Genomic DNA, 461373 nt, shown 5'->3' on the forward strand with positions numbered 1-461373 from the left:
TGACATGCTCAGTATTACTGACTAAATATTTTACTATCTGGTCACTCATACTCAGTTAATTCGTTTTGCGAATCTTCTTTCACGAGTGCCCACACAGATGATTGATTGCTAATTGTTAAAGAGCGTGCTTCGACTTCGAAGCGGGAGGCGTATGTTACACTTCCCAGAATTTAAGTCAAGCAGCAGAATTCACTATTTCAATGAGCTCTGCTGCTCAACCTGACTTGCTTTGAAAACCCCGAAGGCTTTTCTGCCTCACTTCGACTTTCGGGCTTCTCAACCCCTCGTCGCTGCGAGGCGGCCATTTTAGTCAGTTTTAAGTTCGTGTCAAGCGTCTTTTTATCGACTTTTTTCATTTCACTTTAAACTCACTCAGTTCGCTGCTTTCGCTGCTCACCGTGGCATGGCGCGCATTATAGGGCGTATTTGAAATGGCGCAAGCGGGAATTTGAAGAAATATGACATTTTGAATTCAACCGCGCATTAAACAAACAACTTGTATTTTTAACCGGCATTTTCAACACCAAACCCGGTACAAAACTGCATTTCAGCGAGAAATCCTTTTCTCTGCTTTATATATAAAGAGAAACGTGTCAGCGCAAATTAGGCGCTAACCACATCTCAGCTTGTTCTTTGCTGAAGTTTTTGCGGGCGGCGTAATCCAATAATTGATCGTCCGCTATTTTACTTACCGCAAAGTACTTACTATCCGGATGAGCAAAGTACCAGCCTGATACGGCAGCGCCTGGCCACATGGCGTAACTTTCAGTGAGCTCCAGGCCAATCTCTGGTGTGACATTGAGCATTTCAAACAAAGTGCCTTTTTCGGTGTGCTCCGGACAAGCCGGATATCCCGGCGCCGGACGAATGCCCTGGTAAGCTTCGCGGATCAGCGCTTCGTTATCCAATGTTTCATCTGCGGCATAACCCCAATAGTCTTTGCGTACTTGTTGATGCAGGTACTCAGCTAAAGCTTCGGCCAAGCGGTCAGCCAGAGCTTTCACCATAATACTGTTGTAGTCATCGTGCGCGGCTGCAAACTCAGCGGCAAACTCATCAGCGCCATAACCGGTACTGACAGCAAAAGCACCTATATAGTCGGCAATGCCAGAAGTGGCTGGCGCGACAAAATCCCCTAAACAGCTATTCGGTGCGTTGTTACGCAACTGCAGTTGCTGACGCAGATTATATAAACGGTGTTTTTCGACGCTGCGGCTTTCATCGGTATAAACAATAATGTCGTCGCCTTCACTATTGGCCGGGAACAGACCGAAAATGGCCCGGCCTGTGACTTTGCGCGAACCAATCATCAGATCCAGCATGTCATTGGCATCCTGAAATACCTTGCGCGCTTCGATGCCAACTTCCGGGTGATTTAGGATCGCCGGATACCGACCGGACAACTGCCAGGTTAAAAAGAACGGCGTCCAATCGATAAACTCGCGCAATGTCTGCAGGTCAACATCTTGCCAGATATGAATGCCTGGCTTTTTCGGCGCTGGCGCAACTTTGGTTAAATCCAATTGGAATTTATTATCGCGCGCCTCAGCGAGCGTTAGCATCTTCTCACCAGGGCGGGCGCGTTGATGTTGTTCTACAGCACGGCGATATTCGTCATTCACTCGCGCCAGATAATCTGGTTTTTGTGTGGCACTAATCAATGATTGCACAACCGACACACTGCGCGATGCATTGGGTACATAGACCACGCCGTGTTGATAGTTAGGCGCAATTTTAATAGCGGTATGGGCTTTTGATGTGGTGGCGCCACCTATTAATAGCGGAATGGTAAAACCAAGCCGCGTCATCTCTTTCGCCACATGTACCATTTCATCCAATGACGGCGTGATTAAACCCGATAAACCAATGATATCGACATTCAGTTCCTTGGCCTTTTGCAATAAGGTCGCGCAAGGCACCATTACACCTAAATCAATTACTTCATAGTTATTACACTGCAGTACCACACCAACAATATTCTTACCGATATCATGCACATCGCCTTTGACGGTCGCCATCAGCACTTTACCTTGCGCTCGAGCGCCGGTGCCGGCTTTTTCCAACTCTATATAAGGTTGCAGATAAGCCACTGCTTTTTTCATCACCCGGGCAGATTTCACCACTTGCGGCAGGAACATCTTGCCTTCACCAAATAAATCGCCAACCACGTTCATGCCGTCCATCAGTGGACCTTCAATCACATGGAGTGGCCGATCGACTTGCAAGCGAGCTTCTTCGGTGTCGATATCGATGAAATCGGTAATCCCTTTAACGAGTGCATGCTCCAACCTTTTACTGACCGGCCAGCTGCGCCAGGCTTCGTCTTCTTTGACTGCAACGCTGCCATCGCCTTTAAATTGCGCGGCGATTTCCAACAAACGTTCAGTGGCATCATCACGACGATTGAGGATCACATCCTCGACCCGCTCCCGCAGCAACTCAGGGATATCGTCATAAACCGCCAATTGACCGGCGTTGACGATGCCCATGTCCATGCCGGCTTTGATGGCATGATATAAAAACACCGAGTGAATGGCTTCGCGCACCGGATCGTTGCCGCGAAATGAAAACGACACATTGGAAACACCACCGGAAATTTTGGCGTATGGGCAGAGCTTTTTGATCTCACGAGTCGCTTCAATAAAATCGACGGCGTAGTTATTGTGCTCTTCAATGCCTGTCGCCACGGCAAAAATATTTGGGTCAAAGATGATGTCTTGTGGCGGAAAACCAATTTGTTCGACCAGGATTTTATAAGCGCGTTGGCAAATTTCGACTTTGCGTTTTTGCGTGTCGGCCTGCCCTACTTCATCAAACGCCATCACCACCACGGCAGCACCATAACGACGCAGCAATTTCGCCTGATGTAAAAATTGCGCTTCACCCTCTTTCAGCGAAATGGAATTGACCACTGCTTTTCCCTGAATGCATTTCAGCGCAGCTTCAATCACTTCCCATTTGGAGGAATCGACCATAATCGGCACGCGGGAAATGTCCGGCTCAGACGCCAGTAAATTCAGGTAACGGACCATAGCGGCTTTGCTGTCGAGCATCGCCTCGTCCATATTGATATCGATAATTTGCGCGCCGCTTTCGACTTGTTGCCGGGCGACCTGCAGTGCCGCTTCGTACTTGCCGTCGAGAATGAGCTTTTTAAAACGGGCTGAGCCGGTGACGTTGGTGCGTTCACCAATGTTGATAAATCTGACTTGTTGCATTACCACTCCAACGAAAAGGCTTCAAGGCCGGCCAGATTAAACTGATGCGACACGGCTTTCGGTTGGCGCGGTTTTACGCCAGCAACCACGTCACTGATGGCTTTAATATGCTCTGGCGTGGTGCCACAACAACCACCCACAATATTTAAGAAACCTTGCGCCGCCCAGTCTTTAATTTCTGCCGCCATCTCAACGGCGCCTAAATCGTATTCGCCAAATTCATTCGGCAAACCGGCATTAGGGTGCACTGAGACATAACATTCTGAAATGCCGGATAAAGTTTCGACATAAGGCCTTAATAAATCCGGGCCTAAAGCGCAATTTAAGCCAAAGGTGACAGGCTCCACATGCGCCAGCGAATTGTAAAAGGCTTCGGTGGTTTGGCCGGATAAGGTGCGGCCGGAAGCGTCGGTGATAGTACCGGAAATCATCACTGGTAATTTATAGCCAATTTCATCAAAGACTTGCAGTACGGCAAAAGCAGCTGCTTTGGCATTTAAAGTATCAAAAATGGTTTCGAGCATAATGATGTCGGCGCCACCTTCAATTAAAGCATGCGTCGACTCCGTGTAAGCAGCGACCAAAGTATCAAAATCGACATTACGATAACCCGGGTCGTTCACGTCCGGCGAAATCGATGCGGTGCGATTGGTTGGGCCTAACACGCCTGCGACATAACGCGGTTTGTCCGGTGTTAAAGCAGTAAATTCATCACAAGCCTTGCGTGCTAAAGCCGCCGATTCCCGGTTAATGCGTGCCGACAGATGCGACATATCATAATCAGCCATCGCAATGGGTGTGGCGTTAAAACTGTTGGTTTCGAGAATGTCTGCACCCGCAGCCAGATACTGGCGGTGGATTTCCAAAATCACGTCTGGTTTGCTCAATACCAATAAATCGTTATTGCCTTTGAGATCGGATGGCCAATTGGCAAACTCATCGCCGCGATAATCAGCTTCCTGTAACTGATATGACTGGATCATCGTGCCCATAGCGCCATCCAGCACTAAAATTCGGGTTGATAATAAAGTGGAAAGCGCCGCTGGCGTCAATCTGGCTGTTGTTGGCTTACTGCTCATTGCACCCGCTCCTGGCCAATTTGTTGGATATCAAATGGCGTCGCCTGATAGACATAATAGTTCAGCCAGTTGCTGAACAATAAAAAGGCATGACTTTGCCACAGTTTCTGCGGCCCTTTTGCTGGATCGTTCTGTTTGAAGTAATTTTCAGGAATTTTTGGATCCAGACCAGCACCGACATCGCGTTGATATTCGTCGTTTAAGGTGCTGAGGTCATATTCAGGGTGCCCCGTCACAAACACCCGGCTGCCACTGCTATTTTGTAATAAATATGCGCCGGTTACATCGGCTTCTGCCAACACATGAATATCGGGATGTTGCTGGTATTTTTGCTTCGGCACCTGGGCATACCGTGAATGCGGCACTAAAAACATATCGTCAAAGCCTCGCACCAGCGGGCTTAACGGTTGCACTACGTCTTGCCAGTAGACGCCGGATAATTTGTCGCCACGAATTTCCCGTTGTAAACCATAGTAATAGTACAAAGCCGCATGCGCCGCCCAGCATAAGAACAAGGTCGAAGTGACATGCCGATCAGCCCAGGCCAGAATTTCTGACAATTGTGGCCAGTAACTAACATCTTCGTAGTCAACTAGCCCTAAAGGAGCACCCGTGATAATCAAACCGTCGTAGTTTTGCTGTTGTACATCAGAAAAATACTTATAAAAACAATTCAGATGACTTTCCGGGGTATGTTTGCTGACATGATTATCCAACCGGATCAGATCAATATCGACCTGCAACGGGCTATTTGCCAACAGCCGTAACAACTGAATTTCGGTGGTTACCTTATTTGGCATTAAATTCAGAATGGCAATTTTCAACGGTCGAATATCTTGCTGAGCCGCCCTGCTTTCAGTCATCACAAATACATTTTCCGCAGACAAAGCTTCGACGGCAGGTAATTGATCAATAACTTTAATTGGCATAACAGCTCCACACAGGATAAAAGTGCTGCTACTTTGGCGAAAAACAGCGAGAAAGTCAACTTCTACACGTTTAGATGGCTAAATAAAAATTGGCAGATACACAGCACACCTCTATGCTTTGGAAAGGTCGTTCAACGAGAATCACAGATGTCCCATTTTCGTAATAGCTTGGCGATTGCACTGTTTTTTTGGCTGTCTGCAGTTACAGCGACAGAGCAGATCGATATTTATATCCGGGATGATGTGTATGAAGACTATCTAAAATTTGTTGATGGCCGTGATGTGTTGTCGATCACCGAATTTAACAGTCCCTATCTGCGGCGGGATGTCGCCGATATGGTGGTGCTGCAACAGGCATTGGCACTCGGTGGTTTTCAGAAAAAATTCAATTACATTCCGGGCAAGGTCAATTTTCGAAATACCAAAATGCTGGAAAATGGCGAGTTGCTGTTAAGTTTTGACAGTTATTGGCTGACTGATGCCAAGGCGATTGCTGACAAAATTTACATCAGCGATCCGGTGATCAAAAAAGGTCAGTATCTGGCGGGAATGTTTGCCAGCCCAAACAATAAAAAAGTATTCGCTGTAACATCGGTTGACCAATTGGCAGAGCTGACCGCAGTGTCGACGCCAAAATGGCAAACGGATTGGCAGACATTATCAACCTTGCCATTAAAAAAATTGGTGCGCGAAGACGAATGGTTAAGCCAAGCCAGGATGGTGCATATGCAGTGGGTTGATTTTATGCTGATGCCATTATTTAACGCGCCAAGCGGTCATTATCAGTTGGAAAAAATCCATTTAAAAATGGTGCCAAAACTAGCCGTGCTGTTAAACGACAGTCGGCACTTCGTGATTAGCCGCAATCATCCACAAGGGAAAGCGGCATTTAGCGCTTTAAATGCCGGATTAAAACAACTGCGATCCACCGGGAAAATTGAGCTGATTTATACCAGAGCCGGTTTTTTGGTGAACCATGCGCAGTACAATATTTTAAATACTCCAAAAATCGTCAACTGACGCTTTAACCGAGCTCCACATTTACTCGTATTCAATTTTTACTGGACATAAAAAAACCAGCCGCAGCTGGTTTTTTATCAAAGGTTAAAGTGTCAGTACACTGGAACTCAATCCGACCGCTGTGATAGCGGCCTTAAAGTTTTTACAGCTCTTCAAACTCTTCCACTTCGGCAGCGACATCTTCAATCACCGCCGCGGTACCTTTTTTCGCAGCTAACAACAAGCGGCTACGCAGTTCTGTTTCAATTTCAAGCGCAATGGCTGGGTTGTCTTGCAGGAACTTCATTGAGTTCGCTTTACCTTGACCAATTTTGTTGCCTTTATAGGCATACCAGGCACCGGCTTTATCAATCAGCTTTTCATTCACACCTAAGTCAATCAACTCGCCGTTTTTACTGATGCCAGAGCCATATTGAATAATAAATTCGGCTTGTTTAAACGGCGGCGCCACTTTGTTTTTCACCACTTTGACGCGGGTTTCGTTACCCACAACTTCGTCGCCTTCTTTCACTGAACCGATACGGCGAATATCCAGACGCACTGAAGCGTAGAATTTTAAAGCGTTACCACCGGTGGTGGTTTCTGGTGAACCAAACATCACACCAATTTTCATCCGGATTTGGTTGATGAAAATAACTAAAGTGTTCGAACGTTTGATATTACCGGTCAGTTTACGCAGCGCTTGTGACATTAAACGCGCTTGTAAACCCACGTGGCTGTCGCCCATGTCGCCTTCAATTTCTGCTTTTGGTGTCAGTGCAGCCACCGAGTCGACGATGATCACGTCTACTGCCGCTGAGCGTACTAACATGTCACAAATTTCCAGCGCCTGTTCACCGGTGTCTGGTTGCGAGACCAGTAAGTCGGCAACATTCACACCTAACTTAGCGGCATATAGTGGATCTAAAGCGTGTTCAGCATCGATAAAAGCACAGGTTTTACCCATTTTTTGTGCTTCAGCGACCACTTGCAGTGTTAAAGTAGTTTTACCTGAAGATTCAGGGCCATAAATTTCGACGATCCGGCCGCACGGTAAACCGCCAATGCCGAGGGCGATATCCAGACCTAATGAACCTGTTGGAATGAAATCGATCTCAAGCGCGGTGCTGTCCCCCAACCGCATAATAGAACCTTTACCAAACTGACGTTCAATTTGACCTAAGGCTGCGGCCAGTGCTTTTTGCTTGTTGTCGTCCATCTGAATCTCCGGCTAAAAATCTGAAAAGGCATGAAATGCTGTATGCTCATACAGTAGTTGAATGCGTTTCCTCTGTCAACAATAAAATCAGTTGCTGCAGGGCAAAATCAATCGACTGTTGACGAACAGCTGAGCGATCACCGTGAAACAGTAATTTGGTGGTGACCGTATGTCCGAATACATAAAAGCCAAAACAGACAGTCCCCACAGGTTTGAGTGTTGAGCCGCCATCTGGTCCGGCAATGCCAGACACTGCCACAGCCACCTGCGCATTGGCCGCTTGAGCAGCGCCAACCGCCATTTCCGCTACGGTTTCTTCGCTGACCGCGCCAAACTGCAGCAAAGTGGCACTTTTCACCGCTAATAATTGTTGTTTGGCTTTATTGCTGTAAGTGATAAAACTGCGATCAAGATAAGCGGAGCTGCCGGCAATGGCGGTCAGGCTATAAGCGATACCACCGCCGGTGCAGGATTCAGCAGTGGTGATAGTGGATTTTTTCCGTAATAATAGCTGACCAAGTTCAGTCGCCAATAGCTGGGTTTGGGCAGGAACCGTCATCTTTAGTCCAATGCAGGAATACAGAACCTCATTATGCCGTCAGAACTAAAAACCGAGCAAGCCTCCAGCACATTTCTCCCCGCTCACACGCCGATGATGCAACAGTACCTTGGCCTGAAGGCTGAAAATCCGGACATTCTGCTGTTTTACCGGATGGGTGATTTTTACGAATTATTTTACGACGATGCGAAAAAAGCATCGGCGTTGTTGGATATTTCGCTGACCAAACGCGGCCAGTCAGCAGGTTCGCCGATCCCGATGGCGGGCGTACCGCATCATGCAATGGAAAACTATTTGGCGCGACTGGTAGCCCTTGGCGAATCGGTGGCGATTTGTGAACAAGTTGGCGACCCTGCGACCAGCAAAGGCCCGGTTGAGCGCAAAGTAGTGCGGATTGTGACGCCAGGCACCGTCACCGACGAAGCGTTATTAAATGAGCGGCAAGATAATTTACTCGCAGCTTTATATCAGCAGAAAAACCAGTTTGGGCTGGCCTATCTTGATTTAACTTCCGGCCGTTTTTTACTGACCCAAGTATCACAACTGGATGATTTATACGGCGTATTACAAAGATTAAATCCGGCAGAATTGCTGTATAGCGAAGATCATCAGCTGCCGGATAACATCATTAAAGGCAAAGGCGCCAGACGTCGGCCACTGTGGGAGTTTGATCTTGCCAGCAGCGAACGCGCGTTATGCCAGCAATTTGGTACCCGCGATTTACAAAGTTTCGGCGTGAATGACGCACCGGTCGCTTTAATGGCGGCCGGTTGTCTGATGCAGTACGTCAAAGATACGCAGCGTAGCGCCTTACCACATTTACGCTCGATAGCGCTGGAACGCTCGCAGGATCATATCGTGCTCGACGCCGCCACCCGGCGTAATCTGGAACTGACGCAACGCTTAAACGGTCAGTTTGAACAAACGCTGGCCTCGGTGCTGGACCAATGTCAGACCGCCATGGGCAGTCGATTATTAAAACGCTGGATCCATGCGCCGCTGCGTGATCAGTCGGTGGTTACGCAGCGGCATCTGGCGGTAGCAGAATTGCAGCATTATTGGCTCGAGCTACAACCGCAGTTAAAACAAATTGGTGATATCGAGCGTATTGTCGCCCGCTTGGCGCTACGTTCCGCCCGGCCACGCGATTTCGCCAGATTACGCCAGGCGCTGCAGCAACTGCCGCAGTTGCAACAAGCATTATCGCCACTGCAAGCACAGCTTTTAACGCAAATCCGCCAGCATTGTCAGCCACTACCAGAGCTTTGCACTTTACTTGAGCGCGCCATTATCGAAGCGCCGCCGGTGTTGATCCGCGATGGTGGCGTGATTGCCGATGGTTATTCAGCAGAATTGGATCAGTGGCGCGCGCTGGCCACCGGTGCTACCGATTATCTGGAACAGCTGGAACAACGCGAAAAAGCCCGTACCGGAATTGCCTCGCTGAAAGTTGGTTTTAACCGGGTCGCAGGTTATTTTATCGAAACCGGCCGTGCCGCCGCCGATGCAGTACCGGCCGATTACATTCGTCGGCAAACGCTAAAAAACAACGAGCGGTACATTATTCCGGAACTGAAAGAATACGAAGACAAGGTGCTTGGCAGTCAAAGTAAAGCCCTGGCGTTAGAAAAACAGCTTTATGATCAACTGTTTGATTTATCGGCGCCTTATCTTTCTGAATTGCAGCTGTTAGCTTCGCAGTTATCAGAACTGGACGTGCTGAGCAATTTTGCCGAGCGCGCTATCACCTTGAATTATCAACAACCGAAGCTGGTGGCTACCACAGGCTTGACGATTGAAGCGGGCCGCCATCCGGTGGTGGAAACGGTCAGTAGCGAGCCTTTTATCGCCAACCCGCTGTCAATGCATGACAAACGCCGGATGTTATTAGTCACAGGCCCGAATATGGGCGGTAAATCGACCTATATGCGCCAGACTGCACTAATAGTGCTGATGGCTTATATTGGTAGTTTTGTGCCAGCCGCAGCTGCGACTTTAGGGCCGGTGGATCGCATTTTTACCCGGATTGGGGCTTCTGACGATCTGGCGTCCGGCCGTTCGACCTTTATGGTGGAAATGACCGAAACCGCCACCATTTTGCACCACGCCACGGCGCAAAGTTTAGTGTTGATGGACGAAATCGGCCGTGGCACCAGTACTTATGATGGTTTGTCGCTGGCCTGGGCTTGTGCTGATTATCTGGCGACCCGGCTTAAAGCGCTGACGCTGTTTGCCACGCACTATTTTGAACTGACCGAACTGGCCAGTTTGTTGCCGGGGGTGGTGAATATCCATCTGGATGCAGTGGAGCATGACGAACATATTGTGTTTATGCATCAAGTGCAGGATGGCGCGGCCAGCAAAAGTTATGGTTTGCAGGTGGCGCAGCTGGCTGGTGTGCCGAAAAAAGTGATTGAACAGGCGAAACAGAAGTTAGCGCAGCTGGAGCAAGGGACACCTGCGTTTCAAGCTACGCCAGCGCAACCAACATCAGCCGCACAACCGCTGCAACAAAGTTTGTTGTTAGAAGCTGCTGAACATCCGTTACTGGATCAATTGCGGCAGTTGGCGGTGGATGATTTAACACCACGGCAGGCGCTGGAATTACTTTATCAGTTAAAACGCCAAATTTGATCAAGGTTTAAGGCAGTGGCATTACGTCCACTGCCACTTCTAATAGATGCTCCCCTAATCCCTGCAACACGCCTTTGAGCGGCACTACATCGGCGTAATCGCGGCCGTACGCCAGCGTCAAATGCCGCTCATCCGGTAGCAAATTATTGGTCGGGTCAAAATCGACCCAACCTAACTCTGGATCATAAACCGCAAACCAAGCGTGGGAGGCGTCAGCGCCAACCAAACGCTCAAAGCCTTCTGGCGGCTGGGTTTCCAGATAACCGCTGACATAACGGGCCGGAATACCCACGGCGCGCAGGCAGCTGATCGCGAGCTGGGCAAAATCCTGACAAACACCCCGCCGATGTTCCAGTACTTCGCTGACTGGCGTTATCACTGAACTGAATTCTGGATCGTAACTAAACTCGTTAAAGATCAACGATGTTAATGCCGAGACGTTTTCCAGCACAGTCCGGTGTGGCTGTTGCACTTGCGCCCATAAAGCGGCGGCACCTGGCAACAACGGGATCATCCGGCTGGCAAAACGGCATTGCCGGGCTAACAACAGGTCTTTGCTTGCCAGGATTTGGTTGTGTGGCGACTGGTTGATAAAACAATGCTGCAACTGGTCGAAATCCACACCTTTGGCCAATTGCCCGGCTAAATAACGCGGTTGCACTTCAACAATCGAAGACGCCAACACCGACAATTCCTGATGCGGGCTCTGCAAATGAATAAAATGCCGCACATTGCCAAAACTATCGAGATGCGAATACAAGCCACTGGCGACAGGTGTCACTTGAATTGAGCTTTGCAACACCTGCTGATAAGGCAATTGCCGCGGTTGCAGACAGGCCAAATTGTAGCTATTGGCAATCGGCTGCTGATATTGGTAGCGGGTCAGATGGCTAAGCTGATACTTCATGCACGCTCCGGTTACTGGCTGCTCGCCGCTTCATTTGCTTCTTCATTAAAAGCACTGTCATCAAAAACTCTGCCAGGCGCTGTGCTGCTGCGCATGATTAAAGTACGACAAGGTTATGCTGTCCGATAATTGGCGCAATCGGTGCTGCAACTGATTCAGCAACATGCCAAGCGCTGGCGTGGCTTGTTGTTCACTATCAAACAAACTTTGGGGGTCTGCCAGTTGTAACAACGACACCAGCTCCAGCGCAATCCGCTGCTCTGGACTTAACATCGTTGATGCGGCCAGCTGCGGTAATTTGGCACATTGCCGCTGAATACGGGCGCACTGATAACCCACAGATCTGGGGGTACTATCGTCCAGCAATAACAAATCAATAATTGCCAACGGGTGGAGTTCACTGCGATAACGCCGCCGATACGTCATTAAGGTATCGGCCATCCGTAGCACCGCTTCCATCAAAGCCGCACTGGTCGGCGGTGCTGGTTGCTGCGGCACGAACACTGTTTGCAATAACGCCGAGGTTTGCAGCGCCCGTTCCAGATGCTGGCCTAAATCCATCATCCGCAGCGTCTGCGTGCGGCTCATCGTTTCATTGTTCAAGCCATAAATAGCGGTTTGCAGCAGAATGATTTCATCTAATTGGCGCAGTAACGCTGCCGGTTGTTGCCATTTTAATTGCTGCGGCCACTGATAAATGGCGCTTTGTAGTTTATCTAATACATACCAGGTATCTTCGCCGAAATACTCCCGCACTGACTGCGCGTTGAATAGCAGATGTTTCAGCACTGCGACAATGCCGGTCGAATTTTGTGGCTCAAACATTTGTTCCATCAAATCCGGCAAAGACAAATGCGCTGCAGCGACCAACTGACTGCCATTGGCTTTCAGGCAAAATCTTAACAACGCCAGCGCATCTTCACCTGCTTCCGGCGCATGCTGCGGATTAGCCTGTGGATTGGCAATCAGCGGCAACGCCGAGCGCAGCGCCCGACAAATCAGATTTAACCTTTCGTTATAACGCCCTAGCCAAAATAAATGGTCAGCCACCCGGCTTGGCACCAAACCACTTTGCCGTGACAACGACAATTGCTGGACGCTACTTTGCAGCAAACTGCTGGTTTGACCGCGATCCGCCAGCACCCAGACATCCTTTACCGTGAGCTCAGCCTGCGGCACTTCGGCGTTTTGTAGTGCCATGGCATCCAAGGCAAGTCTGGCATAAGCCCCCGGCAACACACTGACTTTTTCCGGCTGCAACAAACTAAATAATCGCAATTGCCCTGCCAGCATTTGTTCGCCTGCTGCCGGATGCCAGCAGGCTAGCTGACTGAGTGGTTGTAATTCGATGGCAATATAAGCGGCGGGTTGTTGCTTAATTTGGGCTTTGAGTTCTGTATAAGACTCGACTGCCGTCTTATCTGCCACTAACCGACTTAAGTGATAGCGTCGGCCATCCCGCTGATCCACCAACCGATAATTCGCAGGTGCCGCCCAAAATTGCTGCAACTGCACTTCATCACCAAGCCACAACGCCGGCGCCGAAGGCAATAATAATGGCTCGCCCAATAACGCCTGGCACAAGGCTGGCATAAAGGGCAATAACAAGCCGCTATCCAACAAACTGGTACCCGGCGGATTGGCGCAAAATAATTGCTGCTGGCGAATACTTTGCAGCAAGCCAGCGCAACCACTGCCAGATGGATCCAGTTCCAGCGGATCGGTTTTCGCATCGGCTAAATAGCGTAATAAACTGGCTACCGGCTGCAAACCGGTCAGCGTTTTTAGCCAGAGCCGACCATCTTTAAACATCAAATCCGCGCCATGCACCAGCGCGATATCCAGATAATTAGCCAGGAATGCTTGTTCAAAATAACCGGCGTTTTTCGCCACCGGCGCCAATAAACCCACCAAGGTACTGCGATCGGCAGCAGGTTGTTGTAACAGCTGCAATAACTGGCGAAAAAATCCGGCCAGCTGGGCTTTTGGGAGTGCCGGTAATTGACTGCCACAATGGTTAAACGCCAGCCGGTGTTCCAATAAATAGCCCAGGCCATCCGGCAACTGGCTAAAATCCGCCAGCACACAAAACTCACCGGCAGCATTTTTGCCGACATCGGCAGACAATAACGGCAACCAGGCGCTGGGTGCGGCCCCTGCATTGGCAACGTTGAATAGTCCACAGGCTGGCAACAGATAATTGCCTGAAAGATAAAGTAAATCAGCTGGGATGATATTGTCTTGCAGCAATTGCTGCGGGCCATATAGATCGGCCAACACCGCAGCCAGCAACCGGTGGCGCTGCGCCAGTCCCAGTTCCAGCTGTTGCCATTGCGCCTCATCGATCAGCCAGGGCGAACCATCCAGCGTACGGGCGCCACTTTGCCATGGCTCGCCATCAATACCATTTTCACGCAGTTCATGCTGCAACTGCTGATGGAACTGCAGACGATCCACTGCGCTCATACGATGGTTCCTTTTGCGGGCCGATTTGTCGGTCGCTGTTTGTCCGGCAGCATCAGGCCGACTTTTGCTGCGTTTGCGCTGCCAGTGGAGCCTGACATGGTGCCAAAATCGCCTGATGCAAACTGATAATACCAGCCTGAATATGATCAATCAGACTATGCAATTGCTCGGTCGATAATTCCGCTAACGCCTGATGCTGTAATAATGACTGCAACTGATACACCTGCTGCAAAATACTAACACTATGCGGTAAACCACGTGCCGATGCACCGACTCTGTTCAGACAATAAGCAATAGAACGCGGAAAATCGGCATAAGTCAGCAGATAATCAATGGCATCGACATCGGCCGCCTGATGCGCCACATAATGCTGATAAGATTCCACCCCGCCCAGGGCATTCAAAATCGAGGTCCAACGAAATTTCGGCCTTTTGATTTGGGTGGGTTGTAACTGCTGTAGCACCATCACATCCATAATGCGGGTGGTCATATCGGCGCGTTCAACATGACGGCCAATATTAAACAAATCAAAGGCCTCGCTACGCAGCATGGTACCGTCCAATACACCAACCACCATCTGACAACGACGGCTGACTTCACTCATCAGCTGATAACGCTGCTGTCGGCTCACCGCCATGCTGCAGTTTTGCTGCAGGAACAAATCAAGTGCATTCAGCTCTTCCCACATATCACGGGGAATAAGTGGCCGGATGGTGCGCGCATTGTATTTCAGCGCACTGCTGGTATACAAAATCGACACCGGGCTGTCGGCTGCATTTATTAAATACGCCATCACCGCTTTTTCGGTATCGGCGACACTCAGTTTTCCTTGTTCACCATCCACCGCCGCAGCTGCTGTTCCCAAGATAGCTTTACTGTCCTGTCCCAACACTTCAAGCAAAATTGGCCAGCCAAATTGCGTATCCTGATGACTGTCGATCAGCAAGTGACTGGTGGCGTTAATCAGCCTGGCCGTGTCGTCAAGCCGCTCTAAATAACGACCGAGCCAGAAAATATGTTCTACCGATTTTAATAACATAAGTTACACCTCATCATTGATGATCCAGGTATCTTTACTACCACCGCCCTGCGACGAATTCACCACCAAAGAGCCTTTGCGTAGCGCGACCCGACTTAAACCGCCGGTACTGCAATACAGGTCTTGTCCTTGCAAAATAAAAGGCCGTAGATCCAAATGCCGCGGCTCCAGCTCGCCGTCACATAAGGTTGGTGCTGTCGATAACGCCAAGGTTGGCTGGGCGATAAAATTGCGAGGGTTAGCGATAATGGCGGCAGCCATCTCGTCCCTTTCGACCTGGGTGGAACGTGGCCCAATCAAAATGCCATAACCGCCGGATTCATTGGCCGGTTTCACCACCAGCTGATCTAAGTTCGCTAGTACATAACCACGATCTTTTTCATCCGAGCATAAAAAGGTCGGTACATTGTCGATCAATGGTTTTTCGCCTAAATAATATTCAATAATTTTAGGCACATAAGCATAAATCACTTTGTCGTCAGCCACCCCGGAGCCAGGCGCATTGGCAATCGCCACTTGCCCCTTGGCCCAGGCTTTAAATAACCCAGGCACGCCAAGCACTGAATCCGACCGGAACACGGTGGGATCGAGGAAAATGTCGTCAACGCGGCGGTAAATCACATCCACTTTTTGCCGGCCATGCAAAGTGCGTAAATACACACCATCATCTTCGACGGTTAAATCGGTATTTTCCGCCAGCTCAATGCCCATTTGTTGCGCTAAAAAACTATGTTCAAAATAGGCTGAGTTATAAATGCCGGGCGTTAACAACACGATACAAGGCACATCACCCGGCCTTGGCGAAAGCGAGGCCAGCATTTTCCACAGCTGATGCGGATAATCGTCGACCGGCACTATGGTTGAGTCGGCGAACAGTTCCGGAAACACCCGTTTCATCACGGTGCGGTTTTCCAGCATATACGACACGCCCGACGGCACCCGCAAATTATCTTCCAGCACCAGAAAACGCCCGGTCTCATCGCGGACTAAATCGGTGCCACAGATATGCGCCCAGACGCCAAAAGGAGGCGACACGCCCCGACATGGTGCAAGAAAATTACGCGAATCGAGCACTAAATCAGCCGGCAGGATGCCGTCTTTTAGCACTTTTTGCTCGTGATACAAATCATCGATAAACAGGTTCAGCGCCTGCAACCGCTGGGTTAAACCCGCACTGGTTTTGCGCCATTCCGACAAAGGAATAGTACGCGGCATCACATCCAGCGGCCAACCTCGGTCGATATTCTGCCCTTCGCTATAGAGAGTGAAACATACGCCCATCGCGCTAATTGTCTGATTTAACAGCTGTTGACGGGCTAACAGCTCGGCACGACCATGTTTATCAATAAAACGGGCAATTGCCGCAGCGGGTAATCTCGGCTGACCGGTCGCCGCGACCAGCTCGTCATAACAACCCTCGGTAAAGGGATAACCACTAAAACTGCTGGTGTGTATCGGTGCTGTCATCGGCATCGTCCTCCTGATCTTTTTTATGCCAGCTACGCGGATTCAGGCGACAGCTGTTTTGGTGCAAAATGCATTGCTATAGGGACATGGAGCAAGGGGTGTGCCAGTGGGGATTTTTCGGTTGGGATATTCCAGCGAATAACGGCACAGTGCCCACTGTCCGCTTTCGGACACCCTGCGTTCGACTACGCACAGTCTGCTGAATTTTAATCTCAACCAAAAACAAATAAGCCACTGATTTAATTAAACAAAAAACAAAATTTAAAACTGGTGCGCTTCTTGCCATAACCCTACAACTTAATGTCCTTCAGGAAGTTGTATCTTGGACCAACCGCTTCAACCGCAGCAGCTGCAAGCCCGGCGCCGACGTGTGTTTATCATCAGTGCTTTGGTGGCACTCAGTCTGAGTCTGGCCGGCTGGTTTTTACATCGGCTGCTGACCCCGGAACTGCAACGCAGCGAACTGCGTATCGCCACTATTAAACTCGGCGATATTGCCAATACTATCAATGGCGCTGGACTGGTGATCCCGGTGCATGAAGCGCAGGTCGCCAGCCCCATCAGCACCCGTGTCAGTAAAATTCATGTCAAACCAGGCCAAACCGTGCAAAAAGATCAGCTGCTGCTGGAGCTGGATGATCATGATGTGCAGCTGGCGATTGAAAACCTGCGCGAGCAAATCGCCCAGCAAGACAGCTTGATGCTGAGCCTGACCGTGGGGATGCAGCAACAACTGAAAAAATTACGCAGCGACATCGAGTTACTGCAACTTGACTTAGCCAGCTCCAGAGTACGACTCTCTCGTTTTCAGAAACTCGGCGCGCTGGGGATTACCTCGCAGGATGATTTACAAAGTGCCGAGCTGGTGGTGAAACGGGCCGAAGTGCAATTAAAACAGCAGCAGGAAGCGATAGTCGATACCCAAAAAGCCACCGAAGCCACGCTGGAAAATGCCCGGTTACAACAGTCGATTTTCCAAAAACAACTGGCGCAACAACAAAGAGTGCTGGATCGAACCCAGGTCAAAGCGCCGTTTGCCGGCATGCTCACCTGGTTGCCGACCGACGAAGGTACCGCAATACAGGCTGGCGAATTGGTTGCCAAATTGGCCCAGCTGGATAACTACCGGGTGGAAGTGTCGGTATCGGACTTTTACAGTCGTTATCTAGAGCCCGGTCAGCCAGTGCGGCTAACCTACAATCAGGAAACATTAATCGGGGAAGTGCAAACCATATTGCCGGAAATCAACAATGGTACGGTACGGCTTTATGTCAGTTTGCAACAGCCAAACCATCCACTATTACGCAATAAACTGCGGATTGAAGCCAATATTATTACTCAGCAAAAACAACAGACGTTGATCGTTGAACGGGGTACGGCGATCAAAGGCAGCGGAGCGCAGCAGGTATATCTGCTCAAAGACGGTGTCGCCGAAAAAACCATGCTGGAGTTTGGCCTGGCCGACTCAGGGCAAATTGAAGTGCTGAGCGGCGCCACTGCCGGTATGGAACTGATTATTTCCGAACTCAACAGTTATCAGCATTTAACCCAGATCCGGGTTTCAGACTAACGCATGCATGACCAGCACCGTCATGCCACGAACACTTTTAACAGGGGAACTACCAATGATTAAACTCAGTGCGATCAGTAAAAACTACCAGACCGACAAAGTACAAACGCGGGCGCTGGATAATATCAACCTGCAGGTCCAGGCTGGGGAATTCGTATCCATTATGGGTCCTAGCGGCTGCGGCAAAAGTACTTTGCTCAATATCATCGGTTTACTCGACCGGCCAGCATCAGGTCAGATTGAAATTAATGGCCAACTGCTCGGCAAATACAGCGATAGTCAGGTGGCGAAACTACGCAACCAGACCTTTGGTTTTATTTTTCAAAGCTTTCATTTAATCAACGAGCTACGCGTGATCGACAATGTCGAACTGCCCCTGCTGTACCGCAAGATGCCAGCAGCTGAAAGGCGTGCCAAAGCCAAAGCAGCGTTGGAAAAAGTCGGGTTAACGGCGCGGATGGAGCATTTCCCGAACCAATTATCCGGCGGTCAACAACAACGGGTGGCGATCGCCAGAGCGATGGTTGGCGAGCCACAAATTTTGCTGGCCGATGAGCCGACCGGTAACCTCGATAGCCAGATGGGCGCCGAAGTGATGTCGCAATTGCTGGCGCTGAATCAGGCTGGCACCACCATTGTGATGGTGACGCACAATGAGCAAGAAGCCAAACATTCCAACCGCATCGTGCGGGTATTTGATGGTCAACTGGTGCAATAACGGGAACTCCAATGCTGAAAAATTATCTGTTAATTGCCTGGCGAATTGCCCTGCAACGTAAGTTATTTACAGTCATCAATTTGCTATGTATCAGTCTGACTTTATTGGTGTTATTGGTGCTGACGGCGTTACTGGAAAATACCTTTGCGCCGACCGGCGTCGAGGGCAAAAGTCCGCGGATGTTGCAAATTGTCACCATGGTGTCGCTGAACGAGGAAAAGGGTAATTTCCGGCACGGCCCGCTGGGTTATAAAGTGATTACCGATTACATCAAACCTTTGCCATCGGCCGAATTGGTGGCTGCAGTCAGTATGCCGGAAAGTGCTTCGGTGTATCAGCAAGGCCGGATCACCGATTTATTGCTGCGCCGCGCCGATGCGGCATATTGGCAAATTCTGGATTTTGAGGTGCTCGATGGCCGTGTCCCTACAGCTGAAGATGTTGCTGCCGGGCGGTTTGTGTTGGTGCTGAATCAAAGCACCGCCACCCAACTGTTTGGTAAACAAAGCGCTGTTGGCCAGCAACTCAATGTGGGTGGTCAGCAATTTACCGTGATAGGGGTGGTCGCCGATGTGCTGCAACTGAATTCGTTTGCCGATATGTGGGCACCCGTCAGCACTTATCCCTCCAGCGATTATCAGCATCAGCTATGGGGCAATTTTTCGGCGTTGATCCTCGCCCGCTCTGCCGCCGATTTTCCGGCGCTACGCCAGGAGCTCGCCACCGCCGTCGCTGGTTTTAAGTTTGACGACCCGTTGAAGTGGCAGGAAGCAAAAATCTGGGCGGACAGCAAACTAGAGTTTTTTGCCCGGATGTTACTGCAGAATCAGACAGAGCCTGAATCCGGTGCTGCCAGTTTATTGCTGTTGATTAGCTTACTGATGTTGTTGTTTATGCTGTTACCGGCACTGAATCTGGTCAATCTGAACACCGGCCGGATGATGGAACGCAGCACGGAAATTGGTGTACGCAAAGCGTTTGGCGCCAGTCGACAACAGCTAATCGGGCAATTTCTGGTCGAAAATTTACTGTTATGTTGTGTCGGTGGTCTGCTCGGTTTAGCCATGGCCGCCGGTACGCTGGAATTGATTGAACAGTCCGGCGTCATCCCCTACTTGCAAGTGGAAATTAATCTGACGGTGTTTGCCCTAGGTATGGTGATAAGTATGGTTTTCGGGCTGCTCAGCGGCATTATCCCAGCCTGGCGCATCGCTAAACTGGACCCGGTTCACGCCTTAAAAGGAGCGCGTCGATGATCCATCATATTTTTAAACTGGTGTGGCAACGTAAATCACGCCATTTGCTACTGAGCCTGGAAATTTTACTGGCCTTTTTAGTGGTGTTTGCGCTTTGCGCTGCAGCGGGCCGTTATTATCAGCTGTTTCAATTGCCGACGGGCCTCAGCCATCAAGCGCGCTGGCTGGTGTCGATTGAAGGACAAGACCACGATGAACTGACCCAAACAGCTACCACAGCCAGCAATACCGAGCCGCTGATGGCGCAGTATCAAAGAGCTTTAAAACAAATTCCGGCGATGCAGCAAGTCAGCTTCACCGATTTGCCATTGTATGATTTGTCGCGGCAAACCACCCTACTGCAGCGCGCCGACACCGGGCAAAGTCTGGGTGTTGACCAGATTTCGGTCAGCGATGACTTTTTCGCCGCCGCCGAACTACCACTGATTGCCGGTCGTAGCTTCAACCAAACCGACAATGGCGCCGCCCATCAACCGGTGGTGATTGACCAACGGCTGGCGGATACTTTGTTTCCGGGCATTGATCCGATTGGCCAATTGCTGCGCGATGACGCGACCAGTAGCAGCACCAGTTATCAGGTTATCGGACTGGTACAAGCGCTGCGCACTCAGGGCGAACTGATGGCAGTGGCGCCGACCGTGATTACCAGATTATCCGAACAAAGTGTGCCGGCTATTTTGCTACTACAACTGGCACCGGGTACCGATCGGGCCATTGAACAGCAGTTGCTGCAACAGCTAAAACAAGTGCGCAGCGACTGGCGGTATAACATGGAACCTTTGACCCAAAAACGCCAATCAATGCTGCGCACGCAGATGATCCCGCTGTTTATTTTGGCAGTGTTAAGCGCTTTTTTGTTATCGATGGTGGCGTTCGGATTATTTGGCGTGTTGTGGCAACATACCAGTCTGCGCATTCCGGAACTTGGTTTGCGCCGGGCCATTGGCGCCACCGCCGGAAACATTTACTGGCAAATCATTGCTGAACAATTGCTGCTGAATTTACTGGCGGTCAGCATTGCGCTGGTATTGCTGGTGCAGTTGCCGCTGACCGGTGTGTTGGGTGAACACCTGAACTGGCCGCTATTTTTGATGGCAAGCCTGGTCGCCACCTTGATCATTTGTTTGTTATCGTTGATCTGTGCATTATATCCGGCCTGGCGCGCCAGCCGTTTAACGCCGACCGAGGCTTTGCATTATGAATAACCATCACTGCCGGCAGAGGCTGCCTGTACTCACTTTAACCGGGAAACCTGACTGATGCAGCCCGTGTCGCGCCCTTTGGTGCTGATAGTAGAAGATGATCCTGCGGTGCAAATCTCGTTGGCGCTGCTATTAAAACAAGCCGGTTACCGCACTTTACTGGCCGACGATGCGGATAGTGCGCTGGCATTACTGGCGCAGCATCCGGTGCAATTGGTGGTGCAGGATATGAATTTTTCGCTGCAAACCAGTGGCGAAGAAGGCTTGGCGCTTTTGGAGCAAATCAGACAACACTGGCCGTTGCTACCGGTGTTGCTGATGACCGCCTGGGGCTCGATTGCGTTGGCTGTTCGTGGCATGAAGCTAGGCGCGGCCGACTTTTTTACCAAACCGTGGGACAATCAGCAACTGCTGGAGCTATTTCAAACCACCCTTGAATTAGCCACACCGGTCAGTGCGCCACTTACCGGTCGCGCGCAGCTCGACAGCCAATATGACTTTAGCGCGCTGATTGGTGAACATCCGGAATTTGTCCGCCAACTGGCAACCATTGCCAGGGTCGCTCGTACCAAAGCGCCGGTGCTGATTTACGGCGAAAGTGGTACCGGCAAAGAGCTTATTGCCGATGCGATACATCGCAATAGCCCCCGGCAGCAACAACCGCTGGTCAAAGTGAATATGGGCGCTATCACCTCATCGTTATTTGAAAGTGAAATGTTCGGCCATGTCCGTGGTGCTTTTACCGACGCCAAGGTCAATCGGGCTGGCCATATCGCCAGCGCCAGCCAAGGCACTTTATTTTTGGATGAAATTGGCGAACTGCAAAAAACCGATCAGGTGAAATTACTACGCGTGCTGCAAGATCAACGGTATCAGCCGGTCGGCGCCAGCCAGAGCGAGCAGGCGGATTTTCGGCTGATCAGCGCCACCAATCAGGATTTAAGCCAGTTGGTGGCAAACGGTCTGTTTCGCGAAGATTTATTGTACCGGCTGAATCTGATTTGTATCCGGCTACCGCCCCTGCGCGAACGCCGCTCGGATATTCCGCTGCTGGCCAAAGCGTTGTTGCTGCAATTAGCCCGCGACTATCAGCTGCCCGGCGTACAATTAACCCAAGGCGCCAGCGATTGGCTGTACGCCCAGCCCTGGCCAGGCAATATCCGGCAGCTGAAGCAAACGCTGGAACGGACTTTATTGCTGGCCAGTGCCGAAGGCGATAAACAGCAACTGGATCAACAAGATTTTATCAGCGCGATGTCAGAGCCAGCCCCTACCGGCGGCGCCGCTGCCATGCATGGTCGCACCTTGGATGAAGTGGAAAAGCAACTGATTGAACAAGCGCTGGCGCAATTTCAGGGCAACCTGAGCCGGGTGGCAAAACAGCTTGGGCTTAGCCGCACGGCTTTATACCGCCGCCTGGAAAAACACCAGCTGAGCGTGCCACGGGACGAGCCTTGAACCAGGTGCTACTTTAATGAAAACCGAATATCGTCTACGCAGTTATTTGCTGCTGTTGCATGGGGTGCTGTTCCTCGGCACTGTCAGTTTGTTTCAGCAACAACCGCTGTTGATGCTGGCGCTGGAACTGCTGCTGGCCGGTAGTTTTTGGCTGTGCTGGCATTTGTGCCGGCAAAGTTTACAACCGCTACGCTACACCGAATGTTTCCAGCAATTGCTGTCAGAACAAAGTTACAACCATCGGCTGCACGCCAACAGCGATCCACAACTGCAGTCACTGGTGCAATGTTACAACGATTTACTGGCAAGATTGCAGCAAGAGCGACTGCGGATTGGTGAGCAACAAGGACTGCTGGATCAGTTGCTGGAAGCATCACCGGTGGCGGTGCTAGTGTTTGATTTTGACGATCGGCTTAGTTTACTGAACGCCAGCGCCCGGCAATTGCTGGGGCTTGCCGATCCGTTAAACCGGCCACTCTGTGACTGGATTGACGGTGATGCCCCATTTTTCCCGCAGTTCAGCGCCATCGACCAACAACGAGTGCACAGTTTGCTGCCGCAGTTGCAGCAGTTATTACCCAATCAAAGCAGCTTATGCAGCGACAGTGAAGGGCGGCGGTTTCGCTGCCAGTGTAGCCAGTTTATCGACCGTGGTTTTAGCAGGCGTTTTTTGCTGATTGAAGAGCTGACGGCAGAGCTGCACAGCTCCGAGAAATCGACCTTTGATAAATTGGTGCGGGTGATTGCGCATGAAGTGAATAACACAGTGGCCGTGACAGGTTCAGTGTTGCAATCGGTCAGCAATTACCAGCAGCAGTTAAAAGCGGACGATCAACAGGATTTTGCCGTTGCCATCGCAGCGGTGCAAAAGCGCAACCATAGCCTGGGGCAGTTTATTGACCGCTGTAGTCAGGTTGTTAAAATGCCGGCCGCTGAGCTACAACCCACTGATTTGGTGGTTTTACTCAGCGATGTGATGTATTTATGCCGCGACAACGCCCAAAGCCGTGGTGTGCAGCTGCAATGGCAGTTATCTGCAAATCCGGTGTGGTTGCTGCTGGATCCGGCCTTATTTAGCCAGGCCGTACTCAATATTGTTAAAAACGCGCTGGAAGCAGCTGAAACCGGCTTACTACAGCAGCCAACTCGGCCGGCGAAAGTGCTGCTGACTTTATTGCCACAGTCATCAAGCTGGTTGTTGTCGGTCACTGATTCCGGTGATTTATTGCGGGATGTCGAAGGCGGCCAGTTGTTTACGCCCTTTTTTACCACCAAAAAAGGCGGTCAGGGCATTGGGCTGGTGTTTGTCCGCGAAGTGTTGCAACGCCACGGTCTACCCTACCGCTTGGCCAGCACTGACGATCAGCAAAGCTGTTTTGAGATTTGGTTTAGCAGCAACAAATCATAGAAGTGGTCGCGACTCCATAAAAAATGCCAGCCACTCTTCGTGACTGGCATTAGGTGACTGGCATTCTAAAAACTTAAATTTTATACCTAAAAACTTACTCTTGAAAAAGAGTCTCGATATTCAAACCCTGATGCGTCACTATTTCCCGTAACCGGCGCAGTGCTTCGACCTGAATTTGTCTGACCCGCTCGCGGGTTAATCCAATTTCGCGGCCAACATCTTCCAGTGTCGATGGCTCGTATCCAAGCAAGCCAAAACGGCGCGCCAATACTTCACGTTGTTTGGGATTGAGCTCTTCGAGCCATAAAACCAAATGCTGACGAATATCGGCATCTTGCAGTTCGGTTTCCGGGCCCAGTTCTTTTTCATCTGCCAGAATGTCCAGCAGCTGTTTTTCGGAAGAACCAGCAACCGGCGTATCCACTGAGGTGATTTTTTCGTTCAGTTTCAACATTTTGCGAACTTCTTCAACCGGCCTGTCCAATGCAGCGGCAATTTCTTCCGGCGTTGGTTCATGGTCCAGGCGTTGTGACAATTCACGTGCCGCTCGCAGGTAAATATTCAACTCTTTCACCACGTGGATCGGCAACCGGATGGTCCGGGTCTGATTCATAATGGCGCGTTCAATGGTCTGGCGGATCCACCAGGTGGCATAAGTTGAAAAGCGAAACCCACGTTCCGGGTCAAATTTTTCCACGGCGCGGATGAGGCCAAGGTTGCCTTCTTCAATTAAATCGAGCAAGGCGAGACCACGATTGATGTAACGCCGGGCGATTTTCACCACCAACCGTAAGTTACTTTCAATCATCCGTTTGCGGGCAGCCTGATCACCTTTCAGTGATAAGCGAGAAAAATAGACTTCTTCTTCAGCGGAGAGCAAAGGTGAAAAACCAATCTCACCGAGGTAAATCTGTGTGGCGTCCATCGCTCGCGCACTATCGTCGCGGGTGAAAACGTCTTCTGTGGTGGCTTCTTCATCAACGGCCAGCGCTTCCAAATCCGGCTCGGCGCCTTCATCGTCCAGCGATACTGCATCTTCCGTTAAATCAGCTTCTTTAAAATCAACGACTTCATCTTCTTCTTTATGTCCCATATCCATCTCCCAACCTACCAAGGTAGTTACACCTAACTGCCAGAAATCCTTTCTTTTCGTTATGAGCTTGTGTGTTATTTTAGGTATTTGAGCGGATCAACGGATTGGCCACGAAAACGAATTTCAAAGTGCAGCTGAACGCGATCTGCATCAGTGTTGCCCATTTCTGCAATGAGTTGACCAGCTGACACCGAATCACGCTCTTTGACCAATAATCGATGGTTGTGAGCATAGGCGCTTAGGAAATCATCGTTGTGCTTGATAATCACCAGATTGCCATAACCGCGAAGGGCATTGCCGGCATAAACTACCTGGCCTGCTGCCGCAGCTTTGATCGGAGTCCCAACAGCACCACCAATGTCCAGGCCTTTATTACCATGCTCCTGGTGCGAAAATTTCGCTAAAATCGGGCCTTTTACCGGCCACAACCATTGCGATACGTTCCCATTACTGGTACTCTTGTCGGTTTTTTCAGGTTCTGTGACCTGTTGATTCTGACCATAACGCGTTTGATTTTGCCGCGCAACTACTTTAGAGGAATTTAATGGAGTCTTTGATTTTACAGGATTTGAATAATTCTTATTTGCTGAACGGTCGGTTAAAACCGGGCCCCGCACCGCAGTTTTGTAGCCATTGTCTTTACCTGTTACTAACACCTGACCAACATAAATAGTATAAGGCTCTGCAATCCGGTTCAGCCGTGCCAGATTGCGGTAATCCATACCAGCGCGAAAAGCGATCGAAAACAAGGTATCGCCTTTTTTAACCTGATAGGTTTCAGCCTGCAAACTGCCCTTTAGCCCATAGCGGCTTTGTGAATTGCTGACCGGTGCTGGCCCCTGACTGCTGGAACAGCCCTGCAGCAGCAGGCAAAGCGCCAAGCACGATGCCAGACCATGTTGCGGAAAAACCCAATTAGCCATAGATGTAATACAACACCCCGCCGAGCGCGACCGTGCCCCAGCCAAGCCAGTCCACGATATCCCGCAGCTTTTGCTGCATTTTTTCACCGCCCCAGTACATTAAACCCGCCACCAGGAAAAACCGGCTGGCGCGCCCAATAAATGATGCAATGACAAAAGGTAAAAACGCCATATGCATCAAACCAGCACCAACGGTAAATAGTTTATAAGGAATGGGTGAAAAGCCAGCCACAAACACTACCCAGACACCGTATTGGGTGAACCAACGTTCAACCAGGGCAAATGTTTCCTGATAGCCCATATATTGAATAAACGGCAATACCACAGGTTCATACAACAACCAGCCCAGCAGGTAACCGCAAATACCACCCAGCACTGAAGCCAGCGTGGTGACTGTGGCATAACGCCAGGCTTTTTCCGGATGAGCCAATGCCATCGGCGCCAGCATCACATCAGGTGGTATCGGGAAAATAACCGATTCGGTAAAACTCAATCCCATTAAATAACGTTCAGCATGACGATGCTTGGCCCAGGTCAACGCTTTGTCATACATCCATTGAAAAATCTTCAAAACATTAACCTCTACATACTTTAAAAAAAATCATGCAAGCTCGCCGGGTACCAGTGGTACAAACCGAACCGCTTCAACATCTTTTTGCGAAAATTCTTCGCCGTTTCGGGTATAAACCCTGAGCACCTGCTCCTGACTGCCGACCGGGATCACCAGCCTGCCGCCATCGGCCAGTTGCTGTAATAAGGCTTCCGGCACTTGTGTCGGCGCAGCGGTGACAATAATGCAATCAAAAGGTGCTTTGGTGGCCCACCCGAGCCAGCCGTCACCGTGCTTCATCGAGACGTTATGTAAATCAAGCTGTTGCAATCGACGTTTCGCCTGAAACTGTAGGGTTTTAATCCGTTCCACGGTACAAATTTGGCCGAACAACCGAGCCAGAATGGCTGTTTGATAACCAGAGCCGGTGCCAATTTCCAGCACCTTTTGCGGTTTCCAGTTTTCCACATCCAGCGGGTCCAGCAATAACTCAGTCATCCGCGCGACTATATATGGCTGGGAAATGGTTTGCCCCTGACCTATGGGTAACGCGGTATTTTCATAAGCTTTATGCGCCAATACCAATTCGACAAACAAATGCCTTGGGATCTGCGCAATAGCGTCCAGAACTTTGGCGTGACGGATACCGTCCTGCTGAAGTTTTTGGGCCAGCAGCGCTGCGCTGCGAGGAGTTGCCACCGCCATCATCAGAGCTCAATGCCGCTGAGCCAGTCACGCAGCGGTTCAATGCTGCGATAAGCGGTCATATCAATATGTAATGGCGTAATGGATGCGTAACCGTTGGCGACTGCATAAAAGTCAGTGCCTTCGCCGCCATCAAGTTCGGGTCCAAGCGAGCCGTACCAATAAATCGAACGTCCCCAAGGGTCGGTGGTGCTGGTCATGGTTTCAGCTTTGTGCCGTCGACCCAGCCTTGTGACCTGAATGCCTTTAAGCTCGTCGATAGGAATGGACGGTACATTAATATTCAGAATTTGGTCGGCCGGTAACGGGTGTGATTTGAGTTTTTTAATCACCTGTAAGGTGACATAAGCAGCAGTTTCAAAATGCTCGTCGGTATGCCCGGCCAGAGATACTGCGATGGCTGGTAACCCGAGATGACGGCCTTCAGTGGCGGCAGCAACGGTCCCTGAATACAACACGTCATCGCCCATATTGGCACCGTGATTGATACCCGCAACCACTAAATCTGGCGCTTGCGTACACAACTGACTGATCGCTAAATGGACGCAGTCGGTCGGCGTGCCGTTCACCGCAATAAAGCCATTGTCGAGACGTTGGGTTCGCAGCGGGTTTAATAAAGTTAATGAGTTGCTGGCGCCACTACAATTACGATCCGGGCCCACAGTGGTCACCTCGGCAATCGACGTTAAAGCCTGGTGCAACACCATAATACCTTTGGCATAGACCCCATCATCATTACTTAATAATATCCGCATTTAACACTCCAACATAACTTGTTCGCGGCCAAGATCCTGATATTTAACCAACTCACGCAACACCGATGTCGCAAAACACCCGCTCGGCAACGCAAACTGCAGCGCGAGTGTATCATCTTGCCACTGATAACTCAGCGCTTTTGGCACCAGTCGGCAGGAACGCCGTTCGGTATTGACGTTGAGATCACAGAGCGCCTGCACCCAATGTTGATAAGGCGCCAACTGCTGCAATTGCCAGTCAAGTGCAGCGCCGGTTTCCAGTACTTTGCCAATGCCTGGCAAAATGGCCGTTGGATGTAAATCCTGTTCCTGTAAGCGCTGCGATATTTCGTCGGTGAGTTCCGGCACCGAAAATACCGAACCCGAGCCGTCCAGCTGCACCACGGCACCCGGTAATAAAGTTAAAAACAATTGCTCACGCACCCGCGCCGACACCTGTTGATTAAACAACATCGAGCGGCTGGCTGATAAAGCTAAACCACGCAGTTGTCGATCCGGAATACTTTCACCGGCAAATAACCGCGCAGCTAGCTGGAGGTTGCCACCAAAATGGCCGAAGCGTTGTTCGCCATAATAATTCGGGACGCCTTGCAAAATGAGCTGCAGTTTTGCTTCCAATTCTGCTTTGTCACTGACGTTACGAAGTTTTAACTGAAAATGGTTTTGTTTAATCGAACCTAATTTTAACCGGCGTTGATGACGCACGGTTTGCAGAATCCGCACCCCTTCGATATTCCAGTCCTGATAAAGCAGCTCTTGCTTAATCGGCACCGGCAAACAAAACCATTGTCTTGTCACTGCATGGCGGTCTTTGAGGCCAGCGTAACTGACCAACCGAGCTTTTAAACCGGCGGCAGCGGCAATTTGCTTCGCCACATACTGGGTGTTCTGACCGATTTTTTCGACCAGTAATAACAGATGTTCGCCATGGCCGGTTGGGGTGAAACTGAGCTCTTCATCGACAATAAAATCATCGGCTTGGGTGCGCAGATTGGCGGTGGCTTGTGGCTCGCCATATAAATAGGCTAAAGGCGGAAATGCTGGCGCTTCAGCGCGACTGGTTTGTGGTGCATCGGTTGCTACTTCGGCTTGCGGCGCACCTGTTAATTCAGTTGGCTGCGCTGGCAACATTTCTGAATGCCCGGTCATGGTCTGCCCGGTCATTGCGCTTTCACCAATAACACCACAGCTTCCACCGCAATCCCTTCTTTACGCCCAACAAAACCGAGCTTTTCAGTGGTGGTAGCTTTGACATTCACTTGCGATAGGTCAGCCTGTAAATCTGCGGAAAGCACTTCACGCATCGCATTGATATGCGGCGCCATTTTTGGTGCCTGCGCCATAATGGTCACGTCGAGATTCCCCAGCTGATAACCCAGCGCTAAAACATCAGCAAACACTTTGCGCAATAAAATCCGGCTGTCGATGCCTTTAAAAGCAGCATCGGTGTCCGGGAAATGATGGCCAATATCCCCTAGTGCCACCGCGCCTAACAGCGCGTCCGATACGGCATGCAACACCACATCACCATCGGAGTGTGCCAGTAAACCTTGGTCATAGGCTATTTTGACACCACCTAAGGTGATCGGGCCTGCTCCGCCAAAAGCGTGCACATCAAAACCGTGGCCAATCCGAAAAGGGGTCATTGTTGCTCCAGATAAAAACGAGCCAGGGCTAAATCTTCTGGCTGGGTAATTTTAATATTGTCAGCGCGCCCCGGCACTAACAGCACCGGATGTCCGGCCCATTCCAGTGCTGAAGCTTCGTCTGTGATCGCAACGCCTGCGGCCAATGCCTGAGTTAAGCAGTCACGTAATAATGCAGTTGGAAAAAGTTGCGGTGTTAGGGCGTGCCATAACTGCTGACGCGAAACCGTATGGTCAACTTTGAAAAGTGGCGATGCGCCATCCCCACGTTTCATGGTGTCGCGAACTAAGGTCGCCAGAATACCGCCGGTTTGTTTTGAAAAGCATTGCTGCAATAAGTTTTCAATATCGACAAAGTGTACCAGCGGACGTGCTGCGTCATGCACCATCACCCAGGGAAATTGTTCCGCATCAATCACAGCTAAAGCGTTGAGGACTGAATTGGCGCGTTCAGCACCGCCAAGTACTCGCGTTACTTTTGCTTGGTGTACTAAAGAAGTGGCTTCAAAATAAGGATCGTCAGCAGACAATGCCAGCCAGATCTGGCCAAGTTGCGGCAGTTGTAATAGCCGACCAACCGTATGTTCAAGAATGGTTTTGCCAGCGAGTTGCAGATATTGCTTCGGCCGGTCGGCCTGCATCCGTTGCCCGATGCCAGCGGCAGGGATTACCACCGCAATCTTCATTTTTTACCTTGGGCGGTGATTAATCGGAAAAATACTTCGTCTTGTTTGATTAAGCCCAGCTCGTTGCGGGCACGCTCTTCAATGGAATCGAGGCCTTGTTGTAAATCGGCAACATCGGCCTGCAGCATCTTATTGCGTTTTTCCAGTTCCAGATTACTAGCCTGATGCGTTTTCAGCTCTTCTTTATGCTGCAGATATTCTTTGACGCTGTGCTGACCGAGCCAAAGCCGGTATTGCAAAGCACCACAGATAATCAGCAGGATCAGTACTAAAATGCGCATACAGCACCTGAACGGTTGGAATGAGCTTTATTATGAAGGGTCAAACCGCTGCTGAAAAGCCCTCAAAGGCGCAATTTAGCTGGTGACAGGCAGAAATATTGCGCTTGGCAGGCCGTGCTCGCCGTTATCGCAGGTCTTTTTTCGCCGGATGGGGTTTGCCGAAGTTCTGCCAGTTCAACCGGCTCGCCAACAACATTTCGCGCAGGCTTAATAAACGAGGTAATTTGCGTTCCTGATTGCGCCACTGATGCCCACAACAGACCGCCACCATCACCGCTTTCCCCGGTTTTAGCAGCAGCTTTTGCTGATTGTCCGGCTCTTGCGGCCAACCCGCCATTGCAAACCAGCCATGTTCATTACAATGAATACGCTGGCCTTCAGGGTCAATTTCATCAATTGAATCAAGACGGATTTGTTCAAGCTGATTTTGCTGAGGGTCTTTGATGTACACCGGCACTAAAAAGCCAAGTTTGGCGTACTTATGGTAATAACTGAAAATACTTTCGGATTCATCAACATGCGGCACCGGACAAACCTTGCTTTGGCTATGTAACCAACAGGCATTCTGGCTGTCGAGAGTCAGTGGCGACGGGTGCTTTAAAATCAGCGATGCGGCTTCACGTACGTAAAATGGCAAGCTGGCCAATCGTTTGGTCAACAGCAAAAGCTGTTCGGGCGGTGTCTGTGACAGACGTAATAACTCTCGCTCGTACAAAGTGTTGCACAGCTCAGTGTAAGTCTGTTGATGCTCCGGACTCAACCAGAGTTCGTTTTGCGTACTCATGCGCCGATGTTAGCTGTTTTCCAGACACTGTCAAAGCGATCCATGGTGAATCGACAGATGTTAACTGTGGGGTCAGAGTCAATTGTTAACATTTTTCCGTTAACAATTGACTCTGACCCCACAGTTAACAAACCAGCAAAAAGGCTTATTGGCCTTTGATTTCTACCCGGCCACGGTACGGCGCTTTGGCGCCCAGTTCCTGCTCAATCCGCAGTAACTGGTTGTACTTTGACACGCGATCTGAACGGCATAAAGAACCGGTTTTAATTTGACCAGCAGCAGTACCTACTGCTAAATCAGCAATAAACGCGTCTTCAGTTTCGCCTGAACGGTGAGAAATAACTGCAGTGAAACCAGCATCTTTCGCCATTTTGATTGCAGCTAAAGTTTCAGTCAGCGAACCAATCTGGTTGAACTTGATCAGAATCGAGTTACCGATACCCTGCTCAATACCACGGGTCAGAATTTTGGTGTTGGTCACGAACAAGTCATCACCCACCAGTTGCACTTTGCTGCCGATTTTATTGGTCAGATCTTTCCAGCCATCCCAATCTGATTCATCCAGACCATCTTCAATTGAGATGATTGGGAATTTATCGGCAAGGCCAGCCAGGAAGTCGTTGAATTCATAGGACGTGAATTCTTTGCCTTCGCCGGTCAGTTTGTATTTACCGTCGTGGTAAAACTCTGATGCAGCGCAGTCTAAAGCTAAAGTGATGTCTTTGTTCAGCTCGTAACCGGCGGCAGTGACGGCTTTAGAAATAACAGTTAATGCTTCTTCGTTTGATTTTAAATCCGGGGCAAAACCACCTTCATCACCCACGGCTGTATTTAAGCCTTGCGCATGCAGTTCTTTTTTCAGCTGGTGGAAAATCTCAGCGCCCATCCGCAATGCTTCAGCGAAAGTTTTGGCGCCGACTGGCTGCACCATAAATTCCTGGATGTCGACGTTGTTGTCAGCGTGCTCGCCGCCGTTGATGATGTTCATCATCGGCACTGGCATCGAATACACACCAGGGGTGCCATTTAAGTCAGCAATGTGCTGATACAACGGGATTTTTTTATCAGCAGCTGCAGCACGCGCCACAGCTAAAGACACGGCTAAAATAGCGTTGGCGCCCAAATTTGATTTAGATTCAGTGCCGTCCAAGTCAATCATGATCTGGTCGATGTTGGCTTGCTCGTAAGCAGATTTACCAACCAACGCCGCTTTAATCGGGCCATCGATATTGGCAACAGCAGTACGGACGCCTTTGCCTAAATAACGGCTTTTATCGCCATCACGCAGCTCTAACGCTTCACGGGTGCCGGTTGAGGCGCCTGAGGGTGCGCAACCCCGGCCCATCACGCCACTTTTCAAAAACACATCGGCTTCAACCGTTGGATTACCGCGTGAGTCAAGGATTTCACGGGCGACGATATTGATAATTTCAGACATTGTATTCCCCTGTAGACCAAAGCAAAAAAGCCATGCCGACCGGCATGGCTTTTCCTGTTATTTGGTCGTTTGTTGCTTCTGATATTTATATGCTGCTGCGACAAACCCCTGGAACAACGGATGACCGTCGCGTGGCGTCGAGTTAAATTCCGGATGGAATTGCCCGGCCACAAACCAAGGGTGGTTCGGTAGTTCAATCATTTCCACGAGCTGATTATCCGCAGATAAACCAGAAATTATCAGGCCAGCCTCTTCAAGTTGCGGGATGAGGTGATTATTCACTTCATACCGATGGCGGTGACGTTCACTAATGACGTCTGCACCATAAATTTCGCGGGCTTTGGTATTGGCCTTGAGGTTACAGTTTTGGCTACCCAGACGCATGGTACCGCCTAAGTCGGAATCGTCGGAACGTAATTCGACCTGACCTGCACTGTCCAGCCATTCGGTGATCAAACCAACCACCGGGTAAGGCGTGTTCTTGTTAAACTCAGTTGAATGCGCATCTTTCATGCCTGCCACATTACGGGCAAACTCAATGAGTGCGACTTGCATGCCTAAGCAGATGCCAAGGTATGGAATTTTGCTTTCACGGGCGTATTTGGCAGCAATAATTTTGCCTTCAATGCCACGCTCGCCGAAACCACCAGGTACCAGAATGCCATCCAGGCCTGCCAGAATGCCGGGCCCTTTGGTTTCAACATCTTGCGAGTCGATGTATTTGATGGTGACCGTTAAGCGGTTTTTCAGACCGGCATGGTTCAGCGCTTCGTTGACTGACTTGTATGCGTCTTTTAATTCAACGTACTTACCGACCATACCAATGGTGACTTCGCCGGTTGGATTGCTTTCTTGATACAACACCTGTTCCCATTCGGCCAAATCGGCTTGCGGGCAATCAAGATGGAAACGGCGAACCACTAAATCGTCCAGGCTTTGTGATTTTAACAAGGCCGGAATTTGATAAATGCTGGAGACGTCTTTCAGCGAAATCACTGCCCGCTCTTCCACGTTGGTGAATAAAGCGATTTTGGCTTTTTCGTTGGTCGGAATAGTGCGATCAGAACGGCAAATCAGGATATCCGGCTGAATACCAATCGAGCGCAGCTCTTTCACTGAATGTTGGGTTGGTTTGGTTTTGATTTCGCCTGCAGTGCCTAAATATGGCACTAAGGTTAAATGCATAAACAGTGCGCGTTCGCGGCCAATTTCGGTGCCGAGCTGGCGAATTGCTTCTAAAAATGGCAAGGACTCGATATCACCAACAGTGCCACCGATTTCGACGATGGCAATGTCATAACCTTCAGCGCCGCTGACAACGCGCGCTTTGATTTCATTGGTAATATGTGGAATGACCTGAATGGTGGCTCCTAAATAATCACCCCGGCGTTCCCGGCGTAATACTTCCGAGTAAATTTTGCCTTGGGTGAAGTTATTCAGTTTGGTCATTTTGGTGCGGATAAACCGCTCGTAATGGCCTAAATCGAGGTCAGTTTCAGCACCGTCTTCGGTGACATAAACTTCACCGTGCTGAATTGGGCTCATGGTGCCCGGATCAACGTTGATATACGGATCCAGTTTCAGGATTGTTACCTTCAGGCCACGTGCTTCTAAAATTGCCGCCAGCGAGGCTGCAGCAATACCTTTACCTAAAGATGAGACAACCCCACCCGTCACGAAGATGTATCTTGTAGTCATGAGACCCCTGAGGCACGTTGAGTTTTTGGATATCGACTTTTCGCAATTCAATAGCTTAGCGGTGAATAATCACTACCTAGCTTGGGAATTACAGATTTGATATCAGGACGGGCGGAAAGTATAGCAAAGCTGCCGCCAAGGCTCAATCGAAAGGTTTTACTCCAGGCTGCAATTGGATAGCAGATAACTGGCCACGAAGTGGCGGTAGCTGGCTATTATCCAAAATCGCTGATCAGAGCGTGTCAGTATATTTTACACTTTAAATAAAACTAAATAAGGAACACATTATAAATCAATAGGATTTATCGCAAAAACTGCATGGCATTGATTATGCTGGAGGTAAAAGCCTGAAGTCCATATTGGAGTCCTCACTTGGTGTCGAAAATCAACTTTCACCCGAAAAAGCTTAGTCTTGTGATTGCGACGATCTTAGGCGTCAATCTCAATACTTCTTATGCAACATTATTAAATTACAACATTATCACTGAGTCAGGGTATGCCATTGGCCAGACGACTCCCTTAATCAATAGTTCCACCCATAGCGATCCGGCAAGCTCCAGCGTGTATCTGGATTACAACAGTTATGGTCAGGATCCGAACACCCGTGGTGCAGCTGCCGGTAATGACTATGGCTGGATGTATTCCCGCTCTGGTGGTCAGGGTTCTTATTTCACCCACTATTCAGTGGTCACTCAAACGGTAGATCTGCAAAACGATTCAGCCTTTGATCAGGACTACAACTACAACTTTGCCATCAACTTTGGCTCGTTGTCGGCGTATAACTTCAGTTTTAACACTGCACTGGAATACTCGATGGCGGGTTATGAAGTTGAGATTTCGGTGAATAATACCGCCTTGTGGCAAAGCTCATTTACGTTAACTACGGATCTGGCATCAGGTTCGGTTGGCAGCGGCAGCGGTGTGTCGCTGGCTGCTTATTCTGAAGGCAACAACTACTTCAGCTGGCCGGAATACTCCGGCAACCTGGGTCTTGGGTTACTCGGCAGTGGCCAGTCTCTGACACTGAGCTACAGCATCAAAACTTTTGTCGCGGGTAATCACGCCGCCAGCTGTAACGGCTACGGTTCCCCTGCCGGATTTTCAGAACTGGAAGAAGATTGTAACGGTTATGGTTATGGCGGTTATGGCAGCTACGGTTATCTGAACTTCAGCGGTGATACCTACGCCCAGTTTGGGGATCCAAATAGCTTTAGCGGTACACCCGTCGCTTTTAATAATCAGAACATCACACCACAACGTGAGGTGATTGCTGCACCGGGTACACTCGCGCTGGCCGGTTTAGGTCTGGCTGGACTGGCATTTCGCCGTCGCAAACAACAGTCTTAACCACTGGGTTCATCTGCAAAAATATCAGCCAGGGCATCCAGCATGCCCTGTGCTTGTTCACCCAAATCAAACCCATGATAACGATGCTGAAAACTGGCAATAGCCTGATGTAATTTTTGATCGCGGTAGATTTTGTCGATGACGCTGGGGATCAACTGTAATTCGCCACCTGGCGGGATAAAATACGCCAGATGCTGCTCACACAGGCGCACCGACAACACTAGTTGCTCCAGTTGTTTTGGCAATAACAACAACGGGCGACCGGCCAACAACATCGCCGATAAAGTACCGTGGCCGGCATGGCAAATCACTAAATCGGCCTGCGTTGCGACATCAGCCATCTTCACAGGCGCTGGACTCCAAATCAAATTTGGAAACTGTGCTGGCTGTAGTTGATGCTTCCTTCCCACATGCACCAATACTGAATCGCTCAGTAAATTTAACTGCGTCAGCAATAGCAGAATTGCCGGATAATCAGCATGCAGATAGGCAAAAATACGCTGCTTTGCCATCACTGGCCATTGCGGTCTGACACCCTGTTCAATATCGAAGGCTGAACCCCAATAGGCGGCATCCGGACGTACCCGGTAATGATCAAATTCAGCGAAGGTGCAGAGAAAATGCTCCTTCGCCTGATAAAACAGCTGACTAAAACGGGAAAACTCGGTCAAACCGGCTTGACGCATCAGTTGATTAACACTAGATAACAGCAAAAGTTCTGCGTCGCTGGCCGGATTGGGATCAGCTTGTAAATCGGGTAGCGGTGTCAGATCAGGAGGCAGAAAAAAACCCGTACCCAAAATAGCATGAGGAACGCCGGCCATTAAAGTCGCAATTAATGCCGTAGGCGCATGATCTAACACCACTACATCAGGCTGAAATTGTTGTAGCAGCGTTTGCCACAATCCAACCCGACGCTCGATTTCAGTTACATCATGAAAGCCATTGTTGTACAAAATCTCCGCCAGGTTACGGGTTGGGTTAAACCGATGTTTTTTTTGCACCGCTGGCGCAGGCACGATGTCAGTAATTTCAAAAAGCATTTGCCGCGCCGTTGTGACATTACTGACGATACAACTGACTTTCCAGCCTTGTTGCAGCAACTTGACGGCCAATCGGCGAAAATTAAGCACATGACCATAACCTTGCCCGAGCTCCCAGCAATACAGCAAATGACGTTGAGTCATCAGTTCTCCTTGTTGTGATCAGAGAGAAAACGAAGCCGTGGCGTGTTAAGTCCTGCAATACAGCATTTAATCCCGGCCTGACTTTTCGAAGGCTTTGGCCTGTTGCCAGGCAGCTTCCATTTGTTCCAGGTTTGCTGAGCCTACCGGCGTGGTGCTGCCCGCAAGCTGCTGCTCGACACTGCGAAACCTTCGCTCAAATTTGGCATTGGCCTGGCGCAAGATCCCTTCCGGCTCCAGACCATGTTTTCGCACTACGTTCACCAGCGCAAACATTAAATCGCCGAGTTCATCGGCAAGCTCGTCTGAGCCCGGCGCTGTTTGCTCGACTTCCAGAATTTCTTCTTTCACTTTATCCCAGCAACCATCCACCGATGGCCAGTCAAAACCGACACTGGCGCAGCGTTTTTGTAGTTTATAAGCCCGGCTGAGCGCCGGTAAGCTAGCAGGCACGTTATCCAATACACTGTCTAAACCGGATTTTTTACGTTCGGTACTTTTCAGCGCTTCCCAGTTTTGCAAAGCGCTTTGGGCGTCAGCAACCGCGCTATTTGTCGCAGTTGCTGTTGTTTCAGAGCCGTTTGCTTCAGAGCCTTCAACTTCAGTCCCAGCAGCAAAAATATGCGGGTGACGCCGGGTTAACTTGTCGCAAATGGCCGCCACACAGTCATTAAATTCAAACCGGCCTTGCTCAAAGGCCATCTGACTGTAAAACACCACCTGGAACAATAAATCGCCGAGCTCGTCTTTTAAATCGTCCAAATCACCCCGTTCAATGGCGTCAGCTACTTCATAAGCTTCTTCGATGGTGTATGGCACTATAGTCTGAAAAGTCTGGGCTTTGTCCCAGGCGCAGCCCTGCTGTGGGTGGCGTAAAGTCGCCATAATGGTGAGAAGTTGATCGATAGAAGACATTGATTTAGATCCGCGGGTTGAGAGTTTAGACATGGGGTCAGAGTCAATTGTTAACAGATTTCTGTTAACAATTGACTCTGACCCCACACTACTTAATGCGAACGCTTCGCCTCAATCACATCATCAATCAGACTGACTTTGGTCAGCAATTTATTCAGTGAATCCAGGTTATATAGTTCCAGCGTCATATTGATAATGGCGGTTTGGCGCGCGACATCGGAATTACTGCTCATCCGCAGCACATTGGCTTTTTCATTGGCCAGAATACTGGTGATATCACGAAGTAATCCGTTACGGTCGTGCGCCACGATGCGAATCGTCACTTCGTAGCCAGAGGCATATTGGTCGCCCCAGGTCGCTTCGACCACCCGCTCCGGATGTTGCTCCTGCAGATTTTTAAACTGGTCACAGTCATCACGGTGTACCGCAATACCGCGGCCTTGGGTGATATAACCAACAATGGCGTCACCCGGTAACGGCTGACAGCAACCCGCCATATGCGTCATCAGATTACCAACGCCCTGCACCACCACATGGCTTTTCGCCGGAGCCGGCGCCATCGGTTTGGTAATAAGCCTAGGATCAATTTCCGGCGGTTCGGCTTTGGCGTACTGGCTTTGGATGTAATGCACGACTTGGGTGACTTTAATCTCACCGCCGCCAATGCCAACCAGCAATTCTTCCATCGAATTGACATTAAACCGATGGATAACTTTCACCGGTTGATCCAGCAACAAATTCAGCCGGTGCAATTCGGTATCCAATAACTCTTTCCCAGCGGCATAGTTTTTATCGCGATCCTGCAACCGGAACCAATATTGCACTTTAGAGCGGGCACGACTGGATTTTAAATAACCCTGATTCGGGTTTAACCAATCCCGGCTTGGATTGGGCTCACGGCCAGTCAGAATTTCTACCTGATCGCCGGTTTTCAGCTGATAGGTAAAAGGCACGATGCGGCCGGAGATTTTCGCACCAATACAACGGTGGCCGACATTGGAATGCACATAATAAGCAAAATCGAGTGGCGTGGAGCCAAGCGGTAAATCGACAATATCGCCTTTTGGTGTGAATACATAAACGCGGTCTTCAGTGACCTGATTTCGCAGCTCTTCTGCCAACGATGAATCGACCACCTCTTCCTGCCAGGCCAGAATTTTGCGCAGCCAGCCAATTTTTTCGTCGAGCGCCCCTTCACGGCCAGCCGGACCACCTTCTTTATAACGCCAATGCGCCGCGACCCCGAGTTCTGCATCATCGTGCATCTGTCGGGTACGGATTTGAATTTCAATCGGCCGGCCTTGCGGGCCGAGCACTACGGTATGGATCGACTGATAACCGTTTTGCTTAGGCGTGGCGATATAGTCGTCGAATTCTTTTGGCAAATGCTGCCATGAGGTATGTACGATGCCGAGAACGGCGTAACAATCCTGTACTTTTTCAGTGACGATGCGCACGGCGCGAATATCGTAGAGCTGGTCAAAGGCCAGGTGCTTTTTCTGCATCTTTTTCCAGATACTGAAAATATGCTTCGGTCGACCGTACACTTCAACCTTCAGGTTTTCGTCTTTCATCCGACTGAGGACACTGTCGACAAATTCCTGCATATAGTGTTCACGGCCAAGGCGTTTGTCTTCGAGCAAGGTGGCGATTTGTTTATAGGTTTGTGGATGCAAGTACCGGAAAGCTAAATCTTCCAGCTCCCATTTCAGCTGGCCGATCCCAAGTCGGTTAGCCAACGGGCCGAAAATAGCATTGGTTTGCTTCGCCGCCAGTACCCTGGTTTCTTCGTCAGCGTTTTTGACATCCCGCAGATAACAGATTTGCGCCGCCAGTTTAATTACCACCGCCCGCACATCTTCGACCATGGTCAGCAGCATTTTTCGTAAATTGTCGGCTTGCTGAGCATTAGGAGTTTGGCTGGGGCCGACCGGAATGGTACGGATCGCTTCCATTTGTTTGACGGCCGCCAACATCACCAATACCGGTGGATCAAACTGACTGGTCAGGGTGTCACAGGTCAGGACATCGGCTTCGACCAGCGGAAATAACAAAGCAGCGGTTAAGGCGTCTTTGTCCATCCGCAAATCGGCCAGAATTTCCACCATTTCCCAGCCGGTACGCACTTGCGGGCAGGTTTGTTCGGTCAGCGCATGTTGTTGCAACCATTGTTCGGCTTCGAGCAAACAATTGATTTTTTTCTCCGGCAAACCAAGCGAACTGAGCCAGGCTGTGGTTTCGCCCGGGTTGTATTCAGTACTGTGAGAATGCCGAACCGTGACCATAACTTACTGCCTCGTATGCGAAAATAACGCCATCAATTCCAGATGACTGGTATAGGGAAACATATCCATCATGCCGATCTTATCGAGCCGGTAACCCTTGGCCAATAACACTTTAGCATCACGGGCAAAGGTTGTCGGGTTACACGACACATACAATACCTGTGCCGGTTTTAACCGTGCCACTTCATCAATCGCACCCAAGGCACCAGCCCGCGCCGGGTCGAGCAATACTTTTTGGTACTTTGGCTGATTCCAGTCCGCTTTTGGCCAGGGTAAATGCAAATCGACCTGAGCGAAGCTGGTGTTATCCAGCCCATTAACACTGGCATTCTGGCTGGCCGTTGTCACCATTGCCGCCACACCTTCCAAGCCTACCACCATGCCAGCTTGCTTGGCTAATGCCAAACTGAAATTACCTATTCCACAATATAAATCAAGAATTTGATCGGTTTTTGCAGGTGCCAGCCAGGCAATCGCCTGCTCAACCATCGCCTTGTTCACCACCGCATTAACCTGAATAAAATCGGTGGGCGCGAAGCTTAACTTTTGACCATTGGCCAGCTGATAAGTTGGCGTGCGTGGTGGCGCTTTGGCCGAAGCAGTTGTAACAAGCTCCGACCAATCACTGAATTGATCAGGCTCAGCTTCGCCAATCCAGCAAGCTTCTGGCCAGGCTTGTTGCAGTTTTTGCTGATCAGCCTCCGGTAGCGGCCGGATGTGCCGGACCACCACAAAAGCCTGGCCGTCGGCATCCAGCACTTCAACATGGGTCACGGCCGAGCCTTGCTTTAAAGTAGGTAAAGTTTGTTGTAGCACAGCGAATACCGGCGCGATCACCGGGCTTAACACCATGCAGTCAGTCACTTCGGTGATTTCTTTACCACCGGCTTTTCGAAAACCTACCGTAAAACTGTTGGTTTTTTTCTCAAACCAAACGCCAATTCTGGCTTTACGCCGATAACCGGCATCTGGCCCGGCAAGCACCGGCTGCCAGGGCAAATTCTCAAGTTTAAGTTGGTGCTGTAACTGCTGATCCAGCGCTTGTTGCTTTAAGATGCGGCTGTTCTCTGCACTGATATAGTGCAACTGGCAACCGCCACAAGTGCCAAAATAGCGACATTGTGGTGCGATACGAAGCGGCGAACTTTGCAGAATTTTGGTCACTTGCGCTTTTAAATAGTGTGCTTTTTGCTCGGTGACTCTGACCTTCACCCGCTCGCCAGGCAAGGCGCCTTCGACAAAACAAATTTTTCCCTGGTGATAGGCAATGCTCTGCGCTTCCTGGTCCCAACGCTCAATATCCAGCTCCGGATGTTGCGGCGAGGTAATAGCTTTAGCTTTTGATTTATAAATAGATACCATAAAAATTGGGCCTTTGAATGCACGATGCTTGCCGCTGGCTCCCCCTTAGGGCGATCATAGGTTTTTTGCTGTGCTTATGTCATGATGGCAATTCAGCTGACCATTGTAGCAAGCGGCAGACAAGATGACGAAGATTGGTTTACGCGATTGGATATTACTGATTACTTTAGTCCCGACTTTATTAATCAGCCTCTGCCTGGGTGGTTATTTCAGCTACGCCCGTTATCACGATTTACAACTGCACCTCGAAGATCAGGCCAGCAATATCGCCGAACCTTTGGCCATTGCCAGTGAACAAGGCTTGTTATCCGGTAATAGCCAACATCTGCAGCGGCTGCTCAATATCAGCCACCGTAAAAATTCGCCGTTGGTAAAAAGCATCGCCATTTTTGACCATAATCACCGCCTGGTCGTCACTTCTAACCTGCATAAAGACTTTGCCAAACTAACACCAACGGCAGACTCAGCCCCTTTAACACAAAGCCAGATTGACGATCATGGTGACTGGCTGATCATCCGGGTGCCGGTGAAGCTGGAAGCCAGCCATATCAACGAACTGGCGTTAGATTCAGCGACTCCGTCCAACGAACTCGGCCGTATTTTGCAAACTGAAGGGCAACTTGGCACCGTGGTGGTCGAGCTCCAGAAAGACAAAGTGTTGTTGGCGCAACAAACCTCAATGCTGGTGTCGCTGCTGATTATTCTGCTGGGAATGAGCATCGGGCTGGTGCTGAGCTTGCGGTTGGTTGGCCGGCTGACTTCGCCATTACAGCAACTCAACAACCAAATCGACAAACTGGCTGAAGGGCGTTTTACCAGCGATCTGGAGCTGCCGTTTTTTGGCGAATTGGATCAGATGCGCCTTGGCATTAATCAGCTCGCCATTGAATTAAAACGCTACAAAGATGATGTGCAGCACACCATTGATCAATCCACCAGCGACCTGTTTCACACCATGGAGCAGCTGGAAATGCAAAACGTGGCGCTGGATTTAGCACGGCGCAAAGCGCAGGAAGATAACAAGTTAAAATCGGAATTCCTGGCGAAAATGAGCCACGAACTGCGTACACCACTGAACGGCGTGATTGGTTTTACCCGGCAACTGCTAAAAACTGAACTGTCGCACCATCAGCTGGATTATCTCAATACCATTCAAAAATCAGCCAATAGTTTATTAACGCTGGTCAACGACGTATTGGACTATTCCAAGTTGGAAGAAGGCCGGATGCCGATTAATCCGGAGCCGTTTTCACTGCGCGATATGGTCAACGATTCGATTGAATTGCTGGCGGCCAATGCCTTTGAAAAACAGCTTGAGCTGGCGTTGTTGATTGATCCGGCTTGCCCGGACGACATTATTGGCGATCCGCTGCGGATCAATCAGGTGTTGCTGAATATTGCCGGCAATGCGATTAAATTCACCGAACAAGGCAGCATTGTGGTGAAAGTGCTGGCCACAGAGCTAAACGATGACAAAGTCACCTTAAAATTTTCGGTGCAAGATACCGGTATTGGTATTCCGGCGGCGCAGCAAGAGCAGCTGTTTTATGGCTTTTCACAGGCCGATGGCAGTGTTGGAAGGCGTTATGGCGGCACCGGTTTAGGCTTGTTTATTTCGCAGCGACTGGTCGAAGCAATGAACGGAACTATTGGCTTTGACAGTCAGCAGGATCAAGGATCAACCTTCTGGTTTACCGTGGTTTGTCGTCGCCATCCGCTGAGCGTTTCTGAGGCTTTACCGACGGCGGTGCTACAGCAAAAAACCGTGTTGTACATTGAACCGCAGCAGTTTTCGCGGGAAAGTACCTTGTCGTTACTCAATAGCTGGGGCATGCAGGTTTCAGCCTGTGCCACGCCAGGGCAACTGCAGCAGGCGCTGAGTCAGCATCAACAATTTGATATGGCGATTATTGGTCGCGCAGTTTCTTTAGATCAGGTCAATCAGTTGGTGGAATTAATCCGGCAGCTCAGTCAGTCTTGCCAGCATATCTATTTACTGGTCAATACCTTATCGCCGAACTTACGCGAAGCCCTGCTGCAAAGCGGCGCGCAGGCTTGTTTATCCAAACCGGCGCATCAGCGTAAATTGGCCACAGCTTTGGCGCGGCCTTATCAAAGCCAGTTCCCACTGCCTGTACAAAACATTCCACTGCCACCAAAAAGTCAGCTTAAAGTACTGACGGTGGATGACAACGACGCCAACCTCAAGCTCATTAATACCTTGTTACGTGATCTGGTCGAAAGCATCGATTCTGCCCACAACGGCGCTGAGGCCTGGCAAAAAGCCTCGCAGTCACATTACGACGTAATTTTTATGGATATTAATATGCCGGTGATGGACGGTGTCACCGCTTGCCAACGTATTCAGCAAAGTAGTTTGAATGAAGCGACGCCGATTATCGCCGTCACCGCACATACGTTGGATGGTGAACGGGAGCGACTGATGTCCTTGGGTTTTAGCGAGTTTTTAAGTAAACCGCTGGATGAACAAATGCTGCATTTTGCGCTGAAAGAGTGTTGTCCACATGTACCGCCGTTGCCACAACGGCAGCAAGAACAGCCGCCAGTGCAGACGCTTAATTTGCCACAAAGCCGGCAAATCGACTGGGAACTGGCGTTGCACTGCGCCGCCGGGAAAATTGATTTGGCTAAAGAAATGTTGCAGATCTTCCTGCAAAGTTTGCCGCCGACGCTGAGTGAACTGGAATTGCTGGTGCGAACCGAACAAGTCGAACCGCTCATTCAGTTAGTGCATAAACTACATGGCGCCACTTGTTATGTTGGAGTACCGCAGTTAAAGCAATTAACTGAATTATTGGAAACCGAACTAAAGCAGGGTAAAACAGTGGATCAGCTGGAGCCGGAATTATTTGAATTGCAAGACCGGCTGCAGTCGTTGTTGCTAGAAGCTAAACATTGGGTGTGGTGATTATTGCAATCTAGCAAGCTGTGATAGCTCAATGCTTAAGAACATTTCAATTGTTTGCAAAGGCCGAGCGCTAAAAGTTTTCATTCAATTTGAAGACGATTTGTCGTTGCAGTGAGTGTGGCAGACGATTGAGTCGTGTCCGTTATCCAGCTCGTTTCGATTTTCTGCAGTGCCGAAAACAGTGCAAACAACCTCACCTCAACACTCATTTGTGTAGTCAGGTTGGTACACTTGAATTGATAACTTACAGTTAAATCAGTATGTTGGTGTTCATTCTGTTTCGCAGCAGCACCTGTATCATTGTGCAACTGATGCAAATTTGATTGTTGACTGATCTGGGTACATTCGCCCCCAGTAATACTAAATACTTTTCCCCCTTCAGCAAGCAGCATTTCAGCTTGTTCAATACGTTGTTGCTGCTGCAGACTTTGCGCCTGATGTTCAAAACCGACCAAGTCGGCGGCGGTTACCAAAAAAGTAATTTGTAAGTCGCGGTCAAGTTTAATCAGCTCCATTTGGGCAACACCATGTTGATGAGCATGGTTTGCAGCAGCCTCGCCTGTAGTTGGCATCATTGGCGCCATAAATAACAACAATGTAAATGGGATAATACGCATTCAAACCTCTTGGTAAATTTAGTCGCCAACCGGATCCAAGCTCACCAGTAACCGGGGGGCAGTTGATTCGGGAGAGCGATGCCAGATAGCGCCGGCCCCATTGCCTTGCCAGGCAGAACCTTTTAGTAGCGCAACTTCTGCCGGCCGTAATTGTTGTGGGATTTGCAGTTGCCGATATAACCCAGGACTCTGCGCTTGGTTTAACCATTCAGTACCTGCGCCGACGTAAGTGACTAACAAACGCAAAGCAACATGATCAGTATGAAAACGCGGGCACATCGCCTGTTGCAGCAGTTTCAGCCGAAAACCCACGGCAGAACAATCCATCAGGCAGGTCAACATCTGACTTAATAACTGCAAATCGGCGATAAATTCAGTTTTACCCGGTGCGTCAGGTAACTTTTGTGCTAACAAAGCTGGCAGTTCTGCTGGCTCAACCACGGCTTGCAACTGTAAAAAATCTGTAGTGCCGGATGCTTGCAATGATGCTGCAACCAGGTACTGACTGTATGATTCGACGGCTGGATCGGGTTGACGCTGCCAAATCACCATATTGACGGTTGGTTCAAATATCTCAGTCAGAACCTCTGCATTGTCGCTTTGGCGTTGCTGCATGGCTGGCAATAACTGAAAAGCGGCTGGCATCAGGCAAATTCTGCCTGAAATGGATTGGGAAATAGCCGCCATGCTGCTGTCGACAACCCCAGCTCATCGTCGGTCAGCAAACATGCCGCTAACTGTTGCTGCATTTTTGATTGGTCCAGTTGTTGGCCAATAAACACCAGTTCCTGGCGGCAATCGCCATATGGCCCCTGCATCATCTGTTCGATCGCTTGTTGTGATTCTGCGTCCGCGGGCCATTCATCGATAGGCACCGCCTGCCAAAACAATCCGGCCATGCCATACCGCGCCATGCCGCCCGCCTGATGCCATTGCCAGGCATAATCAGGTTCATGGGCGAGCCAAAAATATCCTTTCGAGCGCAGCAACTTACCTTGCGGCCAATCCTGGTGCAAAAACTGATAAAAACGCTCCGGATGAAATGGCAAGCGAGCCTGAAAGGTAAAGCTGCTAATGCCGTATTCTTCAGTTTCTGGCTGATGCTCGCCGCGTAATTCTTTTAACCAGCCGGGCGCTTGCTGGGCTTTTTCAAAATCAAATAAACCGGTGCCAAGCACTTTATCTATGTCAATCTGGCCGTTCCTGGCCAAATAGATCTGAGCGGTGCTATTAAGTTTGCGCAAGATGGCCTGTAGCTCTGTGACATCGGCTGCGCTGACTAAATCGCCTTTACTCACCACCAACACATCACAAAATTCAATTTGCTCGATCAGCAGATCGGCGACACTACGCTCGTCGTCTTCGCCTAAACTTTCGCCTTTGTCCTGTAAGGATTGGGCTTCACGAAAATCTTTCAGGAAATTCAGTGCGTCGACGACGGTGACCATGGTATCGAGTCTGGCGATATCGGATAAGCTCTGCCCATCTTCGTGCTCAAAGGTAAAAGTTTCCGCAATCGGCAAGGGTTCAGAAATACCTGTCGATTCAATCACTAAATAATCAAACCGACCTTCGCGCGCCAACCGGCCAACTTCCAACAGCAAATCTTCGCGCAAGGTGCAACAAATACAGCCGTTGCTCATTTCCACCAGCTTTTCTTCAGCGCGATTAAGGCTGATTTCGTTTTTGACGATGGCGGCGTCAATATTCAGCTCACTCATGTCATTGACGATCACCGCAACCTTGCGACCCGCTCTGTTATTGAGGATCTGATTCAGTAAGGTCGTTTTTCCCGCGCCTAAAAAACCCGACAATACCGTAACCGGCAAGCGGTGATCAGTAACAGCTGTCATGATTGTTCCTTCATTGTTGGTTGCAAAAAATTGTTTAATAAATGCCGATTAAATAAATGAGCCGCGATTAGCACCAAGCCACCGGCAATTGCCAGCATTGGTTCGATCGCTTCAGGCACAAACAGCGAAAGTAACAACACGCTGAACCCGGATGCGCCCAATAACAGCGGACTCAGATTGCGGTGTTTAATCCAGGCAAGTGGTAGGCTCCATACCAGTACCAGACAGATCGGCGCCAGCAATAAATAGTGCACCCAGGCAGACTCAAACCACACGCCAATAGCCCCAACGCCCCCCAAAGCCAACAACAGAGGCGTCAACAGACAATGCAAAATGCATAAGCCCGACAAGCACACACCGAGAAAATCTTTCACTGGTTTTACCTTTTTGCTGACTGAGCATGAACACCATTAAGAGATGTTATACTATCACATTATGTCAGGCAACCTTTGCTTCTATTTGCAATTGCAAACAGCAACAGCCAGGGCTGCAGATAAATGATTGGGGTTCTGGCGTTTGATGGAATCGACGACGCAGCAACTGAAGGCTGCAGAAATAAGTGGGTATTCTTTTGTCTGTACGGAGGAATAACAAACAAGCGCGATGATTACTTTCATCAAGTTGAGTGCTATTGGTATTGCGGATACTGTTCTTTAGTGCAACCGGAATTTAACCAGAATCAATCTAGGCCGTTTCAAAAATCACTGTCGCGCAAGCAAAAGCTTGTTCGTCGGTGATCGACAACCAGGTCTTTTGTGCCCCCAGTTGCTCAGCCAAAGTTTTGGCAGCATCGGTGAGCGTCAATACCGGACGGCCAAATTCATCATTACTGACTTCAAAATGCTGGAACGAAATTCCGCGGCCAATCCCGGTGCCAAGCGCTTTGGATGCAGCTTCTTTGGCAGCAAAGCGTTTGGCAAAATAACGCGCTGGCTGGGCATGTTGCTGATAAATCGCCTGCTCATTTGCCGTTAACACCCGCTGCACCAAGCGCGGTGAACGGGCCAGGCTTTGTTCAATCCGGCTGATTTCAACTAAATCAGTACCCAGCCCAACAATCGCCATTAGCGACGCGCCTCCACCATCAGTCGTTTCATTTCTGCTACCGCCGGGCCTAAGCCGGTAAAAATAGCCCGCGCTATTAAAGCGTGGCCAATATTTAATTCATACATTTGTGGGATGGCAGCAATCGCCTGCACGTTATGAAAATGCAACCCATGACCAGCATTGACGATAATCCCCAGCGACGATGCATATTCAGCGGCAGCGCGAATGCGTTCCAGCTCTGCTTGTTGCGTTTTAGGGCAAGTCGCATCAGCGTAAGCGCCAGTGTGAATTTCGATATAAGGCGCGCCAGCTTTGGCGACCGCATCAATTTGCTTAAAATCGGCATCAATAAACAACGACACCAGAATATTTTCGGCCGCTAAGGTTTTGACGGCGCTGTCGATTTTGCTGAACTGGCCAACGATATCGAGACCGCCTTCAGTCGTCAGCTCCTGACGTTTTTCCGGCACCAGACAGCAAAACTCAGGCTTTAGCTTCAATGCGATACCCAACATTTCATCGGTGACACCCATTTCAAAATTCAGCCGGGTTTGAATGGTATCGCGCAGTAAAAACACATCACGATCCTGAATATGGCGGCGATCTTCACGTAAATGCACAGTGATGCCATCGGCACCAGCCTGTTCTGCCACAAGCGCGGCATGCACCGGCTCCGGATACTGACTGCCACGGGCCTGGCGTACGGTGGCGACATGGTCGATGTTGACACCTAAATAAATCGGTTGCATCAAAAAAAATCTCCGGCTAAAAATTGTATTATCGATGAAACAAAGCTCTGCTGGCTAACGGCTTATTCCCAAGCAACGGCTGCATTAAAGTGCGGCTCAGCTGCTTGGCCACCCGCAGTGCATCGTCGTGCCACTGTTGCCGGGCTATCGCTAGCAAACTATCACCTGACCAGCCTGAGCCGGATATCACCTGACCAACGGCCGCAGTACCGGTACGAATAAAACCCGCTTCCGGTTGCCATTGGTATAAGGCTTCAGCTTCGAGTGGTTGTTGTAGCGCGTCAAATTCTAAATCCACCGGCACTCCGAGCTCAGTCAGCAGTGCCAGTTCAAAATTACGTAGCACCGGTTGCAGCAAACCCGGATGCGGCTGCGCGGCTTCCAGTGCATGAATGCTGTGTTGATACAAGGCGAACAACTGATCACTACCAACGTCTTGTGGCCAGATACGGCACAGCAACTCATTCAGGTACATGGCGCTAAACAGAAAATCGCCCTGAAACTGCAGTGCCGGTTGTTGTTCTTCCAAAGCGCGGACTGTTTTGAGCTCGCCGCGACCGCTGAGTTGCACCGCCAGCAGCGCAAACTGTGGCCAGTGACTGCGCCCGCCTTGCTTTTTTCCGGGACGTCTGGCGACTGCGCGCAGCCGACCTTGCTCGGGCAATAACAAATCCAGCAGCAGCTTATCGTCGCGAAAGGCGATGCTATGCAGCAGGTAAGCCGGCGCAAAGCCTTGTAGCATTTTTAGTCTTCGCCGTAACCGAGACTGCGTAAGGCGCGTTCATCGTCAGCCCAGCCCGATTTTACTTTCACCCACATTTGCAGGAATACCGGCTGTTCGAACAAATCTTCCATATCTTTTCGCGCTTCACTGGCAATGGTTTTAATCCGCTCACCGGCTTTACCAATCACCATCCGTTTTTGCGTATCACGTTCCACCAAAATCAGCGCGGCGATGTGGTAGTGTTTTTCTTCCCACTTAAAACGTTCAATTTCAACGGTCACTGCATACGGCAACTCATCACCTAAAAACCGCATCAGTTTTTCACGAACGATTTCCGAAGCCATAAAACGTTGCGAGCGGTCGGTGATGTAGTCTTCCGGGAAGAAAAACTCACAAGGTGGTAATTGCTGCTGCACTGTTTCACGCAGCGCTGTCACGTTAGTGCCTTTTTCGGCGGACAGCGGGATAATCTGTAAAAATGACAGCTGTGAACTCAGCCACTGCAAATGCGGCAACAGTTCTTCTTTGTCTTTGTACAAATCGACTTTATTCACCACCAAAATCACCGGCTTTTTCGCCGCGATCAGCCGGTTTAACACCATCTGATCGTCTTCGACCCAACGGGTGCCTTCCACCACAAAAATCACCAGCTCGACGTCCAGAATTGAACTGGCGGCCGCTTTGTTCATCAGCCGGTTGATGGCGCGTTTTTCTTCGGTATGTAGGCCTGGTGTATCAACGTAGACCGTCTGATACTGGCCGACGGTATCAATACCAACAATCCGGTGCCGGGTGGTTTGTGGCTTTTTCGAGGTGATACTGACTTTTTGACCAATCAGCTGGTTTAATAAGGTCGATTTACCAACATTTGGTCGGCCGACAATCGCAACCAGTCCGGCAAAGGTTTCACCGCTGGTTTGAGGCATTTCAACTTTCATTTTTTAATTGTTCCAACACCAGCTGAGCACAATCCTGCTCGGCCTTGCGACGAGAACTGCCAGAGGCAATCACAGCGGACATCCCATCCACTGTACATTTCACGGTAAAGGTCTGATCATGCGCATCACCGAGGATTTCGGTCACTTCATACACCGGTAGCGGCAGACGCCGGCCTTGCAGAAATTCCTGCAACAAGGTTTTTGAATCTTTTTGCACGCCAGGCTGAATGCTCAGCAATCGGCTGCCAAACCACTGCAAAATCCGCTCGCGACAAGCTTCAGCACCACCATCCAGGTAAATTGCACCCAAAATGGCTTCGACAGCATCGGCCTGGATCGATTCCCTTCTGGAACCACCGCTTTTTAGCTCACCTGGCCCTAATCGCAAAAATTCCTGAATATTCAATTCCTTGGCGATTTCAGCTAAAGTCACGCCTTTGACCAGCGATGCCCGCATCCGGGTTAAATCGCCTTCACGGGTTTTCGGGAAATTCTGATATAACGCTTCAGCAATCACCAAACTTAAAATGGCATCGCCTAAAAACTCCAGCCGTTCGTTATGTTGCCCTTTGCAGCTGCGGTGGGTTAATGCCTGCTCCAGCAGCGCTTGCTGCTGAAACTGGTAACCCAGTTTTTTCTGCAATGGCACTAAAGATACTTGCATGCCTTTCCTTAAAATTACTCGCTGCAGCAATATACTGCCAGCTTGTCCTCTGCCCATATGTGGCGGAGGTTCAACCAAGAATGTAGTCACAGATTGCAGCCAATATTCACTGTATCAGCGTAGCTGCTGTGGCGCAGAATATCCTGTCCCAGGCCTGCCAAAAACAGGGGGAACCTGATACAACCAGCGATTTTTCGGCGCTGCTAAAATGCTGATCCCATCAATAACAGCGGCCAGCATTGCTGGCCGTTGCATACTTAACACAGATTTCAATAGCTGCGATGACGGTTATTCAATAGCGCCTAACCGTTCAAAACGAACACCAATCGGCACCCAACCAGGCACCCAGCTATTTGGATCTTCAGTGAATTCAAAGCTCATCCATTTTAGTACCGCTTTTCCGACTAGATATTGCTCTGGTACAAAACCCCAGAAGCGGCTGTCACGGCTGTTATCGCGGTTATCGCCCATCACAAAATAATGCCCTTCAGGCACGATAAACTCGCTGGTGGCGGTACCTGGCTGGCGATAATAATTGTGAATAGGTTCCGGCAACATGGCATTTTGCAAAATGTCATAAGTCACTGCGGGGCCTTGTTCAGTAAAGCGTTTTAGCGGATAAGGACCTAAAAAGAACTCGCCTTCCGACTTTAATTCCTGACGCATTGGTTCCAGGGTTGGACAAGGCTGCGCTGCCGACTTATCGCAAGCTTTTTGGATGTACAACTGCTTGTTTTTATACACAATACGGTCACCCGGCAAGCCAATCACCCGTTTGATAAAATCAACCGTAGGCTGTTCAGGATATTTAAACACCGCCACGTCGCCATGATCTGGTTTGCCGGTTTCCAGCAAAGTTTTCCGCCAGACCGGATCTTTTACATCGTATGAGTACTTCTCAACCAGAATAAAATCGCCAACCAATAAAGTCGGCATCATTGAACCGGATGGAATTTGAAAAGGTTCATATAAAAATGAGCGGAAAATGGTGATGATCGCAATCAGCGGGAAAATCGACTGCGCCGTTTCAGCAATGTAAGACTGCGGTGCAATCTGTTGTTTCACTTCATCGGTAAGCTTGGCCCCGGCAGCAACTTCTGCCTGTACCAGTTTCACTTTACGTTTTGGTGCCAGTACCACAGCATCAAACAACCAAATCAAACCACTGCCAATGGTCAGTGCGACTAAAAAAATTGCAAAATACCCTGCCATGAAAAATCCAATCCTCGTTACTGTTCAGAAGTTACTGTCTGGAATTCGGGAGCTTACCGCTGATTTGACCTTCGCGCTGCCATCAACAGCGCATTTTATTGTTACCAGCTGTAACCAGACGACAAAGCTACTGCTTTGTCGTCTGTCCGGGCTTATTTACCGACTTTCAGAATGGCTAAAAACGCTTCCTGCGGCACTTCGACGTTACCGACCTGCTTCATCCGTTTTTTACCATCTTTTTGTTTTTGCAGAAGCTTTTTCTTACGGCTGATATCGCCACCATAACATTTCGCTAAAACGTTTTTCCGTAATTGTTTGACAGTGGTCCGGGCAATCACGTGGCTGCCAATCGCGGCCTGGATCGCAATATCAAACATCTGGCGTGGGATCAGTTCTTTGAGCTTTTCAGCCAGTTCCCGACCACGGCCCTGGGCGAAATCTTTGTGGCTGATAATCGCCAGTGCATCTACACGTTCACCGTTGATCAGAATATCAACCCGCGACATATCGGATAACTGGAACCGTTTAAAAGCGTAATCCAGGGATGCATAACCACGGCTGGTTGATTTTAACCGGTCGAAGAAATCCATCACCACTTCGGCCATCGGCAATTCATAGACCACAGCGACCTGACGGCCGTGGTAAGTCATGTTCATCTGCACGCCACGTTTTTCGATACAAAGTGTAATGACGTTGCCTAAGTATTCTTGTGGCACCAGAATATGCGCTTCAACAATCGGCTCGCGAATTTCGTCGATATTACCAACCGGCGGCAAATCACTTGGATTGTCGACCATCACCAGCTCACCGGCTTTGGTCAGTACTTCGTAAACTACCGTAGGCGCTGTGGTGATCAGATCCAGATCGTATTCACGCTCCAGACGTTCCTGAATGATTTCCATATGTAACATACCGAGGAAACCAATCCGGAAGCCAAAACCCAAAGCACTGGAACTTTCTGGTTCATAAAATAATGAAGAGTCGTTCAGACTTAATTTTTCCAGCGCGTCGCGGAAATCTTCGTAGTCGTCTGAAGACACCGGATAAACCCCGGCATAAACCTGCGGTTTAATCCGTTTAAAACCTGGTAACACTTCAGTGGCTGGGTTTTTCGCCAGCGTCAAGGTATCACCAACCGGCGCGCCCTTAATTTCTTTGATACCGGCAATCACAAAACCAACTTCGCCGGTGCTTAAAATGCCGGTATTTTTGGCTTTTGGCGTGAAAATACCAACTTTATCCACTTCATAAACGGCGCCGCTCGACATAATTTTGATTTTGTCTTTGGCCTGAATGCTACCGTGCTTGACACGAACCAGCGACACTACACCCTGATAGGGGTCGAACCATGAATCGATAATCAGCGCTTGGGTTGGCGCATTGACATCACCTTCCGGACACGGAATGCCTTTAACGATGGTTTCCAGCACGTCTTCAATACCAAAACCGGTTTTCGCCGAACACTGCACGGCGCCAATGGCTTCGATACCGATGATGTCTTCAATCTCTTCGGCGACCCGCTCTGGCTCTGCTTGCGGTAAATCAATTTTGTTCAGAACCGGCAGTACTTCCAGGTTCATTTCTAAGGCGGTATAACAGTTGGCAACCGTCTGCGCTTCTACACCCTGGCCTGCGTCTACCACCAATAACGCACCTTCACAGGCGGCTAAAGAACGACTGACTTCATAGGTAAAGTCAACGTGTCCTGGCGTGTCGATAAAATTCAGCTGGTAGGTTTCGCCGTCTTTGGCGGTATAGTTCAGAGTGACGCTTTGCGCTTTGATGGTGATGCCGCGTTCACGTTCCAGGTCCATGGAGTCCAGCACCTGTTCCTGCATTTCACGGTCAGATAAACCGCCGCAGAACTGGATCAAACGATCCGATAAAGTCGATTTACCATGGTCAATATGCGCTATGACCGAGAAATTGCGGATGTGAGATATTTTTGCCATTTTTTCCAATATAAAACTGAGCTGACTGGTCGATCGACGCTGCTGCAAATGCCGCTGCACAATCCTGACCACAGATTAAAATTGCCGCGAATTGTACTTGAATTAGCGTGTGGATGCTATGTGTTCTTTGGCTTTGCGCCAGAACAACCCAGCGTAGTGCGTTGTAATTATGGATATGACAAAAATCGGAAGTTGTAACCGGACAACCATGACCATTGAATTAATGGTTTTGAATGGTCAAATTGGGCAATACCGCCAACAAATGCACTTGTTGCTGCACAGAACCAATCCCGGCACTGAGTTTGCGGGCGAGCAACATGCCGGCAAAACCACCAACCAGAGCAGCCAACAACTGGCCGCCTTCGCTCCAACCGCTATAAAATGCCAGGCCTAAAGCAGCAATAAACATCATTAATGGCAGCAAATAGACTAACAGAGCCGATCGCACCAGAACGTCTTCAGCAATACCGATCCGCACTTGTTGTCCAACCAATAGCTCCGGCGTTGCTGGTGTTTGTTGCAGGAAAAACCGGTAATCACGGCGCGTCATGGCTTTAGCCACCACACCGCTGGTGCAGCTGTCATTGGCGCTGCAGGACTGACAACTACTCACCACTTTAGTTTGCAGCCAGACACCTGCAGGTTCGATTTGCACCACGGTGGCAATTTCTTCTACCATTCAAAGGATCTCCGGAACTGCATTGCCGTATTGAATTTGCGTGCTCGTTGACGCTTATTGTACGGCATCTGCTAGCCGGCGTGCCAGCTCGACATCCAGCGGCCCAATCACGGTAATATCAACTTGCTGCTTCGGCTGGACCAAAATGGTTGTAGCACCATCGCGGTAGGCTTGGGTTGGAACACCCGCACCAGGCTGCACAAAGACCGAAATCTGATGCAGGCCGTCGGTCAATAACCAGGATGCCAACACCTTACCGTTATTGGTCATCACCGGCAGTTGCTGACTTAACAGCTGGTACCCATCTGGTAACCAATTCAGCGCAAACTGATGATCCGTCTGGACAGTTGCTTCCGGCAACATCACCGGCTCGACAGGTAATTCAGCCGTCATCAGCTGTGCAAGTTCCGGTGGCAAGGTTGGCTTGACTTGTAAATGCACCACCATCCAACGTTCCAGCACCTGATTGTCGACGTCTACGGTGTCCACGCGCAGCGGAAAACCGGTTTCTGCATCCAGCCACAACCAATAACTGAAACGGCTGCCGGCTAAAGCGGTCAAACGCAATAACTGCGCGGTACGACCGGACAACGATGTACTGCTGCCAGGCACCGCATCATACAACTTCATAATTTCAAGTTGGTTGTGAAATAAAATGGCCGGAAGTTCTTTGATATAGTGATTGATGGTGACTTGCACCGGGCTATCGGCCGTCGAATAATAAACACGATCGCCGCGCCGAAAGGTATCGGTGCCCGCCAGGTCTTGCGGAATCAGTTGCTCGAGTTCGGTTTTTACCGGCAACGCTCCTTCTGCCTGATGTACACCGTGCAGCCAGCGAAAGGTATTAATTTGATTGGCACGAACCTGCACAAAGGTCAGGTCGAAGTTAAATTGCCTGACTGCTTGCTGGCTGCGTTCGAACTGTAGCCAACCATCGCTATTGGCTGCTGCTGGCAACGCCAACAGCAGCAAAACGATGCACCAGAAAAATGCTGGCATTATTAATTTCCGTGAGGTTGTTGCTCAACAACTGGCGTCGCCGATTCGGCGGCTTTGCGTTGGGCAGCGGTTTGTTCCATTAACCGGATTTGCTGCTGACGTGCCTGCATCAATTCCTGTAAACGACGTTGTTGCTCCAGCTTAAGCTGTTGCTCTTGCGCCGCAAAACGTGAATCAACCGTGGTCTGGCTTAAACTCACCGGTGTCGCGACACCGCCGATCGGGCGGGTTTGCAGCACAGGTAAAGGTGAAGTCAGCGCATCATCAGGTGATTGCTGATTCTGCTGCACACCAACAACCGCAACTAAAGCAACACTGGCGGCAATGGCACCTTGCATCACTGATTTCATCCACGGCTTGTTGGCCGAAGTTTTGAATCTGTTCCAGCGTGAAGTCGAAGTTGCCAGTACTGGTTGTAACTGAACCTGAATGTCCGGTTGCAACTGATGCACTTCTTCTTGCTCAAGTAACAATTCAAAACGGTTGGTAAAATCTGTATCTATCTGATCCGGAAGTTCTTTACGAATTACAGAACCGATCATCTGGTAGCGTAACCATTGTTGTTGCAAGTCCGGATCTTGTAACAAAGAGTCGAGCTGTTGCGCACTGATGCCTTGATTATCACTCGCGGCAGAAAGCCAATCTTGTTTTTCAGACGACATACATGTTCCTGTCTTTTATATTGGTCAGCTGATTAAAGGCTTCAGCTGGGTGTCAATTGCTTCACGAGCCCGGAAAATCCGGCTTCGCACTGTGCCTATCGGACATCCCATTACTTCAGCAATCTCTTCGTAACTCAGACCATCCATTTCACGCAACGTGATTGCTATGCGTAATTCTTCCGGCAGTTTTTCAATCGTATCAAATACCACATGGCGGATTTCTTCGGTTAATAGTAGCTTTTCCGGAGAATCCTGTACCTTTAATGCATCACTTCCTTCGTAAGAGTCTGCCTCTTCGGCGTCTACGTCGGTGGACGGCGGCTTGCGCCCGTTCGCCACCAGATAATTTTTCGCACTGTTCACAGCTATCCGATACAACCAGGTGTAAAAGGCGCTGTCACCACGAAATCCGGGCAATGCACGGTAAGCTTTTATGAAGGCTTCTTGTGCTACATCTGCCACGTCGCCATGATTAGAGACATACCTAGAAATTAAGTTCGCCAATCGATGCTGATATTTTTTTACCAGCAGATTAAAAGCTGCTTTATCCCCTTGTTGTACGCGCTGGACAATCTGCCAATCCAATTCTTGCTCGCTCATCCGAGCTTGTCCCCTGTTGTGCTTACTGCCTAAAATTGCAACCGGCTCTTGTCAAACGTAACCATATGACGAAGCCGGAATGAAAAAGTTCGGTTTAATAGATAAAAAAGTTACAATAGATTGATCTTGGCCGCACTGAATGTCATAAAGCTGAGGACTGCGGCGGGTATCACGCCGTTCAACCGGACGAAAATTTAGTGGATTCGTCATCGTCAGAACTGGTTTTTGTCGGATAAGTGTATCGCATGCAACAGCAAAAAGAACATCAATGTGACGTTTTAATTATCGGTAGCGGCGCGGCCGGTTTATCGCTGGCGTTGCAGCTGGCCGATCAGCTGCAGGTTATTGTCCTTAGTAAAGGCCCACTGCGCGAAGGTTCAACCTTGTATGCGCAAGGTGGTATTGCCGCAGTCTTCGACGAAAACGACAGCATTGACTCCCATGTCAGTGACACTTTAATTGCCGGTGCCGGGCTTTGTGACGAAGCTGCCGTGCAGTTCACCGCTGAACATGCCAAAACCGCGATGGAATGGCTGATTGCTCAGGGTGTACCTTTTGACCAATATCGCGACGAAGATGGTGTACTGAAATACCACTTAACCCGCGAAGGGGGTCATAGCCATCGCCGCATTTTACACGCTGCCGATGCCACTGGCCGCGCGGTGCAAATAACCTTAGTTGACCAGGTGAAATCCCATCCGAATATCCGCTTGCTGGAAAACTACAATGCGGTCGATTTAATCACAGCCGAAAAACTGGGTCTGCCTGGCCAACATTGCCACGGCGCTTATGTCTGGAACCGCAATTCTGAGCGGGTTGAAGTGATTGGCGCGCGCTTTGTCGCCCTTGCCACTGGTGGTGCCAGTAAAGTTTATTTGTATACCAGTAATCCGGATGTCGCCAGCGGCGATGGGATAGCGATGGCATGGCGTGCCGGTTGCCGGGTCGCTAATATGGAATTTAATCAATTCCACCCAACCAGTCTTTACCACCCTGAAGCGCAGAATTATTTAATTACCGAAGCAATGCGCGGCGAAGGCGCCTATTTACAGCGCCCTGATGGCAGCCGTTTTATGCCGGACTTTGACGAGCGTGCCGAGCTGGCGCCACGGGATATTGTCGCCCGTGCTATTGATTTTGAAATGAAACGTTTAGGCGTTGCTTGTGTTTATCTGAACATCAGCCATAAGCCAAAAGACTTTATTATTGAACACTTTCCGACTATTTACGCCAAATGCTTAAGTGTCGGTATTGATATCACCAAACAGCCGATCCCAGTGGTGCCTGCTGCGCATTACACCTGTGGCGGCGTGATGACCAATCTCAACGGTCAGACCGATATTGCCAATTTATATGCTATCGGTGAAGTGGCTTATACCGGGCTACATGGTGCCAACCGGATGGCCAGTAATTCATTGCTGGAATGTGTGGTGTTTGCGCAAAGTGCCGCCCGGCATATTCTGGATAACCTTGCTACGAATTCCGCGACGCCGAAATTGCCGCAATGGGACGAAAGCCGGGTCAGTAATTCCGACGAAGAAGTGGTCATTACCCACAACTGGCATGAACTACGATTATTTATGTGGGATTTTGTCGGTATCGTCCGCACCACCAAACGGCTGGAGCGGGCGTTACACCGGGTCGAGCTGTTGCAACGGGAAATCGAAGAGTATTACCGCCACTTCAGAGTGAGCAATAATCTGCTGGAACTTCGCAACCTGACGATGGTCGCAGAGCTGATTATTCGCTGTGCAATGGACAGAAAAGAAAGCCGCGGCCTGCATTATACGCTCGATTATCCGGAGCTGGATCCGCTGCCAACACCGACGGTGTTAACACCACCACTCCGGAGCTAATTGCATCATTTAACTGTGTTTTTCCGATATTTAAAAATCAGAAACACCACATAAATTTGTAAAGCTGCAGTGGCCAGCTGGCCGATAATCGACTGCAGCTCAGTATATTTTTCTGCATAAACATACAACGACAGATTACCAACGGCGAATGCCAGCCAGGTAAATGCCGGCACCCCTGCCGAAGTTTTGGTTTTTAATAAATGCCACAGTTGCATTAAGGTTGCCGCCGGGAAAATCACCGCCGGAATATAGCCAATCCATTCAATTAAATTCATCAGAACCACAGCATCGCCAGCAGTAGCTGGTCACAAAAGGTTAAATTAAGGAAAGCGGAATATAACGATAAGTTTGCAGAACAACAAGACTTAAACTGCTATGCGCTGCTGCCAGCGTATTAACTGGCAATGCCGGGCCAACACCCGAAAATCGGCAATGCTGAAATTATCCTGATAAAGCCAGCGCTGGTGAATGTTGTGCTGCGCATCCTGCCAATACAACCAAATTCCCCAGCTGCAAATCAGACTTTGCGGCAGTAAAATACCTGGCGGTAATGGATCGCCAAGCCAGCGCAATTCGCCGGTATTAGCTATCGACAGCATGGTGATGGTCAGCGTTTGTTGCCACTGTTGCAGCAGCAAATAACAGGCCGCCAGCATTGGTACACTGCTCAACCATAACCACCAGCCGGTCACTGGCAATACCAGCACCGACGTAAAAATTAACAGCAAGCCGCCACTGTAAGCGAGATGCCGCCAGCGTGATGGCCGCAGCGCCAGACTAGACGCGTACACGCCGGACAATGGTTTCTACCAGACTTTGGATGGCCGGATCGGCCGCTTTGCCATGCCCCATAAACCAGGCAAATAAATCCGGGTCGTCGCTGGCGAGAAGTTGTTCAAATACTTGTTTTTGTTCAAGACTCAGCGCGTCATAGCCATCTTCGACAAAAGGAGCCAACAGGATATCCAGCTCCAGCATGCCACGGCGACAGGCCCAGCGTAATTTCGGTTTGGACATTAATTCTGGCATTACAAACTCTCTTGGTGAACGTCGGAATATTCTAACAAATAACCCGGTCTGGGGTTGTGCTTTTCTATGTTTCACCCAATGATCTGAATATTTGGGTTGAAAGCGAAACACCTTATGCAAAGTTCCTGGATCAGTGCTGATCAACTGGCACAATTATCAAACGATGCCGAACAGGCATTTATCAGTCCATTACCGGCTTTTTCGGTGATTCGGATCAGTGGCCCTGATCAAAAAAAGTATCTGCAAGGGCAGCTCACTTGTGATGTGAACAGTCTGCAACCTGAATCCTTCCTGCGCGGCGCGCACTGCGACGCCAAAGGCAAAATGTGGGCGACTTTTCATTTACTGCAAGCGGGTGATGATTTACTGATGTTAGGGTTTCGCGATGAAATTCAGGCGTCCTTGCTGCAGCTGAAAAAATTTGGGGTGTTTTCCAAAGTCAGTTTTACTGATACCGCAGACACTCTGGCAGTGCTGGGCGTCAGCGGCACGGCTGCGGACCGTTTATTACCCACTTTAGGTTTGGCTGCTGCGCCAACGACCGGCTCTGTCACTGCTTTGACCGGCGGCCAATTATTAGCATTAGCACCACAGCATTATCTGCTGGTACTCACGGTTGATGCCGCTCGCACTTTAATCCAACAGCAAAGCACGCTACTTGCCGCACCTACCCGCTTTTTACAACAGCATATTCTGCATGGTTTGCCCTATCTGGAGCAGGCGATCATTGGCGAGTATGTGCCGCAAAACCTTAACTTACAGGCCATCGACGGTATTAGTTTCAGCAAAGGCTGTTATATCGGGCAGGAAATGGTGGCACGGATGAAATATCTGGGTAAAAATAAACGGGCGACTTATATTCTGACCGCCCAGAGTGAAGAAACTCCGGCAGCAGGCAGCGATATTGAAGTACAATTGGAGCAGAACTGGCGACGCAGCGGTGTTGTCATCAACGCAGTGAATATCCATGGTGAGTTGTCCGTGTTGGCCGTATTGCCAAATGACATCAGTCCAGAAGACCATTTACGGCTGGCCAGTGACCCTGACACACAATTCAGAGTCAACTCCCTCCCTTATTCTTTAAATTAAATTGAGGTTTGCATGACCATTCAATCCGACAAAGTCGTTGCCATGCACTATAGCGTCAGCGACGCTGCAGGCAACGAACTCGACAGCTCTTTTGGCGGCGAGCCATTGGTATTTATTCACGGTAGCGGCTCGCTGATCATTGGCCTGGAAAATGCCCTGGTTGGCAAACAAGCCGGTGACAAATTTGCAGTGGAAGTGCCGGCAGCAGAAGCTTATGGCGATCGCCATGAAGAATTGACCCAGGCCGTGCCACGTCAGCTGTTCGAAGGCATGGAAGTAGAAATCGGTATGCGTTTTCGTGCCGCTGGCCCGGATGGTCGTGAGCAATCGGTGATTGTATTAGATGTAACTGAAGACGAAGTGGTGGTGGATGGTAATCACCCGTTATCAGGTATCGATTTAACTTTCGCCGTTGAAATTCTGCTGGTGCGCGACGCCACCGAAGATGAGCTGGCACATGGTCATGCCCATGGTATCGACGGTCACGCTGGCCACGGTCACTAACAAATGTAAACAACGGGGTCAGAGTCAATTGTTAACAGATTTCTGTTAACAATTGACTCTGACCCCGTGATTAACAAATCTACCTTCATCGCCTCTTGGTCTGACCTGTAAAAACTGTTATAAAATCTGCATTGTTGTCGCCTGAGTCAACCCAATGTCTTTTAGTTATTTGCCCCGTATCAGCCAAACACCACAGCAATTGATTGATCCGTCTGGACAACCACAGTTTGGGCTTTTTGAACAATCGGTGCCGCAGCTTAATTTCAGCCAATTTGATTACCGCACCGTGCTCGATCAACCAGCCGGCAAACTGGCGCGGTTTTTCGCACAAAAGCAGTTTCAGTTTGTCACTGTCAGCGGTGACGGCTGGCTGCTGGCTGTCGCGATTGCTGATATTCGTTACGCTAGTTCCGGTTTTGCTTATTTATATCAAGCAGATAGCGCAATCTTTGAAAAAGGTTTGTTGTTACCACTGCAGTTTGGTTGTCAAATGAGCGTTTCTCCGATTGCTGGTGTTGCCACTTTACATGCTGGCAAAACCCGCTGGAGCATTGAGCCAGCGACCGACAGCTGGCAGTTGCAGGTTGATTGTGGCCCGTTGCAAGCCAATCTGCTGCTGCACAAACAGCAACAACCGCCGCTGGCGTTATGCGCACCAACCGGATATCAGGGTTTTACCTACACCGAAAAAAACAATGCACTGCCAGTTACCGGTCAACTGTCGTTGGCCGGGAAAAATTTTCCACTCCAACAAGCGCGCGCCGGTTACGATTTTTCTGCTGGTTTTATGCGCCGTCAAACCAATTGGCGTTGGGCCTCCATCAATACGTTGCTGGAGGCCCAACCCTTTGGCCTTAATCTGGCAGCTGGTGTCAATGAAACTGGTCTTTGTGAAAATGCGCTTTGGCTTGATGGAAAAATTCAGCACCTGAGTCCGGCACAATTTCAGTTTAATCGTTACAACCAAGAGAGTCGCTGGCAGATCCGCACTTTATGTGATGAACTGACACTCGACTTCACGCCATTATTTTGCCGGCAGGAAAAAGTGCAGGCTGGTTTGCTGGCCAGTAATTTTCGCCAGTATGTCGGTCATTATCAGGGTGAGATCCGCTTACGCGATGGTCAGGTGCTGCAACTGAAGCAATGTCTGGGATTGGCGGAAGATCATTACGCCAAATGGTAACTCACACCACTTAACATACTGTTTAGCCTATACTTTTATTATTTATGCTGTTTTAAACAAGGAGTAGCCGATGAAAATATCAACCCGTGCCGCAATCAGCACCAAGACAGCATTGCTGCCAGTTGCCACTGTGTTTGCCCTGCTACTAAGTGGCTGTTCACCCAAAGAAGTCGGCGACGTCAGCCTGGGGCTTTTTACTACCAAAGATATTAAAATTCAGACCTTTAACGACCCGGCAATTGCTGGTGTCACCTGCCATATCAGCCATGTTGAAGCCAATCTCGATTTAGCTGATCCATCGGATATGTCGATTGCCTGCCGCCAGACCGGCGAAATAACCGCGGCGATGCTGAGTAAAATTGATAAATCCAAATCCGGGGAAGTGATTTTCTCCACCTCAAAAAGTATTTTGTTTAAGCACCTGAAAATTCGCAGGATTTTTGATGCTGATAACAAGACTTTGGTGTATTTGTCCTATTCAACTAAAGAAAGTGCCGGCAGTGACAAACACTCGCTGACCACAGTACCGCTGTGGGGCAGTCAGGCCTGGCAAGAGCTGGAGCAAGCGAAAGCAGTCACAAAATAACAGCCTATTTTTTTGGTTCCGACGGCCGCATGTTCGAACGAGCAATTAGCTAAACACCAAAGAAAAAGCCGGCATTGCTTGCGCGCCACCGGCTTTTTTCATTCATTACGAACTAACTACAACTTATAAATATTGTCCGCTGCGTCACGGTCAATCAGCTTAATCAGCGGATCCACCCCAACAAACTTCGCGTCTTTACTGACAATAATTTCCAGTTTGTTTTCACCGCTTTTTAGCAGATGTTTCTGGTTATACAGCTGCTTAGGCTGCTCAGCAAACTCATCCGGATCCAGATCAAACACACCAATATCAATCAGTTCTGACAACGGCTGTTCAGTCTCTACACCTTTACCATCGGCAGTCAGTTTGGCCGCATGAATGGTCAGACTTAGTTTAACTTGGCCATCCGGCAGCTCTTCGCGTTTCACGTCTTTTAACCGCAAGTCGTACAGGGTGATATTGACAAATAGGTCGTCAATAAATGCCTGATCCTGCTCGTTCACGCCCGCTTTTAAGTGCCGGACCAAATCCAGCGTGGTTGGATATGGCGTTTGTTTATACTGGAATTCCTGCAGAAAGTTCTTCAGGTTCTGGTCCAGCACGGCAACGCCCAACCGATCTTTCAGTGACATCATCACCACTGAACCTTTGCGGTAATGGATATATCCCTGATTTTCCGCCCGTAACAACGGCATTTCTTCCACTTGCTCGCCGCCACGATCACGCAGATAACGATCAAGTTCATATTTCAGGAATTTACGCAGTTTTACTTCGCCATACTTGCGTTCCATCACCCGCAGTGCACTGTATTGCGCCAGCGTTTCCGGGATTACCGCACTGCCCTGCACATTGGCGCTCCCGACCTGATGGCCCCACCACTGATGCGCCATTTCATGCGCAGTCACGTAATAAGGCATGTCAATTTCGTCGTCATCGCGCAAGTCGCTGATAAAGCCAATTTGCTCGGAAAAAGGCACAGTATTGGCAAAAGCCTGGGCAAAACTACGATAGCCAGGAAACTCAATAATCCGTAACTGTTGATGCTGGTAAGGACCAAAAGCATCATTGAAATAATCCAGTGAATCTTTCAGCGACATCAGCATCCGGTCGACGTTCCAGTGGTGATCCGGATGGTAGTACACTTCCATCGACACGCCTTTATACAGCTCTTTTTTCACCGCCAGCCGAGCTGATAAAAACGAATAGAAGTTAAACATCGGCTTATCCATCTTGTAATGGAAGTACTTTCTGCCATTTTCCAGCCATTCTTTTTGCAGGTAACCCGGTGCAATTGCGATTTGATCCGGCGCTGTGGAGACCGTCATTTCAAACTGAATAAAGTCTTCGCCACGGCCAAAACCGCTTTCGTTATAGCGACTGCTGTCTTCAAGTTTAAAGGCTCGCTGGACAGGCGCTAAATCACGTTTGCTGCGCTCATGTCTCGCTTGCAACTCCATACCTGGCTGATAACCAAACTGCGGTAACAACGATGAATTATTGATAAAAGTGCCGTTTTCTACCAAAGAAGTATCGACATTACTGTCAACAAAACCCTGGGTCTGCCGCACTAAACTGATCTCAACCGTCGTCACAGCCCCCGGCGCCAATGGCGTCGCAAATTCCAGCCAAGCGGTATTAAAACGTGGATCCACCGCCGACAAAGTTCCGCCTGGTACTTTAATTGTGACCTCACGGCTGTATTCCGGCAGATGCACCAGCATTTTACTGATCGGCGTACTGAACTTGTTACTCATTTGCTGCACCACAGTCGCCCGCACCAACCGTTGTTCCGGTACGATATCGACAGTGGCTTTGACATCGGAGGCGACCAGAATTGGGTCATCCTGATGTTTTTTCAGCATTTTTTCATAATCGGCCTGGATGTCCATCTGCTGTTCAGCGGTGGAAAACTGGTTTAACACCCGGGTGTTGTAATAAATCCAGCTACCGGAACCAACAAACAGCGCAAACCCCAACACGATGGCCAACTGACCATTCAAACCAATTTGGTAGCGGAATAACCGGCCACGGGTTTGCAGACTTTGCGCCGGACCACGCTGATAAAAACCGTAACCCAACACAAACATTCCCAATACCAGTCCGGCCCAATACAGCATGTACCAGCTGTGGCTTTCTAAGGTCCAGCCAAAGCGGTTTAAGTCGGAAAATGGTGCTGAGGGCGAGAAGCCAAAATGGTACATCCGATGACTAAAGCCCCACGAATCCAGCACTAATGTGGTGACAAAATACACCACAAAAATGAGCATCCCGATGTATTTATTCGGACTCAACACCTGAATAACAAAGGCCAACACCACCAGCATCATTGACGGCAACAACTGGAAATATGCAAGCCGGATCAGATACTGGCTGATATCCAGAGTCTGCATGCCATTCAGTAATTGATAGCTAACAGTTGTCAGCATAAATACGCCATACAGCGCAGCCATCAACAACCAGACCGCCGTCAGTTTTGACAACCAGAACACCATATTCGACACCGGCAGACTGTCGACGATGTCGCCGATACCGGAGGACCGTTCGCGCCAGACCACCTCGGCACAGTAATAAATGGTGATGATGATAAATAACAAACCGGTCGAATCAGTGATCACGTTCACCATGGTTTGGGTCAGCGGCCAATCAGGCGTACCGTAAAATCCTTGTGGGTCGATCAGTGGCGCGATCAGATTAAAAATGCAGAACAAACCCAGAATAATAAACGGCATGCTGAAAAATACCTGACGCATTTCAAAGCCGGTACGTAACAAAAACTGTTGCCAGAACGAAGATTTTCCAGCAGCAGTTTTCAGCACCGACAAGCCGAATTCCGGCACTACCAGCGCTGCTTTGGCCTTTTTACCGGCCGCTTTGGCTGCCAGCGTCAATTTGCCAAATACCCCGCCAAAAGCCAATAACAGCACCACACCAACACTGATCCAAATCAGGCGGTTGTAAAGCAGTACACCGCTGAAACTGAGCAACTGGCTGTTTTTATCGTGGATGGTCCAGTATCTGGCGATATCACCAAAGGTTCGCAAGCCGAACGGATCTAACAATGCAGCTAAAGTCCGGTAAGAGGGTTCGCGGCTGAAATTTCCGGCGATCACATAAAACACAAAGACCGCCACGGCCACCAGATACATCGCCATCATCGAACGGAATTTGTTGGCAATTGCAAAAAACAGCGCCGACAACACAAACAAGGTCGGCAGCGAAAACATCAAAAATGCTTGCAGATAATACGTCAGCACCGTTGGGCCAAAGCGTTCCTGATCCACCCAAGGCATCAGTGATCCAATTAAAATACCAAGCGGGACACAGGCAAATACCAATGCCACCACAGCATAAGAGCCGATAAACCGCCCCAACTGATATTGCCAGCTGACCAGCGGCTTGCTGTACACCAGTTCTTCCATTTGGCTGGCATTATTGCGAAGTGCAGTACTACCGACAAAATTTACCACCAAAAACATTGAAAAAATCGACATGATCAACAAAGTCTGGCTAATGGCAAAAGGACCATTGCCCCAGACTTCACCACCACCGCCGATCTGCACAGATTCAGACGAAGCAGCAAAAAACGTCATCAAAAAGAACAACAAGGACGTCACATAAAACGATGGCTGGCGCAGGTAATAACGCCATTCAAAGCGGATAAGTTGCCAAAACATGGTGAATTCCTCAGGCAGACTGCCGCTGACGTGAATTAAACAAAGTGGAGAAATACACGTCTTCCAGCCCGGCTGGCGCCGCGTCAAATCCTTGTGGTTGCGAAATCGCAAACACATTCAGCACAGTCCGGCCAGCAAACAAGCGTTTGGAAATCACCGGTAATTGCTGCTCCAGCTCGACCGCTTCAGCTTGCGACACTGTTTTGCTCCAGACCTGACCTTGCAGTTCGTCCACCAGTTTTAATGGCTCGCCTTGCAATAATATTTGACCACCGGCCAATACCGCCATTTGCGGGCAAAGTTCAGCCACGTCATCAACGATATGGGTGGATAAAATAATGACTTTTTCTTCACCCAGACTCACCAGTAAATTGTGAAATCTGTTGCGCTCTTCCGGATCCAGACCCGCGGTTGGTTCGTCAACAATTAACAGTTTCGGGTCGCCTAGCAACGCCTGCGCGATACCAAAACGCTGGCGCATCCCACCAGAGAAGCTGCTAACGGCTTTGTCTTTATGTTGAAATAAATTGGTATGCGCCAGTAACGCATTCACCGTTTCATGTCGGGATTTTTTCTCGGATAAACCTTTGAGAACGGCCAGATGATCGAGTAAATCAAAAGCGCTGATCCTTGGATAAACATTAAAATCCTGCGGCAGATAGCCCAAAGTACGGCGCAGTGCGTTCGGGTTTTGTAAAACATCAATACCATCAAAATTGATGGTGCCGGCATCGGCGCTTTGTAGAGTGGCGATGGTTCGCATCAGGCTCGACTTACCAGCACCATTCGGTCCCAGCAAACCATACATTCCTTTTGGAATATTCAGGCTGACATCGGCCAATGCTTTGACGCCATTGCCGTAAGTTTTTGATAAATTTTTGATTTCTAACATGCTTCTTCCTGGCTGCTTTTTGAAGTGACGACAAAAAATATGCTGTATGGTCAATAAATGCCGATCGCAACTCGCGCACAAGCGTCGATGGAATTTCACCAGATAGCAGAATGACAGAGCAGGGTGAAATTACCAAAGCAAAATATTTACAAAGTATTTCAGTTTGTTTCAAAACCGGCAGTCTTTGCTTGAGCCAAGCCCCTGCGCGCGATTAAGATGCTTTGCAAACACAAGGAGCGCTAATGACCAAGCCACTGATTTTATTAATTGAAGATAATCGAGAAGTGCGGCTAAGTGCGCGTTTTATTCTGGAAGATCATGGTTTTAGCATCATGGAGCTAGAAAATCCCACTCAAGCTATCGACTATCTGCAACAGCGCTCTGCTGCTTTAATTCTGCTGGATATGAATTTTGCGCTGGATACCACTTCTGGTGACGAAGGCTTACGATTTTTGCGCTGGTTGCAACAACAACCGCACAATATTCCGGTGGTCGCCATGACCGCCTGGTCGAATACCCAGCTTGTAGTTCAGGCAATGCAGCTGGGCGCCGGTGACTTCATCGAAAAACCCTGGCAAAACCAACGCTTAGTGCAAGTAATTTCCCAGCAACTAAAGCTAAAAAACCTGCAGCAAAAAAACCAGCAGCTGAGTTCAGCCTTACACGACAGCGAACCTGAACTGGTGTGGCAAAGTGCCAGCATGCAACGGCTGATACAACAATTGCAGGCGGTTGCTGCCAGCGATGCCAATATTCTGCTCACCGGCGAAAATGGCACCGGTAAAAGCCAGCTGGCACAGTTTATTCATCGTCACTCCAGTCGCAAAGCGGCGCCACTAGTCAGCGTCAATATGGGGGCGATCCCAGAAACTTTGTTTGAAAGCGAAATGTTCGGTCATAAAAAAGGCGCTTTTACCGACGCCAAAGAACAGCGTACCGGCCGTTTTACCCTGGCACAGAGCGGTTCATTATTTCTCGATGAAATCGCCAGTTTGCCGTTGCCACAACAAGCAAAATTATTGCGGGTGCTGGAATCGGGGCATTACGAAGTACTGGGTTCCAGTGTCACCGAACAAAGTGATGTACGGTTACTCAGCGCCAGCAATGGCAACTTTGCGCAGTTAATCAGTGATGGGTTGTTTCGTCAGGATTTATATTACCGGCTGAATACGCTGGAATTTCGGGTACCTGCCTTGCGGGAGCGGCCAGAAGATGTAGTGCCGTTGGTACGTTTTTTCCTGCAAAAACACGGACTACGTTATCAGAAAACGGCACTGCGATTGTCAGCCGCAGCTGAAAAACAACTGCAAACTTACAGCTGGCCCGGCAATATCCGGGAGTTGAGCCATCTGATCGAACGCGCAGTGCTGCTATCTCAGAACACCGTCATTGAGCTCACTGACCTGGCTTTGCCACGCACGGTGATGGCTGAGTTCGCTGCCGGGTCGATGCAAGGGCCAGCTACAGTGCCGGAGTTACAGAAATTGCCGATGATGACGCTAGAGCAAGCTGAATTACAGTTGATCCGGCAAGCGCTGGAGTATTGTCAGGGTAATAAACAAAAAACCGCCGACGTGCTTGGCATCACCAAATCGTCATTGTATCGCCGCTTGGAAAAATATGGCCTGGAATTCTAAATCACTGTTTTCTCAATCGGTTGAAGCCAGTACCCTTTGGTTTTATTGGTTATTGCTACTGATAAGTACCACGCTGGTATTATTGGCAAGCTGGATTTGGCCACATTGGTGGCTGTGGCTGTTACTGACTTTGCTGTGGTATTTACTGAACCGCCAGCAATATCTTGCCCGCAAACGAGTGTTAGCTGCTTTTAATCGCGCCAGCGTGCAGTTGGAAGCTTTGCAGAATCAAGACTACAGCCTACAGGCTAAACCGGCTTTTCAAAGCGGTATCGCCGCCACTTTTCAAAACCAGCTACATCAGTTGGGAGAGCAACTACAACAACGGAAAAGTTTTTTCGATGAACAGCAGTTTTTGCTATATCGGTTAATCGACCAGCTAAATACGCCAATTTTAGTGGTTGATCACAAACAACAACTCAGCTACGCCAATAGTGAATTTAACCATTTATTTGGTCGGCCCTGGCAGAGTTTACGCCATGCTTCGGCCGCTTTACTCGGGCTATCCAGCGAACCAAACTGGCATTTTGTCGACCAGGATCGGCAGCGGCAATGGCAAATCCGTCATAGTCGGTTTTTGGATCAAGGTCAGCGGCATCAGCTACTGGTGTTTATCAATATTCAGGCAGCACTGCGGGAAACCGAACTACAGGCCTGGCAACAGCTGATCCGGGTGCTCAGCCATGAAATTCGTAACTCGTTAACACCGGTGTTGGCGTTATCTGAGTATCTGAAAAGCAAACTGCCGGCCGGGCGTGAGCAGGAAGCTTTAGACCTCATTAGCCAGCGTAGTCAGCATCTACAGGATTTTGTCAGCCGCTACAGTGAGCTCAACAAACCGCTATTGGTCCAGCGCCAACAGCTGCATGCCAGTCGGTTGGTGACAGCGTTGCAATTGTTGTTTAAAGAACAGCTGATACAAGCCAGCGGCGAAGAACTGGAATTCTGCAGCGACGGTATGCTGCTACAACAGGTGCTGATTAATCTGCTGAAAAACGCTATTGAAGCTGGCAGCCCGATTGGCACTATTGAATTGAGCTTCCGTCAGACTGACGATCATATCGACATCTGCTTGCTCGACCGGGGTCAGGGCATTGCCAATCCGCAGGATTTATTCGTTCCCTTTTACACCACTAAACCGCAGGGCCAAGGCATTGGCTTAGTGCTGTGCCAGCAAATCATCGGACGGATCGGCGGTGAATTAAAGCTGCATAACAGAAACGATGGCAAAATTGGCGCCTGTGCGCGGATTTTGTTAAACCATGAGAAAGGGACGGAGTATTATAAACAATAAATTCCGCCCCCTTTTATCACTTTATCCGTCCGGTTTCGGAATAATGCGTCCGGAATCGGACGGCACTGAACTTCGGCAAGGCCACACTCCAACATATAACCTTAAATATCAAACATTTAACCATTGGCACAGGCATTGCTTTTACTAGAGCAGAACGCAGCCTCTTGGCCATTTTATGCAAATTCTAAAGCCATACTGCGACGTAGTTTTCTGTTCAGCAATAAAGGTTTAGCCAGATGGACGTACAAAAAGCCAAAACAAAAACCCCCTGGAAAAAGCCATGGGTGTTGCTGGTTGCAGCAGGCTCGCTGGTGTTGGTTGGCACTTTAGTCGCCTCCCCTACCCACCGCTACAAAATAGAAAAGTCCCAGCTGCTGTTCGGCGAAGTGAAACGCGGCGATTTGCAGGTGACGGTCGATGGTTACGGCGTATTGCGCTCCGATAAACAAAAACTAATCAGTGCTTTATCAGCCGCGACCGTGGAAGAAGTGGTGTTAAAACCAGGTGCTGTAGTCAAAGCCGACGATGTGATTTTGCGGCTTAGTGACCCGGAGTTATTACAAGATATCGAAGCCGCCAGTATGGCGACCAGTCAGGAGCGCGCCAATTTACGCCGCCAACAACTGACCAATCAGCGAGAATATCTAACCGAAGAAGGCCGTTTTGCTGAGCTCAACGCCAACTATCAAATGGTTGCCCTGCGCCATACTGCGGAGGAAGATATGGCGAAAAAAGGTATTGTGTCGCAACTGAGTTTTCAAACCACGGTGCTGCAAAAAGCCCAACTGGCAGAGCAAGTCGAACTGCAAAAAGACCGGCTAAAACAATTGCAGTTGGTCAATCAGGAAGCGCTGACCATTTCGCAAGAGCAATTAAACCAGGCGATTTCCCGCGAGTCACAACTTCGGCAACGGCTGGAGCGGCTGACGGTACGTGCTGGTATTGCAGGCGTATTGCAACGGTTACCGGTCGAGCTGGGCCAAAGCGTCACCGCTGGACAAGAACTGGCGCTGGTCGGCAGTACCGCCGATTTAGTCGCGTTGGTGCGGGTGTCACAAAGTAAAGCTGAGCAAATTCAACCAGGGCAAAAAGCCCGCATTAATACCAGACGCGAACAAGCCGACGCTATTGTCAGCCGGGTCACGCCACAAGTGGTTGAAGGCACCATCGAAGTAGAACTGCAGTTCACCGAAGCGGTGCCGACCTCCGCGCGGCCGGAACTAAACATCGACGCGCAGATTTTTACTGCAGCGCTCAGCGATACGCTGTACGTCGAGCGGCCAGTCAATTTACAAAGCCACAGCGCCGGTTCGTTATTTAAGCTTTCCGCTGATGGCCAGAATTTAACTGCCACTTCACTGCAATTTGGCGAAGAAGCAGGTCGTTTTTTACAAATCCAGCAAGGTGCTGCGGTGGGTGAACAGCTGGTGCTGTCCGATATGACGCTGTACCGCGATGCTGACAGCATCCATCTGTTGCAATAATTTGCTTCACATTTTCCAAAGGAATGATCATGCGCGAACAAAAAATCAATATGCAAGGCATCACCAAAGTCTACGCCACTGACGAAATGGAAACCCATGCCTTGCGCGGCATCGATTTGGCGATTTATGCCGGCGATTTTGTGTCGATTTGCGGCCCGTCCGGCTGTGGTAAGTCCACTTTACTCTCGTTGTTGGGATTGCTGGATATGCCAAGCGGCGGCAGTTATCAGATTGAAGGCAAAGAAGTCAGTGGCCTCAGCCTCAGTGAAGCGGCCTATATTCGCAACGAAAAAATTGGCTTTATCTTTCAGTCATTTAACTTAATTGACGAACTGACGGTGTTTGACAATGTCGCGTTACCACTGCGGTATCGCCGTCAAGCTGTACCCAAAGCCGAGCTGGAAGCGCGGGTGATGGCTTGCCTGAAAACCGTGGATATGACGCATAGAGCCGGACACCGGCCGAACCAGTTATCAGGTGGTCAGCAACAACGCATCGCCATCGCCCGCGCACTGGTGGGTTCGCCCGCCCTGCTACTGGTCGATGAACCAACCGGTAACCTCGATTCCAGGAATGGCGACGCGGTGATGGATATGCTCTGTGAGCTGAACAACAACGGCACCACCCTATGTATGGTGACGCACGACCCTCGGTTCGCCGATATGGCCAGTCGAAAGCTGCATTTGTTGGATGGTCGTATTCTGGATGCCGACGGCACGCCATTGCTGCAACAAGCATCTGTGGATCAGCAACACGCAGCCCCATTACGGCAAGTCGCACCATGATCATTGGTTATCAACTGTTGCTGCTGCATGGCCTGCTGTTGCCAGCAGTATTGCTCACGGCAGCCGCGCTATGGCCAAAGCCACAAGATCCATCAGCAACTGAAAACCCAAGACAAGGATAGGCCGATGATTTCCAGCAAAGATTTCACCACAGCCCTTTATGCCCTGAGTAAAGCCAAAGGCTACGCCGTTACTGTGGTGCTGACGCTGGGCCTGACGCTCGGCACTTTGGTGGCAATGTTTAACCTCAATTTCCAAATTTTGGCGGCGCCGCTGCCTTATCCGGAAGAAGCTCGGTTGATAGCCGCTACAGCTGCCTGGTTAAAACCGGATGGTTCCATCAATAGGCCGGTGGCGACGCCCAAAGTCATCACGCAAATCTACCAGCAATCGTCAGATAAACTTAGCGATCAGGCACTTTATGGCAATTCTGATTTTGCCACGCTGCGCGACCTGCCGCACTCACCCAGCATTCCACTGGTGTACACCACGCCAGGTTATATGCGGATGTATCAGATGCCGCTGTTACATGGCCGCGCTTTTAGCCGCGAGGAAGACGTCGGCAGCCAACAGCCGGTCGCAGTGATCAGTGAACGGTTGTGGCGAAGCCAATACAACGCTGATCCAGCGCTGCTTGGTCAAAAAATTCAAATCGGTCAGATTGCTTTTACCGTGGTGGGTATTGCCGCCGCCAACTTTGCTGAGCCAAAACTATTTGGCCCGGACACTGTGCATGATGTCTGGCTACCGTGGGATTTTAATGGCGGCTTTCAACTGCTCAGCCCAAGCGGGCTGAGCCGCAATCTGTATTATCTGGCGCAGCTGAAAAATGCCAACGACCGTCTGGCTTTTGAGCTGGAAGTACGGCCACAACTGGATGCCTTGTTTCAGCAGGCACGCAGTGCAGCGAATCAAGGCGGTCCAAAATTTAGTGTCCGTTTTCATGCCACGCCGCTACGGCAAGTGCTGGAAGGCGATAGTCGGCAGGCAACGTTATGGATGCTGGCAGGCAGCCTGGTGTTATTGCTGATTGCCAGCGCCAATATCACCAATCTGATTTTATCGCGTGCCGCCAGGCAACAGCGCACTATGACCATCCAGGCCGCACTTGGGGCGCAGCGCCATCATCTATTGGCGAATGTGTTCGCAGAGTTATGCGTTTTGATGACAGCTGCGCTACTGCTGGCTTTTGCCATCGCACAGCTGGCGTATGTGTTACTGCAATGGTACGCCACCACTACCTTGCCCCGGCTACAGGAGCTTGGCTTCAACTTGCCAACGATGTTGTTTGCGATGGCCATCAGCCTGCTGCTGACGCTGGGTTTTGCACAACTGATTAGCCGCCAGTTAAATTACCGCGTACTACAACAAAACCTGCAAAGTAGTGGCAAAGGCAGTGGCGTGCAAATCAGCAGCCGCATCCGCCAGTTGCTGATTTCAGCGCAGGTGATGTTAGCGGCAATGTTGTTGGTATGTGCCTGTCAGGTGTTATCACAATCACTGGCGCAGTTACGTCAGCAGATTGGTTTTGCCACGGCTGACCGCTATCAGGTTTTGCTGGAAGATATCGCTGCCAACCCGGCCAATGTAACCAGTGAAGTGCGCGCGGCACAAGAAAGGCAACGCGGTGCCGAACTGCTGCAAATTCGCGACTTGTTACTACAACATCCGGCCATTGCCGATGCATCTCTCAGTACCAATGCGCCTGTTGGTTTTAACGGAGTTTCCGCTGGTTTTGCCGCTTATCTGCGTCAAGCAAACCAGCAACAGACCCGGTTGGAAACGCGTGAAACTCGCACCGATCAGCACTATTTGCCAATGTTTGACATGCCGCTGCTGCAAGGGCGCAATTTTACCGCGCAAGAAGTAGCCAGCCAGACACCCGTGCTGATTATAAACCAGGCGCTGGCAGAGCAACTGAGCCCGGATGGCAAGGTGCTGGGTCAACGTCTGTACGGCAGTGGCAACAACCAGGCATTCGAGATCATTGGCGTGACCGCCAACCGTTTTTTGCCTGCGGCCAGCGGCGTTGATGAATTGCCCTATCGCAGTTATAGCCCAAGAGCTGCTGACAACCTGTTGTTGCAACTCAAACCCGGCAGGCAGATTGACAAAAAAGCCCTGAATGCCTTGTTACAACAGGTATCGCCTCAGTTACGCACTCTGGACATCTATAGTATCGAACACAATGCCAATCAGGTACTACTCCGCAGTTCGCTGGCCGCAGCTATCACCACCTCATTGGTGCTTATCAGCTTTGTACTTGCCACTATCGGCACTTATGGCGTGTTGAGTTACAGCGTACAACTGCGCCGGTTTGAGCTGGGAGTGCGAATGGCGATTGGCGCCCGTCCCACCACTATTTTGCGCCAGTTACTGAGCGAGAATCTTAAACCTGTTGCTGCTGGTTTAGTGGTGGCGGCATTGCTGCTGGTCGCGCTTTGGTTAGGTTTGCAACACACAACATTGGTGATTGAGCTGTCGGCCGGTGGTTTTGCCCTACCTTTGCTGCTGATAGTGCTGATCACCACAGTCACCTCGCTGCTTTCGGTCTGGGACATTATCCGCAAGCCAGCCATCTATGCATTACAAGGACAATAATATGCTGCGTTTTTCACTTCATTGCTTGTTTCAGACGGCATCACTTTTGCTGCGCCGACAGCAGCTGTATGCGCTGACCATTATTTTAACTCTCGGCCTGACGTTGGGTGCCTTGGTTGCCACTTTTAACTTAAATTATCAGCTATTTATGGCACCGCTGCCCTACCCGGATGCCGAGCGGCTGCAGTTAGTGCGCGGAAGTCAGTGGCAGCAAGATAAACAGGTCGCCGCCGAATGGCTGCCGGCGCAAGGGCAGCTGGATGTTTACCGCAAAAACTGGCCGGAAGTGGACAGCAAAGCGCTGCACAATATCGGTATTGATGTAGCGCAAAATTTGCCCGGCAACCCGTCCTTTAACATCGGTTATATCACCCCGGAATATTTGCCGATGTTTGACGCGCCACTGGCGCTTGGCCGCCACTTCAGCCAAAAAGAAGGGTTGGACAGTCAGGTGCCGGTGGCGGTGCTGAGTTATCAGGTCTGGCAACAGCATTTTGCTGGTGACCCGGCGGTACTTGGTAAAACGCTGCAATTTCGCGGCGTGTCTTTTTCGGTGGTTGGCGTGCTCGCTGAGCGTTTTGTCGAGCCGGTACTGGCCGCGCCAGGCTGGTCGACCGATCTTTGGCTTAGCTACGACTTTAACGATGTCGGTACGCTCAACTGGAGTTTTAGCAGTAATCAGATCCATCTGCTATTAAAACTCAAAGCTGGTGCCAATCCACAGCAGTTAGCGCAAAGGTTAGCGCATAGCTTTGAACAATGGGCGGCACCGGAATTTGCCGCAGCCAATCAGAGCAATGCTTTTTTGAAAAATAGCACTGTGCGCTGGCGCCTTGAGCCGGTGCGCAGCCGGATTTTGGGCGATGCCGCCGGTCTTAGTCTGAGCTTATTGGCGGGCAGTCTGCTGCTGTGCGCCATTGCCATCGCCAATATTGCCAATCTGGTGCTTGGTCGCGCGATGGCTCAGCAAAGATCGCTGACCATCCGCATAGCATTGGGTGCCAGGGCGTCGCATCTGTTTCGTCAATATCTGCTGGAGTTTTCGGTGCTGGCCATTCCGGCATTGTTGTTGTGCCTGAGTGTGGCAGAAGCTTGTTATCAGAGCTTACAAGCAGGTTATGCCGGGCCGTTGCCACGATTGCAGGAGCTTGGCAGTGGCACTTTGAGCGTACTGTTCGCCATTGCCCTGTTGCTTGTGCTTTGCCTGACGCTGGCGCTGTGGCTGACCCGGCAGCTGAATTACCGCCAGCTGCAACAAAGCCTGCAGCAAAGTGGTAAAGGTTCGGCGGTGCAAGTATCCGGACGCACCCGCCAATTGCTGTTGATGTCGCAAACGCTGTTTTGTCTGGTGACCCTAATTTACTGCAGTCAGATTTTTGTGCAGGCGCTGGCCAAGCTGCGCCAGCCATCCGGGCTTGATTTACAAACCTATCAGGTGGCGCTGACGCAAGGCTCGTTACTGGCAAGCTCACAAAATGAAGAACGTCGGCAGTTGTTTGTGCAGGCCGCCGAAGCGGTAAAAGCGCAAAGCAACGCACAACTGGTTGGTGTAGGTGGTTACCCGCCAATCTCCTTCTGGCAAGCCGGGTTTCCCATGTCATCGGTCAGTCAGCACGCCGATCAATCCGCACCTGCGCCAACCTATCGGTATAACGGTGACGCTGCATATCTGACTGCGCTCGGACTTACCTTAAAAAGTGGCGAGACATTCAGCCGGCAACAAATACAAAATCAGGAAAGTGTGGTGCTGATCAGCCAAAGCCTGGCCCGAAAGCTGGCGGCAAATATCAGTACAGGTGTGAGTACAGGTGTGAGTGCAGGTGTTGATACCACGGGCAATGATCCCATTCGTACCATGCTGGACAAACCGTTGTACCTGCGCGGCGCCACCTCGCCGAGCCGGATCATTGGTGTGGTCAGCGATCTGATCCTGCCCGGTCATGCCGATAGCGCCGCGGTTTACACCCCAGCGACACCAACTGCCTTTCCACATTTGCTGGTCAGGTTGCCCGATGGCCAAAGCCTCAGCCGTGAGCTGGTGAATCAGGCGTTGGCGCAAGTACATCCACAGCTGAAAGTATTCCGTTTTCACTCCAGTGCTGAAATTTTTGCCAGCCATACCCAGGATGCCAAAGTGGCAACAGTGGTGACTGCCGGTTTGTCGTTACTGGCGTTAGCGCTGGCTGGCCTTGGCATTTTTGCGGTCATTCGCACGCAAATTCAGTTACGCCAATATGAACTGGCAGTGCGCCAATCACTGGGCGCAAGACCACAACATTTGCTGCAGTTGACGTTACTGGACAGTTTAAAACCCTTGTTATGGGCGGTGTTGGTGCTGACGGTTGGTTATAGCGCTTTGCAGCTGAGCCTCAATTTTGGTTGGTCCTTTGATTTTGCCGGGCAGCTACAAATAGCCCCGCTGAATGCGATATTAGCGCTATCGACGGTGCTGCTACTCACAACGCTGATTGTCGTTGGCTGCATGCGGCCGTTATTAACCAGGCCGGTGGTGCACGCCTTGCGTGGCACGACGACGCAATAACCGCAGCGCAATAAGCACGGCACAATAAGCAAAGGAGAAATTTAGATGTCACTTTACCACTGGTTCCGTCAAAGCACCGGCTCGTTATGGCGAGATAAAAGCTTCGTTCTAACCGTCGTGCTGACCATGGGCATCGCCAGTGGCGTGTTTTTATGGGTGTTGAGTCTTGGCTGGCAAGTACTGTTCAAGCCGTTGCCTTATCCACAGTCGGAACAGCTGCATCTGCTGCAATATCAACGATTGGATGCAGCGGCTAAATTGCAATCATCAGCGATGCTGCATCCGGCGGCAGAGCTGCTTTACCGGCAAGGACAACAATGGCAGTCAACGGCTACAGCGCAAGCGCCAACCCGATCTCCAATGACCCAGGCTTTATTACATCTGGAGCAGGAAATTGTGATGTCAGATCCGGCGCAGCCACGGCTGAGTGCCGCTTATGCCACACCAGAGCTGCAAAACATGCTCGGTATGCCGTTGCTGCTGGGGCATGGTTTTACCGATGCGCAATTGCCGGGAGCAATGAACCCTGGGGTGATCTTAAGCTATCAGGCCTGGCAAGCATTATTCCAGCAAAGACCTGACGTGCTGAGTCAGCACATCACCATCAACGGCGTCTCGCATCCGGTGTTGGGTGTGCTTTCGAAGTCCTTTGTACCACCGCAACTACGCTCGCAATTACCGCCGGTTGATCTGTGGTTGCCCTGGGATTACAACAATGCCGCCTTTAAAGGCAGCTGGCAATTGGCGGATGAGCAGAGCTTTTTGCTGCTCAAAGGCGAACCGGCCGCGTTGCAGCAATGGCTGGCGAGCATAACGCCGCTGGCGCAACAACAGCTGGCAGAACAACTGGCGGGCGAAGCGAATTTCGCCGGTTGGACTTTACATCTGCAATTGCAGTCGGTGCAGCAGTTGATTGGCAGTGGTAGTAGCGCTTTACTCGGTTTACTGCTGCTCGGTGGTGTCGGACTGTTAGCCATTGCCACCACCAATATTCTGAATTTGTTTTTATCGCGGCTGATGCTGCTGCAAAAACAACTGGCGATCCGGGCCGCGCTAGGCGCACGTCGCAGCCAGCTTGGACAGCAACTGTTTGCCGAGGCTTTGCTGTTGATGCTGCTCTCAGCGGGCTTTGCGCTGGTGTTGGCACACGGCGGCTTTTATGGCTTAACACATTGGTTTGGCAGCATGTTCCCACGCAGCAGCGAGCTTGGCTTGTCATTGTTTAGCTTTGGCAGTGCCTTGCTGTTGGCTGTGCTACTGGCACTGCTGATTGCAATTTTATCGCTACAATCCGTGCGATATCATCAACTGAGTCTGGCGCTGCAAAGCAGTGGCAAAGGTGCCGGGGTGCAGATCCCGGCGCTGTTTCGCCGTAGTTTTATTTTGCTGCAATTAAGCTGCGCCATTGTGCTGGTATTTATCAGCAGCCTGGTGGTGCAGGATGCCTGGCACAAACTGCAGCGACCGCTCGGTTTAACCAGTCAGGATCTGTTGCAGGTCGAATTTTCGGTGGCTACCCTCGATTGGCAAGGCTGGGACAGTTACGCCCCGAAAGTCGCTGAGATGGCTGAGCAGCTGCGGCAACAGCCGGGGATTGCCGGTGTCAGTTTTGCCTTTAATCCGCTGGTCGATCGTTTCCAGATGGCCACCACTGAAGTGGGCTCGGCCACGGGTGCAGCATTAGGCACAGAGCGGCGCTTTTATCCCATCCACCGCAATGTGGATCAGCATTATTTTCAGGTAGCCGGGCAGCCATTGCTGGCCGGTCATGGTTTTACCGCTGCAGATATCCGCAAAGCCCATTCGCCCCATATGGTGATTAACCGCACCTTTGCACTACAACTGCTGGGAAATCCGCAGCTAACGAACCCACAGCAACAGACCGCTGTTTTGCAACAAGTGCTGGGACGACGGCTGCAGCTGGATATGGAAAAACAGCCGTTTACCATTGTTGGCGTCACCGAAGATATCCAGTTGCCTGGTCTTGCGGTAACACCACCGCGGTTTTATATGACGAATTTAGGCACTGCGTTATGGCTGTTGATAAAACTCGAACCCGGTGCGACCTTCAGTCAGGAGCAGATGATCCGGACTTTGCAACAAGCGCATCCACAGTTTGCGCTGACCCGGTTTGGTTTGTTATCTGATCAAGTCAATGCGCTGTTTTTGCCGAAAACCCTACTGCTGTTGGGTGCTATCGCCCTGGCGCTCTTTACCGTGTTGCTGTCCGGTATCGGCCTGATTGGCGTGATGCAATACAACCTGCAATTAAGACATAGCGAGTTTAGTATCAAGCTGGCGCTGGGCGCCCAATTCAGGCACATTCTGCGTGAATCCGGCGGCGAATACCTGCAGCTACTGGCAGGCGCAATATTACTGAGTAGCCTGCTGCTTGGCGCTGGCTGGTTTATCGTGCAACAGCAACCTCAGTTGCTGCCGGGCCTTGATGTGCTCACCTTGTTCAGTCTGGCGATCTACGGTCTGGCCTTGTTGCTGGTGACGCTCTGTGGCGTAATCGCGCATTATCTGCCGCTGCGGCGATTAAAAACCAGCGCCATCAGCATTGGATTACGGGGCGAGCATTCATGACTCACAGGAAGTGGCTCCAGCAGCCTGGGTAGCTCTTGGGATGCAATGTTGTATTCGCATATTCATTATGATCACTTGAATAAAGTAGATATAAAGCGGTTGGGCCCGAAGCCAAAATATCTGGTGCCGCTGGCAGTGGCCGACCATTTGCCACAACAACAACTGCAAATCACCGAAATGGCCTGGTATAGCCAGTTGCAGCTTGGTGCGTTGAAGGTGCAAGCGCTGCCGGCACATCACTTTAGCAACCGCATCTGGGTGCCGTTTTTATATGAAGATTTCGGTGACAGTTCCTGGAATGGCTGGTTGCTGGAATTCAACGACAAGAAGTTGTTTTTCGCCGGAGATACAGGCTATTCGCAGCACTTTGCTGACATTCAACAGAAATATGGCGACATTGATATTTGTTTGTTACCCATAGCTTCTTACTACCACGACACCGATGGTGATTGGTATCGGTATGTTCACAACACGCCAGAAGATGCGCTGAGTGCGGCCGTAGATTTGGGTTGCAAACTGATGATCCCCCTGGGGTTATGGCAACGCTAGCTGGAAAATGGGCGACCACAGCACTCACGCCCCGCTACAACGGTTGCTTACGATGCAACAACGGCTGAAAGATCAACCACAAGGCCAGGTGCCGCTGTTAATCCTCAACGAAGCTGACAAAGTAAAACTCTAGCGTATTGTTAACTTCGGGGTCAGAGTCAATTGTTAACAGATGTTGTTAACAATTGACTCTGACCCTATAATTTACAGTTGTGCCCATTGTCGTAACAGATTGTGGTAGTGACCAGTGAGGCTTAGTACTTCGCTGCTGTCACCGACTTGCTGGCGCAGCTGTTGAATAGTGCGATCCAGCTCGAATAACATCGCGCGTTGTTGATCGTCTTTCACGATACTTTGGGTCCAGAAAAAGCTACACACCCTTTCGCCGCGCGTCACTGGTTTTACCTGATGCAGGCTGCTTGATGGATAAACAATTAAATCACCGGCCGGGAGTTTCACTTCATGCGCGCCGTAAGTGTCGAGCACCTGCAACTCACCACCATCGTAGTCGTCAGGATCGGTCAGAAATAACGTGGACGATACATCGGTGCGTAAACTTAAAGTGCTGCCGGGCAAAATCCGGATCGCGCCATCGACATGCAAACCATAATGCTCCCCTCCGCTATAACTGTTAAACAGCGGCGGCACAGTGCGATAAGGCAGCGCTACCGTTAAAAACTGCGGATGTTGATACAATTTTTGCAGAATATATTCGCCGAGCTGGCGTGCCAGCGGACTGTCGACAGGCAGTTGACGATTTTGTTTGACCTGCGCGCCTTGCGGCCCGACCGTCGCCCGGCCATCGCCCCACTCGCCAACCGCCAGCAATTGCCGCATCTGGGCAACTTCGGCTTTGCTCAGAAATTCCGGAATTTGTAACATCATAAAATATCTGCCTTTTTATTCGAACGAAGCGCAAGTACGACGCAGTATCGCAAATATTGAGCATGTCGAAAATGCTGAATACGCAGAAATCAAAAAGCCGGGATCAAGGTTTTCCCTGATCCCGGCACTTCGGACACTGAGGCACAAAACCCCAAAGTCCGGCGCCTGGAATGTTGATTAAAACGCGACGTTCACACCCAGTTTGGCCGAGCGTGGTGTGCCCTGGTGGAAACGCGAGCCACCATTATTCAGACTGCCAATGTATTCTTCATCCAACAGGTTATACAGGTTAAATTGCACTGTCACTTCCGGCGTCACCGCATAAGAAGCCATCGCATCAACCACCCAATAATCAGGTACTTGCAGCACTGAGCTGGTTGCCGGATTCAGGTTGGTGGTATTCGAACGGGCCACTGAATCCATGTAGCGTACACCACCACCGATGCTGAAGTTTTCCTGACGGTAGGTGCTCCACAGCGTGAAGGTCGTTTTTGGTGTCCACTGGATCACTGCACCATCCGTTGGTGATGTAGCAAAACGCGAACCACGGCTGATTTTTGGATCCAACAACGCCAGACCTGCACTCAGTTCCAGGCTATCAAGCGGCATACCGACTAAACCCAGCTCGACACCTTTGACAGTTTTTTCACCGATAGGCACGTAAGTATTGACGTCGTCGCGCACCAGCTCGTTTTTATTAACGCTTTTAAATACCGCAGCGGTCGCAAACAGTTTCTCGTTGCGCAGATTCCATTTGGTGCCAAGTTCCAGATTGCTGCCTTTTTGCGGTTCCAGTGCCGGGTTATTCTGGTTGGTCGCGGAATTGCTCAGCTGGAAGCTGGTGCCACCTGGTGGCAACTGTGACGTGGCATAACTTAAATACACCGAACCGTCTTTGGATGGTTTGTAATTAGTGCCAATTTTGTAGCTCAACAGGTTATCGGAAGCCTGTTCATGGCTGCCAATTTTGGTGCCGACCGGAACCGTTTGCGGTGTAGCAGCCGCCTGCAGGGTAATGTTATCGGTGGTGGTATTGTAGTGCTCAGCCCGCACGCCTGCAGTTAATTGCCATTGAGCGTTTAGATCAATGGTATCCATCGCATAAATGGCTGCGGTATCGGTCGAACCTTCAGCTTTGGCGCCGGTTAATTGCACCGGAGCAAAAACATCGGCAGTCGACGGGTTATACAAATTCGCAGCAACCTGCGTGACACCTGCTGGCGTACCTTTAGTGTAATTCAGCTGGCTTTCGTAACTGAATTCAACACCGGATGCCACAGTGTGCTGCAGGCCACCGACGTTGAAGCTTGCCTTCAGATTCGTTTGGTTAATTAAAATCTGGTTTTTCTGATCTTTGCCCTGACGTGAACGGGAAACCGTCCAGGTGGCAGGATCATTTTTGGTCGCAGCCGGAAAGCCAAGTGCATTGACACCTGTTAATACATAGTCCTGCGTCGCCACACCATAACGTGAGGTATTGGTTAAGGTCACGTTTTCAGTGAAATCGTGCTCTACCCGCAACGTCAGCATATCCGCCAGCACATGGTCATAATCTGACGCTGAGCCATAAAAATTGCTGCGATCCACTGCAGTTAAAGCCGGACCACCACCTTGCGGGAAAGCCGCAGCATAAGTGCTGCTGTAAAAACCTTCCTCGCCAACCGTTGGCAAGCCGCCATCCTGAATATTGTCTTGTTGTACATGTAACAGGTTTAACACGGTGCGGGTTTGGGTGTTGATACCAAAAGCCAGTGAAGCTGCCAGGCCAGTGCTGTTGTTTTCAACCACATCACGGTTGGGCACACCGCTGTCCTGACGCATTACATTCACCCGAATGGCGGCGTTTTCGATCGCGAGACTGCGGTTTACGTCGGCAGTCACCCGTTTATGCGAGCCAGAGCCAACAGTCGCAGTACCGGTGGTGGAATCTTCCAGGCTGGCCATTTTTGTACCCATATTGACATAACCAGACGAGCTGCTGCGGCCGTTATCTACGCCAGCCGGGCCTTTGGCAATTTCGACCATATCGGTGTTAAAGACGTCACGGCTGATGGTGCCTAAATCGCGGATACTATCGACATAAATGCTGCCCTGCGTATCAAAACCACGCATAAAAATGGAGTCGCCGGTGGCAGTGTTGCCGTTTTCACCCATCAGCATGGTGATGCCCGGCGTATTACGCAAAGTGTCGCTTAAGCTGACGGCGGCCTGTTGCTGGAACAGCTCTTTTTTAACGATGACTATGGTTTGTGGGGTGTCCACTAACGCCTGAGTCTGCTTTGGTGAACTCGCCTTTTTTGCGATAAATTCAGGCTCGATGCTATCGGCCTTTACTTCAACTTCAGCCAGTTTACCGGCTTTGGTGGTGGTTTCAGTGGTTTGCGCTGCCATCGACATGGCCGGAATGGCCAGCAGTAACGCTGATGTCAGTGCTGACTTGGTCATAGAATGTTTTTTCGCCTGAATAAACGCCATGTTGCCTTTTCCTTAAATAAGTTGGCGTCGATACAGGACGCCGGTTTGTCTGGTCGGGAGACGATGAAAATCGCGGCGGATCTTATCGATAACTATTCGCATATGCAAATGATTTTCATTTGTGGAGGAAATTAGCAAATTACTTCAGGTTGCCATCAGCACGGTTCATCAAAAAAATCACCCGGTACGGATAAAGGAAAGATTAGAAAAATAGCGGCATCCTGATGGCGGATCCTGTTCAGGCAAGCGACAATCAGGGCGATTTGGCGGGTTTTGCTGAAGGTAAAAACTGGTTTTTATGGCGTTGTAATTGTTGGTTAAATTGTTGAATTAACTTGCGGTTTTTGTTGTTAGCTACAAACACCAGATGCAGGCTTTTATGCTCGCGCAGGCTTTGGCTAAATTGCACCTTGCCCGCTGCAACAGCCTTAATGTCAGCGTCATGTTTCAGCAAAAACTGTAACACTCGTTTGTCGATGACAGCGGCATCCAGCTCACCACGAGCCACCTGCAACACATTGTCCTTGTCGGTGCTGTTTATTTTCGGTCGCAGCGTGTTCGCGGCAATTAACCGGTCAAGTTCGGTCATATTCAGATAATCCTGCACCACGCCAAAACGGTAGTTAGCCAGTGCCAAAAAGTTGGTTAGCAGCAAGGGTTTTTCAACCGACTCGACCAAACCAAGCTCGCTATAACCAATAGCACCGGATAATAACAACTTCGGGTCTTGCAACGGGTATTCCGGGTAATAAGCCAGATGCCCATTCACCCCGCTGACCACCTGACTGACAGCGTTATTCCAGGGCAAAAAATCTACCTGTAGCTGATAACCGATTTCGGCAAACACCTGGCGCAACAAACCGGTGGTTTCGCCCCCCTCGGGCAAAGCAGCACCGGTATAAGGTGCCCAGTCGAGACTGGTGAAACGCAGCGGTTGCAGCTCTACGGTCGCGGCTTTAGGCTGGCTGGAATTATCGCCAGCTGCTACGGCAGGGAAATAACTGCATAGCAACAAAACAGTCGCCAGCCGCAGCTGGTGACTATTTTTCATCGGTGACCAGGGTTTGCTCTGGAAATCGACTGTCATCTGCCGATACTTTTTCATTTCTGAATATTGTTCTCCTTGGTAGTCCTTAGCTTTTACCAACAGCTTTAACTACGCAATTTCGCCAACTGATTATCAATCTCCGTGGTGATCTGTTCAATCGCCTGGCTGATATTTAAGTTAGTGCCGGAGAGCTGATTCAGATCACGGGTAGCATCATCAATAGCGGTAATATTGCGATTAATTTCCTCACTGACCTGATTTTGCTCTTCCGCCGCTGCAGCTACCTGAAAAGCGTTGTCGGCAATGGTTGATATACCGGCAGTGGCAGCAGATAGCTGAGTGTATGAGCTTTCCGCTTCGACCAAGGTTGCACTGACTTTATTGGTGTTGGCGGTGATTTGGCTGACGGTATTCGCCACTTGTTGTTGCAAGCCGTGAATAAGGTTTTTGATTTCATCAGTCGAACTATGGGTACGCGCTGCCAGCGATCGCACTTCATCGGCGACCACAGCAAAACCACGGCCTTGTTCACCGGCCCGCGCAGCTTCTATCGCGGCGTTCAATGCCAGCAAATTGGTTTGCTCGGCAATCGCCTGAATAGTTTCAATAATACCGTTGATTTGTTGACTACTGTTGGAGACGGTTTGTACCGCTTGCCGGGTTTGTTCAAATTCACCGGCAACATTTTTAAAAGCACCCACGGTATTCTGGAATAACTGATTGGCAGCGGTTAAAGCCGCTAACGAGCTTTGTGCCCCCTCCGCAGTGCGACCGGCTAAACTGGCGACTTCATGGGCTGTTGCAGTCATCTGATGCATGGCTGACGCGACGTTCTGCACTTCCGCGGCCTGTAAATTGGTCGCCTGATTGGTTTGGCCACTGACGCCCACCAACTGCTGGCATTGTTGCTGCAATTGCCCGGAGTTTTGTTTTAGCGCCAGGATCATTTGCCGCAGCTTGGCGGTAAAGGCGTTAAAACCTTCTGCCATATCACGTAATTCCTGGTCACGACTGCTGGCCAATTGCCGGGTTAAATCGCCTTCAGAACCTGCCAGTTCTTTCATCAACTGGCTCATATCAACAATCGGTTGCGTTGCTGATTTTAACCAAACCGCGGTGAGCAACACAAACCCAGCAAGTAACACTAAACCCAGAATAATCATCTGACCAGTAGTCGCCGCTGCATCTTCCGATAACTGTGCCGACAACTGATTCGCCACGCTGAGCGCGACGTCTTTGGGCACGGCAATCACCACTTGCCAGTCGGCGTTAGCGGCTTCAACATTGAGTTTGCGGCTGATCACAAAGTCCTGTTGGTAGGTCGATAACTGCGCCTGATGATCGGCCAGATGCCGGCTGAAGTCGCGATCCAAATCAGGCAGCGGCTGGCCAAGTTTGTCCGGAAAACTGTTACTGGCCAGCAGTAACCCAAATTTACTAACAAGGTAAATCCGCGCTTTACCATCGTAAAGATGTTCGGCTTGTTTCTGCAATAAGGTCTGCAACACCGGCAAATTCATATCGACGCCGGACACTCCGCGAAATTCACTCCCCACCAATACCGGATACACCAACGATGTCAATAGCACTGAATTACCTGGCGTTATTTCCCATAAATAAGGTTCCATCAAGCAAGGTTTTTTCTGGTCACGACTACACAGGTACCACTCGGCTTCCCGAATGCCATGCTGATTTTTTTTGTCGACATACTTCACCGCCGGATCCGGCACCTGCACAAACTTCACCCCACCGTTTTCCCTTACCCAGTAAATTTCCATGCTGCCGGTTTTTGAACTGTGCGACTGCTCCAGCGAAAAATTGCTGTCGGCATTGTCATAACCATTGGGCTCGAACTGGCCAAACAACGAACTGATGCCGCTGTTGGCGCTAAGCAGCTCGCCGGCCATTTGCTGCACCTGCTCGCGGCTATACGGCGGTTGTTTGCTGCCATGGGCGGTGGCACTCAGCACTGCGGAGAAGTATTTGGCGAGGTCAAAATTGCGGTTAATTAGCGCTTCAGTTTCAAAGGCTATCGACGCAGCTGCTTCGTCTAAGGTTTGCTCCGCTTGTTGCTGCATCGACTTACTGAGCGCGGTGGTGGCGGAATCATTATTGCGGCTCATAGAATACCAGCCTACGCCGGTCATCACACTAATACTGATGGCAACGAACAGCGCGACGCCAAAGGTTAACTTAAATCGCAGAGAGCTTAATTGCATCGAATCATCTTCCTATACATCATTGAATTTTATATAACTTTCAGAACTGGAAAGTTCGCGCTACCGATAACGATACTTTAGCATCACCATAAAATGGCAGCGAATAATCGGTATCATCAAAGGCTAAGGTCCAGTTAAAACCCAAACCGCTGACCAGATAAGCAACCCGCCAATGGTGGTAAGTGCCATCGGTGTCGCGCAGGAATTTGTCAGTTTGGGTGGAGGTTGAACGGTCGGCGGTCAGTAATAAACTGCCGTTTTCATGCAGTGGAATGGTATGAAATAACGCCACGATGTAATGACCACCGCCAGCACCAAAATAGTCGGACGCATACCAGTAGCCAAGTTTAGTGTTGTGATATGTCAACTTGACGTAGGCTTCAGGAAAATTAAACGCTTCGCTGTTGGCACTGCTATCGCCATGATAGGTGTATTGCGCCACGCCCACATCAATCAGCCAGTCATCATTGAGCTGATGCCAGTAACCAACAGTGGCGTCAAATTCGAGATCGGTGCCGGGCGAAAATTTTATATTTGACGCCCAAAGTCCGGCGTACCAGCCATCACCACTACTCCAGTCCAGACTCGGTTGCAACGCCGGATCGTGGTCAGTGAGGGTAATGCCATTAAATAAGTAATTCGAAGTGTACGTGACGGTTGAGCTGACATCAGCCTGGCAATGTATTGAAAAGAGCAAACTTAGTGCAAAAAAAGCAAAGGTGGGATGTCGTAGCATCAGTTTCTCCGGAAGGAAGTGACAGCAGAACAGCAGACTAAAGGTATAGCAGGGGAAAACTGGTATTCGCCAGTGAAGCGGGAAAATAAGCGGGAGTTAAATTCGCTAAATAGCTGAATCAGAAACAAAACCAGAATAACCGCTGGTTGCGATTTGAATTGTCAATCGACCGTAGGGCGCTACTCGCCGCGTTAGCGGCAGTACGCCGGATGGCGTCACTCACCGCGACAGTGGTAGTGCGCCGGGTGGCAACAAAAATCCACGCAAAAAAAGGCGGACTTGGTAAGTCCGCCGTACTTTTTTTCATAAAATTAAAGGTTTGTGTCTGGCGCTTCGGCACCAAAGCAACCGCAATTAACTGCCCTGTTTATCGGTATGACGCATATGTGGCTTGATCTTCAGCGGAGTATTTTTACCATATGAACTCATTCATAAATTGCATTAAAAATGCGCTGTTGATAGTGTAGTTAATATATGGACACACAGGTATCCCACTATTTAAAGGTTTGTTAAATGGACTCAATTCATGACCCGATAAGGCACTTGCGCTATCTCCGTCAATCATTGTCACAAGATAATGAATCTATAGGGTTTTTCATATCTGCGGGGTGTCCTTTATCTGTCCCCATGGATGAAGATAAATGGCCTTTAATCCCTGATGTAGCCAATCTCACCAAATATGTAAACTCCCAGCTTGCCACTGATGTTGACTATATAAAGTTTCTTGAAGAACTCGAAAAGTCAGGAAGAAACAAAGAAAACATTGAAGAGGTATTAAGTTTCCTACGAATGTTGCTCTCTGTATCAGTTGGAGGAGACGTTAGAGGTTTAAATCAAATTCAGATTGAGGAAATTGAAAAAAAAATATGTCGTCTTATTTCTTCAAAAATTGATGTTAATCTGCCTAATGATGAGACTCCATATCATTATTTTGGAAAATGGATACGGTCCATAGACAGAAAAAATGCGATTGAGATTTTTACAACCAATTATGATTTGCTTTTAGAACAAGCCCTTGAAGAATTAGAAATACCCTATTTTGATGGATTCGTTGGAGCAAGGCGGCCATTTGTGGACCTTCGAGCGATAGAAGATAACCTAATTCCCAGCCATTGGGTGCGCTTGTGGAAGATACATGGATCTATAAATTGGCGCATGGAAAAATCGGGAGTGAAACATTTTGTTTATAGAGTTTCAAATATAGATCCAAATAATGTAAATATGATTTACCCATCTCACTTGAAATATGAAGAAAGTAGGAAAATGCCATATTTGGCATTAATGGATCAATTAAATAGATTTATTAGGAAAAAATCTTCATTTTTAGTAATGGCCGGTTATTCATTTAACGATGGTCACATTAATGATTTAATAATTGGCGCTCTAAAGTCAAACCCATCAGGTATGATAGTAGCTCTAATGTTCGGTAATTTTGAAGACATTGAAAACCCTTTAAAATACAATGAAGCATTCAGGTTAGCAAAAAACCAACACAATTTAAACATATGGTTTGATGACTGCGCAATTATCGGGACAGTGAAAGGATTGTGGGTTAGAAATCCCAGAAGCGAAGATCATGACGATAGAATAACAGCATTGGTAACTCATGACGCCACGGAAAACAGATACTTTGTGAAGCTCGGTAACTTCCTAAACTTTACACAATTTCTTGTTAGAATAATTGGTTCTGACGAGGAATCTTAAAATGAAAAATAATGATTCAATAGTAGGTGAAGTACAAGATGTTGATGGCACAAATGTCAGTGTTCTTATATCAAAAAATTCTTTAACGGGCTTCATATATATAGATGGCCAAGGCTATAGAGTTGGTCAAATTGGAAGTTTTGTTCGTATTCCACAGGGATATAATAATCTCTATGGAATAGTCAGTCATGTAGGAGCGAGCGCCTCACCGAAAAGTACGGAAAAATCTGATATCATTGATAATCGTTGGATGAAAATCCAGCTAATAGGTGAAAGTGCACGTAACGGATTATTTAGTAGAGGATTGTCACAGTACCCAACTATCGGAGATAATGTTTATATAATTTCAGAAAAAGAACTGAAAAATATATACGGGCAACCAGATGAACCGTACTTCGTCAAATTAGGTCATATAACTAATGCAGAGTCTATCCCTGCACTGATTGATATAAATAAACTAATCACTAGACATTCTGCCGTTCTTGGTACTACTGGCTCAGGTAAATCTACAACAGTTGCAAGTATCATAGATGCTATTTCAGATAAGAAACGATATCCATCTTCAAGAATTTTAATGTTAGATCTTCATGGTGAGTATGGACGTTCATTCAAAGATAAATCAAATCTGTTTAAGATAAACTCAGACCCTACCGCAAGAATTCCAGAGCTAGAGCTTTATATACCATATTGGGCTCTAAATTTTGAAGAGCTGATGTATGTTTGTTTTGGTGAATCATTACCAGACAAAGAAAAAAACATGCTCATGGAAAGAATTCATAAATTAAAAGTTATCAATTTAAAATCCCACCCCAAAACTGGTTGCAATGTCGATTCTTTGAGTGTGGATTCTCCCGTCCCTTTTGATATACACAAGCTATGGTATGATTTATATATTGAGACTTATGGAACGTACTATAAGAGAGACGGGGAAAAACCTTTGGAATCATTAGCATTTGATGTTGATGATAATGGAGAACAGCTAGTGGGAAACTATAGAAATGGAATTGCACCAATATTCAAAAATGTCAAAAATGAAAAAGACGATCCAGAAAAAATAAATCATGTTTCCAGTGCGCTAGGTGGTAGTGGTATTAATATTGGAAGATATTTAGTGACTCTTGGGGCAAGGCTCCGATTACCGAGATATAACTTTGTGTTTGATCCGACCCCATTTAGACCAGATGAACACGGAGCAATATCTGCTGACGTCGACAAGCTAATTGAAGATTGGATAGGTTGTAAGCAACCCATAACTATTTTAGACTTATCTGGAGTGCCATCAGATATAATTAAAACTGTCGTTGGTGCGGTGTTGCGAATTATTTATGAAGCACTATTTTGGTCTAGAAACTTGTCCCAAGGTGGGAGGCATCGGCCAATACTTTTGGTTATGGAAGAAGCCCACATCTATCTTAATAATGATAAAGAAAATATGGCCTCCATGGTTGTTGAGAGAATTGCAAAGGAAGGCAGAAAGTATGGTATTGGCGCCATGATTGTTAGTCAAAGACCTTCTGAGATAAATTCAACAATCCTTTCACAGTGTGGGACATTTTTCGCTTTAAGACTTACAAACACACAGGACCGTGGGCATATATCTTCAGTATTATCTGATAATTTGAATGGCTTAACCAATATGTTGCCTATCTTGAAGACTGGAGAAGCAATTATAATAGGTGAAGCTGTAAAGTTACCGATGAGGACATCCATCTCACCTTTGCCTAAGCCATTCAGACCAGATAGTCAAGATCCTGTTGTGTATGATCAATTTGCTTTAGATGATACACAGGCACCCGGTGGGTGGGGTATTGCCAACGAAGATAATCCAAATTATTCCGAAGTTATTGAAACGTGGAGAAATCAAAATCCACGAATTAGCCGTGTTATCATTAAATAAGGAGATTGTTGTGGAAAGAGTAAGCGTTTCGTCAAGTAATATCGATTCTGTAGGATATGATGAATACTCATCGACTTTAGAAATAGCATTTCACAATGGGAGCGTGTATCAGTATTTTGACGTACCACAACAAGAATACATTGCTCTAGTAAACGCTGGCTCAGTTGGTGGGTATTTAGCGAATAACATAAAAGGTAAATACCGATATTCAAAAATATAACATTTTACTTAGGCCTCGCTTCCAAACAATTTCGAATAATGTATTAAATCAGAAAATTCAAAAAAACCGGCGAAATGCCGGTTTTTATTTTACTACAGTTCATTCATCTTAATGAACTATATCAACTGCCGTGTTTATCGGTATGACGCATATGCGGGAACAAAATCACATCGCGGATGCTTGGCGCATTGGCCAGTAACATCACCAGACGGTCGATGCCGATGCCCTGGCCTGCGGTTGGTGGTAAACCGTGTTCCAGTGCGGTGACGTAATCTTCGTCATAGAACATCGCTTCATCATCACCGGCGGCTTTTTGGGCTACTTGCTCGTGGAAACGTGCAGCTTGGTCTTCGGCGTCGTTCAGCTCGCTAAAACCATTGCCTAATTCACGGCCGCCAATGAAAAATTCAAAGCGGTCAGTGATTTCCGGGTTGTGGTCGTTGCGACGCGCCAATGGCGAAATCTCAGCCGGGTATTCAGTGATAAAGGTTGGTTGTAACAGCTTGGTTTCGACCAGCTCATCAAACACTTCCATCAGAATACGGCCATGGCCATAGTTAGCTTTGACTTCAATGCCAAGCGATTTAGCAAATTCCGCCACTGCTTCGCGCGTGGTCAGTTGCTCAATCTTCACTTCCGGGTTGTAGTGCAGAATAGATTCCGTCACTGACATGCGGGCAAACGGTTGACCAAAATCAAAGGTATGACCCTGATACGGCACTTCAGTTGTACCCAGCACCGACAACGCCAGACCACGGAATAACTCTTCGGTTAAGTCCATCAGGTCGTTGTAATCGGCATAAGCCCAGTAGAATTCCAGCATGGTAAATTCTGGGTTATGGCGGGTTGATACACCTTCGTTACGGAAGTTACGGTTCAGCTCAAACACTTTTTCAAAACCACCCACCACCAGCCGTTTTAAATACAGCTCTGGTGCAATCCGCAGGAACATTTGCATATCCAACGCATTGTGGTGCGTTTCAAACGGACGAGCCGAAGCGCCACCCGGAATGCTTTGCAACATCGGGGTTTCGACTTCTAAAAAGCCTTTGCTGTTAAAAAACTGCCGAATATAGGCCACAGTTTTTGAACGGATTAAAAAGGTTTTGCGCGACTCGTCATTGACGATTAAGTCTAAATAGCGCTGACGGTAACAAGCTTCCTGATCGGTTAAACCGTGGAACTTGTCCGGCAGCGGCCGTAATGCTTTGGTTAATAAACGGATTTCGTCTAACCATACCGTGAGTTCGCCGGTCTGGGTTTTAAACAGCACACCGCTGCCACCGACGATATCGCCTAAGTCCCACTTTTTAAAACCTTCGTTGTAGACGTTTTCCGGCAGGCTATCGCGCGCCACGTACAACTGCAATTTGCCGCCAACATCTTGAATCGTGGTGAAACTGGCTTTACCCATAATGCGGCGCAGCATCATCCGGCCAGCCACAGTCACACGAACCTTTTTCTCTTCCAGTTCTTCTTTGGTCAGATGCTCATACTCTGCATGGATCTGATCTGAAGTGGCATCGCGGCGAAAGTCATTTGGAAAGGCATTGCCCAGTTCACGCAACCCAGCCAGCTTATGTTTACGCTCAGCAATCAGTTTATTAACGTCCTGATGTTCTTCAATTGGATTGTTCTGTTCAGACATAGTAAGTTCCTGATAGTAAGCTAAATTACAAACCGGCTTTTAAGCTGGCTTCAATAAATTTGTCGAGATCGCCGTCCAATACCGACTGGGTATTACGGGTTTCCACACCGGTACGCAAATCTTTGATCCGCGAGTCATCCAGTACATAAGAGCGGATTTGACTGCCCCAGCCGATATCCGATTTGGTATCTTCCAGCGCTTGTTTTTCGGCGTTTTGTTTTTGTAATTCAAACTCATACAGCTTGGCGCGCAGTTGCTTGTAAGCATTGTCGCGGTTTTTATGCTGCGACCGGTCATTCTGACACTGCACCACAATATTGGTTGGTAAGTGGGTAATACGGACCGCAGAGTCAGTTCTGTTAACGTGCTGACCACCGGCACCTGACGCGCGGTAGGTATCAATCCGTAAATCGGCCGGGTTGATATCAATTTCGATATCATCGTCAACTTCAGGGGATACAAACACCGAAGCAAACGAGGTATGGCGGCGGTTACCCGAGTCAAACGGGCTTTTGCGCACTAAGCGGTGCACGCCGGTTTCAGTACGTAACCAACCGTAAGCATACTCGCCGGTAAATTTGATGGTGCAACCTTTAATGCCAGCGACGTCGCCGTCGGTAACTTCATAAAGTTCTGGTTTAAAGCCCTTGGCATCGCCCCAACGCAGATACATCCGCATCAGCATGCTGGCCCAGTCCTGGGCTTCGGTGCCGCCAGAGCCGGATTGAATATCTAGGTAACAATCACTTGGATCGCTTTGGCCGGAGAACATCCGGCGAAATTCCAGTTTAGCCAGTTGTGCTTCTAAATCAGCGAGTTCGGTTTGCGCTTCAACAAAGGTATCTTCGTCTTCGGCTTCAACGGCGAGTTCAACCAAACCGGCGACATCTTCGAGGCCTTGATCCAGTTTATCGATGGTATTGACGATTTGCTCCAGCGCCGAACGCTCCTTGCCTAAGGCCTGGGCTTTTTCCGGATTGTTCCAGACATTGGAGTCTTCGAGCTCGCGGGAAACTTCTTCTAACTTTTCTTTCTTGGCATCGTAGTCAAAGATACCCCCGAAGCACATTAGTGCGTTCAGCTAAGTCTTTGATACTGTTATAAACTGGATTAACTTCAAACATGATTTTTAATGGCGCCTTAAAAATAAGGCGGCAATTGTAGCAAAATTTCAGCAGCAGGTGCAGCCTTTTCCTGACTTACAGACGTCTGGGGCGCCGATGATTTTTGCATGATGGTCGCTGACGCTTAGGGTAACAATGGAAATTGCACATAAAAGCTAGCACCTTGCCCAGGCACCGAGTCAAAACCAATCGTCCCCTGCATCGATTCGGTCAGTTGTTTCGACAATGCCAGCCCTAAACCCGTGCCGCCTTTTTGCCGGGCGTCACTGCTATCAGCCTGTGAAAACCTTTGAAAAATAAGCGGTTTAAAATCTTCGGGTATCCCCGGACCTTGGTCCTGTACCAAAATTTGCAGCCGTTGCTGCTGCCGCTGCAACAAAATATGTACTGTACTTTGTGGCGGTGAAAACTTCACTGCATTGGAAATTAAGTTCGCCATGATCTGGGCAAAACGTAATTTATCGATCTGAATTTGCCACAGCTCAGCGCCAGCTTCAGCTGACAGTTGCAAAGTGACTGCACGCTGATGTCCGTAGTGGTGATTGTCGGCCACGCATTGTTCGACCAGCGCCAACACCAGCTCTGGCTGCACGACAAACTGCATCATGCCAGCCGACAATTTTTCAATATCGAGTAAGTCGTTGATTAAGCTGCTTAGACGCTGACAATTATTGGTGGCCAGCAGTAGCATTTGCTGTACCTGTGTGGGTAATTCTCCTAAAACTCCGGACGAAACCAGCGCCAGCGCAGCGTTGATTGAGGTTAAGGGCGTCCGCAATTCATGGCTAACAGTGGAAACAAATTCGCGTTTCAGCTGCTCCAGCTGTTGCCTTTCGGTAATGTCCTGCGCTGAAGCATACACTTTGCACGTCGCTGGATCGCGAATAGAAGACCATTGTAAGGTCAGGTAATGACCGTCTTTATGCCGGTAACGATTGATAAAACCTGACGCAGCTTTACCTTGGCTTATTTCAGTGACTACATCTTCAGTTGGCAATAAATCTGCCGGGTGGATGAAGTCAGTAAAAGGCCGGCTTAGTAATTCGGCTTCGCTATACCCGGAAATTCGGCAAAATGCGGCGTTGACCCGTTCAAAATAATTCTGATCATTGGCAATACACAACACATCACGTGACAAAGTAAAAAATTGCTGTAATTCACAGCGGAGTTGTTGTTGAGCGGTCACATCCTGCACCGAGCCGATGAGCCTGGCTGTAGTACTAGTCGCAGGCGAAGTCCACTTCGCTACTTCATGAACCCAGCGAATGCTGCCATCGGGTAAGATAATCCGGTGCATCACGTTGTGTTCACCGCCAGCTTCAGCCAATGCTTCACTTTGCCGCACCAATGATCGGTCTTCCGGATGGAGTTGCTGATAAAACGAGGTTCTGCTCGGCGAAAAATTGGCTGGTGATACGCCAAAAATGTCATACACCATTGGTGACCACCAAAGTTCATCGCTGTTCATATTGGCTTCCCAAAAGCCAATTCTGGCGTGCCGGCTGGCCATTTCCTGCCGTTCCAGCAATACCTGATAATCCCGCTGCAAAGCCAGATGCTGGCTGAAGGTATGCACGGTACTGGCCACCGACGCCATGGCGGTGACAAAGTGTTGCTCGTCAACACTCCACTGACGCGGGGCAGTGACCTGTTCGATACAAATCACACCGCAGAGACCCTGTTCAGACTGGATCACCGCATCCAGCATCGAATGAATGCCTGCGGATTGCAGATAACCGTCGTTAAATTCCGCAGTCGCCGGATGGCTGGCTGCATCTGAAGCAGCAATTAATACATCCTGACTTAACGCCTGAAAATACTTCGGATAGCTGCTGCGTTGCAGACAGAAACCGTTTAAGTGCGATTTATGCTGATATTCAAATAAATCAATACATTGTAATGCATCTGCAGCGCTAAATAACCACACACTGACCCGGTCGGCATAGAGCGCATGGCTGATTTGTTCGGTCAGAAAACGCCAGGCCTGATGGGTATCGCTGGCAAACAACAGCGGGGATGCCAGAATTTTCGTTTGTAGTGCCAGCAGTTGCCGCCCCTGACGAGGCGCAGCGGTGGTGTTGCCGGCAGATACTGCTGACGGTTGCGTCATGAGAAACGTTGACTCGCGGGTTTTGCGGATGAGGTTATTAGGTGTAGCAGCCTGCCAGATACACAGCAAGCCCGACCCACCGCATGACACAAAGCTGCACTGTTCTAACACCGCAGCTTTGTTACCTGGACAACTAGACGGCCGTCATTTGCCGCACTAACAACTGCAGGTTTTGCTGATCGCGAAAATCATTGATATCGAGCTGATACGCCAGCTGCACTTGCTGCACATTGGCATTAGGCCAGGTTTTATTGTCGGCATTAAACCAGATGGCATCGACCAGCGTGCCATCGCCAGCCTGTAACATCATCTTCAGATGTTTATCTGCCAGCATCCGTTGTTGCACCAGCTTAAATCGACCTTCAAATACCGGCTCCGGGAACGACTGCCCCCAAGGCCCGGCTTGTTGCAGGATGGCGGCCATTTCCACCGTCAGATCACTGCTGGCCAGTTCCCCATCGGTGTAAATCACGGCCGTCAGCAGCTCAGGTGTCAGATATTTTTTGGCGATAAAATTCAGTGCCAGCTGGAAAGTTTCCAGCCGATCTTCGGCAATGGTTAAACCAGCCGCCATGGCGTGGCCACCGAATTTTTTAATCAGTCCGGGATATTGGCTGGAGATTTCTTCCAGTAAATCACGGATATGCACACCATGAATTGAACGTGCAGAACCTTTTAATTCTCCGTCATCACCCTGAGCGAAAGCAATCACCGGCCGGTGATACAACTCTTTCACCCTGCCTGCGAGAATACCGATCACGCCCTGATGCCAATCGGCATGGTACAAACACAAACAATCGGGTAACTGGGCTTCGGTAAAAGATAATTTTTGCAAAAAAGCCAGCGCTTCGGCTTGCATACCTTGTTCAATTTCACGCCGTTCGACATTGAGACTGTCAAGCTCAGCGGCTAAGCGGCGGGCAATATTAATATCCGGCGCCAGCAAACAAGAAATACCAATCGACATATCATCCAGCCTTCCGGCCGCATTTAACCTGGGCGCCAGTGAAAAACCAAAATCGCTGGCAGTCAGTTTTTCAGCTTTGCGATTGGCGACATCGATCAGTGCCTGAATACCGGGCCGTACTTTGCCAGCGCGGATCCGCTGCAATCCCTGATGCACTAAAATTCTATTATTACTGTCCAGCGGCACCACATCAGCCACAGTGCCAAGCGCAACTAAATCCAATAGTTCGGCCAGATTAGGTTCGGGGCTGATGCCAAAATCACCGCGTTCGCGCAAGGCTGAGCGCAGAGCTAAGAGCAGATAAAATGCCACACCAACACCGGCCAAGGCTTTACTTGGGAATTCACAACCCGGCTGATTTGGATTGACGATGGCATCGGCCGCTGGAAGTTCGTTGCCGGCCAGGTGGTGGTCGGTGACTAACACCTTCACCCCGGCTTTTTTCGCCAGCGCTACCCCTTCGATAGCGGAAATACCGTTATCGACGGTGATGATGAGCTCTGCACCCTGCGCCACCGCCAGTTCGGCCATTTGTGGTGACAAGCCATAACCAAAGGCAAAACGGTTGGGAACCAGATATTCCAGATGTTTAAAACCAAAAGCTTTGAGCCCGGCCAATAACACGGCAGTACTGGTGGCGCCATCGGCATCAAAGTCGCCAACTATAATAATTTGTTGTTGTTGATCAAGCGCCTGGGTTAATAATACCACTGCTTCGGTGATGCCTTTGAGCGCCGCGAACGGCAGCAAATTGGCGGCAGAGCGTTGCAACTCTTCTGGTAAGCCAATACCCCGATGTGCATAAATACGTTGCAACACCGGATGCACAGGTAAAGAAAAAGCGGCGCTGCTTTGCACCGCTCGTAACTGCAATTGTTTCAGCCGGAAGGTCATACTGGTTTGCCATTAACGAGCATTTAAGGTCGCGACCAACGCCGCTGCGGGCTGATATCCGGGAATTAAGGTGCCATCAGCCAATACAATGGCCGGCGTGCCGCTGATGCCAAAACTCTGACCGAGATTATATTGATCAGCTACGGTATTTTTGCATTGGGCTATGGTCACTTTGTCACCGGCTTTGGCTGTATTCATCGCCAGTTGCGGGTTTTTCGCACACCAGATGGACTGCAGCTCAGTGTAAGTCTCGCTCGAAACACCGCCACGTGGGAACGCCAGGTAGCGCACGGTAATACCTTGATCTAAATAGGTTTGTATCTCGCTGTGCAGCTTACGGCAGTATCCACAGCTGGTGTCGGTGAATACCGTAATGACGTGTTTTTCATCTTTGGCTTTAAATTCGATCACCGAGCTTTGCATCGCTTGAATGCCAGACTTGCGTACTTCCTGCAGAATTTTATCGTTGACCAGTTGTTTGTTGGTTAAGTCGTAAATATTGCCTTCAATCAGAAACTGCCCATGATTGGCGGCGAAAAACAAACCTTTGTCGGTTAACACTTGCTGTACTCCCGGGATCACGGAATCAGCCACTGAATTCACTTTTAAACCAACCTGAGCTAGTTCAGCTTTCAGTTTGGTGTGGTCATCAGACACTGTTGCTGCAGCCAATGAACCGGTCACCATTGCTAACACCAGACCTAACACAACTTTTTTCATCATTTAATTCCTGTATGTCATCTATAAAGCCATCAGCCGCGAGGATGATGTTGTTGATGGATCTGTTGCAAGCGCAATTGCGCTACATGGGTGTAAATTTGCGTTGTCGACAAATCACTGTGCCCGAGCAACATCTGTACGACCCGCAAATCGGCCCCATGATTCAATAAATGGGTAGCAAAAGCGTGTCGTAAGGTATGGGGTGACAAAGGCGTGGAGATTGCCGCCACCTGTGCATAAAATTTAATCCGGTGCCAAAAGGTCTGCCGGGTCATCTGACTGCCGCGTTGACTTGGAAACAGTACATCGCTTTGGGTGCTCAGCAATAAACCACGACCTTGCGCCAGATAACGTTGCAGCCATTCTACCGCGACTTCACCAATCGGCACCAGTCGCTCTTTGCTGCCTTTACCGGTGACCCGAATCACCCCCTGACGCAGGTTCAGTTGTTGCATCGTCAGTGTCACCAGTTCGCTGACTCTAAGACCGGCAGCGTACAACAATTCCAGCATCACTTTATCGCGAAACTGAATTAAATCATTCACATCAGGTGCTGACAACAAGGCATCAACGTCGGCTTCTGATAAAGACTTGGGTAATGACAAACCGATTTTTGGGTTGAGCAAGGAGGCGATTGGGTTATCACTAATCTGGTGACTCTGATGCAGCCACTGATAAAAATTACGCAAACTGCTGAGTGTTCTGGCGGTGCTACGCGGTTGCATACCTGCATCATGGCGGTGCGCCAGATATTGATTGAGCACATCAGCAATGGCCTGACATAACTGGCGCTGATGGCTATGCAGAAAAAACGCAAACTTTCGTAAATCAGTGCCATAAGCCGCCAATGTATGTTCACTGACGCCTTTTTCCAGCCACAGTTGATCAAGATATTGCTGGATCAATGCGGCTTCTGCCGCTGGCAGTTGTGGTGTCACGGCCCCCTGTTTCGGTCGACCTTTTGCTGTCAGACGTGTCATTGTTCGTTCCCTTTCACCAGCGCGTGTTGCTAACCAAAACGCCAGGATAAGCTGCCATAATCAAACCGGACTGCGCTTTCTGCCACAGCACGCTTCTGGTAAACTGCCGGCCATCCCATCGTTGCCTGCTGCTGAGTTTGTTATGTCGTTAAAAATCGCCGTGTTTTATGGCTCAACTACTTGTTACACCGAAATGACCGCGGAAAAAATTCAGGCTCTGTTAGCGGTTGACGCAGCGTTACCAACTGGCAGCAGTGTAACACTCCATAATCTGAAACAGCAGCCTCTGGCGACGATGGCCAATTATGATGTGCTGATCCTGGGAATTTCGACCTGGGATTTTGGCGAACTACAGGAAGATTGGGAAGCGCACTGGGATGACATTGCTGCTGTTGATTTGTCCGGCAAAATAGTAGCCATTTACGGCATGGGCGATCAGCTGGGTTATGCCGAATGGTTTGTTGATGCCATTGGCATGTTGCACCAGGCGATCAGTGACCAGCCCTGTCAGCGCATCGGCTTCTGGTCGACACAAGGTTACGATTTTATCAAATCCAAAGCGGTTACTGATGACGGTGAATGGTTTTATGGGTTGGCACTGGATGAAGAAAACCAATATGACCAGACGGACGAGAGGTTGTCATTGTGGTTAAATCAGATTGTCGAAGAAATGATTGAGTTGGTATAAAGCCCAACTTAGCATGCTAAAAAACCGCGTGTGGCGATGAACAGCCGGGTTTAAGCGACCAACACCATACTGTGCAGAAAAAGACCACAAATGTTAAAAAAGTACTTGCGATCTAAATTAGTAATGCATAGAATGCCGGCCATTGAAGGGCAAGTCAGCTGAAAAGCTGAACACGCAAAGCTTCAGGTCTACAGGTAAATCAACAATTTACCCACGACGGCTGAGCTACCATCGTTCAAAGCGATGTAAAACATATCCATATTGATATGCCTGCGTGTTCTGCTATGACCTGCCTTTCCAGACCAAATTTTTGTTCAAGTAACAAACAACTTTAGGATCCGGAGCTGGCTATGAAATTGAAATTTTTACCACTGATTGCTGTTTTTGCAACCCCACTTTTCGCAACTTCTGCCAGCGCCAATGAGCAGGTTGCTGAATCAATTTGTGCATACATTGCAGCAAACGATAAAAACAGCCTGCGTAAAACTTTATCTGACAGCCGCATCCGCATCAAAAACGTCTATGACGGCGTTAGCTGTGACGGTCTGCCGATGATCCGGTTTGCTATCAAAAACAACGCTGCTGATGCCGCTGAATTCATCATTAAACAGTTACCAGGCAGCTTCGTCGCCAAAATGGGTGACTCTGAGTGGGCAGCCAGCAATGGTTTTGCTGCATCACCAATTCTGGAAGCGATCAAAGCGCGTAGCGCCAGCTAATTCAGGACTCTGAATCTGTATAAAAAGGCGCTGCGGCGCCTTTTTTAATGGATGTTAGGCTACGATTTGGTGATGTTCGAATTATCACCTTCAGACGACAACCATGAGATCAAGGCAGGCGCAGCCCTGACCAACTGCCACTGCTCGCAGCCATTAAAAGCGGCATATTCAGCCAGCGCTTGTGTCATTGCCTGGCGCAGACCATCGGTCAGACGAGTTCCTTCGTTAAACACCAGATGCTGCACCAATAACACTTTTTCGGCACGCACGGCTTTCACATCCATCTGCCCTATCAATTGTTGCCGATATAAAATCGGTAAACTGTAATAACCAATTTTGCGTTTTTCGGCCGGTACATAGACTTCAATCTGATAATCAAAATCGAACCAGTGCTGTAAACGTTGGCGCTGGATCACTAAATTATCAAAAGGGTTTAACAAACTAACTTTGCGGGATACCGGCGCTAGTTCCGGCAAATTTTGCGGATAAAAATAACGCTGGCCCTGCTGCATAAAACTGCCAAGTTCACCACCCGCTTGCCGCTCCAGTAATTGCTGCTGCACCTCTGGCTTTAATCCAGCACGTAAATAACTGATTTGCGCGGCACTACCACAACCATGGCTTTGCAGGTAACGATCAATCAGATAGCCGACAAATTCTGCATTGGATGGAACCCGCAGATCCAAATCCGTCGGCAACACCCGCTCGGTTAAATCAAACACTTTTTGAAACTTTTCGCGGCGTACGACCATCAGCTCGCCTTGCATAAACAGCTGCTCCAGCGCTTGTTTCGCTGGTTGCCAGTCCCACCAGGGGCCATTTTTTGCTGCAGTGGCGGTAAAATCACTGGCTTTGAGCGGGCCCTCGGCGGTGATCCGGGCGCGCACCAATTGCATCATCTGGTGATCTGGCGCAAACCAGTGTTTTTTCCCTTGCTGCAATTGTTGTTTGCGAAACAGACTAAAGCGAAAATCCTGCATCGGCAGATAAGCCGCGGCATGCGACCAATATTCAAAGATTTTCCGCTGCGCCAGCAGTTCGTCGAGCCACTGCGGCTGATAATTGGCGATGCGGCTTTGCAGTACGTGGTGATGCGCCCGCTCGACAACATTAATCGAATCAATCTGCACATAACCAAGCTGCTCAATCATGGCAAGCGTGGCCGCTTTGCCCCGCCTCTGCTGATGAAGGCCTTGCTGCTGTAAATTCAGCTGCACCCATTGCTCTGGACTTAACGGCATACTTGACATGAATTGTGCTATTCCCTGTATTCGGTTAAATGTTGCGTTCACAGTTGCGGCTAAAACTTCAGATAAAAATCACGAAGTAACGCCCGATATTCGGCGCTGTAACTGCCGTCAAAGGCATGGATCAGCAACTGCTCGCTAACAACCTCAACCACTGAGGGCGCAGTAGGCGGCAGCCGACTTAAACTAAATAAACAGCGCAGCGGCGGTTTGCCCGCTTTGCTTTGCACCCAACATTGCCGCTGTAACAACCAGCCAGATTGTTGTGCCAGCATCATCAATTGCAGGGCGCCAGCTGTTGGCAACACCAGACTAAACACACCGTCAGGTGCCAGCAACCTGGCCGCGGCTGTCAATAAATCAGTAAATGATAAAGTATCAGTGTGCCGCGCCTGATTACGTTTGGGATCCGAGGCTTTGAGACTATCGACAAAAAACGGCGGATTGCTAATGATCAGCTGGTAGCGCTGGTCAGACGGATGGTCAGCACTGGCCGGATAGGTTAGAATGTCGCCTTTGATCAAACGGATCTTGTCGTGCCAGGCACTTTGCCGGAAATTTTCCGCGGCAACATCAGCAGCTTGCGGATCCAGTTCTAGTGCGTCGAAGATCACAGCAGCCTGCTGTTGGCAACGTTGCGCCAGCATGAGCGTCAGAATACCGCTGCCAGTACCGATATCAAGGATAGCGCCAGCCGCAGGCAACTGCGTCCAGGCACCTAACAGCAAGGCATCGGTGCTGACTTTCATCGCACAATCGCGGTGATCAACATAAAATTGTTTACAACGAAAACCTGTGCTCATCACCAGCCCGGGACCGAAAAAATCACCACGCAGTAGCTTATTGAGCTGCTGCCAATTGTCAGCAGTGTAAGGCATCTACAGCGCGCTTGTCAGCCTGTAAGGTGCAAAGCTGTTCTGGCACGACTAAAGTTAATTTGTTTATTTAAGAGATAAGGTACTGTGACTGTGACTGAAGAAATCAGCCAAGCCGAAATAACCTCCTTTAACGATTTTCAGTTTGATGACGACGTCAACAAAGCGCTGAGTTTTGCTGGTTTTGTCAAACCAACCAGCATTCAGCAACTGGCGATCCCACCGGCGATGGAAGGTCGGGATATCCTGGCGAGCGCCCCGACCGGTACTGGTAAAACGCTGGCGTTTTTATTACCGGCTATTCAATACCTCATTGATTTCCCACGCCGTGATCCTGGTTTTGCCCGTGTGTTGATCATGACACCGACCCGCGAACTGGCGTTTCAGATTTTTGAACAAATCAAAGTGCTGACTCAGTTTACCGGCCTCAATGTAGGCGTAATTACCGGCGGCATTAACTACGGCAGTCACAAAGAGACCCTGGAGAAAAACAACGATTTACTGGTGGCGACACCGGGTCGGTTGATTGAATATCTGAATGAAGAAAGTTTTCAGGCCGACGAAGTTGAAGTGCTGATTTTAGATGAAGCTGACCGCATGCTGGACATGGGGTTTGTCGGCGAGATGGACCGCATTATCGTTGAAGCAAAACGTCGGCGCCAAACCATGCTGATTTCGGCCACGCTGGAAGGCGTTGCCATCAGTCGTTTTGCCACCCGAGCGCTAAAAGAGCCATTGTTACTGGAAGCCGCCCCCCCGCGCCGCGAAATGGGCAAAATCACCCAGTGGATCCATTTAGCTGATGATGGTGAACATAAACTGGCCTTGTTGCTGCACCTGTTAAAACAGCCGGAAATGACCAAAGTGATCGTGTTTATCAAGACGCGCGAACGGCTGGCGACTTTAACCGGACAATTAGAAGCCGCCGGCATTAAAACCTGCTGGTTACAAGGCGAAATGCCACAAGATAAACGGATGACCGCGGTATCGCGTTTTAGCGCCGGTCAGGTACGGATTTTATTGGCCACTGACATTGCTGCCCGTGGTCTGGATATCGACGATATCAGCCATGTCATTAACTTCGACATGCCACGCACTGCCGATATTTATATTCACCGCATCGGCCGCACCGGCCGTGCCGGTAAAAAAGGCATCGCCATTTCACTGGTAGAAGCACACGACATTGGCATCGTTGGCAAAGTTGAACGTTATACCGAACAAGCGCTGAAACGCCGGGTGATTGAAGAGTTACGACCAAAACACAAAGAAGCCAAGGCGCCTGGCAAAACCAAAAAGCCGAAGACTGTGGCCAAGAAAAAAGCCCTGAAAAAAGCGGCAAAAGCCCGCGGTTAAACGAGTTGTTAACTTCGGGGTCAGAGTCAATTGTTAACTGTTTTTTGTTAACAATTGACTCTGACCCCAATTGTTACAGCATCCAGGCGTAACTAAACTTCATAAACACTGAACGTTCGGCACGGGTGAGATCCTGTACTTCGTCGTCACTAAAAGCGTTGTCGCTGTAGCCGGCAAAGAATAAGGTTTGTGGGTTTAACTTGTACGAATACAGCAGCTGCGAGCCCAGTGTTTTAGAACGTTCGGTGACATCGCCGGTGTTATTCAGCGGGTTTTGCTCGATATCCGAATAAATCAGCGCCAGCCGTAAAAAACTGCGCACTGAAAACTGGTAACTCAGCCGCAAATCCGTCAGATTGGCGGTAAAGACTTCAGCCGCATCAGCGTCCAGCGTACGATAAATATGCCGTGCCTGAATTTGCATATGTGCGTCGACGTTCCATTTCAACTCAGGTGAAAGCTCTAAACCATCGCCCAGACGGTTATTTCGAAAATCGAGTTTTTCCCCCACTTCGGCTTCAAAACCCAGAAACACCCCAGCATATGGCTGCAATTCAGCGCCGGCACCAAAGGTATTTTCTGTGAACAACTGACTATTGCCATCCACCTGCAAACGGCCATCATCGAGTCTGCTACCGACCCGGTCGCGTCTGGTTAAGCCAACAAAACCATAAGATTGCGCAGCGCCCCACAGCTGTACTTCCATCTCAGCTTCTTTTTCCAGCAACTCGCCATCAGAGTTGTGAGTAATATCCCAGTCGCCCCACAACTGCAGCCGGTTCCACCAGCGGCTTTCGGAAAACCACTGATAAGTAGCACCGTGGGTTTGTTTGTTAAAATCGGTTTGTGGCTGATAGCCCATATCGGCACGGAAATTCTCGCCCATCGCCTGATAACGGCTGTACCAGCTCCAGTCGCGATTTTCATGTTGATAATCAAGATACTGCGAACCATCGCTGATGCCTTTCGCCGATGCCCGCAGCGCCGCTTCACCACCCAGTTGTGCCGAGAGCGCCGTTGGATATTCACTGTCGCTATGCAGCACCTGCGCAATCAGCCGGTTTTGATCATTCCACTGATATTTCGCATCCAAACCATGCACGAAGTTATGATAATCGTCCGATTGACGTAAGGTGCTGATCCAACCCACCGACAATTCCGACGTTAAATCGTTGCGATAACGCAGCACGGCGTTTTCACTTTTCTGATCCAAAAAGGCGATATCGGAGCTGATGTTGCCCGGCACGATGAAGGTGGTGGTTTTGTCGTTGGCAGCAAAAAACGCAAACGACTGCGATTCGTGGCGGCCCGTTAACTTCACCCCGGCATCCGGGGAGGATACGTTGCGGGTATAAACCAAATCTAATGGCGACGAAAAGTAGTCGGCGTTATCGAGGAAAAATGCCCGTTTTTCGTTAAAAAACAAGGCAAAAGTATCGTTAACCGATACCTGTGCTTCGTCGGCTTCGACCTGCGAAAAATCCGGGTTTAACGTCGCGTTAAAGCTGATGTCCGGGGTGATTCCCCATTTCACATCCAGACTCGGTTCCAGATTATTCTCTGTTTGCCAGTCGCCTTTGCTGTTTGCTGCCACGTCACGCTGCTGGCTCGCGCCTGTGACCAGCGCCGGTACTAAGGTAAAATGATTACTTTGTTTGGCGCCGGCAAAACCGTTGGCCGCCGTCATCTGACAAATCCAGCACGGATTAGCCCGTTCAATTTTATTCGTGGATAAACGATGTTTGACATCACGCGGATAATACCGCAATAACTCCAGCTTCCAGGTTTGGCTGGCGAGCCGGTCGTTAAAATTCAGCATTCGCAGTGGAATTGCGACTTCCACCTGATAGCCCGTCGCGGTGATTTTACCCGCACTGTGCCAGATACCGTCCCAGGCATCACTTTCCATTTTGGTAATTTCATTTTCAATCGAGTCGGCCTGCACACCAAACGGATTGATAAAAAACTGGTAGGCTAATTTGCTGTCATTGTAGGTATCGATTTTGATCCCTACATTATCGTCATCCCAAATCTTGTCGCGGTCGCGATAAAAGGCCCTGATTTTGCCCGGGTCTGGGTCTTGCGCAACAAAAGAAATATAAAAAAACTCACCATCTTCCATCACATAGGCTGTGGTTTTTACCGGCGCCGGCGTATTTTCAGCAGGTCTGGTTTCATAGATGATTTCGACCGGTGTGGCTTGTTGCCAGGCTGCTTCGGATAAATCAGCATCGATCACGATGCTGCCGGTGACTTTGGGAATGGTAATTTCGGATGCTTCACCGGCATGAAACCACAAGCCGCCAAACATCAGCATATAACGACAAAATTTAGTCATCAGGGAGGTGTCTCAATAGAAAATTAGCGTGGATCACGTGTCGCGGCCAAAAAAGCAACAAGGCTATACCCAAAAATCAGATACGGGTGCCCGCCGACAACAGATTAAATAGCGCCACACTATAAAGAGCAGCGTAACGCTTTACAAATTGATGCGTCCAAGCAGCATAATCTGTCGACCAAGACAAAGCCGCCCACTGGCGGCTTTGCCGGATACAGCTTAACTAGCTGATTTTCATATAAAGAAGCGATTTACCTTTCCCAGTAAGCTTCTTCTAAACTATCTTCTTTTTCCGGTAGACCACGCGACAAACGTGGCGCATTTTGCACCAGAATGGCGTAGCTGACGCGGTTGGCGTATTTACAAATTTGCGCAAACGACGAATAAGCCAAGTAAGGCAGTTCATGCTTACTGGAAAGTGGCAGCGCATGGCGGTGGTAATAATTGGCGGCAATATCGTGCAGTATGGCCGCTAAGGCACCATCACCTGCACCATTGGTATTTTTAATCCGCTCCGGCCCGCCTAAATAAGGGTCGATATGCGAATAAACTTTCACTGGGTTTTTACAGTGCTGTTTTTGCACCGGACGGCTGAATTCAAACTGGTTGTAATCAGCAATAGTGCCGGATTTTATTGGATTGGTCGTTTCGCGTTTACCCGGCTCATCGGTGTAACCACACAAATACAGGCCTTCAGGTCCAGCGGTCACCAACACCATATCGGTCAGTTCCAGTACCGCTTCGGCGGCTTGCAGCGGGTCGGCAAAACCGGTTAAGGCTTCGGCTTCCAGTTCGTTCATCGCCAGCACATCGACATAATCACGCACCGTCGCTAGAATCAGCTCGCGATGTTCTTCCACCAGATGTTTGGTACCAAGACTCATCACCACCGGTACACCGTGTTTTTTGGCAATTTCCAGCAACCGTTGCATGGCTTGTTGGATCGGCTGGCCTTTGGCGCGCAGCGGATAAGCACTGACCACCACCGCTGCTGCTTTAGCGATAATATCTTCCGGAATATAGGCTGGCGTGAGCGCATCCATTTCACCTGGATCGATGACAAAAGTCCGCTCACCATCCGGGGTGATCATGGTAATGCCACGACCAATATCGCCAGACACCCCTTGCAAATGGTTCATATCCACTTTCGAGCTGGTGTGACATAAATAGTGATAAGCCGGACTACCGAGCTGAATGCTGGCCGACATCACGCCCAATAACACCGATTTATCGTCAGCCAGCACCGAATAGTTGTGAATGGTGTTGCCGATGGTGCCTCCGGCGAAATGGTCAGAAATAGCGCCGTTTTGCACCAGTTCCTGATAAATCTGATCAGCCTTACCGTGTTCAACTAAGTTAGATAAGCCTTTGCCAATGGTATACTTTTCTAAAAATTCGTCCGACACATTGGCAATCACATCGACAATGGTCTGATCTAAACCCACCACATAAGTGTCCAGTTCTGGCCGCACTTCGAAGCTTGGGAGTTGTAGTTTTGGTTGGGAAACCGGGAAATAATGCTTCAGTTTACGGCGGCCGGGAAATTTCATGCTGGATTCTCAGAGAAGGTCAGGCCAGTATTTTAGCAAAACTGGCTGTAAAAGCGCAGCCGCAATTTTACAGCGGCAAGCATTGGGTGTTTCGGTTCAAACCAGGTGGCTAAGAATCTGCCAACCGACGTAAAAATACCAGTTCGCTGTTGGATGATGCAGCAGCATTAAACTGATAACCACTCAGGTTAAAATCTTTCAGGCCCGATGGCTGATCAATCTGTTCAGTAATCACATACCGCGCCATCAAACCACGGGCTTTTTTGGCAAAAAAGCTGATAATTTTATAATCACCGTTTTTAAAATCGCGAAATTGCACTTTCATTATCGGCCGTGCCAATAACTTTGGCCGCACCACTTTAAAATACTCCTGCGAAGCTAAATCCAGCAGCATCGGCGCGTTTAACTGTTCCAACTGTTGATTAAGTTCGGTGGTGACGATGTCGCCCCAAAACTGGTACAGGTTCTGGCCGCGTTTATTTGCAAGCGAAGTACCCATTTCCAGCCGGTATGGCTGCATCAAATCCAGCGGTTTCAGCACCCCATACAGGCCACTTAAAATGCGCAGTTTTTGCTGGGCATACTGCACCTGTTCGGCTGTTAAACTGGCGGCGTCCAATCCTTGGTAAACATCACCGTTAAAAGCAAATAGTGCTGGTTTGGCATTCTCAGCAGTAAAAGGCAATTGCCAGTCAGCAAAACGCGCGGCATTTAAACCGGCCAGTTTGTCGCTGATATGCATCAACTGTGATAACTGCAGTGGTTTGAGTTTGCGACAGACCTTAATCAGTTCACTGCTGTGTGCCAGCAAGGTAGGCTCTGTCGCCGAAACATCAGGGGCAGGAGTTTGATAGTCTAAATCTTTTGCCGGAGAAACAACCATTAACATTGAACTGAACCTTGTACCGCGAAAAGCCGGCACTATAGCAAAACTACGCTAGTTCAGGCCAGTCCGGGCTAGTTCAGACCAGCTCAGGCCAGCTGTAATAATGAGCTCAGCTCTTTCATTACCGCCTGAAACCGGCGTTGATTGGCATCCGACAACTCACTTTGTTCGAGGATCACCACACAACGGCGCGCCAGCCGGGCACTGTCTTTGTTCACCCCACCAATTTTACTGATGGTTTGCAGCAGATTCAGGGCCAGACTTGGGTTGTAGGGCATATAGTCAAAGGCTTTATTAAAGAACTCCAGCGCCCGGCCAAAATAACCATTCTGGTAGGCGTCCAGGCCATCGTTGTTCAGGGTCTTAATTTCTTCTCGCAAATTATCGTGTTGTTTGTGTTCGTGTTGGATCAGCACCGTTAGCGTATTTGCCAGCAAATCTTCGTGATTCACCACTTCGCTGAGTTTTTCCATATATTCATCAGAGCGTGACAAATTACCGGCCTCAAAATAGGCCTTGGCTTTATCCAGACATGCTTCCACCGACAAAGTACGGCTACCCTCCGCTGCATCACTTTTCACCAGCAAATCCCGCGCTTCGTCAATATTGCCTTTGAGAATATTGATGCGCGCCCGCACCGCCAGCTCTTCGTGGATATAAGTTTCGAGCGAAAATCTTTTGCCGATATTGCCAAGAATTTCATCGGCCTTTTTTAATAATCTGGCTTGCTCCAGTTTGTTGACGTCTTTCGCCTGCTCAATAATCGCCCGCACATAATTCAGGAAGTTATCGGGCGTGTCGTAAATGGAATAACGCGCTGCATTCAGTAACCGTGCGTACACCTTCACTGTATCTTCTTTTAAACCGTTGATTTCCGCCAAATTGGCCAGGGCTTTTTGCCGCTGATAGTTTTTGGGTGATAATTTGGTGACTTCACTTAAGGTTTCATAAGCGTCTTTCAGCAGCTGCCGTTTGATGAACAACCGCGCTAACCAGTCCAGCGCTTCGACTTTGGTTTCGTCCATCCGCGACAATTCACGCAGTTCAAACTCGGCTTCCAGCCAACGCTGCTGACAAAACCGCGCTATGGCCTGGCCTAAACGAGCCCAGGCATAGTCACGCCGTGTCAGAATATGGCCATAAAGTTGCTCTGCTGCCTGAAAATGTTCCATCTGCAGCAGTAATTCTCCTTTGAGACGGACGGCAAAAATGGCAAAATCAGGGTCAGATTTAATCACGGTTTCGCAGGAATTGGCCGCTTCAACAAATAAGCCCTGGTGAATTTCATCATAGGCTTTGGCCAACGACGTTTTTATCTGCAAAGCGCGCAGCAGGCGCTTTTCCAATTGAATAAAGGTAAAAGGTTTCAGTAAATAGCTGTCAGGTTGCAGTTCCACTACGCCGTGAACTATCTGCCGCTGACTTTCGGCACTGATAATCAAATAACAACATGAGCTTTTTAATAAACTCAAATGACGCAGTGCTTCAAATAACTGATAACCGTCTTTACCCTCACCGAGGCTAAAATCGGACAGGATAAAGTCATATTCAACTTCGGTACAATTGGCAATAGCAGCATTGGCATCGGACACTGTTGCAATATGTTCGAAACCTATTTTTTGTAACATGCTTTTGATTGACGCGCGCACAGGATCACAATCATCAACGACCAGGACTTTTTTGTGTTTGTAAAATTTGGGCGTCAACGTCATTACGGCCTTAACAAATCAGAATCGGCGATGGGCGGCTCTCGGGTGACAACACGTAAAACGTGATAAAACTACTATAGTAACACGATAAAAATTGAGCAACTGTTTGGCAGGAATTCAACATTTACCCGCATTATTTGTTGTAATATTCCTACAAATAAATAGAATCGAAGGCAATTTCAGCATTTAGCTGACCAATAAATGGTAATTAAACGATATGAGCACATTATTAGCCCAACTAAAAGCTGTGACGACCGTTGTTGTCGACAGCGGTGATTTAAACGCCATCGAACAATTCCGGCCGGTTGATGCTACCACCAACCCATCTTTGTTACTGAATGCCAGCCAATTAGAGTTTGCGAAACCTTTATTGGCTCAGGCAGCTGCTTACGCAAAAGCCAAAGCTGCGGATCAGTCGTCACAACTTAGTCTGGCGTCTGACAAATTCGCTGTTGATGTCGGTACCGCCATCAGCAAACTGGTGCCGGGTCGCGTTTCAACTGAGGTTGATGCCCGTTTAAGCTTTGATACGCAGGCCACTATTGCCAAAGCGCTGCAGCTGGTTGCGCTGTATCAGGAAAATGGCATTGGCAAAGATAAAATTCTGATCAAAATTGCCTCCACCTGGGAAGGCATTCAAGCCGCCCGCGTGCTAGAGCAACAGGGCATTCAATGCAACCTGACGCTGTTATTCCATATGTGTCAGGCTCGCGCCTGCGCCGAAGCTGGTGTGTTCCTGATTTCGCCTTTTGTTGGCCGTATTCTGGACTGGTACAAAGCCAGCACCGGTCAAAGTTACGATGCCGAAACCGACCCTGGCGTGATTTCAGTACGGGAAATTTACCGTTATTTCAAACAACATGGCCATAATACTATTGTGATGGGCGCAAGCTTTCGCAATATCGGTGAAGTACTGGCGCTGGCCGGTTGTGACCGTTTAACCATTGCCCCGCCATTGCTGGACGAGTTGGACAAACAAACGGGTGATCTGACAGTGTATTTAAAAGACACTGGCGCCACCACCGCAAAACCGGCCAGTCTGACTGAAACCGAATTCCGCTGGGCACTGAACGAAGACGCCATGGCAACCGAAAAGCTGGCTGAAGGCATTCGTAAATTTGCTATCGACCAACGTAAACTGGAACAAGTGATTAGCCTGGCGCTGCAATGATCCACGCCCGACACACCACTGATTTTGCACAAGGAGTTTAGAATGCCGTCTGCAGTTTGGCGCGAGCTGGCGCAACTTGCGAAACAACCATTAAACCTGCGGCAGGAATTTGCTGCAGATCCAGAGCGCGCGAAGCGATATGCGCTAAACGCCTGTGGTATTGAGCTGGATTATTCTAAAAACCTGATTAACGACGCCATCTGGCAACATTTACTTGGACTGGCGCAAAATAGCGATTTAACCAGCAAACGGACACAGATGTTTGCCGGTGATAAAATCAACAGCTCTGAGCAACGCAGTGTCTGGCACACCGCGCTGCGCGCGCCTTTGTCAGCGAATCTGACTTTAGATGATGCGGATATCAGCGCCGAAATCAGTGCCTGCCATGCGCAGATGTTTGCGTTAGTCGAGCAACTGAACAGCCTGCAATACTCTGGTTATACCGGAGAGCCGATCACCGATTTAATTTGGATCGGCATCGGGGGCTCGTTATTGGGCCCGCAAATGGCGGTAGAAGCACTCACACCTTACAATATCAGCCCGCTGCAAATTCATTTCGCCGGTAATATTGATGGCGCTGTAGTCAGCGATGTGGTGAAAGGTTTGGATCCGGCGACAACACTGGTGTTTGTGGCTTCCAAATCCTTTGGTACTGAAGAAACCAAACAAAACGCTTTGGCCATTCGTCAATGGTTTACCGACAACGGCGCCGATCAGGCAGCGATTGCCCGTCATTTCTGGGCTACCTCGTCAAATATTAAAGCTGCAGCTGAATTTGGCATCGAAAGTGACCATATTCTGCCGATGTGGGATTGGGTTGGTGGCCGGTATTCGTTGTGGTCTGCCATCGGTTTTCCACTTTGTCTGATGCTCGGCACCGTGCAGTTTAATCAGCTGCTGGCTGGCGCCCATGCCATGGATCAACATTTCCAGCAGGCTGAACTTGCCGAAAATATGCCGGTGATTTTGGCCTTGTTGGGTGTTTGGTATATCAATGGTTTAGGTTGTCAGACCCAGGCACTATTGCCATACAGTCATTATCTGCGACTGTTGCCGTCTTATGTGCAGCAACTCGATATGGAAAGTAACGGCAAAGGTGTCGATATCGCAGGTGACGCTTTAACTGCGGCCACTGCACCGGTGATCTGGGGCGACGCCGGCACCAACGGCCAACATGCCTACCACCAGTTATTGCATCAAAGTGCATTGGCGGTACCTGCTGATTTTATTCTGCCGATTAAACCAGCCCATGATCTGCAGGATCATCATCATCGCTTAGCCGCGCATTGTTTTGCCCAGACCCAGGCGCTGATGCAAGGCAAAACGCTGGACGAAGCCACCAGTGAAGTTCTGGCTGCCGGCGGCACTGCTGCACAAGCGGAAGCACTTGCGCCGCATAAAGTATCGCCAGGCAATAAACCGAGCAACACCCTGTTGCTGCCAGAACTGTCGCCGTTTTATTTAGGCGCGTTATTGGCGTTGTATGAACATAAGGTGTTTGTGCAAGGCGTGCTTTGGAATATCAATTCCTTTGATCAATGGGGCGTCGAGCTTGGCAAACAACTGTCGACACCGATTTATCAGGTGTTGTCGGGTCAGCAACAGCATCAGTTTGATGCATCGACTGAGCGGTTGATTAAGTTGTTTCAGCAATAATCTGTAGTGATGATTTCGCGAAGTTATCTTTATTAGGGCCGCAGTTTGTGGCCCTTTTTTATACAGTAATAGTGCCCTCCTCTTGTCTGCCGGTTTTCTGCAATCAGACCAATCCAAACCCGCCTTCATAAAATTTATCGCCAATTGTTCATTTTCAATTCATTTTTCTGTCATCTGACTATTTTAATTTGTCACAAAGTGTGATATCAATTTTGGCGATAATAACAACAACTCAGCGAGGTGCAGTATGGAAAGCTTTGAGGACTTACTGAACATGTTGGAGCGCCCAGCCGCGAAAAGCAGTCGAGCGGTGAAGCGCAAATGGCGCGAAATCGAGGCCGTCAAAGAACGGCAGAGATTACGCAAAGAGCTCGAAGACATTGACTTTAGTTTCGACGACGACCTGATTGAACAGCTGATGTAACCATTTAAAGCCCTCCTTTTTTACGGTGGGCTTTTTAGTTTCTGGCGTTCAGCAAACCGCACCATAATGACTGCAGCTTAAAGGCTGCGGTCGTTATCTCTAATGATGAGTTACTGCCAAAAGGTTGATGTTCTCACCTAGCCGCAATAAAGTGGACTGCCGTTACCTCTATACCTGCCATTGCACAGCTGTTTTGCCCTGCGCTGTTAACCACTGATTGGCCGCAGCAAAATGGCCGCAGCCCAAAAAGCCACGATGTGCCGACAAGGGCGACGGGTGTGGCGCTGTCAGAATGTGATGTTTGATACCATCAATCAGCTTTTGCTTTTTGATGGCGTGTGAACCCCACAGCAAAAACACCACAGGCTCGGATTTGCTGCTAATGGCGCGAATGACGTTATCGGTAAATTGCTCCCAGCCTAAATGCCGGTGCGAATTCGGCTGATTGGCGATAACTGTCAGCACGGTATTGAGCAGCAATACGCCCTGCGTCGCCCAATTTTCCAGACAGCCATGTTTGGGCATCTGAAAATCCGGATACTCGAGGGCCAGCTCTTTGTACATGTTTCGCAGCGAAGGCGGGATAGCGACACCAGGACGTACCGAAAATGACAAACCATGCGCCTGATTCGGCCCGTGATAAGGATCCTGCCCAATAATCACTACTTTCAGATTGTCAAAATCAGTGAGTTTAAACGCCGAAAACACATCGGCTTCCGGCGGGTAAATCACTTCCCCGGCGGCGCGCGCCTGCTTAACCGCGTCTATAGTTTGCTGAAAATAAGGCTGAGATTTCTCAGCCCCAATCACATCATGCCAGTTTAGATGCACTATCGAATTCCTTGAGCGAGAGTCGGGTAACCCTAGTTATCTGAAGCTATCGCTGCAAGTAACCAACAATTACTTTTCCAGCGACAACAGAACTTTACGCAATTCTACAAAATCCGCCGCCATATCAACAGCTAAACTTGCCTCACCGGCAACGGCAGCGAGCGCCGGCGGTAAAGCGATTGGATTACCGAGAATATTCTCGACCTGCTCTTTAAATTTCGCCGGATGAGCAGTGCCTAAGAAAATCCCAAATTCACCAGGTTGCAGTTCACGTTTTAACGCGCGGTAAGCGACAGCGGCATGTGGTTCACTTAAATAACCCAGCTGGGCCAATTGGCGCATTGCCAATTGCGTGTCTTCTTCATCGACCATGGTGGTGACTAAATCGCTACGCTGAATGACACCTTGCGCCAGCAAGTCTTCGACCCGTGGCCAGTTATTTGGCGCGCTGACGTCCATCGCATTGGATAAAGTTGCGACTGTCGGATTAACCTGCCAATCGCCACTTTGCCAATAACGCGGCACAGTATCATTGGCATTGGTGGCAGCAATCATTCGTTTAATCGGTAAACCTAACACTTTGGCAATTAAGCCCGCCGTTAAATTACCAAAGTTGCCGCTGGGTACCGAAATCACGATGTTGTCGCGTTTATCGGCTGGCACTTGCGCCACAGCTTCAAAGTAATAACATATTTGCGCAAACAAACGGCTGATATTTATCGAATTGGCCGAGTTGATATTCAGGCGTTTGACCAATTCGCGGTCATTAAATACTTCTTTCACCAACGCCTGACACTGGTCAAAATCGCCATCCACCGCCAGCGTATGAATATTTTTACCCAAAGTGGTGAACAATTTTTCCTGCAGCACACTGATTTTTCCTTTCGGGAATAAAATCACCACTTCGGCACCAGCGCGTTGGTAAAAGGCATGGGCGACTGCAGCACCGGTGTCACCCGATGTTGCGGTGACAATGGTGGTATTGGAAACGCCCGAGCGTTGCTGCGATGCCATTAAAGCACGCGCCATAAAACGGCCGCCAAAATCTTTAAAGGCTAAGGTCGGACCATGGAATAGCTCCAGACAGGCAACATCCTCGGTCACCCTGGCTAAAGGTGCACCAAAAGCAAAAGCTTCTGCCACCAGCGCTGATAATTCAGCTTCTGGTAATTCATCGCCAATCAATGCCTGTAAAATAGCGGCGCTGCGCTTGGCAAAAGGCTGCGCCAATAACGCATCCACATCGAGCGTTGGCCAGCTGTCCGGGAAAAACAACCCTTGTTGCTCGCCCAAGCCAATCCGCACCGCTTCTAAAAAGCTGACTTGCTGAGTTGGTACTTTGATATTTCTTAACTGCATTTCACTGAATCCTGTTTTATGTACTGCTTACAAAATCGGCTTTAAAATTCTGCTGTTAATCTGCTAACACCCGCGCACCAGCTGTATCCAAGGTACAAATATGGGTCATTGCATCCTGATTTTTTTCATAATGTTCGCGAAAATAATCCGCCGCAAATTGCGTTTGTTGGTCGTTCTGACAAACCGCAAACAACGTCGGCCCGGCACCGGAAATACCAACATGACCAATACCTGCCGCCATTAATGCTGCGCGAATGGGCGTCAGCTCCGGAATTAGCGGCAACCTTGCAGGTTCTGCCACTAAATCCTGCAACGCGGCAAAAGCTTCGGTTTCATCCTGGCAATACAAAGCGCTGACAAACCGCGACAACATATTGGCAAAACGGATGCTGTGCTTCAGGCTCAGCTCTTTTGGCATCACTTCCCGCGCCGCTTTGGTCGACAGCACAGTGCCCGGATAACACAGCACTACTTGCCAGTGGGCAAACCATGGCAAAGGCCGACACAGCAGCGGACTTTCCGGCAGCATCAGCTGTAAACCACCGTACAAAGATGGCGCGACATTGTCGTAATGCACCGCGCCACTGACGCCACCTTCACAAACAGCGGTCAGTTGCAGCAGCTCAAAATCCGATAACGGTTTACCGAAATAGTCATTAAAGGCAAAACAAGCCACCACAATAGAGCAGGCGCTGGAACCTAATCCACTGCCAACCGGCAGATGCTTTTTCAGGTGCAACTTTAATCGTGGCAAAGTCTTACCGACCTTTTGCTCAAAGGCGTAAAAGCACTTGATCACCAGATTGTCGGTGACATCACCCGGCAACTGATGCACATAACGTCCTGAAAGCTTAAGCGTTAATTCAGCCGCTTCAGCTTCGATCACCAGCTCATCCCCCAATAACTCACCATTTTTTGGCGCAAAAGCAGCGCCCAGTAAGTCAAACCCAACCGAAAAATTGCCGGTTGAAGCTGGTGCAAAATACGACTTCATCGTTACATCTCCTGCTGCCAGCCAAGGGTCCGCATCACATCACCAAAGACCCCAGCCGCCGTCACCGCAGCACCGGCGCCATAACCACGCAGCACAAACGGAATTGGCTGGTAATACCGGGTGTGAATGGCCAGCGCATTTTCGCCGTCTTTGACTTTGGCGAGCGGATGGTTGCTATCTAATGCCTTAACCGACACCTTACACTTGCCTTGGTTAATTTCGCCGATATAGCGCAGCACCTTGCCTTGCGCCTCCGCTGCCGCCACTTTGTCGGCAAACCAGCTGTCTAGCTCTGGTAGCTGTTGCATAAAGTCGCTGACGTTGCTGCCTGGAGCAAAATCTGCCGGTAGTACCGATTCCACCGTCACATCGGTTAAATCCAGCTGCATACCGGCTTCACGGGCTAAAATCAATAACTTACGCGCCACATCCATGCCAGATAAATCATCACGTGGATCAGGTTCAGTAAAGCCCAACGCCTTAGCTTTGGCCGTCACATCGGACAGTTTAACGCCCTGCTCCAGCTCGCCAAACATATAGGACAATGAACCTGACAAAATTCCTTCAAATGCCATAAGCTCGTCACCGGCGTTCAGCAACCCCTGTAGCGTATCGATGACCGGCAATCCAGCACCTACGGTGGTTTCGTACAGGAAACGGCGGCGGTTTTTCTGCGCCACGCTGCGAAGCTCGCGGTAATACTCCAGGCTCGCGGTATTGGCTTTTTTGTTAGGCGTGACCACGTGAAAACCAGCGGCTAAGAAGTTGGCGTATTGCATCGCCACCGGCTCGGCACTGGTGCAATCAATCAGCACCGGGTTGGTTAAATGATGATCCTGTACAAACTGTGTCAGCGCGGCCAGACTAAACTGGGCTTTTTGATCGGTAATGCGCTGCTGCCAGTTGCTTAAATCGATACCCTGCCCATCCAATAACAAAGCTTTGGAATTGGCGATACCGTACACCGTCAGCCGCACATTACGTTGCTTTAAGAACTGCTGCTGGCGTTGGAACTGCGCCAGTAATTCGCTGCCAACCACACCACAACCGACCAGAAACACGTCGATACTCGGTACATGGCTGAAAAAGTTTTCATGGCATACCTTCACCGCATTACGACAGGCTTTTTGTTCCACCACTGCAGAAATAGAACGCTCAGAAGAATCCTGCGCAATGGCCACCACATTGACCCGAGCCTGTGATAACGAAGCAAAAAACTTCGCTGCTACACCCCGGTGCTGGCGCATGCCATCGCCGACCAGACTGACAATTGCCATATCCGACTGAATGGATAACGGCCGTAACAACTTACCTTGCAATTCCAGTTCAAACTCGGTTTCCAGCGCTTGTTTCGCCACGCCTAAATCAAGTTGCGCCACACAAAAGCTAATGCTGAATTCACTGGAGGATTGAGTAATTAAACTGACTGACACCTGCTCGCGCGCCATGGTGGCAAAGACGCGGGAAGCCATCCCTACCACGCCTTTTAGGCCAGGGCCCGATACGGTGATCAGCGCCAGATGTTCCAGGCTGGAAATGCCTTTCACCAGTGAATCGCCATTGTTATTGGCATCGATGCAGGTGCCTGGCGCCGCCGGGTTTAAGGTGTTTTTAATATAACAAGGAATTTGGTAACGCGCTAACGGGCCAATGGTCTTTGGATGCAGCACTTTGGCGCCAAAATACGACAGCTCCATTGCTTCGTCGTAGGACAAGTGGTCGATCAGCTGCGCCTGTTTCACCTGCCGCGGATCTGCGCTGTACACGCCATCAACATCGGTCCAGATCTCACAAACACTGGCGCGCAGACTGGCAGCGACTATGGCTGCTGAATAATCCGAGCCATTGCGTCCAAGCAGGCATAATTCACCTTTGGCGTTGCTGGAAACAAAACCCGCCATCACAAACACTTGTACCTGCTGCGGTGCGGCACTAATCGCGGCTGCAAGTGCCACCTCTGACGCGGCAACATCTGCCACTGCGTTTAAAAAGTCGCCCTGACTTTTCACGCACTGTACTGAATCCAGCGCTGCCGTCTGAATATGCAAACCTTGCAGCAGTCCGGTCATCAGCGCGACACTAAATTGCTCGCCTAAACCGAGGATCCTGGCTTTGATGTGATCCGGACAATATTGTAGTAAAGCAACACCCTGTAACTGGGCCGAAAGTGTTGCATATTGTGCTTCACGCACCTGCGTTAAAGTGTTATTGGCCGCTTCTGACAACTGCGCCTGCGCTTGTTGCTGCAGGCCAGATAACCGTTGTTGCCATTGTTGTAACACCGGCAGATAGTCGGTGCCCAAAAATGCCAGGTCAGTCAGTTCCACCAACATATTGGTGACACCCTGGGGTGCCGACAGTACCAGCGCAATAGGTTCTGCGCTAAGTTGTTGTTTTACAATGCCAGCAACTTCCAAAAATCGTTCAACTGACGCTAACGACGAACCACCAAACTTCAGCACCTTCATGTGTTTTCTCCTTTAAGAAACGCAAAAGGCCCGTGACTGGTGAGGTCACGGGCCTTTTTCAAGACAATACGCCGCCGACCTCCTACCCCGCAGGGTTGGTGGTAATAATCGTGGTGGTTGTATTGTTATTTTTATATTTCATGACGCTCATATGCTCAAAGTTTTAGACGTCTGTCAATCTAAATGCATAGAAATAATTGTTTTTTTGTCGTTAAACCAACACTTTTTGCCGTTGAACGACAAATATTCCAGTTTTGGTCGCACTGAAGGTGAACAAATAACCTTCGGCTCTTAGTTCACTTTCTTCTGATATTCGGTCTCACCAGCCAGATAACTGCAGACCCGATTACGGCCAGCACGCTTGGCGTTGTAAAGCGCCATATCGGCACAGCGGATCACATCATCATGCAACAGGTGTTGTTTTGGCAGCAATTCAGCCACCCCCATGCTGATACTGGCGCGAATGGTTTGTTGGTTAAACAACATCGGATATTCGGCTACCGCCTGACAAATCCGTTCCGCCACTTCTACCGCACCATCCAGACCGGTATCGGGCAGAATAATGCCAAACTCTTCACCACCGTAACGGCCGAACAAATCAGAATCACGCAGTAAACTGCTGATAAAAGATGCCAGTTGGATCAACACAAAATCACCACCCAAATGGCCATATTTGTCGTTTAGATCTTTGAATTTATCCAGATCAAACAAAATCAGCGACAAAGGATGGTGATAACGCTGCGCCCGATGAATTTCCTGCTTCAGTTGCTCTTCCCAATACCGACGATTCAGCACCTTGGTCAAGCCGTCCTGACGGTTCGCTTTTTCAAGCTCAATCAGCGTTTTACTTAAATGCTGCTGATACACAAAAGCATCGGTAGCATCTTCAATCAAAATGCAAATGAGTGGCTGTTCAGACTGCTCAGAATTTAACGGTAACATGCTGCAGTTTTGCGCCATATATTGGCTGCTGCTGGTGATGGGTCTTAGATGCGGTAACTTAAAAATATACTGCCGTTGCTCCCAGCTGCTAAAAGCCGGAGTGTTTAAATCCAGCACGCTCATCAGCTTCCGCTTCAGCCAGGCTTCCGGCAAATCGGCAAATACTGTAAATAACGATTTGCCCTGCACTTCGGACAACTGCAATGAAGCGTGACGTTCGACAAAAGCGTTTAGATAATGGATCTGATATTCGTCGTCGACCACTATCACACCGCTATTGAGTTGCGCCAGGATCGGACTGCTTAACCAGGCATGCGACATCAATAATCTTCCAGGATCCGATCAAGAATACGTTGGATATTGGTAACGGCTTCACCTGGGATCAGCAAAATCATGTCGCAATTAAAGGAGTGATCAACCAGTTGATAACTGATGTCAACTTTCAGCGCATGTTCCCAGTGAAACGAGGTACTGCGCAATAAACTCGACAAATCGCCTTTCACCGAAGACAACACCCGTGGCGCGCTGTAAGACAGGCTATTTTCGATTTGATCGGCTAAACCGTTTAAGAAGGTGGTAGTTAGAATAGAACTGATATCGGTCAACATTTCAATTTCAGAAACATCGCCCACTTCATAACCAAGTAAGGCTGAGATCTTATGGGCGTTTTCCATCTGATATAGCACTATGGCTTCGCCACGCACACCTTCATTGCCGAAAAAACCCTGGCTGACCAGTGCGGCTTCGGTATCCTGATAGCGGTTTTCAAATTCAGCAGGGATATGGCTGGCGCCAACTAAGGCGATCGAGGGTACTTGCAAATGCACAAAAGTATTGAGAAACCGGGCAAGTTTGTCACTGGCAAGTCCCATCGCCACATTGATGATTTCCTGCAGACAATCGCGTTGTTCTTCGCTGAATCCGAAAGTACTCATATCAATCCATACTGTTTTAAAATACTGTGCAGCTTGTCTTCATTGACCGGCTTATGAATAAAAGCTAAAGCGCCGAGTTCCATCACCCGCTTTTTCATCTCAGGTTGGATATCAGCAGAAATGACAATGACAAAACAGTCGATACTTTCGGCTTTGATTGCTTCCAGCACACCAATACCATCAAGCTCTGGCATGGTTAAATCGAGAAAAACCAGCCCAATTTCCTGTGCACGTAGAATAGCAAGTGCTTCTAAACCGTTACCGGCAGTCTGAAATTCAGCGTCAAAAGATTCAGGTAAACTCTTGCGCACTTGTTTACGCGCCAACAACGAGTCATCACAAATAAGCACTGGCAAAGCCATTAGGTACAGCCTCAATTAATTCTAATTATTCTGCGAAGTTACGGGCAAAATATAACCAGTAACCCTAGCTAATGCAACAGATACCCACAAATTGCCATACCAAATTTGCGGTTATTAACAAGCTTGCTTTAATTTTCAGCAAACCTGAAATTCAGCTATAGTTGCAACTGGAAAATGGCTTGAAACAACAACTTGCATCATGCTAAATCCAGAATCTTACAAATACCGGAACTAAATCTGACATTTCTATTTTAATTGTTGTTTTTTTTAGCTAATTTTACAGCACCGGATGGATATCCAAAGCTGAAATCACAGGTAGTCAGATGCAGCAAAAAAGTTTATCAAGGAAACTGCTGACCAAAGTGTTGTCAGTTTATTTCGTTTTAACCTTCGTGGTGACCCTGGGGCAGATTGTTGCTGAGTACTTTAATACCAAAAACCATATCAACGGCGAACTGGCAACGCTGCAACAAACGATCTCTGGCAGCTTGACCAGAGCCATCTGGGAGCTGAACACCACACAGGCGTTGATCATTGCCGATGGCTTGCTGGCGATCCCATCTATCGAAGGCATTATCGTGCGTGATGACAGCGGTGCTGTGATTACCCAGTTAGGTCAATATATCGATATCAGCGAGCGCTACAGCAATCAACTGGTGAAAGAAGGTGTGCGCCTGACCGAGCAAAAATCGGGCTTGTTTGGTTATACCTTTCCGCTGATTTTTGAATTTTCCGGCCGCGCCACCCAGGTTGGCGATGTGACGTTATTTTCCAGCCGCACTATCGTACTGGATCGGATTAAAATCGGCATCTACTTCCTGATCGGTAATGCCCTACTTAAAACTACCTTTTTAATTATTCTGTTTCTGATCGCCTTCCGTCGACAACTGACCTTGCCGCTGGCTGAATTAACCCAACAAATTGAAGAGCTTGAGCTGGATAATCTCGATGGCGCCAAAGTTGAAATTCAGCATGGGGATACCAACGAACTCAGCGTGATGGCGGATGCCTTTAACCGTTTAATTGCCAGGGTACAGGATTACAAAGGTCAGCTGGAAAACACCCAAAAACAACTACTGCAATCGAATGAAAAACTGGATCAACACAATCTGATTCTGGAGCAGGAAGTTGCCCGTAAAACCTCTGGCCTTAGCCAGGCAATGATGGATTTACAACAGCAAAAACAAGAGCTTGAAGTCAAGCAGCAAGCACTTCGCGAAGAAATAGAACGCCGTCGTCACACCGAAGAAGCCTTGCGCGGTAAACAAACCGAACTAGAAAAACTGGTCACCGACTTACGTCAGGCACAAGACCGGTTAGTACAATCAGAAAAAATGGCCGCATTAGGTGGTTTAGTCGCAGGTATTACCCATGAAGTGAATACACCGGTTGGCATTGGCGTGACTGCGACCAGTTTCCTTGCCGAAAAACTATCGGCACTGGAACATGCGTATCATGAAAAAAGCTTATCACCCAAGGCGCTGGAACATTTTATTGAAGAAGCCAAACAAGGTACTGAGTTACTGAACACCAATTTGATCCGCGCATCTGAGCTGATTGCCAGCTTTAAACAAATTGCCGTTGATCAAACCAGCGAAGCGATAAGAACCATCCAACTCGCTGATTATCTGAATGAAATCATTCGTAGTTTGCAGCCACATTTCAAAAAAACCAAACACCATATTGAGGTGAATTGCCCGGAAAACCTGATCCTCAGCTGTCCGGCCGGTGCCATTTCTCAGATTTTCACCAACCTGCTGATGAATTCCTTGATCCACGGTTTTGAAGATATGACCGAAGGTAATATCAACATCACCGTGGTTGATGAAGGCAATGTGGTAGACATCAATTATGCCGACAACGGCAAAGGTTTAACGCCGGAACAACTGGAAAAATTGTTCCATCCGTTTTTCACCACTAAACGTGATCAGGGCGGCAGCGGTCTTGGCACCCATATCACCTACAACCTGGTGCGCCAAACGCTGGCCGGCAGCATTCAGGTAAAAAGCGAACCTGGCCATGGTCTGGCTTACCACATTCGCTTTCCGAAGGTGTTGAAGCGCTAGCCATGCTCTAAAACAAGGATGGCCACTGGCACGTTGCTGCAACATTGAACAGCTGAGTTGTTGGTGGCCATGAAGCTGTTGTGCCGCATCGGGTAATCGGTATACTGGCTTTTTTTCAAAAGAGTCCGTCCGATTATGTGGTTTAAAAATCTGCGTGTTTACAAAATTACCGAAGCCTTAAATCTGGAGCCTGAAGCCTTAGAACGTGCGTTGACTGAACATAAATTCAGTCCTTGTACCGGTCAGGAAGCGGTCCGGATGGGCTTTACCTACCCGCTGCATCACAGCATCAAGCAGTATCACCACCAGCAACAACATTTGCATTTGTTCGCAGTAAAGCGTCAGGAAAAAGTACTGCCCGCAGCAGTCATCAATGAAGAATTGCAGCCAAAAATTGACGCGCTGGAAATGGAAAAAGGCCGGCCACTGGGTCGTAAAGAAAAGCAGGCACTTAAAGAAGAACTGATCCAAACTTTATTACCACGGGCATTTAGCCGTTCTACTGTGACCACAGCTCTTTATGATGCTGAAAATCAATGGTTTATTGTGAACAGCAGTTCAGCGGGTAAAGCTGAAGATGTACTCAGTTTGGTGCGTAAGGCACTGGGTTCGTTACCTGCACTGCCTTGGATTGACAACAATCAGCTGAATCTGGCCATGCAGCAATGGCTGACAGATCAGGATTTACCTACTGCTTTTAAATTGGGTAATGAAGCTGAATTAAAAGCTCCGGACGAAGAAGGCGCCAAAGTAAAATTCAGCAACCATCTGCTGACGGCGGCTGAAGTGCAAAGTCACCTCGAAGACAAGCTGGTCACTAAACTGGAGTTTGTGGTTGAAGGTCAAGCCAGCTTTATGGTCTGTGACGATGGCGGCCTGAAAAAGCTGCGCTTCCATGAAGTACTGGCCAATCAGAATGATGAATTAGGCTGGGATGATATGGTGCTGCGCCTTGATGCCGATTTGCTGGTGATGGCCAATGAACTGGCAGTATTACTCAAAGCGCTGCAGCAAGCGGTAACGCCAGCGGCTTAAGCTGACATTGCAGCCAGTGAGCCACAGCGGATATTGCAGCTCACTGGTTGTTGTCTTACAGCACTGTCAGACAAACAACGCTTTTGCTTCATTGTAAGCCAGTGCAATTGCCGGCTCCTGCATAAATGCCCTTTTACTGATTAACCCCACCAGCACATACGCATCCAGTAATTTATCTTGCTCCCGCCGATCCCGGTAATAATTGGCTGAAATAAGCCCCAGCCGGATAAAATCTACATAGCCGATACTGCCTTTAAATTCAGTCAGTTGCCAGCTGTGCACCACGTCAATAAAGGTGTCTGAGAATTCCCAGTTTTGCAAAATTGCTTCGCCAATCGGTGACGAAAACTCATCAATCGCATGCAATAAAAAGGTCTCTTCTCCGAAGACTTGTGGATGTTTTTCCGCTTCGGCCAGAATCGGTAATACCCCAATCCGATGCACCAGGGCAGCCAGTGTCAGGGTATCCAGATTCAGGTTGTCATGTTTGTGCTTGGGTAAATAAGCTTGCAGGCAGGCCATTGCCACGCAAGTGACATGCACCGTATCACGCCAGAGCTCAGCCATTTTGCTGGCGATTTCCGGAGTATGGCTGACGAAAAGTTGTTCCAGCGCCATTGCAGTTGCAATATTTTTCACCTGACTTAAACCAATCCTGGTCACCGCCTGGTTTAATGTCGACACTTTAATACTGCGTCCAATAAAAGCACTATTGGCAATTTTTATCATCCGCGCCGCCAACGCCGGATCCAACGCGATCACTTCGGCCATCGCATGCAGATTGATATCCGGATCATCGGCAGCCTGGCGTACTCTGACCGCGATTTCCGGCAAGGTTGGCAGCACCAGCATATTGGTCGCCAGTTTTGCCATTAACAAGGTAACTAATGCATTTTCGGCTGACATAACCCATCCTGTACCATTAAAACAAAGCCCAGCGCCGACATTCAGTTTGTAATTCAGTTTCGCCGTATGAGACGGCTGGTACTTTTCCCCACACCGGTGCAGGCCAGGCCGCATCCGAAGTGAAACGGCCGATATGATGCAGATGCAACTGCGGAACCATATTGCCAAGCGCAGCAATATTCAATTTATCCGGAGCGTAACATTGTTGCAGCAACCGGCTGAGCTTTTGGCTTTCCCGCCACAATAACTCTTGATCCTCATCAGTCAGATCAATGATTTCACGCACATCTGCTCGTCTAGGCACCAGAATAAACCAAGGGTAGTTTTTATCATTAATTAGCCGTAACTGGCACAAAGGCCAGTCACTGATCCATACCGAATCTTTAGCCAGCTGCGGATGTAACTCAAATTCGCGGCTAACCACTGCAGTTGTTACCGTCATGCCATGCCCTTATCTGTGACCTGAGACATTGGCTGCCTGCAGCTCAGATGCTGCTGCATCCGCCCTAAAATCAGCTGACAGGCCATCAAATCTGTACTTCGAGCCGACATTTCCAGCTCCGCTGCCAGCTGCGTGATCTCCGGAAACCCCATACTGCCGGCGCAACCTTTCAGGCTATGTGCTTCATATTGCAGTTTGGCTAAATCTGCAACCTGCTGATAATGTTGCAGCTCATTAATAAGCGAAGGTAATTTTTCGGCAAAGTCACGTTTTAACGCAATTATGGCCGGGTCTTGTTCTAACCGCAGCGCCAACTCTTCTTCCGCTGTGCGTTCCTTGTGAGTGTACTGTTTGATCATGGCGTAAAAGTCCTTTTGCACTATGGGTTTGGCCAGCAAATCCTGGCAGCCGGCTAACAAATATCGTTGATGATCTTCACGCATCACATTGGCGGTTAAGGCAATTATAGGCACATCAATGCCGGCGTGCCGGATTAATAAGGTCGCTTCTTCACCCCCCATTTCCGGCATCTGCATATCCATAAACACCAAATCAAATTCAGTAGCCAGCAGTTGTTCAACCGCTTGGTGACCATTGGCGACCATCACATAATCGACATTCATTTTGTTCAGCAATACCGAGACCAAGAGCTGATTATCGGTATTATCCTCTGCCACCAGAATTTTCAATTTACTGCTATGAAAATTATCTGGCTCAGGCTGCACACTGGCAGCCTGGTGTTCGTAAGAATCCACCAGACTTACATGTTGGGTTTCACAATTCATCATAATCTCAAAACAACTGCCAATGCCTTTAACACTTTCAACCCGGATGTCGCCCTGCATTTGCTGCATCAGCTTTTTCGAAATGACCAGCCCAAGCCCGGTTCCGCCAAAATTACGGGTTACCGTGGCATCAGCCTGAACAAAGGGCTGGAACAATTTATTCAGCTCGTCAACGGACATGCCGATACCGGTATCTTTAATTTTGATGATCAGTTGCTCGTCTCCGGTCAGGTAACTGACATGGATCACCACTTTGCCGCGCTGGGTAAACTTCAGTGCATTACTGGTCAGATTTAACAACACCTGGCGAAACCGCAGTTCATCGGTCTGTAAAAATTGGGGTAACGGATAATTCAACTCCAGCACGCAATTCAGATGTTTTGCCTGCGCCTGACTATTGGTTTGCTGATAGATATCATCAATCATCTGCAGAAAATTAAATGACTGGCTGGATAGCTCGAGTTTTTCGGCTTCAATTTTTGACAGATCAAGAATATCATTGATTAAATTCAGTAAATGGTCACCACTGCGCAGTACCCGCTGCAGGTAATCCGCCAGTTTTTCCCGTTCGGTTTCAATCAGCGCTTGTTCGCTAAAACCGATAATTGCGGTTAGCGGGGTGCGGATTTCATGACTCATATTCGCCAGAAACACGCTTTTCAGCCGGTTGGCTTGCTCGGCGGTTTCACGCGCCTGAATTAATTCCTGATTCGCTGCCGCCAGATTGCTGTTGGCCAGTGCCAAATCCTGCGTTCGCTGTAATACCTTATCTTCCAGTAATTGTTTATAGGCACGCTCCCGCTCCCGATAAACCCGCAACTGGCGCACCATCACATTAAAAGCGGCAAACATGTCGCCCAGTTCATCCTGCTTTTTAACAACCAGTAACGAGCTTAAATCACCCCGTCCAACAGCGGTCTTTGCCTCTGTCAGTACTTTAATCGGCTCAAAAATATAACGAACCAGAACCCAGTAGCACAGCAGAGGCAAACCAAGCGCGAATACTAAACTGCTGCCAAACAATATGAGCGGCAGTAAATTCATGCCTTCATGCAATTCGGATTCATCCACAGCGCTCACCAGCATAAAATCACCAGGTAATGACGCAGCTAGCACCAGCATCGGTTTTCCCAGCAGCACCACTGATTTCAGCCGTTCAGCTGCGACTGTTTGCTGAATTTGCCGGAAATTGGTTGGGGCAAAAGCACTCCCTACCAGATTGGGTTTGTCAGCGTAAGCAATATTGCCGCTGCCGCTTACTACCAAGGTTTCATGGTGTTCCAGTAGCTTGTCCTGCACCACGGAGTCAAGCTCCCGCATATCGACAGTGGCAACCAGATAACCCCATAACCGGTTGATATCAGAACTATTTTTAGCTGGTTGATAGACCTTTTGCGCCACGATCACTTTCAGATCATTTAAATCAGTTTCCCTGGAAATAAAAATTCCACTGTCATCGACCATGCTTTGTAACGACGAGAAATATTCACTGCGAAATTTGTTGACCGCGATATCAGGCAACGCATGAGCCGGTGCCGACGCGATCAGCTCACCGTTTAGTTTCAACAGTTTGACTTGTTGTACATCGTTGTGTTGCTGTTGGTATTGCAAAAGCAGCGGCTGTACGGCGAGATCAGAAGGTGCTGCTTCTGCCACAAAATGCTGTAACGTTGTTTGTTTTGCCAGCGTTATTAACGCCTGCTGCTGATAATTGAAGAAGTGTTCGAGTTTTTGCTGTTGGTTGCCAAGATGCCGGGCAACTTTGATATAGGCTTGGTGATTGAAAGTGGTACTGCTGTAGTAATAAGACAGGTAGCCGAACAAGACAGTGGGCAGCACTAACAACGGAAACATATAAATAACCAGAGTTTCGCGTAGTCTCATTAGTCTGTTGAACCCAAATCCGTCTGAATCTTCATGATATCCAGCATACCGAGCAAAGGCAGTGGTCACAACCTGTTTGGCGGCTAATATTCGCCGAGTTGGGTAAATAGTCGCGGCGACAGCACTCACTATCGCCGCGGATCAGTTCTTTTTAGCCGAATATCGGGTAAAAAACCATCACCCTAAGCTGCAATCCAACCTGCTGAAACTTCCAGGAAGGCAGCTCCGTACCCGCCTGTCACTATGAAAGATAAGTCGCCACAAGAGCAGTCACCGGCGCGGCCGAAGGTTTACCATGTTGCCAGTCGCCCCCATCGACACCACTGCCGGCTATATCGATATGGACATAAGGCAATGCAGATTCGGCAACGGCGGAAGCCTGGTCCAAGCCCGCAGCGACCACCAGAAATGCCATCGGGAATTGGTGACCGCGGGCGGTAACGGATGAAGGCGCATTGTTGCAACTCAACACATCGTCAGCGCAACTACGTGGTTTGATAAAAGTGAAATCTTCACGACGACTGCGCGATACTTCACTTGGGTCGCCCCAGATATCACCCTGCCGCGCCAATGTGGCCGACAATCCAAGTTGTAATGCGGCACCATTTTCAACCAAAGCAGTGTATGGACCCACAGCTCTGGCGGCATGACCGGTTAAAGTAGCGACTGAAAACAAGGTTGGATTCACCGCATCAACGGCGTCTTGTTTCAGGTGAGACATCAAATCGGCCAGCACCAGACGCCCTTCGGCATCTGTATTCCCAATCCGAACGCGCACGCCAGCATGGCTTTTAATAATTTCATCCGGCACAAAAGCATCTGAGCCGATACTGTTCCGAACCGCACCAATTTCGGCAATAACTTTTAATCCGGCTGGTTTTAGTAAGGCGACTGTTTTTAAAAAGCCAGCAACCGCTGCAGCTCCACCTTTATCACGGCTCATCCCGGCCATGCCGCCATTTATTTTTACATCAGCGCCACCTGTGTCGTACACCAGACCTTTTCCAGCGAACAATAATGTCTGGGTTACAGTCCCTTCCGGCACATATTCGAGACGGATCACCGCGGGTTTATGCCGCTCTACATGCAACGAGCTGCGGGCAACCGCCATCATTAATGGGTACTGCTGCTGTAGTGTTTCGACGTCCGTTTGTACCTGCACCGACACGGCTGAATCGGCAAAAGCCTCGACACAATAATCAGCAAAACGTCGTGGCGTCATCCGCTCTGGTTCAGTACCGCATAAATCACGCGCCAGTCGTTTGCCAGATTCAATGGCGGTAAGTCTGAAGGCCAGAGATTCGTCTATGCCAACCAGACCAAGTTGTTGTACAGGTTCTACCGCCGTTTCAACTAACGCCTCCCGGCCTTCTAACGGCTGCCACAGTGCCTGTGTCATCCCCAGATACACGACTTCGGCCGCCTTGGCAAAAGTTGGGCTACCGGCATTTTGCACCCAGACTACAGGCCTGACCGCGCCAGCATTTTTGGCCAGAACAATAGCTTGTTTTGCGGCGTCGGCAAAACTACGCACGTCGTCATAATCTCGGCCAAGTGGCCCGACCGGAGCAACGATACAGCGATGACCAGGCGCCAGCGCCGTGTGCAACAATACCGCTTCTTTACCAACGCGTTGATCAATGGCAGCAATCTGATTGACCTGCTGCTGCAGGTTATTGTCTGGAATTTCTGTTACTTGAGTACAAATCAAAATAAGTGCGTCAAATTGTGGATCGGTCAAAGCCGAGCTTAAGTCTGACACTGCAATGCAAAGAGGTAAGGCCATTGTTTTCATTATCCTTCTTTTGAAATTGGCAGCATTATCGGACAGTACTTCAGTACACACAAGATGATAGCGCATGATGCCATTCATGTGGCTGTCAGCGGCAGACTACAGCGCCGTTACCTTCCTTAGACAGAGAGACCAATTACAAACAACTAAACACCAGTACTGCGCACGTCAATCATTCATTTACTATTAAGATAAATTTATATAACTTACCTACAAAGTTTTCCGAAGAAAAACATCTACTTATTTTTCTACATTTATCTCAAAAGGAATTTTGATCATGACTATACGAAATCTACATATATCTGCCGCTTTGCTCTGCTTTGCATTGACGGCTGGCCATGCTGCAGCTGACGTGTACACAACCCTGGGCGGTTATTATAGTAAAGTAGATAAACCTGTAGATCGTAGCGGGAGTGGTGGCCAAATCGGCGTTGGCTATACTCTGACTGATCAATGGAGTCTGGAACTTGGCTACGACCAGTTGATAGACCAGTCTCCGCAATGGCCTGGTTTTGCCAACATTAGCAATCCAAACAACGGCGGCGGCATCGTCTTCAAATCAGGACACAAAAGTTCCGGTTTATCAATGAGTGTATTGGGGAAAACCGCTCTAGACGAATACAACACTTTGTTTTATCGGGTCGGCGCTATCAACAATAAATCCGAATCCTGGGTATTTCAGCATGGCAGCGCAGCTTGTACAAACCAGACTGCAGATACCTTTACTTATGATTTCATTTCTAACAACGTCCCGGTAGGAAAAGTGCGGGCTTGTGGTTATTCAAGTACCAATACTGCGTTGCTGTATGGCTTAGGCATCGATCATCAATTTAATCAGCAATGGTTTAGCAGGGTTGAAGTGGTGGGACTCTCTGATCCTGATACTCAATCGCTTTATGCATTAAAACTGGCTGTCGGCTATCGCTTTTGACTATCAGAGCACATGTCACCTGTGGTGACATGTGCTATTTGAGAGGAACTCAGATAATTTTATTTTCTTGCCATTCTTTTTCTTTACGCAGTCGCTCCTGACGTTTTTCGCATGGATTGTCACAATCACAGGCTTTTTCGATGCCTAAGGCACCTAAACCACCGCAGGAACCGGCAATCGTTTTACGTTGCACCATGTAACCGATGGCCATTGCCGCGAATACGATCAGCATCAGAATAAATGTCAGTACAAAAATTTCCATTGCAACCTCAATCAGAATCACCGCTATCTGCAGACACAGAATCAACAGACAACATCAGGTGATGTGCATTATAACAACGTTCTTGCATGCTCAAAAGCATAAAGCCAACCCGAAGGTTGGCTTTGTCTATAACTCAGTGATTAACCACCGAAATCATCCAGCAGGATGTTGTCATCTTCTACGCCTAAGTCTTTCAGCATATTAATGACCGCTTTGTTCATCATTGGTGGACCACACATATAGAATTCACAATCTTCCGGAGCCTTGTGGTTCTTCAGGTAGTTTTCAAAAATGACGTTATGGATAAAGCCAGTGTAACCAGTCCAGTTGTCTTCCGGTTGCGGATCGGACAACGCTACATGCCACTTAAAGTTTTCGTTTTCCGCTTGCAGCATATCGAAATCTTCAACGTAGAACATTTCACGTTTCGAACGGGCGCCGTACCAGAAGGTGATTTTGCGTTGTGATTTTAACCGGCGCAGCTGGTCAAAAATGTGCGAACGCATTGGCGCCATACCAGCACCACCGCCGATAAATACCATTTCGTTGTCGGAGTCTTTGGCGAAGAATTCACCAAATGGACCTGAAATCGTTACTTTATCACCGGCTTTCAGGCTCCAGATAAACGAAGACATTTTACCGCAAGGCAGCGTCAGGTTATTTGGCGGAGGTGTCGCGATCCGCACGTTTAACATGATAATGCCTTCTTCTTCCGGATAGTTCGCCATCGAATAAGCACGGATGGTTTCTTCGTCGACTTTAGATTCTAAAGTGAAGAATTTAAACCGTTCCCAATCACCACGGTATTCTGCAGGGATATCAAAATCCGCATACTTAATATGGTGTGCTGGTGCTTCAATCTGGATGTAACCACCAGCGCGGAACGGCACTGATTCACCATCAGGAATTTGCAGCTTCAGCTCTTTAATGAAGGTTGCTTTGTTATCGTTAGAAATAACTGAACAAGCCCATTTTTTGATGCCGAAAATTTCTGCTTCAACTTCAATTTCCATATCAGTTTTAACACTGACCTGGCACGCCAGACGACAACCTTCGCGACGTTCGCCTTTGGTCAAATGACCAAACTCAACCGGCAGTACATCACCGCCACCTGAATGAACGTGCACCCGACACTGGCCACAAGAACCACCGCCACCACAGGCTGACGATAAGAAAATACCTTTATCTGCCAATACGCTTAACAGTTTCCCACCAGCACCGGTTTTAATCGCTTTGGTTGGATCACCGTTGATACCAATGATAATTTCACCGGAAGATACCAGTTTCGCTTTAGCCGCCAGAATCATGACGACTAATGCAACAACCAGTAAGGTGAACATACCAACACCAAGATAAATCTCAGTATATTGCATTGTGTTTTCCTTCTACTGCTGATGATTACAGGGACACGCCTGAGAAGGACAAAAAGCCCAGACTCATCAGACCAACCATGATAAAACGTGAGCCTAAACCGCGCAAAGCCACAGGCACGTCAGCGTATTTCAGTTTTTCACTGACAGCTGCCATCACTGTGATCGCCAGAGTCCAGCCAACACCACCACCTAAACCGAATACTGCACTTTCGGCTAGGGTGTAATCACGTTCAACCATAAACGCCACACCACCGAAAATCGCACAGTTCACCGTAATTAACGGCAGGAAAATACCTAACGCGTTATAAAGTGATGGCACGTATTTATCGAGAAACATTTCCAAGACCTGCACTAAACCAGCGATAACACCGATGTAGGCGATAAAACCTAAGAAGCTCAGGTCGGTATCCGGAAAACCTAACCAGTCTAAAGCGCCTGGTGCCAAAAACTGTTTAAACACGATGTTATTTAATGGAACTGATAACCCCAGAACCACTGTCACCGCAATACCTAAACTGAATGCAGTTTTGATTTGCTTGGAGATTGCAATAAAAGTACACATACCGAGGAAAAACGATAACGCTAAGTTATCGACAAACACGGCACGGACAAACAAACTTAAATAATGTTCCATGTCATGGCTCCTTAGTGTTTCTCTTGTTGCTCTGGACGCCAGGTACGCAGCATCCAAATCAACAGGCCGATAATGAAAAATGCGCTAGGTGGCATTAATAACAGACCATTAGGCTGATACCATCCGCCCGCACTGATCAGTGGCAGAATTTCGACGCCAAGCAAAGTACCAGAGCCAAGCAGCTCACGCACCACGGCAACAATGACCAGTAATACGGTGTAGCCCAGACCATTACCGATACCATCCAGGAATGACATTAGTGGCGGACTCTTCATCGCATATGCTTCAGCACGTCCCATCACGATACAGTTGGTGATAATAAGACCAACAAACACTGACAGTTCTTTTGCTACGTTGTAGGCATAAGCTTTCAGAATTTGGTCAACCACGATGACCAGGGATGCGATAATCGTCATCTGCACAATAATCCGCACACTTGATGGAATGTGGTTACGGATCATCGAGATAAACATACTGGAAAATGCCGTAACCAAAGTCAGCGCTAAACCCATCACCAACGCTTTGTCTAGTTTGGTCGTCACGGCAAGCGCCGAACAAATACCCAATACCTGCAATGCAATCGGGTTATTTGCGAACACTGGTCCGAAGACAAGGGCCTTCATTTCTTTTGCACTAGCCATTGTTTAATGCTCCTTGACGAACTTTAGTCAGGAATGGCGCAAAGCCTTTTGCACCAGACCAGAATGCGAAGGTGTTTTGCACGCCGTTACTGGTAATAGTCGCACCCGACAAACCATCCACCTGGTGGGCAGAAGCCGCGTCGGCGTTACCTGGTTTCAAAATTTTGATTGCCGGATTGCCAGCGTCGTCCATCAGCTTTTTGCCAACGAACTGCGCAACCCATTTCGGGTTCTGAATTTCAGCGCCCAAACCAGGTGTTTCGCCATGTTCGTAGTAATTCAGACCTTTAATGGTATTGCCGTCTTTATCCAGCGCCAGAAAACCGTGCATGGTCGACCACAGGCCATAACCGTGCACCGGTAACACTAGCGAAGTGACGTTTTTCGATGCAACACCGTCGGCATAAGCTAAATAAACCGGCGCAATTTTCGCGCGGGTTTTGATTTTAGCCTGGTCGTCTTTCTCATCAAGAGAAATACTGCCTGCCGGGTCTTTCATCATCTTGCGGTAATCGTAAGTCAGTGGGTCCTGGTCAACAAATTCACCGGTATCCAAATCAACTAGACGGATTTGCACATGCTTTTCGAACTGAGCTTTTACATCAGTACCTTCTAACATGCCTACTGCCGCCAGAATATTTTTCTGTGCATCCAGTAGTTTGTTCTCATTCTGCATTGGCCGTAAACCAACTGCGGCTGTGGATACAAAAATCGCACAGATCAGGCACAGACCAATAACGACAAAAAACGTTTTGCCGATACTTTCATTATTGTTAGACATTGCGTGCCAGCCTCCGCTTGATATTGCTTTGCGCAACCATAAAGTCAAATAATGGCGCGAACAGGTTAGCGAACAGGATCGCCAGCATCATCCCTTCTGGGTAAGCCGGGTTTACCACGCGGATCATCACGACCATAAAACCAATCAAAATACCGTAGGCCCATTTTCCGCCATCGGTAAATGACGCTGAAACCGGGTCTGTAGCCATAAAGAATAAACCAATGGCAAAACCACCTAACACCACATGCCAGTACCAAGGCATCGCGAACATAGAATTAGTGTCAGAACCAATCAGGTTGAACATAGTGGCAAATACAATGGTGCCGATCATCACGCCTGACACGATGCGCCATGAGGCAATTCGCAGGTAAATCAGAGCTAAACCGCCAATCATCAGCGCTAAAGTTGAGGTTTCACCAACAGAACCCGGAATAAAACCATAAAACGCATCCCACCATTGCTGGTTGATTGACCAGTCAGACACTTCACCATTGGCTGCTTTAGATAACCAGGTGGCGCCAGCATAACCGTCGACCGCATTCCACACTTTGTCACCGGAAATTTGCGCCGGATAGGCAAAGAACAGGAAGGCACGACCTGCTAAGGCTGGGTTTAAGAAGTTACGACCAGTACCACCAAACACTTCTTTGGCAATGACGATACCAAAAGTAATACCTAAGGCCGCTTGCCACAGCGGAATCGTCGCCGGCAGGATCAATGCGAACAAGATAGACGAAACGAAGAAACCTTCATTGATTTCATGTTTACGCACTGACGCAAACAGCACTTCCCAGAAACCGCCGACCGCAAATACCACGGCATAAATCGGCAGGAACCAGCAGGCGCCATAAAGCATTTTACTGCCCCAGCCGGATTCTGCAGTGAGTTCGCCGCCCAGCAGATGAAACAATGCGACTTGCCAGGTATCAGGCACTGTGACAGTTGCAGACAATACCTGTGCAGCCTGATCACCAATGTTAAACATGCCAAAGAACATGGCCGGGAATAACATTAACCAGACAAAAATCATGATCCGTTTTAGGTCGATACTGTCACGGATATGCGTGGCTGACTTGGTCACTTTACCTGGCGTGTATAAAATAGTGGCAACGGCTTCATACAGCGCGTACCACTTTTCATGTTTGCCGCCTTTTTCAAATTGCGGCTCAATTTTTTCTAAATAATGCTTCAAACTCATCTTAGCCTTCCTTCTGGATGGTCGTCAGACAGTCACGTAATGCCACGCCAAAGTCGTATTTACCAGGGCAGACAAAGGTACACAACGCCAAATCTTCTTCATCCAGTTCCAAACAACCTAACGAAATGGCACCATCGGTATCACCCACTAACAAATCACGCAACAAAAGTGTTGGCAGAATGTCTAATGGCATCACCCGCTCATAGTTACCGATTGGCACCATAGCGCGATCAGAACCGTTGGTGGTGGTGGTCATATTGAACAGACGTTTTGGGCTTAAATGCGATAAATAAGCACGGGTGACTGAGAACTTGGTAGCACCAGGCGAAATCCAGCCCAGGAACTCTTTCTCATAACCTTCTTCAAGCACAGATAACTGTGAATGAAAACGTCCCAGGAATGCGTGCACACCAGTCGCGATTTTACCTGCCAACACTGATCCTGAAATAATACGGTGTTGACCTTCATTCAGCTCACCAGCAATCAGCTCTTCTACCGAAGCGCCCAGCACCGTTTTGACTAAACGTGGATTTTTCACGACAGGGCCGGCCAGCGAAATCACCCGGTTGGTGTCCAGCTCGCCTGTGGCAAACAGTTTGCCGATGGCAATCACATCCTGATAATTGATGTGCCAGACAATTTTGCTAAGAGAAACCGGATCTAAGAAATGGATATGTGTACCTGGTAAACCTGCAGGGTGCGGGCCGGCAAACTCTTCGACCTGCACCTGCGCCGGTGCAGTAACTTGCAACGATGGAGCTTTGCACAAGTACACTTTGGCGTCAGTTAACCGAGCCAATACTGTCAGACCTTGTTGCAATGCATTGCCTGCTGCTGCAATCACGACAGCCGGGTCTGCCGCCAGCGGATTGGTATCAATCGCGGTGACAAAAATTGCCCGTGGTGTACTGTCGATAGCTGGGATTTGGCTGAATGGACGAGTGCGAAACGCAGTCCACAAACCAGAATCCAGTAATTGTTGTTTAACCACTGCGCGATCTAGAGTTGCCAGCTGATCTGCACCAAAGGCAGTAAACTGAACTGCGTCATTGCTGCCATCGGCTTCAATAACGACAGATTGCAACACCCGCTTAGCACCACGGTTGATCAGTTTGACAGTACCCGCGACCGACGCCGTAAACTTAACGCCAGGATTTTTTTTGTCTTCAAAAAGACCCTGACCTTTTTTTACTTTATCGCCAACTTCAACCAGCATTGTTGGACGCATACCGACATACTCTTCACCCAGTACCGCGACTGATTTCACCGCAGGGCCGTCATGAATCACTTGTTTAGGACTGCCCGATAGGGGAATGTCCAATCCTTTTTTGATTTTAATCATACGTACTTGCACTACTTTAACGGGAGGGAACAGGGCCTGGTTTTTCAGCTGCACACCTGGCAGCGCACCCGGTAATTCATGGCAGAACGACCACCTGAATTCACCAGATACACGTACATAGCGGCGGATTTTAGCATTAAACCCACAGGCCAGCTATGATAAATAACAAAATTCTGTCGCTGACGAAGTGACTGAAGCCAAGTGTAGTCAAGTTTGATTTGTTTGCTTATAAAACCACCAAATCGCTGCAAGTCACTGGTCATTTTCCGACAATTCATCGAAATTCACGGAGATTACTGTTATCTGTCGTCGTACTTTTGCCACTGATTGCGTCCGGCAATAATGGCCTACCATTCATCCATGTCGTCAAAACAAAGCCGCCCCTGAAGGCGGCCTTTCTATCTTAAGCTAAATTAGCCAGTGTCACCATCGGCGAAACATCGGCGTCATAATTGACATGGCTGTAGCCAAATCCAAACAGACGCAGAAACTCCTGATGGTAACCTTTGTAATCGGTCAGCTCGTCAATGTTGTCAGTCTGTACTTGATCCCACATGGCGGCAACTTTCGCCTGAACATGATCAGCCAGCTCTTTACCATCCATCCGTAACCGGCCGCCATCGTCTAATTGACGTTGCGGGTTATAAAGAGCGGTCTGGAACAAACCGTAAATCTGCTCGATACAACCTTCGTGCGTGCCTTCTTCTTTCATTACACGATATAACAAAGAGATATACAGCGGCATAATCGGAATTGCTGAACTTGCCTGAGTGACCAAAGCTTTTAAGGATGCGACATAAGCATGGCCATGCTGCGCTGATAATTTGCCGGTAATTGCGCTGGCAGCACGGTCCAAATCTTCTTTGGCGCGACCGATGGTCGCTTTACCGTAAATTGGCCAGGTCAATTCTTTACCGATATAAGTGTAAGCGACAGTCTGTACGTTTTCAGCCAGAACGCCAGCGGCATGCAGCTGATCCAGCCAACGCTCCCAGTCTTCGCCGCCCATGACTTTGACGGTATTGAAAATTTCGTCGTCGTTGGCAGGTTCTACTGAAACTTCTTCAATTTCACGTTTGCTGGTATTGAGGTTTTTTGCAGTGTAAGACTGGCCAATTGGTTTTAACACTGAGCTGTAGATTTCACCACTGACTGGGTCTTTTCGGCGTGGCGCCGCCAGGCTGTAAACCACCAGGTCAATTTTACCCATCTCACTTTGAATGATATCAATGGCTTTGGATTTCATTTCATCGGTGAAAGCATCACCATTTAAGTGTTTGTTCCACAAGCCTTCAGCGGCGGCTGCCTGTTCAAAGGCGGCGGTGTTGTACCAACCGGCTGATCCAGTTTTACCTTCGGTGGCTTCTTTTTCGAAGAAAATACCTAAGGTTTTTGCGCCTGAACCAAAAGCCGCAGTAATACGAGATGCCAGACCATAGCCAGTTGATGCACCAATCACCAACACGTTTTTCGGGCCATTGGCCACTGCACCATGCTTTTTAACGTAAGAGATTTGTTCTTTGACATGCTCTGCACAGCCGACCGGGTGGGCATTGGTACAGATGAAACCACGGATTTTCGGTTGAATAACCATAAGAAAAGAACCTGTTGTTGGTTAAAATTGCCGTTAGTGTAAAACTTTAACACGACAAACAGGTCTGATCAGCTTTGAATTGCAGCGATCTGAAGGAAAAACCAAACCGCCAACAAAGTTATATCTTACATATCAGGTCGATGCTTTTTCCCGTTTAGACCCGCCAAAACATTTTGGCGATGCCGGAGGTTTTTCCGCGTAGTACTCGTACCACTCACCTGGGGTATAGGTATGTAGCGCTAAAGCATGAATTTTTTCAGCAAGTTCGGTCGCAACTATAGCGTTGACGGCACGATGCCGTTGTAACAACCGCATGCCATCAAACAGTGGTGTCACTATCACCACTTTAAAGTGCGATTCCACGCCAGGCGCTACGCTGTGCATATGGCTTTCATCGATCACGTCCAGGAACACGGGGTCGAAGGCTCGTAACAATTTCTGCTCTATCGAGGTATGGATCAACATAGCTGTCTGTTCCTTCTGTTCGTCTTCAGTCTCTACTCTAGATGCCACGATGGCGCTTGTCAGCTGTTCATTAGCTGCAAAAAAAGATATTTATTTTACCTTGCCAAAGCCGGTTAGGCTGGTCTAAAGCGGCTTTTCTATATAACGAAAAGTTAAATTAAGCCTGGCTGAACTGGCCTGAGCTTGCTTGGGAACCCGATGTAGCCAATGTTGTTGACAGGGTCCTTGCATCAGCAATAAATCACCGTCCTGCAGCGGTAAACTCAGTTGATATTGTTGATGTTTATGCTTCAAATCAAAACGCCGTGCTTGCCCTAGACTCAACGAAGCAACATCAGGACAAAATCCTAATTCGGGTTCGTCATCACTGTGCCAGCCCATATGGTCACTGCCATCCTGATATAAATTCAGCAGCACACAATTAAACTGCCGGTTCAATTGCTGATTGACCCAGGCGGTCAGCTTTTGCACCAGCGGATGCCAGGGTTGTGGCATAAAAGTAACGCCCGAATACCGGTAACTACAATGTGTATCCCCCATCCAGACTTGCTGGCGGGGGATACTGACCATATTACCGAACAACCGAAGCTCTGGTTGCTGCCACTGCAATTGTTGCTGCAATGTTTGCATCACCGCAGCAGAGCGCTTTGTATCTAACCAGCGAGGCCACAACCAAAGTTCTGCATCCGGCAACACAAATCTTTGGCAGCCAACCGCAGACCGGCTTTGGTTGTCGCTATCACTCAGATCTGGCAAAATAGCCCCCTTTTCCCCGACTGCTGTGGACATATGACCAACCAATGCCAACTTGCCGGCCAGACTTTCACGCTTGACCGTTATCCGCCGGAGCAAAAAAACCGCAGTTTACAGGCCTGGGATTCAGCTGACGAGTTATTACTTAGTCATGCGTTACCGTTTTTGCAGCAAACTGCCACGTCCGTTTTATTATTAAACGATCAATTTGGCGCCTTGGCCTGCGCTCTAGCCGTTTATAAACCGGTACAATTAACCGATTCTTACATCAGCGAACTGGCAACCCGGCACAACTTTAATCAGAATCAGCTGGATTTAAGTGTACTAACCCAAATCAATAGCTTAGCGCCGTTACCTGCCGCGACACTTGTGTTGTTGAAACTGCCAAATAATCACAGTTACCTACGCTATCAGTTACGTCAGTTAAAACAGCAACTTGCCCCTAACAGTACTATCCTCGCCAGTGCCAAAGCAAAAGATATTACTCCTAATCTGTTGGCAATATTTCAACAGGAATTAGGGCCAACCAGCGCCTCGCTCACGGTGAAAAAGTGCCGGCTGATCACGACGACTATTGACCCGGCGCTGCCATCACCTACCACGCCACAATTTCCGATACGCTGGAAATCTGAGGACGATCAGCAACTTATGGTTAACCATGCCAATGTGTTTTCACGGGAACAGCTTGATCAGGGCGCTCGTTTTTTATTGCAACACATTCCGGTGTGTGCACCTGAACAACGCGTGATTGATTTAGGTTGTGGTAATGGGGTGCTGGGGCTTGCGATGTTAGAGCGCCAACCCCAGATCAAGTTGGTATTTGCCGACGAATCTTATATGGCGGTTGATTCAGCCAGGCTGACTTTAACAGCCAACCGGCCCGATTTATTGCCACAAGCGGAGTTTTCGGTGGATGACTGCCTGAGCCAGCAAGCGGCGGAATCAGCAGATTTTATTATCTGCAACCCGCCTTTTCACCAGCAAAATGCCATCACCGATCATATCGCCTGGCAGATGTTTACTGATGCCAGACGGGTACTGAAAAAACATGGCCGACTGCGAATTGTCGCCAATCGTCATCTGGCTTACAGTGAAAAGCTGGCCCGATTGTTCGGCGGTTGTATTCATGTCGCCAGTAATGCAAAATTTACTATCTTAGAAGCCATTAAAAGGAACTGAAAATGCGTCGTCTGATATTTGTCTCGTTATTGTCATTAGCTGCCTGTAGTAACCCGGTTCCATCGTTTATTGTGGCACCACAGGTATTCTGGACTCAGTCAAATCAACTGAGTAACGTCGCTATCAGCATCAATGTGCAGGACAATCGTCCAACTGAAGGCACTTTAATTATGCGCGACGGTGACAAAGTCAACTCCTACCCAACCAGTAACAATCTGCCGCAGCAATTACAGCAAGTGCTGACGGATGCGCTGACTCAACAAGGTGCAAGAGTATCAGCCGCTGAACCTGTGGTGGTGACAGTGCAAATTAATCAGCTGGAAGCAAACGCTGAGCTGAAAACCGTTGAGCACGTGGTGAAGAACAATGTCGAACTGACGGTGTTGATTGAGCGCAATTCGGGTTCATTTAATAAAAGCTACAGCGGTAAAAGCAGTTTCTCAGGTCCATTTAAACTGGACACCGCCGTAGCCGAGCGCGAACTGCGGGTACTGACCGAACAGGTCCTGGCCAATATTCTGCGCGACCCAAGCTGGCAGGATTTTTTGAGGAACTAACCAATGCGTCAGCTGTGTTTTGCCTTATTGGTATTGATTAGTTTCGGCAGTGCCGCAAAAGGCGAGTTTATTCAAAAAGATAACTTGTTTCCGCGGGTGAAGTTTGAGACCAGCGAAGGCCATATCGTGGTTGAGCTTGATCGCAGCAAAGCAGCGATTACCGTCAATAACTTTCTGACCTACGTCGACAAAAAGCTTTATGACGGTACCTTGTTTCACCGACTGGAACCGGAATTTGTGCTGCAGGGCGGTGGTTATGACCGGGAATTAAAACCGGTCAAAAACTTCGCAGAAATTATCAATGAGTCCGGCAACGGCCTGAAAAACCGGCTTTATACCATTTCGATGGCGAGAGAACTGGATCCACATAGTGCAACCAGTCAGTTTTTCTTTAATTTGAACGACAACCCTAGTTTAGATCCTGGTCGAACCTGGGGTTATGCGGTATTCGGTACCGTAGTCGAAGGCATGGAAGTATTTGATAAAATTAAATTGATTGAAACTCAGTTTAACGAGAAATTGGGTTGGGATAATTTCCCGAAAAAACCTGTTGTCCTGATCCGGGTTATTTTACTGCCCGCCGTTTAAATCCGACTATACTTGCCCTAACAACCACCGGCCCGCACCTTCCTGGTGCCGGTGGTTGTCATTCGCTTTTCAGCAACTGTTTCCGGCCGTAACCTGATTGCACCAAGGTCTGTATACCCAAAATCATTGAAGATTCGGGTAGGCGACGAAGGAGCGAGGCCCCAGGAGCATAGTAGTCCTATGTGACTGGGGCGAGCGACTGAAGACAACAACCCCGAATCTTTAAGGATGACGGGTATATTCATCAGGTGAGGCCAATATTGGCGGGGCATGCCATGTTAGATGTGTTTATCGAACAGAAGTCACAGCAACTGATTTACTACGTGTCGCGATTCCTGCGTGGGCAAATTCCGCATCGTGAAATGCACCTTTTTATCTGGGATACCTTGGAAGAATGGGCCCAATTACAAGTCAGTCATCACACCCCGGCAACTTTCCGTGAACAAGTTTTTTGGCATGTGCTGTATCAGTTAGAGTATTGGTCTGAGCAAGAATTGCTACACGATAAAATCCTGCGCAAACAACTTCAGAATTGCTTAGGATATTTGCGTGGTAAGGTCTGTTTACCACTCGATTGTGTTGGGATCCGCCCCTGAAACACACTGCTTTTATATTCCCCCGCTGAAATCCAGCTTTTACTTTCTTCAGTCAACGCACTTTGTTAAGGTGCAACCTATTTGAAAGATCGCTCCGGAGTAGTCCTCTGATGTCTGAAGTTGTGGCCGCACCGGCCAGTTTTCGTCATGCCTTACAACAATATTATGATCGCAGGTTGTTATACATCTTTATGCTGGGTTGTTCGTCTGGTTTCCCATGGGTACTGATCGGTTCTGCGATGAGTGGCTGGCTAAAAGACGCTAACTTATCTCGGGCCGCCATCGGTTATTTTGGATCTGTTACCGCAGTCTATGCGCTGAATTTCTTATGGGCACCTTTGGTAGACCGACTACGGCTGCCTTTGATCTATCAGCAGATTGGACAAAGACGCAGCTGGGTGCTGACCATGCAGACTTTGATCGTGCTGCTGACACTCGCCATCGCCTTTACCAACCCGGCAATAAGCCTGCTGTGGACCTCACTGCTAGCCTTATTGATTGGGCTGTTTGCTGCCACCATGGATGTGGCAATCGATGGCTACCGCATTGATATTATCGGCCAGGAGCCTGCCAAACTGCCTGCAGCTGCCGCTATGGGTGTGGCAGGCTGGTGGACTGGTTATTCATTACCTGGTTATTTTGCATTCCATTATGCCGACATCATCGGCTGGCCAAAAGTTTACCTGGGACTGGCCATTATGCTGGCGCTGTTAGCGGCCATCACCTTATTCATCAGAGAACCAATCACTAATCGCGATCTATTGCAGCAAAAAGCTGCCGAGCGTTACCAGCAATCGTTAAAGCATCCGGTGATGTTGTGGCTGCTGGTCACGGTCATTGAGCCTTTTGCCGAATTTTTCCGCCGCAACGGTTTATGGCTATCGGTTAGCCTGATTGTATTTATTCTGATTTTTAAACTGGGCGAAGCTTTTCTGGGTCGGATGTCGATTCAGTTTTATCGGGAAGTTGGTTTTAGTAACGACCAAATTGCTGAATATTCAAAACTGATTGGCTGGGGGGCGACTATGGTATTTACCCTGCTCGGAAGTTTACTGAATGTGCGTTTTGGCGTGATTAAAGGCTTAATGCTGGGTGGTATTACCATGGCGGGCAGTAATCTGATGTTCGCCTGGATTGCGCAAGTCGGCCCGGATGAGAATTTGTTACTGTGGACCATTTTACTGGATAATTTTACCACGGCGTTTTCGATTGTGGCTTTTGTCGCCTTCCTGACCAGTTTCACCGGCGTCGCTTTTTCAGCCAGCCAATATGCGTTGCTGGCATCGATTGGTAACTTTGCCCGAACGTCGATGGCGTCATTTGGTGGCGCGCTGGTTGATAAGCTGGACGGGAACTGGACGCTGTTCTTCCTGATCACCTCGCTGATGGTGATCCCGGCCTTGCTGCTGTTATTGCTGATCGTGCGGATGCTGAAACAACGTCAACAGGAACACAAAGCAGACTAATGTCAATCGCGAGGTCAGAGTCAATTGTTAACAACTGTTCTGTTAACAATTGACTCTGACCCCAAGCGTTTACAAACAACAAAGCCGCATTGCTGCAGCTTTGTTGTTTTTGCTACTGAATAAACAGTTTACTACTACTGCTGACTCAATACCTGTCTTAATCCGTCCGCTGGGTCTACTTCCAGTGCCTGACAATACCGGACAAATTCCACCACATCCAATCTACGTTCCTGGTTTTCTACTTTTCCTATGAAGGAATGTGGGGTGCCCAATACTTCAGATAAACTGCGCATGGTGTGGCCTTTATCCTGCCTTTGCCGCTTTAACCAAACACACAGTCTTTTGTTCTCGTCAGAGATGACGCTTTTAGTACCTTTCATAACGTTTTCTTCTCCCAGCGTTAAACGCCTTTTTTTATGTCAAACACTTCCTGCCAAATAAAAATCCAAACCTCATTGGTGTCCCAATAAGCAATAATAATCAGTTAATTAAACCATAGGATGCGACGAGCGTATAGTTACAGTCGTTAAAATTTGTACGCAAATGGCGAACACTTACATATCTTACTGATAATTAACAATAAATCGGTTGAATCCGATTGTGAGCTTTTTTGAGCAGTAATAACCGCCAGCAAAAAAACGCTTATTTAATAATCAACAGTAAAGTTTATGTTATCAATTTTGCAGCATCTTAACTGAGAACCTCTGGATGAGCTATGGCAGGAGTAACAATTGTGGAGAAAAAACGCACAGAACAGACCAGTCAAATTACTGGTCTGTTGGGAAAGAGTAAAGAGGGATTACACTGAAAAACTTGAACCACAACCACAGGTGGTCGTGGCGTTTGGATTTTGCACAATAAAACGGCTACCTTGTAAACCATCGGTATAGTCAACGATGCCACCCATCAGATATTGCAGGCTCATCGGATCTACCACCATGGTCACGCCGTTTTTATCGACGGTGAAATCGCCTTCATTGACCTTTTCATCAAAGGTGAACCCATACTGGAAACCTGAACAACCACCGCCAGTGACGTACACCCGCAGTTTTAAAGCCGGGTTTTCTTCGTCGGTGACCAATGTCAGCACTTTATTCGCAGCCGCATCCGTAAATTGGATCGGAACCTGAACTTCAGACATAGAATTACCTCAGCGGAAAAATGGATGCAAATTATCTAATAGTTGACTGTTTTATTCAAGTATTTCCCAGTCGACGGTGCCGCCACTCAGCGGTCGGCCGTTTAGATTGAATCAATGATTTCTGCGCTTTCCAGCCAGGGTAGACTTTGACTAACCTTGGCGGCTTTTTGGCCACGGCTGGCCGGCACGCTAACGGTGACTTCCACCTGCTCTGCGATAAACGCTGATGGCAATACAAATTCACCTTCAAAAATCTGAAAATGTTTAAAGCTAAAGCGGCGATCGGCTTTACTAAATCCAGCAAGCTGCAACAAATCAACACTGGCTTTTTTACCGGCCTTTTTGCCAACCAGAGTTAAAGTGATCTGCCCTTTCGCGAAGTTTTTCTGTTTGTCTTGCTCTATCAACACCAGATTAAACTTGTAGCGCCCGACTGCATTTCCCGGCGACAAGGTGAAACTGTCAATAATCAAACTGTTCGCTTGCAAATCTGGTGAAATAATTTTCTGATAAAACGCCAGTTCTTTGCGCGTTTCGAACAATTTTTGTTGTTCTGATTTTAGATCCTGCATCTGCAACTGGCTGGTATGTCGCTCGACCGCCAACTCTGCCGTCAGGTAATCGACCTGTTTGCGCTGATCGGCCAGCTGTGTTTCTGCACTATCCAGTGCACTTTGCTGCTGTTGCAATTGCAAAGTCAGGTGTTGTTGTTGCTGATGCAACGACCAGTTCCCCAAATAGTTTCCGGCGATGGCGCCTGTCATCAATGCTGCAGCGACTGTCAGTACTGTGGTTCGATGCTGGTTGAACCATTGTTTACTCTGTTCAAGTTTCATCAGCACACTCAAAGTGTTATGTTAGAAAGTATTCCATCTTTCAGCCGGTACTCCAGCATGAAATCCTGGCGTTTATCGTTGCCACCGCTTCGACGAAAATTAGCCTTTCCGGTGACATCTTTGCAGCTTTGTCTGCTGGGTCTGGTTGGCGGACTGATTGCCGCGATACTGATTATTCTGTTTCGGCTCACCATTATCGGTATTCAATCGTTTTACCTGGCTCACAGTGATGACTTTACCACGTTACTGGCTGGCGAACGCGCCTTACTGCCGCTGATAGCTGCGGTATTTATTAGCTTGCTCGGCCTGATCATTGGCCTGAAACACTATCGGCTTGGCATTCCATTTGTGATCCATCGCATCAAACTCAAATACGGCATGATGCCGCTGCCCAATACGATCCACCAGTTTTTTGGTGGCATCGCCGCCCTGGCCGCCGGGTTTTCGGTGGGCCGGGAAGGACCATCAGTGCATTTGGGAGCCTTTGGCGCCAGCAGTCTTGGTAGTTATCTGCGATTACCTTACAACAGCATCAGAATTCTGGCCGGTTGTGGTATCGCAGCTGGCATTTCCGCTTCATTTAACACGCCACTGGCCGCTGTTATTTTTGTGATGGAAGTGGTACTGCGGGAATATCGCATCCATGTCTTTGTGCCCATTATGCTGGCTTCGATGATCGGTGCTGTCGCCACCCGCACCGTGTTTGGTGTTGGCAACGAATTGAGCAGCATCGCGATGATTAGCCTGAGTAACTGGCACCTGCCTTATCTGGCGCTCTGTGGTGTGGCGATGGGGGTGGTCGCAACCTTCTTTAACAAAAGCCTGATGCGCACCATGCGCACCTTTCAGCACTGGCACCTGGGTTTTCGGTTGCTATTGGCGGCATCGGTCACGGTAGGCATTGGGTATCTGGTGCCACAAGCACTCGGCGCAGAAACCGGCGCCATTCATTATGCAGTGACGGTGCCCGATGAATTATTGCTGTTATTTGCCATTTTTCTGGCCAAAATCATTCTGACCGTTGCCGCACTTGGGCTGGGGATCCCGGGTGGTATTGTCGGGCCGGTGTTTGGTATCGGCATCGTGATGGGCACCTTACTGGCCTTTGTTCCTTCAATATTCTTAGGCAATCACAGTGTCGCCGGCAGTTACGCGGTGTTGGGGATGGCGGGGATGATGGCGGCTACGTTGCACGCGCCGCTTGCTGCACTGGTGGCGGTAACCGAACTTGCGGCAAACCCGGAACTGGTGGTACCGGCGATGCTGGTGATCACTACTTCGTATGTCACCGCAGTGCAATTTTTCCATACCAAATCGATTTTCCTGCAACAGCTTGATTTTATGCAGTTACCCTATAAATTATCGCCGGCCGATGATGTGCTGCAAAAAGTGGGCGTGCTCGCGATGTTACAGCAAGACTACCAAATCCTGGAAAATCCGTCCGATGCACAAATCATTCAGACGCTCGATTCTTTAACACCACAACAGCAACTGTTGATCAAAAGCAGTTATGCGGTGGACCAGCACTACGAACTGGCCAGTTACGATTTAACCATGTCGATGTCAGATCAGAGCATGCTGAAGTTTATCCCGGTCGCGGCCATCAGTCATCAGGCGACCATGGCGGAAGTGTTTGCCGAGCTTGGTGAACAACGGGAAGGCGCGGTGCTGATTTACGATGATGAACACGCCGATCAACCGCTGGGGCTGGTCAGCTGGGAGCAGGTGCGCACCTTGTTGATGCGGCAGAATAATTTACTTTAAGTGGAACTATTGATGACGTTATTACTTGTTTATAAAGCCTTACATATCGGATTTATGGTGGCCTGGTTTGCCGGTATTTTTAATCTACCGCGGATCTTTGTCTATCACGCGGGCAATACCTCGAGTGACGTTGATGCCATCTTTAAAATCATGGAACGGCGTCTGCTGTATTTTGTGACGCCTTTTGCCATTCTGACGCTGATTTTTGGCCTGTTGTTAATTCACAGCTACGGCGCCGCCTGGTTTAAGGCAAGTCATTGGCTACATTACAAATTATTATTGGTGATATTGCTGTACTGTTACCACGGTTATTGCTTTAAGTTGCTTGCCGATTTTAAACACAACCGCAATCAGAAAAGCCCGCGCTTTTACCGGATCTTTAATGAAATGCCGGTGTTAGCAATGTTTGCCATTATTCTGTTGGCAGTGTTGAAACCGACTTGATCCGGTTCGTGTTTAGCGGCTGACTTTGCTATACTGCGCGCCAGTTCAGCGGCTCCGAGCCGCTTTCTGTCACTTCCGGTAAAAGGCATCCAGCATGAGCTTCAAAGGCGAACATATCCTCTCGGTTAAACAATTCGATCGCGACAGTATCCGGCAGATTTTCGAAATTGCCCACAGCATGGAACCTTATGCTTACCGTAAAAAACGCACCACAGTGCTTGAAGGCGCCATTCTCGGTAATTTATTCTTTGAACCCAGCACCCGTACCCGCGTTAGCTTTGGTTGTGCATTCAACCTGTTAGGTGGTGAAGTACGTGAAACCACCGGCATGCAATCCTCGGCCTTATCCAAAGGCGAATCATTGTTTGATACAGCCCGCGTCATCAGCAGCTACAGCGATGTGATTGCGATGCGCCATCCGCAAGCCGGTTCAGTAGCCGAATTTGCCGAAGGCAGCCGGGTACCGGTGTTAAACGGCGGTGACGGCGCCAATGAACACCCGACGCAGGCACTGCTGGATTTATTCACCATTGAACGCGAGTTGGCAGCTTCGCAGCAAAGCATCGACGGCATGCACATTGCGATGATTGGCGATTTAAAATTCGGCCGTACCGTGCACTCGTTATCCAAGCTGCTGGCTTTGTATAACAACATCAAATTTACGCTGATCGCCCCGAACGAACTGGCAATGCCGGACGAAATTATCTCTGCGATAGAAAATGCCGGTCATCAGGTAACTGTAACCGATCAGTTAGCAGGTAATATCAACGCCGACATCGTGTACCAGACCCGCATCCAGGAAGAGCGTTTTCCATCGCAGGAAGAAGCCAACAAATACCGCGGTAAGTTCCGGTTAAATCAGCAGATATACACTCAGCACTGCAAATCAAATACCGTGATTATGCACCCGCTGCCGCGTGATTCACGTCAGGAAGCAAACGAGCTCGATAACGATTTAAACCTGAATCCGAACCTGGCTATTTTCCGTCAAGCCGACAATGGTGTGCTGGTGCGGATGGCGTTATTTGCGCTGACGCTGGGCGTTGAAAACCTGGTCAGCAAGTATGAAAAAGACGTGCCGTGGTTTTCCAATAAAGGTTAATACCTGTCAGTGAGCCGGTTGTGGTCACTCGTTATGCATCAGTGACCTACCGCGTGCGCACTGCTGAAACTTCCCGAATTTTGTAATGGATTTTAATCATGACTTTATCTGAACAACTGTTTGAACGTGCCCAACAAACGATCCCTGGTGGTGTCAATTCGCCGGTCCGTGCTTTTAAAAGTGTTGGCGGCACGCCGGTCTTTATCGACCGCGCTGATGGCGCCTACATCTATGATGTTGATGGTAATCAATATATTGATTACATCGGTTCCTGGGGACCAATGCTGTTAGGGCACAATCATCCGGCTATTCGTGAAGCAGTGATTAAAGCGGCCGAAAAAGGCCTGAGTTTTGGCGCGCCCTGCCCGGCTGAAATTGATATGGCTGAATTGGTAACCAAATTAGTCCCTTCAATGGAAATGGTGCGGATGGTCAGCTCCGGTACCGAAGCGACGATGAGCGCGATTCGCCTGGCGCGTGGTTATACCGGGCGCGACACCATCGTCAAATTTGAAGGTTGTTACCATGGTCACGCCGATTCATTGCTGGTCAAAGCTGGCTCAGGCGCGCTGACACTGGGCGTGCCGAACTCACCAGGCGTTCCTGCTGATTTTGCCAAGTACACCCTGACCTGCGAATTTAACAATTTACCACAACTTGCTGAATTATTTGCCGAAAAAGGTGCTGACATTGCCTGTATCATTGTTGAACCAGTGGCGGGCAATATGAACTGTATTCCACCCAATCCGGGTTATCTGCAAGGTTTACGCAGCCTCTGTGACCAATATGGCGCGGTGTTGATTTTTGATGAAGTGATGACGGGTTTCCGCGTTGCTTTAGGCGGCGCTCAGGCTTATTACGACGTGAAACCGGATTTAACAACTTTGGGTAAAATTATCGGTGGCGGGATGCCGGTGGGTGCTTTTGGCGGTAAAAAAGCCATTATGCAGCACATTGCGCCACTCGGCCCCGTCTATCAGGCCGGTACTTTATCAGGTAACCCGATTGCCATGGCGGCGGGTTTAGCGGCGCTGACTGAAATCAGCAAGCCAGGTGTGTATGAAAGCCTTACGGCAAAAACCACTCAATTGCTACAAGGCTTAACAGCTGCAGCGGCAAAACATGGCGTGCCACTTTGCGTCAATCAGGTCGGTGGTATGTTCGGTTTGTTCTTTACCACTGCCTCAAGTGTTAGCAGTTATGCCGAAGCGACACAGTGCAATATCGAGGCTTTTAAGAAGTTTTTCCATCTGATGCTGGCTGATGGAATTTATCTGGCACCTTCCGCTTATGAAGCTGGCTTTTTAAGTCTGGCACACAGCGAAGCAGATTTGGCAGCAACTATTGCGGCTGCTGATCGGGCATTTGCTCAACTTTAAACTGCAATAGCTGGCGGCAGTTTAGGGTTTATCCTCTGCTGCCGTTCCCGCTTGTTTTAGCCAGACCACATCCGCCGTACCCGACTTTTCCTGAACATAATACAGCTGATCCTGTTGGAAATCGGCATAGAGGCCATCGGGTAACGTGTCGGCAGAAAGTACCAGCTGTCGTGGTTGCTTGTTGTGCCAGGGTAAAAACATCAATTGTCGTGACACATCATCCCCCGTAAGCCAATACAATCCCTGATGATTGGTCACCCAACGCTCGGCAAATCCAACACGCCAGTCCACTGTGGCCGGCAATGGTTTCGAACTACCATCGGTTAACGACCACAGCTGTAGCTCTGGCTGCTGACTTAACTGCAGCACCAGAAAACCTTCTGGCCCACAGCGCACATCGGTGACTTGTTTTTTCAATTCGGTTGGTTGTTGCTGTTGATCAAGTCTAAACAGACTCCAGCCTTGTTCTGACCACTGCGTCCAAAATAATTGTTGTTGGCAAACCGTCACTCTGGCCGGGCGTTCGATCGGTTGCAATGTCAGCTGACCGGTGAGTACATCTATCTGATACAGCTGCAAATCGACTAGCGCAAACAGGTTATCGCCGAACCACAACAGCTGGCTAATCTGTCGTTTACCTTCAAAATGGGTGAGCTGCGCCACAGTATCTGCGTGTTGTAGCCAGATCTGAGCCGCACCGGAGCGCTCTGAGACAAAAGCAATTTGTCCGGCTTTAATTGCCATCGCGTAATCGTCTTTGTTGCTGGCAAAGGACAGATCCGAAACAAAGGCCGATTGGATGGTATTGCCTTGCATGGTTAATGGATAAACATCTTTGCCATGACCAAACGTATTCACCGCGACAATATCGTCCCCCTGTCGTTTTGCTAGCCGGAAATAGCCATGCGCAGTGTTCAGCCGGATCACCCGCCCTGACGCCAATGGATATACCAGCAATGACTCGGCAGAGCTGATTAACAGATTCTGACCCTGCCAGGGTGCGATGGAGTTAATGACAAAGGAAAAATCTTTTAGCCGTTCCATCTGCCCGCTTTGCAAATCAAACTCAAACAACGAACTGGAATGGAAATCTTTTTCCAGTACCAGGTACAGCTTGTGCTGTTGGACCACCAGATTTGCCGGACGGCGGAAATTGCTGGAGAACTGAAACAACAAACGGGCACCGCTTTGATTGGCGGCAAGGCCGGCGATTGGACGTTGCCATAACTGACTGTTACCGCTGGCAATATCCTGCTCTAACCAATACAGATGATGATCATCGCGAGCCAGACTCTGCATAAAAATACGCTGACAGCTAAACAAAGCTTCAGGTTCACTGGTCGCCAGAGCCGTCGACTGGCGATAAAAATGACATTGCCCCTGGCGGCTGCCTTGAAATAAAAAGTGTTGCTTATCCAGCCAGACGGCCTGACTCATGGCATCAAAACCAGTGCTGGATAACGTTTTACGATGATTGGATAAATCATGCATCAACCAGCGCCATTGCTGCTGTTGTGGTGCGAGGTAGTGATAAAACATCGACTGCTGATCAGGATGAAGCAACGGCGCTACTTCATCACCGGCCATCGCACTGACAGTCAGCATCTGACTGTAAACCGGTTGCCGGGTCTGTTTGCCCAGGTTGAATAAAGTGACAGCAAACACCAGTAGAACCAGAACTATCAGGATTGCGCTCAGCAACCAGTACCATAAACTTGGTCTGGTCTGATCCGGCCGACCTTGTTGCAGATGAAGAGTACTGGTAAGCGATTCCGACTTGAAAGGCAGCGGTACCGGAGTGACGGTGCCAGGCCCGGCCATTTTTGCTTCCGGCCAGCATGGATTCGCGGTTTCGCCAGCAACCTGCGCTTCAGCAGCAAGGTTGCCAGCCGATGCTTTCTCCAACTGCAGCTCTGCCTTCCAGCGATAGCCTCGTTTGGATAAGGTTTCAATACAGTCTTGTCCATCCATCCCAGGCTGCAGTGTCTTGCGAAGACTGGCAACCGCGCGCATCACGGCGCCATCGGTGCCTTCACCTTCAGGCCAGATGTCGTCCATTAATTGATCTTTGGAAATAACCTGTTGTGGGTGTTGCAGAAAATAATTTAACAGTTGATGCAAGCGGGGTTCAAGTTTACAAACCGTCGCAGGTTCATCGGCGCGCATCAACCGACCGGTCGCCCGCTCAAAGCGCCAGTTAGCAAAACGAATCAGAGGTTCGGCATAATGCATGAAGGCCTCCCCGGGCAAATTAGCTCCGGGGAGTATACATGAAAGTAGTTGTTCTTTAAGACTATTAGGAGTAACAAATCGTTATTGGAAATGGGTTTTACCGCTTACTAAAGCGGCTATAAATCCCCGTTAGGCTATGTGCGCTTCACAAAATGGGAATAAGAGCAAACATTGATCACCTACTTCATCTGTATCTTCACGATCATCATCGTCTGACGCGCGGTCAATCTCAATGGTTATATTCAGCTTCGCTGGTTGTGCTGTAACTGACATTGCTTCAGCATACTGGACATATAAAAAAGCTGTTACGAACAAACTAATTGCGCAAAAAAACTTAAGATGTTTCATCATAAACCCCTGTTGTGTTGTAGAAAATCCAACACCAATAAAGCAGAAAGGATGACATTTTCACCTGATGAAATATCGACAAAATACTGATAAATTCCTGCTTAATGCATTTCAGCAATATCCAGATTGCCAATCGTAGTCGAAGGCAGATAGATATATTGCTCATCCAGACTGACTGAAAATCTGCGGGTCGAATTGATGCTTCCCTGATCTACAGCAGTAAGTTGCCGGCTTGCAAGATCAAAGCGGCGGATTTCCAGCTGGTTGTTATCCAAAATCGTGCTGTAATATAAAGCTTTCTCTCGCAGTACAAAATGTGGCAGCAAAACACCTTTTGAATCAATCGGCAGTTCAATTACCTCGCCATTGGCGCGTAAATGCAATTCATAACCCGCATCCAAGCTGCGTCTCACCACCTGATATTCACCATTGGGGCTTTCTTGGTAATAATCTAAATCCAGCGCAACCACCGATTGGCTCAGGTTTTTAGTATCGGTTTTAGAAATTTGCCAGCGTCCTTGCACTGCACTGCTGAAATAGACAAAACGTCCATCATGGCTCCAGCTCGGCCCGCGTACAGTCTGCCCTTGATTGCTTAACAGTAATGGTTTTTCCCCGACAGCAAATATCCAGATTTCATTACCAACACTTGCCAATAAACGCTTGCCATCGGGTGAAAACACCATTTCTCGGAGCATAATCCAGTTTTTGAAATCGCTAACTTGAACCTGACGACCATCAGGGTAATGGAACCAGAACTGAAACAAACCACTGCGGTTCGATAACACAGCAGATGGTAAATCATCGCGTAAACCAATCTGGATCATTCGTTCACTACGACTGGATTCAAAGATAAGTTCTTTTGTTGGCTTGGGATTGGTAAGTTGGTTATTTAGCTTCATAAAAGTAACCAGTCTGAATTGACCTACCGTTGCTAATATGCGGTTTTGCGTGCTAACAGATACCTCAAGAGCGTCATTGTCGGTCTGAAACAAGGTTTCTACTTTTTTAGTTTTAATATCTATAGTGGAGATACTGTTTGGCGTTGCTGGATAAATAATCTTTGTATCATGGTCGTACCAGTCAACATTTCCCGGATAGTTGTTTTCGAGTTGAATTAACATTTCGGTTGTGCGCTTATCTAGATCCAGCAACCAGATTTGACCGCTGCCACCACCGACATCACGCAGAAATACAAGCTGGTTACCTTTTTTCGCAAAACGTGCCGCAAAATCACCGACACTGGTTGGGGGCGGAGTGGTCAATTGCTCCACTTTCCCGCCAAACACTGGATATAACATCAACACCGTGTTCGGCGAATTTTCCGGATTGTTCGGAAACACAATTGAAGCTCCGTCAGGAGACCAACTTAATCTGCCAACCAAGCTATTATTACTGCATTTCGTAAGTACTTCGTCACTTGCAACTTTTTTTAAATCACTGCTTAGAGTTAGTAACCTTAATTCACAACTATGGCCACGCGTAAGTTTAATGTAAGCCATCGCTTTTCCATCTGGTCGCCAAGCAACGTTGGAAAGGTTTGCAGTGTCGTCAACCAGCACCTTCAGTTCTGAACTTTCTAAATTTTTCAATATTATCTGCTGCTGAGACTGAGCATCGATATGATTAAAAGCTAAATAATTACCATCTGGAGACATAGCAGCATGTACCTCCAGCCCTTTTAAACTGGTCACTGGCTGAAAGCGTTTAAAAGGTACACCAGCCACGTTCTGTTCCTGGACATAAAACTGTTGCCATACCAGATATAGCAAACCACAACCCAGCATAGAAATCATCGCTACCCAATGATACCAACGGCCAACGCGTTTAGATCCGGTCTTTACAATAACGGGCTGTGGCTCTGGAGTGGCGCCGTTGTCAGCCGGTTCAGGCTCGATCAGGGAATCCGGTAAAGTGACTATTGAGGCCACTTCTGCCACTGGCGCAATAAAGCGAAAGCCGCGTTTGGGGATAGTTTCGATATAACGAGGTTCGCGGCTGTCATCGCCAAGCGCCACCCGCAATACCCGGATCACGCGGGAAATACGACCATCGGACACATCACGCACCCCCCAGACATCCGCCAGAATTTCATCTCTGGTGATCAGGCGACCCGCATTGACGATAAAGTAGTTCATTGCCTTCTGGCATAAATTGTCTAAATCAGCGGTGGCGGTAACTTCGCCAAATGCATCGACTTTTACCAGTTTGTCTTGCTCTGGTAAGTACCACCAATCACCGACTTTTAGCTGCTGTTCTGGTTTAGATGACATAACCTGCTCAATTGACCTGCGTTAATGACATGCGTTCCTGACCTGAATTGTCGATCTGCATTGTGCTTACTGAAAATCCCGCTATTGTACAACTCCAGCTGTTTGGTATCCCCGGCATTGTTGCAACTGCAGCAACGGACTGCCAGCATGTTACTTAATTGCACAATCAATCACAATGTTGCTGCAAAGGCATTTCAACCCATATCACTGGCAATAACAATACGTTAACGCAAGAATCTTCAACAAAACGGCCACTGATCTTGCTGACAAACTGTTTTTGCACATTTTCGGGAACGGCCCGGAACAACGAATTTACGCCAAGCTGTTGAAAGTAAGTACTAAAAATAGGTAAAGCACCGCTACCGCCGGTCAATCCAATGGCTTTATTATCATCACGTCCCAGCCAGACCGTCAAACTGGTTTCATGATCAAAACCGGTAAACCAGCTGTCGCGATAATCGCTGGAAGTACCGGTCTTTCCGGCAAACTTTTGTCGCGGGAATTGTGCCGCCAGGCTTTGTGCCGTGCCGCTTTGGGTCGCTTGTTTCAGCGCAAACTGTAATAGATATGCGGCGGACGCATCAACCCGTTGTTGTGGTTTTGACTGACGCTGATACACCGGTGTACCGTCATGCGTGGTGATGGCAGAAATCGTGGCAAGCTGCCGATATTGACCTTTATTGGCAATGGTTTGATACAGTTGTGCCACTTCCAGCGGACTCATTTCGACTGCGCCTAACAACGATGAAGGTTGCAGCTTCACTTCCCGCTCCAGACCCAGCTGCTGCAATGCTTGCTGCAACGCTGGTAACCCGAGTTGTAAACCAAGCCGCACCGTTGGCACATTTAACGAGTCACTTAAGGCAGACATCAGACTGACATTACCCCGGAATTTTTTATCGTAGTTCAGCGGTGACCAGTTACGGCTGCCACTTTTCAGCGTCAGAGGGGTGTCGGCCAGCACCGTTCCGAGGTGAAAACGATGAGGTTGTGCCAAAGCCGTCAGATAGACCACCGGCTTGATAATGCTACCAATTTGCCGTTTGGCGGATATCGCCCTGTTATAACCGGCAAAGGTGGTATTGCGGCCGCCAACAATGGCCGTCAATGCCCCTTGTTGATAGTCTGTTGCCACCACGGCCGCTTCAATGGCTGAGTCCAGTTTGGCGACTCTTTGCAAAACAGCTTGCTCGGCGGCTTGTTGCGCCATCGCATCAAAATAGGTGAACACCCGAATACCGTTTTGCAGCTGGGTTTTATCTTTTACCAATGCCCGCAGTTCCTGACGTACCTTGTCGATATACGCCGGGAAACGGCCTTTCAGATGCTCGCCAATCGGGATGACATCCAATGGCTGACTGGTGGCGGCAAACCACTGCGTTTGATCAAGCAAGCCGTGCTCGCGCATCATACCCAGAATTAAATCGCGGCGATCTTCCGCTCGTTTTGGGTAACGCCTCGGATCGTAATGCGATGGTCCTTTGATAATGGCAATCAACAACGCATATTCATGCGGCCGCAGTTCCGCCAGCGGTTTACCAAAATACAGTTTGCTGCCAAGACCCAGGCCATGCACCGGATTGGCTTTAAACTGCCCCAGCGAAATTTCGTTCAGATAAGCTTCTAAAATCTGGTCTTTGCTGTAGCGGTAATCCAGCACCAACGCGATCAGCGCTTCATTCACTTTTCGAAAATAAGTCCGCTGCTGATTGGTATACATATTTTTTGCCAGCTGCTGGGTCAGGGTTGAACCGCCCTGCACTGTTTTTCCGGCTTGTAAATTAGCCCAGAATGCCCGCAGCACCGACCAGGCAGACACGCCGTGGTGGCTATAAAAATCTCGGTCTTCTACCAGCAATAAGGTATCTTTGATGGTTTTCGGCACCTGATCCAAGACCAGTAATTCGCGATCTTCCTGTTCAGCGGCGACTAAATGCTGCAACAGTTGCGGTTCTAGCTGCGAGTTGGTCAGGGCTTGGCCTTCGCGGCCGGTACTGAGGCTTTGGATAAATTCACCGGCAAAACCGACATGCAGCAAAGTTGCGACCTGATGGCCGGCCGGGAAATCAAAAGCACGGCGAAACACCGAAACCGTCTGACCGTTGACATGGAATTGGCCCGGGCCGCTTAACCTTGAGTCTTCCCGATATTGTAAACGCTGCAATTCGTCCAGCATTTGCGCTTGCGACAAATGTTTACCTGGCGCCAATGCCAAAGGGCGGCCATACAGCTGCGCCGGAATTTGCCATTTCTGGCCGGAAAACAAGGTGGTAATTTTGCTGTCGAGATAAATCAGATAGATAAACAAAGTCAGCGCCAGCACGAGGCCAGCTTTTAAACAAAACCAACCAATGCTGTGATACCAGGGTTTGAGCGAACTGGCTTTTTTAGTTCTTGGTCTTCTACTGGTCATTTTTGCATCGCTTTTTTGGTTTTATTAGTAGGCATCGCTTGTAACGGATCTTCGGGCCAATAATGTTTAGGGTAACGACCTTTCATTTCTTTTTTTACGTCCTGATAAGCATTTTGCCAGAAACTGGCCAAATCTGCGGTTTTTTGCAGCGGCTGGCGCGACGGTGACAATAAGGTCACAATCACCGGCACCCTACCGTTGCCAACAGTGGGTGTACTGCTTTGTCCAAACATTTCCTGAATGCGGATAGCGAGCTCGACTTGCACATCTATCTGGGCTTCTTTCTGGCCGCCAGCCTGACCAACCGACTGATAAACAAGCTTAATATCGGTGCCGAGCACTGAACGCCAGCTGGCTGGTAGCAGGCTATTCAGCTGCTGCTGTTGTTGGTAATTCAATTGTTGCCATAAAAGTGGGTACAAATCGAGTTTTTGCAACTGTGTTTGCGAACTAATATTCGTCAGAAACGGCTCCAGCCAATGTTGCATCGTGCTCGCAAGTGTCGGTAGCGACAGATCCGGCCAACCTGCTTCAGGTTGCAGCTTGCGCGCTAACGCCAGCCGCTGCTGTAAATTCTGTGCTGCATCGGTCCATTCCAACAGCTGTAAGCCCTTTTTGCTCAGATAATCGACCCAGGCAGCACTACGATCGGCAGGGCTCAGACTTTGACTGAGGTTTTTGCGTTTGAGCACCAAAGCGCCCAGTTGCTGTCGCTCCTCCGCCAGAAATCGCCCGGAACTTTCGTCAAAAGCAAAATGTTTGATGGTGGTCAGCTGGTTTTGCCATTCCTGCGTTAACGCATCAAGCGTTAAGGTTGCAGCGGCGCTGACCCAGGCGTTATTGCCAACCAGGCGTAAATCAGCCACCACCAGATAAGGGCTGTGCGCCAGTGCATCGTCCGGCGGTAATACCGCGCCTGTGCCATTGGCCAGTAAATAACCCTGACCACGTTGCTGGGCGATACGGTCAGCAAATGCGTGACTGAGCAGTAACCCGGTGATTTGTTCCGGCCAGGATGCATGCAACATGTCTGCAGATTGCCGAAGTGCCTGAAATAACTGTCGCACTTGTTGTTGTGCTTGTTGCCGACCATGCCCGGCACGAAGCTGCGCCAATTGCGCTAAGACATCGGTGCTGTCAAACCGCCGGTTTTGTTCCAGTAATACCGCAAGCCAGGCAGCTAAGGCGATCGCGCCTTGATAACCATCCTGCTCAAACCGCACTGCGTGCAATAACATTGATGCCAGCCGTGGATCTGTTGGCAGCTTCAGCATGGCTTTACCATGGGCCGTCAGCTGATTTTGTGCATCTAAAGCGCCTAGCCAGCGTAAACATTGCTCCGCTGCCTGCAATTGCGCGGAGGGCGGCAGGTCCAGCCAGAATAAATCCGCCACCTGACAACCCCAGCCAGCGATTTCCAGCCGCAGCGCCAATAAATCAGCCTGTAGAATATCCGGTGTGGTAAAAGCCGGTCGGCGCGCCCATTTCTCAGCAGTATCAATCCGATAACAGAAACCAGCACTCAACCGTCCAGCCCGGCCAGCGCGCTGGGTGGCGGAAGCCTGACTAATTTGCACCGTATCCAGTTTACTAAAACCAAGTTTTGGCTGATATACCGCCTGACGTGCGACACCTGAATCAATCACCAAACTAATGCCGTCGATGGTCAGACTGGTTTCGGCAATATTCGTCGCCAGCACTATTTTACGCTGGCCTTTTGCTGCTGGCGCAATAGCCCGTTGCTGCCCGGCTAAGGATAACGAGCCGATTAACGCAAATACCTGCACATCTGGGGGTAACTGTTGTTGAGGGAGAGTCTGCTCGGTCAGATATGCATAAGCCCGTTCAATCTCGCGCTGTCCCGGCAAAAATACTAAAAAACTGCCCTGATGGTCGCTGAGTAACTGTTTCGCCAATCTGGCACTTTGCAACCAAACATCTTCTTGCGTTGGCGCCACATAACGAATGTCGACCGGATAACTTCGGCCAGCACTTTGCAACAATGGGGCGGCCAGTTTTTCACTCAAATCAGCACCGGCCAAAGTTGCCGACATAATCAGCAGTTTTAGCTGGTCATTGAGTTGCTGCACTTCCAACGCTAACGCCAATGCTAAATCGGCCTGCAGTGAACGTTCATGAAATTCGTCGAAAATTAATAAATCGGTGGTTTCCAGGGTCGGGTCTTGCTGAATTTTCCGGATCAGCACCCCTTCGGTAACTATAAGCAACCGAGTGCGGGCGGAATATTGTTGCTCAAAGCGAATTTGGTAACCTACGGTTTCGCCAACCGCCTCACCCAATTGCACCGCCAGATAACTGGCGATACTTTTCGCCGCTAACCTTCGAGGTTCGAGCATGATGATCAATTGACCGGCGAATTGCGGTTGTTGCAGCAAAAATAACGGCAGATAGGTCGATTTACCCGCGCCAGGGTGCGCAGTCAGCAGTATTTTGTTGTGCTTTGCCAGCGCTTGTAACAGCGCCGGGCAAATTTCCGCGACAGGTAAGGTCAAAACAGGGTCCAAATGAAGGAGCCGTCATAGCTCCTTTTTTTATGTTTAAGGATCAAGCCGTTTCCGTCAGTAGCGTTTGCGCAACCAACCGAATACCGGTGCCGGTAGCGCCGGCGCCCCAGAACCCATTGGCGGTATTATGGAACGCTGCCGCTAAATCAATATGCAACCAGCCTTTGCCATCATTCGGCACAAAACGGCTTAAAAAGCCGGCGGCGTTACTGGCGCCACCGGTTCCACCGCCTTTAATTGGGCGGCTATTGGCGGTGTCAGCATAAGGTGATGGACATTGTTGTTGGTGCCAGCGCTCCAGCGGCAGTGGCCAGGCGGCTTCCTGCACTTGTTCGGCGTAACCCAACACGCGGTTTTGCAACGACTTATCCAAAGCAAACAACGCATTATATTCAGTGCCAACCGCCATCATCGCTGCGCCGGTTAAGGTGGCAGCATCAATCAACAGCGGCGCACCGGTTTGCGCTGCACATAACAAACCATCGGCAAGCACCAATCGACCTTCGGCATCAGTATTCACTACTTCCACACTCACGCCATTTTTGTAAGTCAGAATGTCGCCCAGCTTGTAAGCGCGGCCATTGATCAGGTTTTCGGCACAGCACAACACCAGTTGTACCCGTTTGGTTAGGCCTTGCAAAATCGCCAGCGCCAATGCAGCAGTGACTGTTGCAGCGCCGCCCATATCGCATTTCATCGTCAACATGCCTTCAGAGGCTTTAATTGAATAACCACCGCTGTCGAAGGTAATGCCTTTACCGATCAAAGCTGCAGATACCGGTGCATCTGCATGACCGGTTGGATTAAAATCCAGCACTAACATTGCCGGTACGCGATCACTACCGCGACCTACCGCATGCAGACCAATCCAGCCCTCTGCTAATAATTCATCACCGGCAATAGTGCGGGCGGTAATACTGCCACGTGGCGCTACCGCTTCGATAAATGCGGTGGCTTCGGCACACAAGGTTTGTGGCGATAAATCTTCCGGGGTTTGATTAATTTGTTTTTTGGCCCAGGCGAAACATTGTTGCAATTGCACCAGTTGCTCTACTTGTTGCTCAGTGCCGGCCCAACTGACGCCACCAAGCTTTTTCGCGCTGCAAAATCCCTGATAAAACGCCCATTGTTTGTCTACCGTCCAGTCGCTACCCGCCAGCTGCACTTGTTGCACCCCCAAACCATCCAGGCTGCGGCCGGCTTTTTGAATTGCTCGCAATTGCTCCTGCGCTGGCTGATGAATTTGATATCCATCCACTGTTGGCGTTAAGGCTGGGTTTTTACCAAAACGGGAGTCGGCGGCGTTGGTGGTCAGAGAGATTTGCAGCAGTTGCGTCATATTGGACCTTCATTGATTAACAAATAACAGCGAGTAAAAAAAGAAGAAGCCGGAGTGTAGCACAGCCTTTTTTGAAGTTCACCGGCTGACGTTTCCAGTTTCGGCACCTGCTTATACCCGTCATCTTTGAAGATTTGGGTATAAACTTCAGCATTAAAAAGCGACATGGTGCAACATCTTGGCGCTTAAACTAATAAGCAGCAGCGCGAACAGCTTTTTCAGGGTAGCGACCGGCAATCGATGCGCCAGTTTGACACCCAAAGGCGCGGTAAAAAAGCTGACCACTGAAATCAGCAGCACCGCTGGCAAATATAAATAACCGATACTCCATTGCGGCATGCTCTGAGCAGGCGCCACTAAAGCCCCACTGATGGCATAACCCAAGGTGCCGCTGATGGCGATAGGTAAACCCAGCGCCGCCGAAGTACCAATCGCTTGCTGCACTTTGACATTACACCAGGTTAAAAACGGTACCGTTAGTGACCCGCCGCCAATCGCCACCAACGCTGAAACAGCACCAATGCCAAAGCCGGTCGCGGCCAGCGGCAAAGTTCCAGGTAAACTACGGCTGGGTTTGGGTTTGATATTCCACAGCATCTGCACCGCGACATAAGCCATAAACAGGCTGAAAAACCAGGCCAGCGCTACCGTCGGAATAAAAGCTGCCACTAACGCTGCTAATAAAGTCCCGACAATAATGCCCGGACTCATCCGCCACACCACTGGCCATAATACCGCCTGATGCGCATGATGGCTGCGGGCACTGGCAAAAGAAGTCACCACAATAGCGGCTAAAGAGGTGGCAAGTGCCATATGCACTGATTCGGCAAACCCCAGACTCAGAAATAAACTGGTCAGCACCGGCACCATAATACCACCACCACCCACCCCAAGCAGCCCGGCAAAAAAGCCCACCGCCGCCCCTAACAACAAAAATGCCCACCACAATTCCATTTTTACTTCCTTCTGTTAGCGCTTTGTCATCTTCAGCAACACATGGCCATGATAATTTGATTCACAAGGGCCAAAAACTGGTCTAGATTGTAACGTTCATTTTTGTCGTATGACCAGCCAGTAAATTAAGGTGACGAAGCAGGGATCAATCTGTATACTTCGGCGGCTTTTTTCATAGTGATTGCGATGGTGCTTATATTCTGCTATCTATAGCCGCCATCTTTTTGCTTGGCACTGTTTTACAGGAGATTACCATGCCAGAAGGCAAAACTAATAAAGCACTGGGTCTGTTAGCTTTAGCCGGCGTCACCCCTTATCAGGAGGCTCCGGGCGAAGAGTACATGAACCCGAAGCAACGCGAACATTTCCGCAAAATTCTCGACGCCTGGCGTCAGCAACTGCGCGAAGAAGTGGACCGTACCAAAAACCACATGGCTGATGAAGCCGCCAACTTCCCGGATCCGGTTGACCGTGCCGCTCAGGAAGAAGAATTCAGTTTAGAGTTACGTGCGCGGGATCGTGAACGTAAGCTTTTGAAAAAAATTGAAAAAACCTTACAGAAGATCGAAGACGATGACTTTGGTTACTGTGATACCTGCGGTATCGAAATTGGTATCAAAAGGTTAGAAGCCCGCCCGACAGCTGATATGTGTATCGACTGTAAAACTCTGGCGGAGATCAAGGAAAAACAACTCGGCGGTTAATGATGACCCCTGACGTTGCCCGTTTCCGGGGCCGGTTTGCGCCATCGCCATCCGGCCCTTTGCATTTTGGCTCGCTGGTGGCTGCTGTTGGCAGTTATCTGCAGGCCAAATCGCATGGTGGCGAATGGCTGCTTCGCATCGAAGATATTGACACCACGCGCGTGCAACCTGGTGCAGCTGATCATATCCTGCGCACGCTTGAACAATTTGGCCTTTTTTGGGACCAAACCGAAACTTATCAAACACAACGCCTGCCGCTCTATCAAACCGTTTTTGAACAATTACTGCAGCAACAAAAAATCTATGGCTGTAACTGTAGCCGTGCCCGGATTCAAAGTTTGGGCGGCCATTACGACAACCATTGCCAACAGCGGGCGCAGTCGATTGAACCGCTGGCGTGGCGACTAGTCCCAGGTGAAGTGAGTCATGCTTTTACAGATTTAGTGTTTGGCCACATCGACATACCGGATGCGATTTGCCGTGAACACTACAGTATCAAACGTCGTGATGGTTTATTCGCTTATCAGCTGGTGGTGGTGGTCGATGATTTACAGCAGCAAATTGGCCAGGTGATCCGCGGTGCCGATTTACTGGAGATGACCACCCGGCAGCAGGCACTTTGTCAATTGTTAGGGCAAACAGCACCTGCATATGGCCATTTGCCGCTCGCCGTCACCGCCCCTGGCCAGAAACTCAGTAAACAAAATCACGCCACCGATATCAGCAGCCAGCCGCTGTCGCAAAGTCTGCAACAGGCGTTGATTTTATTAGGCCAGCAGGTTCCCGGCGAACTGCAAGGTGCCGCCGTAACCGAATTATTAAGCTGGGCGCTGGCCAACTGGCAACTCAGTAAAGTGCCCAAAACCACTGAAGTGCTGATTTAATATCAGCAAAGGCTAAAAATTCAGCGGAAGGTGCAGGCTTTTCATGACATTCGCCAGCGATTTCATTCATTTTTTCACCAGTCTGCGGTAAGATGACGACGTTTTTTTTCAATGGACAGCCTGCTTCTTTTCCGCTGTCGCCCTTGTGTACAGGAGAACCACCATTATTTCCCGAGTTTTAGATTTTTGCCGTCGCAAATTTGGCAAAAAAACCGCCAAAACCATCCAAGCGACTGAACAGGGATCCGAGCTGGACTCCACTGTTGAAACCGAACGTGACAAATCAAGTAACGACGGCGAGCCGCGTTATCGCGACAGCGAACCGCGGCAGCACAGCAAACAATATCATGATGATGCCACCCGCCGCCGACCGCGTCCGGAACGTGGACCACAAAGCCGTAAAGGGCCAAAGTTAAATCCTCATCATCAATCTGCGGTATTACCAGCGTTAACAGTCCTAAACCGAGATCAACACGGTGTGTCGCGTAAAGACATCAGTCCGAATGCCTTAAAAGTTTTGTACCGCTTAAACGATGCCGGTTATGAAGCCTATCTGGTCGGTGGTTGTATCCGCGATTTATTGCTCGGTCAGCAGCCAAAAGATTTTGATGTGGTGACCAACGCCCATCCGGATCAGGTGAAGCAAGTGTTTAAAAACTGCCGGCTGATTGGTCGGCGTTTTCGCTTAGCACATGTGGTGTTTGGTCGCGAAATTATTGAAGTAGCGACTTTCCGTGGCCACCACAGTGCCGGGGAAGATGAAGAAAATATTCCAACCGGCGTGCGCAGTGACCACGGTCAAATCTTACGCGACAACGTCTATGGCACTATCGAAGAAGACGCTGAGCGCCGCGATTTTACCATCAATGCTTTGTATTATTCAGTCAACGACTTCGCTATTTACGACTTTGCCAACGGTGTGCAAGCCATAAACGAGCGTAAAATTGAGCTGATTGGTGACCCACAAACCCGTTATCGCGAAGATCCGGTGCGGATGCTACGTGCCGTGCGTTTTGCCACCAAACTGAATATGGATATTGCACCGGCAACCGCTGCCCCTATTGCGGAACTGGCGGTACTGCTGAAAAACATTCCGGCGCCTCGTTTGTTTGACGAAAGTCTGAAGCTGTTTATGGCTGGTAAAGCTTTTGACAACTTTGTGCTGATGCACGAAAGCGGCATTCTGAAACAGCTTCTGCCACAACTGCACAAAGTGCTGAAGCAAGACAATGAAGGCAAAGCCTTTAATATGATTGCCAGCGCGCTGCAAAATACCGACCAGCGGGTCGCCGAAGACAAACCGGTGACGCCGGCGTTTATCTATGCCGCACTGCTGTGGTATCCGGTAGAACTGCGGATGCAGACTTTACTGGTCGAAAGTGGCCTGAACGATATCGATGCGTTGAATATTGCGATGACCGAAGTGTTGGATGAAGTGCAGCGCGTGATTGCCATTCCAAAACGTTTTACTATGTCCATCCGCGATATCTGGGCTTTGCAAACCCGCTTAGGCAAACGCGCTGGTCGTCGTGCCTTTAAACTGATGGAATTACCAAAATTCCGCGGTGCTTTTGATTTCCTGCAGCAACGGGCTGCCGCTGAAGGTGGCGCGCTCAGCGAATTGGCTTTCTGGTGGCAACGCTTCCAGGCAGCCGATGAAGCTGGCCGTGAAGAACTGGTCGCCAACCTTGGCAAAGAAGGCATCGACAGCAAACCAAAACGTCGACGCAAACCGCCAGTGCGCCGTAAACCAGCGCCTGCCGCGGAATAATCATTGATGGCGACTGCACAAGCTCCTGTTAACAAAGAATCGGCAGCTACAACGCTGCCTACCCTTTGTTACCTTGGGCTTGGTGCAAATTTGCATCAGCCACTGATGCAGCTGGAACAAGCAGTTGTCGCGTTAGCGGCACTTGAACACTGTCAGCTGCAAAACGTTTCTTCGTTATACGGCTCCAAACCAATGGGGCCGCAAGACCAACCCGATTACGTCAATGCCGTTGCCGCGATCGTAACCACTTTATCCGCCGAACAATTGCTGGATCAGTTGCAAAAAATTGAACTGGAACAAGGACGTCAGCGCAAAGATCAGCGTTGGGGCCCAAGAACTTTGGATTTAGATATCCTGCTGTATGGCGAACAAAACATTCAGAATGAACGTTTAACAGTGCCGCACTATGGCATGAAAGTGCGTGAATTTGTACTCTATCCGCTGGCCGAGCTGGCGCCTGAGCTACACTTGCCCGATGGCACAGCATTGGCACAGCTGTTGAAAGCAGTGCCGCTGAATGGTTTGGTGGTGTTAGCCGCACCGCCAGCAATCGACCGGTAATTTCAGAGCGAAGTCGCAGATAATAGGTTGCGACAAGGCGTCAGATATGTAATCTTGCGCGCGTAAAATTCAATGGTCGGATGAGGATAACATGGCAAAAATTACCACTTCTGCGTTGCTGAAACTGAAGCAACAAGGCGAAAAAATTACTGCGCTGACAGCCTACGACGCCAGCTTTGCCAAACTTTTTGCCGATGCCGGTGTTGAAGTGCTATTAATTGGCGACTCGCTTGGCATGGTGCTGCAAGGCCATCCGGATACTTTACCGGTTAGCACCGCGGAAATTGCCTACCACACCCGCTGCGTCCGCGCTGGTGCACCACAAGCTTTTGTTATCGCTGACATGCCTTTTATGAGTTACGCCACCATGGAGCAGGCGTTTGCTAACGCCACGCCGCTGATGCAAGCCGGCGCTAATATGGTGAAGCTGGAAGGTGGTGAGTTTTTACTACCAACTATTAAAGCGCTGACCGAACGTGGTGTGCCGGTTTGTGGTCACATTGGCCTGACGCCGCAGTCGGTGCATGTGTTTGGTGGTTTTAAAGTACAAGGCCGCGATAGCGCTGCTGCCGATCATATCCTGCAACAAGCCATTGAACTGGAACAAGCCGGTGCACAGCTATTGGTGGTGGAATGTATTCCATCGGCATTGGCCAAACGCATCAGCGAAGCGTTACGTATTCCGGTGATTGGCATCGGTGCCGGCGTCGACACCGATGGTCAGATTTTAGTGATGCACGATTTACTCGGCATCAGCAGCGGTTATATTCCGAAGTTCTCGAAAAACTTCCTGCAGGAAACCGGCGATATTAAACGGGCGATCAGCCAGTATATTACCGATGTCAAACAAGGCGCTTTTCCAAGCGCCGAGCATAGTTTTAACTAAAGCGGTCAGCGACCTGTTTTGCTCAGTCACTTTAAGGGCTGGGCTTGTTGCCAGAGGACTTTATGCACATTATTTCTGAATTGTCTGAACTGCGCGCCACCGTTGCTACCTGGCGCCGTGCTGGTTTAAAAGTTGCCTTTGTGCCAACGATGGGCAATTTACACGCCGGCCATTTTAAGCTGGTGGATGAAGCACGGAAGCTGGCTGACAAAGTTATCGTCAGTATTTTTGTTAATCCAATGCAATTTGGTCCAACTGAAGATCTGACGAAATATCCAAGCACTTTACAAGCTGACTGCGACGGGTTAACCGCGCATCAGGCTGATGCAGTCTTTACGCCTTCCGCTGAATTGATGTACCCACGCGGCCTGGAAACCCAAACCGCTGTCGAAGTACCCAAAGTCGGTGATTTGCATTGTGGCGCCAGCCGCCCTGGCCATTTTCGCGGTGTGGCCACTATCGTTACTAAGTTATTTAATCTGGTGCAACCGGATGTGGCGCTGTTTGGTAAAAAAGACTATCAACAACTGGCGGTGATCCGCCGCTTTACTGAAGATTTGTCGTTGCCAATTGAAATTGTCGGCGTAGACACTGAACGCGCAGCGGACGGCCTGGCGCTAAGTTCCCGCAACGGCTATTTAACACCGGAGCTACGTGCCACCGCGCCGCTGATTTATCAGCAATTGCAATGGCTGCAACAACAGATCACCAGCGGTTTTGCCGATTTCCGGGCGCTGGAGCAACAAGTTGCAGCCACTTTACAACAAGCTGGTTTCCGACCTGATTATGTCCATATCTGCGACCGGCAAAGTCTGGATTTGGCTGACAGTCACAGTTCGCCTTTGGTGATTTTACTGGCGGCTAATCTTGGTACGACACGGCTGATTGACAATTTAGAAGTTTGAATCACATATACCCAACAACTGCCGTGACTGCTTTTCTCACAAAGACACTTATCGAAGTACATTATTCTGCTATTTACTGACAAGGAAATAAAAAATGGCGACACAAAGATTTACCCTGGATGCCGATGGCAATATTGATTCAGCAGAAAGTTCAATCACAGTCCAAAAAGGAGAAGTGGTTACTTTTGAACTCGAAAATAACAGTGGTTTTCCGGTATTAGACTGGGGTTTATATTTTAATAACCCATTTAGCTATAACCAGAGTATGCGTTATTCCTTTGGCTCTACAGAACACAATGGCAATCTTTATAGCGCGCAACAAACCGTTTGCACAGATACGGATACTGATAAAGTGGCCATGTATAATGCTTATGCCATTTATGTGTTAGTAGAAACACCTCAAGGCCAGCAACATATTTATCAGAAAGATCCGGAAATTATTGTTGAAGGCGGCGATATTATCATCTAAATATGGTGGGCCTTTAGGAGCCTGATGTTGCATTTAGCAAATCAGGTTCCTGTCTTAATAAGACTTCGAACTCAGGCTCTTCTTGTATTGAATGTGTTGAATAACCTGCACTCATGGCTTTCTTGATTAAATCGATTGCTTTAGCTCTTTGCTGACAAATTTCTGCAATTTGCGCAGCCATAATAACGACAGAGTTGTCCGGATAGGCAATACCGCTGTTTAAAAAATTCACTGCGGAATGACAGTTGGCAGATTTTGCCTGATATAAGGCTAAGCGACTTTGCAATCTCAGACTTTCAGGCGAAGTTTTAAGACGTTGTTGAATTAAATTTATCGCTTGTTGATAGCTATGAACCGACTTCTCCTGCTGGCCTGCCCAGCGATATCCGTCAGCCAAATTGGCCCAAAATAATAGTTGTTTTGGGTTAAGTGCAACGGCTTGTTCAAAAAATGCGACTGATTCTGAATATTTTTTCTGATAAAAAAGCGCAGTTGCCACGTTTGAATAATTGTTGCCATTTGGAGCCATTTTTAAAGCTTTCTTAAAAGTATCCAGAGCACCTGCAACATCGGCCTGGGCAAACTGTACAGCGCCTAAAGTTTGCAAAATTTGATCATTTTCCGGGCTTAACAGACTGAGTTCTTTAAAAGATTCAATAGCTTTGATTAACTGCCCGGTTCGATAATAAAAAGTCGCTAGTGCATTCAGATTAAACCAATTCTTCTGCATATCGCGCGCCTTGGCAAAGGCATATTCTGCTTGCTGCAAATCACCAATGGCTTCATAGACTCTTGCTAAACCATGCCACAATAACGAATTGCTTTCTGAAACTTCCAAAGCTTGCAAATACAAAGCGATAGCAGCTTTATGATCTGCTTTCTGACTTTGAATTTCCGCCAGCAATTGCAAGACATCCGCATCTTCACCAAATTTCCTGGCCAAATCATCGCTGGTTTTGACTGCGAGTTCAAACCAGCGTTCGAAATCACGCAAGCGGGCAATTTTTAAATATGCCCGATTTAATTCCACCCAGGCTGCTTTAAAATCCGGATTTAATTGCACGGCAGCTTGTAATTCCTGCACTGCTTTTTCGAGGTTTTCCTGATAATCAAACCGATACAACAGACTCAAACCGGTTAAATAATGCTGATAAGCCCGATCGTCAGTGGCACTGCCGCGGGATAATTGGCTGGTCAGTTTGTCCGGGAGTTGCCATTGTAATAACCCCAGCACCGCTGTGCGGATCTGCTGCTGAGCCTGATCCCAGCCATTGAGTGTCAGATCCAGTTCAGTACTGCGGATCACCCGATTATTGCTGGCATTGACTAAGGCCAACCTCAGCCGGCGGGTGGCACCTAAATGTTGCACACTGCCTTGTAATACTAAATCGACAGCAAACTGGCGATGTAAATCAGCGACGCTGGGTTGCTGCAATTGACTGATTTCCGCTGCCGGGATCACCCAGTAATCCTGATTTTGTTCACCAAGCAGCGATAAATCGTGACTGAGGCTCAGGCTCAGGCCTTTAATAAAACCGTCCAGCGCCGGATCTGCACCGATGTTTTCAAAAGGTAATAATGCCAGCGTCTGGCCATTCCCTAGCACATCATCCCGGTCTACACTGGTTTTACCCAGATATAAGCTGCCAGCCATGGTCAGAAGCAGGAGTGGCAACCAAACCACAGTGCGGGTCAGCGGATACAACCAGCCGAGTCTCGCACGTTGCTTTAACTCGCGTTGCAACTGTTGTAACGCCTGCACCATTTGTTGCATTGACGCCGGTCGATCCAAAGGAGCCGCAGCCAGACACTGCCGGATGATTTTTAACAGCGCCGGCGGTAATGAAGACGGCGGCAACTGCAACTGGTGATGCTCTTTGATCGCTTGCAAAGTTTGGACGGCAGTTGCCTGCAAAAATGGATGTACCCCAAAACTGAGTTGGTACAACATCACGCCAAAACTGAAGATATCGGATTGCACACTGGCCTGCGCATTCACTTCGGTTAATTCCGGAGCGAGATAAGGTAAAGTACCTTTCAGCGCGCCCTGAGTGGTTTGTTGTGACCAGTCAGCATCCGGTGTTTGCAGCTCAGCAGCGGCCGCTTCGGCGAAAGGCAACCCACACTGACGACTGGCCATACCAAAATCGAGTAACTTGATTTGTTGTTGTTTACTCAACAGCATTACATTGGAAGGCTTTAAATCACGGTGGATCACACCAGCCTGATGGGCACAATCGATACCTTGCGCCATCTGAATCGCAATATCCAGCAGCAGTTCAAGTTCTGGTTTACCAGCGGCCAGCAGTTGTTCCAGCGTCTGACCTTCGAGCCATTCGGTAACAATATAATGCTGCTCGCCGTAACGGGAAATATCATACACAGTGACAATATTCGGATGTTGTAGCGACGATAATAACCGGGCTTCTTCCAGTTGAGCCTGTTGCTGACCGACGGCCCCTGTTGCAGCGCGCAGCACTTTGATCGCGACAAAACGACACAGACTGGCGTCATAAGCCCGGTACACCACCCCCATGCCGCCTTCACCGGCTTTGTCCAGCAACTGATAAGGCGAAAATGGTCTGGCAGACGTGGTGGCAGATAGGTCTATATCCAGCAAGTGGCCACATTGGCGGCAATGGACATCAAGCGGAGAATTCGGCGACTGACACTGACTGCACTGCATCATTGGTAATGTTGCGAACTTAAACGCAGTAAATCAAGCGCAGTGTCCTGCTGCGGATCATGCTTTGGCTGATAGACACAAACCCGGTTTTTCCCCAAGTGTTTCGCCTGATACATCGCCTGATCGGCGCATTCAATAAAACGATAGGCCAGATTGTGCAATGGCAGATGATAACCCGCCACGCCAATACTGGCAGTGACTGCAATTGGCGTTGTTCCGGCTTTTAATTGCAGCCTGACAATATCCTGGCGGATCCGTTCCGCATAGCTGATGGCGCCTTCCAGCGCGGTGCCGGTCACCAGCAGGACAAACTCTTCACCACCAAGCCGGCCTACCACGTCACTGGTACGTGCCAGATCCTGTAACAAGCGGCCAAGCCGTTTCAGTACTTCATCACCGACCAGATGCCCGTGCTGATCGTTAATTTGTTTAAAATTATCAATATCCAGAAAAATCAGACTGCAAGGATGACCATAACGTTTGGCTTGTTCCATCGCGATGGTGATTTGTTCTTCCATCATATTGCGGCTGTAGACACCGGTCAGATCGTCTGTCAGTGCCCGACTCAGGCTAATTGCACTTTTCAGTGCTAGTGCCAGTTGTTGCTGCAAAGTGCGCAAAAAGGTGTGCTGCACTGCACTAAAAGCACAATGCTGCGATTGATGATCCAAATACAGGACGGCGAGCACTTCATCACCATAAATCAGCGGCAAAACCAACAAACTGTGCAGACCTGGTGGTACTGGCTTTGTGCCTAGCCGAAATTCAGAAATTTGTGCCAACTGGTCAATGACCATCAACTCACGTTGTTGATAACAATGCCTCGCTAACAACAAACTGAATTCGGTTTGCTCAGTCAGCTCTGGCTGACAAATGGCGTTGTATTGATAAGCGGCATAACTTTGAAAACGCTGTTCACGCGGTGCAAACATCAGTACAAAACCGCGTTCTGCTCCCAGCACATCCGCGATCAACGGCACTGCTTGTTGTAATAAATCCTGATGGCCCTGAGTCTGATTCAACAGGGTGTTGAGTTGCTGCAATAAGGTATTTTGCGCCGACCAGGTATCGGCCTGTTGCATAATGCTGGTGAAGTGTTGCTGCAGCTCGTGCTGGTGTAGCGCTAAACGAGCAGGGTCCTGACTGACCTGATGTAAAGCAAGCAAGGTTTGCTGTTGAATATGTTCAAATTTTTGCTGCAATTCATGCAATGCCCAGATAGCAAATTCCTGCTCCTGCACTTCGTCCTGCAGCATTTTCAACTGTACTTTTTGTGTGCCAAACTGCAATTCAGCTGCTTTGGGTAACAGCATGGCTTTGCCTGGAAGCAATATCTGCTGATCGAGCAAAGTACCAAAACGGGACCCTGCATCTTTAATCATCACCCCTTGTGGCGTCAGCATAATTTCTGCATGCTGGCGTGACACACTGGCGTCTTCCAGCACCAGCTGATTACCAGGTGCCCTGCCAATGGTCAGTGGCTGGTGGTCAAGTTCCAGCCGCACTGATTTGTGCTCGTCAGCCTCACGCCAGAACAAATCCAGCACTAGGGGTTCGCTCATGTTGTAACTCTCTTCTCAGACATCTGGCTACCGCAACAACAAAGTTTTCACAATGTTCAGGGCAAGCGTTAGCAACGAAGTGAAAAGATTATCACAGCGCAGTGCATTGGAATAGCAGTGTGCGCATGACGGTGTCAGAACCAGCCTGTTTGTGGGTGTTCCAAATCACAAGTTTCAGTTTTGGTCATTGTGATCCGTTGGCTGCAACACTTCAGCTGTCGCTTTTTTTTGCCGGCCACTTTGCAGCAAGGCTTCATGCAACAGATATTCAATCTGACCGTTCACACTGCGAAACTCATCATCGGCCCAGCGCTGAAGAGCCGTCAACATGGCCTCATCAAGTCGCAGCGCAAAGGCTTTTTTGGCCATTTTTCCACCTCTTTTTTGCCTGAACCGCCAAAATGCTCATTCATTCTGGCCAGTTCAGTCACACGCATTTATTTAAATATTGAACCCGAATAATCCATGTATAACCCGTAGTGCTTAATAAATAGTGCCGGTATTCACCACAGGCTGCACGCTGTGGTCGCCGCAAAGCACTACCAGTAAATTGCTGACCATAGCCGCTTTGCGCTCTTCGTCCAGGTCCACCACGCCTTTTTCGGCCAGTCGGTTCAGCGCCATTTCCACCATACCGACGGCACCTTCAACAATTTGAGTACGGGCCATCACCACGGCGCGGGCTTGCTGGCGTTGTAACATGGCGCTGGCAATTTCCTGGGCATAAGCCAAGTGGCTAATCCGGGCTTCAATCACTTCCACCCCGGCCTGTTGCAACCGGTTCTGGATTTCAGTACGCATTAAGTCAGTAATTTCATTGCCTGAACTGCGCAGGCTGATTTCATGCTCGTGCTCTGCTTCATAGGGGTAACTGGACGCCAGATAGCGGATAGCCGCTTCACTTTGAATACTGACAAAGTTTTCATAATCTTCGACTTCAAACACCGCTTCGGCGCTGTCGACCACTTTCCATACCACCACCGCTGCAATATCGACCGGATTGCCGGCGTGGTCATTTACTTTTAACTTGCTACTTTCAAAGTTACGCACCCGCAAACTGACTTTTTGCTTGCTGAAAAACGGGTTAGCCCAGCGCAAGCCATTGACAAAATCAGTGCCGACATAACGACCAAACAGCTGTAACACTGCCGACTGATTCGGGTGCACCATATAAAAACCAAACCAGCAGATAAAGGAACCGATAGCCCACAACAAGGCAATAATTTTCAGAAAACCGGGCAGCAGGATCAAGGCTGCAATTGAAGTCAGTTGTGACGCCAGCAAGACCGACAACATGCCAAAACCTGATTTACTGCGGGCTGGCATTTCTTTATGAACGATTACATTACTCATAACTCACCTCAATGTGATATCAATTTGATATCACATTAGATCATGTATCGATCAAAAAAAAGGGGGGGATGAAAAAATATGCAAAAATGCGGACATTGAGCAAGGTTCACATGGCCGGCAAATCTTGCTTACCAGCCATGTATGTTGACCCGCAGCCTTATTTGGCAGCTTTAGGCGTGCCGCTCCATGACTTACTGACGACCCGCCACTGACCGTTGATTTTGGTCATAGCCAAATAATCCACGCCAAGCCATTGCGGATAATCCAGCATCACTTTCACTAAAGCGCCTGTGTCGGTGATATCCAAAATCTGGTATTGGCGGTGGCGATCTGCTTCATCTGGCGCAGGTTGAAAACCTTTAGCCCACTCTTCACCGGAGACACTGACAACTTTCTGTTGCTTGCCGGAATAGCCAACCACCACGGTGTCTTTTAGGATCACCTTAAAAGCCGTTGGCGCACTGCCTTGTTCAAAAGCCTGCATCATCGTTTGCATGGTGCTGTCGATGGCGGCATATTCGGCGTGTAGCTGCAGCTGTGTGCTGGCCATGGCAAAGCCACTCAGGCCCAGACTCAGACTGATGGCAACGCAGGTTTTGGTGAGGCTTTTGCTGATGTTTTTGAAACATGTGTTCATAACTCAATTTTCCTTTTTGAATAAAATCAAAGATTAGTTGTTCGCGGTGGTTCGTTGTTGCTTAAGAATTTGCACTACGGCACTGGCGACCAAAGGTGCCGACGGATAGTTCTGGCCTGTGACTAACCGGCCATCCACTTCGATGTAGGGTTTTTCCGGATCCGGTGCTTTAAACAGGCCACCGTTGGCTTCAATGGTCTGGCGCATCGAAAATGGTAAGTGCTGAAAATAAGGCGCGGTTTTGTCTTCAAAGTCTTCCGGGTAGCCGGTGACCCTCTTGCCAGCCAGCAGATACTGACCGTTGCTGAGTTTGAGTCGGACGATGCCAGCCGTGCCATGGCAGACCGCCGAAATCACCCCGTTGTTTTGCTCATAGATCTGCCGTGATATTTGCTGCAAGCGCACGTCATCCACCACCTGGTACATGGCGTTGCTGCCCCCGACGTAATACACCGCCTGATAGCGACTGGCATCGATTTGATCCGGCGTATGCGTTTTGGTGAGGCCCGCCATAATGCGTTGGTCTTGCAGGCGCGCAGTTAAACGTTCGCCCAGTACTGAGGGGTCTATCGGCACGGCACCACCAGCCGGCGACACAAAGTCGACGGCATAACCGGCAGCATGGAAGGTATCCCAGGCATTGACCACTTCGCCAAAGCTGATGCTGGCAGGCAATGTGGAATTACCGTGGAATTTGACGTTGGAGAGTACAAACAACACCCGACCGGCTGGGGTTATTTCTACGCCCGTTTTGGTTTCACTGGTTTGGGCCTGCGCTGTGGGCAATAGTCCGCTTAGCAGCAGACAAAACAGCAGTTGATAACATTTTTTCCAAATCATTGTGCAAAGCTCCATTAGTTAAAGGAGCCTTCACCCTAAGCGATAATGTTTGGAATCAATGTCTTACTAGCGGTTTCCGTACTACTGAAAGCTGTTTTAGCAGTTATACCCGTCATCCTTGAAGATTCGGGATTGTTGGCCGCCTTCTCTCACCCCAGTCACATAGGACTACTATGCTCCTGGGGATTCGTTCAGTTGCCGCCTACCCGAATCTTCAATGATTTTGGGTAGAAATCACCTACTCGCGGGATAAATGACGCTCGCGGAACAAGGCAGGTGTACAGCCATTGGCTTTTTTAAAGGCGGCGTAAAAAGTCGACAGCGACTGAAAACCAGCCGCCTCGGCAATGGCTTCCAGCGTCTGGCCGGGTTGTTCAAGCAGCAGGCGCTGGGTTTCGCCGATCCGCAACTGCGCTATATATTGTTTAAATGAGGTGCCGTTGTTGTCATTCAGCAATTGCGACAAACGCGCTTGCGGCAGACCTAACCGCCGCGACAGCCGGGCGAGTGTCAGGCTTGGATCCAGATAAAGCCGCTCCCGCGTCATCAAATCGGCGAGCGCTTGTAACTCAGTGGCAGCCTCAGCGGCCGGAATACGCCGATCCTGATAAGGTTCGACCGGTGCCTGACCTTGCCGCCAGGCCCAGGCGACGGCCCCACACAGATAAAGCACAAAGGAAAAGGACAAGGCTCCGACAATATAAGAGGTAAAACCTGAGGTGTAATATGCCAGCCAAATCAGCCAAAGTCCGGTGGTAACAGCAAGCAGCAACATTCTGGCAGTGCCTGCTGGCAAACGATGGCGCTGCTGCACCAGCACGGCGGTACTGACAATGAGATAAACCAACCAAAGCAAGTTTCCAGTCGTCACAATAGGGCCGTGCCAGATCCTAGCGTGGTCGGCATAAGGCCACAGCAGATTAAGCGAAATAGCAATAATCGCCAGCGCACTGCCATGCCACAGCTCAAAACGCCCCAAAGCAGTGGAATTGCTCAGGCTGGTGCGGATAAAAAAATACAAAGAGGGGCCGATCAGCAAACAGGCGGTTAAACCTGCTTGCATGACTAAAGCAGGCGTGTCGGGCAGAAAATAAAATGCCACTGATTTACCGGTGCGCACACTGACCATCAAAATCAGCACCGCCAGCGCACGTTGCGCCAGCGATGTTTTCGCGGCAAACCACAGATACAGTGCCAGCGCCAGGCCATTAAAAGCACCCAGCGCCGAGAAGAAAAACAACAGGTGTTCGCTTAACATGGTTTCAACATCGGTAGTCCACTCCCTGGGACGACAAATCGCTGCCGAATCATCCGGTTATTCGTGTTGATCTGCAATGGGTTTTATCAACTCAGTTACAGATCAACATCACTTAAATTAAAGCCACCTAAACCAAAGTCACTTAAGCCAAAGTCACTTAAACCAAAGTCACTTAAACCAAAGTCACCTTAGCAAATTTCCGTTTCCCGACCTGGAAAATAGTGCTGGAACCTTTGGCGAACTCCAGTTTGCTGTCTTCCACTTTAGTGTCGCCGTTTAATTTCACCGCACCTTGTTTAATCATCCGCATCGCTTCTGACGTGCTTTCGACCAGACCTGCTTCTTTTAATAGCTGTGGAATAGCAATGGCAGCAGCTTCAATCGCCACTGTCACTTCCGGGATATCATCCGGCAAAGCGTTTTTGGAAAAGCGCTGGGTGAAGTCGGCGTGAGCAGCTTCGGCGGCGGCTTCATCATGGAAACGGGCGATAATTTCTTTTGCCAGTTCAATTTTGATATCACGCGGATTGCGACCTTCGGCGGCTTGTTGTTTCAGCGCGGCGATGTCTGCCAACGGCCGGAAGCTAAGTAAATCGTAATAACGCCACATTAAGTCATCGCTGACCGACATCATTTTGCCGAACATTTCGGTTGGGCTATCGGTAATGCCAATATAGTTGCCAAGCGATTTTGACATTTTCTGCACGCCGTCGAGGCCTTCCAGCAACGGCACCATAATAATGGTCTGTGGCCGCTGGCCTTCGTCTTTTTGCAGTTCACGACCCATCAACAGGTTAAAACGCTGATCGGTGCCGCCCATTTCGATATCGGCCTGCAGCGCAACTGAATCCCAGCCTTGCACCAGCGGGTATAAAAATTCGTGAATGGCGATCGATTGGTTGTTGGCGTACCGCTTTTTGAAGTCATCACGTTCCAGCATCCGGGCGACTGTTTGCCGGGCGGCTAATTTGATCATGCCAGCAGCACCGAGCTGTTCCATCCATTCGGAGTTAAAAGCAATCCGGGTTTTTGCCGGATCCAGGATCTTAAATACCTGATCCTGATACGTTTGCGCATTGGCTAACACGTCTTCACGGGTGAGTGGTTTACGCGTGACATTCTTGCCGGTCGGGTCACCAATCATGCCGGTGAAATCGCCGATCAGGAAAATAACTTCATGGCCGAGCTGCTGAAAAGTGCGTAATTTGTTGATTAAAACTGTGTGGCCAAGGTGCAAATCCGGAGCTGTTGGATCAAAGCCAGCTTTAACTTTTAACGGTTTGCCTTCCTTTAATTTAGCAATTAGTTCTTCTTCTAATAACACCTCTTCACAACCACGCTTGATCTCGGCTAAGGCCTGTTGCCACTGCGTCATGCGTTACTCCTTCGGATAATTTTTCGCCTGAATTTATAAGCCCGCATTCTACTGCAACATTCCTTGTGATTAAACGCACAAAACTCTTGGATCTTGCAAAAAATCGTTATATGCTCATTTTTTACGTGGTTTCCCCCATAATAATAAGAGATGCGCCTTCTATGTTTTCATCTTTGCCCACTAAACATCGCTTAGTCATCGTTGGCTTAGCCTCATTATTGTCTGTACTGCTGTTGATCCCTTCAGATCCTGCCGAAGCTTCGAAAGACTCGGAAAAGAGCAGTTTAGAAATTGGTAAACGTTATAGCCTGGCCGTTCCGGTCGTCACTGAATCCTTGACCCAAACTGCCGACAGCACCCTGCCGCAAGAAGACAACTCTTTAGAGTGGGTTTCGGTAGAAGTTAAAAGAGGTGATGTATTAGGTTCAGTGTTCCGCAAAGCTAAAATTGACCCGCTGACCATGCAGGCGATTTTAGACTCTGGTAAAGACGCTAAAACCCTGACCCGCTTATTTCCAGGTGAACAACTCGAATTTGGCTTAGCGGCCGACGGTTCTTTGCAAGAATTACGTTATACCATCAGCAACTTAAAGACCTTACGGGTGCAGCGCACCGGCGACAACACCTTTGAATCACGTCAGCTGCAAAAAGAAATTGAAGTTCGCACTGAAGTGGTTGCAGGCGTGATTAGCGGCAGTTTCTGGAATTCGGCAATACGCGCTGGTTTATCTGAAGCGCAAATTCTTGATTTAGCAAACGTTTTTGGTTACGACATCGACTTCGCGTTAGACATTCATTCCGGTGATACTTTCAGTGTGATGTTCGAACGTAACTACGCTGAAGGTCAGTATATTGGTAACGGCGCTATTATCGCCGCACAGTTCCAGAACCAGGGTCAGGTTTATCAGGCAGTTCGCCACACCGATGGCAACTTCTATAAGCCAGATGGTGGTGGCATGCGACAGGCCTTCTTGCGTGCCCCGGTCAGCTTCCAATATGTCAGCTCTAATTTTAATCCTCGTCGTTTACATCCGGTTCTTGGTAAAATCCGCGCACACAATGGTGTTGATTATGTTGCCCCTGTTGGCACGCCAATCATGGCGGCTGGTGATGGTAAAGTCATCGATTCTGCGAAAAAAGGTGCTAACGGTAACTACGTCTTTATTCAGCACGCCAATAATATCGTGACCAAATACCTGCACTTATCCAAACGTGAAGTAAAACGTGGTGATAAAGTGAAACAAGGTGATGTGATTGGACGTTTAGGCGCAACGGGCCGTGTCACCGGCGCCCACCTGCATTATGAATTTGTGGTTGGCGGTGTGCACCGTAATCCAAGAACAGTAAAATTACCGCAAGCCCATCCGTTGGAAGGCGTGGCGAAAGTGAAGTTTGCCAATAACGCCAAGCAGTTAATCGCTCAGCTGAAATCGCATGAACGTGTGGTACTGGCCTCAAACCAGTAAGCTTCCAATCTGATGAACAACGACCAGCTTTATATCGGGATCATGTCAGGCACCAGCCTGGATGGGATTGATGTGGTGCTGGTCGATTTTGCGCAAACGTCCCCAAAACTTTTAAACTCCCTATTACTGCCCTACCCTGCAACCTTACGCGCCGAACTTGCGACCATCAGCCAGCCTGGTGCTAATGAAATTGAACGGCTGGGTCTCATCGAAGCCGATTTAGCTGATTGTTATGCCGCTGCCGTAGCACAGCTGCTGCAACAAAGCGGCGTTCAGGCTAACCAGATTGAAGCCATTGGCTGTCATGGTCAAACCATCCGTCACCGCCCGAATGCGCGACAGCCTTTTAGTTACCAGATTGGGGATATGCACCGGCTTGCTGCATTAACCGGTATTCGGGTGATTGGTGATTTTCGACGTAAAGACATTGCCTTTGGTGGCCAGGGTGCACCTTTGGTACCGGCATTTCATCAGGCGATCTTTGCTGATCCTGGCAAAGGCCGCTGCATTCTCAATATCGGCGGTATCGCCAATCTGACGTTATTGCTGCCGCATCAACCGCTGCTTGGTTTTGATACCGGCCCCGGCAACTGTTTACTCGACAACTGGGTTGAACTGCACCAACAACAACCTTATGACGCCGCCGGTGCTTTTGCCGCCAGCGGTCAGTTGTTACCAGATTTACTGCTGCAGTTGTTGTCCGATCCTTATTTTGCCCAAACCGGCCCCAAAAGCACCGGCCGCGAGTACTTTCAGCTGCAATGGTTGAACCAGCATTTGGCCGGCCGCAGTGTTGCTGCAGCTGATGTGCAACGCACCTTAAGCCGTTTTAGCGCTGGTACTATGGCGCTGGCAATTAGCCAGTATCCGGTATCAGATATCTTCGTCTGTGGTGGTGGTGCTTTTAACCCGGTACTGCTGGCTGATTTACAGTCGTTATTGCCGCAGTGTTATATAGGCACCACAGCAGAGCTTGGTGTGGCGCCGGACTGGGTAGAAGCAATGGCATTTGCCTGGCTGGCTTATGCCTATGACATGCGGATTCCGGGCAATGTACCGGCAGTGACCGGCGCCCGGCATGCGGTGGTATTGGGGTTGGAGTTTTTGCCCTGCTAGTTGTTGCTGGTTTGAACTGAAACCAGCAACGCAGCCCAGTTTACTCGCCAGCTTTCACCTTCAACACATCCGGCTTAAACAGCTGACTGATATCAGTCACCACTTGTTGCCAGCCGGTGCCTAAAGTCGCGACCAGCGATGGATAACCATCTTCTGGCTGCGCTAACTCCAACGCAAAACGTTGTTGGATGGTATGTTCACCATTCACCACACTGTACTTGCCGCTAATCAGCACTCTGCCTTGTTCAGTGCCATGAAACTGTTCCACCTGCACCAGCAACCTTTGTTGTGGCCCTTGTGGCGCACGGTCAGTCACCCGGTGACCCGGCAGTGCCGCCGCAAGCTGCTGCTGTAATAATCGCGTCAGCTGCTGATCCAAAGCTTCTGCCCACTGGTGCTGGCTGGTTTTCACCAGCTGCACGTCCGAGGTTTGTAAAATCAGCGCATTGGTGTTGAGGTAATTCGCGACCATCACCGGCTCGATCACAATCACCGATGCGTTCATCGAGGCGGACGCTGCGGTATTTGCCTGTTGCGGCAACTGATAAAAATTCAGTTCCTGCACCGAGCTGCAACCGCTTGATACAGTAACCCCTAACGCCATCATTAAGCTAGCAACTGTGCGCTTCATGGTTTAACTCCTTGTTTTGGCTCAGGATCAGTTTTTGGATCAGCGCCTAAAATTAACGCGTTACTTTGCTGATTTAATGTCTGCACTACGGGCTGTAAATCGCGCAGCACTTTGTCCATCGCCTGCAAATTGCTGTTAATCCGCTCATACACCGGGGAACCTGCGCTAAAGCCATTCAGAGTTTTACGCATTTCCAGCAAACTTTGTTGCACCTCCGCCGGCAACGCCTGGGTGGAATCTTTACCAACCAGCGCATCTAAGCTTTTCACCAGTTGCTGACTTTCCAGCATCAGTTGTTTGGTTTCGTTTAAAGTGGCCGAGCTATCCGCCAGCACTTGCTCAACAGGCAGATTGTTGATTTTATCCAGCGCCTGCAGCACTTTTTGTTCAATATGACCTAAGCCAGAGCGCGCCGTTGGCAGGATTTTATAACCGGCGAATTGGTCCAGTTCCGGTGTAGCCAGCGGTGTGATCTGGACGTTGGCGGCTGCAGCGTCAGTTGCTTCGCTAGCAGCATCGGCAATCGCAGTGACCACAGCTTCGGCGCCGCTTGCAGCTGTAGGATTGGTGACTGCGTTGACCACAGCTGCGCTTGTACCTGCGGCATCGCTTGCAGCAACTGCTGCGACATCTGCAACGACATCTGCCGGCGCCTGTGTCGGCGCATCTTCAATGATATTTAAATCGATATACAAACCACCGGTCAGTAAATTGCCGGTTTTTAACACTGCCCGCAGACCTTGTTGCACTGCCTGATCCAGTTCTGTTTGTAGTTGTGGCAACGTTAAACTGTCATACAGCCGGCCGGCTTCGACCCGAATTAACACCGGAATACCGCGGTTAAAGGCAATTTGCAGCGGGTTTTTCATATTAAAAAAATACGGCACTGTCATCACGGTACCAATGCGCACACCGCGATATTCCACCGGCGCGCCGGAAGTCAGGCCACGCACTGATTCGTCGAAAAACAACAGGTATTCCAGATACTCATTATAAAGACCATCCTGAATGCTCTTTTTATTCTCGAACAGCTGAAACTTGCTATTGTTAGCCGCTTGCGCTCCCACCGGCCAGCCATCGAGCACATCGAAGGTCACACCGCCGCTGAGTAATGTGGCAATTGAACCCATTTCAATCCGTACCCCTTCGGCCGACATATCCAGCGCCATACCGCTGCTTTGCCAGAACCGCACATTCTCAGTCACCAGCGCATCATAAGGCGCGCGGATAAACAGCTGATAACGCATGGAACGGCCGGCGGTATCAAATTCACCAAGTTCTACCGTCCCTACGTCATAACCCCGGTATAGCACCGGATCGCCAACCGACAATGAAGTGGCATCACCACTGGTTAAAAATACCCGCACACCCGGTGCATCCGGTGGCGCGATTGGCGGACTGTCTAAAAGTTCGTAGTAAAATTTATCAGTGCTGCCTTTGCCTGGTTGCAGTTCAATATAAGCACCTGATAACAATGTATTTAAGCCGGTCACGCCACCGCGGCCAACGCTTGGTTTGACCACCCACAACTGCGATTCATCGTTTAACAATGCATCACTGCCCGGATTCATCCGCGCTTTGATCACCACTTGTTTTAAATCCTGCGACAATTCCACCGAAAACACTTTACCAACATCAACACTGCGGCTTTTGATGGCGGTTTTACCCGGAATAATACCTTCAGCGTTACTGGCTAATAAGGTCAGCGTTGGTCCTTGATTTTTATAGGTATAAACCAGCATCCAGGCGCCAATCAGCACCGCCACCACCGGAACTATCCAGATGGGTGACCACTGGGTTATTTTCCGTACCCTGGCTTTTACCGCTTGTTCAGTCACTGCCTTGTCTCCAGTTGTTCAGTCGGACTTGGATCCCACAATAAGCGGGGATCAAAACTCATCGCCGCCAGCATGGTGATAATCACCACACAAGCAAATACAAAGGTACCCATGCCGGGATAAACACCGACCAGCGCATCAAACCGCACCAAGGCGGCTAAAATCGCCACCACCAGCACGTCGACCATCGACCAGCGGCCAATCCAGTCGACCACCGGATACACCCAGGTGCCATGCTGACTGCGCTCACTCAGCGGCAAGGTGGTTAAATAACAAAGCCAGAACATCACAGCGATTTTCAGCACCGGGATCACCACGCTAGCCAATAACACCACAATCGCCACCGGATAAGCACCGTCCTGCCACATCAAAATAATGCCGCTGATAATGGTCGATTCGATGCTGTCGCCGAGCGAAACCGTTTCCATCATCGGCAAAAAATTGGCCGGAATATATAAAATAGTGGCGGTGAACAATAACGCTAAAGTCTTTTGGACACTGTCCGGAATACGTTGCCGCACCTTAGTGCCACAGCGGGAGCAGGTCGGTTGCTCCAGTGGCACCAACGCAGTACAGCAATTACAAACCTTGAGCTGCTGGCTTAAACCCGTCTCGCCGGCGATTTTACCTTGTACCGGTTGCGGCGCTGGTGCGATGCGCGACCATAATTCATGCCGGTCGACCACTTGAAAAGTACGCAGGTGTAACAGACAAAAAATACAAAATGCCCAAAAACTCATGCCGAGTGAGATTTCAAAATGGGTTAGTAACTTCACAAAGCTGACAATCAGACCAATCAGGAAAATATCGACCATGCTCCAGGGCTTCAGCGCATACAACAAGCGCGCAGTTTGCACCAGAGCAGGCAAGCGAATATACATGCCAAGCTTTAAGTAAACGATGGCAATCATACAAAAGGCCGGAATTGCCTGAATAAACAACCAGACCAGAATGGCGAGCCATGGGTAATTTTCGCTCAGTAATACCGCTGAGGTATCGAGGAAATCCATATCACGATGGCTGCCTGCAGCATCCATCCCAACAAAAGGGAATAAGTTGGTCAGTACCAACATAAACAAGGCGCTGATGGCATACAAAATAGGACGAATTGCCGATTCCCGCTGCCGTGCATCCAGTTCATGACCACAACGTTGACAATCGGCTTCTTCACCGTCTTGTAGTGCTGGCAGTTGTTGCAGCAAATCGCAATAACGGCACAACACCAGCTCGCTGGCTGGTGTTGTTATCACGTGCTGCTGTGCTGTTGACGCCTGAGTCGACATCACAACAGGCTCAGATTGCCTCTTCGTCTTCTTCGCCGGTACGAATGCGGATCACGCGTTCGACGTCAAAGACAAAAATTTTACCATCGCCAATGCGGCCGGTCTGGGCAGTTTTCATAATGGCTTCAACGCAGCGATCCACCTGATCGTCGGAAACCACGATATCCAGCTTCACTTTTGGCAGGAAATCGACCATATACTCGGCGCCCCGGTACAATTCAGTATGACCTTTTTGCCGGCCAAAACCTTTGACTTCAGTGACCGTCATACCTGTGACATTGATATCGGCCAGGGCTTCGCGCACGTCGTCGAGTTTAAAAGGTTTGATAATAGCTTCGATCTTTTTCATAAGCTGCTCTACCGCTGTTTGCGCATGGCCGAGGTGATCGGGTAGCGTCTGTCTTTACCAAAGTTCCGGCTGGTGATTTTTGGTCCCACCGCCGACTGACGTCTTTTATATTCATTTAAATCAATCAGGTTTAATACCCGGCGCACTGTTGCCTCAGCATAGCCCATCGCGACTATCTCAGACAGCGATTTATCCTGCTCCACATAAGCTTCAATCATCGCATCTAAATCGTTATAAGGCGGCAAATTGTCCTGATCGGTCTGACCCGGCGCTAATTCTGCTGAAGGCGGCCGGTCAATCACTCGCTGTGGGATTACCGGAGAAATGGTATTACGATAGGCTGCCAGCCGGAATACCAGCGTTTTCGGCACATCCTTAATCACCGCAAAACCACCACACATGTCTCCATATAAGGTGCAATAACCAACTGCAACTTCGCTTTTATTACCGGTAGTCAGTAACATGCGCCCGGTTTTATTCGACAACGCCATCAACAGTACACCACGTAAACGGGCCTGCAGATTTTCTTCGGTGGTATCAACCGCCTTACCGGCAAAAATCGGCGCCAGTTGTTGCATAAAGCTGTCGTACATCGGTTCAATCGACACCACGTCAAACTCAATGCCCATGGTTTTCGCTTGCTCGGTGGCGTCTTCCACGCTCATCGACGAGGTGTAGCGAAACGGCAACATCAACGCCTGCACTTTATCTGCGCCAATGGCATCTGCGGCAATTGCCAGTGTTAACGCTGAATCAATACCGCCGGATAAACCAAGCACCGCACCTGGAAAGCCATTTTGCTGGATATAATCGCGGGTTGCCATGACCAGCGCCTGATAGACTTCGGCTTCAAAACTTAAAGCTTCCGGCAACTGTAACTGATGGCTGGCGCTGCAAACACCTTGCTGCTGGTGCAAGTCGGCACGGTAAATATCGCGGGTAAAAGACGGCGCCTGCAATACAATCTGACCGCTCGGGTCGACCAGCATTGAACTACCGTCAAACACCAGTTCGTCTTGCCCTTGCGCCTGATTCACATAGACAAACCCCAGGGTCAAACGCTCGGCCAAAGTGGTGAGCAAATGCTGGCGCTGGGCAATTTTGGCAGTTTCATATGGGGAAGCATTCAGCACCAGCGCCCAGTCGGCACCCGCTGCTTTGGCGGCAGCTGCCGGATGGCCTTGCCAAACGTCTTCACAAATCAGCACGGCAAAGCTTTGGTGTTTAAATTCGAAGGAGAAAGTTTCTGTGCCTGCAGTAAAATAGCGTTGCTCGTCAAATACGCCGTAGTTAGGCAGGGATTGTTTAAAATACCGACCCAGGAGCTGGCCATTACCGATAACACTGGCTGCATTATACAGCGCATTGTCTTGACGCCATGGGTGACCGACCACAATCACGCCTGGATAATTGGCTGCCACTATCGTCGCCAGCCCTTGTTCAACCAGCTGCATAAAATCGTTACGCAGTAATAAATCTTCCGGCGGGTAACCGGTTAACGTCAATTCCGGGAAAATCACCAGATCAGTACCAGCTTGTTCAGCTAATTCAATCACCCGCTGACTGTTTTGCTTCACAGCACCAACCGGAAATTGTTGTTGCACCAGACTGACGGAAACGGACTGCGACATAAAGCTGCGCTCTTTAAGAAAAATTCCGCGCTATGGTAGCGATTTTCAGCACTATTCTCAAATTGAGTTGTGCCGGGGCAGACATTTTGCATCAACAGCTTCCGGCAAGCTGGAGTTTATTTTTTGTCGGGTCGGGGTCTTTTGCCGAATTAACTTTACATATTTGCTACCTTAAAAATTACCCACTATGGTTAGGCGATGCTGCAATGTGTGATGCAGCATGCAGAACTCAGTAAATAAAGCGAATCAAACGGTGCACGGATTGCATCGCCTAAGAAAAGGATTTCCTTATGCCCTGTCCCAACACGACCCGTACAACAGTTTTTCACCACGCAATACACCACCCGGCATATCATTCAAGGTTTTATCCACGCCAAGCTGGCTTTAGCCTGCTTGAATTATTGATCGTGTTTAATTTACTTGGATTGATGCTGGCCATTGGTTGGCCGTCCTTACAGGAAATGTTGGCGAGACAACAGGCACAAAGTTATATCCGTCAGTTTCAGCAACACTTAAATTTTGCCCGGATTATGGCCATCAGTTCCGGGCGTATGGTGACTTTCTGCCCCTGGCATGAAGGGGAGTGCCTGAATCAGTGGTGGCAAATCCCGATCCAAATCCAAATCAATCAGCAACAGAAAAATACCGAACTGCAGTTATTGCGGCTACTGGATCGGCCAAAAGATGCACATTGGCTCTATTACAACCGCGAGCAAATTCAGTTTCGACAAGACGGCAGCCTGCAAGCCCTACAAAACGGTACTTTTATCTATTGTGCCAAACAATACAGCTGGCATTACACCCTAACGTTAAGTCAGGCGGGTCGTAGTCAAAGCGAATTTGTACCAACACCTTGTCCACATTGACTGGGCTTGCAATGTACCCGTTACCCTTGCCGCTGCAGGGGTAACGGGCAGGTAACCTGAGCAAAGGGCTGTCACTGCTGATGATCGGACTACAGTCAGCAACTGGTCAATCGTAGTTACTGCTGCCAGCAATCGGGCGCTGGCGTACTTTCTTTAATGCCGTACTGATCAAGTTTGAACTGCACACAGTCTGTATCTGCAAGCTGTGGTCCGGCAGCATCAGCAATCAACCGATAACCGTCCGCTGTCAGTTCAGCAGAAATAACAAATCGTCCGGAACCGATCAAATAACTGGTTGTAGGGTAACCCAGCTCGGTAAGATCACCGGTATACCGAGCCTGTTCTGCTAACAACAGTTGTTGCAGGCTGGCAAGTTTGAGCAGCTCACCACTTGCTTCCAACCGGTAGCTGTTCAGCACATATTGTTGATAACCGGGCAGGACAATCGATAGCAGTAGTCCGATGACGGCAATCACCACCATGATTTCAATCAATACAAAACCTGCTAATGCTGATAGTGCAGCTAAAGGTGCGACAGAATGCGCGACAATGGGTGTTGAATCATCTGCGGCACGCATCAATAGACCTCCGATTCATGCTGATAAATCGCCATCCGCTGCCACCTTGGGTAGTGACTTTCATGTAAGGCTTCAGTACAAAACCGGCAATCGGCCCGGATGCCGCGGATCTGTGGCAATAACAGAGTCCCTTGTTGGCGATCCTGTAATGCTAGCTCACCGCTACTCCGTCTTATCACACCAGGCGTACCAAAAGGCGCTGGCATAGCGGCCAGTTGCTCAGCTGAATAGATCGGCGTTCCCTGAAATATGTGTCTGGCTACCAGCTGCGTTGCTTGTCTGGCACCTGCACAAGTTTCGCTGCTGGCAGCAACTGGCAAATACAGCACACCGGCAAAAACTTGCGGTAGCGACACCGGAGCTGCCGGTAAGTTGCCATACCAACCGGCAGTAACTGCTGCTGTTGCTGCTGTTGCTGTTGCTGTTGCTGTTGCTGTTGCTGTTGCTGTTGCTGTTGCTGTTGCTGTTGCTGTTGCTGTTGCCAGCGTTGACAGACCAAAATCATCAAGCTGCAAATGACGCTGCGTTAAATGATGCGGCTGGATGGTAAAAGCCGGCGAATCCGGAATAGTCAGCACCCAGAGCTGTGATTGCTCTTTTCTGGTGGAGAGCAACAATACCACATCAGCTGGTTTACCAGACGGTCCGGCAGCTGGGTCGATACCGGCCATTTTTTCCCCGTTATCAGTCGCTTCAGCATCGTCGTCAGCCAGTTGCTGATAATCCGGCAACAGTGCCCGGCTGGCGACCAGCTGCACTTTAAATTCTGCCGCTGCATCCGATAAATCGGCCACAACTCTGCTCTGAAACTGCAGTTGATCATTGAGATCAACCTGCACCAGGCGGCCCTGGCGGTCGACCAGATAAATCCGATCGATATAACCATCCGCATTACGATCCACCACTGCCGGTGCTGCCGTTAAATCCTGAAGTACAAACGGCAATTCCACCGTTTTGACTGCGCGCTGATACTGTTGGGAAGCAAGCTGTGTCCCGGAAGCGGCATCAACCAGCCAAAATGCCGGTTGCACCGCATCAGCACCGGATACCATCAATAAAGCAGAGGTTGCCCCGGTAGCCGTTTTCAACAGCGCAGCGACCGGCGTTTGCACCGAACCTGCCACCGGCGCTTGCCACTGCCACAGCGCTTGTGGATCTGCCGGATCGGTTAAATCAACTGCCGAATACTTTTGCATCAAAGGCTCCGGCCACACCAGTGTCAGCTTTTTCGGTGATGCATGCTGTGCAATCACCGCCAGCTGATCCGAGAGCTGTTCCGCCGCAGGAACCACCATATTACCTTCTGACCAAATAAGCTGTGGTGGGGTCGCGGCGGACCACCAACGCAGCACCCCGCTTTCATTACTAAACCGCAATGGTTGGGGTGTTGCACTACCATCTGCTGCCCATGGTACAACACGACCATCAGGGCGCGGGTGTTGGCAAAATGTCGGTTTTTCGCCAATCAGTGTGACCAGTTCATCGTCAGGCAGCTGTTGATACTGCCCCGCTATATTCAGGCGCCAGGCGGCTACCGTTGCAGTAACACTGGCTTTTGCTCGCGCGCCGGGTTCAGCAAGTACCCCGATAGTGGTCGAGCAGATAACTGCTAACAGACAATTTTTCAGCCATTGCTTTGCTTGCAAAACACATGAAGACCCTTTCATAACGCCTCCTGCGGTAGTTGCAGCTCGGTCGTCAGTACCAGGCTGCTCCAGGCTGTCAACTGTTCGTGTTGGTTGCTTTGCTCCACCCAGCGACAACGGGTGGCAGGTTCAGACCAGACGGCAAGTTCCGCCGGACAAATAACCAGCTCACCGGTACCGGTCATTTGCGAATACCTGCTAATCTGCTGCAAATGTAAAGCTTTTGCGAGTTTCAGCTGCTGCAACTGTTGCTGCCCGGCAATACCAATTTTCTGGCTGAGAAGCCCAATCAATAACGCGCTGAGCGCCATTGAGCTGACCATTGCGATAAAACACAAACACAGGATCAGTACAAATCCATCTGATTTCATCACTCACTCCTTTGAGTTAAAGATTATTAAAAGTGACAGCACTTGACACTAACAACCGGCGATATTGATCGCCTGGCGCCTTGTACAGTCGTTGCCCCAACTGATACTGCTGCACATTGGTATAGGTAAGATCTGCGGTGATACTGCGTAGCAGTACATAAAACCGCAGCTGGATGATTTTGCCACTTTGCCCAAGCCAGACCGCATCCGGGATCTGATCGGACGGTTTGCTGTAGTCCATCTGACCATCAAAATTACTGTCGACCCCCAGTTCAAAATGCAACATTTCCACCCCATCAATCACCGAACTGGTATCCATCGCCAACTGACCGGATAACTGCCGTACTAACCGTTTGCGCATCAGTACCGGGATGTTCTTACCTTCGTGTTTTTGCAGCGCGACATACCAAAGTTGATGCACATAAGGCCAATAGGTTGCTGCTGGATAAAGCCCAGAGCTGTGCAAGGCGACAAAGCTGGCGTGCCGTTGATATTGCTGCAAATAAACCCGGTTGGCTTTCAGTTCAGCTTTGAATACCGGCGCTCCGGCCAAACGTTTTAATTGCAAAAAATCGGAGCCTTTGCGTGCGACCGTCAGACAACCAGGCGTACCAATATGACCAACAGTACCGCTGTAAATACCGACAAAACCTTGGTGTAATTTGGGAAAACTACCGCTATCAAGCGGACCTGAACAATCGGCGGTTGGGGTCATTAAAGTTGTAGGCGGTAACTCTTCAAGCTGAAAACCGGCCCAGAAGTTCTGATTCAGCAGTTCCTGTTGCATAAAACTCAGCACAAATTGTGCACTTTGCTGTAACTCGCTCAGTTGGGTAGTCTGAATAAAAGCGCGGTAATTCCATTGCCAGCCGGCAATCAACATTAAGGTACAGAGCAGACCCAACGCCATGCTGACCATCGCTTCAATTAAGGTCCAACCGTTGCGGCCAACGCCGACTGTGCGGCTAATTCCAACAGTGCAGCCAGTGTCAACAATACGAATAGTGCGAACATAGATCGGTTGCATATCAGACTCCCCCGCCTGCACGTAACGCGACATGGGAAAAACTGGCAGGGAGTGGACACAAGGTTGATTTAGCGGGGAATTTGCTAGCCGTTACCCCGCGCCAACTTAACTGAATTTCCGGTTGGTCGGCGCCCGCCACAATACAAAGCTGCGCCGAAGGTAAGCCGGAAGAAGAGTCAGAAAGCAGCACTGAAAGTTGTTGCTGAACTTGGGCTTGCAACAATTGCTCTGCGTTACATTGCGCGACATCCTGGCACAACACCACGGCAGCAGGAGCTTGATCAAAGTTGCCGTGAAAAGACGGTGCTGCAGCCGGCACCGACTGCAACGAAGCGGCAACATCCATCACCATCGCCGTCGCCAGTAAACGTTGTGTTGCCAGAAGTACCTGCTGCCGCGCATACACCTGACTGGCCAGCGCGCCAAGCATGCCCATGCCAAACAACAACAGGCACAACAGCACTTCAATGAGGGTAAATCCTTTGGTCATTGGTGTATCCTTGCACCAATCAATAGACCATTAAATTTAATCATTAATTTACATTTATCAAACAAATTATGGTAAATATTTTAATCTGATGAAAAAACATTGGCTTAGTACTGAGCGTGTCATCGCAGATAATTGAGCCACCAGCAAAAAAAATGCCAGTCACTTTTAATGACTGGCATTCCATTTCGGGGTCATTTAAAGAATATCGCCGTTATCCAGCAATGTATTCATCAGCTGATTTTACCAACATTCCCGGACTTTCTCTGCAGTTCCAGACCCTGCAGCAGTGCGGGCTCCAGCTTGATTCAGCGTTAAAATACCACAGCTGGTGTCCTTCGCCTGTGCGTTTATCGGCGTCGCAGTCAAAGTAAAGGTTTGCGCCGTTGCAACCAGACTTAAGGTATAAAAACTTTCTAAATCATTGCGACAGCTACTTGCAGGCAATTCAGTCGCCACCCCGGCATTATCTTCGCTGTAATCCATGTTGGTGGTGTAAACCCGCTCCATAAACTGCGCCATTTCAACCACGCAGGATGTCGCTGTTGTACGCCTGGTATTTAACATATGGCTGTTATATGACGGTAGCGCCACGGCAACAATAATCCCAATAATCGTTACGGCGACCATCAGTTCCATCAGACTAAAACCACGTTGTTGTCGCATCTGAAACTCCATTAGTTACTAATCTCATGCCAGGATTGCAGGCCACTGTTTTTATTAACGTTCGCCGGTTCTTCACAGACATTGGCGTTCTCACAGTTGACTAAGGCCATCACCTTGTCACCTTTTTTAGCGAAGGTCACCACACTGTTCATACTACCGACTTTAATACCGCTGACTTCGACCATTTCTGTTCCGACTTTTACCTGGTCGTCAGTACTAAAATCTTCATCATCGCTGGTATCAAAAAAGGTTTTTTTCAACCGGCCACCCACATAAGGCGACACCGCCATCACATAACCTGAACCGGTTGGATTACAGACATTGGTATCAGGGATCATGGTGTTCATCACTAAATCACCACCAATCACCACTGGTAAATCCACAATCCGTTCCCGCGCGTCAATTAAATCCATATACCAGCCTTTTTTCGCTGGGTCCAAGGTATTGGCAGCCGTCACCACCCGGTCGTCCCCAACTTTTGTCATGGTCCGTTGCACCAGCTCCGAACGGGAGCTCACCGTTGGTCCATCAATAATGCCATACCAGGTTTGAGTTTGGGTATCGCTTGGGTCGTCCTGATTTAAGTATTGACCTGTACCAAAAAACACCCAGCTTTTACCGGTTTTCGGGTCAATACTGCTCATCACACCGCCAGTAATTTTCTGACGGTTGCCGCTAGAGTCTTTGGCCTGAAACAATGGTTGCCCAGAATTTGCAATTGCCCAGCTACTGGTCGACGCCGCCGATAAGTCAAATTTCCAAACGTTACCGTGTAAATCACCACCATAAACCCAGTCGACACTGCCGTCAGAATCGATATCCAGCACATTCACTTCTGAGATACCGTTAGGATCAACAGCAGTACCGGCTGATGTCGGCAATTTAGCTAAGATGTTGCCAGTTTTAACATCAATCACTAACAATCCGGATTTGTGGGTACTGTTATTAATGCCATAACCCACCAGAATGGCCCAGTCGCCGGACTCCATTCGTTGAATTTGTGGTTTCCCTAAATAAACTCCCATTTCAGTATATGATTTATCCCACAATACTTTATTACCATCGACCTTTGTCGGATCTGTGACATCAATCGCATATAAACTGTTGCCCCCCCTGCCCATGCCACCGATCAGGATACTCTTCCAACTGCCATCAATGTAAACATCTGCAACAACTGGCGAGCCATCAACCGAAAATTGGTGTAAGTATTTTGGGTCAGAGTAGAGCTTCAACAAATTAAAATCGCCACTGATTGGAGCCATCACCGCCGCAGGAATAAATGCAAAAACTTCCACGCCGGTTTCAGAATTAAACGCATGCACCATGCCATCGTTGCCGCCGACATAAAGAACTGAATCTCTAGCTTTTACGGGTCCATTGATAAAGGCACGATAGTCGGCGGCTCCGGGCCAGCTAAAGCGGTGATAACTCATATCAATAGGCTCGCCTGTCAGCTCAGGCGATGAATTTACGAAATCACCTAACACTGACATGCGGGTACGATAGATACCACTGTTTATTTTTTCTTTGGATCTATCGCCGCGCAAATAATCGACAATCAACTCCTCGCCACCCAGTCCTTTATCACCCAATGCTTTTTTTTCTGCAACAGTCAGATCTGCCCAGGTAAAGTTACGTGCTTTTGTGCTGCCATTTCCGACCAGAATATTACGATCATCTGGGGCTGGCACTTTCTCGCTGGCCTTCCACACTGGTTTTTTAATGTCTTTGACATCGTAAGACCATAAATCACCAGCCCATTTTCCGGCCTCATACCGAGCCTGATATAAATTGGATTCTGTTTGCAACGAGTTAATTGCAGTAGCAGCAATATTTGAAGCTGCTCCAGTCCGCCCTTCGATGTCACTTAAAGTTTTAACCAATCCGCTGACAAAGGTTTTCGGGTCACTGGCGCTAAAAAAGCCACCCCAGCTATTTACACTTGCGTGGAAAAGATCATTAACTTTATTCTGCTGGGCGTTGCCCCCCCACCAATTCACGGCAGAGCCAGCACCGACAGCCTCCAATGTTACTTTTTCATCCAGTGAACCGCTAACACCTAACCCAACGCCAAATGTCACCATATGCTGCCAAAATGCTGGGTTGGTACCTAGTGTGCCTAGTATTGGCACTGTATTGTCCAAATCTGGCCTTAAGTCTGTTTTCCAGTACTTCATCGCAACGTCGGCCAAACTATTTGAATTTCCGTCTTTATAAGGATTAACAGCTTTATATGTATATGGTGGAAGCTTTGGGCTAGTCATCGTCACACCATCTGTACCGTCTTGATTACCGACACTTGAAATACTGTCACTGTAATAACCATCAGTCATTAGAATGGCGAAATTCTGCCGGCATTCTACTAATGCCGATGTCGAACTGGCAGGATTTGTTCTCCAAGGTTCGTCTTTGATAAAATATTGACCAGCAGCATTCAAAGCCCCAATCAACGGGGTGCCGCCATCAGCTGTTTTATTGTGTAGCCAGGTGAAAAAACCACTGCGACTAGTGCCAGTAAAAGGGGCCACGCTTGAGCTAATCACACCACTGGTATTCAATGCCCCATAACCAATCCTGGTGACTTTACCTTGCTCTTGAAACGCTTCAGATACACCGGCCTTTGATGACATTAATCGAGTGCGGTAAAACGAAAACCAGTTGGCGAAATTTTGTCGCTGTGCTGCAGTCTGACTTGACATTAGCACCAGGTCATAACAGCTGTCTGACATTGCGCTCGAAGTACAACCATCGATATACTTAAAATAAAAAGCTGTACCATCACTGGTACTGGAAGTACTGCTGCTGATGGTAAAACCAGTAGAACTACTCGGATAATAATAGTCCGCAATTAAGGCCCGATATTCATCACTAAGGTCGATTTTTGAAGATGAGGTATTGTAGCCATTGTGAGGGGCATTGGTGTAAGAAGGCGTGTCATAATACGTAATACCATCGGGTTTAAATGGGACTTTATAGGTAGTTTCAGGGTTGTAATACACCTTGTTTAAGTGGCTAGAAGCCAGATATTTACGGCCAGTAGCCCGGCAAAGCCGAACATTTGCGCCGGCATAAGGTGTAGTGCTTGAGGTAGTGCAATTTGAAGTCAGGTTAAAATTGCTGTCCAACTCATCCGGCATAAAGCCCCAGCGCATCGAACCCGAATCATCAAGAATAAACATAATATTCGAAGGAACCGCGGTTCCGGTCTCCAGCGGCACGGTCGAAATATCAATCGCCGCCTCGGCAGTACAAGCGCCAAAGGCCATGCTGAGTAACAACCAACTATATGTGCGGGTATTGTTCGTTTTCTGAAGCGACATATTCGTTCTCCTGCAAACTGTTACTTACATCCGCCAGATGGCTTGTAAGATCACACTGGCGCGGCCAGCGGTTGGGGTGGTTCGGGCAGTAATGCGATAAGTCTGACTTTCGCACAGCGGATCATCTTTCACTTTGCAGTTCGGTGTCCGCGGATTAACCCAAAATCCCATGTTTTCAACTAAAAATTGACCGGTAAAATTCTGACCGCCAATATTGACGGCGACTACACCGGCATTGCCCCAGGCCGCCGGCGTTTGCCAGACATCCGGCGTATTGGCAGCTGGCGCCGGTAACGTAGCGGTATACCAAGCTGAACCGGCCGGCGGAGGGAACAAAGTAGCTGCCTCACGAATGGTGCTTTCAACCACTTGTTTGGCGAGTTCCCGATCGTTTAAGTTTGAGGCCATGCGTTCCTGCATGGTGGTGCTGCGCATCGTACTGACCGCCAGTAAGGTAATAGCGACCAGCAACAGCAAACTGATCACCAACGCCATCCCCTGTTGTTGCTTCAGTGGTTGTTTCAATTGTTTTCCCATCATCACACCTTCCTATTGCGCAGGTTAATGACCTGACTGATTTGGCGGATCCCAAGCGCCACCGGCATCGTTGGATTATCTGCCAAAGTTAAAGTCGCGCGGATGGACATCACCATGCCCCAATCCACCACTAAGTTGGCATCAACATAGTTATTGGCACCCTGCACCAGATATTGCAGCTGCAAATCCTGAACGTTTTGCACCACTTCCTCAATTTGCACCGCGCCGGCCACCAACGCTACCCGATATAAAGAGCTAATACCGCCTTGTGTGCCAACAAACCAACCAACGGATTCGAGCGGCATTACCAGGCCAGCATCGTTTGATAAATTCCGCTGATAACGACTGCCATCTGGTGCAATGCCGAAATTTAAATTGTTATTGGCAGGTGCGGCGCCGCCCAAACCATGCGTGATGTTATTTCCGGCAACCGCAGTAGCTCTGAAGATCACGGCCATCTTTGAATCACAACCCAACAAAATATCATTCGGGACTATCGCGCCCAGATTCTGATTGATCACCATTGAAGGGACAGCGACCGCATTGTGCGCGACCACTGTAGAACTGACACCACGGCCATACATCAAATGTAAGCCGTCGGTATTGGCCAGTGGCGGAATAGCTCCAGCCGTAAAATTGGGAATGGTTGCATTTTCATAGCCTTGTACCCCACCAACCCAGTTCGACCACCAGGGTAATGGATTCAACACATTCACTACCTGCGTCGCCACAATATTGCCACAGCCGGAATACCCGGCATGCTGCACGTCACGGCTTAATAACTGAAAGCTGACCTGACTGGCTTGCTGCATCTGGCCCATTTGTTCATTGACCAGATTGGTACGGCTGTTCGCGATATAAACACCAATCACCCCCCCAATCAGAAAGGTCCCAAGCAACAAACTGACCATCAGTTCGATCAGGGTAAAACCAGCTGTGGTTTGCTTATGTTGTAACTGCATCGTCATATTCTCACCACATGGGTAATGTTCATATTGGCCAGACCGCCAATCGCTCTGGAGTCATCCCAAAATACGTTAACGGTGTAAGTCCGCGTAGCTACCACATAGGTGACTTCACCACAGCTGGTTTCAGCCGTGCCTAAACTGGTTCTGATTTCGTTCATCCAGTTGGCATGTTCCACACTTTGAATACTGCCCCCAGCGGACAACGCTTTACAATTTTTCGTCAGCACAAAAGCACCGGCTGCAGCTGCGACCGGATTGGCACGGATCCGCTCGGCCATACTAGCCGCCAGCAACACCGCCACCGTACGTTGATGCGCGCTTTGGGTATTGCGCAAATTCGCCGTTTGCAAACCGGCAATACCTAACAAACCAACTGACAACACCAGCACCGCAATCAGTACTTCCAGCAGCGATACGCCGGTCTGACGCTGCAAACCCCGGCCAGCATTACATGTAGAATTTACTCGTTTATTCAGCATCATTCCTCCCAGTCAGTCTGAAAATTACGGACAAGTGCCGGCATTGTCAGTTGCAACAACCCGGCTACGTCCGCCGGAGCTAAATTGAATCTCGCGGGTATTCGGATTCACCGATTCCTGAGTAATGCACACCCGGATCAGATCCGACAAAGGAATATTATTGGCAAAGCCACGCGCTAACCCTTGTGGTGTAAAACGAATGGCATGTGTCGCGGCCGTAAGATTAGGGCCGGAGGAAATCCGCATCGGTGCTGTCGGGATAATGCCTGTGCGGGATACCGGAAGCACTGGCGTTGCCAAAGCAACGCCGGCAGCGCTGACCAGCCAGCCTTCCCAGCCTGCGGCAGAAGGCACGGTACAGTTGGTGCCGTTATTCGAATGGCAAAACACCACACTTTGATTTAACCGGATAGCTTCAGTGCGGGCAAAAGTTAAGGCACTCTGGATTTCACCAGCCTGACTGCGTAATTTACTTTCGCCAATCACGCCGCTAAACGAAGGTATAGCGATGGCCAGCGTAATCGCCAACACCGCGATCGTGACCATTAATTCCATCAGACTAAAACCTCGGTCGGCTCTGATCCTGCTTATTCTCACAATAAAGTCTCCTGTGGCGTTTTCTGACCAACCCAGCCAACGCAGGTGATAAGTGCGAGTTTAATATAAAAGAGTAAATTTGATTCAGGCGAGGGTTTTCTGACAAACGGCAAAAGCTGCCGACAAACGGTAGCTTGCAGTTGATTTATTCTGATGAAATGACTCGGTGTGATGAATTGACGGCTGTGGCACCTTACAAAGCATCCTCAGAAACACGCTCATAATCAGGGGATAACGGGCAACAACAACTGCCGGATCCGGCTTAATTCGCGGCGGCTAATCTCAAGTAAATCATCACTTTGCCAAAGTTCCAGCACATGACGACCGTCGGGTAGGCTGTGTAAAGCTTTCAATCGACGTTTCAGCACCAGCGTATGGCGATGAATGCGCAATAGCTGCTCCGGATACAAATCTTCAAACTGCTTCAGACTCAATTCGGTCAATGCTTCGCCACCGGCAAACACCATCCGCACATACTTTTCATCGGCCTGCAGGTAAAACAGCTGTTGCAATTCGATGCGCCGTAAACTGCTACCACTTTTGTAGCTCAGCCACTGCTGTTCTTGCTGTTTTTCAAGATGGGCCTTGGTGGCAAGACCGATGCGTTGCAAGCTGGTGGCCAGCCGCTCGGCCGAGACAGGTTTTAACAGATAATCGGCTGGCGCTACCTGATATGCCGCTAATGCGTGTTGCGGATGCGCCGTCACAAACACCACAGCAGGCGGTGGTTGCAGCTGCATCAGTTCAGCCGCGACGCTTAAGCCATTGCGATCCGGCATTTCGATATCTAAAAACACCAAATCAGGTTGTAATTCTATGGCGAGCTGTAAGCCAGATCCACCATCAGCCGCCTCACCGACGACCTGATAAGCCGGATGCACCAGTAATAACCGTTGCAGCCTGGCCCGTGCTAAGGGTTCGTCATCGACGATCAGCACTTTCATCCTTCCACCTTTGACGTGGTGAGCGGGATCACCAGTTTCACCCGATATTCAACCTGCGTCACACCGGTACTCAGCCTGGCTTCATCGCCAAACTGCAGCTCCAGCCGGCGCCGGATATTCTGCAGCGCCATGCCATTGCCACCTTCGGCCGGTGGCAATTCACCGGCAGGATTGGTGAGTAAAATGGTTAAATACCTTGTCGACAAATGCAGTTCGAAACGAATAACTCCGGGTTTACTGCAACGCTCAATACCGTGGCGTACAGCATTTTCCAGCAGCGGTTGTAATGTTAAGCACGGTAACATGGTGTGCGGCAGTTCTTCCGGCACCAACCATTCCAGCTGTAATCGCCAGCCTAACCGCCATTGTTCCAGCGCCAGATATTGCCTGGCTAGTGCCAGTTCTTCCTGCAGTTCAACCTGTACGCCGGCATTTAACGCCGCGCGAAACAAACTGGCTAAATCAAGTAAGGCTTGCTCGGCGGCTGCGGGATCTTGCTGGGTGAGTTCAGCCACAGTATTGAGGCTATTAAACAAAAAATGCGGCCGAATGCGCGCTTGCAGCGCATCGAGCTCAGATCGCGATTGCGCGGTGAGCCGCCAGCTGTGTTCAACATAAAGGGCAAAGAGTTGGATACCCATTACGCCAACAAGCAACGCAATCAGCAAGGTTTGCAAAATGAAAGGATAAAAATCTGCCGGTCGTTGCCAGCCACTGGCATGCAACATCGAATAAGCGGCGGTACTGACTGCCAGCGTCACCAGCAACAACAGCAATAACGCCAGCGCAGCAAGTTGCTGTGGCGGCACCTTGTACAACCGGCGTTGAAACCGGCACAACAAGGCAACTGTTAACAACGCCACCCAATGCACAAATAACGAGGTCAGGCCTAATCTCGACCAAAAATTACTGCTGATATCCGGTGCCAGCGCCAGCAAAATAGCCAGCGCCTGCGCCAATACCATCACCCGAATCACAATCCTGCCGCGACAAAACGCCGGTAGCAACTGCTCAAACTGCACCTTATTCGCCGATGATTGGCCAGACGGAGCAGTTGGAGCGCTCATCGGCAGGCCTTAACGCAGTTCGACCGGAACAGCAAACACCACGTTTTCTTCACGTCCCGGGTGTTCAATCACTTGCTTGCCACCCCAGAGCGTCAGTTGCTGCACCACTTGTTGCACCAACACTTCCGGCGCCGAAGCACCCGCAGTGACACCCACTGCTTTCACGTCGGTCAGCCATTGCTGCTGAATATCAGCTGCGGTATCAATTAAAAATGCCGGGCAACCCATTTTTTCAGCAAGTTCACGTAAACGGTTGGAGTTACTACTGTTTTTAGCCCCTACCACCAACAACAAATTCACTTTGGCAGCGAGTTCGCGCACCGCGTCCTGCCGGTTTTGGGTGGCGTAACAAATATCATCTTTACGCGGCCCTTCAATCTCCGGATATTTCGCTCTTAATGCGTCAATCACATCGGCGGTATCGTCAACTGACAGGGTGGTCTGGCTGGAAAAACATAGCTCAGATGGGTTTTTCACCACCAATTTGGCCACATCTTCCACTGATTCCACCAGATAGATGCCACCGGCCGGGTTATCGTACTGGCCCATGGTGCCTTCAACTTCCGGGTGACCTGCATGGCCAATCAGAATACATTCAATGCCTTTGCGACTGGCACGCGTCACTTCCATATGCACTTTGGTAACCAATGGGCAAGTGGCGTCAAACACTTTTAAGCCACGATGTTTGGCATTTTCCCGCACCGCTTGCGATACACCATGCGCCGAAAAAATTACAATATTGCCGTCCGGCACTTCGTCCAGTTCATCGACAAACACCGCGCCACTGCGCCGCAGACCATCAACTACAAACTTGTTGTGCACCACTTCGTGACGCACATAAATTGGCGGCTCGTACAGCTCTAAGGCACGGGAAACGATGCTGATCGCCCGATCAACACCAGCACAAAAACCACGCGGATTGGCCAGAAAAATATCCATGCTTAGTTACTCACCTGCACAATTTCAACATTAAAAGTTAAAGTCTGGCCCGCCAGCGGGTGGTTAAAATCCACGGTCACTGAATCGCCAACCACTTCGCGGATAAGTCCTGGAAGTTCAGAACCATCAGGCATAGCAAAACCAACAATCATCCCAACCTGTGCCGGCGCTTCCAGCGAAAACTTGCTGCGATCAACATAATAAATATTGTCCGGGTTGGGCAAGCCATAAGCGTCTTCCGGCGCCAGCGTAAATACTTTTTTATCACCGGCCTGTAAACCAGCTAACTCGGCCTCAAAAGCTGGCGACAAACTACCATCACCCATTTGCAACTTTGCCGGTTTGTTATGCACCCGGGTGCTTTCAGCAGCACTGCCGTCAGCTAGTTTTATATCAAAGTGAAAGATCACGGTGCTGCCAGCACCAATTACAGCGCCCTTTTCCACGTGATTGGCCGCTTCGTTTACCGTTTCATTCGACATCACAAACTCACTTTTGATTAGATTCTTCCGAAAGATCCGGCGAAAAGCTGTCCCAAATCAGCAAGGCAGCACCGATGGTGATGGCGCAATCGGCAATATTAAATACCGGATAATGCCACTGCTGATAATAAACATGTAAAAAATCAACCACATAACCATAGAGGCTGCGGTCAATTAAGTTACCGATAGCACCGGCAACGATCAGCACCAGCGCCAGTGATAATTTCCATTGCTGCCGTTTCAGTTTGGTCAGCCAAACACTCAGCGCAATCGAAACCACCACCGCGATGCCGGTAAACAACCAGCGCTGCCAGCCACCGGCGTCACCTAAAAACGAAAAGGCAGCGCCGTAATTGCGGGCATAAGTAAAATTAAATACCGGCAACAGCTGAATAGATTCGCCAAATTCGAAGTTTTGGATCACCCAGACTTTGGTCAGTTGATCTGCAACCAGCACTAAAATGGCGAGCCACCAGAACCGCCAGCCAGATTCTTTAAATATTGACACTGTACCGCCTGTCATTATGCAAACACCCTTGGCTCACCTGCACCTTCCACGTTATCGACGCAGCGTAAACAAATTTCCGGATGGGCAGCGTTTGCACCCACATCGTGGCGATGATGCCAGCAACGTTCACACTTAGCGGCGCTTGATGCAGCAACCAGCACTGATAAACCAGCGATATCAGTGGCAGCGGCTTCAGCCGGTGCTGCTGTATTTGATACATCAGCAGTTGAGGTAATCAGCACAAACCGCAGCTCGGTCGCGACTTTTTGCAGTGCAGCGGCTAAATCACCTTGTGCGAACAACGTCACTTCAGCCTGTAACGAAGCACCTACTTTGCCTTCTTTACGCGCGCCTTCAATCACTTTGTTGACTTCATCGCGCACCAGCAGCAATTGTTGCCAGAAAGCATCGTCTAACTGACCGGCAGGCACAGCATTGAAGCCTTGATACCAGACTTCGGTAAATACAAAAGTCGACGGCCGGGCTGGCAGGATTTCCCAGATTTCCTGGGCGGTGAAACTCATCACCGGCGCCATCCAGCGCACCATGGCTTCAATGATATGATAAAGCGCCGTCTGACAAGAACGACGGGCATGACCATCCGTTTTGGCGGTGTACTGACGGTCTTTAATCACATCCAGATAAAAACTACCCAGTTCAACGGTACAGAAATTCATCAGCTTCTGGCTGACCACGTGGAACTGATAATCATCATAAGCAGCGATAATTTCTTGTTGCAGCGCGGCGGCACGTTGCACCATCCACAAGTCCAGCTCAACCAGTTCATTCAGTGGCACTAAATCGGTGGCCGGGTTAAAGCCGTGCAAATTCGCCAGCAGGAAACGCGCGGTATTGCGAATACGGCGGTATTTATCAGCGGCACGGTTCAGAATTTCATCGGACACTGTCATTTCAGAGGTGTAGTCGGTTGTGGCGACCCACAGCCGTAAGATATCCGCACCTAGCTTGTTCATTACGTCTTGCGGCGACACCACATTGCCCAGAGATTTGGACATTTTGCGGCCTTCACCATCGACGGTAAAACCATGGGTCAGCACTTGTTTGTAAGGTGCGTGGTTTTTGATTGATACGCCGGTCATCAAAGACGACATAAACCAGCCACGGTGCTGATCCGAACCTTCTAAATACAAATCAGCCTGCGTGGCGCCGCCAAATTCTGGACGTGGGTCGATCACACAAGCATGGGTGACGCCTGAGTCAAACCAGACGTCCAGCGTGTCGGACACTTTGACATATTGACCGGCTTCATCGCCAAGCAATGTTGCAGCTTCCAGATCAAACCAGGCCTGAATGCCTTGTTGTTCAACCAGTTTCGCCACTTGCTCCATCAGATCTTTGGTATTTGGGTGCAAAGCGCCGGTGTCTTTGTCGACAAACAATGCAATTGGCACGCCCCAGGTACGCTGACGGGAAATACACCAGTCCGGCCGACCCGCGACCATTTTTTCAATCCGCTGCTGACCCCAGTCCGGGATCCAACGGGTTTGTTCGATTTCAGTCAGTGATTTGCTGCGAAGACCAGCTTGTTCCATGCTGATAAACCACTGTGGTGTGGCGCGGAAGATAATCGGCGTTTTATGGCGCCAGCAATGTGGATAGCTGTGGGTATAAGATTTGTGCAGCAATAATGCACCGGCTTCCTGCAGCGCAGCGACCACAGTGTCATTGGCTTTAAACACATGCTGGCCAGCAAACAGCGGTGTATCCGGCAGATAAACGCCATTAGCACCGACCGGGTTTGCCACTTCCAGACCGTATTTCAGGCCGACCACAAAGTCTTCCTGACCATGGCCAGGCGCGGTATGTACAGCACCGGTACCTGAATCGGTGGTGACGTGATCGCCAAGCACCACTGGCACTTCGAAGTCGTACAATGGGTGTTTTAATTTCGCCAGTTCCAATGCTGAACCTTTGCAAAAGCCCAGCGCATGGTATTTTTCGATATTGGCGCGCGCCATCACGTCTTTGACTAAGTCGGTGGCAATCACCAAACGTTCAGCACCAACTGGGCCTGCTTCAACCTGCACCAGGCTGTAGTTTAACTCGGCATTTAAAGCCACGGCGCGGTTGGCGGGAATGGTCCATGGCGTGGTTGTCCAGATCACTACAGAGATTGGCCCCTGGCCACGATGGTTCTCCGGATGATCAAATTTATCAGCCACGGTTTCATCGACAAAGCGGAACCGCACATCAATGGCTGGCGATACTTTATCCTGATATTCCACTTCAGCTTCCGCCAAAGCTGAACCGCAGTCAGTACACCAATGCACCGGCTTAAAGCCTTGTTGTAAATGGCCATTGTCGATAATACGCGACAATGAACGGATGATATTGGCTTCAAAGGCAAAATCCATGGTGCGGTATGGGTTGTCCCAATCGCCCAGCACACCTAAGCGAATAAAATCGGTTTTTTGCGCTTCGATTTGCGTCAGCGCATATTCGCGGCATTTTTGCCGAAATTCTGCGGCCGATAATTTCACGCCTGGTTTGCCGTATTTTTTCTCGACCACCAGCTCGATGGGCAGGCCGTGACAATCCCAACCCGGCACATAAGGCGCGTCAAAATCGTCCAGCGTTTTGGCTTTGACAATGATGTCTTTCAGAATTTTGTTAACGGCGTGACCGATGTGAATGTTGCCGTTGGCATACGGAGGGCCATCGTGCAGGATAAAAGTTTTTTTGCCTTTTTTGGCGGCGCGGATTTGGCCATAGAGGTCGGCTTGGGTCCAGTTCGCCAGCATTTGTGGCTCACGCTGCGCCAGATTGGCGCGCATGGCAAATGCCGTATCCGGCAAATTTAATGTATGTTTATAATCACTCATCCCATCTATCCCGTGTTAGCTCTGTCATTGACATGGTAGAGCGTGCTGACCTTTAATGTATGTTTTTGCAGCAGTTTGGCTGGATTTTCTACAAGGCAGAGCCCCGACGTGTAGTTATTCTACATGAGCGGGCGATAACGCCGTAGAAAAGTCAGCCAAACGCTGCCCGTAGGGTTCAACCGGGAGCTGCCAGCCCTTTGTCACTCGCCACTCGTTTAGAAGACTAAACGTCGTGGCTCCTTTCGCGGGCTGGCGGCTCCCGGTTGCACAAAATTCACACATTAAAGGTCAACACGCTCTAAGCATGCCTGATCATTTTAATTTGAAATACTGAAATAAGACCGCGCAGCGGCGGCATCCAGTTGAATTTGTTGCTGAAGTTCAGGCAACGACGCAAATTTGCGCTCGGCGCGGATTTTATGGCGCAGAATGACTTCGATTTGCTGGCCGTATAAATCCCCCTGAAAATCAAAAAAATGTGCTTCCAGTTGTTCTTTTTTCCCTTGCAGCGTCGGTCTGGCGCCAATATTGGCCACCCCGTGAAAATGCCCCTGCTCAGTAAATGCTTCGATGGCGTAAACTCCACGCACCGGCAACTTATTGCGATACAGCCAAACGTTTGCGGTTGGAAAACCTAATTGCCGCCCGACTTTTTCACCATGCCGGACTCGTCCCATCAGCGAAAACGGCCGTCCCAGCATCGCTTCGGCCAGTGTCAGCTCGTCGCGCTCCAGCGCCTGACGGATCAGAGTACTGGAGACCCGGACATCGTCTTGTTTTAAGCTGGCGGTATTGGTTAAACCAAAACCATATTGCTCTGCCGCTTGTTGTAACAAGGCAAAATTGCCGCTGCGGTTTTTACCAAAACAAAAATCGTCACCAACGATTAAATGCTGCACATTGAGTTTTTCCAGCAGCAAACCGGTTATAAACTGCTCCGGATCCTGCGCCGCAAATTCGCGGTTAAAACTGGCGCAAAGTAACCGGTCTAGCCCCTGCACTTTTAGCCAATGGTACTTTTCGCGAAAACGCGTTAAACGGGCGGGCGCTGCTGCCGGATTAAACAATTCCAGCGGTTGCGGCTCAAATACCATCACCACCGCCGGCAATGAACGGGCTTTAGCAATCTGTTGCACTTGGCTCAAAACCGCCTGATGCCCCAGATGCACGCCGTCAAAATTACCGATGGTTAACACGCAACCCCGATGATTTGGCTTGATATTTTGCAGGCCGCGAATTAACTCCATGCCGCTATAACTACTCTGATTTGCTGTGTAAACGGCCGATTATAACTGCATCAGCTTTTAGTTTCAGCAATTGTCTGCCGTTTCAGCTGGTTTATCCTGACGCCGAACAGCCAAAGCAGCGCGAAATAGGCCGGCGCTGCGATCACCACCAATAAAGTTAACTGTTGTGCTTTAGCCGAAAAAGCCATTTGTTGCCATTGGCTAATCGCAGGGGATACCCACCACAGCACGGCCGCCATCAGAGTTGCAGCCAGTACAGCTTTGGCAATCAGCCACAAAGTGGCTGTGCCACATTGATAAATCTCACGTTTAACTAAACCATGATAAAGCAACCAGGCGTTTAACCCGCCCGACATTGCCGTCGCCAAAGCCAGGCCAACATAACTGATAAATGGCGCCAACATCAGGTTAAACACCATATTCGCCACCATCGCGATAATGCCAATCCGCACCGGTGTTTTAATATCCTGACGTGCATAAAACGCCGGGGCCAGTACTTTAATCAGCATTAACGGCACCAAACCTGACGCATAAGCAATCAGACTTAAACTACTCTGACTGGCATCAAAAGCGGTAAATTTACCATGGGCAAATACCGTTAATAAAATCGGTTCCGCCAGCACAATTAGACCGGCCATCGATGGCAAGCCAAGCAGACAAATAATGCTGATTGACCAGTCTAAGGTACGTTTAAATTCCTGGTGGTTGTCGGTGGCGAACTGCCTGGATAAGCTCGGCAAAATCACCGTGGCGATGGCAATACCAAACATGCCAAGTGGAAACTCCAACAACCGGTCCGAGTAATACAACCAGGCGACAGAGCCAGTCATTAAAAATGACGCAATAATGGCATCAAGCAATAAGTTAATTTGACTGACCGAAACGCCAAATAGCGCCGGCAACATCAGTTTGCGGATACGGGTGACATGTTCATCTTGCCAGGCCCAGCGCGGTCTGACTAACAAACCGGCTTTTGCTAAAAACGGCAGTTGAAACAAAAATTGCAACAAACCACCTAAAAACACGCCCCAGGCTAATGCCGAGGATGCATCATCAAAATAAGGTGTCAGATAAATCGCCGCGCCGATCATCGCGATATTCAAAAAGACCGGGCTAAATGCAGCAACAGCAAATTTATTATAGGTATTGAGAATGGCGCCAGACAAAGCGACAAAGGTGATAAACCACAGATATGGAAAGGTAATTTTTAAAAGTACACTGGCTTGCAGGTACTTTTCCCCCTCAGGTTCACCACTGAGGTAGGCTTCGAACCAACCCATGCCGAATAATGCCATCAGTACCGGCGAGCCAATCATGCCGAGCAAAGTCACACCGGTGACAATCAAACCCAAGGTGCCGGAAGCTTTGGCCATCAGTTCACGCACTGCATCGTCGCCGTGTTTGGCTTTGACTTCCGACAACACCGGTACAAAAGCCTGCGAAAATGCACCTTCAGCAAATAACCGACGCAAGAAATTAGGAATGCGGTTGACCATCAAAAACACGTCAGCCATAGCGCCAGCGCCTAGAACATTGGCCGTTACCACATCGCGAACCAGCCCTAACACCCTGGAAATCAGCGTCATGACACTGACAATCATGCCGGATTTGAATAACTTAGCGGACACGCCACACTCCTTCTGTCATAATGGAGCTATTGTCACCTGAGACCTTCGGGAAAGCCAGCAGCAGCGGGATTTAATTCTGCTTTTCGCCGGTAAAATCATTTGACAAGGGCTTACAAAATAGGCATATTATGCGGCCTTTAAAGAGTCCCGGTTTAGTTTTTAGGAGTGTTACCTTGGCTAACATTAAGTCTGCTAAGAAACGCGCTATTCAATCTGAAAAGCGTCGTCAGCAAAACGCAAGTCAGCGCTCAATGATGCGTACTTTCATCAAGAAAACCTACGCAGCAGTGTTAACTTCTGATGCAGTAGCTGCGCAAGAAGCGTTCAAGAAAATGGTTCCAGTTATTGACCGTATGGCAGACAAAGGTCTGATCCATAAGAACAAAGCTGCACGTCATAAGTCACGTTTAAATGCCCACGTTAAGGCATTGGTAACAGCCGCTTAATTGACACCAACAAAAGAACGCCGAAAGGCGTTTTTTTGTACCTGTTAAAACAGGGGTCAGAGCTAATTGTTTATATTTTTAACAATTAGCTCTGACCCCTTTTTTTATGTCAAAAAAAATCCCACCAGTTGGCGGGATTTGTAGTCGTGCTATTTACATACTGCAGATTTTACAACTTCGGGCAATACAGATTGTGCATCAGACCAATAACAGCTTCCGCTTCTCTGCTATTCATACTGTAAAACACTGTTTGCGCTTCTTTTCGAGTTTTGACCAGCTTATTGCGACGCAACAATGCCAAATGCTGTGACAAAGCCGATTGACTCAACCCCAGTTTATCGTTCATTTCACCAACCGATAATTCGCCAGCGAGTAGATGGCACAGGATTAACAACCGACGTTCATTCGATACAGCCTTCAGCAATTTAACTGCTTTAGCCGAGTTATTCACCATATCTTGTAAGTTCATTTCAGTTTCACCGTGCATGTCTAGACGTCTCATTATCTACCAGCAGCCCTGCTGTATACAATAGATTAAAGTGAAATAAGTAACTTTTTTACGCAAAAAGTGAACTGGTAAGACCTTATTTATTACATATATTACATTTTTGCTAACAAAATTCAATCCGCGTCACTTGGCTGAAACGAAGCTGGCCATGTTTGTCAGCGAACTTTCCGCACATTATAACGCGCTAATTCAGCTAAATCATACCAACCTTTTGTTAACGTTTGTATCTGAATGCGTGAACATTTGGCTGCAACTGGCCATTGGCTAAATGAGGCAAGCTCCGCAATACAAAGGTTCATTGCAGGATGCGATAGAATTGTTCACGTGCTAAAGTGAACCCAGTTTCCTTCTAACCACTCACCGAATCGAATTGAGCCATGACTAAATCACTGCTGACCCTGACTGCCGCTTTGTTATGCCTGACGACTTTGCCTGCGACTGCCGACGAACAATTGGCCTATAAACTAACTGAAGAATTAACGGTTGAGATCGGACCGCGACTGGCCGGCAGCCCGGCAGATGCCAAAGCAGTTGCTTGGGCCAGCAACAAGTTTCAGCAACTCGGATACGATAAAGTCTGGACAGAACAGTTCACCACGCCATTTTGGCAACGCGGCAACGCCCGACTGGAAATTATCAGTCCTTTCCCACAATCGCTGGTATTAACCGCGTTAGGTGGTTCAGTTGGCACCGGTGCTGAGGGGATCTCTGCCAGCATCGTGATGTTTAACAGCCTGGAAGATTTAATGCAGGCCAAGCTAGAACAGGTTTCGGGAAAAATAGTTTTTATTAATAAAGCGATGACCAAAGACAAGATTGGCTCGCAATATGGCAAAGTTGTTGGCGCCCGCTCTAAAGGTGCGGTTGAAGCGGCCAGATTAGGCGCCAAAGCTATCATCATTCGCTCGGTCGGCACTAGCAACAACCGCTTTGCCCACACTGGTAAAATGAGTTACGAAGAAGGCGTCCCTAAAATCCCGGCTGTCGCCATTTCAGTGCCGGATGCCATGCAGCTAAGTAAAATTATTGCAAAAGCACCGGAAGCAAAATTACGACTGGATATGGAAAACCATACCCAGGACGCCGTTAGTCACAATGTGATTGCAGAAATTACTGGTTCAGACCGACCGGACGAGATTGTGCTGATTAGTGCGCATTTGGATTCATGGGATCAAGGTACCGGCGCTTTAGACGACGGTGCTGGGGTTGGGATTGTGATGGCGACCGGCGCGCTGATTAAAAAGTTGGGACAGCCGAAAAGAACCATCAGAGTTGTATTGTTTGGCAATGAAGAAGGTGGTTTAGTCGGTGCCAGAGCTTATGCAGCAAAACACGCAACCGAATTACCAAAACATGTTGTTGCCACAGAATCAGATTTTGGTGCAGGCCGGATTTGGCAGTTTGACAGCAAATTTGGTCCACAATCTTTAAGTTTCGCTAAAGAAATCCAGCAATTACTGAGTGGCCACGGTATTTCACTTGGCAATAACAAAGCTTTCGGTGGCCCGGACGTATCGGTGATTGCAGCACTTGGCGTACCGGTAGTCTCACTGGAGCAAGATGGCACTGACTATTTCGACTATCACCATACGCCGAATGATACTTTTGATAAAATCGATCCAGCCGCACTTGCACAAAGTCAGCAGGCCTGGATTATCACCACTACTGCACTTGCAAACTCGACCTTAGATTTTCGAAAATAATGGCCAAACCAATTAAACCCGTTTCGCTGCTGTCGCCTGATACAACACGTCATAAAAGTAGCAACAGCAACAAGCCAGCAGAAGTCGGGCTAACCAGCCCGGCGAAGGCTGTGCCTCTGAGTACCGGAACAAATGGTTCAGGCGCAAAGCACAGAATATTGAGCTGGTCTTTGGCCGTGTTGCTGCTGGCATTGCTGCTGACACCAAAACCAGAATTGATTGTCTACCAACAGCTGAATATTCAGGCGAAAAGTGTGTATTGGCCAGGTTTTTTTGGGATGGGTGCAGGCCTGACCGATAGTCAGATGTTGGTTTTTTTTGATAACGAGCGTCGTGAAATGCGGTTGTGTTATGCCGGAGAACCAGCAGTCCAATGCAGCAAATATCAAATAATTTATCGCGGTGGTTTGCTGGATGTGGGTCGTTATTTATTGGACCTGCATTAAAACAGGTCCAATTCAATATTTTTAAAACACAGTTGGTGGCAAATTCGCACACCAGTGTGGCCAGTCAAACGTCAGATTGACGCTCTGGATCGATCCGGAGACTGATGTTTACGCTGACTGTTCCGCATCAGCCAGATTTGCAATCCAACCACAATAAGCACCAGTGCTGACGGGTACATATATTTATTGCTGCTCAGTTGCCACAACAACAACCCACCGGTAGCGTATACAAAAGGCTGTAATTCATAAAGCCAAAACGGTAACGAGCCGTGATGGGATGTACTGTGTTTTAAATCGCCCCGCCGATGATCTGAGCGCAGGATCCAGACTAAAGCACCAGCAACGATCAGGATTAATCCCGACAGCACTGCCACTAAATGACCCAGCAACGACATCGCAACAGCGCCGGTGCTGATATACACGTAAGGTAGAACCTCATATACGCGGTTGGGCAACATTTTAAACTCCATGTTGGGCAGAACTGCACCGTTTTCCAATTGTAGTGTGAAACTAACATTCTGTCGTTTTTACACCCATCTGCTAAACCAGCTGCAACCGACAAGCCACCTGCGCCATTTACGCGTCGGTGTATTTCGTTTGTCAGCCTGCTACCGTTATAATCCACTCTCAGGTGGATCTGGGGACAAATAATGGTTGATGATGACTTTACGCTCTTTCTGCAAGAAATGGCAGATGTCAAACGGTTGAAAACCGACGTTTTAACTGATGAGAACGGTGAACACTTGCCAACACTGGCACAATTGGCCCGCCGTAAAGCAGCCGAACTCGAACCTGAGTACGATGCCAACTATCTACGGATGGAATATGTTGACCTGGTAGCGCCTGATGAAGTGCTGGCTTACAAAAAAGATGGTGTGCAGGAAGGCGTGTATAAGAATTTAAGGCTGGGTAAATATCAAATTGACGCGACTTTGATGTTGTTAGGAAAAAACCTGACCGACGCACGCCGCGCTTTGTTTGAGTTTGTAGCGGATTGTCACCAGCGTGGGATCCGGACACTGTTAGTTCACCATGGTATGGGCCGCGATAGTAAACCGCAGCCGGCAATTTTGAAAAGCTACACCTATCAATGGCTGAAACAAATTCCGTCAGTGCTGGCCTGTCATACCGCACAGAAAAATCACGGCAGCTATGCCGCCACTTATGTGTTACTGCAGAAAAATACTGAACAAAAACGTGAAAACCGGGACCGGCATCAGAAAAGTTAACGCCAGCAGTATCACTGTTTACCGAAATTGCATTATAAATAATAGAACTACATATTATTCACTATGTTATATGGTGAACCACACCAGCGTACATCCGATATAAAAATACCCTCAACAGAGGGTATTTTTATCAGCTGCTATCCGTAGCAATTACAACGGCATCTCGATGCAGTTGTCAGGTCTGTTTTACATCAAACAACAGGCCTCGGCTGTGGTTAAAACTGCCGATAACGCCATCAAAATCACCACGACAGCGATTGCGGTAAAGCCAAAACCACGACTGGACGCTTTACTCATAAACCAACCTCAAATTATTTTTGTTATTTTGTGTCCGTAATCGCGCTCATAGAGCAGCCGCTACAGTACGTCAAGCAGTGTAGTCAGTTTTGGCTGTGGATACAACATACAAACCGAAGCTAAGTACTTATCGTTGCATATATTTTCGGCAATATTTATTTTTTAGCGGCAAAATACATCATCCTTGAATGCACAAAATTGGCGGCTAAAGCTGCTGTCGGGTAATCGCTTGGCATTTCCTCATCTTGTTGCTCGGTCTGCGAGATCACAAAACCGGCTTGTTGATAGGTTTTTAACGCGCTGGGGTGATCTTCACTACAGGTATGAACCCAGACCCTGCTGGCTTGCCATTGCTGAGCCAACGCGATAGCGGCTTGCGCTAATCTGGTACCAAGCCCACGGCCAATAAAGGCCGGTAACAAACCAAAAAACTTCAGCTCAACACTGTTATCCTCATGTTTGCGCAGTTCGACAAAACCAGCCGGTGTGCCTTCTTGATACAACACCCAGGTACGGACATTGCCGGCTGTCAGGTAATCCAACCATTGCTGATAGGTCCAGCTTAAGCGGCTGAACCAATGCCAGTGCGTGCCAACAGCGCAAAATAAAAACTGACTGAGATCCGGACTGGCGATTTTCGCTTCGGTCAAGGCGACCCCTGCCGGCCACTCCGGCAATACCACTGCGGCTCCCTGATAATCCAGATACCAGGTGGTGACGTTTACAAATGCCATAACGCTTTAATATTCCTCGATGTTCCGTAATTGCCTTGGGTGATTTGAGCGCCCTGAAGCTCTTAGCAAATCCCCAGCTGCGCTACCAGTCACAAAACCCAACGTTAATCTTTGCGTTTAATTTGTGCCAGTCTGGCAGCTATATGCTGTTGCGCCGCTTCTTGCTGCAAGCTCTGGAATTGTTGTCGAAATTCAAAAGCGACTGCGTCGTCCTGACGATAACAACTACGCAGTGCCAGCATCGAAAGTTTGGTTTGACGCACCAACTCGGTTGGCAAACTTGCCAGCCCAGCCGTCAGCTGTTTTGCCCTGGTGAGTAACTGATCTTCCGGCCATAACTCTTTCACAAAACCAGCCGCCAGTGCTTGTTGCGCCGACAAACGTTCGCCACAGAAAATCATCGCGGCGGCCTGCTGCCAACCGACCAATTGCGGCAATAACCAGCTATGACCACCACCCGGATGAATGGCGAGCTGGAAAAACCGGCTTTCAAACCAGGCTTGTTCGCTCGCCAGCCGAATATCACAGGCCATCGCCAGATTCATGCCGGCACCTAAAGCCGGACCATTCAACAAGGCGATAGTCAGCAGTGGGCTGTGGGCGACTGAGGTAAAAGCCGAATAAATTTGTTGTAACTCTTCGCCATCACCCAGCGCCGCTTGTTGCAGTGAAGCTAGATCGGCGCCAGAGCAAAAAGAATCGTCGCGGCCGGTGACCGCCAGCGCTTTAATATTTGGGTCCAGTGGTAATTGTTGCACCGCTTCGGCAATCGCCAGAGCGCTGTGTGGGGTCAACAGGTTTCGTTTTTCGGCACTATTGAGCGTCAGTACGGCTAAATGGCCGTGTTTTTCTAGTTGAAATGCTGACATTAATAACCTCGTTGTTGGCAGACCAGATTCAGCAGCGGCAAACCAGCCAGACTGCGACGGTAATTTTCAGCAATTTGCGCCACCGCCGTATCGGCATTGGTGACCGCTGAAATATGTGGCGTCAGCAGAATAGCAGGATGTTGCCAGAACGGATGTTCAGTCGGCAAAGGTTCGGTGCGGAACACATCCAGACATGCAGCAGCGATATGACCGCTGTCTAAATTCTGTAATAACGCCAGGTCATCTACTATAGCGCCTCTGGCCACGTTGACCAGAATTACCCCTGGCTTTAACAACGCCATTCGCTGCTGATCCAGCAAATTTTCAGTCAGTGCTGTGAGCGGTAGCAAACAAATCACCAGATCGGCATCGCCAACCGCATCGGAAAAAGCAGTTTCACCAGCAAAACACTGCACGCCCGCCAGCGTTTTTTGTGATGCCGACCAGCCACTGACTACAAAACCCAAACCTGCAAAATGACTGGCAACCGCCTGACCTAACTCGCCGAGACCCAAAACACAAATAAACTGCAATTTGCGCGGGCTTCTGGCTTTCCAGATTTGCTTACGCTGCTGTGCACTGAACTCATCGAGTCGCAACTGATAATGCTGTACCACACCTTGCAGGTATTGCAGCATCGATTGTGTCAGCATTGGGTCAACAATTCGCGCCAGCGGTAAATCCGGTAAAGTTGGATCGATCAGAATATTGTCAACGCCAGCACCAAAGGATTGCAAAGCTTTCAGATTGGACATCTGTGACAAACAACCTGGCGGCTGACGCCATAATACCGCCATGGTAACAGCCTCTGGCTCCTGAACATCAGGCCAGATTTCGATAGCCACGCCGGGCAGTTGTTGTTGTAGCTTTTGTTGTAATTGATCAAGTTTACGATCGGGGATCACCAGCGCAATAGACATGTCCACTCCGGATAACTGCAGTTAAGGCATTTTAACAAAGCGCACCCGAGCGTCCAGCAGATTATCGATCTGCCTACCACGACTGTAGCGCTCGCCATGCGATGACCGACACTGCTCGAAATTTCCACAAATTGTCATAAATCTGTGACCAGACAGTCATACCTCAGGCTTAGCCTTGCCCTGACCGCAGCTTGGTATAAGAACAGCGCAGGAGCCTTTATGATCAGCGTAGAAAAAATGGTGCAACAACATTTGCCGCAACTGCAGCAACAACCCTGGCTGGAAAAACCAGTGACCGGGGCGCTGAAACATTTACTGCATGAACAGGACTTTATTGCTTTTTCCGAGCAGTACCCCCATCTACAGGGCATTGAATTTATTGAGCAAGTTCTCGATTATTTCAAATTCAGTTACACAGTACGCGACAACGAGCTGGAACGTATTCCAACTTCTGGCCGGGTAGTGATTATCGCCAATCATCCAATTGGATCCTTGGATGGACTCGCGCTGGTAAAGCTTATTCATGACATTCGCCCTGATGTGAAAGTCATTGCGAATCAATTATTAAGCGCAGTGACGCCGCTCCACGCCATGTTATTACCGGTGAATAATATGCAAGGTGGCACCGAGCGGCGCTGCATCGACCATATTCACCAACATCTGGCGCAGGAAGGCGCTGTGATTGTGTTTCCGGCTGGCGAAGTGTCCAGGCTAAAACCGAATGGCGTGCGCGACGGTAAATGGCACGCTGGCTTTTTAAGGTTTGCCCGATCTAGCAAAGCACCGGTGTTGCCGGTGTATATTGATGCACGCAACTCGGCATTGTTCTATGGCGCCTCGATGCTGTACAAACCGCTGGCGACCATGTTGCTGGTGCAGGAAATGTTCCGGCAGAAACATAAAAGCATCAGCATGCGAATTGGCGAGCTGATCCCTTATGACAGCTTTGCACAGTTGCCGATGGAAACCCCAGCTATCGTCAAACTGTTTAAAAAGCACTTGTACCGACTGGCGAAAGACAAAAAACCGCTACTACGAACTCAAACCGCTATTGCTCATCCGGAAGATCGGCGTGAACTGCGTAAAGCCATCGAAGCTTGTCAGTTTTTGGGGCAAACCAGTGATGGTAAACAAATTTTTCTATATCAATCGGCCAAAAGCTCGCCCATCATGCGCGAAATCGGCCGGCTGCGCGAAGTATCATTCCGGGCTGTTGGTGAAGGCAGTGGCGCCCGTCGCGATATCGACCGCTTTGACAGCTATTACGAGCAATTGATTTTATGGGACAAAGACGATTTGGAGATTGTCGGCGCTTACCGGTTTGCCGACACCAGTAAAATCATCGCAGAACAAGGCCTGCAGGGGCTTTATACCGCGTCGTTATTCACCTTTAATCAGCAAATGCAGCCCTTTTTGGCGCAGGGACTAGAGCTTGGCCGCAGTTTTGTGCAGCCGAAATATTGGGGCAAACGCAGTCTGGATTATCTGTGGTACGGCATTGGCGCATATTTGCAGCAAAACCCACACATTCGCTATTTATTTGGTGGCGTCAGTCTGTCAAACAGTTATCCCAAAGCGGCGCGCGATTTACTGGTGTACTTCTATACCCTGTACTTCAGCGAAGAAAACGACACTGCTATTCCGAATATTCCGTATCAACTGCCGTTTGAAACTTTGGCGCAGCTACAACAGCACTTTTCCGGTACCGATTACAGCGCTGACTTTACCCAGCTCAAACACCTGCTGGCGCATATGGGCCTGAATATTCCAACTTTATATAAGCAATACAGTGAAATCGCTGAACCCGGTGGCGTGCAGTTCCTGGCTTTTGGCATTGATCCAGACTTCGCTGATTGTGTGGATGGTTTGGTGCTGGTGGATTTAACCCGGTTAAAACCGGCGAAAAAACAACGGTATTTGGGTGACGATATGACGCAGCAAATCCAAGCCACTGTTGAGGCATAAAATTTGGTCTGATCACACTCGTTAGAATACCTGAAAAGACAAAACCGCCATCTGGCGGTTTTGTTCTTTAAATACCAAGCATATTTAGTGCTTTGGCACTGAGCCTTTTAAACCGTAAAAACAAATATAGGCATAACAAAACACTGGCAGGATAAACGACAATTGCAAACCAATGGTATCTGCCAACACGCCTTGCAATAATGGCACTATCGCACCACCCACAATCGCCAGACACAATACGCCGCTACCCTGGCTGGTGTATTTACCAAGACCGGTCACCGCCAGACTAAAAATGGTTGGGAACATGATGGAGTTAAATAAACCAACCGCCAGAATAGCCCACATCGCCACCGAGCCAGACGTGGTCATCGCCACTATCACCAGTACTGCAGCTGCCACGGCATTAAATGCCAGCACTTTACCGGCTGCAATTTTTTGCATCACCGCGGCACCAATAAACCGACCGACCATAGCGCCACCCCAGTAATAACTGATGTAAGCGGCTGCTGTTGCTTCCGGTAATCCGGCAATATGCGGTTCACCTAAAAAATTCACCAGAAAACTGCCGATGGCCACTTCCCCACCGACATACACAAAAATACCTAAAGCGCCCAACATCAAATGGCTGTACTGCCAGGCTGAACCAGCATCGGCATCGGCAATGTTGCTTTGGTGATGTTCAGCGACTGTCGGCAGTTTCAGCATTGCGAATATTGCAGCCAGTACTAATAAAGCCGCTGCCAGCATCAGGTACGGCACTTGCACCGCAGCAGCTTCTTGAGCTTTAAATTCAGCAGTTCCGACTTCGGCAGCTGCCGCCGCCAGAATTAATAAACCACCAAACCAAGGTGCGATTGTGGTGCCAAAGGAGTTAAAAGCCTGGGTCAAGGTTAACCGGCTGGAAGCCGTCGCCGCTTTACCAAGGGCTGTGACATATGGGTTGGCGGCAACTTGTAAAATTGTAATGCCAGATGCCAGTACAAATAACGCAACCAGAAATAGTGGATACGCTTGCACTGAAGCCGCTGGATAAAACAACATACAACCGACTGCAGCTATCAGCAAGCCAATGACGATGCCGCGCTGGTAGCCGGCTTTTTTCACCAGGTAACCGGCCGGAATAGACACCAGAAAGTAAGCGCCAAAAAAGCAAAACTGGATCAGCATGGCCTGGGTGTAATTCAGATCAAACACATTTTTCAAATGTGGGATCAGAATATCGTTCAGACAGGTAATAAAACCCCAGATAAAAAACAAAAAGGTCAGACTGGTTAAAGCAAAATTATAATTCTGCCCGTTATCCGTCTGACCCACGCTAGCGCTGGTGGGTGTTGTTATTGACATACAATTTCTCTTGTTATGGTTTGTCTATCCTGTGTGTACTTAGGCTGCGACTGATGCAGTTCTCTCCCCTGCCATGCTGTAACGCCAAGGCCTGCGCCGCAAATAAGCTGTTTGTACTATACCCGCGCCCCTGCTGATTGCAAAGTATCCGCAACAACATACGTATGTAATTTTTCAACAAAACTGCGGGTATTGCTAAGACTGAGATTATTTCTCCGCGAAGGTCGTATTGCCCGCTTTGCTACGTCAACCTGTGGCATCAAACGAGTTTCGGGCTATGGATATAAGCGCTAAAGATTGTTTTAAATCAAGTTTTCAGACAAAGGCACCCCATCCAACCACCATAGTTTGATCCAGCCCAAAGTTTTCAGCAGCCGTCGGTGCACAATGCGCGCAGTTGCATAAACCCATCCGAAGATGAAGGAATTGATCATGAAAACAACTCTTAGTATGTTGGCGCTGGCCATCGGCACCCTGACTTCCGCGTCAGCGCTGGCCGAAATGTCTGTGCATAATATTTCAATCAATGTTGGCGCTATCAATGTCGCACCAAACGACAGCAGCACTTCACTCAACGTGGTGGAAAGTGTTGCAGGTCTGCCGGCTGGTTCGACGGCTGTTGACGTCAATAGCAATACACAATTAGGTGTGACAGTAGATTATAAAATTGACCACAACTGGACACTGGAACTGATTGCCGCAACCCCCTTTAGCCATGATATTGAAGTTAAAGGTTCGGCCATTGACGGCCTGGACATTGGCAACACCAAACATTTACCTCCTACTTTGTTGGCGCAGTATCACTTTGATCTTGGCGACAGCAAATTAGACCCCTTTGTTGGTTTAGGTCTGAACTACACCAAGTTTTTTGATTCCTCAGCGTCTGGCGCGTTAAAAAGCACTTTGCAAGCGCTCAAGGTAGCCAACGCCAATGATGACGTTGATTTAAAACTCAGTGACAGCTGGGGCCTGGCAGTGCAGGCTGGCGTGAACTACAAACTCGACAACAATTGGGGTCTTCACTTTATGGTCAGTAAAATGGACATCGATACTGTCGGCGAAGTCAGGCTCAATGGCGGCACCATTCAAAGTGTTGACGTGCAGATTGACCCGCTGGTGGTAATGGCCGGCGTGCGCTGGAGTATGTAATTTGTTAATTCGGGGTCAGAGTCAATTGTTAACAGGATAAAGTTAACATTTGACTCTGGCCCCAGAGTTTACATTTAGCTGTGAAGTTCAATCACCCGATCGACCGAAGCAATAGTTTCAGGGCGATGGGCGATAATGACTCTGGTGATCGACAGTTGTTGCATCGCCTGGCTAACAAAAGACTCGGTTTTGGTATCAAGATGACTGGTGGCTTCGTCCATAAATAAAATCCGTGGCTTGCGGTATAACGCCCGCGCCAACAAAATTCGCTGCTTCTGGCCACCTGACAGCGCCGATCCCATATCGCCAATCAAACTGTTGTAGCCCATCGGCATTTTACTAATGTCATCAGCAATCGACGCCATCTGCGCGCAGGCGATGATCTGTTCCATGTCAAAACTGTCATCAAAAAAGGCGATATTGTCGCGAATAGAGCCGGATAACAGTTGATCATCCTGCATCACCGCAGCGATTTGACCGCGATACTGCGCCAACCCTAACTGTGCCAGTGGAATGCCGTCTATCAACACCTGGCCCTGTTTCGGTTGCAACAACCCCAACATCAGTTTCATCAGCGTGGTTTTACCACAACCAGAAGGGCCAACTAAGGCCACTGATTCACCGGCCTGAATGTTCAGACTAAGATCAGCCAGCACCGGCCCGGTCACATCACTGTAGGCAAAACTCACACCCCGAATTTCCAGATTGCCGTGGATCTGATGTGGCCGCACTTGTTCAGGGTAAACTTGTTCCTTTTTGGTCAGGGCTACATCACCCAACCGCTCAAAATGTAAATTAAGCATGCGGAACTGAATGGCTTTTTCAATCAGTCGCGCCATCCGCTCCATAAACTGGCTTTTATAGGCCATAAACGCAAACAACATACCGGTACTAAAACCACCGGCCAGTACCAGTTTCGCGCCTAAATACACCACCAGAATATTCTCCAGACCAAACAACAAACGGTTGCAGGTCTGAAAACTAATGTTAAACACGCCAAGCTGCATATCTTTGTTGGTGGCTTCGACATTCAGATTTTGCCAGCCGCCTTCGCGTCTTACCTCGGCGCCAAACAGTTTAATAGTCTGAATTGCCCGCACTGTTTCGATGAAATTCGATTGCTCTTTGGAATCCGCCAGAATTTTTTGCTCAGTGATATGCCGAACTTTGTGGTACAGCGCCAACCGGAACAAAGCATACAAAGCCACAGCCGCTAGCACCACCACCGAGAGTTGGGGACTATAGATAAAAATGACAACCAAAATCGCCAGCGCCATCACCCCATCGATCAGGGTTTCAATCAGCCCCGTGGTCAGCAGTTCACGCACCTGATTGAGGGATCCAAAGCGCGATAACACGTCGCCGATATGGCGTTTTTCAAAATAACCTAAAGGTAGCCGGATGAGATGATGAAATAGATTCGACGCCATCTGAATATTCAGCGAATTACCAAAATGCAGCAGCACAAAACTGCGCACTGTATTGGTGGTCACTTCAAACAGCAGTACCAACGAAAAGCCAACAGCGAGAATAATCAATAGATTGTCGTCAGATGTTAGCAGCACATCGTCCACCACCAACTGCATATAATAAGGCGCAACGAGTGTGAACAGTTGCAGCAATAACGACAGCGACATCAGCAGGAATAACGAGCGTTTAAAGCCGGTGATTTTTGACCAGAAATCCGATAAGCCAAGTTTACTGACGGTCTCTTTGCTGCTGAAATCGGTGGTTGGCAACAATTCCAGCGCAATGCCGGTAAAGTGATTGGAGACTTCTGACAACAACATCGTTCGCTCGCCGTACGCCGGATCCAAAATCACGCAGCGACCGGCTTTGACTTCTTTCAGCACCACAAAATGATTCATGTCCCAGTGCAAAATGCAGGGTGTGCTAAGCGCAGCCAAATCATCCAGTTCAATCCGCAGCGGCCGGCTGGTCAGCTCCAGTCGTTCGGCGAATTTCATTAAATCCAGTAAAGTGCAGCCTTCTATCGATAATTCGAATTTTTGCCGAAGTTCATTTAAATCAGTGTGATAACCATGAAAGCCGCTGACCATCGCCAGACAAGCTAAACCACATTCCGCGGCTTCGGTTTGCAGCACTAAGGGTAAACGCTGACCACTCCACCAGGTAAGTTGCGCTGCCGGATTGTTCATCATAACCGTCCCTGAATACTGTAAATCGGGTCAAATAACCACTGTAATAAACTACGTTGTTCAGTGACAATATCGGCCTCCAGCGACATGCCGGCTTTGAGCGGCAACTCGCGGTTATAGGCACTGATTTGCTGCGCACTCAGTTTTAGCCGCAACCGGTAACTCGGTTCCTTCAACATCACGTCGGTCACTTCATTGGGCAACAGCACCGTGCTGCTGACTTCAATAATTTCGGCTTGATGCACGCCGAAACGCTGATATGGAAATGCGTGATACCGAATACGTGCTTGCTGACCGGGTTCGACAAAAGCGATGGCCCGGGTTGGTAAGTACAAAATGGCCTCTAGCTGATTGTGCGCAGGCAGAATACTCAGCGCCGACACGCCCTGATTCAGTTGCTGACCTTCTTTTACCAGTAGCGCACTGACTACACCTGCGACCGGCGCAATGATCAAGCTGCTTTGTTCGTGTTGCAGCCGTGCCAGCTGGTTTTTATGTTCGGAGATTTGCTGCTCCAGCTGCGTCAGCTCTTGCTGATATTGCAGCGGCAATTGTTGCAACAGATTTTGCTGCTGTGAAAGTTGCTCCGACAGCGCCAATTGCTGACCATTCAGCACTTTGTCCTGCTGCTGCAAAGACAACAATAAATCGCGTTGCCGGTTGAGTTCAATTTCCGAAATGTAACCGGTGCCGTTAAGCTTTTGCAGCTGAGTGACTTGTTGCTGGTTGAGTTTCAGCCGCTCGCCAAAGGTGCGGATCTGTTGATTTAATTCAATAAGTTGCAGCTCTAGACTGCTAATTTTTTGCTGGGTTTCTGTCAGCATTAATTGATGTTTCTGCTGATTTTTATGCTTTTGCGCCAGCAATGCGTCCATCATCGACTGCCGTTCCTGCAATAAAGTGGCATTCAGTTCCGGCTGGCCTTCAGAGTAAAGGCGGGACTTTAACTGCAACAAAGGCTGGCCTTGCGTCACCAGGTCGCCTTCTTTGACCAGCACGCGACTGACCACCCCTGCACTGCTGGTTTGTAACCGGACTACGCCTTGCTCTGGTTGCAATAAACCAACAGCGGTTTGTTTACGCTGATAGTCGCCGCTCAATAAAAATATAAGACTGATCAAGGCGATAGTGCCAATTAACCAGGTCAGCCATACCAATGCTGGTGGCCGGGTTAAGCTGACTTCACCTTGCAAACGTTGTTGTTGCCGGGCGACAGCTTCAGGGCGAAATAGTGAATTCATCAACTCTCTTATTATTGTGGGTGTAGTGAAAATACTTAATGCCAGAATATTTGCAGAACCAGCATATCGGCTCTGGCTGAGCGCGGCAATCGAATTAAATCAGCGGTCGATAACCGGGAAAACGCAGTGACAAAAAAGCCTGCACAAGGCAGGCTTTTTCCGAAATCCTTAGAATTACCCCAAGAAAATCCGACCATTGCGGAACATCCGCATCCACGGGCTATCTTCTTGCCACTCATCCGGATGCCAGCTGTTGCTGACGGCGCGGAATACCCGCTCCGGGTGCGGCATCATGATGGTGACGCGGCCATCAGTCGTGGTAAGTGCAGTAATACCGTTCGGTGAACCATTTGGATTGTTCGGGTATTGTTGCGTCACCTGGCCATGGTTATCGACAAACCGCAGCGCGATGGTACCGCTTTGCTCGGCTGCAGCTAAAGCTGCAGCATTAGCAAATTCAGCATGGCCTTCACCGTGCGATACGGCGATCGGCATTTGTGAGCCAGCCATGCCAGCCATCAGCACTGACGGGCTTTGCTGCACTTGTACCAGGCTAAACCGTGCTTCAAAGCGGTCTGATTTATTACGCACGAAACGTGGCCACAAATCCGCACCCGGGATCAGCGACTTCAGGTTCGACACCATCTGACAACCGTTACAAACACCAAGTGTGAAAGTGCTGTCGCGTTCAAAGAACCGGGCAAATTCAGAGCGTGCTTTGTCGTTAAACAGAATGGATTTTGCCCAACCTTCACCGGCGCCTAATACGTCACCGTAAGAGAAACCACCACAAGCGACTAAGCCGTTAAATTCTTCGAGGCCTCTGCGACCCGACAGAATATCGGACATATGCACGTCAACCGCAGTAAAACCAGCGCGGTTAAAGGCAGCTGCCATTTCAACGTGTGAATTGACGCCTTGTTCACGCAGCACGGCAATCCGTGGTTTTACACCTTTGAGAATATAAGGCGCAGCCACATCTTCATTTAAGTCAAAGCTTAACTTGACGTTGAGGCCCGGATCGGTTTTATCCGACTTGGCTTCAAATTCTTGTTTGGCACAATCTGGGTTATCCCGCAGCGCTTGCATTTGATAAGTGGTTTCAGCCCAAATGCTGCGCAGACGAGTGCGTGAATCGCTGAAAACCACGTTGTTGCCACGGCGTACCGTCAGCTCGTCGCTGTTGTTTACCGCGCCTAACAGATGGCTGTTGGCTGCCAGATTAAAGTCAGACAGCACTTGCTGCACGTAACCAAGTTCTGAATCTGCCACCTGAATGACTGCACCCAGCTCTTCGCTAAACAACACCGATAAATCATCTTGTGCTGCCAAGCCAAGTGATGATACATCCACAGTCCAACCCGCTTTACCAGCAAAAGCCATTTCCGCTAATGTCAGCAACACACCACCGTCTGAACGGTCATGGTAGGCAAGCAGTTTTTGCTCAGCCGTCAGCTTCTGCACCGCATTAAAAAAGTTGATCAAAAGTTCTGGCGAGGCCAAATCCGGTGCCGATTGACCCAGCTGTTTGTACACCTGTGCTAAACAAGAGGCACCTAAGCGGTTTTCGCCGAGGCCTAAATCAATCAGTAATAACGACGAAGCGCCTTTATCGGTGCGAAGTTGTGGCGTGACAGTTTTACGCACATCTTCAACCCGGGCAAAGGCGGTGATCACTAGTGACAATGGCGAGGTCACAGCTTTTTCTTCACCGTTTTGTTGCCATTTAGTTTTCATCGACATCGAATCTTTGCCAACCGGAATAGTCACTTCCAGCGCCGGACACAACTCTTCACCAATGGCTTTGACCGCAGCATATAAACCGGCATCCTCGCCCGGGTGACCGGCCGCAGACATCCAGTTGGCCGACAATTTAATCCGTTTTAATTCACCAATATCAGTGGCGGCGATGTTGGTAATGGCTTCTGCCACCGCCAGCCGTGCTGAAGCAGCAAAGTCTAACAGGGCAACTGGCGTACGTTCGCCCAATGACATGGCTTCGCCGTGATAAGTATCAAGTGCAGCTGTGGTGACCGCACAGTTCGCCACCGGCACCTGCCATGGGCCAACCATTTGGTCGCGCGCTACCATACCGGTGACAGAACGGTCACCGATGCTGATTAAAAAGGTTTTTTCGGCGATAGTCGGTAAACGTAATAACCGTTCAGTCGCTTCAGTAACGCTAACACCAGCGAAATCTAACGCCTTACCGGCCGTTTGTTTTGACTCCACATCGCGGTGCATTTTTGGCGCTTTGCCAAGCAGCACTGACAGCGGCAGGTCAATTGGCGTATTACCAAAATGCTTGTCTGACAGCGTTAAGTGTTTTTCAGCGGTCGCTTCACCAACGACCGCATACGGGGCACGTTCGCGTTTACAGATTTGCTCAAACACCGGCATTTTGTCCGCCGGAATGGCCATTACATACCGCTCTTGCGATTCGTTACACCAGATTTCCAGCGGCGACATGCCTGGCTCGTCGTTCGGGACGTTACGCAGTTCAAACTTGCCGCCAACCCCACCGTCGTTCACCAGCTCCGGGAAGGCGTTGGATAAACCACCGGCACCCACGTCGTGAATAAACACGATTGGGTTGTCCGCGCCTAACTGCCAGCAACGGTCGATCACTTCCTGACAACGGCGTTCAATTTCCGGGTTCTCGCGCTGCACTGAAGCAAAATCTAAATCTTCCGCCGACTGACCAGAAGCCATCGACGAAGCGGCACCACCACCCAAACCGATATTCATCGCTGGGCCGCCTAAAACCACCAGCTTAGCGCCAACCGGTAAATCACCTTTTTGCACGTGTTCAGCGCGAATGTTACCCAGACCACCAGCTAACATAATTGGCTTGTGGTAACCACGCACTTCGTCGCCATTGTGGCTTGGCACTTTTTCTTCGTAGGTGCGGAAATAACCTAAGATATTCGGCCGACCAAATTCGTTGTTAAAGGCTGCGCCGCCGAGTGGGCCGTCGATCATGATATCGAGGGCTGTCACAATCCGATCTGGTTTACCAAAATCGGTTTCCCACGGCTGTTCAAAACCCGGGATCCGTAAGTTCGACACTGAAAAACCAACCAAACCCGCTTTTGGCTTTGACCCAACACCGGTCGCGCCTTCATCACGAATTTCGCCGCCAGAGCCGGTTGCAGCACCTGGGAATGGCGAAATCGCCGTTGGGTGGTTGTGAGTTTCAACTTTCATCAGCACATGAATATCTTCATGGTGATATTGGTATTCCTGGGAATCTGGTTTTGGGAAAAACCGGCCGGCTTTAGAGCCTTCCATTACCGCAGCGTTGTCTTTGTAGGCTGACAACACATAATCCGGCGTGACTGCCATGGTGTTTTTAATCATTTTAAACAGCGACTTAGGCTGTTCTACACCGTCGATGGTCCAGTCGGCGTTAAAAATCTTGTGACGGCAGTGCTCAGAGTTGGCCTGCGCGAACATATAAAGTTCGATGTCGTTTGGATTACGGCCTAAGGTGTTGAAATTGCTGACCAGATAGTCGATTTCATCATCGGCTAATGCCAAGCCTAAGCGGATATTTGCTTCAGCTAAAGCTGCACGGCCACCAGCTAAGATATCCACCGAAGCTAAAGCTGCCGGTTCTGCTTTACGGAACAAGGCTTGAGCCTGCTGCAGTTCTGTAAACACCGATTCCATCATTCGATCGTGCAACAGCGCCGCTACTTGTTGCTGCTCAGCTGCCGTTAAGGCGCGGCTGGTATCAACATAATACGCCAGACCACGCTCTAAGCGTTTGACCTGAGTGAGACCGCAATTGTGGGCAATATCAGTGGCTTTGGATGACCATGGCGAAATGGTGCCTGGACGTGGCGTGACCAGCAATAAAGTACCGCTGGGTTGATGACTGGTGATGGTAGGTCCGTAGGTCAGCAATTTATCGAGTACGTTTAACTGATCAGCGCCTAATTCAGCGGTCAGATCGGCAAAATGAACAAACTCGGCATACAAACTGGTGACAGGCAACGCCGCTTTGGCGCATTGATCAATGAACTTTTGAATTCTGAACTCGGACAGTGCTGGTGCACCACGCAGGATCAACATAGGCTTTTTTTCCCGTGGGTTGAACGTCGATGGAACCTCAAATCAGGCGCCGCATTATATAGAAGATCGCGTCTAAAGGGTATGAGTAAAAACTGACTGCTGCCCGGAATTTTGGTATAACAGGCGCCTGAAATTTAGGAAGAGTGTAGGTTGATGCGGTTTTTGATGTTGATTTTAATGCTGACTTCAGTGCTGGTGGCTTGTACACCGGCGCCTGAACCTATGCATTTACATCAAATCTATCAACGGGATAGCATTCGCGTTGGCATCTTAAACGGCCCTACCAGTTACTACGTTGCCGCCGACGGCCCCACCGGTTACGAGTACGAATTAGCGGTCGCTTTAGCCGACCGGCTAGGGGTGAAATTAGATCTGGTTCCTAGTTTTCACCTCGAAGAATTGTTACAAAAACTCAATTCCGGCCAGGTCGACGTGATCGCAGCCGGTTCAACCGTTTCACAAAGCCTGCGTCAGCAATATCGACTGGCACCCGCTTATCAGCTGAGCGACGAAGTGCTGGTGTTTAAACAAAGCAGCAAAAAACCCAAAAGCCTTGCTGAGCTGACGGAGCCGGTGGTGGTGATCCAGGGCTCTAGCCAAGCCGAAACTGTACTCGCCAAAAAAGCAGAATTTCCGGATCTGACTGTCAGCTTGAACAGCACCGATGATTCGACCGAACTCCTGCAACAAGTGGCTGAAGGGAAAATCAGTTACACCGTGGCCGATTCCCATGTGCTGGCGATTAATCAGCGGTTTTATCCGGATCTTGGAGTAGCGTTGGTGCTAAAAAGCAAACAACCGGTCGCCTGGTTATTGCCCAAAAATAACGACGATTCACTCTTTAGCGTGATGGTCGAATTTTTCGGTCGAAGCTATGAAGGCGCCGAATTGCTGACGCTGGAGGACAAATATTTTGGCCATGTCCGCAAATTTAACTATGCCGACACCTTGGATTATATTGAAGCCATCGATCGCACCTTGCCGCGCTATCGCGCCTTGTTCGAACAACATGCCGGTAGCCACGACTGGCGGTTTTTAGCGGCCATTGCCTATCAGGAATCACGTTGGGACCCTAAAGCCCGCAGTCCACAAGGCGTGGTTGGGATGATGATGTTAACGGTTCCCACGGCGACTTTAATGAAAGTTACTAGCCGGGTCGATGCGGCGCAAAGTATTCGTGGCGGCAGCCGTTATCTGCAAAGACTGCTGGATCGAATTCCAGAGCGGGTCAACATGCCGGATCGACTGTGGTTTGCACTGGCGGCTTATAATATCGGCTACAACCATGTCGACAGTGCGCGGCGGCTGACTGAAAAAGACGGTGCCGATCCGGACAAATGGGCTGAAGTAAAACAGCGCTTGCCGCTACTGAAACAACGCAAATACTACAGCCAGACCCGCACCGGTTATGCCCGCGGCGACCATGCCGTGTATTACGTGGAAAATATCCGCCGTTATTACGACACATTGCTGTGGGTTGATGAGAAAAAGCAATCAGAGCTAAAAATTCAGCAACAAAAACAGAAGCTTGCTGAAGAATATGCTGAGTTACCTACCAACGCTGCTGCGACGAAGCAACTACCGGCAAAAGCGCCGGAAAAAAAAGCAGCAGCCGATGCCAAAACCAACCAGCTGCAGTCACCTGCAAAAACCAGTAAAAACCAGTAAAAATTAGCAGCAGTAAAAGCTTGCCCCATAGTTTCCAGCCATCAAGCCGTCTTGAGAATGCCGACATAGCTGGTTATAGTGAAAATAACTCCAGCAACTCGGCCAAGAGTTGTGATTAGCGAACACAGGACATCACCCATGCTCAGACGGAAAAAACCAAAGATGCTGCGAAAGCGTCGAATTATGGATGTCAGCGCCGTGCGGCGCCGGGTCAAACGCAGCCTGGCGGTAATGAAATTACATCGTCGGCAACGTAATTATCAGACCATCACCCAACATCAGCACCAGTCAGAAATGCTAACCTGATGCTGCCCTTGACTATGGATAGCCTGACGACGCTTAAATAATCCGAATCTACTCTCCGGCCGCTTGAGATTTCAACATCGCTGCTAGTTCCTTTTGCTGCTTATGGTGTTGCCGGCGCTTACGGAAAAATTCCGACAGTTTTGCCCCACACTCTTCCGCTAGCACACCACCGGTCACCAGCAACTGGTGATTGAGCACCGGATGTTGCACCAAATTCATTACCGACCCGACAGCCCCGGTTTTAGCATCAAAGGCACCAAACACCAGTCGCCCCACCCGACTATGCACCAGCAAACCGGCACACATCGCACAAGGCTCCAACGTCACATACAAAGTTGTCTCAAGTAGCCGATAATTCTGTAGTTGCTGCGCCCCTTGCCGCACTGCCAACATTTCAGCATGCGCCGATGGGTCATGCTGACAAATCGACATATTCCAGCCTTCGCCAATAACCTGATTATCTTTGACCAGCACTGCGCCGACCGGAATTTCACCGGCTTGCTCGGCTTTGTCGGCCAACATCAGCGCGTGACGCATCCAGCGTTCGTCGGAATGTTGCTGACTGTCAGCGTCACTCTTAGCATCGCCCCTGATATCCCTGACAATAGGCGGCTTAATTTCATCCATCTTCTGGTGCTCAACAGTGAAGTAATCAGGGAATTTTACCATTGTCGACTGGTAAAATTGACTATTATCTGGTGCAACAGAAAATACCTTGCCACAACAAATATGTAAGCTACTGTTTTTAAATGACTATTACTTTGGTATAACAATTGCTGTCGTCAGTTATCAATCAGAGAAGAAGGAAATAATCATGGGTGTTTTTGATGTAGGATTTGTCGCTGTGGTATTGGCTTTTGCATATGCTTTTTATGAGCAACACACCAAAACCAAAGTGAAGTTACATAGCGGCAGCGCAGCCAACGATACGTTACAACAAGAAATTACCGAGCTGAAAAAGCGGGTTGCCACTTTAGAAGCCATTGTCACCGACAAGTCTTATACCCTGAAGCAACAGATCGACCAGTTATAAATTGCTCTAGGTGCGCTAATAGAAAGGTGCGCTGATAGCAGTGACTACAGTATTGAAGATATTCAGAGATACAAAAAAGGCGCCGAAGCGCCTTTTTTATTATTTATCAAATGGTTATTCCCACTCAATCGTCGCTGGTGGTTTGCCCGACACGTCGTACACCACGCGTGAAATACCATTCACTTCATTGATGATCCGGTTCGACACAAGACCCAGCAGCTCGTACGGCAGGTGCGCCCAGTGTGCGGTCATAAAGTCGACGGTTTGTACCGCACGCAGTGACACCACCCAGTCGTATTTGCGGCCATCACCCATCACGCCAACTGATTTTACCGGCAGGAATACCGTGAATGCCTGACTGACTTGTTCGTACCAGCCGGATTTATGCAGCTCTTCAATAAAGATGGCATCGGCTTTGCGCAGTAAATCGCAGTATTCTTTTTTCACTTCGCCCAGCACCCGCACGCCTAAACCAGGGCCTGGGAACGGGTGACGGTACAGCATATCGTATGGCAGACCAAGCGCCAGACCCACTTTGCGCACTTCGTCTTTAAACAGTTCGCGCAATGGCTCAACCAAGCCCATTTTCATTTCCGCTGGCAAGCCGCCGACGTTATGGTGTGATTTAATCACATGGGCTTTGCCGGTTTTCGAAGCAGCCGATTCAATTACGTCCGGATAAATGGTGCCTTGTGCTAACCATTTGGCATTGCTCAGTTTTTTCGCTTCTTCGTCAAACACTTCGACAAAAACCCGGCCAATGATTTTGCGTTTGGCTTCTGGCTCAGCTTCGGTAGCTAGGGCATTCAGGAAACGGTCTTCGGCTTTGACATGAATAATGTTCAGACCAAAATGGTCGCCAAACATGTCCATCACTTGCTGGCCTTCGTTTAAACGCAACAAGCCGTTATCGACAAACACACAGGTCAGGTTTTTGCCGATAGCGCGGTGCAGCAGCATCGCTACCACCGACGAATCAACGCCACCGGACAGGCCTAAAATCACCTGATCGTCGCCAACCTGACGTTTGATATTGGCAATAGCCTCTTCAATAATGGTGGCTGGTGTCCACAGTTTTTCACAACCGCAGATATCAACAATAAATTGTTCCAGCATCCGCATGCCCTGACGGGTATGGGTCACTTCCGGGTGGAACTGCACGCCGTAAAATTGCTTGGCTTCGTTCGCCATGGCGGCATGTGGGCAAGTTGGCGTCTGCGCTGTAGTGACAAATCCGGCCGGGATTTCCACTACTTTATCGCCGTGGCTCATCCAGACATCGAGTAAACCGTGGCCTTTATCATTCACGTGATCTTCAATACCAGCGAACATCGGGTTATTGGCGATAATCTCGACCTGGGCATAACCAAATTCACGTTTGTCTGAACCAGAAACTTTGCCGCCAAGCTGTTCAGCCATGGTCTGCATACCGTAGCAGACGCCTAATACCGGCACGTTGGCTTCAAATACATATTGCGGCGCGCGCGGCGAACCAGCTTCAGTCACACTTTCCGGACCACCGGATAAAATAATACCGGTTGGGTTAAATTCAGCGATTTGCTCTGCAGTGACATCCCAGGCCCAGAGTTCACAATAAACGCCGATTTCGCGGACACGACGCGCGATTAACTGGGTATATTGCGAACCGAAGTCGAGGATCAGAATACGGTGGAAATGGATATTTTTGCTCATATCAACCTTGTGTCGGTAGCGGGCCGGCAAGCGCCGACCGGAAAAACCACGCTGGCATGCACCAACGATAAAAACAACGCCGGCATGGCTGCCGGCGCTTTGAACTTAGCCAATACGGTAGTTTGGCGCTTCTTTGGTGATCTGGACGTCGTGGACGTGGGACTCGCCCATACCCGCTGACGTCACTTTGACAAACACTGGCTTGGTGCGCAGGATGTCAATGGTCTCGCAACCGGTCAGACCCATCGATGAGCGTAAACCGCCCATTTGCTGGTGAATGATGTTTTCGATTGGGCCTTTGTAAGCAACCCGGCCTTCAATGCCTTCCGGTACCAGTTTTTCCGCGTTGTTGCTGCCCTGGAAATAACGGTCAGATGAGCCATTACGCTGCGCCATGGCGCCTAACGAACCCATACCGCGGTAAGATTTGTAATAACGGCCCTGATACAGCTCAACTTCACCCGGCGCTTCTTCAGTACCGGCAAACATTGAACCGACCATCACGCAATGTGCGCCAGCCACTAACGCTTTGGACACATCACCTGAAAAACGAATACCGCCATCGGCGATAATACAAACGTCAGTGCCTTTCACGCCTTCAACTGCATCAGCAATAGCCGTGATTTGTGGCACACCACAACCGGTGACAATCCGCGTGGTACAAATAGAACCTGGACCAATACCGACTTTTACTGCGTTGGCACCGGCATCTGCCAGCGCTTTAGCGCCTTCAGCTGTGGCCACGTTACCGGCGACAATTTGTAAATCCGGGTACATAGCGCGGGTTTGTTTCACCCGGTCAATCACGCCTTGCGAGTGACCATGGGACGTATCAATCAGCAGAATATCAACACCGGCTTCAACTAACGCAGCAATCCGCTCGTCAGTGCCCGGGCCCACACCAACCGCAGCGCCTACGCGCAACCGACCAAATTCATCTTTACAGGCATTTGGTTTGCTGGCGGCTTTGTAATAATCGCGAACGGTAATTAAACCTTTCAGTTTAAAGTCGTTATCCACGACTAAAGCTTTTTCGATGCGGTGTTTATGCATCAGGTTTAACGCGTCCTGACGTGGTGAATCTTCGTGGACTGTAACCAGACGCTCGCGTGGGGTCATCACCGAAGAAATTGCCGCTTGTGGATTGGTTTCAACGTTTAAGTCACGGCCAGTCACGATACCAACTAAGTTGTTGTCAGCATCGACCACCGGGAAACCGGAGAAACCGTGTTGATGAGAGAGTTGTTGTACGTCGCGAACTGTTTGTTCCGGACGCACTGTCACCGGATCACGCACCACACCACTTTCGTATTTTTTTACTTTACGAACGTTGGCGGCTTGTTCTTCGATGGTCATGTTTTTGTGGATAAAACCCAGACCGCCTTCTTGTGCTAAGGCAATAGCAAGGCGTGCTTCGGTCACTGTATCCATCGAGGCTGACACCATCGGGATATTCAGAGTGATTTTGCTGGTCAGTTGAGTCCGCAGATCTGCGGTGTGGGGTAACACTGTGGAGTGCGCTGGGACAAGTAACACGTCGTCAAATGTGAGCGCTTCTTTCACGATCCTGAGCATTGCAACAATCTCGCTGTGTGGATTAAAAATCTGGGAATGTTGCGGCGCTATTTTAGGCGCTTTTGCCGTCCGTCACAACGCATTTTTTAGTTTTGTGGTAGATTAACCACAGGATCACCTATTCACACACCGTAAAACTGACCTTATGCAACAAGCCGACATCTACACCGTTTCCCGCTTAAACTCTGAAGTTCGCCTGACGCTGGAGCTACAATTCCGGCAGTTATGGCTGGTCGGGGAAGTGTCGAATTTTGTCGCTGCCAGTTCAGGCCACTGGTATTTTTCTTTGAAAGATCAAGCGGCTCAGGTCAAAGTAGCGATGTTTAAGACCAGCAATCGCAACGCAGCCTTTACCCCGCGCAATGGCCAGCAAGTGATGGTGCGGGCGCGCATTAGCGTGTACGAACCACGTGGTGAATATCAGTTATTAGCCGATTTTATTGAACCGGCCGGTGATGGCTTGCTGCGCCAGCAATATGAGCAACTCAAAGCAAAATTGGCTGCCGAAGGCTTGTTTGCGCCTGAGCGGAAAAAGCCATTGCCATTGAATCCGCGCACCATTGGCGTGATCACTTCCCCCACCGGTGCCGCCATCCGCGATATTTTAACCGTGCTACAACGCCGGGCGCCGGGCCTTGAAGTAATCATTTACCCATCTTTAGTGCAAGGCGCGCAGGCTGCCAGCGATTTAACCGCCGCTCTGCAAATGGCGATCCGCCGCAATGAATGTGATGTGTTGATTATCGGACGAGGCGGTGGTTCGTTAGAAGACATGTGGTGTTTTAACGACGAAACACTGGCGCGCACAATCGCGTTTTGCCCGATCCCAATCGTTAGCGCTGTTGGCCATGAAATTGATTTTTCCATTAGTGATTTTGTGGCAGATCTGCGTGCTGCTACGCCTTCGGCCGCAGCCGAATTAGTATCGCCTGATCAACAACATCAATTAACCCAGCTGATGCAATTGAAGCAACGACTGGCGCAAAGCATGCGCCAACGTTTAGGTTTTGCCGCGCAGCAGTTTTTACATCAGCACAGTAAATTGCAATTGTTGCATCCGGCCAGACGGTTGCAGCAGCAACAGCAACGACTGGATGAGCTGCAAATCCGGCTGAATCAGGCGATGCAACAACGCTTAACGCGTAAAGCGCAGCAGCTGCAATTGCAGCAAAAATCATTGGCTTTGGTATCACCGCAGCAACGTTTACAACGCCAGCAACTGCAGTTGCAGCAGTTACAACACAAGCTGCAACAGGCGATGGCAGGCCAGCAGCAAAAACAGCTGCAGCGTTGGCAGCGGTTATCCGGCCAGCTGCATATCGTCAGCCCGCTCGCCACCTTACAACGCGGTTATAGTATTGTGTTTGCTGAAGATGGCGCGGTGATTAAAGATCAGCAGCAAGTTACTGCGGGTAACAAGGTGCAGGTTCGTCTTGCCAGCGGCGGTTTTTCGGCCACTGTCACAGAGCTTAAAGCAGCAGACTGATCCGGCTGCGGCAATCTCTCAACAGTTGTAGTGAACTTCCTTACAGACCCTTACAGATCCGGTTCAAACTCACAACAGTCCTCCTGCTTACCTTTGGTTAACCTTTACCTCACTTAAAAGGAGGTTAACCATGCGAAATATCAATACCCCAAAGCCATACAAGCTTACGCTCGCTGCCGCGCTCATCAGCGCTGTTTTACTCAGTGGTTGTGGTGATGACAAAAAAACCGAAACAAAGGATCTAACCGGCGTCTGGCAAAAAGCCGGCTATGGCGAAGTCTGGCAAATTAGCCCAACCAACATCGTCAGTTATTATCACAACAAAATGGGTTGTGTAAAAAATACTGAGTATCCAGCCCAAAGCAGCCAAAAACTGCTGACGTTATTAAAACTCAATGAAACTGGCGACGAGTTCAGCATGCCAGAGGATGGCGGTTACATTGGTCGCTGGAGCCGGATCAAACAGTTGTCTGAAGCGTGCCAGAAACCGCTGAATGGTGAACAAAGTGCCAGTGTTAACTTTGAATTTTTCTGGCAGGACGTGCAGCAATATTATGCATTTTTACCAGAGCGCAAACTCGACTGGCAGCAAATTTATCAACACTATCAGCCGTTATTTGCCACGGCCACGCCATTGCAGGAACAACAGTACTACCGGGAAATCATCCGTCAATTTAACGATGCCCATGTCGATTTAACAATCGGTGAGGATTTTTACGTCTCCGGCGTCGCGACTAAAGGTTTCCTGGTGGATATCGCGGCACAAACTGATGATCCAGAGCAAGCAGCTGAGCTGGAAACACAAATTCAACAAAGCATCGAACAGCAAATCGACAGTTTGTTACTTGAACCAGGGTTACAACAACCACTGCAGACTGAACATATCAGCTATGGCCTGCTGCCTGGCAATATTGGTTATGTGCGGTTTAATCAGGTGAGTCTGCTGTCCGGGAGCTCAGTTGAAAACAACCTTGATTATTTGTTGGGTTTCCCGGCAGAGCTGAAATTGGCGGATACCGCCATGCAGGAAATAAAACAGAAATTGGCGGGTACCCAAGCGATGGTGCTCGACCTGCGTTTTAACTTCGGCGGTGATGATCAGTTGGCTTTTGCATTGGTCAGTCATTTTAACCAACAAAGCCGGGTGATTGGCAGTAAAAGCTTGCGTTCGGGCACTTTAGAGTCGCTGACGCTACCCGCGGCAGCCAATCCTTATCTGCAACCGTTGCTGGTCCTGACCGGCGGTATGACCGTCAGCGCGGGCGAAGTGATGGCGCTGGCGCTGCAAAGTTTGCCGCAAGCAACCTTGATCGGTGAGCCAACCCAAGGCTCCATGTCCAATGCTCTGGAACGTTCCTTACCCAATGGCGGTCGTTATCGACTCAGCAATGAACTGTATCTGGACCCGCAAAAGCAGCTGCTGGAAGTACAAGGTATCCTGCCAGACATCAGCACGGCCGCTTATGTCAGCCTCGATCAGCCGTTGGGTAGCGTGACCGCCTTAGATGTGGCCTTGCAACAGATCAAAGCAGCGCCGCTGAATAGCCCGGACCAGGCCGGTGTGCAGCAAGCGATCAGCCAATTCCGCCAGCAGTTTAATCAAGCGGGCCTTGCTGCTGCGCTCGTTCGCAACGGCAAAGTGGTGCACAGTTTCGCCGATGGCATGGCCGATATTGAGCAGCAGCTAGCGATGACCGCCGATACGCCAGTGCTCACGGCATCGATCAGCAAAACCATGCTTGGCACGGCAATGGGTTTGCTGAATATTAACCCGGCAGCACCACTTCCTGCCTTGCCACTGCGTATCGACTGGCCGGTCGCCCACGCCAAACCGTTGTCGTGGCGCGAATTGGCACAGCATCAGTCCGGTATTCTCGACCACTCGCAAACGCTGATTTGTGCCATTTACCTGCAAGACGACGGTAGCAGCTTGTTTAACTTGCTGGCAGAAGATCAGCAACCTTGCGCCGCACCGCAGCGCGATCACCAGTTATTCCTGACCGACTATTTGCAACAATCAGGCGCGTTTTATCAGCCGGAAAATTTCGGCACGCCAGGTGAAACCCATTACAGCAACGTCGGCGCTGAACTGGCCAGTCTGGCGCTGGAGCAGCAGCTGGGCGAACCTTTTGCCAGCTGGTCCGCCCGGGAAATATTCGCGCCATTGCAGCTGAAAAATACCAGCTGGCCGGCGCTGGATAGCGCCAATACCGATAATAGCGATAGCAGCGCTCTGGCAACGGCCACCGAGCAAGTGCCAGCCCAGCTGTACATTCCGGCTGGCGACGAATTAATCCAGCTACCACGCTACAGTTCCTCCGATTTTTACGCCGGTTCTTTGCATAGCTCTGCGCATGATTTAGCACGCTATTTGGCCGCTATCGCCAGCAAAACCCCGCAATATCCGCTGCCTGGCTTTAACGCGACCAAGCAACAAACCGTGCTTGGGTTGAATGTTCCCCGCGTGCCTGGTGCGGAATTTCCGGGCTTGTTCTGGCATAAGTCCGGCGATTTTGTTGGTCACACCGGGCTTTTTGTCGGTGCCAACAGCCTGATGTATTACAACACCGCCACTGAAACCGGTCTGGTGCTGCTGCTCAATAGTGATGGCCAGCATTGGTTAGCCCCGGACGCGGCAAAAACCCAAGCCTATGAAATCGCTTTGTATCAGCTGGCCGGGCAACTATACCGCCATGCGTTAGCGCTTTAAGCCCGCCACTCACCTTTTACTGCAGGATTTTTTGTATGCAAACTATGATTTTTCACACCACCGGCGAGGCGTTGCCGAAATCTTTTCGATTGTCTTTGTTGGTGGCTGGCCTGGCGTTGACGCAGCCGCTCCAAGCCGACGACCTTCACGTACCCGTAGCAGCCAGCAGCGAAGAACCAACTATCGAACGCCTGAGTATCCAAGGCAAAAAACTAAATTCTGACACAGAACCAACAGCCGCGACGGTGCAGCTGCTTTCGGTGGCCGGGGTGATGAACGACCCTCTCACCGCCGTATTCAGCCTACCAGGTGTTGTTTATGCGGATGGCGATTACGGTGGCCAGCCCGCGGTGCGTGGATCGTCACCAGATGACAATGCGTTTTTAATTGACGGACTACCGGCCGGCTACCTGTTCCATATTTTTGGCAATAGCATCCTCAATGAGAATCTACTACAGGATTTCCAGCTCCATCCGGCAGCCTTTGGTGCTGAGTATGGCAATGCCACTGGCGGGGTATTTGCAGCTAAGCTGCGCGACCCAAGGCAACAGGACATCGGTGGTGTGGCCGACCTGAGTTTTATGCAATCTGGCTTGCTGCTAGAAGGCGCCATCACCGACACCCAGGCGTTTTACACTTCGTACCGGCAAAGTAATCTGCAGTATTTTTTCAAAAAAGGTGATGAGTTGGATGACGATGTAACGTTATACCAGCCGCCGACCAGCTCCGATTATCAGGCGCGCTATTTGTGGCAACCGGACGAGCAGCATAAATTCACCCTGACGGCCGCCGGTGCCCGTGATGAAGCGCGGGCGAACATCGCAAAGAACTCCGAACAAGGCAGAACAGACCCGGATACCATCGGCGATGCCTACATTCATGCCCGTTTTGACAGTCAGCTGGCGCAATATCAATACCAGCTGCCGGGTGTTTATCAGCTGCAACTGAGTCTGCAACAACTCGACGATCAACAACAAACCGGTTTTGGTGCCGGCCAGTTTATCCGTTATCAGGATAAAACCCGCACGGTACAGTTGCTGAACCAATGGCAATATCACCCTGATCATCAATTGCACTTTGGTCTGGAAACCCAGCAGCGCAAGCTAGATTATCGCTTTGATATCGTGCCTTATTATTGCACCGATCATCAGCCGGACTGCTTTGAACAACGTGGTGACCGTATTCAGGATCAAGGCGATATCAGCTACCGTAGCGACAGCGCTTTTGTGACTGAGCAATGGCAATTATCGCCAGCCTGGAATTGGCAATTGGGTGTCAGGCTGGAACAGCAGGATTATCAACAACGGCTATCACCACAGGGGAAAAAACAACGGTTGATCCTACCCCGTAGTCAATTAAGTTTTGCCGCGACCGATCAGCTGGAACTGCTGCTTAAAGCTGGTCGATACAGCAGGTTTGGCGATATTGATAGCGTGCTGCCAAAAACCGGCAATCCCGAATTATTGCAACCCAAGGCCGACCATCTGGCGTTTGGCGCCAATTATCAGCTAAACGACCACTGGTCAGTCAGCGCTGAAACTTATCTGAAAAAACTCAGTCGTTTGCCACTGGCGCTGACCGAACAGGATGCCGATCAGGCAAAACACTATAGCAACGATACTTCAGGCCGGGCTTATGGCGTGGAATTGTTGTTACGCAAAACGCCAGAAAGTAAAACCGCTGGCAACTTTGACGGCTGGGCATCGCTCAGCTGGTCAAAAGCTGATCGCACCGATGAACGGCGCCAGATCACCACCGAGTATTATCTGGATACGCCGCTGATTGCCAATCTGGTGCTGAACTATCAACTAAGTAACAACTGGAAATTGGGCGGTCGGCTGACGGTGCGCTCCGGTGCCAAATACAGCGCTATTGTGGGCAGTAAACCCAACCCTTATAACCCGGGTTACCGGGTGGCGGTTTACGGTGAGCACAACGCTGAAACGTTGCCACTGTATCATCGGCTGGACTTACAGGCTGACTATGACAGCACGTTGTTTGGTTTACCGGCTACTTACAGCTACGCCATTTTGAATGTGCTGAACCGGCGCAATATTTCCGGTTATTATCTGATGGCTGGCAAAGACGATCAGGCGCAAAGCTATCAGATCCAAGCTGATGAAAATATTGGTATATTTCCATCTATTGGTATCAAAGTAAAATTTTAAGCTGTTGTTGGTGTGGTCTCGAGTTGCGGGGAAAGACACCAACAACATAAAAAATTACACTTTTTAAACATCTACTGTCGGGGCTTAACAGGTATCATTTGCGCGACGTAGGGCATGTAGCACTGGCAACGCAGATGGGAAGATGGTCGATGGGAAGATGGTCGATGGGAAATTGGTTGACCCGAATACGTTTTATTGAAACATCGCAATTTAGCGAGTTTTTAATATGAACATCCGGCGGCAATGGGTGCTGGGTCTGTTGCTCAGCCTGAGCTGTGGTTATGTCCAGGCCGAAGGCGCTGATACGATAAAGAGCTGGTTCGAAGACTTCGAAGGCACACTGTATCTGGGCGTTGGTAAAGGTTTTCACAATACGCTGGTGCCGGGTTTGGATCAGGAGCACGACATTAACCAAGGCCTGTTGTTTGTGGTCACTGGGGATCTGCGTTGGGGTAACTTTTTTATCGAAACGCCAATCCACCGCAGTGGTGCTTATGTTTACAGCGCGACCATTGGCTATCGGTTTTATCAGCAACAGGAACATAGCTGGGATCTGATCGCCAGCAATTACAATGTCTGGATACCTGACAATAAACCCAGCACTGCAAGTCCGCAGTTAGATGGACTAACAATCCGCAATGGCGATTCAGTCCATGCATTGCGTTACCAGTATCAGTATCAACAACATGCTATCGGAGTAGAAGCCGGGGTGGATTTAATCGACCATCGTGGCTTTATTGGCCGGGTAAGTTATAGCTATTTATTGCCTTGGCGTAATCTGGACTTATATTTGAATGCAGCTTTGACTTTCGAAGCTGCAAAAGTGGTGAATTATTATTATGGGGTGCATCCGGATGAAGTCCGGCCAGACCGGCCGTTATATCGGCCTGGGGCAGGTCTAAAAACCCATCTGGGGGTAACGGCGATTTATCCATTGGCTGAAAACTGGCAACTGGATGGCAGTGTCGGCCTGAATTTGTTCAGTAGCAGTTATTTAGACAGCCCTTTGGTTACCCGCTCGCACGAACAAGTGGCGATTGTGATGGTGCGTTATGTCTTTTAACCATCAGCAACTTTTCTGGTTGCTGCTGACGGCGACGCTTGCTCTGCAGAGCTTCTTTGCGGGGGCCGCCGATGCCGTCGCCGTGGTGCTTAAAATCACCCCGGATACCTGTGTCAGTCTGCAACAAGGACGCACGTGCTACAGTAAAGTGACCGCCCGCTGGCACAGCAATCAGCCGCTAGACTTGTGTCTTACCATCGAAGATCAGGTGCTGCAATGCTGGAAACAACAGCAACAAGGGCAACATCAATTTGAATTTGCCGCAACCTCGACCAGTGTGGTGCGTTTGCTGCGAGACCAACAGCAACAACCCTTAGCGCAGGCGCAGATTGCGGTAAATTGGGTGCACCAGGCCTCCAGAGCCAAGCGGCACTGGCGCTTGTTTTAGGAGTCCTTATGGCCGGTTACGGTACAGTGTTATTGGTGGAAGATGATTTGTCGCTGGCGAGCTGGGTGACCGATTACCTGCAACAAAAAGGCTATCAGGTGATCCATCACAGCCGCGGCGACACGGTCATGCCAGCGATGATGCAGCTGCAAGTCGACGTGATATTGCTTGATGTGATGTTGCCGGGGATCAATGGCCTGGAGCTGTGCCGTTTGTTACGCCAGCAGTACGCCCTACCCATTCTGATGTTGACAGCACAAGGTGAAGAAATGGATGAAGTGCTGGGTTTACAACTCGGTGCCACCGATTATCTGATTAAACCAGTGCGGCCCAGAGTATTGCTGGCACGAATTGAAGCGGCGTTGCGCAACCGGTTGCCAGTCGCCGAACCCGCCGCTTTACCACCAACCAGGCTTCAATTTGCTCAGCTGGATATTTGTGCAGAGGCACAACGCGTATTGTTATTTGGCGAAGAAGTACCACTGACCAGCGCAGAGTTCAGTTTGTTATGGTTTCTGGCCTGTCATGCCGGTCAGATCTGTAGCCGCGATCAGGTGTTTCTGGCGTTGAAAGGCCGTGAACACGATGGCCTCGACCGGCGTTTTGATGTGATGGTGTCAGTGCTGCGCAAAAAGCTGGCCGATGACGCCACCAATCCCAAGCGGATTAAAACGGTGTGGGGCAAAGGGTATTTGTTTGTCGCTGACGGCTGGCAACAGCAATGAGCCGCCAACTCACACAAAGCGGGATCAAACCCTTATGCTAAAACTGTCGATAAGTCTGATGCTGTCGGCTATTTGTGCATTATTTTTGCTCGGCAGTTTACTGGACCAACTGGCTGGTCCGGCTGAACCGACAGCCACCTCTGATCAGCGGTTAATGCCGCTTTTAGTGCAGCAATTGGCCCTGGCAGCCGACCAGCAAAGTGCAGCACAACTAGCAGATTGGGCCGCGCAACAAGCTGCTGTCTGGCAATTGCCTATCCGGCTGGAAAGCGCAGCAAATCTGGCGTTACCTTATGAATTACAACAGCAATTACATCAACCTGCTGGTTTACAACTGGCCGGCGCAGATCATCAGTATGTGCTTAAAGCCTTAGACGCCCATCCCGATTGGTTGCTACGGCTGCAATCGCCTAGCCAACCAGACACTCACCCGACCGACTTATGGCTGACGTTATCGTTGTATGTTGGAATTTGTTTGATCATGTTGTTCTGGCTGCTGCCGCTGACACGGCGCTTATGGTTACTGAATCAAACCACGGCGCAATTTGGTCAGGGCGATTTAACCGCGCGGCTGGCGCCTTCGGCCTGGTCTTATATTCCGGCACTGGAACAAAGCTTTAATCAGATGGCAGCACAAATCACCCAGCTGCTGGCCGACAACCAGTTGCTGGCAAGCTCATTATCCCATGACCTGCGTACACCGCTGGCCTGTTTCCGCTTTGGTCTGGATGCTGCGCTGGAATGTGATGATCCACAACAAAAAGATTATTACTTGCGCCGGCTGGAACAAGATCTGGACCGGATGGAAGCCATGGTGAATGCCTTTTTAGAATACGCCAGCATGTCGCGGCAGCAACAGCAACTGACTTTTAGCCAGGTCGAACTGCGTGCCTGTTGTCGTCAAGTCGCCGAGCAGTGCCAGCCGCTGCTGGAGCGGCAACAGTTGAAATTGCAACTGAGCCTGACCGGTAGTGACATCTGGCTGGAACAAGCCAATCTGATTTATCTGCAACGGGCTTTATTAAATGTACTGCACAACGGCTGCCGCTTTGCCAATCAAAGGCTGCAGCTACAGATTGAACTGCATCATGGCGAAGCCTGGATTTTAATCAGCGACGACGGTCCAGGTATTGCCCCGGAAGATGCCGAGCGAATTTTTCAGCCTTTTGTCCGACTGGATCAGACCAGCGATACCACGACCACTACCCAATTTGGCTTAGGGCTGGCAATAGTGCAGCGTATTGTCAGCTGGCATCGAGGAAGGGTCAGTGTGCAGCAGGCAGAAGCTGGCGGCGCTTGTTTTGTACTGAAGCTGCCGTTGCATCGGGGTACTACTGATTAACTCGCAACAGCACGTCCTTATGCGCTGGAGTGGTGTTTTGTATCACTGTAAAAACTTTTGCAGTAACGCAACCCGCTGTGGCCGCTGAAACAGCTGATACAGCTCCAGCCATTGCTCTGCGCTCATCCACGGAATGCCTTGTCGAATTTGCAATTGCGCCTGATCAAACTGCCAGCTGATGCGCTGCTCAGCCTGTACTACAGCAATGTCCGCCATCAAATCAAGCTGCGTGCCATCTGCAGCAACAAAACAGGCGAAACAACGACTTTGATAATACGGGTGTGGTGCCACTTCAACCGGACGCAGCGTGCGGCTTAACTCCGATGATATCTGCGCAAAATCAGCAGCGACACAGACTAAATCCACATCCCGTGCCTGACTGAGTAAACCAAGCTCGCAGAGTAACAAACTACCGCCAACGCCAAAGCGGTAACCTTGAAGCTTAGGTAGCAGTTGTTTCAGTAAGGTAAATGCTGGCAGCTGTTCAAGCAGATCCTGACGGTCTGTTGCAAGCTGACTACCGTCTGCTGCGGATTTCTCCATTCGTCCTGCTCCAATCGCTTCAATAGAAAAGCCGCACGGATGCGGCTTTGTCGTCAAAATTTGTTATGAGCGAATAGCCATTAAGGCTTATGCTGACCTGGTTTTTTCTTATTCGCCAGATTAGCCCGAGCCTTTAACAACCGTTCACGTTTGTAGGTCTGATGCGGTGTTAAATTGCTACGACGTTCCGCAAATGGGTTTTCGCCACCGCGGAATTCAACGCGAACCGGCGTTCCCATCATCTGTAAAGATTTACGGAAATAGTTCATCAGATAACGTTTGTAGGAATCTGGTAAATCTTCTACCTGGTTGCCGTGGATGACAATCAATGGCGGGTTGTAACCACCGGCGTGAGCGTATTTCAGCTTCACACGACGGCCTTTCACCAAAGGCGGCTGGTGATCTTCCTGCGCCATGGTCATGATTTTGGTCAGGAGTGCTGTACTGACGCGGCGGGTAGCCGAATCAAAAGCTTCTTCCACTGATTCAAATAAATTACCGACACCAGAGCCGTGCAAAGCAGAAATAAAATGCAACCGGGCAAAGTCGATAAAACCTAACCGGCGGTCCAGCTCACGTTTCACTTCGTCCTTGATGCTATCGTTCAGGCCATCCCATTTGTTGACGGCGATCACCAGCGAACGGCCGGAATTGAGCACAAAACCTAAAATACTCAGATCCTGATCAGAAATACCTTGCTGCGCATCCAGTACCAAAATCACCACGTTGGCATCTTCAATCGCCTGCAGCGTTTTGACCACCGAGAATTTTTCCACCACATCATCAATTTTACCGCGACGACGTACACCAGCAGTGTCAATCAGGGTGTACTTACGATCGCCCCGCTCCATCGGAATGTAAATAGAATCGCGGGTAGTACCAGGCATATCAAACACGATGACGCGTTCTTCACCGAGAATACGGTTGGTCAGTGTCGATTTACCAACATTCGGCCGACCAACTATCGCCAGTTTAATGTGTAAATCGCGCGCTAGTTTCTCAGCGTCTTCATCCACCGGTTCCAGCGGTTCACCGGCGGCATAGGCTGCTAAACGAGCGGCTTGTGACTCAGATAATATCGGAACCAACGCCTGTTGCAGCAAATTGGTGACGCCTCGACCATGTGCAGCGGCGATTGGGTACACTTCACCAATGCCGAGACTGTAAAAATCGGCGATGGCAGTGTCGGCATCTAAACCATCAGTTTTATTCGCCACTAAAAACACTGTTTTATTGATCCGGCGAATATGATTGGCAATCGCGATATCAGCGACATTAACGCCGGCACGGGCATCCACCATAAATAGTACGATATCGGCCTCATCGATGGCACGCAGCGATTGCTCGGCCATTTCCAGTTCAATGCCTTCTTCACTGCCGTCGATACCACCGGTATCGACCACAATAAATTCCAGACCTTCATAATCAACCGAGCCGTATTTACGGTCCCGGGTTAACCCTGGAAAATCCGCCACTAAAGCATCGCGGGTGCGGGTAAGACGGTTAAATAATGTAGATTTGCCGACATTTGGACGGCCAACCAGGGCGACTACGGGTAACATGGAATTTCCTCAATCTTATAGAGCGAACCGACTTGGTTCACCTGACCTCTGGGTCAAATCAAACAGTTTGTTCCCTGTGTTCATGAAGCTGCAGCCTCAATGACTTTGGGTGCCCCTTGCGTACTAAAAATAGCTGGGCTACAAACTAAAAAAACAGGCCTGCGAACAGGCCTGTTTCTGCACTTGTTTCGGGCAGACCTTATTCAGGCAAGTTCAGCAAGGTGATTTCACCGTTGCGGCTTTGCAATAATAAATATTCACTGGTTGCAACAGCTTCGGCATAAAACCCAGAACTGTCAAACTCGTGACGTGCCAGATATTCGCCATTGGTTTTGTCAAACCAATGCAGATTGCCTTCGGCATCACCGACCACGATATACTTTTTGTAAACCGTTGGAGCTGTTACAAAATGGCGATGTAACACCAATTGCGCCCAGCTTTCCAGACCGCTACGGGCATCAATAGCGTACATTTTACCTACAGAATCAACTAGGTACAGCACATCTTCTTCAAGAGTCATAGCACGGAAACTGGCATATTCACGTTTCCATACTTCACGGCCGGTACGTAAATCAAGAGCCACCAACTGACCGTTGTAGGCGATGGCAAATACTTTTCCATCGTGCACAATCGGCGTCGAATCAACGTCGATAATCCGGGCCAAATCAGTAGCGCCTTTCGCCAGCGCTATCGGTTCTTCCCAGGCTGGTACCCCTTTGTCAGAAATCAGTGCGCCAACTTTACCGTTGCCGGTGCCAAAAATAACACCACCGTTGGCAGCCGCGACCTGGCTAATACCACGCAGAGTCAACAGGCCATTTTCAGTTTCGTGCATCCAGCGTTGCTCGCCGGTATCAGGTTGCAGCGCGAAAATACGGCCACCACCTGTGCTTACCAACACTAAACCTTCAGCCGCTACCGGAGCCGCCAGCACTTCGCCGCCCACTTTCACCGACCAAACTTTCTCGCCGGTTTGTGGATTCAGCGCAAACACAGCACCATCTTCAGTACCAACCAGCACTTTGTCGAAACCGACGGAAACTGCACCACCGATTTTCGCCGAACGGCCGTTCCACCAATGGCTCAAACCGCCAAACAGCGGCGCATCATCACCATCACGTAAATCAATCGACCATAACTCGCTGCCACTGCTTAAATCAAAAGCTGTCACTTCGCCATTACGGCTGGCGGCAAATACTTTGTTGTCAAAAATAGTGGGTTTGAGCTGCACATCATAATGACCAATGCCATCGCCAACCGAGCTACTCCAGACTTCCTGCGGTTCCACTTTATTCGTGATATCCGGCAGCGTTGGCTCGTCATCTTCTTTGGAAGAACAAGCTGAAAGGGCTAACAGCAGAAGTACCGCTACGCCGACAGGTTTTACCGATAACTTCACATCAACCTCTTAACTGGCAACATGGGCCAGTTCGTTCAATTTCACTTGTAACAACGGATTTTTGCCTGCTTCAGATGCAGCCAGTGCGGCCTGATAAGCAGCTTTCGCTTTGCTCTCGTCACCTGATTTCAGCAGCACATCCCCTTTCAGTTCTTGCTGCTGTGCGGTAAAGCTCTTGGGTAAAGTGGCATTTAAAGTACTGAGGGCAGCTTCAAAATTGCCTTGCTCAGTTTGCACCCGCGCCAGCCGAAGGGTGGCAACGGCGATAATTTCCGGAGTTTTGGTATTGGCTACAACCCAGGACAACTGCTTCTCAGCAACGACAAAGTCTTTGGCCTGCACAGCTTCTTTGGCGGCCAACAACGCGGTCAGCACGGCATAAGAACTACCTGGGTTTGCTTCAATAAAGGTTTGGGCTTCAATCAGCCAAGCAGACTTATCAGCGCCTTCAGCCGCAACTTTTTCAATCAAAGCAGCATATTGCGAAGATTGCCCCTGAATAGATGCAACTTGTTGTGCCTGATAAAACCGAAAACCATATAAACCGGCTAAACCAATCACCACACCGGCAATAATAGACACGCCATTTTGTTTCCAGAAACGTTTAATCGCTTCAACTTGTTGTTCTTCGGTATTGTAAATTTCCATCGTTCACTCCGTTACGACTGCAAAAGCACGGTGGCTAAATCAGCGATGTCGACTGTAGTTTGTGGTTGATCGGCACGCAGCCATTTTAAGGTCACCTGACCAGCGGCAAGTTCAGTGTCACCGAGCAATAACCCAATTTCTGCGCCGGACTTATCGGCGCGCTTCAGTTGTTTTTTCAGATTTCCGCCACCGCAGTGCAGCACAATTCGCTTGCCTGGCAAGACGTTGCGCAGCTGTTCGGCAATCGAAACTGCAGCAAGTTCCGCAGCTTCGCCCAGCGGCATTAAGTAAAGGTCAGCATTGTTGCTGACTGCGGGCACTAAGTCCAGACTTTGCAGCAATAACACCAGTCGTTCCATGCCCATGGCAAAGCCTACGGCCGGTGTTGCTTTACCGCCTAACTGCTCGACTAAACCATCATAACGACCACCGGCGCACACAGTGCCCTGTGATCCTAAATTAGTTGTCACCCATTCAAACACGGTACGGTTGTAATAATCCAGCCCCCGAACTAACCGTGGATTAATCTCAAAACTGATGCCAGCGGCAGTTAACCGTTGCTGTAAACCCGCTAAATGCGCGGCCGACTCTTCATCTAAATGATCCAACAGTTGTGGCGCTTTGGCCAACATCTCGGCCATTGCCGGATTTTTACTGTCTAACACCCGCAGCGGATTACTGTACAAACGACGTTGACTATCTTCATCCAGCAACTCTTTGTGCTGCTCCAGATAAGCCACTAATAAATCACGGTAAGCAGCGCGCGCTGCATTCGAACCCAGCGAGTTCAGCTCCAGTTTTACAAAGGGCGTTAAGCCAAGTTTTTGCCACAATCTGGCAGTCAGTACGATGACTTCGGCATCAATGTCCGGACCTTGCATACCAAAAACTTCCAGGCCGAACTGATGAAACTGGCGATAACGACCTTTTTGTGGCCGTTCATGGCGGAACATCGGCCCCATATACCACAACCGTTGTTCCTGGTTATACAGCAGACCGTTCTGGTTCGCAGCGCGCACACAACAAGCGGTACCTTCTGGTCTTAAAGTCAGACTGTCACCATTGCGATCGGCAAAAGTGTACATTTCTTTTTCAACGATATCGGTCACTTCGCCAATTGAGCGTTTGAATAACTCGGTCATTTCGACAATCGGAAAGCGGATTTCTTCATAACCGTAACTGGCAACAATGCTACGTAGCTGTTGTTCCAGATATTGCCAGACCGGCGTTTCCTGCGGCAGACAATCGTTCATCCCGCGGATGGCTTGAATTTCTTTAGACACTTTAACTGACTCTTAATTAACTGGTTTTTCATTCATCCGCTAAAACGGATGCTACGAGGCTGTTGCACTCACAACCTTTGACTGATTTTTGGCAAGGTTAATTATTCAACTTGTTTGATATCAATCAGTTGTTTTTGTTGCGCTAAATACAAACGGACCTGTTGCTCTAACTGCTCGGCGACACTTTCGTTGTCGATACGCAGCTTTTGCCGCTCGCCTTTCAGATAAAAACCACTTTTGCGATTCGCACCGGCTACACCCAAATCGGATATAAGTGCTTCACCCGGGCCATTAACGACGCACCCTATCACAGAAACAGTCAGCGGATCGATGACATCTTCCAGCCGCTGTTCCAGCTCGTTCATGGTTTTGATCACATCAAATTCCTGCCTTGAACAGCTGGGGCAAGCGATAAAATTAATACCGCGGGAACGGATGCGCAGCGATTTTAAAATATCAAAGGCAACTTTCACTTCTTCCACTGGATCGGCGGCCAGCGAAATACGAATGGTATCGCCAATGCCTTCGGCCAGCAGCATGCCTAAACCAATGGCTGACTTTACTGATCCCGACCGTAAACCACCGGCTTCAGTAATACCTAAATGCAGTGGCTGTTCAATTTGTTTAGCCAGTAAACGATAAGCACCAACGGCCAAAAACACGTCCGATGCTTTGACACTGACTTTAAAATTATGAAAGTTCAACCGATCCAGAATCTCAACATGCCGCATCGCCGATTCGACCAGTGCTTCCGGCGTTGGCTCGCCATATTTTTCCTGTAAATCAGCTTCTAACGAACCGCCATTCACCCCAATCCGGATCGGAATGTTTTTATCCCGCGCTGCATCGACTACGGCGCGAATGCGATCTTCGCGGCCGATGTTGCCAGGGTTAATCCGTAGACAATCCACGCCATATTCGGCGACTTTTAACGCGATGCGATAATCAAAATGAATGTCCGCCACCAAAGGGATCGGCGATTGCAGTTTGATGAGCTTAAAAGCTTCGGCCGCTTCCATCGTTGGCACCGACACCCGGACCAAATCAGCGCCGGCGTTAGCAATGGCCTGAATTTGCGCCAGCGTGGCTGCGACGTCAGTGGTTTTGGTGTTGGTCATCGACTGCACTGCAATCGGCGCATCACCACCAATCAACACATTACCAACACTGATTTGTTTCGATTTACGGCGGATAATTGGACTTTCTGAAAACATGTTAAGGCTGTCCATCAAGAGTTAAACGTGCGACTTGTCCGGCGCGATAGCCCGACAAATCAACAGCAGTCTGATTAAGTTGTACAGTCGCGGCCGCGGCATTGCCTAAAGTGACACTGAAAGGCAATTGCCCGGTCAACTGCAACGATTGCCCCGCTGACTGGATGCCATACGCCAGCCGCTTGCCAGTCGCATCCTGCACTGTAACCCAGCAGTCAGCGCTGAACGTCAGTTGCAACTGCGCAGTGCTGGCAGCAACTGACGGTTCAGTCGATAACGCTGCCGGTACATCAGTGGTCACCTGGTTTTCTGTCGTCACCGGTGCAGTATTTGCACTTGGGCTTGTTACCTGATCCGTAGTGGGTGTTTCGTCTGCAGCGACAATTTCATTTGTTTGGGTCTGATTGGTCACTGCAGGGCTTGTAACTAAGGGATCCGCTGTCGGCGGCGCCACTGTTTCTGCAGGATTCGATGTAACTGCAACAGGTACATTCGTTTGGTTTGACGTCACTTCGGCTGTTGAAGTCGCTAATTCGGTGGCTGCAGGCTGGGCACTGACAACATCGGCTGGTGTGGCACTACTTTGAACAGTGGCGGGCTCTCCACTGACCCGATATTCCGGCAGCACCGAAACCGGCTGTGAATCCAATAAATGGGTTTGCCAGAACCAGATCAGGAACAAACCAATCAGCAGCACGACCAGCAAATAGGTGGCCAGCATAAAACGGTTGTCCACCGCATCGAGCCGGTTTTTCTTCGAGAAACTGTGCATCGGCTTGGCTTGATTGCGCAGGTAGGCGGCCTGTAATTCAAAATTTTGTAGGATTTCTTTTTCCGACAACTTCAGCAGCCGGGCATAAGCCCGCAAATACCCGCGCATAAAAGTCGCCGAAACGGCCGGATCCCATTGTTCAGCTTCAATTTGCTCAATCTGACTGACTTTCAGCCGCAGGTGAGTCGCCACATCAGCGGTGGTCAGCCCTTTTAATTCGCGGCTTTGTCGCAAGAGTGCGCCAACGCTATCGGCTTGTGCTTCTGCTGTTTTAGTCATAATGATGGTAGTGCCGGATCCCTGAGATAAATGGTTTGGCCAATCGACAGCGGTTGATCTGCGGTCATATTGTTCCACTTCAATAGCGTATCAAGTTTGATGTTGTATTTATAGGAAATACTGAACCAGGATTCACCGTCAGCCACTTGATACGACGCTGGCGCTGGTTCGGTTGAATCTGCTGACGGCAACTTCTTCGGTCTGCTTTTGACCGCCTCTGCTGCTGCCGATAAACGTAACACCTGCCCTGTGACGATAAAAGCTGAGTCGTCCAACTGGTTCAGTTCTTGTAATTCAGGCACCGATAAGCGGTAACGACTGGCAATGTTGTACAACGTATCACCAGCGCCGACCTTATGGGTCAAGACTTCAGTGCTGACGGTCGTTTCTTGCTGCTCGGCCGGCGGCTTCGTATCAGGCAAACTTGTCACAGCATCAGCGACAGTTGCTGTCTCCGTTGCCGCTACTTCCGGTGCTGAAAATTCGCTGGTCACGGCCGCTGCCACCGGCAAAACAGCTGCGGTCGTTGGCTGTTCTTCCGGTAAGGTCGACACGGGTGTCAGTGCTGCCGTGACTTCAGAAGACGTCTGCAAATTTTCGGCTTCGGCTGGCAGATCCGACATTTCGTCACGTGGTCGTTCCGGCAAAGCCGCATTATTGATGTTGGTTGCAGCCAAAGATTGGATTGAGGCTTCGCTGGCTGCTCTTGACGTTACAGACGTCGACGAACCTGATGCAGATTTACGTTTCACGATCTTCATTTTTGGTTTGTTTGGCGCAGTGGATTGCTCTGTCGGTGACGTCAGCAACGTGGCTTTAAAAGCCTGTTTCATTTGTTCTGGTTTGCTTTGGCTGAAATCACTACTGAGTAACATCGCTGCTTCGTTACTGCCCGGATAAACTGACAACAGGAATTTTTCGGCAGTCTGCTGCTCTACCACATCACCACTTTGATAGGCCACCAAGTAGCGGATTAAGGTGGCTTCGGGTGATACCTGCCCCAATTGATGCAAACGGGCTTGCCATTTTTTCGCTTCAGTTAAATTACCAATGGCGTATTCAATCACCGCCATATTATAAAGTGATGAAGGGCGGTTGCTGTTGTGTTGTAACGACTGGCGTAAAAACTGTTGATAACGCAGGTAATCTTTTTGGGCTAAGGCACAAAACGCCAGATTTTCGTAACTATCTGCAACCCGGATATAACCGGGGCGCTTAATTGCGGCTTGCAGTAATTCTTCGGCTTCAGTGTACTTATTAATTTGGCAGAGGAAAGAGCCGAAGTTGTTGTAAGTATCTGCGTTGTTGCTGTCTTTGCGCAACGAAGCGCGGTAAGCGTCTTCTGCTTGATCAAGTTCACCGACTTGTTGGAAATAATAGGCTAACGCATTGTCGACGTCTGACATGTCGGGTGCCAGCTGCTTGGCTTTTTCCAGATTATATTTGGCTTGCGACGTGTCGCCACGCTGCAAATAATTGAGCCCCAAAGACATCCGGGTGCGGGCCGCTTCTTTCATATCGGTGCGCGGTTTTCCAACCCGATCAGTATCCACAATGGTAGATTCCGACACACAGGCACTGAGCAATATCAGACAGAACACACTGGCAACAACCAACTTATTTTGCATTTTGATGCGAAAATCCTTGTAGTTATCGGACAAGTTATCAGACAATTTTTACAGCAATTTCCTCGCCTTTAAGCTGCTTTTTCGCCAGACGTTTGGTGCGGTCAATCACATCGCCGACCAACTGACCACAGGCGGCGTCGATATCGTCACCACGGGTTTTGCGAACCATCACGGTGTAACCATGCTCTTGTAACACCTTGTTAAAACGGTCGATCCGGGAATTACTGGACCGCTTGTAAGGTGAACCCGGGTATGGGTTAAACGGGATCAGGTTAATTTTTGATGGTGTATCCCGCAATGCATGCGCCAGTTCGTGCGCCTGCTCCATGCTGTCATTGATACCGTCCAGCATCACATATTCAACTGTTACTTTATCATTGGCTCTGGAGTCTTGCACATAACGCTTGGCCGAGGCTAGAAATTCTTCCATCGGGTACTTTTTATTAACAGGAACCAGCTGATCACGCAACTCATTATTCGGCGCATGCAACGAAATGGCCAGAGCGACATCGATTTTATCTTTTAATAAATCCAGAGCTGGCACCACACCAGAGGTACTCAAAGTGACCCGGCGTTTTGATAAACCAAAACCATAATCTTCCATCATCAGATCCATGGCCGGTACCACATTGTTCAGATTGAGCAATGGCTCGCCCATGCCCATCATCACCACGTTAGTCACAGGCTTGACGCCGGTGTCACCGTAAGAGCCGATAATCTGACCGACCCGCCACACTTGACCGATAATTTCTGACACCGTCAGATTGCGGTTAAAGCCCTGCTGCGCCGTTGAGCAGAAGGTGCAATCCAGCGCACAACCGACCTGCGAAGATACACATAAAGTGCGGCGGTCTTTTTCCGGGATCCAGACAGTTTCAACTTCCTGGCCGCCTTTGAGCCCCATCACAAACTTGATAGTGCCGTCAGCACTGTCCTGACGTGTCACCACAACAGGCGCTTCAATCACGCAATTGCGTTTTAATTTTTCACGCAAGTCTTTATTGATGTTGGTCATTTTGTCGAAGTCGTCGACGCAGAAATGGTAAATCCATTTCATTAACTGATCAGCGCGGAAGGCTTTTTCGCCGAACGATACCAACAGTTCTTTCATCTGTTCGCGTGTTAAATCTAACAGATTCACTTTGTTGTCAACTGTGGTCATTTCTGGGCACTCCTCGGGCAACTTCAAACGTACTAAGACTGGATTTTGTCTGCACCATCAGGCTATTGAGACAAACAAAATACAACCGGGTTCATCATGGCGCAAATAGACAGAAAGGGGGCTAAGCCCCCTTTGCAGTATATACCCTTCATCATTGAAAATTCGGGGTTGTTACCTTCGTTCATTCGCCCCAGTCGCATAGTCAGCTATGCTCCAGGGGTCTCATTCGCTCGGCGCCTACCCGAATATTCAATGATTTTGGGTATAATATAAACCCACATCCTTCGAATTTTTTGGGGTTGTGGGTCGTTGCTGCGTTTTACTTCAGCTTATCGTGTACGGGCACACAGCTCAGCGTCAGTGAAGAAAAACGCGATTTCACGGGCAGCAGAAGCAGCAGCATCTGAACCGTGAACAGCGTTTTCGTCGATGCTGGCAGCGTAATCACCACGCAGAGTGCCGGCAGCAGCATCTTTAGGATTGGTTGCGCCCATGATTTCGCGGTTTTTACGCACGGCATCTTCACCTTCCAGTACCTGAACCATTACCGGGCCAGATGTCATGAAAGATACTAATGCATTGAAGAAAGGACGTTCTTTGTGTTCGCCGTAGAAGCCTTCAGCTTGTTCACGGCTCAGGTGCAGCATTTTTGCAGCGACGATACGCAGGCCTGCAGATTCGAAACGGTGATAGATTGCACCGATGTGGTTTTTGGCAACTGCGTCAGGTTTTACGATTGAAAAAGTACGTTCTAAGGCCATCGAAGACTCCATTAATAACTGGTTAAAATTTAGCGGCCGCGAATTATACGCTATTGCCAGACAAATGCCTATTTCTCAAAATAACATTTCTGGATGCAACCACAGCCCTGACAGATTCTGCCTGACACGCATGACAATGCTGCGACAAAGTCCCTGCCGTTGTCACGCCGATAGCAGCTCTGCACAAAAGACCTGGTCTGAGATAGCACAGCCATAAAAAATGGAGCTATTGTTAGCTCCATTTTTGAGTGGCGTTTACGGCATTGATTCGAACCAATCAATTTGTTCAAATCAAAACGCCATGAAACAACTGTTTTAAAAATCTATCAACCCGAAGCTCAGAATTTCGCCAGCACTTTCACGGTGCCATCAACGGCTGTCGCATCGATGTAACCAATGGCTGTAGCATCTGCAGCAACAGCCGCCTTCATCTCTGCATCAGAACTGAGCTCTTTTGGCGGTGTGCCTTTGCCGGTAAAGACTAATTTAGACCAATAAGCTTTCATCTGGCTGGACGATTTACTCAGTACTTTACTGTCAAATTCGCCGCGGGCAGCCGCAGATTCTGCCAAATTCAAGGGGGTAGCTTTGCTGCCATTACTAAAGGCAGTGCCACGACCGGTAAACAGTCTGGTAATCTCAGCCTGATCAACAGTCGCAGCGTTAGACGGGTGAACAATGACTGCAACTTCGGCCATCGCCGAAGAAGCGGTGATTGCCGTTGTCAGGGTAATAGCTTTGAACCAGTTCATGGTTGTCTCCAATACTTAAAATACTAAATCTATGCCCAGGGTAACAGCATTACTGTCACCCGCGACTTGTCCACCATTGATACCATCGTCGGAGACATCGTCGAATTGAAATTTAAACGCTGCAGAGCTGTGGAAATCCCAGCGTACTCCTGCACTGATAGTGCTGTGCTTTTCGCCTTCAGAATCAAAATCAGCGAGTGATATATAAGGAGTCCATTGTTTAATGCGATAACCAGCTGAAAGGAGGTAGGTATCAAAATCACCACCATCCAGCGTCAGCCGATTCACTTCAGACAACAGCAACCAGTTGTTGTAGTCGATGTTGGCAGAGAGGCCGGCAAATTTTCCACGGCGGGTATCTTTACCATCCCAGGTGACCTGAACACCATTACGATAGCGTTCGTTCAGGTAAGTCATGTAGGTCAACCGCACGTCCAGCCATTCGCGGTTAAAACTCAAGACACCACCGACAATATCTTTCCAGATTTCGCGAACCGGCTGCGATCCGAAAAATTCAGACAGCAGTTTATTTTCACCATCATCTTCGCGCCCGGTATACATATTACCGGACATCGACCATTCACCCAGTTGATAGTTAAACTGCGCGTTGACGCCGGTATAATTAAAAATCTGCCAGGTATAGTTGTCCGCAGCTGGGCGCACCCATAAATACGCATAACTGACATCAAAGAAATCGGAATAATAATACAGAGGTAAACGTTTTTTACCGGCCTGAATGGTCCAGTGTTCGTTCAGTTCATAAGATAAATATGCCCATTCAAATCCTGCTTCAAAATCGTCCGCACCACGACCCACTAACTGCACTGTGGCCGTTAAGCCTTCAGTTAAGTCAGCGGTCATCTGCAAACCAAATTTCGAATCCGGTTTAAAGGTCCATTCATCTTCATACACGCCGACAGTCGGATAATTCGCCAGGAAAGTCGGGCCTAAACCAAACTCTGGCACACCGGTACCGCTGGTCAGTTTCCCGCCCATCACCGATGCAAATCCGGAAATATTCACCTCTGCCTGCACTGAATGACTGCACAAAGCCGTAATTGCAGTCACGAGCAATACCTTCTTCATATCTTCTCCTCAGTCTCGTCAATCAGCGGTTGAAAGCTCGGTTCAAAATCCTTAGAAGACTAAATCCACACCGACTGCTATCAGGCTGTCTTTTTGGTTGGTCATATTATTTTCGGACGACGTCAGTTCTACTTTAAAAGCGGCTGCTGGATGGAAGTCATAACGCATGCCGAGATTCCAGCTGGTGTTTTCAAATTCCTGCCCCATTACGATGGAAGCAATGGGCAGCAATAACGGGAAGTTAGCTGGCAGCCCGGCGTAAATTTCCGGCTTGGCATCATCTTCATCTTTTTCGTAGGAAATATATGGAGTCAGACTGTCAAAACGATGACCTAATGAAACGTAATAAGAGTCCTGATTGGCGTAGAAGGTATCTTTGACTTTCACATGGGTATATTCAGCGACCATCAGCCAGTCATTGCGATCATAGTTCAAACCTAAACCGAAGAAACTGCCATCATCTTCATCAAAATCAATGGCTTTGGTGATAGAGTTTAAACCAGCACCATTCAAAGCACCGAATAATGGATTAAACACCGGCGCGTCAACTGTCACCTTACCAACCAGATAGGCCACTCGCACCGACAACCAGTCCTGACTCAGCTCCCAGCTGGCACCCAGAATGTTATTGATCTGCGCCGGCGCTTTGGTGCCTTGCAACGTCACTTCACCATCGTAAGCACCAAACACTAACTGAATATTCGATTGCATATCACTGATGCTGCCTGAGTGATACAACGAAACGCCTTCAATGGTATCAAAGCCTAAGTTATAGACACTTTGTGGTGTCCGTAACCAGTCGTAGGCATAACCCACATCACGGAAATCAGAGTATTTATAAAACGGAGTGCGTAAACGGCCGGCATTTAAACGCCAGGCGTCGTCAAGTTGGTAAGTTAAAAAGGCCCATTCAAATTCAGCATCAAAATCGTTATTGCCGCGAGCCATCAGTTGGGCAGTGACTGACAGTTTTTCACCGAGATCAGATTGGAATTGTACGGCGAACAAACTTTCGTTTTTGAAATCAATCTCATCAGTGTAACCGTAAAGCGCATCACCACTGCTTGCTTTACCGGCTTTAATCGAGGCAAAACCGTTAATGTTCACCTCGGCCTGTGCTGCAACGCTGCACAAAGCTACAGCAACCATGGTCGCTAAACACGTTTTTTTCATCAGAACATCTCCAGTCACTTAAGGCTTTACTCTCACTAGCGTAGCCAACGAGTTTAAAAAAACCAGCGAATTCAAAACTATAAATTTAGTTCCCGATCCAGCTGAAATATTTGGGGGCGGGACTTTATATTAAGTTTCAATGATTTACAACGAATTGTATGGAAATGGCTTACAAAAAAACCAGCCATGGCGGCTGGTTTTGGAATATCAAGAAAAACAGTGGGTTAAAACAGGTACATCAAATATACGTGCAACATCCCCGAAGTTTTAACGATTAAAGCGGCTGAACTTCGTCACGAACTTAATGCCCTTCGCTGACCATATTGACGGTGTATTTTGGAATTTCGACCACCAGATCTTCATCGGCAATACGCGCCTGACAACCTAAACGAGATTCCGGCTCTAAGCCCCAGGCTTTATCCAGCATGTCTTCTTCGAGCTCGTCACTTTCATTCAGGCTACGAAACCCCTCGCGAACGATGACATGGCAAGTGGTGCAGGCACAGGATTTTTCGCAGGCATGTTCAATAGAAATGCCGTTACGCAGCGCGACATCCAGTACAGTTTCGCCTTTTTCGGCTTGAAGCGCCGCGCCTTCCGGGCAAAGCTCGGCATGGGGTAAAAAGATAATTTGTGGCATGTTATACCTCGTCGACTTTATGCCCTTGCAGGGCTTGCCGGATTGAATTGTCCATCCGGCGGGCGGCAAACTCGTCGGTGATATGATTGGTTTTATCAATAGCAGCTTTTATCGCAGCGGTATCATCGCCTTGACTGACGGCTTTGAGCGCTGATAACGCTTGTTCGATGTCCAGTAATTCAGCTGACCCCAACAAATGCGCGTCGGCAGAAATAGCGGCACTAACCGCTTCCCACACCCGGCTGGCTTCCACTTGCTGTTCACGCAGCAACCGTTGTTGCATGTCGTGCTTGGCGTACTGCATCGAGCTTTGGATCATGGTGGCGACTTGATCGTCGGATAAACCATAAGAAGGTTTCACCTGGATACTGGCTGTCACACCGCTGGATTTCTCCTGCGCAGTCACGCTGAGTAACCCATCGGCATCAACCTGGAAAGTCACCCGAATATGCGCGCCACCGGCGGCCATTGGCGGAATGTCGGTCAGATTAAACTTGGCTAGTGAGCGGCAATGATCAACCAGCTCACGCTCACCTTGCAGCACATGCAATGACATCGCAGTCTGACCGTCTTTAAAGGTGGTAAATTCCTGCGCCCGCGCCACCGGAATAATGGTGTTGCGTGGAATAATCTTTTCAACCAAGCCGCCCATGGTTTCTAAACCAAGCGACAGTGGGATCACATCCAGCAATAAAGTGTCGGCATCGGATTTATTGCCGACCAGCACATTGGCCTGAATAGCAGCACCAATAGCGACCACTTTATCCGGGTCAATCGAGGTTAACGGCTCAGCGGCAAAAAACTCGCCGACTGCAGTGCGCACCAAAGGCACCCGCGTCGAACCGCCGACCATCACCACTTTCGCCACTTCATCGGCATTTAAACCGGCGTCACGTAAGGTTTGTTTACAGGCGCGGATGGTTTTGCGCACCAACGGCTGAATTAAACTGTCGAATTGTTCGCGGCTTAAACTCAGCGCTAGAGCGCCGTTGGCAGTTGGTAACTCAAAAGCGTATTGGTCGTGCGCAGAAAGTTGTTCTTTAATCTGCCGCGCCAGCTGTAAATGCTGACGTAAGCTTTGGTGCGATAAGGTTGTTTCGCCGCTTTGTTGCTGCAGCCATTGCACGATAGCGTGATCAAAATCATCACCACCCAGCGCCGAATCACCACCGGTGGCCAGTACTTCAAATACACCACGTTTTAAGCGCAAAATGGAAATATCAAAGGTGCCGCCGCCTAAGTCATACACGGCAACCACACCTTCCTGACCGGAATCCAGGCCATAAGCCAGCGCGGCAGCGGTCGGTTCGTTCAATAACCGCAGCACATTTAAACCAGCCAGTTTGGCGGCATCTTTGGTCGCTTGACGCTGCGCATCATCAAAATAAGCGGGGACGGTAATAACCACACCCATCAGCTCGCCACCTAAGGTTTGGCTCGCGGTATCGGCCAGCGTGGCCAGAATTTCGGCGGAAATTTCGACCGGGTTTTTTACGCCTTGTGCGGTATCAATCGCTACCAGACCTTGCTGATCAACCAACAAATACGGCAGTTGTTGTGCTTGCGCTACCGTTTCGGCATAACCACGGCCCATCAGGCGTTTCACTGAAAAAATACTGTTATGCGGATCAGCAATTGCCGCCGCCACTGCAGCTTTACCAACGATGACTTTATCCGCCAGATACTGTACGACGGATGGCAACATGTCGTCACCGGCGGCGTTTTGCAAGGTCCGCGCCTCGCCACTGCGCACAGTGGCTACCAGCGAATTGGTGGTACCCAGGTCAATACCTGCAGCGAGCTTATGTTGATGTGGCGCGGCGCTTTGGCCAGGTTCAGCGATTTGTAATAAAGCCATAGTGGGATTTAATCTTGTAGTTGCTGTTCGATTAACTCCAGCTCATGCTGCAGTTTAAAGAAAAATTTAAGTTTGCGGATTATATCAGCCGCTTGCAGATCCTGCTCGTGGTGATTGGCTTCCAGCGCTTGAGCGAGAAGCTTAAGCAGGACATTTTTCTGCTGTTGGATTTGTTGTTCAGCTTCGTCAATCAACACATAAGGATCAGAAGAATGCAGGATATCGCCGAGCAATTCGCGCAGTTCCATTTGTTGCATTAAGAAGCTGGTATCGGTAAAGCTGCGTTGCTCATGGCTGATTTTCACCCCACGCAGCGCCAGTAAATGCTCGGCGCGAAGTAGCGGTTGTTTCAGACTGTGATAAGCGTCATTGATATTGGCAGCCTGTTGCACTGCGAGTAACCTGTCACGCTCGGAACCCGCGGCAAAATTGTCCGGATGAAAATTCCGTTGCAGTTCTAAATAGCGGGTACCGAGCTCAGTCAGATCAAGATCAAACTGCGCCGGCACCTGAAACAGCTGGAAATAATTCATCGAACCGCCAAATCAGACCGTAAAACTTTCGCCGCAACCACATTCGCCATTCACGTTCGGGTTATTAAACTGGAACCCTTCGTTCAGGCCTTCTTTGACAAAATCCAGCTGCGTGCCGTCGATATACACCAGGCTTTTGCCATCCACAATCAGCTTCAGATCGTCATGGTCAAACACCTGATCGTCTTCGTTCAGTTCGTCAACAAATTCCAGCACATAAGCCAAACCTGAGCAGCCGGTCGTTTTCACGCCAACGCGCAAGCCCAAACCTTTGCCCCGATTTGTCAGAAAGCTGCGAACCCGATCGGCAGCAGCTGCAGTCATCGAAATCGCCATAACTACTTAGCTCCCGTGACGAGATTTATAGTCAGCAATCGCTGCTTTAATGGCATCTTCTGCCAGAATTGAGCAGTGAATTTTCACCGGTGGTAATGCCAGTTCCTGCGCGATGTCGGTGTTTTTGATCAAAGCTGCTTCGTCCAGGCTTTTGCCTTTAACCCATTCGGTCACGAGTGAACTGGAAGCAATGGCACTGCCGCAGCCGTAAGTTTTGAACTTGGCATCTTCAATAATGCCGTCAGCACTGACTTTGATCTGCAGTTTCATTACATCACCACAAGCCGGAGCGCCAACCATGCCAGTGGCAACAGTTGGGTCATCTTTGGCAAAAGCGCCAACATTGCGTGGATTTTCGTAGTGATCTATTACTTTTTCGCTATAAGCCATGATTTGTTACCTCAATTAACTGAGCGCCAAAGGGCGATCCATTAAAAATTAATGCGCCACCCAGGCTACTGTATTTAAATCCACACCATCTTTGTACATGTCCCACAGCGGCGACATGGCGCGAAGCTTATCAATGGCTTCGTGCACAATTTTAATGGTGTGATCAATCTGCTCTTCGGTAGTAAAACGACCAATACTGAAGCGGATTGAGCTATGTGCCAATTCGTCAGTCAGGCCTAAGGCCCGCAGCACATAAGAAGGTTCTAAACTTGCTGAAGTACAAGCTGAGCCTGAAGATACCGCGATATCTTTCAGCGCCATAATCAGCGATTCACCTTCAACATAGTTAAAGCTGATATTGGTAATGCCTGGCACACGGTGGTTGGCATCCCCATTTAAAAACACTTGTTCGATGTCCTGAATGCCATCCCACAACCGCTGGCGTAAAGCAGCAAAACGGGCATTTTCTGCCGCCATTTCCAGTTTAGCGATACGGAAAGCTTCACCCATCGCAACGATTTGATGCGTTGGTAAAGTGCCTGAACGCATACCACGTTCGTGGCCGCCGCCGTGAGTTTGGGCTTCTAACCGAATACGCGGTTTACGACGCACATATAAAGCACCGATGCCTTTAGGGCCATAAATTTTGTGGGCAGAAAACGACATTAAATCGACTTTTAACGCCTGTAAGTCGATCTCAACTTTGCCGGCGGCCTGGGCTGAATCGACATGGAACACAGTCCCGTTGGCACGGCATAATTCGCCAATGGCGGCGATATCCTGAATCACACCGATTTCGTTGTTGACGAACATCACGCTAACGACAGTGGTATCCGGGCGCATGGCGGCTTTGAGTTTATCTAGATCTAATAAACCGCTGGCTTCAACTTCTAAATAGGTCACTTCAAAACCTTCGCGCTCTAAGGCACGCATGGTGTCTAAAGTGGCTTTGTGTTCGGTTTTGCAAGTGATTAAATGTTTACCCTTTTTGTGGTAAAACTGCGCGGCGCCTTTAATGGCTAAGTTGTTGGACTCAGTCGCGCCTGAAGTAAAAACGATTTCGCGTGGATCGGCGTTGATCAGGTCAGCAATCTGACTGCGGGCAATCTCAACCGCTTCTTCAGCTTGCCAGCCAAAACGGTGTGAGCGTGAGGCCGGGTTACCAAAATCACCATCCATCGTCAGGAATTGCATCATTTTTTCGGCCACACGCGGGTCAACCGGGGTGGTAGCGGCGTAATCTAAATAAATCGGTAACTTCATGCTCTGCTCCGTCTGCAGCCTACAGCTGGCAGCTGACTTCAATTTCAGTTTCAGGGTTCTTTAATTTGCGGTTGTCCTGCCGCTTGGCCACGCTTTGAATTTCATTCTGGCTGACCAATTCACCCAAAGTAATCTGGGTTAAAAAATCTTCAATCCGGGTACTTAAGTCGCTCCACAGGGTGTGGGTCAGGCATTTGGCGCCGCCCTGACAATCCGATTTTCCCTGACAGCGAGTTGCATCAACAGATTCGTCCACTGCACTGATCACTTCGGATACCGAAATTTCAGCGGCTGGACGACCCAGCTGATAACCACCACCAGGTCCGCGGACGCTGCTGACTAGACCATGTTTACGTAACCGGGCAAATAATTGTTCAAGATAAGATAAGGAAATTTCCTGTCGCGCCGAAATGTCAGCCAGTGGCACCGGCCCGGCGTTGGTATGTAATGCAACATCCAACATGGCTGTCACGGCATACCGTCCCTTTGATGTTAACCGCATCTGATCTCCACTTCACTTCGACCACAGAATGGCGCAAATTGTACATTCCTGACTGATTTAGTCAAGTATTAAAACCTACTAAAACAGTCAAGTATTATGCCCATCATCCTTGAAGCTGCAGGGGGTTGGGCACAGTGCAATTTAAACGTATGCGACCAATCCTGGAATTAAATGGTCGGATCAAACTCTTCAAGGGCTTTTTTACGTTGTTCAGCCGCTTCGCGCTCCGCTTCCAAAAAGGCTTCATCGCTGATATTCATCGTTGGCACCACATCACAGACATTGCCGCCCAGCTGATTGATACTCAGGCACAATTCGGCGACTTTATTGTCGAGGCAGTGCATGTGATCGAGCATCCGACCTATCGCATTGGCGACCGGATCCGGGTTATCACTGGCGACGGCATAAGCATCAAAGCCAAATTTTTTCGCCAGATTTTGCCGCTGTTCACTGACTTCTGAGTCTTGTTTGGCGACAATTCGCCCCGGAATGCCAACCACTGTCGCACCAGGCGGGACGTCTTTCACCACCACGGCATTGGAGCCAATGCGGGCGTTTTCGCCGACATACAATGGACCTAATACTTTGGCACCAGCGCCGATCACCACATTGTTGCCCAATGTTGGGTGGCGTTTGCCCGGATTCCAGCTGGTGCCACCTAAAGTGACACCATGATATAAAGTCACGTCATCACCAATTTCCGCGGTCTCACCAATCACCACGCCCATGCCATGGTCGATAAAAAACCGTCGGCCAATTTTCGCGCCAGGGTGAATTTCGACACCGGTTAACCAGCGGGCGATGGTACTTAAAAACCGTGCCAGCCACTTCCAACCCGCCAGCCATAACCGGTGATTCATCCGGTGCCACCAAATGGCATGCAAACCCGGATAGTTGGTCAAGACTTCAAAAGCACTGCGCGCCGCCGGATCGCGGTCAAATACACTGCGGATATCTTCTTTAATGCCAGCAAACATAGAATGTCCTTGTGCCCAAAAGGCCTGCGCCACTAGTTTATTCGGTTGGATTGTCGAGCTTATGCTTACGCTGCATCGAGGTTAAAATGCCACGTAATATATTTAATTCAGCGTCTTCCGGTCGCGCCCGGGTGAACAACCGTTTTAATTTGGTCATCACCACACCCGGGTGTTGTTTGATGATAAAACCGGTGTCGTTCAGGGTTTGTTCTAAGTGCAGATAAAAGCGCTCCATTTGTTCAGAGCTTGGGTATACCGTATCGTCAGCGGCAATGGTCTGCGGCTTAGCAGCTAAAGCGGCGACCCGCACTTCATAAGTGACAATTTGCACGGCCATCGCCAGATTCAGCGAGCTGTATTCGGGGTTGGCAGGAATGCAGACGTGGAAATTACACAATTGCAACTCTTCATTACTCAAACCACTGCTTTCGCGGCCAAACACCAGGGCAACAGGTTTTTGCTGTGCTTCGATCACCGCTTTTTCACCACATTCGCGAGGTTCCAGCATCGGCCAGGACAAAGTACGGGAACGGGCGCTGGCGCCAACAATCAGGCCACAATCGCTAATCGCATCTTCCATTTTTTCAACTACTTTGGCGTTGGCTAACACTTCACTGGCACCTGCCGACAACGCATAAGCCTGGCCATCCGGCAGCTCTTTTGGTGATACCAGCCATAGCTGGCTTAAACCCATGGTTTTCATCGCCCGGGCCACCGAACCAATATTACCGGTATGCGTGGTACCGACCAATACAATACGGATTTGATCTAACATGAGCTGAAAATTCCCGGAAAATGCACTGCGGCGGAAAAAAGAGCGGCATTTTAGCATAATGAAAATGCGACTGCGCAGTAAAATCAGCAGTCTGGACATCTAAAGATCGAAAAAGTTGATTGTCACGTAACCTGCGATGCAATTCTAAGTTTGCCACTGCAAAGCGCGCTCAGCTTTGCTAAACTAGCGCCGCTCTGTTTCAGAGCGTCTTCTCAACAATAAGGATTAAACGCATGAAAGCTTTGACCCCGTTCGTTGTACTCTCCACTTTGTTATTCTCTGCAGCACCGGCCTTTGCCGCTACTGCCAACGAAGCCGCCATTCAGGCAGCTGTTAATCATCCGGTGCGCAGCGCCGCCAATAAAGCCCGCGACGTCCATCGTCACCCGGTCGAAACCTTAAGTTTTTTTGAAGTCACGCCCAAAAGCACTGTGGTTGAAGTGTCCCCTGGCGGTGGCTGGTACACCGAAATTCTGGCTCCGTTATTAAAAGCCGAAGGCAAATATTACGCCGCACATCAACCTGCTGATGCAACATCCGAATATGCCAAAAAATCACTGGCCGCTTATCAGGCTAAATTAGCTGCCGATCCGGTATTCAGCAGTGTGACCGTCACTGGTTTTGCTGCTGACAAAGTGTACGCCATCGCCCCTGCCGGTTCTGCGGATGTGGTGGTGACTTTCCGGAACCTGCACAACTGGTATATGCAAAAAGGCGAAGAAAGTCTGCTGACGGCTTATAAAAGCTTTTACGCAGCGCTGAAACCAGGTGGTGTGTTAGGTGTGGTTGAACACCGTCTGCCGGAAACGAAAGCAGCTGGCGACTGGACAAAATCTGGTTATATGCCACAAAGTCTGGCTGTGAAAGTCGCGTTGCAAGCCGGTTTTGTACTGGAAGGCACCAGTGAAGTGAACGCCAATCCAAAAGATACGGCTGATCATCCAAGTGGCGTCTGGACTTTACCACCATCACTGGCACTGAAAGAAAAAGACAAAGCCAAATATCAGGCGATTGGCGAAAGCGACCGGATGACATTGAAATTCCGTAAGCCAAAAACTGAATAGCCCGACAGCGCATAAATTGTAACTTAACAAGTGGATCCTTCGATGAAAGTTCTTGTGATAGGCGGCGGTGGCCGCGAACACGCTCTGGCGTGGAAAGCTGCACAATCGCCTCAGGTCAGTCAGGTGTTCGTGGCGCCGGGTAATGCCGGTACTGCGCTGGAATCCAATCTGCAAAACGTCGCAATTGCGGCGGACGATGTGCCGGCGCTGTTAGCGTTTGCGCAGCAAGAGCAGATTGCGCTGACCATTGTTGGCCCAGAAGCGCCATTAGCACGCGGCGTGGTGGATAGTTTCCGCGCTCAAGGTCTGGCGATTTTTGGCCCAACCAAAGCTGCAGCACAGCTGGAAAGTTCCAAAGCATTCGCCAAAGACTTCCTGGCCCGCCACCAGATCCCAACCGCCAGTTACGGCACTTTCAGCGATGTATCCGATGCCAAAACATACGTCGCCGAACAAGGCACACCCATCGTCATCAAGGCCGATGGTTTAGCCGCGGGTAAAGGCGTGATTATCGCCCAGACCGAAGCTGAAGCATTTGCTGCGATTGAAGATATGTTGTCAGGCAATAAGTTTGGCGACGCCGGCAGCCGTGTCGTCATCGAAGAGTTTTTAGTCGGCGAAGAAGCGTCCTTTATTGTGATGGTGGATGGTAAAAACGCTTTGGCATTTGCATCTAGCCAGGATCATAAAGCACGCGACGACGCTGACAAAGGCCCGAACACCGGCGGTATGGGTGCTTATTCTCCGGCTCCGGTGGTAACACAAGCGGTACACGATTGGGTGATGTCACATGTGATTTACCCAACGGTAAATGGTATGGCTGCGGAAGGCACTGTTTATACTGGCTTTTTATATGCTGGTTTAATGGTGGCGCCTAACGGCACCTGCAAAGTACTGGAATTTAATTGCCGTTTCGGCGATCCGGAAACTCAACCCATCATGCTGCGCTTGCAGTCTGATTTGGTGGAACTTTGCCAAAACGCCGTTGATGGTAAGCTGGACCAAACCCAGATCCAATTCGACAGCCGCGCTGCTGTGGGTGTGGTGTTGGCCGCAGGTGGTTACCCGGATGATTATCGCAAAGGTGATGTCATTTCAGGTCTGCCACAAGCGGATAACCTGGAAGCCAAAGTGTTTCATGCCGGCACTAAACTTGAAGAAGGCAAAGTGCTGACGGCCGGCGGCCGGGTGCTCTGCGCCACGGCATTAGGCGCGAATGTCACGGCAGCCCAGCAAGCGGCCTATCAGTTGGTTGACCAGATCCACTGGGATGGTGTTTTTAGTCGTCGTGATATTGGGTATCGGGCTATTGCGCGTGAGAAGCAAAGCTAGTTAACCACCAAAATACTGGCCGGACAATTGCTCCGGCCAGCTTATTTCTAAGCTGTTCTGCCCCGCCCCACTTGCCAAAAATCTGAACTTGATTAAGCTGGTTCGCATATTCGCTATTCATTCTTTCTCCTCCGCTCAGGAAAATCCAATGCACACACCAAAATTAAGCAAACTGGTTGTCGCCGTTGCTGTTAGTTTATTGTCATGGCAAGTCACCGCGACTTGCAGCACCGACTTTACGCCCATCCAGCAGATCCAGGGCGATGGCGCGCAAAGCCCGCTCGCGGGTAAAACCCTGACCACCCAGGGTGTGGTGCTTGGCACTATGTACCCGGGCAGCAAACAACCGTCATTACTAATCCAAAGCCTGAAGGCGGATAGCAATCCAGCGACTGCTGAAGCTTTAATGATTGCCGACAGTCAGCTCGCAGCGCTTTATCAACCGGGTCAGTTGGTGCAACTGACCGGCACCGTGCGTGAACTCGGCAAAATGACCGCGCTGACCAATATCACTGCCAGTGCGGTTTGCGCCGAACAGCAACCTCTGCCAAAACTGCAGCTACAGCTGCCGGTCAAACAACTCAATGACTGGGAAGCTTTGGAAGGTCAATATTTGGTGTTCCCGCAAACGTTGGTCGTCAACGACAGTTACCCTCTGGCGCGTTACGGTGAAATTCTGTTGGCTGACAGACGTTTGATGGTCTCAACTGAAGTGAAAAAACCGGGTGCAGAAGCGCAGACTTTTGAAAAACAACAACAGCTGCATGAAATTTGGCTGGACGACCACAGCGTCCGGCAAAACCCAGAGCCGATCCCTTTCCCAACCGGTGGTTTATCCGCTGACAAAACAGTGCGGGTTGGCGATGAAGTGCGTGGCGTGGAAGGCTTTTTAGTGCAAACCAAAGCCGGTTACCGTTTGTTGCCGACCAAAGCGCCGGCATTTGCCAGCGCCAATCCACGAAGCAATACGCCAAAAACCAAACCAGATGGCGCGCTGCGTGTCGCCAGTTTTAACGTGTTGAACTTTTTCACTGGCGCCGGGCAAACACCACAATTTCCGACCAAACGTGGTGCCAGCAACGCCGACGAGCTAGTGCGCCAGCAAGGCAAAATGATCGCAGCGCTAAGTGCGATGGATGCAGATATTATTGGTCTGCTGGAAGTTGAGAACAACGGCTATGCCACCGACGGCGCTTTAGCCACCATAGTGCGGCTGCTCAATGAAAAACTCGGCAGCACTGTTTTTGCTTTTGTCGAAACTGCTGACAAACCGGGCACCGATCAAATCAAAGTGGCATTGATTTACCGCATCGCCAGCGTCAAACCTTTAGGACAACCGGCGATGAATATGACCGGGCCTTTTGTGCGGGGCAGCCGCGCACCACTGGCACAAAGTTTTGTGCATCAGGGTTCGAACACTGAGTTGTTGGTGAGCGTCAATCACTTTAAATCCAAAGGAAGTTGCCCGAAATTACCTGGTGCCGACAACGATAACAACGATGGTCAGTCATGCTGGAACGCGGCAAGGGTTATCGCCGCCAAAACCCTGGCTAGCTGGCTCGCCACGCAGCCAACCGGACAAAAAGCGACCCATCAGCTGGTGATTGGTGATTTAAATGCTTATCGGTTGGAAGATCCGGTCACCACGCTGGAACAAGCTGGTTGGCAGCATTTGCCAGGTGCCACGTTAGACAAAAACGGCGCAGTGCATTGGTCTTATGTCTACAAAGGTCGCTCAGGCAGTCTTGATCACGCGTTAGCGACCAAAACGCTGGCGGAAAAACTGGTGCAGTTTGAACACTGGCATATCAACGCCGATGAACCGGCGGTGCTGGATTACAACACCGAGCACAAATCAAAAAACCAGCTGAAAAACTTGTATGCACCAACGCCGTTCCGATCTTCAGATCATGATCCGCTGGTGATGGATTTTAAGTTTTAAATTCAGTAATTTAATAAGACTGTAGGGCAGATAAGCGAAGTGCCATCTGCCACTCCCCTCATAATATTGCAATCTTGCGCACAATGGTGGATGGCGCTGCACTTATCCACCCTAGCGTGCTTTGGTTATAACAACGGGTTCTAACCGATAAGCTTTAACCACTCACCGTCAAAATCGCCCGCACCATCATTGTCACAAGGCAACCAATGCCAACACCCCAAACAATCGAACGCAACAACGCTTTATCTATTAAATACAACAAGATGTACCCAACACGGCAAACCACAAACCCCCAAGCCAAGCCCTGCATGGTACTGTCATAATTACCGGCAATCACACAACTGAGTAAGGCTGCCAGAAACAGCTGCAACGCCTCAAAGCTGTTGTAATGCGCGGCAGTAGCACGTTGGCCCAGCCCTTCCAATTTCGCCTGCTGCGCCCGCGGATGGTGATTGTCATATCCTCCCAACTGATGCATGGCTTTGGCGACCGGAATTTTTGCCAGATAAGGCAACAAAGCAACTACTAATAATGCCAGTAATAACTCGCTCATGGTTTCACCGCTGCAGGCTGACAGACAAAGGCCAGCTGTTTTTGATCAATGCTGAAGCTAAAACGGCTGACGCTGCCGTCACAGTGATCGCTTAATTCCAGCCAGCGCTGCCAGCGTTTGTCACCAGGTTGCCAGCTGAGAAGCTTTTGTCCGGCGGAAGCTATCAACAAATCCCGGTTCCACCAGCGAAAATCTTGCGCAGTTTCCGGCAATAACACCAGCTGTGCGCTCTGCTGCATATTCTGCGTTTCGTACATTTTAAGAGCTAAGCGCTTATCATTACGTTCACTGAAATACCCTTCATTGGTGCCAGGACGCCAGGCCAAACCACGGCCGATATTACGCGCCAAAGTGGTGAGTTCACCGTTGCTGTTACGATAGGCAATCTGATGATCAGCTTCATCTTTTCCAAGAATAAACAGCAATACATCATCAGCCGGCCCCCAGGCGTGATAGCCCACGCCAACCACTTCGGGCAACATCACCGCCGGCTCGCCGGTCACTGGTAACCGCCACAGCCGTTGTTTGCCATCGGCTTCCACCACGACAGCCGACAACGCCTGATCGGCCGGCAGTACCGTTGGCGAATACTCGCTTAAGGCTGTGCTTTGAAACAAATCGAGAGTGCCGCTTTTAATATCATACCGGGCGATGTCCATCTGACTTTTCTCACCACTGCCCTGCTGCGAGGTGAAATACAGCTGGGTGCCGGTCAGATTAAAGGCCGGCTGATTGTGATAACCGGTGTTGGCATTTACTTTTTTGACGTTAGAAATTTTGCCATCCAGTAAGTCAGCCAGAAATACATCATAAGCCGGGACTGCGGCCGGAGCAGGCGCCTGAGTTGCTGCTGTCGCCGCGACCTTGGCTTTTGGTGCACTGGCGGTGTTCGCCGTGGCTGTCTGGGCGCAAGCATTACTGCACAAAGCGGCAGCTAAAATAAATACAGAACAATAAGTTAAAGCTGACATCTGACATCCTATCCAATGAGCCGGTGGCAACACCACCGAAAAGCGGTTGCGGAACTTTCACTTTATCCTTTATGGTAGGTTCAGGGCAATTATAGATAAGAGTAAAAATGTCAGATAAAAATCCAATTATTGCCGTGACCGGTTCCAGTGGTGCTGGCACCAGCACCACTACAAATTCTTTTTCACATATTTTCAGAAGCTTAGGCATCGATGCTGCTTTGGTCGAAGGGGATTGTTTTCACCGTTTCAGTCGTCCGGAAATGGATGTGGCTGTTCGAAAAGCCAAAGAACAAGGCAAATACATCAGCTATTTTGGCGCTGAGGCCAATGATTTCGGCGCCCTTGAAAATTGCTTCGCGCATTATGCTGAGCATGGTATTTCCAAAGTCCGCCGTTATTTGCATACCTTCGACGAAGCCGTGCCTTATAACCAACTGCCGGGCACTTTTACGCCATGGCAAGATTTACGGCCGGATACCGATTTATTGTTTTATGAAGGTTTGCACGGTGGCGTGGTCACCGAAGACAATAATGTGGCGCAACATGTCGATTTATTGATTGGCATGGTGCCCATTGTGAACTTAGAGTGGATCCAGAAAATCATCCGCGACACTTCCGAACGTGGCCATTCGCGCGAAGCGGTACAAGCCAGTATCGTGCGTAGCATGGATGATTACATTAACCACATTACGCCGCAGTTTTCCCGTACCCATATCAACTTCCAGAGGGTGCCGACAGTGGATACGTCGAACCCGTTCAGCGCTAAGGATATTCCGTCGTTGGATGAGAGCTTTGTGGTCATTCGCTTTCGCGGCATTAAACACGTCGATTTCCCGTATTACCTGCAAATGATCAACGGCTCTTTTATGTCGCGGGTCAATACGCTGGTGGTGCCGGGCGGCAAGATGGGATTGGCGATGGAGTTGATCTTAACGCCACTCATAGAAGAATTGATGCTGAAACGCCGCCAGGCGCGTGGGCAGATTAACTGGCTTGAATAACAATTAACATTTGGGGTCAGAGTCAATTGTTAACAGATTTCTGTTAACAATTGACTCTGACCCCGATGTTAACATTATGCCCAGTTCAGGATCACTTTACCTGATTGCCCCGAACACATAATTTCAAAACCCTGCTGGAAATCGGCCATTGGCATTTCGTGGGTGATGATTGGAGTTAAATCCAAGCCTGACTGAATGAGACTGGCCATTTTGTACCAGGTTTCGAACATCTCACGGCCGTAAATGCCTTTGATGACTAAACCTTTAAAAATGACTTTGTTCCAGTCCACCGCCATGTCTGATGGCGGAATACCGAGCATGGCAATTTTACCGCCGTGATTCATAGTATCCAACATTAACCGGAAAGCTGAAGGTACACCGGACATTTCCAGACCAACGTCAAAACCTTCGGTCATGCCAAGCTCTGCCATCACGGTTTTTAAATCTTCTTTACTAACATCAACCGCACGGGTAGCGCCCATTTTTTTCGCCAGTTCCAGTCGGAACGGGTTCACATCCGTGATCACCACATGGCGGGCACCAACATGTCGAGCGACCGCTGCGGCCATAATGCCGATCGGGCCAGCGCCGCTGATCAGTACATCTTCGCCCACTAAATCAAACGACAGCGCCGTATGCACTGCATTGCCGAACGGGTCAAAAATAGCAGCGATGCTGTCTGGAATATTGTCCGGAATCTTAAATACGTTAAAGGCCGGGATCACCAGATATTCGGCAAAACTGCCCTGCCGATTCACGCCTACGCCAATGGTATTGCGACATAAATGCACCCGACCGGCGCGGCAGTTGCGGCAATGACCACAAACTAAATGGCCTTCACCGGAAACCCTGTCGCCCAGCACAAAACCACGTACTTCTGAACCCATGCCAACCACTTCGCCAACATATTCATGGCCAACCACCATACCGTGCGGAATGGTGTTTTGCGCCCATTCGTCCCATTTAAAAATATGGACGTCGGTGCCACAAATGGCAGTTTTGCGGATTTTAATCAACACATCGTTCGGGCCAACTTCGGGCATCGGCACTTCAGTTTGCCAAATCCCCGGTTCTGCTTTTAATTTCGCTAATGCTTTCATGCTGTTACCTCAGGCGATAACGCCCATATCTTTACCAATCCGAATAAAAGCGTCGATGGCTTTATCCAGCTGTGCTTTGCTGTGTGCAGCAGAAATCTGAGTGCGAATACGCGCCTGACCTTTTGGCACCACCGGGAACGAGAACCCGACCACATAAATGCCTTGCTCCAGCATGCGGCGGGCAAATTCTGAGGCCACTTTGGCATCGCCCAGCATCACCGGAATAATGGCGTGATCTTTACCGGCCAGAGTAAAACCGGCAGCCGACATTTTTTCACGGAAGTACGCTGCGTTATCCCACAGCTTAGCGCGTAGATCATCACCTTGCGCCAGCATTTCCAGCACTTTAATCGACGCCGTGACAATCGAAGGTGCCAGACTGTTCGAAAACAAATAAGGGCGTGAGCGCTGACGCAGCCACTCAATCACTTCTTTTTTACCTGAAGTATAACCACCAGAGGCGCCGCCTAAAGCTTTGCCGAGGGTGCCGGTAATGATGTCAACGCGGTCTAATACATCGCAATACTCGTGGGTGCCACGACCATTTTTACCCACAAAACCAACGGCATGGCTATCATCAACCATCACCAGCGCGTTGTATTTATCAGCTAGATCGCAAACCGATTTTAAGTCTGCAATCACCCCATCCATTGAAAACACACCGTCGGTGGCAATCAATTTATAACGGGCGCCATCGGCATCGGCTTGTTGTAATTGAGCTTCCAGTTCGGCCATGTTGTTGTTGGCGTAACGGTATCGTTTGGCTTTACACAAGCGCACGCCATCTATAATGGAGGCGTGATTCAGCGCATCAGAAATCACCGCATCTTCTGCACCTAAAATGGTTTCAAACAAACCACCGTTAGCGTCAAAACAGCTGGAATAAAGAATGGTATCTTCGGTGCCTAAAAATTCACTGATTTTTGCTTCGAGTTGTTTGTGAATGTCCTGAGTACCGCAGATAAACCGCACCGAAGCGACGCCAAAGCCATGGCTGTCGAGACCTTGTTGCGCGGCCTGAATTAACTCTTTGGAGTTAGCCAGACCTAAGTAGTTGTTAGCGCAGAAGTTTAAAACTTGCTGACCACCAACTGTGACGTCGGAAAATTGTTGTGAAGTGATAATACGTTCGGCTTTGTATAAACCTTCGTTTTTCACATCATCGATTTGTTGTTGGATATGGGTAAGGAAAGAGGTGGTACTCATAAAGCCTCCTGTAGGGGGTTAAGGCTATCAAATAAAAACGCGGCCATTGTAATGGTGAAAGGGATTGAAAGCAGCGCTTTTTTTCGGCTTTGCGGTAGATAAACCAGATGGTCAGAGCAGCGCCAAGAGTGTCAGGCGCTGCGTTTGATCGTTCAGTTCAACATCAACTGGCCGGCGAGATGCTGATAATGCTGCTGCAGTTTCTGAATGCGCGGCATCGCCTGGTGGGTGGCATAAGGTTTAAATAGCAACAATACCTTTAATACGCCCTGATATGCCTGCTGTTGATCGATGGCAGCATGCGGCGCCTGAGTTTTTAAATAACTGATCCAGAAGGTCACCACCAGTTTGATGGTATGGGCAAAAGTCGGAATATCCTGCTCATCAATCGCAATGACTTCGGCCTGTTTTAACGCCTGCAACACCGAAATCACTTTATTCAGCACGCCCTTTTGCACCAGCAGATAGTCCTGTTGCAAAGCTTCATCCCGCGCCAGAATATCCGGCAGATTGGCGTAGAAAAAATGAAAACGCCACATAAGTTCAAACACCACATCTAAGTATTGCGCTAACGCATCCAGCGCTTCCGAAGCACGGCTTGGCGGCTGAATTCGGTTATCCAATAGCTTGGCGTATTCTTTAAAAATATGCCGGACAATGTCTTCTTTATTGCGAAAGTGGTAATACAAATTACCCGGACTGATGCCAAGATGGGCTGCAATATGATTGGTGGTTACCTGCCGTTCGCCCTGCTGATTAAACAGTTCGATGCTGGCCTGCAGAATTTTGTCTTTGGTGCGTAGCTTCTTGTCCATAACCTGCATGGGCTTATTTTTTTATGAATTATTTTGATATAGTAACGCCAAACCGATGAAAAACTCTAGAGTACTGTTGGCCCACCTCCGGCCAGCTGCTTTTTTCGCCACAGGGATAACGACAACCATATGAAAACCAAGGCGATTTACCCAGGGACTTTCGACCCACTGACCAATGGCCATGCCGATTTAGTGGTGCGTGCCGCCCGTATTTTTGATGAAGTCATTCTGGCAGTGGCGGCTAATCCCAGTAAACAACCATTATTCAGTCTGGCTGAACGGGTGTCTTTGGCCGAGCAGGCCTTTGTTGATTACCCCAATGTCCGGGTATTAGGTTTTTCTGGTTTATTGGCGCAGTTTGCCAAAGACCAAAATGCGCAGATTTTATTACGTGGCGTGCGGGCGGTGGCTGACTTTGAATATGAGTTTCAGCTGGCCAGCATGAACCGGCAACTGAACCCGGATTTAGACAGTTTATTTATGACGCCGTCGGAAAAAAATACTTTTATTTCATCGACCTTAGTTAAAGAAGTGGCCAAACATGGCGGCGATGTGTCGCGTTTTGTGCCTGTCCATGTTGAAACTGCCCTGAAGTCAAAATTAACTCCATGAAAAAACTTGCTGCACTCTGCCTGCTGTCGCTGGCGCCCGGCGCTATCGCGACCCCTTGGCTTGATACCTCAGATAATTACCTGCGTCAGTCGTTGCAAACGCTGGCACAAGCCGGCTTGTTGACCGGCCCGATTAATACCTACCCCATAATGTGGAAAAACATTGCCATCGATTTAAATAAAATTGATGTCAACCGGGTGGAACCACAGCTGCGGTTTGCGGTGTTGCACTTAAAATCGGCACTGGATAGTAATCGTGCCAGCCACAGCAGCGGCCTGAAATTAAGCTACAACTCGCATAACACTGCGGTGCAGAGTTTTGGTGAACAGTATTTTGAAAAGGCAGCCGTGACTTTGTTTAATGAAGCACAGGGCGACAACTGGGCTGGGCGGTTACAACTGACTTATCGCGATGAGTTTGCCGCTGCAACATCTAACACTGGCGTTATCGCAGAAAGCCAGAAACTGGTCGCCGATGGCAGTTATTTGGCGGGGATCTGGGGCAACTGGGTGTTAGCACTGGATCAGGATCCGGTCTGGTGGGGGCCGGGTCAACAAAGCAGTTTGTTGTTAAGCAACAACGCCAGACCCATTACCGCAGTAAGGTTAAGCCGCCATAGCTGGCAAGCCGATACGCGGCCATGGCTGCAATGGTTAGGTCCATGGAATATCACGACTTTCGTCGGTCAAGACGCCGAAATGGAAAAACTATTTTCCAGTGATGAGCCCAATAACACCAAATACTGGGGCGGTCGCGCCACTATTCGGCCCTGGCCAGCAGTGGAACTTGGCCTGAGCCGGGTTATCCAATGGGGCGGCACCGGGCGCAGTAATTCCTTTACCACCTTATGGGATTTAGTCAGTTACGACAAAACCGACGAAATTCCGGCCGATCAACGCGCCGCTTTGGATCTGAGCTATCACCTGCAGGCCTTTGGCTGGCCGTTGACCGCTTATGCCGAAATAGCTGATGACGACAATAAATCTGGCCTACCGGATAAAGCTCTGACCTTATTCGGTTTGCGCAGTTATTGGGGTGAACAAAACGCCGTTCATACCCTGAATCTGGAATATTCCGATACTTTCCTCGATTGTGAAAACAGCCTACAGCGCGGTAATTGTGCTTATCAGGGCGAAGTATTTCCGCAAGGATATCGTCGCTTTGAGCGGGTGATCGGCAGTGGTTATGGTGCCGATGCGAAAGTTCTCAGCGCCGGTTATCAGTATCAGACGTTAGGCGGCATTAGCTGGTCCGGGCATCTGTACCGTGCAGCTTTTTATGATGAAGTGGTCGCCGGGCAGCTGACATCTGATAGCGTTTGGCAACTAAAAATGGAACATCGCCGGCCAGTAATGAAAGGCTTATTAAGCATTCAGCTGCGGTTAGCCGAAAAGTCCGAGTTACGACCGGAGTTTGACCAAAGCTTTAGTGTGGCCGGGAGCTGGGAATACCGGTATTGATTGTCATGGGTATCAGGATGCCGAAAAGCATCCTGGCCCCAATATCAAACAAAGCATTATCAAACAAAGCCATATCAAACAAAGTATTACAGCTTAATAAAAATCTTCTTCCGATACAGCACCAGCGACACCAGCCAGAATAACAGCACGTGCAACAGCGCAAACACCAAGGAGGCAAACTTTTCCGGGAACACAGTTGCCAGCAGGTCAAACCCCAGTTGATACACTGACAGCGCCTGCCCTGCTTGTTGCCAAACCAGTAATTCGCCGATGATCACCGCCCATATCCAGGACAACATGTAGATAAACAATGGGTTAGAACCATAAACCTGCAAAGGTTCTGCCACAGCACGCCAACCTTTGATATCGACCAGCCATACCATCAGTGCCAATAACCACACCAATAAACCACCGCTTAGCGCGACATAACTGCCGGTCCATAAGGCTTTATTGATCGGGCAATAATAACTGCTGCCAAGCGCCAGCAATACCAGTACGGCGCCTACCGCTAACAACCAGCGAAAACCTTGCTGCTGATTGCGTCCGGCCAGACCCGCCGCCACCCAATACCCCAGCAACACATTCACCACCGCTGGCAGACAACTTAAAATACCCTCCGGATCAAAAGCGATACCAAAACCCTGATATAAATGTGCTGCACCAAACAAGGTTAAATCGAGCTGCCGGACAATATTTCCTTCCAGACCATAAGGGTCACTGCCTAGCTGCAATAACAACCAATAGCCAACTAACAAAGCCACCGCAACCACAGGTAATTTCAGCTGTAGCGCACTCGCTGCGTTATTGCCTCGTCTGAGCGCTAAAATCAACAACGCCGCCACGGCATAACAAACAGCGATCCGTTGCAATACGCCCATCACCCGCAGTGTGGCAAGCTCCTGACCCCAGAACCAGTTCAGGAACACACCGCATAAAAACATCAGCGCACTGCGTTTGAAAATTTTAAGTACCGTTGCCCGGTCGAGACTGGCATGTTTTAACGCGTAAAACATCGCTGCGCCGACCACAAATAAAAACCCCGGAAACACGATGTCGGCAAAAGTAAAACCATGCCAGGGTGCGTGTAATAACGGGCTATACACATGCGACCATGACCCCGGCGTATTCACCAGGATCATCAGCGCAATGGCTAAACCACGCAGCGCATCAAGCGCGACAAAACGAACAGGTTGTTGCATCAGAAACTCCGAAAATTTGCAGTCACCCAAAGCGAAAACGCCAGTGCGGACACACTGGCGTTGACAGAAACATCAGTTAAAAAATCTTTTACCACTGACGGATTTTATGGCCTTTAAAGGCGTAAAACAGGATAAATGCATAACAAGGCAGCATCACCCAATAGGCCAGTTGACTATCACCAGAGCTATGGGCGAAGTAACCGTACACCAAAGGCAATAATGCGCCACCGGCAATACCCATGATCAGTAAAGCCGAACCTGTTGCAGTGAATTTTCCTAAGCCGTCCAATGCCAATGGCCATACCGAAGGCCATACCAGCGCGTTGGCAAAACCTAACAAGGCTAAATAGATTATGGTATCAGGCACGGTCGGCACACCGAGCCATCCAAACAACAATGCTGACACCTGATGACTTTCAGCAGAGCCAAACATCACACCGAGCGTAAATAACAGACCAAAGATGGCAGAGCCCTGCAGCGCCTGAGCTTGTGATAAATATTTCGGAATGCAGCTAACGCCAACCAGGTAACCCAGCACCATAAAGGCCATCGTATAAGAAGTCAGCGCGCCAAAATTGGCTACATTTAAGTTCTGACCATACAAACCAATGGTATCGCCGGCAATCACTTCAACCCCAACATAAACGAATAAGGCCACGACGCCGAGTACCAGTTGCGGGAAATGCAGCACCGAAGTTTGGCTCTGAGTCCCTGCAGCAACAGTGTCATTTTCCAGCTCTGGTTCAGGTAATGGCGAAAACTTCACGAAGGCCATCAGCACCACCAGCGCAATGGTCATATAAATGTACGGTGTCACCAGGCGGTTGGATAATTCAGCGATCCGACTGGCTTTTTCTGTATCGCTTAATGCGGCCAGTGCTGCTGGGGTGAATTGATCCATACCTGTCAGGATCACCGCCGTAAAGACTAACGGCACCACAAAACCGGCACCTTTATTGACCAGGCCCATAATACTGATGCGAAAGGCGGCACTTTCCCGCGGGCCAATACAGACGATATAAGGATTCGAGGCGGTTTGCAGAATGGTCAGGCCAGTGCCTAAAGTGAACAAAGCGATTAAAAACAAGCCGTAATAACTGGTTTGCGCGGCCGGAATAAATAACACCGCACCAACAGCCATGATGCCTAATCCGGCCACCATACCATTTTTGTAGCCGATCCGGTTCAGCAGCATCGACATCGGTAGTGCCATCACCACATAAGCAATATAAAAAGCGAAAGTCACCAATAGTGCCTGGAACTCGTTCAGTTCACAGACAATTTTTAAGAATGGGATCAACGACCCATTGAGCCAGGTGACAAAGCCGAACACAAAAAACAAGGTGCCGATGATGACCATCGGCAGCAAGGTATTTTTACCCTGCTCTTTTTGAATAACCATTTCCATTTCAACCTCTGTTGCTTGAGTTGTTGTTATTGTTATCTGGTGCTCGTTGTCGGCGCCAGTATTTTGTCTTGCAAAAAAATATTCGACATTTACTACTGCAATTTGCCACCAATCCAACATTGTTGGGTCACTCCGGCATTATCCAGCAACACCAAATCAGCACGATAACCCGGCGCAATCCGGCCCATCGTTGCTGACTGGCCAATAAATTCAGCCGGATACAAACTTGCCATCCGCAGTGCTTCGCCCTGCTCAACACCAAGCTCAGTCACCGCGTATTGCACAGCGCCCGCCATATCCAGTACCGAGCCTGCAAGCTGACCACTTTCGGCCGTTAACTTATTGCCAGTACGGGTCACTTTGCCATCAAAAAACGCAAATTCAGTGTCGGTGGTGCCGACCGGCGACATCGCATCCGTCACGATAATTAACTTACCACGTGGTTTGGACGCCAACGCCAGCTTGGCTGCAGTTGGATGGACATGGTGACCGTCGAAAATAATGCCACACCAGGTATCAGGGTTGGCCAGCGCTACGCCGACCATACCGGGCTCGCGTGACGTCAGCGGCGACATGGCGTTATATAAATGGGTGAAACCTGTAGCGCCAGCGGCAATAGCGGCCTCTACCACAGCGCCATCGGCATTGGAATGGCCAAGGCAAACAATGACATTCAGCGCCACCAACTGCGAAATTTGCGCTGGTGAAATGTTCTCCGGCGCCACTGTCACCATCTTTACACCGAGATCGGTACGGGCATAAATCGCCAGTTCCTGCTCCGACAAAGGCCGGATATGCGCCACCGGATGCACACCTTTTTTCGGCACCGATAAATGCGGGCCTTCAAAATGCACGCCAAGTACACCTGGTAAGTTGCTGGCAATGGCGCTGGCAATCACATCGGCAGCTTGCTGCATCACGGCGACAGAATCGGTGATCACGGTCGGTAATAACGCGGTACTGCCAAAACCAGCGTGCGCTTTGACCATGGTACGCAGAGTTTCTAAGGTCGGTGCAGTATTAAATAATGCACCACCGCCGCCGTTCACCTGTACGTCGATAAAGCCCGGCACCAGTGTCAGATTTTGCACTTCTTTGACGTTGGCGGCTGAGACCGAGTGAATCAAACCATTGCTGAAACTGACCAGCACATTGTGTTGCCAGTTTTCACCATCAAATAACTTCGCGACCGCAATCTGTTCTGTACTCACGCTATTTCCTGCTAATTCTGCTGTTTCGGGCTTGCGAATGAATCAATCACTTCAAAAGCATTCGAAAGACAAAATACACTCTTCATAAATATTTGAAAAGCCATTCCGCCAACATCAAACCGTTTTAGTGACCTTGTTTAACCCCGGCGGCGCATCCGGATTCACGCCACGACTGCGGGCAACGGCTTCCACATCAAGATAAAACCGTTGTAAAACTAACAGCGGCAATACTCGTGGATGTGTCACTAAATCGCCATGGTCTAAATGTACCAGACTGGCGCCACGGCTTTGCACTTCATTAATTTGCGCTTTGTGTGCGGCATACGCTTCGTCGTGCACTGTCACATCAATAATAGCGAATTGATCTTTGACCAGTGTTACCGGGCCATGCAAAAACTCGGCGCTGGAAAAAGCTTCGGCATGAATACCACAGACTTCTTTGAGCTTCAGGGCAATTTCCCGGGCTATGGCATAGCCAGGACCACGGCCCAGCACCACACCATGCTTCACATTCGCCACACCTTCAGGTGTCAGCTGCGCCGGTAATGCTTGCGCCTGCAGTAACAGCTCTGGTAACGCATTCACTGCCTTTAATAGTTCCGGCTGCTGCGACCAAACCGCGACTAATTGCAGCAAAGCACTTAACGTCGCGAGATAACTCTTCGTCGCTGCCACGGCTTTTTCGGGACCAACAAACAATGGCACCACAAAATCAGCCTGATCCGCCAAAGGAGAAGTAGTGTCGTTCACTAAAGCCACCACCATAGCACCAGCGGCTTTGGCCATTGCGACCTGCGCCAGAATATCCGGGCTGCGACCTGACTGTGAAATTACCAACACCAAGGCGTCAGCAAGTTGGAGCTGTTTGTTGTAGACGCTGGCAATCGAAGGCGCCGAGTGCACGACCGGCAAACCAATTTCAATTTCAATCAGATACTTGGCAAATACACCGGCGTGATCAGAAGATCCACGGCCAACCATATACACATACTTTGGCGCACGTTGGTTAATCTGGCTGACGATAGCGGCGATCGTGCTGCTGTTAGCAGCGAGTTGCTCGCGAATACGGGCCGGGGCTTCAGCGGCTTCTTGCGCCATAATAGTCGGGGTCATTTGCTGTTACTCACTTCTTCAGTTAACGATTGCCGTTTTGGCGGAATTTAATAAAGCTTGTTGCTGACGCGCGTACCAAATAGCACCAAATTCCGGTGCCGCCAGCGCTGGCGTGATCTGTTGCTGCACTTCAGTGTCCAGATAAGGCACTAATTTGTAAGCCAGTCCGCCAATCATCGAAAATCTTGGTGGCTGTAGTTCAAATAGTTTCAACGCGATTTGGTTAATAAAACCGGCACCTTGCTGCACCACTTTCAGCGCAGCGGCATCTCCTTGTTCGGCGGCTGTAAACACAAGCGGCGCATAACGGGCATAAACAGTGGGTGTGGCATGCATAAAATGGCTAACAATATCCAGCGTCGCACTGGTACCGATGGCTTCTGCCAGTAATTCACTGAGCAAAGTCGGCGGTGTCAGTTGATCTTTGCTGAGCAGTACCTGATGCACCAGTTGCATACCAAACCAGGCACCACTGCCATTATCACCGTACGGAAAACCATGGCCGCCGATATCCAACAACTGGCCTTTGACATCGGCCAGTCCGCAGGAGCCGGTGCCGGCAATAATGACTGCACCATCGGCGCCATCATGAGCACCAATACAGGCAATGTGTAAATCGCTGGTCAGATGAAATGCGGCAAATGGATGTTTCCATTCAGAAAATAACTTGAAGTACTGCGGCATATTGACACCGGCGAGGCCAGCGCCAACGATCAGCCGGGCCATATCGTTGAAAGTCATACCCGCTGCAGTTAAGGCTTGTTGAGTGGCGGTTAAAATTGAATCAGTCGCTACTTTCATCCCACGCAAAGGATTAGCGGGTCCACCCAGACCTTCGCCTAACAGTTGATTGTCGGCAGTCACCAATACGACGCGACACTTACTGCCACCACCGTCAATGCCAAGATATAAAGGCCCCTGTTGCCCTGAACTCATACTCATCCACCAACCTCATTGCATCGCTGCTGCTCTTGACAGTACGCTGTGATTTTTTTACTTGCGTACCAGTGCTGGAAAAATGTACATTACCTGAATTGACAGCGTTGTCATTTTTCAGTTCAGCATATAATAATTTCGACAAATAACAAGACCCTTGTTTAAAAATCAAACTGAAAAATGTAATAAAACTACAAAAATTTATAAATAACTGTCTGATTTCAGCGACTTATCAATTTAACTTTGATTGATTTTGCAGCAAACTGCACGCGATTTCAGATATTGAAAACAGCCAGGGTTTAACCAAGGCGCTGGCCATTGTCACAGGGGATGTTTTGATGAATACAGCAAAAACGAGCGTTGCAGCGCTGCTCGCACTTTTCCACAGTCCGCTGCTGCTGGCGCAGAACTTTACTGAACAACAGCAGTTACAACAATTCGCCAGCAACGCAAAGCTGGAATTCGCTATTGAAAGTAACTTTCACAGCGACGGACCTACCGGGCTTATCAAGCTGCAAAATAGTTCGACCATCAATTTAGCGGCTGGTCGTGGCAACTGGCAGATTTATATCCATGCCATCCGAAAATTAACTGATGCCGCCCCGTCTGGCCTGCAGATTGAACATGTGCAAGGTGATTTACACCGGATAACAGCCACTAGCGGATTTAAAGGCCTGGCTGCAGGTCAGCAGCTGGAACTGCGATTTATCGCTTCATCGTCGCTGATCAGTTTCTCCGATTTTATGCCACGCGCTTTTATCGTGGCGGGCTCGTTACAACCGGAGTTGTTCGCCAATACCGACAGCGAACAGCTGAGCCAGTTTGTCGCGCCTTTTGCTAAACCGGAACAACAGTTACGCTATACCAAACCGAAACCGGATTTATACCCAATCGCCACCGCGAGTAGCCGCTATCAGCAAAATCAGTTGGTGAATGACGGCGACATTTCTGCTGCTGCAGTGCAGGTTCGGATCATGCCGACGCCAAAACAAGCGGTGTACGGACGTGGCCGCACCGAAATAAACAGCAGCTGGCAGATTAATTTTCAGGGCCGTCTGACCACGGAAGCCACTTATTTACAGCAACAGCTTACTGCTGCAGGTCTCACCCTCAAAAGTCAAAGCGGCGTCAACGAGAAACATCAGCAGAAAATTGTGCTGATGGTCGACCCAACAATTGAAGGTGCTGAGCGCTACAAACTGGATATCAATGCCGACACTGTGCTGATCCGCGGTTCCGACAACGCTGGCGCATTCTATGGTTTGCAGTCATTGCTGAGTTTAATTCCGGTGCAACTGAGTAAAGGCGTCGCCAGTTTACCCAGAGTGTCAGTAGATGATGCGCCACGTTATCGTTGGCGCGGCATGCATTACGATATGGCGCGTAACTTTCACGGCAAGGAAGTGACGTTACGGCTGATCGAACAAATGGCCCGCTACAAACTGAATAAACTGCACCTGCATCTGACTGAAGATGAAGGCTGGCGGCTAGAAATTCCGGGTCTGCCAGAACTTACTGAAATTGGCGCCAAACGCTGTTTTGATTTAACCGAACAACGTTGTCTGTTGACCCAACTTGGTACCGGGCCACATGCCTCGGGCTCTGGTAATGGCTATTACAGCACCGCTGATTTTATTGAAATTTTAAAGTTCGCAGCTGCCCGTCATATCGAAATTGTACCGGAAATTGATATGCCAGGCCACGCCCGCGCCGCCATCAAATCGATGGAAGCTAGGTATAAAAAATTGCTGGCACAAGGCAAAACTGAAGAAGCCAGCCGCTATTTACTGAGTGATCCCGCTGACAAATCCAAGTATATGACGGTACAAAGTTACACCGACAACTCGGTCAATGTCTGCATGGAATCCAGCTATGCCTTTATTGATAAAGTGGTGTACGAACTGCAACAAATGTATCGCCAGGCCGGCATTAAGCTCAATACCTATCATATGGGTGGCGATGAAGTGGGTGTTGGCTCCTGGGAAGGCTCGCCTGCCTGTCAGGCGTTATTCGCTAAAAATCTACCTGCAGTTGCCGGCGTTGCCGATCTGAAACCTTATTTCGTCAGCCGCGTCGCGGCGATGTTACATAGCCGCCAGCTGGCTTTGGCTGGGTGGGAAGATGGCTTGATGTACGACAAGCTGAATACCTTTAACCGCGACCAGTTTGCCAATAATCAAGTGATCGCCAACGTCTGGGACAATATCTGGGAATTCGGCGTCGGCGACCGTGCGAACCGGTTGGCCAATGCCGGTTATCAGGTGATTTTGTCGCATGGCACCCATTTGTATTTTGACCATCCGCAAGAAGCACATCCGGAAGAGCGTGGTTATTACTGGGCAACCCGCTATAGCGACAACGCCAGAGTCTTCGGTTATATGCCAGATGAACTTTATGCCAACGCCGACAAAACCCGTGATGGCGAAGTCATTACCGATTTAGAAGCTCTGATTGGACGCGCTTTACCGGCATTGGAAAAACCGGAAAACATTATTGGCATGCAAGGCCAGCTGTGGTCAGAAACGGTTCGCACCGCCACCCAGCTGGAACAAATGATTTATCCACGGTTGTTGCCGTTGGCTGAACGCGCATGGCATCAGGCCAGTTGGGAAGGCGCCAGCGCTGACAGCAAGCGACGAGATGCTGACTGGCAAAGTTTCGCCCGGGTGATGGCACAACGTGAATTACCCAAACTGAGCAAAGCTGGCGTTAGTTATTATCTGCCGCCGCCAGGAGCAGTGGTGATTGACGATGAACTCAAAGCAAACAGCGCATTGCCGGGGTTGGCAATAGAATACAGCCTCGACCAAGGGAAAAGCTGGTTACCTTATACCGCAGGCAATCAGGAAGGTATCAAAGTGCAGTCCAATGCACTCGCTGGCGGCAAAGTCTGGTTGCGGAGTAAAAGCGCCACTGGTGATGTCAGCCGGGTGACGACTACTGACTAAAGACAATCGACGGATAACCACAGGCCAGGCTGGTAAGTACCGGTTTGGCTTGTGGTTATTATGGTTTGTTAGCTACCCGGGTTTACTGCCAAGCGTGCTAAGACCTGTTGTTCCACAGAATTTGTGCCATCACGGCTGTCGTACGTTGGGCGGTATATCCAGTCGAAGGATGTTCCCCTTCCCCGACCAGTTGCTTCGCAATATTTGCCACATGATACTGTTGAATATGCGCCGGATGGTCGATGTGCAGGCTTATTGAGTTGGTTGCTGTGGTTAACTGCAAAGGCTGATCATCAAACACTGAAAAACGAATAGTCCCCAAACTGCCAATGATTTCGACCTCATCACGTCGGGTATCAGCAGCAAAATTCCAGAAACCACTGCCGCTTGCGGTACTTCCATCTGCCTGCGGTGCAAACAACCAACAAGCCGTTACCGCATCTTCAGCGGCATACAACCCTTGTTGATTCAGTGCTATCCCCTGCACTTGCGTGATATCACCGAGTAAATACATCAACAAATCAAGACCATGGCTTGCCAGGTCGACAAAATAGCCGCCGCCAGCCTGCGCCGGATCGGTGCGCCAATTCGCTTGCCCGCTTTGATCAGCAATATTCGGCTGTCGGCTAAAAGCCCAATTCACATGCCGCACTGCACCAATCAGTCCTTGATGCAACCATTGCTGAACCTGCAAAAACCTTGGCAACGAGCGCCGGTAATAAGCAACAAACAACGGTCGTTCCGCTTGTTCAAAAGCAGCCACCATCTGTGCGCACTCAGCCTCATCAAGCGCCATTGGTTTTTCGACACAACAGATTTTACCGGCAGCGGCCACCTTTAACGCATAAAACAAATGGCTGTCCGGTGGTGTTGCTATATAAACAGCATCTATTTCAGGATGTTGAATCAGTTCATCCGCATCACTGAACCACAATGGCACCTGGTGGCGACGCGCATAATCTTCAGCTTTGACAGCATCACGGCGCATCACCGCATGCAGCGAAAAGCCCGCAGTCTGTTGATAAGCCGGGCCACTTTTGACTTCAGTGACATTGCCACACCCAATAATTCCCCAACGGATCGTCGATGTTGTCATCTTACTGCTCTTTTGCTGCTATAGGTTTCAGAATTCTATTTTATCGGGAATTGTTCATTATGGGCAAAAATTCCACTGTTCTTCACAGAACAAATACAGCTGCAAAATAACGTGGCAAGCCAGCGCTTATGAATATCATTTTATTTACTTACGGCTTCAGACATACCTGCTACTCAGCATTGATGACACATCAGCAAGCATATAAATAAAATCATGAATTCATAATAGAAATATCAAACTAAAAACCACCAATTCAATGAAAATTGATAAAACATAACGCAGATGATTTAATGAAATAAAAAATAAAAAAACAGGACACAATAAATGTATCCTGCAAAGACCCTTGGATAAGGATTGGCAAATAAAACACAACATCCGTGTCAGCTGGCAGAGATTGTTACCAACTACCAATAACAATCGCTGTAGGGAGATAGAAAATGAACTGACTCCAGCGCTTCAGCCCATCCGACACCAGAATAGTAACGACAAATGACAACGTTGTCATCATGTTTTTTGTGTTTTTTTTCAGCAACATTCAACAACAAACAGACTTGAATACAGCTTCGCGCCACATATCGAAAACCAGCAGCGACAACAACATCTATACATCTGATAAATATAAACAATTTATCAGATGTATATCATTAACTGCCAGCAGTTTAGCCCTATCCTGATCCAGTTGACCGCCCGGTTGTTGCCGCCAGTCTGTTATCGGCATCTCGGTCCACCGGGTTTACGTCACAGCCGCCGGAATTGAGGCGAAAATGATTATTGGTAACAACTAGCTTATCGCCAATATCCGAGGCAGGAATACTAGCCGAAAATTGACAACCTAATCATTTTATCCATTTCAGATATGTTAGACGCCCGATAATTTTGTGCAATTTACGAAAATGGCGAAAGTTATGAAGACTGAAAAAATGATACTGACTTGGAAATAACAAGCTGTTGATACAGGTTGCCAACCAAACTATTGCACGTGCCAAACCGCACCATTAATGAAACAGGAGATTGTATGATGTTAAAAAGCATTGCTATCGCTACTTTATTATTCAGTACCGGAGCTATAGCCGACAATAAAACAACCAGCATGAGTGTCGAAGAATTTCAACAAACCCATGTCAGCCAGAATTGTGGTTATTGGATCGAGCGCGAGATCGAAGTTTGTGACGAACGGGTGGTTTATGACAACGAGGCTTACAAACAATGTAACTACAACCGGACTTCCACCACCAATCCAAGCATGTTTCCAACGACGTACAGCATCAGCATGGCGGTCAATGCACAATGTTACAACGACAAAACACTGGGGGTCCCGGGCTACACTCCCCATGCGGTCTATGCACTGAGCGGCGAAGAAATTAAATATCGTCAGGTCAGCAGAACTGAACGTTACAACTGCCGCATCGAAACCAGAATGGTTTGGGTACCAGGAAATCCAAGAACTTGTGGTAATCCGGACTACTAATACCAGATAGCTAGCACCGGATTTCGATAAAAAAGGGGGCCCCCTGCTTCGCCCCCCTTTGTTTTATCGATGATTCGTAAATAAATCGGTTATGAACGAATGTTTTTAAGCAACTAAACTACGGCTGTCACGCTGTTTTATAGTTGTTTAGCCAGCTCTTTGTTGTGCTGCATGTTTTAATGCGTCCAGCCAGACCCGGTGTGGCAAAAATTCACGGCTGGCGCCGGCCACCAACTGCTGATTACTTTGCAATAATTCCTCGCTACGCCTGATCTCATAAGGCGTTAACGGTTGCAGCTGGGTCTGGAACTTCATGCCGTAAAGCACATACAGAAAGTTTTTCTCATTAAATAAGTCAAAACGACTGAAGAAATCGCTTTGTTGAGGTGGGCGTAATTTAAACATCGCCAGCCGGTTTTTTAACTGTGCCGACAGCTTCGATTCATCACGGTTGTCTTGCCAGAACGCTGAGTCCTGGCGGTCCGACAGAAAATAATGCAGTTTGATAAAATCGACCACACCGTCCCAGACATAACGCAATACCTGATTGTAATAGGGCTGGCAAACTGTGACATCGGCGAGATGACGAGGAAAATGCCGCGCCAGTAATTCGGCGGCAAAATCGGTCACCAGAATAGACGTCGCTTCCAACGGCTCAACAAACCCCTGCGCCAACCCTAAAGCAACACAGTTGCCGAGCCAGAATTGTTCACGATAACCAATCGGCATCGGAATTTGCCGTGGTGCAAAAGTTGCCGGATCCAGCCCCAGATAACTGGCGAATTCACGACGCGCTTCATCGTCAGACATATGTTTACTGGAATACACAAAACCGGTGCCCCGGCGGCTGGTCAGCGGAATATCCCAGATCCAGCCCGCAGCATGCGCGGTGGCCGTCGTATAAGGTGGCAGTGGCTGGCCATCGGCAATGGGAATTTGTTGCACCAGTGCCCGGTCGGTCAGCAGTTCATCGGCCTTGCTGATAAAAGGAACTTTTAAAGTTTTATCAATCAGGATCGAGGCAAAACCACTGCAATCGACATAAAAATCAAAATGCAGCTTGTCTCCGGCGCTGGTAGTCAGACAGCGGATCAACCCTTGATCGTCAGTTTCAGCGCCGGTTACGGTGGCAATCTGATGCTCAACCCGAAAACGTTGCTTGGCATTTTTCGCCAGTAAAGCGGCAAATTTCAGCGCATTAAAATGGTAAGCGTAGGCGAGCGGCCCCTGATATTCGGCTGAACTGCGTTGTTTGGGCGCCAGTCCAAGTTCGGCAATCCGCGCCTGAATGCCAATATCATCAAACGGCAATTTTTCCTGCTGCGTCAACCAATAAGGCGAAATATCAAAACCCGCCGGATATGGACTGTCAAAAGGGTGATAGTAGTGATTGTCGCCGTGGGTTTTCTTGTCCAGCCAATCAACAAACTTGATGCCTTGTTTAAAAGTGGTATCACATTGCAGCAGCAGTTCAGCTTCGGAAATGCCGAACCGCTCCAGGCCTTTCATCACATAAGGCACGGTGCCTTCACCAACCCCAATTGTTGGCACATCGGCCGATTCAATCACGGTAATTTGCACATCTGGATCGGCGCGAAGTTCGTGGCCTAAATGGTTGGCCGCTAACCAACCCGCTGTGCCCGCACCGACAATCGCAATTTTTTTAATTTTCATCTGCAAGTACCAACTATAAAAACATCTGCCACGATCAAAGCTGCGTTTGCCAAATGCCCGGCTCAACCTGTCGTGTATAACTGGCGCGCAGTCATTAAAACGACAACTTCACCAAGCACTGGTATTGAGCGACAAACGCAGTATTCCACATTTTGTTTAGATAAAAAAACCAGCCGAAGCTGGTTTTTTTCAAGTAACTTCAGCTTAGAAGCTGTAGTTCACGCCGAGTTTATAAGTGGTTTCGCCTTTGAACGACCAGGCCGGGAAACCGTCCTGCAGCGCAGGCTTCACTTCAGTACCGACGGCAGCAGCACCGTACTGTACGTCGTCTTCAGCGGTCATGTTGACAATTTCCAGACGCACTTTGGCGTAGTCAGTCACATTCCAGCCTAATGTCAGGTCCAGAGTGCCGAAATCGTCGTGCATGCGGTTACCGTAATATTTACCGTATTCACGCACCATGTACTCTGAACGCCAGTTATACGCCAGACGAGCTGAGTATTCATGGTCTTCCCAGAAACCAACGAAGTTAGCACTGTGTTTGGAAGATTCAGTAAATACCGACAGACGGTCGGTGTACACTTCAGCCGGCGCATCAGCTTCGGCAAAAGTGTAGTTACTGGCAATACCAAAGCCGTTACCAAACGCATGGTTCAGCTGTAACTCGATACCATCAATAGTACCGCCACCAGCGTTCACATAAGTGTTGACGGTCCAGTTATCAGCAGGCACCAGCAGGTCGTTATTCACAGCACCGATTTTCTGGTTGAACTTGGTGTTCGCAACGATGAAGTTGCTGATATCTTTAACAAAATATGTCGCAGATACCATATTGCTCGGGCCGTAGTAATATTCAAGGCTTAAGTCAGCCTGTGAAGATTTCATTGGATCCAGGCCTGGGTTACCAAAGGTGATTTGCTCGTTGCCACGACGGTCATCCGGATAACCAGAGATGCTGGCCGTGAACAAGGTGTCGTAAGTCGGACGGGTAATCGCCTGACCAGCTGACAAACGTAACATCACATCAGCTGCTAAATCGAATGTAACGTTGAAGCTTGGCAATACGTCGCTGTAATCACCTTCTACTTTCTGGATGTTCGCGCTCCAGCCAGTGTTGACACCCAGATCGTTGGACGAAACACCGTCAATCATATGGCCTGAAGAGGTAACGTCTGTGCTGATATAACGCAGACCGAAGTTACCGCGGAAACCTTCACCAGCGAAAGAAAACATGCCGTACAGCGACAAGTTATCTTCTTCGATTTTACCGTAACCAGGACGGCTGTACCCGAACTTGCTAACCAACGAGTTGGTCGCGTTAATCATGGCATTTACATCGCCTTTCGGGATGGTATAACCGGCATAACCTAAATCCATAGTGCCGTTATACAGGTCACTGGTTTTGAATTCATTTTTCTTACTTGGATCGTAAATCGCACGGTATTCTGAACGCTCGAATTCATGGGTGGTATAACGCACACCCGTTTCGAATTTGTTCAACACACCAAGATCCAGATCATAGTCGGCATCTAACTGCAGATATTGTTCTTCATCCGAGTTCGGGCCTCTGGTACCGGTCCAGGTAGAAGTACCCACCGTGGTGTCCAGTTGCGCCTGACTGAAGCTCATATCACGGCCGTTGATGCTAATCTGATTGCCAGTGGCGTCAACCTGACCTGCCCATTTCACCTGACCAAACTTGTCACCCCACCAACCATAACCAAAGTTAGCGGTCATCTCGGTGCCACCTTCGGCTTTAGTGCTACCAGCAAGACCAGTTAAGGTAAAGCCTTCACCGGTATATTTGGCGTTAAATTCAAATGAATCTGAAGTCATTTCGCCTAAACGTGCCCAGTTCTGGAAGAACACTTTTGAAGCCCGGCTGTCCGGCGTATTACTGACCACACAGACACCAGCGGCGTTGAATTTGGTACAGTTAGATGGACCATCACCCCAGTCAGTATCGGTGTTGATGTACATGTTGGCGCCGAGACTGTCAGCACCCAATGTCATCGTCATGATGTGCGCGCCGAGCTCAATTTTGTCGTTCGGGCGGAACTGGAAAGTTGCATCCAGTGCTTCACGGGTTTGTTCCTGCAGGAAGCTTGATGGCTGGATCGATGAACGATTGCCCCAGTCCAGATCGGCTTCAGTACCACGGCGTAAATACTCGCGGTCAACATAAGCGGCCGAAACTAATACACCAAAAGTTTCTTCGGCGTTTTTCCAGCTGTATAAGCCAGAAACTTCCGGCGCCACGTTTTCATTGACGCTGCCGTATTCGCCTTTCACTGACACAAATGCGGTATTCGCAAACATATCCAGCGGCTTACGGGTTTTAACGATAACAGTACCGCCAATACCACCTTCAACCAGGTTGGCCTGCGTTGATTTGTACACTTCCATACCACCGATCAGTTCTGGTGGTAATAATGAATAGTTAAATGAACGGTCGATGTTCATTTGGTCGTACCAACCGGTTGATGCGACATTCTGGCCATTTAAGGTGGTCAGAGTCATCAAAGGATCAGTACCACGGATCGTAACCGAGCTGCCCTGACCGAAAGTACGGCCGACAGTGACACCGGCAATACGACCCAGCGCTTGACCCACATCAGAATCCGGTAATTGACCGATGTCTTCTGCAGAAACTGCGTCAACCACACCGTCAGCGAAACGTTTGGTGTTTAATGACTCGCTCAGTGAGCGACGGATACCACGGACTTCGATAACTTCAACGTTTTGTTCTTTGGCACCATCATTAGCTGCGGCAGCTTGCTGAGCAAAGACTGGCATTGATAATGCTGCAACCCCTGCTACTAAACCGAGCTTAACTGCCAATGCACATTTATTCATTTTAGTGTGCGACATGAGCTTCTCCCATTCCTGTTTCTTATCGTGTGCGATGTGTTTTTTGTTGCCCTGCAATGACAGCGTTGTCATTGAAATTCAACATACACAAAATAATTTTGATTTGCAAACCCCTTTCGTTGAAATTTTAGCCGAAATTTTCTGGTCTGTGATCTGAGTCTTATTAGGGTAATTATGAATTTTCTAATTTAGGTTCTAGATTTCCAGATGTGAAAAAATAAATAACTACTTGATTTTAATTAAAATTAAAAAATATACAGAATCATGTATGCGCTTACTGGTTAATTTTTGACAAATAAACAATTGCCGTCCGGACAAAAAAGATGTATCCCTAAGTTTAATTTTCCTTACAAATTGACCATCGCTGTCATTTGTATCTGGAGCTAAGGCCATAACAGCAAAAATATTTATCCAAAATCAGCCATTTAAGCTCCGCTGCCATGTCACATTTTGTTTAGGGTAAAACGGATGAAAGTAACCATTAATGATGTTGCCGAACTGGCCGGAGTTTCGATTAAGACCGTGTCCAGGGTGATGAACAATGAGCCTTCGGTAAAGCAGGCAACGCTCGATAAAGTGACAGCAGCCATCAGCCAACTGAATTATCAACCGAATGCGGCGGCCCGTAATCTGGCGAGTACCCGCTCCTATAGCATCGGTTACATTTATGACAACCCAAACGCTTATTATGTGATTGATATGCAAAAGGGTTTATTGGAAGCCTGTCGCAAACACGGCTACGAATTGCTGATCCACCCTACCAATGCCAAGTCGGTCGGTATTGTGCAGGAAGTGATTGATTTAGTGCAGCATGCGCGCCTCGCCGGCATCGTGCTGACCCCGCCATTTTCCGAGATGCCGGAAATTGCCGAAGCACTCGACAGTATTGGCGTCGATTTTGTGCGGATTATCTCGGGCTCGACCCCATCACCGAAACTAACCAACTGCGTGCTGGTCGACGACTTCACCGCGGCCTTTAAAATTACCAACCATTTATTGGAACTGGGTCACACCGACATCGCCTTTTTATGTGGTGATGAAGAGCACAGTTCCAGTGGTGAACGGCTGGCAGGTTTTAAAGCTGCGTTAACCAAACGCGGCATTCAGGCGAATCCGAAGTATATTGTGCCGGGCAGTTATTCGTTTGAATCTGGAGTCAAAGGCGCGAAAACATTACTGGCATTAGCGCATAAGCCGACAGCTATTTTTGCCTGTAACGATGAAATTGCAGCGGGCGCCTTATTCAGTGCGCGCCTGTCGAATGTGGAAATTCCGCAGCAGTTGTCGATTGTCGGTTTCGAAAACAGTCCGTTCTCGCGCCAGACCTGGCCGCCGCTGACCACAGCGCATCAGCCCAACAGCACTATTGCGTTGCAGGCGGCCGAACTGCTGTTCCGCCATGCCAGACCAGGTGTGCATCTGGCCAACACCGAGCAACAGCCGGTGTTTATTCCGGAACTGCTGGTTAGGGAATCGACGGCAGTCTGCCCACGTTAATACCTAAGTTGGATACGCCAATAAAAAAAGCCCTGTGGTTTTACCAACAGGGCTTTTTTAATGACATTCAGTTTACTTTAGGCGACTGGCATGCCCGGCGAACCTGTCATCAGGTTAAGGCGCAACTGCCTGCATCATCAATGCTGCGATATAAGCACCATAAGTACCCAGCGCATAACCTAATACCGCCAACAACACACCTACCGGTGCCAGTGACGGATGAAAGGCTGACGCTACTACCGGAGCTGAAGCTGCACCACCGATATTTGCCTGGCTACCCACCGCCATAAAAAACATTGGCGCTTTAATCAGCTTTGCCACCAACAACAACAGGCCAGCATGGATACTGATCCAGACGATGCCAACGAGGAACATGACTGGATAATCCATCACGGCCGTTACATCCATATGCATACCAATGGTCGCGACTAAAATGTAAATAAACACCGAACCAACTTTTGACGCGCCGACGGCTTCCAGCTCGCGTACTTTGGTGGTCGATAACAACAAGCCGAAAGTCGTCGCCAGCACCACCAACCAGAAGAACGTGCTGGTCAGGCTGTACATCGCTAGTTGCGGCGCGTTCACTTCAATCCATGGCGCAATCCAGTTCGCCAGCAGATGTGATAGGCCCGCCACGCCAAACCCAATCGCCACTAACTTCATTAAATCTGCAGTGGTTGGATTTTTCGAGTTTTCCGCCTGATACTTTTCAATTTTGGCTTTTAAATGTTCGATGGCTGTCGTATCAGCACCATTGGCTTTATCAATACGAACCGAGTTGGCAGCTATCCATAACAAGATCGCAGTCCAGATGTTGGCTACCAACACATCAACGGTAATCATCACTGAGAAAATATCACCACCCACGTTGTAAACTTCTTTCATTGCCGCCTGGTTGGCACTACCACCGATCCAACTACCGGCAACTGTTGCCATCCCACGCCATGCTGCATTGGCACCGTCACCGCCCAGTTGTTCCGGGAAAAACTGACCTACAGTAAATAACGCGATAGGAGCACCAATAACCACACCTACAGTTCCTGTTAGAAACAGGATTAACGCTTTAGGCCCAAGCCCAATGATGGCTTTAAAATCAATACTCAGCGTTAATAACACCAGACAAACCGGTAGCAGATAACGCGAAGCCACTTTGTACAGTTCCGATTTTTCACCATCAATAATGCCGAAACTATTAAACAGAGCTGGAATGAAATAACACAGCAAAATTGATGGGACATAACGATAAAATTTCTGCCATCCCGGGTGAGAACTATGGCTGGTATGAAACACAAAACCGAGGGTCAAGGCGAGTAAGCCCAGCACCACGGCATCATTGGTAATTAAAGCGGTTGATTGCATCAGCAGATCCCCAACTGTTATTCGTGGACAAGGTTAACGTCGCAATGCAGCATCTTGGAAACTTAACCAGCTCACAGCAACAGTCGCAGTGAAGTGTGGTTTAACGCAGTTTTTCTGGGGCTAAAATCGCTTGGTCGACCAGACTTATATTTTTTCTATTTGATCGCAATCTAGCATAGAACTTGGCTTTGGCAAAGCTGGTCGGCCAGTTTGACGGTCTGATGCTATTTTTTTGTGATAAGCGGTAAAAGTATAGGTTAACTTAGATAAAAATTACTCATGTTCAGTCCGGTGTTTGTACAGCTGATTAAAATCGCACCACTACAATAAGGTCGATTGCGACCTTGGGCATAGCACTTTAGGCATAGCACTAAAGTAGCGTTGCACGTCTTCCTAACCACCACTAGCATCGAAAGACATCAAAGCGATAGAGCATCGCAACCCTATCAGTCAGAAGGACATCCAAATGAAAGTGTTAATTACCGGTGGCGGTGGTGGCATCGGTTTTGCGGTCGCGACCGAATTTGCCAAGGCTGGTTACGAAGTCATTCTGGCCGATTTAAATGCCGAGCTAGTTAACAGTAAAGCGGCAGAACTAACAGCGAACGGTTACCAAGCCTGCGCTGTGCTGCTCGATTTAAATTCACAACAATCCATTGAACATACTGCAGCCACTGTCGGCGCCGTTGATGTGCTGATTAACAATGCTGGCATTCAACATGTTGCCAGACTGGAAGATTTCCCGGAACACAAGTGGCAACAGCTGCTGCAAGTAATGCTGACTGGCCCGGCAATGCTGAGCAAAGCGTTGCTGCCTGGCATGCGCGAGCGTAATTTTGGCCGAATCATCAATATAGGTTCTATTCACGCGCTGATAGCCTCACCGTTTAAATCGGCTTATGTAGCGGCCAAACATGGTTTGTTGGGTTTTAGCAAAGTGGTGGCACTGGAAAATGGCGATATTAACTTCACCATTAACACCATTTGCCCGGCTTATGTTCGCACCCCTTTGGTGGAGTCGCAAATTGCTGCGCAGTGCAAAGAGCACAACCTCACCGAACAACAAGTGATTGAGCAAATTATGCTGGCGCCGATGCCGCAAAAAGCCTTTATTGGTGTTGATGAAATTGCTGCCACCGCGCTGTTTTTATGTCAGCCCGCGACAAGGCATATGACCGCCCAAACGCTGGTGCTGGACGGCGGCTGGACCGCCCGCTGACAATCACAAAAAACTCAGGCACAATCAGGGACTTCTCTGAATGATTCAAGCGCCGCCGATGATTTTATCGCAGGGTAATATTGGCCTTGGCACCATTGCCGCTTTGTCACTGTTGTACCTGGTGGTGCTGTACAGTGTCGGTCGGCTTGGCCGGCGTGTTACCGGCCATCACCCGCTGGCGCCCTGGGTGTTTAGTTTTGCTTTAGCCATTTATTGCACTTCATGGGCTTTTTATGGCGTCACTGCGCAAGCAGCGGTGAATGGTTGGTGGATCCCCCCGACTTACATCGGATCGTTATTGCTGTTCTGGTTTGGCTTTGGCCTGATCGCCCGCATCGCTATTGCCTGTCGCCGTTACCGTATTACTTCTGTCGCCGATTTTATCGCCACCCGTTTTGGCCATTCGCGCCTGCTCGCCGTGCTCACGACACTGATTGTACTTACCGCCGTGATCCCTTATATAGCCCTGCAACTGCAGGCGGTGTCGACCAGCATCAACGCGCTGGTGGTCCGCGACGACAACCTGCATTGGTATCAGGATACCGGCCTGTACGTTAGTTTGTGGCTGGCCGTGTTTGCGATGTTGTTTGTTGGCCGCAGCGCCAAAGCACATCAGCCAAATCCGGGACTGATGACCGCTATCGCCTTTGAATCACTGGTGAAATTACTGGCGTTGTTAAGCGTCGGTATTTTTGTCTGTTGGGGTTTGTTTGACGGCATCGGCAGTATTTTCAGTCAGGCAGCAACCCATCCGGCGGTCAATCAATTACAACAAAAAGCATTGCCGACATCGGTGTATTGGATCCACGTATTGCTGGGGTTTGTGGCGACTTTATGTTTACCGCGGCAGTTTCACGTCAATTTTGTCGAAATTCAGCACTTACGCCATCTGCATTTATCGCGACTGGTGTTTCCAATTTATTTATTATTGATGAGTGTGTTTACGCTGCCCATTGCGCTGGCCGGCATGATGTTACTGGGGCCAGATGCCAATATTGATTTGGTGGTGCTGCAACTGCCGTTATCGGCCAATCGCACAGATATGGCGTTGCTGGCTTACTTAGGTGGATTTTCTGCCGCCACCAGTATGGTGATTGTTGCGACCGTGGTGCTGGGCATTATGATCACCAACGATTTACTGACGCCGCTAATTTACCGCCAGCAACAACAACCGGCTGACGGCAGTCCCAGAATAAAAATCGCCACCTTACGCCGGATCTCAATGCTAACGGTGCTGGCACTGGGGTACTTGTATTATCGCTGGATTGGCACTGAAACTGGCTTAGCCCAGCTTGGGTTGATGGCGTTTGCGCTGATAGCGCAGCTGTCGCCAGCACTGATTTTGGGGCTGACCAGCCGCAAAGTGAATCGTCAGGGGGCACTGGCCGGTTTAAGCTCTGGCGCTTTGCTCTGGGCCTACATTTTATTATTACCGGAATTAGCCCGCGCGGGGTTACTGAACTGGGACTGGCTGACCCAAGGCCCGTTTGCCATCAGTTGGTTGGCACCCACGGCGCTGTTTGGCGGCCAGTTCGACAGTGTCAGCCTCGGGGTGTTGCTCAGTTTATCGGTGAATGTTGCGATGTTACTGCTGGTAAGTCAGCTCAGTAATACCCGCGTTGGTGAATGGCTGGAAAGCGGCCGCTTTTTGCGCCGGGCACTAAAAACTGAAATAGTGCCGGTGCCGCAATTGACGGTACAGGACTGTTATTTACTGGTCCGCCGTTTTGCCGGCGAACGTGAAGCCCGCCAGCTGCTGCAACGGTATCTGAAAACCAGCAATCCGGCGCTGGATAAACTTGCTGCATCGAATTTATTGCAAGGGGTGGAGCGCTCTTTAGCGGCGGTGGTCGGTGGTGCTTCGATGCGGCTGCTACTCAATGCCGCCAGTAAAAACAGTCAGTTACCGCTCGAATCAGTGGCGCGGTTTGTCGATGAAGCCAGTCAGGTGTTTTTGTAATCAGGCGTTACTGCGTGCCACCATCGACAATATCAGCATGGGTATTAGTGTGGTCGACGCCGACTTACGCATTCTGGCCTGGAATCAACGTTATCTGGAAATGTTTGCTTATCCGCCTGGTTTAGTCGAAGTCGGCAAACCGGTGGCGGAACTCATCCGTTATAACGCCGAACGTGGCTGGTTTGCGCCATTATCAACACCCGGCGCTGCAGCGGAGCCGATGTTAGATCCACAGACCATCTCGCAGGAAATCAATAAACGGCTGAACTTCTTACGCCAGGGCAGCAGCTATAAATTTCAGCGGCGTCAGCCGGATGGCCGGGTATTTGAAATGCAGGGCAACCCGCTTCCAGGTGGTGGTTTTGTGACGACTTACAGCGATGTCAGCTCTTTTATTGAAGTCCAACAAGAGCTAGAGCAAAGCAATAATACGCTGGAGCAACGGGTATTGAGCCGCACCAGCGAGCTGGAACACCTGAACCAGCAACTGGCTCAGGCCAAGCTGCAACTGGAAGAACAAACCACCAGCAAAAATCGTTTTTTCGCCGCCGCCAGTCATGATTTGTTGCAGCCGTTTAATGCGGCGGCGCTGTTTTGTGGTTTGATCCGCGAACAGGCGAATGACGACAATATCCGCTCCTTAAGTAAAAACCTGGCCGCATCATTAAATTCGGCTGAAGAACTTCTTGCGAGCATTCTGGAGCTAACCAAACTTGATTCCGGCGTGGTGCGGGCGCAACCAGGACCTGTCGCGCTGCGGCAAATTCTCGACCAAATCGCCCGCGAAGCCGCGTTATTGGCCGGTGACAAAGGCCTGCAATTTCACTATCGGCCCAGTCAACTTAATGTGCTGACTGACGAAAGGTTATTAAAACGGGTGGTGCAGAATCTGGTCAGTAACGCTATTCGTTATACCAATTCCGGTAAAATTTTGCTTGGCGTACGGCGTTGCCGGGATGCAACAGGCAAACCGGCGGTGCGGATCGAGGTCCATGACACGGGAGTCGGCATTGACGAAGCAGTACAAGGGCAGATTTTCCAGGAATTTCAGCAAGGTCCACAAGCCGACCACAAAGGGCTAGGCATTGGGCTGGCCATCAGTCAACGCATCAGTTTGTTATTACAACATCCGCTGACCCTGCAATCGGCACTTGGCCGTGGTAGTTGTTTTGCCGTAGAGCTGCCCATCACTACACAACAAACCAGCACGCCACAGAGCACACGCTTGCCTGAACCTGGAGCGAATTTCGCTGGTAAACGGATTTTGCTGTTGGATAACGAACCGCAACTGTTAAACGCTGTGGCCGAATTGCTGCGCAGCTGGCAATGTGAAGTGTTGGCAATCACCCAGCCAAACGAGGCATTGGCACTCGTGCAACAAGGTCCGGCACCAGATTTGCTACTGTTTGATTATCATCTGGACCAGGGCGCCACCGGCGTCGACGTTGCCACCCAGCTGCAGCAACATTTTGGCGTGCAATGCCCGGTGGTGATCCACTCAGCCGATCAACAACAACAAACCCGCGATCACGCGCTGAATGCCGGTTTTCACTTTATGCTGAAACCACTGAAAGCGGCGACGCTAAAACGCTTGTTGCAAAGGTTGTTGCGTTAGAAATTCTGAGCGCGCACAAGCATTTACCCCGCATATCGGTATGCAGAACACCCATGACCGAGCGGAAATAAGCTGAAGATGTTACTCTCAATATTCCCGTCCCCGCTTTGTTCGCCGTAGGAGCTTTTTGATGTCACAAATTGTCAGCAATGCCGCCATTAGCCGCGCTTTATTAGTGCTTATTCTGGCTGCCGGGGTGTTTTTCTTTATTGGTTTTCTGGTGCCGGTGCTGGCCGCGCTGATCATCTGCTTTGCAAGTTGGCCGCTATTTTCGAGGTTAAAACACTATTGCCGCGAGAGCTCAATGTTGGCAGCCACTGTCGCGTTGATCCTGATGGTGATTGGTCTGGTGATCCCGCTGGCCATGGTATTTTCCTATGCGATGGACGAAATTCGTGGCTGGATTTTCTGGCTGACCAGCGTCAATGAATATGGCTCACCGGTGCCAGCCTGGATCAACGCCCTGCCCTGGGTTGGTGAAACCCTGGCCGAACAATGGCAATTGTATCTGGGTCAGCCACATCAGCTTGGACAAGTGATCAGTATGATTAGCGGCGAGCAATTGGGTGGTATTTCACGCTGGGTGCTGACCTTTGGCTGGAACACCGCCGGTTTATTGCTGACCTTATTGTTTATGCTGATCACCTTGTTTTTTCTATACAAAGATGGTGAAAGATTGGCCTGCCAGCTGGATACCGTTGGCGAGCGCATCTTACCTAGTCGCTGGAATCGTTTTTCGCGTGTGGTGCCGGCCACTGTCAGCTCAACGGTCATTGGCATGACCATTATCGCCATTGGCGAAGGTTTGGTGCTGGGGACTGCCTATTGGATTGCCGGGGTGCCTTCCCCGGTTGCGTTTGGCGTGCTCACCGGCTTTATGGCATTAATCCCTGGCGGCGCACCACTGGCTTTTACTTTGTTATCAGTCTATCTGGTGGGCACCGGCGATTTAACCGCTGGTGTCGGTTTGTTTTTGTGGGGCAGTATCGAGTTGTTTATTGTTGATAAAACCATTAGGCCCAATCTGGTCGGCGGCCCGGTAAAATTACCTTTTTTACCGACATTTTTTGGTCTGATTGGCGGCGTGCAAACCATGGGCATGGTCGGGTTATTTATTGGCCCAGTGTTAATGGCGTTACTGGTGGCAATTTGGCGGGAATGGTTACATGAAGAAGATGATCCCGCTACGCAGATTTTAACTGATTAACAGTCAGGTATATTCGATTTTATCTTATGAGCTGTCGTCAGGTACTATGGCGTTGTTCCGTAACTTGCTGATCGCTGCTGCAGTTTTACAGTTCTGCAGCAGACTTTGTCAGACCCTGACGTACGAGCACTGGTGATGTTGTAGTTTATACCCAAAATCATTGGAGATTCGGGTAGGCGGCAACTGAGCGAAGCCCCAGGAGCATAGCTGTTCTATGTGACTGGGGTTCGTGAAGGCAGCCAACACCCCCGAATATTCAAGGATGAAGGGTATATCCATCACAAGGCTTTTTGCCCCGACCACTGCGCCGGGGCTTTTTTTATGCTGCTTTTTAAAACCTTTTCTTCGGTTTTAGTCTTCACTATCCTGCCGGAATTTCAGCTGCACACCTTTGATAAAGTTGCGTAACACCTGATCCTGACAAGCGCGGAAATGGTGATGATCCGGACGGCGGAAAAACGCGCTCAGTTCGTGTTTGCTTAAGCGAAAATCTGACAACAACAACAACGCCAGAATATCTTCGTCTTTTAAATCCAAAGCGATTTTTAGTTTGCGGAACACAATATTGTGATTCAGTTTTTGCTCTGGCTCTGGCTGTGGACCTTCTTTACGGCCTCGTTTTTCGATAATCAGACCATTCAGAAATATCGCCAATTCAGGATCCGCAATCGCGACAAAGGCAGCGTCATCGTCTTTTTTCAGCCAGTCACTGATTTGGGCGCGGCTGACTTCAAGGCCACCGTGCGCAAAAATCTTGATCATCGTACTGTCGTTAAAATCAAAGGCGTAACGCAGCCGGCGTAAAGTCTGGTTATTGGTCACAACGATATCCTGAAAAGGGTGCACTGCAATATTGCAGTGACGAAGTCAAAAACAGCTGACACTGTAGCAGATTTTCCGCTGAAAATCCGCGCTGCTGTGCCTTCAGTTCAGCTTGAATAAGGCGCAGCATTTCAGTACAACACCAAAACCCCGGCATAAGTAAAGGCTGAATGCGTGGGCTTCCATGTTATAGTCGGCAACTCAGGGTTATTTGCTGCAGGTGTTGTTGTTGAAAAAAATCGCCGTGTTTGTGGATGTACAAAACATCTATTACACCTGTCGTCAGGCTTATGGCCGGCAGTTTAACTACCGTCGTTTCTGGCAGCAATTGCAACATCAAGGCGACATTGTGCAGGCTACCGCCTATGCCATAGACAGAGCGGACGATCAGCAACGCAAGTTTCAGGATGCGCTGCGCCACATTGGTTTTACCGTCAAACTCAAACCATTTATTCAGCGCAGTGATGGCAGCGCCAAGGGCGATTGGGATGTCGGCATCACGATTGATGTGCTGCAACAAGCCGAAGCGGTCGATGAAATTGTGTTGTTATCCGGCGATGGTGATTTTGATTTATTGCTGCAAGCAATCCGGCAGCGATTTCAGTGCAAAAGTACCGTTTATGGTGTACCCGGCCTGACCGCGCATGCCCTGATTAACAGCGCCGACAGCTATCAGCCGATTGCCGATGATTTGTTAGGCGGTTGAAAGCGCCAAAGCGTCAGCATACAGTTGCACCTGATCCCGCCCTTGTTGTTTTGCCTGATACAGTGCTTTGTCAGCGTGGGCAAATAATGTGCTGTAGTCTTCGCCAGCTAGATACTGGCTCACACCAAAACTGGCGGTGATATTGGTTAAGTCAGCGACGCGGACCAGCCGTAACTGCGCCAGGATCCGGCCGGCAATAATTCCAGCCGCATCGGCACTGGTATCAGGTAACAACAACACAAACTCGTCACCGCCATAACGCGCCAGCAAATCAGTTGGACGTAAATATTGGCGGGCAATCTGGCAAACAGTGGCCAACGCCTGATCACCAACTTGATGACCATATTCATCGTTAATCTGTTTAAAGTGATCGACGTCAAATAACACCAAAGACAGCGATAAACCGGTGTGCTGATGACGTAAAATTTCCAGACCCGCTTGTTGCTCCAGCCATTCGCGGGTGGCGGTTTGGGTCAGGCTGTCGGTGAACGCCACTTGCCGCAGCCGGATATTGTCTTCAATCAGTGCCGGTAATGCCAACCCAAACAAGGTGTTGGCAGCTATCACCGTGATGGCAAATTGGTAGACCATCACAAACTCCATCAAACCAAACAGATGTACCCACAACACTATCAAGATGCTACTGATGGCAACCCCAATCACATTCACCAACGCAGATTCAGTACAGGCCAGCCACATATGTGGGATCAATAAAAAGAAGATGGCAAAAGCACTGTTCTCTGAGTGGGTCAGCTTGGCGAGTAGCATCACCAACATCACTAAAGTGATATTCAGCAAAATTTTTGCACTGACGCCGCGGCTCCAGCGTAGTTGTTGAAGTCCGGCAACATCGGTCAGCCGCAACAGCGCCGATGGCTTGAGTCGTGTCAGCAAAGCAAATAATAGAGGCGCTATTACCACGACGCCTGCAAGGTCGCCAATCCAGAACGGCAACCAGGTCGCGCTGGCTTCAGCAGCAGGCAACATTTGACATAACACCAGCTGTGTGATCACCAGCACTGAAGCGGCCAGCGCACTGCCTGCAGCAATCAGTAAAAATTGCAGGACCAATTTTGGAAAATGTCGAGAGCCATGCTTGGCCAGCACTCGCAGCAACCAGGCTCCGGCGCCGTAAGGTAAGATATGCGCCAGTCCAAATAATAAACCGGCTTGCAGGCTTTGTTGAAAATCCAGAGGTAATTGATACTGCTGCACACTAAAAAAAGTGATCAGCACACATCCAGCCATCAGAGCCGGGACTGCCCGCAACCCCAGCACAAGCATGGCGGCAAAAGTAAGCCCGGCACTTGGAAACCAGACACTGGCATGCGCCGTGTATTCGACAATCAGACCACATAGCCAAATCAACAGCCATAACACGAATAAAGCGAAATCACGAGCAAGCCCCGACCGCTGCAATAATTGCATCAATCTTCCGGTCTGGGAATTCGCTACCACAGTTGGTTCTGCGTTACCGCTCGTCACAAGGTTCAACCTACCACAAACATCAGGAAGCGGACTGAAGTCCGCAAAGCATCACCATAGCAGTTTCTGCTGTTGATCGTGAATCCTTTGGCTTAAAATTTTACCCGATGTTTGTGGCGAGCTCGCGCGTGATTTTTGGCTGGCGCAGCGCTCTTCAGAGGTTGTCAGGCAATTTTAATTTTTCGAATAAAATGCCGGCTAAGGTGCGGTTATTGACTTCCAGTTTGCGCAAGATCGCCGACACATGCTGCTTGACGGTGGTTTCCTGCACATTCATTTCATAGGCGATTTGTTTATTCAGCAAACCATCGGCAATCATCTTCAGCACCCGAAATTGCTGCGGGGTCAGTTGTTCCAGGCGGCTGGCAAAATCGCGGTCGATCAAATCTTTGGCCTGCGCTACTGCGGTTTGCAGTTCCGCCGGTAGCCAGCGATCACCATTGAGCACCGCCGCCACCGCATCGGATAACACTTCCAGCGGTGCTGATTTAGGTAAATATGCAGCAGCACCTAGTTGCAACGCTTGTTTAATCACGGCGGGGTCTTCAATCGCCGACACCATCAACACGCTGATATCAGGGTATTCGGTGCGAAGTGCGGTCAGGCCAGCAAAACCTTCGGCATCCGGTAATTTTAAATCCAGCAGTATCAATTGGGTATCTGGGTTGGTGCGAAGGAGTGGCCAAAGCTGCGCCATACTATGCGCCTGGAACAGCTCGGCTGAAGGTCCAAGAATAGTCTGCAATGCTTGTGACAGGGCAACACGAAACAGCGGGTGGTCGTCAGCAATTATGGCAATCATCAGTGGCCGTCTGGTAAGTTCGGGACAACAAACATCATGAACCAGTGCTTACGCCCCGGCAACATGTTTTATCCCCGTCATCCTTGAAGTCACAGGGGTGTTGGCTTCGCTTGCTCACCCCAATCGCATAGAAATCTATGCTCATGGGGATACACTCGCTTGCCGCCTACCTGCGACTCCAATGATTTTGGGTATAACAGTTAAAAACCAGTTTTAGAACCGGTAACCCACTGACAGACTCACAGTCCGTGGGTCGGCGTAATAACCGGTGATGGTTTGCTCACCAGCCAGCAGCGCAAAGTTGTAACCGGCGATCCGCACTTCTTTATTGCCTAAGTTACGACCTTGCAACGACACATCCCAGTGACCGTCCGGTGCGTACCAGGTCGCGCCAGCGTTAAACAAGGTGTAGCTGCCAAAATCCAGCATTGAAGGCAGTTCAAAAATCTGCGTGTCGCTGCGGTGTGACATCGCCGCGTTTAACACCAGCTCACCGCCGCCAACTTCCAGCACATACTTACCACCAAAAGTGCCGGTTAGTTTTGGCGTGTTGGCGAATGACCACAGGTTAGAAACATCAATCACCGATTGTGACGGAATATCAAACACCCGCACTTCATCAAAACTGGCGTCGGTGTAACCAACAATCAGATTCAGCTGCAGTGCATCAGTCGCCGCCAAAGTGGCTTCCAATTCCAAACCATCGATACTGGCGCTGGCAGCGTTCAGCACTTGTGAAGCGACGTTATTGCCAACAGCACGCTGAACTGTCACTTGCATATCGTCATAAGCTGAACTGAATACCGCAGCGTTTAGGCGCAGGCGACGTTCAAACCATTCGCTTTTTACACCCAGTTCAAAGGTATCGACTGTTTCTGGCTGGTATGGCTGATCGGCGCTTGGGTTTAAACTTTTCACTGCGCGCATATCAAAACCACCCGATTTAAAGCCATCGGTGTAGCTGCCGTAATACATCACGCTATCAGTCGCCTGAAATTCAAAACCAACACGGGGTGAAAAATGATTAAAGCTGGCGCTGTTTTCAAAGTTAGTTTGCACCTGCAAAATCGTCCCGCCACTCACTCTCGGGTGCTTGTTGCCTAAGTACATATAGCGGAACACGTTGGCATCTTTGTCATCTTTGGTGTAACGACCGCCTAAGGTGAAAGACCACTGATCACTATATTGATAAGAGCCCTGGGCATAGGCTGCGATGGAGTCGGTATCGACACAACCACCGTTTTCTACCGTCACACCGGCACCTGCGACGATTACAGTGCCAAAAGCGCCACAGGCTTCGCCGCTAAAACTGTAAATGCCAGAAGCAAATTTCAGTTTATCGCTGTTATACAGAAACTGCAGTTCATGTGAAGTTTGTTCGTCTTCATAAAAAGCCGGTACGTCTAACGAGGCTAAACGAGTCGAGTCGAAATCAATATTGGTGTCAGTCACCCCTTCACGTTTGGCCGACACTGCTTTGATGGTCCAGTCGGCATTCACATCCCAGGTCATCGTTAAAGACTGACCACTGGTTTCAACCGAGTTATCTTCCGGCATCGAGGTGTTGGAATCAAAGACGTTGGTTGGCGGCGCTTCTTTGGTCAGTAAACTTGGCGTCAGACGATGGCCCCCCTTAGAATTTGAATCATCCTGGGTGTCATCAGCGGCAAAAGCAAACCGTAAGTTATCTAACGCCTGATATTGCAGACTGATGCGGCCAGTGACGATGTCTTTATCGTAGTTTTCCGCGCCGGTATTTAAATAAGTACCAAAACCATCACGTTGATACACAGCACCAGCCGCACCGATAAACAGTTTGTCAGTAATAGCGGTTTGACCGGATAGTTTTAAGTCTTGTTGACCATAACTGCCCAAGGTGCCACGCACTGCGAATTCGTTATCGCCACTCAGTGCCTTAGTGACATATTTCACCGCACCACCAATGGTGTTGCGGCCGTATAAAGTGCCCTGTGGACCGCGCAATACTTCGATGCGTTCTACGTCATAAATATCCAGCGCCGCGCCTTGTGGCCGTGCCATATAGACGTCGTCGATGTAAATACCGACACCAGGTTCAAAACCCCATAGTGGATCCTGCTGGCCGATACCGCGAATGTACGCCGTTAAGGTGCTGTTGGTGCCACGCGACACTTGTAACGTGGTGTTCGGCGAGTACTGCTGCACCGAAGTAATGTTCTCAATGCCTTTTTGTTTTAAGTCTTCAGCGCCGATCGACGTCACCGCCACCGGCACCGTTTGCAGATTTTCGGCAGTGCGCCGGGCTGTGACCTGGATCACTTCCAGCGCCGCGGTTTCTTTGTCTTTAGCTTGTGCAGCCTGTTGCGCAGCTGCCGGCAATGCTGTGCCAAACAGAACAGTGCTAATGGCAACGGCGAGTAAAGTAGGTTGTAAGGCTTTGTTATTGTTATGGGCCATAAGGCGTCTCCTGCTGATCTGTCGGCTATAGCCTTCATCCTTGAAGTTGCAGGGGTGTTGACTTCGCTCGTTCGCTGGGGCGCCAGTCCGACCCAGTCACATAGTACACTATGCTCCTGGGTCGGGCTGGCGTTCCAGTCTCACTCACTCGTCGCCTACCTGCACCATCAATGATTTTGGCTATATCTTGCTAGTGGTTATTTTTGTTTAGTTGTCTCTACTTTAGGCCGATCTGAGCAAATGTTAATCTGTACCTTAGTACTATAGAGATGTGAAGGCGGATAGATCAGACTGCAGAAAAAGCGAAGAAGGATGTTTTTATGCTCGATGCTGCTTGGGGTTCGATGCTTGGCATGGCAGGTCTGCTGGCTGGTTTGTTGCTGCTGATTTTACTGACGATGCGGGGGTTTAACCTGTTTATTCTGGCACCACTCTGCGCTTTACTGGTGGCAGTGACCAACGGTATTCCATTCTGGCAAACGGCTGGCAGCACTGATTTTATTCATGGGTATATGAATGGCTTTGCTGGTTTTGTCAGCGCCTGGTTTTTAATGTTTTTATTAGGTTCTTTGTTCGGCAAACTGATGGAACATACCGGCGCTGCCGATGCAGTGGCGCTCGCAATCATCAATAAACTGGGGAAAGCCCATGCGGTGGCGGCGGTAGTTTTAGCCTGCGCCGTGTTGACTTACGGTGGAGTCAGTGTGTTTGTGGTCGCTTTTTCAGCTTACCCGATGGCCGTTAGTTTGTTTAAAGATGCCAATCTGCCACGACGCTTTATTCCGGCAGCGCTGGGATTGGGCTCGGTGACTTTCACCATGACATCGGCTGGCTCGCCGGAAATTCAGAACTGGATCCCCATTCAATACTTAAAAACCTCACCTTACGCTGGCTGGGAAGTGAGCCTCGTGGTGGCAATTTTTATGGCCGCAGTTGGTTATGCCTGGCTGCGCAATATGATTAACAACGCCGTGGCTAAAGGCGAAAAATTTGAAGGCCGCGACAGCGATCCCATGGTCGGTGGCCGCGCGCTGCCACATCCGCTGCTGGGGATTATTCCGTTATTCGTCGTGCTCGGCTTATCCAACTGGTTGCATCATAGCCTGCAACAAGCAGCGTTAATTGTTGCTCTTAGCGGTGGTGTACTGACGTTGTATTTACTGAATCGACGGTATGTGCAGAACCTGGACAAAGCGCTGAATGATGGCGTTACCGGCGCATTACTGGCCATTGGTAACACTGCGGCAGTTGTTGGTTTTGGCAGCGTCGCTAAGTTGACACCCGCTTTTGACAGCATAGTGCAACAAATGACCCACCTGCCCGGGCCTGAGCTATTGGGCGCCGCCATTGCTGTCAGCGTGATTGCCGGTGTCACCGGTTCTGCCTCCGGTGGGCAAGTGATTGCGTTGCCCGAAATAGCCCCAACTTATCTCGATCGCGGTGTCGATGCTGAACAGTTACACCGGGTGGTGGCCATTTCATCAGGTGCTTTAGATTCACTGCCGCATAACGGTTATGTCGTCACCACCATTCGTGCTATCTGTGGCGAATCGCACCAAAATGCTTATGGACCGGTGGCGATTGTCACGGTTATTGTGCCGCTGTTTGGTACTCTGCTGGCGATTGGCTTATTTGAATTGTTTTAACCGGAGTTGCTGATGCCTGTTTATATGTGCTCGTTTTATCCTGCAAAGCAACATCGTGCTGCAAAGCCCGGCTTTTGGTTGGCTCTGGCGTTGTTACTGAATCTGTCGTGGCTGCTGTTTATGTGTCAGGCCGCAGCGGCAGAACCTTTGTTAGTCAAAAAACAGGCTTTTGAAATCAACAACTTTCAAACCCAAAACCAGCAGACTATTGCCAAAGTGCGGGTCGGCTGGGAAGCCTATGGCAAGCTCAACGCCGATAAATCCAATGTGATTCTGATCACCCATTATTTTTCCGGCACTTCGCATGCAGCTGGTAAATATCAACCAGAAGACGCAGCACCAGGCTACTGGGATGCCATTATTGGCCCAGGCAAAGCCATTGATACTAATAAATATTATGTGATTAGCAGTGATACGCTGGTCAATGCCAACGTCAAAGATCCCAACGTCATCACCACCGGTCCAGCCACGATCAATCCCTCGACCGGCAAGCCGTATGGGCTGAAATTTCCGGTAGTGACCATCCGCGATTTTGTTGAAGTACAACGGGCGTTACTCGATAGCCTTGGCATCGATAAACTTTATGCGGTGATTGGGCCTTCGATGGGTTCTTTTCAGGCGATTGAATGGGCGACTTTATATCCTGACCGGGTGCAGCGGTTAGTACCAGTGATTGGCACTGCTTACATTGACGCCTGGACCGCAGTGCGGCTGGAACGCTGGGCGCAACCGATCAAAAACGACCCACACTGGCAACAAGGTGATTATTACGGTAAAGCCCAGCAACCGGACGCAGGCCTCGCCCGTGCTTTGGCTTATATCACCCAGGATGCCACCAATCCGGTTGGCTTTAACAGTCGATATGTTGATATGGCAACTGACGCTGCCGCACATCAGGATATTCTGGCTGAACCGCTGGCCTGGCAACAACTGCTGGCACAGGCCAAATTAAGGGCGGTTCACCAAGACGCTAATCATTTGTTGTATCTGGTGCGGGCATCCCAGTTGTGGCGCGCCGGGATGGGCGATAACTGGCAACAGAGTATTAAAAAGATCAAAGCCAAAACCTTATTTTTACCAGCGACCGGTGACTTATTACTGCCGCCTGCCATGGCGAAACTGAGTCAGCAGCAGCTACAGGCAGCTGGAAATCCGGCGGCGCTCACTGAAATTCCTGGACAATGGGGTCATTTAGATGGGGTTTTGGGGATTCAGGCGGTTGCCGCACCACTGGCGGAATTTTTAGCCCAGCCCTGAAGCTTTAACAACAGCATTTCGGTTTTATTCTGTCCTGTTCTGGCAACTACAGCCTCACCGCTGTGGCCAGTTGCGACCAGACTGATGCCTTCAGCCTGGTCGCTTTTTTTACTACAGCGTAAACCGCGATACCGCCTGCGTCAGGCCGCTGGACAAGACTTTCAGCTCATGCGCCACTTTACTACTGTGCTGGGTCGCTTCGCTGTTTTGCGCAGACATGCCGGCAATCCGCTCAATATGTCCGGCGACTTCCTGGCTGGCAGCATTTTGCTCGTTCAGACTTAACGAAATTTGTTCAATCACGCTCAGCACTTGTTTAAAGCTTTGCTGAATTTCAGCAATGGCACTGCCCGCTTGCGCCGCCAGCTCCACGCCCTGATTCACCTGCACCACACCAGTGCCCATCTGGCCTACGGCATCGGAGGTACCGGATAAAATCAACCCGATCATCGTGGAAATTTCACTGGTTGATTGGGTGGTCCGTTGTGCCAGCATCCGAACTTCGTCTGCCACCACCGCAAAACCACGGCCTTGTTCACCGGCCCGCGCCGCTTCAATCGCCGCATTTAACGCCAGTAAGTTGGTTTGGTCGGCAATACCTTTAATCACACTGACAATATTGGAAATTTGCTCGGACTGTTTACCCAGCTCTTCCATCCGGTTCGAGGCTGTGCGTACCACCACTGCAATCCGCTCCATACTGGCCACGGTATTGTTAATGACAGTGCCGCTTTGCTCAGCCCGCTTGCCAGAATCGGTGGCGATTTGATGGGCTTCTGACGAACTGCCGGACACATGATTAATACTGACACTTAACTCTTCCACCGCTGCCGCAATAGACGATGAAGCACGTGATTGTTCATTGGCAGAGGCATTGAGCTCTTCAGCGGTTGAAGCGACCACTGAACTGGCCGAGCTTAATTCACCGGCTGCGTGTTTAATTTCGCCAAGTAACTGACAAAGCTGCGTTTGCATCACATCAAGGCCCGCCAGCAATTCCGCCACTTCATCACCGCCACTACTGTCAATGCGATTATTTAAGCGCCCACCAGCGACTGCAGCCACCAGGTTTTTGACCACGGCTAACCGTTGTTGCAGCGTATTTTTCATATACACGGCCATGCCAACAGCCACGACTAATATTAAAATACCGCCTACAACTAAACTGGTAAAAGCCAGACTTTTTGCCGAAACAGCATCAGCGCTACGAACTTTTAGCTGAGCCCGCTCCACATCCATAAATTCTTCCAGTTCGGCGCGGATTTTTTCCATGTACATTTTGCCGTTGCCTTCAGACACAAAAGCAATCACTTGCTGGCGTTTCACCGGATCATCACCCGCTTCACGACGTTTCGTCACTGCAGGTTCAATGGCGTTTTCCAACCACTGCTGATAATGTTCTTCGATATCATCGACTAATGCAGACTGCGAAGAATTCCCACGCATAAAGTCTTTTAATTGCGATATCCCGGCTGCAGCACCTTTTTTGCCTTCCAGATATGGTGCCAAAAAGCTTTCTTGCCCGGTGATCACAAAACCACGCTGCCCAGATTCAATATTCATTAAATCTTCCGCCAGCAAATTGCCAGCGAGGATCACATTATATGTTTGTTCATTGAGTTCTACCGCGGTCTGCATTTTTTGCATGCTGCTTAATGAAGCCAAAGTCGACAGCAAGACTAACAACAACACAATTCCAAACGACAACATCAACTTTTTAATTAAGGTCATAGCGATTCCTATTTTGGCTTAGAGACAGACAAGCTGGCAGATGACTATTAAAGTCATTCGTGAAACTTCCGTGGCCTGTGATGATGATGGCTGGGGATCTGAATTGTTACCGTAACGGAGCCCTCATCGACCAGCATAGCCTAAATTGTCAATCGAAACCGTTTAGCGGCACATAAACTGCAATTAATTCCAGCGCCGGCAAATTCGATTGTTTTCGACGTCTCCAGCCCTATTTCGATCACTGCGCCTGTCACCCACTTTACCGCCAGACCAGTGATGAGGAAAAAGCATGCGCAGGGCATTTCCACCGACATTTTTTCAGAGGAACCCAGCTATAATGAAGCCATTCGAGTCTCATTACTCCCTGTTGTATGCATTTATGTAGTCTGATTGTCTTGTTGCTGTTCAGCAGCACCGCGATTGCGGCGGTGCCGCTGAAATTTTGTTACGAAGATAAATTACTATTTCCTTATTATTTAGGTAGTGGTGCGCTGATCCCAACCGATCGGCCTGGCGCCAGCATCGAGCATTTAAAATTATTAATGCAAAAAGTGCCGCAACTCCGGCTGGAACTGGTACGGATGCCCTGGAAACGCTGTCTGGCTGCGATGGCGAACAATACTGTGGATGCCGTCATCGCCAGTTATCATCCGGAACGGGCAGAATTTGTCCGTTACCCACTCCTACAACAGCAGCCTGATCCCAAACGCGCCTTTGCAGAGCATCACACCTGTCTGGTCAGTCGCGAAGACGCCGAATGGAGCTGGGATGGTCAGAAAATTGTTGGCGGCAACGAAATTGTGATTGGCCGGCCCTTGGGCTACGCTGCTATTACCAGCCCGGTCGGGCAAAAGTTTCAGATGCACTATACCTTGTCCGGCACTATGGATTTAGACTTGCTGAAAAAAGGCCGGATTAACGCGGTGACCACCTTGTGTAACATCAACGGTCAGCCATTTACTGCCCGTTTTATTGCCGATCGCGGCCTAAAAGTGCTCTATCCGCCGCTCTACAGCAACACCGGCTATCTGGTATTCAGTGTCGATTTTTATCAAAGGCAGCAGGCGTTAGCTGATTTGTTGTGGGAACAGCTGGCGGTAAATAAAGGCTCTGACATCTACCAGCGTTATCTGAACGAACAATAACGACGCTTATGTCATCCTTGAAGATTTTGGGTATATACCACCAACTGCTTAAACCTGATTCACCGCTCTAGCAAAACAAACCAAATCGTCAATTTGCACGCTGATGCCGATCATTTCACCAAGCTGATGTTGATGATGGCTCGGCGCCAGACAGCTGATCTGCTCATTCATACCCACCTGCAACTGATACAACATATGGGCGCCACGAAAAGCCCGGCTTAGCACTTTTGCCCGTAGTGGACTGGCATCATCATGCAGAATATCATCCGGTCGTACCAATAAATCGACGGCAGTACCTGCGGCGAAACCGGTGTGCTGAGCTTGTCGGAACAAGCCAAGACAAGTTTTTACCTGATAACCATCCAGCATTTCACCCCGGATCAAATCACCTTGCCCGATAAAATCAGCCACAAACCGGTTCGACGGCTGATGATACAACTGATAAGGCGTGCCCCATTGTTGCAAACTGCCGTGCGCCATCACACCAATCCAGTCGGCCATGGCAAAAGCTTCATGCTGATCATGAGTCACCATCACCGCCGTAATATTAAGCTGCTTTAGAATGTCACGGATATCACGGGCCAGACTGTCCCGTAGGTCAGCGTCTAAGCCAGAGAAAGGTTCATCCAACAGAATTAACCGTGGCTCTGGCGCCAATGCCCGGGCTAGCGCCACCCGTTGTTGCTGACCTCCGGACAGTTGATGAATAAAACGACCTGCCATGCCCGATAGCCCAACCAGCTGCAGTAACTGCTGCAGTTTTTGCTGCTGTTGCGCCTTGGGTTGGCGCCACAAGCCAAAACAGATATTTTCGCCCACGGTTAAATGCGGGAATAACGCATAATCTTGAAATACCACGCCAATCTGCCGTTGCTCCGGATTTTGCTGAACGCCCACCGCGCTGACGACTTCACCATTCACCAGCACCTGCCCTTGGCTGACCGGTTCAAATCCGGCGATCGCCCTGAGCAAACTGGTTTTACCGGAACCTGAAGGGCCAACCAGACAACCAATTTCACCGGCCTGCAGCGAAAAACAGATGGCCTTGACCACTTGTGATGTCTGATAAGCGACACTGACCTGTTGCAGCTGTAACATGGTTATTCCTTGTTTCCGGTTTTATCGATGGCTCTGGCCAATAACAGCACCGGCCCCAGCCCGACCAGTACTATGGTTAAAGCAGGCAAAGCTGCAGCCGCCAGTCGCTCGTCGGATGCCAGCTCAAAACTTCGCACCGCTAAGGTATTAAAATTAAAAGGCCGCAGTAACAAAGTCGCCGGAAGTTCTTTCAGCACATCGACAAACACCAGCAATAACGCCGTTAACACCGAACCACGCAGCAGCGGTACATGCACCCGCCACAATACTTGCCGCGCATTCAGGCCTAACGATCGCGCTGCTTGATCCATACTGGGTTTAATCTGCCCCAGCCCTGCTTCAATACCCTGTAACGCCACCGCCAGAAAACGCACCGCGTAAGCCAGCAATAACGCAAATAAAGTACCGGAAAACAATAAACCACTACGAATGCCAAACTGCTGCTCCAGCCATAAATCGAGCTGATTATCAACAAAACCAAGTGGCAACATCACGCCAATCGCAATCACGGTACCGGGAATGGCATAACCCATGCCCGACATTCGCACCAGCAGCTGCACCAACCAGTGTTTATGTAGCCGCATGCCATAAGCCAGCAGCAGCGCCAGCGAAACCACGAGTACAGCAGCCCCCAGCGCCAGACTAAAACTGTGCCATAACAAGCGGCCAAATTCAGCGCTCAACAGCGTAGGCCATTGCTCAAACGCCCAAAACGCCAGTTGCGATGCTGGTATGGCAAAACCCAACAACAAGGGCAGCAGCGCCAACAGCAAAGCCAAAAGCGCTTTAACACCAGAAAGTTGCCGGTATTGCACCTGTTGATGCGCCTGGCCTGAATAATAAAAATGCAGTTGTTTGCGCGAGGCTAGTTCCAGATAAATCAGTAACAGCACCATGCTACACAGCAGTGCCGCCAGCTGTGCAGCACCCTGCTGTTGACCCATACCAAACCAGGTGCGGAAAATGCCGGTGGTTAAGGTCGGTACGCCAAAATATTGCACAGTGCCATAGTCGGCGAAAGCTTCCATCATCGCCAGCGCCATACCGGTGACCAGCGCCGGCCGCGCCATCGGTAAGGTCACCCGGAAAAAATGCTGTCTGCGGTTCAGACCCAGACTTAAACTTGCCTCCGCCAGTCGCTGCGACTGGGCGGCAAAAGCTGTACGCGCCAACAAATAAACATAGGGATACAACACCAGAGATAACAGCAGGATAGCGCCGCCTAAGGAGCGAATTTCAGGGAAATAATACTGACCATAGCGCCAGTGAAAAGTATCCCGCAGCAGGCTTTGCACTGGACCAGCAAAATCCAGCAGGCCGGTATAGGTGTAGGCAATGATATATGCCGGCATCGCCAATGGCAGCAGCAAAGCCCATTGCAGCAAATTGCGACCAGGAAAACGATAAAACACCACCAGCCAGGCCAGGCTGGTGCCAATTAGTAATGCACCAATGCCAACGCCAAATGCCAGCAACAAGGAATTTTGCAGATAATCCGGCAGTACCGTGCTGGTTAAATGCTGCCACAATTGCCAATCCGGTTGCAGCACACTCTGCAACACCACCAATAGTGGTGCGCAGAGCAACAAACACAACAGCAATAATGGCAGTTGCCGCAGGCTCAGGTTATAACGCATCTAAGCTTGCCTGCATTAAAAGGTCCAGCATCTGACACTGCGGTAACGACGGCATAGACTCAAGCATCAGGCTTATTTCCAACCCGCCTGATCCATCAACATCAGCGCTTTGCTGTTCAGTTCACCCAGTTTCACCAGTGGCAACGGATCCGCTTTAAAAGTACCAAAACTTTCCAGCACCGGGCTCCATTTTACGCCTACCAGCACCGGATACTCGTGATTGGCGGTGGCATACCAGTTTTGCGCTTCAGGTTGCACCATATACTCAATCAACTGCTGCGCCGCAGCTTTATTCGGTGCATATTTTGCGACACCGGCGCCGGAAATATTGATATGCGCGCCACGGTCCGCCTGATTTGGCCAGAACACTTTGACCTGTTGCGCCGCTTTAGCATCAGCCGGCTCGTCAAACATTCCGGCCAGGTAATAAGTGTTGGCAATGGCGATATCACAGACACCAGCTGCAGCGGCTTTGATCTGATCCCGATCTCCCCCTTTTGGCGGCTGGGCAAAATTCGCCACCAGACCTTTGGCAAAAGCTAAAGTTTTTTCTTCGCCGATTTCAGCAATCATCGCCGCCAGCATCGACTGGTTGTAGATGTTGTCAGAAGAACGAATACAAATGCGGCCGCGCCATTTGTCTGATGCTAAATCTTCCAGTGTCGATAATTGTTTTGGGTCCACTTTGCCTGGCAGATACATGATCGGCCGTGCCCGAGTCGTCAGACCAAACCAATGCTTAGCCGGATCACGTAAATGCGCCGGAATGGCAGCATTGAGTGCATCAGAAGTAATGGGCTGCAGCAAACCCTGAGTTTGAGCTCGGTACAAGCGGCCAACGTCAGTGCTGATCAGAACATCAGCCGGACTGTTGCGCCCTTCACTGGCCATCCGGCTAATCAATTCATCCGGTTTACCAGTAATTAAGTTCACTTGGATGCCGGTTTGGGCGCTAAATTTATCCAGCACCGGTTTAATCAGTTCTTCCTGGCGCGCCGAATAGACATTTACTTGCGCCGCTTGCGCGGTGCTGGCAAAAGCCGCAATGGTTGAAAAAGTGGCGATAGCGGAAAAAGTCGAGAGTCCGGAAAATAACAAGGCCAGCACAGCATGTTTCATGGGTTGCTCCTTTGATTTAAAAAACGCGCAGTTGATGCTATTAAACAACAGCGCCAACTTTTGAGACGCTAGTATAAACATGAATACAAATGGTTCTCAAAAATTCATCGCAGCGCTTGTCTTAATAATCGCATTAATCCCACGGGTACAACCGTTAATCCCATGTCGGTCAGGATTGGTTGCCAGCAGACTACTGCATCGCCTATGCTACAGAACACTTTTGAATTTTCAGGTAGATAACGATGAAATTCACCAGCACGATCAGTCTTTTAGCGCTAATAACTACAGTAACCAGCGCCAGCAGCATCGCCGCACCTACCCCACTTACCGCCGAAAAAGTCTGGCAAGTGGCCAGACCGTCTGGTTTAACTGTGTCGCCGGATGGCCAACGTGCCGTGTTCAGCCTGACCAAATTCGACCTGACGACCGATAAAGGCAATGCCGATTTACAGCTGCTGGAACTGGGCAGTGGCAAAATGACGGCACTGACCAGTCATGCTGACAACGACACCCAACCCGCCTGGAGCCCGGATGGCCGCCAGGTGGCCTTTTTATCCAAACGTGGTGCCGACCAAAATCAGTTAATGCTGATCAATGTGTTTGGTGGTGAAGCCAAAGCCCTGACCGATTTACCAGTCGCTGTGACAGCGCCGACCTGGTTTAACGATGGCAAAAAGATTTTGTTTGTGGCCGAAGTGCCCAAAGATTTTGAAGGCGATTTTAAGAAATTAAAAACCCGGCTCGAAGCGGAAAAAAAGCAAAAAACTACCGCCAAGATCAGTGAAAACCGGGTGTATCGGTTTTGGGATCATTTTCTCGATGAAAACACTTTCCCGCACTTTTTCAGTCTGGATGTAGCGAGCGGTGACATTCGTCAGCTGTCAGTTGGTTTTCATAAAATCATGAATTTACAGGGAAACCCTCAGTTTGATTTGGCCCCGGATGGTAAAACCATTGCGGTTTCTGCCAATAGCTCAGAGCCACCCTACAACCGGCTGAATCAGGATATTTATCTGCTGAGCACCGACGGCAGCGGTAAAGCGGAAAATATCACCAGTGCCAATCAAGCAGACGACAGCAATCCGGTGTTTAGCCCGGACGGCAAAGCCCTGATGTACGGCGCGCAAAAACGGCTCGATTTTAACAGCGACAACGTCAAGCTGACCCATTTTGACCTGACGAAAAAAACTGCCACTGTGCTGGCGGCCAATGTTGATCTGTCGCCAACAGACTGGTATTTCTCTAAAGACGGCAGCATGTTGTATTTCACCGCTGACGATAAAGCCAAACAATCGTTGTTTTCAGTGCCCACCCAGGGCGGCGCGGTGAAACAAGTGTTGCGTCAGGGCAGTAACGAACAATTCCAGCTGGCCGGTCCACAGCAGTTTGTGCTGGTGCAACACAGCATGAGCCAAATGCCGGAAATTTTCCTGCTCGATAATAAAAGCCGCACCTTAAAACAAATCAGCCAGCTTAATACCACACTGCAACAACAAACCAATTGGGGCAAAGTGGAAGAAGTGTCATTTGCGGGTTCAGATGGCAAACCGGTGCAAATGTTTATTACTTACCCACCTGATTTTGATACCAATAAACGCTGGCCGTTGCTGAATGTGCTGCATGGTGGCCCGCACAGTTACTCTGGCGACAATTTTGGTTATCGCTGGAATTCACAGGTGTTTGCCGCCGCCGGTTATGTGGTGATCCAACCGAATTTCCACGGTTCCAGCAGCTTTGGCGAAGCTTTTACCGCCTCTATTCACGGCGACCACGCCACTAAACCTTTTTATGACTCTGAAGCCGCCGTCGATTATATGGTGTCGCGCGGCTTTATCGACGAAAGCCGGATGGCCGCAGCGGGCGGCAGTTATGGCGGTTATCTGGTGAATTGGATTGCCGGTCATAGCACCAAATACAAAACGCTGATCAGCCACGCCGGTGTCTACAACCTGATGGGGCAGTTTTCATCGGACATTACCCAGAATCGCTCTGAAGCTTATGGCGGTTCGCCGTGGCAAAATACCGCTTCGATGCAGTCAATGAATCCGGCGATGTTCGCCGACAAATTCCAGACGCCGATGCTGGTGTTACATGGTGAGCTGGATTACCGGGTGCCGGTCACTCAGGGGTTGGAACTGTACGGTGTACTCAAAGGTAAAGGGGTTGAAGCGCGGTTGGTGTATTTCCCGAATGAAAACCACTGGATTTTAAAACCAAATAACTCATTGCTGTGGTACCGGGAATTTACCGGCTGGTTGGAGCGTCATATTGGCAAAGGTGCGACGCCTTAAACCCTAAAAACAAGGCAAGTTATTGATGTTGCAGTGTTATCAACAGCAGGTCGAAAGCGGCCTGCTGCATTTTGATGAAGCGCAGTGGCAAGTGCTGCAACAGCTTGCGACGCTGGCCGGCCAGCTTGATGGAGCTGGCGAGAGCTACAAGGCAGGCCACCTCCCGCCCCAGGGCCTGTATATTTATGGCCCCGTGGGTCGTGGCAAAACCATGTTGATGGATTTGTTTTACCAGCAACTGGCCACCCCAAAAAAAATCCGGCTGCATTTTCATCATTTTATGGCACGGGTCCATCAGGAATTACATCAGCTGAGCGGCCAGCCAGATCCTTTGCAGCGCATCGCCAAAAATTGGGCAGCGCGTTATCAAATCCTGTGTTTTGATGAGTTTTTTGTCACGGATATCGGTGATGCCATGCTGCTCGGTACCTTGTGGCGTGAACTGTTCGCACTCAACGTGATTCTGGTTGCCACCTCCAACTCAGCGCCTGCTGATCTGTACGCCAACGGTTTACAACGCAGCCGGTTTTTACCGGCCATTGCTTTGCTGGAGCAACATTGTCAGCTGTTCGCCCTTGATCACGGCATCGACTACCGGCGTTTGCAGCAACATCCGATGCGTTTTTATTTACAGCAACCTGAGCATGGCCAATTAGCTGCTCTGGCAACGACCCACTTTGGTTTTGTACAGCCGATGTCGAAAATCCAGCTGCTGGAGCGGGACATCCCCTGTTTATGGCGCAACGAGGTCATCATCGGTTTTGACTTTATGGCACTGTGCAGCGGTCCGCGCAGTCAGCTCGATTATATGGCACTGGCCAGTCAATTCCGGGCGATTGCAGTGGCGGATGTGCCGCAATTTACCAAAGTATCGGACACCGCTATTTTGCATGGCGTCGAAGAAAATTATCAGCGTGAACAGCAAGATATTTTTGTCAGTAAGCTCGACAATGAAGCCAGGCGTTTTATTGCATTAGTTGATGAATGTTATGAGCGGCAAACTTTATTACTGCTCAGCGCCGAAGTGGCTATTGCCGAGTTGTATCAAGCCAGCCAGCTGAGTTTTGCCTTTGAAAGAACCATTTCCAGGCTCCATCAAATGCAAAGCTGGACGCCGGTAAATTTTGCCAGGTGATTGCGGGGATCCCCTGCAACTTCAAGGATTAAGGGTATTTAATTTGCTCTCTTGGCTAAAGCGGTAAATACTCAAAGCTTAGCTAAAACCAACCAGAGGTGATGGAGTGCGAACAGGCATTTGGTGTTGCATGCTGCTTGCGCTGGTCTCCTGCTATCTTGGCGCCTCAACTTTGGTGCAACAGGTTTACAGTCGCTTTATTCCACTGGAACAAACTCAGGCGCACACTTCTTCGACCGCTTTGGTGCAAGATAGCTCCGGCCAAATCTGGCTTGGGACCCAACACGGTTTATATCGTTTTAACGGCACTGACGTAAAACTGTTCCGCGCCGACCCTACTAATCCCAATACCTTATCAGCCGATTGGGTCAGCTCCTTGATGGTTGATCATCAGGGCACCCTGTGGATTGGCACCCGTTATGCTGGATTAAACCGCTTTAACGCGGACACCGAACGGTTTGAACGGATCGCGCTGCCGGTCACCAACAATGCCGGTGCATCCGCCGAAATTTCAGTGCTGTATCAGGATCCGAACCAACAAATTTGGGTCGGCAGCTACGGCTCCGGCCTGTTTCGCTGGGATCCCAAGCTACAGCAACTGGAACATTTAGCCTTGCCGGCTCAAGTCGACGGCGTCTCCAGCTTGCATCTGAACGATGTGATGATGGATGACCAAGGGCTATTGTGGCTAGCGGCGGGAGATGCGCCAGTGCGTACGATGGCTGGCGCCAGTGGTGGGTTAATCCGTTGGCAACAGTCGGCCAAGCAGCTGACAGGTTTTCTGAAAACCGCAGATAATGTGCTGATTGGATCCGTGAATAAACTACGACAAAGCGCCGATGGCACGATATTGCTGGCCAGTTTCAGTGGTGGATTACTGCAAATGGCAAAAAATCAGCCACAACCGGTCAGTCACATCCAACCAGAAACCTTAAAGTTGGCACAACTGACCGATATGTTGATCGATCCGCAAGGTGGTCTTTGGCTCGCCAGTTTTAATGCCGGACTCTGGTACCAACCAACTCCGGACGCGCCCTGGCAACACTTCCAGCATTTACCTCAGTTCAGCACTGGCCTGCCAAGTAACAATCTTTATGCACTGATGCTCGACCGGCAAGGCACGTTGTGGACCGTCAGCCAAACCCGCATCAGTGGCTTAAGCCGCTTTTCGAAGCAAGTTCAGACCTTACCCCATGTCAGCGATCAACCCAATCTGTTGCCGGTGGGTGACGTGCTGGGCATTGATGCAGTCAACTTTGAAAAGGTCTGGTTGGCCAATCGGGATGGCGGGCTGATGCTGTTTAATCCGACCACCAAACAGCTGCAGGCAGTGACGCCGCCGCTAGAGGAATTGGCGTTTTCGGCACGGCAAGTGGTTGAAGATCAGCAGCAACGGCTGTGGATCGGGACTGAAACAGGTTTGTGGCAGTATCAAAGTGACACCGGGCAATGGCAAAAAATACCGTTATTGCTGCACAGTCTGCAACAACCGGTGATTAAATCGCTGTTTGAAGACCAGCAACAACGATTGTGGATCGGCACCCGCGGCCATGGCTTATTTATGCTGGATGCTGCACGCAAAAACCTGCGGCGTTATCACAGTCATGGCCAACCTGCGTTTCCATTTGATGACATCAATATGGTGTACCAGGATAGTTTTGCTGGTTTATGGGTAGGTTCTGCCGATCAGGGTCTGGCGCGACTCGACCCCGCCAGCGGCCAGTTTCAACGCTGGCAACAGCAACAGGCCAGCATTCACGGTTTGCAATTTAATGGTATCCAACTGATTGTTGAAGAAAACCAACAGCTGTGGATTCACGCGGGTAATGTTCGGCACCGGTTGATCCGCCAGCAGGGTCAGCCTGCCAAAGTGCTTGGGTTTAAACCCTATCTGACTGACGCCGATATGGACACAGAACTCGAACAAGCTGCGTTATTCCGCTTACTGTACCGCAAACACTGGCTCAGTGGCGCCGCCAGTTACCTGAATTTAGACGAAAGTCTTGGCATGCAAAGTGTCACCTGGATTGGTTCCTGGGATACTCTGGATGGCCACATTTTCCGTGGTGGCAAAGAAGGTATGGACTATTTCCGCATCGCCGATTTACCCCAGAATTGGCCACTCAGCCCGCTGGCGCTGACCAACCTGAGTTTGTTTAATCAGATGATCCCACCGGCGCAGAAAGCAAGTCAGCAGCTATTACCGGTAGTGATTGGCGCATTGGACAAACTTCAGCTTTTGTATCAACAAGATATGTTCAGCATTCACTTTGCAGCTGCCGAATTTGTACTGCCGCGCCAACTGGAATACCGCTATCAGCTGGCCGGTTTTGACCGCGACTGGATCCTGGCACAACGGCCAGTTGCCACTTACACAAGACTGCCCCCCGGCACCTACACCTTTCAGGTCGAAGCCCGCATCAGTGGAGGCAGCTGGCAAACTTCGCGGCAATTGCCAGTACACATTTTACCACCCTGGTGGATGACCTGGTGGTTCCGCAGTGGTCTGATAGCTTTAGTGCTCTTCACCGGCTGGGCTTGGTATCAGCAAAAAATGACCCGCCAGCTGGAAATGCGGCGCAAGCTCGAGCTTCTGGTTACACAGCGCACTGAAGAGCTGAGCCATAAAACCGATCAGCTGCAAGAAAAACATCAGGCATTACAACGCTCCTATCAGGACGTGACGCTGTTGCAGCAAATCAGCACCGAAATCACCGCGTCGCTGGATCTAAAACAAGTGCTGACCCGCTGTCATCACCATTTAAGCGAAATTCTGGATGCCCATGTGTTACTGATTGGTATTTATCGCGAGACTGAACATAAACTCGATTTTGCCTTCTGGATGGAAGACAACCAGTTAGCGCCGCGTTTTGATATTGATTTAGAACAGAATTGGGCACCGGGGGTGATTTGTTTTAACAAACAGCAAGAGATCCTGATTGGCAGCAACGAGGATTTTCTCAATTATCTGCCACAAATTCCTGAGCCGCTGTACGGCAAATTAACCCAATCGGTGCTTTATTTCCCACTGACCGTCAGTGGTAAACCGGTAGGGGTGTTCTCGGTGCAAAGTTTAGAGCCGCATGCTTACAGCGAATCGCAAATTGCGTTACTAAGAACGCTCGCCAGTTATGTCGCCATTTCGGTTGCTAATGCTGATTCATTTGAGCAATTGCAATTGACCCAACAACAACTGATCACCCAGGAGAAAATGGCCAGTTTAGGCGCGCTCGTGGCAGGCGTAGCGCACGAAATTAATACGCCGTTGGGTATTTGTGTCACGGCTTCCAGTCATTTACAAAGTGAGTTGGAAACCATCCAGCAAGCACTCGACAGTAAAAATATTCAGCAAAGCCAGTTCCAGCGTTTTTTGCAACATCTGCGCGAGGGCTTGAAAATCCTGCAGGTCAATACCGCGCGTGCTGCTGATTTAGTGCAAAGTTTTAAACAAGTATCAGTTGATCAATCGAACGTCACATTGCGGGAATTTTCACTGCGCAGCTATCTTCAGGACGTGTTACTGACACTGAAACCTCAAATGCACAAAGCCGGATGTGCACTGGATTTTCAATGTCCGGACGATATTGAACTGTATACCGATCCTGGCGCTATTGCGCAGATTATCACCAATCTGGTGCTGAATTCGTTGTTACACGGCGTCAATCAGGTGGAAAACCCGCGGATCCAAATCAGTTTTATCCAGGAAGGTCGCATGGTGATCCTGAAATTTGGCGACAATGGTGTAGGCATGGATCAACGCGCGCTGGCGCACATTTTTGAACCTTTCTACACCACCAAACGCAACAAAGGCGGCACCGGCCTCGGTACCCATATTGTCTTTAATCTGGTCAACGGTAGTTTAAAAGGCCTGATTGACGTACAGAGTTCACCTGGCGCCGGCTTACATTACAAAATTAGTTTTCCGGCACGGCGTGATTACTAGCTTTTGTGTTAGCCGGTGGCGCGACCAAGATAAGCAGCAAAATCCGGCACCGATCGCTGATAATCCTGCTGTAGCAGCGTCGAGTGCACGATAAAATCGGCGGTGGCTTTATTACAGGCCACTGGAATATTCCACACTACCGCCAGCCGGATTAACGCTTTCACATCGGGATCATGGGGTTGCGACGACAACGGATCCCAGAAAAACACCAGCCAATCAATTTTTTGCTCCGCGATCAACGCACCAATTTGCTGGTCGCCACCCAATGGCCCGCTCGCCAGACAATGCACCGACAACTGTAATGCTTCGGAGATCAGCCGCCCTGTGGTGCCGGTGGCGTACAGCTGTTTGTTCTGAAAAAAATCGGCATGTTGCTGTACCCAGGCCAGCAGTTCAGCTTTTTTACCATCGTGCGCGACTAAAGCGATAGATTTCATGGTTCAGTTCCCCGGTTAATGTGTTTCATCATCCTGGTTTGCACCAGAGGATAAAACAATTGAATCAAATACCTGCCAATTAAAAATGACACACCCGTTTCATCCTGCTAACTTAACAACAACATCAATCGCAGGCTCCTGCCTGCAACTGTGAGCGCCACAGCGGAGGATTAGGATGAAAAAATGGCTGTTTTTACTTTCAGGTGTTGTTGTTGGCGGAGGTATTGTCTGGTTTGGTTTAACAACAGCGCAGCCAGCGCCATCGAATTTGCCACAACCACCTACCGATAACATAGCTGAGACTTCAGCCGACACGCGGCAAAATGCAGAATCAACACCAACAGGTACACCGACTGCCCCAATCATCTCGTCTACGACCGTGAACAACAAGCGATACGAGCTCTGCGTTGACCCACAGGCAGCAGAATGTGAGCTGCGTAACGACATTGATTTAGCTGCAGCCCTTTGGTTTAGCCCTCACACCCTCGATAACAACGTTATCGAGCAGGTAATGATGAGCACTAATTTTGACCAAATGCAATTGCAACTGCTGCAACGAGCCAAAAGTAGTGAAACCATAACTAAACAAGCTGCATATCAACAACAATTTCTCGATCTGCAACAACAATTCCCAACCGCCTTAGCAACCACCACCGCCTGTACTGAACAGTTTTGTACACTGGCAGTCAGTCAAACCGACAACAGCCAGCAGCAAGCTTTAATAGATACTATTGCCGCCCTGACACCTGTTGAAAATGGCCATTTATATGTCGGCGAAGGGAAAGATGCCGCCGGTAATATTGAAACGCGTATCTTGTTCGCACTGTCCCCAAATCTCGAAGCGGTTTTCAAGCCCTGATCACCACACAAAAAAAAGCCCGGCGATTAGCCGGGCAAACAACCAAGGTCCACGTAAAACTCAGTTATTGGCTCACGACGATGCGTTTCATCGCTGTCATGTAACCACGTAAGGTTTTGCCGACGATTTCCACCGGGTGTTGGCGGATTGCGTCATTCACTTCAATCAGGCGGATATTATCAACACCATTGTTGGCGGAGTTCACACCCTTACCCAGCAATTCAGGGTTGATGGTATTCACCAGCTCGCGCAGCATTGGTACTGCAGCGTTAGCAAACAGGTAGTTGCCGTATTCAGCGGTATCGCTGATCACCACGTTCATCTCATACAGACGTTTACGGGCGATGGTATTGGCAATCAGCGGCGTTTCATGCAACGACTCGTAATAAGCTGATTCTTCAACAATACCGGCTTCTACCATGGTATCAAACGCCAGTTCCACACCGGCTTTCACCATCGCCACTAATAAAATAGCGCGGTCGAAATAATCTTGTTCGGCGATATGCTCAGCAGACACCGGCGCATTTTCAAAACCACTTTGACGGGTTTCTTCACGCCAGCCCAGCAATTGTTTATCGTCATTTGCCCAGTCGGCCATCATCGTTTCAGAAAACTTACCGGCAATGATGTCGTCCATATGCTTAGCAAACAGCGGCTGTAAAATGCCTTTGAGCTGCTCAGCCAAATCAAAAGCTTTGATTTTCGCCGGGTTCGACAGGCGGTCCATCATATTGGTGATACCACCGTGTTTCAGCGCTTCGGTAATGGTTTCCCAGCCAAACTGAATGAGCTTAGCGGCGTAACCTGCTTCGTAACCGTCAGCAACCAGCTTGTCATAAGCCAGAATGGCACCGGTTTGTAACATGCCGCAAAGAATGGTCTGTTCGCCCATTAAGTCCGATTTCACTTCGGCGACAAAACTTGATTCCAATACACCGGCACGGTCACCGCCGGTGGCAGAAGCGTAAGCTTTGGCAATCGCCAGGCCCTGACCCTTTGGATCGTTTTCCGGGTGTACGGCAATCAGCGTTGGCACGCCAAAACCACGTTTGTATTCTTCCCGCACTTCGGTGCCAGGACATTTTGGCGCAACCATCACCACGGTGATGTCTTTGCGAATTTGGTTACCTTCTTCGACGATATTAAAACCGTGCGAATAAGCCAAGGTGGCACCTTGTTGCATCAGCGGCATCACCGCTTTTACTACAGAGGTATGCTGCTTATCCGGCGTCAGGTTTAATACTAAATCTGCAGTTGGGATTAAATCTTCGTAAGTGCCCACCACAAAGCCATTTTCGCTGGCTTGCAGGAAAGATTTGCGCTTTTGCGCGATGGCATCAGCACGTAAGGCATAAGAAATATCCAGGCCAGAATCGCGCATGTTCAGGCCTTGGTTCAGACCCTGAGCACCACAACCAACGATGACAATTTTCCAACCTTTTAACAGGTTACAACCATCAGCAAATTCTTCTTTTTGCATGAAACGACATTTGCCCAGCTGTTTTAACTGCTGACGCAGATTCAGAGTATTGAAATAATTAGCCATGATTGCGTACCTAAAATTAGTTTCTTTGCCTGCATCGCGCTAAGCGCTGATACGTTAGGGCAGAACAGCGGCTTGGTTTTTTGCTTACGTCAGGTAAGCGGTTCAAGCAGCGCTGTTTTGATGAGGTGAGAATAAGCTGTTGTTCACATTGCGTGAAGTGATATATTCACAAGATAGTATTTCACTTTTTGCAATCATCGTCATGTGGTTGCCCTAAACATTAAGGTCAATCGCTATGGATATCCGCAGCGCCCAGCTATTTCAGCATCTGGCCAGCAGTTTGAATTTCAGTAAAACCAGCGAGCAACTCTATGTGTCACCTTCAACGTTAACGCGGATTATTCAGCGGCTGGAGGATGATTTAGGCGTGCAATTGTTTAGCCGCGACAACCGCTCAGTACGCTTGACCCCGGCCGGGTTGCGTTTTCAGCAGTTTGTGAAAAAGTATCTGGAAGACTGGCATCAGCTGCAGGTGGATTTGGCATTGACCAGCGATGAGCTGCAAGGCCAGCTGCGGTTATTCTGTACTGTCACCGCCAGTTATAGCCATTTACCGGATATTCTGGATAAGTTTCGGCTGATCTGTCCCAAAGCAGAAATTCAGCTCACCACCGGCGATGCGGCGGCTGCCCTTGAAAAAGTTAAAAACGACGAAGCCGATGTCGCCCTTGCAGTTTACCCACCACATTTACCGCTGAATATCGCTTTTGCCAGTATTGCCAAATTACCGCTGCAACTTATTGCTCCGACGATCCCTTGCAAAACCAATGATTTGCTAGCGTTAACCCCCATCCCGTGGCAGGACATTCCAATGATCGTGCCCGAGCATGGACCGGCGCGTGCCCGCTTTGATCAGTGGTTAAAAACAGAGGGCTTCAATCCATTAGTAGTAGCAAAAGTTGAAGGCCATGAAGCCATGGTCAGTATGGTGGCGCTTGGTAGCGGTGTGGCGATTGCCCCGGATGCAGTGGTACAAAATAGTCCAGTGCGCGAGCGGGTGCGCACCGTGCCACTGGACTATCAATTCGAACCGTTTGAACTGGGCATTTGTATGCAATCCAAAAGGTTACATGAACCTTTAATGCGGGCGTTTTGGCAGGTTGCTGCAGAAAAAAAGGCGGTTTAAGCGAGTTCGTTCACGCCATCAAATAATCAATTTTCGCAAGTTTGGACGGATCTTTACCTGCGGCTAGCAGTCAAAAACAACTTGGGCAACAATAAAAAAACCGACAATAATGTCGGTTTTCGAATGACTTTACTCTTTTGAGAGCTGGTTACTTAATCACCCGCAAATGCGAAGGCTTTTTCGGCTTACCGGAGTCATCTGTTTTTGGTTTTTCGGCCGCTTCTACAGAAGAATTTCCACTAACATCAACAATTTCATCGTCTGCCAACTCTTCGGCATACAACTCGTCATCGAGCATTTCGTCTTCATCTTCTTCCGGTGTAAACATAGTACCAGCCCCATTTTCGCGGGCATAAATGGCCAGTACCGAACGCTGCGGAATATATAGTGCAAACGGACTACCGCCAAAACGAGCGCTAAAAGTGACGGCATCATTACCCAGCAACAAATTACCGACAGCTGAAGGATTGATATTCAACACAATCTGGCCGTTTTGCACATGCTGGGTCGGTACTTTCACCCCAGCCATCGTCGCATCCACCACCAGATAAGGCGTCAGATTGTTATCAACAATCCATTCGTAGAATGCACGCAGCAAATAAGGCCGATTGGGGGTCATTTTCAGTTCTTCAGTCATTGCTTAATACCTCGCGCCACGACGAATTTCCCGCTCGGCATCGGTCAGCGACTGCTGAAAGCCATCACGTTCAAATAACCGAATCATATAATTTTTTAAATCTTTACTGCCAGGGCCGGAAATTTCAATACCAAACAACGGCAAACGCCACAGTAGTGCTGACATATAAGTATCCAGCAGACTGTATTCTTCACTCATAAAATACGGTGTTTCCTGAAACAGCGGCGCAATAGAGAGCAAACTTTCGCGCAAGTCCCGCCGGGCTTCCACCGCATCATCGCCATCCTGCAGGATTTTCTCAGCCAGACCGTACCAGTCGTGTTTGATCCGATACATCATCAGCCGGGTTTTACCACGTTCGACCGGATACACCGGTAGCAACGGCGGATGCGGAAAACGCTCGTCCAGATATTCCATAATAATATCAGCCTGGTACAGCGCTAAATCACGATCCATTAAAGTCGGCAACGAACCATAAGGATTCACTTCATAGACGTCTTCCGGCAAATTATCGCGACTAACCAGCAATATATCTGCAGTGACACCTTTTTCTGCCAGTACCATTCTGACCTGATGGCTGCTCATCTCGTCGGCAGCCGTAAACAACGTCATCGCAGCACGTCTGTTGGCAGATATCGCCATGAATTCCTCCGGTAAATTTAAAACGGCAAAGGGGCCACCAGGCCCCTTATCAGTCAGTCAATGCTGACTTAATGAACATCTTTCCAATATTCTTTCTTCAGTAGGAATGCCAACACAAAGAAGATCAATAAGAAAATCATGACTTTAATACCCAGGCTACGCGATTCCAGTTTGGAAGGCTCGCCAGTGTATTCGAGGTAATTAACTAAATCGGCTACCGCACGGTCGTACTCTTCAGTACTGAGTTCGCCAGTGCCATCAGTGACAATACCTACATACACTTCTTTTGATTCACCATCAACCAGCCGTGTTTCATGCTGTTTGCTTGGCACGCCTTGCAGCTCCTGCAACACGTGTGGCATACCGACCAGCGGGAACACTTCATTGTTCACGCCGAATGGGCGGCTTGGATCGACATAAAAAGAGCGTAAATAGGTATAGAGCCAATCCGGGCCACGCACCCGCGCCACGTTGCTTAGATCCGGTGGTGCTGCACCAAACCATTTGGCTAAGTCAGTTTTAGGTGCGGCGTTTTTGATGTGGTCACCGACTTTTTTTGCGGTAAAAGCCAGTTGCTCCATACCCACTTCATCCGGAATACCGAGATCACGGAAAGTTCGTGAATACCGCTGATATTCCATCTGGTGACAACCCAGACAATAGTTCTGGTACATCCGTGCGCCACGCTGTAACGACTCTTTATCCGTCAGGTCAATCGGTGCTTTGTCCAGGTGAACAACGTGACCGCTCGCTGCCAAAGCAGCGGATGATGCGACCAGTGCCACTGCTGCCAATAACTGTTTCAGCATTATGTTAACCTCACAGGCAATGGTTTAGTTTTTTCGTTTTTGCTGTACAACCACAGCAAGCCGAAGAACGCAAAATAAGTGAAAGAGAAAATCTGTGCCAGCAGGGTATAAGTTGGTGTCGCAGGTAATACACCCAACACACCTAACACCACAAAGCTGATGCAGAAGTTAACCAGGTTCCATTTGTGCAGCGCACTACGGTAACGCATTGAACGCACCGGGCAACGGTCTAACCACGGCAACAACGCCAGGAAGATAATCGCCAGGAACATAAAGATCGCACCAAACAGCTGATCAGGAACTGCCCGTAAAATTGCATAGAAAGGTGTGAAATACCAAACCGGTGCAATGTGATCAGGAGTCTTCATTGGGTTTGCCGGTTCAAAGTTTGGCGGCTCCAGCAAGAATCCACCGCCTTCAGGGGCGAAGAAAATCACACCACAGAACACCAGTAAGAAACCAACCACACCGACAATATCTTTTACCGTGTAATACGGATGGAAGGGGATCGCATCAACGATGATCTTTTTGCCACCCTTAGTGAAATATTCATGGAAAGTGAATTTATCAGAGACGTTGTTTTCAACTGGCTGACCGTCATTTGGACGTTTAACATCAATACCGTCCGGGTTGTTTGAACCCACTTCATGCAGCGCAATAATGTGCAGGAACACCAGAATCACCAGCACCAACGGTAAGGCAATAACGTGTAACGCGAAGAAACGGTTTAAGGTTGCTCCGGAAATAACGTAGTCACCGCGGATCCACAACGTTAAATCTTCACCAATTCCCGGAATAACCCCGAAAATCGAGATAATAACCTGAGCACCCCAGAACGACATTTGCCCCCATGGCAGCAAATAACCCATAAAGGCTTCGGCCATCAGCACTAAGAAAATCAGCATCCCGAAAATCCACAGTAATTCCCGTGGTTTCTGGTAAGAGCCGTACATCATGCCACGCAGCATATGCAGGTACACGACTACGAAGAAGGCTGACGCGCCGGTACTGTGCATATAACGCAACAACCAGCCGTAATCGACGTCCCGCATGATGTATTCAACAGAGGCAAAAGCACGTTCGGCAGAAGGTTCGAAGTTCATCGTCAACCAGATACCTGTCAGGATTTGGTTGACCAGCACTAACATCGCCAAACTGCCAAAGAAGTACCAGAAATTGAAGTTTTTTGGTGCCGGATATTGCATCACATGGAGGTTCATTTTCTCCATAAACGGCATGCGATATTCAATCCAACTCATTAGATTTTTAAACATCAGACAGTCCCCTCGTCAGCACCGATAAGCAGCACAGTGTCATTTTCGCTGAGCATATATGGTGGGATCATCAGGTTTTTCGGTGCCGGAACACCAGCAAACACCCGACCCGCCATATCATAGGTGGAACCATGGCATGGGCAGAAGAAACCTGAAGCGATACCTTCGACATGTGCGTCAAAGTCATTCATTTTATAGGTTGGAGAACAGCCAAGGTGAGTACAGATACCAACAGCAACAAACAATTCAGGCTTTTTCGAGCGATGTTGATTCTTTGCGTAATCCGGCTGTTGCGGATCTTCAGAACCTGGATCCCGCAAGTTTGGCTCAACCTTCGTCAGGGTTTCAAGCATCTCTGGGGTTCGTTTTACGACCCAAACCGGTTTACCGCGCCATTCAACCCGAATTAGCTGGCCTGGTTCGAGTTTACTGATATTCGCCGTCACAGCTGCACCAGCTTGTTTGGCTTTTTCACTCGGATTCCAGGAAGCTATAAAGGGAACAGCGACTCCAACTGCACCAACGCCACCTACTACTGAGGTTGCGATAGTGAGGAAGCGACGGCGACCATGATCGACTGGCGCATTGCTCATCCACTCATCTCCACGTTAAAGCTTAAATTATAAGCAATTTAAGCTGCTGAATTTCAGCGATTATTATAAGTTGCAAAATACCGAGGATCATAATGAAAAGCCCTGCCTGATACAAGGATAAAGGCTGAATCTCTTGGTTTCACAGAACTATTTTTTCGACTTTTTATTGATCCGGCACAAGCCAGCTGACAGTAAGCGGAATTTTTACAAGATGCTAACTGCCAGTGTGACAAAGGTCCACGTACAAACAGCCAAAACTATAGCAGCCAGCTGCAAGAAAAGCGCAATGTCAGTTTGATAAATACGTTCGACATCGCTGAAACGGCTAACAAAGATCAAAAAAAAACCCAGCACATGGCTGGGTTTTTTGCAGTAAAAACGAATTAACGTTTTGAGTACTGTGGACGTTTACGGGCTTTATGCAGACCGACTTTCTTACGTTCAACTTTACGCGCATCACGGGTTACGAAACCGGCTTTACGCAGTGCTGGACGCAGAGTTTCGTCGAACTCCATCAGTGCACGGGTGATACCGTGACGGATAGCACCGGCTTGACCAGAAATACCACCACCTTTAACAGTGATGTACATGTCAAACTTGCCAACCATTTCAACTAACTCTAACGGTTGCATTACAACCATACGAGCAGTTTCACGACCGAAGTATTCAGTGATAGTGCGTTGGTTGATAACGATGTTACCAGCGCCCGCTTTCAGGAATACACGTGCTGTAGAGGTCTTACGACGACCAGTACCGTAATATTGATTCTGTGCCATTATCGATATGCTCCGGTTAGATGTCTAAAACTTGTGGTTGCTGGGCAGCATGTTGATGCTCTGCGCCTGCATACACTTTCAACTTACGGAACATAGCGCGACCCAGTGGACCTTTAGGCAGCATGCCTTTGATCGCAGTCTCAAGCACCATCTCAGGTTTCTTTTCCAGCAGCTTCTCGAAAGTGATTTCTTTGATGCCACCTGGGAAACCAGAGTGAGAGTAGTACTTTTTGTTTTTCGCTTTGTTGCCAGTTACAGTCACTTTGTCAGCGTTAACTACGATGATGTAGTCGCCGGTGTCAACGTGTGGCGTGTATTCTGGCTTGTGCTTTCCGCGTAAACGAAGAGCGATTTCAGTTGAGATACGACCCAGGGTTTTGCCTGCGGCATCAACAACGAACCAGTCGCGTGTTACGCTTTCTGGCTTAGCAGTAAAAGTTTTCATCAAACTATCCAAAAAAAATTATCAGTTACACCTCACATAACCTTCGGGCAAAGATTATGTCGTTTATCGAACCCCTTCGAGTTCATCAAACTGCCAGGCTACGGCAGATTCAGGCTGTAACGTGGGCCGGTGGCGGATTATATAGAGAAGCTTGGGTAAAAAATAGCTGTTTTGCAAAAAAAGTCAGCAATTGCGGCCAGATAAACTGTGCATCAGGGTAAATGAGCCAATGACAGATAATCGTGCGATTGCATCTCCTGCAACCGGCTTAAGCAGCGTTTAAATTCAAAGGCTAAAATACCCTGACTATAAAGCTGCTCCATCGGTAACGAAGCGGAGATAATCAGCTTCACTTTGCGCTCATAAAATTCATCGACCAAAGCGATAAAACGCCGCGCTACGTCATCATTACTCTGCCCCATCGGCGTCACTCTGGATAACAACACCGTATGGTAAATTTTACTCAGTTCCATGTAGTCATATTGGCTGCGGGCCGATTCACAGAGTTCGGAAAACTCAAACCAGACAATACCTTCCGCTTCCCAGCAGGTCTTTAACGGCCGGTGCGCGATTTCGATAGTCGCCTGCCGTTGACGAGGCTCCATCGACAAAGCATTGAAATAGTTCAATAAATTCTGATCGGCGTCCTGATCCAGCGGATAATGATAAATTTCGGCCTGCGTTAAAGTGCGCAGCCGGTAATCGATGCCACTATCGACATTGACCACTTGGGTAAACTGCTTGATTAAGGCGATGGCCGGCAGAAAACGCGCCCGTTGCAGGCCATTTTTATAAAGTCCGTCCGGCTCAATGTTCGAAGTCGCCACCAGTGTGATGCCCCTAGCAAAAAGCGCTTGCATCAAAGTACCCAGAATCATCGCATCAGTAATATCAGAAACAAAAAATTCATCAAAACAAATGATATCGGTTTGTTGCTTAAAGCTATCAGCCACCAGCTCCAGCGGATTAGGCTGACCAGCCAATGCGGTCAGTTCCTCATGCACTTTATGCATAAAACGGTGAAAGTGAATGCGTAATTTGCGATTGGTCGGTAGACACTCGTAAAAGGTATCCACCAAATAGGTTTTACCGCGGCCAACGCCACCCCAAAAGTACAAACCCTGCAATGGCTGAAGCTGGAGCTGCTTGCCGGTCAACTTCTGCCAGAAGCTTTGCTTCGCCGGTTCTTGCTGACAAAAATCATCATATAGGCGTTGAAGTTGCTTCACGGCATGTTGCTGGGCAGCGTCAAATTGAAAATCATCGCGGGTCAGGTCTTGTTGATATTTTTGCTGCGGCGTTGTCATGCGGGTGTCTTCGTGCTGCTTTTTGGAATATCAGCAAACCATCTGACATTCAGGCCAATAAGAATAGCTGATATAGTAACACGCCTTACCACTCTGGATAAGAAGTTAGGTTACACTAGAAAGGATTTAAGTAGTTTCAGGAGTCGTTATGAGTATATCCATTGCGTTAATCTGGCTGGTTGCCGGAATTGTGATCGGCGCCATCGCCAGCCGTTTTTATAGTCTTCGTCAATTTAATCAGCACAAACTGCAGCTTGAACTGGATGAAAGCCGCCAGCAACTGCAACAGTATCGCTCCGATGTATCCAGTCACCTCGACACCACCCATCAGTTGATGGCGCAATTGCAGGACAATTATGAAAAAATTGCCCGTCACATGGCGCGGACCAAAATGCAGCTGATTGAACGTCCAGGATTTTCGCAGGATACCGATTTAAACTATTTGTCGACCGACACCGCTGAGCATATTCGGATGTCGCTTGGTAAAATTGATGAAAAGCGCCGCAAAAAAATTGAGCCTCAGGCTGAACAACCACTTGATTATGCGGGTCATTCCAGCGGCATCATGAAAACATTCCCCGCACAAAAAAATTCTGGCGTTTGAAACTTTTTGCAAAATGATGAGTCTCTGTAGGCACTGTTCCTATGGAGACCATCACGATATGAAAATGAAGTTATCTGTGCTCACCGCCAGCCTGCTGGCTGCTTCTTTGTTTACCCATTCTTCTTATGTATCTGCCAAAATTCCATTCTTTGGAGCCGAGTCCGGACAGGAAATGCCCAGCCTCGCGCCGATGCTGGAAAAAATCACCCCGGCAGTCGTCAACATTAATGTCGCAGGCAACCGCGAAGTCAGACAACGGATGCCAGACGCTTTTCAACAATTTTTTGGTCAGGGTGAATTACGCCGTGAACAACCATTTCGCGGGCTTGGCTCTGGCGTCATTATTGATGCCAAAAAAGGCTATGTCGTCACTAATGCCCACGTAGTGAATCAGGCCGATGAAATCCGCGTCACCTTAACCGATGGCCGCACTTTTGAAGCGAAAAAGATTGGTGAAGATCCAGAAAGCGATGTGGCACTGTTACAAATTAACGCTGAAAATCTAACTGAAATCAAAATCGCTGACTCAGACACCCTGCGCGTTGGCGATTTCACCATTGCCATCGGTAACCCTTTTGGTCTGGGTCAAACCGTCACCTCAGGTATCGTCAGCGCTTTGGGACGCGGCGGCCTTGATAACGAAAAAATTGAAGACTTTATTCAAACCGATGCGGCGATTAACAGTGGTAACTCCGGTGGTGCGCTGGTCAATTTACGTGGTGAATTGATTGGTATTAATACCGCGATCATTGGACCTGCCGGCGGTAACGTTGGTATTGGTTTTGCGATTCCGTCCACCATGATGAATAATCTGGTCAGCCAGATCATTGAATTCGGCCAAGTGAAACGTGGCATCCTTGGCATTGAAGGCAATGATTTGAATGAAGAAATTGCCAAAGCGATGAAAGTGAAGTCGACCAAAGGTGCATTTGTCGTTCGTATTACACCAGACAGCGGCGCCGACAAAGCCGGGTTGCGTTCTGGTGATGTGATCGTCAGCCTGAACGGCAAAACAATCCAATCGATGTCAGAATTAAGGGCCAAAGTGGGTTCGATGGGCGTCGGTAAATCGGTGAAAATCGGTGTGCTGCGAGAAGATAAACAGCTGAGCTTTGAGGTGAAGTTATCCGAAAACGATCAAGCCAATGTGACAGCTGGCACTATGCATGAGATGCTGGCAGGCGCTAATTTTGCTAACGGTAACACGCAGGATGGCACGGCTGGCGTCATGCTTTCTGAAGTGGCTGAGCGCTCCCCTGCGGCACAGCTAGGTTTGCAAAAAGGTGACGTAATCATTGGCGTTGCCCGCACCAAAGTGAACAATGTAGCTGAACTGCGGGACATCCTGAGCAAGGCCAAAGGTGTGATCGCCCTGCAGGTACAACGCGAAAACGCGGTTTATTATGTATTAATCCGTTAATAGCCTCCCTCTGACCACTCAGGCTCAACTGGCAGTCCTTGCCTGGGTCTGAGTGGTATTTTGCAACATTTTTCTGCTACATCTTCGCCCACTTCAATGCTATGCTTCTTCGATTCTGACTGTTCTGAATAAATTAAATTAATGAAATCGCTGATTTTTATCATTCGAAGCATTGCTTATGGTTTAGCACTAGCCTTGCTTTGGCTGTTGCTGTTCCAACAAAATGGCGTCACGCAACTCAATCAGTGGTTTCAACCACAAAATCAGGACCAACCAGCGATTTCTTACGCCAAGGCCGTTCGCGCTGCCGCACCAGCGGTGGTGAATGTATATACCGTCACTACCCAGCAAGATCCCCGCTCTTATCAGAGACGTATTATCCAGAATCAGTCTTTAGGTTCGGGCGTCATTATGCGTGCGGACGGGTATATTCTGACCAATTACCACGTCGTCAATGGTGCAGATCAAATCGTGGTTGCGTTACAAGATGGCCGGCAACTTGAGGCCGTGTTGATCGGCCAAGACCGGTTGACAGACTTAGCCGTACTTTATGTCAAAGCCGATAATTTACCGGTGATCCCACAACTACCGGACATCGAACCCCAGGTGGGTGACTTAGTGCTGGCGATAGGCAATCCATTAAATCTGGGACAGTCGATTACTCAAGGCATCATTAGCGCGACTGGTCGTGCCGGCCTTAGCACCAATACTTACACTGATTTTATGCAAATGGACGCAGCCATCAATGCCGGCAATTCCGGTGGCGCTTTAGTCAACAGCAATGGCATTCTGGTCGGCATCAACACTGCAGCCTTTCAGCGCCAACGCAATCTGGAAGTACAAGGTATTTTCTTTGCCGTGCCGTATAAATTGGCCTTTACCGTCATGGAGAAACTGATTAGCCACGGCCGTGTGGTGCGTGGTTATTTGGGTTTAAGCGGTGAGCCGGTGATTAATTCATCCGGTGAACGGCAGCTTTCCACGGCACAAAAGTTCTATGGTATGAAAATTACTGACGTTGAAAACCTCGGACCCGCCGCCGTTTCTGGCTTAATTGCGGATGACATTATGCTGGAAATTCAAGGCGTGATGCTTACAAGTGTCAATCAGGCACTGGATATCGTAGCAGAATCGGTACCGGATACTGATGTGCAGATTGTGATTGAACGACGTGGTCAACGGATGGTTATTCCAACACGTATTGGTACCAGGCTTGATACTGAATAGGTACATTAATCTCCTGTGCATAAAAAAAACCGCCAGCTGGCGGTTTTTTTATGACTTCAAACCAGTTTTAGGCTGGTGCATTAATCCGCTCAATTTTCGCGCCTAACGCCTGCAATTTATGCTCAATTTGCTCATAACCACGGTCGATGTGATAAATCCGGTCCACAATCGTATTACCACTCGCTACCAGACCGGCAATCACCAGACTGGCTGAAGCCCGCAAATCGGTTGCCATCACCTGCGCGCCGGTGAGCTGCGTGGTGTGCTGGCACAACGCATTGTTGCCTTCGAGCTGAATTAAAGCGCCCATCCGTTGCAATTCCGGAACATGCATAAAACGATTTTCGAAAATCGTTTCGGTGACAACACCAACACCTTCCGCCAGCACATTAAGTACCGTGAACTGTGCCTGCATATCAGTTGGGAAGCCAGGATGGGGAGTGGTTTTCACATTCACTGATTTTAACTGGCGACCCGTCATATTCAGCCGGATCCAATCATCGCCCGTGGTAACCTCAGCACCGGCTTCACGCAACTTTTCCAGGACGACTTCAAGTTCACCCGGATCAGTATTACGGCAAGTAACATCACCGCCTGTAACAGCAGCAGCCACCAAAAAAGTACCGGTTTCGATCCGATCCGGTAATACCCGATGCTCAGCGCCAATCAAACGTTCAACACCTTCAATTTTAATCGTTGCACTGCCAGCACCGGTGATTTTCGCACCCATGGCAGATAAGTACGTTGCTAAATCAACGACTTCTGGCTCACGTGCCGCATTTTCAATAATAGTCACGCCATCGGCCAGCACCGCAGCCATCAGCAGGTTTTCAGTGCCGGTAACGCTGACCATATCCATCGCGATATGCGCACCTTTCAGTCGCTCGGCTTTGGCTTTGATATAACCATTTTCGACACTGATCTGCGCGCCCATTTTACGCAGACCTTCAATATGCAAATTCACCGGCCGCGCGCCAATAGCACAACCGCCAGGCAAGGATACTTCCGCGTGACCAAAGCGTGCTAACAAAGGACCTAATGCCAGAATGGAAGCGCGCATAGTCCGCACTAATTCGTATGGTGCCATCTGGCTGTGGATGTGACTGGCGTCAACAGTGACCCGATCACCATCCCGCTGTACTTCAGCGCCGAACATGCTGAGCAACTTAAAGGTGGTATCGATGTCACGCAACACCGGCACATTGCTGATAACCGACGGCTGTTCGGCCAAAATGGTCGCGAATAAAATAGGTAATGCGGCGTTTTTGGCACCAGAAATAGTGACGTCGCCATTCAGGGTGGCGCCCCCTGTGACTAAAAATTGTTGCATTTACTTCGACACCGCAGGAGGGTTAAGGAGTTTTTCACGACGCCACTGCACTGGCGTGAACGCTTTGATCGACAACGCATGAAGCGAACCATCGGCAATTTCTGCCATCAGCGGTGCATACACCAGTTGTTGTTGTTTCACCCGGCTTAAGCCGTCAAAACAGTCGCCAACAGCAGTAATAGCATAATGACTGCCGTCAGCAGTGACATAGACTTCAGCCAGTTGTAGCTGCTCAGTCAGACGTTGTTCGATTTGTTTACAATCCATCAATTGACCTGCTCAGTCGGATCATACCAGTCTACTTTGCTGAAAATAATACTGAAACAGCATCAATCGCGCACGCTAAAAAGGTATGTCATAAAGAAAAATAACCCGGCGATTGGCCGGGTTGTTTGTTGATTCAACTTGAAGACAGCCTGTGCTGTCCGGGATCAGCGACCCCTGACCAAGGCGCTTAGTATATCCAAAGCGCAGGCGAATTTCAGCTAATCCGTTGGTAAAAGTGCCAACACATCACTGACGTTCGCCAAAGATCTAAGTTGTTCAGGCATTTGCTGAAACTTCAGGCTAATGCCAAGCTGCTGTGCTTTGGCCAGTTGCTGGATTAACCAAGCCAGACCCGCCGTATCCACATGCAGCAAACCACCAAGGTCAAATACCGCTTGTTTTGGCATCGTCGCCAGCAACTTAAATGGCCAGTGGGCAACAACGGTGTGGCAATTCAGCTCACCGACAAATTGCAACACGGCACCATTTTGCTTAATTTCAAGCATCTTTCTTTTTCTCAGGCGCTTTGATTGGCGCTTTGGCTTTCTCTTCCAGTAAGGCGGCTACGCTTAACAAACCTTGCTGACGGATCAGGCTACCCAATTCCGACCTTTTGCTGTCCAGCAATGAAATGCCTTCTGCAACCATGTCGTAGACCAACCAGGTGTTGGTATCTTTCATCCGGCGCAGCTTAAATTCGATTTTGATATCTGGTTTGCCCGGATCGATGACGCGGGTTTTGATAGTGATAATTTTACGTTGTTTATCAACCGGTTGACCTGGTTCGATAATCACTTTTTGATTGGTGTATTGGGTGAACACACCGGCATAAGTGCCTACCATGTAGTTCTGAAACGCCGTGACAAATGTGTTGAAATCTTCTTTTGGCACGGTGTTTAATTTCACGCTTTGGCCAATCACATAACCAGCGGCATAACGGCTGTCGATGTAAGGCACCAGCTCTTCACTGACGATGGTGCGCAACACTTCGGCATTTTGCTTGATTTTCGGCTGATCAGCGGCAATACGCTGAAAAGTTTTGTCAGCCAGAACTTCCATCATTTTATACGGGTCGTCATAGGTTGGCACTGCAGCTGTATTTGCCTGAGTGCTAAAACCGGCGGTGGCTAACAGCAGAGCGCTGGCCAAAGTTGCAAATAATTTCATTATTGATTCCCACGATTAAATAAGAACTGACCAATCAGCTCTTCCAGTACGATTGCGGATTTGGTGTCTTCAATACGATCACCATTGCCAAGAATTTCCACGCTTTCGTCGACGAACCCAGGTTGTAAGCCAATGTACTGCTCGCCCAACAAACCTGAGGTCAAAATCGCCAGTGAACTGGTTTCAGGGAAGTTGTTGTAACTACTATTAATTTCGAGCGTTACCACTGGCTGGAACTGTTCAGGGTCCAGATGAATATTGGCAACGCGCCCTACAACCACCCCACCGACTTTCACCGGCGAGCGGACTTTTAAACCACCAATATTGTCAAATGTTGCTAACAGCTGATAACTTTGATCTGAACCGGCGACGCCGGCATTCGCCACTTTTAATGCTAATAACATCAAAGCGGCAATTGAAAGCGCTACAAAAGCGCCGACTAAAATTTCTAATTTACGCGTGGTCATTTTCTCATCCACCAAACATGACAGCAGTTAATACAAAATCAAAACCCAGTACCGCCAGTGACGCTGTCACCACAGTTTGAGTTGTCGCCCGACTGATCCCTTCCGAAGTCGGAACCGCATCAAATCCTTTGTGCAGCGCAATCACTGTCACTACAAAAGCAAATACCGTACTTTTGATAATCCCGTTCAGGACATCCTGTTCAAAATCAACGTTGGCCTGCATCGCCGACCAATAACCGCCAGCGTCCACACCGAGCCAATCCACACCGACCAAATGACCGCCTAAAATACCTACAGCGGTAAAAATCAACGCCAGCAACGGCATACAAACCACGCCAGCCCACAGCCTTGGCGCAATAATCCGGCGTAGCGGATCAACCGCCATCATCTCCATACCCGATAACTGCTCGGTTGCTTTCATCAAACCAATTTCAGCGGTCAGCGCACTACCGGCGCGACCTGCAAACAGTAAGGCGGTCACCACCGGCCCCAACTCGCGCAGTAAACTTAACGCCACCAATGGCCCTAACATTTGTTCGGCACCAAATTTCGACAGTACGGTGTAACCCTGCAACGCCAGTACCATGCCGATGAACAAGCCTGACACCACAATAATCAGCAGCGACAACACACCGACGACATAAAACTGTTTGATATATAGAGGCCAGGCTTTGACAAAACGGGGACGGCCCCACAATGCACCAGCCAACATCAGCGTCGCCCGGCCAAACCCCTGAATGGTTTCCAGGGTGGCAGCGCCCAATTGTTGTAATTTATCCAGTATCAAGCTTTTAACTCCATCAGCTCTTGCGCATAATCGGCCGCTTTAAAATGAAACGGTACCGGGCCATCGGCCAGTCCCTGCAAAAACTGTTGTACCAGTGGCGACTCATGCTGACGTAGCTGCTCTGGCGTGCCGTGACCAATGACCCGGCGCTCAGCGACTACATAAACATAGTCCGCAATGCTCATCACTTCATTGACGTCATGCGAAACCACTATGGAGGTTAGCCCTAAAGCATCGTTCAGTGAGCGGATGAGCCGCACTATCACGCCCATTGAGATCGGATCCTGACCGGCAAAAGGTTCATCGTACATAATGAGTTGTGGATCAAGGGCAATAGCCCGGGCTAGTGCGGCCCGTCTTGCCATACCACCGGAAAGTTCCGCTGGCATTAAATCGCGGGCGCCGCGCAGACCAACTGATTCCAGCTTCATCAGCACCATCATCCGGATAATTTCTTCCGGTAGTTTGGTATGTTCTCGAATAGGGAAGGCGACGTTGTCAAACACGGTCATGTCGCTAAACAAGGCACCGCTTTGAAACAACATGCTCATTTTTTTGCGGGCCTGATATAAATCACGGCGGCCCAGTGTTGGGATGTCCTGGTCTTCAAACCAGATGTGACCGGCGTCAGGTTTTAACTGGCCACCGATTAAACGCAGCAAGGTGGTTTTACCGATACCGCTCGGGCCCATGATTGCGGTGACTTTGCCACGGGCAAATTGCATGCTCATGTCGTCATAAATCACCCGCTCACCACGGCTGAACGTCAGGTTCTGGATATCAACCAGTGGTTTCGCCACAGCTTTGTCCATCATTGGTTCCAACTTATTTCCCTTTCAAACGCTGATCAGTCAGCTTCACAACAGATATCGATCGCAAAACGGCGCGCAATATAAAGTCGACGCTCTGCGGATGCAACATCGTTGTTGATTCATTCAGCAGATTTTACCTGTTTTACCGGCGTGCGTCCGTATATTAAATTGTAATAATCAGTTGCAAAAATCGAAATGTTGCGCATTTCTCGTTTTTTTTTGCATTTCAAAGACAGAAGCTGGAAAATATCGGTTTCGCCGTCTCCATCAACGAGCAGTCATGACGCCAGAACGGCTTCTTTATAGATCATGGGGTTGCTTTAGTTGATACTCGTTCGCATTTTGTCGCAGTTAACTGAATATCAGCTTAATAACAGGCCAGGTTTTACCCCTGTCCCTCTGGAGAATAGACCGTGACGATTGATTATTGTGCCAAAGCACGCCAGGTTTTCGCCATTGAAGCTGCCGCGATCAACGGGCTGAATCAGTATCTGGATCAACAGTTTGCACAAGTATGCCAGCAGATGTTCGCCTGCACAGGTCGGGTCATTGTGGTGGGTATGGGTAAATCGGGTCATATTGCCAACAAGATTGCCGCCACTTTAGCCTCGACCGGCACTCCGGCATTTTTTGTCCATCCGGGCGAAGCCAGTCATGGCGACCTTGGCATGATTACCACGCAAGACATCGTCCTGGCGCTGTCAAATTCCGGGGAAACCCATGAGGTCCTGGTGTTAGTACCAGTCCTTAAACGACTTGGTATTCAATTAGTTGCCATGACCGGCAACGCGGAATCGACCTTGGCTAAACTCGCCGACTGGCATTTGTGCGTCAAAGTTGCTGAAGAAGCTTGCCCGCTTGGCCTCGCACCAACAGCCAGCACCACCGCGGCTTTGGTGATGGGGGATGCACTGGCGGTGGCGTTGTTGGAAGCACGTGGTTTTTCTGCTGATGATTTTGCCCTGTCGCATCCTGGTGGCAGTCTGGGCCGGCGATTGCTGCTACGGTTACAAGATGTGATGCACCAAGGCAGTCAGATTCCATTAGTCCCCGCTTCAGCCACAATTAAGGAAGCTTTGTTAGAAATATCAGAAAAAGGTCTCGGGATGACCGCAGTCGTTGCAACCGATGGTACACTCGCTGGTATCTTTACCGATGGCGATTTGCGCCGGTTGCTTGATTTAAGAATTGACATTCATCAGACCGCTATCGCCGATGTGATGGTAAAAAATTGCATTACCGCCAAACCCGAAATGCTCGCTGCCGAGGCGTTAAAAATTATGGAACAGCGCAAGATTAATGGCTTAATCGTGGTCTCTGCCGGGAATATACCGGTCGGTGCGATGAATATGCACGATTTGTTGCGTGCAGGAGTCATGTAGTGGCTGAGTTGGACAGTAAGTTATTCGGCGAATTGTATCAGCCGCTTCCTGATGGCGTTGCCGAACGGGCACACGACATTCGGTTGTTGATTTGTGACGTGGATGGCGTCTTTTCCGATGGCCGGATTTACCTTGGCAATCAAGGAGAAGAGCTAAAGGCTTTTCACACCCGCGATGGCTACGGGATTAAAGCGTTGCGGCACGCAGGCATAGAAGTAGCGGTGATTACAGGTCGTAATTCTGAAATTGTCAGTGCCAGGATGAAATCGCTGACGGTACCTTATGTTTATCAGGGGCAGGAAGATAAAATGCCAGCCTTTGCCAAACTCCAGCAACAACTAGCGCTTGCTCCGGCACAAATTGCGTATATTGGTGACGACCTATCCGATTGGAACGTGATGCAACATTGCGGTTTAGCGGTTGCAGTCAAGGATGCCCACCCATATTTGCAGCGGCACGCCCATTACGTCACCAGCCTGAACGGCGGTTTTGGCGCGGTACGAGAACTTTGTGATTTACTGCTGATTTGCCAGCAAAAATTTGCCACCTTTAGCGGCAGCAGCACATGAAAAAACAATTATTCTGGTTTTTACTGGTAATCACCGGCAGCAGTATTCTATTTAGCTTGCTGGTCGATGACGACAAACCGCAGACGATGGCGGTGGAAACTGAACTGCAACCTGATTTTGTTGCCTATCAGCTTATCCGGACGAGTTTTGATGCGAAGGGCAATATGTCCGGCATGATCCGAGCCACTCAAATGTCGCATTTTGAACAACTGGGACAAATTCAGCTGGAAGAACCGGCTTACACTATTTTCGAGCAATTCATGCCAAAATGGCAGGTCAGCAGCAGCAATGGTGTGCTGTATCCTGACGACAAAGTAGTACTGGAGCAAAACGTATTGCTGGAGAACCTGAAATCCGGCGAATTATTTAATAAAGTCGAATCTGATCAACTTGAATATGTGTTTGACCAACAGGTTATCTCCACTAATCAGCAAGTTGTGATTTCCGGCGACGGTTTTGCGATCAATGGTCAGGGCGTCAAAGTCAATCTGGTCACCCAAAAATTACAACTACATCAACATAAAGGAACAGTGTACCGTCATGATCAATAAAACCCTGTGGGCACTGCTATTTAGTCTGTGTGCATTCACTGCTCATGCGCAAAACAAGGACTTTGCTGAACCGGTCAGCGTCAACTCCGATAATTTTGACGGCAGCGTCAAAGAGAAAAAGCTGATTTACATCGGCAATGTGGTGGTTAAGCAAGGTTCTTTGCTGATAAAAGCCGATCGGCTGGAAGTAGACAGCTCAGCCGGTCGAGGCAAAGAAGTATTTACTGCCTTTGGTTCTCCTGCGGTTTATTCACAGTTACTCGATGCTGATAAGCCAATTCAGGCGATGGCTAATGAGATTAAGTACGACGTCTCAAGCCGCGTGTTGACGCTCACTGGTAAGGCCGAAATCAACCAAAGCGGCAGCCTGGTTAAAAGCGAAAAAATTCAATATGACCTTGAAAAACAAAAATTAAATGCTGAAAGTGGTAAAGACACTGAACGCGTGACCACCATTTTCACTCCTGAGAAAAAATAACTTGAAAACACTTGTCGCCTCCCACCTGGCCAAAAGTTATAAAGGCCGCCAGGTGGTTAAAGATGTCAGTCTGTCTGTCAATGCCGGACAGATTGTTGGTTTACTTGGCCCGAATGGCGCCGGCAAAACGACGACCTTTTATATGATTGTTGGCCTTGTCCCTTCAGACAAAGGCACGATTTCGTTGGGTGGCAAGGATATTACTTTTGATCCGATCCATGCCCGCGCCCGTCAAGGCATTGGTTATCTGCCGCAAGAGAGTTCCATTTTCCGCAAGCTGACGGTGTTTGATAATTTGATGGCCATTTTGCAAACCCGCAAAGACTTATCCGACGATCAACGGGAACAAACCGCCGACGAGCTGCTGGACGAATTTAACATCACCCATATCCGCGGCAGCCTCGGCATGAGTTTGTCCGGTGGTGAGCGGCGCAGAGTCGAAATAGCCCGAGCACTGGCCGCAAATCCTGCTTTCATTTTACTGGATGAACCTTTTGCCGGTGTTGACCCCATTTCAGTACTGGATATCAAAAAAATCATTCAACATTTGCGGAACCGCGGTATTGGCGTGTTGATCACTGACCACAATGTGCGGGAAACCCTTGATGTTTGCGAAATTGCCTACATAGTCAGTCATGGTGAACTGATAGCGTCCGGTTCACCGGCTGAGGTATTAGCAAATCAGCAGGTCAGAGATGTATACCTCGGCGAGCAATTCAGGCTATAGTTAGCAAAAAGCCAGTTCAGACTGGCCGTCAGGAGTGACCAGAAGTACATGAAGCCATCTTTACAACTCCGGCTTGGACAGCAACTTACAATGACCCCTCAACTGCAACAGGCTATTAAGCTGTTACAGTTGTCGACCATTGAATTGCAACAGGAAATACAAGAAGCGCTGGATGCTAACCCGCTGCTGGAAGCGGATGATGATTACAACAGTTACACCGAAAGCAGCAGCGCGGAAGTCACCGATGCGCGTGACCAACCTGACATTCAGTCGCAGGCCGAAACAGACAGTTACAGCAGCGATGAACATTATGATCCGGAAGTGCCTGATACCAGCGAGGCAATGACCGAACAAAACATCAAAGAAGACTTGCCGCTCGACAGTAACTGGGACGATATGGTCAGCGCCACACCGGTGGCAAATACCTATAACGGTGACGAAGATACCGTTTTCCAGGGCGAAACCAGCGAAACTCTGCAAGACTATCTGCGCTGGCAAATGCGGTTGACCCCTTTTTCTGAAACCGATTTGACCATTGCCGAAATTATTATCGAAGCCATTGATGCCAACGGTTTATTGACGATCAGCTGCGAAGACATTCTGGAGTCGCTCGGTTTACCAGATATTGAAGCCGATGAAGTTGAAGCTGTGATTAAACGCATTCAACTCTTTGATCCGGTTGGCGTTGGTGCCAGAACTATTCAAGAATGTTTATTAGTGCAACTGCGGCAATTTGACCCGGCCACCCCATTCCTTGCCGAAACTTGCGACATTATTCGAAATTACAGTGAATATTTAGCCAATAGAGATTTCCGTTCTTTGATGCGGGTGACTAGACTCAAAGAAGATGACCTGCGGGAAGTGATGCGACTCATTCACAGTCTGAACCCAAGACCTGGTGCCGACGTCATCCGTGAAGAACAGCAGTACACTGTGCCGGATGTGTCAGTGAAAAAAGTCAAAGGCCGCTGGATGGTGGAACTGAACCCGGATGCGTTCCCGAAGATTAAAATTAATGAGCAGTATGCGGCAATGTCCAGAAATGCCCGCAACTCGTCCGACAGCCAGTTTATCCGCTCGCATTTACAGGAAGCAAAATGGTTCCTGAAGAGCCTGGAGAGTCGGAACGAGACCCTGCTGAAAGTTGCCAACTGTATTGTGCAACAGCAACAAGCGTTTTTTGAACATGGCGAAGAAGCCATGAAACCGATGGTACTAAACGACGTGGCAGAAATGGTCGGCATGCACGAATCGACCATTTCACGGGTCACCACCCAGAAATTCATGCACACACCCAGAGGAATATTTGAACTTAAGTTCTTCTTCTCCAGTCATGTAAGTACGGAGAGTGGCGGTGAATGTTCATCAACCGCCATCAGGGCTTTTATTAAAAAATTGGTGGCAGCGGAAAATCCTGCAAAGCCGTTAAGCGATAGCAGGATGGCAGAAATTCTTTCTGAACAGGGCATCAACGTAGCGCGGCGGACCATCGCCAAATACCGTGAGTCTCTGTACATACCGCCGTCAAATCAGCGCAAGAGCTTGCTATAAGTGCTCACTAAAGAAGGAAATGTCTATGCAAATCAATCTAACTGGTCGTCATGTTGAAATCACTGAAGCACTGAGAGAGTATGTAGACAGCAAGTTTTCAAAACTTGAAAGGCATTTTGACCACATCAACAACGTGCATGTTGTGCTCAATGTGGAGAAATTAAAACAAATTGCCGAAGCAAAAATGCATTTAAACGGTGGAGAGGTGTTTGCAATCAGCGAAGATGATAATATGTACGCAGCCATTGACACACTGATCGACAAGCTTGATCGACAAGTCATTAAACATAAAGAAAAAATTTCTCGTCACTGATTACGGACTTATGAACCTAAGCTCAATGTTATCGAAGGACTGCACAAAAAGTGCGGTCCTTTTTAATAGTAAAAAACGCATTCTGGAATACGTCGCCGAACTTGCTCACAAGCAATTACCGCAGTTACCGGAATCCACTATTTTTGAAGCACTGATGGCCCGGGAGAAGCTGGGCTCCACCGGTATTGGTGGTGGTATTGCCATACCTCATGGCAAACTGAAAGACGTAACCAGCCCGGTGCTGGTGTTTGTCGTCAGTCAGGATGCCATTCAGTTTGATGCGATTGATAACCAGGCGGTGGATATTTTCTGTGCCATTCTGATCCCGGAAAATCAATGCCAGACGCACCTCACCACCCTCGCTGGTATTGCCCGTTTACTCAGTCAAAAAGATTTGACCCGTAAAATCAGGCATATCGGCTCTGATCAGGAGCTCTATCAGTTACTGCTCACTCACTCCGAGATGGCGGCCAGCAAATGAAACTCCTCGTCGTCAGTGGTCGCTCAGGGTCCGGTAAATCAGTCGCGTTGCGGGTGATGGAAGATTTGGGCTACTACTGTGTCGACAATATTCCGGTCAATCTGTTACCTACACTAGCAAACGCTGTCATGGGTCAGTACGAAAGGGTCGCCGTCAGTATCGACGTGCGCAACCTGCCGCAGGAGCCGGAAGAACTCACCGAAATATTGTCCTATCTGCCACGCAAAGTAGAGCTGACTATTTTATATCTGGATGCTGATCACAGCAGTCTGATAAAAAGGTTCAGTGAAACCCGCAGATTACACCCATTGTCGCACCAGGCGATGTCGCTGGATGAAGCGATTCAGCGTGAACAACAACTGTTAGACCCAATATCCAGCCGCGCCGATCTGTACATCGACACCACTGAACTGAACGTACATCAGCTAACCGAGCAGCTGCGTGAGCGTATTCTCGGCCAAAAAACCGGCCGCCTGGTGATCTTGTTTGAATCTTTTGGCTTTAAATATGGCATTCCCAAAGATGCCGATTATGTGTTTGACGCGCGCTTTTTACCCAATCCACATTGGGAACCTGAACTAAAAATATTAACTGGCCTTGATCAGCCGGTGAAAGATTATTTGGCAGCGCAGGCTGTGGTAGAAAAATACACCACCCAAATCAATCAATTTATCAGTACCTGGTTACCCGACTTAGAGCGGAATAACCGCAGTTATTTAACCATTGCCATAGGTTGTACCGGTGGTCAGCACCGTTCTGTGTATATGGTCGAGTGCCTGGCAAAAAGCTTTAGTGCGCTGCGTGAAGATGTACAAATTCGTCATCGGGAGTTGATTAGACATCATGGCAAGTAGTTTTTCCAAGACTGTAACTATCGTCAACCAATTGGGCCTGCATGCCCGCGCTGCCACCAAACTGGCGCAATTGTGTCAGCAGTTTGATGCAGGTATCGAACTGCAACAGGAAGGCCGTACCGCCGATGCCAGTAGCGTGCTGGCGTTATTGATGCTAGCCAGTAGCAAAGGCAAAACCGTCGAAGTAGTCACCCACGGCAATCAGGCGGAAGCCGCTTTGCAGTCGGTGGTGCAGCTGATAGAAAGTGGTTTTGACGAAGAATAGCATTATGGCGCAGGCTTTTTGCCAGAGGCCTGCATTAAATGCTGATTTTTGGTCACTTCAATGGCTGTAACCTTTTGATGCATTCCGGCTTTAATCAGCATATAGGCTGTCACGGGTGCTGTGATAAACAAAAACAACGCGATCAGCAGCTGCTGCAGACTTAACTCGTTTTGTACAAAGTTAAAAAACACCATCGAAGCCAACACTAAACTGCCGAGGCCAAGCGTCGTGGCTTTGGTAGGCCCATGCAGCCTGGTATAAAAATCTGGCAATTTCACCAGTGCCACTGAACCCAGCAACACAAAAACCGCTCCAATCAGCACCAGCGCTGCAATCAACCATTCAATCCCGCTCATGCCTTATCTCCACCGTTATTCAATAATATCGCCACGCAGCATAAACTTGCAGACCGCTACCGTACTGACAAATCCCAGCATGGCAATTAGCAGCGCCGCTTCAAAATGTAAGTTACTGGCGCCGTAAATACCGTAACACAGCAATAACGCGATGCTGTTAATGTACATGGTATCTAAAGCCAATAATCGATCCGGCATACTTGGGCCGCGTAATAAGCTCCACAAATTCAGCAGCAAACCCAGGCCAATCAATAACATCGCTACAAACACAATTTGCGTCAACATCCGAACATCTCCTGTAACGGTTGCTCATAACGTTGTTTAATTTCCCGCATAAGCGCGGCTTCATCTGCTAAATCAAGCACATGAATAAGCAGGAAACGCTCTCCGACATCTTCATTCGGATCATTTTGATAAGGCAAAATTTCCGCACTGACCGTGCCAGGCGTTAACGATACCGTACAGGCCAGGATCGACAAAGGCAAAGCACCACGTAACTCAAGCGGAACCATTACAAAGCCAGGCCTGAGCAGCCGGTTAGGCCCCAGCACAATCCGGATCACCTGCACATTGGCGAGCACGATATCGCCAAGCACCTTCAGCAAATACAACAGAGCCAGTCGCCAATGGGTAAAAGGGGTGTGCTTGTCACGAAAACTGGCCGTTATTAACGGGATCGCCAATGCCAGAATGGTTGCAGCGACCAGATGCACTGGCGCTAAGCTGTTGTTTAGTAACAACCAAACCACAAATAACATCACACTGCGGGCCGGAGTTGGGATGAGTTTTTCAGTCCAGCTAGCCATCATTGGTTACCTCCAGCAGTCATTACAGCAAGTGGCGTCTGCAGCTGCTGCGCTGTCGCCAGACAAAACTGCATCACGGCGTCACCGAAGATCACCAGCAGCGGACTGCATAGCAGCAAGCTCAGAACGGCATAAAGCTGCGGCAAGCTGGCGCTCTCGCTCCCTGCCTGTTGCCGGTTCAGGCGCCAGAACAAAGTACTACCAGCGCGAGTTAACGCTATTAACACCAATAAACTGCTCAATAACAGCACCGACCAGAGTGCCGCCCGCTCGGATACCTCGGTCGCCGCTTGTAAAAGCCAGATTTTGCCAACAAAACCCGACAACGGCGGCATACCAACCACCGCCAAAGCCGCCACAATAAATAAAGTTCCAAGCAACACCGGTTGTTGCAACGGTCGGCCTGAGACCAGACGATCCGCCACCGTACCTCGCTGCTGGGCGATGACATCTGCCAGCAAAAACAGGGCTGCCGCTATCAAAGTCGAGTGCAGGCAATAATAAAGTACCGCTGCAATTGCTGGCACGGTGCCAATCGCCAACACACTGATCAAACTACCAACCGACACCAGCACCAGATAGGCCACCAGCTTTTTCAGACTTTGCGCCGCCACCACACCAATCGCCGCCAGCAACAAGGTTGCCAGACCCGCCAGCCACAACAGTTGCTGACCGAAATCCTGCAGCGGATGGCCCGGTTCAGTGAACAAGGTGCCAAACACCCGTAGTAAACAATAAACGCCGATTTTGGTCATCACCGCAAACATCGCTGCTACTGCTGGCGCGGCGGACGAATAAGCAGACGGCAACCAGAAATGTAGCGGTAACACGGCGGCTTTCAGACCAAACACCAACAACAGCATACCCGCAGCTGCTTTCACCAACAGCGCCTGAGACGGCTCCAGTTGGTTGATACGCAATGCCATATCAGCAATATTCAAAGTACCCAAAACCGCATACAGCAGAGCCAGCGCTAGTAAAAATACCGCAGATCCCGCTAAATTCATCAGCACATAATGTAATCCGGCGCGCGCCCTGGCCTTGCCACCGCCATGCATCAGCAAGCCGTATGATGAAATCAGCAGCACTTCAAAAAACACAAACAGATTAAACAAATCGCCAGTCAGAAATGCACCGTTAATCCCCATTAGTAAAAAGTGCAGCAGCGGATGATAAAAAGCACCCTGGCCATCTTCGCCACCGAGGCTAAACAACCATGCCGCGAACGCCAGTACTGCGGCCAGCAGCACAAACATTGCCGCCAACCGATCGTGCACCAACACAATGCCAAAGGGTTGCGGCCAGTTACCCAATAAATAAAAACTACTAACCCCGGTCGAACTTTCGACCAGACCCAGCACACTGACCACCAGTAATAACAGCAGACCCGCGCCGCTAAACCAGCGCTGGCGCGATAACTTCGCCTGAAAAGGTGGTAATAACAGCAGCGCAGCGGTCAGCAGTGGCACTAAGATCGGCAGGATAGGCAAATGATGCATCATGCGCTGTCCTCTTGCGATTTGCCGCTATTACCGTCGACATGGTCATTACCAAGATCTGCCCGGGCGCGTATCGCCAGGATCACCAGAAAAGCGGTCATCGCAAAACCAATCACAATCGCGGTCAGCACTAAAGCTTGCGGCAGTGGATCGCTGTATATGTCAGAACGCCCCAGCACCGCCCCTTTGCCTGCTGTCAAACCACCGCTGACAAAAATGAACAGATTCACCGCATAGGACAACATGGTTAACCCCAGCATCACCGCAAAAGTTCGGGCACGTAACATCATCAGCACGCCGCAAGCAGTTAAAACACCGATCACAATCGACATCAACAGTTCCATCATGATGGCTCCTTATGCACCGGGCGGTAGCGGGTGGTGATTTTGCCAAGGTTGGCCAAAATCAGCAGACTGGCGCCGACCACGGTGAAATACACCCCTAAATCGAAGGCGATAGCGCTGGCCAGCTCAATTTGCCCAATCAGCGGCACGTCAAAATAATCAAACCAGGAGGTCAGGAAGGGTCGATCAAATAGCCAACTGGCAAGGCCAGTAACTGTCGCCAATAAAATGCCAATGGCAATTAACGTGGAATACTCCACTTTTAGCCTTGGTTTGACCCAGTCCACACCTTTGGCCACATACTGCAAAATCATCGCTACCGCAGTGATCAGACCTGCGACAAAACCGCCACCAGGCAAATTGTGGCCGCGGAAAAAGATATAAACCGAGACTATCAATGCCAGCGGTAACAGCGCCTGTGAAATCACCGCTAACAACAGTGGATGGCGATCCTTTGACCACAGCCGGCCTTCACCATCGGCACTTGCCATAAACCGCGGAATACCGGTTAGTAATTTCAGGATGCCCAGTGCCGCGATCCCCAATACCGTGATTTCACCCAAAGTATCAAAACCTCGGAAATCGACCAGGATCACATTCACTACATTGGTGCCACCGCCACCGGATTTGGCATTTTGCAGGAAATAGCTGGAAATCGATGCTGAATCATTGGTCATCATGGCGTAAGCCAGGCTGCCAACCACCACACCAATCGCCGAAGCCAGGGTAAAATCACGCACTAAATGTCCGGAGCTCGATTGTTTCACTGACTTATGCGGCAAGAAATAAAGGGCCAGCATCAACAGCACCACGGTCACCACTTCAACCGAAAGCTGCGTTAAAGCCAAATCCGGTGCCGAAAAGCGTACAAACGCCAGACTGACCATCAAGCCCACCACTGAAATCATCACCAGTGCCAACAACCGTTGCCGCACCACCATCACCGTTGCTACCGCAGCGACGATCAGCAAAATAGCGCCAACGATCACCAGCCCATCAAACGGCAAGGCTGCTCGTTGACCACGCAATTGTTGCAGCTCTAATAACGGTGCACCGGCTAAGGCCAATAAGGCTAGTAATAACAATAAGATGTAACGCTGAAAGGAGCCGTTTTCGATCTGTTCAATGCTATTGCGACAGCGCCGAACCAGCCGCTGAATGAAGGCTTCAAACCGATAAATGGCTTTGGTTTCATTAAATCCGGCCTGAAACATAAACAAAGCTTTGCGATTGATATACAAAAGAATGCCGCCAATCAAAGCCACCACACTCATCAGCAACGGCACATTCAAACCATGCCAAATCGCCAGACTATAGGCCGGCGGTGGCGCAGCCAGCACTGCTACTGCGGCTTGTTGTAGCAAACTGCCAATCATCAGTTCCGGAAACACCCCGACCAGCACACAAAGCGCTACCAGAATTTCCATCGGCACCCGCATATAACGCGGTGGCTCATGCGGCGTTTTAGTCAGTCCAATCGGCTGACCATTAAAAAACACATCGTGAATAAAACGCGCTGAATAAGCGACGGCAAAAATCGCCGCGACAGTGGCCAGCACCGGAATTAACCAGCTTAATGACCCGAGTACGCCTTGGTGGATGGTTTGGGTAAAGAACATTTCCTTGGACAAAAATCCGTTCAGCAAAGGCACCCCGGCCATCGATGCCGATGCCACCATCGCGAGTGTGGCAGTGACCGGCATAAAGCCCCATAAGCCATTGATCTTTCGCATATCCCGCGAACCGGTCTCATGGTCGATAATGCCGGCGGTCATAAACAACGAGGCTTTAAAAATGGCGTGGTTAATGATGTGGAAAATAGCGGCGACCGCAGCGAGATCGGTATCCAACCCAAGCAATAGCGTGATCAAACCTAAATGTGAGATGGTGGAATAAGCCAGTAGCCCCTTGATGTCATGCTGGAACAACGCAAAATAAGCGCCTACCAGTAAAGTGGAAAGGCCGGTCAGGGTGACGGTCAAAAACCATAAATCGGTACCTGACAACAATGGATACAGCCGCGCCAGCAGGAAAATCCCGGCTTTCACCATGGTCGCCGAATGCAAATAAGCACTGACTGGCGTGGGTGCGGCCATGGCATTGGGCAGCCAAAAATGAAATGGAAACTGCGCCGATTTGGTAAAAGCACCCAGCAATACCAGCAATAACACCACCGGATAAGCCGCATGCTGCTGTAATTTCGCGGTTTGCGGTAGTATTTCTGATAATTCGTAACTACCTAAAATCTGGCCGATCAGCAAAATACCGGCCAACAGCGCCAAGCCACCTGCTGCGGTGACGGTTAACGCCATCCGCGCGCCTTTGCGGGCGTCCGGCTGATGCGACCAGTAGCTAATCAATAAAAACGAACTGATACTGGTCAGTTCCCAGAAAAACCACATCTGCAACAAATTACCGGACAGCACAATGCCCAGCATCGCCAGCATAAACAACAACAAAAAGGCGTAAAAACGCGGCATTGAATCGCGTGTAGACAAATAATAACGGGCGTACAGAATAACCAGCAGACCGATCCCGAGGATCAGTAAGGTGAATAACAGCGACAGTCCATCCAGTTGTAAACTGAAATTCAGACCCAGGAGCGGTAACCAGGCAAAACCATACCGAATGACTTCACCTGCCAGCACATCAGGGATCAGCGGCACTAACAGCGCCAATGCCAACGCCGGAAACAACGCAACAACCAAAGCCTGATAACTGCGCGACCACTGCCTGGCTGCCAACGCCATCAGGCAGCCGAATAACGGCATTAACAAGATCCAAAACAAGGTCATCACAAATTTGGTTCCTCAGTGTTGCGAACCTTCGGCACCGTTCGGCGGTTCATTGGATGGTAGCGGTTGATGAATTACCCTTTATTTAGGTGTCAACCCTGACTATTGCAGAAAAGATATTGTCCTTTAGACGCTGATTTTAAACCGATAAACCGATAGACCGGGCGTTTTACAGGATAAAACGCCCGGTTTTACACGCATTTAGTGGCCGAGGCTACCCGCAGCACCAGGCACATAATGATGGATCCAGCCCATCTGATACATCCAACTGGTCACTTCAGGCAATAATACCGACGTACAAGTCAGACCAACAACGGTTAATACGATCGTATACGGCACTGCCATCCAGACCATTTTCATATACGACAACCGGATAAGCGGCGCTAAGGCACTGGTCAACAAGAACAGGAACGCGGCCTGACCATTCGGTGTGGCGACGCTGGGTAAATTGGTACCGGTATTAATAGCTATCGCCAGTAATTCGAATTGCTCACGGCTAATTTTTCCCGCTTCCCAGGCAGCTTTCACCTCGTTGATGTAGACCGTGCCGACAAACACGTTGTCGCTCACCATCGACAACACACCATTGGCGAGGAATAACACCGCCAGCTGTAGTTGGCCGTCAAAGGTTAATACCCAGGCAATGACTGGTGTAAACAGATGTTGGTCGATAATGACCGCTACAATCGCGAAAAATACCACCAACAAGGCTGTGAATGGCAACGCTTCTTTAAAAGCGTGGCCAATTGCATGCTCGTCAGTCACACCACAGAACGTCGTCGCCAGAATAATCACCATCAGACCGATTAAACCAACAGACGCAATATGCAGACTCAGACACAGGATCAGCAGCACGGCGATAATGCCTTGCACCCATAATTTCGCGACATCATTGGTGGTCAGTTTCGCCGTCTGATAATTATCGTAGGCCAACAACACGTCCTGTACCGCTACTGGTAATTTGATACCAAAATCAAACAGTTTAAACTTCTCGACGACTACAGTGGTCAACAAACCAGCGATCAATACCGGAATTGAAACTGCCGCCATCCGCAAGGCAAACTCGGCAAAGTCCCAGCCAACGGCGGCGGCGATAATTAAGTTTTGTGGTTCACCCACCATCGTGGATACGCCACCTAAAGCGGTACCTACCCCGGCGTGCATCAGCAAGTTCCGTAAAAATCCGCGAAAGGCGTCTAAATCACTGCGCGACAGTTCAGCCACTTCGTTGTCGGCACTGTGGTCGTGCTGATCGATAAAGCCTTTACCAGAGGAGATTTTATGGTAGATCGCATAAAAGCCGACAACGACGGCAATAATCACCGCAACAACGGTTAACGCATCTAAAAATGCCGATAAAAACGCCGACATAAAAGCAAACGCCAGCGAAATACCAATTTTTGAACGCACGCGGATCAGTAATTTGGTAAACACAAATAACAGCAGGTCTTTGACGAAGTGAATACCGGCGACCATAAACACCAGCAGCAAAATAACTTCAATATTTACCGATACTTCATGCATGACTTTTTCGGTACTAGTCATGCCCATCGCAATCGCCTGGATTGCTAATAAACCACCAGGTTGCAGCGGATAACATTTTAATGCCATCGCCAGAGTGAAAATAAATTCTATAACCAATAACCAACCGGCCACATAAGGCTGATTAATAAAGACGATTGGATTGATAAACATAAACGCGATAATGGTCAGTTTGTACCAATTTGGTGACTGCCCAAGGAAGTTTGTATAAATGGCGAGCGACATGCCTGATGCTTTCATACCTTGTACCCACAGTTTTTATTATCGATTATCGACGCTCAGAAGCGGTTCTGACCGTTCAAAGATAGCGTACCTTCGCAGCAGTGTATAAGTTTCATCAGCGTAAAAATTTAAAAAATGCTGAAAAACACTATCTATGTCAGGTTCTTATACCGAGTCAGAATGAAATTGTCTATGTCAGGCAGATGAAGATATAGCTTTAAACCATTAAATAGCAGGAAAACACGGCAGATTTCCATGACTGGAATAATTGGACTGCTGGCAACTGTAAACTTGATGTTGCCAGCATTAAATTTGGTCAACCCGCCAGAATTCAGAACGAAATCCGGTCGATCATCCATGGACCTTCAGTGAAAACTGTCGGTTATTTTTGGTTAAGCAACGACAATACAAACGCATATTCGTCAGCGACTTCAATCATCCGCGAAAAACGGCCTGACTTACCGCCATGACCGGCTTCCATATTGGTTCTGAACAACAGTGGGTTTTTATCGGTTTTATGAGTCCGCAGCTTGGCAACCCATTTTGCCGGTTCAAAATACTGCACTTGTGAATCGTGCAGACCGGTCGTCACCAGAATGGCCGGATAGCTTTGTTTTTTCACCTGATCATAAGGTGAATACGACAACATATAATCGTAATACTGTTTTTGCTTCGGATTGCCCCACTCGTCAAATTCATTGGTAGTCAGTGGGATAGACTCATCCAGCATTGTGGTCACCACATCAACAAAGGGCACATGTGCCGCCAGACCACGGTATTTTTCCGGTGCCATGTTGGCAATAGCGCCCATCAGCAAACCACCGGCACTGCCGCCCATTGCAAACACTTTATCTTTAGCCGCATATTTTTCTGCTACCAGATAATCGGTCACGGCAATAAAGTCGGTAAAGGTATTGATTTTCTTCAGCAACTTGCCATTTTCGTACCAATCACGTCCCATTTCCTGACCACCACGAATGTGTGCAATCGCGTAGACAAAACCACGGTCAACCAGCGACAACACGCTGGAGCGGAATGACGGGCTGGTGGAGCTGCCATAGGAGCCATATGCATATTGATAAAGCGGCGCAGTGCCATCTTTTTTCAGGCCTTTTTTGTACAACAGACTGACCGGAATTTTGGTGCCGTCAGCGGCAGTCGCCCACAGCCGCTCGGTTTGATATTGAGATTTGTCAAAACCGCCTAACACTTCCTGTTCTTTCAACAAGCGTTTTTCGCCGGTTTGCATATGCACTTCATAAATAGAAGGCGGTGTAGTTAACGAGGTATAACTGTAGCGCAGCCAGGCACTGTTTTGCTGCGGATTATTATCGGTTCTCGCGACATAAGCCGGTTCATCCGACGCCAGATATTGGGCTTTGCTTAAATCACTCCACGGCATGATCCGGACCCGGTTTAAGCCATCGCTAAGTTCGTTAATGGCCAAATAATCAGTAAACAACTGAAAAGAATCAATAAAAACTTTCGGGTCATGGGCCAGCAATGGCTGCCAACGGCTCCGATCACCAATCTCAGTATCTTTGACGCTCATCAACCGGAAGTTCGGCGCCTGCCAGTCGGTTTTGATGATCCAGCGATCGCCCAAATGGTCTACTTCATATTTAAAATCACGTTGCCGTGGCGCAATAGAGGTAAATTTACCGCTTTTATCCGAGCTTTTCAGCACCAGCATTTCATTGGAAACGGTACTGCCAAGCCAAATCGTCACATATTGATTGTCGTCAGTATTGCTGACGCCCATATAAAAACTGGTGTCTTTTTCTTCATAAAGTAACTCAGCACTGGCGACGTCTTTACCTAAAGTATGGCGACGAACCTTATTGCCGAGCAAAGTTTGTTTATCTTTTTCGATAAAAAACAGCTGTTTGCTGTCGGCAGACCAGGCGATTGATGCATCAATGCCGCTGATCACATCTGGCAAGTCTTTACCGGTGCGTAAATCACGGATTTTCACATTGTAGTTACGACGGCCGGTGGTATCTTCGGCATAAGCCAGTAATTGCTGATCCGGGCTGACCTGATAATTGGCAATCTGATAGAAATCTTTGCCTGCCGCCATTTTGTTCACATCAAGCATAATTTGCTCGGCGCCACCTTTGGCTGGCTTGCGGGCATAAATCGGGTACTGTTGACCGGTTTCAAAGCGACTGTAGTAGGAATAGTCACCTTTGACAGCAGGCACTGTGCTGTCATCTTGTTTAATCCGGCCGATGATTTCGTCCGCCAGTTGTTTACTCAATGCCTGGTATTGATCGGCATATTGATGATAGTACTTATTTTCCGCATTCAGGTAAGACAATACTTCCGGCGCCTGCCGCTTGTCATCCCGCAGCCAGTAGTACGGGTCCTGGCGATCGCCGTTGGCGGATTTAACGGTATAAGGTTTCATTTCGGCGATTGGTGCGGCGGCTTGTGGCGCAGCGGCGAGCTGTACACTACTGAGCATCAGAATGCCGTAGCTTAAGGTTGGAATTATTTTGGTCATGGAGGATTCTCTTCAACATTGCTTCATGTGATTATTGCTTTAAAGACATCAAAAGTTAACATAGCTAAAACACTTCAACCAGTGGCATGCGACAGATAGGCCATAATTAGCTGCTGTCGCCACAAGATGTTTTTCAGTGCAATCCCGGAAAGCTATTCACAAAAGCAAATATTTAGGCTTATATTATAAAGCTCAATAACGTAGAGACATGATCATGGCATTAATGACAGTAACTGAAGTCGCCACTTTCCTGGCCATCCAGGACATCCGGGTAGAACGGCTGGCACGTGAGAATCTGCTGGTTGCCGCAGGTAAAGACGACAATGGCAAACCAATGTTTGATGAAGAAGATGTAAAACGCTATAAAATTCTGGCCGAACGTTTAGGCGGGATTTAATCAGTACAAAGGCGGCAGCCACAGCTGCCGCAGTTTGTCACGCGCTCTTTGCGCTTTTGCTGCACCATTCGGCAAATTTTTGTACCACAACCAACAAAAACCACTATAAATCTGCTTCGCCAGCTGCAGCTTTTCCAGTAATGCAGCAGTCGCTTGCTCGCGATGTTCCAGATAATACAACAGCATTTTGCTTTCTTCGCTACGGCTCATATCCAGATTGATGGATAACGCTGCCAAATCAAAACTACTGTCCGCCAACTGACAATACTCAAAATCAATCAGCCACAATTTCTGCTGTTGCAGCAGAATATTACCACTGTGTAAGTCCATGTGACATAACACAATATCTTGAGGCAATCTGACAAATTCCTCTGCCGCGGCTAACAAACGTTGCCAATCAGCATGATCACTTTCAACCCATGATGCCGCTGGAATATCTGCTTTAAGCTGCTGCAGATAAAGCACCGCATCCAGCACCGGCGTTTGCACTTTCAGCCGGTGTAAACTCACCAGCTTATTGATCAGTTGCCACAACTCACCATGGTGTAATTGCCAGTCAAAATGCCGGCTATGGGTCAAAAATTCGCTGACCAGCATCCGCTGATGATTGTTTAGACACAAAGGCGCCGGTGCTACATCCACCGCTGCAGCCGCATGTTGGCAGCGCAGCTCTTGTTGCCGACAAACCCCCTCTACAAAAGGCGCATAATGCCGCAGCAAATAATGCCCGCGATGGGTATGAATATAATAATTATCGTTAGTGCTGCTGGCCGCCAGCTTTTGCAACGCCAGCGGCTGATGATTGGCAAAAAACTCTAACCGCTGACACAGATGCCAGATTTGTTGCTCTGTTGAAGTTGATAACTGCTGCGCCATGCCAGATACCCCACCGCGGCTATCACGGTATAAATCACGAAAAGTGCACTGAAGAAATACAAATCTTTTTGCAGGTACATATAAATAGACGCTGCATCAATCACCACCCAGTACAACCAGTTTGACAGTACTTTTTTCGCCACTAACCAGGTGCTTACCACTGCAAAACAACTGATTTGTGAGCCTAAATAAGCAAAATCAGTATCAGTGTAACTGGCCATCAGATAACCCATCAGTAACCCAACCGCGCTGGTCGCTGCGATCAGTTTCAGATGCGGCCACAAGCCCCATTCGTTGACGATTTGCGGCACGCCATGGCTTTGTTTGGTCAGCCGTTGCCAGTTCAGCCAACCATAAATCGCCATGCCGGCATAATACAACTGCAATAGCGCATCGGTAAACAGCTGAGATTGCAGCATAATTTGTAAGGTCAATACCGTACTGACAAAAGCTGCCGGCCAACACCATAAACTATGCCGGATCGCCAGCACCGTATATGACAACGCCATCAACGTTGCCATCAACTCCAGGCTGGTTTGCAGTTGCCAGCCACTGATCACGCCACTGAGTAATTCAGTCATGGTCGTAAGTCACCATGAATAAACTTCACCACAAACACCACTTTGCCATAACGCTCAAACGACCAGCGAATGCAATGCTGTAAAGCCTGCATCACCGCATCATAGTCACCAAACACCTGGGTACTCATGGTATTGGTCAGCACTGTTAAGCCTGGCTGCAGATTCAGCTCTTCGATAAAACCCAGGATCGGCGGAATATACTCGGTCGACAGTGGATATTTACTGATTTCAATCGATAGTTGCATCATAACCTCTTAAAACTGATAACTGGCGCTGACACCAATACGGCGCGGCTCACCAAATTGTTCGTACACGTGATCTTCATATTCATCCCGCGGGTCGTTGCCAAAATAGAAACCACGCACGCCATACTCTTCATTGAGTGCATTGCGGCTCCAGATAGCTAACTCAAGCTCGTCCAACTGGTAACTGACTTTCAGATTCAGCAAATTCATGTTGTCAGAACGCGCCTGATGCGAGTCCGAATAATAATATGCCGCTTTATGTTGTACCCCACCATGCACTGTTACCGCGTCAGTGGCCAGCCATTCCAGCGCCAGACTGAATTGTTGTTGCGGCGCATGTGCTTGTTCGCGGCCAGTCATGTCGACACCTTTGTCATTCACAAAATCGCGGATTTCGCTGTGCAGCAGGCTAGCGTTGGCAAATAACACCAGCGCAGGGTTAATTTGCAGGCGATTTTCCATTTCCAGACCGTAATTACGGCCGCTGCCGGCATTGGCCAGGAACCCGATAAACTTGGTGCCACGGTTGATCCAGGAATTTACCTGCATATCGTCACGCCACATATAAAAGGCGGCAACGCGACTGACCAATTGCTGTTCGGCCGTCGATGCTTTCACACCAAATTCGGTATTCCACAGCGCTTCAGGGCCAAAAGTTGGTCGTTGCTGCAATTGCGCCGCAATATCAGCAAATTCCGGGTCAACAGCTTTTGCCAGGGCTTCGCCGTTGACGCCACCCACTTTGTAACCGCGAGATGCCAAACCGTAAATCAGCGCTTGCGGCGCCAGTTGATAGTCCAGGCTGAGTTTACCGCCCCACATCCAGTCGTCGCCTTGTTGCACGATGAGATTCGAATCCTGATAGTCATCGTTGTAACGCTCAGCCCGGGCTCCGGCAGTCAGTGTTAAATCCGGCGCAATTTGCTGTCGATATTCGCCATACCAGGCCAGATTTGTGCGCTTTAACTCACTTTGAAAGCGTGAGACTGTCTTGGCGAAATTATCAGCATAGTTGCGTGTGAGATCAGTTTGTTGTGAACTGGCGTAAAAACCTGACACCCAGCTGCCGTCTTTCGCCAGCCAGCGCTGATCAATGCTCTGAGATTTCCGGTCACGTAAATATTGGTCGGTGGTGGAGTAGGCCCAGGGATGGATGATTTGAAAACTCCAGTCTTCATCAAAACCATAATCAGATTTGGCGTCCAGCAAGCTCAGCTGAGTATGTGAATCAGCCACAGTCCAGCCGGTATAACTGGCTTTGAAGGCACCCGCCTTAATATCCTGCTTGTCTTGACCGGGTTGGTCTGAAAGCGTGACTCTATTGCGATCCAGCGAAAACGCATCATAGCCATTATCGACATCATGCCAATTCAACAGCACATCAAGCGTCAGCGTATCGGCAGCAACCACCCGTACTTTGCCATGTAGATGGGTTTCATCAATATTGTTGGTGTCTTTGCGATGTAGATATTGGTTCTGAATAAAACCATCAGAGGACTGATGCTCGGCCGCAACACGATAGGCGACTGTGTCAGAAATTTTGTCGTTATGAATCAGGCTCAGCTGGCTGCTGTGGTAGTTGGCAAGGGTTGCCGCAAGCTTGGTTTCCCGTTCAAACTGTGGATCTTGCGACACAAAATTCAGCATGCCTGCCATCGCATTGGCACCAAAACGGGTCGCTTCCGGGCCGCGGAACACTTCCAGTTGTTGCAAATCCAGCAATGAGGGTAAACCGAGTAGGGAATAATCGATGCCGTCGACCAATAAACCAACTGATGGATTAATGGTATCCACAAATTCGCTGCGCTCGCCAATGCCCCGAACCTGCAAATGGCGGCCACGCGAAGCGCCGGCAGCGAAATTCACATTGCCAATTTGCTGAAGTAAATCATCAAGATGTTGCGACGACTGTCGTTTGGCGTCTAGCTCTGAAACGACAGCGAGGCTGCCAGAGATTTGTTGAACCGAACTTTTCCGGAAATCGCCTTTGATGGAGATGCGTTCAATGTCAGCTGATTTGGCGGCAGCTTCGGTCGTATCAGCAAATACCGGAAAAACCAGTGCACCGTTGACGGACAAAGCAAGAGCGGGGACCGATAAAGCAAGAAAGGCAGGTTTTAAACGCATCAACAGACGACTCCAAGTTAAATTGAAGGATCATCCGCGTATAAGGAAGTCAAAGACACCATCCCTCCGCCGGTATGATCCGGATCAGGTTCTTAGGGTTCGCCTTGCGGCATCTCAGCTTTCGCACCCCTTGGTTTTGCGCGGCAGTGTAGCGGCTTTTGTAGCAGGTCGCAACTGTGGGTCGACAACAGTAAGCCTGGATTCGTGATTGGGAGCTGCACCCGGCAGAAACTGGCGCGACTGTGAAAATCAGCTAACTTTAACGGAACACTCTTCAGGCATGTATGATAAGAAAAGGATTAATATGACAAAAAGCTTTTTTATATTCATAGCTTTGGGACTTTTATCAAGCCATGCTGTGTTGGCAGAAAATGCAGATGAAGTGGTTTACTCGACTGAAGGTTATTGTGTATTGGGTAATGAAGGGGTTTCTGAAGATTACCTCAAAGCCTATGCTAAAAAATTAGGGACAACGCCTTCAATGCGCCTGTGCCATAGTTTTAAAGAAATAGTTGCTGAAGCCCGGCCAAAAGATTGGGACTATCCAGAAGGACGAGCGTACCCTGGCAGTGTCGTCATCTTAAGCCAGTCGCAGGTGACCTTGCTGAAATCGCTGAAAAAGACTGAACAATAATGTGCCGATAACCCGCAGCTTCAATAGCCAGCGCAAGGTTTCCCCACTAGAAATGTTATTGCTGAATATAATTATCCGAGGTGTATAAGGCACTGATATGATAGCCCTTTAGTAGACGCAGTTTCAGAGGATGAAGTCTGATGTTACAGAAAAAATCCACACTCATGTTCATATTTGGTACCACTCTAATGCTGTCAGGTCCGAGTCTGGCTGAGACTGGTTGCGTTGCAGTGGATCCCAAACAACCATTGCCAGAATCTTCGTCAGCACGAACGATCAGCAAAATAAGCTACATCCGCCATGATATTTTTGATTTAAGTCATCCGCAGACGGTCTGGTTCCATCGGTTTGCCAATGAGTATCATGTGATCACCACTGAACCGACTATCCGCGATGACGTGCTTTTTCGCGAAGGCGAACCTCTGGATTTAGCAGTGCTGGCTGAGACCGAACGCTTGTTACGTAGTCGTCGTTATCTGCGCCAGGCTGAAGTTCAGGTTACAGAGTATTGTGAAGATAATCAGAGTGTTGTCGTGACCGTGAGTACATGGGACAACTGGTCACTATTGCCAAAAATCTCCCTTGGCCACGAAGGTGGTGAAACAAAATCAAACATCGGCTTTGCCGAGGACAATCTGCTCGGTACCGGTAATCAACTGCAGGCCGAGTATTTCAACGACAGCGAACGTGATGGCTATCAGCTCAGGTTTTTATCGCCAAATATTGGCGGTAGCCATTGGCAAACCGCGGTGCAATACGCCGACAATTCTGACGGAGAAAGTTATCAGTTCCAGCTGAATAAGCCCTTTTACCGGATCAGTTCGGATTGGGCTTTTAACTTTGAATTATCCAAAGAAATCAAAGATATCAGTGAGTACGAACTTGGTGATGAATACAATGAATATCGGAGCAACCGCGATTATGCCGAAGTCAGTGGTGGCTGGAAAATCAGTCAGTATGACAATCAGGTGCAACATCTGAATGTTGGGGTAACGCTGGATGATCATCATTTTTTACCCAATGACGACTCAACGCGACCACCACCAACCGACCGCGATTTATCGCAAATTTGGGTTGGATGGGACTGGTTTCAATCTGATTATCAAAAAATGTTCAATTTTTTCCAGTTTAATAAAGTTGAAGATATCAACTTTGGCTGGCAAGCCAGCGTCCGGCTGGGTAAGTTAAATCAAGGCCTGGGTGCTTACACGACTGGCTGGAATCTACAGGCAACTCTGGCCAAAAACTGGCAGCTTACGCCAGTCAGCTGGCTGACTTATCGCAGTGAATACAAACAATTAGAAGGAAAAGAGCTCGCCAGCCAACAGCTGTTTAGCAATCAGTTGCGACACATTTATCATCTGTCCGATAACCAGGTCTGGATCAGCCAATTCCAATGGAATGTCGGTAAAAACCTGTTCCGTGATCAACGTATCACCATCGGTGGAGATGACGGCATGCGGGCTTTTCCGCTTTATTATCAAACAGGTAATAAATCGGCGATAGCATCGACTGAATATCGTTACATCACTTCGTGGCATTTGTATCAATTGGTGGATGTAGCATTGGCGGCTTTTGTCGATGCGGGGCGCGCCTGGGACAATCCAGATCGCACGACACCGATCGATAATGATACTTTATATGGCTATGGTGTCGGCATCAGGTTGTTACCAAGCCACGCCAGTCGCGGCAGTATTATCAGTATCGATTTGTCAAAACCCGTCACGGATAACCCGGAACTATCGGGCTGGCGCTGGCGGTTAATCGCGAAACGGGAATTCTGATAATCGCGCTGCCGGAGCTATTATTGCTGGCATGTCGGACAAAATACCGTACTGCGTTGGCCGAGCCGCAACTCGGTCAGCGGGGTTGCGCATTGCAGACAAGGTTGGCTGCCACGACCGTAAACCAACAATTCTTGTTTAAAATAACCGGGTTTGCCATCAACCTGACTGAAATCTTTTAGAGTAGTGCCGCCTTGTTCTATGGCACTGGCGAGCGTTTGTTTCACCACAGCGACCAACACATCACATTGCGCCAAGGTCAGCTCTTTGGCCGGTTTGGTCGGCAAAATCGCTGCTTTAAACAAAGCTTCATTAGCATAAATATTCCCAACGCCAACGACTACATGATTGTCCATCAGCACTAATTTGACCGCAGCACTGCGTTTTTTAAAATTCTGATGTAAATGTTCAGCAGTAAATACAGTGGTCAGCGGCTCTGGCCCAAGCGACGCCAGCATTGGGTGAGTTTCACCTTTGGCCTGCCACAACACCGCGCCAAAGCGTCTTGTGTCATTCAACCGCAGCAATGTTTGATTATCCAGCAACCAGTCAACATGGTCATGTTTACCGGGTGTGGTACTTGCTGGCAGCATTTTGAGATTCCCGGACATGCCTAAATGGATCAGGATGTCGCCTGCCGGTAAATGCAACAACAGGTATTTCGCGCGCCGAGACACTCCGAGTAGCGGCTGATCCCGTAATTCGATCACTTCATCAGGCACCAGCCAGCGTAACTGCCGTTGCCGCACCACGACCTGCTGTAAACGACGATGCTGCAAATGTGGCGTGATGCCAAGTCTGGACACTTCAACTTCTGGTAATTCTGGCATCAGGGCCTCTGTTTTTCCGTTGGATGACTTAGTGACGCGGGGATCAGTTGTTCTGCCTGTGACGTCGTCACCTGAAATATGTCGACAAAACCTTGTTTTTTAAGATAAAAATCTCTGCCATTTTGATAAAGCCCCCACTGCGACACGTTGGCATCTCCAGCCAGCAGCACCCCCACCTGACGGACGGGTTGCGGCGAAAGCTCAATCTGTTGTGGCCAGGGTTTTAATTCGGTTTGTTGCCATAATTCCGCTAATTCGGCCGGATTGATCCGATCATCCACCACGGGCTGAAAGCGCCAGACCGGGCCCGCCTGATGTAAATCAGTACGATCAAACTGTAATTGCACCAGCACATAACCATCTGGCACCAGTTTAAAAGACTGCAAATGTTGCTGCCGTAAAGTCATCAAGTGTTTTGGCGCAAAATAAAACAACAGCAGCATTGCTAACACGCTGTAAATAATTACATTATTCCAACCACGACGACTCAGAGCCATGATAAATACCCAAAATTGAATGCAATTGCAGTGTAATTCATTGCGTCAAATTCAACTAGCGGCCATCTATGCCCAAAAGTAAAATTCGCGGCGATAGAGGTGTGAATATCCGAAGTGCAATAATGCTGCTCAAAGACTGTCGGACTGCTGTTACTAAGTCGATAGAGTACGATGCGTTTCTCAGACCGACGCAATTGAAGTTTTGAAGTTTTGAAGTTTTGAAGGTTTGAAGGTTTGAAGGTTTGAAGGCGTTAGAAACACAAAACCCGGCAGATGCCGGGTTTTGCTTATTCGATTACTTGATTTTCGCTTCTTTGAAAATCACGTGCTTACGCACTTTAGGATCGAACTTTTTGATTTCCATCTTTTCTGGCATGGTGCGCTTGTTTTTATCAGTAGTATAAAAAAAGCCAGTGCCAGCAGTAGAAACTAAACGAATTTTATCGCGCATTTTCTAATCCTTAAACCTTTTGACCTTGCTTACGCAGATCTGCTAAAACTGCATCGATACCATTTTTATCGATGATACGCATAGCGCGCGTAGTTAAGCGCAGAGATACGAAACGGTTTTCGCTTTCAACCCAGAAACGGTGAGTTTGCAGGTTAGGCAGGAAACGGCGCTTTGTTGCGTTGTTGGCGTGTGAACGACGGTTACCTACCATCGGACCTTTACCAGTAATTTGGCATACTCTTGACATGTCGGTGTTTCTCCAAAAATTACATCAGCTCGAGCTATATTCATTCTTCCGGCCAAGAAGAATGCCCCGGATTTCTGAAAGGGCGCAATTTATACACGATCAGCAGGCAAAACTCAAGGCTATTCTAGTCTGGTTTCGCGCAAAAAATGCATGCGATCCCTACAGATCATTAAAGCCAGCCACGTTCAGCAAAGGAAATAACCTCTGCATCGCCAACCACAAAATGATCTAACAACTTAATGTCGACTAAAGCCATGGCTTGAGAAAGACGTTCAGTTATAGCGCGGTCAGCGCGACTCGGCTCAGCAACTCCGGATGGATGATTGTGAGCCAAAATAACGGCGGCGGCATTATGCGCTAAAGCGCTTTGAACTACAATACGCGGATACACTGGCGACGCATCAATTGTGCCGTAAAATAACGGCTCGGCTTTAATCAGCCGGTGTTGGCTGTCTAAATACAACAACATAAAGACTTCACGCTGTTCCATGCCGATGCTGTATTGCAGATAATTTTTTACCAGGCCGGGTTCAGTAAAGACGGTTTCGCGCTGCAAATTCTCATATAAACAGCGGCGGCACAGCTCTAATACCGCCTGAGTTCGCACATATCGGGCCAAACCCAAACCTCTGCAACTACAAAATTTTTGCCGGCTGGCGGCAAAAAGTTGCTTTAAGCTGCCAAATTCACCCAATAATTCCCGCGCCAGCCCTACTGCATCCAAACCGGCGAGACCATTACCGAGAAATACTGCCAATAACTCAGAATCCGATAAAGCTGTGGCACCGCGCGCTAACAATTTTTCACGTGGCCGGTCTGCTTCCGGCCATTGTTTCATGTTCATCTCTCTTCCTTGAGTTTATACCCTCCATCCTTGAAGATACGGGGTCGTTGCCATCACTCATCCGCCCTAGTCACATAGATAGCTATGCTCCTCGGGTCGGACTCACTCAGCGCCTACCCGCATCTCCAATGATCTTGGGTACATACCCTCATCCTTGAAATGTCGGTCCGCTAGTGTCATCCCGGATCTTCAATGATTTTGGGTATAGTTCATGTTATCTTATTGCCACGAATTTCAGGCTGGGTTTCCCCGTAATGACCTCTGTGACTCCTTCCCTGCCGCTGCAGGGCAAAAATATTCTGCTTGGTATCAGCGGCGGTATTGCTGCTTATAAAGCAGCGGATTTAGTCCGTCGTTTAAAAGAGCGTGGTGCCGATGTCCGGGTGATACTGACCCCGGCTGCTGCTGAATTTATTACTCCTTTGACGTTGCAAGCCTTGTCTGGCAACCCAGTAGGTCAGTCGTTGTTAGACCCTGCGGCTGAAGCCGCGATGGGTCATATTGAACTGGCGCGCTGGGCCGATTTTATTCTGGTCGCCCCGGCATCTGCCGATGTGATTGCCCGGATTGCCCACGGTATGGCCAACGATTTACTGACCACCTGCATTCTGGCCGCCAGCGCGCCACTGGCCGTTGCACCTGCCATGAATCAGCAGATGTATAAAAACATAGCTACTCAAAATAATTTAGCAACCTTAAAATCACATAATATTCACATTTATGGCCCAGCGGCTGGAGATCAAGCCTGTGGTGATGTCGGCATGGGGCGGATGTTTGAGCCGCTGCAGTTGGCAGAGTTGCTGGTTGAGCACTTTCAAACAACGGGCAGTACACCAGCTAAACCACTGACAGGCTTAAAGTTTGCCATCACTGCAGGCCCTACCCGTGAAGCCATTGATCCGGTGCGTTATATCAGCAACCATAGTTCTGGCAAAATGGGTTACGCCCTAGCTTCCGCTGCTGCAACATTGGGCGCAGAAGTCACATTGATCAGTGGCCCGGTACAGCTGGCAACCCCTGGCGGGGTCAGCCGGATTGATGTGGCAAGCGCCTTAGAGATGCAACACGCCGCTTTAACTGCTGCAAAAGTACATGACATTTTCATTGGCTGTGCCGCTGTAGCGGACTACCGGATGGCGGAAGTAGCGCCGCAGAAACTTAAAAAATCCGCAGATAATGATTTACTAACACTGCAACTGGTGAAAAATCCGGACATTATCGCAAGCGTTGCCGCCTTAACGTCACATCGCCCATACACAGTGGGATTCGCCGCCGAAACAGAACAAGTAGCGCAGTATGCAAAGCAAAAATTACTGAATAAAAACTTAGACTTAATTTGTGCCAATGATGTCTCGGTAGCTGGACAAGGCTTTAACAGCGAGCAAAATGCCCTGACTGTTTATGGTCGACAGTTTGAACAAGCGCTGCCACTGCAAGACAAAAACACCCTGGCACAGGCCCTGATCACTTTGATTGTTGAGCAATACCAAAATGAAAAAAAACATTGAACTGAAAATTCTCGACCCACGCATCGGCACTGAATATCCACTACCAGCCTACGCCACGCCAGGCTCTGCCGGCCTGGATTTACGGGCTTTATTAGATGCGCCGCTGGAATTAAAGCCAGGTGAAACCTTTTTGATCCCAACCGGCATCGCCATTCATATTGGTGACCCGAACCTGTGCGCCACTATTCTGCCGCGCTCTGGCCTGGGCCATAAACACGGTATTGTGCTGGGTAATTTAGTCGGTTTAATTGATTCGGATTATCAAGGTCAACTGATGGTTTCAACCTGGAACCGTGGCACCGATACCTTCACCATTCAACCAGGTGACCGTATAGCGCAACTGGTATTTATGCCGGTGGTGCAGGCCGATTTCAGTCTGGTGCTGGATTTTGACCAAAGTGAACGTGGTGAGGGTGGTTTTGGCCATTCAGGTCACCATTAATTGATCGCTGCGATGAATCAATGAGAAAAGCGCATTTATGAGTACAGTGCGCAGCGCCAACCGCAAAGATGAAATTCTGCAGGCCTTAGCGGCAATGCTGGAAAGCCATCCGGGCCAGCGCATCACCACTGCCGCGCTGGCAGCGAAGGTCGGCGTGTCGGAAGCTGCGCTGTACCGGCATTTTCCCAGTAAAGCGCGGATGTTTGAGGGGCTGATTGAGTTTATCGAAACGACTTTACTCAATACCATCAATGCGATTTTACAAGAGCACAAACAAACCGAAGTCCGGGTAGAACTGATTTTGCAGATGTTGCTGGTATTTGCCGATCGCAATCCAGGTATCTGCCGCATTCTGACCGGCGATGCACTGCAGGGTGAACAAGAGCGGTTGCGCGAACGGGTGGCACTGCTGTTCGACAAGCTGGAATTGCAGCTGCGCCAATGCCTGCGCGAACGCAAGTTGCGGGAAGGTAAAGGTTTTATTCAGGATGAAAGCGATCTGGCGAATGTATTACTGGCGTTTTGCGAAGGTAAAATTCACCAGTTTGTGCGATCTGGGTTTACCCGGATCCCCAGCCAGCAATTTGCCAGTCAGTGGCTAGTATTAAGGCAAAGTTTGTTTAGTGAGATTCCGGGCAGCCTATAACGCATAAAGCCGCCATTAACCGGCAAATTTCTGATAAATCGCCACGCCCCACACCACTGCAACAATAGTTAAACTTAACGTCACTGCAGCCGAGCCTAAATCTTTGGCACGCCCGGACAACTCATGCCGTTCTAAACTCACCCTATCGGTTAAAGTTTCAATCGCCGAATTGAGCAGCTCAACAATTAACACTAATAGCAGCACCGATACTAACAACGCCCAATGCTGCGCCGATTGCGCCAACCAAAATGACAATGGCAGCATCACAATCGCCAAACCCGCTTCTTGCCGAAACGCCGCTTCAAACCGCCACGCCGCGACAAAACCTTTGCGTGAACATTCCGTTGCTTTCAGAATTCGGCCGAAACCACTGCCATTAGGTTTATTGATCACTGTTTCACCATTGATTTGATTAAGAAATCTGAAATCCGCAACATTTGGGGTCAGAATGACTCTGACCCCATTGATTCCAGCAACAGCGTTATCGCATTGTCAGCTTAAGAAAAACTGAAGCCGCTTATACTTTAACGCCATATTGTGCGCGATAGGCCGACACAGCTTCCAAATGCTCCACCAGCTCAGGTTTGCCTTGCAGGTAATTAATCAGGTCGTTCAGGCCAATAATCGACACCACTTTGGTACCAAAATCACGCTCAACTTCCTGGATCGCCGACAATTCACCCTGACCACGCTCCTGCCGATCCAGTGCAATCAGCACACCAGCAAGCTGTGCACCCTGCGCCTGAATGATTTGCATCGATTCACGAATAGCCGTTCCAGCGGTGATGACATCATCCACCAGCAAAATGCGACCATTCAGCGGCGAACCGACTAAACTGCCGCCTTCACCATGAGTTTTGGCCTCTTTCCGGTTAAAGCAATAAGGCACATCCCGTTGATGTTGATCAAACAGCGCCACTGCGGTAGTGGTTGCGATCGGAATACCTTTATAAGCCGGGCCAAACAGTACGTCGAATTCGATGCCGGATTCCTGCACCGCAGCGGCATAAAAACGGCCTAATTTGGCTAAATCCCCGCCGGTATTAAACAAACCGGCATTGAAAAAGTACGGGCTGGTGCGACCGGATTTCAAAGTGAAAGAGCCAAATTTCAGCACCTGACGACTCAGGGCAAACTCAATAAATTCAATCTGAAAAGCTTTCATTACTACCTCAGGCTCAGGCTAAAACACGTTTTTGTTCGTCGATGATTTCGCGGATGGCAATCTTTGCCAGTGACATCATGTCTTGCATTTCTTCAAAGCTAAATGGTGCCGCTTCTGCAGTGCCTTGAATCTCAATGAGTTTGCCGGTTTCAGTCATTACCACGTTCATGTCGGTGTCGGCTGCTGAATCTTCAGTGTATTCCAGATCGGCCACTGCTTCGCCTTTGTAGATCCCTACGGAGACTGCAGCAACCATATATTTTAATGGGTTGGTTTTGATGGTGCCTTTAGCGCGTAAATGACTTAACGCATCACATAAAGCCACACAAGCACCGGAAATAGCGGCGGTGCGGGTGCCGCCATCGGCCTGGATCACGTCACAGTCGAAGGTGATGGTATTTTCGCCTAATAAGGATAAATCAACAGCGGCGCGCAGGGCACGACCAATTAACCGTTGAATTTCCATGGTACGGCCGCTTTGCTTGCCACGGGCAGCTTCGCGATCGTTACGGGTGTGGGTAGCGCGTGGCAGCATGCCGTATTCAGCGGTGATCCAACCTTTGCCCTGGCCTTTCATAAAGCGCGGCACGCCTTCTTCAACCGAAGCAGTACACAGCACTTTGGTGTTGCCAAATTCCACCAGCACTGAGCCTTCGGCGTGCGCGGTAAAACTACGGGTGAAACTGATCGGACGAATTTGACTGGCTGTTCTGCCGCTTGGACGCATGAGGAACCTCTGTTTGCTGAATACACTGAATTTCAATCGGCCATTATAGGGGCATGCGCGCCGTATTGCCATCCGCAGCGCCCTTGCCAGGGCTCCCCTGCGCAAAGTAATTGCGGTTGCAGCTTCAATCAGGACGGGTATACTCAGTTTTTTGCGGTAATTTAGTGCCGTATTCATTGCCGTATTTTTTACCATGCTTTTGAAAGCACAAGTTGCAGTAAAGCAGCGGTAAGTTTATCTATTTAAGGACCCTTCCATGATCCATAGCATGACCGCCTTCGCCCGCCACGAAATTAAAGCCAGCTGGGGCAACGCCGTCTGGGAAATCCGCTCAGTTAACCAAAGATATCTCGAGAGTTATTTTCGGTTACCTGAGCAATTTCGCGGTATTGAAGGCCTGCTGCGCGACAAACTGCGCCAGACCTTAAACCGCGGCAAACTGGAAATTAACCTGCGTTACAACGCTGCCAACGCCAGCGGCGAGCTGAAAATTAACGACGCCTTCGCCGCGCAGTTATTACAATCAGCCCAACAATTACTGGAAAAATGCCCGCAAGCCCAGCTCAACGTTGCCGACATTCTGCGCTGGCCCGGCGTGATGGAAACCCAGGAAGCGGACATGGACAGCCTGCAAACTGAACTGCTGGCCGGTTTTGATATCGCCTTAAAAGATTTCCAGGCCGGCCGTGGCCGTGAAGGAGCCGCCATCGAACAAATGCTGCGCGACCGCCTCGACCAAATCTCCGGCCACGTCGCCACCCTGCGCACCCACTTGCCACAAGCACTACAATGGCAACGCGACAAAATGCACACCCGTTTGCAGGAAATTAAAGCCGACATCGACAATAACCGCCTCGAACAAGAAATGGCCTTCCTCGCCCAAAAATCCGACGTCGCCGAAGAACTCGACCGCCTCGACGCCCACATCAAAGAAACCCGCCACAGCCTAAAACAAGGTGGAGCCGTCGGCCGCCGCCTCGATTTTATGATGCAGGAATTTAACCGCGAAGCGAATACCTTGTCTTCGAAGGCGATTTCTACTGAGATTACTAATACTGCGGTGGAGTTGAAGGTTTTGATTGAGCAGATGCGGGAGCAGATTCAGAACGTGGAATAATGCAAAACTATCAATAAAAAAATAAATCCTGTGACATCTCTGAGTATATAGAATTCTATCAGAAACCACCATTAGTCCCCTTTTTTAGGGGAAGCTAATGGTAGTAAAACTGTTCTGTTGAATTTCATTTAACCGTACAACCGGATCAAATGCAGAGTTAGCTTCTTCCTCGGAAGTTTTAAAACTGCAGGTAGAAGTAAACATGGGTTTGCTGGTGATGCAATTGATTTGGTGTTTCACATACAGACCAACGTCAATTTCGAATAGCTTCCTTTTCCAAATAATTGTCAATACTTGCCCCGCCTGAACATAACTACACAATCAGGCAAAGCAGCTATGCAAAAATTGTTTATTTATCAATTGCTAATTCTTTAGCTCATATGCGTTATTGAAATAAACACCAAATTTTTTAACATCTAGTACTTCAAAATTTTCTTTACCGAACGACTCAACCACAACATCTTTAATGACTACAGGTAACACTTCATACAGCTCTTTTAGCGCATTAGCTCGCCCCGTAACTAATTCATAAAAACTAGCACCATCGATAATTCTCACAGAATCATTTAATTGAACTTGCTTCCCTAGCGCTCTATCTGATGGTTGAAATACTCTGTCAAATCGAGCTGGTGACTTCGGCACTACAGTTACAAAATACGCTGTATATCCATGATATGTACTTGATTTTTTTGATACTTTCTCGTGCAAAGAGCGATGTTCTTCAGCCAACCGCCCTCCAGTCAATGTATTGTGCTTATTCTTTACTTCAGCAATAATTTTTTTTTCTTTATTTATTAAATCGAACTCTGCACCAACATTTAAATCTTGCCACCCATTTACTTTACCTAGTATCTTTTGGTGCAAAGCACCAATGTGATTGGTCAAAGTTTTTTGACACTGACGAATCATTTCTGATTTTTTCCATGTTTCATGATCGAATCCAGATATCGCAGCATCAAAAATTGTTGCGAATGGGTCGATAACATTCTTGGAAAAGTCTTTTTCGACTGATTTTTGTCTATTGAAACCAATTTCCAATACTTCTTTTACCAAGGACTTTAAATCACTGTCATTAATAAATTCTAAATACGACATCATTGCTCCCGCAATTCTCTAAAAATATGCACAGAAACTAAATCATACGTACCTGAAAAAGGCAATAGCTTACCAAGAAGATTCCACCGTAGATGGGACGATAAAAACTCTATCTATATCAGTGCGATTTCAAAATTTCAGAACCTACTGCTTGAAAAAGCTGGACCGGCCTGTAAAAATACTGTATATTGGATCAGTATTTCAACCTCATGATTGGGGAAATTTTAAATGTTACAAACCCAGAATAGCTACCCTTGCAAACACTATAGCGTTGAAATTCTTGCAGATATTCTATCATTACCAAAAAGAGCGATAGAGGCTAGAATTTCGAAAGGTGAACTCAAAGCAGATCCATCTACTGGCTTGATCTCCAATGAGCAAGTTGAGCACCTTCCTGAATTGCAGTTTTTTAAAAACTCAATTTGGGAACAAGAACTGAATATCAAGCCAGTTCGTAAATTTAATCTTGTTGAGTTGTTTGCTGGGGGAGGAGGTTTAGCTCTTGGCATGGAACAAGCTGGTCTGGAGAGCATATTTTTAAATGAGCTTGATAAATATGCATGCCAAACACTAAGACACAATAGGCCGAACTGGAATGTAGTTGAAGGCGATATTTCGAAAATTGATTTCAGCGCTATTGAAGAAACAGTCGACATTTTGACTGGTGGTTTTCCATGCCAGGCATTTTCATATGCAGGAAAGAGTTTGGGCTTTGAAGACACTCGCGGCACATTATTTTTCGAAATGGCAAGAGCAATTAATGAGCTTCAACCAAAAGTCTTCATGGCGGAAAATGTTAGAGCTTTGTTAACTCATGAAAATGGAAAAACGCTAGAAACAATTAAGAATGTAATTGATGAGCTTGGCTATGAACTTATTGAGCCTAGAGTATTAAAGGCGATTTTTTTTAAGGTTCCGCAAAAAAGGGAACGATTAATCCTGGTTGGTATTCGTAAAGATCTCGCAAAGAATGTTGAGTTCATATGGCCATCCCCGTTTCAACGCATTATGACTTTGAAAGACGCTTTTTACAAAGGCGAACTATATGAATCTGATGTGCAAACGTCTGAAGGTCAGTTATACCCAAAAAGAAAACAAGAGATACTAAAGCATGTTCCACAAGGCGGCTATTGGCGAGATCTACCAGATGACTTGCAACGAGAATATATGCAGGGAAGTTACTTTCTTGGTGGCGGAAAAACTGGAATGGCACGGCGACTGTCTCTTAATGAACCAAGCTTAACACTGACAACGTCACCTGCACAAAAACAAACTGAAAGATGTCATCCTATTGAGACTCGTCCATTGCAGGTACGAGAGTACGCAAGAATTCAAACGTTTCCTGATAGTTGGGAATTTAAAGGGTCAACGAACGCCGCTTATAAGCAAATTGGGAATGCAGTGCCTGTGAATATGGCCGCTGCTCTCGGCAGATCTTTAGTGCGGTTACTAAATAATATTGAAAAAATGTAGCTTTTTAACTAAGCGGGAAACATGTACTGTCTCCCGCTTAGTTAAAACGATAGACAGCATTTTTAGTTCGAGAATTTTTGCATCACTAAAGTTGCATTAGTCCCACCAAAACCAAAGCTATTTGACATGACAGTATTCAAAACTGCACTTTTCGCTTCGCGCACGATATTCAACCCTTCTGCAGCTTGGTCAATCTCGTCAATATTTATGGATGGAGCAATAAACCCGTGTTCCATCATAAGCAAAGAATAAATAGCTTCATGAACACCAGCAGCTCCTAATGCATGTCCTGTCATTGCTTTAGTTGCACTAATTAAAGGGCTATTGTTACCAAAAACCTGTTGAATTGCGCCTAGTTCTTTCACGTCGCCAACAGGAGTCGAAGTACCATGAGTGTTCAGATAGTCGATTGGAGCCGTGAGGTTCTGCATTGCCATTTGCATGCAACGAATAGCACCTTCACCACTTGGAGCAACCATATCGTAACCATCGGAAGTGGCACCATAACCTACAACTTCAGCATAGATTTTTGCACCACGAGCTAGTGCATGCTCGAGTTCCTCAATTACCAATATTCCACCGCCACCAGAGATTACAAAGCCATCGCGATTTGCATCATAGGTACGAGATGCTTGCATTGGTGTGCTGTTGTATTTACTGGATAATGCTCCCATCGCATCAAATTCCATGGCAAGAGTCCAGTGAACCTCTTCTCCTCCCCCTGCAAAAATAACATCTTGCTTGCCCAGCTGGATGAGTTCAACAGCATGACCAATACAATGGGCACTTGTAGCGCAAGCAGAGCTAATGGAGTAATTGACACCTTTAATCTCAAAAGGTGTGGCCAGACAAGCTGAGCACGTACTAGACATTGTCTTTGGAACGGCATAAGGTCCAACGCGCTTAACGCCTTTTTCACGGAGCGTGTCAGCAGCTTCAATCTGAGTTTTTGAGGATGCTCCCCCAGAACCGACGACTAAACCAGTGCGTGGGTTTGAAACCTGTTCTGGTGTCAATTGGGCGTCAGCGATTGCTTGTTTCATTGCGATATATGCATAAGCCGCAGCATCGCCCATAAATCTTAGAGCTTTACGATCAATCAAAGCGGCGGTATCGATATTAATTTGCCCCCAAACTTGGGATCGCAAACCCATATCGGCAAATTCTTGAGAAAACGAAATCCCAGATTTACCAACTTTTAGAGATTCCAACACCTCATCTTTGTCGTTACCGATACTAGATACAATGCCTAATCCGGTGATTACTGCTCTTTTCATTTAAACCCCAGTAGCTTTCGAAAATAAAGTTCATTCTACGGTGTTTTGGCGTTCAACTGGTCTAAGTTCAGATTCCGCCATTTTAAAGATTTAAATGACTTTACTCGTTGAAGTGAAGGTTTGTGGAAACTTCGTTGGTACTTTTGTAGCTAAACTTGTATCAAAGCAAAGTACAGCTGGAGTTCTTTAGACATCATATTAGAAAGCCTTACCGTTTAGGAGTACTCAATGAGAGCTTAATATGAGCAAATCGTTGTTAGGTTTTTTGTGACCTTCTCTGATCTGAGAGTCAGCATTTTATCGTCACCCTATTCATTCACTAACGTTGGGCGAATCGTACTTTCAAACGCATCCATTAATCGGATTTTATGAAGTAGCTTTTGCTGGATTGCTGGCAAGCTGGTGTCGTTAAAACTAGCCTTGTAGCACCGACATGATTCTTTCAACTCATTCCAGGGTGTCCCACAATCTGACTCTCTAAAATGCTCGTCTGCGAGACGTCGCTGGCCATCTGTATTAATATTATTGCAATAGTAGTTAATACAGAAAGATTTCCCCTCTCGACCATCCAAAAACAGCACTACATCAGAGTCGGAAGTCCAATCCTCTATCGCAAACCGTATTGCCGGGTAGCCATACCAATGCACAATCGAACTAGTGAGCTCTTTATCCAGCGTTTCAGCCAGAACACTACGCAAAGAATCCTGATACAGCTTGATCATCTCCACTTTAAAATCTTGCGCTTCCTTAATTTGCGTAAGATTCTTCAACACAAAATGCAGATTATCTTCAGATAGGCTTGGTTTAGACATCACATGCTCCAGATGCAACAAAAATTCACGTAAAAGGACAGCCCATTTATTCAGTGGTTGACTAATAAACCAATCACTCAGATTGATTTTCAGGGCGCTAATAAATGCCGGATAGCTGACTCCAAGCCATTTAGCATGTTCCGACGGCACGGTTCCGGAAGGAGATAAAACAACATAAATGGGCCTTTTATCGGAAAATTTATTTTCCACATGCCCTTCGTAGTCGGTGAATGGATTATTTTGGTGATGAAAAATCTTGTTTTCTATCACCATCACCCAGTCAGTGCTGACCAGTAAAAGGTCGAGTCGTTTTCCCATCTCGGTGCTAACTTCCCTATCAGGCGGAGAAATCAGCGAACAATCAATACTCTTAGAGTCTTCAGGAAGACAATCAACCAAAGCCTTTAACACCAGGTTATCGAGTCCATGGGCAGCACTGTCATCCAGGAAAAATGACAACAGATCAGAAGTCGGATTCTCGTAATACCCCCGGCTGCCGATACTGAATATCGTGAGTTCACGCTCCTCACCCTGGTGCAAGGTTTGCATTTTTTCTATCAGTGCACGAATGTTGTCTACCGCCTGCGTACTCGTATCCATGGATGTCTCCAGCCCTCTTTTCTTCAGCGCTCGCTGACAGGTGAGTTGTATGTGAAAGTTATATCGTGATAGTCCATGCGGCGCCGAGAGTTTTTAAAGCCCGGTTTGACAGCGAACAACCGTCAACCAGTAAAACAAAGATATTGCCTTTCAAGGGGCAGCCATTGCAGCCTCGTCCTACTGTCATACGAAACGCCTTTGCAAGGTTCATCTATGCAACCAAAACAGGCCTTCCACGTTTTCCACAACCATTAAACCACAAATTACTGGTTACCACTTTGGCAACCAGTTTTGTTTTTTTTTGCAGAACCTAAGACTGAGCCACTCTATACCTCGTACTTCTGCCCCCTGCTGCAATCTTCACCAAACACCCCATCTCTACTAATTGCGCCAGATGTCGGCTGGCGGTTGCCGGGCTAACTTCGGCAACTTTACCGTATTGGCTATTGCTGATACCTTCGCTGAAATCGCCGTCCAGCAAGCGGTTTAGAACTTTGACTTGCTCTTGACTCAGCCGGGTTTGATCAACCCGTTGCCAGAACCTGGTTTTTTGTAGCGTTTGTTCGATATCGGCCAGTACCTGTCTCAGGCTCGCTGCCAAAGTGTCGAGAAACCAGACCAACCAGGCGGTAATGTCAGTATTCCCTTTTTGGCTTTGCTCAAGGACATCATAATAACTGCTGCGTCGCTCCAGGATGGCAGCCGACATGGCATAAAAGCGGATGGACTGATGCTCTGCTTGCGCCAACGCGAGATCGGTCAATAACCTTGCTAAACGGCCATTGCCATCCTCCAGTGGATGGATAGTGATAAACCAGAAGTGCGCTATACCAGCGCGCAGCAGCGGGTCTAAATTGGCATCTTCCTTTGATCGGTTAAACCAGTCGATAAAGCAATGAAGCTCGCTCTCCAACACCTGGCGAGGTGGAGCTTCAAAATGCACTTTGGGTCGCTCGATTCTACCTGAGACAACCTGCATTGGCGCGTCGCCGCGAAGCTGCCCGCCCTGTACCCGCTGCATTATTTGCTCTCTCTGAATGAGTGAGCTATCAGACGGAAACAGCCAAAAATGCCATTGCAACAATCGTTCTAGCGTTAATGGCTGCTGCCAATTTCCAACCGCATCAGTCACCATCGCGGCAAGTCCGTCAGACTGAGCTGTCGTCGCAACAGTTTGTGTTTCAGCAATCCCCAGCTTTCGGGCCAATGATGAACGCACTTCACTATGATTCAAGCGCTCGCCTTCAATGGCGCTGGAAGTCAGAATATTTGCCAGCATGGTATCCAGTGCAGCCTGTTGGTTTTGCTGAATACCCATTTTGCCCAGCAACATGCCCTGCAAAAAATGTAATTGGCGTAACATGGGAGCCAATGCCGCATCGTCATAACGAAAAACCTTTAATCCTGCATGCAGCTGACTAGGCCAATCAGGTTGTTGCCAAATCCACATGAGGTAGTTTCCCGATTTGTGAGGTGAATACAGATATTAATCTAATCACCACATGAGGCGAATAGCAAGATTAATCACCTCATGAAACGTCATTCAGATTGCGATGATTCATTCATCGTAAACACCAGAGAAACAAACATCACTGACTTTCCTCCTTCAGCAAAGTAAGATTAATTATGGGGCCGACATGCAATATCTTTTTTGAATTCACAATCTCCATGAAACATCGGAGTTATTAGATGACTATCCAAGACAGATTAGTAGACAGAGTTAAACGCGCTGATCATTCTGTTTTCCTGCGAGCTGATTTTGCTGATATCGCCGATTATGCTCAGGTGGGTCGTGGTCTACGAAATATGGTTAAAGAAGGATTGATGATGAAAATTGGCCACGGTCTGTAAGTTCGAACCAGAGTCAACAGTATTTCCGGTAAGTTGATGCCTGATAACATAGCGGGTGCGTTAGGCGTCCTTCTGGAAGCAATAAAGAGATTAGGTATCGAATATCAGTTTGATGAGTTATCACAAAAATACTACGACGGAAAAAGTACACAGGTTCCAGTCAACCCCATCGTCATACCTAAGAATCCGCGCGTGACTCGTAAAATTGCAATAGGGAAATGTTTGCTGGCCGTAGCTACACGGCCTGATATGTACTAGCTCAGACTTGATCTGAAAGTTACCAGTTTTGTGCTGGTGTCTGTCAGATCAAATCTGAACTAGTACAACTTAACGTCGAGTTGCTGTTCGTCACGCTCGACAAAAATCCGAAAGTGTTTTCACCAAATACCATGTACCACGACTACGCGATTAATGAAGCATTGTTTCACTGGCAATCCCAAAACAGCTCACGACCAGACGCAGGTAGAGGTTTGGAATATATCCAGCACAAAGAAATCGGCAAACGGCTGTTTTTATTCGTACGCGAACAAAGTGATGACGAATTCGGCAACACCATGGGCTTCGTCAACTTCGGCGAAGTCGACTACGTGAGCCACACCGGCTCACAACCAATGAATATCGTATGGCAGCTCCGCAATCCAATGCCTGATTTTATGTGGCACAAGACAGCTAAATTGGCGGTGGGATAACGGATTTCCCTTTACCACTCTTCCACCTGCAACCGCTGTTTAATTCCTGCCGTCTGGAACTGCAGTGCCACAAACACCACGTCGAAATCCGTGCAGTTGTATACGACCTTCAGTAATGACATCGCGGCTTCGACAAAAAAACGTCGTTGCTCGCTGTCGCTGCCCCAAGTCATAAATGCGTTGTTGGCAGCTCCTAGTGATAGCTAAGTGCGGTGAGCCCATTCAGCCCGACATACGCAATAGGTGGTGTGTGGTTTCAAGGATAAGAATTCGTTGAGCTGGTGCACCAATGTGAAACTATAGTTTCACAGCTAGACAACTTCCCACCAGGCTTGTTGCCACCAGTCGGTAATTTGATGCCGCTCCAGCCAGCGCACCCGTTTTGCTGGTGTCATGGATAGGGTCTTGATATGACGATGGTATCAACACAGAAAGATGTCATGTCGAAAAAATAATAAAAAATCGACACATGAAATTGATATGTCGATCAGATCGACATACACTGACTCATGAGTTGATTGATGTCGATTTAGACTGGAAATTTAAACATGACTTGGCAAGCAGAGCAGCCTTACAACCAATTACCCACATTACCGCCAAACCTGGATGCCATAGAAACCAGGGCTGTGCTAAAAGCCTGTATTGCTGCGCGAGCCGCTGTAGCAGAATTAAAAAAGGCTGGGGAACTCATTCCTAACCAAAGCATGCTCATTAACCTGCTGCCGTTGCTTGAAGCAAAAGATAGTTCAGAAATTGAAAATATTGTCACAACGACCGATAAGCTTTTTCAGTATGCACTTGAAGATAAAGGCGCCGACCATGCAACAAAGGAAGCATTACGTTACAGAACGGCGTTATACCAAGGCTATATCCAACTTGAAAAGAAGCCGCTTTGCACAGCGACGGCCATTGGGGTATGCAGTACGTTAAAGCACGCTGAAATGGATATTCGTAAAGTACCCGGTGCTTTTATAGGTAACCAAACAACAGGTGAAATTATCTATACCCCGCCAGTTGGAGAAACCATTATTCGCAACTTGTTAACTAACTGGGAGCGATTTCTTCATGATGACGATGATATAGATCCACTGATAAAGATGGCGATTAGTCATTATCAATTTGAAGCCATCCATCCTTTTTATGACGGAAATGGCCGAACAGGCCGTATTTTAAACGTTTTGTACCTGATTGAATGCGGTCTTTTAACGCTCCCTATTTTGTATTTGAGCCGTTTCATCGTTCAGCACAAGCAAGACTATTATCGCCTCTTGAACCAGGTCACCAAAGATCAGAATTGGGAAGAGTGGCTGATATTTATGCTAAAAGGTGTCGAGCAAACTGCACTATGGACTTGTGAAAAAATTACCGCGATGAGAGCCCTGATGGAAAGTACCGCCCATTACATCAGGGCACAGCTACCCAAAATATATAGCTATGAGCTTGTTCAGCTTATTTTTGAACAACCCTATTGCCGTATCAGTAACCTGGTTGAACGTGATATTGCAAAACGACAAACGGCTTCAATCTATTTAAAACAATTGGCTGATCTTGGTGTGCTGCAAGAAATCGATTCAGGAAAGGAAAAATTATTTGTACATCCACGGTTGATGACGCTCATGACAAAAGACAGTCATACTTTTAATGCTTTTTGAAAGGATTGCCGATGTCCCGTCATCTCGTGTTTATTTGCCATTATGTTGTAAACCGTTTTGTCGGTAACTCTCGATGGCTCTTCAGTTTAGTGCTACTGGCGTTGTTAAGCAGCAACGTCATGGCGCAATCGCCAAGCTATGCCCAGTATTCTGAAAGCGCATGTTTGCTGATTGCCGATCAAGTGAAGCGATTTGAACAGCAACCGCATTTGCCGTCTTATCAGAATGCGCTGAAAAACCAGCGCCGGCATTGCCAACAGCCTGTTCCGCAGCAGCCAAAACCGTATTTCGATGAGTCAACTGTGGAGTCACAAAAACCGGTGGCAAAAGTGCCATCGTCGCCTGCTGTTTTGGCGCCTCCAATTGCCCACATCAATCAAACGGTGCAACCACTGCAAGCTGCGACCAATGGCCTACAGCAACAGCTGTTGTGGCTATTGCCGATGGTATTTGCAATTTTGGTGCTGCGTTTGGTATTCAGAGGTTATTGGGGGCTGAATCGCAAAGAAATGCTGGGCCGAATGGCCGAAGTGCGGCTGGCAAAATTACTGGCCAGGCAGCTTCCGGAAGCCTATACCCACTACCACAATTTAGTTTTAAATACTGCCCAAGGTGATCTAACAGAGATCGACCATCTGGTGCTCAGTCCTTTTGGTATTTTTGTCATCGAAGTGAAGAATTATCATGGCTGGGTATTTGGCAAAGAGCATCAGGAAAAGTGGGTGTTGCAACATTATCGCCGCAAGTACCAATTCCAGAATCCAATCAGACAAAACTTCAAGCACACCGAAGCCGTGGCCTTTCTATTAGAGATTGATAGCAAAGCTGAACCAACCAAAATTTATTCGGTAATTGCTTTTAGCCAATACGCACAATTTAAAACCCCGATGCCAGACCATGTTCTGCATATCGAAGAAGTTCACCGCCATATCCGAAAAATAAGCGCTTTAGGGCGCAAGATTTCCGATGAAGCTTTGCTTCTTTGTACCGCAAGGCTCAATCTGGAGGCTGCCAAAGCACCGACACAAAGAAAGGAGCATAAAATCCAGCAACAAGGCCAACAGGTATTGCGGGAGATTAATTGAGAGGGATGAATTGAAGAGATAGCACCTATCTAGGTTATACTCTTTGACCTGCTCGTGTACGTAAAATCAAATGCGACCTGATAGTTCATAATTATCAGCCATCCCCCTGTGGTGGTCTGATCAAAGACTCTGCAGGAATACCCAGCCCTTGATGCAGTCGCCAGATCATTTTTAACATCAGTGATCTTTTGTAGTTCAGGATCTCATAGACACGGTTACTTTTGCCAAAAGTCGGCTCAAGATCCTTGACAGTTAAACCTTTTCGCTCCATTTCAAACTTTATCGCTTCGACAGGATCCGGTAAATCCAGCTTAAAATGTTTTGCTTCATAAGCTTCAAGCAACGTCACCATCACGTCCAGTTTTTCACCGTCTGAGGTATCTGCTTCGGCCATCATTAGACGTTCAATTTCTTGCAGCGCCGCATGGTAGTCGGCATCCGTTTTAATCGGTTTGATGTCCATGAATGCTCCTTTGGCAGTTAAATTGTTTGTTCATCAAAGTTGTTTTATTAACTGTGCGCTGCAATAAAACAAAAGTATTGGGTTCGTCAGCGTAAAGCCAAAAATGCCTGAACTGAATTGTTAAGTTTGCCGCTGACTTCCACAAACTTGAGCACTGCAACAATCACATCCCATCACAAAACTCAGCCTAGCGACAAGCTAAAGATAGTAGCTAAACAACATTCAAATACTCTCAGTGATTTAAAACACGCCCAGCAAAAACTACTCAAACCTCACTCCAACTCCTGCCGAACCCTTAAAAACCGCGCAAACCGCGGAAGTCCCTTATTGGTCAAACCGTTGTAGCGAAAGGTGATCACAGTGCCGATTGGCGGCGGATGATGCCGCAGCGCGTCGGTTAAACCACTGCCGAGTCCAAAAGTTTTACCCTCGGCGGTTTTCACCACTAAAGCGCCAGTCATGCCCTGGTATTTGCCTTTGCCAGGTCGGTAGCCGATGACTTGCGCTTCGGTGTCCTGATAACTTTTTAGTTTGAGTAAATCGCTGCTTCTGCCGGTTTTATACAGTGCATCCTGATGATGTAGCATCAAGCCTTCAGCGCCTTGTTGTTCGAGTTGGCGCAGTTTTTCCAGCAACTGTGCTTTATCAGCAATTCGAAATTGCGGTATCAGGGTTAAGTAAGGACTCTTTTGTTGCTTGATAAGGGCTTGCATGGCGCTGATACGCTCGGTAAAAGTACCGGCGGCGTTGGGTAGTTCGAAGATATGATATTGAATTTGTTGCCATTCGTGGTCGATGGGCTGCAGTTTACTGACAATACTAAAAGTGGCCGCAAACTGATTGCGGCCGCTCCAAAGTTCGCCATCTAACGCTGTTTTTGGAAAGTTAGTCACAAACCAGGCGGGTGCAGCAATCACCTCGCCGCCACGGCTAATCAGCTGCTTGCCGTCCCAATAGGCCCGCACGCCATCGAGCTTTTCGCTGACCCAATACTGCTCTACAGCAATCCCGTCCCGGTAGACTTCAGCCAGCAGCAAATCGGGTTTACTGGCTGCTTTCAAGAAAAAGCAGCAGAGCAACAGCAGCACACGGCACATCACCAGACAAGACATAAACACACCTTGGTTAACTTTTAATTAACCAAAAGTGTAGTCAATGCGCTGTGTTCGACAAGTCGATTATTAACACAGATGCAACACTAAGACTCCGCGGCCAGCGTTGGCGTCGGCTTTTGCTGCCGCCGTTTTTCCAAAAACAGCCGATCCAATGTCAGGAAAACCACCGGTGTGGTCAGCAAAGTCAGGATCTGGCTAAAGGCCAAACCGCCGACAATGGCGACACCCAGCGGCACCCGCAGTTCTGAACCGGTGCCAAACCCCAGCAGCAGCGGCACTGCACCTAAAATGGCCGCCAAGGTCGTCATCATGATCGGCCGAAAGCGCACTAAACAGGCTTGATGGATAGCTTCTTTAGCGCTTAAGCCTTGTTCACGCTGGGCTTGCAGTGCAAAGTCGACCATCAGAATGCCGTTTTTCTTCACAATGCCAATCAATAAAATGATGCCGATTAACGCCATAATCGAAAAATCCAGCCCCCACAGCCACAACAAACCGATAGCGCCAATGGCCGCTGACGGTAGCGTCGACAAGATGGTTAGCGGGTGGACAAAACTCTCGTACAACACGCCAAGAATGATATAAACCGCTAATAACGCAGTTAAAATCAACATCGGCTGACTGGCGAGCGATTCTTGAAATGCCTGTGCTGCGCCCTGGAAATTACCACTCACTGAGGTTGGCATATTGAGCTCTGCCCTGGCTTGTTGCAGCGCTTGCACCGCATCGCCCAAAGCCACGCCAGATGCCAGGTTAAACGACAAGTTGGCTGAAGGCTGCATGCCATGGTGCGCAATCACTACCGGGCCACTTTCGGCCGGCAGCACTTTGGCAAAAGATAACAACGGCACCATTTCACCGCTCAGTGGCGATCGCAGGTAAAAATAATTCAGGCTATCGGCGGTGCCCCGCTGCTCCGGGCTCACTTCCAGGATCACGTTGTATTGATTGGTTTCGGTCTGATATTCGTTAATTTGCCGTTGACCAAAAGCGTCATACAGCGCCTGATCCAAATCTGCCGCGCTAAACCCCAGTCTTGCTGCAGCCTGGCGGTCCAACTCAAGTCGGATAATATTGGCATCCCATTGCAGGTCATTGGATAAGTCGGTGAACATCGGATTTTGCCGCAATTTAGCGGTTAACTTATCGGTCCAATTGGCCAGCTCATTGCTATCCAAAGCTTTTAGCACATACAAATACTGCGCCCGTCCTTGGTTTGCGCCCAGATTAATATCCTGCGCCGCCCGTAAAAACACCTGCAAACCAGGAATTTCGGCAAACTGTGGTCGCAAGCGGTCAATCACTTCACTGGCCGTTGCACTGCGATCATCCGGATCGCTCAGCACCACCCAAACCCGGCCCGAGCCGGTGGAATTGTTGCCGCCAACCGCATGGTTAAAGCCGGTGATATCCGGGTCGTTGCGTAAAATTTCTTCCAGTTGTTTATGCTTGGCTACCATATCTTCATAGGAAATATCCGAAGCGGCCTGGGTCGAACCAATCACAAAACCGGTGTCTTGCAGCGGGAAAAAGCCTTTGGGGATCATCACAAAACTGGCGACACTGCCGGCAACCGTCAGCAAAAATAACCCAAGCATAGTGCGCTGATGATCTAAAGCCCAGGTCAGTACCCTGTCATAGCGATGCGCCAGCCGGTCAAAAAATCCCGGATGCGCCGGGTCATGGTGCGGCGCTTTGTCCATAAAGAGTGACGCCAGCGTTGGCGCCAGGGTTAAACACACCACCACCGAAATTAAAATGGCTGCAGCGGCAGTGAGTGAAAACTCCAGGAACAAGCGGCCAATAATACCGCCCATAAACAGCAGCGGAATAAAAGCCGCTATTAAAGACACGCTGATAGAAATTACTGTAAAACCAATCTCTTGTGCCCCTCTAAGCGCCGCTTCGGTTTTGCTGTAACCCAGTTCCAGATATCGGTGGATGTTTTCAATCACCACGATGGCATCATCCACAATAAAACCCACTGCAATGACAATCGCCACCAAGGTGAGATTATTCAGACTAAAACCAGCAACATACATAAAGGCGCAAGTGGCAATCAGTGATACCAACAGCACCGCAGTGACGATTAACGTGGCGGACCACTGTTTTAAAAACACCGCCATCACTGCAATCACCAGCACCACGGCGATGGCCAAAGTCAGCTGAACTTCGGCCAACGAGGCGCGAATAGTGCGGGTGCGGTCGTTAAATACTTCCACTTTGATATCGGCTGGCAGCGCAGCCATCAGTTGCGGCAAGGCGGCCTGGATGCGATCGGCCGTTGCCACAATATTGGCGCCGGGCTGACGGCGGATAATCAGCGCTACACCTGATTCGCCGTTCGGCCAAATTTGTACAAAATCGTTTTCGGCGCCGAGTTTTACTTGCGCCACATCCCGCAAATACACCGGCGAGCCGTTGTCATAACGCACAATCAGCTGGTTATAGTCTTCGACGGTAAACATCTGATCATTCACCGATAAAGTAGAAACCCGGCTCGCGCCAAACAAGGCACCTTTGGGTTGATTGACGCTGGCTTTTTGCACCGCAGTGCGAATGTCGGCCAGCGTCAGGCCAGCCGCCGCCAGCACTTCTGGCTTGGCCTGAATGCGAATGGCCGGTTTTTGCTGGCCACCAATAAACACTTCACCAACACCGTTAATTTGGCTCAGTTGCCGCGCCAGCACGGTTTCGGCGAGATCACTGACTTCAGTGCGCGACAGCGTTTCGGAGGTGACACCAATAATTAAAATCGGGCTATCGGCCGGATTGGCTTTGCGCCAGGTCGGCAAATTTGGCATATCCGGCAGCCTGCCAGCAGCCTGATTCAGCGCTGCCTGAACTTCTTGCGCTGCGGCATCAATGTCTTTATCCAGCACAAACTGCAATGTGATGCCGACTGAACCGAGCGCACTGGTCGAGGTCATTTCGGTAATACCCGGCATGGAGCTTAACGCCACTTCCAGCGGTGTCGCCACAGCAGAGGCCATGGTTTCGGCACTGGCGCCCGGCAGCCGCGCATTCACTTCAATGGTTGGAAAATCGGCTTCAGGCAACGGCGCAATCGATAAGCGCGGAAATGCCAGAATCCCCATCAGCACCAGCGCGCAGGTTAGCAGCACAGTGCCGATTGGATGGCTCATGCACCAGACAAAAAGGCCTCGGCTATTCATTGCGCAGTCCCTTTTTTGCTAAGTTCAGCGCTGGCTTTAACAATGCCCGTTGCTGCAGGCGTCACTGCAGAAATAGTCGCGCCTGGCCGCAACCGGCTTTGACCGTCCACCACCACTTGCTGGCCAGCACTGACGCCAGTCACCACGGCTAATGCGCCTTCGCTATGCAGTAATTGGATTGGCTGCACCGTCGCTTTACCTTGTTCGACGCGCCAGACAAAGCTACCTTGCGGCCCTTGTTGTACCGCTTTTACCGGTACGGTCAGCGCCTGCTTTAATTGTTCAGTATTTACTGCCACCACCACCGATTGCGCCGGCCACAACCGGTGATCGGGATTGGCAAAATCAGCTTTTACCCGAATGGTGCCGCTACCGCTGGCAACTCTGTTATCCACCACCGTCAGCGTGCCGGTAGCCAAAAGCTCGGCACCATCCTGCAAATATGCTTGTACTACAACGGGTTGCTGTTGCCGGATTTGTTGCATCAGTAATTGCAGCTGTGGCAAGCGTGCTTGCGGCAACGCCATTTCGACACTGATTGGGTCCAGTTGCACCACTGAGAACAGCCCTTGGGTATCGGAAGGACGCACATAGTTACCGGCATCGACATTACGAATGCCGACCTGGCCACTGATCGGTGAGGTGATTTGGGTAAAAGACAACTGTACTTGTTGCGCATGAATGGTGGCTTGCACCCGGCGTAATTCGGCTTGCAGTTGCTGCACTGTGGCTTGTTGCTGATCTTTTTGCTGCGCTGAAATCGCCTGGCTTTGGCGTAAATCCTGGTACCGTTGTAAATCACGTCTGGCACTATCGAGTTGCGCCTGTACTACATCCAGTTCTGCTTTGGCTTGTGCCAGCGCTGCATTGATGGCACGGTCATCAATCCTTGCCAATAACTGGCCAGCCGCAACCAGCTGACCTTCTTGTACCAGAATTTCCTGCAATAAACCGTCGACCTGCGAGCGGATTTCAACGCTTTGTTGTGGTTTCACCTGCCCCAGCCCACGCAGCCATAGCGGCACGTCCTGCACTTGCACCTGCGCCAATTGCACCGGGACAGGTGGAGCTGATGATTTTTCCTGTGCCTGAACCATGCCTGATAACAAACACCAGCCGGTTAATAAGCTTACTGCTACTTTCATCCATTGACTCCATGCGACCGGCATTTTGGCGCCAGTCTATTGTGCATAATCGTATTTACGGTAATTAATACCGACAGCATTCACTTATTCAAACGCCCCACACCAGAGTCGGGATCAACAGATGCGGTCAATTCCACTATAGCATCGACCAACAACCAAATTCAGATGCAGTCGCGCGCTTTTTGAGGCGGGATTTACCCACCAGATGACAAATAAAAAAGGGCAACCGAAGCTGCCCTATTGCTGCATTATTGACCAAACCCGTTTTTTACCAACGCAATTATTTACCAAAGCCTGGGGCTTTAATATCAAGCTGCGTCACTTTGCCATAACTGGCCGCCAGTGGCGCAATCGCTTCTGCTTTGCCAATCAACACCAACTGCAGTTTGTCTTTTGGAAAATAGCTGTTGATCAGTCTTTTGCTATCAGCCAGCGTCATATTTTCCACTTTGCTTTGAAAACTGTTGATGTAATCTTCAGTAAAACCATACAGATACATATCAGCCAATAATTCGGCTAATGCAGCGTTGGTTTCAAATTTGGGTGGGAACTGACCTTTCACATAAGCCTTAGCCGAGTCCAGCGTCGCTTGATCCAAACCCTGCGACCATAACTTCTGGTAAGTTTTTAAGGCTAAATCCAGCGCCGCTTTGGTGCTGTCGGTTTTGGTAAAACTGCTGATCGCAAACAAACCGGCGGCAGAATACCGATCAAAACCAGAACGCGCGCCGTAAGTAAGACCACTGTTAACGCGTAACTCATCATTCAGCCAGGAGGTAAAACGGCCGCCGAGCACGGTGTTAATCACGCTGATCCCAACATAATCCGGGTTGGATTGGGTCACGCCAGGGCCACCAATTAAAAACGTCGTTTCAATGGCATCACTTTTATCAACCACCAACACCTGACTTTCGGCAGGCGCTGTTAAAGCAGCCGTTAAATCCAGCACCGGCAGCTGTTGGGTATTTTTCCAGCTGCCCATCAACTGCTGCAACTGCTTTTTCATCGCCACCGTTTCAAAATCACCAGCGACCACAATGGCAGTATTGGCCGGTTGATAATACTTTTGATGAAAAGCAGTTAAATCTTTGCGGGCGATCTGCTTCACCGACTCCGGCTCACCATTTTGAGCATAACCATAAGGGTGTTTGCCAAATACTAAGCGGTGAAAATACTGGTCGATCACCTGACGCGGGCTTTCTTTGGCCTGGGTCAAAGCAGCAATTTCCCGCTGCTGCATTTTTTTAAATTCGGCGTCATCAAAGGCAGGTTGCGTCAAAAGCGCTTTGACCAGCGGCAACATGGCTGCGCTGTCTTTGGCCATAAAATTCGCTTGCACCATCGAGCCTTCCAGCGAAGAACCTGTGTTCAGGCTGGCCCCTAAAAAATCAATGGTTTGTTCAATGTCGCTTTTGGTTTTACCACCGGCTCCCAGCATCAACCCCTGGGCGGTCAGATACGACAAACCCGCTTTCTGATCATAAATAGCACCGGCCTTTACCACCGCATGTACAGTGACTAATGGCACCTCATGTTGCGGTAATAAATACAAAGTTAAACCATTGTCCAACGTCACTTTTTCATAAGCAGGTAATTTAAATTCCGCTGCCTGTACGGTGATTGCCAGCACTCCACAACACAACAGCGCAGTTCTGGTTACTAAACCAATGAATTTCATAGATCTTTATCCTCTTTGGCATCAAGCACAGCAACAGAGCGGTTGGATTTTTTCAGATAGGTTTGGGCGACGCGCTGTACATCGGCAGCCGTGACTTTCTGATAGTGTTTTGGTGCATCAAACAAGCGCTGGAAATTGCCAAAATACACCTCATAAGTGCCAATAGTGTCTGACTTGCCATTGATGGTTTCCATTGCCTGATAGAATTGCATCAAACGGAAATTTTTTGCCTTTTCAAGCTCTTGCGTCGTCACGCCATCTTTGGCCAGCTTGTTAATTTCAGCAACCAATGCTTGTTCGAGTTTCGCAGCTGTAACATCCGGGCTCGCCACTGCCATCAGATAAAACAGGTTGGGATCAAACGACATCGGCAAATAACCAAACACTTCCAACGCGATTTGTTTGTCGACCAGATTTTTATACAGTCTGGAGCTGTTGCCTTCACTGAGAATGGAAACCATCAAATCCAGCGCATAATAATCGGCATGCGAGGTTGCAGGCACATGGTGGCCTAACATCACATTGGGTGTGCTGACCGAGGCTTTTTGCACGTAAGTGCGACGCTCACCGGTTTGCACCGGCTCTGTCGTCCGCAGTTTTTCTGGTGCAGGCTGAGCTGGAATTGGCCCAAAATACTGTTCGGCCAGACGCTTCACTTCGGCAAACTTCACCGCGCCCGATACCACCATCACCGCATTGTTCGGCGCATAATAAGTTTTGTGGTATTGCTTTAAATCGTCCAATGACCAGCCTTTGATATCCGACTCATAGCCAATCACCGACCAGCGGTATGGGTGAGCCTGAAATGCAATGCCTTTAAGCTGTTCGTGCAAAGTGCGGAAATTCGAGTTCTCAAGCCCGGTGGTGCGCTCGGATGCGACGACCCCACGCTCGCTTTCGACCATTTTGGCATTGATGTCGAGGTTGGCGATGCGATCGGCTTCTAAATCAAAAATCGTTTCCATGGCCGCCGTCGGGAACCAGTTGGTGTACACCGTCAAGTCTTCGCTGGTATAGGCGTTGTTGGCGCCACCGGAATTTTCCATGGTGCGGTCGAACATTTTCGGGCCATATTTTTTGGCACCGTTAAACATCATATGTTCAAAAAAATGTGAGATGCCGGTAATGCCAGGCCGCTCATTGCGCGAGCCGACTTTCCAGAATAAATAACTGTTGGCATTGGGAATTGACTCATCTTCCAGCACCAGAATTTTCATCCCGTTGTTCAGGGTAAAACTTTGGATCTGGCTACCATCTGTGGCTGCTGCCGGCTGACTGGCGACAGCCAGGCCAAGCATCAACGCCACCAGCGAATATTTCATCTGGAGCTCCTGTAATTAAAAATTTGTTTTTTCTAATGTAGTTGTTGTTCACAGCCTAAACCAACTTACAGCTTGCATGCCAGCCTGTTTGTTCATTTAGTTGTAACCGGAGGTTAACCCGCAATATGCAACTTCGGATACTTTCGCGGCAGGCTCCCTGCTTAGGTTATTGCGCAAAAACAGCAACTATGTAACTGACTTAGGTAAGTTTGTGCTGTCGCATTTGAAGACAAGTCACAAATTATAAAAATTATTTTAGTATTTTTTCTCAACAATTCATACAGTTAAAAAATACATCAGCTGGCTAAGTCAATATTCCCGAAAATCTGTCTGGACAGACCGACAATACTGATTAATTTTTAATCACCATTATTTAACACCATAGTCACAAGGAACAGTGATGAATCGTAACTCTGTCATTTTATTTATTGCGCAGTTTATCGTGTTGGTGATCCTGATTTGTTTTGTCGCTAACTTACCCGCCGTCGAGCAATTTAACTTAAACCAATGCAAGCAGTTACAGGAAGATCTGGAGAAAAATCGCAACTTGCAGCGTAAAGGCTACCGTTTACGGGATGCCGAAAAAATCAAAGACACTGAGCAGCGACTGCAAAAACAACTGTTTTACCACTGTGAAAAACCTATTGTCACTCAAACAAAAGCCACAGTGCGCCGGCTATTACCCACCTCACGCCATCCGTCATTTGAATCAGACCGCAGTATGGCTGGCGACTTCTATGCTTCAACCATCGAAGTCAAAGCTCCTTATCAGGGCAAACAACTCTCGGCCTGGCTTGGCTATTATCAGGAACCGCGCTTTTGTTATGGTGTGCGCACCACCAGCGTCATCGTTGAATGTGCCACCCGTCGTCAGCAAGCAATGCAGCAATTCGAACAGGATTGGCAACAACATCCGGCCAACTTGTCCGACCAGCGTTAGCAGTGGTAAGCTCGCGGTACTTTAGGCGCGCACAATTGCAGGCACATTAATGAAATCGAATTTAAAACAAGCAAACAGAGAGCTGTGGTGGTTCGGCTGGCGTTATATCCCACTGATTGGTTTTTGCTCACCGACCATTCGCGAGATGACGGCATCAACTTTAGCCGTCAGCATGCCGCATGGCTGGCGTACCAAAAATCATCTGGGCAGCATTTATTTTGGTGCTTTGGCCATTGGCGCCGATTTAGCCGGGGCATTTTTGGTATTCAGTAAAGCCAAAGCCCGTGGCGTCAACGCTAATTTCGCGTTTAAAGATGTGCAAGGTCAATTTTTAAAACGACCGGAAGCTGAAGTCTGGTTTCGCAGCAATGACGGTGCTTTGATTGACGAAATGCTGGACGAATCCTTGGCCACCGGCCAGCGCATTAACAAAACCGTCTCGGTGACCATTACTTGTCCTTCGTTGCACGGCGATGAACCAATGGCAATATTTCAACTGACGCTGTCAATTAAAGCTACGGCCAAACGCTGAACTGTCACAGCAGCTAATTTGACGAAAGTATTGGCTCGCTTGGCAACCGCGGCTTGTGAACAGGCTCCGGGCATAAGCAGCAGTGCGATCGTTAAAAGTTTGCAGCAAGCAATCACAGCACGTAAAATCCAGCCTTTGTGTTTATGCAGGTCTTGCTATGCAACATTTACCAGGTAATTTATTTATCTTGTCCGCACCAAGCGGCGCTGGCAAATCCAGCCTTATTCATGCGTTGCTGGGCCAGCATCAGGATATGCAACTGAATGTCTCACACACCACCCGCGCGCCAAGGCCTGGCGAAGTGAATGGTGTGCATTATCACTTTGTCAGTGTCGATGAATTTAAAGCATTGATTACCGAGAACAACTTTTTAGAGTGGGCCGAAGTGTTTGGCAATTACTACGGCACATCCCGCACCGCCATTGAACATGAACTGGCACAAGGCCGCGACGTCTTTTTAGATATCGACTGGCAAGGCGCGCGGCAAATTAAAGCGCAAGTCCCGTCAGTACTCAGCATTTTTATTCTGCCGCCAAGTGTGGTTGAACTGGAAAAACGGCTGAATCAGCGTGGCCAGGATAGCCAGGAAGTAATCGCCAAACGCATGCAACAAGCGCAAAGCGAAATCAGCCATGTCACTGAATATGATTATGTTTTGGTAAATGATGATTTCCAGCTGTGTTTACAGCAATTACAACATGTCGTACTTGGTCAGCGGTTGACGCTGCAAAAACAGCAACAACACCAGCAGGCATTGCTGACTGAGTTGTTGGCGAATTAACCGAAATAGCGTAGACTAGTCGGTCTTGTCAGAATTTGAATACCGGAGTGGTAAATGGCTCGCGTAACAGTTGAAGATGCAGTAAATAAAATTGGTAACCGTTTTGATCTGATCCTGGTCGCAGCACGCCGTGCACGCCAACTGTCAGTAGAAGGCAAAGAGCCAATGGTTGATGTTGAGAACGATAAATCAACAGTTGTGGCACTGCGGGAAATCGAAAAAGGTTTTATCACCGCTAATATCCTGGACCAGCAAGAACGTCGCGACCAGCTGCAACAGGAAGCTTCTGAAATGGCCGCTGTAGCCGCCATCATCGGCACCGAGCAGTAATCCAATATTTCGGGCAGCTGCCAGCTTCTGGTATCCATCTGAAGCTCAGCTGCTTAAATCATCTTTAATTAAGTTCTACTACCTCAATTATTTCAGCCAACAGCTGTACACCGTTGGCAAGCAAGCAAAATCCACGTATATTTTAGGCAGATAGCGGGCGTCAGTGTGACTTCCCGATATGGAGCTTATTGCAGTGTATTTATTTGAAGGTCTGAAACAACAGATCAGTGTGTATTTGCCGGCCGAGCAGGTTGCCATGGTGCAACAGGCGTATTTGCTGGCAAGGGATGCACATGCCCCGCAAACCCGCTCCAGTGGTGAACCTTATATTACCCATCCGGTCGCCGTGACCAGCATCCTTGCAGAAATGCGGATGGACCATGAAACCCTGATGGCCGCGTTGTTACACGATGTGATTGAAGACACCGAATACAGTAAAGAAGATCTGGAGCAGCGTTTTGGCGGCACTGTGGCCGAACTGGTACAAGGCGTATCCAAACTCGATAAAGTAAAGTTCAAAGATATCAAAGAGTTTGAAGTCACCAACCTGCAGAAAATGTTTATGGCGATGACGCAGGACATCCGGGTCATTCTGATTAAACTGGCTGATCGCACCCATAACATGCGTACCATCGGCGCCTTAAAGCCGGAAAAACGCCGCCGTATCGCCAAAGAAACCCTCGAGCTCTATGCGCCTATCGCCAACCGGCTCGGTATTCACAACATCAAAAACGAACTGGAAGACTGGGGTTTTCGCGCTTTATATCCGATGCGCTACCGGGCTTTAGAAACTGCGGTGAAACAAGCCCGTGGTAACCGTCGTGAAGTGATTGAAAAAATTCAGAGTGAAATTGAAGCGCGGATTGGCCATGCCGGTATTAAGGCCGAAGTGTCGGGCCGCGAAAAACATCTGTACAGCATCTATCGCAAGATGAAAAGCAAAGAGCTGATGTTTAACGATGTGATGGATATTTATGGTTTTCGGGTGCTGGTCGACAGCGTCGATAGCTGTTATCGCATTTTAGGTGTGGTACATAACCTGTATAAACCGATTGAAATCCGCTTTAAAGATTACATCGCCATTCCCAAGCAAAACGGTTATCAGTCACTGCACACCTCATTAATTGGTCCACATGGTATTCCGGTCGAAATTCAGATGCGTACCCGCGAAATGGACGAGATGGCCGACAACGGCATCGCCGCACACTGGAAATATAAAAAGCCCGGTGAACAAGGCGACACCACAGCGCAAATCCGCGCCAGACGCTGGATGCAAAGCTTGCTGGAAATACAGCAAAGCGCCGGCAATACCTACGAATTTGTCGAGAACGTAAAATCCGAGCTGTATCCGGATGAGCTGTATGTGTTTACGCCCAAAGGCAAAATTGTTGAATTGCCGATTGGCGCCACAGCAGTCGATTTCGCTTACGCCGTGCATACCGACATCGGCAACAAATGTGTTGGCGCGCGGGTCGACCGCAAACCTTATCCATTAAGCAAACCACTGGAAACCGGTCAGACGGTGGAAGTTATTACCAGCACCGGCGGTAAACCAAATGCCAACTGGCTGAACTATGTCGTCACCAGCCGCGCTATTATGGGTATTCGTAACTTCCTGAAAAAGCAGGAACAAAGCGAAGCCATTGCGCTGGGTAAACGGCTGCTGACCTCTGCCCTTGGCGAAGTACCCTTTGAATCTATTGCTCCGGATCGGGTGGAGCAAGTGCTGCAAAACAGCAAACAAAAAACCCTCGACGAGCTTTTTATCGATATCGGTCTTGGCAATCAGTTACCGATTGCCGTTGCGCGGCGGATGCTCGGTGAGTTTGATGAAAACAGCAGTACTGACGAAGTGCTGCCAGCCAAACCAAAAGCATTTATTGTCGGCTCAGAGGGTATGCTGACCACATTTGCCAAATGTTGCCGGCCTATTCCGGGTGATGCCATTGCCGCCAGCGCTTCGCCGGGCAAAGGTCTGAATATTCACCGTTCGGAATGTCGTAATATCCGCGGCTGGGAAAAAGAGCCGGGTAAATACTTCCCGGTCCGCTGGGATAAAACCGGCGACAAACAGTTTTTATGTGATATCCGGGTGTTTATTGTCAACAAACAAGGCATGCTGGCAAAACTCACCACCGTGATTGCTGGCTTGGATTCCAATATTCAGGATCTGGCAACGGACGACCGCGATACCGGCGATTATGTGATTAAAATCACCTTGTCGGTACGGGACCGGATCCATCTTGCTAACGTCATGCGCAAAATCCGGGTCACGCCGGATGTGCTGAAAGTCTATCGAAGGAAGTAATAGTCTATGTCTAAAGTTATTATCAGTACTGAAAAAGCTCCAGCCGCCATCGGCACTTATAGCCAGGCGGTTAAAATTGGCACCACGGTGTATTTATCCGGCCAGATCCCACTGGTGCCCGCGACCATGCAGTTGATTTCAGAAGATTTTGCTGAGCAAGCAGAGCAAGTGTTTCAAAATTTAACCGCCGTTTGCCAGGCTGCTGGTGGCAGCATCAATGACATGGTGAAAGTGAATATTTTCCTGACCGATTTATCCAAATTCGCTACCGTGAATGAGATTATGGCTCGCCATTTCAGCGCGCCGTACCCGGCGAGAGCAGCCGTTCAGGTCAGTGCTTTGCCACGCGCATCACAAATTGAAATTGATGGCGTGATGGAAGTTCCGTCAACTAACTAAAGGTCCGGCAGCTGGATCCGACTGGAGCTCCCACTGAAATTAGCCAAACCTGAGATTGCAACCAGCATGAAGTCCGTGTTCATTCAGCGCGGCTGGTGGTTGCTGATACTTTTTCTCGCCGGATTTACAGTACAAGCTGAGGTTCCGAAGCCACAACTTCGCTGGTGTCTCGATCATTTCCCACGTTTTCATGAATTTCATGGCCGGAATAAGCCCGTCGGCCCTTCGGTCGCGGTGATGGAGGAACTGGCAAAACGCGCTGGTTTTACCCTTGAATACAGCGCCCGCACCCCGCTCGCCCGCTGTTTTCGGCAGATTGGTCTTGGCGAAAGTGATCTGATGATCAATCTGAACTTAACGCCTGAACGGGCCGACATGATGTATATGTTTCCGTATAACGAAACCATTCCGGAAACTTTGTATTTACGCGGTGACGATTCGCGTTTTATCGATCAGCTCAGTCAATTGACGCCGCTAATCCTGGTAACAGTCCGTAACTACAGCTACAACCCGACATTGATGGCATTGATGAAGGATCAAACCCAGCACCATATTGAAGTCGACAGTATTTCTGCCGGTTTTGAATTGCTACACAAAGGCCGGGTAGATGGCCTGATAGTGCCGACGCAAAGCTCATTAGAAGTGATCCGCAACCAGCCCAAACTGCATTACCAATTTCGAAGAGCCGACTTAACCTTTAAGTTTGCGGCCAAAAGATATATCAACATTGGTCTGTCGAAAAAAAGTAAACATATGTATCTGAAAGAAAAAATTGAGAAAACTGTCGCTCAGATGGTCAGCGACGGCACTGTGCAGCGGTTATACGGCGTACACCAGCATTTGCAGGAGCCGACCTATCTGCTGACCGAGCCAACCAGACGGCGACCGCCAAATTAACATCGCTGACATTGGCGTCATCAGATCCATCAAGCCAGTGAAGCACAGCACAACTTTTATCCAACGCTACTGGCATTCGGGTATTCCGGCTTGTATGCTCATTTTAAACAACATGCCGAGTGGCGACTCAGAGCCAGCACAACGCTCTTGAAATGTCCTCAATATAGCGGCGGCACCATGCGAACACTTCTTCGGCCATTTGCGATTTATCTAGTTGTACAACTCTGCCTCACCTGCAGTATTGTCATCGGTCACGCCAATGCCGCAGCGCCTGAGTTGGAATGGTGTCTTGATGATTTCCCGCCCCGTCACTCCTACCTGCCAGGCCAACAACCCAGCGGGCCGATGGTCGACATGATGCAGAAACTCGCCAGGCAAAGTGGTTTTACGCTCAAATTCAGTCCGCCCACCCCAACCGCCCGTTGCTTATTATTGATGCAACAAGGCAAAACTGACTTAATGGCCGGGTTAATGTGGAGCGAACAACGCGAGCAATATATGCTGCTGCTGCCGTTTGACGAGGCCAAATCTGAGACTTTATTTGTCCACAAAGACCAGCAGATTGCCGACGAAAACATGCTGCAAAACCTGCAAGTGGCGCTGGTGAAAAGCCGCAGCTATAGCAAAGGCTTGATCACCCTGCTCGAACAACAGCAGGTCAAAATGCGCAGAGTCGACGATCTGGAGCAAGCCATGGCGATGCTGCATTTTAAGCAGGTTGACGCTGTAGCCGGGCCACTCCACATGACGGAACGGTTGCTATCACGCAACCCCAGATTAAAACACAGTATTGTGGTGAACGCCTGGCAACCGCCGAGTCGGCGTGAATTACAAAACCATCTGGCGTTATCCAGAATGAGCCCCAATTTCCAACTTCACCTGCAAATTAGTCAGCAGCTGGAAAAGCTGGTGATAGCAAAAGAAACGCATTTTTATGAATAGCACTGACATTCAGTTAAAGCTATACCCAAAATCATTGAAGATTCGGGTAGGCGACGAGGGAGAACGACTGGGTCGGACTGACGCTTCAGCGATCGAGCGAAGACAACAACCCCGAATCTTCAAGGATGACGGGTATAAACTGACCTTTTTACGTTAATCCGTTATGATAGCCGGAGCTTTTCCACCGCAGGACGCTGATTTTGCAACGAACTTTACTGAGCAATCTGGCCATCGCCGAGCTAAAAGGCGTCGGCGCCAAAACTGCTGATTTGCTCAGCAAACTGGCGATTGAGTCAGTGCAGGACTTATTATTCCATTTGCCACTCCGTTACGAGGACCGCACCCGCGTCTGTCCGATTGGCGACGCCTGGCCGCTGCAAAGTGTCAGTCTGCAAGGGGAAGTGGTCAGCAGCGACATTACCTTTGGCAAAAGACGCAGCTGGGTAGTGGTGTTGCGCGATGGTTCCGGCACCCTGACCATCCGTTTTTTTAACTTCAGCGCCGCGCAAAAAAATGCTGTGGTACCCGGGGTGGTACTGCGCTGTTTTGGTGAAGTCAAACGCGGCATGCGCGGCGTGGAAATGTTGCACCCTGAGTACAAAATCATTAAAGATCAGGAACCTGCTGAAGTCGCCGAAACCCTGACCCCGGTTTACCCCACCACCGAAGGTTTAAAACAAGCCAGCTGGCGTAATCTGACCGATCAGGCGCTGCTGGAGCTTCGCCGATGTAGTCCGGAAGAATTTTTAGCACCGGTGTTACCGCCTCAAGGTTGGTCGTTAAGCCAGGCGCTTAGTTATTTACATCGGCCGCCGCCTGATGCCTCGTTGCAACTGTTAGAAGCCGGCCAACATCCGGCGCAGCAACGGCTGATTTTTGAAGAATTAGTAGCGCAGCAACTCAGTATGTTGCAACTGCGTAGCCAATGTCAGGTGCAACCGGCCAAACGTTTTGGCCATGACCAAACTTTTACACCTTCATTTCTAGCAAGCCTGCCGTTTGTCCCGACCGGCGCGCAGCAGCGGGTGCTGCAGGATATTTTAGCTGACCTCGCCAAGCCTGAACCGATGCTGCGTTTGGTGCAGGGCGATGTTGGCTCCGGCAAAACGCTGGTGGCTGCGCTCGCCGCGTTACCCATTATTGCCGCCGGTAGCCAGGTGGGGATGATGGCACCAACGGAGTTATTGGCCGAGCAACATGCCAGCACCTTTCGCCGCTGGCTGGAGCCATTGGGCATTCAGGTGGCCTGGCTTGGTGGTAAAACCAAAGGCAAAGCGCGTGATGCGGAACTGGCGGCCATTGCGAATGGCGAGGCCAAGTTTGTGATTGGTACCCATGCGTTGTTTCAGCAGCAGGTGCAATTTGCCGATTTAGCGCTAGTGATTATCGACGAGCAACACCGCTTTGGCGTACACCAGCGGCTGGCGCTGCGTGAAAAAGGCAGTCAAAGTGGCTTTTTCCCACATCAGTTGGTCATGACCGCCACCCCTATTCCACGCACGCTGGCGATGACCGCTTATGCTGATTTGGATACTTCGGTGATTGACGAATTACCGCCGGGTCGTACACCGGTCACCACTGTGGTACTGCCGGACAGCCGTCGCGCCGAAGTCGTTTCCCGGGTCGAAAAAGTAGTGCTGGAGCAACAGCGGCAAGCCTACTGGGTTTGTACTTTGATTGACGAATCTGATGTATTGCAATGTCAAGCCGCTGAAAATACCGCGGTGGAATTGGCCGCAGCGCTGCCTGACTTGAAAGTCGGGCTGGTGCATGGCCGGTTAAAAAGCAGTGAAAAACAAGCAGTGATGCAAGCCTTTGCCGCCAACGAAATTCAGCTGTTGGTGGCAACCACAGTGATTGAAGTGGGCGTTGATGTTCCAAACGCCAGCCTGATGATTATCGAAAACCCGGAGCGGCTTGGCCTGGCGCAACTGCATCAGCTGCGCGGCCGGGTTGGCCGTGGCAGTGCGGTGTCGCATTGTGTGCTGCTGTATCACGCGCCATTATCCGGCACCGCTCAGGCAAGGCTTGGCGTTTTGCGCGAAAGTAACGATGGTTTTGTGATTGCGCAACGTGATTTAGAAATTCGTGGCCCGGGTGAGCTACTTGGCACCCGGCAGACGGGTGTGGCTAACTATCGCATCGCCGACTTAACCCGTGATGCAGCTTTAATTGCCCCGGCGCAACAAGCGGCGCAGCGGTTATGGCAACTGGATAAACGCGCTGCAGAAGGCTTGATCCGGCGCTGGCTGGGCTATCGGGACATATATGCGCAAGCTTAGTGGTACGCGCAAGCTTAGTGGTACGCGCAGGCTTAGTGGTATGCGCAGGCTTAATAAGAAAAGTGTTTGCCATTAATCGCTAATGCCAATTTTATACACCGCCGACACCGATGGATGGGATAACAGCAGCTCTGCTTCGGCCAATAAAACCGCAGGATCCACAATGCCATCCTGACAGGTCAACGCCAGCTGCAGACAATCCTGCTCGTGAAAATGCGCCACCACAGGTTCAGCGACATCCAGCACTAACGGATGACGCACATCATAGCCGCATTGCTCAGCAACTTCGGTCAAAGTCACATCATCGTCCGACACATCCACCGCTACATAAAGTTTCAGCATATTTTTCTCTTATAGTGATGTTGCCGTGCGTCGCCCGCGGCGTAACTGGTAAGCCGCGTCCAGTGAATACACCAGCAAGGCGGTCCAGATAAAGACAAAGGTTACCAGCTTACTGCTATCCAGCGGCTCGTGGTAAATAAAGACGCCAAACACAAACATAAAACTTGGGCCAATGTACTGGAAAAAGCCCATGGTCGACAATTGCAGACGCCGGGCTGCGGCAATAAAACACAGTAGCGGCACAGTCGTCACTACACCGGCGGCTACCAGCCATAAGTTCAGCGTCAGGCTGTTTTCAAGTAAATTGGCCGAGGCTGAATCGGCGAACGTTATCCAGTAATATAGCGCCAGCGGCATTAATAATAATGATTCCACAAACAAACCGCTCAAGGCATCCACCGCTAATTTTTTGCGAAACAAACCATAGAGTGCAAAACTACTGGCCAGCACCAGCGCCACCCAAGGCAAAGAGCCAAAATATACCAACTGGATCAGCACGCCGGTAAAGGCCAGCGCCACTGCCGCCCACTGTAATTTACGCAGCCGTTCGCCAAGAAATACCATCCCGAGCAATACATTTAACAGTGGATTGATGTAATAACCGAGGCTGGCTTCGAGCATATGTTCATTATTAACTGCCCAGATAAACAGCCCCCAATTACCGGCCAGCAACAGGCCAGTCCCAAGCATAGCCGCCACCATTTTTGGTTGTTTTAATACCGCCAGCACGCGCGGCCATTGCTGCATCGCGGTTAAAATCAGCGCCAGTAACAAAAACGACCAGACGATGCGATGAAGCAATATTTCCATGGCCGGCACAAAGTCGATACTTTTAAAATACAGCGGCGCGATGCCCCAGAGCGTATAAGCGCTGGCAGCAAAAATACCACCGACTTTTTGTTCACGAGTTAATTGCATGGTGCGGATCCGAGCCAAAGCGACCACAGGGGTATGGCCAATAAAATGGGCGCCAGTGTAGCCGAATTTGCGACTTGCAGCTTGCTATTTACTTGAAGAAAGTCGCTCAACCGACCAGATAAGTCCCGGTTCCCAGCGCGATATGTACACCCAGTTCATTGTGCAATTCCATCCGGCAGACACAAACTTTATTACCAGCGCGAATGACTTCCGCAGTGGCGATAAACTCGCTGCCACGACCCGGCCGCAGATAATCGCTGCGCATATCAATGGTGCTCATTTTGCCCATTTTAGCGACCAGCACTTCATGTTCAACACTATTGAGGCGGCGCAGCGCACTGGCAATCGCCATAATGCCGCCAACGGTATCCAGCACCGTTGCAATCACTCCGCCATGCAAAATTTGTTGTACCGGGTTGCCGACCAACTGTGGCGAAAAATCAAAACGCACTTCGGCTTTGTCGGCAGAGAAGGCGGTCACTTTCAGGCCAAGCAAACGGTTAAATGGCATTTGATCAAACACTTCGGCGATAAAAGGTAAAAGCGTATCAGGCTGCATCGGCTGCTCCTCTGAGGTTTGCTGCCGTTATCTTCAAGGATGTCGGGCACAAACCACAAAACTGGTAAGAGCAGTTAATGTAAAGCGCCAACGCCTTGCTGTAAAGTGCCGTCAGCTACCCAATGGCTTAGCGTTTTAACTCAGGATCGCCAAGCACCTCGAACTGGCGCTGCAAGCGACTGCCATCACTGGCGGTGATCACCAGCTGATGCTGTCCGGCGGTGGTTTGGATCGCCATCTGATGCGGCATCCGGGTCTGGCCAAGATACTGCTCATCCAGATGCCAGTACAACAGCGCTTTGTTATCGCGATGTACGGCGCGGAAAATACTGTGCCCCAGTTTACCGTCCAGCTGCAGCGGCAAGCGAATTTGACTGTCGCTGCTGGGGTAAAGTAAATCGAGGCGCAGATTGTGTTGCGAGGTATTAGACTGGTCCTGCATCTGCTCACAACCCGGCCAATACGGCGGTAAGCCCTGATACTCCGGATGTTGTGGCTGATAAAAATATGCCATTGCCACCGGTAGAATTAAACGGGTCTGTTGCTGCCGTGCTATTTGCGGCGCACATCCTGCTGGTAACTGATAGGTACCGGTTGGATCCAGCCACAGCTGCTGCTGAAAACTGTGGGCAGTTTGTAGCTGACGCTGTGCTGGCAGTTCGGTGGTACTGCGTTGACAGGAAAAGCGTACGCGGTAACCGTCGTTGGCACAGACTTCAACCTGCTGCAGCGCTGTGACGGGTTTATTCAACCAGGGCGAGTCCGGCAACAACCGGAAGGCATCAAATAACACCGGCCCGGCGCTACGGGCACCCGCCAGAATGGCTGCCGGCGAACCGTCGGCATTGCCGGTCCAGACGCCGATAGTGTAACGGCCATTCGAGCCAATCGCCCAGGCGTCGCGCAGACCAAAGCTGGTGCCGGTTTTCCAGGCGATTTTCTGACTGTTGACATAATCGCGCCAGGAACCTTCGCTATCCGGCCGTTCGACATTGAGCAAGGTTTGCATCGTCAGATAAGCGGCGCCGCTGCTGATGGGCATACTGAGCGTTTCGGCTGCGGCTTCTGACGGAGCTTTTTCTGCAACTGCTTGCCCGCTATCGGATTGATTCTCTGCAAGCGGCAAAGCCGGAAACTGTAAATTTAACAGCGGCATAGCCGTGGCCGTTTTAGTCAGTGCCGCCAGCTGCATCATCGCGGCGTAACTGCGACTAAGTTCAAACAAAGTTGCTTCAGCGCCACCCAAAATCAGCGACAGTCCATAATGATCAGCACCTTTATTGACAGTACTTAAGCCAAAAGCGGCCAGTTGCTGCTTAAACCGCCCCACTCCATACTGATGCAACATCCGTACGGCCGGTACATTTAGCGATTGCGCTAATGCGTCACCGGCTTTGACTGCACCGCGAAACTGCAAATCAAAATTCACCGGCGCATAACCACCAAATTTACTGGGTACATCGGGCAATAACGATTCTGCTGTCAGCAGCCCTTCGTCCAGCATCAAGGCATATAAAAAGGGTTTTAAAATACTGCCGGTAGAACGACGACTTTGAATAATATCGACGGCACGGCCGTGGGTTGTTATGTTTTCAGCTGCAGCCTCTGCAGTTGAAGTCTCAGCAGCGACACTGGCATTACCAACATAAGCCCGGATTTTCATCTCCTGATGGTCAATCAGCAGCAGCGCCGAATTATGCACCCCGGAAATCGCTAAAGTACGGGCATGCCGAGCCAATAACGCGGTCATTTGTTGTTGTAATTGCTGGTCCAGATCGGTGTAAAACAATGGCTGTTGTGGCCATTTGCTGCGTAAGGTTTGTAGCAAATGAGGGCTTTGCGCTGGCCAGCCGGCTGGTTTTTGCGACAAAGGTTCGAGCAAAGCCAGTTGTAAATCAACCGCTTGTATGGCACCGCGCTCTGCCAGTTTTCGCAGCAGCTGATCGCGTTTGTGCAGCAACACATCAGCACGCCGGCCGGGGTGAATAAGGCCAGGACTATTCGGCAGCACCGCCAGCAACGCCGCTTCGGCCCAGCTCAGCGCTGCCGGTTCGCGACCAAAATACCACCAGCTCGCGGCCGTTAGCCCAACAATATTGCCGCCATAAGGCGCGTGATTGGCGTAAAGCTGCAGAATTTGCGCTTTGTCATAATGCCATTCCAGTTGCAACGCCAGCCGGGTTTCCTGAAGTTTTTGCGACAAGGTTCGTGGCTGATTGCCGTACAACAACCGCGACACCTGCATGGTGATTGTACTGGCGCCACTTTTCACTTTGCCAGCAACCAGATTGCCCCACAACGCCCGCGCCACCGACAGCGGATTGATGCCGGGATGCTGAAAAAAATACTGATCTTCAAAGGCCAGTAGCGCGGTTTGATATCGCGTTGGCAGCTCTACCGCCTGATAAGGCAAGCGCCACTGCTGATCTTCGGCAATATGTAAGTCCAGCAGTTGACCTTGCCGGTCAAACAGCGCGGTCGACCACTGCGGGCTGGTTAAACGGGCTGGCCAATCCGGCACCCACAGCTGATAACCCAGCGCACCCAGTAACAACCCGGTGGCAAGCGCAGCTACCGAGCGATGGCTGAACCATCGCACCGGCCGCTTTGGCCAAGCTCGGAGCCGCGCTTTTGCTATAGAAAGTGTGCGCCAACTCAGGGCTGCACCTCCACCCAACGCCCCAGATTATTGGCCCGGATTTTCGGGTTATACATCGAGCTTGCAGTCCAACCCGGCAAATAATAGCGACCGACAAAACTGGCATTTAACGTCGCCTGCAACCGGATGCTTTCGCCTGCTGCCAACGGGAAAAAGCTTTGCAGTCGATCATCACCGGCATGCTGGAAATCCAGCTTGGCCGCTTTGGCATCGTCCGACAGCACGGTATTGCGCAGTTGCCAGCCTGATGGAAACACCTGCATCAGCGCTAAGTCTTTCACTGGTGCAGCTGTGGTGTTTTTCACGGTGATCTGAGCAATAAAATCAGTGCCCTGACGGATGCTGGCCGGATCAATGGCTTGGCCCTGTAAGTCACTAAACTGTACTTGCAACTCCAGCCCTTCAGCCATCGCCAGCTCTTGCCCTTCGGCCGGAATACCTTGTTGGGTCAGCGTCAGATACAGTTCGCTGGCGCCGGTATTTTTCACGCTAAAAGAATCTGCTTGGTAGTCGCTGATGGCCTCGGTGTAAGCCGGATCGGTCAGTTGCCAGACGCTTGCTGCTGGTTTTGTTGCGGTGGTGACTGGAGTAGTTGCAACAGCCTGCCCGGCACTTAACGTAATTTCAGAAGTGAGATCAGTTGCACCCTGCGCCTGACCAAACTGCTGCAATAACACCGCCATCGCCCAGGCTTTTTCAATAGTGTTATGGCCGTTTTGCTGTTTTAACTGCTCAGCCAGATCCAGCGCTAATGTCCAGCGCCGTTCCGATTGCTGTAATGCCGCCGCCAGTTCCAGCTGAACTAATTGTTGCATCATTGGCGAGCGCAGCACGCCAGGCAATTCTGGTTGTTGCCCAGCCTGCTGCAGCTGACCAGCACGTTGCTGCAGCGCCAGTGCAATATCCGGCAGGCTTTGTTCGGCATAAGCCAGCGCCAGAAAATGCTGCGCCAGCGAATGGGATTTCACCGAACCGCGCAGCAAATCTTCGCGCAAGCGGTTCATCGCACCAACATCAGCAGTGTCGGCCATCGCCAGCAACCACAAACGCCAACCTTGCAACACCATCGCATCCGGGCTGCGACCATTAAAACCATTAGCAGTCTGACGGCTATTGGCAAGCCAGTTTTTTAGCATGTCCGCAGGTACGGAATGGCCTTGTTGTTGTGCGCGCAATATAAAATAACCAGCGTAAAGGTTCGCCCACTCTTCGACCATAGTGGAGCCCGGCCAATAACTAAACTGGCCGCTGCCTTGCTGATACTTCCCTAACCGGCGCAGATGTTGTTGGATGGTCTGCTGAATTTTCAGCGACTGCTCTGGCGTTGGTGTCTGATACAGGCTGCGATACAAAAATGGCAGTACCTTGGAAGTCGATTGCTCCAGACACATAAAGGGATATTCATATAGCTCTAGTTCCAGCCTGGTAAAACCAAAGTCTGGCGAGCGACTGGCGGTGAGCCACTGCTGATTCGTACCCGGCATGCCCAGCTGTTCAGCGCGCGGCTGCCAGCTTTCACCCGGTTTGAGCAAGCGACTGATACTACGTTGTTGCGGCGAATTGGCGCTACGCACCGGTAAATGAATGACTTCACTGGCCGATTGCCCGGCCATACTGGCGGTGACGGTCAGTTTACCCATGCCGAGCAACTGATTGGCTTTCACCCTTAATAAAGCGGTTTGTTCGCCCGGCTGGCTAAAGGTCAGCTCAGCTTCGGCTTGCAACACGGTTAATAAATCATCCGTTTGCACTGTGACTTTGACGGTTTGCGGTAAAGCTATAGTTTTACTTTTATCCGTTTTATTCGCCGTTTCGCTAAAAAACACCGCTACCGGCAGCGCAAATTCTTCGCCTGGTCCAATTAATCTGGGCACCGTGCTTAAAATCGTCAGCGGCTGGGTCACTGTCAGGGTACTTTCCTGCTGACCGTAGGCATAACCATCACCGGCCACCACCATCACCCGCACCGCGCCCATATAAGGCGGCAATTTGATTTGTTGCGTGGCCGTTTCACCTGCTTTTAGTTGCAGCGGGCCATAAAACTGCACTATTGGCTTAAAGCGCCGTTCACGCTGGCCATCGCGTTTTGGAATTAAATCCGAACCACCGACCGCCAGCAAATGCGACAAATCCGCACTATAAGCACCGACGACATCGTCAAACAAATCCCAGGTCCGCACGCCTAAAGCTTCACGTTGATACAAAGCCGGATGTGGTTCTGGCACATGAAAATCGGTAATGCCGAGCAAACCTTCATCCACCAGCGCCAGGGTATAAGTCATGGCACGACCGGTTTTTTCGGAAATCTCAATGCTGAATTCACTTTCCGGCATCACTTCGGACGGGGTTTTTAAAAGCGGCTCTAAATGACTTTTCGCGTCGCTGACCGCTAAATTTAAGATGCCGTAACTACGTAATGGCGTATCACTTTGCCGGTTATGATGCGGCTGAATTTGTGTCACATGGGCATAGACATTCGGCACCATGGCGTTGGTGATGGGGATCTCGAGCAAGTCCTGATCTTTTTTCACCGCCACCCAGCGTTTTTCCAGCACTTTCGAGCCATTTTCCAGACTCAGCAACACCTTGCGGTCTGGCCCTGCTGGTAAATGCACTTTGGCGGTATCGCCGACCTGATAACTGGCGGCGTCGCTGCTTAGGCTAAGCCGGGTGGCGCCATCGCGACTGGTGCTGTCGCCATAACCCCAACCGATATAAATCTCTTCGCTGCTGCAATGATTTTCCGGGCTTGCTGCGCCAACACAAGCGGTGAGCCGATAACGACCCGCCGGATAATCCTTGCCGTACATCAGCCAGCTGGCTGCGCCCTGCGCATCCGTTACTATGCTGCGATCTTCGACTTGTTTTAGCTGTTCATCGCTGACGTAATTGGCGTTGTCATCGTCCGATTGCTCCCACCACCAACGCCATTTCAGCTGCTGTAACCGCAACTGAATAGTGCCGTTGGCGACCGGTTTACCTGCTGGATCCAGCAACATCAGCGCCACAGCGGCGCTGGCTTTTTCATCGAGTGTGGAATGCCTCACTTCTTCCGGCAGCTGCAGGCCGACCCATTGCGGGTAAGGCAACACTGTTGTTTGGCGGTATTGGGTGCTGAACTGGCCGTTCGGCTCAAATACCCGCTGAATAAACATCGCTTTGAGTGCACCAGGGCTTGGCGTATTCAGTTCCGGCTTAAACTCGAGCTGCGCCTGGCCGTTGGCATCCAGTTTGCCTTCAAAAATCTTCTTCGATTCGGCGGCAAATTTGCGGTTCACATCATCAAACTGATAGTTGGCGTAGCCTTCAAACTGGGTTTTCGTCGTGGATAGTTTTAGCTCAACATCGGTTTTTAAATGTTGTGCCAGCGCCCCATTCAACCAGCTTGAAGTGAGTAGCAGCTGCCGCGCCTCTGCAGAAATCGGCGTTTTCGGTAAATCCAACTCGATTTTTAGCCGATTAGGCAGAATGTTTTCAATTTTCAGCGTGGTATCAAAATAGCTGGCGCCCACTTTGGCCACCACATGCCAGTTGCCGGTGGGCGCATCGTCATCGGTGGCTAAATCAAAGCGGTAAAACCCATCCAGTTGCTGACGCTGCACCAGGGTTTTTACTTTTTGGCTTTTCGGGTCAAACAGCTCCAGCGTCACCGGGAAATCATCCGGCAGTTGCTGGTTTTTATCCTGCAAAATCAACATTAAATGAATAGCATCACCCGGTCGCCACACATTACGTTCGGCGTAGAAAAAGCCTTTCACACCTTCGGTACTTTTGACGCCGCTGGTATCAAACTGGCCGGTCGGTAAACTTTCATTGGTTGGGATGCGCAAATAAGCCACGTCACCATCGGCCTGCGCTTTGAGGTAAAACGGCACCCCTTCCGGTTTAATGGTGGCAAAACCATTGGCATCCGACACCGCGCTGCCAATTTGCTGCTGTTGGTAGTTCATCACGCTGATGTTCTGGCCGGCAGCAGGCTGGCCGGTTTGCAAATTGGTGGTTAAAACATGTAGTTGCTGATCGCTGCCGAGCTTACTCAGCAGGCCGATATTGGAGGCGATAAACACTTTCGAGGCGTTGACGTTGTCGTTATAGCTGGTGAAATAGGCTTCTTTACACGGGTTACGGCGCTCATCCCAGTCGTAATAACCTTCTGACTGATAAAACCGCCACAAATGCTCAGGAATCTCGTCGTGGCGCTGATAACTACCTTCATAATTCAGCCGCTCCAGCTCTACCAAGGGTTCACTTTTCAGCTTGGTGTCGCAGGCGTACAAACTATGCTGCGGTAGCACTCTGGCTTCCAGGCGCAAAATGCTACCGCGGTGTTTGCCAACCAGCGCCGTCACGTCCAGTTGCACTTGCTGTTTTTCATCCAGCGCTGCGGTTTTAAGCGTGAGTTCCTGCTGCGCGATATACCGGCCGACCTCGCGATTGGTGTAATCACTTTGCCAGTTGCGCGGCGCGCCTTGCAAAAACTGGCCGATATTGCTGCTATAAATTTCGAAAATCTTCAGCTGCACCGCTTTGACATTGGTCACTTCCACCGGGATCAGTAACCGCTCGGCCTGTGGCAGAATAAAACCGCCATCCAGGAAACTGATTTGCGGCAGCATCGAGCTGACCTGCAACTCGACGGTTTGATCAGTGCCCAGCAACTGGCCATTGCTGGCGCCAATTTGCCGTGAGATCCAGATCCGCACTTTTTGTTTCAGCGGTGAGTCGGGGAATAATTGCAGCACGTTGCCATGCACTTTGCTGCGCACTGTTTGATCATTAATTTTCACCTGACCGGTGAAGTCTTGTTTGGCTAATGGCTGTGAAAACCGCAGTTCAAAGCGTTGTTCCTGCTGTTGCTGCACCTGAGAAGTCAGCAAGCTAAATTGCTCTAATGCCGGAATTTCAATGCTTCTTTTGGCGCTGAATTGTTTGTCGGTTGAGGCTTTGACGTCTGAGTTAGCGGCGCTGTGTTTTGTGTCGGTTGGCGCATCCTGCCATTGCAACACCATGGTTTGCGCCGCCGTGGTTTTTTCAAGGCCCAGCACTGTGGCGCGCCACAACCGCGGACTGACCGCTTGCCACTCCAGCGTCAGCGCTTTCTCCGGCTGTTGGCTGATGGCAAACATGCTGTTGATTTGGCTTTGCGACACCGGATCCAGCGTATGCACTTCAAATTGATAACTGAGTGCGGAATTGTTGTCGGCTTGCTGGAAACCTACTTCACGCAGGCTGATTTGTTGTGGCAATACCTGTACCGGATGGCTGAAATCGGTGTCGGGCGTTGTAGCAGGGGTGGCGATTGGCGAATCTAACAGCAAGCCTTTACGATGTAAGGTCAGCTGCAGTTTTTCACCGGAAGGCAAAGGCCCGACCGGCGTCAATTGTAAGGTGGAGGTATCGAGCCACAAAGCGCTGAATTCATGCGCCGGCGCCATACTCACGCGCTGCAGTTCAGTTTTCCCGACCAGCGCCGCATCCACCACCGGCCGGTTAAAGCGGTACAGCAGCTTTTGCGCAGCACCGATAAAACCTTGAGGATATTCAGTCAGATACTGTTGCCATTGCTGCAGTGCTGCATCTTGCGCAGCCGCTTGTTCGGTGCTTTGTGAAGTAGCAGTCTGGCCACTATCGGCTGCAGAGTCCGAAGGCGGCAACCGATTAATCAGCAGCGCCAACCCCGCAATAACCACCGCCACCACCAAGCCGATTAAAGCATGTTGTCGATTCATCATACCGTCCTTGAAATGCGAATTTTGAGCTTACTATTACTTCGTGAAATTGCCCGAAGCAAAGCCGCCAGATAGGTGCACTAGCCTAAGGGATAACTGTATTTTTTGAAATGAAAATGGCTGTGTTGCTGGAAATATATTGCCCATGACAATCTTGGTGAAGCGGCGTATTGAAAGCCAAAAATATAGGGAAGCGAAACAAATGTAGGTCGGATAAACGCAAAGCGTGCCATCCGACAAGTGCTTGGCTGGCATGGTTTTACCACACGATGGCTGGACCTGCACTTGCCAGCCACTTTACATACATAAATGCTTTCGGATAATTCACTTTGAGAGAGTAGCGTAAATTCAGCTTAATTTTGATTTTGCCCCGAATAACTCTTGTTCCAGAACATCCACAGAGTCGCTGATAAATAGCTTTTGTTCGGTGTCTGTAGCAATTTCATATACCTTATCAATACCACGCTCTGTCAGAATGCGAAGCTCCTGATATGCATCGGTGTTAATCCAATGTCCGCGACCAAGCACTGCCACCTGTTCACCATGCGCCAGTACACCTTCCTCAAATTTGACATCCACACCGTAAACACCAATATACTGATTTGGCGACACGCTTAATGCCGCAAGGGTTTGCTTTCTTTTTGTATTCTCATCTTCAGTTAGAAATCCCCCTCGATCCTTTGAGTAAGATGACTCATCATGAACAGTGTCTGGCTGAATGATGATCTTTGCATCCTTGCTTCGAACCAATGCAAAGTGATTTTCGCAACGGATTAAAAAATCGTTTGCCAGTTCGACAAAGGTGAAAGTTTCCCAAGCTTTTTCTGACGAAACATGTGACCCAGAATTACTGGAAGTAGCTCTTTCTACTCGCCTGGATGCCTTGATTGAATAAGCTGAACATTGTCTTTGTGAAAACGGTGCATTTAACAAAGCAGGCAACGTGTTGAGTTCACCTTGAATGCGCACTAAATCTCCATCTGTACACTTTGAAATCGTCGAACGGGCATTTGCCTTAAAGGTGCGAATCAGCTTTCTTTTGCCCCAGAAGTACGAATATGTGTAAACAGATAACCATATTGCTCCACACGCAAAGCACGAAGTGAGAGTTACTCGGTTGAACTCTGACGCCCATACATTGGCAAACCAGTCCGAATACTCAGTGAGCTTCCAGCCCAATAATGCAAAAATTATGATCAGCACTTTGCCCGAAAAAAGGCCAATATAATGTGTAATTGTTTCGTTGATTTTCAATATCAGCCCTCAGGGTCACCCATTAGTATCAGCCATGTTTTTATATCATAGCTACATCGCGTACTGCCGCTGACGCGGCGAGTATCGCCCTACGATCTGTTGCTGTGTGGGTAGACAAGCGGTTGTGCACAAACAGCACATGGTGATTTTTCTTTACTGCAAATAAAGCGTGCCGTTTGCTTTGATGATGTCTAACCACTGTTGCGACATCTCCAGCGCATTGTCGATTTCCTCTGGTGTCAGCTCAGTCTGCGCCCGCTGTTGAAACCATGCATATTTGCTATGCACATCATTATCTTGGGCTAGTTCAAGGATCAATTGGTTGATTGCATATGCTTGCATTCGACCATTTTCACCATATTTTTGCGAATGGTGCATTTGCGAAAGTTGCATCAGGGCGTTCATGCTGCCGTGTTGCGAAGCAGACTCCAGCACAGCCAATTGCTGTTGAATAAAGGCATCGCGTTTTTTGACATAGGCGTCACGGTCAAGACCGGCATTCCCTGTTAATTTCATATAAAATTCTGGGATTACCAGCCCAATCATTTCCTGTGCCGGCACATAACCCTGCAAAGCTGCCGCGGCGAAATAGTGATAAAACTGCTGACGCTGCTGCACGTCAACACCTGCACAAAAACCATAACGTTCGGTCAATTCAGCGACTGCCGCACCATCGTCCTGATATTGATGCGCTTGTTGCAAACTCTGCTGTAATTCATCTTCGGTAACTGGCACCGCCACACAAAACCGCAGATTCATCGCCAGAATATAGGCCGCTTTCACATCGCCGCTGTCTGCTAATTTTTTTAGCGCCGGTAAATGCTGTTGCAGCTGTCCATCCAGCGTCCATTCGGGCCGTTGCATGATCACCAGCTGTCCGTTTTGGCTTAGCGTCGCCGTGGTTTTTTCGATTGTTGGCTGATATTGGGCTGATGGCGGATTTTCCACATTTTCAAGCTTGGTTTTCGGTGTTACTGCAGTACTGAGTTGAATGTTACCCACTTCTGGCAACGCGTTGTCGCTGGTTATGTTTGAATAAAGCAACATCAGCGCTGCAACAAAAATGACGACCGAAAACAAAATGGCTATCGTACGGCTGTTAAAAAAATGCAAAGGTCGTCGCATCAATCTTCTCTTAAAGATTTGTTATAAAACGTCTATCAAAAACGTTTTATTAAAAACTTTGGCTATTTCACCAATTCAGTAACAAGCAGTCTACCGTGAAAAAATCCCGCTCGCATCCACTAAAGGCATACATAGATTGTACATATAGAGACAGCCACAGTGCTTTTGATTACAATGCCGCTTTTGCCCAAACAGTGAACCCACTTTGACTGATCTGCTGCACAGCACCTTAAAACAATACTTCGGCTACAGCGAATTCCGCCCTGGCCAGACTGAAGTTATTGCGGCGGCAATGCAGGGGCAAGACAGTTTTGTGCTGATGCCAACCGGTGGCGGCAAGTCGATGTGTTATCAGCTGCCGGCGCTGTTATTGCCTTATGTCACAGTGGTGGTTTCGCCCTTGATGTCGCTGATGAAGGATCAGGTTGATAGCCTACAAGCGATGGGCATCGCCGCTGATTTTATCAATAGCAGCCTCAACCGCGACCAGGTGGTGGACGTGTTTCGCCGTTTGCGCCAGCAACAAATTAAACTGTTATACGTCGCGCCGGAGCGCTTGTTGCAGCCGCAATTTCTGGAGCGGTTGTCTGAAGTCGGCGTCAGTTTGTTCGCCATTGATGAAGCACATTGTGTGTCGCAATGGGGCCACGATTTTCGGCCCGACTATATTGCGCTGGCGCAGTTAAAACAGCATTTCCCGCAAGTGCCGCTGATGGCGCTGACCGCGACCGCCGATCCGGCGACCCAGCAGGATATCCGCCAGCAACTGCGTTTAGTGCAGCCTTATACCAGCATCAGCAGTTTTGACCGTCCCAACATTCGTTACACGGTGCAGGAAAAATTTCGTCCCTTCGAGCAGCTGGTCGCCTTGTTAAAACAACAAGAAAATCAAAGCGGTATTGTTTATTGCTCATCCCGCAAAAAGGTTGATGAGTTGTACACACAACTGAAAAACAAAGGTTTTGCCGTGGGTGCTTACCATGCCGGTTTAACCAATGAAGACCGCGCCAGGGTACAGGACGAATTTAAACGTGACCATCTGCAGCTGATTGTCGCGACCGTAGCTTTTGGCATGGGCGTCAACAAACCAAATATCCGTTTTGTGGTGCATTTTGATTTACCCCGCACCATCGAAGCTTATTATCAGGAAACCGGCCGCGCCGGACGGGATGGTGTCGCCGCTGAAGCGGTGATGCTGGTAGACCCGGCCGATATCGCCAGGATGCGCAGCTGGATCCAGGCCGAAGAAAATCAGGCACGTGCCGAAGTCACCATGCAACGCTTTAATGCGATGGCGGCTTTTGCTGAGTCCCAGACTTGTCGCCGACTGGTGCTGCTGAATTACTTTGGCGAAGCCAGCCAAAAACCTTGTGGCAACTGTGATATTTGCCTCGACCCACCCAAAGGTTTTGATGGCACAGTGCTGGCACAAAAAGCGCTTTCTTGTGTCTACCGGGTTGGCCAGAGTTTCGGCATGCACCATGTGATTGACGTGCTGCGCGGCAGTCAGAACCAGCGTATTCTGGAATTGGGTCAGGATAAGTTATCGACTTATGGTATCGGCAAAGACATCGGCCACGATTACTGGTTGTCGATTTTACGTCAACTGATTCACTACGGCATGTTGCAACAAGACATCACTCAACATTCGGTATTGAAGCTGCTGCCAGCCGCCCGGCCGGTGCTGCGTGGTGAATTGGCGTTGCAACTGGCGGTGCCGCGGCTGGTGCCAGCCAAAACTACCAAGCAAGCAAAAGAGCCTAAAGCGGCGCAAAAACAAGATTACGATCGGGTGCTGTTCAGTAAATTACGCGCCTTACGTAAACAAATTGCTGAACGTGATGATGTAGCGCCTTTTGTGGTGTTCAGTGACGCCACCTTAATTGCCATGTCGCAGCAGATGCCGCAAAACCAAAGCGAATTTTTGGCGGTAAGCGGCGTGGGCCAAACCAAACTCAGTCGTTATGGCGATGATTTCCTGCAACTGATTGCTGATTATCTCGATAGCTAACCTATGTCTCAGCCCCTTCAAGTCACCGCCTTTCATGTCAGCACTGTTTACGTCAACAGTGGTCATGTTAAAAAAGCACTCGCCGAACAGATCCCTGAGCGATTGTTACTGACACCACGAGTACCGGCAACCTTTGCAGATCCATTTGAGCCACTCAAAGCCTGGCTACAAAACATCAACGAATTCAGTCAAATCCAGCCGGAGCAAGGCGCGGACTGGATCCAGATCCGCTTTTATTTCCAAACGCAGCCGTTTTGCCTGCATTATGAGCACTATAGTGATTGTTACTGGATTGATGCTGACAGTCAGGCCAGCCTTGTGTTACTGTCACAATTAGCTGGGTTTATTGCAAGCATTGAGCATAATCATAGACTTAGCCAGCCTTAATCTTCTTTATTACGCACAGCGTGCAAGCAGCTATTAGAACATGGGGAGGTTTGGGTTGTTCACAATATGGTGGCCTACATACCTATTTTCGGGTCTATATCCGGGCTTATTTTCAAGTAAGAATCGCAGCCTGCTTTTGGGACTTATTTGCACCCTGCTGTGGTTTCCACTTTCGGCGCAGGCTTTTCCAACTGAAACCATCCGCTTTGATGAAAATCTGAAGCAACAACAACTTTACCCCAAATTACATTATCAAATTGCCGACAGCGAACTGGCGGTTGAAGATATCGTGTTTGAGCCCGAACGCGCGCATGCATTTTTAACGGTGATGGCGCCGAATCAGGTGTTTCATGTCAATCCTGGCGCGGTTTGGTTTATCGCGCGGTTGCATTATCAGGGTCAACGCGCGACCAAACTTGTCCTTGATTACAATTTCCCGTCTGCCGATCTGGTTGAATTTTATACCTTTGACCGGCAAAGCCATGAACTGCATAAAATTAATCGCGCCGGTACCAACCTGCCGTTCAGCGAGCGCCAGCTCAGTAGCCGCAGTTATGCCGTTGAGCTGACGTTTAAAGCCGGTCAGGAACTGGATGTGTTAGTGAAAGTGCAGGATGGCGCTGTAGTGCAATCGCATTTCACTTTAATTCAGCCGGATAAGTTTTATCAGCAGCAACTGACCAGCAACTTGTTTGATGGCATCTTGCTTGGCCTGTTGCTGTTGATGGCCGCTTACAACATCTTGTTATATCTAAATATTCGTGAGCAGCTTTATCTGTATTTTGCCGGATTTTTCCTGTTTTTCACGCTGGTGATTTCCATTCTGAACGGCGCTGGTTTTGCTTTAATGTGGCCGGAATATCCGGAAGTGAATCCGGCAATTTTTTACGTCGCAGTAGGCGCTTGCCTGGCTTGTTTAAGTTTATCTACCAGCACCATGCTGAATCAAAATCCGTCCTGGTGGCTGTGGCTGAATTTATTCTGGTCCGGTTTGTTGTTATTCAGCCCCTTATATATCGATTTTAATCAGCGGCTGAACTTGCTGTTGCTGGTGCTCGGTATGGTAATGGGTAGCAACTTATTGCAGGTACTGCGGCATACCTTCAGCGGTAAACCGCGCGCCCGGACATTCAGCTTAAGTTGGTTGTTATTTTTTGCCGCCAGTCTGGTACTGCTGTTATCGCAGCTGGGTTATCTGTCCGATTCACGGTTATGGCAATATTTATTAGTCGCATCTGTTGTATGCAATATGGCACTGATGAGTTATGGCCTGGCGCAGCGGATGCAGCTGGCGACCGAGCTCACCACCCAGGCGCACCAACAAGCGATTAATTCGTTAAAGCAGTATTACGACATTTACCACAACGCGGTGGAAGGTATGTTCACCACCACCATGCATGGCCAGCTAATTGCCGCCAACCGTGCTCTGTTGAACATTCTGGGCTACCAGGAATTGAGCCAGATGGAAATTGACGTCAAACGGTTTGGGATGGCGAAATATTATGCCAACCCGGATGATCGCACCCATATGGTTCGGCAGTTGCAGCATAGCAACAATAAAAGCTTTGAATTGCGTGGCTTACGATCTGATGGCACCCCCTTCTGGGCGCTGATGTCGGCGCGTCTGGCACATGATGCCAATGGCGAAGCCTTTATTCACGGCTCCGTAATTGATATTACCGAGCAAAAAGTCAGCCACGAGCAGCTGGCTTATCTGGCGTCGCACGATCCACTGACCGGCCTCTATAACCGCCATCATTTCGCCACGCTGGCACAACAAGCCTGGCAACGGCTGCAGGTTGAAAAACACACCAGCGCCATTTTATATATCGATATTGACCAGTTTAAACTGGTGAACAGCACCTGTAATCACAGTGCCGGCGATGCGTTATTGCTACAAATCAGCGATCAGCTGAAACGGGCGCTGGGGCAAAGTGGCATTCTGGCGCGTCTGGGCGGAGATGAATTTGCCGTGCTGCTGCCGGGTAAAACCGCACAGGAAGCTTTTGCAGTGGCTTACAACCTATTGGAAGTGGTCAAAGAATTCCGCTTTTTCTGGCAGGACAGTTTGTTTAGCATCAGTGTCAGCATTGGCATGACTGAAATCACTTTTGATGATTTATCGGCCGAGCAAACCATCAAAAAAGCCGACTCCGCCTGTTTTGTTGCCAAAGAAAAAGGCCGCAACCGTATTCATTTGTTCCACCCGGACGATGCCGAATTACAAAAGCAACAAGCGGAAATTCAATGGGTACAAGTACTGCAACGGGCGCTGGAACATGACAGTTTTGTGCTGTATATGCAGCCAATTCAAGCCATTCAGCATCGCGATACCGTCGCCAATTACGAGCTGTTATTAAGGCTGCGTAGCGACGACAACACAATCATTGCGCCGGGCAACTTCCTAAGTTCAGCTGAGCGTTATGGTCTGATGCCACAAATTGACCGCTGGGTGATCCGCAACTATTTCCGCTGGCTGGCGCAACATCCGCAGCATCTGGAAGTACTGGGACATTGCAGCATCAATTTATCCGGCGCTTCCTTGATTGACCCGCTGTTCAAAGCTTATGTGCTAGCGCTGTTTGAAGAATATAAAATTCCGGCTCGTTTTATCTGTTTTGAAATTACTGAAAGTATGGCGATTTTAAACTTACAAAATACCTTAGATTTTATTCATCATTTCAGAAGCTTAGGCTGTCAGTTTGCGCTGGACGATTTTGGCAGTGGTTTTTCATCTTATGGCTACCTGAAAAACTTCCCGGTCGATTACATCAAAATTGACGGTAATTTTGTCCGGGATTTACTGACCGACAAGTTCGACCGCGCTATCGTCAACTCCATCCACGATGTGGCAGCGGCGATGGGTATTAAAACAGTGGCGGAATATGTTGAGAGCACCGAAATTCTGTTGGAACTGCGCAAAATGGGCGTCGATTATGCGCAGGGTTATGGCATCGCCAAGCCAAAACCGCTAAGCGATTTGTAACCGGACTTCGATGAAACTTGCTGTTGGCGCTGCGGGATCAGTACAATACGCGCCCCAACTGAGGTAGCACGATGGCAAGGTTAGAACAATTATCACAGCAAGTGCTTGCCGTGATGACCGAAATTGGTCAGGATTACTCGAAATATCAACAAGATCGCGGGTTATTCTGCCGCAGTGGTTGCGGTGAATGTTGCCAGCATCCGGGCATTGAAGCGACAGTGCTGGAGATGTTGCCCCTGGCATTCCGGCTGATAGCCGAACAACGCGCCGATCAAGTGCTCAGTGATCTAGCCGAACGTGACGACGCCCGTTGTTACTTTTATCAAAGCCATTCTGAAGATCGAAAACAAGGTCAGTGCAGTGTGTATCAGCAGCGTCCCGGCATTTGCCGTTTTTTCGGCGCCGCCGGCACTACAGGCAAAGCTGGTGAATATCAGTTGTCGACTTGCCGCAATATCAAAACCGACCACCCCACTGCTTATGCCGACACGTTGATTGCACTGGAATCAGACCCGCCGCCGCTCATTCGCCATGGCCAGGAACAAATCCGCCAACTCGACCCGGAACTTGCCAGTAACCCAATGCCACTGAATCAGGCGCTTGCCACTGCACTCGAGAAAGCGCTGTTTGAGCAGTATTACCAATCGGCAGAGTGATTTGTAGGCATTATGTGCGGTTGGTCCAGGCTGATGGCGCCTTTCGTGCGTGGAAAACCGCCGTGACCACGACATGGTTATTTTGCACAAAATACAAAATTCGATAGGGAAAACGGTGAATTGAAATCCGCCTTAGTTCTCGGTAGATTTCTCTGTAAATGAACGGGTTTCGCTGAATTTTTTGCAAGGCATCGTCGATACAAAGCAGGAAATCATCACCAAGGCCAACACGTTTTCCCTGGTAGTAGTCAAACCCCTCAGCGACGTCGAATTCGGCTTCTTTACGTAGCTTCAATGTGTAACTCATTCCTTGGCGAGGATCCTGGCTTTAACACTTTCCCAAGATGAACCAAGATCTTGGTCAATGTTAAATGCCGCAAGACGCCGATCAAGTTCGGCTTTCTGCGCTTCAGTAAGTGCTATTTCACCATCTTCAGCCACAATGCTATCCCACAGCGCTTCGGCAAGAACGATGCGCTCAGAAACCGTAAGCGATTGAATTTCCATAGAAACCTCATTCAAGAATGAAAGTAATGATTAAACGCCTGAATAATTTTAGCACGAGTTTATGTACGAGACTTCACACCGTAACCTAATCAACCTGCCCAACATCCAGCAAACCATAACGCTCAATTTTCTTCAGCAATCCCTGACGGGATAAGCCTAACGCGCGGGCGGCCTGGCTGCGGTTGCCCTGGCTTTGTTGTAAGGCGCTCATTAATAAACTGATTTCCAGATTGCGCACTTGCTCATCCAGCGACAAACCCGTGGTAGGCTCGCTATCTACCGCCGGTGATAATGTTGAACCACCAGCGGATCCAAGCAGCTTGCTTGCCTGAACCGGGCTCGCGGCATCCATATGCAACAACTCAATATCAGATAACTGCACCACCCCTTGTTGCGAAATTGCCACCACACTTTCCAGGGTGTTTTTCAGCTCCCGCACATTGCCGGGCCAGCTACGTTGTAAAAACCACTGCAAGGCTGGCGCTGCCAGGGTTAACGACTGATTTGCTACCCCAACTTTGGGTAGTGCTTGCGCCAACTGCTGCAAAAAATGCTGAATGAGCAAAGGAATATCTTCGCGCCGATCATCCAAGGCCGGGGTTTCCAGCGTGATGCCTTTAATGCGGTAATAGAGGTCTTCACGAAATTTGCCTTGTGCCACTAAGTCAGGCAACACCGCATTGGTGGCACTGACCAGCCGCACGTCGATACGTTTTTGTTCGCGGCCGCCAACCGGGTAATACGTGCCTTCCTGCAACACCCGCAGCATTTTCACCTGCATTGGTAGCGGCATTTCACCGATTTCATCTAAGAACAAAGTGCCGCCATTGGCCATCGCCAACAGCCCTTGCCGGTCTTTATCAGCGCCGGTAAAAGCGCCTTTGACATAGCCAAACAACTCGCTTTCTAATAAGTCGGCTGGTATAGCACCACAATGCACCGACACAAAAGGCCCGTTGGCGCGCAAACTCAGCTGATGTAACGCACGTGAAATCACCTCTTTGCCAGTGCCGGAAGGCCCCGTCACCAACACCCGAACTTCGGTCGGGGCAATGCGCTGAATTAAGGTGCGAATGGTATCCATCTGCCGCGAAACCCCAACTAACGTCTGTAAAGCACCGGGCGCACTGCTCTGGCGTTTTAACTTGGTTAGTTCCAGTTCCAGCTGATGTTTGCTGATGGCGCGTTTCACCACCACCGCCAGCAAATCCGGATCCACCGGCTTGGCGATAAAGTCCCAGGCACCGAGCGAAATCGCCTGCAACGCCAGTTCACGATCGGCGTGGCCGGTCAGAATAATCACTGGCTGCGCGTTCAGTTCGGGCAAAGCGGCTAAGGTTGCCGCTGGGTCAAACAACGGCGGTAACGACAAATCCAACAACAATAAATCAAACGGCGTTTTTGCCAGTAACTGCCGCGCCTGAATTAAATCAGCGGCGCTGCTAACCTGATAGCCCTGCTGACTTAAAAAACGTTCCGCCAGTAACCGAAAGGCCGGCTCATCATCGACCAGCAGAATTCTGGCCACTTCAAATCTTTCCAGACTCATTACTCTGCTTCCTGTGCTTGGGTGTAGTTTGCCTGGTGGGGCAACCGGATCTCAAAACTGACCGGCCAGCCTAAATCAGTGCGATGGCGAATTTGCCCCTGATGGGCATGGATGATCCGTTGCACTATCGCCAAACCTAAACCGCTGCCACCGGCTCTTTTACTGACAAAGGGCCGAAACAAAGTGTCGGTTAAAGCGGCTTCCAAGGCCGGGCCATTATTGTGCAGCCTAATCAGCATCTCTGGCCCGGCCAGGATGGCGCTAATCAATACCGCGCCATCCGGCTGATTACGGACAAATGCCAGTGCGTTATCAAGCAAATTAATAAACACTTGCTGCAAGCGGTGTGGATCGGCATTCAGCTGTAATCCGGCTGGAACTTGCAGCTCAAATTTGACCTGCTGCCAGTCAAACTGGCTGCTTAAACTTTGTAATAAAGCATGTAAATCAATGATCTGTAGCTGCAAATGCAATCGACCTGCATACACCAGCATATCGGCAATCAGCCGGTCGGCGCGTTTCAGCTGGCTTTGAATATGGCCACGCAGTTCGGCATCAACACCGGCCGACGCCATTGAAATAATGTTAAGCGGGTTACGCAGCTCGTGCGCCATCGCCGCCGCCAGCGCGCCCAGCTCTACCAGATGTTGCTGACTGAGCCGGTATTTTTCGGCAGACGCCAATGCCAGCGCACGCTGCAAATTAGTGCAGCTGCTGACCAGCAAGGAGCCAAACACTTCGGTGAGTAGCCGCAGCCCTGGTGGTAACTCAGCCTGCCCCTGCAACGAAAATTGCCATTGTTGCTGCTGCTCGCGACAACAAAAGACAAACTGCGGCGCTCGATCGCTGCTCGGGCTGTTTTCGGCGTCGCTCGCCGGATCGGTGACCTCGTTATGGTGAAGCGTTGCCGACGTCGCCAGCAATTCGCCGTGACTGTAAATTTCCACCAACAATGGCTGTTTCAACGGTTTACTAATCAGCTGGCTTGCCGTGTGCGCCAGTTGCTGCCAATCCTGCGCTTGTTGCAAATCACTGAGCCAGTGGCTGACCATTTTTTCACTCAGTTGCACCCCGGGATAAATTAACCGTTCAGCCAGCCGACTGACCGGGCGGTAGCTGGCGGCCGCCAATAGCAGTAACAGACTGGAATATAACCATAATTGCCAGCCAGGCACTGCGGTTAACGCCGGCATCCCGAGCTGTCCGAAAATAACGCTGATCAGCCCCATCAGCAGCAGCAGCAATAAGCCCATCACCAGCACCAGCAAGGCGCGACTGGCAAAGGCATTCACCGCCAGCATCTGATAACGCACTACGCTATACACCAGCAGCACCACATAACCCGGCAATAGCAACATCGGGTACGGAAACCAGTTCAGCGAAAACGATGGAAAGACAAAACTGGTTGCCAATAACAAACCTAAACCAGCGGTCATGGCGATGGCGGCAATCGAACGGCGCTTATTGCCCCGATGTTGCAGAAACCCTTGCCATAACACCAGATGCGCGACGATGCCCAAAAGCACAGTACAAGCCAGATTGAGCCAGCCCCAACGCTCGAACACAAAAAATTGTGGTAATTGCCCGACGCTCACCAGCGAGGCAGAAGGGTTGGACCAGCTGATTAAGGTGATAATCAAGGCACCGAAAAACAGCATCGGCGACAGTTTTTTCAGCTGCAATAGCCAGCTTTTACTCTGGGGGGTCACCACAAATTGCAGCGCAAAATGTAAATAAAACGCCGGCATCAGCGGGTTCGACAGCACTAACACTTTACCAAGCCATCTGGAATCTACCAGCAACGCCAAATGGCCGGCGCTCCATAAGGTCAACATCAGACAAAAACCGGCCAGCGCTGATAACACCGGTTGAAACCTGGCGTGCCACCACAACCAGACCGCGGTCCAGAGCGCACAAAACCCGGTGACGGCCATTGTCAGGCCAAAAACCAGCTGCTGATCCATATTACTCCTGTCAACAATGTGTACAGACGTCTTGTAGGCGAAGCGTAAACGAAGTTCACACCCATCGCAACCAACATAAAAAATATTGATATAGATCAAAAGAATGCGAGTTATTTGGCGATGGCCTGATTCTGGCATTTCAGGGGCAATCGTGAGCTATAGCTAGCCTCAAACCAAATTGTAATTAACCGGAGTGTGTTTCATGGATATCTCATTGTTGTTGTTGGAATTAATGACGGTATTGCTGCTGTTGGCATCAGGTGTTGGCTTAAGTCGGTTGCCACTATGGTTACAAAGAGCAGCAAAAAGCGGGAGGAGCAATTGATGGATTTTGACAGTGTCCAGCTCTCCGCCATTTTATCGCGGATCCAGTTTGCCTTTACCGTTAGCTTTCACATCATTTTCCCATCGATCACTATTGGTCTGGCCACGCTGATTGCATTGTGGGAAGGCCTATGGCTGAAAACCGGCAACCCTTTGTACCTGCAACTGGCCAAATTCTGGATCAAACCTTTTGCCATCACCTTTGGTATGGGCGTGGTGTCGGGCATTGTGCTCAGTTATGAATTTGGCACCAACTTTTCAAAATTCTCTGAACTAACCGGCGCGGTACTTGGGCCTTTAATGGCTTATGAAGTACTGACGGCGTTTTTCCTCGAAGCCGGTTTTCTGGGGGTGATGTTATTCGGCTGGCAAAGAGTTAGCGCCAAACTGCACTTTTTCGCCAGTTGCACCGTGGCGGTTGGCACCTGGATCTCAGCCTTTTGGATCATCGCTGCCAACAGCTGGATGCACACCCCGGCCGGTTATGTGATGGTTGATGGCAAGTTTGAAGTAGCCAGCTGGCTGGAAGTTATTTTTAACCCATCGATGCCGTACCGCCTTAGCCATATGCTGCTGGCGACTTTTTTAACCGCCACTTTTGTGGTGATGGCGACCAGCGCCTGGTATTTACGCCGCCAGCAACATCAGGCATTTGCCCGCAAAAGTTTGTCGTTAACCTTATGGCTGGCGCTGGTATTAGCACCGTTGCAAGCGGTGGTTGGTGACTTCCACGGCCTCAACGTCAAAGAGCATCAGCCGATCAAACTGGCAGCAATGGAAGGTATTTGGGCCGAACGTGAAGCCAATGTGCCGCTGCTGCTGTTCGCAATTCCGGATCCAAAAAATGAAACCAACCACTTTGAAGTGAAAATACCGGGCTTGGCCAGTTTGATCCTAACCCACGACTGGCACGGTGAACTGCCTGGGCTGAAATCGGTGCCCAAAGCCGATCGGCCCAATGTACCGCTGGTGTTCTTTTCATTCCGGATCATGGTTGGTCTTGGTGTGTTGATGATTTTTATCGCAGTCGCCGGTTTATGGCTGCGTTGGCGTGGCACGCTGTATCAAAGTCGCTGGTTTTTAACGGTCTGCAGCTTTATGGCCCCCAGCGGCGTGATTGCGGTGCTAGCCGGCTGGTATGTGGTGGAAGTGGGCCGCCAACCCTGGCTGGTTCAGGGGCTGGTACGCACCATGGATGTGGTATCACCGCTGCCACCAGAGCGGGTGTTGCTGTCGCTGAGTTTATTTGTGATCACCTACAGCCTGTTGTTTGGTGTCTATCTGTACTTTTTCCGCAAACTGATTAAAAAAGGCCCACCGAGTCTGGAAGAATTGCAACAGCTGCAAATTGGCGTCAAAGCCTCGGGTTATGCGGTGTCGTTTACCAAAGCGCTGGCGGCTGATTCACCGGTGACACAAAGCAACACTTCACAAGAAGGAAAAATCTGATGGATCTCGCACTGTTTTATTTTCTACTGCTGGGCTTTGCCATTCTGATGTACGTGTTGCTGGATGGCTTCGATTTAGGCATCGGTATTTTGTACCCCTGGTTTAACTCGGATGAAGAGCACGACCATCTGATGCGATCTGTCGCGCACGTTTGGGATGGCAATGAAACCTGGTTAGTGTTTGGCGGTGTTATTTTATTCGGCGCCTTTCCGGCGGCTTATGCGCTGCTGCTGTCGACGCTGTATTTGCCGATTATGCTGATGCTGATTGGCTTGATTTTTCGCGGCGTGGCTTTTGAATATCGTTTTAAGTCAACCACTTCTAAAAAATGGTGGAGCCGGGCTTTTTCATTGGGTTCAACCTTGGCGGCCTTTTGTCAGGGGTTGATGTTAGGTGCTTTGGTGCAAGGTGTGCCGGCCGACAGTATCAGTCAATCCAGCCTGGTGTTGCTAACGCCATTTACCCTGCTGACCGGCTTGGCGGTGGTCGCGGGTTATGCTTTACTGGCCTGTGCCTATTTAGTCATGAAAAGCCGGGGCGCCATTCAGCACAAGGCAGCACAACGCGGCCGGGCCCTGGTGTGGGTGGTGATGCTGGCGATGGCAATTGTCAGCTTGTGGACTGCGCTGAGTAGTGATCAAATCTGGGCACGCTGGTTTGGTGGTTGGCACGCGCTGGCACTTTTACCACTGCCATTGTTGGCGTTAATGGCTGCTCGCTTGTTATATCGTGATTTAGGTCGCGTGCGCAAAAGCCATCATCAGGCGCGGGATGTGGCTGAAAAACATGAAGATCGGCCATTTTGGCTCGCCGTCAGTTTGTTTGTACTAGCCTTTATGGGGTTATTGGTCAGCCTGTTTCCGGCGTTGTTACCAGGCCAACTTAGCTATATCCAGGCGGTGGCGCCAGATGCAAGTCTGTGGTTTATGTTGCCTGGGGTGCTGATCTTTGTACCGTTAATCTTGTCATACACCATCTGGGGTTATCGCATCTTCGCCGGTAAAGTCGAAGATTATGAGCAGGGCTATTAATCGATGAAACAAATCATGAAAACGGTCACCCATCAGCTGTCGAAAATATCATTCAGTCAGCGCCTGAATCATTCAAAAAACCTGCAACTGGTCGGACAAATGTCTGTCATTGGTCGCAAATTTAAACAAATTTCCAGTGCACAATTGAGCAACTGGCAGTGGTTTTTGTTGCTTTATGTTGCCGGAACCGGCTGTTTACTTTTACTGGTCACTTTTTTGAAAGTTGCTATGAAATTGATTTAAATCAATACAATTGGTGGCAATGTAAGCGTATGTTCGACGCGGTTCAGATCGAATTAGTCGAAAAACTACCGTAACCATTGCCACCGCTCTCCTCTTCTTAATCGATTTTCCTGCATCGTGTTGCCTCTTGCATTTTGAAATATGCCGCTGCTATAGTCAGTCCATGGCAGTGTTGTACCGCCAAGAACAGGATCGACAATGATGCGTTGGTTAAACCTCTCGATAATCTTAATTTACCTCAGCATTTTGCTGTCACCGCCGGTTAAAGCGGTTACGCAGAATCGGGTTGATTTGGTTGGAAGTGGTTTATCTGTTCAAAACGCCATCATGCCAATGTCCCAGCATCTGCCTGGCCATTCGGTTACCCAGTCTGATACGCCGGATGACGGCGCAGTCCTTACTTCAGATATCGTCTCTGTCAGCACCCAAAATATCACCCTGCTGCCAGCAGTTTTACCCGCACTGCATTCTTCAGCCAGATTACTGGCACAACCTCGCGCTCCACCAAGCCTCAGCTAATTATTCACCTGATTTAAATTTTTTAAATTGTCGTGTTGGGCAGCTAAGCCCGCACCTATTCAGTGATTAGATGAATTCGCAGTGACTGCCTCCTGAGTCATTGCTACTGAGGTTATTATGAGAAAATTAACTGTTTATACCCTTGATCAAGTTGACCATTTAGTTCAGCCAGCCGAGTTCCAGGACGCCACTTTAACGTCGCCTGCTTTAAGCATTTTCACCGATTTTCGCACCAGCAATCCGATGTTACTGGATGCGGATACCAATGCGGTTGAAGCAGAAGAGATGATGCGCCAGGAGCACAGCTGGTTAAAACTGGTGGTCGACCGCCAGCAAGAAATGGTTGGCGTACTGAGCAACGACCACTTCACCAGTCAGTATCTGATGCAGCATGTCAGCAAAGATGTCAAAGCCAAAGATTTGCGCGTCGCCGATTTAATGCGGCCGCGCGATGCAGTGATGGCGCTGTCTTACCAGCAAATTCAGCACTGCACCGTCGGTGATGTACTACATACCCTGCAGCAAAAAGGTGAAGCTTATTGTGTGGTGATTGACCGTGACAGCCACCAGATCCGCGGCATTATTTCTGCTCGCGAAATCACCAATCGGCTGCACTTACAACCAGTGAAAATTGAAAAAGTGCCAGCATTACTGAATATGTTTGACCGGATGTATGCCTGATTAGCTTCGCAGTAAACAGCTGGCATACCAAGGGCTGCAAATGCAGCCCTTTTTTATTGCAGTGTCGCGGCATCAGTGCGGTTGAAAACAACAGTGGTGCCGTTTTGTGATCTAGGCCTAAGGTTGATAGTTATCCCCCTGCATCCGATACATCAAATCAGTCAGATACTGAATCCCATTTTCAGCGGACAAGGCATTAATTGGCGCTTGTCCCATGGTGTAGGCATTGCTGCTGGTTAACCACTGTGCAAACAGTTGATCAGAGCCAAAACAGGACAATCCTTGTTGGTAGAACTGATCCGCCTGATATGCATCAATCGCATGAGAACGGATCAATCTAAGTGCATTTTCTGAAACTGTGGCCATCGCATCACCTCCGGTAAGTGGAAGATTAACTATAGTCCACTTCCCAAAACTGCAACGGCCATCAATCCCTGACTGAGCTATATATGCGCAAACCCTACTTTACAAATGGAGAAGCTGGACAGTGTTGCCTGAAATACGATGATCAAAGCTTTTGATTTACCAAAAGAAAAACCGATGGCAAGACCACCGGCTTTTCTGATTGACGACAATAAAAATTATAACGTCACAGATTTACTCGGACTGCATTTCGTGGTGCTGCCAGCTTCACAGACCTGATAGCTGAAAGTACCGCGAGTCGTTGGCGCATCAGTATGTGCACCATCGTTTGGTGTGGTGATGATCTTCACGCTGTTGCGGTACAGATCCACATTGCTGGTGGTAGCGTTGGTCCAGTTCAGGTCGACATAACGTTTGCCCTTGCTGCTATAGGCGCGGGTGGTCAGGGTCATGGCGGTGCCACCTGAAGTGCCACAACCTTGAGCGGTCAGGTAATCGCTGGCTGCTTTCGCCTGTACAATACCGTAGCCGAAGTACACGTCTTTACCGGTAGCGCCCGCGTCTTTCGCGGAGGCTTTTAGCGCACTACGGATTTGCTCGCCTTTACAGGTCGGGTGATTAGACCAAACCAGTGCGGCAACACCTGATACGGCTGGCGTCGCCATTGAAGTGCCGCTCATATAACCGAAATCGCTGCCAAGCACCGATACAGTAGCACTGGTCGCGGCTAATAATGCAGCGCGGTCTTCAAAAGCTGCGCCAACAGCCGGGATACTGGTGGTGTTGGCAGAACCTTCACCTAAAGTGGCGTACAACATACCTGCGACATTGTTGATAATCACTGCACCAACACCGCCAGAGCTCTGGCAATTTTTCACTTTATCGTGGAATGAAATCACGCCACGGTCAATCAGACAGACTTTGCCGTTGGCCGCTGTATTCACTGCTTCCGCTGTGCCCATAAAGAAGGTTGCGGCTGAAGCAGCACCAACGTTTTCCATGGCAGATGACGCTAAAGCGCCGTTATTGGTAGATAAACTAGCACTGGTCGCCATACCAGCCGGATAAGTAGATAAGGTATCAACACCACCGGCGGTGACTTCCACACACACTTTTTCATCGGTTTTCGCTTGCTTACCGGTTCCGGTGGTACAAGATGGGAATTGCGAAAAATCGGCGATGACGTTATTGCCGTCATTGGCACCAATCATCATCACAGAGGTATAACCAGCCGGATAAGAACGCACGTTATTACCATCGTTACCGGCAGCAGCAACGACTAAACCACCACCATCGACAAAACTCTGGAAGGCAGTTGATTCCGTTGAATTCGAACCGCCACCGCCCAGACTCATGCTGATAATTTTGGCACCAGCGGCTTTACATTTTTGTGCGGCATAAGCGAGATCAGAAGAATAGCCCCAACCTTCAGCGTTAAACACTTTGATGATGTGCATCGGTACACCTGGCGCCATGCCCACGACACCTATACCGTTGTCGGCAGCGCCAATCGTACCCGCCACGTGCGTACCATGTGGACCACCATTCTGGTTCCAGTTACCGGTGCCGGAATCGTTATCACCGGAGATACTGCCCCAGTTAAAATCGGGGTTAGATTGATCTAAACCTGAGTCAATCACACAGACTTTTGGCGCGGCGCCCAGGTTAAATGGCACTTGATTGGCCTGCGACTGATAGACCGCATAAGGGGTCAGCTGGTCTTGCATCGGGTTACCGGCATCATCATTAAATAGCGCCAGCGGGCGACGGATATGGTCTTGTTCAATCAGTTTAATATGCGGGTTTTTCAAAATACCGGTCAGTTCATCAAAACTTTTATCAGCGAATTCCACCGAAATAAAGCCATCGGCTTCAAGTTTCACTTCGCCACCCAACTGGCGGCTCAACGCTGTGACAATACCTTTGTTGGCATTATCAACCTGTAAAATGACACGTTCAGCAGCCGTAGCTGCTTGAGAAAAACTTAACGACGCAAAAACTGCTGCCGCTATCGGGGCTACTTTGATAAGTTTCATATGATGTTCCTGTTGCCTGTAGTTTGTTTTATTTGTCTGGGCGGGCATCCTGCCGCATTAATTATTAAACCCAACGCAAGTTCATTGCATTAGTGTTGCCTAATTAAATGCCAGATCAGAACTTTGAAAACAAGTGGTAAACAGAAAATAATTTACAGCTGTGATTTTTTGTAATCACTTTCAAACGGATATGAAAACAGCCGGATCAACACCTATGGCCGTGAAAGCGCCTTCATAACCGGCCGCCGTGGTTCAGGGAGATGGACCTGCCAGCTAAAACGACTAGGTTTAATTCATTGCAGATCACCGGGCCGGCGTTTATGTTGTAAATGATTTTGGACAACTTTCACTGCTCCGGCCATTTAATGGAAAACGGCAGACAACCTAAGTTAACAATACTGCCCCGCCACCCAACCCGAACTCCAGGCCCATTGGAAGTTGTAACCACCGAGCCAGCCGGTGACATCTACCACTTCGCCGATAAAGTACAAACCGGGTTGGTTTTTTGCTTCCATGGTTTTTGACGATAACTCATTGGTGTCGACACCGCCTAACGTCACTTCAGCAGTGCGGTAGCCTTCGGTACCGTTGGGCTTAAACACAAACTGATGCAACAAGTCGGCAATACGCTCACGGCTTTTTGGGTTCAGCGCTTTCAGTGGCTGATTGGTGAATAAATTCTGCTCCAGCAGTTTTTCCACTAACCGCTTGGGCAATAACCGGGTTAAGGCGGTTTTGAGTTCTTGATCCGGGTGTTTCTGCTGCGTCTCATTTAAAAATTCTGCCACATTTTGCTGCGGCGACAAGTTGACTGTAACTGGGTCTCCAGGCAGCCAGAATGACGAGATTTGCAAAATGGCAGGCCCGCTTAATCCCCGGTGTGTGAACAACATATCTTCCGGAAACAGGGTGCCGTTGGCTTCGGCGGTGACAGGTAACGCCACGCCACTGATTTCTTCATACAGCGCTTTATCGTCTGGTTGCCATGTTAATGGCACTAAACCAGCGCGGATTGGCAACACCTTCAACCCAAACTGCTCCGCTAGCTGAAAACCAAAAGCAGTAGCCCCTAAATTCGGTAAACTGAGACCACCACTTGCCACAACCAGGCTAGCGCAGCTGCGGCTGATACCACTGGTTTTTAGCAGGTAACGGCTTTCCAGGCTGCCGTCATCCTGTTCTTCCGGACGACCTTCGACATGCTCAATCGCAGTAATGTCCTGCTGCAGCGCAATCACCACCCCGGCTTTGTCGCATTCCTGCTGTAACATCTCAACAATATCTTTGGCGCTGTCATCACAAAACAGCTGCCCCAGAGTTTTTTCGTGGTAGGGAATTTGGTACTGCTGCACCAGCGCGATAAAATCCCACTGGGTGTAACGGCTTAAAGCAGATTTACAGAAGTGTTTGTTTTGCGACAGAAAATTTGCCGGACTAGTGTACATATTCGTAAAATTGCAACGCCCGCCACCGGACATCAGAATTTTCCGGCCAATGCGTTTACCGTTGTCCAGCACCAGCGTTTTGCGGCCCCGCTTTGCAGCTTCGATGGCACAAAATAACCCGGCAGCACCGGCACCAATCACAATCACATCCCAACTTTGTTCTGTACTCAACGCCTGTCACTCAACTTTTTTGCAAAGCACTATTGTCGGTGACTGGTCGGACAAAGGCAATTCAACTGCAGAAAAAGCTAAAAACAGCGGATTTTTCGAACTAAAAATGACAAAAAGAGCGGTTTTAAAATAAATTTTAATTACTTTTTGGAATAACTTATACCGACATCCACACAATTGACATCTGTAACTATTTGTAACACAACACAGCCGCCATCGGTGTTGCCATCAAGTTCACCGATCTGAGCCGTGACTGCCCCAGGCTATAAAGTTTAACTGTTTGTGAAACAACGTCCCGTTTATATGAACTTTTGTTAATTTAGCAAGCTTTACATCATTCATATATTGATGAAATATTGCCCAACCTGCTGCAGATACTAAAAAAGATAGCAGGATCCAATCCAGGCAAATAACCAACATGTAGTGAGAACATTAATGTCGAAAACTCCATCTAAACTGCATAAAATCGCCCTTTGTACTCTGTCCGTATTTTGCGTTGCGGCTCAGGCGAACACACAACAACCAGCATTAGACGTACCAAATTTAACCCAAGCCAGTGCGACTACTGCCAATGAAGCGAACACACAATTTATCGTGGTTTATAAAGAACAGGGCATGGGCGGCGTTGAACTGATGTCTGCTGAAAATACTGACGGCGCTGTCAGTGTGATGAATTTCCGGGCTCATGCCGCACAAGAACTTTCGGCCTTAGCCGGTGTTGAATTGCAATATATTCGTCCAATGGCAGTCGGTGGTCGTCACGTTGTCCGCGCTGACCGTCGTTTGTCAGCCAAAGAAGCCAAAGAAATGCAAGCCAACCTGGCCAAAGATCCGAAGGTTGCAGTCGTTGAAGAAGATCGGCTATTACAAATTATGGCCGTGCCAAATGACACCCAATACAACAGTCAGTGGCACTATTATGAAAGTACCGGTGGTTTACGTGCGCCAGCCGCCTGGGACAATGCCACCGGCACCGGTGTGGTTGTTGCCGTTCTGGACACAGGTTACCGTCCACATACCGACTTAAATGCCAATATCCTGCCTGGCTACGACATGATTTCCGACACCTTCATTGGTAACGATAGCAATGGGCGTGACAACAACCCACAAGATCCGGGTGACTGGGTCGCTGTTGGTGCTTGTGGTGATGGTTATCCGGAACAGGCGCAAGACTCCAGTTGGCACGGTACTCACGTTGCCGGCACTATTGCTGCCCGTACCAATAACAACCTGGGTGTGGCCGGTGTCGCTTATAACGCCAAAGTAGTACCAGTACGCGTATTAGGTAAATGTGGTGGTTACACTTCAGATATCGCTGACGGTATTATCTGGGCTTCAGGCGGTACCGTGTCTGGTGTGCCAGCCAACGCCAATCCGGCGAAAGTGATCAATATGAGTCTGGGTGGTTCTGGTGCCTGTGATTCAACCACCCAAGCCGCGATTAACTCAGCCCGTTCACGTGGCACCGTCATTGTAGTGGCTTCGGGTAACGACAACGCGAATGCCAACAACTTTAACCCTGGCAACTGTGCCGGCGTGGTCAACGTTGCTGCCACCAACCGCAGCGGCGGCCGTGCATATTACTCCAACTACGGTACTTCGATTGATGTCGCGGCCCCTGGTGGCGCGATGAATTCGGCCAATGACGTGAATGGTGTATTGTCGACTTACAATACCGGCACCACTACGCCTGGTTCAGACAGCTACGGTTATTCTCAGGGTACCTCAATGGCAGCACCGCATGTGGCGGGTGTGGCAGCGTTAATCCTGCAGAAAAAACCAACGGCAACACCGGATGAAGTGGAATCAATCTTAAAAACCACCACCCGCACTTTCCCGGCAACTTGCACCAACTGCGGTACAGGGATTGTTGATGCAGCAGCGGCGGTCGTGAAAGCATCTGGCACCACCACCACGCCAGTGACCAGCACCACCAACAACATCAGCGTCGCTGCCAGCCAGTGGAAATATTACACGCTGGCCGTACCTGCAGGTAAAACCACTCTGACCATCAACATCACCGGTGGTACTGGTGACGCTGACTTATACGTGCGTCGTGGCTCAAACCCAACCACCAGCACGTACGATTGCCGCCCTTACAAAACCGGCAGCACCGAAAGCTGTAGCTTCACCAACCCGGTGGCAGCTACTTACCATATTGGTATTCGTGCTTACTCCGCAGTCAGCGGTTTGACGCTCACCACGTCATATCAATAAGTCAGAACTACATAAGTAGAAAGTCATAAGGGCGTCACTGACGCCCTTATTCTTTACCAAAAACCGAATTTAGTTATTCAGACCTTTCGTTATAGCCTTGCTTTAACAATTGCCATTCGGTCGACGTAACATGCCAGCTCTGACCTTTATCCGCAGCTAAGCCGGCCTCTTTATGCAACGAACGTTGTAACCGCGCTAACGTTTGCTCTTTCCAGTGTTCGCCTGTTCGCTGGCCACATTTATCAAAATCAATCAGCCAGAATTTGCCATCGGGACCTTGCAAAATATTGTGGCAATTTAAATCCGAATGATAAATTTGCGCATCATGGAAACGGCGGATCATCGCCCCAATCTGCTGCCATTGCGCGGGCGATAAAGCCTGCTGACGCAATAACTTTGCTAAATCCAGACTGCCATCAACCAGCTCCAGCAAAATGTCGGCGCGATAGCTGATTTTACCGGTTGAAAATAGTGCAGCCACTGGCCTTGGCACCGGTAACCCAAGTTGGTGCATCTGCTGCAATAACTGAAATTCTGCCATGGCGCGACTTTGTGGCACCGGCACTTTCAGGAAACGGTCTTTATTTAATTTGCCGATGAGGCCACCGCGATAATAATGCCGCAGCACCCAACGCTGTTGCTTGGCTTGTACAAACCATACGGTGTTGCGGCCAGTAGACTGGCCAATCACTGCATCAAACTGTAACCAGCAGTGCGGGTCAAAAAACGATTGGCTCGGTTTAGTAAAACCACCAGCTTCCACCAGCACCGGGTCGTACCAGATTTCATCAGCGCCATCGCGTTTCAGCCGACGAATATCGCCTTCACTCGGCAACAGCTGTAGCAGTTGCTGGATTGTACGCTGGGTGGCGCCACCATGTTGCTGATACAGGGAAAACCCCCGTTTGGCCAGTTGTTGGCGCTGGTTTGCATCTTGCAGTAAATCAATGGTGCTTTGCGCCAGCGCAGCTGCAGAATCGACAAAAACCACCGCGCTGCGTTTACCTAACCATTGAAAAACGGTCGCAAAATTAAACACATGCGGCCCGGATTGAATAGGCTTGGCCAAACTCATCGGCTCCAATGGGTTATGTCCACCACGGGCAATCAGCGAACCACCAATAAACACCAGATCCGCCAGCTGATACCACAACATCAGCTCACCCATGGTATCGCCGAGCAGCACTTGTGTCTGGGCAGTGACTGCTTGCTGCAAACTACGTTGCGCTTGTGACAAGCCGGCATCGGCCACCAGTTTGCTGACCTGTGTAAACCGATCCGGGTGCCGTGGTACCAAAATTAATAAGGCATCTGGTTGCGCGATCAGCACTTGAGCAAAGGCCTGCAACAATATTTCGTCTTCGCCGGCATGAGTACTGCCTGCCACCCACACCGGGCGTGCGCCCCACCGCCTTTTCAGTTCAGTTGCCTGCTGCACCAAATCAGCTTTGTGCTGCATATCAAATTTCAGATTGCCGGCGCTTTGGATTTTCTGCCGTGAAGTGCCAGGGATCAATGTTGACGATAACGGTCCCAACAGCGCCGAAAACCGGCGGCGGCTGGCTTCATCCTGGGTCAAAATCTGCGACAGCTGCCGGAGCATCGGTTGCACCAGTGCACTAAAACGCCGGTAACCACGCGCCGATTTAGCCGACAACCGGGCATTCACCAAAACCACCGGCATGTGCTGGGCCGAAGCCTGACGGATTAGATTAGGCCAGAGTTCAGTTTCCAGCAGCACTATCAACTGTGGCGAAAATTTCGCCAGAAAACGCCGGTTGGCACCCGGTGTATCAAAAGGTAAATAACAATGGTGTACCCGCGTGCCAAAAGTGGTCTGAATACGCGCCGATCCGGTCGGTGTGGTGCAGGTGACAGTGATCGGTAAATCCGGATATTGCTGCAGTAGTTGTTCAATTAACGGCGTCGCCGCCACTACTTCGCCCATCGACACCGCGTGTACCACAATGCCACCGACCGCTGTTGCAGGCACAGGTTGCCATGCAAAACGCTCGGCAACACGCTGACGGTAGGCCGGATCGGCTTTACTGCGCCATAAAAAAAATAGCAGCATCGGCAAACGCAGCAGATAAATAAGCAGGGTATAAAGCAGTAAACTCAGTCGGGACAAGGCAAGGGTACTTATGAGAGCAGAGACAATAGCATGATCATACTGGTGAAGTGCCTTGAACGCCAGCCACAGCCGATGCTGTCAGCACCGAAAACCATTTGATATACTGCCGCCACCTGCTGTTACAAGTGCGATCCTATGACCCAATCGAATGCCAAAGTTCTGATGATCCCGGTTTCCAGCCCGCAAGGCATCGGTGAATATATGCGCTCATTAATTATTGCGCAGGCGCTGCAAGCCAAATGGCCGTCGCTCGACATCCAGTTTGTGCTAAATAAACACGCGCCTTCAGCTGCCAGCTGCCCTTTTCCCACGCATTTATTAAACAATTCCGCCACCAAAGAAAAAGCGGCAGTGAACCAGTTACTACAACAGCTCAAACCAGATCTGGTCATTTTCGACTGCTCCGGCCGCGCATCGCAGGCCAGACAAGCGAAAAAACTGGGCGCAAAAGTGGTGTTTGTCAGTCAGCATCAGAAAAAACGCGCCAAAGGATTTGCCCTTGGCCGGTTACCGGCGCTGGATGCCCACTGGATCACCCAGTTTAAGTTTGTTGACGGTGATTTATCGCCGTTGGAACGGTTTAAACTCAGGCTCTTTAAAAAAGATGCGCCGATCTTTACTGGTCCAGTGTTTAGTACACCAGCGCCTGAATTGCCTGTTGAATTCGCTGCACTGACCGGTAAAAACTACAGCGTCTGGGCTGCAGGTGGTGGTGGTCATCAGGTGCAGGGCAAAAGTGCCACTGAAGAATTTTATCTGGCGGCGCTTGAAGTTGCGACGCCTGAACAACCGGCGCTACTGGTAGCCGGCGCCAATTTTACCCAACAACTGCCATCCACTGACACAGTAACAGTCGTTAAATCACTGCCCAATGTGCAATTGATGACGTTATTGAATCAAGCCGCGTTGGTGGTTTCCGGCGGCGGCGATATGATGGGCCAGGCGATTGTGCTTGGCAAAAATATTGTGGCGGTGCCGGTGGCGAAAGATCAGCCAGACCGCGTACTGGCCTGCGCCGCGCAAGGCTTGATTTACCCTGCTACTTTAGCCAAATCCGATATAGTGGCACAATGCCACAAAGCACTGCGTACGCCATTGGTGGCGCAATATCCAGCTGAGCCCGGCTTGCAAATTGTGCTGGCCGACATCGCGCGATTGCTGGCTTTGCCAACAGCGTTTTAAAGGAAACAAATTGATGAATCAAACTGCCAGTTTTTTTGCCGCCCTTGAGCGCCACCGCGCGGTGTTTGCCGCTGTTGAACAATATGCTGAACAATCGCAACAATTGCTGGATGCGGTCCTGAATTGTCTGAAAGCCGGTGGCAAAGTGGTATGGATGGGCAACGGCGGCTCAGCAGCCGACAGCCAGCATTTAGCGGCTGAATTTATGGTGCGCTACAAAGCCGAACGTGGCCCGCTGGCATCCATTGCCCTGACCACCGACACTTCAATTTTAACCGCTCATGCCAATGACTATCATTTTGACACGGTATTTTCCCGTCAGGTGCAAGGGTTAGTGCGCCAGCAAGACGTGGTGATTGGCCTGACCACATCCGGCAAAAGCCCGAATATCAACCTGGCATTACAAGCCGCCAACGAGATTGGCGCATTTACCGTGGCGCTGACCGGTCGTGATGGCGGCTTGGTGAAAGACATCGCCAAGTTACCTATTATTGTCAATTTCGATGAAACCGCGCGTATTCAGGAAGTGCATATGTTTATTGGCCATTGGTTATGTGAAGCGCTGGATCTGGAAATCACCGCATGATTGATATCACCAAATTAAATCAGCTAAATAATGCCCGGGTGCTGGTGGTCGGCGATGTGATGCTGGACCGCTATTATCAGGGCGACACCCAACGGATTTCGCCGGAAGCACCGGTGCCGGTGGTGAAAATCAGCAAAATTGAAGACAAAGCAGGTGGCGCGGCCAACGTGGCGCGTAATATTGCCCATCTCGATGCCAAAGTGGGTTTGCTGGGGTTGATTGGTGATGATGCCGAAGGTGACAGCCTGACCACCATTTTGGGACAGGACGGTATTTATTCAGCATTATTGAAACAAGCAGAGTTACCTACCATCGCCAAAATGCGGGTGATTTCACGCCATCAACAAGTGGTGCGGCTGGATGTGGAGCAAAACTTTAGTCTGGCGCACAGCGAAGCTTTAGCCGACAAAGTAGAAGCTTTGCTGCCGGACTACGATTTTGTGCTGGTCAGCGACTACAACAAAGGTTCGCTCGCTACGGTTGGCCGGATCATTCAAAGTGCTAAAGCCGCCGGTAAATATGTGTTGGTCGACCCTAAACAAGCCGATTTAAGCGTATATCGCGGCGCTGATATTCTGACGCCAAACTTATCCGAATTCCGTTTAGCCGGTGGCGACACCAGTAACGATGAAGCGATGTTCAGCTCTGCCCGCGCTATGCTCACGCGCTGTGGGATTGCGGCCATGCTATTAACCCGCTCTGAGCACGGCATGACGTTGATCACCCAAAGCGAGCAGCACCATTTTCCGGCACAAGTGCTGGAAGTCAGTGATGTGACCGGCGCTGGTGATACCGTGATCGCCACTTTAGCCGTGATGTTAGGCGCCGGCATGGCACTGCCACAAGCGGTCGAAATGGCCAATTTAGCTGCCGGTATTGTCGTTGGTAAACTGGGCGCCGCCACCGTATCTCCGGCTGAACTGGCCAGCAAACTGAATAAACACTTGTTTTCGCAAGGCGATGTCTACCAGACTCCTTTTGATAAAGTGCTGCAGCATATTGAATTTGCCAAACAAAATGGCGAGCGTATCGTTTTCACCAATGGCTGTTTTGATATTTTACACGCTGGCCACGTGCGTTATCTGGCGCAGGCCAAGGCGCTCGGCGACCGTTTAGTGGTTGGCCTGAACAGCGACGCTTCGATTAAACGCCTCAAAGGCGAAACCCGGCCGGTCAATCCGCTGAATGAACGCGCCATTGTGCTGGCAAGTCTCGCCAGCGTCGATTGGGTACTGCCATTTGGTGACAACGCTGACGAGCAAGACACACCGTTGCAGTTGATCCTGAAAGTAAAACCGGACGTGCTGGTCAAAGGTGGCGATTACAGCATCGACACCATTGTGGGTGCTAGCGAAGTGCTGGCCGCCGGCGGTGAAGTAAAAGTGCTGCAGTTTGTTGATGGCTGTTCCACCAGCGCCATTATCAAAAAAATTCAGGGATAACGGATTTTGACCGAAGCTTTCATGACCGCTGTTTCACCTTCGATTTCGCAGCCACTACAGTCGATTTGTATTTTACGGCTGTCCGCCATCGGTGATGTTTGCCATGCGGTCGCAGCGGTGCAAGCTATCCAGCGGCATTATCCGTTGGCTCAAATCACCTGGATTGTCGGCAAAGTCGAAGCGATGTTACTGAAAGACCTGCCCGGCGTGGAGCTGGTGGTGTTTGATAAAAAGCTCGGTTTTAAAGCATACGCCGACTTAAAACAAAAACTGCAGGGTCGCCAGTTTGACGTGCTGCTGCATATGCAAGTGGCGCTGCGGGCCAATCTGGCGTCCCTGGTGATCAATGCCAAACGCAAAATTGGTTTTGATTGGTCACGCGCCAAAGAGCTGCATGCGCTGTTTATGCCTGAACGGATAGCGCCGCAGGCAACGCCGCACGTGCTGGATGGTTTTGCCGGTTTTGCCCGGCATTTGGGCGTACCGTTTTTGCTGGAGTCGACAGATAAACCACAGTGGCAGATGCCGCTTAGCCAATCCGATGTCGATTTCGCCACCGCGCAATTACAGCCATTTCGCGATCAAGGCACCAGTAGGTTTTTAGTGATTTGCCCGGCCGCTTCCAAAGCCGAACGCAACTGGTTGCCGATGCGTTATGCCGCGATCGCCGATTATGCCGCGAATTTAGGCTTTGTGGTGTTACTCTGTGGTGGCCCAACGGCAATGGAATATCAGCTGCGTGATGACATTTTGCAGCAAACTCAAAGCAATGTCGTTGATTTGGTTGGTAAAACTACGCTGAAACAATTGCTGGCGCTGTTACAACAAGCGTCGGTGGTGATTGCACCCGACACCGGCCCTGCCCATATGGCAGTGACGGTCGGCACACCGGTAATTGGCCTGTACGCCCACAGCAATCCGGATCGCACCGGACCTTATTTGTACCGGCAATATGTGGTCGAGGTCTATCATGACGAGTTATTGCGTCAGACCGGCAAAACGGCAGCGCAGCAGAAATTTGGCAAGCGGGTGAAAGGAAGTCACTTAATGGAACAAATCAAAGTGGAAGCGGTGAAAACCATGCTGGATACAGTGATAACACAGGAAAAGTTGTGATGACAATGGACATCAAAGAGGTGCGCGATATGGATAATGCGCAACCTGACACTGTTAGTACGCCAATAGCTTCGGCGGCAAAAGAGCCCCTACGCAAAGCGGCCTTTCTCGACCGTGACGGCGTGATTAATATCGATCACGGTTATTTACATCAGCCGGAACAGTTCGATTTTATCGACGGAGTGTTTGATGCCTGTCGCCATCTACAAAACCTCGGTTATTTGCTGATCGTGGTCACCAACCAATCCGGCATCGCCCGTGGTTATTACACTGAACATCAGTTCGCGTTGCTGACTAGCTGGATGAAACAACAATTTGCCGCCCATGGGGTGAAAATTGATGGCGTGTATTATTGCCCGCATCATCTGGAAAAAGGCCAAAACCCTTACAATATCGATTGTGATTGCCGTAAACCACGTCCGGGAATGTTCAATCAGGCGATCCGCGAATACGGTATTGACCCTTCGCAAAGCCTGATGCTCGGCGACAAAGCCGCAGATATGCAAGCCGCCGCTGCCGCCGGTGTGGCGCGAAAAGTGCTGGTGTTATCCGGTCAGGCACTGAGTGATGAAGATAAACAACAAGCCGACGAAGTCTGGGCTTCAGTGCACACTGCACTGACGGCGGTACAAAGTTAAGACCAAAACTGAAAGCAATTTATTGTTTTAGTTTGAATTTTTAAAGGAAATCGCCATGCAGCGCAGAACATTTTTAATCGGCAGTACTGTGCTGATCGCGGCGACCGGGCTGGGTCTGAGCGCAGGTAAGTCGCTCCATACTTATGATTTGACAGCTTTATTACAGCAACTGCTGTCGTTTCGCGGCAAAGACATCAAACACAGCGGTGCCTGGTCGGCAAGCGTTGTATTTCAACACTGCGCCCAAAGTATTGCCGGTTCACTCGATGGTTATCCACAGCAGAAATCGCCGTTGTTTCAGCAGAGTGTTGGCAAGTTGGCACTGAGTACGTTTCAGGCCGCTGGTGCCATGCGCCACTCATTGGCAGAACCTATTCCGGGCATGGCGGCGCTTGACCCGCAACAGCCAACACCGCAGGCCCTGGAATTGCTAATTAGTCAATTACAACGTTTTTTGCAAAGCCCGGAAGAAGCGCTGCAACCACATTTTGCCTACGGCAAGCTCAGTAAAATTGATTATCAGGCCGCCCACTGGCTGCATATCAGCCAGCATTTGTCTGAACTAACCACTGCGTAAATTTAATCTAAAACAACCACTTCAGCAAAAAGTTCACATTCACTTCGTTGCTTTTGACCGCTGCACTGTTGGGGATATGGTATTTATTGCGCCACAAACTGATCTCAGTTCCGAGATACACTTGATCCTGCACACCCAGCCAATGCTGGATTGGGAATTTTAGCTGCGAAGTGAAATTCACACTGGTGGCTTTTTCGCCGTGGGCGCTGCTGTAATCAATAAATCCGTCGTACAACACCGCTTGCGCGCCGAATTGCAGCGGCAAGGCCCAAGCTAACGTTGCCTGATAATTGTTGGCGCCAATGTCATTTTGGCGTCGGTATAAATTCAACTGGGTGAATTTCATTCCCGGAATGGCTAAATCCAACCCAACGCCATACAGAAAATTGGTGAAGCGCTCGCCTTGTTCAATGGTGCTGGCGAGCAACACATCTTTTAGCAAACCACCCGCAAGCTGCCATGAGGTATTTTTACCCAGACTAAAACGAGGTGACCATTCACCATAAGACAAATGATCTTTTCGGCTGCTGACGCTGTGATCGATAAACAAAAAACTGTCGCCCCAACTGGTATTGGCGGCGTGTTCCAGCGTCAGCACATGGCGTTTGGGGTCGCCAATCCGATATTCGGTACCATACAGATATGTCAGGCTGGCTTGTTGCCAATTGATGGCGGCATGACTGTTGAAACAACAGCCTGCCAATAAAGACCACAGAATCGTCGTTTTCATCGGGGATCACCTAGCAGTGAGCAGAAACTCAGTGTGGCTGATGCATGCCAATAGCGCGAATCTGTCTGCGGAAAAAACCTGCTTTTTAACTCAGACTTCCTGTAATGCTTTCAGTGCCTTGGAGTGAAACTCACGGTGTTTCATTACCAAGAGCACGATGACGGTGGCTAACATAAACAGCCAAACGTTGATAAACCACGCCAATGCCGCCAGTGAAAAATAGATCGCGCGCAAGCCGTAGTTAAAGGAGTGCGCTGCTTGATCAATCACTTTGGCGGCGCGGTTGGCATACAGTTGCAGTTCGTCTTCCGGCAAATTATGGCCTTCAGGTGCAGCACCAATCAGCACCCCACCAAAGCCATACTGGCGCAACGACCAGGTAAACTGAAAAAAAGTGAAAACGTAAATCAAACCTAAAAACAGTAACTTAAACTGCATCAAGCCGTCGACTTGATCAAGCCACGGCATCACTTGCATCAGCACCTGAGCGATTTTATCGCTGGAGGCGATGGCGGTTAGTAAACCAGCGAGGATCAGCATCGAACTGGAGGCGAAAAAACTGACGTTACGCTCCAGCGTGGAAATCAGCGCCACATCGGCCATTTTATTATCGCGGGTCAACATTTGCCGCATCCAGTCGGTACGCTTGCGACGCAGCTCAAATGACAAACAACTGACAGTGCGCGCTTTGCGTTTGGCGAACAAGGTATAACCCACCCAAAGCGCAATAAACCACAGCACCGCCACCACATCTATCCACGGAAATTCTTGCATCACTCGGGTTGACTCCATGCTACTGAATAAATTCGGTTCTGCCGGCTATTGCACCGGTAAATCAATATAAAAACAAGCACCTGTTGGTGAATTTGGCTGATAGCCAATTTCGCCGCCCATTCGTGCCATCAGCTCTTTGCTGATCGCAAGACCAAGACCAGTGCCACTAAGCCGCCGCGTGGTGGAACTGTCAGCCTGCGAGAATTTTTGAAACAAGCGTGATACAAAATCAGCGGGCACACCGGGGCCGCGATCAGTCACCGACACCCGCACTTTCAGAGCAATCAACCGCACTTCAATCAGCACCAGGCCTTGATCGGGCGAAAAACGAATAGCATTGGCTAACAAATTGGCAAACACCTGCTGCAGACGATTTTCATCCACCAGCACCTGTACTTCGTCGGTCAGATCGGACTGGATTTTAAGCTGCACACCTGTCTGTTGTGCCAGTGGCAGGTTCCGGTTTTTCGCTTGCAATACCAGCGGCATGATATCGAGCTGCTGCATGTAGAGCTGCATTTTGCCGGCGGCCAGTTTTTCAATATCCAGAATATCGTTAATTAACAACGATAGTTGCTGACCATTTTGCTGAGCGATATCCAAAAGTTGCTGCTGTGCCGGCGCCACATTTCCCACGACACCAGCGGCCAGTAACCCCAAAGCACCATTAATTGCGGTCAACGGGGTGCGTAGTTCATGACTAACGGTGGACACAAACTCTTCCTTTAACTGCTCAATCCGTTTGCGCTCGGTAATATCGCGGATCAGAAACACGGTCAGGCCTTGTTGCTGATGATCGATATAGGTTTGATTAAGTTCAATTAAAATGGATTGCCCGCTGTGGTGCAATGCGGTCAGTTCCAGCGTGGCGTCCTGCGGTATTAATTTCGGCGCTTCGACAAACAGTTGTTGATAGTTTTTACCGCGTAACTGCTCCTGCTGGTAACCAAACAAGGTCAGCGCTGCCGGGTTGACCTGCTCAATGTGCCCGGTTTTATTCACCACCACGATGGCGTCGGCCACGCTGTTGAGCACAGTGCGAAAATAAGCATCACTTTGTTGCCAGGCATCGGCGGTTTGCGCCAGACGGCGGTTGGCGATAAACACTGACAACACCAACAACCACAACAGCAGACAAACGCCCCAACAAATCAATCGGATCGGCCAACTTTGCAGCAGAATATGCGACTCAAGTGCGACTACAGCTAACTGCCAGCGTGAATCTGCCACTTTTAAATCTAACAAGATGGCATCGTTTTGAAAGACCGTTACCTCGCCGACCAGCATTTCGGTCAAGTCCTGAGGACCAAAGCGGCGCATCGCCACCTGCACATCCAACTCACTGGCCTGGTTGAATAAAACCTTCCAAATCGACTGAATATCCAGCACGGTGCTGACGATCCCCCAATAGCGATCATCGGGCAAAAACACTGGAATACGATGGACAAAGCCAATTCCACCCTGCACTAAATTCAGTGGCCCGGCCATTTGTGGGGTACGGTTTTGGATCACTTTGGCGATTTCCGGCCATTGGTCGGTCAGATCCGGATAATAAGTTCCCAAAGCTTTTTCATTACCAAGTAGCGGATAAACATACGAAATACGGTTATCGGGGGCAATCGACATATTACGGATATGCCGGCCTTGTTGCACCAGATTCGGCAACAGTATTTCAAATTCACTGTCGCGCACCTGGCCATTTGATGCTCTGATATAAGCCGCCAGGCCAAAACTCAAATTAAGCGGTACATTCAATTCTGATTCGATTAATGCCCGCAGCTGACTGGCCGACGACACCACCTGGCGCATATTCAGGTTGTGTTGCCGTTCCCGCTCCTGAAACACCAGATATTCGGTGATGCCCGCCAGACTGAAAAACAGTAAAACCAGCACCGTCCATTGCCAGCGAAACAGAGGTCTGGATTGTACTTTCATGCAGTTTCCTGGTGCTGGAGAGATGACCGCAGGCCAATGCGCTGCGACAAGCTGCTAAACAGGCTTGCAGGTTAATGATACACTTAGCCGGATTTTCCGGCAGATTAAATTTAGCAAGCGCGAGGAGCTTTTTGTGACCACACTGACCATCCAAACCCCTGACGACTGGCACTTACATTTTCGTGACGGCGATATGCTCAAAGAAACCGTTGCCGCCACCGCCCGCTGCTTCCACCGCGCTGTTGTGATGCCAAATTTAGTACCACCAATTACCACAGGCGAACTGGCGAAAAGTTATCGCGAACGTATTCTCGCCGCCCGCCCGGCAGGCAGCAATTTCCAGCCGATCATGACCATTTATCTGACCGACCAAACCACACCGCAAGACATCGCTGACGCTAAAGCCGCCGGTGTATTAGCCGCCAAAATGTATCCGGCCGGTGCCACCACCAATTCACACTCAGGCGTGTCGAGCTTAAGCAGCCTGTATCCGGTGTTAGAAGCCTTGCAACAACACAATATGTTATTGCTGGTGCACGGCGAAGTGACCGAAGCGCATGTCGACATTTTCGACCGCGAAAAAGTGTTTATCGAAGAGCACTTGTCGCAAATTGTCGCAAACTTCCCGGAACTGAAAGTGGTGCTGGAACACATCACAACGGCAGACGCAGTGGAATTTGTCAGCAATAGCTCGGCTAAAGTAGCGGCAACTATCACGCCGCAACATTTATTGCTGAACCGCAACGATATGCTGGTAGGCGGCATTCGTGTGCATAACTACTGCTTGCCGGTTTTAAAACGCAGCACCCACCAGCAAGCGCTGCGGGCAGCTGTGAAAAGCGGCAACCCGAAGTTTTTCTTAGGCACTGATTCTGCGCCACACGCCAAACACCGCAAAGAAACCGCCTGCGGCTGCGCCGGTTGTTACAGCGCCTGGAGCGCGATTGAGTTGTACGCGCAAGTGTTTGAAGAGCTGGACGCGCTGGATAAATTCGAAGCCTTCGCCAGCCACTATGGCGCCGACTTCTACGGTTTACCGCGCAACAGCGGCACCATCACGCTGGTGAAAGAACAATGGCAAGTGCCAGACGAAATCACCCTGCCGGATGGCTTGCCGATAGTGCCGTTTTTTGCCGGACAAACGTTGAGCTGGAAGTTAAAAGACTAAAGCTTCAAACAGCCTCAGGCTCCGGCGCGTTGAACGCAAGCATCACCTGCTGCAACTCGCCGGAGCATAAAATAGCGAGCCCGCCCGGGCTCCTGTATTGTTAAAACGACGGCTTCACCGCTGACTGGCAACTGCCGGTTTCGCAGCTATACTGCAAAAATCTGCTCTTTTCCTGAATCTCTATCGTGAAAATACTCAGCTACGGATTGCTGGCATTATGGTGCAGCGCCGCAGTTGCCATGCCAGAACCTGAATTTAATCAATTGCGTCAGACAGTCTTTGCGGCCGCCAGGCAAGACTATCAGAGTGGCGTCAATCTGATTGATGACATTTTGCAACAACACCGGCTGCAACTGACGCTGGAACAGCAGATCCGCCTGCTTTATAGCAAAGCTGACTACAGTCACAGTATGAATCAAACCAATAATGCTATTGCCATACTGGCACAGGCAAAAGCGTTGAGTCTCGAATCAAGAGATCCGGCCATTTTGTATAGCTACCATAATATTCTGGCCGACATCTTCTCGAGCCTGGGGTTGTATCAACCTGCGATGCAACACTACCGGCAAGCGCTTGAGAAATCTCAGTTTTTAAACAATATTCATTACACCCGGCAAACCGAAAACAATCTGGCGTTGATCCTGATCAAACAACGCCAATTCGCTGAAGCCAGACGTTACCTGGAAAAATTTTATCAACACGGTGTGAACACTGATGATCCGTCGGTAAAAGCGATTGCGCTGAACAATCTCGGCGAAATAGCATTGGCAGAAGGCAATATCGGCACTGCACGGCAGCTGCACCAACAAGCACTGGCGATGCGGCTTGAACATAAAGTGACAACTCAGTATTCCTGGTCTTATCTAAATCTGGCCAAAGTAGCCAAAGCAGAACAACAATGGCCCAAAGTCATTGATTTCGCGCGGCAATGCCTGGAATTACGTGCTGGCAAACTGGATCTGGAGCTCATTGAGCCCGGTTTACTTTTGGCCGAAGCACTCGCTAGTACCGGTTTGATCGACGAAGCCCAACAACAACTAAAACAAAGTCTGACCATTGCTATCCAGCGCCAACAGGCTGAATGGCAACTTCTCGCCTGGCAACTGCAGGTAGAATTCTATCGCGAGCAACAGCCGGAACTGGCCCTGCAGGCGATGCAACAGGCGCTAACAGCCCAGCAAAAATTAGCCGAACAACGGTATAACTTGTCGATTGCGCAAAGTGCGGCCGAATTTGGTTTGCTAAGCAGAGATGCCGAATTACAACAAAGCCGGCGGCAGCACGAATTGACGCAACTGGCGGCGACAGCGCAACAACAAAGGTTATGGCTGGCGATTGGCGCTGCGCTGTTGATCTTAGCGCTGACGTTATTTTTTGTGCTGAACATTCGCCGGAAGAACCTGGCGCTGGAACAAAGTCTGAACCATTTACAACGCACCCGTAAGCAGTTGGTTGAAGCAGAAAAAATGGCTTCCCTGACCAGTCTGGTGTCGGGAATGGCGCATCAGCTAAATACGCCATTAGGAATTGTGCTCACGGCCGTCAGTGGCTGTGACGAACAATTGCAGCGACTGCAACAGAAGTTTGAAGCCAAAACCCTGTCAGCCACCGATCTACAGCAAGGTTTAGCCGAAAACCGCGACATGCTGCAACTGGCCGAGCGCAATACCAATAGAGCAGCCGAGCTGGTGCAACGGTTTAAACAAATTTCCGCCCAGTATGAACAGGCCGAACCCGAGCCGCTGGCGCTGCAGTCATACCTCAGTGATTTGATGCAAGGCTTGCTGCTCAGTTTCAACCCGGCAACACCGGTACAATTGCAACTGAACGGCCCGGATGTGACGATCATCAGTTATCCGGCGCAGCTGAATAAAGTGCTGACGGCGCTCACCGAAAACGCTTTACACCACGGACTGACTGACCTGCCTCAGCCGCAAATCAGCCTGAGTTGGCAGCTGCGTGAAGCGGCAAACACCGCAGAGAATAAAGTCGTGCTGCAATTTTCCGACAATGGCGATGGCATCCCGCCGGAGCTGGTCGCCAAAGTCTTCGACCCTTTCTTTAGCACCAAACTCGGCCAGGGCTGCCTGGGTCTTGGCCTGAATATCGTCTTTAATACCCTGCAAAACCTACAGGGCCAGATAGAACTGGCACAAGCCGAATCCGTTCCTGCCAACCAATCGCCAGCAAACCCCGCGAAAGCAAATCTAGAGAGGGCAATCAAAACGCAAGCTGGTTGCAGCTTTGTGATCACCCTGCCTCTGGACATCCGCCACAGCCGCAAACCACAAACCACCGCTGCGGTCGTAGGTTAATCCACCCAGCCAACGAAACTGCTCAAATTTTGACTCATCAATCACGAAACTACGCAAAGCCAGATTTTGCGGCTGGACAACCACCCCAAGGCACAATACAATGCCCACCGTCGCGCACGCATAGCTCAGCTGGATAGAGCGCTGCCCTCCGGAGGCAGAGGTCTCAGGTTCGAATCCTGATGTGTGCGCCATATAAATCAACCACTTAGAGGAAACTCAAGTGGTTTTTTTATGCCTGTCACTTTCTCCATGTAGCACCTATGTAGCAGATTTATAGCAGTTGCTCGCTGAAAACACTGTTCTGGTGCGCGAAAATAAATTTCTAGTGATTATCCGGTGATGTAACTTTTGATCTCAAGCCCCAATATTGGGACGCAATTGTTTTACAGATAAACGATTCAATTTTAACTTTTACTGCATGGGAAGTTGTAGGTTTCGGAGCAGCCATGCTATTGGTCAATAGCGTGCCGGTAGTTTCTGATTTCTCACTGCAGTAGTAATTTTGGGTTAGTGCGCATATTGTTAGCAATTGTATTTGACTGGATTTTTTTGTATCTATTACCACCACAAAGTAACTTAATAAGTGAATTGTAGAAATTAATACCGACCCCACCAGAGAATTGCGAGTGTCGAGATTAATTTTTCCAGTTACATAAAATTATCAAGTTTATGACAATCCCTGATGCGTAAAGTGTGTTTATTACCCATACTCATTTGTTGAATAATAGTTGTTTGATACATCGAATTGTAAAAGCACGTCAAAACCGGTTCCTTTTTAAACGAAGTATATGGCTCGTTTCGGTCTACCGTCGATGTGAGCTTTTAATGCCTGAGGCCAATAATATTAGCATCATAAATGAGCTATATTCAGGACAGGAAAACATTAATTTCACCTTGAATTAGACTAAAGAATAAAAAATTTCAAAAGCACCAGCGAGTACTAATTTTTCAATTTAAGTCAGCATTAAAAAACCGTATACAATTTTTGAATTGCACACTAGCTTCGCCTTAAAAATTAATGTTTAATAAATAGTTCAACTATCTATATTTATTAAAACATAATATCTCACAAGTTTAAAATTAAATTCACTTGCACAAACATATTAATGATTAATTTAATATAAAAATCTTGCAAGTCAAATACTTCACAAGTATAAAATACACATCTTCTATTTATAAAAACTATATCCATTGTCTTTGTATATTTTCTAAATCTATTTCCTCAAACCTTGATTCGTGTAAAACCAAATCAATTTCCTTGCATATTTGACGCCTCTTAGTTTCGTCAATGATATATAGTATTATAAATTGTAGCAATTGGGTAGAAGGCAAACCGACACCTGATAGTCCGCTACCAATTAGTGGAATATTTAGTTTCTCTCCTCCAGTACTATTTCTAGAACGCTCGAAAAGGCCATTCATAGCATTGATCATTGTTAAAAGATCTGAGCTTGCTTTGAAAGTCTGTAGATTTGTATTACTTAAAGCGAAAAGCAAAAAATTGTGTCCATTTGCTACGATTTTAGCTGTGGTGCCGATCGGGTATTTTTTTATCTTCCCTCTCTTTCCTTGCACTGATTCAAAAGGAATGTTCAGAAGGTCATTTGTAACGGCTCGATCAAAAGACTCCGGATGACCACCAAAAAATTGTTTTATGACCATTCCATGCAATGAATTTTCTGAAACTGGCTCACCTAGCTCGCTGTCGAAATACTCATTGACGGATATAGCTTTATAGCCATGTTGCTTAAAAATATCTCCATAATAGATATTAATTATCGTATCAGTGGCGTTTATTTTTATAGTTACTCGTCTAGGCTGATGAACTCGGATAATGCCAATTATCACACTAATCACGATGAAAATAAGATGTGTGATGAAACACTGTAAATTCCAACTGGGGTAGAAAAATGCGATAGACTCTGTAATTGTCCAAAGAGCACTATAGCACAGAAATATTGACGCAAAGAATCGCCAATAATGGCGCTTTAATCCAAGCAGTATCGATTTCAAATTTAACACCATGATCTATTAATTTCGGGCAGTAGTGGCAGTAAAAGCAACAAAATTATCGTTTGAATTATTCATGAAATAACAAAATCACTCATTCGTCGCTTTTATTTTCTATTGCGTGATATTCTGGGATGCTTTCGCAATTCATTTAAACCAAGAATTTGCCGAATCCTATTTAAATCATTTGTTGCATCTGGAATGTTTTCAAAAATCTCAACGATACTATGGTCATCACTAGGAATTTTTCCAGTTTTTTCTAGAGACCTAACAAATCCAATACTTGATTTAGCACTAATTACTGCATCAATTAGTTCCGACATTGTTAAATTATAGTCATTAGTTAAAAATCGAGCTAAAGGATTGGATTTAATCTTCTCTATTCTATCCAATTCGTTTAATCGCTTATCTTCGTTCATGATTATTTTTTCTGACTCACTAGGCGAAACAGCTTTCATCAAAGACTCTAGGTATGTCTTTAAAGTCGAATTTATTTCTCTTAACCCATCAACTTGGTGGGAAAGTTCGGTGAATTTTTTTTGCTCTGACATTCTTTGCAAAAGATCACGAAACAACCCTGCCCATTGTTGCTTTAACCAGCTTTCTATATCAGAGAACTTTTCAAATGTTTTAGTTGCGTTATTTCTTGGGAGAGATAGAATTTTTTCAATAAACTTAAAAATATTTACCGAATCAACATGAGCATATGAAATATTAATGTTATTTTTATTTCTTAAATATGTTTGATATTCAGAATAGACACTATTTTCAATTAAAATGTATGTGGGCACGTCACGTTTGTTAGCTTCTTCAAATTCTTTTTTTGTGACGCTCTCATAACGATCAAAAAAATCCTTATCTTGTTTTCTATCTCCTTCACTGACTTCGGAACCATATCTACCTCCAACAATTAAAACGAATATGTCGGTATTAGAGATTTCTTTATAGCAAGATTCGTCTAAAGCCATATCTGGAGAGTAAGCAATACTTCCCTTTTCAGACAAGACTGTTTCGTAACCTAATGATTCAATAAATATATCCATTGAAGCTCTAACATGCTTCAGATCATAATATGTAGAACTAATGAAAACTCGAGGATTAGCCAAAGCACACTCCTTTGCTATAAAAATTTAATATTTTGTATAATGCACAAGCCTTAATGAAGTACGCAATTTAAGAACACAGTTAGACATCATCGCCATCCTTTCTTAAATTCCTTAGGGCTCGTCTAATAAATACAAATGGCACTCCTTTTTCAGAGAGTACTGATGTTATTACCTCTTCAGGTACACCATCATTAATTAGTTCGTTTATTAAGTTTCTCGCTTCATCAGGTTCAAGTCTGGGGCGTACATGTTGGCTGTCGCTTCTATGTTGGCTGTCATTTTCAATCATTCGAACCCTACGTTCCATAGAACGTGTAGAACTTAATATTTCAAGTAATATGTCATTTTCAGATCGTACCTCGTTTTCTCCGGTTTCCGGAAAATCAGAAAGTATGTCTTTAAGTCGCTGATCGAATTGGCTCCAGTAGGTTTCAAATACTTGCTCCAAGATTTTCTCTTTGAGCCTCTGCTCCTTAAGACTGTTATTTAAAGTTACAACCAACTGCCATATACTGTCTTTAACAGGAAATGTGTGATTAAACTGTGCAAGAGGATTTCCAACGTCTGTTGGCTGCAGATCAATTAAGAGTGTACAAACACGATTAGACGATAAACCCTTGGCTAGGGCACCAGCTTCGAAGAGTATCCATGGTTTATTCTTGTTTTCTTTAGTTAAACATATAATTCCGATGCTTGTATTTTGGAGCTGATCAGCGATTTCATTGAACCAAAGAGAACCTCGGTCAATGTCTTTTGTTGACATCCATGGAACTGCGGCTTGTATTACACATTGAAGCCATTCATCCAATAATTCCGCGACCGCTCGACTTCGTTCCCCTGACCAGCTTAAAAATATACGCATATATACCTATAACTCCTAATAGGATACTTCAACGACAAGATCCCTAAAGTTGCTGCCGCAGTTAAGATTTGTGAAATTTCAGGCTATCCGTTTTTCAAAGTAAGTTCAACAATATATATACTTTAGTTCCTATTTTATCATTAATAACTAGGTTGAATGCTCTGCAATACACAACAAATTGACACATGAATAGAACAAAAGTACTTTTAGCTTTGCTTTCGAAAAACCTAATTATCGGTCTTTGGCACAAATTTTTTCTAGCATCTGTACAGTTATTTACAGAACTCCAAGTAAAGGCGAAGAGCGGCCTACGGCCTGTTCCAACCGCCACTGATGCAGGCGGGTAATAATTGACCTTCCTGCGTAAAGCAAACCTTTCAACTTGAACGTGATCTGATCATCAAACCAACTGGTTTTGATCAGGCCGGTTTGCTGGTCGGCTTGAACTTCGTAATAAGGCCGGATTAACAGGTCTTTGCGCTTACAGGACACTCCGCCCATCAATTGCACGTAGCTTTTCCAATCGCCTTTGTCAGCAGCTAAACGAACTGCTTCAAATTGCTCATCTTTTGAGTTATCAGCTTTTAGACGGCGCAGTTCGCGCCACGGTGTAACCGGCGCACCGCCAATTTGCTGAAACTGGCGAATCCCCCAACAACTTGCCCATGCTTCAACACGCTGTGCGGCAACAGTGGCATTCCCACCATCAATATCAGCATCAAGCCCTTGGCCGTCGATATTTTTAGAAATGTATTTAGCTATATAACCGGTGGCAGAACCTTTTTCTAAATCAATATCAACCAGCTTCACGCGGTTTTCCTTGGCTCCTTTTTCGTCGCCATCTTCTGCCAGCGCATATTTCATCACTACCGCACTAAAAGCAGCAAGTTGCTCTGGTGCCATAAACAACATCATATGCCAGTGCGGTGTGCCGTCATGTTGTGGCTCTGCAACTCGCATCCCTTGAATGTTTATTTCCTGGCGCGCCAGTTCAGCGCGAATTCTTGCCCAGACTTGGTTTAAATATTGTTGAGCTTGATAAGGTGTCGCGCCATTCCAGTTTGGGATTCGATCGCCAGAACTGGCGTAGGCACAGTGATATTTAGACGGACATGTCAGCGTAACAAAAGAGCCAACATGTCCATGCTCTTTGGCAATCTCTTCAATACCACGCATACGGGTCATCAACTCACCTTTACGGATTGTTGGGTTGGATACGTTCTTGTCGGAAATTTCTTTTAGTGAATACCGCTGCTGATCTTGGTTAACAATATAAGTTCGTGCCATAAAATCAGCTGAAGCGGCTTTTGCGGCTAAGCGGTTTTTAAGTGTTAAATCGCTGCAATACTTGCCTGCCCTTTTACTGACTTTACCAAGTAGCCTCATGACTTCTTCAGTTTTGCGTTTCTGGATTCTGCGCAATTGCTTGCGCCACCAAATTGCATCTTGCATACGTTTCAGGCAGCCGGAAAAGCCGGTCTTTTTTGTGAGTTTTGGCGGTAACAAGCCGAGCTGTTTCATATATGCAGCACATGCATAATATGCGGCTTGGTTCGCCTTCATCCGCACTTGTGCGTTAACGGCATTAATTTCCGAAAAATTTCCGAAATCTCCGGCATTGGTGCGGATTTGCGCGTTAACGGGTTTCTGAAATATTTTTGGAAATTTCAGAATTTTTTCTGAAACTGATTCAGAAATCGTTTCTGGAATTTCTAAAACTATTTCGGAATTTTTCGGAACGGTTTCTGAAATAATTTCAGAAACTGAGTTTGAGTTTTCTGAAACCGTCAGTGCATTTCCTGCAT

At 49.2% G+C, this 461373-nt stretch carries 394 protein-coding genes, 1 tRNA gene, 1 pseudogene and 2 riboswitches (1 of these 398 only partly in view); of the genes and pseudogenes, 146 read left to right on the forward strand and 250 right to left on the reverse strand.

Going from position 1 to position 461373, the window contains the following annotated elements:
* Positions 1 to 593 precede the first annotated feature (593 nt).
* Positions 594 to 4297 (reverse strand): annotated as a pseudogene (gene metH, locus A5320_RS15630) (methionine synthase).
* Positions 4294 to 5226 (reverse strand): homoserine O-acetyltransferase MetA, encoded by a 933-nt coding sequence (gene metA / locus A5320_RS15635; RefSeq protein WP_068066899.1) that lies wholly within the window; start codon positions 5224 to 5226, stop codon positions 4294 to 4296. The pseudogene metH and the gene metA overlap by 4 nt, the downstream one beginning before the upstream one ends.
* Positions 5227 to 5373: 147 nt before the next feature.
* Here metA and A5320_RS15640 point away from each other — a divergent pair, with 147 nt between their 5' ends.
* Positions 5374 to 6246, forward strand: coding sequence for a hypothetical protein (locus A5320_RS15640; protein ID WP_068066902.1), 873 nt, complete (start codon positions 5374 to 5376; stop codon positions 6244 to 6246).
* 142 nt (positions 6247 to 6388) lie between these two features.
* On the opposite strand, the gene recA is transcribed toward A5320_RS15640, so the two are convergent.
* Positions 6389 to 7444 carry a recombinase RecA gene (recA, locus tag A5320_RS15645; RefSeq protein WP_068066909.1) on the reverse strand — a complete coding sequence of 352 codons (1056 nt, stop codon included), beginning with the start codon at positions 7442 to 7444 and terminating at the stop codon, positions 6389 to 6391.
* 46 nt (positions 7445 to 7490) lie between these two features.
* A complete protein-coding gene (locus tag A5320_RS15650; RefSeq protein WP_068066911.1) occupies positions 7491 to 8003 on the reverse strand; it encodes a nicotinamide-nucleotide amidohydrolase family protein in 513 nt (170 codons plus the stop codon).
* 33 nt (positions 8004 to 8036) lie between these two features.
* On the opposite strand from A5320_RS15650, the gene mutS reads away from it, so the two are divergent.
* Positions 8037 to 10637, forward strand: coding sequence for a DNA mismatch repair protein MutS (gene mutS / locus A5320_RS15655; RefSeq protein ID WP_068066914.1), 2601 nt, complete (start codon positions 8037 to 8039; stop codon positions 10635 to 10637).
* Positions 10638 to 10644: 7 nt separating this feature from the next.
* Here mutS and A5320_RS15660 read toward each other — a convergent pair whose 3' ends face one another.
* From A5320_RS15660 to A5320_RS15675, 4 genes are read right to left on the reverse strand one after another with little or no spacing between them, the layout of a single operon-like run.
* Positions 10645 to 11544, reverse strand: a complete 900-nt coding sequence (locus A5320_RS15660) for a transglutaminase family protein (RefSeq protein WP_068066917.1) — start codon at positions 11542 to 11544, stop codon at positions 10645 to 10647.
* Positions 11545 to 11604: 60 nt separating this feature from the next.
* Positions 11605 to 14010, reverse strand: coding sequence for a circularly permuted type 2 ATP-grasp protein (locus A5320_RS15665; RefSeq protein WP_068066921.1), 2406 nt, complete (start codon positions 14008 to 14010; stop codon positions 11605 to 11607).
* A 52-nt stretch (positions 14011 to 14062) separates the two neighbouring features.
* Positions 14063 to 15049: an alpha-E domain-containing protein gene (locus tag A5320_RS15670; protein WP_068066924.1), complete on the reverse strand. Its 987-nt coding sequence runs from the start codon at positions 15047 to 15049 to the stop codon at positions 14063 to 14065.
* Positions 15050 to 15052: 3 nt separating this feature from the next.
* Positions 15053 to 16516 (reverse strand): circularly permuted type 2 ATP-grasp protein, encoded by a 1464-nt coding sequence (locus A5320_RS15675; protein ID WP_068068081.1) that lies wholly within the window; start codon positions 16514 to 16516, stop codon positions 15053 to 15055.
* Positions 16517 to 16838: 322 nt separating this feature from the next.
* Between A5320_RS15675 and A5320_RS15680 the strand changes: the two genes are divergently transcribed.
* From A5320_RS15680 to A5320_RS15705, 6 genes are read left to right on the forward strand one after another with little or no spacing between them, the layout of a single operon-like run.
* Positions 16839 to 18086 carry an efflux RND transporter periplasmic adaptor subunit gene (locus tag A5320_RS15680; RefSeq protein ID WP_068066926.1) on the forward strand — a complete coding sequence of 416 codons (1248 nt, stop codon included), beginning with the start codon at positions 16839 to 16841 and terminating at the stop codon, positions 18084 to 18086.
* Positions 18087 to 18141: 55 nt separating this feature from the next.
* The gene (locus A5320_RS15685; protein ID WP_068066928.1) at positions 18142 to 18804 is read left to right on the forward strand and encodes an ABC transporter ATP-binding protein; all 663 of its coding nucleotides are present in this window, start codon (positions 18142 to 18144) and stop codon (positions 18802 to 18804) included.
* Between the two features lie 11 nt (positions 18805 to 18815).
* The gene (locus tag A5320_RS15690) at positions 18816 to 20060 is read left to right on the forward strand and encodes an ABC transporter permease (protein ID WP_068066930.1); all 1245 of its coding nucleotides are present in this window, start codon (positions 18816 to 18818) and stop codon (positions 20058 to 20060) included.
* On the forward strand, positions 20057 to 21265 hold the full coding sequence (locus tag A5320_RS15695) for an ABC transporter permease (protein ID WP_068066933.1): 1209 nt from the start codon (positions 20057 to 20059) through the stop codon (positions 21263 to 21265). Before A5320_RS15690 ends, A5320_RS15695 begins: the two co-directional genes overlap by 4 nt.
* Positions 21266 to 21319: 54 nt before the next feature.
* Positions 21320 to 22720: a sigma-54-dependent transcriptional regulator gene (locus tag A5320_RS15700; protein WP_197490152.1), complete on the forward strand. Its 1401-nt coding sequence runs from the start codon at positions 21320 to 21322 to the stop codon at positions 22718 to 22720.
* A gap of 16 nt (positions 22721 to 22736) precedes the next feature.
* The gene (locus A5320_RS15705; RefSeq protein WP_068066934.1) at positions 22737 to 24128 is read left to right on the forward strand and encodes a sensor histidine kinase; all 1392 of its coding nucleotides are present in this window, start codon (positions 22737 to 22739) and stop codon (positions 24126 to 24128) included.
* A gap of 94 nt (positions 24129 to 24222) precedes the next feature.
* Here the strand turns inward: A5320_RS15705 and rpoS are convergent, their stop codons facing one another.
* From rpoS to A5320_RS15765, 12 genes are all read right to left on the reverse strand, one after another.
* Positions 24223 to 25221, reverse strand: a complete 999-nt coding sequence (gene rpoS / locus A5320_RS15710; RefSeq protein ID WP_082971859.1) for an RNA polymerase sigma factor RpoS — start codon at positions 25219 to 25221, stop codon at positions 24223 to 24225.
* A 74-nt stretch (positions 25222 to 25295) separates the two neighbouring features.
* Entirely contained in the window at positions 25296 to 26144 is an 849-nt protein-coding gene (locus A5320_RS15715) for a peptidoglycan DD-metalloendopeptidase family protein (RefSeq protein WP_068066935.1), read from the reverse strand.
* Positions 26137 to 26715, reverse strand: a complete 579-nt coding sequence (locus A5320_RS15720; RefSeq protein ID WP_068066936.1) for a YqaA family protein — start codon at positions 26713 to 26715, stop codon at positions 26137 to 26139. The genes A5320_RS15715 and A5320_RS15720 overlap by 8 nt, the downstream gene beginning before the upstream one ends.
* Positions 26716 to 26745: 30 nt before the next feature.
* Positions 26746 to 27399, reverse strand: coding sequence for a protein-L-isoaspartate(D-aspartate) O-methyltransferase (locus A5320_RS15725; protein WP_068068089.1), 654 nt, complete (start codon positions 27397 to 27399; stop codon positions 26746 to 26748).
* A 2-nt stretch (positions 27400 to 27401) separates the two neighbouring features.
* Positions 27402 to 28154 carry a 5'/3'-nucleotidase SurE gene (gene surE / locus A5320_RS15730; protein ID WP_068066939.1) on the reverse strand — a complete coding sequence of 251 codons (753 nt, stop codon included), beginning with the start codon at positions 28152 to 28154 and terminating at the stop codon, positions 27402 to 27404.
* On the reverse strand, positions 28155 to 29318 hold the full coding sequence (gene truD, locus A5320_RS15735; RefSeq protein ID WP_231916749.1) for a tRNA pseudouridine(13) synthase TruD: 1164 nt from the start codon (positions 29316 to 29318) through the stop codon (positions 28155 to 28157).
* Positions 29315 to 29800, reverse strand: coding sequence for a 2-C-methyl-D-erythritol 2,4-cyclodiphosphate synthase (ispF, locus tag A5320_RS15740; protein ID WP_068066944.1), 486 nt, complete (start codon positions 29798 to 29800; stop codon positions 29315 to 29317). Before ispF ends, truD begins: the two co-directional genes overlap by 4 nt.
* On the reverse strand, positions 29797 to 30486 hold the full coding sequence (gene ispD, locus A5320_RS15745; protein WP_068066947.1) for a 2-C-methyl-D-erythritol 4-phosphate cytidylyltransferase: 690 nt from the start codon (positions 30484 to 30486) through the stop codon (positions 29797 to 29799). The genes ispF and ispD overlap by 4 nt, the downstream gene beginning before the upstream one ends.
* Positions 30483 to 30767 carry a cell division protein FtsB gene (ftsB, locus tag A5320_RS15750; RefSeq protein ID WP_068066952.1) on the reverse strand — a complete coding sequence of 95 codons (285 nt, stop codon included), beginning with the start codon at positions 30765 to 30767 and terminating at the stop codon, positions 30483 to 30485. The genes ispD and ftsB overlap by 4 nt, the downstream gene beginning before the upstream one ends.
* Positions 30768 to 30891: 124 nt before the next feature.
* Positions 30892 to 31551 (reverse strand): hypothetical protein, encoded by a 660-nt coding sequence (locus A5320_RS15755; RefSeq protein ID WP_068066954.1) that lies wholly within the window; start codon positions 31549 to 31551, stop codon positions 30892 to 30894.
* Between the two features lie 145 nt (positions 31552 to 31696).
* Positions 31697 to 32989: a phosphopyruvate hydratase gene (gene eno / locus A5320_RS15760; RefSeq protein WP_068066958.1), complete on the reverse strand. Its 1293-nt coding sequence runs from the start codon at positions 32987 to 32989 to the stop codon at positions 31697 to 31699.
* Positions 32990 to 33046: 57 nt separating this feature from the next.
* Positions 33047 to 34687, reverse strand: coding sequence for a CTP synthase (locus tag A5320_RS15765; RefSeq protein WP_068066964.1), 1641 nt, complete (start codon positions 34685 to 34687; stop codon positions 33047 to 33049).
* 375 nt (positions 34688 to 35062) lie between these two features.
* Here A5320_RS15765 and A5320_RS15770 point away from each other — a divergent pair, with 375 nt between their 5' ends.
* On the forward strand, positions 35063 to 36034 hold the full coding sequence (locus tag A5320_RS15770; protein WP_157605958.1) for a PEP-CTERM sorting domain-containing protein: 972 nt from the start codon (positions 35063 to 35065) through the stop codon (positions 36032 to 36034).
* Here A5320_RS15770 and A5320_RS15775 read toward each other — a convergent pair.
* The 4 genes from A5320_RS15775 to rlmD form a co-directional block, all read right to left on the reverse strand.
* Complete coding sequence (locus A5320_RS15775) at positions 36031 to 37221, reverse strand: glycosyltransferase (RefSeq protein WP_068066969.1); 1191 nt, start codon at positions 37219 to 37221, stop codon at positions 36031 to 36033. The two genes, A5320_RS15770 and A5320_RS15775, sit on opposite strands and share 4 nt — an antisense overlap.
* A gap of 66 nt (positions 37222 to 37287) precedes the next feature.
* Positions 37288 to 38133 carry a nucleoside triphosphate pyrophosphohydrolase gene (gene mazG, locus A5320_RS15780; RefSeq protein ID WP_068066975.1) on the reverse strand — a complete coding sequence of 282 codons (846 nt, stop codon included), beginning with the start codon at positions 38131 to 38133 and terminating at the stop codon, positions 37288 to 37290.
* A gap of 92 nt (positions 38134 to 38225) precedes the next feature.
* Positions 38226 to 40418: a GTP diphosphokinase gene (relA, locus tag A5320_RS15785; protein ID WP_068066976.1), complete on the reverse strand. Its 2193-nt coding sequence runs from the start codon at positions 40416 to 40418 to the stop codon at positions 38226 to 38228.
* A gap of 3 nt (positions 40419 to 40421) precedes the next feature.
* Complete coding sequence (rlmD, locus tag A5320_RS15790; protein WP_068066979.1) at positions 40422 to 41780, reverse strand: 23S rRNA (uracil(1939)-C(5))-methyltransferase RlmD; 1359 nt, start codon at positions 41778 to 41780, stop codon at positions 40422 to 40424.
* 124 nt (positions 41781 to 41904) lie between these two features.
* On the opposite strand from rlmD, the gene barA reads away from it, so the two are divergent.
* Complete coding sequence (barA, locus tag A5320_RS15795; RefSeq protein ID WP_068066982.1) at positions 41905 to 44709, forward strand: two-component sensor histidine kinase BarA; 2805 nt, start codon at positions 41905 to 41907, stop codon at positions 44707 to 44709.
* An 80-nt stretch (positions 44710 to 44789) separates the two neighbouring features.
* Here barA and A5320_RS15800 read toward each other — a convergent pair whose 3' ends face one another.
* The 15 genes from A5320_RS15800 to rpoE all read right to left on the reverse strand — a co-directional run bounded on the left by A5320_RS15800 (position 44790) and on the right by rpoE (position 57408).
* Complete coding sequence (locus tag A5320_RS15800; protein WP_068066985.1) at positions 44790 to 45326, reverse strand: ZrgA family zinc uptake protein; 537 nt, start codon at positions 45324 to 45326, stop codon at positions 44790 to 44792.
* 18 nt (positions 45327 to 45344) lie between these two features.
* A complete protein-coding gene (locus tag A5320_RS15805) occupies positions 45345 to 45971 on the reverse strand; it encodes a DUF1826 domain-containing protein (protein ID WP_068066991.1) in 627 nt (208 codons plus the stop codon).
* The gene (gene zigA / locus A5320_RS15810) at positions 45971 to 47179 is read right to left on the reverse strand and encodes a zinc metallochaperone GTPase ZigA (RefSeq protein WP_068066993.1); all 1209 of its coding nucleotides are present in this window, start codon (positions 47177 to 47179) and stop codon (positions 45971 to 45973) included. The genes A5320_RS15805 and zigA overlap by 1 nt, the downstream gene beginning before the upstream one ends.
* Positions 47176 to 47553, reverse strand: a complete 378-nt coding sequence (locus tag A5320_RS15815) for a MerC domain-containing protein (RefSeq protein WP_068066999.1) — start codon at positions 47551 to 47553, stop codon at positions 47176 to 47178. Before A5320_RS15815 ends, zigA begins: the two co-directional genes overlap by 4 nt.
* 310 nt (positions 47554 to 47863) lie before the next feature.
* A complete protein-coding gene (gene acpS / locus A5320_RS15820) occupies positions 47864 to 48244 on the reverse strand; it encodes a holo-ACP synthase (RefSeq protein WP_068067002.1) in 381 nt (126 codons plus the stop codon).
* Positions 48244 to 48975, reverse strand: coding sequence for a pyridoxine 5'-phosphate synthase (pdxJ, locus tag A5320_RS15825; protein ID WP_068067005.1), 732 nt, complete (start codon positions 48973 to 48975; stop codon positions 48244 to 48246). Before pdxJ ends, acpS begins: the two co-directional genes overlap by 1 nt.
* A gap of 28 nt (positions 48976 to 49003) precedes the next feature.
* Complete coding sequence (recO, locus tag A5320_RS15830; RefSeq protein ID WP_068067008.1) at positions 49004 to 49717, reverse strand: DNA repair protein RecO; 714 nt, start codon at positions 49715 to 49717, stop codon at positions 49004 to 49006.
* Positions 49718 to 49719: 2 nt separating this feature from the next.
* Entirely contained in the window at positions 49720 to 50625 is a 906-nt protein-coding gene (era, locus tag A5320_RS15835) for a GTPase Era (RefSeq protein WP_082971861.1), read from the reverse strand.
* 1 nt (position 50626) lies between these two features.
* Positions 50627 to 51301, reverse strand: coding sequence for a ribonuclease III (gene rnc, locus A5320_RS15840; RefSeq protein WP_068067015.1), 675 nt, complete (start codon positions 51299 to 51301; stop codon positions 50627 to 50629).
* Positions 51302 to 51589: 288 nt separating this feature from the next.
* The gene (gene lepB / locus A5320_RS15845; protein ID WP_068067018.1) at positions 51590 to 52513 is read right to left on the reverse strand and encodes a signal peptidase I; all 924 of its coding nucleotides are present in this window, start codon (positions 52511 to 52513) and stop codon (positions 51590 to 51592) included.
* 152 nt (positions 52514 to 52665) lie between these two features.
* Positions 52666 to 54465, reverse strand: coding sequence for a translation elongation factor 4 (gene lepA / locus A5320_RS15850; protein WP_068068094.1), 1800 nt, complete (start codon positions 54463 to 54465; stop codon positions 52666 to 52668).
* A 220-nt stretch (positions 54466 to 54685) separates the two neighbouring features.
* Complete coding sequence (locus tag A5320_RS15855; protein WP_068067020.1) at positions 54686 to 55144, reverse strand: SoxR reducing system RseC family protein; 459 nt, start codon at positions 55142 to 55144, stop codon at positions 54686 to 54688.
* 54 nt (positions 55145 to 55198) lie between these two features.
* Complete coding sequence (locus A5320_RS15860) at positions 55199 to 56146, reverse strand: MucB/RseB C-terminal domain-containing protein (RefSeq protein WP_068067022.1); 948 nt, start codon at positions 56144 to 56146, stop codon at positions 55199 to 55201.
* 2 nt (positions 56147 to 56148) lie between these two features.
* The gene (locus A5320_RS15865) at positions 56149 to 56808 is read right to left on the reverse strand and encodes a sigma-E factor negative regulatory protein (RefSeq protein WP_068067025.1); all 660 of its coding nucleotides are present in this window, start codon (positions 56806 to 56808) and stop codon (positions 56149 to 56151) included.
* Between the two features lie 24 nt (positions 56809 to 56832).
* Positions 56833 to 57408 (reverse strand): RNA polymerase sigma factor RpoE, encoded by a 576-nt coding sequence (rpoE, locus tag A5320_RS15870; protein ID WP_068067028.1) that lies wholly within the window; start codon positions 57406 to 57408, stop codon positions 56833 to 56835.
* 245 nt (positions 57409 to 57653) lie between these two features.
* Between rpoE and nadB the strand changes: the two genes are divergently transcribed.
* Entirely contained in the window at positions 57654 to 59264 is a 1611-nt protein-coding gene (nadB, locus tag A5320_RS15875; protein WP_068067030.1) for an L-aspartate oxidase, read from the forward strand.
* Between the two features lie 5 nt (positions 59265 to 59269).
* On the opposite strand, the gene A5320_RS15880 is transcribed toward nadB, so the two are convergent.
* The 3 genes from A5320_RS15880 to A5320_RS15890 all read right to left on the reverse strand — a co-directional run bounded on the left by A5320_RS15880 (position 59270) and on the right by A5320_RS15890 (position 60293).
* Positions 59270 to 59539: a hypothetical protein gene (locus A5320_RS15880; protein WP_068067032.1), complete on the reverse strand. Its 270-nt coding sequence runs from the start codon at positions 59537 to 59539 to the stop codon at positions 59270 to 59272.
* Between the two features lie 90 nt (positions 59540 to 59629).
* Complete coding sequence (locus tag A5320_RS15885; protein WP_068067035.1) at positions 59630 to 60055, reverse strand: protein YgfX; 426 nt, start codon at positions 60053 to 60055, stop codon at positions 59630 to 59632.
* Positions 60042 to 60293, reverse strand: a complete 252-nt coding sequence (locus tag A5320_RS15890) for an FAD assembly factor SdhE (RefSeq protein WP_068067038.1) — start codon at positions 60291 to 60293, stop codon at positions 60042 to 60044. The genes A5320_RS15885 and A5320_RS15890 overlap by 14 nt, the downstream gene beginning before the upstream one ends.
* A gap of 114 nt (positions 60294 to 60407) precedes the next feature.
* On the opposite strand from A5320_RS15890, the gene ygfZ reads away from it, so the two are divergent.
* The 4 genes from ygfZ (at position 60408) to A5320_RS15910 (ending at position 63655) form a co-directional block, all read left to right on the forward strand.
* Positions 60408 to 61382 carry a tRNA-modifying protein YgfZ gene (gene ygfZ, locus A5320_RS15895; RefSeq protein WP_068067041.1) on the forward strand — a complete coding sequence of 325 codons (975 nt, stop codon included), beginning with the start codon at positions 60408 to 60410 and terminating at the stop codon, positions 61380 to 61382.
* A gap of 12 nt (positions 61383 to 61394) precedes the next feature.
* Positions 61395 to 61886 (forward strand): FKBP-type peptidyl-prolyl cis-trans isomerase, encoded by a 492-nt coding sequence (locus A5320_RS15900; RefSeq protein WP_068067044.1) that lies wholly within the window; start codon positions 61395 to 61397, stop codon positions 61884 to 61886.
* A 154-nt stretch (positions 61887 to 62040) separates the two neighbouring features.
* Positions 62041 to 63069, forward strand: a complete 1029-nt coding sequence (locus tag A5320_RS15905) for a DUF2804 domain-containing protein (protein ID WP_068067047.1) — start codon at positions 62041 to 62043, stop codon at positions 63067 to 63069.
* 70 nt (positions 63070 to 63139) lie between these two features.
* The gene (locus A5320_RS15910) at positions 63140 to 63655 is read left to right on the forward strand and encodes a CreA family protein (RefSeq protein ID WP_068067049.1); all 516 of its coding nucleotides are present in this window, start codon (positions 63140 to 63142) and stop codon (positions 63653 to 63655) included.
* A 116-nt stretch (positions 63656 to 63771) separates the two neighbouring features.
* Here A5320_RS15910 and A5320_RS15915 read toward each other — a convergent pair whose 3' ends face one another.
* Together A5320_RS15915 and A5320_RS15920 are read right to left on the reverse strand one after the other, a co-directional pair.
* Positions 63772 to 67329, reverse strand: a complete 3558-nt coding sequence (locus tag A5320_RS15915; protein WP_068067050.1) for an ABC transporter permease/M1 family aminopeptidase — start codon at positions 67327 to 67329, stop codon at positions 63772 to 63774.
* Positions 67330 to 67339: 10 nt separating this feature from the next.
* Positions 67340 to 68221, reverse strand: coding sequence for an ABC transporter ATP-binding protein (locus A5320_RS15920; protein ID WP_068067055.1), 882 nt, complete (start codon positions 68219 to 68221; stop codon positions 67340 to 67342).
* Between the two features lie 242 nt (positions 68222 to 68463).
* Here A5320_RS15920 and A5320_RS15925 point away from each other — a divergent pair, with 242 nt between their 5' ends.
* From A5320_RS15925 to A5320_RS22380, 9 genes are all read left to right on the forward strand, one after another.
* Positions 68464 to 69858 (forward strand): sigma-54-dependent transcriptional regulator, encoded by a 1395-nt coding sequence (locus tag A5320_RS15925; protein WP_068067058.1) that lies wholly within the window; start codon positions 68464 to 68466, stop codon positions 69856 to 69858.
* Positions 69842 to 71152 carry a sensor histidine kinase gene (locus tag A5320_RS15930; protein WP_068067061.1) on the forward strand — a complete coding sequence of 437 codons (1311 nt, stop codon included), beginning with the start codon at positions 69842 to 69844 and terminating at the stop codon, positions 71150 to 71152. The genes A5320_RS15925 and A5320_RS15930 overlap by 17 nt, the downstream gene beginning before the upstream one ends.
* Before the next feature lie 236 nt (positions 71153 to 71388).
* The gene (locus tag A5320_RS15935) at positions 71389 to 72636 is read left to right on the forward strand and encodes an HlyD family secretion protein (RefSeq protein ID WP_068067064.1); all 1248 of its coding nucleotides are present in this window, start codon (positions 71389 to 71391) and stop codon (positions 72634 to 72636) included.
* 29 nt (positions 72637 to 72665) lie between these two features.
* Entirely contained in the window at positions 72666 to 73421 is a 756-nt protein-coding gene (locus A5320_RS15940) for an ABC transporter ATP-binding protein (protein ID WP_068067066.1), read from the forward strand.
* A 126-nt stretch (positions 73422 to 73547) separates the two neighbouring features.
* Entirely contained in the window at positions 73548 to 76022 is a 2475-nt protein-coding gene (locus A5320_RS15945) for an ABC transporter permease (protein ID WP_068067071.1), read from the forward strand.
* 1 nt (position 76023) lies between these two features.
* On the forward strand, positions 76024 to 78564 hold the full coding sequence (locus A5320_RS15950; RefSeq protein WP_068067077.1) for an ABC transporter permease: 2541 nt from the start codon (positions 76024 to 76026) through the stop codon (positions 78562 to 78564).
* A 45-nt stretch (positions 78565 to 78609) separates the two neighbouring features.
* Positions 78610 to 81153: an ABC transporter permease gene (locus A5320_RS15955; RefSeq protein WP_068067080.1), complete on the forward strand. Its 2544-nt coding sequence runs from the start codon at positions 78610 to 78612 to the stop codon at positions 81151 to 81153.
* 45 nt (positions 81154 to 81198) lie between these two features.
* Positions 81199 to 81702 (forward strand): MBL fold metallo-hydrolase, encoded by a 504-nt coding sequence (locus A5320_RS15960; RefSeq protein ID WP_068067083.1) that lies wholly within the window; start codon positions 81199 to 81201, stop codon positions 81700 to 81702.
* 7 nt (positions 81703 to 81709) lie between these two features.
* On the forward strand, positions 81710 to 81835 hold the full coding sequence (locus A5320_RS22380) for a hypothetical protein (protein WP_269454652.1): 126 nt from the start codon (positions 81710 to 81712) through the stop codon (positions 81833 to 81835).
* A gap of 71 nt (positions 81836 to 81906) precedes the next feature.
* Here A5320_RS22380 and A5320_RS15965 read toward each other — a convergent pair whose 3' ends face one another.
* The 5 genes from A5320_RS15965 to A5320_RS15985 all read right to left on the reverse strand — a co-directional run bounded on the left by A5320_RS15965 (position 81907) and on the right by A5320_RS15985 (position 89065).
* A complete protein-coding gene (locus tag A5320_RS15965) occupies positions 81907 to 82587 on the reverse strand; it encodes a Fe2+-dependent dioxygenase (protein ID WP_068067086.1) in 681 nt (226 codons plus the stop codon).
* A gap of 177 nt (positions 82588 to 82764) precedes the next feature.
* Positions 82765 to 85062, reverse strand: coding sequence for a catecholate siderophore receptor Fiu (locus A5320_RS15970; protein WP_068067089.1), 2298 nt, complete (start codon positions 85060 to 85062; stop codon positions 82765 to 82767).
* Between the two features lie 253 nt (positions 85063 to 85315).
* Positions 85316 to 86167: a substrate-binding periplasmic protein gene (locus A5320_RS15975; RefSeq protein WP_068067092.1), complete on the reverse strand. Its 852-nt coding sequence runs from the start codon at positions 86165 to 86167 to the stop codon at positions 85316 to 85318.
* Positions 86168 to 86214: 47 nt separating this feature from the next.
* Complete coding sequence (locus A5320_RS15980) at positions 86215 to 88329, reverse strand: methyl-accepting chemotaxis protein (protein WP_068067095.1); 2115 nt, start codon at positions 88327 to 88329, stop codon at positions 86215 to 86217.
* 40 nt (positions 88330 to 88369) lie between these two features.
* Entirely contained in the window at positions 88370 to 89065 is a 696-nt protein-coding gene (locus A5320_RS15985; RefSeq protein ID WP_082971825.1) for a TorF family putative porin, read from the reverse strand.
* 513 nt (positions 89066 to 89578) lie between these two features.
* On the opposite strand from A5320_RS15985, the gene A5320_RS15995 reads away from it, so the two are divergent.
* The 3 genes from A5320_RS15995 to A5320_RS21755 are packed head-to-tail and all read left to right on the forward strand — an operon-like array spanning position 89579 to position 92886.
* Positions 89579 to 90769 (forward strand): SIR2 family protein, encoded by a 1191-nt coding sequence (locus tag A5320_RS15995; RefSeq protein WP_068067101.1) that lies wholly within the window; start codon positions 89579 to 89581, stop codon positions 90767 to 90769.
* A gap of 1 nt (position 90770) precedes the next feature.
* Positions 90771 to 92666: an ATP-binding protein gene (locus tag A5320_RS16000; protein WP_068067103.1), complete on the forward strand. Its 1896-nt coding sequence runs from the start codon at positions 90771 to 90773 to the stop codon at positions 92664 to 92666.
* A gap of 10 nt (positions 92667 to 92676) precedes the next feature.
* Positions 92677 to 92886 carry a KTSC domain-containing protein gene (locus A5320_RS21755; RefSeq protein WP_082971826.1) on the forward strand — a complete coding sequence of 70 codons (210 nt, stop codon included), beginning with the start codon at positions 92677 to 92679 and terminating at the stop codon, positions 92884 to 92886.
* A gap of 121 nt (positions 92887 to 93007) precedes the next feature.
* On the opposite strand, the gene lysS is transcribed toward A5320_RS21755, so the two are convergent.
* From lysS to xerD, 6 genes are all read right to left on the reverse strand, one after another.
* On the reverse strand, positions 93008 to 94513 hold the full coding sequence (gene lysS / locus A5320_RS16005) for a lysine--tRNA ligase (RefSeq protein WP_231916769.1): 1506 nt from the start codon (positions 94511 to 94513) through the stop codon (positions 93008 to 93010).
* Between the two features lie 46 nt (positions 94514 to 94559).
* Positions 94560 to 95658, reverse strand: a protein-coding gene (gene prfB, locus A5320_RS16010) for a peptide chain release factor 2 (RefSeq protein ID WP_164852172.1) whose coding sequence is annotated in 2 segments (ribosomal slippage) — positions 94560 to 95582 and positions 95584 to 95658 — 1098 coding nt in all. Because the reading frame shifts where the segments join, the coding sequence is not laid out codon by codon here.
* 124 nt (positions 95659 to 95782) lie between these two features.
* Entirely contained in the window at positions 95783 to 97768 is a 1986-nt protein-coding gene (locus A5320_RS16015) for a sensor histidine kinase (protein WP_068067114.1), read from the reverse strand.
* A gap of 133 nt (positions 97769 to 97901) precedes the next feature.
* Positions 97902 to 99629, reverse strand: a complete 1728-nt coding sequence (recJ, locus tag A5320_RS16020) for a single-stranded-DNA-specific exonuclease RecJ (RefSeq protein ID WP_068067121.1) — start codon at positions 99627 to 99629, stop codon at positions 97902 to 97904.
* 12 nt (positions 99630 to 99641) lie between these two features.
* The gene (gene dsbC, locus A5320_RS16025) at positions 99642 to 100349 is read right to left on the reverse strand and encodes a bifunctional protein-disulfide isomerase/oxidoreductase DsbC (RefSeq protein ID WP_068067127.1); all 708 of its coding nucleotides are present in this window, start codon (positions 100347 to 100349) and stop codon (positions 99642 to 99644) included.
* A 32-nt stretch (positions 100350 to 100381) separates the two neighbouring features.
* Positions 100382 to 101329 carry a site-specific tyrosine recombinase XerD gene (gene xerD, locus A5320_RS16030; RefSeq protein ID WP_157605964.1) on the reverse strand — a complete coding sequence of 316 codons (948 nt, stop codon included), beginning with the start codon at positions 101327 to 101329 and terminating at the stop codon, positions 100382 to 100384.
* A 142-nt stretch (positions 101330 to 101471) separates the two neighbouring features.
* Between xerD and fldB the strand changes: the two genes are divergently transcribed.
* A complete protein-coding gene (fldB, locus tag A5320_RS16035; protein ID WP_068067130.1) occupies positions 101472 to 102017 on the forward strand; it encodes a flavodoxin FldB in 546 nt (181 codons plus the stop codon).
* A 138-nt stretch (positions 102018 to 102155) separates the two neighbouring features.
* Positions 102156 to 102250: riboswitch (cyclic di-GMP riboswitch) on the forward strand.
* 117 nt (positions 102251 to 102367) lie between these two features.
* Positions 102368 to 102736 (forward strand): DUF3718 domain-containing protein, encoded by a 369-nt coding sequence (locus A5320_RS16040; protein ID WP_068067134.1) that lies wholly within the window; start codon positions 102368 to 102370, stop codon positions 102734 to 102736.
* 59 nt (positions 102737 to 102795) lie between these two features.
* On the opposite strand, the gene A5320_RS16045 is transcribed toward A5320_RS16040, so the two are convergent.
* Positions 102796 to 103986, reverse strand: a complete 1191-nt coding sequence (locus A5320_RS16045; protein ID WP_068067139.1) for a winged helix-turn-helix domain-containing protein — start codon at positions 103984 to 103986, stop codon at positions 102796 to 102798.
* 50 nt (positions 103987 to 104036) lie between these two features.
* Entirely contained in the window at positions 104037 to 104861 is an 825-nt protein-coding gene (locus tag A5320_RS16050; protein ID WP_231916750.1) for a tRNA1(Val) (adenine(37)-N6)-methyltransferase, read from the reverse strand.
* 90 nt (positions 104862 to 104951) lie between these two features.
* Here A5320_RS16050 and srmB point away from each other — a divergent pair, with 90 nt between their 5' ends.
* The gene (gene srmB, locus A5320_RS16055) at positions 104952 to 106211 is read left to right on the forward strand and encodes an ATP-dependent RNA helicase SrmB (protein ID WP_231916751.1); all 1260 of its coding nucleotides are present in this window, start codon (positions 104952 to 104954) and stop codon (positions 106209 to 106211) included.
* Positions 106212 to 106284: 73 nt separating this feature from the next.
* Here the strand turns inward: srmB and A5320_RS16060 are convergent, their stop codons facing one another.
* The 4 genes from A5320_RS16060 to A5320_RS16075 form a co-directional block, all read right to left on the reverse strand.
* Entirely contained in the window at positions 106285 to 108549 is a 2265-nt protein-coding gene (locus A5320_RS16060) for a carbohydrate binding family 9 domain-containing protein (RefSeq protein WP_068067142.1), read from the reverse strand.
* Between the two features lie 251 nt (positions 108550 to 108800).
* Positions 108801 to 110099: an inosine/guanosine kinase gene (locus A5320_RS16065; protein WP_068067145.1), complete on the reverse strand. Its 1299-nt coding sequence runs from the start codon at positions 110097 to 110099 to the stop codon at positions 108801 to 108803.
* A 109-nt stretch (positions 110100 to 110208) separates the two neighbouring features.
* On the reverse strand, positions 110209 to 110988 hold the full coding sequence (gene yaaA / locus A5320_RS16070; RefSeq protein ID WP_068067147.1) for a peroxide stress protein YaaA: 780 nt from the start codon (positions 110986 to 110988) through the stop codon (positions 110209 to 110211).
* A gap of 83 nt (positions 110989 to 111071) precedes the next feature.
* A complete protein-coding gene (locus A5320_RS16075) occupies positions 111072 to 112697 on the reverse strand; it encodes a tetratricopeptide repeat-containing response regulator (protein ID WP_068067149.1) in 1626 nt (541 codons plus the stop codon).
* Positions 112698 to 112911: 214 nt separating this feature from the next.
* On the opposite strand from A5320_RS16075, the gene tal reads away from it, so the two are divergent.
* From tal to A5320_RS21760, 3 genes are all read left to right on the forward strand, one after another.
* Positions 112912 to 113865, forward strand: a complete 954-nt coding sequence (tal, locus tag A5320_RS16080; RefSeq protein WP_068067151.1) for a transaldolase — start codon at positions 112912 to 112914, stop codon at positions 113863 to 113865.
* 42 nt (positions 113866 to 113907) lie between these two features.
* A complete protein-coding gene (gene pgi, locus A5320_RS16085) occupies positions 113908 to 115521 on the forward strand; it encodes a glucose-6-phosphate isomerase (RefSeq protein ID WP_068067154.1) in 1614 nt (537 codons plus the stop codon).
* A 247-nt stretch (positions 115522 to 115768) separates the two neighbouring features.
* A complete protein-coding gene (locus A5320_RS21760; RefSeq protein ID WP_082971827.1) occupies positions 115769 to 115945 on the forward strand; it encodes a DUF3545 family protein in 177 nt (58 codons plus the stop codon).
* 168 nt (positions 115946 to 116113) lie between these two features.
* On the opposite strand, the gene ung is transcribed toward A5320_RS21760, so the two are convergent.
* The 7 genes from ung to A5320_RS16120 all read right to left on the reverse strand — a co-directional run bounded on the left by ung (position 116114) and on the right by A5320_RS16120 (position 123836).
* Positions 116114 to 116776, reverse strand: a complete 663-nt coding sequence (gene ung / locus A5320_RS16090) for a uracil-DNA glycosylase (RefSeq protein WP_068067157.1) — start codon at positions 116774 to 116776, stop codon at positions 116114 to 116116.
* A 69-nt stretch (positions 116777 to 116845) separates the two neighbouring features.
* Positions 116846 to 118135 carry a threonine synthase gene (gene thrC, locus A5320_RS16095; RefSeq protein WP_068067160.1) on the reverse strand — a complete coding sequence of 430 codons (1290 nt, stop codon included), beginning with the start codon at positions 118133 to 118135 and terminating at the stop codon, positions 116846 to 116848.
* A 55-nt stretch (positions 118136 to 118190) separates the two neighbouring features.
* Complete coding sequence (gene thrB, locus A5320_RS16100; protein WP_068067164.1) at positions 118191 to 119129, reverse strand: homoserine kinase; 939 nt, start codon at positions 119127 to 119129, stop codon at positions 118191 to 118193.
* A gap of 2 nt (positions 119130 to 119131) precedes the next feature.
* Complete coding sequence (gene thrA / locus A5320_RS16105; protein WP_068067166.1) at positions 119132 to 121597, reverse strand: bifunctional aspartate kinase/homoserine dehydrogenase I; 2466 nt, start codon at positions 121595 to 121597, stop codon at positions 119132 to 119134.
* A gap of 291 nt (positions 121598 to 121888) precedes the next feature.
* A complete protein-coding gene (locus tag A5320_RS16110) occupies positions 121889 to 122860 on the reverse strand; it encodes a sensor domain-containing diguanylate cyclase (RefSeq protein WP_068067168.1) in 972 nt (323 codons plus the stop codon).
* Positions 122860 to 123474: a chemotaxis protein gene (locus tag A5320_RS16115; RefSeq protein ID WP_068067171.1), complete on the reverse strand. Its 615-nt coding sequence runs from the start codon at positions 123472 to 123474 to the stop codon at positions 122860 to 122862. The genes A5320_RS16110 and A5320_RS16115 overlap by 1 nt, the downstream gene beginning before the upstream one ends.
* Positions 123471 to 123836 (reverse strand): response regulator, encoded by a 366-nt coding sequence (locus A5320_RS16120; RefSeq protein ID WP_068067174.1) that lies wholly within the window; start codon positions 123834 to 123836, stop codon positions 123471 to 123473. The genes A5320_RS16115 and A5320_RS16120 overlap by 4 nt, the downstream gene beginning before the upstream one ends.
* Positions 123837 to 124159: 323 nt before the next feature.
* Here A5320_RS16120 and A5320_RS16125 point away from each other — a divergent pair, with 323 nt between their 5' ends.
* Both A5320_RS16125 and A5320_RS16130 read left to right on the forward strand, forming a co-directional pair.
* On the forward strand, positions 124160 to 125902 hold the full coding sequence (locus tag A5320_RS16125; RefSeq protein ID WP_068067177.1) for an ATP-binding protein: 1743 nt from the start codon (positions 124160 to 124162) through the stop codon (positions 125900 to 125902).
* Positions 125903 to 126037: 135 nt separating this feature from the next.
* Complete coding sequence (locus A5320_RS16130) at positions 126038 to 126937, forward strand: recombination-associated protein RdgC (RefSeq protein ID WP_068067180.1); 900 nt, start codon at positions 126038 to 126040, stop codon at positions 126935 to 126937.
* 66 nt (positions 126938 to 127003) lie between these two features.
* On the opposite strand, the gene A5320_RS16135 is transcribed toward A5320_RS16130, so the two are convergent.
* From A5320_RS16135 to A5320_RS16150, 4 genes are all read right to left on the reverse strand, one after another.
* Positions 127004 to 127843 carry an HDOD domain-containing protein gene (locus A5320_RS16135; RefSeq protein WP_068067187.1) on the reverse strand — a complete coding sequence of 280 codons (840 nt, stop codon included), beginning with the start codon at positions 127841 to 127843 and terminating at the stop codon, positions 127004 to 127006.
* Positions 127844 to 127859: 16 nt separating this feature from the next.
* Complete coding sequence (locus A5320_RS16140; RefSeq protein ID WP_197490154.1) at positions 127860 to 128285, reverse strand: HIT domain-containing protein; 426 nt, start codon at positions 128283 to 128285, stop codon at positions 127860 to 127862.
* A complete protein-coding gene (locus A5320_RS16145; RefSeq protein ID WP_231916753.1) occupies positions 128282 to 130924 on the reverse strand; it encodes a hybrid sensor histidine kinase/response regulator in 2643 nt (880 codons plus the stop codon). Before A5320_RS16145 ends, A5320_RS16140 begins: the two co-directional genes overlap by 4 nt.
* 271 nt (positions 130925 to 131195) lie before the next feature.
* Positions 131196 to 132749 (reverse strand): M17 family metallopeptidase, encoded by a 1554-nt coding sequence (locus A5320_RS16150; RefSeq protein WP_231916754.1) that lies wholly within the window; start codon positions 132747 to 132749, stop codon positions 131196 to 131198.
* 274 nt (positions 132750 to 133023) lie between these two features.
* On the opposite strand from A5320_RS16150, the gene A5320_RS16155 reads away from it, so the two are divergent.
* A complete protein-coding gene (locus tag A5320_RS16155) occupies positions 133024 to 133677 on the forward strand; it encodes an outer membrane beta-barrel protein (protein WP_068067205.1) in 654 nt (217 codons plus the stop codon).
* Positions 133678 to 133726: 49 nt separating this feature from the next.
* Here the strand turns inward: A5320_RS16155 and nqrM are convergent, their stop codons facing one another.
* The 10 genes from nqrM to A5320_RS16210 all read right to left on the reverse strand — a co-directional run bounded on the left by nqrM (position 133727) and on the right by A5320_RS16210 (position 142723).
* Entirely contained in the window at positions 133727 to 133939 is a 213-nt protein-coding gene (nqrM, locus tag A5320_RS16160) for a (Na+)-NQR maturation NqrM (RefSeq protein WP_068068113.1), read from the reverse strand.
* A 140-nt stretch (positions 133940 to 134079) separates the two neighbouring features.
* Positions 134080 to 135312, reverse strand: a complete 1233-nt coding sequence (gene nqrF, locus A5320_RS16165; RefSeq protein WP_068067215.1) for an NADH:ubiquinone reductase (Na(+)-transporting) subunit F — start codon at positions 135310 to 135312, stop codon at positions 134080 to 134082.
* A 25-nt stretch (positions 135313 to 135337) separates the two neighbouring features.
* Positions 135338 to 135946, reverse strand: coding sequence for an NADH:ubiquinone reductase (Na(+)-transporting) subunit E (gene nqrE / locus A5320_RS16170; protein ID WP_068067217.1), 609 nt, complete (start codon positions 135944 to 135946; stop codon positions 135338 to 135340).
* Between the two features lie 11 nt (positions 135947 to 135957).
* Positions 135958 to 136587, reverse strand: a complete 630-nt coding sequence (locus A5320_RS16175; RefSeq protein WP_068067220.1) for an NADH:ubiquinone reductase (Na(+)-transporting) subunit D — start codon at positions 136585 to 136587, stop codon at positions 135958 to 135960.
* The gene (locus tag A5320_RS16180) at positions 136580 to 137368 is read right to left on the reverse strand and encodes a Na(+)-translocating NADH-quinone reductase subunit C (protein WP_068067223.1); all 789 of its coding nucleotides are present in this window, start codon (positions 137366 to 137368) and stop codon (positions 136580 to 136582) included. Before A5320_RS16180 ends, A5320_RS16175 begins: the two co-directional genes overlap by 8 nt.
* Positions 137361 to 138566, reverse strand: a complete 1206-nt coding sequence (locus A5320_RS16185) for an NADH:ubiquinone reductase (Na(+)-transporting) subunit B (RefSeq protein ID WP_068067226.1) — start codon at positions 138564 to 138566, stop codon at positions 137361 to 137363. The genes A5320_RS16180 and A5320_RS16185 overlap by 8 nt, the downstream gene beginning before the upstream one ends.
* Before the next feature lies 1 nt (position 138567).
* A complete protein-coding gene (locus tag A5320_RS16190) occupies positions 138568 to 139908 on the reverse strand; it encodes a Na(+)-translocating NADH-quinone reductase subunit A (RefSeq protein ID WP_068067228.1) in 1341 nt (446 codons plus the stop codon).
* Between the two features lie 403 nt (positions 139909 to 140311).
* On the reverse strand, positions 140312 to 141502 hold the full coding sequence (fabV, locus tag A5320_RS16200; protein ID WP_068067232.1) for an enoyl-ACP reductase FabV: 1191 nt from the start codon (positions 141500 to 141502) through the stop codon (positions 140312 to 140314).
* 132 nt (positions 141503 to 141634) lie between these two features.
* Positions 141635 to 141967, reverse strand: a complete 333-nt coding sequence (locus A5320_RS16205) for a BolA family protein (protein WP_068067235.1) — start codon at positions 141965 to 141967, stop codon at positions 141635 to 141637.
* A gap of 123 nt (positions 141968 to 142090) precedes the next feature.
* A complete protein-coding gene (locus A5320_RS16210; RefSeq protein WP_157605967.1) occupies positions 142091 to 142723 on the reverse strand; it encodes an alpha-ketoglutarate-dependent dioxygenase AlkB family protein in 633 nt (210 codons plus the stop codon).
* A gap of 33 nt (positions 142724 to 142756) precedes the next feature.
* On the opposite strand from A5320_RS16210, the gene A5320_RS16215 reads away from it, so the two are divergent.
* The 5 genes from A5320_RS16215 (at position 142757) to A5320_RS16235 (ending at position 147106) form a co-directional block, all read left to right on the forward strand.
* Complete coding sequence (locus tag A5320_RS16215; protein WP_068067242.1) at positions 142757 to 143899, forward strand: methyltransferase; 1143 nt, start codon at positions 142757 to 142759, stop codon at positions 143897 to 143899.
* A 2-nt stretch (positions 143900 to 143901) separates the two neighbouring features.
* Positions 143902 to 144456, forward strand: coding sequence for a YajG family lipoprotein (locus tag A5320_RS16220; protein ID WP_068067245.1), 555 nt, complete (start codon positions 143902 to 143904; stop codon positions 144454 to 144456).
* Positions 144457 to 144459: 3 nt separating this feature from the next.
* Complete coding sequence (locus A5320_RS16225; RefSeq protein WP_068067247.1) at positions 144460 to 145044, forward strand: peptidylprolyl isomerase; 585 nt, start codon at positions 144460 to 144462, stop codon at positions 145042 to 145044.
* A gap of 275 nt (positions 145045 to 145319) precedes the next feature.
* The gene (locus A5320_RS16230) at positions 145320 to 145640 is read left to right on the forward strand and encodes a hypothetical protein (RefSeq protein ID WP_068067249.1); all 321 of its coding nucleotides are present in this window, start codon (positions 145320 to 145322) and stop codon (positions 145638 to 145640) included.
* 110 nt (positions 145641 to 145750) lie between these two features.
* Positions 145751 to 147106 carry an AmpG family muropeptide MFS transporter gene (locus A5320_RS16235; protein WP_082971828.1) on the forward strand — a complete coding sequence of 452 codons (1356 nt, stop codon included), beginning with the start codon at positions 145751 to 145753 and terminating at the stop codon, positions 147104 to 147106.
* Positions 147107 to 147240: 134 nt separating this feature from the next.
* Here the strand turns inward: A5320_RS16235 and A5320_RS16240 are convergent, their stop codons facing one another.
* The 3 genes from A5320_RS16240 to A5320_RS16250 all read right to left on the reverse strand — a co-directional run bounded on the left by A5320_RS16240 (position 147241) and on the right by A5320_RS16250 (position 149083).
* The gene (locus tag A5320_RS16240) at positions 147241 to 147486 is read right to left on the reverse strand and encodes a helix-turn-helix domain-containing protein (protein WP_068067251.1); all 246 of its coding nucleotides are present in this window, start codon (positions 147484 to 147486) and stop codon (positions 147241 to 147243) included.
* A gap of 419 nt (positions 147487 to 147905) precedes the next feature.
* Entirely contained in the window at positions 147906 to 148247 is a 342-nt protein-coding gene (gene erpA, locus A5320_RS16245) for an iron-sulfur cluster insertion protein ErpA (RefSeq protein ID WP_068067254.1), read from the reverse strand.
* A gap of 101 nt (positions 148248 to 148348) precedes the next feature.
* Entirely contained in the window at positions 148349 to 149083 is a 735-nt protein-coding gene (locus tag A5320_RS16250) for a DUF6776 family protein (protein WP_068067256.1), read from the reverse strand.
* Between the two features lie 57 nt (positions 149084 to 149140).
* Between A5320_RS16250 and A5320_RS16255 the strand changes: the two genes are divergently transcribed.
* From A5320_RS16255 to hemL, 4 genes are all read left to right on the forward strand, one after another.
* Positions 149141 to 150847 carry a chloride channel protein gene (locus A5320_RS16255; protein ID WP_068067258.1) on the forward strand — a complete coding sequence of 569 codons (1707 nt, stop codon included), beginning with the start codon at positions 149141 to 149143 and terminating at the stop codon, positions 150845 to 150847.
* A 12-nt stretch (positions 150848 to 150859) separates the two neighbouring features.
* Positions 150860 to 151291: a CopD family protein gene (locus A5320_RS16260; RefSeq protein ID WP_068067260.1), complete on the forward strand. Its 432-nt coding sequence runs from the start codon at positions 150860 to 150862 to the stop codon at positions 151289 to 151291.
* A gap of 94 nt (positions 151292 to 151385) precedes the next feature.
* A complete protein-coding gene (locus A5320_RS16265; protein WP_068067263.1) occupies positions 151386 to 152393 on the forward strand; it encodes an aspartate carbamoyltransferase in 1008 nt (335 codons plus the stop codon).
* A 98-nt stretch (positions 152394 to 152491) separates the two neighbouring features.
* Positions 152492 to 153772, forward strand: a complete 1281-nt coding sequence (gene hemL, locus A5320_RS16270) for a glutamate-1-semialdehyde 2,1-aminomutase (RefSeq protein ID WP_068067266.1) — start codon at positions 152492 to 152494, stop codon at positions 153770 to 153772.
* 21 nt (positions 153773 to 153793) lie between these two features.
* On the opposite strand, the gene A5320_RS16275 is transcribed toward hemL, so the two are convergent.
* The 7 genes from A5320_RS16275 to A5320_RS16305 form a co-directional block, all read right to left on the reverse strand.
* Positions 153794 to 156004 (reverse strand): winged helix-turn-helix domain-containing protein, encoded by a 2211-nt coding sequence (locus tag A5320_RS16275; RefSeq protein ID WP_068067268.1) that lies wholly within the window; start codon positions 156002 to 156004, stop codon positions 153794 to 153796.
* Between the two features lie 129 nt (positions 156005 to 156133).
* Entirely contained in the window at positions 156134 to 156352 is a 219-nt protein-coding gene (locus A5320_RS16280; protein WP_068067273.1) for a hypothetical protein, read from the reverse strand.
* A gap of 101 nt (positions 156353 to 156453) precedes the next feature.
* The gene (locus A5320_RS16285; protein WP_068067275.1) at positions 156454 to 158625 is read right to left on the reverse strand and encodes a winged helix-turn-helix domain-containing protein; all 2172 of its coding nucleotides are present in this window, start codon (positions 158623 to 158625) and stop codon (positions 156454 to 156456) included.
* 166 nt (positions 158626 to 158791) lie between these two features.
* Positions 158792 to 161038 (reverse strand): penicillin-binding protein 1B, encoded by a 2247-nt coding sequence (gene mrcB / locus A5320_RS16290; protein ID WP_068067282.1) that lies wholly within the window; start codon positions 161036 to 161038, stop codon positions 158792 to 158794.
* A complete protein-coding gene (gene hrpB / locus A5320_RS16295) occupies positions 161035 to 163551 on the reverse strand; it encodes an ATP-dependent helicase HrpB (RefSeq protein WP_082971829.1) in 2517 nt (838 codons plus the stop codon). Before hrpB ends, mrcB begins: the two co-directional genes overlap by 4 nt.
* Positions 163552 to 163603: 52 nt before the next feature.
* Positions 163604 to 164902, reverse strand: coding sequence for an aminopeptidase PepB (gene pepB, locus A5320_RS16300; protein ID WP_068067288.1), 1299 nt, complete (start codon positions 164900 to 164902; stop codon positions 163604 to 163606).
* A gap of 153 nt (positions 164903 to 165055) precedes the next feature.
* On the reverse strand, positions 165056 to 165856 hold the full coding sequence (locus A5320_RS16305) for a sulfite exporter TauE/SafE family protein (protein WP_068067290.1): 801 nt from the start codon (positions 165854 to 165856) through the stop codon (positions 165056 to 165058).
* 254 nt (positions 165857 to 166110) lie between these two features.
* On the opposite strand from A5320_RS16305, the gene dksA reads away from it, so the two are divergent.
* From dksA to A5320_RS16340, 7 genes are all read left to right on the forward strand, one after another.
* Entirely contained in the window at positions 166111 to 166560 is a 450-nt protein-coding gene (gene dksA, locus A5320_RS16310; protein ID WP_068067292.1) for an RNA polymerase-binding protein DksA, read from the forward strand.
* Between the two features lie 2 nt (positions 166561 to 166562).
* Complete coding sequence (gene gluQRS / locus A5320_RS16315; RefSeq protein WP_082971863.1) at positions 166563 to 167444, forward strand: tRNA glutamyl-Q(34) synthetase GluQRS; 882 nt, start codon at positions 166563 to 166565, stop codon at positions 167442 to 167444.
* Positions 167445 to 167589: 145 nt separating this feature from the next.
* Positions 167590 to 169215: a polynucleotide adenylyltransferase PcnB gene (gene pcnB, locus A5320_RS16320; RefSeq protein WP_231916755.1), complete on the forward strand. Its 1626-nt coding sequence runs from the start codon at positions 167590 to 167592 to the stop codon at positions 169213 to 169215.
* A 6-nt stretch (positions 169216 to 169221) separates the two neighbouring features.
* On the forward strand, positions 169222 to 169776 hold the full coding sequence (gene folK, locus A5320_RS16325; protein WP_068067302.1) for a 2-amino-4-hydroxy-6-hydroxymethyldihydropteridine diphosphokinase: 555 nt from the start codon (positions 169222 to 169224) through the stop codon (positions 169774 to 169776).
* A gap of 91 nt (positions 169777 to 169867) precedes the next feature.
* A complete protein-coding gene (gene panB / locus A5320_RS16330) occupies positions 169868 to 170662 on the forward strand; it encodes a 3-methyl-2-oxobutanoate hydroxymethyltransferase (protein WP_068067305.1) in 795 nt (264 codons plus the stop codon).
* Between the two features lie 62 nt (positions 170663 to 170724).
* A complete protein-coding gene (gene panC / locus A5320_RS16335) occupies positions 170725 to 171567 on the forward strand; it encodes a pantoate--beta-alanine ligase (RefSeq protein WP_068067307.1) in 843 nt (280 codons plus the stop codon).
* 94 nt (positions 171568 to 171661) lie between these two features.
* Entirely contained in the window at positions 171662 to 172036 is a 375-nt protein-coding gene (locus A5320_RS16340) for a hypothetical protein (protein ID WP_068067310.1), read from the forward strand.
* A 13-nt stretch (positions 172037 to 172049) separates the two neighbouring features.
* Here A5320_RS16340 and A5320_RS16345 read toward each other — a convergent pair whose 3' ends face one another.
* The 8 genes from A5320_RS16345 to tyrS form a co-directional block, all read right to left on the reverse strand.
* Positions 172050 to 174725 carry a serine/threonine-protein kinase gene (locus A5320_RS16345; protein WP_068067313.1) on the reverse strand — a complete coding sequence of 892 codons (2676 nt, stop codon included), beginning with the start codon at positions 174723 to 174725 and terminating at the stop codon, positions 172050 to 172052.
* A complete protein-coding gene (locus tag A5320_RS16350; protein WP_068067318.1) occupies positions 174722 to 176284 on the reverse strand; it encodes a diguanylate cyclase in 1563 nt (520 codons plus the stop codon). The genes A5320_RS16345 and A5320_RS16350 overlap by 4 nt, the downstream gene beginning before the upstream one ends.
* Before the next feature lie 174 nt (positions 176285 to 176458).
* Complete coding sequence (locus tag A5320_RS16355) at positions 176459 to 176653, reverse strand: Arc family DNA-binding protein (RefSeq protein ID WP_068067321.1); 195 nt, start codon at positions 176651 to 176653, stop codon at positions 176459 to 176461.
* 114 nt (positions 176654 to 176767) lie between these two features.
* Positions 176768 to 177637, reverse strand: coding sequence for an SPFH domain-containing protein (locus A5320_RS16360; protein ID WP_231916756.1), 870 nt, complete (start codon positions 177635 to 177637; stop codon positions 176768 to 176770).
* A 157-nt stretch (positions 177638 to 177794) separates the two neighbouring features.
* Positions 177795 to 178274, reverse strand: a complete 480-nt coding sequence (locus A5320_RS16365; RefSeq protein WP_068067324.1) for a nuclear transport factor 2 family protein — start codon at positions 178272 to 178274, stop codon at positions 177795 to 177797.
* Positions 178275 to 178307: 33 nt separating this feature from the next.
* A complete protein-coding gene (locus A5320_RS16370) occupies positions 178308 to 179114 on the reverse strand; it encodes a type 1 glutamine amidotransferase domain-containing protein (protein WP_197490155.1) in 807 nt (268 codons plus the stop codon).
* Positions 179115 to 179352: 238 nt separating this feature from the next.
* Positions 179353 to 180372: an AraC family transcriptional regulator gene (locus A5320_RS16375; RefSeq protein ID WP_068067326.1), complete on the reverse strand. Its 1020-nt coding sequence runs from the start codon at positions 180370 to 180372 to the stop codon at positions 179353 to 179355.
* Between the two features lie 172 nt (positions 180373 to 180544).
* Complete coding sequence (gene tyrS, locus A5320_RS16380) at positions 180545 to 181747, reverse strand: tyrosine--tRNA ligase (RefSeq protein ID WP_068067332.1); 1203 nt, start codon at positions 181745 to 181747, stop codon at positions 180545 to 180547.
* Positions 181748 to 181908: 161 nt separating this feature from the next.
* On the opposite strand from tyrS, the gene A5320_RS16385 reads away from it, so the two are divergent.
* On the forward strand, positions 181909 to 183213 hold the full coding sequence (locus A5320_RS16385; protein ID WP_068067335.1) for a peptidoglycan DD-metalloendopeptidase family protein: 1305 nt from the start codon (positions 181909 to 181911) through the stop codon (positions 183211 to 183213).
* 12 nt (positions 183214 to 183225) lie between these two features.
* Positions 183226 to 184329, forward strand: coding sequence for an anhydro-N-acetylmuramic acid kinase (locus A5320_RS16390; RefSeq protein WP_068067338.1), 1104 nt, complete (start codon positions 183226 to 183228; stop codon positions 184327 to 184329).
* A 40-nt stretch (positions 184330 to 184369) separates the two neighbouring features.
* Here the strand turns inward: A5320_RS16390 and A5320_RS16395 are convergent, their stop codons facing one another.
* Genes A5320_RS16395 through A5320_RS16415 form a run of 5 tightly spaced genes read right to left on the reverse strand, consistent with a single transcriptional unit; the run spans position 184370 to position 190061 of the window.
* Positions 184370 to 184960 carry a PqiC family protein gene (locus A5320_RS16395; protein ID WP_068067346.1) on the reverse strand — a complete coding sequence of 197 codons (591 nt, stop codon included), beginning with the start codon at positions 184958 to 184960 and terminating at the stop codon, positions 184370 to 184372.
* Positions 184957 to 186798 carry an intermembrane transport protein PqiB gene (gene pqiB / locus A5320_RS16400; protein ID WP_068067349.1) on the reverse strand — a complete coding sequence of 614 codons (1842 nt, stop codon included), beginning with the start codon at positions 186796 to 186798 and terminating at the stop codon, positions 184957 to 184959. Before pqiB ends, A5320_RS16395 begins: the two co-directional genes overlap by 4 nt.
* Positions 186795 to 188081 carry a PqiA/YebS family transporter subunit gene (locus A5320_RS16405; RefSeq protein WP_068067353.1) on the reverse strand — a complete coding sequence of 429 codons (1287 nt, stop codon included), beginning with the start codon at positions 188079 to 188081 and terminating at the stop codon, positions 186795 to 186797. Before A5320_RS16405 ends, pqiB begins: the two co-directional genes overlap by 4 nt.
* 10 nt (positions 188082 to 188091) lie before the next feature.
* Positions 188092 to 188430, reverse strand: a complete 339-nt coding sequence (gene glnB / locus A5320_RS16410) for a nitrogen regulatory protein P-II (RefSeq protein WP_068067355.1) — start codon at positions 188428 to 188430, stop codon at positions 188092 to 188094.
* Positions 188431 to 188438: 8 nt separating this feature from the next.
* Positions 188439 to 190061, reverse strand: coding sequence for an NAD+ synthase (locus A5320_RS16415; RefSeq protein ID WP_068067363.1), 1623 nt, complete (start codon positions 190059 to 190061; stop codon positions 188439 to 188441).
* Positions 190062 to 190351: 290 nt separating this feature from the next.
* On the opposite strand from A5320_RS16415, the gene A5320_RS16420 reads away from it, so the two are divergent.
* Positions 190352 to 190927, forward strand: a complete 576-nt coding sequence (locus A5320_RS16420; RefSeq protein WP_082971832.1) for a GspH/FimT family pseudopilin — start codon at positions 190352 to 190354, stop codon at positions 190925 to 190927.
* Between the two features lie 116 nt (positions 190928 to 191043).
* Here the strand turns inward: A5320_RS16420 and A5320_RS16425 are convergent, their stop codons facing one another.
* From A5320_RS16425 to murJ, 19 genes are all read right to left on the reverse strand, one after another.
* Positions 191044 to 191505 carry a type IV pilin protein gene (locus tag A5320_RS16425; protein ID WP_082971833.1) on the reverse strand — a complete coding sequence of 154 codons (462 nt, stop codon included), beginning with the start codon at positions 191503 to 191505 and terminating at the stop codon, positions 191044 to 191046.
* Positions 191505 to 193172, reverse strand: coding sequence for a hypothetical protein (locus A5320_RS22000; protein ID WP_068067366.1), 1668 nt, complete (start codon positions 193170 to 193172; stop codon positions 191505 to 191507). The genes A5320_RS16425 and A5320_RS22000 overlap by 1 nt, the downstream gene beginning before the upstream one ends.
* Entirely contained in the window at positions 193169 to 193522 is a 354-nt protein-coding gene (locus A5320_RS16435) for a hypothetical protein (RefSeq protein WP_068067368.1), read from the reverse strand. The genes A5320_RS22000 and A5320_RS16435 overlap by 4 nt, the downstream gene beginning before the upstream one ends.
* A 16-nt stretch (positions 193523 to 193538) precedes the next feature.
* Positions 193539 to 194549 carry a PilW family protein gene (locus A5320_RS16440; protein ID WP_197490156.1) on the reverse strand — a complete coding sequence of 337 codons (1011 nt, stop codon included), beginning with the start codon at positions 194547 to 194549 and terminating at the stop codon, positions 193539 to 193541.
* 1 nt (position 194550) lies between these two features.
* Complete coding sequence (locus tag A5320_RS16445; RefSeq protein ID WP_068067370.1) at positions 194551 to 195039, reverse strand: type IV pilus modification PilV family protein; 489 nt, start codon at positions 195037 to 195039, stop codon at positions 194551 to 194553.
* Positions 195040 to 195279: 240 nt separating this feature from the next.
* A complete protein-coding gene (locus tag A5320_RS16450) occupies positions 195280 to 195702 on the reverse strand; it encodes a type IV pilin protein (RefSeq protein ID WP_068067371.1) in 423 nt (140 codons plus the stop codon).
* Positions 195703 to 195713: 11 nt separating this feature from the next.
* On the reverse strand, positions 195714 to 199022 hold the full coding sequence (locus A5320_RS16455; RefSeq protein WP_068067372.1) for a pilus assembly protein: 3309 nt from the start codon (positions 199020 to 199022) through the stop codon (positions 195714 to 195716).
* Between the two features lie 24 nt (positions 199023 to 199046).
* Positions 199047 to 199562, reverse strand: coding sequence for a pilus assembly PilX family protein (locus A5320_RS16460; protein ID WP_068067375.1), 516 nt, complete (start codon positions 199560 to 199562; stop codon positions 199047 to 199049).
* Positions 199562 to 200527, reverse strand: coding sequence for a PilW family protein (locus A5320_RS16465; protein WP_068067377.1), 966 nt, complete (start codon positions 200525 to 200527; stop codon positions 199562 to 199564). Before A5320_RS16465 ends, A5320_RS16460 begins: the two co-directional genes overlap by 1 nt.
* Positions 200524 to 201006, reverse strand: coding sequence for a type IV pilus modification protein PilV (gene pilV / locus A5320_RS22385; protein ID WP_068067380.1), 483 nt, complete (start codon positions 201004 to 201006; stop codon positions 200524 to 200526). Before pilV ends, A5320_RS16465 begins: the two co-directional genes overlap by 4 nt.
* A gap of 24 nt (positions 201007 to 201030) precedes the next feature.
* A complete protein-coding gene (locus tag A5320_RS16475) occupies positions 201031 to 201603 on the reverse strand; it encodes a GspH/FimT family pseudopilin (RefSeq protein ID WP_157605970.1) in 573 nt (190 codons plus the stop codon).
* A 224-nt stretch (positions 201604 to 201827) separates the two neighbouring features.
* Complete coding sequence (locus tag A5320_RS16480; RefSeq protein ID WP_068067386.1) at positions 201828 to 202547, reverse strand: LytR/AlgR family response regulator transcription factor; 720 nt, start codon at positions 202545 to 202547, stop codon at positions 201828 to 201830.
* Positions 202544 to 203614 carry a sensor histidine kinase gene (locus tag A5320_RS16485; protein ID WP_082971837.1) on the reverse strand — a complete coding sequence of 357 codons (1071 nt, stop codon included), beginning with the start codon at positions 203612 to 203614 and terminating at the stop codon, positions 202544 to 202546. The genes A5320_RS16480 and A5320_RS16485 overlap by 4 nt, the downstream gene beginning before the upstream one ends.
* Before the next feature lie 9 nt (positions 203615 to 203623).
* Entirely contained in the window at positions 203624 to 204553 is a 930-nt protein-coding gene (ispH, locus tag A5320_RS16490; protein ID WP_068067389.1) for a 4-hydroxy-3-methylbut-2-enyl diphosphate reductase, read from the reverse strand.
* Positions 204554 to 204555: 2 nt separating this feature from the next.
* On the reverse strand, positions 204556 to 205035 hold the full coding sequence (fkpB, locus tag A5320_RS16495) for an FKBP-type peptidyl-prolyl cis-trans isomerase (protein WP_068067391.1): 480 nt from the start codon (positions 205033 to 205035) through the stop codon (positions 204556 to 204558).
* Between the two features lie 7 nt (positions 205036 to 205042).
* A complete protein-coding gene (lspA, locus tag A5320_RS16500) occupies positions 205043 to 205543 on the reverse strand; it encodes a signal peptidase II (protein WP_231916758.1) in 501 nt (166 codons plus the stop codon).
* A 14-nt stretch (positions 205544 to 205557) separates the two neighbouring features.
* Positions 205558 to 208386: an isoleucine--tRNA ligase gene (gene ileS / locus A5320_RS16505; protein WP_068067395.1), complete on the reverse strand. Its 2829-nt coding sequence runs from the start codon at positions 208384 to 208386 to the stop codon at positions 205558 to 205560.
* Positions 208387 to 208703: 317 nt separating this feature from the next.
* Positions 208704 to 209633 (reverse strand): bifunctional riboflavin kinase/FAD synthetase, encoded by a 930-nt coding sequence (gene ribF / locus A5320_RS16510; RefSeq protein ID WP_068067399.1) that lies wholly within the window; start codon positions 209631 to 209633, stop codon positions 208704 to 208706.
* 50 nt (positions 209634 to 209683) lie between these two features.
* Entirely contained in the window at positions 209684 to 211234 is a 1551-nt protein-coding gene (murJ, locus tag A5320_RS16515) for a murein biosynthesis integral membrane protein MurJ (protein ID WP_157606006.1), read from the reverse strand.
* Positions 211235 to 211434: 200 nt separating this feature from the next.
* Between murJ and rpsT the strand changes: the two genes are divergently transcribed.
* Entirely contained in the window at positions 211435 to 211707 is a 273-nt protein-coding gene (gene rpsT, locus A5320_RS16520) for a 30S ribosomal protein S20 (protein WP_068067404.1), read from the forward strand.
* Positions 211708 to 211876: 169 nt separating this feature from the next.
* Here rpsT and A5320_RS16525 read toward each other — a convergent pair whose 3' ends face one another.
* Positions 211877 to 212176 (reverse strand): ArsR/SmtB family transcription factor, encoded by a 300-nt coding sequence (locus A5320_RS16525; protein WP_068068145.1) that lies wholly within the window; start codon positions 212174 to 212176, stop codon positions 211877 to 211879.
* Between the two features lie 416 nt (positions 212177 to 212592).
* On the opposite strand from A5320_RS16525, the gene A5320_RS16530 reads away from it, so the two are divergent.
* Positions 212593 to 213918 carry a M28 family peptidase gene (locus tag A5320_RS16530; RefSeq protein WP_068067408.1) on the forward strand — a complete coding sequence of 442 codons (1326 nt, stop codon included), beginning with the start codon at positions 212593 to 212595 and terminating at the stop codon, positions 213916 to 213918.
* A 158-nt stretch (positions 213919 to 214076) separates the two neighbouring features.
* Complete coding sequence (locus A5320_RS22005; RefSeq protein ID WP_157605973.1) at positions 214077 to 214364, forward strand: hypothetical protein; 288 nt, start codon at positions 214077 to 214079, stop codon at positions 214362 to 214364.
* A gap of 71 nt (positions 214365 to 214435) precedes the next feature.
* Here A5320_RS22005 and A5320_RS16540 read toward each other — a convergent pair whose 3' ends face one another.
* Positions 214436 to 214822 (reverse strand): hypothetical protein, encoded by a 387-nt coding sequence (locus A5320_RS16540; RefSeq protein WP_068067415.1) that lies wholly within the window; start codon positions 214820 to 214822, stop codon positions 214436 to 214438.
* A 192-nt stretch (positions 214823 to 215014) separates the two neighbouring features.
* On the opposite strand from A5320_RS16540, the gene smrA reads away from it, so the two are divergent.
* Positions 215015 to 215593, forward strand: a complete 579-nt coding sequence (gene smrA, locus A5320_RS16545) for a DNA endonuclease SmrA (protein ID WP_068067418.1) — start codon at positions 215015 to 215017, stop codon at positions 215591 to 215593.
* A gap of 452 nt (positions 215594 to 216045) precedes the next feature.
* Here smrA and A5320_RS16550 read toward each other — a convergent pair whose 3' ends face one another.
* The 3 genes from A5320_RS16550 to A5320_RS16560 all read right to left on the reverse strand — a co-directional run bounded on the left by A5320_RS16550 (position 216046) and on the right by A5320_RS16560 (position 218413).
* On the reverse strand, positions 216046 to 216624 hold the full coding sequence (locus A5320_RS16550; protein WP_068067421.1) for a GNAT family N-acetyltransferase: 579 nt from the start codon (positions 216622 to 216624) through the stop codon (positions 216046 to 216048).
* Positions 216625 to 216728: 104 nt separating this feature from the next.
* The gene (locus tag A5320_RS16555; RefSeq protein ID WP_068067424.1) at positions 216729 to 217493 is read right to left on the reverse strand and encodes an enoyl-CoA hydratase-related protein; all 765 of its coding nucleotides are present in this window, start codon (positions 217491 to 217493) and stop codon (positions 216729 to 216731) included.
* Entirely contained in the window at positions 217493 to 218413 is a 921-nt protein-coding gene (locus tag A5320_RS16560) for a 2-hydroxyacid dehydrogenase (protein ID WP_068067427.1), read from the reverse strand. The genes A5320_RS16555 and A5320_RS16560 overlap by 1 nt, the downstream gene beginning before the upstream one ends.
* Before the next feature lie 219 nt (positions 218414 to 218632).
* Here A5320_RS16560 and A5320_RS16565 point away from each other — a divergent pair, with 219 nt between their 5' ends.
* Positions 218633 to 220378: a GNAT family N-acyltransferase gene (locus A5320_RS16565; RefSeq protein ID WP_068067428.1), complete on the forward strand. Its 1746-nt coding sequence runs from the start codon at positions 218633 to 218635 to the stop codon at positions 220376 to 220378.
* A gap of 84 nt (positions 220379 to 220462) precedes the next feature.
* Here A5320_RS16565 and A5320_RS16570 read toward each other — a convergent pair whose 3' ends face one another.
* Positions 220463 to 221722 carry a sugar MFS transporter gene (locus tag A5320_RS16570; protein WP_068067429.1) on the reverse strand — a complete coding sequence of 420 codons (1260 nt, stop codon included), beginning with the start codon at positions 221720 to 221722 and terminating at the stop codon, positions 220463 to 220465.
* A gap of 432 nt (positions 221723 to 222154) precedes the next feature.
* Here A5320_RS16570 and A5320_RS16575 point away from each other — a divergent pair, with 432 nt between their 5' ends.
* On the forward strand, positions 222155 to 222871 hold the full coding sequence (locus A5320_RS16575) for an OmpW/AlkL family protein (RefSeq protein ID WP_068067432.1): 717 nt from the start codon (positions 222155 to 222157) through the stop codon (positions 222869 to 222871).
* A gap of 74 nt (positions 222872 to 222945) precedes the next feature.
* Here the strand turns inward: A5320_RS16575 and A5320_RS16580 are convergent, their stop codons facing one another.
* The 3 genes from A5320_RS16580 to purL form a co-directional block, all read right to left on the reverse strand.
* Positions 222946 to 225033: a peptidase domain-containing ABC transporter gene (locus A5320_RS16580; protein ID WP_068067435.1), complete on the reverse strand. Its 2088-nt coding sequence runs from the start codon at positions 225031 to 225033 to the stop codon at positions 222946 to 222948.
* A complete protein-coding gene (locus tag A5320_RS16585; protein ID WP_068067437.1) occupies positions 225030 to 226271 on the reverse strand; it encodes an HlyD family efflux transporter periplasmic adaptor subunit in 1242 nt (413 codons plus the stop codon). The genes A5320_RS16580 and A5320_RS16585 overlap by 4 nt, the downstream gene beginning before the upstream one ends.
* Positions 226272 to 226445: 174 nt before the next feature.
* Complete coding sequence (gene purL / locus A5320_RS16590) at positions 226446 to 230348, reverse strand: phosphoribosylformylglycinamidine synthase (RefSeq protein WP_068067439.1); 3903 nt, start codon at positions 230346 to 230348, stop codon at positions 226446 to 226448.
* A 153-nt stretch (positions 230349 to 230501) separates the two neighbouring features.
* Here purL and mltF point away from each other — a divergent pair, with 153 nt between their 5' ends.
* Together mltF and A5320_RS22165 are read left to right on the forward strand one after the other, a co-directional pair.
* Positions 230502 to 232016 carry a membrane-bound lytic murein transglycosylase MltF gene (gene mltF, locus A5320_RS16595; protein WP_068067440.1) on the forward strand — a complete coding sequence of 505 codons (1515 nt, stop codon included), beginning with the start codon at positions 230502 to 230504 and terminating at the stop codon, positions 232014 to 232016.
* Between the two features lie 162 nt (positions 232017 to 232178).
* Positions 232179 to 232322, forward strand: a complete 144-nt coding sequence (locus A5320_RS22165; protein ID WP_197490173.1) for a hypothetical protein — start codon at positions 232179 to 232181, stop codon at positions 232320 to 232322.
* 48 nt (positions 232323 to 232370) lie between these two features.
* On the opposite strand, the gene tadA is transcribed toward A5320_RS22165, so the two are convergent.
* A complete protein-coding gene (gene tadA / locus A5320_RS16600; protein ID WP_197490157.1) occupies positions 232371 to 232949 on the reverse strand; it encodes a tRNA adenosine(34) deaminase TadA in 579 nt (192 codons plus the stop codon).
* 187 nt (positions 232950 to 233136) lie between these two features.
* Here tadA and A5320_RS16605 point away from each other — a divergent pair, with 187 nt between their 5' ends.
* Positions 233137 to 233355 (forward strand): hypothetical protein, encoded by a 219-nt coding sequence (locus A5320_RS16605; RefSeq protein WP_068067446.1) that lies wholly within the window; start codon positions 233137 to 233139, stop codon positions 233353 to 233355.
* A gap of 114 nt (positions 233356 to 233469) precedes the next feature.
* Here A5320_RS16605 and guaA read toward each other — a convergent pair whose 3' ends face one another.
* A complete protein-coding gene (guaA, locus tag A5320_RS16610; protein ID WP_068067447.1) occupies positions 233470 to 235047 on the reverse strand; it encodes a glutamine-hydrolyzing GMP synthase in 1578 nt (525 codons plus the stop codon).
* Positions 235048 to 235152: 105 nt separating this feature from the next.
* Positions 235153 to 236622, reverse strand: coding sequence for an IMP dehydrogenase (gene guaB, locus A5320_RS16615; protein WP_068067449.1), 1470 nt, complete (start codon positions 236620 to 236622; stop codon positions 235153 to 235155).
* A 145-nt stretch (positions 236623 to 236767) separates the two neighbouring features.
* Between guaB and xseA the strand changes: the two genes are divergently transcribed.
* The 7 genes from xseA (at position 236768) to A5320_RS16650 (ending at position 246504) form a co-directional block, all read left to right on the forward strand.
* Positions 236768 to 238108 carry an exodeoxyribonuclease VII large subunit gene (xseA, locus tag A5320_RS16620; RefSeq protein WP_068067452.1) on the forward strand — a complete coding sequence of 447 codons (1341 nt, stop codon included), beginning with the start codon at positions 236768 to 236770 and terminating at the stop codon, positions 238106 to 238108.
* 130 nt (positions 238109 to 238238) lie between these two features.
* Positions 238239 to 240818: a serine hydrolase gene (locus A5320_RS16625; RefSeq protein ID WP_068067454.1), complete on the forward strand. Its 2580-nt coding sequence runs from the start codon at positions 238239 to 238241 to the stop codon at positions 240816 to 240818.
* 35 nt (positions 240819 to 240853) lie between these two features.
* Positions 240854 to 242986 carry a TonB-dependent receptor gene (locus A5320_RS16630; protein WP_068067458.1) on the forward strand — a complete coding sequence of 711 codons (2133 nt, stop codon included), beginning with the start codon at positions 240854 to 240856 and terminating at the stop codon, positions 242984 to 242986.
* A 226-nt stretch (positions 242987 to 243212) separates the two neighbouring features.
* The gene (locus A5320_RS16635; protein WP_068067461.1) at positions 243213 to 244049 is read left to right on the forward strand and encodes a MipA/OmpV family protein; all 837 of its coding nucleotides are present in this window, start codon (positions 243213 to 243215) and stop codon (positions 244047 to 244049) included.
* The gene (locus A5320_RS16640; protein WP_068067464.1) at positions 244039 to 244437 is read left to right on the forward strand and encodes a DUF3019 domain-containing protein; all 399 of its coding nucleotides are present in this window, start codon (positions 244039 to 244041) and stop codon (positions 244435 to 244437) included. The genes A5320_RS16635 and A5320_RS16640 overlap by 11 nt, the downstream gene beginning before the upstream one ends.
* A gap of 8 nt (positions 244438 to 244445) precedes the next feature.
* Positions 244446 to 245162: a response regulator gene (locus A5320_RS16645; protein ID WP_068067468.1), complete on the forward strand. Its 717-nt coding sequence runs from the start codon at positions 244446 to 244448 to the stop codon at positions 245160 to 245162.
* Between the two features lie 34 nt (positions 245163 to 245196).
* Positions 245197 to 246504, forward strand: coding sequence for a HAMP domain-containing sensor histidine kinase (locus A5320_RS16650; RefSeq protein ID WP_068068150.1), 1308 nt, complete (start codon positions 245197 to 245199; stop codon positions 246502 to 246504).
* A 42-nt stretch (positions 246505 to 246546) separates the two neighbouring features.
* Here A5320_RS16650 and A5320_RS16655 read toward each other — a convergent pair whose 3' ends face one another.
* From A5320_RS16655 to trmJ, 22 genes are all read right to left on the reverse strand, one after another.
* The gene (locus A5320_RS16655) at positions 246547 to 247047 is read right to left on the reverse strand and encodes a hypothetical protein (protein ID WP_082971840.1); all 501 of its coding nucleotides are present in this window, start codon (positions 247045 to 247047) and stop codon (positions 246547 to 246549) included.
* Between the two features lie 80 nt (positions 247048 to 247127).
* Positions 247128 to 248609 (reverse strand): ribosome biogenesis GTPase Der, encoded by a 1482-nt coding sequence (gene der, locus A5320_RS16660; RefSeq protein WP_068067471.1) that lies wholly within the window; start codon positions 248607 to 248609, stop codon positions 247128 to 247130.
* 199 nt (positions 248610 to 248808) lie between these two features.
* Positions 248809 to 250008: an outer membrane protein assembly factor BamB gene (gene bamB / locus A5320_RS16665; protein WP_068067474.1), complete on the reverse strand. Its 1200-nt coding sequence runs from the start codon at positions 250006 to 250008 to the stop codon at positions 248809 to 248811.
* A 9-nt stretch (positions 250009 to 250017) separates the two neighbouring features.
* Positions 250018 to 250656 (reverse strand): YfgM family protein, encoded by a 639-nt coding sequence (locus A5320_RS16670; RefSeq protein WP_068067477.1) that lies wholly within the window; start codon positions 250654 to 250656, stop codon positions 250018 to 250020.
* An 11-nt stretch (positions 250657 to 250667) separates the two neighbouring features.
* Positions 250668 to 251939: a histidine--tRNA ligase gene (gene hisS, locus A5320_RS16675; protein ID WP_068067480.1), complete on the reverse strand. Its 1272-nt coding sequence runs from the start codon at positions 251937 to 251939 to the stop codon at positions 250668 to 250670.
* Positions 251940 to 252040: 101 nt separating this feature from the next.
* Positions 252041 to 253153: a flavodoxin-dependent (E)-4-hydroxy-3-methylbut-2-enyl-diphosphate synthase gene (ispG, locus tag A5320_RS16680; protein WP_068067483.1), complete on the reverse strand. Its 1113-nt coding sequence runs from the start codon at positions 253151 to 253153 to the stop codon at positions 252041 to 252043.
* Between the two features lies 1 nt (position 253154).
* Positions 253155 to 254204, reverse strand: coding sequence for a cytoskeleton protein RodZ (rodZ, locus tag A5320_RS16685; RefSeq protein WP_068067486.1), 1050 nt, complete (start codon positions 254202 to 254204; stop codon positions 253155 to 253157).
* Positions 254201 to 255832, reverse strand: a complete 1632-nt coding sequence (gene pilW / locus A5320_RS16690; protein ID WP_068067488.1) for a type IV pilus biogenesis/stability protein PilW — start codon at positions 255830 to 255832, stop codon at positions 254201 to 254203. The genes rodZ and pilW overlap by 4 nt, the downstream gene beginning before the upstream one ends.
* 37 nt (positions 255833 to 255869) lie before the next feature.
* Positions 255870 to 256994, reverse strand: a complete 1125-nt coding sequence (locus tag A5320_RS16695; RefSeq protein WP_068067491.1) for a bifunctional tRNA (adenosine(37)-C2)-methyltransferase TrmG/ribosomal RNA large subunit methyltransferase RlmN — start codon at positions 256992 to 256994, stop codon at positions 255870 to 255872.
* Positions 256995 to 257323: 329 nt separating this feature from the next.
* Positions 257324 to 257755 carry a nucleoside-diphosphate kinase gene (gene ndk, locus A5320_RS16700; RefSeq protein ID WP_068067494.1) on the reverse strand — a complete coding sequence of 144 codons (432 nt, stop codon included), beginning with the start codon at positions 257753 to 257755 and terminating at the stop codon, positions 257324 to 257326.
* Between the two features lie 338 nt (positions 257756 to 258093).
* A complete protein-coding gene (locus A5320_RS16705; RefSeq protein WP_068067497.1) occupies positions 258094 to 258507 on the reverse strand; it encodes a phosphate ABC transporter substrate-binding protein in 414 nt (137 codons plus the stop codon).
* A 15-nt stretch (positions 258508 to 258522) separates the two neighbouring features.
* Positions 258523 to 259593: a hypothetical protein gene (locus A5320_RS16710; protein ID WP_068067500.1), complete on the reverse strand. Its 1071-nt coding sequence runs from the start codon at positions 259591 to 259593 to the stop codon at positions 258523 to 258525.
* A 51-nt stretch (positions 259594 to 259644) separates the two neighbouring features.
* On the reverse strand, positions 259645 to 260766 hold the full coding sequence (locus tag A5320_RS16715; protein ID WP_068067503.1) for a porin: 1122 nt from the start codon (positions 260764 to 260766) through the stop codon (positions 259645 to 259647).
* A gap of 301 nt (positions 260767 to 261067) precedes the next feature.
* A complete protein-coding gene (gene fdx, locus A5320_RS16720; protein WP_068067506.1) occupies positions 261068 to 261406 on the reverse strand; it encodes an ISC system 2Fe-2S type ferredoxin in 339 nt (112 codons plus the stop codon).
* A 1-nt stretch (position 261407) separates the two neighbouring features.
* Positions 261408 to 263264 (reverse strand): Fe-S protein assembly chaperone HscA, encoded by a 1857-nt coding sequence (gene hscA / locus A5320_RS16725; protein WP_068067509.1) that lies wholly within the window; start codon positions 263262 to 263264, stop codon positions 261408 to 261410.
* Between the two features lie 8 nt (positions 263265 to 263272).
* Complete coding sequence (gene hscB / locus A5320_RS16730; RefSeq protein WP_068067512.1) at positions 263273 to 263797, reverse strand: co-chaperone HscB; 525 nt, start codon at positions 263795 to 263797, stop codon at positions 263273 to 263275.
* A gap of 12 nt (positions 263798 to 263809) precedes the next feature.
* Entirely contained in the window at positions 263810 to 264133 is a 324-nt protein-coding gene (iscA, locus tag A5320_RS16735; protein ID WP_068067515.1) for an iron-sulfur cluster assembly protein IscA, read from the reverse strand.
* Between the two features lie 6 nt (positions 264134 to 264139).
* Complete coding sequence (iscU, locus tag A5320_RS16740) at positions 264140 to 264523, reverse strand: Fe-S cluster assembly scaffold IscU (RefSeq protein WP_068067517.1); 384 nt, start codon at positions 264521 to 264523, stop codon at positions 264140 to 264142.
* 48 nt (positions 264524 to 264571) lie between these two features.
* Positions 264572 to 265786 (reverse strand): IscS subfamily cysteine desulfurase, encoded by a 1215-nt coding sequence (locus tag A5320_RS16745; protein ID WP_068067520.1) that lies wholly within the window; start codon positions 265784 to 265786, stop codon positions 264572 to 264574.
* Between the two features lie 19 nt (positions 265787 to 265805).
* A complete protein-coding gene (gene iscR / locus A5320_RS16750; protein ID WP_068067523.1) occupies positions 265806 to 266288 on the reverse strand; it encodes a Fe-S cluster assembly transcriptional regulator IscR in 483 nt (160 codons plus the stop codon).
* A gap of 167 nt (positions 266289 to 266455) precedes the next feature.
* Entirely contained in the window at positions 266456 to 267298 is an 843-nt protein-coding gene (gene cysE, locus A5320_RS16755; RefSeq protein ID WP_331712114.1) for a serine O-acetyltransferase, read from the reverse strand.
* 4 nt (positions 267299 to 267302) lie between these two features.
* Entirely contained in the window at positions 267303 to 268040 is a 738-nt protein-coding gene (gene trmJ / locus A5320_RS16760) for a tRNA (cytosine(32)/uridine(32)-2'-O)-methyltransferase TrmJ (protein ID WP_068068156.1), read from the reverse strand.
* A 233-nt stretch (positions 268041 to 268273) separates the two neighbouring features.
* Between trmJ and A5320_RS16765 the strand changes: the two genes are divergently transcribed.
* The 3 genes from A5320_RS16765 to A5320_RS16775 all read left to right on the forward strand — a co-directional run bounded on the left by A5320_RS16765 (position 268274) and on the right by A5320_RS16775 (position 272378).
* Positions 268274 to 269104: a class I SAM-dependent methyltransferase gene (locus tag A5320_RS16765; RefSeq protein WP_068067530.1), complete on the forward strand. Its 831-nt coding sequence runs from the start codon at positions 268274 to 268276 to the stop codon at positions 269102 to 269104.
* 42 nt (positions 269105 to 269146) lie between these two features.
* Positions 269147 to 270436 (forward strand): phosphoribosylamine--glycine ligase, encoded by a 1290-nt coding sequence (gene purD / locus A5320_RS16770; protein ID WP_068067533.1) that lies wholly within the window; start codon positions 269147 to 269149, stop codon positions 270434 to 270436.
* Positions 270437 to 270584: 148 nt separating this feature from the next.
* Positions 270585 to 272378, forward strand: coding sequence for an ExeM/NucH family extracellular endonuclease (locus tag A5320_RS16775; protein ID WP_068067536.1), 1794 nt, complete (start codon positions 270585 to 270587; stop codon positions 272376 to 272378).
* Positions 272379 to 272532: 154 nt separating this feature from the next.
* On the opposite strand, the gene A5320_RS16780 is transcribed toward A5320_RS16775, so the two are convergent.
* Both A5320_RS16780 and A5320_RS16785 read right to left on the reverse strand, forming a co-directional pair.
* Positions 272533 to 272931 (reverse strand): MAPEG family protein, encoded by a 399-nt coding sequence (locus A5320_RS16780; protein WP_068067538.1) that lies wholly within the window; start codon positions 272929 to 272931, stop codon positions 272533 to 272535.
* Positions 272928 to 273902, reverse strand: a complete 975-nt coding sequence (locus tag A5320_RS16785) for a TolB family protein (RefSeq protein ID WP_068067542.1) — start codon at positions 273900 to 273902, stop codon at positions 272928 to 272930. The genes A5320_RS16780 and A5320_RS16785 overlap by 4 nt, the downstream gene beginning before the upstream one ends.
* A 107-nt stretch (positions 273903 to 274009) precedes the next feature.
* On the opposite strand from A5320_RS16785, the gene A5320_RS16790 reads away from it, so the two are divergent.
* Positions 274010 to 274903, forward strand: coding sequence for a phosphoribulokinase (locus A5320_RS16790; RefSeq protein WP_068067545.1), 894 nt, complete (start codon positions 274010 to 274012; stop codon positions 274901 to 274903).
* A gap of 74 nt (positions 274904 to 274977) precedes the next feature.
* Here A5320_RS16790 and tdh read toward each other — a convergent pair whose 3' ends face one another.
* The 3 genes from tdh to A5320_RS16805 all read right to left on the reverse strand — a co-directional run bounded on the left by tdh (position 274978) and on the right by A5320_RS16805 (position 278024).
* Entirely contained in the window at positions 274978 to 276003 is a 1026-nt protein-coding gene (tdh, locus tag A5320_RS16795) for an L-threonine 3-dehydrogenase (protein WP_068067548.1), read from the reverse strand.
* Positions 276004 to 276012: 9 nt separating this feature from the next.
* Complete coding sequence (locus A5320_RS16800) at positions 276013 to 277209, reverse strand: glycine C-acetyltransferase (RefSeq protein WP_068067551.1); 1197 nt, start codon at positions 277207 to 277209, stop codon at positions 276013 to 276015.
* Positions 277210 to 277361: 152 nt separating this feature from the next.
* Positions 277362 to 278024: a TetR/AcrR family transcriptional regulator gene (locus A5320_RS16805; protein ID WP_068067554.1), complete on the reverse strand. Its 663-nt coding sequence runs from the start codon at positions 278022 to 278024 to the stop codon at positions 277362 to 277364.
* A gap of 129 nt (positions 278025 to 278153) precedes the next feature.
* Between A5320_RS16805 and coaD the strand changes: the two genes are divergently transcribed.
* On the forward strand, positions 278154 to 278636 hold the full coding sequence (gene coaD, locus A5320_RS16810) for a pantetheine-phosphate adenylyltransferase (protein ID WP_068067557.1): 483 nt from the start codon (positions 278154 to 278156) through the stop codon (positions 278634 to 278636).
* A complete protein-coding gene (locus A5320_RS16815; protein ID WP_068067560.1) occupies positions 278633 to 280096 on the forward strand; it encodes a capsule assembly Wzi family protein in 1464 nt (487 codons plus the stop codon). Before coaD ends, A5320_RS16815 begins: the two co-directional genes overlap by 4 nt.
* A gap of 86 nt (positions 280097 to 280182) precedes the next feature.
* On the opposite strand, the gene A5320_RS16820 is transcribed toward A5320_RS16815, so the two are convergent.
* From A5320_RS16820 to nagK, 5 genes are all read right to left on the reverse strand, one after another.
* Positions 280183 to 281295 (reverse strand): acyltransferase family protein, encoded by a 1113-nt coding sequence (locus A5320_RS16820; protein WP_068067562.1) that lies wholly within the window; start codon positions 281293 to 281295, stop codon positions 280183 to 280185.
* Positions 281296 to 281383: 88 nt separating this feature from the next.
* Entirely contained in the window at positions 281384 to 282703 is a 1320-nt protein-coding gene (locus tag A5320_RS16825; protein ID WP_068068159.1) for a sugar MFS transporter, read from the reverse strand.
* A 92-nt stretch (positions 282704 to 282795) separates the two neighbouring features.
* The gene (nagA, locus tag A5320_RS16830; RefSeq protein WP_068067565.1) at positions 282796 to 283914 is read right to left on the reverse strand and encodes an N-acetylglucosamine-6-phosphate deacetylase; all 1119 of its coding nucleotides are present in this window, start codon (positions 283912 to 283914) and stop codon (positions 282796 to 282798) included.
* A gap of 114 nt (positions 283915 to 284028) precedes the next feature.
* Entirely contained in the window at positions 284029 to 285027 is a 999-nt protein-coding gene (gene nagB-II / locus A5320_RS16835; RefSeq protein WP_068067568.1) for a glucosamine-6-phosphate deaminase NagB-II, read from the reverse strand.
* A gap of 18 nt (positions 285028 to 285045) precedes the next feature.
* Complete coding sequence (gene nagK, locus A5320_RS16840) at positions 285046 to 285969, reverse strand: N-acetylglucosamine kinase (protein ID WP_068067571.1); 924 nt, start codon at positions 285967 to 285969, stop codon at positions 285046 to 285048.
* A 332-nt stretch (positions 285970 to 286301) separates the two neighbouring features.
* On the opposite strand from nagK, the gene A5320_RS16845 reads away from it, so the two are divergent.
* A complete protein-coding gene (locus tag A5320_RS16845) occupies positions 286302 to 288911 on the forward strand; it encodes a family 20 glycosylhydrolase (protein ID WP_068067574.1) in 2610 nt (869 codons plus the stop codon).
* 97 nt (positions 288912 to 289008) lie between these two features.
* Here A5320_RS16845 and A5320_RS16850 read toward each other — a convergent pair whose 3' ends face one another.
* Positions 289009 to 290007, reverse strand: coding sequence for a Gfo/Idh/MocA family protein (locus tag A5320_RS16850; RefSeq protein WP_068067577.1), 999 nt, complete (start codon positions 290005 to 290007; stop codon positions 289009 to 289011).
* Between the two features lie 1015 nt (positions 290008 to 291022).
* Between A5320_RS16850 and A5320_RS16855 the strand changes: the two genes are divergently transcribed.
* On the forward strand, positions 291023 to 291475 hold the full coding sequence (locus tag A5320_RS16855; protein ID WP_068067580.1) for a hypothetical protein: 453 nt from the start codon (positions 291023 to 291025) through the stop codon (positions 291473 to 291475).
* A gap of 147 nt (positions 291476 to 291622) precedes the next feature.
* On the opposite strand, the gene A5320_RS16860 is transcribed toward A5320_RS16855, so the two are convergent.
* Complete coding sequence (locus A5320_RS16860) at positions 291623 to 293149, reverse strand: tryptophan halogenase family protein (RefSeq protein ID WP_068067583.1); 1527 nt, start codon at positions 293147 to 293149, stop codon at positions 291623 to 291625.
* Positions 293150 to 293353: 204 nt separating this feature from the next.
* Entirely contained in the window at positions 293354 to 296020 is a 2667-nt protein-coding gene (locus A5320_RS16865) for a TonB-dependent receptor (RefSeq protein ID WP_068067586.1), read from the reverse strand.
* A gap of 468 nt (positions 296021 to 296488) precedes the next feature.
* Here A5320_RS16865 and A5320_RS16870 point away from each other — a divergent pair, with 468 nt between their 5' ends.
* On the forward strand, positions 296489 to 297517 hold the full coding sequence (locus tag A5320_RS16870; protein ID WP_068067587.1) for a LacI family DNA-binding transcriptional regulator: 1029 nt from the start codon (positions 296489 to 296491) through the stop codon (positions 297515 to 297517).
* A 114-nt stretch (positions 297518 to 297631) separates the two neighbouring features.
* Here A5320_RS16870 and A5320_RS16875 read toward each other — a convergent pair whose 3' ends face one another.
* Complete coding sequence (locus tag A5320_RS16875) at positions 297632 to 298879, reverse strand: DUF819 family protein (protein ID WP_068067588.1); 1248 nt, start codon at positions 298877 to 298879, stop codon at positions 297632 to 297634.
* A gap of 466 nt (positions 298880 to 299345) precedes the next feature.
* On the opposite strand from A5320_RS16875, the gene A5320_RS16880 reads away from it, so the two are divergent.
* The 4 genes from A5320_RS16880 to A5320_RS16890 all read left to right on the forward strand — a co-directional run bounded on the left by A5320_RS16880 (position 299346) and on the right by A5320_RS16890 (position 304880).
* Positions 299346 to 300098 (forward strand): 3-hydroxybutyrate dehydrogenase, encoded by a 753-nt coding sequence (locus A5320_RS16880; protein WP_068067591.1) that lies wholly within the window; start codon positions 299346 to 299348, stop codon positions 300096 to 300098.
* A gap of 40 nt (positions 300099 to 300138) precedes the next feature.
* Complete coding sequence (locus tag A5320_RS22295; RefSeq protein ID WP_231916759.1) at positions 300139 to 302058, forward strand: hypothetical protein; 1920 nt, start codon at positions 300139 to 300141, stop codon at positions 302056 to 302058.
* A complete protein-coding gene (locus A5320_RS22300) occupies positions 302033 to 303673 on the forward strand; it encodes a hybrid sensor histidine kinase/response regulator (protein ID WP_231916760.1) in 1641 nt (546 codons plus the stop codon). The genes A5320_RS22295 and A5320_RS22300 overlap by 26 nt, the downstream gene beginning before the upstream one ends.
* 130 nt (positions 303674 to 303803) lie before the next feature.
* On the forward strand, positions 303804 to 304880 hold the full coding sequence (locus tag A5320_RS16890) for an AI-2E family transporter (protein WP_068067594.1): 1077 nt from the start codon (positions 303804 to 303806) through the stop codon (positions 304878 to 304880).
* 351 nt (positions 304881 to 305231) lie between these two features.
* On the opposite strand, the gene A5320_RS16895 is transcribed toward A5320_RS16890, so the two are convergent.
* On the reverse strand, positions 305232 to 305702 hold the full coding sequence (locus A5320_RS16895; RefSeq protein ID WP_068067597.1) for a DUF1456 family protein: 471 nt from the start codon (positions 305700 to 305702) through the stop codon (positions 305232 to 305234).
* A 220-nt stretch (positions 305703 to 305922) separates the two neighbouring features.
* On the opposite strand from A5320_RS16895, the gene A5320_RS16900 reads away from it, so the two are divergent.
* The gene (locus A5320_RS16900; RefSeq protein WP_420849751.1) at positions 305923 to 306408 is read left to right on the forward strand and encodes a LabA-like NYN domain-containing protein; all 486 of its coding nucleotides are present in this window, start codon (positions 305923 to 305925) and stop codon (positions 306406 to 306408) included.
* Here the strand turns inward: A5320_RS16900 and A5320_RS16905 are convergent.
* From A5320_RS16905 to A5320_RS16915, 3 genes are all read right to left on the reverse strand, one after another.
* A complete protein-coding gene (locus tag A5320_RS16905; RefSeq protein ID WP_068067600.1) occupies positions 306397 to 307836 on the reverse strand; it encodes a GGDEF domain-containing protein in 1440 nt (479 codons plus the stop codon). The two genes, A5320_RS16900 and A5320_RS16905, sit on opposite strands and share 12 nt — an antisense overlap.
* Positions 307837 to 308047: 211 nt before the next feature.
* A complete protein-coding gene (locus A5320_RS16910; protein WP_068067603.1) occupies positions 308048 to 308695 on the reverse strand; it encodes a response regulator in 648 nt (215 codons plus the stop codon).
* 213 nt (positions 308696 to 308908) lie between these two features.
* Complete coding sequence (locus A5320_RS16915; protein ID WP_068067606.1) at positions 308909 to 311131, reverse strand: TonB-dependent receptor; 2223 nt, start codon at positions 311129 to 311131, stop codon at positions 308909 to 308911.
* A 320-nt stretch (positions 311132 to 311451) separates the two neighbouring features.
* Here A5320_RS16915 and A5320_RS16920 point away from each other — a divergent pair, with 320 nt between their 5' ends.
* Positions 311452 to 312777, forward strand: coding sequence for a GntP family permease (locus A5320_RS16920; RefSeq protein WP_231916761.1), 1326 nt, complete (start codon positions 311452 to 311454; stop codon positions 312775 to 312777).
* A 12-nt stretch (positions 312778 to 312789) separates the two neighbouring features.
* Positions 312790 to 314034 carry an E22 family MetX-like putative esterase gene (locus A5320_RS16925; protein WP_231916762.1) on the forward strand — a complete coding sequence of 415 codons (1245 nt, stop codon included), beginning with the start codon at positions 312790 to 312792 and terminating at the stop codon, positions 314032 to 314034.
* Positions 314035 to 314145: 111 nt separating this feature from the next.
* On the opposite strand, the gene A5320_RS16930 is transcribed toward A5320_RS16925, so the two are convergent.
* Positions 314146 to 315765 (reverse strand): methyl-accepting chemotaxis protein, encoded by a 1620-nt coding sequence (locus A5320_RS16930; protein ID WP_068067607.1) that lies wholly within the window; start codon positions 315763 to 315765, stop codon positions 314146 to 314148.
* Positions 315766 to 316136: 371 nt separating this feature from the next.
* Between A5320_RS16930 and A5320_RS16935 the strand changes: the two genes are divergently transcribed.
* Positions 316137 to 316910: a hypothetical protein gene (locus A5320_RS16935; protein ID WP_068067610.1), complete on the forward strand. Its 774-nt coding sequence runs from the start codon at positions 316137 to 316139 to the stop codon at positions 316908 to 316910.
* A 48-nt stretch (positions 316911 to 316958) separates the two neighbouring features.
* Here the strand turns inward: A5320_RS16935 and A5320_RS16940 are convergent, their stop codons facing one another.
* The 3 genes from A5320_RS16940 to A5320_RS16950 form a co-directional block, all read right to left on the reverse strand.
* A complete protein-coding gene (locus A5320_RS16940) occupies positions 316959 to 318008 on the reverse strand; it encodes an ABC transporter ATP-binding protein (RefSeq protein ID WP_068067613.1) in 1050 nt (349 codons plus the stop codon).
* 2 nt (positions 318009 to 318010) lie between these two features.
* Positions 318011 to 319645: an ABC transporter permease gene (locus A5320_RS16945; RefSeq protein WP_068067616.1), complete on the reverse strand. Its 1635-nt coding sequence runs from the start codon at positions 319643 to 319645 to the stop codon at positions 318011 to 318013.
* 72 nt (positions 319646 to 319717) lie between these two features.
* Positions 319718 to 320764: a Fe(3+) ABC transporter substrate-binding protein gene (locus A5320_RS16950; protein ID WP_068067619.1), complete on the reverse strand. Its 1047-nt coding sequence runs from the start codon at positions 320762 to 320764 to the stop codon at positions 319718 to 319720.
* A 242-nt stretch (positions 320765 to 321006) separates the two neighbouring features.
* Between A5320_RS16950 and A5320_RS16955 the strand changes: the two genes are divergently transcribed.
* The 3 genes from A5320_RS16955 (at position 321007) to A5320_RS16965 (ending at position 328133) form a co-directional block, all read left to right on the forward strand.
* Complete coding sequence (locus tag A5320_RS16955) at positions 321007 to 323055, forward strand: S9 family peptidase (protein ID WP_068067622.1); 2049 nt, start codon at positions 321007 to 321009, stop codon at positions 323053 to 323055.
* Between the two features lie 25 nt (positions 323056 to 323080).
* Entirely contained in the window at positions 323081 to 324190 is a 1110-nt protein-coding gene (zapE, locus tag A5320_RS16960; protein ID WP_068067625.1) for a cell division protein ZapE, read from the forward strand.
* A gap of 130 nt (positions 324191 to 324320) precedes the next feature.
* Positions 324321 to 328133, forward strand: a complete 3813-nt coding sequence (locus A5320_RS16965) for a two-component regulator propeller domain-containing protein (protein WP_068067628.1) — start codon at positions 324321 to 324323, stop codon at positions 328131 to 328133.
* Between the two features lie 8 nt (positions 328134 to 328141).
* Here A5320_RS16965 and A5320_RS16970 read toward each other — a convergent pair whose 3' ends face one another.
* Complete coding sequence (locus A5320_RS16970; protein WP_068067631.1) at positions 328142 to 328570, reverse strand: methylglyoxal synthase; 429 nt, start codon at positions 328568 to 328570, stop codon at positions 328142 to 328144.
* A gap of 175 nt (positions 328571 to 328745) precedes the next feature.
* Here A5320_RS16970 and A5320_RS16975 point away from each other — a divergent pair, with 175 nt between their 5' ends.
* On the forward strand, positions 328746 to 329429 hold the full coding sequence (locus tag A5320_RS16975) for a hypothetical protein (protein WP_068067634.1): 684 nt from the start codon (positions 328746 to 328748) through the stop codon (positions 329427 to 329429).
* Positions 329430 to 329493: 64 nt separating this feature from the next.
* Here the strand turns inward: A5320_RS16975 and ilvC are convergent, their stop codons facing one another.
* Positions 329494 to 330975, reverse strand: a complete 1482-nt coding sequence (ilvC, locus tag A5320_RS16980) for a ketol-acid reductoisomerase (RefSeq protein ID WP_068067637.1) — start codon at positions 330973 to 330975, stop codon at positions 329494 to 329496.
* Between the two features lie 235 nt (positions 330976 to 331210).
* On the opposite strand from ilvC, the gene ilvY reads away from it, so the two are divergent.
* Positions 331211 to 332101 (forward strand): HTH-type transcriptional activator IlvY, encoded by an 891-nt coding sequence (ilvY, locus tag A5320_RS16985; RefSeq protein WP_068067640.1) that lies wholly within the window; start codon positions 331211 to 331213, stop codon positions 332099 to 332101.
* Positions 332102 to 332249: 148 nt separating this feature from the next.
* Here ilvY and A5320_RS16990 read toward each other — a convergent pair whose 3' ends face one another.
* From A5320_RS16990 to zapE (A5320_RS17025), 8 genes are all read right to left on the reverse strand, one after another.
* Positions 332250 to 332720: a ClpXP protease specificity-enhancing factor gene (locus A5320_RS16990; protein ID WP_068068172.1), complete on the reverse strand. Its 471-nt coding sequence runs from the start codon at positions 332718 to 332720 to the stop codon at positions 332250 to 332252.
* A gap of 21 nt (positions 332721 to 332741) precedes the next feature.
* Positions 332742 to 333380 carry a stringent starvation protein SspA gene (gene sspA, locus A5320_RS16995; RefSeq protein WP_068067644.1) on the reverse strand — a complete coding sequence of 213 codons (639 nt, stop codon included), beginning with the start codon at positions 333378 to 333380 and terminating at the stop codon, positions 332742 to 332744.
* A 68-nt stretch (positions 333381 to 333448) separates the two neighbouring features.
* Positions 333449 to 334189: a cytochrome c1 gene (locus A5320_RS17000; protein ID WP_068067646.1), complete on the reverse strand. Its 741-nt coding sequence runs from the start codon at positions 334187 to 334189 to the stop codon at positions 333449 to 333451.
* Positions 334189 to 335463 (reverse strand): cytochrome b, encoded by a 1275-nt coding sequence (locus tag A5320_RS17005; protein WP_068067649.1) that lies wholly within the window; start codon positions 335461 to 335463, stop codon positions 334189 to 334191. The genes A5320_RS17000 and A5320_RS17005 overlap by 1 nt, the downstream gene beginning before the upstream one ends.
* A complete protein-coding gene (gene petA, locus A5320_RS17010; RefSeq protein ID WP_068067651.1) occupies positions 335463 to 336056 on the reverse strand; it encodes a ubiquinol-cytochrome c reductase iron-sulfur subunit in 594 nt (197 codons plus the stop codon). The genes A5320_RS17005 and petA overlap by 1 nt, the downstream gene beginning before the upstream one ends.
* A 383-nt stretch (positions 336057 to 336439) precedes the next feature.
* Positions 336440 to 336832, reverse strand: coding sequence for a 30S ribosomal protein S9 (gene rpsI / locus A5320_RS17015; protein WP_068067653.1), 393 nt, complete (start codon positions 336830 to 336832; stop codon positions 336440 to 336442).
* 16 nt (positions 336833 to 336848) lie between these two features.
* Positions 336849 to 337277, reverse strand: coding sequence for a 50S ribosomal protein L13 (gene rplM, locus A5320_RS17020; RefSeq protein ID WP_068067656.1), 429 nt, complete (start codon positions 337275 to 337277; stop codon positions 336849 to 336851).
* A 212-nt stretch (positions 337278 to 337489) separates the two neighbouring features.
* On the reverse strand, positions 337490 to 338584 hold the full coding sequence (gene zapE / locus A5320_RS17025; protein ID WP_068067660.1) for a cell division protein ZapE: 1095 nt from the start codon (positions 338582 to 338584) through the stop codon (positions 337490 to 337492).
* A 148-nt stretch (positions 338585 to 338732) separates the two neighbouring features.
* Between zapE (A5320_RS17025) and A5320_RS17030 the strand changes: the two genes are divergently transcribed.
* The 3 genes from A5320_RS17030 (at position 338733) to A5320_RS17040 (ending at position 341835) form a co-directional block, all read left to right on the forward strand.
* Positions 338733 to 339188, forward strand: a complete 456-nt coding sequence (locus A5320_RS17030; protein ID WP_068067662.1) for a YhcB family protein — start codon at positions 338733 to 338735, stop codon at positions 339186 to 339188.
* A 58-nt stretch (positions 339189 to 339246) separates the two neighbouring features.
* Positions 339247 to 340608: a Do family serine endopeptidase gene (locus A5320_RS17035; protein WP_068067664.1), complete on the forward strand. Its 1362-nt coding sequence runs from the start codon at positions 339247 to 339249 to the stop codon at positions 340606 to 340608.
* A 141-nt stretch (positions 340609 to 340749) separates the two neighbouring features.
* The gene (locus A5320_RS17040; RefSeq protein ID WP_068067667.1) at positions 340750 to 341835 is read left to right on the forward strand and encodes a trypsin-like peptidase domain-containing protein; all 1086 of its coding nucleotides are present in this window, start codon (positions 340750 to 340752) and stop codon (positions 341833 to 341835) included.
* A gap of 67 nt (positions 341836 to 341902) precedes the next feature.
* On the opposite strand, the gene murA is transcribed toward A5320_RS17040, so the two are convergent.
* The 7 genes from murA to mlaF all read right to left on the reverse strand — a co-directional run bounded on the left by murA (position 341903) and on the right by mlaF (position 346668).
* Positions 341903 to 343165 carry a UDP-N-acetylglucosamine 1-carboxyvinyltransferase gene (gene murA / locus A5320_RS17045; protein ID WP_068067671.1) on the reverse strand — a complete coding sequence of 421 codons (1263 nt, stop codon included), beginning with the start codon at positions 343163 to 343165 and terminating at the stop codon, positions 341903 to 341905.
* Positions 343166 to 343432 carry a BolA family protein gene (locus A5320_RS17050; RefSeq protein WP_068067676.1) on the reverse strand — a complete coding sequence of 89 codons (267 nt, stop codon included), beginning with the start codon at positions 343430 to 343432 and terminating at the stop codon, positions 343166 to 343168.
* A gap of 218 nt (positions 343433 to 343650) precedes the next feature.
* Complete coding sequence (locus A5320_RS17055) at positions 343651 to 343938, reverse strand: STAS domain-containing protein (protein ID WP_068067681.1); 288 nt, start codon at positions 343936 to 343938, stop codon at positions 343651 to 343653.
* Positions 343931 to 344599, reverse strand: a complete 669-nt coding sequence (locus A5320_RS17060; protein WP_082971842.1) for an MlaC/ttg2D family ABC transporter substrate-binding protein — start codon at positions 344597 to 344599, stop codon at positions 343931 to 343933. Before A5320_RS17060 ends, A5320_RS17055 begins: the two co-directional genes overlap by 8 nt.
* The gene (mlaD, locus tag A5320_RS17065) at positions 344599 to 345066 is read right to left on the reverse strand and encodes an outer membrane lipid asymmetry maintenance protein MlaD (protein WP_068067688.1); all 468 of its coding nucleotides are present in this window, start codon (positions 345064 to 345066) and stop codon (positions 344599 to 344601) included. Before mlaD ends, A5320_RS17060 begins: the two co-directional genes overlap by 1 nt.
* A 4-nt stretch (positions 345067 to 345070) precedes the next feature.
* Positions 345071 to 345853: a lipid asymmetry maintenance ABC transporter permease subunit MlaE gene (gene mlaE, locus A5320_RS17070; RefSeq protein ID WP_082971843.1), complete on the reverse strand. Its 783-nt coding sequence runs from the start codon at positions 345851 to 345853 to the stop codon at positions 345071 to 345073.
* Positions 345850 to 346668 (reverse strand): phospholipid ABC transporter ATP-binding protein MlaF, encoded by an 819-nt coding sequence (mlaF, locus tag A5320_RS17075; protein ID WP_231916771.1) that lies wholly within the window; start codon positions 346666 to 346668, stop codon positions 345850 to 345852. The genes mlaE and mlaF overlap by 4 nt, the downstream gene beginning before the upstream one ends.
* 410 nt (positions 346669 to 347078) lie before the next feature.
* Here mlaF and A5320_RS17080 point away from each other — a divergent pair, with 410 nt between their 5' ends.
* Genes A5320_RS17080 through A5320_RS17125 form a run of 10 tightly spaced genes read left to right on the forward strand, consistent with a single transcriptional unit; the run spans position 347079 to position 353836 of the window.
* Entirely contained in the window at positions 347079 to 348047 is a 969-nt protein-coding gene (locus A5320_RS17080) for a KpsF/GutQ family sugar-phosphate isomerase (protein ID WP_068067690.1), read from the forward strand.
* The gene (gene kdsC, locus A5320_RS17085) at positions 348047 to 348616 is read left to right on the forward strand and encodes a 3-deoxy-manno-octulosonate-8-phosphatase KdsC (RefSeq protein ID WP_331712116.1); all 570 of its coding nucleotides are present in this window, start codon (positions 348047 to 348049) and stop codon (positions 348614 to 348616) included. The genes A5320_RS17080 and kdsC overlap by 1 nt, the downstream gene beginning before the upstream one ends.
* Positions 348613 to 349167 (forward strand): LPS export ABC transporter periplasmic protein LptC, encoded by a 555-nt coding sequence (gene lptC / locus A5320_RS17090; protein ID WP_068067692.1) that lies wholly within the window; start codon positions 348613 to 348615, stop codon positions 349165 to 349167. Before kdsC ends, lptC begins: the two co-directional genes overlap by 4 nt.
* Entirely contained in the window at positions 349157 to 349645 is a 489-nt protein-coding gene (gene lptA, locus A5320_RS17095) for a lipopolysaccharide transport periplasmic protein LptA (protein WP_068067695.1), read from the forward strand. Before lptC ends, lptA begins: the two co-directional genes overlap by 11 nt.
* A gap of 1 nt (position 349646) precedes the next feature.
* Positions 349647 to 350372, forward strand: coding sequence for an LPS export ABC transporter ATP-binding protein (gene lptB / locus A5320_RS17100; RefSeq protein ID WP_068067698.1), 726 nt, complete (start codon positions 349647 to 349649; stop codon positions 350370 to 350372).
* A gap of 48 nt (positions 350373 to 350420) precedes the next feature.
* Positions 350421 to 351923, forward strand: a complete 1503-nt coding sequence (locus A5320_RS17105; protein WP_068067701.1) for an RNA polymerase factor sigma-54 — start codon at positions 350421 to 350423, stop codon at positions 351921 to 351923.
* A gap of 25 nt (positions 351924 to 351948) precedes the next feature.
* Positions 351949 to 352236 carry a ribosome hibernation promoting factor gene (hpf, locus tag A5320_RS17110; protein ID WP_068067705.1) on the forward strand — a complete coding sequence of 96 codons (288 nt, stop codon included), beginning with the start codon at positions 351949 to 351951 and terminating at the stop codon, positions 352234 to 352236.
* Positions 352237 to 352261: 25 nt separating this feature from the next.
* The gene (ptsN, locus tag A5320_RS17115; RefSeq protein ID WP_082971844.1) at positions 352262 to 352717 is read left to right on the forward strand and encodes a PTS IIA-like nitrogen regulatory protein PtsN; all 456 of its coding nucleotides are present in this window, start codon (positions 352262 to 352264) and stop codon (positions 352715 to 352717) included.
* Positions 352714 to 353571 carry an RNase adapter RapZ gene (gene rapZ, locus A5320_RS17120; protein WP_068067711.1) on the forward strand — a complete coding sequence of 286 codons (858 nt, stop codon included), beginning with the start codon at positions 352714 to 352716 and terminating at the stop codon, positions 353569 to 353571. Before ptsN ends, rapZ begins: the two co-directional genes overlap by 4 nt.
* On the forward strand, positions 353561 to 353836 hold the full coding sequence (locus A5320_RS17125; protein ID WP_068067714.1) for an HPr family phosphocarrier protein: 276 nt from the start codon (positions 353561 to 353563) through the stop codon (positions 353834 to 353836). Before rapZ ends, A5320_RS17125 begins: the two co-directional genes overlap by 11 nt.
* A 2-nt stretch (positions 353837 to 353838) precedes the next feature.
* On the opposite strand, the gene A5320_RS17130 is transcribed toward A5320_RS17125, so the two are convergent.
* The 8 genes from A5320_RS17130 to A5320_RS17170 all read right to left on the reverse strand — a co-directional run bounded on the left by A5320_RS17130 (position 353839) and on the right by A5320_RS17170 (position 363906).
* Positions 353839 to 354192: a Na+/H+ antiporter subunit G gene (locus A5320_RS17130; RefSeq protein ID WP_068067717.1), complete on the reverse strand. Its 354-nt coding sequence runs from the start codon at positions 354190 to 354192 to the stop codon at positions 353839 to 353841.
* A gap of 15 nt (positions 354193 to 354207) precedes the next feature.
* Positions 354208 to 354477: a K+/H+ antiporter subunit F gene (locus A5320_RS17135; RefSeq protein ID WP_068067720.1), complete on the reverse strand. Its 270-nt coding sequence runs from the start codon at positions 354475 to 354477 to the stop codon at positions 354208 to 354210.
* A complete protein-coding gene (locus A5320_RS17140; protein ID WP_068067723.1) occupies positions 354471 to 355001 on the reverse strand; it encodes a Na+/H+ antiporter subunit E in 531 nt (176 codons plus the stop codon). Before A5320_RS17140 ends, A5320_RS17135 begins: the two co-directional genes overlap by 7 nt.
* Positions 354998 to 356500: a monovalent cation/H+ antiporter subunit D gene (locus A5320_RS17145; RefSeq protein ID WP_068067726.1), complete on the reverse strand. Its 1503-nt coding sequence runs from the start codon at positions 356498 to 356500 to the stop codon at positions 354998 to 355000. The genes A5320_RS17140 and A5320_RS17145 overlap by 4 nt, the downstream gene beginning before the upstream one ends.
* Positions 356497 to 356841 (reverse strand): Na+/H+ antiporter subunit C, encoded by a 345-nt coding sequence (locus tag A5320_RS17150; protein ID WP_068068183.1) that lies wholly within the window; start codon positions 356839 to 356841, stop codon positions 356497 to 356499. The genes A5320_RS17145 and A5320_RS17150 overlap by 4 nt, the downstream gene beginning before the upstream one ends.
* Positions 356841 to 359636 (reverse strand): monovalent cation/H+ antiporter subunit A, encoded by a 2796-nt coding sequence (locus A5320_RS17155; RefSeq protein WP_068067729.1) that lies wholly within the window; start codon positions 359634 to 359636, stop codon positions 356841 to 356843. Before A5320_RS17155 ends, A5320_RS17150 begins: the two co-directional genes overlap by 1 nt.
* Positions 359637 to 359837: 201 nt before the next feature.
* The gene (gene nhaB / locus A5320_RS17160; protein WP_068067733.1) at positions 359838 to 361418 is read right to left on the reverse strand and encodes a sodium/proton antiporter NhaB; all 1581 of its coding nucleotides are present in this window, start codon (positions 361416 to 361418) and stop codon (positions 359838 to 359840) included.
* A gap of 364 nt (positions 361419 to 361782) precedes the next feature.
* Entirely contained in the window at positions 361783 to 363906 is a 2124-nt protein-coding gene (locus A5320_RS17170) for a S9 family peptidase (protein WP_068067740.1), read from the reverse strand.
* 214 nt (positions 363907 to 364120) lie between these two features.
* Here A5320_RS17170 and A5320_RS17175 point away from each other — a divergent pair, with 214 nt between their 5' ends.
* Complete coding sequence (locus A5320_RS17175) at positions 364121 to 364303, forward strand: helix-turn-helix domain-containing protein (protein ID WP_068068185.1); 183 nt, start codon at positions 364121 to 364123, stop codon at positions 364301 to 364303.
* On the opposite strand, the gene A5320_RS17180 is transcribed toward A5320_RS17175, so the two are convergent.
* Genes A5320_RS17180 through A5320_RS17195 form a run of 4 tightly spaced genes read right to left on the reverse strand, consistent with a single transcriptional unit; the run spans position 364304 to position 368132 of the window.
* Positions 364304 to 365179 carry a phosphotransferase family protein gene (locus A5320_RS17180; RefSeq protein ID WP_068067743.1) on the reverse strand — a complete coding sequence of 292 codons (876 nt, stop codon included), beginning with the start codon at positions 365177 to 365179 and terminating at the stop codon, positions 364304 to 364306. It abuts the gene before it with no gap.
* Entirely contained in the window at positions 365119 to 365760 is a 642-nt protein-coding gene (gene pnuC, locus A5320_RS17185; RefSeq protein ID WP_068067747.1) for a nicotinamide riboside transporter PnuC, read from the reverse strand. The genes A5320_RS17180 and pnuC overlap by 61 nt, the downstream gene beginning before the upstream one ends.
* Positions 365757 to 366005, reverse strand: a complete 249-nt coding sequence (locus A5320_RS17190) for a hypothetical protein (protein ID WP_068067751.1) — start codon at positions 366003 to 366005, stop codon at positions 365757 to 365759. The genes pnuC and A5320_RS17190 overlap by 4 nt, the downstream gene beginning before the upstream one ends.
* A 9-nt stretch (positions 366006 to 366014) precedes the next feature.
* Positions 366015 to 368132, reverse strand: coding sequence for a TonB-dependent receptor (locus tag A5320_RS17195; protein WP_068067753.1), 2118 nt, complete (start codon positions 368130 to 368132; stop codon positions 366015 to 366017).
* A 44-nt stretch (positions 368133 to 368176) separates the two neighbouring features.
* Positions 368177 to 368273, reverse strand: a riboswitch (TPP riboswitch).
* Positions 368274 to 368436: 163 nt separating this feature from the next.
* Here A5320_RS17195 and A5320_RS17200 point away from each other — a divergent pair.
* Together A5320_RS17200 and A5320_RS17205 are read left to right on the forward strand one after the other, a co-directional pair.
* Positions 368437 to 368766, forward strand: a complete 330-nt coding sequence (locus A5320_RS17200; protein ID WP_068067756.1) for a hypothetical protein — start codon at positions 368437 to 368439, stop codon at positions 368764 to 368766.
* A gap of 188 nt (positions 368767 to 368954) precedes the next feature.
* Entirely contained in the window at positions 368955 to 370550 is a 1596-nt protein-coding gene (locus A5320_RS17205; RefSeq protein ID WP_197490158.1) for a BamA/TamA family outer membrane protein, read from the forward strand.
* A 20-nt stretch (positions 370551 to 370570) separates the two neighbouring features.
* On the opposite strand, the gene mutM is transcribed toward A5320_RS17205, so the two are convergent.
* The 5 genes from mutM to radC all read right to left on the reverse strand — a co-directional run bounded on the left by mutM (position 370571) and on the right by radC (position 373419).
* Positions 370571 to 371380 (reverse strand): bifunctional DNA-formamidopyrimidine glycosylase/DNA-(apurinic or apyrimidinic site) lyase, encoded by an 810-nt coding sequence (gene mutM / locus A5320_RS17210; protein ID WP_068067762.1) that lies wholly within the window; start codon positions 371378 to 371380, stop codon positions 370571 to 370573.
* Positions 371380 to 371877 (reverse strand): hypothetical protein, encoded by a 498-nt coding sequence (locus A5320_RS17215; protein WP_068067764.1) that lies wholly within the window; start codon positions 371875 to 371877, stop codon positions 371380 to 371382. The genes mutM and A5320_RS17215 overlap by 1 nt, the downstream gene beginning before the upstream one ends.
* A gap of 295 nt (positions 371878 to 372172) precedes the next feature.
* The gene (gene rpmG / locus A5320_RS17220; RefSeq protein ID WP_068067767.1) at positions 372173 to 372328 is read right to left on the reverse strand and encodes a 50S ribosomal protein L33; all 156 of its coding nucleotides are present in this window, start codon (positions 372326 to 372328) and stop codon (positions 372173 to 372175) included.
* A gap of 10 nt (positions 372329 to 372338) precedes the next feature.
* Positions 372339 to 372575 carry a 50S ribosomal protein L28 gene (rpmB, locus tag A5320_RS17225; protein ID WP_068067773.1) on the reverse strand — a complete coding sequence of 79 codons (237 nt, stop codon included), beginning with the start codon at positions 372573 to 372575 and terminating at the stop codon, positions 372339 to 372341.
* Positions 372576 to 372744: 169 nt separating this feature from the next.
* Positions 372745 to 373419, reverse strand: coding sequence for a RadC family protein (radC, locus tag A5320_RS17230; RefSeq protein ID WP_068067776.1), 675 nt, complete (start codon positions 373417 to 373419; stop codon positions 372745 to 372747).
* A 254-nt stretch (positions 373420 to 373673) separates the two neighbouring features.
* Between radC and coaBC the strand changes: the two genes are divergently transcribed.
* Genes coaBC through slmA form a run of 3 tightly spaced genes read left to right on the forward strand, consistent with a single transcriptional unit; the run spans position 373674 to position 376015 of the window.
* Entirely contained in the window at positions 373674 to 374927 is a 1254-nt protein-coding gene (gene coaBC / locus A5320_RS17235) for a bifunctional phosphopantothenoylcysteine decarboxylase/phosphopantothenate--cysteine ligase CoaBC (protein WP_068067779.1), read from the forward strand.
* Positions 374911 to 375369 (forward strand): dUTP diphosphatase, encoded by a 459-nt coding sequence (gene dut / locus A5320_RS17240; protein WP_068067782.1) that lies wholly within the window; start codon positions 374911 to 374913, stop codon positions 375367 to 375369. Before coaBC ends, dut begins: the two co-directional genes overlap by 17 nt.
* A 37-nt stretch (positions 375370 to 375406) precedes the next feature.
* The gene (slmA, locus tag A5320_RS17245) at positions 375407 to 376015 is read left to right on the forward strand and encodes a nucleoid occlusion factor SlmA (protein WP_068067784.1); all 609 of its coding nucleotides are present in this window, start codon (positions 375407 to 375409) and stop codon (positions 376013 to 376015) included.
* 15 nt (positions 376016 to 376030) lie between these two features.
* Here the strand turns inward: slmA and A5320_RS17250 are convergent, their stop codons facing one another.
* The 3 genes from A5320_RS17250 to rph all read right to left on the reverse strand — a co-directional run bounded on the left by A5320_RS17250 (position 376031) and on the right by rph (position 377907).
* Entirely contained in the window at positions 376031 to 376408 is a 378-nt protein-coding gene (locus A5320_RS17250) for a diacylglycerol kinase (protein ID WP_331712117.1), read from the reverse strand.
* A gap of 124 nt (positions 376409 to 376532) precedes the next feature.
* Positions 376533 to 377180: an orotate phosphoribosyltransferase gene (gene pyrE / locus A5320_RS17255; protein ID WP_068067786.1), complete on the reverse strand. Its 648-nt coding sequence runs from the start codon at positions 377178 to 377180 to the stop codon at positions 376533 to 376535.
* Between the two features lie 13 nt (positions 377181 to 377193).
* Positions 377194 to 377907: a ribonuclease PH gene (gene rph / locus A5320_RS17260; protein ID WP_068067788.1), complete on the reverse strand. Its 714-nt coding sequence runs from the start codon at positions 377905 to 377907 to the stop codon at positions 377194 to 377196.
* Positions 377908 to 378163: 256 nt separating this feature from the next.
* On the opposite strand from rph, the gene A5320_RS17265 reads away from it, so the two are divergent.
* Positions 378164 to 379024 (forward strand): YicC/YloC family endoribonuclease, encoded by an 861-nt coding sequence (locus A5320_RS17265; RefSeq protein WP_068067792.1) that lies wholly within the window; start codon positions 378164 to 378166, stop codon positions 379022 to 379024.
* A gap of 363 nt (positions 379025 to 379387) precedes the next feature.
* Here the strand turns inward: A5320_RS17265 and A5320_RS17270 are convergent, their stop codons facing one another.
* On the reverse strand, positions 379388 to 380119 hold the full coding sequence (locus A5320_RS17270) for an Eco47II family restriction endonuclease (RefSeq protein ID WP_068067795.1): 732 nt from the start codon (positions 380117 to 380119) through the stop codon (positions 379388 to 379390).
* A 228-nt stretch (positions 380120 to 380347) separates the two neighbouring features.
* Here A5320_RS17270 and A5320_RS17275 point away from each other — a divergent pair, with 228 nt between their 5' ends.
* Positions 380348 to 381592, forward strand: coding sequence for a DNA cytosine methyltransferase (locus tag A5320_RS17275; RefSeq protein WP_068067799.1), 1245 nt, complete (start codon positions 380348 to 380350; stop codon positions 381590 to 381592).
* Between the two features lie 62 nt (positions 381593 to 381654).
* Here the strand turns inward: A5320_RS17275 and fabB are convergent, their stop codons facing one another.
* From fabB to A5320_RS17290, 3 genes are all read right to left on the reverse strand, one after another.
* The gene (gene fabB, locus A5320_RS17280) at positions 381655 to 382869 is read right to left on the reverse strand and encodes a beta-ketoacyl-ACP synthase I (protein ID WP_068067802.1); all 1215 of its coding nucleotides are present in this window, start codon (positions 382867 to 382869) and stop codon (positions 381655 to 381657) included.
* Between the two features lie 308 nt (positions 382870 to 383177).
* Positions 383178 to 384281 carry a PDDEXK-like family protein gene (locus A5320_RS17285; protein ID WP_068067806.1) on the reverse strand — a complete coding sequence of 368 codons (1104 nt, stop codon included), beginning with the start codon at positions 384279 to 384281 and terminating at the stop codon, positions 383178 to 383180.
* 310 nt (positions 384282 to 384591) lie between these two features.
* The gene (locus tag A5320_RS17290; protein WP_068067809.1) at positions 384592 to 385731 is read right to left on the reverse strand and encodes a Fic family protein; all 1140 of its coding nucleotides are present in this window, start codon (positions 385729 to 385731) and stop codon (positions 384592 to 384594) included.
* Between the two features lie 239 nt (positions 385732 to 385970).
* Here A5320_RS17290 and A5320_RS22305 point away from each other — a divergent pair, with 239 nt between their 5' ends.
* Together A5320_RS22305 and A5320_RS21780 are read left to right on the forward strand one after the other, a co-directional pair.
* A complete protein-coding gene (locus tag A5320_RS22305) occupies positions 385971 to 386132 on the forward strand; it encodes a hypothetical protein (RefSeq protein ID WP_231916764.1) in 162 nt (53 codons plus the stop codon).
* 338 nt (positions 386133 to 386470) lie between these two features.
* Complete coding sequence (locus A5320_RS21780; protein ID WP_269454654.1) at positions 386471 to 386821, forward strand: DUF3427 domain-containing protein; 351 nt, start codon at positions 386471 to 386473, stop codon at positions 386819 to 386821.
* An 11-nt stretch (positions 386822 to 386832) separates the two neighbouring features.
* Here A5320_RS21780 and A5320_RS22010 read toward each other — a convergent pair whose 3' ends face one another.
* Complete coding sequence (locus A5320_RS22010) at positions 386833 to 386994, reverse strand: hypothetical protein (RefSeq protein WP_157605976.1); 162 nt, start codon at positions 386992 to 386994, stop codon at positions 386833 to 386835.
* 375 nt (positions 386995 to 387369) lie between these two features.
* On the opposite strand from A5320_RS22010, the gene fic reads away from it, so the two are divergent.
* Both fic and A5320_RS17310 read left to right on the forward strand, forming a co-directional pair.
* The gene (fic, locus tag A5320_RS17305) at positions 387370 to 388473 is read left to right on the forward strand and encodes a protein adenylyltransferase Fic (protein ID WP_068067815.1); all 1104 of its coding nucleotides are present in this window, start codon (positions 387370 to 387372) and stop codon (positions 388471 to 388473) included.
* A gap of 11 nt (positions 388474 to 388484) precedes the next feature.
* Positions 388485 to 389558 (forward strand): nuclease-related domain-containing protein, encoded by a 1074-nt coding sequence (locus tag A5320_RS17310; RefSeq protein ID WP_082971846.1) that lies wholly within the window; start codon positions 388485 to 388487, stop codon positions 389556 to 389558.
* 94 nt (positions 389559 to 389652) lie between these two features.
* Here A5320_RS17310 and A5320_RS17315 read toward each other — a convergent pair whose 3' ends face one another.
* The 6 genes from A5320_RS17315 to A5320_RS17340 all read right to left on the reverse strand — a co-directional run bounded on the left by A5320_RS17315 (position 389653) and on the right by A5320_RS17340 (position 398457).
* The gene (locus tag A5320_RS17315) at positions 389653 to 390021 is read right to left on the reverse strand and encodes a helix-turn-helix domain-containing protein (RefSeq protein ID WP_068067823.1); all 369 of its coding nucleotides are present in this window, start codon (positions 390019 to 390021) and stop codon (positions 389653 to 389655) included.
* A gap of 272 nt (positions 390022 to 390293) precedes the next feature.
* A complete protein-coding gene (locus tag A5320_RS17320) occupies positions 390294 to 391133 on the reverse strand; it encodes a DNA ligase (protein WP_197490159.1) in 840 nt (279 codons plus the stop codon).
* An 86-nt stretch (positions 391134 to 391219) separates the two neighbouring features.
* On the reverse strand, positions 391220 to 394282 hold the full coding sequence (locus A5320_RS17325; protein WP_269454655.1) for a multidrug efflux RND transporter permease subunit: 3063 nt from the start codon (positions 394280 to 394282) through the stop codon (positions 391220 to 391222).
* Positions 394283 to 394308: 26 nt separating this feature from the next.
* On the reverse strand, positions 394309 to 395457 hold the full coding sequence (locus A5320_RS17330; RefSeq protein ID WP_197490160.1) for an efflux RND transporter periplasmic adaptor subunit: 1149 nt from the start codon (positions 395455 to 395457) through the stop codon (positions 394309 to 394311).
* A 280-nt stretch (positions 395458 to 395737) separates the two neighbouring features.
* A complete protein-coding gene (locus A5320_RS17335) occupies positions 395738 to 397135 on the reverse strand; it encodes a M16 family metallopeptidase (RefSeq protein ID WP_068067832.1) in 1398 nt (465 codons plus the stop codon).
* A complete protein-coding gene (locus A5320_RS17340) occupies positions 397132 to 398457 on the reverse strand; it encodes a M16 family metallopeptidase (RefSeq protein ID WP_068067835.1) in 1326 nt (441 codons plus the stop codon). Before A5320_RS17340 ends, A5320_RS17335 begins: the two co-directional genes overlap by 4 nt.
* Positions 398458 to 398857: 400 nt before the next feature.
* Between A5320_RS17340 and A5320_RS17345 the strand changes: the two genes are divergently transcribed.
* From A5320_RS17345 to recG, 9 genes are all read left to right on the forward strand, one after another.
* Positions 398858 to 399397 (forward strand): hypothetical protein, encoded by a 540-nt coding sequence (locus A5320_RS17345; RefSeq protein ID WP_068067838.1) that lies wholly within the window; start codon positions 398858 to 398860, stop codon positions 399395 to 399397.
* Between the two features lie 49 nt (positions 399398 to 399446).
* Positions 399447 to 399929 (forward strand): DUF4442 domain-containing protein, encoded by a 483-nt coding sequence (locus A5320_RS17350; RefSeq protein ID WP_068067841.1) that lies wholly within the window; start codon positions 399447 to 399449, stop codon positions 399927 to 399929.
* A gap of 157 nt (positions 399930 to 400086) precedes the next feature.
* Positions 400087 to 400710 (forward strand): guanylate kinase, encoded by a 624-nt coding sequence (gmk, locus tag A5320_RS17355; RefSeq protein ID WP_068067844.1) that lies wholly within the window; start codon positions 400087 to 400089, stop codon positions 400708 to 400710.
* A 54-nt stretch (positions 400711 to 400764) separates the two neighbouring features.
* Positions 400765 to 401040, forward strand: coding sequence for a DNA-directed RNA polymerase subunit omega (gene rpoZ, locus A5320_RS17360; protein WP_068067847.1), 276 nt, complete (start codon positions 400765 to 400767; stop codon positions 401038 to 401040).
* 193 nt (positions 401041 to 401233) lie between these two features.
* Positions 401234 to 403348 carry a bifunctional GTP diphosphokinase/guanosine-3',5'-bis pyrophosphate 3'-pyrophosphohydrolase gene (gene spoT / locus A5320_RS17365; protein ID WP_068068192.1) on the forward strand — a complete coding sequence of 705 codons (2115 nt, stop codon included), beginning with the start codon at positions 401234 to 401236 and terminating at the stop codon, positions 403346 to 403348.
* Positions 403349 to 403354: 6 nt separating this feature from the next.
* A complete protein-coding gene (locus A5320_RS17370) occupies positions 403355 to 403747 on the forward strand; it encodes a RidA family protein (RefSeq protein ID WP_068067849.1) in 393 nt (130 codons plus the stop codon).
* A 66-nt stretch (positions 403748 to 403813) separates the two neighbouring features.
* Entirely contained in the window at positions 403814 to 404644 is an 831-nt protein-coding gene (locus A5320_RS17375) for a substrate-binding periplasmic protein (RefSeq protein WP_082971847.1), read from the forward strand.
* Positions 404645 to 404821: 177 nt separating this feature from the next.
* Positions 404822 to 405586 (forward strand): substrate-binding periplasmic protein, encoded by a 765-nt coding sequence (locus A5320_RS17380; RefSeq protein ID WP_082971848.1) that lies wholly within the window; start codon positions 404822 to 404824, stop codon positions 405584 to 405586.
* 200 nt (positions 405587 to 405786) lie between these two features.
* Positions 405787 to 407868, forward strand: a complete 2082-nt coding sequence (gene recG / locus A5320_RS17385; protein ID WP_068067858.1) for an ATP-dependent DNA helicase RecG — start codon at positions 405787 to 405789, stop codon at positions 407866 to 407868.
* Positions 407869 to 407940: 72 nt separating this feature from the next.
* On the opposite strand, the gene A5320_RS17390 is transcribed toward recG, so the two are convergent.
* From A5320_RS17390 to A5320_RS17420, 7 genes are all read right to left on the reverse strand, one after another.
* Entirely contained in the window at positions 407941 to 408210 is a 270-nt protein-coding gene (locus A5320_RS17390) for a hypothetical protein (protein WP_068067861.1), read from the reverse strand.
* Between the two features lie 9 nt (positions 408211 to 408219).
* Positions 408220 to 409128, reverse strand: coding sequence for an EamA family transporter RarD (gene rarD / locus A5320_RS17395; RefSeq protein ID WP_068067864.1), 909 nt, complete (start codon positions 409126 to 409128; stop codon positions 408220 to 408222).
* A gap of 106 nt (positions 409129 to 409234) precedes the next feature.
* On the reverse strand, positions 409235 to 409687 hold the full coding sequence (locus A5320_RS17400) for a thioesterase family protein (protein ID WP_068067867.1): 453 nt from the start codon (positions 409685 to 409687) through the stop codon (positions 409235 to 409237).
* Positions 409688 to 409814: 127 nt separating this feature from the next.
* Positions 409815 to 412286 (reverse strand): penicillin-binding protein 1C, encoded by a 2472-nt coding sequence (pbpC, locus tag A5320_RS17405; protein WP_082971849.1) that lies wholly within the window; start codon positions 412284 to 412286, stop codon positions 409815 to 409817.
* A 56-nt stretch (positions 412287 to 412342) separates the two neighbouring features.
* Entirely contained in the window at positions 412343 to 418075 is a 5733-nt protein-coding gene (locus tag A5320_RS17410; RefSeq protein WP_068067869.1) for an alpha-2-macroglobulin family protein, read from the reverse strand.
* Positions 418076 to 418423: 348 nt separating this feature from the next.
* Entirely contained in the window at positions 418424 to 419329 is a 906-nt protein-coding gene (locus A5320_RS22015; RefSeq protein ID WP_157605979.1) for a hypothetical protein, read from the reverse strand.
* Between the two features lie 153 nt (positions 419330 to 419482).
* A complete protein-coding gene (locus A5320_RS17420; RefSeq protein ID WP_157605982.1) occupies positions 419483 to 420454 on the reverse strand; it encodes a hypothetical protein in 972 nt (323 codons plus the stop codon).
* Between the two features lie 205 nt (positions 420455 to 420659).
* Here A5320_RS17420 and recQ point away from each other — a divergent pair, with 205 nt between their 5' ends.
* The 4 genes from recQ (at position 420660) to A5320_RS17440 (ending at position 426494) form a co-directional block, all read left to right on the forward strand.
* Entirely contained in the window at positions 420660 to 422465 is a 1806-nt protein-coding gene (gene recQ, locus A5320_RS17425) for a DNA helicase RecQ (RefSeq protein WP_068067877.1), read from the forward strand.
* A gap of 3 nt (positions 422466 to 422468) precedes the next feature.
* The gene (locus A5320_RS17430) at positions 422469 to 422852 is read left to right on the forward strand and encodes a DUF3630 family protein (RefSeq protein ID WP_068067880.1); all 384 of its coding nucleotides are present in this window, start codon (positions 422469 to 422471) and stop codon (positions 422850 to 422852) included.
* 136 nt (positions 422853 to 422988) lie between these two features.
* Positions 422989 to 425838 (forward strand): EAL domain-containing protein, encoded by a 2850-nt coding sequence (locus A5320_RS17435; RefSeq protein WP_197490161.1) that lies wholly within the window; start codon positions 422989 to 422991, stop codon positions 425836 to 425838.
* A gap of 71 nt (positions 425839 to 425909) precedes the next feature.
* A complete protein-coding gene (locus A5320_RS17440; protein ID WP_068067883.1) occupies positions 425910 to 426494 on the forward strand; it encodes a YkgJ family cysteine cluster protein in 585 nt (194 codons plus the stop codon).
* Positions 426495 to 426504: 10 nt separating this feature from the next.
* On the opposite strand, the gene A5320_RS17445 is transcribed toward A5320_RS17440, so the two are convergent.
* From A5320_RS17445 to A5320_RS17460, 4 genes are all read right to left on the reverse strand, one after another.
* Positions 426505 to 426801 (reverse strand): type II toxin-antitoxin system RelE/ParE family toxin, encoded by a 297-nt coding sequence (locus A5320_RS17445; RefSeq protein WP_068067886.1) that lies wholly within the window; start codon positions 426799 to 426801, stop codon positions 426505 to 426507.
* Positions 426798 to 427001, reverse strand: coding sequence for an addiction module protein (locus A5320_RS17450; RefSeq protein WP_068067889.1), 204 nt, complete (start codon positions 426999 to 427001; stop codon positions 426798 to 426800). Before A5320_RS17450 ends, A5320_RS17445 begins: the two co-directional genes overlap by 4 nt.
* Positions 427002 to 427086: 85 nt before the next feature.
* Positions 427087 to 428550 (reverse strand): sigma-54-dependent transcriptional regulator, encoded by a 1464-nt coding sequence (locus tag A5320_RS17455; protein WP_068067892.1) that lies wholly within the window; start codon positions 428548 to 428550, stop codon positions 427087 to 427089.
* Positions 428550 to 430514: a sensor histidine kinase gene (locus A5320_RS17460; RefSeq protein ID WP_068067895.1), complete on the reverse strand. Its 1965-nt coding sequence runs from the start codon at positions 430512 to 430514 to the stop codon at positions 428550 to 428552. The genes A5320_RS17455 and A5320_RS17460 overlap by 1 nt, the downstream gene beginning before the upstream one ends.
* Positions 430515 to 430716: 202 nt before the next feature.
* Here A5320_RS17460 and A5320_RS22390 point away from each other — a divergent pair, with 202 nt between their 5' ends.
* The 5 genes from A5320_RS22390 (at position 430717) to A5320_RS17485 (ending at position 434761) form a co-directional block, all read left to right on the forward strand.
* On the forward strand, positions 430717 to 430839 hold the full coding sequence (locus tag A5320_RS22390) for a hypothetical protein (protein WP_269454656.1): 123 nt from the start codon (positions 430717 to 430719) through the stop codon (positions 430837 to 430839).
* Positions 430839 to 432287, forward strand: coding sequence for a cytochrome ubiquinol oxidase subunit I (locus A5320_RS17465; RefSeq protein ID WP_068067898.1), 1449 nt, complete (start codon positions 430839 to 430841; stop codon positions 432285 to 432287). The genes A5320_RS22390 and A5320_RS17465 overlap by 1 nt, the downstream gene beginning before the upstream one ends.
* A complete protein-coding gene (cydB, locus tag A5320_RS17470; RefSeq protein WP_068067901.1) occupies positions 432287 to 433318 on the forward strand; it encodes a cytochrome d ubiquinol oxidase subunit II in 1032 nt (343 codons plus the stop codon). Before A5320_RS17465 ends, cydB begins: the two co-directional genes overlap by 1 nt.
* Positions 433319 to 433759: 441 nt before the next feature.
* Positions 433760 to 434080: a hypothetical protein gene (locus tag A5320_RS17480; RefSeq protein ID WP_068067907.1), complete on the forward strand. Its 321-nt coding sequence runs from the start codon at positions 433760 to 433762 to the stop codon at positions 434078 to 434080.
* Positions 434081 to 434197: 117 nt separating this feature from the next.
* Positions 434198 to 434761 (forward strand): CBS domain-containing protein, encoded by a 564-nt coding sequence (locus tag A5320_RS17485; RefSeq protein WP_068067910.1) that lies wholly within the window; start codon positions 434198 to 434200, stop codon positions 434759 to 434761.
* A gap of 117 nt (positions 434762 to 434878) precedes the next feature.
* Here the strand turns inward: A5320_RS17485 and A5320_RS17490 are convergent, their stop codons facing one another.
* The 3 genes from A5320_RS17490 to A5320_RS17500 all read right to left on the reverse strand — a co-directional run bounded on the left by A5320_RS17490 (position 434879) and on the right by A5320_RS17500 (position 438776).
* Positions 434879 to 435127 (reverse strand): antitoxin Xre/MbcA/ParS toxin-binding domain-containing protein, encoded by a 249-nt coding sequence (locus tag A5320_RS17490; protein WP_068067914.1) that lies wholly within the window; start codon positions 435125 to 435127, stop codon positions 434879 to 434881.
* Between the two features lie 215 nt (positions 435128 to 435342).
* Positions 435343 to 437160 (reverse strand): S8 family serine peptidase, encoded by a 1818-nt coding sequence (locus tag A5320_RS17495; protein ID WP_068067917.1) that lies wholly within the window; start codon positions 437158 to 437160, stop codon positions 435343 to 435345.
* A 389-nt stretch (positions 437161 to 437549) separates the two neighbouring features.
* Entirely contained in the window at positions 437550 to 438776 is a 1227-nt protein-coding gene (locus A5320_RS17500; RefSeq protein ID WP_068067920.1) for an NAD(P)/FAD-dependent oxidoreductase, read from the reverse strand.
* Positions 438777 to 439211: 435 nt separating this feature from the next.
* On the opposite strand from A5320_RS17500, the gene A5320_RS17510 reads away from it, so the two are divergent.
* Positions 439212 to 440993 (forward strand): S8 family peptidase, encoded by a 1782-nt coding sequence (locus A5320_RS17510; RefSeq protein ID WP_082971852.1) that lies wholly within the window; start codon positions 439212 to 439214, stop codon positions 440991 to 440993.
* A gap of 73 nt (positions 440994 to 441066) precedes the next feature.
* Here the strand turns inward: A5320_RS17510 and waaA are convergent, their stop codons facing one another.
* On the reverse strand, positions 441067 to 443124 hold the full coding sequence (gene waaA / locus A5320_RS17515; RefSeq protein WP_068067925.1) for a lipid IV(A) 3-deoxy-D-manno-octulosonic acid transferase: 2058 nt from the start codon (positions 443122 to 443124) through the stop codon (positions 441067 to 441069).
* A gap of 138 nt (positions 443125 to 443262) precedes the next feature.
* On the opposite strand from waaA, the gene A5320_RS17520 reads away from it, so the two are divergent.
* From A5320_RS17520 to A5320_RS17545, 6 genes are read left to right on the forward strand one after another with little or no spacing between them, the layout of a single operon-like run.
* Positions 443263 to 444309 carry a hypothetical protein gene (locus A5320_RS17520; RefSeq protein ID WP_068067928.1) on the forward strand — a complete coding sequence of 349 codons (1047 nt, stop codon included), beginning with the start codon at positions 443263 to 443265 and terminating at the stop codon, positions 444307 to 444309.
* A 13-nt stretch (positions 444310 to 444322) separates the two neighbouring features.
* Positions 444323 to 444895 (forward strand): D-sedoheptulose-7-phosphate isomerase, encoded by a 573-nt coding sequence (locus A5320_RS17525; protein WP_068067937.1) that lies wholly within the window; start codon positions 444323 to 444325, stop codon positions 444893 to 444895.
* A complete protein-coding gene (gene hldE / locus A5320_RS17530) occupies positions 444892 to 446337 on the forward strand; it encodes a bifunctional D-glycero-beta-D-manno-heptose-7-phosphate kinase/D-glycero-beta-D-manno-heptose 1-phosphate adenylyltransferase HldE (RefSeq protein WP_197490163.1) in 1446 nt (481 codons plus the stop codon). Before A5320_RS17525 ends, hldE begins: the two co-directional genes overlap by 4 nt.
* Positions 446338 to 446343: 6 nt before the next feature.
* Complete coding sequence (locus A5320_RS17535) at positions 446344 to 447453, forward strand: glycosyltransferase family 9 protein (RefSeq protein WP_231916765.1); 1110 nt, start codon at positions 446344 to 446346, stop codon at positions 447451 to 447453.
* The gene (gmhB, locus tag A5320_RS17540) at positions 447453 to 448091 is read left to right on the forward strand and encodes a D-glycero-beta-D-manno-heptose 1,7-bisphosphate 7-phosphatase (protein ID WP_231916773.1); all 639 of its coding nucleotides are present in this window, start codon (positions 447453 to 447455) and stop codon (positions 448089 to 448091) included. Before A5320_RS17535 ends, gmhB begins: the two co-directional genes overlap by 1 nt.
* 55 nt (positions 448092 to 448146) lie before the next feature.
* Positions 448147 to 448668: a DUF1569 domain-containing protein gene (locus tag A5320_RS17545; RefSeq protein ID WP_068067943.1), complete on the forward strand. Its 522-nt coding sequence runs from the start codon at positions 448147 to 448149 to the stop codon at positions 448666 to 448668.
* Positions 448669 to 448675: 7 nt separating this feature from the next.
* On the opposite strand, the gene A5320_RS17550 is transcribed toward A5320_RS17545, so the two are convergent.
* The 3 genes from A5320_RS17550 to A5320_RS17560 form a co-directional block, all read right to left on the reverse strand.
* The gene (locus tag A5320_RS17550) at positions 448676 to 449398 is read right to left on the reverse strand and encodes an outer membrane protein OmpK (RefSeq protein WP_068067950.1); all 723 of its coding nucleotides are present in this window, start codon (positions 449396 to 449398) and stop codon (positions 448676 to 448678) included.
* Positions 449399 to 449488: 90 nt separating this feature from the next.
* Entirely contained in the window at positions 449489 to 450172 is a 684-nt protein-coding gene (locus tag A5320_RS17555; protein ID WP_068067953.1) for a DUF599 domain-containing protein, read from the reverse strand.
* A 45-nt stretch (positions 450173 to 450217) separates the two neighbouring features.
* Entirely contained in the window at positions 450218 to 452107 is a 1890-nt protein-coding gene (locus A5320_RS17560; protein WP_068067957.1) for an ATP-binding protein, read from the reverse strand.
* Between the two features lie 133 nt (positions 452108 to 452240).
* Here A5320_RS17560 and pyrC point away from each other — a divergent pair, with 133 nt between their 5' ends.
* From pyrC to A5320_RS17575, 3 genes are all read left to right on the forward strand, one after another.
* Entirely contained in the window at positions 452241 to 453275 is a 1035-nt protein-coding gene (pyrC, locus tag A5320_RS17565) for a dihydroorotase (RefSeq protein WP_068068207.1), read from the forward strand.
* Between the two features lie 185 nt (positions 453276 to 453460).
* Positions 453461 to 455590 carry a tetratricopeptide repeat protein gene (locus A5320_RS17570; RefSeq protein ID WP_157605984.1) on the forward strand — a complete coding sequence of 710 codons (2130 nt, stop codon included), beginning with the start codon at positions 453461 to 453463 and terminating at the stop codon, positions 455588 to 455590.
* 114 nt (positions 455591 to 455704) lie between these two features.
* Positions 455705 to 455781: transfer RNA gene (locus A5320_RS17575), tRNA-Arg, on the forward strand.
* 991 nt (positions 455782 to 456772) lie between these two features.
* On the opposite strand, the gene A5320_RS17580 is transcribed toward A5320_RS17575, so the two are convergent.
* The 4 genes from A5320_RS17580 to A5320_RS17595 all read right to left on the reverse strand — a co-directional run.
* Entirely contained in the window at positions 456773 to 457603 is an 831-nt protein-coding gene (locus A5320_RS17580; RefSeq protein ID WP_157605987.1) for a macro domain-containing protein, read from the reverse strand.
* 104 nt (positions 457604 to 457707) lie between these two features.
* On the reverse strand, positions 457708 to 458706 hold the full coding sequence (locus A5320_RS17585) for a DUF4062 domain-containing protein (RefSeq protein ID WP_068067966.1): 999 nt from the start codon (positions 458704 to 458706) through the stop codon (positions 457708 to 457710).
* A gap of 79 nt (positions 458707 to 458785) precedes the next feature.
* Positions 458786 to 459568, reverse strand: coding sequence for a TIR domain-containing protein (locus tag A5320_RS17590; protein WP_068067968.1), 783 nt, complete (start codon positions 459566 to 459568; stop codon positions 458786 to 458788).
* Between the two features lie 276 nt (positions 459569 to 459844).
* Positions 459845 to 461373, reverse strand: partial view of a replication endonuclease gene (locus A5320_RS17595; protein WP_068067971.1) — the 3' portion only. 400 nt of this gene lie beyond the right edge of the window; 1529 of the gene's 1929 nt are visible here — the last part of the coding sequence; its start codon lies off the right edge, out of view — the gene reads right to left on this strand; it ends in the stop codon at positions 459845 to 459847.

Origin of the sequence: Rheinheimera sp. SA_1, assembly GCF_001669775.1 — a bacterium.
Taxonomy (GTDB): domain Bacteria; phylum Pseudomonadota; class Gammaproteobacteria; order Enterobacterales; family Alteromonadaceae; genus Pararheinheimera.

Coding starts and splice junctions, on each gene's coding strand:
- A5320_RS16625 (WP_068067454.1), top strand. CDS start 238,239: ATGCGAAATATCAATACCCCAAAGCCATACAAGCTTACGCTCGCTGCC.
- A5320_RS16825 (WP_068068159.1), bottom strand. CDS start 282,703: ATGGAAATGGTTATTCAAAAAGAGCAGGGTAAAAATACCTTGCTGCCG.
- recA (WP_068066909.1), bottom strand. CDS start 7,444: ATGGACGACAACAAGCAAAAAGCACTGGCCGCAGCCTTAGGTCAAATT.
- A5320_RS16235 (WP_082971828.1), top strand. CDS start 145,751: ATGTCTGAAGTTGTGGCCGCACCGGCCAGTTTTCGTCATGCCTTACAA.
- A5320_RS15690 (WP_068066930.1), top strand. CDS start 18,816: ATGCTGAAAAATTATCTGTTAATTGCCTGGCGAATTGCCCTGCAACGT.
- A5320_RS15925 (WP_068067058.1), top strand. CDS start 68,464: ATGACCAAGCCACTGATTTTATTAATTGAAGATAATCGAGAAGTGCGG.
- A5320_RS16450 (WP_068067371.1), bottom strand. CDS start 195,702: ATGCGACAACAACGTGGTTTTAGTCTGATGGAACTGATGGTCGCCGTA.
- rpoS (WP_082971859.1), bottom strand. CDS start 25,221: ATGGGACATAAAGAAGAAGATGAAGTCGTTGATTTTAAAGAAGCTGAT.
- ftsB (WP_068066952.1), bottom strand. CDS start 30,767: ATGCGCATTTTAGTACTGATCCTGCTGATTATCTGTGGTGCTTTGCAA.
- A5320_RS17345 (WP_068067838.1), top strand. CDS start 398,858: ATGAATCGTAACTCTGTCATTTTATTTATTGCGCAGTTTATCGTGTTG.
- A5320_RS15805 (WP_068066991.1), bottom strand. CDS start 45,971: ATGCCAGCCGCTTTTCAGTTATTGCCAGCCATGCAGCAACGCCAAAGC.
- A5320_RS16715 (WP_068067503.1), bottom strand. CDS start 260,766: ATGAAAAAAACGTGTTTAGCGACCATGGTTGCTGTAGCTTTGTGCAGC.
- A5320_RS16870 (WP_068067587.1), top strand. CDS start 296,489: ATGAAAGTAACCATTAATGATGTTGCCGAACTGGCCGGAGTTTCGATT.
- A5320_RS16670 (WP_068067477.1), bottom strand. CDS start 250,656: ATGGAAATTTACAATACCGAAGAACAACAAGTTGAAGCGATTAAACGT.
- ispH (WP_068067389.1), bottom strand. CDS start 204,553: ATGGATATTTTTCTGGCCAATCCGCGTGGTTTTTGTGCTGGTGTTGAT.
- A5320_RS16780 (WP_068067538.1), bottom strand. CDS start 272,931: ATGAGCGAGTTATTACTGGCATTATTAGTAGTTGCTTTGTTGCCTTAT.
- A5320_RS16260 (WP_068067260.1), top strand. CDS start 150,860: ATGACGTTATTACTTGTTTATAAAGCCTTACATATCGGATTTATGGTG.
- erpA (WP_068067254.1), bottom strand. CDS start 148,247: ATGTCTGAAGTTCAGGTTCCGATCCAATTTACGGATGCGGCTGCGAAT.
- zapE (WP_068067625.1), top strand. CDS start 323,081: ATGTTGCAGTGTTATCAACAGCAGGTCGAAAGCGGCCTGCTGCATTTT.
- fabV (WP_068067232.1), bottom strand. CDS start 141,502: ATGGTTATTCAACCGAAAATCCGTGGTTTCATCTGTACCAATGCCCAC.
- A5320_RS17490 (WP_068067914.1), bottom strand. CDS start 435,127: ATGGCCACAGTTTCAGAAAATGCACTTAGATTGATCCGTTCTCATGCG.
- A5320_RS16910 (WP_068067603.1), bottom strand. CDS start 308,695: ATGATTGCCATAATTGCTGACGACCACCCGCTGTTTCGTGTTGCCCTG.
- nqrF (WP_068067215.1), bottom strand. CDS start 135,312: ATGCAATATACTGAGATTTATCTTGGTGTTGGTATGTTCACCTTACTG.
- A5320_RS16405 (WP_068067353.1), bottom strand. CDS start 188,081: ATGTCGACTCAGGCGTCAACAGCACAGCAGCACGTGATAACAACACCA.
- A5320_RS17125 (WP_068067714.1), top strand. CDS start 353,561: ATGGCAAGTAGTTTTTCCAAGACTGTAACTATCGTCAACCAATTGGGC.
- nagK (WP_068067571.1), bottom strand. CDS start 285,969: ATGAGTATGAGTTCAGGGCAACAGGGGCCTTTATATCTTGGCATTGAC.
- gluQRS (WP_082971863.1), top strand. CDS start 166,563: ATGACCCCTGACGTTGCCCGTTTCCGGGGCCGGTTTGCGCCATCGCCA.
- smrA (WP_068067418.1), top strand. CDS start 215,015: ATGGTTGATGATGACTTTACGCTCTTTCTGCAAGAAATGGCAGATGTC.
- iscA (WP_068067515.1), bottom strand. CDS start 264,133: ATGGCGATTTCGATGACTGCAGCTGCTGCCGATCGGGTTCGCAGCTTT.
- lptC (WP_068067692.1), top strand. CDS start 348,613: ATGAAAAAACAATTATTCTGGTTTTTACTGGTAATCACCGGCAGCAGT.
- A5320_RS16180 (WP_068067223.1), bottom strand. CDS start 137,368: ATGTCTAACAATAATGAAAGTATCGGCAAAACGTTTTTTGTCGTTATT.
- A5320_RS17200 (WP_068067756.1), top strand. CDS start 368,437: ATGACAAAAAGCTTTTTTATATTCATAGCTTTGGGACTTTTATCAAGC.
- A5320_RS17525 (WP_068067937.1), top strand. CDS start 444,323: ATGAATCAAACTGCCAGTTTTTTTGCCGCCCTTGAGCGCCACCGCGCG.
- A5320_RS15865 (WP_068067025.1), bottom strand. CDS start 56,808: ATGTCGTCTGAAAAACAAGATTGGCTTTCTGCCGCGAGTGATAATCAA.
- A5320_RS16045 (WP_068067139.1), bottom strand. CDS start 103,986: ATGTCAAGTATGCCGTTAAGTCCAGAGCAATGGGTGCAGCTGAATTTA.
- murA (WP_068067671.1), bottom strand. CDS start 343,165: ATGCAACAATTTTTAGTCACAGGGGGCGCCACCCTGAATGGCGACGTC.
- A5320_RS16650 (WP_068068150.1), top strand. CDS start 245,197: ATGCTAAAACTGTCGATAAGTCTGATGCTGTCGGCTATTTGTGCATTA.
- A5320_RS16785 (WP_068067542.1), bottom strand. CDS start 273,902: ATGTCAGCTTTAACTTATTGTTCTGTATTTATTTTAGCTGCCGCTTTG.
- ispF (WP_068066944.1), bottom strand. CDS start 29,800: ATGACCCCTTTTCGGATTGGCCACGGTTTTGATGTGCACGCTTTTGGC.
- iscU (WP_068067517.1), bottom strand. CDS start 264,523: ATGGCTTATAGCGAAAAAGTAATAGATCACTACGAAAATCCACGCAAT.
- A5320_RS16135 (WP_068067187.1), bottom strand. CDS start 127,843: ATGTCAGCCGAAAATGCATTAGTTACCTTGTTAATGGCAAAACTGGCG.
- A5320_RS16930 (WP_068067607.1), bottom strand. CDS start 315,765: ATGACCTTAATTAAAAAGTTGATGTTGTCGTTTGGAATTGTGTTGTTG.
- A5320_RS15900 (WP_068067044.1), top strand. CDS start 61,395: ATGACCATTCAATCCGACAAAGTCGTTGCCATGCACTATAGCGTCAGC.
- glnB (WP_068067355.1), bottom strand. CDS start 188,430: ATGAAAAAGATCGAAGCTATTATCAAACCTTTTAAACTCGACGACGTG.
- pepB (WP_068067288.1), bottom strand. CDS start 164,902: ATGACGCAACTGCTGCAAATCTCTCTGACCACCAACGCCGCCGACTCC.
- A5320_RS15675 (WP_068068081.1), bottom strand. CDS start 16,516: ATGACAGCACCGATACACACCAGCAGTTTTAGTGGTTATCCCTTTACC.
- A5320_RS16110 (WP_068067168.1), bottom strand. CDS start 122,860: ATGTCGCATGCCTGGTTAAGCAGTCCGATCCTGGCGCAACTCAATAGC.
- A5320_RS16970 (WP_068067631.1), bottom strand. CDS start 328,570: ATGAAATCTATCGCTTTAGTCGCGCACGATGGTAAAAAAGCTGAACTG.
- gmk (WP_068067844.1), top strand. CDS start 400,087: ATGCAACATTTACCAGGTAATTTATTTATCTTGTCCGCACCAAGCGGC.
- A5320_RS16880 (WP_068067591.1), top strand. CDS start 299,346: ATGAAAGTGTTAATTACCGGTGGCGGTGGTGGCATCGGTTTTGCGGTC.
- guaB (WP_068067449.1), bottom strand. CDS start 236,622: ATGCTCAGGATCGTGAAAGAAGCGCTCACATTTGACGACGTGTTACTT.
- A5320_RS16555 (WP_068067424.1), bottom strand. CDS start 217,493: ATGTCAGCATTTCAACTAGAAAAACACGGCCATTTAGCCGTACTGACG.
- ndk (WP_068067494.1), bottom strand. CDS start 257,755: ATGGCCTTAGAACGTACTTTTTCAATCGTAAAACCTGACGCAGTTGCC.
- A5320_RS15965 (WP_068067086.1), bottom strand. CDS start 82,587: ATGATGTTACAAATTCCGGAATTTCTGAGCAAAGCCGAAGTTGCCCAG.
- A5320_RS16305 (WP_068067290.1), bottom strand. CDS start 165,856: ATGGAATTGTGGTGGGCATTTTTGTTGTTAGGGGCGGCGGTGGGCTTT.
- A5320_RS16525 (WP_068068145.1), bottom strand. CDS start 212,176: ATGAACTTACAAGATATGGTGAATAACTCGGCTAAAGCAGTTAAATTG.
- A5320_RS17510 (WP_082971852.1), top strand. CDS start 439,212: ATGTCGAAAACTCCATCTAAACTGCATAAAATCGCCCTTTGTACTCTG.
- A5320_RS17035 (WP_068067664.1), top strand. CDS start 339,247: ATGAAAATGAAGTTATCTGTGCTCACCGCCAGCCTGCTGGCTGCTTCT.
- slmA (WP_068067784.1), top strand. CDS start 375,407: ATGAGTACAGTGCGCAGCGCCAACCGCAAAGATGAAATTCTGCAGGCC.
- trmJ (WP_068068156.1), bottom strand. CDS start 268,040: ATGTTAGATCAAATCCGTATTGTATTGGTCGGTACCACGCATACCGGT.
- A5320_RS16355 (WP_068067321.1), bottom strand. CDS start 176,653: ATGGCCAAAAAAGCCTTTGCGCTGCGACTTGATGAGGCCATGTTGACG.
- A5320_RS16460 (WP_068067375.1), bottom strand. CDS start 199,562: ATGATGGGAAAACAATTGAAACAACCACTGAAGCAACAACAGGGGATG.
- A5320_RS16155 (WP_068067205.1), top strand. CDS start 133,024: ATGACTATACGAAATCTACATATATCTGCCGCTTTGCTCTGCTTTGCA.
- A5320_RS15650 (WP_068066911.1), bottom strand. CDS start 8,003: ATGACGGTTCCTGCCCAAACCCAGCTATTGGCGACTGAACTTGGTCAG.
- ygfZ (WP_068067041.1), top strand. CDS start 60,408: ATGCAAAGTTCCTGGATCAGTGCTGATCAACTGGCACAATTATCAAAC.
- A5320_RS22300 (WP_231916760.1), top strand. CDS start 302,033: ATGAAGCCAGTCAGGTGTTTTTGTAATCAGGCGTTACTGCGTGCCACC.
- hemL (WP_068067266.1), top strand. CDS start 152,492: ATGACTTTATCTGAACAACTGTTTGAACGTGCCCAACAAACGATCCCT.
- A5320_RS15910 (WP_068067049.1), top strand. CDS start 63,140: ATGAAAATATCAACCCGTGCCGCAATCAGCACCAAGACAGCATTGCTG.
- A5320_RS16075 (WP_068067149.1), bottom strand. CDS start 112,697: ATGACGTTGACGCCCAAATTTTACAAACACAAAAAAGTCCTGGTCGTT.
- ribF (WP_068067399.1), bottom strand. CDS start 209,633: ATGGAGTTAATTCGCGGCCTGCAAAATATCAAGCCAAATCATCGGGGT.
- A5320_RS16215 (WP_068067242.1), top strand. CDS start 142,757: ATGACCAACCAATGCCAACTTGCCGGCCAGACTTTCACGCTTGACCGT.
- A5320_RS15975 (WP_068067092.1), bottom strand. CDS start 86,167: ATGAAAAAGTATCGGCAGATGACAGTCGATTTCCAGAGCAAACCCTGG.
- A5320_RS16845 (WP_068067574.1), top strand. CDS start 286,302: ATGAATACAGCAAAAACGAGCGTTGCAGCGCTGCTCGCACTTTTCCAC.
- xseA (WP_068067452.1), top strand. CDS start 236,768: ATGCAACAAGCCGACATCTACACCGTTTCCCGCTTAAACTCTGAAGTT.
- A5320_RS17420 (WP_157605982.1), bottom strand. CDS start 420,454: ATGCGACGACCTTTGCATTTTTTTAACAGCCGTACGATAGCCATTTTG.
- mutM (WP_068067762.1), bottom strand. CDS start 371,380: ATGCCAGAATTACCAGAAGTTGAAGTGTCCAGACTTGGCATCACGCCA.
- A5320_RS17180 (WP_068067743.1), bottom strand. CDS start 365,179: ATGGCGCAGCAGTTATCAACTTCAACAGAGCAACAAATCTGGCATCTG.
- A5320_RS15755 (WP_068066954.1), bottom strand. CDS start 31,551: ATGAGTACGCAAAACGAACTCTGGTTGAGTCCGGAGCATCAACAGACT.
- A5320_RS16350 (WP_068067318.1), bottom strand. CDS start 176,284: ATGAGCGAACCCCTAGTGCTGGATTTGTTCTGGCGTGAGGCTGACGAG.
- A5320_RS16550 (WP_068067421.1), bottom strand. CDS start 216,624: ATGGCATTTGTAAACGTCACCACCTGGTATCTGGATTATCAGGGAGCC.
- A5320_RS16580 (WP_068067435.1), bottom strand. CDS start 225,033: ATGATGAACAATCCGGCAGCGCAACTTACCTGGTGGAGTGGTCAGCGT.
- A5320_RS16440 (WP_197490156.1), bottom strand. CDS start 194,549: ATGCAACCGATCTATGTTCGCACTATTCGTATTGTTGACACTGGCTGC.
- fabB (WP_068067802.1), bottom strand. CDS start 382,869: ATGAAAAGAGCAGTAATCACCGGATTAGGCATTGTATCTAGTATCGGT.
- mlaD (WP_068067688.1), bottom strand. CDS start 345,066: ATGACCACGCGTAAATTAGAAATTTTAGTCGGCGCTTTTGTAGCGCTT.
- A5320_RS15640 (WP_068066902.1), top strand. CDS start 5,374: ATGTCCCATTTTCGTAATAGCTTGGCGATTGCACTGTTTTTTTGGCTG.
- A5320_RS17005 (WP_068067649.1), bottom strand. CDS start 335,463: ATGTTTAAAAATCTAATGAGTTGGATTGAATATCGCATGCCGTTTATG.
- A5320_RS17175 (WP_068068185.1), top strand. CDS start 364,121: ATGGCATTAATGACAGTAACTGAAGTCGCCACTTTCCTGGCCATCCAG.
- A5320_RS17485 (WP_068067910.1), top strand. CDS start 434,198: ATGAGAAAATTAACTGTTTATACCCTTGATCAAGTTGACCATTTAGTT.
- A5320_RS17275 (WP_068067799.1), top strand. CDS start 380,348: ATGTTACAAACCCAGAATAGCTACCCTTGCAAACACTATAGCGTTGAA.
- A5320_RS16015 (WP_068067114.1), bottom strand. CDS start 97,768: ATGACGCAACCGTCAGCAGTATCTGCCGGCAACACCACCGCTGCGCCT.
- gmhB (WP_231916773.1), top strand. CDS start 447,453: ATGACAATGGACATCAAAGAGGTGCGCGATATGGATAATGCGCAACCT.
- A5320_RS17190 (WP_068067751.1), bottom strand. CDS start 366,005: ATGCAACTATCGATTGAAATCAGTAAATATCCACTGTCGACCGAGTAT.
- A5320_RS16280 (WP_068067273.1), bottom strand. CDS start 156,352: ATGAAACATCTTAAGTTTTTTTGCGCAATTAGTTTGTTCGTAACAGCT.
- A5320_RS16205 (WP_068067235.1), bottom strand. CDS start 141,967: ATGTTGATCCATACCTCGATAGAGCAGAAATTGTTACGAGCCTTCGAC.
- A5320_RS15695 (WP_068066933.1), top strand. CDS start 20,057: ATGATCCATCATATTTTTAAACTGGTGTGGCAACGTAAATCACGCCAT.
- A5320_RS17320 (WP_197490159.1), bottom strand. CDS start 391,133: ATGTCTTGTCTGGTGATGTGCCGTGTGCTGCTGTTGCTCTGCTGCTTT.
- rpsI (WP_068067653.1), bottom strand. CDS start 336,832: ATGGCACAGAATCAATATTACGGTACTGGTCGTCGTAAGACCTCTACA.
- panC (WP_068067307.1), top strand. CDS start 170,725: ATGCACATTATTTCTGAATTGTCTGAACTGCGCGCCACCGTTGCTACC.
- A5320_RS15945 (WP_068067071.1), top strand. CDS start 73,548: ATGATTTCCAGCAAAGATTTCACCACAGCCCTTTATGCCCTGAGTAAA.
- fic (WP_068067815.1), top strand. CDS start 387,370: ATGACTTGGCAAGCAGAGCAGCCTTACAACCAATTACCCACATTACCG.
- A5320_RS16575 (WP_068067432.1), top strand. CDS start 222,155: ATGAAAACAACTCTTAGTATGTTGGCGCTGGCCATCGGCACCCTGACT.
- A5320_RS16480 (WP_068067386.1), bottom strand. CDS start 202,547: ATGAAAGTGCTGATCGTCGATGACGAACCCTTAGCACGGGCCAGGCTG.
- A5320_RS17140 (WP_068067723.1), bottom strand. CDS start 355,001: ATGATGGCTAGCTGGACTGAAAAACTCATCCCAACTCCGGCCCGCAGT.
- A5320_RS16530 (WP_068067408.1), top strand. CDS start 212,593: ATGACTAAATCACTGCTGACCCTGACTGCCGCTTTGTTATGCCTGACG.
- A5320_RS16920 (WP_231916761.1), top strand. CDS start 311,452: ATGCTCGATGCTGCTTGGGGTTCGATGCTTGGCATGGCAGGTCTGCTG.
- A5320_RS15905 (WP_068067047.1), top strand. CDS start 62,041: ATGTCTTTTAGTTATTTGCCCCGTATCAGCCAAACACCACAGCAATTG.
- purL (WP_068067439.1), bottom strand. CDS start 230,348: ATGTTGATCCTGCGTGGTGCACCAGCACTGTCCGAGTTCAGAATTCAA.
- A5320_RS16915 (WP_068067606.1), bottom strand. CDS start 311,131: ATGGCCCATAACAATAACAAAGCCTTACAACCTACTTTACTCGCCGTT.
- A5320_RS15980 (WP_068067095.1), bottom strand. CDS start 88,329: ATGCAATTAAGCTCTCTGCGATTTAAGTTAACCTTTGGCGTCGCGCTG.
- A5320_RS17060 (WP_082971842.1), bottom strand. CDS start 344,599: ATGAAATTATTTGCAACTTTGGCCAGCGCTCTGCTGTTAGCCACCGCC.
- nhaB (WP_068067733.1), bottom strand. CDS start 361,418: ATGAAAGCATCAGGCATGTCGCTCGCCATTTATACAAACTTCCTTGGG.
- rpmG (WP_068067767.1), bottom strand. CDS start 372,328: ATGCGCGATAAAATTCGTTTAGTTTCTACTGCTGGCACTGGCTTTTTT.
- pilV (WP_068067380.1), bottom strand. CDS start 201,006: ATGCTGAATAAACGAGTAAATTCTACATGTAATGCTGGCCGGGGTTTG.
- A5320_RS15775 (WP_068066969.1), bottom strand. CDS start 37,221: ATGACTCAACGTCATTTGCTGTATTGCTGGGAGCTCGGGCAAGGTTAT.
- rpoE (WP_068067028.1), bottom strand. CDS start 57,408: ATGAGCGAGCAAGAATTGGATTGGCAGATTGTCCAGCGCGTACAACAA.
- thrA (WP_068067166.1), bottom strand. CDS start 121,597: ATGAAGGTGCTGAAGTTTGGTGGTTCGTCGTTAGCGTCAGTTGAACGA.
- A5320_RS17290 (WP_068067809.1), bottom strand. CDS start 385,731: ATGTGGATTTGGCAACAACCTGATTGGCCTAGTCAGCTGCATGCAGGA.
- A5320_RS16120 (WP_068067174.1), bottom strand. CDS start 123,836: ATGGCTTTGCCAGTGCTTATTTGTGATGACTCGTTGTTGGCGCGTAAA.
- A5320_RS17135 (WP_068067720.1), bottom strand. CDS start 354,477: ATGTTGACGCAAATTGTGTTTGTAGCGATGTTATTGATTGGCCTGGGT.
- A5320_RS17380 (WP_082971848.1), top strand. CDS start 404,822: ATGCGAACACTTCTTCGGCCATTTGCGATTTATCTAGTTGTACAACTC.
- A5320_RS16150 (WP_231916754.1), bottom strand. CDS start 132,749: ATGAAAACAATGGCCTTACCTCTTTGCATTGCAGTGTCAGACTTAAGC.
- A5320_RS17390 (WP_068067861.1), bottom strand. CDS start 408,210: ATGCTGAAACTTTATGTAGCGGTGGATGTGTCGGACGATGATGTGACT.
- yaaA (WP_068067147.1), bottom strand. CDS start 110,988: ATGTTAATGGTTGTTTCTCCGGCAAAAGATTTAGACTATCAAACTCCT.
- nadB (WP_068067030.1), top strand. CDS start 57,654: ATGCAACAGCAAAAAGAACATCAATGTGACGTTTTAATTATCGGTAGC.
- A5320_RS16965 (WP_068067628.1), top strand. CDS start 324,321: ATGCTGCTTGCGCTGGTCTCCTGCTATCTTGGCGCCTCAACTTTGGTG.
- mutS (WP_068066914.1), top strand. CDS start 8,037: ATGCCGTCAGAACTAAAAACCGAGCAAGCCTCCAGCACATTTCTCCCC.
- coaBC (WP_068067779.1), top strand. CDS start 373,674: ATGACCTCTGTGACTCCTTCCCTGCCGCTGCAGGGCAAAAATATTCTG.
- A5320_RS16775 (WP_068067536.1), top strand. CDS start 270,585: ATGCACACACCAAAATTAAGCAAACTGGTTGTCGCCGTTGCTGTTAGT.
- pnuC (WP_068067747.1), bottom strand. CDS start 365,760: ATGACTGAATTACTCAGTGGCGTGATCAGTGGCTGGCAACTGCAAACC.
- A5320_RS16385 (WP_068067335.1), top strand. CDS start 181,909: ATGTTTTCATCTTTGCCCACTAAACATCGCTTAGTCATCGTTGGCTTA.
- A5320_RS16370 (WP_197490155.1), bottom strand. CDS start 179,114: ATGATTTGGAAAAAATGTTATCAACTGCTGTTTTGTCTGCTGCTAAGC.
- A5320_RS16175 (WP_068067220.1), bottom strand. CDS start 136,587: ATGGCTAGTGCAAAAGAAATGAAGGCCCTTGTCTTCGGACCAGTGTTC.
- tadA (WP_197490157.1), bottom strand. CDS start 232,949: ATGGATGAAATTAAGCCGCCTATTGTCAGGGATATCAGGGGCGATGCT.
- A5320_RS17040 (WP_068067667.1), top strand. CDS start 340,750: ATGAAATCGCTGATTTTTATCATTCGAAGCATTGCTTATGGTTTAGCA.
- rapZ (WP_068067711.1), top strand. CDS start 352,714: ATGAAACTCCTCGTCGTCAGTGGTCGCTCAGGGTCCGGTAAATCAGTC.
- A5320_RS16820 (WP_068067562.1), bottom strand. CDS start 281,295: ATGCAACAACCTGTTCGTTTTGTCGCGCTTGATGCGCTGCGTGGTTTA.
- A5320_RS16975 (WP_068067634.1), top strand. CDS start 328,746: ATGAAAAAATGGCTGTTTTTACTTTCAGGTGTTGTTGTTGGCGGAGGT.
- A5320_RS16860 (WP_068067583.1), bottom strand. CDS start 293,149: ATGAAAATTAAAAAAATTGCGATTGTCGGTGCGGGCACAGCGGGTTGG.
- A5320_RS16800 (WP_068067551.1), bottom strand. CDS start 277,209: ATGAGTACCACCTCTTTCCTTACCCATATCCAACAACAAATCGATGAT.
- ptsN (WP_082971844.1), top strand. CDS start 352,262: ATGTTATCGAAGGACTGCACAAAAAGTGCGGTCCTTTTTAATAGTAAA.
- pgi (WP_068067154.1), top strand. CDS start 113,908: ATGCCGTCTGCAGTTTGGCGCGAGCTGGCGCAACTTGCGAAACAACCA.
- A5320_RS17310 (WP_082971846.1), top strand. CDS start 388,485: ATGTCCCGTCATCTCGTGTTTATTTGCCATTATGTTGTAAACCGTTTT.
- surE (WP_068066939.1), bottom strand. CDS start 28,154: ATGCGGATATTATTAAGTAATGATGATGGGGTCTATGCCAAAGGTATT.
- pdxJ (WP_068067005.1), bottom strand. CDS start 48,975: ATGCAACCGATTTATTTAGGTGTCAACATCGACCATGTCGCCACCGTA.
- A5320_RS16875 (WP_068067588.1), bottom strand. CDS start 298,879: ATGCAATCAACCGCTTTAATTACCAATGATGCCGTGGTGCTGGGCTTA.
- A5320_RS15890 (WP_068067038.1), bottom strand. CDS start 60,293: ATGCCAGAATTAATGTCCAAACCGAAATTACGCTGGGCCTGTCGCCGT.
- hldE (WP_197490163.1), top strand. CDS start 444,892: ATGATTGATATCACCAAATTAAATCAGCTAAATAATGCCCGGGTGCTG.
- A5320_RS22000 (WP_068067366.1), bottom strand. CDS start 193,172: ATGAAAGGGTCTTCATGTGTTTTGCAAGCAAAGCAATGGCTGAAAAAT.
- A5320_RS17455 (WP_068067892.1), bottom strand. CDS start 428,550: ATGAGTCTGGAAAGATTTGAAGTGGCCAGAATTCTGCTGGTCGATGAT.
- A5320_RS15995 (WP_068067101.1), top strand. CDS start 89,579: ATGGACTCAATTCATGACCCGATAAGGCACTTGCGCTATCTCCGTCAA.
- tal (WP_068067151.1), top strand. CDS start 112,912: ATGAGCACATTATTAGCCCAACTAAAAGCTGTGACGACCGTTGTTGTC.
- A5320_RS17560 (WP_068067957.1), bottom strand. CDS start 452,107: ATGAAAGTACAATCCAGACCTCTGTTTCGCTGGCAATGGACGGTGCTG.
- ilvC (WP_068067637.1), bottom strand. CDS start 330,975: ATGGCTAATTATTTCAATACTCTGAATCTGCGTCAGCAGTTAAAACAG.
- fldB (WP_068067130.1), top strand. CDS start 101,472: ATGTCGTTAAAAATCGCCGTGTTTTATGGCTCAACTACTTGTTACACC.
- A5320_RS16040 (WP_068067134.1), top strand. CDS start 102,368: ATGAAATTGAAATTTTTACCACTGATTGCTGTTTTTGCAACCCCACTT.
- A5320_RS16060 (WP_068067142.1), bottom strand. CDS start 108,549: ATGACTAAATTTTGTCGTTATATGCTGATGTTTGGCGGCTTGTGGTTT.
- A5320_RS16560 (WP_068067427.1), bottom strand. CDS start 218,413: ATGTCTATTGCGCTGGTGATCCCCGATCGTAAACTTGATCAATTACAA.
- petA (WP_068067651.1), bottom strand. CDS start 336,056: ATGAGCAATGCGCCAGTCGATCATGGTCGCCGTCGCTTCCTCACTATC.
- A5320_RS16425 (WP_082971833.1), bottom strand. CDS start 191,505: ATGCGTGCCGCAGATGATTCAACACCCATTGTCGCGCATTCTGTCGCA.
- recO (WP_068067008.1), bottom strand. CDS start 49,717: ATGCTACAAGGCTTTGCGCCGGCTTACCTGCTGCATAGCATCGCCTTT.
- A5320_RS22165 (WP_197490173.1), top strand. CDS start 232,179: ATGCTGCGAAAGCGTCGAATTATGGATGTCAGCGCCGTGCGGCGCCGG.
- A5320_RS15800 (WP_068066985.1), bottom strand. CDS start 45,326: ATGCGTATTATCCCATTTACATTGTTGTTATTTATGGCGCCAATGATG.
- A5320_RS17375 (WP_082971847.1), top strand. CDS start 403,814: ATGAAGTCCGTGTTCATTCAGCGCGGCTGGTGGTTGCTGATACTTTTT.
- panB (WP_068067305.1), top strand. CDS start 169,868: ATGGCAAAAATTACCACTTCTGCGTTGCTGAAACTGAAGCAACAAGGC.
- A5320_RS15715 (WP_068066935.1), bottom strand. CDS start 26,144: ATGGCTAATTGGGTTTTTCCGCAACATGGTCTGGCATCGTGCTTGGCG.
- A5320_RS16585 (WP_068067437.1), bottom strand. CDS start 226,271: ATGAATTCACTATTTCGCCCTGAAGCTGTCGCCCGGCAACAACAACGT.
- A5320_RS17495 (WP_068067917.1), bottom strand. CDS start 437,160: ATGAAACTTATCAAAGTAGCCCCGATAGCGGCAGCAGTTTTTGCGTCG.
- A5320_RS16465 (WP_068067377.1), bottom strand. CDS start 200,527: ATGACGATGCAGTTACAACATAAGCAAACCACAGCTGGTTTTACCCTG.
- A5320_RS17105 (WP_068067701.1), top strand. CDS start 350,421: ATGAAGCCATCTTTACAACTCCGGCTTGGACAGCAACTTACAATGACC.
- A5320_RS21760 (WP_082971827.1), top strand. CDS start 115,769: ATGGAAAGCTTTGAGGACTTACTGAACATGTTGGAGCGCCCAGCCGCG.
- eno (WP_068066958.1), bottom strand. CDS start 32,989: ATGTCTGAAATTATCAATATCGTCGCCCGTGAAATCCTTGACTCACGC.
- A5320_RS16145 (WP_231916753.1), bottom strand. CDS start 130,924: ATGTTTCCGTTGTTAGTGCTGCCCACTGTCTTGTTCGGCTACCTGTCT.
- A5320_RS17340 (WP_068067835.1), bottom strand. CDS start 398,457: ATGAAATATTCGCTGGTGGCGTTGATGCTTGGCCTGGCTGTCGCCAGT.
- A5320_RS16395 (WP_068067346.1), bottom strand. CDS start 184,960: ATGAAGCGCACAGTTGCTAGCTTAATGATGGCGTTAGGGGTTACTGTA.
- ilvY (WP_068067640.1), top strand. CDS start 331,211: ATGGATATCCGCAGCGCCCAGCTATTTCAGCATCTGGCCAGCAGTTTG.
- A5320_RS17450 (WP_068067889.1), bottom strand. CDS start 427,001: ATGGAAATTCAATCGCTTACGGTTTCTGAGCGCATCGTTCTTGCCGAA.
- A5320_RS16285 (WP_068067275.1), bottom strand. CDS start 158,625: ATGTCATCTAAACCAGAACAGCAGCTAAAAGTCGGTGATTGGTGGTAC.
- lepA (WP_068068094.1), bottom strand. CDS start 54,465: ATGGCAAAAATATCTCACATCCGCAATTTCTCGGTCATAGCGCATATT.
- A5320_RS17410 (WP_068067869.1), bottom strand. CDS start 418,075: ATGAATCGACAACATGCTTTAATCGGCTTGGTGGTGGCGGTGGTTATT.
- dksA (WP_068067292.1), top strand. CDS start 166,111: ATGCCAGAAGGCAAAACTAATAAAGCACTGGGTCTGTTAGCTTTAGCC.
- A5320_RS15700 (WP_197490152.1), top strand. CDS start 21,320: ATGCAGCCCGTGTCGCGCCCTTTGGTGCTGATAGTAGAAGATGATCCT.
- A5320_RS17550 (WP_068067950.1), bottom strand. CDS start 449,398: ATGAAAACGACGATTCTGTGGTCTTTATTGGCAGGCTGTTGTTTCAAC.
- A5320_RS15880 (WP_068067032.1), bottom strand. CDS start 59,539: ATGAATTTAATTGAATGGATTGGCTATATTCCGGCGGTGATTTTCCCG.
- A5320_RS15855 (WP_068067020.1), bottom strand. CDS start 55,144: ATGGTAGAAGAAATTGCCACCGTGGTGCAAATCGAACCTGCAGGTGTC.
- A5320_RS16065 (WP_068067145.1), bottom strand. CDS start 110,099: ATGAAATTTCCCGGCCGCCGTAAACTGAAGCATTATTTCCCGGTTTCC.
- fdx (WP_068067506.1), bottom strand. CDS start 261,406: ATGCCACAAATTATCTTTTTACCCCATGCCGAGCTTTGCCCGGAAGGC.
- A5320_RS16695 (WP_068067491.1), bottom strand. CDS start 256,994: ATGACCACAGTTGACAACAAAGTGAATCTGTTAGATTTAACACGCGAA.
- A5320_RS15670 (WP_068066924.1), bottom strand. CDS start 15,049: ATGTTATTAAAATCGGTAGAACATATTTTCTGGCTCGGTCGTTATTTA.
- hpf (WP_068067705.1), top strand. CDS start 351,949: ATGCAAATCAATCTAACTGGTCGTCATGTTGAAATCACTGAAGCACTG.
- folK (WP_068067302.1), top strand. CDS start 169,222: ATGGCGACTGCACAAGCTCCTGTTAACAAAGAATCGGCAGCTACAACG.
- A5320_RS15685 (WP_068066928.1), top strand. CDS start 18,142: ATGATTAAACTCAGTGCGATCAGTAAAAACTACCAGACCGACAAAGTA.
- A5320_RS15950 (WP_068067077.1), top strand. CDS start 76,024: ATGCTGCGTTTTTCACTTCATTGCTTGTTTCAGACGGCATCACTTTTG.
- nagB-II (WP_068067568.1), bottom strand. CDS start 285,027: ATGACCCCGACTATTATGGCGCAAGAAGCCGCTGAAGCCCCGGCCCGT.
- A5320_RS17325 (WP_269454655.1), bottom strand. CDS start 394,282: ATGAGCCATCCAATCGGCACTGTGCTGCTAACCTGCGCGCTGGTGCTG.
- A5320_RS22390 (WP_269454656.1), top strand. CDS start 430,717: ATGGATATCTCATTGTTGTTGTTGGAATTAATGACGGTATTGCTGCTG.
- metA (WP_068066899.1), bottom strand. CDS start 5,226: ATGCCAATTAAAGTTATTGATCAATTACCTGCCGTCGAAGCTTTGTCT.
- A5320_RS15955 (WP_068067080.1), top strand. CDS start 78,610: ATGTCACTTTACCACTGGTTCCGTCAAAGCACCGGCTCGTTATGGCGA.
- purD (WP_068067533.1), top strand. CDS start 269,147: ATGAAAGTTCTTGTGATAGGCGGCGGTGGCCGCGAACACGCTCTGGCG.
- A5320_RS17195 (WP_068067753.1), bottom strand. CDS start 368,132: ATGCGTTTAAAACCTGCCTTTCTTGCTTTATCGGTCCCCGCTCTTGCT.
- A5320_RS16850 (WP_068067577.1), bottom strand. CDS start 290,007: ATGACAACATCGACGATCCGTTGGGGAATTATTGGGTGTGGCAATGTC.
- A5320_RS16705 (WP_068067497.1), bottom strand. CDS start 258,507: ATGAACTGGTTCAAAGCTATTACCCTGACAACGGCAATCACCGCTTCT.
- coaD (WP_068067557.1), top strand. CDS start 278,154: ATGAAAACCAAGGCGATTTACCCAGGGACTTTCGACCCACTGACCAAT.
- lptA (WP_068067695.1), top strand. CDS start 349,157: ATGATCAATAAAACCCTGTGGGCACTGCTATTTAGTCTGTGTGCATTC.
- A5320_RS16220 (WP_068067245.1), top strand. CDS start 143,902: ATGCGTCGTCTGATATTTGTCTCGTTATTGTCATTAGCTGCCTGTAGT.
- A5320_RS17335 (WP_068067832.1), bottom strand. CDS start 397,135: ATGAAATTCATTGGTTTAGTAACCAGAACTGCGCTGTTGTGTTGTGGA.
- A5320_RS15915 (WP_068067050.1), bottom strand. CDS start 67,329: ATGTTTTGGCAACTTATCCGCTTTGAATGGCGTTATTACCTGCGCCAG.
- barA (WP_068066982.1), top strand. CDS start 41,905: ATGACGAAGATTGGTTTACGCGATTGGATATTACTGATTACTTTAGTC.
- A5320_RS16375 (WP_068067326.1), bottom strand. CDS start 180,372: ATGTTAAGCGAACACCTGTTGTTTTTCTTCTCGGCGCTGGGTGCTTTT.
- A5320_RS16710 (WP_068067500.1), bottom strand. CDS start 259,593: ATGAAGAAGGTATTGCTCGTGACTGCAATTACGGCTTTGTGCAGTCAT.
- A5320_RS16945 (WP_068067616.1), bottom strand. CDS start 319,645: ATGCGTTATAACCTGAGCCTGCGGCAACTGCCATTATTGCTGTTGTGT.
- A5320_RS16635 (WP_068067461.1), top strand. CDS start 243,213: ATGAACATCCGGCGGCAATGGGTGCTGGGTCTGTTGCTCAGCCTGAGC.
- der (WP_068067471.1), bottom strand. CDS start 248,609: ATGTTACCCGTAGTCGCCCTGGTTGGCCGTCCAAATGTCGGCAAATCT.
- A5320_RS16865 (WP_068067586.1), bottom strand. CDS start 296,020: ATGTCGCACACTAAAATGAATAAATGTGCATTGGCAGTTAAGCTCGGT.
- A5320_RS16455 (WP_068067372.1), bottom strand. CDS start 199,022: ATGTCGCTTCAGAAAACGAACAATACCCGCACATATAGTTGGTTGTTA.
- A5320_RS17270 (WP_068067795.1), bottom strand. CDS start 380,119: ATGTCGTATTTAGAATTTATTAATGACAGTGATTTAAAGTCCTTGGTA.
- A5320_RS17055 (WP_068067681.1), bottom strand. CDS start 343,938: ATGCTTGAAATTAAGCAAAATGGTGCCGTGTTGCAATTTGTCGGTGAG.
- mlaF (WP_231916771.1), bottom strand. CDS start 346,668: ATGATGGACAAAGCTGTGGCGAAACCACTGGTTGATATCCAGAACCTG.
- A5320_RS17170 (WP_068067740.1), bottom strand. CDS start 363,906: ATGACCAAAATAATTCCAACCTTAAGCTACGGCATTCTGATGCTCAGT.
- A5320_RS17545 (WP_068067943.1), top strand. CDS start 448,147: ATGCAGCGCAGAACATTTTTAATCGGCAGTACTGTGCTGATCGCGGCG.
- A5320_RS16050 (WP_231916750.1), bottom strand. CDS start 104,861: ATGCCTTACACTGCTGACAATTGGCAGCAGCTCAATAAGCTACTGCGT.
- A5320_RS17555 (WP_068067953.1), bottom strand. CDS start 450,172: ATGCAAGAATTTCCGTGGATAGATGTGGTGGCGGTGCTGTGGTTTATT.
- guaA (WP_068067447.1), bottom strand. CDS start 235,047: ATGAGCAAAAATATCCATTTCCACCGTATTCTGATCCTCGACTTCGGT.
- A5320_RS15860 (WP_068067022.1), bottom strand. CDS start 56,146: ATGCCAGCATTTTTCTGGTGCATCGTTTTGCTGCTGTTGGCGTTGCCA.
- A5320_RS17130 (WP_068067717.1), bottom strand. CDS start 354,192: ATGAGCGGGATTGAATGGTTGATTGCAGCGCTGGTGCTGATTGGAGCG.
- A5320_RS15960 (WP_068067083.1), top strand. CDS start 81,199: ATGTTGTATTCGCATATTCATTATGATCACTTGAATAAAGTAGATATA.
- A5320_RS16125 (WP_068067177.1), top strand. CDS start 124,160: ATGCAGCAAAAAAGTTTATCAAGGAAACTGCTGACCAAAGTGTTGTCA.
- lepB (WP_068067018.1), bottom strand. CDS start 52,513: ATGGCAGGGTATTTTGCAATTTTTTTAGTCGCACTGACCATTGGCAGT.
- A5320_RS22295 (WP_231916759.1), top strand. CDS start 300,139: ATGATTCAAGCGCCGCCGATGATTTTATCGCAGGGTAATATTGGCCTT.
- A5320_RS16640 (WP_068067464.1), top strand. CDS start 244,039: ATGTCTTTTAACCATCAGCAACTTTTCTGGTTGCTGCTGACGGCGACG.
- nqrE (WP_068067217.1), bottom strand. CDS start 135,946: ATGGAACATTATTTAAGTTTGTTTGTCCGTGCCGTGTTTGTCGATAAC.
- A5320_RS17465 (WP_068067898.1), top strand. CDS start 430,839: ATGGATTTTGACAGTGTCCAGCTCTCCGCCATTTTATCGCGGATCCAG.
- A5320_RS16890 (WP_068067594.1), top strand. CDS start 303,804: ATGTCACAAATTGTCAGCAATGCCGCCATTAGCCGCGCTTTATTAGTG.
- rlmD (WP_068066979.1), bottom strand. CDS start 41,780: ATGGTATCTATTTATAAATCAAAAGCTAAAGCTATTACCTCGCCGCAA.
- tdh (WP_068067548.1), bottom strand. CDS start 276,003: ATGAAAGCATTAGCGAAATTAAAAGCAGAACCGGGGATTTGGCAAACT.
- A5320_RS17330 (WP_197490160.1), bottom strand. CDS start 395,457: ATGAAAGTAGCAGTAAGCTTATTAACCGGCTGGTGTTTGTTATCAGGC.
- A5320_RS15725 (WP_068068089.1), bottom strand. CDS start 27,399: ATGGCGGTGGCAACTCCTCGCAGCGCAGCGCTGCTGGCCCAAAAACTT.
- rarD (WP_068067864.1), bottom strand. CDS start 409,128: ATGCAATTAACTCGTGAACAAAAAGTCGGTGGTATTTTTGCTGCCAGC.
- A5320_RS17520 (WP_068067928.1), top strand. CDS start 443,263: ATGACCCAATCGAATGCCAAAGTTCTGATGATCCCGGTTTCCAGCCCG.
- cydB (WP_068067901.1), top strand. CDS start 432,287: ATGGATCTCGCACTGTTTTATTTTCTACTGCTGGGCTTTGCCATTCTG.
- fkpB (WP_068067391.1), bottom strand. CDS start 205,035: ATGTCGAATGAAACGGTAAACGAAGCGGCCAATCACGTGGAAAAGGGC.
- ispD (WP_068066947.1), bottom strand. CDS start 30,486: ATGAAGATTGCGGTGGTAATCCCTGCCGCTGGCATCGGGCAACGGATG.
- A5320_RS17050 (WP_068067676.1), bottom strand. CDS start 343,432: ATGGATTGTAAACAAATCGAACAACGTCTGACTGAGCAGCTACAACTG.
- era (WP_082971861.1), bottom strand. CDS start 50,625: ATGCCTCAAACCAGCGGTGAAACCTTTGCCGGACTGGTTGCGATTGTC.
- hscB (WP_068067512.1), bottom strand. CDS start 263,797: ATGAATTATTTCCAGCTGTTTCAGGTGCCGGCGCAGTTTGATCTTGAT.
- A5320_RS16265 (WP_068067263.1), top strand. CDS start 151,386: ATGAGCTTCAAAGGCGAACATATCCTCTCGGTTAAACAATTCGATCGC.
- A5320_RS17155 (WP_068067729.1), bottom strand. CDS start 359,636: ATGACCTTGTTTTGGATCTTGTTAATGCCGTTATTCGGCTGCCTGATG.
- A5320_RS17030 (WP_068067662.1), top strand. CDS start 338,733: ATGAGTATATCCATTGCGTTAATCTGGCTGGTTGCCGGAATTGTGATC.
- A5320_RS16570 (WP_068067429.1), bottom strand. CDS start 221,722: ATGTCAATAACAACACCCACCAGCGCTAGCGTGGGTCAGACGGATAAC.
- A5320_RS16940 (WP_068067613.1), bottom strand. CDS start 318,008: ATGTTACAGCTGCAACAGGTCAGTGTCGCTTATCAGACATCACAAGTG.
- zigA (WP_068066993.1), bottom strand. CDS start 47,179: ATGACAGCTGTTACTGATCACCGCTTGCCGGTTACGGTATTGTCGGGT.
- A5320_RS16905 (WP_068067600.1), bottom strand. CDS start 307,836: ATGCAATTATTGCAGCGGTCGGGGCTTGCTCGTGATTTCGCTTTATTC.
- A5320_RS15660 (WP_068066917.1), bottom strand. CDS start 11,544: ATGAAGTATCAGCTTAGCCATCTGACCCGCTACCAATATCAGCAGCCG.
- A5320_RS16855 (WP_068067580.1), top strand. CDS start 291,023: ATGATGTTAAAAAGCATTGCTATCGCTACTTTATTATTCAGTACCGGA.
- A5320_RS16540 (WP_068067415.1), bottom strand. CDS start 214,822: ATGTTGCCCAACCGCGTATATGAGGTTCTACCTTACGTGTATATCAGC.
- A5320_RS16565 (WP_068067428.1), top strand. CDS start 218,633: ATGATCAGCGTAGAAAAAATGGTGCAACAACATTTGCCGCAACTGCAG.
- nqrM (WP_068068113.1), bottom strand. CDS start 133,939: ATGGAAATTTTTGTACTGACATTTATTCTGATGCTGATCGTATTCGCG.
- A5320_RS16435 (WP_068067368.1), bottom strand. CDS start 193,522: ATGAAATCAGATGGATTTGTACTGATCCTGTGTTTGTGTTTTATCGCA.
- A5320_RS17460 (WP_068067895.1), bottom strand. CDS start 430,514: ATGGATCAGCAGCTGGTTTTTGGCCTGACAATGGCCGTCACCGGGTTT.
- A5320_RS17285 (WP_068067806.1), bottom strand. CDS start 384,281: ATGGATACGAGTACGCAGGCGGTAGACAACATTCGTGCACTGATAGAA.
- zapE (WP_068067660.1), bottom strand. CDS start 338,584: ATGACAACGCCGCAGCAAAAATATCAACAAGACCTGACCCGCGATGAT.
- A5320_RS16485 (WP_082971837.1), bottom strand. CDS start 203,614: ATGAGCGCTCCAACTGCTCCGTCTGGCCAATCATCGGCGAATAAGGTG.
- mltF (WP_068067440.1), top strand. CDS start 230,502: ATGCGGTTTTTGATGTTGATTTTAATGCTGACTTCAGTGCTGGTGGCT.
- A5320_RS17480 (WP_068067907.1), top strand. CDS start 433,760: ATGATGCGTTGGTTAAACCTCTCGATAATCTTAATTTACCTCAGCATT.
- A5320_RS16225 (WP_068067247.1), top strand. CDS start 144,460: ATGCGTCAGCTGTGTTTTGCCTTATTGGTATTGATTAGTTTCGGCAGT.
- pilW (WP_068067488.1), bottom strand. CDS start 255,832: ATGCAAAATAAGTTGGTTGTTGCCAGTGTGTTCTGTCTGATATTGCTC.
- A5320_RS16345 (WP_068067313.1), bottom strand. CDS start 174,725: ATGATGCAGTGCAGTCAGTGTCAGTCGCCGAATTCTCCGCTTGATGTC.
- ileS (WP_068067395.1), bottom strand. CDS start 208,386: ATGAGTGATTATAAACATACATTAAATTTGCCGGATACGGCATTTGCC.
- A5320_RS17265 (WP_068067792.1), top strand. CDS start 378,164: ATGATCCATAGCATGACCGCCTTCGCCCGCCACGAAATTAAAGCCAGC.
- A5320_RS17350 (WP_068067841.1), top strand. CDS start 399,447: ATGAAATCGAATTTAAAACAAGCAAACAGAGAGCTGTGGTGGTTCGGC.
- A5320_RS16115 (WP_068067171.1), bottom strand. CDS start 123,474: ATGAGTACTTTCGGATTCAGCGAAGAACAACGCGATTGTCTGCAGGAA.
- A5320_RS16275 (WP_068067268.1), bottom strand. CDS start 156,004: ATGCATTATGCCGAACCTCTGATTCGTTTTGCTAACTGGCGCTTTGAG.
- A5320_RS17430 (WP_068067880.1), top strand. CDS start 422,469: ATGTCTCAGCCCCTTCAAGTCACCGCCTTTCATGTCAGCACTGTTTAC.
- A5320_RS16950 (WP_068067619.1), bottom strand. CDS start 320,764: ATGAAACATGCTGTGCTGGCCTTGTTATTTTCCGGACTCTCGACTTTT.
- mrcB (WP_068067282.1), bottom strand. CDS start 161,038: ATGACCAGTAGAAGACCAAGAACTAAAAAAGCCAGTTCGCTCAAACCC.
- ispG (WP_068067483.1), bottom strand. CDS start 253,153: ATGTTTTCAGAAAGTCCAATTATCCGCCGTAAATCGAAACAAATCAGT.
- A5320_RS16340 (WP_068067310.1), top strand. CDS start 171,662: ATGGCGACACAAAGATTTACCCTGGATGCCGATGGCAATATTGATTCA.
- sspA (WP_068067644.1), bottom strand. CDS start 333,380: ATGGCGATATCTGCCAACAGACGTGCTGCGATGACGTTGTTTACGGCT.
- A5320_RS17145 (WP_068067726.1), bottom strand. CDS start 356,500: ATGATGCATCATTTGCCTATCCTGCCGATCTTAGTGCCACTGCTGACC.
- rpoZ (WP_068067847.1), top strand. CDS start 400,765: ATGGCTCGCGTAACAGTTGAAGATGCAGTAAATAAAATTGGTAACCGT.
- A5320_RS17150 (WP_068068183.1), bottom strand. CDS start 356,841: ATGGAACTGTTGATGTCGATTGTGATCGGTGTTTTAACTGCTTGCGGC.
- A5320_RS16185 (WP_068067226.1), bottom strand. CDS start 138,566: ATGAGTTTGAAGCATTATTTAGAAAAAATTGAGCCGCAATTTGAAAAA.
- thrB (WP_068067164.1), bottom strand. CDS start 119,129: ATGAAGTCGTATTTTGCACCAGCTTCAACCGGCAATTTTTCGGTTGGG.
- A5320_RS16000 (WP_068067103.1), top strand. CDS start 90,771: ATGAAAAATAATGATTCAATAGTAGGTGAAGTACAAGATGTTGATGGC.
- acpS (WP_068067002.1), bottom strand. CDS start 48,244: ATGGCGATTGTTGGGCTGGGTACTGATTTAGTTGAAATCAGCCGGATT.
- A5320_RS22010 (WP_157605976.1), bottom strand. CDS start 386,994: ATGACTTGGGGCAGCGACAGCGAGCAACGACGTTTTTTTGTCGAAGCC.
- A5320_RS17400 (WP_068067867.1), bottom strand. CDS start 409,687: ATGCAGCCTGATACGCTTTTACCTTTTATCGCCGAAGTGTTTGATCAA.
- A5320_RS17215 (WP_068067764.1), bottom strand. CDS start 371,877: ATGGCTCTGAGTCGTCGTGGTTGGAATAATGTAATTATTTACAGCGTG.
- A5320_RS15765 (WP_068066964.1), bottom strand. CDS start 34,687: ATGACTACAAGATACATCTTCGTGACGGGTGGGGTTGTCTCATCTTTA.
- A5320_RS16805 (WP_068067554.1), bottom strand. CDS start 278,024: ATGGACAAGAAGCTACGCACCAAAGACAAAATTCTGCAGGCCAGCATC.
- xerD (WP_157605964.1), bottom strand. CDS start 101,329: ATGACACGTCTGACAGCAAAAGGTCGACCGAAACAGGGGGCCGTGACA.
- A5320_RS16655 (WP_082971840.1), bottom strand. CDS start 247,047: ATGGAGAAATCCGCAGCAGACGGTAGTCAGCTTGCAACAGACCGTCAG.
- rpmB (WP_068067773.1), bottom strand. CDS start 372,575: ATGTCAAGAGTATGCCAAATTACTGGTAAAGGTCCGATGGTAGGTAAC.
- A5320_RS15665 (WP_068066921.1), bottom strand. CDS start 14,010: ATGAGCGCAGTGGATCGTCTGCAGTTCCATCAGCAGTTGCAGCATGAA.
- A5320_RS16990 (WP_068068172.1), bottom strand. CDS start 332,720: ATGACCCCCAATCGGCCTTATTTGCTGCGTGCATTCTACGAATGGATT.
- A5320_RS17205 (WP_197490158.1), top strand. CDS start 368,955: ATGCTGTCAGGTCCGAGTCTGGCTGAGACTGGTTGCGTTGCAGTGGAT.
- A5320_RS15985 (WP_082971825.1), bottom strand. CDS start 89,065: ATGCTACGACATCCCACCTTTGCTTTTTTTGCACTAAGTTTGCTCTTT.
- A5320_RS16925 (WP_231916762.1), top strand. CDS start 312,790: ATGCCTGTTTATATGTGCTCGTTTTATCCTGCAAAGCAACATCGTGCT.
- A5320_RS16935 (WP_068067610.1), top strand. CDS start 316,137: ATGCATTTATGTAGTCTGATTGTCTTGTTGCTGTTCAGCAGCACCGCG.
- A5320_RS16140 (WP_197490154.1), bottom strand. CDS start 128,285: ATGACGGTAACAACTGCAGTGGTTAGCCGCGAATTTGAGTTACATCCG.
- A5320_RS17315 (WP_068067823.1), bottom strand. CDS start 390,021: ATGGACATCAAACCGATTAAAACGGATGCCGACTACCATGCGGCGCTG.
- A5320_RS15920 (WP_068067055.1), bottom strand. CDS start 68,221: ATGTTAGAAATCAAAAATTTATCAAAAACTTACGGCAATGGCGTCAAA.
- A5320_RS22380 (WP_269454652.1), top strand. CDS start 81,710: ATGGGCGACCACAGCACTCACGCCCCGCTACAACGGTTGCTTACGATG.
- A5320_RS17370 (WP_068067849.1), top strand. CDS start 403,355: ATGTCTAAAGTTATTATCAGTACTGAAAAAGCTCCAGCCGCCATCGGC.
- A5320_RS17000 (WP_068067646.1), bottom strand. CDS start 334,189: ATGCTGAAACAGTTATTGGCAGCAGTGGCACTGGTCGCATCATCCGCT.
- A5320_RS15970 (WP_068067089.1), bottom strand. CDS start 85,062: ATGGCGTTTATTCAGGCGAAAAAACATTCTATGACCAAGTCAGCACTG.
- A5320_RS16250 (WP_068067256.1), bottom strand. CDS start 149,083: ATGAAACTTGAACAGAGTAAACAATGGTTCAACCAGCATCGAACCACA.
- A5320_RS16745 (WP_068067520.1), bottom strand. CDS start 265,786: ATGAAGTTACCGATTTATTTAGATTACGCCGCTACCACCCCGGTTGAC.
- murJ (WP_157606006.1), bottom strand. CDS start 211,234: ATGATTGTCAGTGTCATGACGCTGATTTCCAGGGTGTTAGGGCTGGTT.
- A5320_RS16230 (WP_068067249.1), top strand. CDS start 145,320: ATGTTAGATGTGTTTATCGAACAGAAGTCACAGCAACTGATTTACTAC.
- truD (WP_231916749.1), bottom strand. CDS start 29,318: ATGACCGGGCAGACCATGACCGGGCATTCAGAAATGTTGCCAGCGCAG.
- A5320_RS16955 (WP_068067622.1), top strand. CDS start 321,007: ATGAAATTCACCAGCACGATCAGTCTTTTAGCGCTAATAACTACAGTA.
- A5320_RS16815 (WP_068067560.1), top strand. CDS start 278,633: ATGAAAAAACTTGCTGCACTCTGCCTGCTGTCGCTGGCGCCCGGCGCT.
- A5320_RS16415 (WP_068067363.1), bottom strand. CDS start 190,061: ATGTCGCAGTCCGTTTCCGTCAGTCTGGTGCAACAACAATTTCCGGTT.
- A5320_RS16360 (WP_231916756.1), bottom strand. CDS start 177,637: ATGAGTAATGTAATCGTTCATAAAGAAATGCCAGCCCGCAGTAAATCA.
- A5320_RS16365 (WP_068067324.1), bottom strand. CDS start 178,274: ATGAACACATGTTTCAAAAACATCAGCAAAAGCCTCACCAAAACCTGC.
- hscA (WP_068067509.1), bottom strand. CDS start 263,264: ATGGCTTTATTACAAATCGCTGAACCTGGCCAAAGCGCCGCGCCACAT.
- thrC (WP_068067160.1), bottom strand. CDS start 118,135: ATGCAGTTAAGAAATATCAAAGTACCAACTCAGCAAGTCAGCTTTTTA.
- A5320_RS16765 (WP_068067530.1), top strand. CDS start 268,274: ATGAAAGCTTTGACCCCGTTCGTTGTACTCTCCACTTTGTTATTCTCT.
- mazG (WP_068066975.1), bottom strand. CDS start 38,133: ATGTCTTCTATCGATCAACTTCTCACCATTATGGCGACTTTACGCCAC.
- A5320_RS17590 (WP_068067968.1), bottom strand. CDS start 459,568: ATGCGTATATTTTTAAGCTGGTCAGGGGAACGAAGTCGAGCGGTCGCG.
- A5320_RS16420 (WP_082971832.1), top strand. CDS start 190,352: ATGCCCTGTCCCAACACGACCCGTACAACAGTTTTTCACCACGCAATA.
- pyrE (WP_068067786.1), bottom strand. CDS start 377,180: ATGAAAGCTTTTCAGATTGAATTTATTGAGTTTGCCCTGAGTCGTCAG.
- dut (WP_068067782.1), top strand. CDS start 374,911: ATGAAAAAAAACATTGAACTGAAAATTCTCGACCCACGCATCGGCACT.
- rodZ (WP_068067486.1), bottom strand. CDS start 254,204: ATGACTAAAACAGCAGAAGCACAAGCCGATAGCGTTGGCGCACTCTTG.
- tyrS (WP_068067332.1), bottom strand. CDS start 181,747: ATGACGCAGTGGCAACAGGCCTTAGCCGAGATCAAGCGTGGTTGTGAA.
- relA (WP_068066976.1), bottom strand. CDS start 40,418: ATGGTCACGGTTCGGCATTCTCACAGTACTGAATACAACCCGGGCGAA.
- A5320_RS15940 (WP_068067066.1), top strand. CDS start 72,666: ATGCGCGAACAAAAAATCAATATGCAAGGCATCACCAAAGTCTACGCC.
- A5320_RS16190 (WP_068067228.1), bottom strand. CDS start 139,908: ATGATTAAAATCAAAAAAGGATTGGACATTCCCCTATCGGGCAGTCCT.
- A5320_RS16240 (WP_068067251.1), bottom strand. CDS start 147,486: ATGAAAGGTACTAAAAGCGTCATCTCTGACGAGAACAAAAGACTGTGT.
- A5320_RS16390 (WP_068067338.1), top strand. CDS start 183,226: ATGAACAACGACCAGCTTTATATCGGGATCATGTCAGGCACCAGCCTG.
- A5320_RS16630 (WP_068067458.1), top strand. CDS start 240,854: ATGCAAACTATGATTTTTCACACCACCGGCGAGGCGTTGCCGAAATCT.
- A5320_RS15935 (WP_068067064.1), top strand. CDS start 71,389: ATGGACGTACAAAAAGCCAAAACAAAAACCCCCTGGAAAAAGCCATGG.
- A5320_RS16645 (WP_068067468.1), top strand. CDS start 244,446: ATGGCCGGTTACGGTACAGTGTTATTGGTGGAAGATGATTTGTCGCTG.
- A5320_RS15705 (WP_068066934.1), top strand. CDS start 22,737: ATGAAAACCGAATATCGTCTACGCAGTTATTTGCTGCTGTTGCATGGG.
- A5320_RS16445 (WP_068067370.1), bottom strand. CDS start 195,039: ATGACCAAAGGATTTACCCTCATTGAAGTGCTGTTGTGCCTGTTGTTG.
- rplM (WP_068067656.1), bottom strand. CDS start 337,277: ATGAAAACTTTTACTGCTAAGCCAGAAAGCGTAACACGCGACTGGTTC.
- A5320_RS16790 (WP_068067545.1), top strand. CDS start 274,010: ATGTCAGATAAAAATCCAATTATTGCCGTGACCGGTTCCAGTGGTGCT.
- radC (WP_068067776.1), bottom strand. CDS start 373,419: ATGAACATGAAACAATGGCCGGAAGCAGACCGGCCACGTGAAAAATTG.
- recJ (WP_068067121.1), bottom strand. CDS start 99,629: ATGACCTTCCGGCTGAAACAATTGCAGTTACGAGCGGTGCAAAGCAGC.
- rnc (WP_068067015.1), bottom strand. CDS start 51,301: ATGCAAGTATCTTTAGTGCCATTGCAGAAAAAACTGGGTTACCAGTTT.
- A5320_RS15930 (WP_068067061.1), top strand. CDS start 69,842: ATGGCCTGGAATTCTAAATCACTGTTTTCTCAATCGGTTGAAGCCAGT.
- iscR (WP_068067523.1), bottom strand. CDS start 266,288: ATGCGGTTAACATCAAAGGGACGGTATGCCGTGACAGCCATGTTGGAT.
- A5320_RS16255 (WP_068067258.1), top strand. CDS start 149,141: ATGAAATCCTGGCGTTTATCGTTGCCACCGCTTCGACGAAAATTAGCC.
- A5320_RS22305 (WP_231916764.1), top strand. CDS start 385,971: ATGACTATCCAAGACAGATTAGTAGACAGAGTTAAACGCGCTGATCAT.
- A5320_RS16130 (WP_068067180.1), top strand. CDS start 126,038: ATGTGGTTTAAAAATCTGCGTGTTTACAAAATTACCGAAGCCTTAAAT.
- A5320_RS17445 (WP_068067886.1), bottom strand. CDS start 426,801: ATGAGTTACACATTGAAGCTACGTAAAGAAGCCGAATTCGACGTCGCT.
- dsbC (WP_068067127.1), bottom strand. CDS start 100,349: ATGAAAAAAGTTGTGTTAGGTCTGGTGTTAGCAATGGTGACCGGTTCA.
- A5320_RS17440 (WP_068067883.1), top strand. CDS start 425,910: ATGGCAAGGTTAGAACAATTATCACAGCAAGTGCTTGCCGTGATGACC.
- A5320_RS16605 (WP_068067446.1), top strand. CDS start 233,137: ATGGGTGTTTTTGATGTAGGATTTGTCGCTGTGGTATTGGCTTTTGCA.
- rph (WP_068067788.1), bottom strand. CDS start 377,907: ATGCGTCCAAGCGGCAGAACAGCCAGTCAAATTCGTCCGATCAGTTTC.